This window comes from Allobosea lathyri (assembly GCF_900108245.1).
GTDB lineage: Bacteria > Pseudomonadota > Alphaproteobacteria > Rhizobiales > Beijerinckiaceae > Allobosea > Allobosea lathyri.
Map to the genome: position 1 here is coordinate 115,344 of NZ_FNUY01000001.1, position 451,301 is coordinate 566,644.

General features: G+C 65.1%; 418 protein-coding genes, 3 tRNA genes and 3 pseudogenes (2 of these 424 cut by a window edge). 235 read left to right on the forward strand and 189 right to left on the reverse strand.

What is annotated here, in order from left to right; genetic code table 11:
* The 4 genes from C4S73_RS00480 to C4S73_RS00495 form a co-directional block, all read right to left on the reverse strand.
* Positions 1–163 carry the start of an efflux RND transporter permease subunit gene (locus tag C4S73_RS00480; protein ID WP_103870520.1) on the reverse strand. Its footprint begins 2,993 nt before the window's first position, so the window shows 163 of its 3,156 coding nt (coding positions 1–163); it begins with the start codon at positions 161–163; its stop codon lies off the left edge, out of view.
* Positions 160–1,323: an efflux RND transporter periplasmic adaptor subunit gene (locus C4S73_RS00485; protein ID WP_103870521.1), complete on the reverse strand. Its 1,164-nt coding sequence runs from the start codon at positions 1,321–1,323 to the stop codon at positions 160–162. The genes C4S73_RS00480 and C4S73_RS00485 overlap by 4 nt, the downstream gene beginning before the upstream one ends.
* A gap of 156 nt (positions 1,324–1,479) precedes the next feature.
* The gene (locus C4S73_RS00490; RefSeq protein WP_103870522.1) at positions 1,480–3,036 is read right to left on the reverse strand and encodes a phospholipase D family protein; all 1,557 of its coding nucleotides are present in this window, start codon (positions 3,034–3,036) and stop codon (positions 1,480–1,482) included.
* A gap of 97 nt (positions 3,037–3,133) precedes the next feature.
* Positions 3,134–3,709 (reverse strand): HdeD family acid-resistance protein, encoded by a 576-nt coding sequence (locus tag C4S73_RS00495; protein ID WP_103870523.1) that lies wholly within the window; start codon positions 3,707–3,709, stop codon positions 3,134–3,136.
* A 319-nt stretch (positions 3,710–4,028) separates the two neighbouring features.
* Between C4S73_RS00495 and C4S73_RS00500 the strand changes: the two genes are divergently transcribed.
* A complete protein-coding gene (locus C4S73_RS00500) occupies positions 4,029–4,838 on the forward strand; it encodes an endonuclease/exonuclease/phosphatase family protein (protein WP_103870524.1) in 810 nt (269 codons plus the stop codon).
* Between the two features lie 133 nt (positions 4,839–4,971).
* Here the strand turns inward: C4S73_RS00500 and C4S73_RS00505 are convergent, their stop codons facing one another.
* From C4S73_RS00505 to C4S73_RS00545, 9 genes are all read right to left on the reverse strand, one after another.
* Positions 4,972–5,523, reverse strand: coding sequence for an NADPH-dependent FMN reductase (locus C4S73_RS00505; protein WP_103870525.1), 552 nt, complete (start codon positions 5,521–5,523; stop codon positions 4,972–4,974).
* Between the two features lie 84 nt (positions 5,524–5,607).
* Complete coding sequence (locus C4S73_RS00510) at positions 5,608–6,585, reverse strand: ABC transporter ATP-binding protein (protein WP_103870526.1); 978 nt, start codon at positions 6,583–6,585, stop codon at positions 5,608–5,610.
* Entirely contained in the window at positions 6,582–7,577 is a 996-nt protein-coding gene (locus C4S73_RS00515; protein WP_200827883.1) for an ABC transporter ATP-binding protein, read from the reverse strand. Before C4S73_RS00515 ends, C4S73_RS00510 begins: the two co-directional genes overlap by 4 nt.
* A gap of 19 nt (positions 7,578–7,596) precedes the next feature.
* A complete protein-coding gene (locus tag C4S73_RS00520; protein WP_103870527.1) occupies positions 7,597–8,391 on the reverse strand; it encodes an SDR family NAD(P)-dependent oxidoreductase in 795 nt (264 codons plus the stop codon).
* Between the two features lie 7 nt (positions 8,392–8,398).
* Entirely contained in the window at positions 8,399–9,289 is an 891-nt protein-coding gene (locus C4S73_RS00525; protein WP_103870528.1) for an ABC transporter permease, read from the reverse strand.
* Entirely contained in the window at positions 9,286–10,206 is a 921-nt protein-coding gene (locus C4S73_RS00530) for an ABC transporter permease (RefSeq protein ID WP_103870529.1), read from the reverse strand. Before C4S73_RS00530 ends, C4S73_RS00525 begins: the two co-directional genes overlap by 4 nt.
* 32 nt (positions 10,207–10,238) lie before the next feature.
* Complete coding sequence (locus C4S73_RS00535) at positions 10,239–11,729, reverse strand: ABC transporter substrate-binding protein (RefSeq protein WP_103870530.1); 1,491 nt, start codon at positions 11,727–11,729, stop codon at positions 10,239–10,241.
* Between the two features lie 99 nt (positions 11,730–11,828).
* Entirely contained in the window at positions 11,829–12,746 is a 918-nt protein-coding gene (locus C4S73_RS00540) for a polysaccharide deacetylase family protein (protein ID WP_103870531.1), read from the reverse strand.
* Between the two features lie 10 nt (positions 12,747–12,756).
* The gene (locus C4S73_RS00545) at positions 12,757–13,518 is read right to left on the reverse strand and encodes an SDR family NAD(P)-dependent oxidoreductase (protein ID WP_103870532.1); all 762 of its coding nucleotides are present in this window, start codon (positions 13,516–13,518) and stop codon (positions 12,757–12,759) included.
* A gap of 80 nt (positions 13,519–13,598) precedes the next feature.
* On the opposite strand from C4S73_RS00545, the gene C4S73_RS00550 reads away from it, so the two are divergent.
* From C4S73_RS00550 to C4S73_RS00580, 7 genes are all read left to right on the forward strand, one after another.
* Positions 13,599–14,360: an IclR family transcriptional regulator gene (locus tag C4S73_RS00550; protein WP_103870533.1), complete on the forward strand. Its 762-nt coding sequence runs from the start codon at positions 13,599–13,601 to the stop codon at positions 14,358–14,360.
* Positions 14,361–14,542: 182 nt separating this feature from the next.
* Positions 14,543–15,985 carry a GNAT family N-acetyltransferase gene (locus tag C4S73_RS00555; protein WP_103870534.1) on the forward strand — a complete coding sequence of 481 codons (1,443 nt, stop codon included), beginning with the start codon at positions 14,543–14,545 and terminating at the stop codon, positions 15,983–15,985.
* Positions 15,982–17,295 (forward strand): GNAT family N-acetyltransferase, encoded by a 1,314-nt coding sequence (locus C4S73_RS00560; protein ID WP_160115625.1) that lies wholly within the window; start codon positions 15,982–15,984, stop codon positions 17,293–17,295. Before C4S73_RS00555 ends, C4S73_RS00560 begins: the two co-directional genes overlap by 4 nt.
* Positions 17,296–17,299: 4 nt before the next feature.
* Entirely contained in the window at positions 17,300–18,514 is a 1,215-nt protein-coding gene (locus tag C4S73_RS00565) for an FAD-dependent oxidoreductase (protein ID WP_103870536.1), read from the forward strand.
* 61 nt (positions 18,515–18,575) lie between these two features.
* On the forward strand, positions 18,576–19,751 hold the full coding sequence (locus C4S73_RS00570) for a GNAT family N-acetyltransferase (RefSeq protein ID WP_160115626.1): 1,176 nt from the start codon (positions 18,576–18,578) through the stop codon (positions 19,749–19,751).
* 241 nt (positions 19,752–19,992) lie between these two features.
* The gene (locus tag C4S73_RS00575; protein ID WP_160115627.1) at positions 19,993–21,420 is read left to right on the forward strand and encodes an O-antigen ligase family protein; all 1,428 of its coding nucleotides are present in this window, start codon (positions 19,993–19,995) and stop codon (positions 21,418–21,420) included.
* Positions 21,417–22,865 carry a right-handed parallel beta-helix repeat-containing protein gene (locus C4S73_RS00580; protein WP_103870539.1) on the forward strand — a complete coding sequence of 483 codons (1,449 nt, stop codon included), beginning with the start codon at positions 21,417–21,419 and terminating at the stop codon, positions 22,863–22,865. Before C4S73_RS00575 ends, C4S73_RS00580 begins: the two co-directional genes overlap by 4 nt.
* A gap of 61 nt (positions 22,866–22,926) precedes the next feature.
* Here the strand turns inward: C4S73_RS00580 and C4S73_RS00585 are convergent, their stop codons facing one another.
* The 5 genes from C4S73_RS00585 to C4S73_RS00605 all read right to left on the reverse strand — a co-directional run bounded on the left by C4S73_RS00585 (position 22,927) and on the right by C4S73_RS00605 (position 28,479).
* Positions 22,927–24,009, reverse strand: a complete 1,083-nt coding sequence (locus tag C4S73_RS00585) for an acyltransferase family protein (protein WP_160115628.1) — start codon at positions 24,007–24,009, stop codon at positions 22,927–22,929.
* 95 nt (positions 24,010–24,104) lie between these two features.
* On the reverse strand, positions 24,105–25,451 hold the full coding sequence (locus C4S73_RS00590) for an exopolysaccharide biosynthesis polyprenyl glycosylphosphotransferase (protein ID WP_160115629.1): 1,347 nt from the start codon (positions 25,449–25,451) through the stop codon (positions 24,105–24,107).
* A gap of 173 nt (positions 25,452–25,624) precedes the next feature.
* Positions 25,625–26,626, reverse strand: a complete 1,002-nt coding sequence (locus C4S73_RS00595) for an NAD-dependent epimerase/dehydratase family protein (RefSeq protein ID WP_103870542.1) — start codon at positions 26,624–26,626, stop codon at positions 25,625–25,627.
* Positions 26,627–26,674: 48 nt separating this feature from the next.
* Positions 26,675–27,502 (reverse strand): WecB/TagA/CpsF family glycosyltransferase, encoded by an 828-nt coding sequence (locus C4S73_RS00600; protein ID WP_103870543.1) that lies wholly within the window; start codon positions 27,500–27,502, stop codon positions 26,675–26,677.
* Positions 27,499–28,479, reverse strand: coding sequence for a UDP-glucuronic acid decarboxylase family protein (locus tag C4S73_RS00605; protein ID WP_103870544.1), 981 nt, complete (start codon positions 28,477–28,479; stop codon positions 27,499–27,501). The genes C4S73_RS00600 and C4S73_RS00605 overlap by 4 nt, the downstream gene beginning before the upstream one ends.
* Positions 28,480–29,065: 586 nt before the next feature.
* Here C4S73_RS00605 and C4S73_RS00610 point away from each other — a divergent pair.
* The 7 genes from C4S73_RS00610 (at position 29,066) to C4S73_RS00640 (ending at position 39,777) form a co-directional block, all read left to right on the forward strand.
* Positions 29,066–30,379 (forward strand): polysaccharide biosynthesis/export family protein, encoded by a 1,314-nt coding sequence (locus C4S73_RS00610; protein ID WP_160115630.1) that lies wholly within the window; start codon positions 29,066–29,068, stop codon positions 30,377–30,379.
* A 296-nt stretch (positions 30,380–30,675) separates the two neighbouring features.
* Positions 30,676–32,844: a GumC family protein gene (locus tag C4S73_RS00615; protein ID WP_103870546.1), complete on the forward strand. Its 2,169-nt coding sequence runs from the start codon at positions 30,676–30,678 to the stop codon at positions 32,842–32,844.
* 18 nt (positions 32,845–32,862) lie between these two features.
* Entirely contained in the window at positions 32,863–33,828 is a 966-nt protein-coding gene (locus tag C4S73_RS00620; RefSeq protein WP_244595382.1) for an NAD-dependent epimerase/dehydratase family protein, read from the forward strand.
* Entirely contained in the window at positions 33,825–35,093 is a 1,269-nt protein-coding gene (locus tag C4S73_RS00625; protein ID WP_103870548.1) for a glycosyltransferase family 4 protein, read from the forward strand. The genes C4S73_RS00620 and C4S73_RS00625 overlap by 4 nt, the downstream gene beginning before the upstream one ends.
* Positions 35,090–37,333, forward strand: a complete 2,244-nt coding sequence (locus tag C4S73_RS00630) for an NAD-dependent epimerase/dehydratase family protein (protein ID WP_103870549.1) — start codon at positions 35,090–35,092, stop codon at positions 37,331–37,333. The genes C4S73_RS00625 and C4S73_RS00630 overlap by 4 nt, the downstream gene beginning before the upstream one ends.
* On the forward strand, positions 37,323–38,564 hold the full coding sequence (locus C4S73_RS00635) for an oligosaccharide flippase family protein (protein WP_160115631.1): 1,242 nt from the start codon (positions 37,323–37,325) through the stop codon (positions 38,562–38,564). Before C4S73_RS00630 ends, C4S73_RS00635 begins: the two co-directional genes overlap by 11 nt.
* Positions 38,542–39,777, forward strand: coding sequence for a glycosyltransferase family 4 protein (locus tag C4S73_RS00640; protein WP_103870551.1), 1,236 nt, complete (start codon positions 38,542–38,544; stop codon positions 39,775–39,777). The genes C4S73_RS00635 and C4S73_RS00640 overlap by 23 nt, the downstream gene beginning before the upstream one ends.
* 62 nt (positions 39,778–39,839) lie before the next feature.
* Here C4S73_RS00640 and C4S73_RS00645 read toward each other — a convergent pair whose 3' ends face one another.
* From C4S73_RS00645 to C4S73_RS00665, 6 genes are all read right to left on the reverse strand, one after another.
* Positions 39,840–40,574 carry a LuxR C-terminal-related transcriptional regulator gene (locus tag C4S73_RS00645; RefSeq protein WP_103870552.1) on the reverse strand — a complete coding sequence of 245 codons (735 nt, stop codon included), beginning with the start codon at positions 40,572–40,574 and terminating at the stop codon, positions 39,840–39,842.
* A gap of 187 nt (positions 40,575–40,761) precedes the next feature.
* Positions 40,762–41,193 carry a hypothetical protein gene (locus tag C4S73_RS27780; RefSeq protein ID WP_146071237.1) on the reverse strand — a complete coding sequence of 144 codons (432 nt, stop codon included), beginning with the start codon at positions 41,191–41,193 and terminating at the stop codon, positions 40,762–40,764.
* Between the two features lie 14 nt (positions 41,194–41,207).
* Positions 41,208–42,551, reverse strand: coding sequence for an HlyD family type I secretion periplasmic adaptor subunit (locus C4S73_RS00650; RefSeq protein ID WP_103870553.1), 1,344 nt, complete (start codon positions 42,549–42,551; stop codon positions 41,208–41,210).
* 81 nt (positions 42,552–42,632) lie between these two features.
* Positions 42,633–44,636, reverse strand: coding sequence for a type I secretion system permease/ATPase (locus C4S73_RS00655; RefSeq protein WP_244595383.1), 2,004 nt, complete (start codon positions 44,634–44,636; stop codon positions 42,633–42,635).
* Between the two features lie 151 nt (positions 44,637–44,787).
* Positions 44,788–46,776 (reverse strand): hypothetical protein, encoded by a 1,989-nt coding sequence (locus C4S73_RS00660; protein WP_103870555.1) that lies wholly within the window; start codon positions 46,774–46,776, stop codon positions 44,788–44,790.
* Between the two features lie 152 nt (positions 46,777–46,928).
* A complete protein-coding gene (locus C4S73_RS00665) occupies positions 46,929–47,765 on the reverse strand; it encodes a hypothetical protein (protein ID WP_103870556.1) in 837 nt (278 codons plus the stop codon).
* A 596-nt stretch (positions 47,766–48,361) separates the two neighbouring features.
* Between C4S73_RS00665 and C4S73_RS00670 the strand changes: the two genes are divergently transcribed.
* On the forward strand, positions 48,362–49,045 hold the full coding sequence (locus C4S73_RS00670; protein WP_103870557.1) for a transposase: 684 nt from the start codon (positions 48,362–48,364) through the stop codon (positions 49,043–49,045).
* A 14-nt stretch (positions 49,046–49,059) separates the two neighbouring features.
* On the opposite strand, the gene C4S73_RS00675 is transcribed toward C4S73_RS00670, so the two are convergent.
* Positions 49,060–49,545 carry a hypothetical protein gene (locus C4S73_RS00675; protein WP_103870558.1) on the reverse strand — a complete coding sequence of 162 codons (486 nt, stop codon included), beginning with the start codon at positions 49,543–49,545 and terminating at the stop codon, positions 49,060–49,062.
* A 41-nt stretch (positions 49,546–49,586) separates the two neighbouring features.
* Between C4S73_RS00675 and C4S73_RS00680 the strand changes: the two genes are divergently transcribed.
* Positions 49,587–50,153 (forward strand): hypothetical protein, encoded by a 567-nt coding sequence (locus tag C4S73_RS00680; protein WP_103871203.1) that lies wholly within the window; start codon positions 49,587–49,589, stop codon positions 50,151–50,153.
* Between the two features lie 56 nt (positions 50,154–50,209).
* Here C4S73_RS00680 and C4S73_RS00685 read toward each other — a convergent pair.
* Both C4S73_RS00685 and C4S73_RS00690 read right to left on the reverse strand, forming a co-directional pair.
* Positions 50,210–51,320: pseudogene (locus C4S73_RS00685) on the reverse strand (HPP family protein).
* Between the two features lie 154 nt (positions 51,321–51,474).
* Positions 51,475–52,800: an LLM class flavin-dependent oxidoreductase gene (locus tag C4S73_RS00690; protein WP_103870559.1), complete on the reverse strand. Its 1,326-nt coding sequence runs from the start codon at positions 52,798–52,800 to the stop codon at positions 51,475–51,477.
* A 582-nt stretch (positions 52,801–53,382) separates the two neighbouring features.
* On the opposite strand from C4S73_RS00690, the gene C4S73_RS00695 reads away from it, so the two are divergent.
* From C4S73_RS00695 to C4S73_RS00740, 10 genes are all read left to right on the forward strand, one after another.
* Entirely contained in the window at positions 53,383–54,594 is a 1,212-nt protein-coding gene (locus C4S73_RS00695) for an ABC transporter substrate-binding protein (RefSeq protein WP_103870560.1), read from the forward strand.
* A 185-nt stretch (positions 54,595–54,779) separates the two neighbouring features.
* Positions 54,780–55,169, forward strand: coding sequence for an NIPSNAP family protein (locus C4S73_RS00700; RefSeq protein WP_244595384.1), 390 nt, complete (start codon positions 54,780–54,782; stop codon positions 55,167–55,169).
* Between the two features lie 78 nt (positions 55,170–55,247).
* A complete protein-coding gene (locus C4S73_RS00705; RefSeq protein ID WP_103870561.1) occupies positions 55,248–56,003 on the forward strand; it encodes an SDR family NAD(P)-dependent oxidoreductase in 756 nt (251 codons plus the stop codon).
* A 25-nt stretch (positions 56,004–56,028) separates the two neighbouring features.
* Positions 56,029–56,988, forward strand: coding sequence for a 3-hydroxyacyl-CoA dehydrogenase NAD-binding domain-containing protein (locus C4S73_RS00710; RefSeq protein WP_103871205.1), 960 nt, complete (start codon positions 56,029–56,031; stop codon positions 56,986–56,988).
* Between the two features lie 209 nt (positions 56,989–57,197).
* Positions 57,198–58,046, forward strand: coding sequence for a branched-chain amino acid ABC transporter permease (locus tag C4S73_RS00715; RefSeq protein ID WP_103870562.1), 849 nt, complete (start codon positions 57,198–57,200; stop codon positions 58,044–58,046).
* A complete protein-coding gene (locus C4S73_RS00720; protein ID WP_103870563.1) occupies positions 58,043–59,050 on the forward strand; it encodes a branched-chain amino acid ABC transporter permease in 1,008 nt (335 codons plus the stop codon). Before C4S73_RS00715 ends, C4S73_RS00720 begins: the two co-directional genes overlap by 4 nt.
* Complete coding sequence (locus C4S73_RS00725; RefSeq protein WP_103870564.1) at positions 59,047–59,772, forward strand: ABC transporter ATP-binding protein; 726 nt, start codon at positions 59,047–59,049, stop codon at positions 59,770–59,772. Before C4S73_RS00720 ends, C4S73_RS00725 begins: the two co-directional genes overlap by 4 nt.
* On the forward strand, positions 59,769–60,464 hold the full coding sequence (locus C4S73_RS00730) for an ABC transporter ATP-binding protein (protein ID WP_103870565.1): 696 nt from the start codon (positions 59,769–59,771) through the stop codon (positions 60,462–60,464). Before C4S73_RS00725 ends, C4S73_RS00730 begins: the two co-directional genes overlap by 4 nt.
* A gap of 23 nt (positions 60,465–60,487) precedes the next feature.
* A complete protein-coding gene (locus C4S73_RS00735; RefSeq protein WP_103870566.1) occupies positions 60,488–61,675 on the forward strand; it encodes an ABC transporter substrate-binding protein in 1,188 nt (395 codons plus the stop codon).
* Positions 61,676–61,701: 26 nt separating this feature from the next.
* Positions 61,702–62,469, forward strand: coding sequence for an SDR family NAD(P)-dependent oxidoreductase (locus C4S73_RS00740; RefSeq protein WP_103870567.1), 768 nt, complete (start codon positions 61,702–61,704; stop codon positions 62,467–62,469).
* A gap of 55 nt (positions 62,470–62,524) precedes the next feature.
* On the opposite strand, the gene C4S73_RS00745 is transcribed toward C4S73_RS00740, so the two are convergent.
* Positions 62,525–63,355 carry an IclR family transcriptional regulator gene (locus tag C4S73_RS00745; RefSeq protein ID WP_103870568.1) on the reverse strand — a complete coding sequence of 277 codons (831 nt, stop codon included), beginning with the start codon at positions 63,353–63,355 and terminating at the stop codon, positions 62,525–62,527.
* A 197-nt stretch (positions 63,356–63,552) separates the two neighbouring features.
* On the reverse strand, positions 63,553–63,975 hold the full coding sequence (locus tag C4S73_RS00750; protein WP_103870569.1) for a cupin domain-containing protein: 423 nt from the start codon (positions 63,973–63,975) through the stop codon (positions 63,553–63,555).
* A gap of 394 nt (positions 63,976–64,369) precedes the next feature.
* On the opposite strand from C4S73_RS00750, the gene C4S73_RS00755 reads away from it, so the two are divergent.
* From C4S73_RS00755 to C4S73_RS00765, 3 genes are read left to right on the forward strand one after another with little or no spacing between them, the layout of a single operon-like run.
* Positions 64,370–65,422, forward strand: a complete 1,053-nt coding sequence (locus tag C4S73_RS00755; protein WP_103870570.1) for an SDR family oxidoreductase — start codon at positions 64,370–64,372, stop codon at positions 65,420–65,422.
* Positions 65,423–65,468: 46 nt separating this feature from the next.
* Positions 65,469–66,203 carry an SDR family NAD(P)-dependent oxidoreductase gene (locus tag C4S73_RS00760; RefSeq protein WP_103870571.1) on the forward strand — a complete coding sequence of 245 codons (735 nt, stop codon included), beginning with the start codon at positions 65,469–65,471 and terminating at the stop codon, positions 66,201–66,203.
* Positions 66,204–66,229: 26 nt separating this feature from the next.
* Entirely contained in the window at positions 66,230–66,973 is a 744-nt protein-coding gene (locus tag C4S73_RS00765; protein ID WP_103870572.1) for an SDR family NAD(P)-dependent oxidoreductase, read from the forward strand.
* A gap of 82 nt (positions 66,974–67,055) precedes the next feature.
* On the opposite strand, the gene C4S73_RS00770 is transcribed toward C4S73_RS00765, so the two are convergent.
* The 4 genes from C4S73_RS00770 to C4S73_RS00785 form a co-directional block, all read right to left on the reverse strand.
* Complete coding sequence (locus tag C4S73_RS00770) at positions 67,056–68,372, reverse strand: MFS transporter (RefSeq protein WP_103870573.1); 1,317 nt, start codon at positions 68,370–68,372, stop codon at positions 67,056–67,058.
* A 40-nt stretch (positions 68,373–68,412) separates the two neighbouring features.
* Complete coding sequence (locus C4S73_RS00775; protein ID WP_103870574.1) at positions 68,413–69,102, reverse strand: RraA family protein; 690 nt, start codon at positions 69,100–69,102, stop codon at positions 68,413–68,415.
* Positions 69,103–69,112: 10 nt separating this feature from the next.
* Positions 69,113–69,826 (reverse strand): FadR/GntR family transcriptional regulator, encoded by a 714-nt coding sequence (locus C4S73_RS00780; RefSeq protein WP_160115632.1) that lies wholly within the window; start codon positions 69,824–69,826, stop codon positions 69,113–69,115.
* A gap of 93 nt (positions 69,827–69,919) precedes the next feature.
* Positions 69,920–70,825, reverse strand: coding sequence for a dihydrodipicolinate synthase family protein (locus tag C4S73_RS00785; RefSeq protein WP_103870576.1), 906 nt, complete (start codon positions 70,823–70,825; stop codon positions 69,920–69,922).
* A 149-nt stretch (positions 70,826–70,974) separates the two neighbouring features.
* Here C4S73_RS00785 and C4S73_RS00790 point away from each other — a divergent pair, with 149 nt between their 5' ends.
* The 8 genes from C4S73_RS00790 (at position 70,975) to C4S73_RS00825 (ending at position 79,030) form a co-directional block, all read left to right on the forward strand.
* Positions 70,975–71,691 carry a FadR/GntR family transcriptional regulator gene (locus C4S73_RS00790; RefSeq protein WP_103870577.1) on the forward strand — a complete coding sequence of 239 codons (717 nt, stop codon included), beginning with the start codon at positions 70,975–70,977 and terminating at the stop codon, positions 71,689–71,691.
* Positions 71,692–71,719: 28 nt separating this feature from the next.
* Entirely contained in the window at positions 71,720–72,688 is a 969-nt protein-coding gene (locus tag C4S73_RS00795; protein WP_103870578.1) for a tripartite tricarboxylate transporter substrate binding protein, read from the forward strand.
* 100 nt (positions 72,689–72,788) lie between these two features.
* Entirely contained in the window at positions 72,789–73,262 is a 474-nt protein-coding gene (locus tag C4S73_RS00800) for a tripartite tricarboxylate transporter TctB family protein (protein ID WP_103870579.1), read from the forward strand.
* 7 nt (positions 73,263–73,269) lie between these two features.
* Positions 73,270–74,781 (forward strand): tripartite tricarboxylate transporter permease, encoded by a 1,512-nt coding sequence (locus C4S73_RS00805; RefSeq protein ID WP_103870580.1) that lies wholly within the window; start codon positions 73,270–73,272, stop codon positions 74,779–74,781.
* A gap of 439 nt (positions 74,782–75,220) precedes the next feature.
* Positions 75,221–75,424 carry a hypothetical protein gene (locus C4S73_RS00810; RefSeq protein ID WP_146071238.1) on the forward strand — a complete coding sequence of 68 codons (204 nt, stop codon included), beginning with the start codon at positions 75,221–75,223 and terminating at the stop codon, positions 75,422–75,424.
* A 57-nt stretch (positions 75,425–75,481) separates the two neighbouring features.
* Positions 75,482–75,772 (forward strand): hypothetical protein, encoded by a 291-nt coding sequence (locus C4S73_RS00815; protein WP_244595386.1) that lies wholly within the window; start codon positions 75,482–75,484, stop codon positions 75,770–75,772.
* A gap of 204 nt (positions 75,773–75,976) precedes the next feature.
* Positions 75,977–77,632, forward strand: a complete 1,656-nt coding sequence (locus tag C4S73_RS00820) for an acetolactate synthase large subunit (RefSeq protein ID WP_103870582.1) — start codon at positions 75,977–75,979, stop codon at positions 77,630–77,632.
* Between the two features lie 15 nt (positions 77,633–77,647).
* Positions 77,648–79,030, forward strand: a complete 1,383-nt coding sequence (locus tag C4S73_RS00825) for an aldehyde dehydrogenase family protein (RefSeq protein ID WP_103871206.1) — start codon at positions 77,648–77,650, stop codon at positions 79,028–79,030.
* A 22-nt stretch (positions 79,031–79,052) separates the two neighbouring features.
* Here the strand turns inward: C4S73_RS00825 and C4S73_RS00830 are convergent, their stop codons facing one another.
* The 5 genes from C4S73_RS00830 to C4S73_RS00850 form a co-directional block, all read right to left on the reverse strand.
* The gene (locus tag C4S73_RS00830; RefSeq protein ID WP_103870583.1) at positions 79,053–79,697 is read right to left on the reverse strand and encodes a DUF4286 family protein; all 645 of its coding nucleotides are present in this window, start codon (positions 79,695–79,697) and stop codon (positions 79,053–79,055) included.
* Complete coding sequence (locus tag C4S73_RS00835) at positions 79,694–80,728, reverse strand: zinc-dependent alcohol dehydrogenase (RefSeq protein WP_103870584.1); 1,035 nt, start codon at positions 80,726–80,728, stop codon at positions 79,694–79,696. The genes C4S73_RS00830 and C4S73_RS00835 overlap by 4 nt, the downstream gene beginning before the upstream one ends.
* An 18-nt stretch (positions 80,729–80,746) precedes the next feature.
* Entirely contained in the window at positions 80,747–81,754 is a 1,008-nt protein-coding gene (locus C4S73_RS00840; RefSeq protein ID WP_103870585.1) for a Bug family tripartite tricarboxylate transporter substrate binding protein, read from the reverse strand.
* A 201-nt stretch (positions 81,755–81,955) separates the two neighbouring features.
* The gene (locus C4S73_RS00845; RefSeq protein WP_160115633.1) at positions 81,956–82,858 is read right to left on the reverse strand and encodes a LysR family transcriptional regulator; all 903 of its coding nucleotides are present in this window, start codon (positions 82,856–82,858) and stop codon (positions 81,956–81,958) included.
* Positions 82,859–82,883: 25 nt separating this feature from the next.
* Positions 82,884–83,756 carry a MurR/RpiR family transcriptional regulator gene (locus C4S73_RS00850; protein ID WP_103870587.1) on the reverse strand — a complete coding sequence of 291 codons (873 nt, stop codon included), beginning with the start codon at positions 83,754–83,756 and terminating at the stop codon, positions 82,884–82,886.
* A 99-nt stretch (positions 83,757–83,855) separates the two neighbouring features.
* Here C4S73_RS00850 and C4S73_RS00855 point away from each other — a divergent pair, with 99 nt between their 5' ends.
* From C4S73_RS00855 to C4S73_RS00880, 6 genes are read left to right on the forward strand one after another with little or no spacing between them, the layout of a single operon-like run.
* Positions 83,856–85,469, forward strand: a complete 1,614-nt coding sequence (locus C4S73_RS00855; RefSeq protein WP_103870588.1) for an ABC transporter substrate-binding protein — start codon at positions 83,856–83,858, stop codon at positions 85,467–85,469.
* Between the two features lie 51 nt (positions 85,470–85,520).
* Positions 85,521–86,498, forward strand: a complete 978-nt coding sequence (locus tag C4S73_RS00860) for an ABC transporter permease (protein ID WP_103870589.1) — start codon at positions 85,521–85,523, stop codon at positions 86,496–86,498.
* A complete protein-coding gene (locus tag C4S73_RS00865; protein WP_103870590.1) occupies positions 86,495–87,394 on the forward strand; it encodes an ABC transporter permease in 900 nt (299 codons plus the stop codon). Before C4S73_RS00860 ends, C4S73_RS00865 begins: the two co-directional genes overlap by 4 nt.
* Positions 87,391–88,374 carry an ABC transporter ATP-binding protein gene (locus C4S73_RS00870; protein ID WP_200827884.1) on the forward strand — a complete coding sequence of 328 codons (984 nt, stop codon included), beginning with the start codon at positions 87,391–87,393 and terminating at the stop codon, positions 88,372–88,374. Before C4S73_RS00865 ends, C4S73_RS00870 begins: the two co-directional genes overlap by 4 nt.
* The gene (locus tag C4S73_RS00875) at positions 88,371–89,378 is read left to right on the forward strand and encodes an ABC transporter ATP-binding protein (RefSeq protein ID WP_103870591.1); all 1,008 of its coding nucleotides are present in this window, start codon (positions 88,371–88,373) and stop codon (positions 89,376–89,378) included. Before C4S73_RS00870 ends, C4S73_RS00875 begins: the two co-directional genes overlap by 4 nt.
* On the forward strand, positions 89,375–90,247 hold the full coding sequence (locus tag C4S73_RS00880; protein ID WP_103870592.1) for an alpha/beta hydrolase family protein: 873 nt from the start codon (positions 89,375–89,377) through the stop codon (positions 90,245–90,247). Before C4S73_RS00875 ends, C4S73_RS00880 begins: the two co-directional genes overlap by 4 nt.
* A 30-nt stretch (positions 90,248–90,277) precedes the next feature.
* On the opposite strand, the gene C4S73_RS00885 is transcribed toward C4S73_RS00880, so the two are convergent.
* The 6 genes from C4S73_RS00885 to C4S73_RS00910 all read right to left on the reverse strand — a co-directional run bounded on the left by C4S73_RS00885 (position 90,278) and on the right by C4S73_RS00910 (position 96,272).
* Positions 90,278–91,063, reverse strand: a complete 786-nt coding sequence (locus C4S73_RS00885) for an ABC transporter permease (RefSeq protein ID WP_103870593.1) — start codon at positions 91,061–91,063, stop codon at positions 90,278–90,280.
* A complete protein-coding gene (locus C4S73_RS00890; RefSeq protein WP_244595387.1) occupies positions 91,060–91,923 on the reverse strand; it encodes an ABC transporter permease in 864 nt (287 codons plus the stop codon). The genes C4S73_RS00885 and C4S73_RS00890 overlap by 4 nt, the downstream gene beginning before the upstream one ends.
* Before the next feature lie 100 nt (positions 91,924–92,023).
* A complete protein-coding gene (locus C4S73_RS00895; protein ID WP_200827914.1) occupies positions 92,024–93,034 on the reverse strand; it encodes an ABC transporter substrate-binding protein in 1,011 nt (336 codons plus the stop codon).
* Between the two features lie 88 nt (positions 93,035–93,122).
* Complete coding sequence (locus C4S73_RS00900) at positions 93,123–94,436, reverse strand: NAD(P)/FAD-dependent oxidoreductase (RefSeq protein ID WP_103870595.1); 1,314 nt, start codon at positions 94,434–94,436, stop codon at positions 93,123–93,125.
* A gap of 9 nt (positions 94,437–94,445) precedes the next feature.
* Positions 94,446–95,144 carry an HAD-IA family hydrolase gene (locus C4S73_RS00905; protein WP_103870596.1) on the reverse strand — a complete coding sequence of 233 codons (699 nt, stop codon included), beginning with the start codon at positions 95,142–95,144 and terminating at the stop codon, positions 94,446–94,448.
* A gap of 42 nt (positions 95,145–95,186) precedes the next feature.
* The gene (locus C4S73_RS00910; protein WP_103871209.1) at positions 95,187–96,272 is read right to left on the reverse strand and encodes an ABC transporter ATP-binding protein; all 1,086 of its coding nucleotides are present in this window, start codon (positions 96,270–96,272) and stop codon (positions 95,187–95,189) included.
* 230 nt (positions 96,273–96,502) lie between these two features.
* Between C4S73_RS00910 and C4S73_RS00915 the strand changes: the two genes are divergently transcribed.
* A complete protein-coding gene (locus tag C4S73_RS00915) occupies positions 96,503–97,456 on the forward strand; it encodes a LysR family transcriptional regulator (RefSeq protein WP_103870597.1) in 954 nt (317 codons plus the stop codon).
* 34 nt (positions 97,457–97,490) lie between these two features.
* Here the strand turns inward: C4S73_RS00915 and C4S73_RS00920 are convergent, their stop codons facing one another.
* Positions 97,491–98,693: an MFS transporter gene (locus C4S73_RS00920; RefSeq protein WP_103871210.1), complete on the reverse strand. Its 1,203-nt coding sequence runs from the start codon at positions 98,691–98,693 to the stop codon at positions 97,491–97,493.
* Positions 98,694–98,825: 132 nt separating this feature from the next.
* On the opposite strand from C4S73_RS00920, the gene C4S73_RS00925 reads away from it, so the two are divergent.
* Entirely contained in the window at positions 98,826–99,689 is an 864-nt protein-coding gene (locus C4S73_RS00925; RefSeq protein ID WP_103870598.1) for an AraC family transcriptional regulator, read from the forward strand.
* 6 nt (positions 99,690–99,695) lie between these two features.
* On the opposite strand, the gene C4S73_RS00930 is transcribed toward C4S73_RS00925, so the two are convergent.
* The 6 genes from C4S73_RS00930 to C4S73_RS00955 all read right to left on the reverse strand — a co-directional run bounded on the left by C4S73_RS00930 (position 99,696) and on the right by C4S73_RS00955 (position 105,824).
* Positions 99,696–100,757, reverse strand: coding sequence for an NAD/NADP octopine/nopaline dehydrogenase family protein (locus C4S73_RS00930; protein ID WP_103870599.1), 1,062 nt, complete (start codon positions 100,755–100,757; stop codon positions 99,696–99,698).
* Between the two features lie 20 nt (positions 100,758–100,777).
* Positions 100,778–101,899, reverse strand: coding sequence for an NAD(P)/FAD-dependent oxidoreductase (locus C4S73_RS00935; RefSeq protein ID WP_103870600.1), 1,122 nt, complete (start codon positions 101,897–101,899; stop codon positions 100,778–100,780).
* Between the two features lie 49 nt (positions 101,900–101,948).
* A complete protein-coding gene (locus tag C4S73_RS00940; RefSeq protein WP_103870601.1) occupies positions 101,949–102,743 on the reverse strand; it encodes an ABC transporter permease in 795 nt (264 codons plus the stop codon).
* The gene (locus tag C4S73_RS00945) at positions 102,740–103,603 is read right to left on the reverse strand and encodes an ABC transporter permease (RefSeq protein ID WP_103870602.1); all 864 of its coding nucleotides are present in this window, start codon (positions 103,601–103,603) and stop codon (positions 102,740–102,742) included. Before C4S73_RS00945 ends, C4S73_RS00940 begins: the two co-directional genes overlap by 4 nt.
* Positions 103,596–104,669, reverse strand: coding sequence for an ABC transporter ATP-binding protein (locus tag C4S73_RS00950; protein WP_103870603.1), 1,074 nt, complete (start codon positions 104,667–104,669; stop codon positions 103,596–103,598). Before C4S73_RS00950 ends, C4S73_RS00945 begins: the two co-directional genes overlap by 8 nt.
* A 102-nt stretch (positions 104,670–104,771) precedes the next feature.
* Positions 104,772–105,824, reverse strand: coding sequence for an ABC transporter substrate-binding protein (locus C4S73_RS00955; RefSeq protein WP_160115634.1), 1,053 nt, complete (start codon positions 105,822–105,824; stop codon positions 104,772–104,774).
* A 205-nt stretch (positions 105,825–106,029) separates the two neighbouring features.
* Here C4S73_RS00955 and C4S73_RS00960 point away from each other — a divergent pair, with 205 nt between their 5' ends.
* The gene (locus tag C4S73_RS00960) at positions 106,030–106,953 is read left to right on the forward strand and encodes a LysR substrate-binding domain-containing protein (RefSeq protein WP_103870605.1); all 924 of its coding nucleotides are present in this window, start codon (positions 106,030–106,032) and stop codon (positions 106,951–106,953) included.
* A 3-nt stretch (positions 106,954–106,956) separates the two neighbouring features.
* On the opposite strand, the gene C4S73_RS00965 is transcribed toward C4S73_RS00960, so the two are convergent.
* The 3 genes from C4S73_RS00965 to C4S73_RS00975 form a co-directional block, all read right to left on the reverse strand.
* Entirely contained in the window at positions 106,957–108,432 is a 1,476-nt protein-coding gene (locus C4S73_RS00965) for an MmgE/PrpD family protein (RefSeq protein WP_103870606.1), read from the reverse strand.
* Between the two features lie 7 nt (positions 108,433–108,439).
* Positions 108,440–109,924 (reverse strand): FAD-dependent tricarballylate dehydrogenase TcuA, encoded by a 1,485-nt coding sequence (gene tcuA / locus C4S73_RS00970; protein ID WP_103871211.1) that lies wholly within the window; start codon positions 109,922–109,924, stop codon positions 108,440–108,442.
* Between the two features lie 272 nt (positions 109,925–110,196).
* Positions 110,197–110,904, reverse strand: a complete 708-nt coding sequence (locus C4S73_RS00975) for a GntR family transcriptional regulator (protein WP_103870607.1) — start codon at positions 110,902–110,904, stop codon at positions 110,197–110,199.
* A 144-nt stretch (positions 110,905–111,048) separates the two neighbouring features.
* Between C4S73_RS00975 and C4S73_RS00980 the strand changes: the two genes are divergently transcribed.
* A complete protein-coding gene (locus C4S73_RS00980; RefSeq protein WP_103870608.1) occupies positions 111,049–112,476 on the forward strand; it encodes an MmgE/PrpD family protein in 1,428 nt (475 codons plus the stop codon).
* A 39-nt stretch (positions 112,477–112,515) separates the two neighbouring features.
* Here C4S73_RS00980 and C4S73_RS00985 read toward each other — a convergent pair whose 3' ends face one another.
* The 7 genes from C4S73_RS00985 to C4S73_RS01015 all read right to left on the reverse strand — a co-directional run bounded on the left by C4S73_RS00985 (position 112,516) and on the right by C4S73_RS01015 (position 120,211).
* A complete protein-coding gene (locus C4S73_RS00985) occupies positions 112,516–113,487 on the reverse strand; it encodes a D-2-hydroxyacid dehydrogenase family protein (RefSeq protein WP_200827885.1) in 972 nt (323 codons plus the stop codon).
* Positions 113,484–114,881: an acyclic terpene utilization AtuA family protein gene (locus C4S73_RS00990; RefSeq protein WP_103870609.1), complete on the reverse strand. Its 1,398-nt coding sequence runs from the start codon at positions 114,879–114,881 to the stop codon at positions 113,484–113,486. The genes C4S73_RS00985 and C4S73_RS00990 overlap by 4 nt, the downstream gene beginning before the upstream one ends.
* Complete coding sequence (locus C4S73_RS00995) at positions 114,878–115,165, reverse strand: DUF4387 domain-containing protein (protein WP_160115635.1); 288 nt, start codon at positions 115,163–115,165, stop codon at positions 114,878–114,880. The genes C4S73_RS00990 and C4S73_RS00995 overlap by 4 nt, the downstream gene beginning before the upstream one ends.
* 32 nt (positions 115,166–115,197) lie before the next feature.
* Entirely contained in the window at positions 115,198–116,259 is a 1,062-nt protein-coding gene (locus C4S73_RS01000; protein ID WP_103870611.1) for an Ldh family oxidoreductase, read from the reverse strand.
* Positions 116,259–117,344 carry an ABC transporter ATP-binding protein gene (locus C4S73_RS01005; RefSeq protein WP_103870612.1) on the reverse strand — a complete coding sequence of 362 codons (1,086 nt, stop codon included), beginning with the start codon at positions 117,342–117,344 and terminating at the stop codon, positions 116,259–116,261. Before C4S73_RS01005 ends, C4S73_RS01000 begins: the two co-directional genes overlap by 1 nt.
* Before the next feature lie 13 nt (positions 117,345–117,357).
* The gene (locus C4S73_RS01010) at positions 117,358–119,085 is read right to left on the reverse strand and encodes an ABC transporter permease (RefSeq protein ID WP_160115636.1); all 1,728 of its coding nucleotides are present in this window, start codon (positions 119,083–119,085) and stop codon (positions 117,358–117,360) included.
* Between the two features lie 76 nt (positions 119,086–119,161).
* The gene (locus tag C4S73_RS01015; RefSeq protein WP_103870614.1) at positions 119,162–120,211 is read right to left on the reverse strand and encodes an ABC transporter substrate-binding protein; all 1,050 of its coding nucleotides are present in this window, start codon (positions 120,209–120,211) and stop codon (positions 119,162–119,164) included.
* Between the two features lie 157 nt (positions 120,212–120,368).
* Here C4S73_RS01015 and C4S73_RS01020 point away from each other — a divergent pair, with 157 nt between their 5' ends.
* Complete coding sequence (locus C4S73_RS01020) at positions 120,369–121,259, forward strand: isocitrate lyase/PEP mutase family protein (protein ID WP_103870615.1); 891 nt, start codon at positions 120,369–120,371, stop codon at positions 121,257–121,259.
* 8 nt (positions 121,260–121,267) lie between these two features.
* On the opposite strand, the gene C4S73_RS01025 is transcribed toward C4S73_RS01020, so the two are convergent.
* Positions 121,268–121,972, reverse strand: coding sequence for a GntR family transcriptional regulator (locus tag C4S73_RS01025; protein WP_103870616.1), 705 nt, complete (start codon positions 121,970–121,972; stop codon positions 121,268–121,270).
* Positions 121,969–123,504, reverse strand: coding sequence for an FAD-dependent tricarballylate dehydrogenase TcuA (tcuA, locus tag C4S73_RS01030; RefSeq protein WP_103870617.1), 1,536 nt, complete (start codon positions 123,502–123,504; stop codon positions 121,969–121,971). Before tcuA (C4S73_RS01030) ends, C4S73_RS01025 begins: the two co-directional genes overlap by 4 nt.
* A 141-nt stretch (positions 123,505–123,645) precedes the next feature.
* Here tcuA (C4S73_RS01030) and C4S73_RS01035 point away from each other — a divergent pair, with 141 nt between their 5' ends.
* From C4S73_RS01035 to C4S73_RS01050, 4 genes are read left to right on the forward strand one after another with little or no spacing between them, the layout of a single operon-like run.
* Positions 123,646–124,827, forward strand: coding sequence for a 2-methylaconitate cis-trans isomerase PrpF family protein (locus tag C4S73_RS01035; RefSeq protein ID WP_103870618.1), 1,182 nt, complete (start codon positions 123,646–123,648; stop codon positions 124,825–124,827).
* The gene (locus tag C4S73_RS01040; RefSeq protein WP_103870619.1) at positions 124,824–126,209 is read left to right on the forward strand and encodes an MmgE/PrpD family protein; all 1,386 of its coding nucleotides are present in this window, start codon (positions 124,824–124,826) and stop codon (positions 126,207–126,209) included. Before C4S73_RS01035 ends, C4S73_RS01040 begins: the two co-directional genes overlap by 4 nt.
* Positions 126,206–126,772, forward strand: a complete 567-nt coding sequence (locus C4S73_RS01045) for a chromate transporter (RefSeq protein ID WP_103870620.1) — start codon at positions 126,206–126,208, stop codon at positions 126,770–126,772. The genes C4S73_RS01040 and C4S73_RS01045 overlap by 4 nt, the downstream gene beginning before the upstream one ends.
* Positions 126,769–127,299: a chromate transporter gene (locus C4S73_RS01050; RefSeq protein WP_103870621.1), complete on the forward strand. Its 531-nt coding sequence runs from the start codon at positions 126,769–126,771 to the stop codon at positions 127,297–127,299. The genes C4S73_RS01045 and C4S73_RS01050 overlap by 4 nt, the downstream gene beginning before the upstream one ends.
* Before the next feature lie 44 nt (positions 127,300–127,343).
* Here C4S73_RS01050 and C4S73_RS01055 read toward each other — a convergent pair whose 3' ends face one another.
* On the reverse strand, positions 127,344–128,480 hold the full coding sequence (locus C4S73_RS01055; protein WP_244595388.1) for a serine hydrolase domain-containing protein: 1,137 nt from the start codon (positions 128,478–128,480) through the stop codon (positions 127,344–127,346).
* Between the two features lie 282 nt (positions 128,481–128,762).
* On the opposite strand from C4S73_RS01055, the gene C4S73_RS01060 reads away from it, so the two are divergent.
* Positions 128,763–129,119, forward strand: coding sequence for a hypothetical protein (locus C4S73_RS01060; protein ID WP_146071239.1), 357 nt, complete (start codon positions 128,763–128,765; stop codon positions 129,117–129,119).
* Between the two features lie 145 nt (positions 129,120–129,264).
* Here C4S73_RS01060 and C4S73_RS01065 read toward each other — a convergent pair.
* Positions 129,265–129,351: transfer RNA gene (locus tag C4S73_RS01065), tRNA-Leu, on the reverse strand.
* A gap of 155 nt (positions 129,352–129,506) precedes the next feature.
* Between C4S73_RS01065 and C4S73_RS01070 the strand changes: the two genes are divergently transcribed.
* Both C4S73_RS01070 and C4S73_RS01075 read left to right on the forward strand, forming a co-directional pair.
* On the forward strand, positions 129,507–130,511 hold the full coding sequence (locus tag C4S73_RS01070) for a complex I NDUFA9 subunit family protein (protein ID WP_103870623.1): 1,005 nt from the start codon (positions 129,507–129,509) through the stop codon (positions 130,509–130,511).
* A gap of 14 nt (positions 130,512–130,525) precedes the next feature.
* Positions 130,526–131,206, forward strand: a complete 681-nt coding sequence (locus C4S73_RS01075) for an HAD family hydrolase (RefSeq protein WP_103870624.1) — start codon at positions 130,526–130,528, stop codon at positions 131,204–131,206.
* Between the two features lie 342 nt (positions 131,207–131,548).
* Here C4S73_RS01075 and C4S73_RS01080 read toward each other — a convergent pair whose 3' ends face one another.
* Complete coding sequence (locus C4S73_RS01080) at positions 131,549–132,544, reverse strand: 2-hydroxyacid dehydrogenase (RefSeq protein WP_103870625.1); 996 nt, start codon at positions 132,542–132,544, stop codon at positions 131,549–131,551.
* A gap of 216 nt (positions 132,545–132,760) precedes the next feature.
* Here C4S73_RS01080 and C4S73_RS01085 point away from each other — a divergent pair, with 216 nt between their 5' ends.
* Positions 132,761–133,297, forward strand: a complete 537-nt coding sequence (locus tag C4S73_RS01085) for an SH3 domain-containing protein (protein WP_244595389.1) — start codon at positions 132,761–132,763, stop codon at positions 133,295–133,297.
* 126 nt (positions 133,298–133,423) lie between these two features.
* Here C4S73_RS01085 and irr read toward each other — a convergent pair whose 3' ends face one another.
* Positions 133,424–133,888, reverse strand: a complete 465-nt coding sequence (irr, locus tag C4S73_RS01090; protein ID WP_103870626.1) for a Fur family transcriptional regulator Irr — start codon at positions 133,886–133,888, stop codon at positions 133,424–133,426.
* Positions 133,889–134,138: 250 nt separating this feature from the next.
* Between irr and fabA the strand changes: the two genes are divergently transcribed.
* The 5 genes from fabA to C4S73_RS01115 all read left to right on the forward strand — a co-directional run bounded on the left by fabA (position 134,139) and on the right by C4S73_RS01115 (position 137,513).
* On the forward strand, positions 134,139–134,651 hold the full coding sequence (fabA, locus tag C4S73_RS01095; protein WP_103870627.1) for a 3-hydroxyacyl-[acyl-carrier-protein] dehydratase FabA: 513 nt from the start codon (positions 134,139–134,141) through the stop codon (positions 134,649–134,651).
* Between the two features lie 122 nt (positions 134,652–134,773).
* Positions 134,774–136,000: a beta-ketoacyl-ACP synthase I gene (gene fabB / locus C4S73_RS01100; protein ID WP_103870628.1), complete on the forward strand. Its 1,227-nt coding sequence runs from the start codon at positions 134,774–134,776 to the stop codon at positions 135,998–136,000.
* Between the two features lie 8 nt (positions 136,001–136,008).
* The gene (locus tag C4S73_RS01105; RefSeq protein ID WP_103870629.1) at positions 136,009–136,281 is read left to right on the forward strand and encodes a DUF3303 domain-containing protein; all 273 of its coding nucleotides are present in this window, start codon (positions 136,009–136,011) and stop codon (positions 136,279–136,281) included.
* A gap of 101 nt (positions 136,282–136,382) precedes the next feature.
* Positions 136,383–137,216 (forward strand): enoyl-ACP reductase FabI, encoded by an 834-nt coding sequence (gene fabI, locus C4S73_RS01110; RefSeq protein ID WP_103870630.1) that lies wholly within the window; start codon positions 136,383–136,385, stop codon positions 137,214–137,216.
* 51 nt (positions 137,217–137,267) lie between these two features.
* Entirely contained in the window at positions 137,268–137,513 is a 246-nt protein-coding gene (locus C4S73_RS01115) for a DUF2188 domain-containing protein (protein ID WP_103871215.1), read from the forward strand.
* A gap of 21 nt (positions 137,514–137,534) precedes the next feature.
* Here C4S73_RS01115 and C4S73_RS01120 read toward each other — a convergent pair whose 3' ends face one another.
* The gene (locus C4S73_RS01120; protein ID WP_103870631.1) at positions 137,535–137,900 is read right to left on the reverse strand and encodes a hypothetical protein; all 366 of its coding nucleotides are present in this window, start codon (positions 137,898–137,900) and stop codon (positions 137,535–137,537) included.
* Between the two features lie 205 nt (positions 137,901–138,105).
* Here C4S73_RS01120 and C4S73_RS01125 point away from each other — a divergent pair, with 205 nt between their 5' ends.
* Positions 138,106–139,191: an aromatic ring-hydroxylating oxygenase subunit alpha gene (locus tag C4S73_RS01125; RefSeq protein ID WP_103870632.1), complete on the forward strand. Its 1,086-nt coding sequence runs from the start codon at positions 138,106–138,108 to the stop codon at positions 139,189–139,191.
* Positions 139,192–139,374: 183 nt separating this feature from the next.
* On the opposite strand, the gene C4S73_RS01130 is transcribed toward C4S73_RS01125, so the two are convergent.
* Positions 139,375–140,607 carry an argininosuccinate synthase gene (locus C4S73_RS01130; RefSeq protein WP_103870633.1) on the reverse strand — a complete coding sequence of 411 codons (1,233 nt, stop codon included), beginning with the start codon at positions 140,605–140,607 and terminating at the stop codon, positions 139,375–139,377.
* A 253-nt stretch (positions 140,608–140,860) separates the two neighbouring features.
* On the opposite strand from C4S73_RS01130, the gene C4S73_RS01135 reads away from it, so the two are divergent.
* Positions 140,861–141,469: a 2-hydroxychromene-2-carboxylate isomerase gene (locus C4S73_RS01135; RefSeq protein ID WP_103870634.1), complete on the forward strand. Its 609-nt coding sequence runs from the start codon at positions 140,861–140,863 to the stop codon at positions 141,467–141,469.
* A 20-nt stretch (positions 141,470–141,489) separates the two neighbouring features.
* On the opposite strand, the gene C4S73_RS01140 is transcribed toward C4S73_RS01135, so the two are convergent.
* The gene (locus tag C4S73_RS01140) at positions 141,490–142,569 is read right to left on the reverse strand and encodes a M48 family metallopeptidase (RefSeq protein WP_244595390.1); all 1,080 of its coding nucleotides are present in this window, start codon (positions 142,567–142,569) and stop codon (positions 141,490–141,492) included.
* A 34-nt stretch (positions 142,570–142,603) separates the two neighbouring features.
* The gene (locus C4S73_RS01145; RefSeq protein WP_103870635.1) at positions 142,604–143,158 is read right to left on the reverse strand and encodes a LemA family protein; all 555 of its coding nucleotides are present in this window, start codon (positions 143,156–143,158) and stop codon (positions 142,604–142,606) included.
* Between the two features lie 400 nt (positions 143,159–143,558).
* Here C4S73_RS01145 and rpsA point away from each other — a divergent pair, with 400 nt between their 5' ends.
* The 6 genes from rpsA to lhpI all read left to right on the forward strand — a co-directional run bounded on the left by rpsA (position 143,559) and on the right by lhpI (position 149,621).
* Entirely contained in the window at positions 143,559–145,265 is a 1,707-nt protein-coding gene (gene rpsA, locus C4S73_RS01150; protein WP_103870636.1) for a 30S ribosomal protein S1, read from the forward strand.
* 223 nt (positions 145,266–145,488) lie between these two features.
* A complete protein-coding gene (locus C4S73_RS01160) occupies positions 145,489–146,778 on the forward strand; it encodes an Hsp70 family protein (RefSeq protein ID WP_103871217.1) in 1,290 nt (429 codons plus the stop codon).
* Between the two features lie 75 nt (positions 146,779–146,853).
* On the forward strand, positions 146,854–147,822 hold the full coding sequence (gene sppA, locus C4S73_RS01165) for a signal peptide peptidase SppA (RefSeq protein WP_103870637.1): 969 nt from the start codon (positions 146,854–146,856) through the stop codon (positions 147,820–147,822).
* Positions 147,823–147,850: 28 nt separating this feature from the next.
* Positions 147,851–148,147, forward strand: coding sequence for an integration host factor subunit beta (ihfB, locus tag C4S73_RS01170; RefSeq protein WP_103870638.1), 297 nt, complete (start codon positions 147,851–147,853; stop codon positions 148,145–148,147).
* Positions 148,148–148,332: 185 nt separating this feature from the next.
* Positions 148,333–148,671, forward strand: coding sequence for a LapA family protein (locus C4S73_RS01175; protein ID WP_103871218.1), 339 nt, complete (start codon positions 148,333–148,335; stop codon positions 148,669–148,671).
* On the forward strand, positions 148,671–149,621 hold the full coding sequence (gene lhpI / locus C4S73_RS01180) for a bifunctional Delta(1)-pyrroline-2-carboxylate/Delta(1)-piperideine-2-carboxylate reductase (RefSeq protein ID WP_103870639.1): 951 nt from the start codon (positions 148,671–148,673) through the stop codon (positions 149,619–149,621). The genes C4S73_RS01175 and lhpI overlap by 1 nt, the downstream gene beginning before the upstream one ends.
* Before the next feature lie 121 nt (positions 149,622–149,742).
* On the opposite strand, the gene C4S73_RS01185 is transcribed toward lhpI, so the two are convergent.
* Both C4S73_RS01185 and C4S73_RS01190 read right to left on the reverse strand, forming a co-directional pair.
* Entirely contained in the window at positions 149,743–149,916 is a 174-nt protein-coding gene (locus C4S73_RS01185) for a DUF3309 family protein (RefSeq protein ID WP_103870640.1), read from the reverse strand.
* Positions 149,917–150,208: 292 nt separating this feature from the next.
* The gene (locus C4S73_RS01190) at positions 150,209–151,207 is read right to left on the reverse strand and encodes a Bug family tripartite tricarboxylate transporter substrate binding protein (protein WP_160115637.1); all 999 of its coding nucleotides are present in this window, start codon (positions 151,205–151,207) and stop codon (positions 150,209–150,211) included.
* Positions 151,208–151,347: 140 nt separating this feature from the next.
* Between C4S73_RS01190 and mepA the strand changes: the two genes are divergently transcribed.
* On the forward strand, positions 151,348–152,295 hold the full coding sequence (mepA, locus tag C4S73_RS01195) for a penicillin-insensitive murein endopeptidase (protein WP_103870642.1): 948 nt from the start codon (positions 151,348–151,350) through the stop codon (positions 152,293–152,295).
* 9 nt (positions 152,296–152,304) lie between these two features.
* On the opposite strand, the gene C4S73_RS01200 is transcribed toward mepA, so the two are convergent.
* Positions 152,305–153,471, reverse strand: coding sequence for an extensin-like domain-containing protein (locus tag C4S73_RS01200; RefSeq protein ID WP_103870643.1), 1,167 nt, complete (start codon positions 153,469–153,471; stop codon positions 152,305–152,307).
* A gap of 98 nt (positions 153,472–153,569) precedes the next feature.
* The gene (locus C4S73_RS01205; RefSeq protein WP_103870644.1) at positions 153,570–153,971 is read right to left on the reverse strand and encodes a DUF2306 domain-containing protein; all 402 of its coding nucleotides are present in this window, start codon (positions 153,969–153,971) and stop codon (positions 153,570–153,572) included.
* Positions 153,972–154,294: 323 nt separating this feature from the next.
* Here C4S73_RS01205 and C4S73_RS01210 point away from each other — a divergent pair, with 323 nt between their 5' ends.
* Entirely contained in the window at positions 154,295–154,522 is a 228-nt protein-coding gene (locus tag C4S73_RS01210; RefSeq protein ID WP_103870645.1) for a DUF2798 domain-containing protein, read from the forward strand.
* Position 154,523: 1 nt separating this feature from the next.
* Positions 154,524–155,768: an amidase gene (locus C4S73_RS01215; protein ID WP_103870646.1), complete on the forward strand. Its 1,245-nt coding sequence runs from the start codon at positions 154,524–154,526 to the stop codon at positions 155,766–155,768.
* A 401-nt stretch (positions 155,769–156,169) separates the two neighbouring features.
* Here the strand turns inward: C4S73_RS01215 and C4S73_RS01220 are convergent, their stop codons facing one another.
* Positions 156,170–156,466 carry a hypothetical protein gene (locus C4S73_RS01220; protein WP_103870647.1) on the reverse strand — a complete coding sequence of 99 codons (297 nt, stop codon included), beginning with the start codon at positions 156,464–156,466 and terminating at the stop codon, positions 156,170–156,172.
* Between the two features lie 199 nt (positions 156,467–156,665).
* Between C4S73_RS01220 and C4S73_RS01225 the strand changes: the two genes are divergently transcribed.
* From C4S73_RS01225 to C4S73_RS01235, 3 genes are all read left to right on the forward strand, one after another.
* A complete protein-coding gene (locus C4S73_RS01225) occupies positions 156,666–157,646 on the forward strand; it encodes a Tim44 domain-containing protein (protein ID WP_200827886.1) in 981 nt (326 codons plus the stop codon).
* 184 nt (positions 157,647–157,830) lie between these two features.
* Positions 157,831–158,637 (forward strand): 4-hydroxy-tetrahydrodipicolinate reductase, encoded by an 807-nt coding sequence (gene dapB / locus C4S73_RS01230; RefSeq protein WP_103871219.1) that lies wholly within the window; start codon positions 157,831–157,833, stop codon positions 158,635–158,637.
* 3 nt (positions 158,638–158,640) lie between these two features.
* Complete coding sequence (locus C4S73_RS01235) at positions 158,641–159,261, forward strand: alpha-ketoglutarate-dependent dioxygenase AlkB family protein (RefSeq protein ID WP_103870649.1); 621 nt, start codon at positions 158,641–158,643, stop codon at positions 159,259–159,261.
* A 61-nt stretch (positions 159,262–159,322) separates the two neighbouring features.
* Here the strand turns inward: C4S73_RS01235 and C4S73_RS01240 are convergent, their stop codons facing one another.
* From C4S73_RS01240 to C4S73_RS01250, 3 genes are all read right to left on the reverse strand, one after another.
* Positions 159,323–159,949 carry a trimeric intracellular cation channel family protein gene (locus tag C4S73_RS01240; RefSeq protein ID WP_103870650.1) on the reverse strand — a complete coding sequence of 209 codons (627 nt, stop codon included), beginning with the start codon at positions 159,947–159,949 and terminating at the stop codon, positions 159,323–159,325.
* A 2-nt stretch (positions 159,950–159,951) separates the two neighbouring features.
* Positions 159,952–160,569 (reverse strand): nucleotide exchange factor GrpE, encoded by a 618-nt coding sequence (gene grpE / locus C4S73_RS01245; RefSeq protein WP_103870651.1) that lies wholly within the window; start codon positions 160,567–160,569, stop codon positions 159,952–159,954.
* Positions 160,570–160,689: 120 nt separating this feature from the next.
* Positions 160,690–163,425 (reverse strand): [protein-PII] uridylyltransferase, encoded by a 2,736-nt coding sequence (locus C4S73_RS01250; RefSeq protein ID WP_244595422.1) that lies wholly within the window; start codon positions 163,423–163,425, stop codon positions 160,690–160,692.
* 376 nt (positions 163,426–163,801) lie between these two features.
* On the opposite strand from C4S73_RS01250, the gene C4S73_RS01255 reads away from it, so the two are divergent.
* The 5 genes from C4S73_RS01255 to C4S73_RS01275 all read left to right on the forward strand — a co-directional run bounded on the left by C4S73_RS01255 (position 163,802) and on the right by C4S73_RS01275 (position 167,663).
* On the forward strand, positions 163,802–164,776 hold the full coding sequence (locus C4S73_RS01255) for an aliphatic sulfonate ABC transporter substrate-binding protein (protein ID WP_103870653.1): 975 nt from the start codon (positions 163,802–163,804) through the stop codon (positions 164,774–164,776).
* A 31-nt stretch (positions 164,777–164,807) separates the two neighbouring features.
* Positions 164,808–165,635: an ABC transporter permease gene (locus C4S73_RS01260; RefSeq protein ID WP_103870654.1), complete on the forward strand. Its 828-nt coding sequence runs from the start codon at positions 164,808–164,810 to the stop codon at positions 165,633–165,635.
* Positions 165,636–165,647: 12 nt separating this feature from the next.
* Positions 165,648–166,430, forward strand: a complete 783-nt coding sequence (locus C4S73_RS01265; protein WP_103870655.1) for an ABC transporter ATP-binding protein — start codon at positions 165,648–165,650, stop codon at positions 166,428–166,430.
* 98 nt (positions 166,431–166,528) lie between these two features.
* Entirely contained in the window at positions 166,529–167,038 is a 510-nt protein-coding gene (locus C4S73_RS01270; RefSeq protein WP_103870656.1) for an OsmC family protein, read from the forward strand.
* Positions 167,039–167,141: 103 nt separating this feature from the next.
* Positions 167,142–167,663 (forward strand): hypothetical protein, encoded by a 522-nt coding sequence (locus tag C4S73_RS01275; RefSeq protein ID WP_103870657.1) that lies wholly within the window; start codon positions 167,142–167,144, stop codon positions 167,661–167,663.
* Between the two features lie 30 nt (positions 167,664–167,693).
* Here the strand turns inward: C4S73_RS01275 and C4S73_RS01280 are convergent, their stop codons facing one another.
* Entirely contained in the window at positions 167,694–168,878 is a 1,185-nt protein-coding gene (locus C4S73_RS01280) for a DNA recombination protein RmuC (protein ID WP_103870658.1), read from the reverse strand.
* Between the two features lie 114 nt (positions 168,879–168,992).
* Here C4S73_RS01280 and def point away from each other — a divergent pair, with 114 nt between their 5' ends.
* From def to truA, 3 genes are read left to right on the forward strand one after another with little or no spacing between them, the layout of a single operon-like run.
* A complete protein-coding gene (gene def, locus C4S73_RS01285; RefSeq protein ID WP_103871220.1) occupies positions 168,993–169,601 on the forward strand; it encodes a peptide deformylase in 609 nt (202 codons plus the stop codon).
* Between the two features lie 34 nt (positions 169,602–169,635).
* Positions 169,636–170,565, forward strand: coding sequence for a methionyl-tRNA formyltransferase (fmt, locus tag C4S73_RS01290; RefSeq protein ID WP_103870659.1), 930 nt, complete (start codon positions 169,636–169,638; stop codon positions 170,563–170,565).
* Positions 170,565–171,302: a tRNA pseudouridine(38-40) synthase TruA gene (truA, locus tag C4S73_RS01295; protein WP_103870660.1), complete on the forward strand. Its 738-nt coding sequence runs from the start codon at positions 170,565–170,567 to the stop codon at positions 171,300–171,302. The genes fmt and truA overlap by 1 nt, the downstream gene beginning before the upstream one ends.
* 4 nt (positions 171,303–171,306) lie before the next feature.
* On the opposite strand, the gene C4S73_RS01300 is transcribed toward truA, so the two are convergent.
* The 4 genes from C4S73_RS01300 to C4S73_RS28100 form a co-directional block, all read right to left on the reverse strand.
* On the reverse strand, positions 171,307–171,888 hold the full coding sequence (locus tag C4S73_RS01300; protein ID WP_103870661.1) for a hypothetical protein: 582 nt from the start codon (positions 171,886–171,888) through the stop codon (positions 171,307–171,309).
* A 69-nt stretch (positions 171,889–171,957) separates the two neighbouring features.
* On the reverse strand, positions 171,958–173,175 hold the full coding sequence (gene dapE / locus C4S73_RS01305) for a succinyl-diaminopimelate desuccinylase (RefSeq protein ID WP_103870662.1): 1,218 nt from the start codon (positions 173,173–173,175) through the stop codon (positions 171,958–171,960).
* Entirely contained in the window at positions 173,103–173,597 is a 495-nt protein-coding gene (locus C4S73_RS01310) for a DUF805 domain-containing protein (RefSeq protein ID WP_103870663.1), read from the reverse strand. The genes dapE and C4S73_RS01310 overlap by 73 nt, the downstream gene beginning before the upstream one ends.
* Before the next feature lie 69 nt (positions 173,598–173,666).
* Positions 173,667–173,837 carry a hypothetical protein gene (locus C4S73_RS28100; protein WP_160115638.1) on the reverse strand — a complete coding sequence of 57 codons (171 nt, stop codon included), beginning with the start codon at positions 173,835–173,837 and terminating at the stop codon, positions 173,667–173,669.
* On the opposite strand from C4S73_RS28100, the gene C4S73_RS01315 reads away from it, so the two are divergent.
* The 10 genes from C4S73_RS01315 to C4S73_RS01360 all read left to right on the forward strand — a co-directional run bounded on the left by C4S73_RS01315 (position 173,836) and on the right by C4S73_RS01360 (position 182,993).
* Entirely contained in the window at positions 173,836–174,450 is a 615-nt protein-coding gene (locus C4S73_RS01315; protein ID WP_103871221.1) for a ribonuclease D, read from the forward strand. The genes C4S73_RS28100 and C4S73_RS01315 overlap by 2 nt on opposite strands.
* Positions 174,451–174,574: 124 nt before the next feature.
* Entirely contained in the window at positions 174,575–175,351 is a 777-nt protein-coding gene (lptC, locus tag C4S73_RS01320; RefSeq protein ID WP_160115639.1) for an LPS export ABC transporter periplasmic protein LptC, read from the forward strand.
* 1 nt (position 175,352) lies between these two features.
* Positions 175,353–176,093: an LptA/OstA family protein gene (locus C4S73_RS01325; protein ID WP_103870665.1), complete on the forward strand. Its 741-nt coding sequence runs from the start codon at positions 175,353–175,355 to the stop codon at positions 176,091–176,093.
* A 146-nt stretch (positions 176,094–176,239) separates the two neighbouring features.
* Positions 176,240–177,046, forward strand: coding sequence for an LPS export ABC transporter ATP-binding protein (lptB, locus tag C4S73_RS01330; protein WP_103870666.1), 807 nt, complete (start codon positions 176,240–176,242; stop codon positions 177,044–177,046).
* Between the two features lie 341 nt (positions 177,047–177,387).
* Positions 177,388–178,917 (forward strand): RNA polymerase factor sigma-54, encoded by a 1,530-nt coding sequence (gene rpoN / locus C4S73_RS01335; protein ID WP_103870667.1) that lies wholly within the window; start codon positions 177,388–177,390, stop codon positions 178,915–178,917.
* 142 nt (positions 178,918–179,059) lie between these two features.
* A complete protein-coding gene (gene hpf, locus C4S73_RS01340; protein WP_103870668.1) occupies positions 179,060–179,647 on the forward strand; it encodes a ribosome hibernation-promoting factor, HPF/YfiA family in 588 nt (195 codons plus the stop codon).
* A gap of 85 nt (positions 179,648–179,732) precedes the next feature.
* Positions 179,733–180,194 (forward strand): PTS IIA-like nitrogen regulatory protein PtsN, encoded by a 462-nt coding sequence (ptsN, locus tag C4S73_RS01345; protein ID WP_103871222.1) that lies wholly within the window; start codon positions 179,733–179,735, stop codon positions 180,192–180,194.
* Between the two features lie 148 nt (positions 180,195–180,342).
* Positions 180,343–181,971, forward strand: a complete 1,629-nt coding sequence (locus C4S73_RS01350; RefSeq protein WP_103870669.1) for a fumarate hydratase — start codon at positions 180,343–180,345, stop codon at positions 181,969–181,971.
* The gene (locus tag C4S73_RS01355; RefSeq protein WP_103870670.1) at positions 181,968–182,315 is read left to right on the forward strand and encodes a hypothetical protein; all 348 of its coding nucleotides are present in this window, start codon (positions 181,968–181,970) and stop codon (positions 182,313–182,315) included. Before C4S73_RS01350 ends, C4S73_RS01355 begins: the two co-directional genes overlap by 4 nt.
* Positions 182,316–182,336: 21 nt before the next feature.
* Complete coding sequence (locus C4S73_RS01360) at positions 182,337–182,993, forward strand: MBL fold metallo-hydrolase (RefSeq protein WP_103870671.1); 657 nt, start codon at positions 182,337–182,339, stop codon at positions 182,991–182,993.
* Positions 182,994–183,266: 273 nt separating this feature from the next.
* On the opposite strand, the gene C4S73_RS01365 is transcribed toward C4S73_RS01360, so the two are convergent.
* Positions 183,267–183,785: a DUF1993 domain-containing protein gene (locus C4S73_RS01365; protein ID WP_103870672.1), complete on the reverse strand. Its 519-nt coding sequence runs from the start codon at positions 183,783–183,785 to the stop codon at positions 183,267–183,269.
* Between the two features lie 127 nt (positions 183,786–183,912).
* Complete coding sequence (gene efp / locus C4S73_RS01370) at positions 183,913–184,482, reverse strand: elongation factor P (RefSeq protein ID WP_103870673.1); 570 nt, start codon at positions 184,480–184,482, stop codon at positions 183,913–183,915.
* A 118-nt stretch (positions 184,483–184,600) separates the two neighbouring features.
* On the opposite strand from efp, the gene epmA reads away from it, so the two are divergent.
* The 7 genes from epmA to C4S73_RS01405 all read left to right on the forward strand — a co-directional run bounded on the left by epmA (position 184,601) and on the right by C4S73_RS01405 (position 190,277).
* Positions 184,601–185,665, forward strand: a complete 1,065-nt coding sequence (epmA, locus tag C4S73_RS01375) for an EF-P lysine aminoacylase EpmA (RefSeq protein ID WP_103870674.1) — start codon at positions 184,601–184,603, stop codon at positions 185,663–185,665.
* Positions 185,662–186,717 carry a lysine-2,3-aminomutase-like protein gene (locus C4S73_RS01380; RefSeq protein ID WP_103870675.1) on the forward strand — a complete coding sequence of 352 codons (1,056 nt, stop codon included), beginning with the start codon at positions 185,662–185,664 and terminating at the stop codon, positions 186,715–186,717. Before epmA ends, C4S73_RS01380 begins: the two co-directional genes overlap by 4 nt.
* Positions 186,718–186,758: 41 nt before the next feature.
* Entirely contained in the window at positions 186,759–187,403 is a 645-nt protein-coding gene (locus C4S73_RS01385; RefSeq protein WP_160115640.1) for a DsbA family oxidoreductase, read from the forward strand.
* Between the two features lie 247 nt (positions 187,404–187,650).
* Positions 187,651–188,358, forward strand: a complete 708-nt coding sequence (gene pyrF, locus C4S73_RS01390; protein ID WP_103870677.1) for an orotidine-5'-phosphate decarboxylase — start codon at positions 187,651–187,653, stop codon at positions 188,356–188,358.
* A gap of 43 nt (positions 188,359–188,401) precedes the next feature.
* Positions 188,402–188,689 carry a DUF1330 domain-containing protein gene (locus tag C4S73_RS01395; protein WP_103871223.1) on the forward strand — a complete coding sequence of 96 codons (288 nt, stop codon included), beginning with the start codon at positions 188,402–188,404 and terminating at the stop codon, positions 188,687–188,689.
* Between the two features lie 3 nt (positions 188,690–188,692).
* Positions 188,693–189,001 (forward strand): DUF1330 domain-containing protein, encoded by a 309-nt coding sequence (locus C4S73_RS01400; protein ID WP_103870678.1) that lies wholly within the window; start codon positions 188,693–188,695, stop codon positions 188,999–189,001.
* A gap of 163 nt (positions 189,002–189,164) precedes the next feature.
* A complete protein-coding gene (locus tag C4S73_RS01405; RefSeq protein WP_103870679.1) occupies positions 189,165–190,277 on the forward strand; it encodes an anhydro-N-acetylmuramic acid kinase in 1,113 nt (370 codons plus the stop codon).
* Here C4S73_RS01405 and C4S73_RS01410 read toward each other — a convergent pair.
* From C4S73_RS01410 to C4S73_RS01425, 4 genes are all read right to left on the reverse strand, one after another.
* Positions 190,265–191,032, reverse strand: a complete 768-nt coding sequence (locus tag C4S73_RS01410; protein ID WP_103870680.1) for a short-chain dehydrogenase/reductase — start codon at positions 191,030–191,032, stop codon at positions 190,265–190,267. The genes C4S73_RS01405 and C4S73_RS01410 overlap by 13 nt on opposite strands.
* A gap of 33 nt (positions 191,033–191,065) precedes the next feature.
* A complete protein-coding gene (locus tag C4S73_RS01415) occupies positions 191,066–191,848 on the reverse strand; it encodes an enoyl-CoA hydratase (protein ID WP_200827888.1) in 783 nt (260 codons plus the stop codon).
* 584 nt (positions 191,849–192,432) lie between these two features.
* Complete coding sequence (locus C4S73_RS01420; RefSeq protein WP_103870681.1) at positions 192,433–193,575, reverse strand: helix-turn-helix transcriptional regulator; 1,143 nt, start codon at positions 193,573–193,575, stop codon at positions 192,433–192,435.
* Positions 193,576–193,701: 126 nt separating this feature from the next.
* Positions 193,702–194,643 carry a PfkB family carbohydrate kinase gene (locus C4S73_RS01425; protein ID WP_200827889.1) on the reverse strand — a complete coding sequence of 314 codons (942 nt, stop codon included), beginning with the start codon at positions 194,641–194,643 and terminating at the stop codon, positions 193,702–193,704.
* A 53-nt stretch (positions 194,644–194,696) separates the two neighbouring features.
* Between C4S73_RS01425 and C4S73_RS01430 the strand changes: the two genes are divergently transcribed.
* The 7 genes from C4S73_RS01430 to C4S73_RS01460 all read left to right on the forward strand — a co-directional run bounded on the left by C4S73_RS01430 (position 194,697) and on the right by C4S73_RS01460 (position 203,612).
* A complete protein-coding gene (locus C4S73_RS01430) occupies positions 194,697–195,482 on the forward strand; it encodes a GntR family transcriptional regulator (RefSeq protein ID WP_103870683.1) in 786 nt (261 codons plus the stop codon).
* A 319-nt stretch (positions 195,483–195,801) separates the two neighbouring features.
* Positions 195,802–197,274, forward strand: a complete 1,473-nt coding sequence (locus C4S73_RS01435) for a M81 family metallopeptidase (protein ID WP_103870684.1) — start codon at positions 195,802–195,804, stop codon at positions 197,272–197,274.
* Positions 197,275–197,377: 103 nt separating this feature from the next.
* Entirely contained in the window at positions 197,378–199,003 is a 1,626-nt protein-coding gene (locus C4S73_RS01440; protein WP_103871225.1) for an amidohydrolase, read from the forward strand.
* A 125-nt stretch (positions 199,004–199,128) separates the two neighbouring features.
* Positions 199,129–200,733 (forward strand): ABC transporter substrate-binding protein, encoded by a 1,605-nt coding sequence (locus C4S73_RS01445; RefSeq protein ID WP_103870685.1) that lies wholly within the window; start codon positions 199,129–199,131, stop codon positions 200,731–200,733.
* A gap of 70 nt (positions 200,734–200,803) precedes the next feature.
* On the forward strand, positions 200,804–201,739 hold the full coding sequence (locus C4S73_RS01450) for an ABC transporter permease (RefSeq protein WP_103870686.1): 936 nt from the start codon (positions 200,804–200,806) through the stop codon (positions 201,737–201,739).
* A 13-nt stretch (positions 201,740–201,752) separates the two neighbouring features.
* Positions 201,753–202,574, forward strand: a complete 822-nt coding sequence (locus tag C4S73_RS01455; protein WP_103870687.1) for an ABC transporter permease — start codon at positions 201,753–201,755, stop codon at positions 202,572–202,574.
* 42 nt (positions 202,575–202,616) lie between these two features.
* Positions 202,617–203,612 (forward strand): succinylglutamate desuccinylase/aspartoacylase family protein, encoded by a 996-nt coding sequence (locus C4S73_RS01460; RefSeq protein WP_200827891.1) that lies wholly within the window; start codon positions 202,617–202,619, stop codon positions 203,610–203,612.
* Between the two features lie 176 nt (positions 203,613–203,788).
* On the opposite strand, the gene C4S73_RS01465 is transcribed toward C4S73_RS01460, so the two are convergent.
* The 3 genes from C4S73_RS01465 to C4S73_RS01475 form a co-directional block, all read right to left on the reverse strand.
* Positions 203,789–204,610 (reverse strand): MBL fold metallo-hydrolase, encoded by an 822-nt coding sequence (locus C4S73_RS01465; RefSeq protein ID WP_103870688.1) that lies wholly within the window; start codon positions 204,608–204,610, stop codon positions 203,789–203,791.
* Between the two features lie 189 nt (positions 204,611–204,799).
* Complete coding sequence (locus C4S73_RS01470) at positions 204,800–205,942, reverse strand: acyl-CoA dehydrogenase family protein (RefSeq protein WP_103870689.1); 1,143 nt, start codon at positions 205,940–205,942, stop codon at positions 204,800–204,802.
* A gap of 69 nt (positions 205,943–206,011) precedes the next feature.
* On the reverse strand, positions 206,012–207,175 hold the full coding sequence (locus tag C4S73_RS01475) for a dihydrodipicolinate synthase family protein (protein ID WP_103870690.1): 1,164 nt from the start codon (positions 207,173–207,175) through the stop codon (positions 206,012–206,014).
* Positions 207,176–207,314: 139 nt separating this feature from the next.
* Here C4S73_RS01475 and C4S73_RS01480 point away from each other — a divergent pair, with 139 nt between their 5' ends.
* From C4S73_RS01480 to C4S73_RS01515, 8 genes are all read left to right on the forward strand, one after another.
* Complete coding sequence (locus C4S73_RS01480; RefSeq protein ID WP_103870691.1) at positions 207,315–208,367, forward strand: LacI family DNA-binding transcriptional regulator; 1,053 nt, start codon at positions 207,315–207,317, stop codon at positions 208,365–208,367.
* Between the two features lie 92 nt (positions 208,368–208,459).
* Complete coding sequence (locus tag C4S73_RS01485; RefSeq protein WP_103870692.1) at positions 208,460–210,052, forward strand: acyl CoA:acetate/3-ketoacid CoA transferase; 1,593 nt, start codon at positions 208,460–208,462, stop codon at positions 210,050–210,052.
* A complete protein-coding gene (locus tag C4S73_RS01490; RefSeq protein WP_103870693.1) occupies positions 210,049–210,837 on the forward strand; it encodes an enoyl-CoA hydratase/isomerase family protein in 789 nt (262 codons plus the stop codon). The genes C4S73_RS01485 and C4S73_RS01490 overlap by 4 nt, the downstream gene beginning before the upstream one ends.
* Before the next feature lie 46 nt (positions 210,838–210,883).
* Positions 210,884–211,645 carry a 3-ketoacyl-ACP reductase gene (locus C4S73_RS01495; RefSeq protein ID WP_103871227.1) on the forward strand — a complete coding sequence of 254 codons (762 nt, stop codon included), beginning with the start codon at positions 210,884–210,886 and terminating at the stop codon, positions 211,643–211,645.
* Between the two features lie 181 nt (positions 211,646–211,826).
* Complete coding sequence (locus tag C4S73_RS01500; RefSeq protein WP_103870694.1) at positions 211,827–212,498, forward strand: amino acid ABC transporter permease; 672 nt, start codon at positions 211,827–211,829, stop codon at positions 212,496–212,498.
* A gap of 10 nt (positions 212,499–212,508) precedes the next feature.
* Positions 212,509–213,159: an amino acid ABC transporter permease gene (locus C4S73_RS01505; protein ID WP_103870695.1), complete on the forward strand. Its 651-nt coding sequence runs from the start codon at positions 212,509–212,511 to the stop codon at positions 213,157–213,159.
* 50 nt (positions 213,160–213,209) lie between these two features.
* Positions 213,210–214,037 carry a transporter substrate-binding domain-containing protein gene (locus tag C4S73_RS01510; RefSeq protein WP_103871228.1) on the forward strand — a complete coding sequence of 276 codons (828 nt, stop codon included), beginning with the start codon at positions 213,210–213,212 and terminating at the stop codon, positions 214,035–214,037.
* Positions 214,038–214,108: 71 nt separating this feature from the next.
* Positions 214,109–214,924: an amino acid ABC transporter ATP-binding protein gene (locus C4S73_RS01515; protein WP_425290306.1), complete on the forward strand. Its 816-nt coding sequence runs from the start codon at positions 214,109–214,111 to the stop codon at positions 214,922–214,924.
* A 426-nt stretch (positions 214,925–215,350) separates the two neighbouring features.
* On the opposite strand, the gene C4S73_RS01520 is transcribed toward C4S73_RS01515, so the two are convergent.
* The 4 genes from C4S73_RS01520 to C4S73_RS01535 form a co-directional block, all read right to left on the reverse strand.
* Positions 215,351–215,425 (reverse strand) — tRNA-Thr (locus C4S73_RS01520).
* A 124-nt stretch (positions 215,426–215,549) separates the two neighbouring features.
* A complete protein-coding gene (gene pdeM / locus C4S73_RS01525) occupies positions 215,550–216,257 on the reverse strand; it encodes a ligase-associated DNA damage response endonuclease PdeM (RefSeq protein WP_244595391.1) in 708 nt (235 codons plus the stop codon).
* Positions 216,254–218,755: a ligase-associated DNA damage response DEXH box helicase gene (locus C4S73_RS01530; RefSeq protein ID WP_103870696.1), complete on the reverse strand. Its 2,502-nt coding sequence runs from the start codon at positions 218,753–218,755 to the stop codon at positions 216,254–216,256. Before C4S73_RS01530 ends, pdeM begins: the two co-directional genes overlap by 4 nt.
* Positions 218,756–218,816: 61 nt before the next feature.
* Positions 218,817–219,776 carry a class I SAM-dependent methyltransferase gene (locus tag C4S73_RS01535; protein ID WP_103870697.1) on the reverse strand — a complete coding sequence of 320 codons (960 nt, stop codon included), beginning with the start codon at positions 219,774–219,776 and terminating at the stop codon, positions 218,817–218,819.
* A gap of 23 nt (positions 219,777–219,799) precedes the next feature.
* On the opposite strand from C4S73_RS01535, the gene C4S73_RS01540 reads away from it, so the two are divergent.
* On the forward strand, positions 219,800–220,876 hold the full coding sequence (locus C4S73_RS01540) for a ligase-associated DNA damage response exonuclease (protein ID WP_103870698.1): 1,077 nt from the start codon (positions 219,800–219,802) through the stop codon (positions 220,874–220,876).
* Positions 220,877–220,883: 7 nt separating this feature from the next.
* Here C4S73_RS01540 and C4S73_RS01545 read toward each other — a convergent pair whose 3' ends face one another.
* Complete coding sequence (locus C4S73_RS01545) at positions 220,884–221,663, reverse strand: SGNH/GDSL hydrolase family protein (protein ID WP_103870699.1); 780 nt, start codon at positions 221,661–221,663, stop codon at positions 220,884–220,886.
* A gap of 104 nt (positions 221,664–221,767) precedes the next feature.
* On the opposite strand from C4S73_RS01545, the gene C4S73_RS01550 reads away from it, so the two are divergent.
* The 3 genes from C4S73_RS01550 to C4S73_RS01560 all read left to right on the forward strand — a co-directional run bounded on the left by C4S73_RS01550 (position 221,768) and on the right by C4S73_RS01560 (position 224,690).
* Positions 221,768–223,402, forward strand: a complete 1,635-nt coding sequence (locus tag C4S73_RS01550; RefSeq protein ID WP_103870700.1) for a cisplatin damage response ATP-dependent DNA ligase — start codon at positions 221,768–221,770, stop codon at positions 223,400–223,402.
* Between the two features lie 246 nt (positions 223,403–223,648).
* Positions 223,649–224,329 carry a response regulator gene (locus C4S73_RS01555; protein ID WP_103870701.1) on the forward strand — a complete coding sequence of 227 codons (681 nt, stop codon included), beginning with the start codon at positions 223,649–223,651 and terminating at the stop codon, positions 224,327–224,329.
* Between the two features lie 91 nt (positions 224,330–224,420).
* On the forward strand, positions 224,421–224,690 hold the full coding sequence (locus C4S73_RS01560) for a DUF6460 domain-containing protein (RefSeq protein ID WP_103871231.1): 270 nt from the start codon (positions 224,421–224,423) through the stop codon (positions 224,688–224,690).
* A 3-nt stretch (positions 224,691–224,693) separates the two neighbouring features.
* Here the strand turns inward: C4S73_RS01560 and C4S73_RS01565 are convergent, their stop codons facing one another.
* A complete protein-coding gene (locus C4S73_RS01565) occupies positions 224,694–225,785 on the reverse strand; it encodes a quinone-dependent dihydroorotate dehydrogenase (protein WP_103870702.1) in 1,092 nt (363 codons plus the stop codon).
* A complete protein-coding gene (locus C4S73_RS01570) occupies positions 225,782–226,126 on the reverse strand; it encodes a DUF952 domain-containing protein (protein ID WP_103870703.1) in 345 nt (114 codons plus the stop codon). Before C4S73_RS01570 ends, C4S73_RS01565 begins: the two co-directional genes overlap by 4 nt.
* 166 nt (positions 226,127–226,292) lie before the next feature.
* Here C4S73_RS01570 and C4S73_RS01575 point away from each other — a divergent pair, with 166 nt between their 5' ends.
* Positions 226,293–226,922: a S24 family peptidase gene (locus C4S73_RS01575; protein ID WP_103870704.1), complete on the forward strand. Its 630-nt coding sequence runs from the start codon at positions 226,293–226,295 to the stop codon at positions 226,920–226,922.
* Positions 226,923–226,927: 5 nt separating this feature from the next.
* Here C4S73_RS01575 and C4S73_RS01580 read toward each other — a convergent pair whose 3' ends face one another.
* The 4 genes from C4S73_RS01580 to C4S73_RS01595 form a co-directional block, all read right to left on the reverse strand.
* A complete protein-coding gene (locus C4S73_RS01580; protein ID WP_103870705.1) occupies positions 226,928–228,388 on the reverse strand; it encodes a sensor histidine kinase in 1,461 nt (486 codons plus the stop codon).
* An 11-nt stretch (positions 228,389–228,399) separates the two neighbouring features.
* Entirely contained in the window at positions 228,400–229,857 is a 1,458-nt protein-coding gene (locus C4S73_RS01585) for a dihydrolipoyl dehydrogenase family protein (RefSeq protein WP_244595392.1), read from the reverse strand.
* A gap of 156 nt (positions 229,858–230,013) precedes the next feature.
* On the reverse strand, positions 230,014–232,341 hold the full coding sequence (locus C4S73_RS01590; protein WP_103870706.1) for a putative bifunctional diguanylate cyclase/phosphodiesterase: 2,328 nt from the start codon (positions 232,339–232,341) through the stop codon (positions 230,014–230,016).
* A gap of 145 nt (positions 232,342–232,486) precedes the next feature.
* On the reverse strand, positions 232,487–233,428 hold the full coding sequence (locus C4S73_RS01595) for an enoyl-CoA hydratase-related protein (RefSeq protein WP_103870707.1): 942 nt from the start codon (positions 233,426–233,428) through the stop codon (positions 232,487–232,489).
* Positions 233,429–233,920: 492 nt separating this feature from the next.
* Here C4S73_RS01595 and C4S73_RS28415 point away from each other — a divergent pair, with 492 nt between their 5' ends.
* The 8 genes from C4S73_RS28415 (at position 233,921) to C4S73_RS01625 (ending at position 240,338) form a co-directional block, all read left to right on the forward strand.
* Entirely contained in the window at positions 233,921–234,082 is a 162-nt protein-coding gene (locus tag C4S73_RS28415) for a hypothetical protein (RefSeq protein ID WP_200827892.1), read from the forward strand.
* Positions 234,083–234,138: 56 nt separating this feature from the next.
* On the forward strand, positions 234,139–235,428 hold the full coding sequence (murA, locus tag C4S73_RS01600; protein ID WP_103870708.1) for a UDP-N-acetylglucosamine 1-carboxyvinyltransferase: 1,290 nt from the start codon (positions 234,139–234,141) through the stop codon (positions 235,426–235,428).
* A gap of 31 nt (positions 235,429–235,459) precedes the next feature.
* Positions 235,460–235,906, forward strand: coding sequence for a DUF2948 family protein (locus C4S73_RS01605; RefSeq protein ID WP_103870709.1), 447 nt, complete (start codon positions 235,460–235,462; stop codon positions 235,904–235,906).
* A 103-nt stretch (positions 235,907–236,009) separates the two neighbouring features.
* Positions 236,010–237,302, forward strand: coding sequence for a histidinol dehydrogenase (gene hisD, locus C4S73_RS01610; RefSeq protein ID WP_103870710.1), 1,293 nt, complete (start codon positions 236,010–236,012; stop codon positions 237,300–237,302).
* Positions 237,303–237,351: 49 nt separating this feature from the next.
* Entirely contained in the window at positions 237,352–237,840 is a 489-nt protein-coding gene (locus C4S73_RS01615) for a UPF0262 family protein (RefSeq protein WP_103870711.1), read from the forward strand.
* Between the two features lie 45 nt (positions 237,841–237,885).
* Entirely contained in the window at positions 237,886–238,290 is a 405-nt protein-coding gene (locus tag C4S73_RS01620; protein WP_103871233.1) for an arsenate reductase/protein-tyrosine-phosphatase family protein, read from the forward strand.
* 213 nt (positions 238,291–238,503) lie between these two features.
* Complete coding sequence (locus C4S73_RS27785) at positions 238,504–238,884, forward strand: hypothetical protein (RefSeq protein WP_146071242.1); 381 nt, start codon at positions 238,504–238,506, stop codon at positions 238,882–238,884.
* The gene (locus C4S73_RS01625) at positions 238,881–240,338 is read left to right on the forward strand and encodes a methyl-accepting chemotaxis protein (protein WP_200827893.1); all 1,458 of its coding nucleotides are present in this window, start codon (positions 238,881–238,883) and stop codon (positions 240,336–240,338) included. The genes C4S73_RS27785 and C4S73_RS01625 overlap by 4 nt, the downstream gene beginning before the upstream one ends.
* A gap of 1 nt (position 240,339) precedes the next feature.
* On the opposite strand, the gene C4S73_RS01630 is transcribed toward C4S73_RS01625, so the two are convergent.
* From C4S73_RS01630 to C4S73_RS01655, 6 genes are all read right to left on the reverse strand, one after another.
* A complete protein-coding gene (locus C4S73_RS01630) occupies positions 240,340–241,557 on the reverse strand; it encodes a phosphopentomutase (RefSeq protein WP_103870713.1) in 1,218 nt (405 codons plus the stop codon).
* 2 nt (positions 241,558–241,559) lie between these two features.
* A complete protein-coding gene (locus tag C4S73_RS01635; RefSeq protein WP_103870714.1) occupies positions 241,560–243,203 on the reverse strand; it encodes an ABC transporter ATP-binding protein in 1,644 nt (547 codons plus the stop codon).
* Positions 243,200–244,378, reverse strand: a complete 1,179-nt coding sequence (locus C4S73_RS01640) for an ABC transporter permease (protein ID WP_425290307.1) — start codon at positions 244,376–244,378, stop codon at positions 243,200–243,202. Before C4S73_RS01640 ends, C4S73_RS01635 begins: the two co-directional genes overlap by 4 nt.
* The gene (locus tag C4S73_RS01645) at positions 244,375–245,472 is read right to left on the reverse strand and encodes a microcin C ABC transporter permease YejB (RefSeq protein ID WP_103870716.1); all 1,098 of its coding nucleotides are present in this window, start codon (positions 245,470–245,472) and stop codon (positions 244,375–244,377) included. The genes C4S73_RS01640 and C4S73_RS01645 overlap by 4 nt, the downstream gene beginning before the upstream one ends.
* Before the next feature lie 145 nt (positions 245,473–245,617).
* Entirely contained in the window at positions 245,618–247,486 is a 1,869-nt protein-coding gene (locus C4S73_RS01650; protein WP_200827894.1) for an extracellular solute-binding protein, read from the reverse strand.
* A gap of 222 nt (positions 247,487–247,708) precedes the next feature.
* Positions 247,709–248,248 carry a c-type cytochrome gene (locus tag C4S73_RS01655; RefSeq protein WP_103870717.1) on the reverse strand — a complete coding sequence of 180 codons (540 nt, stop codon included), beginning with the start codon at positions 248,246–248,248 and terminating at the stop codon, positions 247,709–247,711.
* Positions 248,249–248,451: 203 nt separating this feature from the next.
* Here C4S73_RS01655 and C4S73_RS01660 point away from each other — a divergent pair, with 203 nt between their 5' ends.
* A complete protein-coding gene (locus tag C4S73_RS01660) occupies positions 248,452–249,195 on the forward strand; it encodes a 3-deoxy-manno-octulosonate cytidylyltransferase (RefSeq protein ID WP_103870718.1) in 744 nt (247 codons plus the stop codon).
* A 7-nt stretch (positions 249,196–249,202) separates the two neighbouring features.
* Positions 249,203–250,057 (forward strand): prephenate dehydratase, encoded by an 855-nt coding sequence (locus tag C4S73_RS01665; RefSeq protein WP_103870719.1) that lies wholly within the window; start codon positions 249,203–249,205, stop codon positions 250,055–250,057.
* A 171-nt stretch (positions 250,058–250,228) separates the two neighbouring features.
* On the opposite strand, the gene nudC is transcribed toward C4S73_RS01665, so the two are convergent.
* The 6 genes from nudC to C4S73_RS01690 are packed head-to-tail and all read right to left on the reverse strand — an operon-like array spanning position 250,229 to position 255,540.
* Positions 250,229–251,185 carry an NAD(+) diphosphatase gene (gene nudC / locus C4S73_RS01670; RefSeq protein ID WP_103870720.1) on the reverse strand — a complete coding sequence of 319 codons (957 nt, stop codon included), beginning with the start codon at positions 251,183–251,185 and terminating at the stop codon, positions 250,229–250,231.
* Between the two features lie 44 nt (positions 251,186–251,229).
* Positions 251,230–252,117, reverse strand: coding sequence for a 3-hydroxyisobutyrate dehydrogenase (gene mmsB, locus C4S73_RS01675; RefSeq protein ID WP_103870721.1), 888 nt, complete (start codon positions 252,115–252,117; stop codon positions 251,230–251,232).
* A 59-nt stretch (positions 252,118–252,176) separates the two neighbouring features.
* Entirely contained in the window at positions 252,177–253,331 is a 1,155-nt protein-coding gene (locus tag C4S73_RS01680) for an isobutyryl-CoA dehydrogenase (RefSeq protein WP_103870722.1), read from the reverse strand.
* Positions 253,332–253,338: 7 nt separating this feature from the next.
* Positions 253,339–253,746 carry a type II toxin-antitoxin system VapC family toxin gene (locus C4S73_RS01685; RefSeq protein ID WP_160115641.1) on the reverse strand — a complete coding sequence of 136 codons (408 nt, stop codon included), beginning with the start codon at positions 253,744–253,746 and terminating at the stop codon, positions 253,339–253,341.
* A complete protein-coding gene (locus C4S73_RS28105; protein ID WP_160115642.1) occupies positions 253,743–253,988 on the reverse strand; it encodes a FitA-like ribbon-helix-helix domain-containing protein in 246 nt (81 codons plus the stop codon). The genes C4S73_RS01685 and C4S73_RS28105 overlap by 4 nt, the downstream gene beginning before the upstream one ends.
* Positions 253,989–254,043: 55 nt before the next feature.
* On the reverse strand, positions 254,044–255,540 hold the full coding sequence (locus tag C4S73_RS01690; protein WP_103870724.1) for a CoA-acylating methylmalonate-semialdehyde dehydrogenase: 1,497 nt from the start codon (positions 255,538–255,540) through the stop codon (positions 254,044–254,046).
* An 87-nt stretch (positions 255,541–255,627) separates the two neighbouring features.
* On the opposite strand from C4S73_RS01690, the gene C4S73_RS01695 reads away from it, so the two are divergent.
* Positions 255,628–256,584 (forward strand): LysR family transcriptional regulator, encoded by a 957-nt coding sequence (locus C4S73_RS01695; RefSeq protein WP_200827895.1) that lies wholly within the window; start codon positions 255,628–255,630, stop codon positions 256,582–256,584.
* Positions 256,585–256,761: 177 nt separating this feature from the next.
* Here C4S73_RS01695 and C4S73_RS01700 read toward each other — a convergent pair whose 3' ends face one another.
* The 3 genes from C4S73_RS01700 to C4S73_RS01710 all read right to left on the reverse strand — a co-directional run bounded on the left by C4S73_RS01700 (position 256,762) and on the right by C4S73_RS01710 (position 261,009).
* Positions 256,762–258,066 carry a GGDEF domain-containing response regulator gene (locus tag C4S73_RS01700; RefSeq protein ID WP_103870725.1) on the reverse strand — a complete coding sequence of 435 codons (1,305 nt, stop codon included), beginning with the start codon at positions 258,064–258,066 and terminating at the stop codon, positions 256,762–256,764.
* Positions 258,067–258,239: 173 nt separating this feature from the next.
* On the reverse strand, positions 258,240–259,985 hold the full coding sequence (locus C4S73_RS01705) for an ABC transporter permease (RefSeq protein WP_103870726.1): 1,746 nt from the start codon (positions 259,983–259,985) through the stop codon (positions 258,240–258,242).
* A gap of 34 nt (positions 259,986–260,019) precedes the next feature.
* Entirely contained in the window at positions 260,020–261,009 is a 990-nt protein-coding gene (locus C4S73_RS01710) for an ABC transporter substrate-binding protein (protein WP_200827896.1), read from the reverse strand.
* Positions 261,010–261,251: 242 nt separating this feature from the next.
* Here C4S73_RS01710 and tal point away from each other — a divergent pair, with 242 nt between their 5' ends.
* From tal to C4S73_RS01725, 3 genes are all read left to right on the forward strand, one after another.
* Positions 261,252–262,208 (forward strand): transaldolase, encoded by a 957-nt coding sequence (tal, locus tag C4S73_RS01715; RefSeq protein ID WP_103870727.1) that lies wholly within the window; start codon positions 261,252–261,254, stop codon positions 262,206–262,208.
* Positions 262,209–262,332: 124 nt separating this feature from the next.
* Positions 262,333–262,896 (forward strand): YceI family protein, encoded by a 564-nt coding sequence (locus C4S73_RS01720; protein WP_160115643.1) that lies wholly within the window; start codon positions 262,333–262,335, stop codon positions 262,894–262,896.
* Positions 262,893–263,465, forward strand: a complete 573-nt coding sequence (locus tag C4S73_RS01725) for a cytochrome b (protein WP_103870729.1) — start codon at positions 262,893–262,895, stop codon at positions 263,463–263,465. The genes C4S73_RS01720 and C4S73_RS01725 overlap by 4 nt, the downstream gene beginning before the upstream one ends.
* A gap of 6 nt (positions 263,466–263,471) precedes the next feature.
* On the opposite strand, the gene C4S73_RS01730 is transcribed toward C4S73_RS01725, so the two are convergent.
* The 4 genes from C4S73_RS01730 to amaB all read right to left on the reverse strand — a co-directional run bounded on the left by C4S73_RS01730 (position 263,472) and on the right by amaB (position 269,369).
* Entirely contained in the window at positions 263,472–265,142 is a 1,671-nt protein-coding gene (locus C4S73_RS01730) for a thiamine pyrophosphate-binding protein (protein WP_103870730.1), read from the reverse strand.
* Entirely contained in the window at positions 265,135–266,322 is a 1,188-nt protein-coding gene (locus tag C4S73_RS01735) for a CaiB/BaiF CoA transferase family protein (RefSeq protein WP_103870731.1), read from the reverse strand. Before C4S73_RS01735 ends, C4S73_RS01730 begins: the two co-directional genes overlap by 8 nt.
* Before the next feature lie 130 nt (positions 266,323–266,452).
* Positions 266,453–267,673, reverse strand: a complete 1,221-nt coding sequence (locus tag C4S73_RS01740; RefSeq protein ID WP_103870732.1) for an acyl-CoA dehydrogenase — start codon at positions 267,671–267,673, stop codon at positions 266,453–266,455.
* A 175-nt stretch (positions 267,674–267,848) separates the two neighbouring features.
* Positions 267,849–269,369: an L-piperidine-6-carboxylate dehydrogenase gene (gene amaB, locus C4S73_RS01745; protein ID WP_103870733.1), complete on the reverse strand. Its 1,521-nt coding sequence runs from the start codon at positions 269,367–269,369 to the stop codon at positions 267,849–267,851.
* Positions 269,370–269,621: 252 nt separating this feature from the next.
* Here amaB and C4S73_RS01750 point away from each other — a divergent pair, with 252 nt between their 5' ends.
* The 3 genes from C4S73_RS01750 (at position 269,622) to C4S73_RS01760 (ending at position 272,388) form a co-directional block, all read left to right on the forward strand.
* On the forward strand, positions 269,622–270,536 hold the full coding sequence (locus C4S73_RS01750) for a LysR family transcriptional regulator (protein ID WP_103870734.1): 915 nt from the start codon (positions 269,622–269,624) through the stop codon (positions 270,534–270,536).
* A 96-nt stretch (positions 270,537–270,632) separates the two neighbouring features.
* On the forward strand, positions 270,633–271,853 hold the full coding sequence (locus C4S73_RS01755) for an NAD(P)/FAD-dependent oxidoreductase (protein WP_103870735.1): 1,221 nt from the start codon (positions 270,633–270,635) through the stop codon (positions 271,851–271,853).
* Positions 271,854–271,881: 28 nt separating this feature from the next.
* Positions 271,882–272,388: a DinB family protein gene (locus C4S73_RS01760; RefSeq protein WP_103870736.1), complete on the forward strand. Its 507-nt coding sequence runs from the start codon at positions 271,882–271,884 to the stop codon at positions 272,386–272,388.
* Between the two features lie 36 nt (positions 272,389–272,424).
* Here the strand turns inward: C4S73_RS01760 and C4S73_RS01765 are convergent, their stop codons facing one another.
* A complete protein-coding gene (locus tag C4S73_RS01765; RefSeq protein WP_103870737.1) occupies positions 272,425–272,943 on the reverse strand; it encodes a hypothetical protein in 519 nt (172 codons plus the stop codon).
* 187 nt (positions 272,944–273,130) lie between these two features.
* Between C4S73_RS01765 and C4S73_RS01770 the strand changes: the two genes are divergently transcribed.
* Positions 273,131–273,763 (forward strand): LysE family translocator, encoded by a 633-nt coding sequence (locus C4S73_RS01770; protein WP_103870738.1) that lies wholly within the window; start codon positions 273,131–273,133, stop codon positions 273,761–273,763.
* Positions 273,764–273,767: 4 nt separating this feature from the next.
* Here C4S73_RS01770 and C4S73_RS01775 read toward each other — a convergent pair whose 3' ends face one another.
* Complete coding sequence (locus C4S73_RS01775; protein ID WP_103870739.1) at positions 273,768–274,718, reverse strand: hydrogen peroxide-inducible genes activator; 951 nt, start codon at positions 274,716–274,718, stop codon at positions 273,768–273,770.
* Between the two features lie 136 nt (positions 274,719–274,854).
* Here C4S73_RS01775 and C4S73_RS01780 point away from each other — a divergent pair, with 136 nt between their 5' ends.
* Both C4S73_RS01780 and C4S73_RS01785 read left to right on the forward strand, forming a co-directional pair.
* A complete protein-coding gene (locus C4S73_RS01780) occupies positions 274,855–276,360 on the forward strand; it encodes a catalase (RefSeq protein WP_103871237.1) in 1,506 nt (501 codons plus the stop codon).
* Positions 276,361–276,669: 309 nt separating this feature from the next.
* The gene (locus tag C4S73_RS01785) at positions 276,670–277,869 is read left to right on the forward strand and encodes a M20 family metallopeptidase (RefSeq protein WP_103871238.1); all 1,200 of its coding nucleotides are present in this window, start codon (positions 276,670–276,672) and stop codon (positions 277,867–277,869) included.
* Between the two features lie 15 nt (positions 277,870–277,884).
* Here the strand turns inward: C4S73_RS01785 and C4S73_RS01790 are convergent, their stop codons facing one another.
* The gene (locus C4S73_RS01790) at positions 277,885–278,469 is read right to left on the reverse strand and encodes a TetR/AcrR family transcriptional regulator (protein ID WP_103870740.1); all 585 of its coding nucleotides are present in this window, start codon (positions 278,467–278,469) and stop codon (positions 277,885–277,887) included.
* A 102-nt stretch (positions 278,470–278,571) separates the two neighbouring features.
* Between C4S73_RS01790 and C4S73_RS01795 the strand changes: the two genes are divergently transcribed.
* Positions 278,572–278,781: a hypothetical protein gene (locus tag C4S73_RS01795; protein WP_103870741.1), complete on the forward strand. Its 210-nt coding sequence runs from the start codon at positions 278,572–278,574 to the stop codon at positions 278,779–278,781.
* Between the two features lie 81 nt (positions 278,782–278,862).
* The gene (locus C4S73_RS01800; protein WP_146071243.1) at positions 278,863–279,531 is read left to right on the forward strand and encodes a hypothetical protein; all 669 of its coding nucleotides are present in this window, start codon (positions 278,863–278,865) and stop codon (positions 279,529–279,531) included.
* Between the two features lie 24 nt (positions 279,532–279,555).
* Here C4S73_RS01800 and C4S73_RS01805 read toward each other — a convergent pair whose 3' ends face one another.
* Both C4S73_RS01805 and otsB read right to left on the reverse strand, forming a co-directional pair.
* The gene (locus C4S73_RS01805) at positions 279,556–281,397 is read right to left on the reverse strand and encodes a glycoside hydrolase family 15 protein (protein WP_103871239.1); all 1,842 of its coding nucleotides are present in this window, start codon (positions 281,395–281,397) and stop codon (positions 279,556–279,558) included.
* 8 nt (positions 281,398–281,405) lie between these two features.
* Positions 281,406–282,194, reverse strand: a complete 789-nt coding sequence (gene otsB, locus C4S73_RS01810; RefSeq protein ID WP_103871240.1) for a trehalose-phosphatase — start codon at positions 282,192–282,194, stop codon at positions 281,406–281,408.
* A gap of 78 nt (positions 282,195–282,272) precedes the next feature.
* Here otsB and C4S73_RS27790 point away from each other — a divergent pair, with 78 nt between their 5' ends.
* The 7 genes from C4S73_RS27790 to C4S73_RS01835 all read left to right on the forward strand — a co-directional run bounded on the left by C4S73_RS27790 (position 282,273) and on the right by C4S73_RS01835 (position 290,442).
* Positions 282,273–282,497, forward strand: a complete 225-nt coding sequence (locus tag C4S73_RS27790) for a hypothetical protein (protein ID WP_146071244.1) — start codon at positions 282,273–282,275, stop codon at positions 282,495–282,497.
* Positions 282,498–282,536: 39 nt separating this feature from the next.
* Positions 282,537–284,072, forward strand: coding sequence for an alpha,alpha-trehalose-phosphate synthase (UDP-forming) (gene otsA / locus C4S73_RS01815; RefSeq protein WP_103870743.1), 1,536 nt, complete (start codon positions 282,537–282,539; stop codon positions 284,070–284,072).
* 248 nt (positions 284,073–284,320) lie between these two features.
* Positions 284,321–286,588 (forward strand): phosphoenolpyruvate--protein phosphotransferase, encoded by a 2,268-nt coding sequence (ptsP, locus tag C4S73_RS01820; protein ID WP_103870744.1) that lies wholly within the window; start codon positions 284,321–284,323, stop codon positions 286,586–286,588.
* A 57-nt stretch (positions 286,589–286,645) separates the two neighbouring features.
* Complete coding sequence (prfA, locus tag C4S73_RS01825; RefSeq protein ID WP_103870745.1) at positions 286,646–287,731, forward strand: peptide chain release factor 1; 1,086 nt, start codon at positions 286,646–286,648, stop codon at positions 287,729–287,731.
* Positions 287,732–287,800: 69 nt separating this feature from the next.
* Positions 287,801–288,049 (forward strand): hypothetical protein, encoded by a 249-nt coding sequence (locus C4S73_RS28535; RefSeq protein WP_244595393.1) that lies wholly within the window; start codon positions 287,801–287,803, stop codon positions 288,047–288,049.
* 125 nt (positions 288,050–288,174) lie between these two features.
* Positions 288,175–288,978 carry a peptide chain release factor N(5)-glutamine methyltransferase gene (gene prmC, locus C4S73_RS28540; RefSeq protein WP_244595394.1) on the forward strand — a complete coding sequence of 268 codons (804 nt, stop codon included), beginning with the start codon at positions 288,175–288,177 and terminating at the stop codon, positions 288,976–288,978.
* 390 nt (positions 288,979–289,368) lie between these two features.
* Positions 289,369–290,442: a DUF4167 domain-containing protein gene (locus C4S73_RS01835; protein WP_160115644.1), complete on the forward strand. Its 1,074-nt coding sequence runs from the start codon at positions 289,369–289,371 to the stop codon at positions 290,440–290,442.
* Between the two features lie 77 nt (positions 290,443–290,519).
* Here C4S73_RS01835 and C4S73_RS01840 read toward each other — a convergent pair whose 3' ends face one another.
* Both C4S73_RS01840 and C4S73_RS01845 read right to left on the reverse strand, forming a co-directional pair.
* Positions 290,520–291,305 (reverse strand): MOSC domain-containing protein, encoded by a 786-nt coding sequence (locus C4S73_RS01840; protein ID WP_244595395.1) that lies wholly within the window; start codon positions 291,303–291,305, stop codon positions 290,520–290,522.
* Between the two features lie 83 nt (positions 291,306–291,388).
* Positions 291,389–291,706 (reverse strand): DUF2293 domain-containing protein, encoded by a 318-nt coding sequence (locus C4S73_RS01845; protein ID WP_103870749.1) that lies wholly within the window; start codon positions 291,704–291,706, stop codon positions 291,389–291,391.
* A 178-nt stretch (positions 291,707–291,884) separates the two neighbouring features.
* Between C4S73_RS01845 and clpB the strand changes: the two genes are divergently transcribed.
* Entirely contained in the window at positions 291,885–294,506 is a 2,622-nt protein-coding gene (clpB, locus tag C4S73_RS01850; RefSeq protein WP_103870750.1) for an ATP-dependent chaperone ClpB, read from the forward strand.
* A gap of 156 nt (positions 294,507–294,662) precedes the next feature.
* Here the strand turns inward: clpB and metW are convergent, their stop codons facing one another.
* Both metW and metX read right to left on the reverse strand, forming a co-directional pair.
* On the reverse strand, positions 294,663–295,286 hold the full coding sequence (metW, locus tag C4S73_RS01855; RefSeq protein ID WP_103871241.1) for a methionine biosynthesis protein MetW: 624 nt from the start codon (positions 295,284–295,286) through the stop codon (positions 294,663–294,665).
* 160 nt (positions 295,287–295,446) lie between these two features.
* Positions 295,447–296,616, reverse strand: coding sequence for a homoserine O-acetyltransferase MetX (gene metX, locus C4S73_RS01860; protein ID WP_103871242.1), 1,170 nt, complete (start codon positions 296,614–296,616; stop codon positions 295,447–295,449).
* Between the two features lie 311 nt (positions 296,617–296,927).
* Between metX and C4S73_RS01865 the strand changes: the two genes are divergently transcribed.
* From C4S73_RS01865 to C4S73_RS01895, 5 genes are all read left to right on the forward strand, one after another.
* Positions 296,928–297,764, forward strand: a complete 837-nt coding sequence (locus tag C4S73_RS01865) for a chorismate mutase (protein ID WP_103870751.1) — start codon at positions 296,928–296,930, stop codon at positions 297,762–297,764.
* A 161-nt stretch (positions 297,765–297,925) separates the two neighbouring features.
* On the forward strand, positions 297,926–299,032 hold the full coding sequence (gene hisC, locus C4S73_RS01870) for a histidinol-phosphate transaminase (RefSeq protein WP_103871243.1): 1,107 nt from the start codon (positions 297,926–297,928) through the stop codon (positions 299,030–299,032).
* On the forward strand, positions 299,029–299,976 hold the full coding sequence (locus C4S73_RS01875) for a prephenate/arogenate dehydrogenase family protein (protein ID WP_103870752.1): 948 nt from the start codon (positions 299,029–299,031) through the stop codon (positions 299,974–299,976). Before hisC ends, C4S73_RS01875 begins: the two co-directional genes overlap by 4 nt.
* Positions 299,977–300,165: 189 nt before the next feature.
* Positions 300,166–300,241: transfer RNA gene (locus tag C4S73_RS01880), tRNA-Thr, on the forward strand.
* 825 nt (positions 300,242–301,066) lie between these two features.
* Positions 301,067–302,101 (forward strand): autotransporter family protein, encoded by a 1,035-nt coding sequence (locus C4S73_RS01895; RefSeq protein WP_103870755.1) that lies wholly within the window; start codon positions 301,067–301,069, stop codon positions 302,099–302,101.
* A gap of 151 nt (positions 302,102–302,252) precedes the next feature.
* On the opposite strand, the gene C4S73_RS01900 is transcribed toward C4S73_RS01895, so the two are convergent.
* The 4 genes from C4S73_RS01900 to C4S73_RS01915 all read right to left on the reverse strand — a co-directional run bounded on the left by C4S73_RS01900 (position 302,253) and on the right by C4S73_RS01915 (position 306,537).
* Positions 302,253–303,335: a lactonase family protein gene (locus C4S73_RS01900; RefSeq protein ID WP_244595396.1), complete on the reverse strand. Its 1,083-nt coding sequence runs from the start codon at positions 303,333–303,335 to the stop codon at positions 302,253–302,255.
* 205 nt (positions 303,336–303,540) lie between these two features.
* On the reverse strand, positions 303,541–304,491 hold the full coding sequence (gene kdgD / locus C4S73_RS01905) for a 5-dehydro-4-deoxyglucarate dehydratase (protein WP_103871245.1): 951 nt from the start codon (positions 304,489–304,491) through the stop codon (positions 303,541–303,543).
* Between the two features lie 37 nt (positions 304,492–304,528).
* Positions 304,529–305,494: a LysR family transcriptional regulator gene (locus C4S73_RS01910; protein WP_103870756.1), complete on the reverse strand. Its 966-nt coding sequence runs from the start codon at positions 305,492–305,494 to the stop codon at positions 304,529–304,531.
* Positions 305,495–305,544: 50 nt separating this feature from the next.
* Complete coding sequence (locus C4S73_RS01915) at positions 305,545–306,537, reverse strand: Bug family tripartite tricarboxylate transporter substrate binding protein (protein WP_160115645.1); 993 nt, start codon at positions 306,535–306,537, stop codon at positions 305,545–305,547.
* 235 nt (positions 306,538–306,772) lie between these two features.
* Here C4S73_RS01915 and C4S73_RS01920 point away from each other — a divergent pair, with 235 nt between their 5' ends.
* The 13 genes from C4S73_RS01920 (at position 306,773) to C4S73_RS01980 (ending at position 320,282) form a co-directional block, all read left to right on the forward strand.
* Positions 306,773–307,768 (forward strand): Bug family tripartite tricarboxylate transporter substrate binding protein, encoded by a 996-nt coding sequence (locus C4S73_RS01920; RefSeq protein ID WP_244595397.1) that lies wholly within the window; start codon positions 306,773–306,775, stop codon positions 307,766–307,768.
* 13 nt (positions 307,769–307,781) lie between these two features.
* A complete protein-coding gene (locus tag C4S73_RS01925; RefSeq protein WP_103871246.1) occupies positions 307,782–308,246 on the forward strand; it encodes a tripartite tricarboxylate transporter TctB family protein in 465 nt (154 codons plus the stop codon).
* Positions 308,247–308,258: 12 nt separating this feature from the next.
* Entirely contained in the window at positions 308,259–309,758 is a 1,500-nt protein-coding gene (locus C4S73_RS01930; protein ID WP_103870759.1) for a tripartite tricarboxylate transporter permease, read from the forward strand.
* 360 nt (positions 309,759–310,118) lie between these two features.
* On the forward strand, positions 310,119–310,601 hold the full coding sequence (locus tag C4S73_RS01935; RefSeq protein ID WP_146071245.1) for a hypothetical protein: 483 nt from the start codon (positions 310,119–310,121) through the stop codon (positions 310,599–310,601).
* Positions 310,602–310,745: 144 nt separating this feature from the next.
* Positions 310,746–311,021: a hypothetical protein gene (locus C4S73_RS01940; RefSeq protein ID WP_146071246.1), complete on the forward strand. Its 276-nt coding sequence runs from the start codon at positions 310,746–310,748 to the stop codon at positions 311,019–311,021.
* 28 nt (positions 311,022–311,049) lie between these two features.
* The gene (locus C4S73_RS01945) at positions 311,050–311,967 is read left to right on the forward strand and encodes a (2Fe-2S)-binding protein (RefSeq protein ID WP_103870762.1); all 918 of its coding nucleotides are present in this window, start codon (positions 311,050–311,052) and stop codon (positions 311,965–311,967) included.
* A 247-nt stretch (positions 311,968–312,214) separates the two neighbouring features.
* The gene (locus C4S73_RS01950) at positions 312,215–314,545 is read left to right on the forward strand and encodes a TonB-dependent receptor (RefSeq protein ID WP_103870763.1); all 2,331 of its coding nucleotides are present in this window, start codon (positions 312,215–312,217) and stop codon (positions 314,543–314,545) included.
* A 62-nt stretch (positions 314,546–314,607) separates the two neighbouring features.
* Positions 314,608–315,528 (forward strand): iron-siderophore ABC transporter substrate-binding protein, encoded by a 921-nt coding sequence (locus C4S73_RS01955; protein ID WP_103870764.1) that lies wholly within the window; start codon positions 314,608–314,610, stop codon positions 315,526–315,528.
* A gap of 14 nt (positions 315,529–315,542) precedes the next feature.
* The gene (locus tag C4S73_RS01960) at positions 315,543–316,574 is read left to right on the forward strand and encodes a FecCD family ABC transporter permease (protein ID WP_103871247.1); all 1,032 of its coding nucleotides are present in this window, start codon (positions 315,543–315,545) and stop codon (positions 316,572–316,574) included.
* Positions 316,571–317,557 carry a FecCD family ABC transporter permease gene (locus tag C4S73_RS01965; protein ID WP_103870765.1) on the forward strand — a complete coding sequence of 329 codons (987 nt, stop codon included), beginning with the start codon at positions 316,571–316,573 and terminating at the stop codon, positions 317,555–317,557. Before C4S73_RS01960 ends, C4S73_RS01965 begins: the two co-directional genes overlap by 4 nt.
* Positions 317,544–318,500 carry an ABC transporter ATP-binding protein gene (locus C4S73_RS01970; protein WP_103870766.1) on the forward strand — a complete coding sequence of 319 codons (957 nt, stop codon included), beginning with the start codon at positions 317,544–317,546 and terminating at the stop codon, positions 318,498–318,500. The genes C4S73_RS01965 and C4S73_RS01970 overlap by 14 nt, the downstream gene beginning before the upstream one ends.
* Positions 318,501–318,712: 212 nt before the next feature.
* Positions 318,713–319,264 carry an RNA polymerase sigma factor gene (locus tag C4S73_RS01975; RefSeq protein ID WP_103870767.1) on the forward strand — a complete coding sequence of 184 codons (552 nt, stop codon included), beginning with the start codon at positions 318,713–318,715 and terminating at the stop codon, positions 319,262–319,264.
* Positions 319,265–319,328: 64 nt separating this feature from the next.
* Positions 319,329–320,282, forward strand: a complete 954-nt coding sequence (locus C4S73_RS01980) for a FecR family protein (RefSeq protein ID WP_103870768.1) — start codon at positions 319,329–319,331, stop codon at positions 320,280–320,282.
* A 140-nt stretch (positions 320,283–320,422) separates the two neighbouring features.
* Here C4S73_RS01980 and C4S73_RS28545 read toward each other — a convergent pair.
* Positions 320,423–320,596 (reverse strand): annotated as a pseudogene (locus C4S73_RS28545) (integrase); the annotation flags it as partial.
* Positions 320,597–320,773: 177 nt separating this feature from the next.
* On the opposite strand from C4S73_RS28545, the gene C4S73_RS01990 reads away from it, so the two are divergent.
* The 4 genes from C4S73_RS01990 (at position 320,774) to C4S73_RS02005 (ending at position 323,827) form a co-directional block, all read left to right on the forward strand.
* Positions 320,774–321,280 (forward strand): YciE/YciF ferroxidase family protein, encoded by a 507-nt coding sequence (locus C4S73_RS01990; RefSeq protein ID WP_103870769.1) that lies wholly within the window; start codon positions 320,774–320,776, stop codon positions 321,278–321,280.
* Positions 321,281–321,331: 51 nt separating this feature from the next.
* Positions 321,332–321,760: a low affinity iron permease family protein gene (locus C4S73_RS01995; RefSeq protein WP_103870770.1), complete on the forward strand. Its 429-nt coding sequence runs from the start codon at positions 321,332–321,334 to the stop codon at positions 321,758–321,760.
* An 81-nt stretch (positions 321,761–321,841) separates the two neighbouring features.
* Positions 321,842–322,153 (forward strand): CinA family protein, encoded by a 312-nt coding sequence (locus tag C4S73_RS29030; RefSeq protein ID WP_103870771.1) that lies wholly within the window; start codon positions 321,842–321,844, stop codon positions 322,151–322,153.
* Between the two features lie 126 nt (positions 322,154–322,279).
* Positions 322,280–323,827, forward strand: a complete 1,548-nt coding sequence (locus C4S73_RS02005; protein ID WP_103870772.1) for an FAD-dependent oxidoreductase — start codon at positions 322,280–322,282, stop codon at positions 323,825–323,827.
* Positions 323,828–324,059: 232 nt separating this feature from the next.
* Here the strand turns inward: C4S73_RS02005 and C4S73_RS28845 are convergent, their stop codons facing one another.
* Positions 324,060–328,112: an autotransporter domain-containing protein gene (locus C4S73_RS28845; RefSeq protein ID WP_160115646.1), complete on the reverse strand. Its 4,053-nt coding sequence runs from the start codon at positions 328,110–328,112 to the stop codon at positions 324,060–324,062.
* 372 nt (positions 328,113–328,484) lie between these two features.
* On the reverse strand, positions 328,485–328,733 hold the full coding sequence (locus C4S73_RS27820; protein WP_146071247.1) for a hypothetical protein: 249 nt from the start codon (positions 328,731–328,733) through the stop codon (positions 328,485–328,487).
* Between the two features lie 76 nt (positions 328,734–328,809).
* On the opposite strand from C4S73_RS27820, the gene C4S73_RS02020 reads away from it, so the two are divergent.
* The gene (locus C4S73_RS02020) at positions 328,810–330,258 is read left to right on the forward strand and encodes a sensor histidine kinase (protein WP_103870774.1); all 1,449 of its coding nucleotides are present in this window, start codon (positions 328,810–328,812) and stop codon (positions 330,256–330,258) included.
* On the forward strand, positions 330,255–330,950 hold the full coding sequence (locus C4S73_RS02025; RefSeq protein WP_103870775.1) for a response regulator transcription factor: 696 nt from the start codon (positions 330,255–330,257) through the stop codon (positions 330,948–330,950). Before C4S73_RS02020 ends, C4S73_RS02025 begins: the two co-directional genes overlap by 4 nt.
* Before the next feature lie 134 nt (positions 330,951–331,084).
* Here C4S73_RS02025 and C4S73_RS02030 read toward each other — a convergent pair whose 3' ends face one another.
* Entirely contained in the window at positions 331,085–331,957 is an 873-nt protein-coding gene (locus C4S73_RS02030) for a DMT family transporter (RefSeq protein ID WP_103870776.1), read from the reverse strand.
* Between the two features lie 90 nt (positions 331,958–332,047).
* Here C4S73_RS02030 and C4S73_RS28555 point away from each other — a divergent pair.
* Positions 332,048–332,188: pseudogene (locus C4S73_RS28555) on the forward strand (helix-turn-helix domain-containing protein); the annotation flags it as partial.
* 159 nt (positions 332,189–332,347) lie between these two features.
* Positions 332,348–332,908 (forward strand): LysR substrate-binding domain-containing protein, encoded by a 561-nt coding sequence (locus tag C4S73_RS02035; protein WP_244595424.1) that lies wholly within the window; start codon positions 332,348–332,350, stop codon positions 332,906–332,908.
* Positions 332,909–332,985: 77 nt separating this feature from the next.
* Here the strand turns inward: C4S73_RS02035 and C4S73_RS02040 are convergent, their stop codons facing one another.
* The 4 genes from C4S73_RS02040 to C4S73_RS02055 all read right to left on the reverse strand — a co-directional run bounded on the left by C4S73_RS02040 (position 332,986) and on the right by C4S73_RS02055 (position 336,839).
* On the reverse strand, positions 332,986–333,795 hold the full coding sequence (locus C4S73_RS02040; RefSeq protein WP_160115647.1) for an inositol monophosphatase family protein: 810 nt from the start codon (positions 333,793–333,795) through the stop codon (positions 332,986–332,988).
* The gene (locus C4S73_RS02045) at positions 333,792–334,586 is read right to left on the reverse strand and encodes a carbohydrate ABC transporter permease (protein WP_103870779.1); all 795 of its coding nucleotides are present in this window, start codon (positions 334,584–334,586) and stop codon (positions 333,792–333,794) included. Before C4S73_RS02045 ends, C4S73_RS02040 begins: the two co-directional genes overlap by 4 nt.
* Positions 334,583–335,380, reverse strand: a complete 798-nt coding sequence (locus C4S73_RS02050; protein ID WP_160115648.1) for a carbohydrate ABC transporter permease — start codon at positions 335,378–335,380, stop codon at positions 334,583–334,585. The genes C4S73_RS02045 and C4S73_RS02050 overlap by 4 nt, the downstream gene beginning before the upstream one ends.
* A gap of 109 nt (positions 335,381–335,489) precedes the next feature.
* Positions 335,490–336,839 (reverse strand): ABC transporter substrate-binding protein, encoded by a 1,350-nt coding sequence (locus tag C4S73_RS02055; protein WP_160115649.1) that lies wholly within the window; start codon positions 336,837–336,839, stop codon positions 335,490–335,492.
* A gap of 169 nt (positions 336,840–337,008) precedes the next feature.
* Between C4S73_RS02055 and C4S73_RS02060 the strand changes: the two genes are divergently transcribed.
* The 3 genes from C4S73_RS02060 (at position 337,009) to C4S73_RS02070 (ending at position 340,688) form a co-directional block, all read left to right on the forward strand.
* Positions 337,009–338,073: a sugar-binding transcriptional regulator gene (locus C4S73_RS02060; RefSeq protein ID WP_103870782.1), complete on the forward strand. Its 1,065-nt coding sequence runs from the start codon at positions 337,009–337,011 to the stop codon at positions 338,071–338,073.
* Between the two features lie 124 nt (positions 338,074–338,197).
* Positions 338,198–339,166, forward strand: a complete 969-nt coding sequence (locus C4S73_RS02065; protein WP_103870783.1) for a carbohydrate kinase family protein — start codon at positions 338,198–338,200, stop codon at positions 339,164–339,166.
* A gap of 43 nt (positions 339,167–339,209) precedes the next feature.
* Positions 339,210–340,688 (forward strand): mannitol dehydrogenase family protein, encoded by a 1,479-nt coding sequence (locus tag C4S73_RS02070; protein ID WP_103870784.1) that lies wholly within the window; start codon positions 339,210–339,212, stop codon positions 340,686–340,688.
* A 65-nt stretch (positions 340,689–340,753) separates the two neighbouring features.
* On the opposite strand, the gene C4S73_RS02075 is transcribed toward C4S73_RS02070, so the two are convergent.
* From C4S73_RS02075 to C4S73_RS02115, 8 genes are all read right to left on the reverse strand, one after another.
* Positions 340,754–341,494 (reverse strand): glycerophosphodiester phosphodiesterase family protein, encoded by a 741-nt coding sequence (locus C4S73_RS02075; protein ID WP_244595399.1) that lies wholly within the window; start codon positions 341,492–341,494, stop codon positions 340,754–340,756.
* A gap of 33 nt (positions 341,495–341,527) precedes the next feature.
* Positions 341,528–342,418, reverse strand: a complete 891-nt coding sequence (locus C4S73_RS02080) for an ABC transporter permease subunit (RefSeq protein ID WP_103870786.1) — start codon at positions 342,416–342,418, stop codon at positions 341,528–341,530.
* Positions 342,419–342,428: 10 nt separating this feature from the next.
* Positions 342,429–343,427, reverse strand: a complete 999-nt coding sequence (locus C4S73_RS02085) for an ABC transporter permease subunit (protein WP_103870787.1) — start codon at positions 343,425–343,427, stop codon at positions 342,429–342,431.
* Positions 343,411–344,724: an extracellular solute-binding protein gene (locus C4S73_RS02090; protein ID WP_200827897.1), complete on the reverse strand. Its 1,314-nt coding sequence runs from the start codon at positions 344,722–344,724 to the stop codon at positions 343,411–343,413. The genes C4S73_RS02085 and C4S73_RS02090 overlap by 17 nt, the downstream gene beginning before the upstream one ends.
* A gap of 232 nt (positions 344,725–344,956) precedes the next feature.
* Positions 344,957–345,904, reverse strand: coding sequence for a sugar-binding transcriptional regulator (locus C4S73_RS02100; protein WP_103870789.1), 948 nt, complete (start codon positions 345,902–345,904; stop codon positions 344,957–344,959).
* Between the two features lie 6 nt (positions 345,905–345,910).
* Positions 345,911–346,585, reverse strand: a complete 675-nt coding sequence (locus C4S73_RS02105) for an HAD family hydrolase (protein ID WP_103870790.1) — start codon at positions 346,583–346,585, stop codon at positions 345,911–345,913.
* Positions 346,586–346,651: 66 nt separating this feature from the next.
* On the reverse strand, positions 346,652–348,121 hold the full coding sequence (gene xylB / locus C4S73_RS02110) for a xylulokinase (protein WP_103870791.1): 1,470 nt from the start codon (positions 348,119–348,121) through the stop codon (positions 346,652–346,654).
* Positions 348,122–348,588: 467 nt separating this feature from the next.
* Positions 348,589–349,161 carry a GntR family transcriptional regulator gene (locus C4S73_RS02115; protein WP_103870792.1) on the reverse strand — a complete coding sequence of 191 codons (573 nt, stop codon included), beginning with the start codon at positions 349,159–349,161 and terminating at the stop codon, positions 348,589–348,591.
* Between C4S73_RS02115 and C4S73_RS02120 the strand changes: the two genes are divergently transcribed.
* Positions 349,132–349,548 (forward strand): ABC transporter ATP-binding protein, encoded by a 417-nt coding sequence (locus tag C4S73_RS02120; protein WP_280177567.1) that lies wholly within the window; start codon positions 349,132–349,134, stop codon positions 349,546–349,548. The genes C4S73_RS02115 and C4S73_RS02120 overlap by 30 nt on opposite strands.
* Positions 349,545–350,105, forward strand: coding sequence for a peptidylprolyl isomerase (locus C4S73_RS02125; protein ID WP_200827898.1), 561 nt, complete (start codon positions 349,545–349,547; stop codon positions 350,103–350,105). Before C4S73_RS02120 ends, C4S73_RS02125 begins: the two co-directional genes overlap by 4 nt.
* 204 nt (positions 350,106–350,309) lie before the next feature.
* On the opposite strand, the gene C4S73_RS02130 is transcribed toward C4S73_RS02125, so the two are convergent.
* Positions 350,310–350,900, reverse strand: coding sequence for an amino acid synthesis family protein (locus C4S73_RS02130; protein ID WP_103870794.1), 591 nt, complete (start codon positions 350,898–350,900; stop codon positions 350,310–350,312).
* 146 nt (positions 350,901–351,046) lie between these two features.
* On the opposite strand from C4S73_RS02130, the gene C4S73_RS02135 reads away from it, so the two are divergent.
* The 9 genes from C4S73_RS02135 (at position 351,047) to proX (ending at position 361,261) form a co-directional block, all read left to right on the forward strand.
* Entirely contained in the window at positions 351,047–352,855 is a 1,809-nt protein-coding gene (locus tag C4S73_RS02135) for a helix-turn-helix domain-containing protein (protein WP_103870795.1), read from the forward strand.
* Positions 352,856–352,985: 130 nt separating this feature from the next.
* Positions 352,986–353,966 carry a flavin reductase gene (locus tag C4S73_RS02140; RefSeq protein ID WP_103870796.1) on the forward strand — a complete coding sequence of 327 codons (981 nt, stop codon included), beginning with the start codon at positions 352,986–352,988 and terminating at the stop codon, positions 353,964–353,966.
* Positions 353,967–353,984: 18 nt separating this feature from the next.
* Positions 353,985–355,496, forward strand: a complete 1,512-nt coding sequence (locus C4S73_RS02145) for an aldehyde dehydrogenase (protein WP_103870797.1) — start codon at positions 353,985–353,987, stop codon at positions 355,494–355,496.
* Between the two features lie 35 nt (positions 355,497–355,531).
* Positions 355,532–356,620, forward strand: coding sequence for an LLM class flavin-dependent oxidoreductase (locus tag C4S73_RS02150; protein ID WP_103870798.1), 1,089 nt, complete (start codon positions 355,532–355,534; stop codon positions 356,618–356,620).
* A 3-nt stretch (positions 356,621–356,623) separates the two neighbouring features.
* Positions 356,624–357,469 (forward strand): alpha/beta fold hydrolase, encoded by an 846-nt coding sequence (locus C4S73_RS02155; protein ID WP_103870799.1) that lies wholly within the window; start codon positions 356,624–356,626, stop codon positions 357,467–357,469.
* Positions 357,466–357,780 carry an NIPSNAP family protein gene (locus tag C4S73_RS02160; protein WP_103870800.1) on the forward strand — a complete coding sequence of 105 codons (315 nt, stop codon included), beginning with the start codon at positions 357,466–357,468 and terminating at the stop codon, positions 357,778–357,780. Before C4S73_RS02155 ends, C4S73_RS02160 begins: the two co-directional genes overlap by 4 nt.
* Before the next feature lie 175 nt (positions 357,781–357,955).
* Positions 357,956–359,152: a quaternary amine ABC transporter ATP-binding protein gene (locus C4S73_RS02165; RefSeq protein WP_103870801.1), complete on the forward strand. Its 1,197-nt coding sequence runs from the start codon at positions 357,956–357,958 to the stop codon at positions 359,150–359,152.
* The gene (locus tag C4S73_RS02170) at positions 359,145–360,092 is read left to right on the forward strand and encodes an ABC transporter permease (protein WP_103870802.1); all 948 of its coding nucleotides are present in this window, start codon (positions 359,145–359,147) and stop codon (positions 360,090–360,092) included. The genes C4S73_RS02165 and C4S73_RS02170 overlap by 8 nt, the downstream gene beginning before the upstream one ends.
* Positions 360,093–360,223: 131 nt before the next feature.
* On the forward strand, positions 360,224–361,261 hold the full coding sequence (gene proX, locus C4S73_RS02175; RefSeq protein WP_103871250.1) for a glycine betaine/L-proline ABC transporter substrate-binding protein ProX: 1,038 nt from the start codon (positions 360,224–360,226) through the stop codon (positions 361,259–361,261).
* A gap of 197 nt (positions 361,262–361,458) precedes the next feature.
* On the opposite strand, the gene C4S73_RS02180 is transcribed toward proX, so the two are convergent.
* The 6 genes from C4S73_RS02180 to C4S73_RS02205 all read right to left on the reverse strand — a co-directional run bounded on the left by C4S73_RS02180 (position 361,459) and on the right by C4S73_RS02205 (position 369,294).
* Entirely contained in the window at positions 361,459–362,427 is a 969-nt protein-coding gene (locus C4S73_RS02180; protein WP_103870803.1) for a succinylglutamate desuccinylase/aspartoacylase family protein, read from the reverse strand.
* 90 nt (positions 362,428–362,517) lie between these two features.
* Positions 362,518–363,723: an NAD(P)/FAD-dependent oxidoreductase gene (locus tag C4S73_RS02185; protein ID WP_103870804.1), complete on the reverse strand. Its 1,206-nt coding sequence runs from the start codon at positions 363,721–363,723 to the stop codon at positions 362,518–362,520.
* 21 nt (positions 363,724–363,744) lie between these two features.
* Positions 363,745–364,848, reverse strand: a complete 1,104-nt coding sequence (locus tag C4S73_RS02190; protein WP_103870805.1) for an ABC transporter ATP-binding protein — start codon at positions 364,846–364,848, stop codon at positions 363,745–363,747.
* Positions 364,848–366,809 carry a dipeptide/oligopeptide/nickel ABC transporter permease/ATP-binding protein gene (locus tag C4S73_RS02195; RefSeq protein ID WP_160115651.1) on the reverse strand — a complete coding sequence of 654 codons (1,962 nt, stop codon included), beginning with the start codon at positions 366,807–366,809 and terminating at the stop codon, positions 364,848–364,850. Before C4S73_RS02195 ends, C4S73_RS02190 begins: the two co-directional genes overlap by 1 nt.
* Complete coding sequence (locus C4S73_RS02200; RefSeq protein WP_103870807.1) at positions 366,806–367,732, reverse strand: ABC transporter permease; 927 nt, start codon at positions 367,730–367,732, stop codon at positions 366,806–366,808. Before C4S73_RS02200 ends, C4S73_RS02195 begins: the two co-directional genes overlap by 4 nt.
* Positions 367,733–367,761: 29 nt before the next feature.
* Positions 367,762–369,294, reverse strand: a complete 1,533-nt coding sequence (locus tag C4S73_RS02205; protein WP_103870808.1) for an ABC transporter substrate-binding protein — start codon at positions 369,292–369,294, stop codon at positions 367,762–367,764.
* 234 nt (positions 369,295–369,528) lie between these two features.
* Here C4S73_RS02205 and C4S73_RS02210 point away from each other — a divergent pair, with 234 nt between their 5' ends.
* Positions 369,529–370,434: a LysR family transcriptional regulator gene (locus C4S73_RS02210; protein ID WP_103870809.1), complete on the forward strand. Its 906-nt coding sequence runs from the start codon at positions 369,529–369,531 to the stop codon at positions 370,432–370,434.
* A gap of 187 nt (positions 370,435–370,621) precedes the next feature.
* Positions 370,622–370,978 carry a VOC family protein gene (locus tag C4S73_RS02215; protein ID WP_103870810.1) on the forward strand — a complete coding sequence of 119 codons (357 nt, stop codon included), beginning with the start codon at positions 370,622–370,624 and terminating at the stop codon, positions 370,976–370,978.
* 66 nt (positions 370,979–371,044) lie between these two features.
* On the opposite strand, the gene C4S73_RS27825 is transcribed toward C4S73_RS02215, so the two are convergent.
* The 3 genes from C4S73_RS27825 to C4S73_RS02230 all read right to left on the reverse strand — a co-directional run bounded on the left by C4S73_RS27825 (position 371,045) and on the right by C4S73_RS02230 (position 372,781).
* Positions 371,045–371,500: a hypothetical protein gene (locus C4S73_RS27825; protein ID WP_146071249.1), complete on the reverse strand. Its 456-nt coding sequence runs from the start codon at positions 371,498–371,500 to the stop codon at positions 371,045–371,047.
* A 423-nt stretch (positions 371,501–371,923) separates the two neighbouring features.
* Positions 371,924–372,220 (reverse strand): PilZ domain-containing protein, encoded by a 297-nt coding sequence (locus tag C4S73_RS02225; RefSeq protein WP_146071250.1) that lies wholly within the window; start codon positions 372,218–372,220, stop codon positions 371,924–371,926.
* Between the two features lie 129 nt (positions 372,221–372,349).
* Positions 372,350–372,781 carry an NUDIX hydrolase gene (locus C4S73_RS02230; protein ID WP_103870813.1) on the reverse strand — a complete coding sequence of 144 codons (432 nt, stop codon included), beginning with the start codon at positions 372,779–372,781 and terminating at the stop codon, positions 372,350–372,352.
* A 222-nt stretch (positions 372,782–373,003) separates the two neighbouring features.
* Here C4S73_RS02230 and C4S73_RS02235 point away from each other — a divergent pair, with 222 nt between their 5' ends.
* Positions 373,004–373,789, forward strand: a complete 786-nt coding sequence (locus C4S73_RS02235) for a bestrophin-like domain (RefSeq protein ID WP_160115652.1) — start codon at positions 373,004–373,006, stop codon at positions 373,787–373,789.
* A gap of 62 nt (positions 373,790–373,851) precedes the next feature.
* On the opposite strand, the gene C4S73_RS02240 is transcribed toward C4S73_RS02235, so the two are convergent.
* A complete protein-coding gene (locus tag C4S73_RS02240; RefSeq protein ID WP_103870815.1) occupies positions 373,852–374,172 on the reverse strand; it encodes a hypothetical protein in 321 nt (106 codons plus the stop codon).
* Between the two features lie 196 nt (positions 374,173–374,368).
* Here C4S73_RS02240 and C4S73_RS02245 point away from each other — a divergent pair, with 196 nt between their 5' ends.
* Entirely contained in the window at positions 374,369–375,502 is a 1,134-nt protein-coding gene (locus tag C4S73_RS02245) for a GGDEF domain-containing protein (RefSeq protein ID WP_103870816.1), read from the forward strand.
* A gap of 66 nt (positions 375,503–375,568) precedes the next feature.
* On the opposite strand, the gene C4S73_RS02250 is transcribed toward C4S73_RS02245, so the two are convergent.
* Together C4S73_RS02250 and C4S73_RS02255 are read right to left on the reverse strand one after the other, a co-directional pair.
* Complete coding sequence (locus tag C4S73_RS02250) at positions 375,569–377,560, reverse strand: ATP-binding protein (RefSeq protein WP_103870817.1); 1,992 nt, start codon at positions 377,558–377,560, stop codon at positions 375,569–375,571.
* A gap of 216 nt (positions 377,561–377,776) precedes the next feature.
* On the reverse strand, positions 377,777–379,351 hold the full coding sequence (locus C4S73_RS02255; protein ID WP_103870818.1) for an acyl-CoA carboxylase subunit beta: 1,575 nt from the start codon (positions 379,349–379,351) through the stop codon (positions 377,777–377,779).
* A 252-nt stretch (positions 379,352–379,603) separates the two neighbouring features.
* Here C4S73_RS02255 and C4S73_RS02260 point away from each other — a divergent pair, with 252 nt between their 5' ends.
* From C4S73_RS02260 to C4S73_RS02270, 3 genes are all read left to right on the forward strand, one after another.
* On the forward strand, positions 379,604–380,803 hold the full coding sequence (locus C4S73_RS02260; protein WP_103870819.1) for an acyl-CoA dehydrogenase family protein: 1,200 nt from the start codon (positions 379,604–379,606) through the stop codon (positions 380,801–380,803).
* Between the two features lie 166 nt (positions 380,804–380,969).
* Positions 380,970–381,623, forward strand: a complete 654-nt coding sequence (locus tag C4S73_RS28850) for a TetR/AcrR family transcriptional regulator (RefSeq protein WP_103870820.1) — start codon at positions 380,970–380,972, stop codon at positions 381,621–381,623.
* Positions 381,624–381,683: 60 nt separating this feature from the next.
* A complete protein-coding gene (locus C4S73_RS02270; protein WP_103870821.1) occupies positions 381,684–382,724 on the forward strand; it encodes a histone deacetylase family protein in 1,041 nt (346 codons plus the stop codon).
* Between the two features lie 160 nt (positions 382,725–382,884).
* On the opposite strand, the gene C4S73_RS02275 is transcribed toward C4S73_RS02270, so the two are convergent.
* Complete coding sequence (locus C4S73_RS02275) at positions 382,885–384,441, reverse strand: acetolactate synthase large subunit (RefSeq protein WP_103870822.1); 1,557 nt, start codon at positions 384,439–384,441, stop codon at positions 382,885–382,887.
* Positions 384,442–384,780: 339 nt separating this feature from the next.
* Between C4S73_RS02275 and C4S73_RS02280 the strand changes: the two genes are divergently transcribed.
* The 10 genes from C4S73_RS02280 to C4S73_RS02325 all read left to right on the forward strand — a co-directional run bounded on the left by C4S73_RS02280 (position 384,781) and on the right by C4S73_RS02325 (position 394,057).
* Positions 384,781–385,689, forward strand: coding sequence for an ABC transporter substrate-binding protein (locus C4S73_RS02280; RefSeq protein ID WP_244595427.1), 909 nt, complete (start codon positions 384,781–384,783; stop codon positions 385,687–385,689).
* 105 nt (positions 385,690–385,794) lie between these two features.
* Positions 385,795–386,340 (forward strand): mismatch-specific DNA-glycosylase, encoded by a 546-nt coding sequence (locus C4S73_RS02285; RefSeq protein WP_244595400.1) that lies wholly within the window; start codon positions 385,795–385,797, stop codon positions 386,338–386,340.
* The gene (locus tag C4S73_RS02290) at positions 386,337–387,110 is read left to right on the forward strand and encodes an ABC transporter permease (protein WP_103870824.1); all 774 of its coding nucleotides are present in this window, start codon (positions 386,337–386,339) and stop codon (positions 387,108–387,110) included. The genes C4S73_RS02285 and C4S73_RS02290 overlap by 4 nt, the downstream gene beginning before the upstream one ends.
* A complete protein-coding gene (locus tag C4S73_RS02295; RefSeq protein WP_103870825.1) occupies positions 387,107–387,892 on the forward strand; it encodes an ABC transporter ATP-binding protein in 786 nt (261 codons plus the stop codon). The genes C4S73_RS02290 and C4S73_RS02295 overlap by 4 nt, the downstream gene beginning before the upstream one ends.
* A 125-nt stretch (positions 387,893–388,017) precedes the next feature.
* A complete protein-coding gene (locus C4S73_RS02300; RefSeq protein ID WP_103870826.1) occupies positions 388,018–388,800 on the forward strand; it encodes a FadR/GntR family transcriptional regulator in 783 nt (260 codons plus the stop codon).
* Positions 388,801–388,838: 38 nt separating this feature from the next.
* Entirely contained in the window at positions 388,839–389,810 is a 972-nt protein-coding gene (locus tag C4S73_RS02305) for a sialic acid TRAP transporter substrate-binding protein SiaP (RefSeq protein WP_103870827.1), read from the forward strand.
* A gap of 77 nt (positions 389,811–389,887) precedes the next feature.
* Complete coding sequence (locus C4S73_RS02310) at positions 389,888–390,472, forward strand: TRAP transporter small permease (RefSeq protein ID WP_244595401.1); 585 nt, start codon at positions 389,888–389,890, stop codon at positions 390,470–390,472.
* Positions 390,473–390,478: 6 nt separating this feature from the next.
* Complete coding sequence (locus C4S73_RS02315; protein WP_103870828.1) at positions 390,479–391,885, forward strand: TRAP transporter large permease; 1,407 nt, start codon at positions 390,479–390,481, stop codon at positions 391,883–391,885.
* Between the two features lie 147 nt (positions 391,886–392,032).
* Positions 392,033–393,220, forward strand: coding sequence for an SAM-dependent methyltransferase (locus C4S73_RS02320; protein ID WP_103870829.1), 1,188 nt, complete (start codon positions 392,033–392,035; stop codon positions 393,218–393,220).
* A gap of 99 nt (positions 393,221–393,319) precedes the next feature.
* Entirely contained in the window at positions 393,320–394,057 is a 738-nt protein-coding gene (locus tag C4S73_RS02325) for an alpha/beta hydrolase (protein WP_200827899.1), read from the forward strand.
* A 29-nt stretch (positions 394,058–394,086) separates the two neighbouring features.
* On the opposite strand, the gene C4S73_RS02330 is transcribed toward C4S73_RS02325, so the two are convergent.
* The 5 genes from C4S73_RS02330 to hutI form a co-directional block, all read right to left on the reverse strand.
* A complete protein-coding gene (locus C4S73_RS02330; protein ID WP_103870830.1) occupies positions 394,087–394,671 on the reverse strand; it encodes a HutD/Ves family protein in 585 nt (194 codons plus the stop codon).
* A gap of 1 nt (position 394,672) precedes the next feature.
* On the reverse strand, positions 394,673–396,340 hold the full coding sequence (hutU, locus tag C4S73_RS02335; RefSeq protein ID WP_103870831.1) for a urocanate hydratase: 1,668 nt from the start codon (positions 396,338–396,340) through the stop codon (positions 394,673–394,675).
* Positions 396,337–397,143, reverse strand: coding sequence for an N-formylglutamate deformylase (gene hutG, locus C4S73_RS02340; RefSeq protein ID WP_103870832.1), 807 nt, complete (start codon positions 397,141–397,143; stop codon positions 396,337–396,339). Before hutG ends, hutU begins: the two co-directional genes overlap by 4 nt.
* 196 nt (positions 397,144–397,339) lie before the next feature.
* Positions 397,340–398,875 (reverse strand): histidine ammonia-lyase, encoded by a 1,536-nt coding sequence (gene hutH / locus C4S73_RS02345; RefSeq protein ID WP_103870833.1) that lies wholly within the window; start codon positions 398,873–398,875, stop codon positions 397,340–397,342.
* Entirely contained in the window at positions 398,872–400,080 is a 1,209-nt protein-coding gene (hutI, locus tag C4S73_RS02350; RefSeq protein ID WP_103871254.1) for an imidazolonepropionase, read from the reverse strand. Before hutI ends, hutH begins: the two co-directional genes overlap by 4 nt.
* 128 nt (positions 400,081–400,208) lie before the next feature.
* Between hutI and C4S73_RS02355 the strand changes: the two genes are divergently transcribed.
* Both C4S73_RS02355 and C4S73_RS02360 read left to right on the forward strand, forming a co-directional pair.
* Positions 400,209–401,576 carry a formimidoylglutamate deiminase gene (locus tag C4S73_RS02355; protein ID WP_103870834.1) on the forward strand — a complete coding sequence of 456 codons (1,368 nt, stop codon included), beginning with the start codon at positions 400,209–400,211 and terminating at the stop codon, positions 401,574–401,576.
* A gap of 8 nt (positions 401,577–401,584) precedes the next feature.
* Complete coding sequence (locus C4S73_RS02360; protein WP_103870835.1) at positions 401,585–402,334, forward strand: histidine utilization transcriptional repressor HutC; 750 nt, start codon at positions 401,585–401,587, stop codon at positions 402,332–402,334.
* 134 nt (positions 402,335–402,468) lie between these two features.
* On the opposite strand, the gene C4S73_RS02365 is transcribed toward C4S73_RS02360, so the two are convergent.
* Positions 402,469–402,732 carry a glycine zipper domain-containing protein gene (locus C4S73_RS02365; RefSeq protein WP_103870836.1) on the reverse strand — a complete coding sequence of 88 codons (264 nt, stop codon included), beginning with the start codon at positions 402,730–402,732 and terminating at the stop codon, positions 402,469–402,471.
* Positions 402,733–402,927: 195 nt separating this feature from the next.
* Here C4S73_RS02365 and C4S73_RS02370 point away from each other — a divergent pair, with 195 nt between their 5' ends.
* From C4S73_RS02370 to C4S73_RS02385, 4 genes are all read left to right on the forward strand, one after another.
* On the forward strand, positions 402,928–403,305 hold the full coding sequence (locus C4S73_RS02370) for a PRC-barrel domain-containing protein (RefSeq protein ID WP_103870837.1): 378 nt from the start codon (positions 402,928–402,930) through the stop codon (positions 403,303–403,305).
* A gap of 224 nt (positions 403,306–403,529) precedes the next feature.
* Positions 403,530–404,420: a transglutaminase-like domain-containing protein gene (locus C4S73_RS02375; RefSeq protein WP_103870838.1), complete on the forward strand. Its 891-nt coding sequence runs from the start codon at positions 403,530–403,532 to the stop codon at positions 404,418–404,420.
* 72 nt (positions 404,421–404,492) lie between these two features.
* Entirely contained in the window at positions 404,493–405,392 is a 900-nt protein-coding gene (locus tag C4S73_RS02380; protein ID WP_103870839.1) for a diacylglycerol/lipid kinase family protein, read from the forward strand.
* Between the two features lie 122 nt (positions 405,393–405,514).
* On the forward strand, positions 405,515–406,198 hold the full coding sequence (locus tag C4S73_RS02385; RefSeq protein WP_244595428.1) for a phosphatase PAP2 family protein: 684 nt from the start codon (positions 405,515–405,517) through the stop codon (positions 406,196–406,198).
* Here C4S73_RS02385 and C4S73_RS02390 read toward each other — a convergent pair whose 3' ends face one another.
* Positions 406,199–406,687 carry a pyridoxamine 5'-phosphate oxidase family protein gene (locus tag C4S73_RS02390; protein WP_103870841.1) on the reverse strand — a complete coding sequence of 163 codons (489 nt, stop codon included), beginning with the start codon at positions 406,685–406,687 and terminating at the stop codon, positions 406,199–406,201.
* Between the two features lie 169 nt (positions 406,688–406,856).
* Here C4S73_RS02390 and C4S73_RS28420 point away from each other — a divergent pair, with 169 nt between their 5' ends.
* Positions 406,857–407,009, forward strand: coding sequence for a hypothetical protein (locus C4S73_RS28420; RefSeq protein WP_200827900.1), 153 nt, complete (start codon positions 406,857–406,859; stop codon positions 407,007–407,009).
* Between the two features lie 17 nt (positions 407,010–407,026).
* Here the strand turns inward: C4S73_RS28420 and C4S73_RS02400 are convergent, their stop codons facing one another.
* On the reverse strand, positions 407,027–408,241 hold the full coding sequence (locus C4S73_RS02400) for a polyhydroxyalkanoate depolymerase (RefSeq protein WP_103870843.1): 1,215 nt from the start codon (positions 408,239–408,241) through the stop codon (positions 407,027–407,029).
* A 182-nt stretch (positions 408,242–408,423) separates the two neighbouring features.
* Here C4S73_RS02400 and C4S73_RS02405 point away from each other — a divergent pair, with 182 nt between their 5' ends.
* The 3 genes from C4S73_RS02405 (at position 408,424) to C4S73_RS02415 (ending at position 412,632) form a co-directional block, all read left to right on the forward strand.
* Positions 408,424–409,077, forward strand: coding sequence for a glutathione S-transferase family protein (locus tag C4S73_RS02405; RefSeq protein WP_103870844.1), 654 nt, complete (start codon positions 408,424–408,426; stop codon positions 409,075–409,077).
* A gap of 120 nt (positions 409,078–409,197) precedes the next feature.
* Positions 409,198–410,643 carry an aldehyde dehydrogenase family protein gene (locus tag C4S73_RS02410; protein WP_103870845.1) on the forward strand — a complete coding sequence of 482 codons (1,446 nt, stop codon included), beginning with the start codon at positions 409,198–409,200 and terminating at the stop codon, positions 410,641–410,643.
* Between the two features lie 177 nt (positions 410,644–410,820).
* The gene (locus C4S73_RS02415; protein WP_103870846.1) at positions 410,821–412,632 is read left to right on the forward strand and encodes a chloride channel protein; all 1,812 of its coding nucleotides are present in this window, start codon (positions 410,821–410,823) and stop codon (positions 412,630–412,632) included.
* A 20-nt stretch (positions 412,633–412,652) separates the two neighbouring features.
* Here the strand turns inward: C4S73_RS02415 and C4S73_RS02420 are convergent, their stop codons facing one another.
* A complete protein-coding gene (locus C4S73_RS02420; protein WP_103870847.1) occupies positions 412,653–413,666 on the reverse strand; it encodes a zinc-binding alcohol dehydrogenase family protein in 1,014 nt (337 codons plus the stop codon).
* A gap of 101 nt (positions 413,667–413,767) precedes the next feature.
* On the opposite strand from C4S73_RS02420, the gene C4S73_RS02425 reads away from it, so the two are divergent.
* On the forward strand, positions 413,768–414,124 hold the full coding sequence (locus C4S73_RS02425) for a winged helix-turn-helix transcriptional regulator (RefSeq protein WP_103870848.1): 357 nt from the start codon (positions 413,768–413,770) through the stop codon (positions 414,122–414,124).
* Positions 414,125–414,127: 3 nt separating this feature from the next.
* Here the strand turns inward: C4S73_RS02425 and pobA are convergent, their stop codons facing one another.
* From pobA to C4S73_RS02445, 4 genes are all read right to left on the reverse strand, one after another.
* Positions 414,128–415,300 (reverse strand): 4-hydroxybenzoate 3-monooxygenase, encoded by a 1,173-nt coding sequence (gene pobA / locus C4S73_RS02430; protein WP_103870849.1) that lies wholly within the window; start codon positions 415,298–415,300, stop codon positions 414,128–414,130.
* Between the two features lie 310 nt (positions 415,301–415,610).
* A complete protein-coding gene (locus C4S73_RS02435; RefSeq protein ID WP_103870850.1) occupies positions 415,611–416,489 on the reverse strand; it encodes a transglutaminase family protein in 879 nt (292 codons plus the stop codon).
* Positions 416,486–419,005 (reverse strand): circularly permuted type 2 ATP-grasp protein, encoded by a 2,520-nt coding sequence (locus tag C4S73_RS02440; RefSeq protein ID WP_103870851.1) that lies wholly within the window; start codon positions 419,003–419,005, stop codon positions 416,486–416,488. The genes C4S73_RS02435 and C4S73_RS02440 overlap by 4 nt, the downstream gene beginning before the upstream one ends.
* A gap of 9 nt (positions 419,006–419,014) precedes the next feature.
* Positions 419,015–422,509, reverse strand: a complete 3,495-nt coding sequence (locus C4S73_RS02445) for a transglutaminase family protein (protein WP_103870852.1) — start codon at positions 422,507–422,509, stop codon at positions 419,015–419,017.
* A gap of 254 nt (positions 422,510–422,763) precedes the next feature.
* Between C4S73_RS02445 and C4S73_RS02450 the strand changes: the two genes are divergently transcribed.
* The 8 genes from C4S73_RS02450 (at position 422,764) to eda (ending at position 431,425) form a co-directional block, all read left to right on the forward strand.
* A complete protein-coding gene (locus tag C4S73_RS02450; protein ID WP_103870853.1) occupies positions 422,764–424,353 on the forward strand; it encodes an ABC transporter substrate-binding protein in 1,590 nt (529 codons plus the stop codon).
* Between the two features lie 142 nt (positions 424,354–424,495).
* A complete protein-coding gene (locus C4S73_RS02455; protein WP_103870854.1) occupies positions 424,496–425,560 on the forward strand; it encodes an ABC transporter permease in 1,065 nt (354 codons plus the stop codon).
* Between the two features lie 151 nt (positions 425,561–425,711).
* Complete coding sequence (nikC, locus tag C4S73_RS02460) at positions 425,712–426,617, forward strand: nickel transporter permease (RefSeq protein WP_244595403.1); 906 nt, start codon at positions 425,712–425,714, stop codon at positions 426,615–426,617.
* 4 nt (positions 426,618–426,621) lie between these two features.
* Positions 426,622–427,494 carry an ABC transporter ATP-binding protein gene (locus C4S73_RS02465; RefSeq protein ID WP_103871256.1) on the forward strand — a complete coding sequence of 291 codons (873 nt, stop codon included), beginning with the start codon at positions 426,622–426,624 and terminating at the stop codon, positions 427,492–427,494.
* 187 nt (positions 427,495–427,681) lie between these two features.
* Positions 427,682–428,440 (forward strand): ABC transporter ATP-binding protein, encoded by a 759-nt coding sequence (locus C4S73_RS02470; protein WP_103870855.1) that lies wholly within the window; start codon positions 427,682–427,684, stop codon positions 428,438–428,440.
* A gap of 115 nt (positions 428,441–428,555) precedes the next feature.
* Positions 428,556–430,064 (forward strand): glucose-6-phosphate dehydrogenase, encoded by a 1,509-nt coding sequence (zwf, locus tag C4S73_RS02475; RefSeq protein WP_103870856.1) that lies wholly within the window; start codon positions 428,556–428,558, stop codon positions 430,062–430,064.
* Positions 430,061–430,750, forward strand: coding sequence for a 6-phosphogluconolactonase (gene pgl / locus C4S73_RS02480; RefSeq protein WP_103870857.1), 690 nt, complete (start codon positions 430,061–430,063; stop codon positions 430,748–430,750). Before zwf ends, pgl begins: the two co-directional genes overlap by 4 nt.
* A gap of 30 nt (positions 430,751–430,780) precedes the next feature.
* Positions 430,781–431,425, forward strand: a complete 645-nt coding sequence (gene eda, locus C4S73_RS02485) for a bifunctional 4-hydroxy-2-oxoglutarate aldolase/2-dehydro-3-deoxy-phosphogluconate aldolase (RefSeq protein WP_103870858.1) — start codon at positions 430,781–430,783, stop codon at positions 431,423–431,425.
* Positions 431,426–431,530: 105 nt separating this feature from the next.
* On the opposite strand, the gene C4S73_RS02490 is transcribed toward eda, so the two are convergent.
* The 3 genes from C4S73_RS02490 to C4S73_RS02500 form a co-directional block, all read right to left on the reverse strand.
* Positions 431,531–432,637 carry an NAD(P)/FAD-dependent oxidoreductase gene (locus tag C4S73_RS02490; RefSeq protein WP_103870859.1) on the reverse strand — a complete coding sequence of 369 codons (1,107 nt, stop codon included), beginning with the start codon at positions 432,635–432,637 and terminating at the stop codon, positions 431,531–431,533.
* 14 nt (positions 432,638–432,651) lie between these two features.
* Positions 432,652–433,824, reverse strand: coding sequence for a M20 aminoacylase family protein (locus C4S73_RS02495; protein WP_103870860.1), 1,173 nt, complete (start codon positions 433,822–433,824; stop codon positions 432,652–432,654).
* A 221-nt stretch (positions 433,825–434,045) separates the two neighbouring features.
* Complete coding sequence (locus tag C4S73_RS02500) at positions 434,046–435,014, reverse strand: threonine ammonia-lyase (protein ID WP_103870861.1); 969 nt, start codon at positions 435,012–435,014, stop codon at positions 434,046–434,048.
* A 168-nt stretch (positions 435,015–435,182) separates the two neighbouring features.
* Between C4S73_RS02500 and argE the strand changes: the two genes are divergently transcribed.
* The 6 genes from argE to C4S73_RS02530 all read left to right on the forward strand — a co-directional run bounded on the left by argE (position 435,183) and on the right by C4S73_RS02530 (position 442,494).
* Positions 435,183–436,334: an acetylornithine deacetylase gene (argE, locus tag C4S73_RS02505; RefSeq protein ID WP_103870862.1), complete on the forward strand. Its 1,152-nt coding sequence runs from the start codon at positions 435,183–435,185 to the stop codon at positions 436,332–436,334.
* A 192-nt stretch (positions 436,335–436,526) separates the two neighbouring features.
* A complete protein-coding gene (locus C4S73_RS02510) occupies positions 436,527–438,113 on the forward strand; it encodes an ABC transporter substrate-binding protein (protein ID WP_103870863.1) in 1,587 nt (528 codons plus the stop codon).
* 151 nt (positions 438,114–438,264) lie between these two features.
* Positions 438,265–439,245, forward strand: a complete 981-nt coding sequence (locus tag C4S73_RS02515) for an ABC transporter permease (protein ID WP_103870864.1) — start codon at positions 438,265–438,267, stop codon at positions 439,243–439,245.
* Positions 439,246–439,408: 163 nt separating this feature from the next.
* Positions 439,409–440,347 (forward strand): ABC transporter permease, encoded by a 939-nt coding sequence (locus tag C4S73_RS02520; RefSeq protein WP_103870865.1) that lies wholly within the window; start codon positions 439,409–439,411, stop codon positions 440,345–440,347.
* A 123-nt stretch (positions 440,348–440,470) separates the two neighbouring features.
* Positions 440,471–441,487 carry an ABC transporter ATP-binding protein gene (locus tag C4S73_RS02525; protein WP_103870866.1) on the forward strand — a complete coding sequence of 339 codons (1,017 nt, stop codon included), beginning with the start codon at positions 440,471–440,473 and terminating at the stop codon, positions 441,485–441,487.
* The gene (locus C4S73_RS02530) at positions 441,484–442,494 is read left to right on the forward strand and encodes an ABC transporter ATP-binding protein (protein WP_103870867.1); all 1,011 of its coding nucleotides are present in this window, start codon (positions 441,484–441,486) and stop codon (positions 442,492–442,494) included. Before C4S73_RS02525 ends, C4S73_RS02530 begins: the two co-directional genes overlap by 4 nt.
* Positions 442,495–442,516: 22 nt before the next feature.
* Here the strand turns inward: C4S73_RS02530 and C4S73_RS02535 are convergent, their stop codons facing one another.
* Positions 442,517–443,779 (reverse strand): peptide ABC transporter permease, encoded by a 1,263-nt coding sequence (locus tag C4S73_RS02535; RefSeq protein ID WP_103870868.1) that lies wholly within the window; start codon positions 443,777–443,779, stop codon positions 442,517–442,519.
* 192 nt (positions 443,780–443,971) lie between these two features.
* On the opposite strand from C4S73_RS02535, the gene C4S73_RS02540 reads away from it, so the two are divergent.
* Complete coding sequence (locus C4S73_RS02540) at positions 443,972–444,487, forward strand: DUF2478 domain-containing protein (protein ID WP_103870869.1); 516 nt, start codon at positions 443,972–443,974, stop codon at positions 444,485–444,487.
* 5 nt (positions 444,488–444,492) lie between these two features.
* On the opposite strand, the gene C4S73_RS02545 is transcribed toward C4S73_RS02540, so the two are convergent.
* From C4S73_RS02545 to C4S73_RS02555, 3 genes are all read right to left on the reverse strand, one after another.
* Positions 444,493–444,894, reverse strand: a complete 402-nt coding sequence (locus C4S73_RS02545; protein WP_103870870.1) for a polyketide cyclase — start codon at positions 444,892–444,894, stop codon at positions 444,493–444,495.
* A gap of 76 nt (positions 444,895–444,970) precedes the next feature.
* The gene (locus tag C4S73_RS02550) at positions 444,971–446,095 is read right to left on the reverse strand and encodes an Mrp/NBP35 family ATP-binding protein (RefSeq protein WP_103870871.1); all 1,125 of its coding nucleotides are present in this window, start codon (positions 446,093–446,095) and stop codon (positions 444,971–444,973) included.
* 28 nt (positions 446,096–446,123) lie between these two features.
* Positions 446,124–446,381: a sulfurtransferase TusA family protein gene (locus C4S73_RS02555; protein ID WP_244595404.1), complete on the reverse strand. Its 258-nt coding sequence runs from the start codon at positions 446,379–446,381 to the stop codon at positions 446,124–446,126.
* A 177-nt stretch (positions 446,382–446,558) separates the two neighbouring features.
* Between C4S73_RS02555 and mobB the strand changes: the two genes are divergently transcribed.
* Positions 446,559–447,089 carry a molybdopterin-guanine dinucleotide biosynthesis protein B gene (gene mobB / locus C4S73_RS02560; protein ID WP_103870872.1) on the forward strand — a complete coding sequence of 177 codons (531 nt, stop codon included), beginning with the start codon at positions 446,559–446,561 and terminating at the stop codon, positions 447,087–447,089.
* Positions 447,090–447,136: 47 nt separating this feature from the next.
* Here the strand turns inward: mobB and C4S73_RS02565 are convergent, their stop codons facing one another.
* The 3 genes from C4S73_RS02565 to C4S73_RS02575 form a co-directional block, all read right to left on the reverse strand.
* Positions 447,137–447,907, reverse strand: coding sequence for a TIGR02186 family protein (locus C4S73_RS02565; protein ID WP_103870873.1), 771 nt, complete (start codon positions 447,905–447,907; stop codon positions 447,137–447,139).
* Entirely contained in the window at positions 447,904–448,833 is a 930-nt protein-coding gene (locus tag C4S73_RS02570; protein WP_103870874.1) for a sulfite exporter TauE/SafE family protein, read from the reverse strand. The genes C4S73_RS02565 and C4S73_RS02570 overlap by 4 nt, the downstream gene beginning before the upstream one ends.
* Positions 448,834–449,055: 222 nt before the next feature.
* On the reverse strand, positions 449,056–451,301 hold the 3' portion of the coding sequence (locus C4S73_RS02575; RefSeq protein ID WP_146071252.1) for an SEL1-like repeat protein. The gene runs 1,261 nt beyond the window's last position; the window shows 2,246 of its 3,507 coding nt (coding positions 1,262–3,507); its start codon lies off the right edge, out of view; it ends in the stop codon at positions 449,056–449,058.

Below are 451,301 nucleotides of genomic sequence, written 5' to 3' on the forward strand. Positions count from 1 at the left end.
CGGCGCTGGCGCCGGGATAGGTCGCCGTGACGATGATCTGCGGCGGCGTCAGCTCCGGATACTGGGCGATTGGCAGGGCGCGCATCGCGACGATGCCGGCCAGCACGATGATGATCGAAATGACCGCTGCGAAGACGGGCCTGTCGATGAAGAAGCGGTTCATGGCTTGGCCGTTTCGGCCGGCTTCATGCTGACCGTGACCGGTGCGCCGGGATGGACCTTGATGATCCCTTCCGTGATCAGCTTATCCCCGGGTTTCAGTCCCGATTTGACGATCCAGCCGGATGGTAGTTCGCGCCCCAGCTCGATTGGTCGGAGCTCGGCCTTGCCCGCGCTGTCGACGGTATAGACGAATTGCCCCTGTGCGCCCTGGGACACCGCGACATGCGGGACGACGATGGTGTTGTCGAGATAGAAGCCCGAGACGACCGCACGCACGAATTGGCCGGGCAGAAGAAGGCCCTTCGGGTTCGCCACGACGGCGCGCAGGCGAAGCGTGCCGGTCTCAGCGTCGAGCCCGGCCGAAGCGAAGTCGATGGTGCCGGTCTGCGGATAAACCTGGCCATCGCCGAAGACGACCTGGACCTTCAGGACCTCGCCCGCACGGTCCCAGACGCCTTGCGCTTCAAGCAGAGTGCGAGCCTGCGCGATCTCGTTCTCGCTGGCGGAAAAGATGACATAGACGGGGTCGCGCTGCGTGATCTTCGTCAGGAGCCCGGCATCGCCGGTGATACCGATCAGGCTGCCTTCGGGCACCTGTTCCAGGCTGGTGACGCCGCTGATCGGCGCCTTCACCTTGGTATATCCGAGATTCAGTTCGGCCAGGTTCACATCCGCCTCGGCGATGGAAACCGCGGCGGCGGCGAGTTCCTTGGCCGACAGGGCGTCGTCGCGGGCCTTGTCGGTGCCCGAGCCGGTCGCCGCCAGCCGCGTATAGCGCTCGGCGTCCCGGCTGGCCTGCGCAAGCTGCGCCTGCGCCTGCTGCAACTGCGCCCGCGCCTTCACGAGCTCCGCCTCGTAGCGCTTGGGGTCGATCTCGAAGAGCGTGTCGCCCGCCTTGACCAGCGCGCCCTCGACGAAATCCCGCTTCAGCAGGATGCCGCCGACTTGCGCCCGGACCTGCACCTCCCGCGAGGCCTCGACGCGCGCTGCATATTCAAAGCTCAGCGGAACCTTGCCGGCCTTGACCTCCACGACCGTCACTTGCGGGGGAGGCGCTGCGCGAGGAGCCTGCGCCTGCGCCCCGCCCGCTGCACCGAAAATCTGGCAGGCGAGGGCGATGCCCAGGAGAGTGGGACGCCGCCGTGGTTCGATCGCTGTCATCGGTCGCGTGCTCCTGCGGGGTAGGCAACGTGAAGGCCGGTCGTAGAACTTCGCCCGGATCAAGGGTGGTCTTTCATAACTGTGGCATGGCTTGATGACGATAGGAGGTTCGATCGAGATCGTCGCGGACTCCGCCGGAAACGCTGAAGACGCGTTCTACAGTTGCGACTGGATCGGCAGGAGCCCAACCGCGAAGGCAAGCAGGCGGCGGGGAAGGCTCGCCTCGGGGTCGCGGTCGAACTGTCGCGCCTGACTGTCCTCCAGGCTGTTCCAGCGTAGCGAGCCCTTCCTGAGCGACAGGCCATAGCTGGCCTGCGGCGCCGTATCCAACTCGAACAGCCTGTGCATCTCGGCGGCGAGCGCCGGCTGCTCGAAGAGCACGCCCATTTCGGTGTTGAGCGATGCCGAGCGCGGATCGAAATTGAAGGAGCCGATGAAACCGCATTGCCGGTCGATCGTGAAGGCTTTGGTGTGCAGGCTCGCACCGCTTGAGCCGAACACCGAAATCTCCTGCCGGTGCGCATAGGGTTGAAGCTCGTAAAGGCGCACGCCCGCCTTTAGCAAGGCCTCCCGATAATGCGCGTAGGCACCGTGGACCGCCGCGACATCCGTTGCCGCCAGCGAGTTGGTGAGAACAGCGACATCGACCCCTCGGCTGACCATCCCGGCAAGCCGCGCCGTGCCTTCGTCGCCGGGGATGAAGTAGGGCGAGATGATCTCCAGCACGTGCTTGCTCTCGGCGATGACGGGGGTCAGCTCCGCCATCAACCAATTCTCCGGCTTCCCGCCGACCGCCTTTTCGGGCGGGTCCGAGATGACCTTCGCCTCGCTCGACCAGTGGATCTTGCCGGTAAGATCGATCATGTCCGACATCGACATGCGCTCATGGACCCGTGCGATATAGGGTTTCGCCAGGGCGCCGTTGGCGAGCGTAGCCAGGGTTCGCCGCAGTCGCTTCAGATTGGGCTTGCGCAGGGTCGCCAGCGCGCCGATCGGGATGACGACATCGCTGTTCCAGAACGCGTCGAAGATCACCTCGGTCTGGCGCACTCCCGCACCGAGAAGCAGGACGTCGAGATCGCGGAAATTCGAGGTTCTCGCCGCGGCGAAATACTCGTTGCCGATATTGCGCCCGCCGATGACGGCCAGCCGGCCATCGGCGATCCACGCCTTGTTGTGCATCCGGCGCGTGACCGAGAAGGCGCGCAGCGCCATCTCGATGCCGCGTCGCAGCCCGCTTTGCCGGGCGCGGCTCGGATTGAACAGTCGCACCGAGATGTTCGGGTGGTCGTCGAGGGCGAGATAGGTCGCGTCGAGGCCGCGCGTGTTGATGTCATCCACCAGCACCCGCACCCGCACGCCACGGTCGGCCGCCTGGAGCACCTCATATGAAAGGAGCTGTCCCGTGAGGTCTTTCTTCCAGATGTAATACATCAGGTCGAGGCTGCGGCCGGCGCTGCGCGCTGCCAGAGCCCGCGCGGCAAAAGCGTCGAGATTATCCGCTATCAGCGCGAGCCCGCTCTCATTGTCCCGCCCTGTCACAAGCTGGGACGAGGCCCTATCGATCAGGGTCTCGCCCTCGGCTACCGGCAAGGCGCTGGACGGCTTGCCCTTGGCACGCCTGGCGAAATGGCCAAAGGAATAGGTCGCCAGGAAGGACGCCAGGGCAAACAGGCCGGCAAAGGTGGAAATGATCAGGAACAATCGCATCATGCTGGTCTGTTAAGCCGGATGCCGTTGAAGAAGCTGTCCAGCGGGTCTCCTCGTAGTCTGCCATATTGGGCGCGTCGCGATTGCGGGTGCGGCGGGCCTATTCCGGTATCGGGGTATTTCTGAGAGCGATGGCGAAAATCACCATGGCGATGCCGTGGAATGTCAGGTCCATCGCCAGCAGCAGCCCGATGAACCAGCGGCTGTTGAGCGGCCAGCCGGCGAGCACGAACACGCCGACGAAAAGCGTGATCGCGCCGGCCACGAGCAGCCAGCTCGCGAATTTCGTCGGCCGAAGCGACAGGCCTGCGAGAATGCGCAGCAGGCCGACGACGAGCAGGCTGATTGCCAGCAGCAATGTCAGGAACGAGGACGCCAGCAGCGGATTTACGAAGGCAAGAACACCGGCCAGCGCATAGACCAGTCCGATCATCAGCCAGGACAGGAAGGATCGCCAACCCCGCAGCTGGAAGGCGTGGGCGATTTGCAGGATGCCGGCGACCAGCATGCTTGCGCCGACATAGTAGATCGACGCCACGGTCGCGATGACGACGTTGAAAAAGGCGAGCAGTCCAAGAGCGACGATCGAGAAACCGAACGCCAGCAGGATGCCCCATTTGCCACGCAGCAGCGCGAGGTCCTGCCTCGTGAAAACGCCGCCCAGGGTCATCGCCATCATTGTTTCTCCGCCGAGCCGTTGTCGCCGAGTTTTCTGGCGCCGAAGCCCGGCCGCCCTCACTGAACCATAATCGAACCGGATTACAATCGTTCCGGCGTCCCTCTCCGGATCGCCGTACTGGACTCCACTGCCGGTCCGGATCTAGGCGGGACCGGGAACCGCAGCCCGGCTGCGGTGTTCGCCCTATGCGGCGCGGCACCCTGTACCCTTCCGGCGCCGCGATGAGTAGACTATGGAAGCGACAACCGCCGGAGATGCGTCCCCCATGCTTCGAAAACACCGTGACACGGGGGCTCTCAAGACCCTCGGTCCGCTGATGGCTTCGAAACTGCGACAGCGGCGAAAGGCCTATGCCAACGGCGATGCCCGCGAGGACGACGTGACGGCGCTCGTTGCCTCCTACAACATCCACAAATGCGTGGGTCTCGACCGGCGGTTCAACCCCGAGCGGATCATGGCGGTGATCAGCGAGATCGGTGCGGATGTGATCGCGCTGCAGGAGGTCGACCAGCGCTTCGGCGCGCGCGCAGGCCTGCTCGATCTCGAAGCATTGGAACGCGACAGCGGATTGTGCCCGGTCCCGCTGGACGGCACGCGCAACAACCATGGCTGGCGCGGCAATCTCGTGCTCGTGCGCAACGGGACGGTGGATGGTGTGCGCCAGATCGTCCTGCCCGGTGCGGAGCCGCGCGGCGCGCTCGTCGTCGATGTGACGCTGGCCGCGGGACCGCTGCGGATCATCGCTGCCCATCTGGGGCTGCTGCGCCGCTCGCGAGCGCGCCAGATCAGGGCCATTCTAGCCGCGGCCGAGACGGAGGATGGCAGGCCCGCCGTTCTGATGGGCGATCTGAACGAATGGCGTCTGGGCAAGCGCTCGTCCCTGCAGGCGCTTGACCCGACCTTCGGTCCGTTGGGCGCGACGGTCGCGAGTTTCCCGTCGCGCTTTCCGGTCTGGTCGCTCGACCGGATCCTCGCCAATCCACATGATCTGGTTTCGCGCATCGACGTGCACAACTCGCCGCTGGCGCAGGTCGCCTCCGATCATCTGCCGATCAAGGCGGTTCTCAGGCTGGCACAGACCGAGCGACCCGAACGCGAGGGCGCCGAAATGGCCTCCGCCGCCTAGAGCATCGGCCCGAAAAGTGGAACGCGGTTTTTCGGAAAAAGTCGATGCAAAATCAAAGGCCTACAGCATCGGGCCTAATACAATATTCGGTCCGATGCTGTAGGCAGGGCCATTCCGGCCGCGATTGCGCCCCTCAGGCCGCGTGCTTCTTCACCCAGGCGAGGTAGGCGTTCATCCAGCCCTGCAGGAAGGCTTTGCTGCCTTCGCCGATATCGCCGGCTTCCGTGAACAGCTTGTCATTGGCCTGGAGGAAAGCTTCCGGCTGCCCCAGCGTCGGCACGTCAAGATAGGCCAGCACATTGCGAAGATGCTGCTGCGAGAGGGCGGTGCCGATGGCGCCGACGGAGACGCCGAGAACGCCGGCCGGCTTTCCGGCAAAGGCGCTTTGGCCGTAAGGCCGCGAGGCATGGTCGATCGCATTCTTCAGCACGCCGGGAATTGAGCGGTTGTACTCGGCGGTGACGAAAAGGAGCCCCTGCGAACCCGCGATCTCGGCCTTCAGGCGCTTGACCGCGGGAGCCTGATTGGCGTCGTCATCCTGATTGTAGAGAGGCAGATCGCCGATCTCCAGCTGGGTGAAAGAGAACTCCGGCGGCGCCAGTTTGGCGATCGCGGTTGCGAGCTTGCGATTGAAGGAGTCGCGTCGGAGGCTGCCGACAATGACGGCGATCTTGTAGCTGGCCATAACCATGTCCCATCAGGAAGATTGGATCGTCCGCGCAGAGTAGAGCGTTTTCAAGCGAGGTGGCTACCGGTTTGCACTTCAGCTTCAGGCATGGTGGCAGGCGACCAGGGCACCGTCCGGCCTGACAGTCAGCTCCGGGCGTTCAGCCGTGCAGACCGCCGTTGCTGCCGGGCAGCGCGTATGGAAGGCGCAGCCGGAAGGGACGTTCGACGGGCTCGGCAGTTCGCCGCTCAGCATGCTGCGCGTCTTGGCGCGTTGCGCCACCGGGTCGGGCTCCAGCACCGAGGCCATCAGCGCGCGGGTGTAGTAGTGCCTGGGATTGGAGAACAGCGTATCGCGCGAAGCCAACTCCACGATCCGGCCGAGATACATCACCGCGACGCGGTCGCAGATATGGCGGACGACTGCCAGGTCGTGGGAGACGAAGAGATAGGACACGCCCATGCGCCGCTGCAGGTCGACCAGCAGATTGAGAATCTGGGCGCGCACGGAGACGTCGAGCGCTGAGACCGGCTCGTCGCACACCACCAGCGCCGGCTCCAGCGCAAGCGCGCGGGCTATCACGACGCGCTGGCGCTGTCCGCCCGAGAACTGATGCGGATAACGGGCGGCATGCTCGGCCTTGAGCCCGACCTGCTCGAGCAGATTGGCGACCCTGTCCTTAAGCGCCTGGCCCCTGGCAATGCCGTGCACCGCCAGGGGCTCGGCAATGGCGGAGCCGATCGTCGCGCGCGGGTTGAGCGAGAGCGCCGGGTCCTGGAAGATCATCTGGACATTGCGGCGCACCACGCGCAGCAGCGCCGTATTGGCGCCCGCGATCTCCTGGCCCTGGATCCTGATACTGCCGCGTGTCGGGCGCAGCAGGCCGACGATGGCGTTCGACAGGGTCGACTTGCCACAGCCGGATTCGCCGACCAGCCCGACGGTCTCGCCGGGCGCGACGCTGAGGTCGATGCCATCCACGGCGCGCACCGGCGAAGGCAACGGCTTGAACAGGCTGGCGCGCGCGCCGAAATGCACCGCGACATCGTTCAGTTCGAGGACAGGCGTCACCCCGTTCATGCTGCGGCTCTCGCGATCTCGGACACCCTGTCGGCATGCCAGCAGGCGGAGAAATGCCCGGGCCGGTGCGCGAGCAGGGGAGGTGTATCGATCCGGCAACGCCCGTCGGCGAGGGGACAACGCTCGTTGAAGCGGCAACCCGGCCCGAAGCGCTCGGGCGAGGGCACGCTGCCATCGATCGTCGCAAGCCGCTCCTTGGGGGAGACGTCGAGGCGCGGCACGCTGGCGAGCAACAGTGCGGTGTAGGGGTGTGAGGGCTGCGCGAAGATGTCGTCGACGGGGCCGATCTCGGCGATGCGGCCGGCATACATCACCGCGACCCGATCGGCGATATCGGCGACCACGCCCATGTCATGGGTGATCAGCACGATGCCGGTGCCACGCTCTGCGACCAGCTGTTTCATCAGGTCGAGGATCTGCGCCTGGATGGTCACGTCCAGCGCCGTGGTTGGTTCGTCGGCGATCAGGATGTCGGGCCCGCAGATCAGCGCGATGGCGATCATCACACGCTGGCACATGCCGCCCGATAGCTCGAACGGATACTGCGTCAGGCGCCTGTCCGGATCGGGAATGCCGACCGAGACCAGCATGGCGCGCGCCTTGGCCAGCGCCTCGCGCCGGCTGACCTTGTGGTGCAGGCGATAGGCCTCGGCGATCTGCGAGCCGATGGTGGCGAGCGGATCGAGTGATGCGGTCGGTTCCTGGAAGATGATCGAGAGCTTGCTGCCGCGCAGGCGCCGCAGTTCCCGCTCCGACAAGGATGCGAGGTCAAGCCCGTCGAGGAGGATATGCCCTTGCGTGACCTCGGCGGCATCCGGCAACAGGCCGAGCAGAGCGAATGCGGTCAGCGACTTGCCGCAGCCGGATTCGCCAACCAGCGCCATGACCTCGCCACCACCAACGGAGAAGGACACGCCATCCACCACCGACGCCCCGGCGATATCGATGCTGAGATCCTCGACCGTCAGGCCCGCCATGCCCTGCTGCCTCATCGCGCGAAGGTTCCCGCCGTCATACTCTTGCAATGCCCTTGGCCTGACCGAGTTCGCCGCCCTCGAAGGTGCCGATCGAGTTGCCGCCATCGACGCTCAGCACCGCGCCAGTGATGAAGCTCGCTCTATCCGAGCAGAGATAGGCGATCGCTTGCGGCGCATCATCAGGACCGCTGGTGCGCCCGAGCGGGATGCGCGCGGTCATGCGCTCGATATAATCGGGGCTCAACGCGCTGACCTCGCTGCCCGGCGCAAAGCCGGGTTCGACCGCGTTGACGCGGATGCCATGGCCAGCGAGTTCCAGCGCAAAGCCCTTGGTCAGCCGCTCCAGCGCGGTCTTGGAGGTGCAATAGGGCACCGAGCCGTTGCGCATCTGGCGCGAGGCGCCCGAGGAGATGTTGACGATCGCGCCCTTGCGCCCCTCCGCGACCATCAGCTTGGCCATCTCGCGGGTAACGAGGAAGGGCGCCCGAAGATTGACCCCGAAGATCAGGTCCCACTCGGCGGCCGACATCTCCAGCAGCGAGAATTTCGGGTAGAGACCGGCATTGTTGACGACGATGTCGGGCGCTCCCCAGGCGGTTTTGAGCGTCGCCGCGAGATCGAGGATCGACGCTTCGTCGGTGAGTTCGGTCCTGTGCAGGAGCACGCGCGCCGGATCGAGCTTGAGTTCGGCAGCCAGCGCGTCGAGCGCCTCCTGCCGGTTGTCGGAGAGGCAGAGCTTTGCGCCCTCGCGGGCAAAATGCGCGGCGATCCAGCGCCCGAAAATGCCTGCGGCTCCGGTGATGACGACGGTCTTGTCCGAGAATTCCATGATGACCTCAGCGCGAGCGCGAACGGGGGTCGAGCTTGTCGCGCAACCAGTCCCCGAGAACGTTGACGGAAAAAACGAGCAGGAAGAGGCAGGCGCCGGGAAAGGCGACGATCCACCAGGCGCGTTCCACATATTGCCGGCCGACGCTCATGATCGAGCCCCAGCTCGGTGCCGGCGGCTGGATGCCCAGTCCCAGAAAAGACAATCCGGCTTCGAACAGGATCATCAGGCCGAATTCCGCCGTCGCCACCACCAGCAGCGGCCCGGCGATGTTGGGCAGCACATGCCGGAACAGGATGCGCAGCGTGCGCGCTCCGGCCAGTTCCGCCGCCTTGATATAGGGCAGGTTGGCGACCTGCAGCGTCTGCGCATAGGCGACGCGGGTGTAGCGCGGCCAACGCGTCAGCGCGAGAACGAGGATCAGCTTGAGGAAGCCCGGGCCGAGCACCGCGACCGTGAGCACCGCAAGCAGAACGGCGGGGATCGACAGCATGATATCGACGAAGCGCATGATCAGCGTCTCGACCCAGCCGCGAAACCAGGCTGCCGCCATTCCCAGCGATACGCCGACGACGGTGGAGACCACTACCGAGAGAAAGGCCACCGCGATCGAGATCTGCGAGCCATAGAGGATGCGTGACAGCAGATCGCGGCCGAGATCGTCGGTGCCCAGCAGATAGAGCTGGCCTGCCGACGATACCGAGCCCGGCGGCTTGAGCCGCATCAGCAGGGTCTGGCGCGTCGGGTCGGCAGGCGCGATCCAGGGCGCGAGCAAGGCAAGCCCGACGATGAGGACGAGGATCGCGGCGACGATGATGATCGCCAGCGGCACGGCAGGCTGGACGCGGCGCGTCTTGCGCCGTGGCGTTGCCGCGCCCGGTGCGGGGAGCGCGCTCATGAGGCCAGCCTGATGCGCGGGTCGAGCAGCGCATAGACGAGGTCGGCGAGCAGGCTGGTCAAGACGTAGACGATCGAGATCAGCAGCACGATCACCTGCACGACCAGGAAATCGCGCGACTGGATCGATTGGATCGCAAGCTGGCCGATGCCGGGCCAGGCGAAAACGGTCTCGACGATGACAGCACCGGCCAGGAGATTGCCGATCTCGAGCGCTGCGACCGTCACCACCGGGATCGCGGCATTGCGCAGGACATGCCGCTCCACCGCGCCAGCCTTCGAGAGCCCGCGCGCCCGGGCTGCCCGCACATAGTCCTTGCCGAGTTCGTCGATGATGGCGATGCGAGCCATCCGGGCGAAGGTCGACATCGAGAGCGCGCCCAGCGCGATCGAGGGCAGGATCAGGGCGCGGATATCGCCGGCCCCCGATGTCGGAAGCCAGCCCAGCACCACGCCGAAGACGATGATCAGCAGCATGCCCGACAGGAAGGTCGGCAGGCTCTGGCCCGTCAGAGCCAGTGCCGACAAACAGCGCTCCAGCCAGCCGCCGCGCCAGACCGCCATGGCGATGCCTGCGGGCAGGCCGACGAAGAGCGCCACCGCGAGCGCGCCGAGCGCCAGCATCACGGTATAGGGCACGCGCGAGGCGACGATATCGATAGCAGGTATCCGCTGCACCACCGAGATGCCGAAGTCGAAACGACCGAGCGACTGCAGGTAGTCGAGATACTGGATGACGACCGGGCGGTCGAAGCCGAGTTGCTTGCGTAGCGCGTCGACCGCCTCCTGCGTCGAGCCTTCCGGCACCAGCAGCAAGGTCGGATCGCCTGAAAAGCGCATCACGATGAACACGATCGTGAGTACGCCGAGAACCGCGATGGCGGCCTGGACCAGGCGCCCTGCCGCATAGCGCAGCATCAGCTAAAGCCTTTCCATCCGCGGACGCGACATCAACGCTTCCAATTCATGTCCATGACGAACAGGGACTCGTTGGAGGTCGGCTGCCATTGCAGCTCCTTGCGCGCGCCATAGCTGGCGAAGGCCTGGTAGAGGCCAAGCCCCGGCACGTCCTGGCGCAGCACTTCGTAGGCGCTCTTGTAGGCGGCCATGCGCTTGGCCTCGTCGAGCGTGCTGCGCGCGGCGTCGGCTGCCGTATCGAAGGCCGGATTGGAATATTTCGACCAGGTGCTGCCGGTGCGGAACAGCGGGAAGATGATGCCGTCGGCATCCTGGCAGGCGCAGGACCAGACGCCGATGGCGAGCTGGCCGGCTTCCGCGGGCGTGCCCTGGCGGCGGCGCAGGAAGGTGGCGTGGTCGAGCATCACCACATTCACCTTGAGGCCGACATCGTTGACCATCTGCTGGATCGCCTCGACGATCCGGCGATCATAGGCCGGCGAGGTCAGGAAGGTGAGCTCCGCCCCCTCGGCCTTGGCCTCCTTGACCAGAGCCTTCGCCTTGGCGGGATCGTAGCCATAGCCGGCAATATCGGCCTGATAGCCGAAGATCGGGTCGGCGCCGATGCTGTTGACGGGTTTGCCGAGGCCTTGGAGCAGCGCATCGATGATACCCTGCTTGTCGACGGCATAGGCGATCGCCTGCCTCACCTTGAGATCGGTTGTCGGCCCGGCCTGAGCGTTGATGAACATGTAGCCGACGCGCTCGGTCGGAACGGTCAGGACGTTGAGCGCCGGCTCCTTCTTCAGGGCGATGGCCTCGTCGGGCGGCAGCAGGCGCACGAGATCGGCTCGCCCGGTCTTGAGATCGGCGATGCGGGTCGAAACGTCGGGGACGGCCCGGAAGACCACGGTCTTGAAGGGCGGCTTGCCGCGCCAGTAGGTATCGACCGCATCGACCGTCGCCTGGACGCCCTTTTGCCATTCGCGCAGCTTGTAGGGGCCGCTGCCGACGGGCTTCAGGTTGAACTCCTGATCGCCGACGCGCTCGACATAGGCTTTCGGCACGATCGAAAGCTTGACCAGCTGCGCGAGCAGGACCGGGTAGGGCGACTGCGTGGTCAGCACGACCTTGCCGGGGCCTTCCGCCTTGGCGTCGACGATCTGGTTGAACTGGCTGAGCTGCGAGCTCTTGAGATCGGGATTGGTGATGCGCTTGACGCTGAAGACGACATCGTCGGCGGTCAGGGCGGTGCCATCATGGAACTTGACGTCCGTGCGCAGGTCGAACTCGACATGGGTGTCGTCGAGCGTGCGCCAGGCGGTCGCGATCTGCGGCACGATCTTGCCGCTGGCATCGCGGGTCACGAGATTGTCGAAGATGTTGCGGTAGACGCCGTAGCTGTCGGCATCCCATTGCAGATGCGGATCGAGGGTGGCGGCGTCGTTTGGCGCGTCGATGGTGAGGACGTCCTTCGTCGCTTGGGCGGCGGCGGGCGCGATCAGGCAGGCCAGGATGGCCGCTGCCAGGGATAGTCGTTTCATGTCGTCCCTCCTCGTCCGTTATGCGGTGCTCGAAATCTAGCTCTTTGTTTTTGCATCGGCTTTTTCCGAAAACCGCATTCCACTTTTCGGGCCGATGCTCTAGCGCTGCGGCCATCCCGCCTCGGTGGCGCAGTAGGCCGCGATCTCGGCATGGGTGGCGAACCAGACCGATCCCTTGGCCTTGGCCGCGCGAATGATCTCGTCGAGTATCCAGATGCGCGAGCGATGGCCGCTATGGTGCGGGTGCATTGTCAGCTGGAACAGCCCGCCCTCCTCGAACGCCACATCGAGTTCGCGCCGGAAAATGTCGAACACCATCTCCGGCCCGCCATAAGGCCGCAGCGACATGGCGCGGTCCATGTTGAAATACACGGCGTCGTCGCGGATCCATTCGACCGGAAGTTCGACGATGCCGGTGGCCTCGCCGCCATCGAGCAGTTCGTAGGGCTCGTCATCGGCCATCAGCGAGGAATCGTAGAGCAGCCCCATCTCGCGGACGATCTTCAGCGTCCACGGGCTGAAATCCCAGGAGGCCGTGCGCATGCCGACGGGCAGCTGGCCGCTCAGGCTTTGCAAGGTATCGCGGGCGCGAAAGGTCAGGTCGCGCTCGGTGTCATGGTCGAGCCGCGAATTGCTCTCATGGATCCAGCTGTGGATGCCGACCTCGTGCCCGGCCTCGCTGACGGCCTTGATCTCGGCCTCGTTCAGCATGGCCGCCACCGCCGGCATGAAGAACGTCGCGGGCACGCCGTGGCGGGCGAGCAGCTTCAGGATGCGCGGCATGCCGGCGCGTGCGCCGTACTGGCCCTGGCTGATCCGCGAATAGGATTTGCCGCCATTGCGCAATTCGATCGTCTCGTGGTCGCTGTCAAATGACAACGCGACCGCACAGGTGGCCCCGTCCTTCCACCGCGCCGGCTTGAGCGAGCGCCCGGCCCGGACATGATTGACGATGCCGCGCCAGGTTTCCTCGGGCCAGGTCCAGGGATTGCCGTCGGCGGATGCGGGAGCGTTCATCGTCGGCCTGTCAGCAATTGTAGTGGAAGCCGTCGACCGTGAAGGTCTGGCCGGTGATGAAGCACGGTTCGGAGGTCGCGAGGAAGACCACGAGCTGAGCGATGTCGTCGGGGCTGCCGAGCCGGCGCAGCGCGATGTCGCGGGCGGCGATCTCCGGGCCGCGGGCGCGCGTCACGGCATTGCCGAGCTCGGTCTCAATCAGGCCGGGGCAGATCGCGTTGACATGGATGGCGGGCCCGAGCTCCTTGGCGAGCGAGCGCGTCATGCCGAGGATGCCAGCCTTGGCCGAAGCATAGGCGAAGCGGCTGACAGCCGCCGTGACACCGCCGGACAGTGCATTGAGCGAGGACATCGAGGCGATGCGGCCAGCGCCCTGTTCCAGCATCAGCGGCGCAACGGCACGGACATAGTTGAAGCAGCTCTTGAGGTTGATCGCGAGCGTGCGGTCGAACTCCTCCTCGGTGATCTCCAGGATGCCTTTCGGCATCGCCTTGCCGGCATTGTTCAGCAGGAAATCGATGCGGCCGAATTCCGCCTTCGCGGCGTCCGCGACCTCCTGCGCCCGCCCGAAGGAGGCCACATCGGCCTCGAAGATCGCGACCTTGCGGCCGGACTCGCGGATTTCGCCGGCAGTGCGCTCCATCTCGGGCAGCAGCAGGTCGACCAGGACGATGTCATGGCCCGCCGCCGCCAGTGCCCGGGCGCAGGCCCGGCCGATGCCACGTGCGCCACCTGTCACCAAAGCGACCTTGCCTGTGCCTGCTGCGCTCACGATAGGCCCCTTGTCTTTTCGGTTGAAGGGGAGGCTAGCCCTGCCTATGCTGTTCAGCAATACGAATGTGGTTCAGATATATGAATCTCGAAGTGAAGTCCGCCGCCCGGGTTCTCGAGCTCTTGGAGTTTCTCGCAGGCTGCTCTGAGCCTGTGATGCTCAAGGACATTTCGCGCGAACTCGGTTTTCCAAAAAGCAGCGCGCATGCCCTGGCGCAGACGCTGGTTTCGCGCGGCTACGCGATCCAGGATTCGACCGAACGCTATGTGCTGGTGCATGGCAGTCGCCATGGCTCGGCCCAGCGCGCCCGCGAAGCGCGGCTGCTCTCGGCGGCGCATCCGGTCATGGAGCGGCTGCGCGAAAGCTCAGGCGAGACGGTGATCATCAGCGTGCGTACCGGTCGCGGCGAGGTGCGCAGGCTGGCGAAATGCGTCAGCCGGCAGGTGGTGCGCTTCGATGTCGCCCTCGATGCGCCCAGCGAGGCCTATTGCACCGCAACCGGCCGCATCCTGCTGGCCTATTGGGACCCAGCCTCGGTCGAGACCTATCTGACGCGCAAGCAACTGGTCGCCTATTCGGCGATGACAGTGACCGACATCGAGGAACTCCGGCAGATCCTCGTGCAGGTGCGCGAACAGGGCTTTGCGGTGAACGATCAGGAATATGTAATTGGCTCTACCGGCATCGCGGCCCCGGTGCGCGACCGCGAGGGTGTGGTGGTCGCGGCGCTGAACCTTGGCACCTTGACGAGCCGGTTCCATGAGCGCCGCGCGGAGATCATCGAAGCGGTCAAGGCCAGCGCGGCCCAGATCAGCCGGCGCATCGGCTTCAGCGCCGGATAGCCTTAGTCCGGAGCCCCTGCCCATCCCGGACCGCTGCGTCTCGCTGTCCCGCTGCGCCGTGGCGTCAAAAAGGGATTAGTCCGTATGCGAGTACCGACCTCCTCCGGCGGTTCGGTATATTTCCTGCTCCATGGAGTGGGAACGTCAACGTGCGTCCGGAGCCAGCAACAGCCTTCAAGGAGATGCCGGCTTCCCAGCCGCCGGTCCCCTTTGGCCGGGACACGTCTAGCCAAGACACGTTTGGCCAAGACTCGCTTGGCCAGCATATCGCCACTTCAAGCCAGGGCATGTGCAGTGCAGACCACGCGATCTCGGTGGAGATTGCGACGCCGGACCGGTTTATCGCGATGGAGCGGGAGTGGCGGGATCTGACGAGCCGCGCGCTCGAACCCAACATCTTCATGGAGCCCAGCCTGGTCGCCGCGGCCGCGCGATCGGACGATGCCGTCATCCATGTTCTGCTCGTCTGGGGCAGGACGAGGCCGGCCACTCCGCTTTGTCTCGTCGGTGTGTGGGCGTTCGCCTGCCGGCGTCCGTCGTCGAGATTGCCGCTCACGGTGTTGAAATCCCCGGTGCACGATCACGCCTATCTCGGCATCCCCGTGCTCGATGCCGATCGCGGTGCCGATGCGTTGACGGCGATGCTCGATGCGATCGCGCGGGAGCCGTCATTCCCCAAAATGCTGGAGGTGGGGAGCTTCGACGCAGATGGGCCAGTGGCGGCACTCCTCGCGGACGCTCTGGCCAGCCGAGGTTCGCAGCATCTGCGCCTCGAGCCTCGGCTGAGGCCGCGACTGAGGCTGGGCGACAGCGGGGCAGAAGCCGCCCCGCTTTCTGCCAGCCGCGCCAAGGCATTGCGACGGAGGCGAAAGCATCTCGACAAGCAGGGGCCGGTGACCCTGACCCGCCATCGTGATCCGGAGGGTGTTCGCACGGCGCTGGAGGAGTTCCTGATTCTCGAAGCGTCGGGCTGGAAGGGCAGGGCCAGCCAGCGCGGCCGGGCGATCCTGCGCATTCCATCGCTCGACAGCTTTTTCCGCTCGGCAGTCGCGGGACTGGCGGCTCGTGGGCAGCTTGAGATCAGCGCGCTACGGAGCGATGGCCGGCCAGTCGCGATGCAGATGACGGTTCGCTCCGGCGCGACGGCGTTCACCTGGAAATCGGCCTATGACGAAGCACTGAAGGACTGCTCTCCCGGGATCATCCTGCTTCAGGAGGTGACGGCATCCCTGCTATCCGAGCCGGGCCTGCGCAGCGTCGATTCCTGCAGCCACAGCGACGAGAGCTACATGGCCGAGTTCTGGAGCGGGCGTAAGCCTGTTCTGGATTTGGTGATGGATGTGAGACGGGGAACGACGGCTGCCTTCCTGCTCCTCAGTTCCGCCGAGCACGTGCGCCGACAACTCCAGTTTGAAGCCCGGCGCATGCGTCGGGTGCTGCAATCCGCCCAAAGGACGGCCTCGTCCGCCTGCAGCTCGATCCTGTCCGCATGTGCGCGACAGGTGCACGGAATTGCGGCGAAGGTCATGCAATTGCGCAGAGGCTCCGCCAGTCCCCATGCGCCTGGCGAGGAGGTCGTGCGATCCGCCGCAGTCGACCGGCGAGAGGGAGGGCGTGGCCGATGACGACGATCTCGAAGCTTCGCGACTCCCTCGGCAACACGCCTTCAAGCCGCGACGCCGTCGCCACCTATGAAGGGTCGGTAATGGCCGCCACATCGCCATTGGAGGACATCCGCATCGAAGTGGCCGATGCCGCGCGTTTCGCCTCGATCGTCGATGCCTGGATGTCGCTGGCGGCGCGGACGGGCATCCCCAACGTCTTCATGGACCCGGCGGCGGCGCTCGCCGTTGCCGAAGCCTGGCCGCGTCCTGTGAAAATCCTGCTCGGTTGGGGCGAAACGGGCGAACGGGATACCTCGCCTCGGCTCATCGGCGTATGGATGCTCATCGAGGGCCGTCCGCGCCTGGCCTGGCCCTATCGGGCGCTGGTCAGCCCGACCTGCAGCCTCGCCTATCTAGGCACGCCCGTGCTCGATCCCGATCATGCCCGCACGGTTCTCGCCGCGATGTTCGCCCGCATCAGGGAAACGCCGGGCCTACCGAAACTCCTGCAGGCCGGGGACATGTCCGATAATGCGCCGCTGATGGGCGCGCTCAAATCGGCGCTGGCCGAGGGCTCCGGTGCCTGGGCATCCGTCGAACGGCGCACGCGTGCGAAACTCGCAACGCAGCTCGATCCAAAGCTCTATTGGGCCAACTCGATGTCGGCGCGCGGCCGCCAGGGCTTTGCGCGCAAGAGGCGCCAACTCGCCAAACTCGGTCGTTTGGAATTTTCGTCCGTCGACGAGCCCGATGCGGTACGCGCCGGCCTGGAAGAGTTTCTGGTTCTCGAGGCGTCCGGTTGGAAGGCCGCGCGGCAGAGTGCGCTGGCCTCCGATACGGCCACCGCGCGCTTCACGCGGCGCATGGTGAGCGGCCTGGCCGCGCGCCGTCTGGCCGCCATTCAGTCTCTTCGCCTGGACGGCCAGCCCGTCGCGATGTGGATCATCCTGTATTCCGGCTCGGGCGCTTTCACCTGGAGAACGGCCTATGACGAGAACTATCGGCGGTTCTCGCCAGGCGTGCTCATTCTCGAGGACAGCACGGAGCACCTGCTGTCGAATCCCTTGGTCGCGTCGACCGATTCCTGCAACCATCGCGATACCGGCTACCAGGCCGAGCGCTGGGCGGAGCGGCATGACGTCGTTGACCTCCTGATCGATGTCGGCCCGGCGCGCCCGCTGCGTCTGGCGTTGCTGGCATCGAGGGAACGTGCCTTTCGCCGCTGCAAGGACATGGCGCGGCATGGCTATCATCTGGTTTGCCGCATCAAGGCTGGATTGACGTCCCGTCTGCGTGGGCAGGGGGCGCAAGCCTCCGGGGGCGGGGAGTGACGTCATGGAGGCCACGGCGCGCCAGGCTGACATCGTGATCGTCGGGGCCGGCCTGGCGGGTTCAAGCGCTGCCGTGATGCTGGGCCGCACCGATCACGAGATCGTCCTTGTCGATCCCCATCCGGGCTGCCGCCCCGATTTCAGATGCGAGAAGTTCGATCCCTCGCAGATCCGCCTGCTGCGCCGCATGGGCCTTGCCGGGCTGGTATTGCCGCTTGCGACGCGCAGCCGTGAATTATGGGTCGCGCGCTTCGGCCGTCTGATCGACAGGATGCCGGTCGATCAATACGGCATCCTCTACCAGGATCTCGTGAATGCGGTCCGCGCGGGCGTGCCCGATCAGGTGGCGCAACTGTCTGGAACGGTCGCGGCCATCGAGCCCGGCGACAACCGCCAGATCGTGACGCTCCTGAACGGCGACAGGATCGATGCCCGTCTGGTGGTGCTGGCGAACGGGCTGAACTGGGCCTTGCGACGCTCGCTCGGCATCACCTGCGAGATGCTGAGCCCGGCGCATTCCACCACGATCGGCTTCGATATCGCGCCATTGGACCGCAGCCGCTTCCCCTTTGAGTCGCTGACCTATTACGGCGAACATCCGGGGGACCGCACCGCCTATCTCACGCTGTTCAGGCTAGGCCAGGGCATGCGCGCCAATCTCATGACCTATCGGGCGGCGGACGATCCGTGGCTGCGGGATTTTCGCGACGATCCGGAGGCAACGCTCCAGCGGTTGATGCCGGGCCTGGCCGCTCTCATCGGGCGGTTCAGCATCGCGCCCTCCATTCGCGTGAGACCGGCCGATCTCTACGCTGCCGGCCATGTCGAGCGGCCCGGCATCGTCCTCGTCGGCGACGCATTTGCCACGTCCTGTCCGGCCGCGGGAACGGGAACCAACAAGGTCCTGACCGATGTTGAGCGTCTTTGTGCCGTTCACGTTCCACGATGGCTGGCGACCCCCGGCATGGACCAGCGGAAGATAGCCAGCTTCTACGCGGACCCGGAGAAGCAGGCGGCGGACCTGCATTCGCTCCATGCGGCCTATGAACTGAAGTCGCTGTCGATCGCGGAGGGACTCATTTGGCGCATGCGGCGCGCAGGGCGATTCTGGGGTCGGCTGCTCAAGGGCCTGCTGCGGCGCAGCCTGGCCTGGCCAGGTGCGAGCCCGACGACCGCGGATGGCATCGGGCAGGGCGATGCTGCCCGGCTCCGCAAGTGATGCCGCAAGTGACGCCGCAAGTGAATCCGCAACTGACGCCGCACCGGACAAGGAGGAGATGATGGCTGGATCGTCGATTGCTGCACTCCTTGAGCCGGCTGCACCGCGGGCCCGCCAGTCGGAGGTATTGCGGTTCGAGACATATGCTAATGTCGCACCGCTCTACGAGAGCTGGTGCGACCTTGAACAGCGTAGCGCGGACGCGACGATCTTCCAGTCTGCCGATTGGTGCCGGGCATGGGTCGAGGCGTCGGAAGCTGCAGGCGTGGCCGAGTCTCCGCGGATCGCGACGGTCTGGCGGGGGGACCGGCTCGTCCTGCTGTGGCCGCTGGCGATCCGGCGCCTTTCGGTGTTCCGGATCCTCCATGCTCTCGCCGAGCCGGCCACGCAATATGGCGATATCCTCATCGATGCCAGGGAGGACCGGGCCGCGCTTTTGGATATGGCCTGGAAAGAGGTCCGTTCGTGGGTTGGCATCGACGCGATCGAACTCCGCCGTGTTCGGGATGGCTCCGCCCTGTCTCGTCTTCCCGAGCTGGCGCGGCATGATGTGAAGGGCTCGCAAGCCAGCGCGCCGCTGCTCGACTTCCGCCAACTCGACGCCGACAGCGCCGATGGGCAGCGCACGAGCAAGACACGGAACGCGCTACGCCGACATGAGCGCCTACTGGCAGAGCTTGGTCCCGTCGCCTTCGACATTCTCGACCGGCGTCAGGATCAATGCGACGTTCTCGCGGAAGCCTTCAGGCTCAAACGCGAATGGCAGAAGGAAAAATCCGCAGTAAGCGCTGGCTATGCGCATCCCGCGAGCGAGGCCTCGCTCCTGCGGCTGGCGGGGGATGGGCAGCTGTTTGCAGCCCGACTGCGTGTGGGGAAGGATACGGCGGCGATCGAGCTCGGCGCTGTCCGGAACCGGCAATACTGGTCGCTGGTCCAGAGCTATGATCTGCGCTTCTCCAAACACGCGCCTGGACGGCTGCTGTTCTGGCATCTGCTCGAGACATGCCCCAGCCTCTCGATCGATGTTTTCGACTTTCTGGCCCCTGCCCACCGGCACAAACTCGAGTGGTCCAACCGGGAAACCGGCATCCGCGACTATCTGATGCCAATCTCGATCAGGGGGCGCGCTGCGGTATCCTATCTGTTGAACGTCAAGCCGAGATTGCGTGAGCTCTATATCCGGCTCCCAGCTGGACTCCGCCGTCGCGCGGCGCGGCTGGTGCATGAGTTGAGTTGAACTCGTTGAGCTGAACTCGTTGAGCCGATCTCCGCTTGAAAACGGACGAAGGCTGTCATGCGTTGCAGGGCCGGATACCCCCTTGGTGCATCGGTAGTACCTCCAGCGCCGGGCTCGACTGAGGCATCGCCGCCGCATCTTATTGATAGGTGCCGCTCATGCGCAGACGCCGCGTCCTGGCCCAGGAGTTCACATGCAAAGCGGCGTCCACGCCGGACGGGCGGCTGCGCGAGAACCGACGATGCCGCAGCCTGACGCAACGGCTATCACGACCATGCCGGCCCAAGCCGCCGGACGCGAGCGTGACTTTGGCGATTACTATCTCCTGTTCCTGTGCGTCCTGCTTGCGGGATACGCGAGCTTCGGAAAAGGCTTCGCCTATATCGGCGTCCCCCCGCTGTTCATTGGCGAGATCGCGCTGGGGCTCGGGCTGGTTGCCTTGATGCTGTCGGGCTGCTGGCTCGCCATGATGATGACGCTGCCAAGCCTGGTTCTACTGGCGCTGATGGCATGGGTCGTCATTCGCACCCTGCCTTATTTGGGCATCCACGGTGTCGACGCTCTGCGCGACAGCGTGCTCGCCGTATACGGCGTCTTCGCCTTCATCATCGTCGGACTGATCCTGCAAAAGCCGTCGCGCCTTGGCCGGATGATCAGGATATATAGCGGGTTCGCGCTGTTCTACGGCTTTGCGGGGGCTGTGCTCGCCTATACGACGAGTACGCTGTCCGACATTCTCTCCTGGCCGTTCTCAGGTGTTCCCGTCGTCTATGTCCGGATGGGCGAGGCCTCCGTTCACCTCTGCGGTGCCGCTATCTTCGTCCTGCTCGGCTTGCGGCGTGTCCCGCTCCTGTGGACGCTGGCGATGCTGGTGGGCTTCGTCATGATCTCGATCAGCAGGGGGGCGATGCTGGCCTTCCTCCTCCCGGTATGCGCCGCGGCGGTACTGGGCGGCAAGCTCCATCGCCTGATGCCGATCCTGACGGGCGGGGGGGCGCTCTTCGCGATCATGCTGGCGCTGGGGCTGCAGGTCGAGCTCGCCGGAGGCCGTGTCATCGGCCCGACCCAGCTGGTCAATAATTTCGAGAGCCTGCTTGGCCATAGCGAGGCGGCAAACCTCGATGGTACCAAGACCTGGCGCTTGCGCTGGTGGCAGTCGATCCAGGACTACACCCTGCATGGCCCGTACTTCTGGGCCGGCAAGGGTTTCGGGGTCAATCTTGCCGAGGATGACGGATACGTCGTCGGGCAGGAGACGGGCGGCACGCCGGTTCGCGCGCCGCACAATGCCCATCTCAACATGCTGGCGCGTGCCGGCGTGCCGGGGCTGGTGCTGTGGACGCTGACCGCCGTGACGTGGTTTGCGATGCTCATGCGCTGGATGGTCGTGGCGCGACGCCGCGGCGATGTCGACTGGGCCAATCTCTTCATCTGGATTGCCTGCTACGGCCTTTCGATGCTGATCAACGCCTCGTTCGACGTGGCGCTCGAGGGGCCGATGCTCGGCATCTGGTACTGGTGCATTATCGGGCTCGGCATCGCATCGACGATGATCTACGCGGCATCGCTGGACACGCAGCGGCGCAGCCTTTCAGCTCTCCGCGCACCTGCCGCGTCGTCGCAAAATCTGCCTTTGAAGCAAAGTCTACCTTGGGGGACACAGCGGTGAATGCCGCCATCTGGGCCGTTCTCGCCGTCACGCTGTCGGCGGTCTCGGCCGCGGCGGAACAGGGCGTGGGGGAAGCCTGCCCGGCCGATGCAATCCGGATCGACCAGGGCCAATCCGTCGGGGACGCCGTGGAGCGGGCGGCGCCGGGCGCGGCCTTCTGTATCGCGGCAGGTACCCATCGCATGCAGTTCGCCGTGCCGAAATCCGGTCAGCGCTTCTTCGGCGAGCCGGGAGCTATCCTCAACGGCGCGAGGGTCGTGACGAATTTCCTTCGCCTCGGCGAGATCTGGGTCGCAGGCGGCCAAACCCAGACCGGCGTCGAACGGGGTGTCTGTGCGAGTGGCTATGAAGCCTGCGCGCTGTCGATCGGTGTTTTCATGGACGGGCAGCCGCTGCGACAGGTCGCCGGCCGGGGGCTGTTGCGGTCGGGCACATTTTTCTTCGACCGCTTCAGGCACGAAATCGTCCTGGTCGATTCCCCCGATGACAAGCTCGTCGAGGTCTCGGCCACGCGCTACGCCTTTCGCAGCGCGGCCGATGGCGTGGTGATCCGCGGCCTCGTCGTCGAGAAATACTTCAACCCCGCGCAGGAGGGGGCAATCCATGGCGAGGGCAGGGGCTGGCGGGTGGAGAACTGCGAACTGCGCCTGAACGGCGGCGCCGGCGTCGCCGTCGGGTCGGACAGTGCCGTGTCCAATTGCAGTATCCATCACAATGGCCAGATCGGCGCGACGGCGGACGGCTCCAACATCCTCTTCGATTCCAACGAGATCTGGTCCAACAACATCTATGGCTTCGATCCCGGTTGGGATGCGGGCGGTATCAAGATCACCGTGAGTTCGCAGCTCGTTTTCCGCAACAACCATGTCCACCACAACAACGGGCCTGGCCTGTGGTGCGACGAGCGCTGCGTGGACGCCCTGTTCGAAGGCAATGTCGTCGAATTCAACCAGTCGGCCGGGATTTTCTTCGAACTTTCGTCAAAGGCTGTGATCCGTCGCAACACGCTGCGCCAGAACAACCAGGCGGGGTATTCCTGGCTCTGGGGCGCCGAAATCCAGATTGCGGCTTCCGAGGATGCCGATATCTACGAGAACACCCTGATCGTCCGGGATTCCGGCCGGGCGGTCATGCTGATCGATCAGAACCGCTGGAAGGTCGGCGGTGGCTTCTACAAGACGCGCCGCAACCGCGTGCACGACAACGATATCAGCTTCCTCGGCACCGGCGCTGCCGGCGGCGCCTCCAGTTCGGACAGGCAGGCCGAGAATTTCAGGATCATCACGACGGGCGGCAACAGCTTCGATCGCAACGTCTACCGCTTCCGTGGCGGTCAGCCGCCGATCTTCATCTGGGACACGCTCCAGATGGATTTCGCCGGCTTTCGCAAGCAGGGCCAGGAGCGCAACGGCTCCATCAGCGTCGGCGAACCGCCCAAACCATAAACAAACGAAAGGCGGTCGTCGGAGCCGCCGCTCAAGTTTCGGGAGGGCGGTTCACCTGCCGTTACAGCGCCGACGGCACTGGCTTTCCGGCGGGTATCACGGGGCTCCTGCGCCGCAGTCTCCGGTCTATCGGCTTCTCGACGGTGACGAAGACGAGGACCCCCACCGCGATGCTGAAGGCGATGCCGACGATCCGCACCGGCACGTCGAACGATGCGGGAATGTCAAAGCGGCCGAGCAGTTTCCCGCAGGCGGACAGAACGAGCCAGTGCGACAGATAGATGCTGAAGGAGGCGTCGCCGAGCTTCCAGACGAAGCGGTTGAGCGCGTCGTCCACGAAAATCCTGCGGCAGGAGATGAAAATCGCGAAGATGAGGGATGCGACGCCGATGCGGTAGCTGGACAGCAATCCCCATTCCGGTGCGAGCCACAACGGCGTTATGGCAAGCAGCCCGAAGGGGAGCGCATTCAGCCCCCTTTCATGCGGTTTCATCTCTTCGAGCAGGCGCATCAGCCAGCCGAAGCCGAAGGCGAGCATGAACGGGCTGAAGATGTGGGACAGGATGGCATTGGAACCCGCTCCGGGTGCGCCGGCAATCATCGGGCTCGGCGGTCCACCCATGATGATCCCGATCGCGCCCAGAGCGGCGAGCAGCCAGGCCAGCAGGAGTTTGGCCGAATTGCTGCCCCCGATCGTCAGCAGCATCACGGCAACCGAGCCGTAGAAGATCATCTCGTATTCGAGCGTCCAGCCGACTCCGAGGATCGGAAAGCCCATTTGCGGCAGGATCAGATAGGATTTCGCCATGGAGACGAAATCGGGGGCGAAGTTGTTCAGATGCCAGGTGGGATTGAGCAGGTAAGCGATGACCGCAAGGCTCGTGAAGATCCAGTACATCGGATAGAGGCGCAGGATGCGGGAACCGAGGAACGCTCCCGCCTTCTGCGATGGACCGACCCTCATGCAGATCACATAGCCGGAGACGACGAAGAACAGCTCCACGCCGATCGCCGAGAGTGGCTGGTACCAGGACGGCGTGATCGTGCCGGTCGTGAAATGCTTCGTCAGCAGGTTGGAGTGGCAGATCACGACCTCGCAGGCTGCCAGCGCGCGCAGCCATTGTATCTCGGTCCGTCGTTCCACCTGCGCAGTCATAGCTTTTTGCCGGATAGCCTAGGCAATGCGGGAGGGCTGGAGCCACGTCGCTCCGTGCTGCCGCACGCGAATCCGGCCCTCTCTCATTTGGCGCCTCTTGCCGTGAAGACGGCAGGAAACGTCTCGATGATGATGTAGAGATCGAGCCAGATCGACCAGTTCCGGATGTAGAACAGATCCTGCTCCTGCTGCACGTCGATGTCGCCGCCACTGCGGGAACTGACCTGCCAAAGCCCGGTCAGACCTGGCGGAACGCTGACGCGCAGGGTCTGGAAGGCCGTATCGAAGCTGTTCATGTGATAGTCGGGGAAGGGCCGGGGGCCGACCAGGCTCATCTCCCCGCGCAGGATGTTCCAGAGCTGCGGCAGCTCATCGAGGCTGGACCGGCGCAGGAAATGCCCGATCGCGGGAAGCACCCTCGGATCGGCGCTGAGTTTGAAGAACCGCGCCCATTCCGCCTGTGCGTCGGGATTGTCCTGCAGATGCTCGCGCAGCCGCTCCTCGGCATTGCCATACATGGTTCGCAACTTGAGCACGTTCAGTACCCGCCCGTCCCGGCCGACACGGCGTTGGCGGTAGAAGGCGGGGCCCGGGTCGGCGAACTTGATGGCCAGAGCGAGGATCGCGATGAGGGGAGCAGCCACGATCGTCGCGGGAATGGCGACCAGCAGGTCGACCGCGCGCTTGACGGCGAGATTGCCCGACCGAAACAGATCGAAGCGCACTTCCAGCCCGACCGCACTCCCGAGATTGCGGGTGCGCAGGCCCAGATTGGGGATGCCGCCCGTGCCTTCCGCGACGATCACATGCGCGAAGGGCAGCCGGGACAGGTGAGTAGCCTCCGCGACCTCCGACCCCTTCAGATCGGACGCCGCGATGATCGCGACCTCGACGACACCGGGGAGGCGATGCATGTCCGCCATGCCGCAGAGCACCGGCAGGGCTGTGTCGGGCCACTGACCGCTTTCGGGCGGGTCGCAGACGATGCCGATCGGGTTCAGGCCGAGCTTGGGCTGTTCCAGCAGGGTCCTCGCCAGCTGCGCGCATTGCTCGGGCGAGCCGATCAGGACGGTGGGCGCGCCCCATAGGCCGCTCTGCATGAGAGGCAGCCGCGCCATGCCTTCCAGATAGTAGCCGATGATGAACAGGAGCGCGGTGACGACGCCGATGGCGGCCATGTCCGCAGTGGAGTTCCAGGCGGCGGTGACGGCAACCATCGCCACGCCCAAACCCATAGCGCCCAGGGCGCGAAGCCGAAGCCGGGCGATCGGACAAGGTCCCCAGCAGCCATAGAGGCCGATAAAGGCGTGGAGGGGGGCAAGCGCGGCGAAGAGTACGAGCGCGCCCTCAGCCCAGGCCCAGCTTGCAGGCGGCACCAGGATTTCGCTGGCTGCGACCGCTATGGCCGCCGCCAGATAGTCGCATGTCATCAGCGCGGCAACGACGACCGCCCGACGTGGCGACCACCTGAACGCGTGGTGAGAACTGGCCGTGGACGGAGCAAGCTTGCTCCAGTCCATCTGTGCCGTTGCCGATGGTACGCCCCATTGCATGGCGCTCCGACTCCCGTCCCTGGCGCCCCCGGCCTATGTGCCGGCTCAATTTATTCCGCAGCCTGGCTCGCCGGGACGTGCACCTCGCCGCGGCCGCCAGTGACCATGTCCGCGATCCAGCGATAGGTTGGCACCATCCCGTCCCGCAGCATGATGCGCGGCTCCCAGTCGAGGATCTCGCGCAAGCGGGAGTTGTCGCTGTTGCGCCCGCGCACGCCCTGTGGGCGCGAGGTGTCATGGCGCTTGACGAGGGTCTTGCCCGCGATCTGCGAGACCAGATCGACGAGCTCGTCGACCGTGACCAGCTCGTCCGTCCCCAGATTGAGCGGGCGGTCATAGTCGGACTGCATGATCCGGAAGATGCCTTCGACGCAGTCGTCGACATGCATGAATGAGCGCGTCTGCTGGCCGTCACCCCAGATCTCGATCGTGCCGCCATCGGGAAGCCCGGCAATCTTGCGGCTGATAGCGGCAGGCGCCTTTTCCCGTCCACCGTCATAGGTTCCCAACGGACCATAGACGTTATGGAAACGGACCGTTCTTGTCTGAAAGCCCCAATCCTCGGTGAAGTACTGGCAGAGCTTCTCCATGTAGAGCTTCTCGAGGCCGTAGCCCTCTTCGGGATCGGCCGGGAAGGCGTCGTCCTCGCGCAACGGCGTGACGTCCGGCTTGGTCTGCAGATATTGCGGATAGACGCAGGCCGACGACGAGAACAGGAAGCGTTTCACGCTGTTCTCGCGGGCCGTCTTGAGCATGTTCACATTGATCAGGGTGTTGTGCAGCGCAATGGCTGCATGCGAGGTCGTGATGTATCCGATGCCGCCCATATCGGCCGCGAGATGATAGACTTCATCGACGCCGGCCGTCGCGATCGCGCAGTTCTTCTCCACGCGGAGATCGAGCAGCTTGAATTCATGGGCCGATGTCGGCGCGTATTCGGGGCTCTTGATGTCGACGCCGCGGACCCGGCGTCCCTTCTTGATGAGGTGGTCGACGAGGTGGTGCCCGATGAAGCCGCCGGCTCCCGTGACAAGTGCGATTTTCTCAGACATATCCCGCTCCTTGGTCCTTGAAATGAAATGGTAAAATGACGTCGAGGTTCATCCGATGGTCGGCGGTCGCAAGCGCTGCGCCGCTCTGAGCCTGAACGTGGATGCGGCCCGTCTGACGAGCTGCCCACTCGCGGCGATCAGGAAGCCCGGCACGATCCAGAGGTAGCGGCGGAACAGCCGCCGCGGCTCCTGGCCCAGCCGGAAGAGCCATTCCAGGCCATTGCGCTGCATCCACAAGGGCGCCTGCGCCTTTCTGCCGGCCAGAAAATCGAAGGCGGCGCCGACACCGATGAGGACGGGAGCGTCGAGGCGCCCGACATGGGCCGCCATCCAGTATTCCTGCTTCGGCGTGCTCAGGCCGACCCAGACGATGTCCGGTTTTGCCGCGTTGATCTGATCGACGATGTCGAGGTCTTCCTCGTTCGTCAGAGGCCGAAAGGGCGGGCTGAGCGTGCCGGCAACATCGAGGCCCGGATAGGTCTGCGTCAGCGCGGCGGCGAGGGTGTCGGCAACACCAGCATCGCCCCCATAGTAGAACTGGCGGTAGCCGCGCTTGGCCGACAATGCGCTGAGTGCCCGCATCAGGTCGGGCCCGTAGACGCGTCGCGTCTGGGGCTGACCGAGCAGCCGGGACATCCAGACGAGCGGCATGCCGTCGGGCGTGACGAGACCGGCCTGATTGTGGATCGCCCGCAAGGCCTCGTTGCGCTGGCTCTCCATGACGCCGTGGGCGCCGGTGATGCAGACATAGCGCTGCTTGCGTTCCGCGATCCAGGACGAGATCGTATCGAGAGCCCTGGGAATCGTGATCGCGCTGACCTGGACGCCGAGGATGTCGACGCGCGGCGGGTCCGCCTGGGCGCGGTGGAGCGTCATGCCACGACCCTCCGTTCGAGATGTTGTGGCGGGGCGATGGCCTTGCCCAGCAGTTCGTCGAAATAGGCGATGGTCCGAGTCAGCCCTTCCTTGAGCTCCACCCGGGGCTGCCAGTGAAGAAGATCCGCCGCACGGGTGATGTCGGGGCAGCGCTGGCGCGGATCGTCCTGCGGCAGCGAACGGTATTCGATCGTGGATTGCGAGCCGGTCATCTCGACGATCATCTCGGCGAGCTGACCGATGCTGATCTCGTTGGGATTACCCAGATTGACCGGACCGGCGACCTCGCCGGCGACATTCATCAGCCTCACCAGGCCTTCGACGAGGTCGTCGACAAAGCAGAAGGACCGCGTCTGGCTGCCGCTGCCATAGATCGTGATCGGCTCGTTGCGCAGTGCTTGAACGATGAAATTGGAGACCACCCGCCCGTCCTGCGGATGCATGCGGGGGCCATAGGTATTGAAGATGCGCGCGACGCGCACGTCGATGCGGTGCTGGCGCTGATAATCGTAGAACAGCGTCTCGGCGCAGCGCTTGCCTTCGTCGTAGCAGGCGCGCGGGCCGTTGATATTGACCAGGCCGCGATAATCTTCCCGCTGCGGGTGGATCTCGGGGTCGCCATAGACCTCGCTGGTCGAGGCCTGCAGGATGCGGGCGTGCAGTCGTTTGGCCAGCCCGAGCATGTTGATCGCGCCTATGACGCTGGTCTTCGTCGTCTGGACGGGATCATGCTGGTAGTGGACGGGCGAGGCCGGGCAGGCGAGATTGTAGATCTCGTCGACTTCGACATAGAGCGGAAAGGTAATGTCGTGCCGAACGATCTCGAAGCTCGGATTAAGCAGCAACTGAGAGATGTTGGTACGATTGCCCGTGAAATAATTGTCGAGGCAAAGGACATCATCTCCGCCATGCAGGAGTTTTCGGCACAGATGCGAGCCGATAAACCCAGCTCCGCCGGTAACGAGAATCCGTTTCATTTTAATATTCCTTGAGAGCCACGAATTTCTTTCGAGACCCGACCGTCAAATATCGTCAAATATGAAGAGGGGACCTGAGATACATGAGGCTCCTCACGGCGATCATCGTTTACTTGATGGTCCGCCGAGGCAATTGACGCTTTCGAGGGACCACCCGTCTGGGCTCGGTCTTTTCGGAGTACCCCGGTGAAAGCGGGTGTGGAGCCTGTCCTGGCCCTGGAACCTGTATTGGCGTTGGCGCGGGCTGGTTGAGAACGATGACGTCCCGCGAAATCACGCCGGGGGATCCGGACGGCCAGACAGTCGCGGACAGCCGAAGTGCCGGCTCCTCCTGCGGAAGCTGGATTGTTTTCCGTCACGACCGCCTTGGCGGAGCGGATTTTCGCGCAGGCCAGGCCCGTTCGATCCTGCCCGAGCCTTGGGAGTAACTCCATCGCGCCCGTGGATTTCTCGGAATAGCGCAGGGTTTCTCGTCGCCCTGTTCTAGGCTCGTAACCCCGCGTGCCTCTTGGCTCGCATGGTCGATACGGACCTGCGGTTGCCTATGCCGGGCACAATCCGTGGGGGCGTCGATGAGGGGCGAGCCATGATGTCAGCACGCGTTTCCACCATTCTGCCAGATGCGCTTCCTCGGGACGGCAGGCGCCCGGGCACGGTCGCTGCATTGGCGCGTGTGGGGCTTCTCCTGCTTGGAAGTTCGTTTCCGGCACCCGCATTCGCAGCTCCATCCGACGAGCCGCCGATCTATCGCGTCGCGCCCGGCGACCGCATCAACGTCACCGTCTTCGGACAGACGGATCTCTCCGGCGATACAGTCATCGACGGCGCCAGCAGCGTCACGGTGCCGTTGATCGGGCCGATCTCGGTCCGCGGCCTGAGCATCAAGGAAATCGAGCAGCGCATCACCCAGCGCCTGTCCGATGGCTATCTGCAGAAGCCGGTCGTCTCCGTTCGGCTGACGGAGCCAAGGCCGATCTATGTCGTCGGGGACGTCAAGACCTCCGGCAGCTATGCCTATCGCTACGGTGTTTCTGTGATGGGGGCCGTGGCGCTTGCGGGCGGTTTCACCGTTTCCGAGGAGCAGGCCCAGGCGGTGCTGCGGACGGATTTCCTCCAGGCCGATGAACGGGTGCGCACGCTGGAGGTCACGCGTGTCTCCTTCCAGGCGCGTCGGATCAGGCTGGAGGCGCAGCGCGATGGCCGGCCCACTCCCAAGTTCGACGAACTGACTGGCCCCGCCGCGACTGGTGAGCAGGTCAGCCAGATATTCCAGAACGAGGCGCAGATGCATGCCTTCCAGATGGCGGCTCTGCAACAGCAGGTCGCGATGCTGGAGCAGCAGGAGCCGAGGCTGCAAACAAACAAGCAGTTTCTTCAGGAGCAGCTGGCTTCCGAGAAGCGTCAGCTCGAACTGATCCAGCAGCATCTCGTCGATTACAACGCGCTCGTCAGCTCAGGACTTGCCCGACGCTACACCGGCATCGAGCTGCAGCGCGAGGAGGCGCGGAATCGCGGCAACATCGCCCGCTTCTCCGGGGACATGTCCAATATCGACGTCAGCGTCGGTGAACTGAAGATCCGTATCCAGGAAGCGCGGGATGGCTTCCAGCGCCGAGTCCGAACCGAATTGCAGGACACGCTGCAGCGCATTGCCGAAATCGAGGTGGCGCTGCCAGCGGCGCGGGCCGCGCGGGAACTCAGGCTGCGCCAGGTCGGCTTCGTCGCGGATGCTGGCGGTGCGCCTCGCCGCAGCCTCTTCGTGACCCGCACCAGCGACGAAAAGAGCGAAACTTTTGCCGTGACGGACAGCGCCTTGCTCGAGCCGGGCGACATTCTTCGCGTCGAGAGACAGCGCGACCCGAGCCAATCCGCCGAGCCGGTTTCGATCACCTGGCGGTGATCGGCAAATTGCTGCTTCGTTTGAGATATTTGCCTTCATGTCCCCGCCGCGATTGGTTTTGCGGTGGGGATTTTCGCGCCAGCGTCGGTTTTCCCGGCACAGTGCGCAGGATTTGAGCCTTTCCGACGTCACGAGCCGCGCAGCGCAATGGGATTACTCCCAGAGCCCCCCTTCCATGCGCCAGCGCAACTCCGTCCAATCAAGGGACCAGATGTCACCAAGAACACTGTCGGCAAAAGCCGCCATCCAAAGCCGCCACCAATGAACCCCGTCCTGGGACAGCCGTCGTGGAACATATGAACTGGGCCTTTCAGAATCCGATCCGCCTGGAGGGAAACGTCCGTCGGCATTTCGAGAGCGTTGGTCTCAACGCGATGCTTACCCTGTGGCGGCGCAAGCGCCTGATCCTGGCACTGATGGGGCTGGCCATGATCGGGGCACTGGCCGTGCTGCTGACGAGCGAGAAGCGCTATACGTCCAATGCTCTGGTTCAAATCGACTTCAGCCGGGACGATCAGTCTGGCAGCGCCCGGCAGGGCTCAGGCTTTCCAGTCGATCTCGCCGCCCTCGTCGAGACGGAGGCGCGCTTCGTCCGCTCGCGCGCCATCGCCCGGCAGGTTGCCGAACGGCTGGCCGCGGAAGGCAGAACGAAAGACGAGCGGGGCCTGCAAGCGGGCACCGTGCCTGAGGAGCGCGACATTCTGCTGTTGATGCGCGATCTGACCGTGCGCAACGACAGCCGCTCCTATCTGATCGACATCGGCTTCACTGCGAACGATCCCAAACGCGCCGCGGAAGTCGCCAATCTCTTTGTCGAGGTCTATCTCAAGAACCGCAGCGAAACGAGTTTCGCGGCCGCGCGCCGGGCCAGCGAATGGTATGCGGCGCAGATCAAGGACACCCGGACGGCCCTTGAAGTGGCGGAGACTGCCGCTTCGGAATACCGCGCGACTTTCAGCATCGTTGAGACCTCATCGGAAGGCGGCGCCCTGCAACAGCAGCGGATGCGCGAAGTCTCGAGCCAGGCGAGCGCCGCCACGCTCGTGCGCCTGAACGAGGAGGCTCGTCTCGACCGCGCGCTGAGAGCCGTAGCCGGGGGCAATATTCCGCCCGACATTGCAGCGCTGCCGCAGATCCAGCGCTTGATCGAGAGCAGAGAGGCCGCGCAGCGACAGGTCGCGGAACTCGCGGCGTCGTCGGGCGAGCGCCACCCCAATGTCGAGCGCGCCAAGTCGTTGCTGGCGGAAATCGAGAGCCGCCTGCGCGAGGAGGTCCGTAAGGCCGTCGCCACGATCACGGAGGATGCGAGCAACGCGCGCAAGGTCGAGGCAGAACTCGAAGCCAATGCGCAGACGGCGAAGCAGGCGCTGATCGGGAACAGGTCCCGCGAGGCGGAACTTCGCACCCTGCAGGGCAGGGCGGACGCGATCCGCGCGCGCCTCAAGACGCTGGGAGAGAACTATGTGCAGGCCCAGGCGCTTTCGGATCTGAAGCCCGTGGCGGCACAGGTGATGATCGCAGCCGAACCGATAGAGACACCATCGGGCCCCAGGGCAACGCTCATTCTGGGCTTCGCCATGCTGGGTTCGGCAGCGCTGGGAGCGGGCATGGCCTTCCTGCTCGAGCGTCGCGATACCGGCTTTCGCACCGAGGACGAAGTTCCCCAGGAGACCGATTGCCCGTGTCTTGGCCTGGTCGCGGCGAGGTCGCGCACCGATGCGCGACACGAAGTTGCGGAGCGGCGCGAGGCCGTGCGGGGGATTGCCGCCTCATTGGGCCTGACCTCGTTTCAGGCAACTTCGAAAGTCGTTCTCATCACCTCGGCGCTTCCTGGCGAGGGCAAATCCCTGCTGGTGGACTCGCTCGCTCTGTGCCTGGTCGAGATGGGCCGCACCGTTCTCATCGTGGATGCCTCGCCGCGCAGCGAGCCTGGCGACAGCGCCCGGCCTGCACTCGAGGACATGGTCGCGGATACGGTGAGCCGCCGCCAGTTCCTCGACCGCAGGCATGTCGAACCCTTGCCGGTTCTCCAGCGCCGGAATGCGATCATGCGCAACAGCCTGCCCGTAGTCGCGGGCGAGCATACGACGTCGCTGTCGATCGTCCAGCGCCGCACGGGCCTGTCGGAAAGTGGAGCGGTCTTCGCCAACGCCGCGATCGGCGAACTGGTCAAGGAGGCCTGCTCGAAATTCGACGTGGTCCTGATCGAGGCGCCCCCGGTGGTGCTGGTCGCGGATTCCCTCATCCTCGCGCAGGTCGCCGACATCGTCGTGCAGGTTGTGCGGTGGCACGAGACGCCGAAAGCGATCGTCGCGGCCGCCTTGAAGCGGCTTCGCGATACATCGACCCGCGTCCACGGAATCGTGCTGACGGGCGTCAGAATGAACGAGTACCGGACCTATCAGGCGTTCCGCGGCGCCTTCTCTGCAAAGAAATCCCGCAAGTATTACGCGGCATTCGATTGACCTTCGATGGAGGCGAAATTGAGCGGACATGATCGTATCCTGATCACCGGTGGCAATGGCTATGTCGGCCGGCAGGTCACTCGCCTGCTATGCGGCGCGCATCAGGTCTGCGTCGTCGACAACATCCGTTACGGCCAGATCCGCTTCTCGGACAGCGAGCTCGGCCGTATCCGCCTGGAGAAGGTCGACATCACCGACAAGCGCGCGATCACGGATCTGGTCGCGGATTTCCGCCCCGACGTCATCATCCACCTGGCGGCGATCCACTACATTCCCGAATGCGAGCGCGATCCCTCCCAGACCCTGCTGACCAATGTGGTCGGCACCGTGAACCTGCTGCTCGCCGCGCCGCCTGAGACCCGCTTCGTCTATGCAAGCAGCGGTGCGGTCTACAAGCCCGACACGCTCCCCCATTGCGAAAGCACGGCGCTGCTGGCGCCGAGCGATATTTACGGCTTGAGCAAGCTCCACGGCGAACATTACGTCCGCCATCTCGCGCAGCAACGTTCGCTCGCTGCGGTCGTCGTGCGGCTCTTCAATGTGGTCGGCCCCGGCGAGACCAATCCGCATCTCCTGCCCGAAATCGTCGCCCAGCTGAAAGCCGGCCGCACCACCATCCGGCTCGGCAACCGCTGGCCGAAGCGGGACTACATCCATGTCGAGGACGCCGCGCGTGGCTTCGCGACGATCGGCACCAGCGAGACGACGGTGCCGGGCACGACCGTCACGGTCAATCTGGGGACGTCGCATCCCTATTCCGTCGACGAGATACTGCACAAGCTGAGCGACATCTCGCAGATCCGCTTCGAGCTCGAGCAGGACAGCGAGCGCGTCCGCGCCGTCGACCGGCCATTCCTTGCCGCCGACACGACGCAGATCCGCCGCCGCTTCGGCTGGGAGCCCGCCTTCACGATCGACGATGCGCTGAAGGACCTCTGGCGCGAGCCGGACCTCTCGGCCTCACTGACGGCAAAATACCAATGATCAGGGTCCTCGCAGCCATCGTGGCTCCGCCACATCTGTCGGTCAGCGGCGCAGGGCGGGCCGGTGAACAGCTGAGTATCGCGCTGGCGGAGCATTGCGAGGTGACCATCGCCAGCATGATGGCGCCTCAGACGGCGGCGGTGGACGACAGTAGGGTCAAGCGCGCGGCTGTGAAGGTAACGTTGCCGCCGCCGCTGTCATGGCTGCGCCTGCCCAACAAGTACCGCACCCTGTTCTATCGCTCGGACATTCCGCAGCTGATCCGCTCAGGTCGCTTCGATCTCGTGCATCTGCACAATCCCATGCCGGCGCTGGAGCTCGCGCGGATCGCATATGCCTGCCGGCAGGCAGGCGTCCCTTACGTGATCTCCACACACGGCTTCAACGAAATCGCCAATGGCGCTCGCATCTACGGCTTCGGCCTGCTGCGGCGCCTGGCCTGGAAGGCGCTGGTGACGATGCCGGTGTCCTTTGCGGTGCGGCGTGCGTCCGCCATCTTCGCGCTGTCGCCGGCCGACAAGGACATCGCCCGGCAGATGGGCTTTGCTGGCGAGGCGCTCGCGATCGTTCCCAACGGCGTGCCGGCTGCGCGCCCGGCAGATGCGTCCGGCGATGCCGCCCTTTTGGGCCGGCTGGGCCTGCCCGAACGGCGCGCCGGTCAGATCACCTGTATGTTCCTGGCCAACCATACGCCCAACAAGGGCCTGCCGGTATTGCTGCAGGCGTTCTCGCAGTTGAAATGCCCTTATCTGCTGATCGTCGGCGGTGAGAAGCGGCCGGAGATCGACTATGGCCTCGCGGCCAGGCAACATCGCCCCGACCAGCAGATCGTCATAACCGGCCGGATCTCGGACGATGAGGTCGCCGCCCTGTTCAGGCGCTCCGATCTCTTCGTCTTCCCGACGCTGGCCGATACCTTCCCTTTGGCGATCCTCGAGGCGATGTCCTACGGGCTGCCGGTGATCGCCTCGCATGTCGGCGGCATTCCCTATCAGCTCGACGACAAGAGCGGCGCGCTGGTCGAGCCCGGCGATGCCGGCGCGCTCGTCGATACCGTCACGCGCTTTGCCGGGATGCCCGCGGGCCTTCAGGAAATGGGGCGCCATGCCCAGGCCCGTGTCGCCACGCAGTTCACCTGGAAGAGCGCCGCGAGCCGCGCTTTCACCGAATACGAGCGGCTGCTGGCCTTGCCGCCGCCGGTTCCATCGCGAGCGCGGGCCGATCGCGATGGCGCCAGTCCAGTGCAGAGAGGAACGCTTGCATGAGCACGTCTGGAACAGAACGGCTGGCCATCATCGGCTGTGGCGCCGTCGTGGACCACCACCTCCTGCCGTCGCTCCGGCGCATCGGTTGGCTGCCGAGCGTGCTTATCGACCGCTCGCCCGAGCGCCTGGCCCTTACGGCAGGCAAGCTCGGGAGCAAGGGTCGCGCCGTCGTCAGGGCGGCCGACTGGCGCGAAGCCGCCGATCATTTCGACGCGGCGATCGTTGCCATTCCGCATGTCCTGCACGGTCCGGTCGGCCTCGATCTTCTGCTCGCCGGCAAGCATCTCTTCATGGAAAAGCCGCTGGCGGTGACCACGGCGCAATGCGAGGCGATGATCGAGGCCGCGCGGGAGCGCAGGCTTTCGCTCCGGGTCGGGCTGCTGCGGCGCTATCTTCATGCCGCCCGCTGGCTCAAGGCGCTGCTCACTGCCGGAACGCTCGGCGAGATCAAGCGCTTCAGCATCCGCGAGGGGTTCGTCTTCAACTGGGCGACGAGTTCGGACGCCTTGCTCCGGCGCGATCTGGCGGCCGGCGGAGTGCTGATGGATACCGGTGCCCATACGCTGGACCTGCTGCTCTGGTGGCTCGGAGATGTCGCCTCGCTGTCCTATCGCGACGATGCGGAGCACGGCGTCGAGGCCGATTGCATCCTGGATTGCCGGATGGCGTCGGGGGCTATCGGCCGGGTGGAGCTCAGCCGCACGCGCGAGTTGCGCGGCACCATCATCATCGAGGGAACGGACGGTTTCGTCGAGGTTCACCTGGCGAAGAACCAGGTCCTGGCGGGATCTCCCAATGCGCTCGCCTTCCGGCATGAGGGGCGGTTGGCGGCCGAGCTGCCGATGCAGCTTTTCCCCGAACTCTTCGATTCCGAATTGCGCGATTTTCGCGGCAGCGTCGCCGGCGATACCGACAAGGGGATCTCGGGCGCTGAAGGTCTCGGCTCGGTCGCCCTGATCGAGCGTTGCTATGCCAGTCGCACGCCGCTCGACATGCCCTGGCAATCGCTATCGCCTGCCGCTGTCGCCAGGGACGAGTTGCCGAGCCTTCCCCCGGGCAGCACGGCCCTAATCACGGGGGCGACCGGCTTCATCGGCGGGCGGCTGGCGGAGCGCCTCGTCGAACAGGGCGTCCGCGTGCGCTGCCTCATCCGCAGTTTCGGGCAGGCGACGCGTCTGGCGCGGTTGCCGGTGGAGTTCATCAGCGGCGGCCTCGATGATCCCCAGGCTGTCGCGCGCAGTGTCGACGGCGTCGATTACGTCTTCCACTGCGCCTATGACCCGCGCTCCCGCAAGGCCAATCTCGATGGTCTGGAGCAACTGATCGCAGCCTCCGCACGGCGCAAGGTCGCCGGCTTCGTCTATGTCAGCAGTTTCTCAGTCTACGAGCCGTTTCCCGACGGCGTGCTGACAGAAGAGACGCGCGATGGCGATGTCTCCTGGACCTATGCCCGCAACAAGCTCGACCTCGAGGCGCGCGTGTTCAAGGCGGTGCGCGAAGACGGTCTCAAGGCGAGCATCGTGCAGCCTACGATCGTCTACGGGCCCTTCTCGAAGCCGTGGACGAATGCGCCCGCTGAAATGCTTCTGACCGGCGAGGTCATCCTGCCCGATCACGGCGAGGGCCTTTGCAATGTCCTCTACATCGACGATCTCGTCGATGCGCTGGTGCTGGCGGCAAAGCGTCCGGAAGCGGTTGGCGAACGCTTCATCGTCTCGGGACCCGAACCGGTGAGCTGGGCGTCGTTCTTCGAGACCATTGCCCGCGCCCTGCAGATTGCCCGGCCGACCTACTGGCCTGCGGACACCATCGCCAAGGCCAATCATGGCTTCATGCGCGATCTCAAGATGGTGCTCGCCAATCCGCGGCGCCTCATCCAGATCATCGTGCGCTGGCCAGCCGCGCGCCAGGCCCTGCAATCGGGCTATGACGCGCTGCCCAAGCCGCTGCATGACTTTGTGACGCGCACCTATTTCGGCGGCGGCGGGCGGCGGTTCGGGATGCAGTATTTGCCGGACCCGCAGGCGCTGGCCCTCTATCGCTCGCGTGCGCACGCCAGCAGCGAGAAGGCTGCCCGGCTGCTGGGATATCGTCCACGCTTCGATTTCGACAGCGGGATGCGCGAGACCAGCGCCTATCTGGTCTGGGCCTATGGCGATCTACGCCAGCAAAACGGAGCACCGAACGCCCGGCCGGCCATCGCCGAGGGCGTTGCGGCGAAACTGGCCAATGCGAGTTAGCACGCATCTGCGGCGCACGTCCTGGACGCTCCTCGACCAGGGCGTCGTCAGCCTCGGGACGTTCCTGCTCAACATCGTGCTGGCACGTCATCTGTCGCCCGCCGAATACGGCACTTTCGCGTTGGTGTTGGGAACATTACTGCTCGTGCAGGTGATCACCAGCTCGCTGGTCTTCTACCCGATGTCCATTCGCAGCGCGGCTATGGCTGCCGGCGACAGGCCGAGACTGATCGGGCGGAGCCTCGCTCTGCTAGGTCTTCTCGGCGTGCCGCTCATCCTGATCGTCGGGGCCGGACTGGCCGTCATGGGCCGGACGGAGCTGCTGTTTCCGCTACTGGCCTATTTCGTGGCCTGGCAAACCCAGGAGGCGTTGCGGCGCAGCCTTTTTGCCGAATTCCGCCACCGCGATGCGCTGGTCGGCGATATCGTCGGCTATATCGGCCCGGTGCTCGTGGTCCTGTTTCTGCTGCAGCGTGGTCCCCTCGTCCTGACGGATGTGTTCCTTGGCCTTTCGCTGGCATCGATGGCGGCATTGGCTGTCACCTATCTTCAGACGCGCCCTGATTTCCGCGACCTGGCTTCGCTTCGGGTGACGATCCGGGAGTTCTGGTCGCTTGGCCGCTGGTCTCTTGCCAATAATCTCACTGGTGCGTCGCGCATCCAGATCATGCTCTGGGGTCTAACGGCCCTGTTCGGCGCGGCGGCGACGGCATCCTTCCAGGCCGCGCTGAACGTCATCAACCTCGCCAATCCGGTGCTGCTGGGCCTGTGCAATGTCATTCCGCAGGCGGCAGCGCAGAAGTTCCGGGACGGATATGGCACCGCGTGGCAGGCCGCGCGCGTCTATGCCCGACTCGGGGCGGCGCCGATCCTGCTATGCTATGGCGTGCTTCTGGCTGCTCCCGAATTCGTCCTGCATATCCTCTACGGCGCGAATTCGGCCTATATCGGTCTGGTCCTGCCGATCCGCATCCTGGCGGTGGGCTGGCTGCTCGGATACATGGCGGACATGGTCTGCTCCTACATGCACGGGGTCGACGCGGCGCGGCTCGCGCTCCTCATCAACGCAGTCGGTGCGATCTCGGCGGCAGCGCTTTTCCTGCCGCTCACGATCAGCCATGGCATTGCCGGCAGTTGCATCGCCCTGGCCGTGTCGAGCCTGGCCCGCCTGATCGCATCGCAATGGATCCTCACGAGGATGATCGCCGATGACCGTCGATCTGTTGCATGAATCGAGCGCCGTGGAGGCGTCGGCAGCCGCCGCAGGCGGCCGCATCGCGCTGACCATCCGCCATGTCGTGATCGACGATGGTGGACCTCACCCTTCAGCCGCCAACGGCATTCACCATGTCGTCCGGAGGATCGCGCGCGAGCAGATCGCAGCGCGCGATGACGCCGGAATCATCTTCCTGCGGCAGCCGGGCAAGGGTGATGTGGCAGAACCGCTCGATGTTCCGACGCTCGTGCTGCCGCTCGATGGACGTAAGCTCGGGCGGCATGTCGTCGGCCTCAGCTCGCTGACGCTCGCAGCGCTCACGGCCGGAGCCGGGCCGGACACGATATTCCACATCCACACTGCACGGCAGCCGCTGCTGCTGGCACTCGCGCGTGAACTCGCCCGTCGCGGCTTCGCCTTCGGCATCACCGTCCATGGCCGCTATTCCCATGTCATCGATGGGAACGGTCGCATCACGAACTGGAAATCCGCGCTCTATCTGCGGCTCGTCGAGCGCCGCGCGATCGAGAGGGCACGGTTCGTCCAGGCGGTCTCGACTGGCGAGGCCGAGATCGTCAGACGCCTCGCCCCGGGCGCTCGGATCAGCGTGGTCCCCAATGCCGCCTATTCCAGCACGCTCGATGGCGTTCCTGCCTTGCCGCGCCGCACGACGTCCTTCGCGGCGTTTCCGACCTTCGGCTATTGCGGCCGCTACGAGATCGTCCACAAGGGGCTCGATCTTCTCATCGAAGGCTTCGCAGCCTTCCATCACGCGACCGGAAGGGGAAAGCTCGTCTTCATCGGCACCGGGCCGAAGCGCGACATCATCGCCAGAATGGCGACCGCGCTCGGCGTTGCCGGCGCCGTCGAAATCCACGGCCCATGCTTTGGAGCGGCGAAACAGCGGATGATGGAAGGATGGGACTTCTTCGTGCAGCCATCACGCTTCGATGGTGTTCCCATCGGCGCCCTCGAGGCGGCTCTCGCAGGGCTTCCCCTGATCGTCTCCATGGAAACGGGCCTTGCCGGTCAGATCACCTCGACAGGGGCTGGGATCGTGATCGGGAATCTGACGGCCAAGGCGGTCGCTGCCGCCCTTGTCGAAGCCTCAGCCATCCCGCCCGACGCCTGGAGCGCGATGGCGACGAACGCGCACTCCATGGCGATCGAGATCGGGGACTGGACGCCGATAGCGGAGAGCCTGCGGCGGCTCTACCAGCCAGCCTAAAGGCCGTGACGGAGCCTTACGGGCTTCATCACGGCCTAGTCACTCCTCAAGGCGACATCTGCTCAGGGCGACATATGCGCCCTGTTCAGCGAGTAGGTCGATCCATTTGCGCCCGCGATCGCTGGCATGGGCTCCAGGCGGTTGACCGCCCAGATTGCAGCCTGGGTCCGGTTCTGGACGTGGATCTTGCGAAGTATCGCCTTGATATGCACCTTCACCGTAGCTTCCACGATCGCGAGATTGCGCGCGATCATCTTGTTGGATTGCCCTCTGACGAGGCATTGCAGAATCTGCGTCTCCCGGGCGGACAGGGTACGGGACGAATGCGAAATCTGCTGCGTCTCCGCAGGGAGTTCTTCATCGATCTCGATGTCCGCGTCGTGCTCTGTCTCGACATGCATCAGGATCGCCGACGGGAAAATGCTCTCTCCCAGCATGACAAGTTCAAGCGACTTGATCAGAGTCGACGAATTGATGGTCTTGATCAGGTATCCGCGCGCGGACAACCTGAATGCGGTGTGGACCTGATCAGGCTTGTACTTGTCGGCGAGCACAACGATCCGAGCGTCGCCAAACCGGGCACGAAGCGTCCGGACGTTCTTTTCGAACCAGATGTCGTCGTCCTTGGTTCCGATGATGATGAGTTCCGGGTCAGATTCCGACGAGCTTCCGGATGTGATGTCCTCAACATTTGAGGTCATCATGGTAACGTGAAAGCCACCTTTTGCTAAAAGTTTGCTGAGGCCTTCGCGAAATAATGTGCTTGTGTCTATTAATGCTGTGGGGACGCTACGCATTGTTACTACCCCTTAATAAAAATTTGATTTTAAATTATGTTAAAATATCAGAATGTGCAGTTCTTAATTGCAGTAAATTATGCACAATTTCGGACGGATTCCCAGAATTTTTTTTAGCCATACCTCTTCTTGGGTTAATTTGAAAATTGAGGCGGACCCTGTAATCGTTCGGCAGTATGGTGCTAAATTAAGGGTGTGATGCGAGATAATTACCAAATTTAGATTCATGTATTTGAAAATGATGAACTAAATACAGATATAGATGAATATATTTACTTAAGTTTAAATAATAATAACATAAATTTAACTTATAAGTTGTTCGTCTGAGTTCGTATTTTTTTGCTGTTGGTTGGTTTTTATATTGCAAAATTACTCCTGCCCCACGAAGATCCACTCCTGAACGGAACAGGGTTGTCGCGCCGCCTGTCACCTGTCGGGGCCATTTGCGGAGCTGGCTGATCATTACTGCGTGATCGGCGGCAGCGTCGGCGGCGCGGCCAGGAAGTCGATCTGGATTGCGCGGCGGGTTTGGCGGCAGCATCCCAAGAGCTGATTTGCTTGCAGCCCTCGTCAGCGCCTCTCCGGGCAGGGTCCGGCATTTTGCTGCTCGTCCTCGCAACTGCCCTGGCCCCGTCAGGATTCCCGGAACGCGCGCGCCATGCTGTCGCGGATCGGCTGCATCAGATATTCGAAGAAGGTGCGTTCGGTCGTCTGGATATAGACTTCTGCCGGCATTCCAGGCGTTGGCTGGAAATCATGGATGGCGGCGATGCTGCTGCTTTCGAGGCGCACGCGCACGACATATAGGTCTGACGTGCTCGGATAGGAGCGCTGCCTCTCATCGGGCAGTGCGTCGGCGGAGATATAGATGACCCTGCCGTTGATCATCGGCGTAGTCCGCTGGTTCAGGGCGGTCAGGCGTACGGTTGCGATCTGGCTGTGCCTGATCTTGTCGATGTCCTGCGGGCGCACACGCGACTCGATGATCAGCTCCTCCTGAAGCGAAACGATCTCCATGATGCTCTTGCCGGCCTCGATGACGCCGCCGGTCGAATGATAGCGCATCTTGACCACGGTGCCTCGGACCGGGGTGACGATCCTCGACCGGTCGAGCACGCCCTTCACTGTGTGAATGCGCTCGCGAACGTCGTTCAGCTCTGCGCCGATATCCTGCAATTGCTCGGAAGCGGTTTTGATCGCCGTCTTGCGCACGCCGTCGATCTGCTCGACGGCACGCGCGATGCGCTCGCGGGCATCGCCGATATCGCCGGTGATGCGGCCGGCCTCGCCTTGAAGATTGGCGGCGCTCCGCTGGAGCGAGAGCACCTCGGGCTTGCGGATATAGCCGCGTTCGAGCAGCGCCTGCTTGCCCGCGAGCTCTTCCTTGAGCAGTTGGCCCTGCTGGGCGACAGCGGCCAGTTGGGCCTTGCTGCCGGTGATCTTCTCTTCGAGCCCGTCGATACCCTTCTGCTGTGCCGCGATGTCATTGGCGATGTTGTTCTGCCGCGCGACGAAAGTCGCCGTCTGCGACCTGAGCATGGCCACCGCGTCGGGATCGGCGCTGCGCGCCAGGAGATGCGCCGGAAATTCGAGCCGTGTCTGCCCGGCCGCCTCGGCATTCAGCCGCGCCTCGATCGCTTCCAGGCGGATCTGCTTGAGCAGGTGCCGGCGCAGTTCCGCCCGGGGCGAGGTGTCGTCGAGCTGCACCAGCAGCTGGCCGGGCATCACGATGTCGCCCTCGCGGACCATGATCTCGCGGATCACGCCGCCTTCGAGATGCTGGATGGTCTTGTTCTGCCCGGTGGTGACGAAGACGCCCGGCGCGATGACGGCGCCCGAGATCGGTGCGGTGTTGCCCCAGACGCCGAAGCCCATGACTGTCGTCGAGACGATGACGACGCCGCTGATCTTGGCCCAGCGCGTGCTGCGCGGAACATCTGCATACCAGGGCTGAGCCCCCGCCGTGATGGCAACCATCGTATCGTCTCCCCGGTCGTTTATGTATTCGACAGGCCGATCGAGCGGCCTTGCCGGTCTTTGAAGGTCAGTTCGGCTAGTTCAGTTAGGCCTGGGCTGCGGGCTGTCGATGCTGCGCTGCCCGACGATCAGCGGCAGGATCTCGTCGCGCGTGCCGATGGCCTGCACGGCGCCATCCTTGATCATCATGATCTTGTCGACGCTGCGCAGCAGCGCCGGTCGTTGTGTTACCGCCACCACGGTCATGCCCCGCGCCTTGGCGCGCTCGAAGGCGCGTGCCAAGGCGTTCTCGCCGATCGTATCGAGATTGGAGTTGGGCTCGTCGAGCACGACGAGGCGCGGATTGCCGAAGAAGGCCCGTGCGAGCCCCAGCCGCTGCTTCTGACCGCCCGAGAGGGGGCTGCCGTCGATGCCGATCTGGGTCTCGTAGCCGTGGGCGAACTGCGCGATCATCTCGTGGATGTCGGCGATCTCGGCCGCCTCGTACACGGCTTCATCCGTGGCGTCGTCCTGCATGCGGGCGATGTTGGCCTTGATCGAAGCAGGGAAGAGCTGGGTATCCTGCGGGAGATAGCCGACGCTCTCGCCGAATTGCCGCGGGTCCCAGTTGCGTTGCTCCATCCTGTCCAGACGAACGGTTCCCGCCGTCGGGCTGATCGAACCCACCAGCATGCGCGCAAGCGTCGACTTGCCACTTCCCGAAGCGCCGACGATGGCCAGGGAATCGCCCGGCTCCAGGCTGAAGCTGATGCCGTTGAGGATGACCTTCTTGCTGGGCGGCGGCACATAGAGGATGCGCTCGACATCGAGCCGGCCCTTGGGGTTGGGCAGTTTCAGGCGGTCGAGATTGAGCGGCGAGCTCTGCAGCAGGGCCTGGACGCGCGAATACGCTGCGCGCGCATGGATGAAGCTGCGCCAGCCTTCGATCGTGCCCTCCAGCGGCGCCAGCGCCCGGCCGGCCACGACCGAGGAGGCGATGACCATGCCGCCGGTGAGCGACCCTTCCAGCGAGAGCCAGGCGCCCCAGCCGAGCATCGCGATCTGCGTCCCCAGCCGGAAGAACTTCGAGAGCCCGGTCATCATGATGTTGCGGTCTTGCGCGCTGACCTGCGCCTTCAGCGATTCAGCGGTTTCCCGCCCCCAGATCAGCACGCCCTCGGGGATCATGCCCATGGCGTTGATGACCTGCGAATTGCGCGACATCGCCTCCGACTGAAGGTTCGCGCGCGTCGAGAAGGCGCTCGACCGGGCGAAGGGCACGGCCGTCAGTTGCTGGTTCAGATAGGCGACGGCGACCAGGATCAGCGCGGCGACGGTGACGATGTAACCGAGATGCGGGTGGATCAGATAGACGGCCAGCAGGTAGATCGGTGCGGTCGGCGCATCCAGCATCGTCAGGATGACCGGGCCGGTGATGAAGCTGCGGATCTGCTGGAGATCGGCAAGGGTCTGGAATTCGCGGTTGGAGCCGGTCTGGGCGGCCTTTGCGGCAGCGCTCAGAACCGGCCCGCCGAGCCGGCTTTCGACATCGACGGCAATCCGCATCAGGATGAAGCGGCGCATCATGTCGAGCAGGACATGGGCCAGAATCGCGACCATGACGATGATCGATAGCATCACCAGCGTGTCGAGGCTGCGGCTGGTCAGAACCCGGTCCGACATCTGGAACAGGTAGATCGGGACCGCCAGCACCAGCGTGTTCACGACAAGCGAAAAGATCGCGACGACCACCATGTTGCGGCGTGCATCGTTCAGGCCCCTGCCCAGAACCTGCTTGAAGTCGCGGTCGCCGAGACGCTGTTCGAGTGGCGAGCCTCGGCCCGAGCCGCCACCGCCGCCGCCTCCAGACCCGCCGCCCTTTCCTCCGCCGCCATGACCGTTCTGCGTCGGGGTGGATTGTCCTCCGTTTACGATGCCTGCCGGGCGAAGGGCCGCGACACCGTCTGCCGCCGGTGCGCCATGCTTGGCCTCTGCCTTGACCTCCACCCGCGCCGGGGTGGCCGCTGGCGTTTGCTCGGTCGCCTTCTCGTTGGAGTTCGCGACATCGGCGAAACGCGACGTCGGCATGTCGACGGCGCCAGGCATGTCGACGGCGCCAGGTATCCCGACGGCGCCAGGTATGCCGACGGCGCCAAGCATGCCAGCGGCCTCGGGCCGGCTGTCGTCATAGGCGCGCCTTAGTTGAGAAAATGGCTTGGCTTCTTCAGTCATGGAGTGCCCCCGACCCTAGGTCGCCTCAAGACAGCATGTTGGACATCAGGTGATCATGTTGCGCGGGATCGACGAAGACTGGCCGCGTGTCGATGCAGCCTTGCTCGTATTGCGCCTGCGCCTCATGTGCGAAGGCGACAAGCTCGGGAACAAGCGTGCTCGTATCGTGGATCGTCACCGTGTCGCTGTCGGTGATCATGTTGACCTGGATCAGCACGCTTTCTTCGTAAGCCTCGCCGCCGAGATATTTGGAGTCCGAGAGCGTGCCGGGGTCGACGATATGCGCTTCGTTCAGCGCCGTGTTGCCGCCGAGCGCCGCGCCCTGGGTCGCGCCCTCATGGCCGTTGGCCTGGATCACCTGGTCGGCATCCACCAGCATGTTGACCTGGGTGATGACGTTGACGTCGTAATAGTCGCCGGAAACGTAGAGGACCTGCAGCGTGCCCGATCGGTTGCCGTTCAGGTCCCAGTCCGGGTTGGCCGTCAGGATCGTGTAGCGGTTGTCGAGCGCCTCGAGCAGATTCCAATGCGCTGGCAGCATCGGCTTGAAGCCGGCGCTGTCATAGGTGGTGATGTCGGCGATGTTGGTCAGCTGGTTGAAGCCGGCCGTGACCTCGGCGCTGTCGGCGGCGCTGCCCGTGGCGTAAAGCTTGGCGCTGTCTGAATCGAGCACGATATTGTACTGGAAGATCCAGTCTGCCCGGTGATAGTCGCCGCCGATGATGATGATGTCGTAGCTGTCGAGCCCGTAGACCTTGGCGAGATTGAACTGTTCGTTTCCGCCGCTCTTGACGTCGAAATATGTGCCCTGCTCGGCCTGGACGATCCGGTCGCTGTCGTTGAGATCGTTGAACTGAACGATTGTCTTAACGTCGTAGAAACTCCCCGACATGATGTCGATCGACCAGAGCGGCGTGGCAGCTGCGCCGTTGGGACTGCCGGTCATCACATGGGTGATGAACTCGGCGACGTTGTGCACCTCGTTGCCCGCGGTCAGTGCGCTTGCCGTCAGCGCCCCGTCTATGGCGATGTCGACATGGTCGCTGTCGGTGAGAACATTGATCTGCACGATGCCGCGGCTGAAGTAGGAATCGCCACCGACGATCATCGAGCCCGTGGCCTCGTTGGCGTCGACGATGACGGCGGCATTGACCTGGGTGTTGAGCCCGGTCTCCACGACGACTGCGACCCCGCCGGTCGGTTCGGCGCTGGTCAGCGTCTTGGTGATCTCGTGGCTCGGAGCCTCCTCGACAGGCCGCCAGGGCGCGATCTCCACAATGGTCGGCGCGGGCAGCTCGGCGGAACTCGCGACACCGTCGACGATGCGGCCTTCCGGCGCGTGCTGTGCCGGGCTGCCGTCTGAATTGGGGCTGCCGGTCTCGGACCAGCGGTCGTCGCGCGCTGTGAAGCTCTCGATTGCGCTCTGGGTGTTGCCGCCGCTGATTTCATGCAGGGGCGCGGGTACGGCTTCCTCTGCAGACCGGATCATCGCGGTGAACGTCTCGGAGAGATCCAGCTCGGGCGGCACGACCAGGCTGCCGTCGGAGTAGCGGATATCATCGGAGGTCAGGAGATCGCGGTCGTTCTGATGGTTGGTCTGATGAATGTTGATGAGGGTTTCGATGCCGCCATCCTGATACTGGACGGTGATAAGTCTTTCCGAGCGAATGCTGTAACCGAAAGCGGTCTCGGGGTTTTCGGACGGCTCGAAATGCTTGAGCGGAGGTGGCGCCGGCGGGGGAGCCTTGATCGGCGGTGAAAAAGGCGAAGCCGCCAGTTTGTGGATCGGAGGGGCGGTTTCGGGGAATGAGTCCGGGCGAAAGAAGACGGGCCGTGACAGCTGTTCTTCGTCCGTGAAGCGCGGGGCGCGGTCGCTGTGGGAGCCGCTATGCTCATCGGAAACGATCCGTTGGGGGTCGCCAGAATAGGCATCCTGCTCGCGCACCACATCCTCGAAAGTGCGAAGATAGCCGGCAAAGTGCCAAATTGTCTCAGTGAAGCCACCGGAAGTCATGGCGCACTCCTCCGTGTCGTCCGGCCGGACCGGTCGAGATTGGTTCGGGCGCAGCACCCGTTATCGGGTTTTATTGTCCTAGGGCGGGAAACCGCGCGGGAGCTGGCTCCCGCGCGTTCGTTTCCATGCTCGCTTTGGGGGCGATGTGGCGCTTAGAGCGCGTCGCTGATGTCGCCGCCGACAACCTGCAGATGGTCAATGGAGTTGAACTGGATGTTCGCGCCCATTGCGATGTGCTGGGTGAAGGCTTCCTGGGTCAGCGTGGCGTTAGCTGCCGCGGCGCCGATGCCCGCAAAGCCGCCATCGTCGCCGGTGATGTCGCCGACGTTGGATGTCGCCTCGCCACCCCAGGCTTTGGCAGTCATCGAGAAGTCGCCGACCGCTTCGGGGGAGGAGTAGCAGCAAGCATCGGCAAGTCCACCTGCGCTGTAGCTCACCGAGGCGCCATGGATCGAGTCGTTATCGGCCAGGTTGTTGACCTGATCGATGTTGAAGTTGTTGCCGTTATAGGTCGACTGGTTGACGACATCGGGCATGATGATCGAGTCGGTGATGCACGAGATCTCGTCGATATCGATCGCGTCATTGTCGGCGGGAGCGGTGAGGGCTCCGCTGAGATCGAGATCGACCGTCACGTTGACGACGTTGTCGACCTGGTTCTGGACGTGATTGATGTTCTCGTTGAAGTTCAGGTTGCCGTTGGCATTCAGATTGCCATTGCCGTTGAGATTGAGGTTGCCGTTCTCATTGGCGGAGCTGTTCCAGACGCTGGTATCGACGGCCTGGGCAGCAATCTGGCCGGCGTACTGGCTCTGACCCTGGCTCTGGTTCGAGTTCTGGCCCTGGTCCTGTCCCTGGCCTTGACCCTGTCCCTGGCCTTGACCCTGCCCCTGAAGCTCAGCCTGAGCCTGCAACTGGGCCTGCAGTTCGGCCTGCCCCTGGAGCTGGCCCTGGGTCGGGTCGTCGTGGTTATTGTTCTGTCCAGACATGATGCTCTCCTGAAGAATTGGAAGACATCGCGCATCTGAGCCGGACACATCTCTTCTGGGTTGTGCCAGCCATTTGCGGAAGATGTCGATTGTAAAATGAAGTTTATTGAATTTGAGTCAGTCCTCGTAGAATTAGAAAGGAAGGACTCCTAATGAAAGCGCCCTAAAACGAAGAGCGATCATGCTATGCGCTATGGCATGGCGGGGCCTCCTTGGTTTTGTTTCTATTTTCGTAATACATAAATATAGTAATAAATTTTATTTTAAATCTTCAATAACAAAAATATCGAACCAAATATGACTGAAACATAATTACCACTATAATATCGTTATACGATCGCGCTCAAAATCAAGTAATATAAGTAGACAATTCCAGAATTTATTTAATTTCTGGGTCTTTTTCTTTTCTCTATATAATCGATTTTATTCTATATGGTCACGCACATGTTATTCGCGTTTCCGAATTCGATCGATTACGTCTGTGACCATCCAACGCGGGGGCTATTCCGTCAATGTGTCGAATTATTACCCGGTCTTAACATTTTATTGACTTTTAACGACCCAGCCACAACTGTTCGGGGTGTCGGGAGTTGTCCATGCCCTATGCCGTCAGAATGTATGACGAGCGTGTCGCGTTCCTGTCGCTTGAACGGCTGGTGTGGCCGGACGGACCCGTGTGCCCGCATTGCCGTGAAATGTCGCGGCTGGGCCGGCTCAATGGTCTCAGTACTCCGGTCGGGGCCTGGAAGTGCTATTCCTGCCGCAAGCCCTTTACGGTCCGGCACGGTACGATCTTCCACAACAGCCATGTTCCGTTGCATGTCTGGATGCAGGCGCTGTATCTGATGACCGCGACGGCGCAGCGGGTAAGTTCGCAGCGGCTCGGGCACATCCTCGGTGTTTCCGTGCGGACGGCCTGGCATCTCAAGGTCAAGATTGCCACCGGCCTCGATACTGCGGAGATCGAGCGGGAGAACAGCGGGCTCTGGCGGCCAGAAAGCCAGGTGATCCGATGTCCGGTCGTGGGCGAGTCCGCCGAGGCGCAGCCGGGTTGGGCGACATGCGCGACCCGCTACAGTCGCTTTCTCGCTGTGCTCGAAGGGGTGGCGACGGAAGAGGTCGACAGGAGTTTCATTGAAGCGCTGTATCGGCTGCTGCCTGTTCAGCCGAAGCAGGGCGTCGTGCCAGACGACACTTGCGTCGAACAGCAGCTCGAACTCGGCCTGTTCTCGGAGCCGGGCTGCCAGCTGGATTCCGGCTTTTCGGGGCCAGGAGCTTAGCCGACGGCCCGAGCTTAGCCGACAGCCCGTGCCCGTCTCATGCCGCTCTCGACATGTTCCTCCCAGAGCTCGTCGAGCGTGCTCCGCCGCCGGCTGTCGAGATCAGCCCCCTGATCGGGCGTCTCCGATGCGTCTGCCGCCGCTGATGCTGTCGATCCGAGCGCTTCGAGGAAGGCGAGTGCGCCGAAGGAGCCGGCTGCGAAGGCCGGGTCGCGGCGGCTGCTCAGCAGGCAGATTTCCTCGCCGATCAGCTCCGGCCCGATCCCCGTCAGGGTGTTCAGGACATTCGACTGGACCGAGGCCAGCGCATGCGTGCGCAAGGCGCCGCAGCGGCGCTGGGCGATCAGCGTCACGAACGTAGCCAGGAATCCGATGATCTGTGGTTGCAGCCAGTCGCCGGCATGCGGGACATTGCCTTCGAGCGTCGTCCGGTTGACGAAAGGTTCGAGCGCGGCATAGGCCTCGCGGCGCGCCTGGCGTACTCTGAAGAGATCGAACATCGCGACCTACCGGGTCTGGGCCAACGGCAATGGTGACGGCTATGCGCAGACGAAACCGTGAGCAATCGGTCTTGCCGCCGCGTCCCGATTTCGACGCGCTGGAAGCGGCAGCCCGACGCTCAAGCGAGCAGAGGTTAACTCTGCTGGCCCAGATAGGCGATCTGAATTTCGCCTGGTCCAACAATGAGAGCATGTTCATTTACGTGCTGATGCTGTTGCTGGACACCAGCGAGCCTGCCGCCGCCATAGTGTTCTCCACTCTGAACACCACGCGCGCGCGCCTTGATCTCGTGCAGCGCCTGGCGAAGATAAGTCTTTCCGACAAGGCTTTGCGGGACGAGCTCACGGAGATCGTCAAGGATTTCTCTGACGGCACCAAGCTTCGCAACGACCTGAACCACGCCTCCTTTGTCATCAGCGAAAGCGGCGAGATCACCCATACCCAGAACATGAAACTGGAGGAAAGCAGGGGCAACCTGCGCTTCGGGGTCAGGCGGCCCGTCGACAAGGCCAGGCTCGATGAGATCGCCACGGCAATCGGCAACCTCTATACGCTGAACCGTCGGATCTGGGACTTCATCCCCAGGCTCGAACGCGCCACCGACTGATCTTCTGCTGCATCGGGACAGCGTGTTGCAGCTGTCGGTCCGGCAGGGCTTTCCTGTCAGCCTGCCGTTCCCGGCTTGGCGAGGATGGCGAGGAGATCGGTCTGGGTGATCATTCCCAGCAGGAGGTCGGTCTCGTCGGTGATGACGACGGCGTGGTTTTGCCCATCGGTGAGCGGCGCGATCAGCTCCAACGCAGCCTGGTCGGGCCGCGCCATGCAGGCCGCCGACATGATGTCGGCGATGCGGCTGCCCGGCCTTGTCAGTTCGCGCAGCCCGACCGAGCCGAGAACGCGGTTTTCATGATCGACGACGGGGAGCGTTCGCACCTCATGTTCGAGAAGCAACGTGCGGGCGCGCCCGGGGGCGGCGTTGCGGTCGATCCGGACGATGTCGCGCGACATGATGTCGGCGCAGGACAGCCTGCCATGCGACCGTTCGAGCGCGCGTAATTCGACCCGTCTCAGCAGATGATCGAGATCGGCGCGATCGATGTCGAAGGTCTCGCCGAGATCATCGAGCGCCTTGTCGATGTCATCGTCGTTGAAGCCCACGCGTTTGCGCGACGGCAGGTCGCTCGTGCCATGGGCATTGCCGGGGAGCGCGGTGGCGACGTGCGGATAGGCGTGGCGCGTGAGCTTGTGAAAGCCCCAGCCGAGCAGTGTCAGCACGACGGAATTCAGGCCCACCGGCACGAACGCGAAGGCGTAGCCATAGGCTGCGACGGCAGGACCACCCAATGCGGCGGTGAGGGCGGCTGCGCCGCCAGGCGGGTGCAGGCAGCGCGCCAGCGACATCACGCAGATCGCGAGCGCCACGGCGAGGCCCGCAGCGAGCGTTGGGTCAGGCACGAACCGCGCGACGGCGAGCCCGACCGTCGCGGACAGGATGTTGCCGCCGATAATCGGCCAGGGCTGCGCCAGCGGGCTGGCCGGGACGGCAAACAGCAGCAAGGCGGAGGCGCCCATCGGGGCGACAAGCAGGGGCAAATGCGGGTCGTCGCCGGAGAACCAGGCTGCAGATCAGTCCGGTCGCGCCGACGCCAAGCAGCGCGCCAAGGCAGGCAATCGCGCGATCGCGCAGCGTGGCGCCGGCCAGGATCGGCGCAAAGAATCTGACATACCGCCTTCTTCCGTGCGGTTGTGGTGGATCGATCGGGGCAGGCGTCATGATGTTCCAGCGCAGGGAGCGAAGCGATGCCGAGGTCGCGAGCCCGGCATTGCAAAATGGTGGCCGGCTTCTGTCCGAGAGTGGGGAGCGTCGGCTCGGCCGTTCGGCTTCATGGCCGACCCCAGGGTGAATTTTCAAGGGCCACAGCAAGATCTCAGGTGAAGAAGCGGTTCGCGGGGCGCGGCAGGCCCAGATTCTCGCGCAGGGTCTTCCCGGCATAGTCTCTTCGGAACAGGCCGCGCCGTTGAAGCTCCGGCACCACCTTGTCGACGAAATCATCGAGCCCCTCCGGCAGATAGGGGAACATCACGTTGAAGCCGTCGCTGCCGCGGGCGTCGAGCCACTCCTCCATCGAATCCGCGATCGTCTTGGGAGTGCCGACAAGGGCGAGCCCGCCATAGCCGCCGAGGCGCTGGGCAAGCTGGCGCACGGTCAGCTTCTCGCGCCGCGCCAGTTCGATCGTGCGCTCGCGCCCGCTCTTGCTGGCATTGGTCTCCGGGATGTCGGGCAGCGGTCCGTCGGGGTCGAAGCCCGAGGCGTCGTGGCCGAGCGCGATCGAGAGCGAGGCGATGGCGCTGTCGTAATGCACTAGGCTGTCGAGCAGGGCGCGCTTCTCGCGGGCCTCCTCGACGCTGTCGCCGACTACGACGAGGACGCCGGGCAGGATCTTGAGGTGGTCGGGGTTGCGGCCGATCTGCTTCATCCGTCCCTTCACATCGGCGTAGAAGGCCTGTCCCTCCGGCAGGGTACGATGGGCGGCGAAGACGACTTCGGCCGTCTCCGCTGCAAGCCGGCGGCCCGCTTCCGAGGCCCCGGCCTGGACGATCACTGGCCAGCCCTGTGGTGTCCGGGCAATATTGAGCGGGCCGCGCACCGAGAGGTGCGGCCCCTTGTGATCGAGGACATGCATCTTCGCGGGATCGAAATAGAGCCCGCTGCCGCGGTCGCGCGTGAAAGCGTCGTCGGCGAAGGAATCCCATAGCCCGGTGACGACATCGTAGAACTCGCGCGCCCGGTCGTAGCGCTCGCCATGTTCGGCATGTTCATCGAGGCCGAAATTCAGCGCTGCATCCGGGTTGGAGGTGGTGACGATGTTCCAGCCGGCCCGGCCGCCGCTGATATGGTCGAGCGAGGCGAAGCGCCGGGCAATGTGATAGGGCGCATCGAAGGTCGTCGACGCCGTTGCGACAAGGCCGATATGCTCGGTGACGCTGGCCAGCGCCGAGAGCAGGGTGAAGGGCTCGAACGAGGTCACGGTGTGGCTGCGCTTCAGGGCCTCGACCGGCATGTTCAGCACGGCGAGATGATCGGCCATGAAGAAGGCGTCGAATTTGCCGGCCTCGAGCTTCTGCGCGAAGCGCTTCAGATGGCTGAAATTGAAGTTGGCGTCGGGATAGGCGCCTGGATAGCGCCACGCTCCGGTATGGATGCTGACCGGGCGCATGAAGGCGCCGAGATGAAGCTGGCGTTGGGATGTCATTGGCGCAGCCTGTGCTGGGGCTCGAACCCGGACAGTTAAGGTCGGGCAGCTCGGTATTTCTACCGGGCGCGGAACAAAGCGATATTCCGTGTGCCGCAGGCCATGCGGCGGGATCACCGTTCTCCTTGCAGGCCGCGTGAGGGAATAATTGCCTCACGTCCCGGCATGGGCTCTCTGTGCGCAGATTGCGCAACATGTCTGGAATGATGGAGGGAGGCTGTCTGGCAAGAATCTAGCGCCCTATGCCGCCCTATTTGTGGTCGATATTATCGTATTGCGATAATAATATTCATATCAGGTTCTGGGTTCGCGTTCTCGCGTCTCTTCTGCCATCGCCGGAAGGAGTGCATATGGAGCGGTCGCAGCGCTTTAGCTGACGCCCGGCCATGCCGTGACTCGGAAAAGGCGATGTGGGCCGAGCTCGATGCGACTGTGCGCCCACAGCGCTGTTAGTGGCGTGAAACGCGGGCCTCACTGATCCAGCAATAATTGACAATTATCTCATTAAATGAGAGTAACGATGAAAATCACGCTTGGCCAAGTCGAGCGATAAAAATGATCGTGTTCTCAGGGAGGTGCATCATGAATCTCAGACTGGCCGCTCTCGCGTTGGGGTCTCTTGCGCTGTCGGCGCAGGCGTCACAGGCGCAATTCAGCGATAACGTTCTGCGCATCGGCGTGCTCAACGACCAGGCCGGCATCTATGCGGATATGGCGGGGCCGGGCTCCGTCGTTGCCGCGCAGATCGCGGTTGACGAATTCGGCGGCAAGATCGGCAATGTGCCGATCGAGATCATTCGCGGCGACCACCAGAACAAGCCCGATATCGGCCTGAACATCGCGCGCAAATGGCTGGATGCCGATGGCGTCGACATGATCGCCGACATTCCCAATTCATCGATCTCGCTGGCGATCTCCGCTCTGGTCAAGGACAAGAACAAGGTCGCGGTGATCACGACCTCGAACAGCAACCGTCTGACAGCCGATTCCTGTACGCCCAACCATGTCCATTGGACGCTCGACAATTACAGTCTGGCCAGGAGCACCGGCTCGGCCGTCGTGAAGTCCGGCGGCAAGAACTGGTTCTTCCTCACCGCCGATTATGCCTTCGGGCATGACATGGAACGCGAGGCCGGCGATTTCGTGAAGCAGGCCGGGGGCTCCGTGGTCGGGGCGGTCAGGCACCCGCTGAGTTCGTCGGACTTCTCGTCCTATCTGCTGCAGGCGCAAAGCTCGAAGGCCAATGTCATCGCACTCGCCAATTCCGGCAGCGATTTCACCAATTCGATCAAGCAGGCCGCCGAGTTCGGCATCACGCAGAGCGGTCAGAGCCTGGCCGGTCTGGCCGTCTATCTGACCGACGTGAAGTCGCTGGGGCTTGAGAGCGGCAAGGGCATTTATCTCAGCGAGCCGTTCTACTGGGACCTCAACGACCAGACCCGCAGCTTCGCCAAGAAATTCGGCGAGCGTCATGGCGGGGCCATGCCGACCTCGTTCCAGGCCGGCGTCTATTCGGGCGTACTGCATTACCTGAAGGCGGTCGCTGCCGTTGGCAACGATACCGACGGGCGCGCCATCGTCGCCAAGATGAAGGAACTGCCGACCGAGGATCTTGCGTTCGGGAAGGGCTCCGTGCGCATCGACGGCCGCAAGCTGCACCCGATGTACCTGTTCCGCGTCAAGTCGCCGGCGCAGTCGAAGGCTCCCTGGGACCTCTACGAGAAGGTCGGCGAAACCGCAGCGGCCGAGGCCTTCAAGCCGCTCGACAGCGCCTGCAATCTTGTCGGCAAGTAAGCCTTAGCGAGCGGATCGCGGCCGCGAAAATGCGGCCGCGCGCCATCTCCGCCCGCGCCATCTCCGCCAATGAGATGAGACCGAAAATCCTCGCGAAGGCCTCCTGCCCGTGGATGGTCTTCCCGGCCCAGCCGGTCACGACATCACCGTCCAGTCGCTGAGTATCTGCGCCGGTGTGCGCTCGCTTGGCCGAGACTTTCCCGTACCGCCTGAACCCATTGAGCGAGAACGTCATGATCGTCGAAGAGCGCATCTACGTGCTGCACACCGAGGTCAATATCAAAGAATACTTCCGCATCTACGAGAGCGAGGGCTTGCCCGTTCAGCGCGAGATCCTCGGCGGCTTCCTCGGCTATTTCACCACCGAGATCGGGACGCAGAACCAGCTCGTCCATCTCTGGGCTTATTCCGACCTGGAAGATCGCCGCAAGCGCCGCGCTTTGCTCGCCGAGCAGCCGGCCTGGCAGGGGTGCCTCGCCAAGATCCGCCCGATGATCCGGACGATGGAAAACCGCATCCTGCTTCCGACGTCGTTCTCGCCCTTGCCCAGCTCGGTGTTCGGCGGCGCACGCTGAGACTGTCGGCGGCGGGCTGCGGGCTCGCCAAACGGGACGATCATGGCCCAACCAGGGCCGACTTGATGGAGAAAAACCATGAGCTCGCTGAAAGACAAGGTCGCACTGATCACCGGCGCCGGAACCGGAATCGGCGCTGTTGCTGCCGGGTTATTCGCGCGCAAAGGCGCCCGTGTGGTCGTCGCCGAGATCAACGCGGAGCAGGGCAGGGCGGTCGTCGAGCAGATCAGGGCCGAGGGTTTCGAGGCTGAATTCGTGCAGACCGACGTCACGGACGCAGAAAGCGTCCAGCGCTGCATCGCGAAGGCAGTGGCGACATTCGGCAAGCTCGACGTCATCTACAACAATGCCGGCGGCTCCAGCATGCGCGACGGCGACGTGACGCGCGTGGAGGTTGATGAATTCTGGCGGGCGATCAAGCTCGATCTCTTCGGCACCTGGCTCGTCTGCCATTACGGCATTCCCGAGATCATCAAGGCGGGCGGTGGCGCTGTCGTCAACGCGACGTCGGTGGTCGCATTGATGGGCTGGCCCGGCAAGGACGCCTATACGGCGGCAAAGGGCGCCATTACGGCCCTGACACGCTCGATGGCGGTGGAGTTCGCGCCGCATCATGTGCGTGTCAACGCGGTCGCGCCGGGCACGACGCGCACGCCTCGCGTTGTCGCACAGCTTGCTCAGCTGGAGACGACGCAGAAGCTGACGGCAGCCCATCTGCTGGGCATGGTCGAGCCGCTCGACGTTGCCAATGCGGCGCTCTTCCTCGCCTCCGACGCCTCGGCCCGGACCACGGGCCACATTCTTGCGGTTGATAGCGGGCTTTCGATTTCCTGAGCCGGCCTGCCGAAGGAGCCTGATGATGTATCCCAATGCGAATGCGATCCGCAGGGTCGCGGTCGTCGGCGCCGGCACGATCGGGGCCAGCTGGGTGACCTATTTCCTTGCCCGGGGGTTGGACGTGGTCGTTGCCGAGCCGATGGCGGAAGCGCGTGACCGGCTGCGCCCGGCGATCGAGCGAAACTGGATCGCGCTCGGAGCTGCCGGGCTGGTCGATCCCACGGGATCGGCCGAGCGGCTGGTCGTGCTCGAGGACGTCGCCGCGCTTGCCGGCCTCCGGATCGACTTCGTCCAGGAGAACGCGCGCGAGCAGCTCGATCTGAAGCAGGCGACCCTGCGCTCGCTCGATCATGTTCTCGCGCCCGAGGTGATCATTGCGTCCAGCACATCGGGGCTCAAGGCCTCCGATCTGCAGGAGGGCTGCCTCCATCCCGAGCGCATTCTCGTCGGCCATCCGATGAACCCGCCGCACCTGATCCCGCTCGTCGAGATTGTCGGCGGCCGGCAGACCGCCCCCGAGGCCGTCCAGGCGGCGGTTGCCTTCTATGCCGCCATCGGCAAGCGGCCCGTTGTCCTGAACAAGGAGGTCATCGGCCATCTGGCGACACGCCTTACCGTGGCGCTCTGGCGCGAGGCGGCGTTTCTCGTCCAGAATGGCGTGGCCTCGGCCGAGGATGTCGATGCTGCCGTCACGCATGGGCTCGGCCTGCGGCTGGCAGTGGCCGGTCCTCATCTGAGCTATCATATGGGTGGCGGGGAGGCCGGTCTCGCCGGCTTTTTCGCCTGGGCTCGTGGGCCTCTTGCGGAATGGTGCGCCGATCTCGGCGCCCCCGGGATCACGCCGGAACTCGAGGCGACCCTGGTCGAGAGTGTGAACGCCGCAACAAGGGGCAGGAGCGTCGCGGAGCTGGCGCTGCGCCGCGACGAGGCGCTCGCGACCGTGCTCAGGCACCTCCATGCGCCCACGCCAAAAAGCCCGTAAAGCCGATATCGATAATTGCCAACTATATCGTATTATGCGACAAGTGTCTAAATGAGAGCGCGCCCTGACGCCGCTCCAGCAACGAACGGCAGAGCTTCAGCGGCCGTCAGGAGGATATCGATGGACTTGCGACCAGTTCCTCGCGCTTGTTGCCCGGTTTTTGCCGAGGGCCGTGCATATCGGTCGGGCGCTGCAGGGCAGGCCGGAGCATGCTGATCCATGTCCTCAACGGGCTCGTCTATGGCGGGCTGCTTTACCTTGTCGCCGTCGGACTCGTGTTGATCTTCGGGTTGCGGCAGGTGGTGAACTTCGCCCATGGCAGCTTGTTCATGCTCGGCGCCTATGTCGCGTATGCCACGATCGCGATTGCCGGCTTCTGGATCGGCCTGCTGGCCGCCGCGATCGTGCTCGCCCTGCTCGGCCTGCTGCTCGACCGCACCGTGTTCCGGCAGCTTCAGGATCAGGATCCGATCGTCACGGTCCTCGTCACCTTCGGCTTGCTCCTCGTGCTGGAGGATTTCGTCCGCACCGTCTGGGGGCGGGATAACCTGACCGTGGCCGTTCCCCAGCTGTTGCAGGGTACCGTCGATATCGCCGGGGCCAGTTTCCCGATCTACCGGCTCTTCGTCATCGCGGCGGCAGCTGTGATCGGGGCCGGCCTGACGATCTGGCTGAAGACCAGCCGGGTCGGGCTCTATGTCCGCGCCTTCGCCGCCGACCCTGTCACCACCGGCATGCAGGGCGTCGACACCGAGCGGGTCAGCGCCTCCGTCGTTGCTGTCGGCGCAGGCCTGGCGGGCCTGTCGGGCGCGATCGCCTCGCCGCTATTGGCCTTGTCGCCCGCGATGGGCGGTTCGATCCTGATCGAGAGCTTCATCGTGGTGGTGGTGGGCGGCTTCGGCAGCTTTTCGGGCGCCTTCGTCGCGGCGCTGGTGATTGGCCAGCTCCAGAATTTCGGCATCGTCTTCGTGCCCTCGATCGCCTCCATGGTGCCGTTCCTGCTGATGATGGCCATCCTGATCTACCGGCCGGAAGGCCTTGCGGGGAAGGCATCATGACCTCGCTCCCCGAAAAGCTGATCGGCGCGGCAGCCCCGCGCCCGCTCGACGCGCAGCGCTCGAAGTTGCCCTTGCTGCTGGCGCTGGTCGTTGCTGTCGGCGGATGCGTCTTCCCCTTCGTCGTGACCTCGACCTTGACCCTGTCGCTGCTGACGCAAGCGCTGATTGGCGCGATGCTGGCCACCGGCGTCGGCTTCCTGGTGCGCCAGAACGGCATGGTCAGCTTCGGCCATGCCCTGTTCTACGGGTTGGGCGGCTATATTCTCGGGGTTCTGGTTTCGCGCGGCATCGTTCCGATCGAACTCGCATTGATCCTCGCCATCGTTGTGCCGACGGTGCTGGCTTTCGTGCTCGGCCTCGTCATCACGCGTATCCCCGGCGTTGCCTTCGGCATGCTGACGCTCGCCTGCGCTCAGGCCTTCTATGAACTCGCGCTCAAGGTCCGCGGCCTCGCCAATGGCGATGACGGCCTCGCCGTCACCTTTCCGGCGCGCATCTTCGGCGTCCCGGTCAGCCTGTTGCAGGACCCGCATTCGATGTTCGTCATCTGCTGGGTCGTGCTGATGATCGCGCTCGGCAGCCTCTGGCTGCTGATGCGCAGCCATTACGGCCTGCTGACCTTCGCCATCAAGGCAAACGAGGAACGCGCCCGCTTCATCGGCTACGAGACGCTGGTGCCGCGTGCCGCGATCTACGCGATCTCGGCCCTGCTTGCCGCGACGGCCGGCGTGCTCGCGACCTTCTACAACGCCTTCATCTCGCCCGACATGCTGCACTGGACCCTGTCCGGCTCGGCCCTGATCATGGCGATCATCGGCGGCACCAAGGCTGTCTGGGGGCCGGCGCTCGGCGCCGTGGTGTTCTTCTTCATCAAGGAGATCGCCGGCGATGCCACCGAACATTGGCCGGCCGTCATCGGCGGCATCCTCATCGTCGTCACCGTCTTCGTGCCGATCGGCCTGAGCGGACTGCTGGTGCGCGTGTTCTCCGGGAGGCGCGCATGAACGCGACGTCATCGCAGCCCTTCGCGTTGCAGGGCCTTGATCTCAGCCGGGTCTATGGCGGCTTCCGGGCGCTGGACGGGGTCGCAATCTCCGTTCCCAAGGGCGAGGTCCGCGGAATCATCGGCCCCAACGGCGCCGGCAAGTCGACCCTGATGGATGTGCTGTCCGGCCGTGCCGCGAGTTGGGGCGGAACCGTGCGCCTCGGCGGTCGTGATATCGGCGCCCTCTCGCCGCGCGAACGCCGGCAGGCCGGTCTCGCGCGGTCCTTCCAGAAGACCAACGTCTTCGCGGAGCTGACGATCGACGAGCAGATCCGTCTGGCTGCCCGCAGCGTCGAGATCGACAACAGCGCCGAGGTTCTGGACAAGCTCGAACTGACCGCGCTCCGGAGCCGCCTAGCTGCCGACATCTCCTATGGCGACCGGCGCCGTCTCGATCTGGCGCTTGCGCTTGTCGGGCGACCTCAGGTGCTGCTGCTGGACGAACCCGCAGCCGGTCTGACGGTCGAGGAATCGCTGGCGATGGCCCGGCTGCTGCGAGACCTTGCGCTCGAGTGGCAAGTGACCGTGCTGCTCGTCGAGCACGACATGGAGGTCGTGTTCGGCATCTCGAACAGGATCACGGTGCTTCATCTCGGCAAGGTGCTGGCAGAGGGCACGCCTGACGAAATCCGCAGCAATCCGGTCGTCGTCTCGGCCTATCTGGGGAGTTCGGTGGAATGAGCCTGCTCGCGTTCCGCGACGTCGATTCCTTTTACGGCCGGGCCCAGGTCCTGCGCGGCGTCAGCTTCGAGATCGGGGCCGGCGAGCGTGTCGCCATCCTCGGCCGCAACGGCGTCGGCAAGACGACGGTCGTCAACACCTTCCTGGGCATCGCTTCGCTCGGCAAGGGCGAGATCACCCTGGCGGGCAAGCCGTCCGGCCGCATCCGCAACTACACGGCGGCGCGTGCCGGGATCTCGGTCGTGCCGCAGGGGCGGCGGATCATCGGGGCGCTCAGCGTGAAGGAGAATCTGGTTCTGGGTTCCGCCGTCGACCGCAAGGGCTCCTGGACGCTGGAGCGGGTCTTCAACCTGTTCCCGATCCTGCGCGAACGGCAGGACACGTCCGGCACCGCGCTCAGCGGCGGCCAGCAGCAGATGCTCGCGATCGGCCGGGCGCTGATGGCCAATCCGGCCTTGCTTGTCCTCGATGAGCCGAGCGAGGGGCTGGCGCCCGTCATCATCGACGAGCTCGCCGACGTCTTCGTGCGCCTCGCCGGGGAGGGCACCAGCCTGCTCCTGATCGAGCAGCATATCAGCCTCGTACGCCGCGTGGCGCAGACCTACCACATGCTCTCGAAGGGCGCGGTGGTGGAAAGCGGCACGCTCGCCGAACTGACCGACGAACAACTGAAGCGGCACGTCGCCGTCTAAAACCAATCGACAGGGAGAGAATCATGAAGCGGACTCGGAAGACTGCAACAGCCGCACTCGCGGGCATGCTGACGATGGCGGCCGGCTCAGCACTGGCGCAGGAGCCGCTGAAGATCGGCGTGCCCACCGCCCTGACCGGCACCTATGCCGACCTCGGCAACCAGGCCAAGCGCGCCATCGAGTTCGCCGCGCAGCAGGCCAATGCCGCCGGCGGCATTGCCGGCCACAAGGTCGAGGTCGAATATCTCGACACCGAGGCCAAGCCCGATCTGGCGCGGCGGCAGGCCGAGAAGCTCGCCCTTCAGGGCAACAAGGTGCTGATCGGGGCCGTCGCCTCGGGCGAGGCGCTGGCGATCGCGCCGCTCCTGGCCCGTTGGGATGCGCTCTACGTCGCCACCATCAACAAGAGCGACAAGATGACGGGCGACAGCTGCACGGCCCGCATGTTCCGCGTCAACAATGCCGATTCCTCCGACGCAGCGACAGCGACGCCCTGGCTCAAGGAGCGCAAGGAGACGGAATGGGCTGTGATGGCCGCCGACATCGCCTGGGGCCGCGACGTCGCCGCCAGCTTCGCCAAATCCACCGAAAGCCAGGGCAAGAAGGTCGTCTCGGAGAACTTCTCGCCGCTCGGCACCAACGATTTCGCGACCTATATCCAGAAGATCAAGAATGCCGGCGCCAAGGGTGTCTATGTCGCGCTTGCAGGCCGTGACGCGGTCAATTTCGCGACGCAGGCCAAGCAATACGGCCTGCTGGATTCGGCGACCGTGGCCGGCGTCAGCTTCGTGACCGACAACACCGTCGCCTCGATCGGCGAAGCCGCCAAGGGCATTTCGGGGATCATCAACTACTCCTCGACGCTCGACACGCCCGCCAACAAGGAGTTCGTCGCGGCCTGGGAGAAGTATTATCCCGGCACGACGCCCTCCAATTTCGAGGGTGACACCTATGTCGGCATGCAGGTGATCTTCCAGGCCGTGAAGGCGACGGGCAGCGTCAAGGCGGCCGATCTCGCCAAGGCGATCCCCGGGCGCAGCTACGACACGATCCTGGGCAATGTGCTCCTGCGCAAGGAGGACAACCAGCTCGTGCGTCCCAATTATTTCGGCATCGTCGAGCAGAATGGCGGCAAGCTGCGTCCCGTGATCAAGATGTCGGTTCCCGCCGAAATCGCCACGGTCGCGCCGAGCCCGGCCTGCAAGCTCTGAGCGGCATTTTCCCACAGGAGCAGGACATGTCGTCCGAGTTGTTTTCTCTGCAAGGCCGCGTCGCACTGGTGACAGGTGCGGCGCGTGGCATCGGCTGGAAGATCGCGCAATCGGTCGCCTCGGCCGGTGCGCATGTGGTCGTCAACGACCTGGACGAAGGTGCGGTCGCCGCCCGGGCGACCGAGCTGCGAGAGGCCGGGTTCTCGGCCTCTCATGCAGCCTTCGATGTCACCGACGAGGCGGGGGTGAATGCCGGTGTCGCTGGCATCGTTGCCGACCGCGGGGCCGTGGATATCCTAGTGAACAACGCCGGTATTCAGCGGCGCAAGATGTTCCACGAGTTCAGCTATGCCGAATGGCGCGCTGTGATCGACACCCATCTCAACGGTTCGTTCCTGGTCACGCGGGCCGTCGTGCCCGGCATGATCGAGCGGAAGTTCGGGCGGATCATCATGCTCGGATCGATCGCGGTGCAGCAGCCCAAACAGGCCTTGTCCGCCTATGCGGCGGCCAAGGGCGGGCTGACCTCGCTCGTGCGGGCGCTTGCGGTCGAGCTGGGGCAGCACGGCATCACCGCCAATGCGCTGGCGCCGGGCTTCATCGCGACCGAATTCACGCGCGCGTTGCAGGACGACGAGGTCTTCACGCGCAACATGCTGGCGCGTGTGCCCTCAGGCCGCTGGGGCGAACCCGGCGATCTGGCTCCGGCGGTCATCTACCTGGCTTCGCCGGCCGGTGCCTTCGTCAACGGCAGCATCCTGACTGTGGATGGCGGTTTCCTCGCCGCCGGCTAGAGCATCGGCCCGAAAAGTGGAATGCGGTTTTCGGGAAAATTCGATGCTGTAGGGATCAGGCGATCGCCTTTTCCTTGGGTTCCTTGAGGGCGCGCGCCTTTCGCGGGCGCGCCGCTCGCCCGGCGCCGGCCGAGCCCGCCTCCGACCGCTTGGCGATGTCGTCCGTGATAGCGGCGGCGAGCGCAACGATCTCCGCCGTGTAGGGCGCGTCGGGATTGGCGTCGTAGCGCTGTTCGGGGATGATCAGGACCGCGCTGCCGAGCACCCTCTGCTCCGCATCGAAGATCGGCGCGCTGATGCCGATGAGCCCTTCGAACACCTCGGCGCGCGAGACGCAGAAGCCGGCCCGGCGCAGCCGCGTCATGCGGGAGCGGAAATCCTCCCAATCCTCGCCGAGTCCGGCCTCGCGGATGCGTTCGCTGTGCCAGAGCATCATGCTGCGCAGCTGGTAGGGGGTCAGGTTGGCGAGAATGATCTTCGCCATCGCGCCGCGGAACATCGGCATCGGCCGGCCGCGCTCGTAGATTTCCTCGACGCTGTGGTCCGGCCAGGCGAGATCGGCGCACATCACCTTGTCGCCGTAGAAGCTGCACAGCATGATGTTGATGTTGAGCCGGACGCTCGCGGCCCGGATGAGCGGGCTGGCGCTGCTCAGCAGCGGGTCCATCTTGCGGACGAGCCGGTCGAGCTCGATGATGCGCGGACCCAGCACATAGCTTCCCCCCGCCGCAGGGGCGAGCAGGCCGCGATGGCAGAGGGACTGGATGTAGCGATAGGCAGTCGCCTTCGAAGCACCTGTCGCCTGGACGGCGTGATCGAGCTGGATGCTCATCAGGTTTTCGTCGAAGAGATCGAGGATGGTCAACATCCTGTCGAGGCTGCTCATCGGTTCTCCTGGCGCCTGGCTTCGTCGCGACAGCGGCGGCAGGCGCGGTTCTGATCGGTTTCGGCGCTCAATCTACATGGCCCATCCGGCAAATGGAACGACCGCCGTCTCCTCGGGCACGCTGTCTGACCGGGGAGTTCGGGAACGGCTGAGGGCTTGCCCCGAACTCTCCGGCTCGTTCAGTTTCAGGCGCAGTTTCAGGCGCGCCTGTAGCCTTCCAGCGTCGAATCATCGACGTCGGGCAGGTTGACGACGATGTTCTCCGGTGTCCTGGCCGTGAGCCAGACGAGGTCTTCCGTCACGCTCATATTCACCTCGACATGAGGCATATGCGGCGGGACGAAGACGAAGTCGCCTTCGGTCATCGTGACATGCTCGGCATAGTTCTCGCCGAAATAGATCCGGCCCGTGCCCTGGAGGACGTAACCGCCCGTCTCGGCCTCGCCGTGATGATGGGGCAGCGACCGGTAGCCCGGCTCGTTGCTGACCTTGCCGAACCAGATCTTCTGCGCCGGCGTGTGCTGCGGGCTGACGCCGGAGATGCGCACGGCCCCGCCGGACTGGCCGGTACTCCGGTTCTCCTGGCCCTTGCGGGTCACGATCGGCTTCACATCCGTCATTGGTGTCTCCTTTGAGCGGGTTCGGCCATTCCGGCGATGACCCGCCGCGTTCCTCGATGCTGTGCATGAGTCCGGCGCCCTGCGGCACCGTCAAAAGCTTGCCGGTCGCGCTCGAGGGTTGACGATCTCATGTGCGTTCATTAATCTCATAATTCAATAAAAACGACAAGTCTAAAGTCGCAATACCGTCTGACAGGGAGCAGGGCGCCTTATGGGTAATGGCGATGCAATGAGCCGGATCGCGCCCCGGTCGGACGCTTGTTCAGTCGTGCTGGATGTCATCGACCTTTGCAGCGCGCCAGTACCGGTGCTCCCGCGCCTCGGCTGAAGGCAGCGCGCCTTCCAGCCCGTGCAGGCGCGGTCGATACCCCAGTTCAGGAACCGGATTCCAAACATGCTCCAGCCCTCGGCCCTCGTCATCGGCGCCAATGGCATCGTCGGCAGCAACATGCTGGCGATGCTCTGTGCCGGGACGGATTGGACCGTGCACGCGGTTGCTCGCTCGCATCCGCCGTCAGACGACCGGGTGCGGCGAATCGCGGTGGATCTGCAGGACGAGGCGGCGAGCCGGATTGCGCTCGCTGCGCTCGGTCCCATCGACTACGTCTTCTTCGCGGCATTGGCGACCGGCAGGACGCCGGCCGCGCAGGTCGGGCCGAATCTGGCGCTCCTGCGCAACGCTGTTTCACCGCTGATCGGGCGCGGATCAGGTCTGCGTCATGTCTGCGTCGTGCAGGGCACCAAATGGTATGGCAGTCATCTCGGCCCCTATCACACGCCGGCCAGGGAAGGCGATGCCCGGCATGACGGCCCCAATTTCTACTACGATCAGCGCGACTGGCTGAGCGCCGCCCAGGCCGGAAGCGACTGGAGCTTCTCGACGCTGCGGCCGCATTTCATCAGCGGCTTCAATGTCGGCAACCCCCACAACATGATGGCTGCGGTCGGCGCATACGCTGCCATCAAGCGCGAACTCGGCGATGCCCTGGATTTCCCGGGCACGCCGGCCTGTTTCCAGACGCTGTCCATGGCCACCGATGTATCCCTGCTCAACCGGGCGATGCTGTGGGCCGCGACCACGGCCGAATGCGCCAACCAGGACTTCAACATCAGCAATGGCGACTATTTCCGCTGGCGGGACCTCTGGCCGGCCATCGCCGGCAGCTTCGGCATGCCCTCGGGCGTCGTGAAGCCTGTGCGGCTCGCGACCTACATGGCCGACAAGGGCGCGGTCTGGGACGCCATCGTGCGGCGCCATAGCCTTCGCTCCACGCCGCTCGACAAGGTGGTCGACTGGAACTGGGCCGATTTTCTGTTTCGGGGCGATTGGGACGACATGTCCTCCACCATCAAGGCGCGGCGCTACGGCTTCGATGACTGCGTCGACACCCAGGACGACATGCTGACGGCGCTGGCGCGCTATCGTGAGGAACGTGTCCTTCCATGAGCCCCGGCAGCAAGCCCCCCATCGCCATCAACCAAAGGCCAAGGACATGAAAGCCCCCTATGATCTCAGCGGCATGCGCATTCTCCTGACCGGAGCGGCGGGCGGAATTGGCTCGGCCACGGCGCGGCTCTGCGCGTCGCTCGGCGCCGAAATGATCCTCACAGATGTCGTCGAGGATGCGGCCCTGCTGGCCGAGCTACGCCAGGACGGACGCAATCACGTCTTCGAAACTTGCGATGTGCGCTCGCGCGCCGAGGTGGAGACGTTCTGCACCCGCAATTTCCCGCTCGACGCGCTGATCCTGAATGCCGGTATCTTCCCCAAGGAGGATTGGCTTGGCGACGACTGGCATGAGCAGTTCCGCGAGGCCATGGATGTGAACGTCGCCGGCCCGGCCAATTTCGTGCGCGCGACGCTCGCGCATATGAAAGGACGAGGCGCCGGGCGCATCGTCCTGCTCGGCTCGATCGCTGCCCATACCGGCGGAACCCACGCCCATTCGCCGATGCATTACGGCGCGTCGAAAGGCGCGGTCCACACCTTCGTGCGCTGGCTCGCCCGGCGCGCGGCTCCCGAGGTTCTGGTCAATGCTGTCGCCCCGGGCTCGACCCAGACTCGCATGGTCGCGATGGCAAGCCCCGACGCGCTCAAGGGCATGCCGATCCCGCGCTTCGGTCGGCCGGAGGAAATCGCCTGGCCGCTGGCGTTCCTGTGTTCCCCGGGCGCGAGTTTCATGTGCGGCGCGATCGTCGACGTCAATGGCGGCGCATTCATGGGCTGAACGCCCGGATTTATGAGGATTTAGAGATGCTTTTGTCGAACAAGGTCGCGGTCGTCACCGGCGGCGGCAATGTAAAATCGATCGGTTTCGCGGCAGCGCGGATGTTCGCGGCCCACGGCGCCAAGGTTGCCATACTGGATGTCGACCAAAGCGCGCTCGACGAGGCTGCGGCCCAGATCCGCGAGAACGTCCTGGCGCTGAAGGTCGATGTCAGGTCGCAGGATGCCTGCCGGGAGGCCGCGCAGCGCATCAAGACACAATGGGGCCAGGTCGACGTCCTCCTGAACAATGCCGGTGTCGTGCAGACGCGCCGCATCGCGCAGGTCACACCTGAGGACTACGACTTCGTGCTGGACGTCAATCTGCGCGGAGCTCTTCAGGTCTCGCAGGAAATCCTGCCGCTGATGGGGGCGGGTGGATCGATCATGTTCATCGCCTCGATCGCGGCACAGCGCGGCGGCGGACTGATGGGCGGGCCCCATTATGCCGCTTCGAAGGGCGGCATCCTTGCTCTCGCCAAGTCGATGGCGCGCGAGTTGGGGCCTGCGGGTATCCGCGTGAACGCCGTCAATCCCGGCGTCGTCGACACCGCAATGACCGAGAACGGCTACAGTCCCGAATTGAGGGCGAGCGTCACGGCAACCATTCCGCTGGGTCGCTTCGGAGTTCCCGACGATATCGCATCCGCCTGCCTGTTCCTGGCCTCGGACATGTCGAGCTACATCACCGGAGCCTCAATCGACGTCAATGGCGGGCAGCACATCCATTGAGGCTGTTTCAGCCGCTCCGTCCTGAGGCGGAGCGGCCGAAAAATATTGAACCGGGGCGGATTTCCCATCCGCTCCGTTGCTGTCACTCGTGGACCGAGCGGTTCTGGATGATCAGCACGGCGATGACCGTCAGGGCGCAGCAGACCATCAGATAGGCCGCGACCAGCGTCGGCTTACCGTCCGCCGCAGCGACCAGGGCCGATGCGATCAGAGGCGTCGGCCCCGCCACGAGCACGCCATTGAGCTCCCGCGACATGGCAAGGCCGGAGAAGCGATAGCGTGTCGGGAACAGGTTGGAGAGGAAGGCGCCTTGCGCGCCGGCCATGGCCCCGAAGCCGATGCCATATCCCAGGCTCATCCCGAACGCGGCCCAGTAGATGCTGCCGGTGTCGAGCATCATGAACAGCGGGTAGGACAACAGGAAGACGAAGGCGGCACCGCCGATATAGACCTTGGCGCTGCCGATGCGATCCGCCAGAAGCCCCATCAGCGGCACGCCGATGATGCCGCAAAGCGACGCGAAGGTCACGGCGATCAGGCTGTCGGGCCGGGTCATGCCTACCGTGTTCGTCATGTAGCTGATCGAGAACGCGCTGAGGATATAGGCGTTGGCGTTGTGGCCGGTGACAGACAGGAAGCCGAACAGCACCTCTTTGGGGCTTTCGCGCATCAGTTCCTTGAGGGGAACCTTCTGCTCATGCTTGGTCTCCTGGGCGCGCGACATCGCCGCGACATATTCCGGCGTCTCGTCGAGATGCTTGCGGATGTAGAGCGCGACGATGAACAGCACGCCCGACACCAGGAACGGGATGCGCCAGGCCCAGCCGAGCAGCGTTTCCTCGGGAAGATAGGAAATGCCGAGGAAGGCCGCTGTCGCGAGCATGATACCGACCAGCGTCGCCGCGTTGGGCAGCGAAGTGTAGAAGGCGCGGCGTCCAGGCGGCGCGTATTCCGCAACGAGGACGATCGCACCGGCCAGCTCGGCGCCAGCGCCGAAGCCCTGAAGCAGGCGCATCAGCACGAGCAGGATCGGAGCCAGCGCGCCGACCTGCGCATAGGTAGGCAGCAGGCCCATGCCGACCGTCGCCAGGCCCATCAGGGCGATGGTCAGGATCAGCGCCGGCTTGCGGCCGATCTTGTCGCCGATATGGGAGATGACGATGCCGCCGAGCGGACGGATGAAATAGCCGACCGCGAAGGTGGCGAAGGCGGCCAGGACGCCGCTGAGCGGCGACAGCGTCGGGAAGAACAGCTTGTTGATGATCAGCCCGGAGGCCGCGCCGTAAAGGGCGTAGTCATACCATTCGATCACCGTTCCCACGGTCGCGGCCGCAACGGCCTTGCGGACGTTTGCGGTCTTCGCGGCCTGCAGGCCGGCCTTGTCGGCAACGTTCAGCATATCGTCTTCATTCCCATAGAATTCCGGTCTGGCCGACCGGTCACATGATGCCGGTCTTGTTGAAGATCTCGACGGTCGTCTCCCCGGCCAGGATCATGTCCCGCACGCTGTCCTCGCCTTGCACCTTGGCGAAGGCAGCTGCCAGAATCTCCTGTTCGCGGGCCGCCGGAACGACCACGACACCGTCGATATCGCCCACGACAAGGTCGCCGCTGTTGACGCGGCAGCCGTTCCGGAAGGCGATCGGGCAGCGATAGTCGATGACGCGGCCACGCACACGCTGGTCCTGCGCATAGCTGCCGGCCGAAAAAACAGGGAACTGAAGTTCGAGGATTTCGCGGGTGTCGCGATGATAGCCGTCGAGAACCGCGCCGGTCGCGCCCAGCGAACGGGCGCGCGTGCTCATCAGGCCGCCCCACAGGGCATAGGTCGGGGAGGAGCCGGTGCAGATATAGATCTCGCCGGGCTTCAGGTCGTCGAGGGCCTCGAACATCAGGCCGAAGGGCTCGGCCTTGCTGCGGCTGCCGGCATCCACGGCACAATCGGCCTCCTGCACGGTCATGGCCCGGCCGGCGATGACGGTGCCGGGAACCAGCGCCCGAATTTCCGGCGGCAGGAACTGCTGGGTGAGCCCGATCACATCCATCACGTCGCCGAGCACGGCGGTATAGAGCTGCGAACGGATTTGCTCGAACAGGGCCGCGTCGGGCCCGGCGATCGTGTTGGTCATCGGATTGTCCTTAGTTGGTCTGGGGGCCACGCCTGAGGCGGCCCAGGGCGGAATCGAAATGGGTGGCCATGTGCCGTCTTGCGCCGGCGGCATCGCCGGCGATCACAGCGGCGGCCGTGTTGCGGTGAACGGCGAGGATGACATCCCATTCCGCGTCGGTGCGGGCATATGCCAGCCCGGTCCGCGTGGATTCGCGGGCGACGTCGGCAATCCCCGACAGCATCGACGACAGCAGGATGTTGCGGGTTGCTACTGCCAGCGTGCGATGGAACAGCACGTCGATCGGCGAGAAGCGCGAGACGTCGCCATGGGCCTCGACCATCAGGTCGGCGAGATCGCGCAGGGTGGCGGCCTCGTCCTCGGTGCGGTTCAGGGCCGCGAGCTCGGCTGCGACCTCTTCCAGCCCCCGGCGCACATCCAGAACCTGGATCATCGAGACCTGGCGCGTGGCGAGGCCATGGGTGAACAGGTCGGCGAAGGAGCCCTTCGTTAGCGGCAGGACTTTCGGGCCCCGGCCACTGGTGATGGCGATGAGCCCACGGCCCGCCAGCGCATTCGTCGCCTCGCGCACCGCCGGACGGCCGACGCCGAAACGGCGGGCCAGCTCGCTCTCGCTCGGCAGATCGTCGCCGGGCGCGAGCTGCCCATCGGCGATCAGTTGCACGATGTAGCTCGCGACCTGATCCGAGATTTTAATCTGCCGGATCTGATCGAGGCTGGGCACGGGTTCGTTCATCCGGGCAATCAAGCCCGGTGAAGCTTACCTGTCAACCTGTAATACAGGTTTGCGATGACTTGGCGCTTGGGCCGGAAGTGGTCATATGCCCGAGGGATACGGCCCGAGCTGTGTCGCATGGCGTTTCACCAGATCCTCGCCGAACACCGTCGGGCGCAGGGCCGGCGCCCGGTCGTGGATCGTCAGGCCGGCGCGCGCTGCGAAGATGCGCTTGCCATAGCAGAGCAGGCTCTCGATCGATTGCATGATGAAGACGATCGTCGGCAGGGCCTCGCGATAGGCTGCCTCGGCCCCGGCCTCGTCGCCGGCGGCAAAGCGATTATAGGCCCGCAGCGCATGGTCGATCGTGTCCGGTGCCAGGATCAGACCGGCGCATCCGGCACGCAGATTGTCGAGCAGTTCGAGGCCGCCGCGGCCGTTGAAGACCGGCAGGCGCCCTTCGGTCAGCGCGATCAGCGGCTTGATCTCGACCGCCGCTCCCTCGCCCTTGACCAGGCTGATATTGGGATGCTGGCTCACCAGATCGCGAATGTCCTCGGCCGAAAGGCCGCGTCCCATATAGGCCGGCGCATTCTGGATCGCGACGGGGAGGGTGGTCGCGTCCGCCACGCGACCAAAAAAGCGGATGTATTCAAGCGCGCCGAAAGTACCGACCATAGGCGGCTGCAGAATAACCCAGTCCGCCTTCGCGGCTGCGGCGGCATGAACCTGTTCGATCTGTTCGGCGACCGACGATCCGAAAATCGTGAAGGCCAGCGGCACGCGTCCGGCGGTATCCTCGGCGACCCATTCCATTGTGGTGCGGCGCTCGGCCTGGGTGAGCTTCGAGACCTCCGTCGCAAGCCCCAGCGCTGCCATGCCATGCACGCCGAGCGCCAGGCAAAGCTCGGTCTGGCGCCGCATGGCCGCGCGATCAAGCCGTTCCTGGGCATCGAATAGGGCGTAGGCCATGGCATGAATGCCCGCAAATGGCGGCTTGAAGCCCATCTTTAGTTCCCTCTGGCGTGCCGGTCGTAAAGCGTTTCGAACATCTGATGTTAAACATCAGATGAATGGTTGCGCGCAAGCCCCGAGCATGGCAGTTTCCCTCGCCGTCGGCGGAAAGGTCGCTGCCGGCAGGGAGACGCAGGACAGGCATGCAGCGCGGTGTGAAGCCCGGAAAGATCGGCGCGATGGTCTCCACGCTTGGGGCCGCTATCGTGCGTGGCGAGATCGAGCCCGGGATGGCCCTGCCGCCGGAGCACGAACTCGAAGCGCATTACGGCGTCGGGCGCAGCGTCGTGCGCGAGGCCATCAAGACGCTCGCCGCGAAGGGGCTCGTCAGCGTCCGGCCGCGCCACGGCACCCATGTCCGCCCGCTCCATGACTGGTCGCTGCTCGATCGCGATGTGCTCGGCTGGCTGCGCACGGGTGGCGGGCTCGACCCCGCGCTGCTCGCGGCGCTCGAGGAAACACGCGCGATCATCGAGCCCGCTGCTGCCGCCCTGGCCGCCGCGCGCGCCACGCCCGAGGATTGCGCCCGCATCGACGCCGCGCTCGCGGCGATGGAGGCCGGGCAGCATGATCCGCAGGCCGCGATCGCCGCCGACAAGGCCTTTCACCTCGCAGTGCTAGAGGCCACCCACAATCCGGTGCTGCGCAGCTTCCGCGGCGCGATCGACGCCATCCTCAGCGCCGTCTTCGACATCACGGTCGGTGTCTTCGCCGGCAACCTGCCCAACCATGCTGCCGTGGCCGAGGCCATCGCCGCTCACGATCCGGCCCGCGCCCGCCGGGCCATGGAAATCCTGCTCGGCTACACGCACAGGCACCTGCTTTCAGGAGAGCTTATTCCGCCTCCGCAAACTCGGTAACAAAACGTCAAAAAACGGGAGAAACGCCATGAAATTCAAGACGATGATGGTCGCCGCCATGATGACGGCGACAGGCTTCTCTGCCTCGGCCGCCTGGCCAGAGCGGCCTGTAACGCTCGTCGTGCCCTGGGCAGCCGGTGGCGGCACCGATGCCGTCGCACGCATTCTCGCAGCCGGCCTGGAGAAGGAGCTCGGCAAGCCGGTCAACGTCGTCAACCGCACCGGCGGCGGCGGTGTCGTCGGCCATACCGAGATGGTCAACGCCAAGCCGGATGGCTACACGATCGGCCTCGCCACTGCCGAGGTCACGACCTTCTACTGGTCGAACACCGCGCCCTTCACCTATGAAAAGCTGACGCCGATCGCGCTGGTGAATTTCGATTCCGCCGCCTTCAACGTCGGCTCCGACAGCCCATGGACGAACCTCCGCGCCGCGCTCGACGACATCAAGAAGCAGCCGGTCGGCCGCTACAAGATGTCTGGCATGGCGGCAGGCGCAGCCTACCACCTCGCCTTCGCCGGCCTGCTGCAGCTCGAGGGTATCGATCCCAAGGCCGTGGTCGTCGTCCCCAGCCAGGGCGCAGCGCCCGGTTTCCAGGAGCTCGCTTCGGGTGGCGTGCAGGTCGTCCCGTCCTCGCTGCCGGAGGGCAAGCCGATGATCGATGCCGGTCGCGTCAAGTCGCTGGCCGTGATGTCCAAGGAGCCGATCGGTGCCTTTCCGGCGGTTCCCACCGTCAAGCAGGCGATCGGCAAGGATTATGAAGGCGGCACCTGGCGCGGCCTCGCGGCGCCCGCCGGCCTGCCGGCCGACATCACGGCCCGCCTCGTCGAGGCCGCCGAGAAGGTCGCCAATTCCGACGCCTACAAGACCTTCCTGGCCGATCGCGGCTTCGGCTACGCCTACGCCAAGGGGCCCGCTTTCGGCGAATTCCTGGCGGCGCAGCACAAGCAGAACGGCGAGATCATGAGCGCGCTCGGCCTGCGCCTGCGCCAGTAGCCCCGCCCGACGATACGCCGGCAGCAGCCGGAGCCTGACAGGACGCGGCGATGCATGCCGCGTCTTCACCACCTTCCATTCTTGCGCCGGATCGGTCCGCATGAAGTTCAACGATGTTTTCGCCGGACTGGCCTTGCTGGTCCTGTCCGCGCTGGTGGCCTCTGCCGCCTGGAACCTGCCCAATCCGGCACAGCAGCCGCTCGGACCTTCGGCCTTCCCGCTGATCCTCGCCGGGCTGCTGGCGCTTTGCGCCGTGATCCTGGCGACCACCGGCAGCCGTGTGGTCGAGCGTGGCCCGCTGTTTACGCGAGCAGACTGGGCACGCAGTGCAGCGCCGGTGCTGCGGCTGCTGCTCGTGCCGGTCGCGGTCATCTTCTACATCGCCTTCGCCGAAACGCTCGGCTTCCTGATCGTTGCGCCGCTCGTCCTGCTGGCCCTGTTCCTGGCCGGCGGCGTGAAGCCCGCGCTCGCCATCGCGCTCGCATTGGCGTCGGCGCTGGCGATGCACGCGATCTTCTATCTCGGCCTCGGCGTGCAATTGCCCTGGGGCCTGCTCGAACCCATCCGTTGGTGAGGCCGCCATGCTCGATGCCTATGTGACAGCGCTGGGGATGGTGCTCGATCCCTATGTGCTTGCCGTCATCGTCGCCTCGGCGATCTACGGTCTTATCGTCGGCTGCATTCCCGGTCTTTCGGCCACGATGGCGACCGCGCTGCTCGTGCCGCTGACCTTCTTCATGCCGCCGGTGCCCGCGATCGCTGCGATCGTCACCACCAGCACGATGGCGATCTTCTCCGGCGACATTCCCGGTTGCCTGCTGCGCATTCCCGGCACACCCGCCTCTGCGGCCTATGTCGACGATTCCTACCAGATGACACTGCGCGGCGAGCCCGAAATGGCCTTGGGGATCTGCCTCTGGTTCTCGGTCATCGGCGGCCTGTTCGGCACGGCGGTGATGATGGTTGCCTCACCCGCAATCGCCGATTTCGCGCTCGGCTTCGGCTCCGTCGAATTCTTCTGGATCGTGATGCTGGGCCTCGGTGGCGCGGTCTTCATCGGCTCTTCCTCCCCGCTCAAGGCCTGCATCGCGCTATTGATCGGGCTGATGCTCGCCATGGTCGGCATGAACAACCCGGCCGGCCAGCCGCGCTTCACCTTCGAGTCGACGGAAATGCTCGGCGGCGTCTCGCTGATCCCGATGATGGTCGGCATGTTCGCCTGCTCCGAGGTCATGCGCCACATGATCAGCGACGGCAGCGCGCCGCAGGTCGCGATCAAGAAGATGGGTCCGATCTTCGCCAATATGTGGCGGCTGACCAAGCAATACCCGTGGCAGCTCGTTCGCGGCAGTGCGCTCGGGACCGTGGTCGGCATCCAGCCCGGCAGCGGCGCCGACATGGCGGCCTGGATGTCCTACGCCATGAGCAAGCGCTTCTCGAAGACGCCGGAGAAGTTCGGCACCGGCCACCCCGAAGGCCTGATCGAGGCCGGCGCCTCCAACAACTCCTCGCTCGCCGGCGCCTGGATCCCCGCGCTTGTCTTTGGCATTCCCGGCGACTCGATCACGGCGATCGCCATCGGCGTGCTGATGATGAAGAACATGGCGCCGGGGCCGACGATCTTCGTCAACAATCCCGAGAACGTCTACGCGCTATTCCTGGTCTTCGTCATCGCCAACCTGCTGATGCTGCCGCTCGGCTGGGCGATCATCAAGGTCGCCTCGCGCGTATTGCAGGTGCCGCGAAAGGTGCTGATGCCGATCATCCTGCTCTTCGCCATCGTCGGTTCCTACGCGATCAACAACTCGCTTTTCGATGTCGGCCTGATGCTTGGTTTCGGCGTGCTCGCCTTCGTGATGGAGGAGAACGGCTTTCCCGTCGCGCCGGTCATTCTCGGCGTCGTGCTCGGGCCGCTGCTGGAGGAGTATTTCATCAACTCGATGATCAAGTCGGATGGTAGCCTGATCGGGCTGTTCAACCGGCCCATCGCAGCGGTATTGGCCGCGATCACGATCGGTATCATGGCCTGGACGATTATCGCCGCGCTGCGTCCGACGCGCGCTGCACCCAGGCCGACACCTCAGGATCTCTGAGAGCTTGATCGGTGATTCCTGCAGCCCTCATCCTGAGGAATTCGTCAGGATGAGGGGGCTCGAAGGATGTTCCAGATCGTTCGGGCGCCACCTGAACCATCCTTCGAGACGCGTTTCGCGGCTCCTCAGGATGACGGCTGAATTCTCAAACAGTCTCGTGGCAGCAAGCGCCGGCCCGGAGGGCGGTGTCCATGCACCTCTCCGGACGTCCGACTGCCGCTGACCATGGCGACGGCCGAGGCGGCCATCGCCGTGCGTCTGGCGCTGGAAGCTGTCTCGCGGAGCAGGACCGGGACTGTGTGGCGCATCCAGTAAAGTGGCCGGCCTGAGCCGCGGCTCTACGCGCGGATGCCTATGACAATCATATTTTCAGACCTTTGGTCTCCAATCGAAAAGATATGAGTGCGTTGATAGGTTCATGGCAGAAGGAAACGCCGACATGATCCATCGCTTAGGCATGTATTACCTCGCGCAACAACTGCAGCAATCCCAGGATGCGAAGGCGGCGATCCGCACGCGTCAGCGAAGGTCGGGCGGGCCGTCGGCATCGGATCGCGAGGAGCTTGGAATGCTCGTGCGCACCGGCCTTGCGGTTGCCTCGGCCCTGGGTGCCGTGGCGCTCGTCCTATGGGCCGCCAGCTGACGCTTTGCGCGCCGGAGAGCCGTTTTCCAGGGAAAGTCGGGCGTTATGACTACCGCAATGCAGAAATCCTTTCCTCCCTCCGGTGACAGCCGCTTCGTCATCGGCCGGGATAGTCAGGGCCGGTGGGTCGTATGCGATCAGAAGGGGCTGGTGGGCGGCCTGTTTACCGACCGGGATTCGGCGGTTCATTTCGCGGTGTTCGAAAGCGATCACGCTCCTGGTGCCGTCTGCTGTGCGCCCGACGATGCGGTGGTATCTTTGGGGCAGGTATTCGAAGCAGGGCATCTCGAAGCAGAGCAACTGGCTCCCGCGGATCAGATGGCGCATCGGCCAGCGACGCCTCGCTAGACGTCGGTGCGATTTCGCTTGACGGAGGACGGTGGCTCTCAAGGTCTTGCTCGGCCACGATAGAGGACAGCTCTTCCCAGGCACAATGAGCCGACCGCAAGGGGGCATGTGCAAGCAATTGCCACGTGGAAAAATCCCGGGCGCTGTGGCAGCTTGCAACGCCAGGGCCTGCGGGCGCCGCGCGATCACGAAGGGTTACGAGCTATGCCAAAGGGCTCCGACGTTCTTATCGCCGCGCTTGAGAATGAGGGTGTCGACCGCATTTTCGGCGTGCCGGGCGAGGAAAACCTGGATGTCGTCGAGTCCCTTCGGACATCCTCGATCCAGCTTGTTCTGACGCGGCACGAACAGGCGGCCGCCTTCATGGCAGCGACACATGGCCGGCTGACCGGCAAGCCCGGCGTCTGCATCGCGACGCTCGGGCCGGGCGCCTTGAACTTTTCGACCGGCGCGGCCTATGCGCATCTCGGCGCCATGCCGATGATCATGATCACCGGCCAGAAGGCGATCATGACCGCCAAGCAGGCGCGCTTCCAGATCGTCGATGTCGTCGCCTCGATGAAGCCGCTGACCAAGATGACGCGCCAGATCGTCAGCGTCGCCAGCATTCCCTCGGTGGTGCGCGATGCATTCCGGGTCGCGATGGAGGAGCGACCGGGGCCCGTGCATCTCGAACTGCCCGAAGATGTCGCCGCCGAGGAGATCGATGACGCGCCGGTCATTCCGCTTCACCCGCTCGAGCGGCCGGTGGCGCAGGCGGCTGCGCTCGATCGCGCGGCGGCGTTGATCCTCAGCGCGAAGCGTCCGCTCATCATGATCGGCGCGGCCGGCAACCGGCCGCGGCTGGTCGAGGCGCTGTCGGCCTTCGTGCGCCGCACGCGATTGCCGTTCTTCAATACGCAGATGGGCAAGGGCGCGGTCACCGGCGGCTCCAATCTCTATGTCGGAACGGCCGCCCTGTCGGAGAAGGACTATGTTCACGAGGCCGTCGACCGGGCCGATCTGATCATCTCCATCGGCCACGACACGGTGGAGAAGCCGCCCTTCCTGATGAAGAGCGCCGGTGGCCCGAAAGTCGTCCATATCGGCTACATCTCCGCCAATGTGGAGCAGGTCTATCACCCCGATGCCGAGGTCATCGGCGACATCGGCGCAACCGTCACGGCGCTCGCCGACAGGCTCGGCGGCAAGCTCGACCCCGACCAGACGCTGCTGGGCCTGCGCCAGAAAATCCTCGAACGGCTTAACGACCGCGCCGACGAGGATCGCTTTCCGATCACGCCGCAGCGCATCGTCCATGACGTTCGCCAGGTCATGCCGGAGGACGGCATCGTCTGCCTCGATAACGGCATGTACAAGATCTGGTTCGCCCGGAACTACCGCACCCATGTCGCCAACACGCTGCTGCTCGACAATGCGCTGGCGACGATGGGGGCAGGGCTGCCATCGGCGATGATGGCGGCGATGCTCTACCCCGAGCGCCGCGTCATGGCCGTCTGCGGCGATGGCGGCTTCATGATGAACTCGCAGGAGATGGAGACGGCGGTCCGCCTGGGGCTCAACCTCGTCGTCGTCATCCTCAACGACAACGCCTATGGCATGATCCGCTGGAAACAGGCGGTCGATGGTTTCCCGGATTTCGGCATGAGTTTCGGCAACCCCGATTTCGTCCGCTATGCCGAGGCCTATGGCGCAAAAGGCTCGCGGGTCACGGCAGTCGAGGAACTCGCACCGACGCTCGAGGCGGCCTTCAAGGGCGGCGGCGTCCACCTTGTCGAGGTGCCGATCGACTATTCCGAGAACACCCGCGTCCTCGTCGAAGAGCTGCGCAACCGCACGCCCAACGTCGAACTCGCCTGAAGCAGGAGAATGACGATGCTGCAGGTCGTTCAAGCCTTCGATCGCGCACCGATCGCCGAGATCGAAACCGATGGCGAGGCTGCACTCGAAGCGAAGCTTCAGGCGGCCGAGCGCGTGTTTCGCGATCGCGACCATTGGCTGAAACCCTATGAACGCATCGCCGTGCTGCGCCGGCTCGCCGGGCTGCTCGAAGCGCGGCGCGATCATTTCGCGATGCAGATCGCGCGTGAGGGCGGCAAGCCGCTAACCGACGCCATCGTCGAGACCACCCGCGCCATTGATGGCGTCCACAATGCCGCCGACGAGCTGCGCAATTTCGCCGGTCGCGAAATCCCGATGGGGCTCTCAGCGGCGGCTGCCAACCGCTGGGCCTTCACCACCCGGGAGCCGATCGGCATCGTCGCGGCGATTTCCGCCTTCAACCACCCGCTGAACCTGATCGTGCATCAGGTCGCGCCGGCAATCGCTGTGGGCTGCCCGGTCATCATCAAGCCGGCGGGCACGACGCCGCTGTCATGCCGGGATTTCGTCGCGCTCGTTCAGGAGGCCGGCCTGCCCGAGGGCTGGTGCCAGACCTTCATTCCCGAAAGCACCGAACTCGCCGAGAAACTGGCGACAGACTGGCGCATCGGCTTTCTCAGTTTCATCGGGTCGGCGAAGGTCGGCTGGTATCTGCACAGCAAGCTGGCCCATGGCGCGCGCTCGGCGCTGGAGCATGGCGGAGCAGCACCGGCCATCGTCGACCGCAGCGCCGATCTCGGCAAGATCATCGAGCCGATCGTGAAGGGCGGCTACTACCATGCCGGGCAGGTCTGCGTGTCCACCCAGCGCCTTTTCGTTCACGACGACATCGCCGACAACTTCACGCAGGCTCTCGTCGCGCGCGTTGCCAAGCTGCGTGTTGGCGACCCCACCCTGGCCGATACCGAGGTCGGCCCTCTGATCCACCCGCGCGAGGCCGACAGGATCGCGAGTTGGGTCGGCGAGGCCGTGAGCGGTGGTGCCCGGCTCGCCATCGGCGGCGGACGCATCTCGCAGACGATGCTGGAGCCGACCGTGCTGCTCGACCCTTCGCCCGAAGCGAAGGTGTCCCAGCTTGAGGTCTTCGGGCCGGTGATCTGCGTCTACCGCTACGCGAAGCTGGACGAGGCGATCGCACAGGCGAACTCGCTCCCGGTCGCTTTTCAGGCCAGCGTCTTCGCGCAGGATATCGACATCGCCATGCGCGCCGCCAACCGGCTCGATGCCTCCGCCGTCATGATCAATGATCCGACGGCGTTCCGGACCGACTGGATGCCCTTCGCGGGCAGGCGCGAATCCGGCTACGGCATCGGCGGCATCCCCTACACCATGCGCGAGATGGCGCAGGAGAAGATGATCCTGATGGCGCGGCCCTGATGCGCGCGGAGATCGCTGCGTTTCAGTACGCGACGATCAGGTCGTAGACGCCGCGTTCCAGAACGTCGCCGCCGAGAGCGCCTCCAATCTCTTGGAGCGCGGTTCGCAGCCCCGCGCTGTCCGTCCCGCTCGCCAAGGCGATGCGATGGGGCTGCGATGCCGGGTCGGCGGGAAAAGCGGGATGAGGGGGCGTCTCCAGCAATCTGCCGACCCGCAGCGAGACGATGCCGGAATTGCCTATGAGCTCTGCAAGGGATGCGAGATCGGCGGCTTCGTTCCCCGACGGGGCCGCCCAGCGCAGGATGCCGAGATGGCGGCCGCAGCCGGTGCCGAACCGCGCCAGTTCGCCATAGACGAAGCGCTGGAAGGCGCCCATATGCGGGCGCATCTGCCGGGAGGTTGGCGTCGGGTTGGCGAGAAGGTGCAGGTACTCCGCGGTCTCCAGCGCTTGGGGACCTTCGAGATCGTAGAGGGTCAGGTAATGCTGGTCGTCGCCGCGATCCTGCACGAAGCGGCGTCCGGCCATGAAACCCGGCATCGTCAGGCGTTCGGGCACGTGTTCGAAGGTATGCCAGGCCTCGTATGCGGCCCGCATCGCCGGATCGACCGTGTTGGCGATGGCGAGGAACGCCGTCCCCCACCCGTTCGCGGCGCTATCGGAATTCATGGCCGCAACATGATCTTGGAGGCGGAGCGGCTCTTGGCCCTGGCGAAGGCGTCGAGCGCCTCGGTGAGGGGAACCTCCTCCGTCACCATCTTCGACACGCGCTCGGAGTTGTCCGCGAGATAGGCGAGCACGCGCGGCCATGTCGCCAGCGGCGCGCGATAGCTGCCGCGTATCTGCTGGTGGCGGCGAACCAGCGCCGTCAGATCGACCGTTGCCGGCTTTGGATGGATGCCGCAGATCGTCAGGACGCCGCGCAAAGCGAGCAGATCAAGCGCCTCGCCGACAAGTGTCGGTACGCCTGCCGCTTCTATGATCGCATCATAGCTCAAAGGGAGTCCGGCGCGAACAAGCCCCTCGCGCAGCGAACCGCCGCCGGTGTCGACGACATCCGCGAAGCCCATCGCGCGCAAAGTGGTCAGCCGGGCGGCATCGTCACGTCCGGCGATGACGACGCGTGCTGCGCCGGCGGCTTCCGCGAAGAGCGCCGCACCCTGGCCGATTGTGCCCGGCCCGATGATCAGGACGGTGTCGCCGGGGTTCACGCCGGCGGTGTCGACCGCTTCCGCCGAGACCGTCATGGGCTCGGTCAGTGCGGCCAGGCCATCGGCCAAGGCGTCGGGCACCGGCACGCAATTCTCGGCCGGCACCACGGCCAGCGCCGCAAAGCCGCCATCGCGCATGATGCCGATGCCGCGCCGAGTCACGCAGTCTTCCGCTCGCCCGTTGCGGCAGCGCTCGCACCTCCCGCAGACGACGGAAGGCCTGATCACGACCCGGTCGCCCGTTCGGATGGTCGAGACGCCTTCGCCCAGCTGCGTGACCGTGCCCATGAACTCATGCCCGAGCGTCACGGGCATTACCTCCGTCATCGCGGCATAACCCGCCGTCCAGTCGGCGACATGGAGATCGGTGCCGCAGATGCCGGCCATGCCGACCTTGACGATGACCTCGCCGGGCGGCGGTGCCCCCGGCTCCGGGACATCGCACAAGGCAAGGCCGGCTTCAGGCGCGAGTTTCCGCAGCGCAAGCATCGTGCGTTCTCCCGCCCGCTACTCGGCCTTGATGCCGGCGGCCTTGATCACGCCGGCCCAGGTCTCGGCATCCTTGGCCATGAAGGCGGCAAGGCTTTCGGGCGTGCCCGGCGCGGGCTCGGCGCCGATCTCGATCAGCCTTGCGGCAACCGCCGGCCGGGCCAAGGCCGCGTTGACGGCTGCGTTCAGAACCTGGACCACGGCTGCAGGCGTTCCCTTCGGCGCAACCAGGGCGACCCAGGCGGAAAGGTCGTAGCCGGCATAACCCTGTTCGGCCACAGTCGGCACGTCCGGCAGCAGGCTGGTTCGTTTCGCCGTCGTCACGGCCAGCGCGCGCAGCGTGCCGCCCTTGACCTGTCCGGACGCTCCGGCCAGCGTCGAGAACATCACATCGATATTGCCGCTGATCGTGTCGGTGAGGGCAGGGGCCTCGCCGCGATAGGCGACATGCTGGACCTTGGCCCCGGAGAGCAGCCCAAAGAACTCTCCGGCCAGATGCGCCACCGTATTGGCGCCGCCCGACCCGAAGGTGATCGGATCGCCACGGGTTTTGCCGAGCGCTTCGAGCTCCTTCATCGTCTTGACCGGTAGCTTAAGTCCCGCGGAGACGACGAAGGGCAGGGTAGCGATCATCGCAACCGGCACGAGATCGCTCTTCCAGTCGAAGGGCAGGTTGCTGCGCAGGGCGGGGTTGATCACCATCGTCGTCGGCGCGGCGAGCAGGGTGTAGCCGTCCGGCTCGGCCTTCGCGACGGCCTGCGAGCCCAGGACCGTTCCGGCGCCGCCACGGTTCTCGATGACGAAACGCTGCTTGATGATGTCGCCGGCGGCTTCCGCCACCACGCGCGTAACGACATCGACGCCGCCGCCTGCAGCGAAGGGAACGATCAGCTGGATCGCACGGGTCGGAAAGGACTGCGCGAGAACGGGACGGGCCGCACCCGTGGCGAGCAGAGCCAGCGCTGCGCCCATTGCCTGCCGGCGCGACAGGACTGCGGAGGATTCACCGCGACCATCATTCAGCATTCTTCATCCTCCCGGATCGTCTTCGTCATTCTTGCTTCAGCCTACAGCATCGGACCGAATATCCGGCCCGATGCTGTAGACCTTTGATTTCGCATCGGCTTCTTCCGAAAACCGCATTCCACTTTTCGGGCCGATACTCTAGGGAGCCACCGATCGGGAGCTGCCACAAGCGCGGCTTTTGCCGCAATCCATAGCGTGAGGCTATACTCCGGCCCCGAGAATCTGGGCCTGAAGCCGCAGCGCCGTCTCGAAGCGCTGGATCAGGCGGCTTCGCGCCCGCTCGATCTGCCGGTGCAGATAGACCTCGTAGAGCGGCGGATGATCGAGCCGCCGTACCGAGACTTTCGTGCGGTCGGCGGCCAGGGCGCTGAACGCATCGACGATCGCAATGCCGATTCCCGCCTCCGCCAGCCCGATCGCGGTTTCGGCGAAGCGCACGACATGGGTCCGTTGCGGTGTGATGTTGCCGGCGCGCAGGACCGCGTCGACCGCGACGCCATGCACCGATTGCGGCTCGAACACGATGATCGGCCGCCCGGCCAGGGCAACTGGCGCGATCGGCCCCGTCTCGGTCGCGAACCAGCCCGGCGGGGCGACCGCCATGACCGCGGCGCGAGCCACCGGAACGCTGCGAACGCCGGCATGCAGGATGGAAAACAGGGTGACGGCGCATTCGCCCTGTCCGGACAGAAGATAGTCCATGACCTGGCTGACAGAGAGAATGTCGACATGCAGGCTGAGGCTGGGATGTTCCTTCAGCAGGTCGGCGGCCGCTTGCGGGACCAGCACCCGCCCGACGCTCGGCGAGGCGCCAAGGCGCAGCGAGCCGCCATCGGCCTGTGCAAGGCGCAGGGCACGCGCCAGCGCTCCTTCCAGCTGCTCGAAGGCCAGAGCGACCTCGCCTTGCAAACGGTGAGCTTCGGCTGTCGGCACCAACCTGCCGCCATGCCGGTCGAACAAAGCGAGGGCACAGACATCCTCGATGCGCCGAATCGTCTTGGTGACGGTCGGCTGGGCGATGCCCAGTTCCCGGGCCGCGCCGACCACGGTGCGGCAGCGCATCAGCGCCCGGAAGACTTCGATCTGGCGCAGCGTGAGCAGCATGGCGGCGCCTCCTCTTCGCGCGGTTTCAGTGGTGGAACGTCCATAGCAGGCTCTCGCTGAGACTCTGCAGGGCCTCGACCGCATCGGGCCGTTCGCGGGCCAGCGTGGTGATCAGCGCGTCCGCCACGGCAAAGGCTGCCGTCGGCGAGTTGGGCAGGAAGCGATTGCGCGCCGGGGCGAACAGGGTCATGTCGGCAATGGCCGCCAGAGGCGACGAAGGTGCATCCGTGATCGCCAGCAGCGGCGCGCCGCGCTTCCTGGCGAAATTGCCGAGGTCCAGCGTCGTGCGGGAATAGCGCGGCATCGAGATCGCGACGACGAGGTCGTCCGGACTCGCAGACAGCATGTGGCGGATCGCTCGCTCCGGCCCGCCGCGCGAGGCGGCGAAGACCACATCGGCTTCGAGATAGAGCGCCAGCCCGTCTTCGAGAAAGGCCGCGATGTGATGGCTTGCTCCCGAACCGACGATGAAGATGCGGCGCGCCTTGAGCAGCGCGGCAACGGCGCGGTTCACGGTCTCTTCGTCCATCATGGACAGGGCGTCGTCGAGATTGGCGGCCTCGTCCTTCAGCGCGATCGTCATCGTCGAGAAGACCGAACCGGCGACAGCCCGTGCGCCGGCAAAGCTCTCGACCGGCGCCATCGCGAATTTCAGTGCGGCCGATAGCGAGACACGAAAATCGCCATAGCTGCGATAGCCGAGCGCGCGGACGAAACGCGTCACCGTCGCAGTCGAGGTGCCGCTTTTCGCCGCGAGCCCCTCGATCGTCATCGTTGCCGTATCCAGCGGATTTTGCAGAACGAAATCAGCCGCTTTGCGATGGCCGTTGCTGAGCGAGGGGTAAACCCGGGCAATGCGGTTCGCCAGATCCGTCGTCGGCTTCAAGGCGCGGGACATAGCTCTCCTGCTGATTGACGTCGGATTATTTTCATGTTTGCTAGCCCGCGAAAACAAAGCTGTCAAAAATCATGACTGCTGGGGAACGGAGAAAAACCGATGCGTCATCGCGCGCTGCTCACCATTCTGCTTGGCGCCAGCCTGCTGAGCGCTCCTGCCTGGGCGCAAAGCCTGCGCATCGCGCTCGCATCCGAGCCGACGGCCGTCGATCCCCACTATCATGACCTGACGCCCAACAACGCGCTCGCCGCCCATATCTTCGACAGCCTCGTTCGCCAGGACGAGATGCAGAAGCTGCATCCGGGCCTTGCCAAGTCCTGGGAGAACGACGGCAAGAATCGCTGGACCTTCAAGCTGCGCGAGGGTGTCACCTTCTCGAACGGCAAGCCGTTTACCGCGGAAGACGTGATCTTCACCTTCTGCCGCACGCTGAAGAACGAGACCAAGGTCTCCGACTCCTTCGCCGACATCACCGGTAATTTCGCCTCTGTCGAGGCGCCCGATGCCCACACGCTGGTGATCAACACCAGCAATCCAGAGCCGCTGATGCCGAATCTGCTTTCGGCGCTCGGCATTCTCTCAGCCTCGACCGTCGAGCATGGCGCGATCAGCTACGACGTTCCCAAGAACTGCGGCGTGACCGGTCCCTGGCCCACAGTGAACGGCTTCAATGACGGCAGCCTCGCGATCGGGACCGGCCCCTACAAGCTGAAATCCTATGTGCGCGGCTCGGCGATCGAGCTCGAGCGCAATGCCAGCTACTGGGGTCCGGCCGAACCTTGGGCAACCGTGCGCCTGCTGCCTGTGACCAATGCCGGCCCGCGCCTCGCCGGGCTGCTCGCCGGCGATTACGATGTGATCGAGAACCCTGCGGCGCGCGACCTCGGCCGCATCAAGGACGACAAGCGCTTCGGCCATGTCATCACGCCCTCGACCCGCGTGATGTACTTCCAGCTCGACGTCGCCCGCGACCAGAGCCCGTTCGTCAAATCCGAGGACGGCAAGAACCCGCTCAAGGATGCGCGCGTCCGCAAGGCGATGTCGCTCGCCATCGACCGTGATGCCATCGTCAAGCGCATCATGGATGGCGCGGCCGAGCCGGCCTACCAGTTCCTGCCGACCGGCATGTTCGGCACGCTGCCGAACCCGCCGAAACTGGCCTATGACCCCGCCGCAGCCAAGAAGCTGATGGCAGAGGCCGGCTATGCCAAGGGCTTCCAGCTGACGCTCTCGGCGACCAATGACCGCTACATCAACGACAGCCAGATCACCCAGGCCGTCGCGCAGTACCTGACCCAGATCGGCATCAAGACCGAGGTCGATGCGATGACGCGCGCGATCTATTTCCCGCGCCGCGCCAAGAAGGAATTCAGCGTCGCGCTCGGCGGCTGGGGTTCGGGCACCGGCGAGGCCGCGTCCTTCCTGCGCCAGTGGCCGCCGACCCCCAACGACGCCAAGACGCTGGGCGGCTCCAATTATGGCGGCTACAAGAACGACGAGTTCGACAAGGTGATCCGCGCTGCGGTGACGACGCTGGACGATGCCAAGCGGGCGGAGCTCCTCCAGGAAGCCGCCAAGCTGGTGCTCGCCGACGGTGCCTTCATTCCCCTGCACTTCGAGAGCGGCATCTGGGCCTTCAAGTCCAATCTCACTGTTACCGGCCGCGCCGACCAGTACATGCTGGCGATGTCGGTCAAGCCGGTGGCCAACTAAGTACGCCCTTAAGCTAAACGTCACCTCCGCGTAGCAGATCGAATCCACGCAATGACCGCCTATATTTTGCAGCGGCTGATTCAGAGCGTCCTCGTTCTGCTCGCGGTCTCGGTCGTGGTCTTCTTTGCCGTCTATGGCATTGGCGACCCGATCGAGCTCCTGGTGTCGCCACAGGTCAGCCAGGCCGAGCGCCTGGCGCTGATCAAGCGCCTCGGCCTCGACCTGCCGGTCTGGCAGCAATATCTCACCTTCATGGGCAATGCCCTGAAGGGCGATCTCGGGCGCTCCTTCGTGCATGGCGTCTCGGCGATCGAGCTCATCCTGGCGCGCGCGCCGGCGACCTTCGAGCTGGTGCTGCTGGCGATGTCGATGGCGATCGCGGTCGGCGTGCCGCTGGGTCTTCTCGCCGGGCTCGATCCCGAGAGCCGTCCGTCCCGGATCATCATGGCCGGCACGGTGCTGGGTTACTCCCTCCCGAGCTTCTGGAAGGGCATGATGCTGATCCTGCTCTTCGCAGTTCTGCTGGGCTGGCTGCCGACGGCCGGGCGCGGCGAAACGGTCACTGTGCTCGGCATCCAGACCAGCCTGTTCACGTTGGACGGGCTGCGACATCTCATTCTGCCGGCGCTGAACCTGGCCATTCCCATTCTCGCGCTGGTCATCCGCCTCGTCGCGGCCGGAGCCGCCGAGGCCATGACGCAGGATTATGTGAAATATGCCCGCGCCAAGGGCGTGCGTGCCAAGCGCATCATCGGCCGCCATGTCCTGCGCAACATCCTGATCCCGGTGGTCACCGTGCTCGGCATCGAGTTCGGCAGCCTCGTCGCCTTTTCGACCATCACCGAGACGGTCTTTGCCTGGCCGGGCATGGGCAAGCTGCTGATCGACTCCGTCTATCAGCTCGATCGTCCGGTCGTGGTCGCCTATGTGCTGCTCGCGACGCTGCTCTTCGTCACCGTCAATTTCCTCGTCGACATCCTCTACGCCGCGCTCGATCCGCGCGTTAAACTGACCGGAGAGATGGCGTGAGCGTGCCTGCAAGCATCCCGACTGAGGCCGACACGCCGCTGCGCCGCAAGGTGCTGCAGCGGATCAACAGCCGCCCCACCACGCGTGGCGCGGCGATCCTGCTCGGCATCATGGTGCTGCTGGCGCTGCTGGCGCCGGTCATCGCACCGCAGAACCCCCATGACCTAGCGTCGCTTAGCGTGATGGACAACCGCCTCGCGCCCGGCGAGCGCGGCATGAGCGGTATGCTGTTCCTGCTGGGGACCGACGCGCAGGGCCGCGACATGCTCAGCGCGATCCTCTACGGCCTTCGCACCAGCCTGATGGTCGGGCTCGCAGCCACAGCCTGCGCGCTGGCGATCGGCATCGCGGCTGGGCTAGCCGCGGCGCAGTTCGGCGGTGTCGTCGATGCGGTTTTGATGCGGATCGTCGACTTCATGCTCGGCTTTCCTTCCATCCTCGTCGCGCTCGTGCTGCTGGCCTCGATCGGGCGCGGCGTCGATAAGGTCATCCTCGCCATCGTCCTCGTGCAATGGGCGCAATATGCGCGGCTGATGCGCGCGGCAGCGCTGGTGGAGCGGCGCAAGGAATATATCGAGGCAGCCGTCAATTTCGGCCTGCCGACGCGCTACATCATGTTCACGCATCTGCTGCCGAATTCGGTCGGCTCGGTGCTCGTGGTCGCATCGATCAGCATCGCCGGCGCGATCACCTTGGAGGCGACTTTGTCCTTCCTCGGGGTCGGCGTGCCCGTGACCGAGCCCTCGCTCGGGCTGCTGATCGCCAACGGCTTCGAGTTCCTGCTGTCGGGCGAGTACTGGATCTCGGTCTTCCCCGGCATTGCGCTGGTGCTGCTGATCATGTCGCTCAACCTCGTCGGCGACCGCCTGCGCCGCAGCTTCAACGTGCGCTCATGATCGCTGAACCCTTGTTGCAGGTCCGGGGTCTGCGGACCGTCTTCCACGCGCTGGACGGTGCCTGGGCCGCCGTGGACGGCGTCGATTTCACCGTCGCGCGCGGCGAGGTCCTCGGGCTCGTCGGCGAGTCCGGCTCCGGCAAATCCGTCACCGGCTTTTCGCTGGTCCAGCTGATCGACGCGCCCGGCGAAATCGTTGCCGGCGAGGTGCTGTTCGAGGGGGCGGACCTGCGCGCCGCCTCGCAAGAGCGCCTGCGCGAATTGCGCGGCGACCGGATCGCGATGATCTTCCAGGATCCGCTGATGACGCTGAACCCTGTGCTCAGCATCGGCGAGCAGATGGCCGAGGCCATTCTTGAGCATCGCAACTGCAGCCGCGACGAAGCGCTGAATACAGCGGCAAAAGCACTGGCCCGCGTCGGCATCTCCTCGCCGGAGACGCGGTTGCGGCAGTACCCGCATGAATTTTCGGGCGGCATGCGCCAGCGCGTCGCGATCGCGACCGCGCTGCTGAACGAGCCGGATCTGATCATCGCCGACGAGCCGACCACGGCGCTCGATGTCACCATCCAGGCGCAGATCCTCTACGAGGTGCAGAAGCTCAGCCGCGAGACCGGCGCCGCCGTGATCTGGATCACCCATGATCTCGCGGTCGTCGCCGAACTCGCCGACCGGGTCGCGGTCATGTATGCCGGTCGCATCGTTGAGATCGGGCCGGTCGATGTCGTGCTCGACCGTCCCTGCCATCCCTACACGCTTGGCCTGCTGAACTCCTCGGCGGCTCTCGTCGAGCCCGGCGAGCGACTGCACCAGATCGACGGCATGGCGCCGCGCATCGATTCCAGGCCGTCTGGTTGCCCGTTCCGTCCGCGTTGCGAGCGGGCGCTGCCGCTTTGCGCCGAACAGGATCCCGCGCCACGCGAACTCGAAGGCCGCAGCATCCGTTGCCACAACCCGGTGCAGTTGGGAGTGGCGGCATGACCGCGCCCCTGTTCGAACTGCGCGGCATCACCAAGCATTTTCGCGGCAAGGCGACGCTGGCCCAGCGCCTCCTGACAGCGGTCGGCCAGCATGCTGCGCCGCCGGTTCTGCGTGCCGTCGACGGCGTCGATCTCACCGTGGCGCAGGGCGAGGTGCTCGGCCTCGTCGGCGAATCCGGCTGCGGAAAGTCCACGCTCGCACGCATCGCCACCGGTATCCTGAAGCCGAGCGCGGGCGAAGTCGTCTACCGGCAGCGTCCCGTCTCGGGCCTGAAGGGCAAGGAGCGGCTCGACTACCTGCTCAAGGTCCAGATGATCTTTCAGGACCCGTACGCCTCGCTCGACCCGCGCATGCGCGTCAGCCGCATCGTCGGCGAAGCCCTGTCGGTGCATAAGCTCGTGCCCAAGGCCGAGATCGGCCCTGCGGTGGATCAGGCCCTGAGCGAGGTCGGGCTCGATCTCGCCTATCGCGACCGCTTTCCGCACCAATTCTCGGGCGGCCAGCGCCAGCGCATCGGCATTGCCCGCGCGCTTGCGGTGAAGCCCGATTTCCTGGTCTGCGACGAGCCGGTTTCGGCGCTGGATGTCTCGATCCAGGCGCAGGTGATCAACCTGTTCATGGATGTGCGGGCGCGCTACGGCCTGACCTATCTCTTCGTCAGCCACGATCTGAGCCTCGTCCGGCATATCAGCGACCGCGTGGCGATCATGTATCTCGGCCGCATCGTCGAGATCGGCTCGGCCTCGGCCATCTTCGCCGAGCCGGCGCATCCCTATAGCGCGGCCCTGATCAAGGCGATCCCCTCGGCCGCCCGGCGCAAGAGCGCTTTCCAGCCGCTCAAGGGCGAATTGCCCTCGCCGCTGCATCCGCCGAGCGGTTGCCCGTTTCATCCGCGCTGCGAGCACGCCATGCCGGTCTGCCGTGAACAGCGGCCCGCGCTGGTCGAGATCGCGCCCGGCCGCAGCGCCGCCTGCCATTTGCACAATGCCTCGGAGGCCGCATGACCACGATCACGCTCGACCCGCAGGAAGGCCGCAGCACGCTGCCCTTCCTCGATGCCTATCATCCGACCCGGCCGCTGGAGGTGAATTTCTACCGGCCTGCCGCTCACGGCCCCGACGACCCGGTCGTGATCGTCCAGCACGGCATGATGCGCAATGGCGACGACTACCGCGATTTCTGGATCGAGGCAGCCGAGAAGTACAAGATCCTGATCGCCGCGCCGACCTTCGGCAACGAGCATTTTCCCAAGGCCGAGGGCTACAATAACGGCCTGGTCATCGCAGCCGACGGCGCCATCACACCGTCGCAGGACTGGCTCTACAGCGTGCCAGCGCGGGTCTTCGCCGCCTTGCGCACGAGCGGTGTGACGCGTCGCGAGCAGGCGCGGCTCTTCGGTCATTCGGCGGGTGGCCAGTTCGTGCACCGCCTGCTGGCGACACAAAGCCATGCGCCTTTCGAGGCGGCCATGGCGGCGAATTCAGGCTGGTACACGCTGCCGACGCTGGAGAAGCGCTTTCCCGAAGGGCTTGCCGGCCTTGGGCTCGACGAGGGCGCGCTGGCGCGCTGGTTTGCCTATCCCATGGTGATCTTTGCCGGTGATCAGGACATCGACATGAGCGACCCGAACCTGCCGGCCCAAGTCGAGGCTCTGGCGCAGGGGCCGATGCGCTATGCCCGCGCCCATTTCATGCTCGATTTCGCCCAGCGCGAGGCAAAGCGCCTCGGCGTTGCGCTGAACTGGCAGCTGGTCTCGGTTCCCGGCGTCGGCCATGACGGCGCGGCGATGTCGCGCGCCGCCGCCGCCTGGTGGTTCGAGGGACGTTTGCCGGCAGCCGGGGAACTGCAACTGCAGGACACGCCGGTCCACTGATCCAACGGATTCGAGCGGGCCGTTGCCCGGTCAGTCCGGCCGCTTCTGCGCGTTCGTGGCGAGCATAACGAGCACGAAGGAAGCGGCAGTCAGCAGCGTCGAGATCGAGGCGATCGTCGGGTCGATTTCGTCGCGCAGCGCCGTGAACATCCGCCGCGTCAGCGTCTGATACTGCCCGCCGGAGACGAAGAGCGCGATGATCGTCTCGTCGATGGCCGAGATGAAGGCGAAGATGCCGCCCGCGAAAACGCTGGCCTTGATCTGCGGCAGCGTCACCGAGAGGAAGGCGCGAAAGCGATTCATCCCGAGGCTGCGGGCGACCATTTCCTGCGTCGGGTCGAAGCTTTGGAGGCCCGCGACGACCGAGGTGATGACATAGGGCAGGCCGAGCATGACATTGGCCAGCACGAGGCCCGGCAGCGTCGCGATCAGCCCGACCTTGGCGTAGACGAAGAAAATGCCGATCGCGATGATGATGATCGGCACGATCAGCGGCAGCATCAGCACCATGTGGAGCGAGCGCATCAGCCGGCTCTTGCCGTTGCTGATGGCGTAAGCCGCGGCAACGCCGAGCGGGGTCGCGACGACGACCGTCAGGGCCGCGATCGTCAGGCTCACCCGCGTCGCCTGCATCCAGGCGGGATTGCCGAAATACTCGGCATACCAGCGCAGCGAGAAGGAGGGCGGCGGGAAGGTCAGGAAGCGCGTGCCCGAGAATGACATCGGCACGATGATCAGCAGCGGCAGGATCAGATAGGTCAGCACCAGCCCGACGAAGACGGTGAAGGCGATGCGCGGGAGCAGTGGCTGTTTCATTTCTGCCCCAGCATCTTGTCGAGCGGGATGATACGGCCCACAGCCATGAAGATCGCGAGCACGCAGACCAGCAGCACGACGCCGACCGCGCTCGCCGCGCCCCATTGGTTGTAGAGTTCGACATTCCGGCTCACCACCATCGAGATCATGATGGTGCGGCCGCCGCCGAGCAGTTCCGGCGTGATGTAGAAGCCCAGGCAAAGCACGAAGACGAGCGTCATGCCCGCGACGACGCCGGGCAGCGACAGCGGCAGGAATATCCGCAGGAAACTGTGCAGCGGCCCGCCGCCCAGGCTCGCGCCGGCCAGCATCAGTTCGCGCGGAATCTTCTGCATGGTCGAGTAGAGCGGCAGCACCATGAAGGGCAGGAGGATGTGGACGGTCGCGATCACCGTGCCGAGTTCGTTGTGCACCAGCGCCAGGGGTTCGGTGATCAGCCCGAGCCGGTCGAGCACCTGATTGGTGACGCCGGTGCGCTGCAGCAGCACGAGCCACGCATAGGCGCGCACCAGCACGCTGGTCCAGAACGGCAGGATGACGAAGGCGAGGATCAGCACATTCCAGGGCCGCCGGGCATGGGCTGCGGCATAGGCGACGGGATATCCCAGCAGCAGCGTCAGCATCGTCACGAGCAGCGCGATGCGGAAGGTCAGCAGGAAGCTGCGCCAGTAAATCTCCTCGGTGAAGATGCGCCGGTAGTGCTCCAGCGTGAAGCCGCCATCATAGAAGGACTGGCCCATCAGCCAGCCCACGGGCAGCACCACGAGCGCGACGATCACGAGCACCGCAGGTGACGCGAGCAGGAGCATCAGCCCCTGTTCGCGGCGCTGGTAGCGGAGGGATGGGTCGATCGCGCTCATGGGGTCTCCCTCGTCACGCTCGGGCTTGACCCGGGCATCTCCTGCAAGAGCTTCTCGGGTCCGCGCCAGGCGCGGCCCGAGAATGACGCCCTCGGCTGCCTCACTTCTGGGTGAAGGAGAGCCAGCGTTTCTCGGCGGCTTCGCCAGCTGGCGAGGTCCACCAGGCATAGGACATCAGGGCCTGGACCTTGGCGTTCTCCGGCGCGCTCGGAAGTTCGCCGACGCGGGTCGCCGGAATGACGCCGGTGTCATAGGCCTTCGGGTTGGCCGGGCCGTAATCGATATGCAAGGGCAGATTGGCCTGATGCACCGGGTCCACCGCCTCGTTCAGGAATTTGATCGCGGTTGGCAGGTTGGGCGCGCCCTTGAGCACGCAAAGCGAGGTGCTCTGCAGGATGCCCTGGTTGTAGGTGTAGGCGACCTTGGCGCCTTCCGCCTTGAGCGCGCTGATGCGGCCGTTCCAGGCCATCACCATGTCGACTTCGCCATCATTGAGCAGCTGCGCCGACTGCGCGCCGGACGTCCACCACACCGTGATGTTGGGCTTGATCTCCTCGAGCTTCTTGAAGGCGCGGTCGACATCGAGCGGGTACAGCTTGTCGGCCGGTACGCCATCGGCCATCAGCGCGGCCTCGAGCGTCGCGAGCGGGTGGTTGCGCAGCGCGCGGCGGCCGGGGAACTTCTTAACATCCCAGAAGTCGGCCCAGCTCTTGGGTGCGGAGCCTGCGTCCGGGAATTTCTTCAGGCTGTAGCCCATCACGCTGGAATAGAACTCGTAGGCCACCGAATAGTCGCTCCGATATTCCGCCGGCATCGCCGCCGCATTGGGAATCTTGCTGAAGTCGAGCTTCTCGACGATGCCCTGCTCGCCGCCGCGCAGGCAGAAATTGGTGGCGACGTCGACGACGTCCCAGGTCGGTTTGCCCGTGGCGACCTGCGAACGCATGATCGGCCAGGCATCGGGCACGCTGTCCTGGTTGATGGTGATGCCGAGCTTTTTGGCGGCAGGATCGAGGATCGCGATCGTCTGCGCCTTCTGATAGGCGCCGCCCTGCGAGACGAAGAGCATCTGCTCGGCGGCATTGGCCGGGACCGTGCTCATCAGCGCCATGGAGAGGCCCGCCGCAGCGCAGGCAAGCCGGGTGTTGAAGTGTCGTTCGGCCATAGTGAGTCCCCTGTTTTTGGATCGGATCTTCGAGCTACCGTCCGATCGCGTCTAGAAACTGGTACCAGCCGGCGACCATGCGCATGGCGGGTTCCCGAAGCGGATAGAAGGGCACGCGCCGCATGCGGGCGGCATCGAGCAGGCCGACATCGGGCGTCTCGCCGCGCGCGAAGGCCGCGAGATAGCGGCCCATCAGGCTCGACATGGCGACGCCCGCGCCATTATAGCCCATGGCCAGCAGAACGCGGTCGTCGACGCGCCCGACATGGGGCACGGAATCGAGGGTCATCGCGACGAGACCGGACCAGCGATAGGCCAGCGGGACATCGGCAAGCTGCGGGAAGATGCCGGTCATCGCCTTGTGCAGGGCGCGGAAGGCGGCAGGTGAATCCTGCTTTCCGAAGGCGCCGCGCCCTCCAAAGATCACGCGGTCGTCGACCATGCGGAACCAGCGCATCATCCGCTTGGTCTCGGTATAGGTCCGACGCGTCGGCATCACGCTGGCGGCGAGATTGGGTGAGAGTTTTTCAGTTGCGATGATGGCGCTGCGGAACGGGATCAGCGTGTTCTGATAGGCGCGGGTCGCTCCGGTCAGGTCCGAATAGCTGTTGGTGGCGATGATCGCCTGTCGCGCCGTCACGATGCCTGTCGGCGTTTCGACCACCACGCCGCTCCCCTCCCGCCGCAGGCGCAGGGCCGGTGTTTGCGCGTGAATGCGCATGCCGGCTGCCGCAACGCCCTCGGCGAGGCCGTGGAGATAGTTCAGCGGATGGATGCCGCCCGAGCCCCCATTGAGCACGCCGCCGACGAAGCCGCTGGAGCCGGTTTCCTCGCGAACCTGGTCCGCGCTCAGCACGGACATCGTGCTGTCGCCGAGCTCCGCCTTCAGCCACTGCGCCTCGGTGACCGCGTATCGCAGCGTCTCGTGGTTATGCGCCGCCTTGACCTGGCCCGAGCGCGTCAGGGCCGCGCTTTCGATGCCAAATTGGTCGACGAGTTCGGAGACGATATCCACCGCCTCATGGGCGATTTCGTACATCCGCCTGGCCATTTGGCGGCCATGCGCAGCCGCGATCGCCGGGAAGGACAGCCGGAACTTGGCGGTGATGACGCCGCCATTGCGTCCGCTGGCGCCCCAGCCCGGCTGGTTCGCCTCCAGCACGATCGGCTCGAGCCCCGACGCCGCCAGATGATGCGCCGCCGACAGCCCGGTATAGCCGGCGCCAATGATGACGATGTCGGCCTGCGCGCTTCCCTGCAAGGCCGGGAAGGCGCGCAAAGGCGTCGCCGTGTTCGCCCAGAGCGAGGGGGCCGATGGCCGGACATGCCAGGGCGCGTTGTCGGACACGAGCTGCGCCTAAACCTTCTCGACCGCGTCGGCGAGCGCCTTCAGCGTCGGGAAATGATAGTCTGGCTTGGTCAGCTGCGGCACGGCGGGTGTCCCGCCGAAGCCCTTCTGTCCCTGGCGCCTCTCGATCCAGCAGGTCTTGTAGCCGAGCGATTTGGCGACGCCGATATCGTGGTGCTGGCTCTGGGCGACGTGCAGGATCTCCTCCTGCTTGTAGCCGAATCCGGACTGTCGGCCGCGATTGAAGGCGAAGAACTGCGGATCGGGCTTGGCGCAAAGCGCCTCGTCGGCGGTGACGCTGTCGTGGAACGGATTGCCGAGCGTGTGCGAGTAGAAGGAGAAGGCCGAGCGGTCGGCATTGGTCATGGCGACGAGCCGGAAATGCTTGCGCAGGCGCTTCAGCGCCGCGACCGAATCCGCGAAGGCCGGCCAGCGCAGCACGGCGAGCTGGAAGGCGTCGGCCGCCTGCTCGTCGGTGGGCAGCCCAAGCTCCTTGGCGAGATGGAGATAGACCAGCGCCATCACCTCGCTGGAGCGCTCGTAGTTCAGCTCGCGCCCGCGCAGATAGGGGGTGAAGATCTCGTCGTCGCTGAGCTTGGCTGCTGCCGGGCCACCGATGCGCCTGACCGCCTGGAGAATGCCGGTTTCGAAGTCGATCAGCGTGCCGACGACATCGAATGTGAGGACCTTGAAATCACTGAACGACATGGTTTCGTCTTCTCTTTGGTGGTCGAAAATGGAAAGGCGCGATCAGCCGCCGGTCTTCGGCACGATGATCGTGTCTTGCGGATGCAGGCTGACTTTGAGGCTCTGGCCGATTGGCGGAATGCGGCTCGCCGCCTCGTAATGGCTGGGTTGGCGCAGGCTGAGGGTCGAGCCGTCCTCGAGCGCCAGGAAGACACGCAGGCTCTCGCCCTGGAAGACGATATCGGTCACCCGCGCCGAGAAGCGGTTGCGCTCGGCGGAGCCGGTGCCGTCCTCCACCAGCAGCTTTTCGGTCTGGATCGCCAGGACGAGATCGCCGGCCGGCGCGATCGGCCGGCTGGTGCGCAGGACGGTGCCGCCCAGCGCGACGCTGCTGGAATCGATCCGCCTGACCGGCAGCAGCGTTGCCTCGCCGATGAAGCTCGCCACGAAGGCGTTGGCGGGATGATCGTGCAGTCGTTCCGGCCGGTCGATCTGGACGAGTTTGCCATCCTTGAGAATGGCGACGCGATCGCTCATCGTCAGCGCCTCGCGCTGGTCGTGCGTGACATAGATGATCGTCGCGCCAAGCCGCTTGTGCAACTGCCGCAATTCGATCTGCATGGTCTCGCGCAGCTGCTTGTCAAGAGCCGATAGGGGCTCGTCCATCAGGATCAGGCGCGGCTCGAAAATCATGGCGCGCGCAAGCGCGACGCGCTGGCGCTGGCCGCCCGAGAGCTGCGAGATGCCGCGCTCCTCATAGCCCGCGAGGTCGACCATCGCGAGGGCGCCGCGCACACGCTCGGCGAAGCTCGATTTAGGCAGGCGCCGCGCCCGCAGCGGAAAGGCGACGTTCTCGCCGACATTCATATGCGGGAAGAGCGCGTAGTTCTGGAAGACGATGCCGATGTCGCGCTTGTGCGGCGGCGTGAAGGTGACATCCCGGCCGCCGAAATGGATCGATCCGCCGGAGGGCTGGACGAAGCCGCCGAGGATGCCGAGTAGCGTCGTCTTGCCCGAGCCTGACGGGCCCAGCAGCGACACGAACTCCTGGGGCGCGATGTCCAGCGATACGTCATCGAGCGCCCGCACAGATCCGTAGATCTTGCTCGCGGACCTGATCTCGACGCGTTCGCCACCGGACTCTGCCATTTGCACTCTCCCGTCTCGATACAGCGGCGGCTGGCTGGCGCGGGCAAAGACCGATTTTAGGTCATGCCATAAGTCGGTCTTATGGCGCGTGGAGGCGCCCGACACGTGCCCTTCGGCGGCGCGGATCTCTGTGAACCCGTCGCCGCAAGCTGCATTCGATGCGACGATGAAAGGGCTTTTAGCCGACGGCGGCAATTGCCAAATAATCAGCAGCATCATAACCTGATGTAATGTCAGAGCTGCGCCGCATGGTGTCGTCGAGCAATGCGCTCTTTGTGTTCGAGGCTGCGGCCCGCAGTGGCAGCTTCACGCGTGCCGCCGAGGAATTGAACGTCACGCAGCCGGCTGTGAGCCGCATGCTGTCGCGCTTCGAGAGTTATCTCGGCGTGCGGCTGTTCGAGCGGGCCGGGAAGGGCGCCGCCCTGACCCAGGAGGGCGAGGCGCTCTATCGTCGCGTCGCCGACGGGTTCCGCAGCATCGAGACGGGGCTGCGTGAGATCGAGCAGTTGCGCGCCGGCAAGGAAACCGTGACGCTTTCGGTCTCCTCGGCCTTCACCACGCATTGGCTGATGCCGCGCATGGACCGCTTCCAGCGCAGTTTCCCCAGTGTCGATCTGCGTTTCCAGATGATTGCCGGCTCGCTGCGAGGTCTGGTCGAGAATGTCGATCTCGGGATGCGTTTCGTCGGGGCCGACGAGATCAGCCAGCCCGGCTCGCTTGTCGTCAGGGAGGTCATGCTGCCGGTCTGCAGCCCCGGCTATCGCCGGCACGGGCGCGATGGTCCCGGACATCTCGATGATGGCAACACCATCATCCACCTGACGGACAGCTCATCGGACTGGCCGAGCCAGTATCCGCCTTTCGAGACCGGCCGCGTTGGGCAGATCAAGACGCTGAGCTTCTCCGACTATGCGGTCGTCGTGCAGGCGGCGCTGCTCGGACAGGGGATAGCCTTCGGCTGGAGCACGGTCGTGGCCCATGCGCTGATCTCGGGCGCACTGGTGCCGGCATCCGCGCGCCTCACCGCCGGGGAGCGCGTCTGCGTGCTGATCACACCGCGCAACCGGCCGGTCCGGCCGATCGTCAAGGAGATCCGCGACTGGATCGTCAGCGAACTCAGGGCCGAGATCGAGGCGATCGACCAACTCTATCCCGATCTCGGCCTGCTCGACGCGAGCTACTGACCATCACAGCGCAGCTGACGCCCTAGCGGAGGCTTCACGCCGGCCTGTGCGGGATGCGCGGCAGGAGGATGGTCAGGAGCCCCAGCAGCGGCAGATAGGAGCAGATGCGATAGACGAAGGCGATGCCATGCGTGTCGGCGAAGCCGCCGAGGAGAGCAGCTCCCAGGCCACCCGCGCCGAAGGCAAAGCCGAAGAACACGCCGGCGATCAGCCCGACACGGCCCGGCACCAGTTCCTGCGCGAACACGACGATGGCGGAGAAGGCCGAGGCGAAGATCAGGCCGATCACGACGCTGAGCACACCGGTCCAGAACAGGTTGGCATAAGGCAGCAGCAACGCGAACGGGATGACGCCAAGGATCGAGAACCAGATCACGAAGCGCGCGCCCATCCGGTCACCGATCGGGCCGCCCATGAAGGTTCCGATCGCAGCGGCACCCAGGAACAGGAACAGCATCAGCTGAGCGTCACGCATGCCGAGCTGGAACTGATCGATGACGTAGAAGGTGAAATAGCTGGAAATGCTGGCTATGTAGACGTTCTTGGTCGCGGTCAGCAGCACGAGGATCAGCATCGCCTGGACGACCCGCCCCTGCGGCAGAGGCAAGGCGCGGCTGGCAGGCGGGCGGCCGGCATTCTGCCTGCGGTGGCCCGCATACCAGGTGCTGACCCAGCTCAGGATGACCATGCCCAGCAAAGCGATGACGGCAAACCACGCCACGCTGCCTTGCCCGAACGGCAGGACGATGAAGGCCGCGAGCAACGGCCCGATGGCCGAGCCGACATTGCCGCCAACCTGGAACAGGGATTGCGCGAGGCCATGGCGCCCGCCCGAGGCCAGCCGCGCGACACGTGACGATTCGGGGTGGAAGACCGCCGAACCGAAGCCGATCAAGCTGGCCGCGACGAGCAGCAGCGTGAAATTATGGGCGTTGCCGAGCAGGATCAGGCCCACGCAGGTGCTCGCCATGCCAGCGGGCAGCGAATAGGGCATCGGCCAGCGATCGGTCACCATGCCGACGACGGGTTGCAGCAGCGAGGCCGTGACCTGGAAGGTCATGGTCAGCAGGCCGATCTGCACGAAGTCGAGATTGTAGTTCGCCTTGAACAGCGGATAGAGCGAAGCGAGCAGCGACTGCATGACATCGTTCAGCAGATGGCCGAAGCTCACTGCGAGCACGATCGAGAGCGTCGTCTTCTCGACGCGGGCCTGGCTCTCCGGGAATGCTGCAACCATCGACATCGTCTCCTTCACGCGGCAGCAGCCAAGCTGTCGTGCCCTGGCCTGTCGCGTCGGCCTCCTTCTACAGCCCTTGTGAGTGACCTTCATTTGTGTTTCGGTCGATTTCTTTCGCGATCGGGCCAAAGAATGAAGAAGCCTCCGCAGCAACTGCTCGACGTGCTCGCCGATCGCCATCGCCGCAATCTCGGCTGGATCGCGCAGGCCGAAGGCGATGTGCTGCTGAACAGTTCGGACAATCCCGCCGGCTATACGGTTCCCCTGCATAGTCACCAGCGGGTCCAGCTGCTCTGCGTTCTCTCCGGCGTCGTGCTGGTCACGGTCGAGCGCAGCCGGTGGATGATCCCGCCCGGTCACGCGCTTCTCATTCCCCACGGCCTGCAGCATTCGGTGGAGATGCTGAGCGATGTCAGCGTGAAATCGATCTACCTGTTTCCGGAAAAGTCGGCGCTGGCGCAGCGCACGCCGCAGGTGCTCGAAGTCACCGAGCTCGCCCGCACCCTGATCATCGAGGCGATCCGGCTGCGCGACCTCGCGGCCGACAACCGCAAGGCCGATCTCGTCCTGAAATTGCTGATGGAGGAGATCGCGTCGCTTGAGCCGCGGCCCCTTGGCCTGCCCTTCCCGGCTGACAATCGCCTGTCCCTCCTGTGCCGGGCCTATATGGCCGCGCCATCGGCGAATGCGCGGCTCGACGATTGGGCTGCCAAGCTCGCGATGAGCAGGCGGACCTTCACGCGCTTCTTCCTCAAGGAGACAGGGGTCAGCTTCGTGACATGGCGCCAGCAGGCGAGCCTTTTCGCCTGCCTGCCCAAGCTCGCCGAGGGCGCGCCGGTCACTCACATCGCGATGCTGGCGGGCTACGACAACGTAGCAGCCTTCACCACGATGTTCAGGCGCCTGCTGGGGACGCCTCCACGCAGCTACATGCGCGCCTCCGCCACCGGCGCGCCGCGGCGGCCGATGGCAAAGGCGAATGTCCGATTGGGATAGTGTGTCCTAGGCGGCGATGGCAGCCAGAGAGGCCCGGTCCAATCCGAGAGCCAGCAGGGCCGGCAGGATGTCGTTGTCGACCGATAGGTCCCGCCCGTAGAGCGCCGAAAAGATCGCAAGCCCGGCCTCATGAAGCGGGGTCGCGACGCCGACCAGCGTCCCCAGCGTGACCATAGGCAGCAGGCCGAAGGGCACGTCCTCGAGCGTGTAGCGGGTGTCGATCGTTGCCGGTCCAAGCGTCGGCTCCTGTCGCGATGCGAGCAGTGCGGCGGTTTCTCCCAGCGGGGCGTCGGGCACGCCATAGGTCAGGGAGTAATGCTCGCGCATCGTGCGCACCTCGACGCCAAAGGCCTTGGCGACAGCGAGGCGCTCGGCGTCGATCGCTTCGAGCAGGCTGCCGACCGCCATCGTCATATGCTCGCTCTGGCCCCAGGCCTCGGCCTTTTCCATGCGGGTGAAGTTGCAGAGCGCCAGCGCCATGTGGCTTTGCGGATTGACGTTGCTCAAGGCCACCGCGAGGACGTTCGAGATCGCGCGGAAGCGGTCGCCGAACAGGGCCTTGCAGACAGTCAGGCCGCGCTCGGCAGCATCAGTCGGCAAGGTCGACATATCCACCTTGCCGCGAAGGGTCGCGACTTTCACTGACGTGTCGCTCGTCTGGCGCGCACGCAGCACCGTCGTGCTGAGCGCCGCGACCGGGATGTCGAGCCCGCGATCGGCGATCAGCCGCGCCAGATAGACGGCGCCCAGCGAAGCGTGGGAGCTGATCACCACCGTCTGTCCGGAGACGAGATGGGGTGCCATCGCATCCATCACCGCCTTGTGGCCGTTTGCTGGGAGAGCGATCAGGATGGCATCGGCCCCCGCCAGCGCCGAGGCGCAGTCCGTGGCGATCGTCGGCTTGAATTCGCCGGCGACGACGCCCTCGCTGCGGAGCGGCTTGCCCTGCGCCAGCGCGGTCGTGCGGCGGCCGGACGGCGACCACAATACAGCTTCATGGCCGTTCTGGATCAGCAGCGCGGCGCTCGCATAGGCGATTGCGCCTGCGCCCATGATGGCGACTTTCATGTTCGAACCTCGTGCGGTCGTCAGTTGAAGAAGCGAGCGGGCCGGAATTCGGCCAGTTCGGAGCGGGTGCGTCCTCGCACGAGTTCGTCGGCAATGGCTTCGCCCAGGAAGGCGCCGAGCGTCACGCCGCTATGCGTGACGGCGACGTAATAGTTGTCGAGCCCCGGAACCGGTCCGACCGCCGACAGCGTGTCGCGCGGAATCGGCCGGATGGCGATGCGCACGGCCTCGACCTCGATGGCGCGTAGCGCCGGGATCGTCGTTTTGGCGCGGGCAAGCAGCTCCTGGGCCTGCGGATGCGAGGGCAGGGAGGCGGCGTCGGCGGCAACAAGCCGGTCGAGTTCGTTCGAGCGCAGCAGGAACCTGCCGCCGCCATCAGGCCTCATATTGAGCAAAGGGGTCCGCAAGGCGCTGCGAAGGGTCACACCCGCCGGTGGCGTATAGGCGACGAGGCCGACAGTGGGGGCCAGCGGAACCTGATGTTCCCGGCGATTGGCGACGTCATTGGACCAGCGTCCCGAGCAGTTCACGACGACGTCGGCATGGATTGGATCGCCGCCTTCGATCTCCACGCCGTCGCAGCGGCCGCCGTTGACGATCAGGCCGGAGACCTTGGCGTTGACGTAATGCGCGCCGTGGCGCTCCTGCGCGGCGGCGACGAGCGCGCCGGCATAGGGCACGGGGTCGAGCCAGCCATCGCGGGGGTAGTGGATCACCGGCGCATTGCCGATGACATCGGGATCGATCTCCGGCTCCAGTTCGCGGACCTCTTCCAGGCTGAGCAGTTGTGCCGGATAGCCCCAGTCGATCAACTGCTTCAGCTTCACCAGCGGGTCCGTGCCGTCGCGCGCGCCGGCTTCGGCCTCCGCATTCTGCCACTGCAGCACGCCGGGGCGATGGTACCAGTCCGCTCCGGGAAACTCGGAGAGAATGTCTTCATGGGCCTGCCGGCCGGCGAAGTTCAGCTTGTAATAGGCGTGCGAGGTCAGCTTCTCGCAGGCATTGACCCAGGCATAGGTCACGCTGGACGTGCCGCCGCCGATCCGCCTTTCCTCGACGACCGTGACCTCGGCACCCGCCTGGGCGAGGCGATAGGCGACCGACGAGCCGATGACACCGGCACCGACGACGATGGCTTTCATCTTCAGTTTCCCTAACGATTGAGACGAGGAGGCTCGGCGGACCGCGCTGTCAGCCCTTGCCGACCAGCATGCGGTCGAGCCCGTAGATGCGGTCGACGAGGAGCATCAGCAGGAAGGTCAGCAGGATGACCACGGTCGAGACCGAGGCGACCAGCGGGTCGATCGATTCCTCGATGTAGTGGTACATCTTGACTGGCAGCGTCATCGATGACGGCGTCGCCACGAATACGGTCATGGTCACCTCGTCGAAGCTCTGGATGAACGAGATCACCCAGCCTCCGGCGACGCCCGGGATCATCAGCGGAAAGACCACCCGCCGGAACACCGTCCAGCTCGAAGCGCCCAGCGAGATGGCGGCGCGCTCGATGGCCGGGTCGGCCGCAGTCAGGGCGGCGAGCACCAGCCTCAGGCCATAGGGGAAGATGATCAGCACATGGCTGGCAAGCAGGCCCGCAGTCGAGCCGGTGATGTTGACCTGCGTGAAGAAGCGCAGGAACGCCACGCCGAGCACGACATGCGGGATGATCAGAGGCGACAGGAACAGCCCGACAAGCGCCTCGCGCCCGGCGAAATTATGCCGCGCCAGCGCCAGCGCGGCGGGAACGGCGAGCGCCATCGCGCAGGTCGCGGCGACGACCCCGAGCACGATGCTCATCCAGAAGGCCGAGACGAACTGGGGATTGGCCAGGATGGCCTTGAACCAGCGCAGCGAGAACGAGGTGGTCGGCAGCGAGAGCAGATTGCTCGGCGTCAGCGACATCCACATCACCACGATCAGCGGCGCGAGCATGAAGACGACGAAGAGGCTGTGGCAGAGCAGGGCGACAGGACCGTTGCGGTTCATCGGGCAAACCTCGCATAGCGCCGCTCGAGCATGCGGTTGTAGGTCAGCATGATCGTGGCGTTGACGATGAGCAGCACGATTGCGATCGCCGCGCCGAGCGGCCAGTTCAGCGTGCCCAGGAACTCGTCATAGGTGGCGGTGGCGACGACCTTGAGCTGGCGGCCGCCGATGATGGCAGGCGTGGCGAAGGCGCTCGCGGCCAGTGCGAAGACGATCAGCGAGCCCGAGAGGATGCCGGGCAGGATCTGGGGCAGGATGATCCTGATGAAGATCGTGACCTCGCCGGCGCCGAGCGACTGCGCCGCGCGAACCACTTTGGGGTCGAGGCGCTGGAGCGCGGCCCAGACCGAGATGATCATGAACGGCACCGCGACATGGACGAGCGCGATGACGACACCTTGTATGGTGTAGAGCATCGGGATCGGCCCGCTCGACAGGCCCAGGGCGGAGACGACATTGTTGATGACGCCGTTGCGTCCGAACAGCAGCGCCCAGCCGAGGGTCCGCACCACGACCGAGATCAGCAGCGGGCTCAGCGTCACGATCAGGAAGATCGAGCGCCAGGGCGGCCGCATGCGCGACAGGAAATAAGCCTCTGGCGCGCCGATCAGCGCGCAGATCACCGTGGTCGCCAGCGCGATCCCGACGGTCCGCAGGAAGATGGCGTGGTAGTAGGGGTCTCCCAGCGTATCCGCATAGTTCGACAGCGTTGCCCCGCCGGTCGCGCCGGTCGCCAGGTCGAAGGACTGGAAGCTCAGCACGGCGATCATCACCAGCGGCGTCACCAGCAGCGCTGCGAAGAACAGCAGCGCCGGCAGGCTGAGCCAGAACGGAACCCGGCTTTTCGATGCGTTAGCCATTGCGCTTGCCCGCGATGATGGCGGCGTCCTCGGGCCGCCAGTCGAGCCCGACCCGGTCGCCCTCGTTGAAGGCGGGCGCCCCGCGATGCGGTTCCGACGACAGGACCGTGCCGACGGGCGTCTCGATTGCAAACAGCCAGGAACTGCCCTGGAAGACACGCGAGGTCAGCGTCCCCGCGAGAAAGCCTTCATCCGCTGAGACGAGGCGAACCTTTTCGGGACGCAATGCGATCACCACGTCATTGCCCGCCTGAAGAGATGGCTGCATCGTGCCGGGCACGGCCCGGTCGACGCCGTCGATCCAAAGCGTACAGCGCCCGCCATCAATCGAGACGATCCTCGCCTTGAGCTGGGACGAGCGGCCGACGAAACTCGCGGCGAAGTGGCTCGTCGGTGCGTCGTAGAGCGTCAGCGGGTCCGCGAGCTGGACGATCCGCCCGGCGTCCATCACCGCGATGCGGTCGCAGGTCGCCAGCGCCTCGGCCTGATCATGGGTCACCATGATCGTCGTCGTGCCGACGCGGCGCTGGATCGCCCGGATCTCGACCTGCATCTCCTCGCGCAGCTTGGCGTCGAGATTGGAGAGCGGCTCGTCGAGGAGCAGGAGGGCGGGCTCGATGGCAAGTGCCCGCGCCAGCGCCACGCGCTGCTGCTGCCCGCCCGATAACTGCCGGGGATAGCGATCCGCGAGATGAGCGAGATGCACCAGATCCAGCGCTTCCCTTACCTTCTGCTGGCGAGCCGGCTTGGCAACCTTCCGCATCTCGAGCCCGAAGGCGACGTTTTCCGCCACCGTCAGGTGCGGAAACAGCGCATAGCTCTGGAAGACGATCCCCATGCCGCGCTGGCTGGCCGGAACGCCCCGGAGGTTGCGCCCGTCCAGCATCACTTCGCCGCTGGTCGGCTCCTCGAAACCGGCAACGATGTTCAATGTCGTGGTCTTGCCGCAGCCCGAGGGGCCCAGCAGCCCGACGAATTCGCCGGGCTCGATCGCCAGGTCGATTCCGTCGAGCGCCGTGAAGGCAGCAAAGCGCTTGGTAAGCCCGCGAAGGGCGATCTTGGCCATAGTCGACTGTGATCCATGAAATGGCCTGCGCTGCGGGCGCAGGCCTTGGGTCCGGGACAGGCCTTACGCCCGGGGGCAGGCCTTATGTCCGGAGAGGGAGCTTCAGCGCTCGATTTCGCGATTCCAGCGCTGCGTCCACGCCGCCCGGTTCTGGTTCACCGTCGGCCAGTCGATCTTGGCGAGCTTGGCGACGGCCTCGTCGCCAACCGCAAGACCAGCAGCCTCGTCAGCTGTCAGTTCGGTCTTGCGGTTCACCGGGCCATAGCCCGCCCCGGCAAAGATCTTCTGCATGGCGGGCGACAGCATGTGCTGGATGAATTTCTGCGATTGCGGCGCGACGTCGCTATCGACGACGGGGCACATCGTCACCATCAGCGCGCCCGCACCTTCCTTCGGCTCGGCAACCTCGAGCGGCAGGCCTTCCTTCTTGAGCGCGACGGCGCGCGAGCGCGAGATCACCGTCAGCGCGATCTCGCCGCTCTGCAGGAGCTCCTCGAGCTTGGGTGCCGACGGCGCGAAGGTCAGGATATTCGGCCGGATCTTGTCCCTGAAGGCGACGAAGCCGGGATCGATCTTGGCCTCGCCTCCCCCTTCGGCGCGCGCCACCATGATCAGCCCATGCAGGCCCGTCGTGCTGGCGGCTCCGAGCAGGGCAAGCTGGCCCTTATAGGCGCTGTTGCCGAGGTCACCCCAGGATGTCGGGACCGGCCAGCCCTTCTCCTTGAAGATCTTGGCATTGTAGACCGGGCTGGTGACGCCGATCCCGAAGGCGATCGCCTTCTCGTCCAGCTTCGCGATCGGGTAGACGTCGTCCAGCACGGGCGCCTTCTCGATCGGCGCGCAGAAGCCGAATTGCACCGCCTGATACATCGGGCCGTCATCGACGATCGCGATGTCGATCTCCTGCTTGCCGCGCTGGGCCTGCAGCTTGGCGAGCGTCGCCGTCGACTGCCCGGCGACATACTCGACCTTGACGTTGTTGGCCTTCTCGAAGGGCGGGATGATGTCGTTGCGCATCAGCCGCTCGAAGGAGCCGCCATAGCCGGCGACATACATCGTCTGCTGGGCCAAGGCCGCAGAGCTGAGTGCGCTGCCGATAACGAGCGAGACGGCGAAGAGAGATCCCAGGCGGGCTGGATGCTGCAGATGAGCCACGACAAATTCCCCTGTTTGGCCGGGAGCATTCCACCCCCGTTGCCACCAAGGTTCGCGAGACCGCCCCATCTGTCAATTGACTGATTCTGGATCAAGTCATTCGGATTTGATATGATGGCGGCTGTATTTTGAGCCATGGCCGATTTATGTCCGCGCAGCGGGTCGCTTAAGCGGCTCTGGAACAACGGAACGGGGCTGCCTGATTATGTCTCACATCACGCACAAGCATCTCGAAGCGTTCAACGCGATCGTTCATGTCGGCAGCTTCACCAAGGCCGCGCGCGTGCTGCGCACCTCGCAGCCTTCGATCAGCAGGTTGATCAAGGAGTTGCAGGAGACAGTCGGCTTCGCGCTGTTCACGCGCGTCGACGGCCAGACTGTGGCCAGCCCCGAGGCGCTGGCGCTACACCAGGAGGTGGATCGCAGCTTCGTCGGCTTGGACCGGATCACCGAGCGCGCCGCGCAGATCCGCGAGCGCAGGGTGGAGCATCTGCGGATCGTGAGCATGCCGGCGCTGGCGCACACCTTCCTGCCGGTTGCGCTGGCCGGCTTCCTGCGGGAGCGGCCCGGGGTGGTTGCCTCCATGCAGGTGCAGCGCTCGGAGACGATCGCATCCTGGGTTTCGACGCAGCAGTTCGATGTCGGCTTCGCGATGATCCCGATGGAGAAGCCCGGTGTCGAGATCGAGCTGTTCGATCCCGCGATCGGCGTCTGCGTCATGCCGGCCGGTCACCTGCTTTCGGCGAAGGTGCAGATCGGCCCACATGATCTCGACGGCATGCCCTTCGTCGGCAAGGGAGCGGGTAGTTTCATGTATCGGACGCTCCAGCAGGTGCTCGACGATGCCGACGTGCGTTGCGACGTACGTTTCGAGACCCCGATCGCCGCCATCGCCTGCCAGATGGTGGCCCAGGGGCTGGGCCTGACCATCGCAGACCCGTTCACCGCCAAGGCGTTCGAAGCGCAAGGCCTCGTCTCGCGCCCTTTCCGACCCAAGATCCCTTATAATTTCGGGGTTCTCTTTCCCTCGCACAGCGTCCGGTCCCGGCTGGTGGTCGAGTTCGTCGAGCATCTCGAAGCGGAACGTTCGACACTGCTCGGCGATTCCGACATGCCGCCGCCCTCCTGATCTCTACGGCACCCAGGTGGTTTCCGGTGCAGCCTCGGTGCCGGCCGGTGCGAGCCTGATCTTCTCGGGCGGTCTGGTGTGGAGCGGGCTGACTTCGAGAAGCCGCGTCACCTGGGCGATGTCGCTCACGCCTTCCAGCGTCTCAAGACGTTCGAAGAGAGGCGCCACCTGCTCGCGCGGCAGTGTGCGTTCGGCGCAATCGGAGAACTTGTCCCAGAGTTCGTCCGATGACATCGGATAGGCGCCACCGCGTCCGACGAGGTTCTCGATGCGCCGCTGCACGGTGCGGCCGTCCTTGAGCGCCACGATGACTTCGGCGCCCCATTGCTCCTCGGCATCATCAAGCATCTCCGGATGGGGCAGCGCCTGCGTGATCTCGAGCAGGCGCGTGATCGCGGGGTCGAAATGCGCCTCGCCTTCGAAATCCTTCAGCCGGACCGCCCCGTCCTTCAGCGCTCGCGCGCAGACATATTGCACGCTGAACTTGGCTTCGAGCGATGTCTGCGGCCTGGGCGTGTTAGTGTGCTTCAGCCTTCGGCCATGCGGCAGCAGCGTGATGCCGGCGACGTCGTCGTGGCGCAAGCCGTGCTCGCGCTTCAGCTCCTGCATCATGAAGATCGCCGAATGTGTGCTTCCGCAGCAGGGATATTGCTTCAGGCCGATCGTGTCGGCGGCGATCTCCAGCGGCGCGGCCCAATTGGCGAAGATCTTTTCGGCGTCGAAGGTTCCCGGCCCGTTGAAGACGTTGAGGAAGCCCTGCTTGTGCTCCATCACCTGGAGCGAGGCGTCGAAGCCCCGCTCTGCCAGCAGCGCAGCGAGCAGGCCATTGCGGCCGCACTGGCCGATATGCAGCGGCTTCGTCATGGTGCCGAAATTGGCCTTGAGCCCGCTCGCGAGCGAGGCCGCGATTGCCAGCGCCGTTGCGGTCCGTTGCGGGCCCAGTTGCAGCAGATGCGCTGCCGCCGCGACGGCTCCGAAAATGCCCAGCGTCGCGGTTGGATGCCAGCCCTTGTCGTAGTGATGGAAGTTGACAGCGCGGGCGAGGCGGATTTCGGTCTCGACCCCGACGACATAGGCCGTGATCAGCGCGCGACCGGTCGCGCCGCGCTCCTCCGCAAGCGCGAAGAGCAGGGGAACCAGAGGCACCGACTGGTGGCCGCCGAGCACGCCGCTGAAATCGTCGAAGTCGAGCGCATGCGACGCGGTCCCGTTCACCAGCGTCGCGTCGAGCGCGCTGGTGCGCCGGCTCGTGCCCATGATCAGGGATTTACCTGGAGAATCGGCGACGCCCGGCGTTTCCTTGAGGATGCGCGTGCAAGGCTCCTCGGCGCCCGCAAGGGTGACGCCGATCGTGTCGAGGATGCAAGTCCGCGCCTGTTTGAGCGCCAGCGGCGTGACCTGCTCCGCTTTGAAGGCGCAAACGAGCTCCGCCAGCCGGACGATGATGGGATCTGACTTGGTCGCGTCGGCCTGGCTCATGGCAGCCTCACATCGTTGCGGCGTTGCGGCCGGCGATGCGGCCGAAGGTGGCGCCCGAGACGAGCCCCGTCCCGGCCGGGTAGTTGTCGTAGAACAGGCCGCCGACCATCTCGCCGCAGCAGAACAGGCCCTTGATGACGCGCCAGTCGGTGCCGACGATCTGGGCGTTCTCGTTCACCTTGAGCCCGCCGAAGGTGAAGGTGATGCCGCCGGTCGCGCTGTAGGCGACATAAGGCGGCTTATCGAGCTTCACCGCCCAGTTCGTCTTGGGCAGAGCCAGCCCGTTCGTGGCGACGCCGTCCTTCTTCGTCGGGTCGTAGCGCTCGTCGGCGACGTTGGCGGCGGCGTTGTATTCGGTGATCGTCCGCAGCGCCTGGGACTTGTCGTCGATGTCGAGCTGGTCTAGCAGGCCCTCGATGGTGTCGGCGGTGATCGGCGTACTGGTCTGGTAGCGCGGCTCCAGCAGATGAATGACCTTCTGGTCGAAGATCTGCCAGGCTTTGGCGCCCGGCTCGGCCAGGATCGCGCGGCCGAATTTGGCATAGGTGAAGAGGGCGCCGTCCTCGCCCTCGTCGACGAAGCGCAGGCCCTTGCGGTTCAGCATCACGCTGTAGACATAGCTCAGCCGGTTGCTTCGGTCGGTCAGTTCGCGCGGCGCGAAATCGCCCCAGTCGGCGCTGATCGGGGTGGCGTGGCAGCCGCTCCACTGTCCCCAGGGCATGGCGCCGATCGCCATCGCCATGCGCAGGCCATCGCCCTGATTGTGAGGCGTGCCGCGCACTTTCGCGGCGCCGACGAGCGGGCCAATATGCTGCGTGCGCATCTGCACATTGGCCTCGAATCCGCCGCAGCCAAGCACGATGGATTTGGCGTGATAGGTCTTGAAGCCATCGTCATCGCGCACTTTCACGCCAGAGGCCCGGCCCGAAGAGTCCTGCAATAGCTCGACTGCGGCACTGCCGTAGCGGATGTCGACGCCCATGCTTTCGGCGGTCTGGAACCAGCTCCGGGACAGGCCGACGCCCTCATGCGCTGCCCGCACGACCAGTCCGCGCGCCCATACCATCGTGTTGCCCTTGCGGACGGCCGACAGTGTGATGGCCGGTTCCATCTTGATGCGGCCGGTCTGGTTCATCCAGAAAACCGTGTCCTTCGAATTGTCGACGAGAACCCGCGACAGCACTGGATCGGTGCGCCCGCTGGTCACGCGCATCAGGTCGCCGTGATAGTCGCCGCGCGTATAGGGCTGGATGCCGTCGTAGAAATTCTCGAACTGCTCTTCGGCGTCGGGCACCAGCGGGCCGATCTCGCGCGGATCGTCGAAGGCGAAGCGCAGGACGCCGCCGCTCCAATGCGTGTTGCCGCCACGCATCTCGCGCGGGGCCTTTTCAAGGACAAGCACGCGATTGGCGCCGTTCTCCTTGGCCGAAACGGAAGCGGCCAAGGCCGCATTGCCGGCACCGACGACGATCACATCGAATTCTTCCTGCATCATCTCGCTCCCTGAAGCCGCACAGGCTGCGCCTCTCATCGATGCCGAGAGGTTCGTTCAAGCAGCGTGCATTCTGGTGAGTACTTCTGTATACAAACAAATGCAAGCCAGTTTCGAGTCGAGGCGGCGACGTGCCGAGGGGCAGGTGGGATGCTGAATGTCCGAACGCAGCCACAAGCACTGCCCCGCCCGGCGGTCGGGCCGGGCGTGCCGCGGGGATGGTCGGGACTCACCGTGAAAGGGGACGCGGCTTTGCGCGTCGACCGGCTGGCTCAGAAGACCGGGGCGGGCGTGCCGGAGGCTTCCAGCTCCTCGAGCCGCTTCACGACATGCAGGCGCGAGTTGCGGATATGCGTGCGCATTGCGGCCTCGGCCGCGTCCGGGTCGCGGGTCCGGAGCGCTTCGAGGATCGTGAGGTGCTCGTCATAGGCGTTCTTGGCCCGCCCGCCGAAGGTGCTCGAACGATAGCGATAGATCCGCAGCAGGTCGTACATATCCGTGCACAGCATCTGGATGAGGCGCTCGTTGCGGCTCGCCGTGACGATCTTGAAATGGAAGTCGAAATCCCGAGCCTGCTGGTAGTAGCCGGTGCCGGCCTGCACGCTGTGCTGCTCGCCATGCTCGGTCAGCAGGCGTTCGAGGTCGGCAAAGTCCGCCGGCGTCATCACCTCGGCAGCGAGGCGGCACGCCATGCCTTCGAGAGCCTCCCGAACGATCATCAGATCCGTCAGGTCCCGCCACGAGAGCTGCGTGACGTGGACGCCGATATTGGCGGTGCGCTGGAGCAGCTGACGACCTTCGAGGCGCCGGATCGCCTCGCGCAACGGACCGCGGCTGACGCCGAAGGACGTCGCCAGTCCCTGTTCGCTGAGCCGGCTGCCGGGCGCGAGTTCGCCGCTGATGATGGCGGCTTCCAGGCGCTCGGTCACGACGTCGACGAGCGAGCGAGCTTTTACGCGGCCACTGAGAAGTTCACTCATGGGAGTTCATGCGCCCGATTCATACCGCCGATGCCAGTTGCTTATGCAGCAGCGCGCTCGGGGAGTAAACTGTTGACACTTGGCCTGCCGCCGACCGTATTCGACTGAAAACGCGCCGACAGATGCGCTCGAAGGAGGACTACCATGGGAGCCGCTGCAACACCCGCAATCTCCATCGCCAGGGCAAGGAGTGGCGCCGCGCCGGCCTCTGCGCTGGCGCAAATGGCCGCGAACCTGACATGCGAGGCGGTGCCGGAAGCGGCGCGTCACCGGGGCAAGCTTTCGATCCTCGACGCGCTCGGCGTCGGGCTGGCTTCGAACGCCTTTCCCTATGCCGACCGCGCGCTGGCTGGCATCACGGCGCTTGCCGGCGAAGCCGGATCTGGCAGCGTCATCGGACGGCATGAGCGACTGCCGGTCCGCGATGCGGCGCTGGCCAATGGCATCCTGATCCATGGCCTCGATTTCGATGACACGCATCTCACCAGCATCGTTCATCCGACCGCCGCATGCCTGCCTTGCGCCTTGTCGATGGGGGAGGCGCTAAAGGTCGATGGCCGCACATTCCTCGCCGCCTTCATGGCCGGCATGGAAACGGCGGTCAGGGTCGGAGCGGCCGTGAAGGGCGGCTTCCACCATGTCGGCTTCCACGCGACTGGCATCGTCGCCCATTTCAGCTCGGCGGTCATCGCGGCGAAACTCCTGAACCTGAGCGCGGACCAGATCGTTGGCGCGCAGGGCATCGCCGCCAGCACGGCCTCCGGGGTTCAGGTCTTTCTGGAGGAGGGCGCCTGGACGAAGCGCTTCCATCCCGGCTGGGCAGCAGTCGCGGGGATCACGGCGGCGAGGCTGGCGCAGGCCGGCTTTATCGGCCCCAGCCGCCCCTATGAGGGCAGGTTCGGGCTGTTCGACACTCATCTTCAGGCCAGGGCAGATCATGTCGACCTCGACGTCATCGTCGACGATCTCGGGACGCGCTGGCATTTCGCCGATACCGCGCTCAAGCCTTATCCGGTCTGCCATTTCATTCATGGCTGCGCCGATGCGGCCATTGAGCTCAGCGCCTCCATCGAATGGCGCGATATCGCCGCCGTCGAGGCTTTCCTGCCCAAGGACACCATGCCGATCGTCGCCGAACCGGCTGCTGCGAAAGAGCGCCCGACGACGGATTACGAGGCGAAGTTCAGCGCGCAATTCGTCGTCGCGACCTGCCTGATCAAGGGACGCTTCAATCTGCCGGAGCTGCGCGACGAGGCCCTGCGCGATCCCGACGTGCGCGAACTCGCCACGCGGGTGAAATGCTCGGTCGACGGTGCCTCGGCCTTCCCGCAATACTTCTCCGGCGGCGTGAAACTCACCCTCAAGGACGGGCGCGAGCTGTTCCGGCATGTGCGCGTCAATAGCGGCGCCGGCGAGCGCTCGCTCGACACGGACGGCGTCTCGGCCAAGTTCATGGCCTCGGCATCGCTGGCGGTCGACGAGGCTCAGGCGGCTGCGGTGCGAGAGGTCGTTCTCGACATCGAGAACCGGACGGTCGCCGACCTTACAGCCGCGCTTCGCGCAAGAGGTTGAGGACGACGGCCGATCGCTGCCCGCAGCGGGTTCGAAGCGTCAGGGGCTTGGTTGCCCCGGCGCTGCGAGAATGCGGATCGGGCTGCCGGCTCGCCAGGCGCGGATCCCGTCGACCATGTCCTGATAGAAGGCGCGATAGGCGCCTTCGGTGACGAAACCGAGATGGGGTGTCAGCACGACATTGGGCGCATGCCGCAGCGGATGGTCTTTCGGCAGCGGCTCGATATCGAAGACGTCGAGCCCTGCGCGAATGCGGCCATCCTGGAGCGCGGCGAGAAGCGCGGCCTCGTTGACGATGGGGCCGCGCGATGTGTTGACGAGGATGGCGCCGAGCTTCATCGCCGCCAATTCGGCCTCTCCGACCAGATCCTTGCTCCGCTCGCTATAGGGGACATGGATCGAGATCGCGTCGGCGGTCTTGAACAGCGTCCGCTTGTCGACTGCGGTCACACCATGCTCGGCCGCGCGCTCGGCGGTGAGGTTCTGGCTCCAGGCGATGACCGACATGCCGAACGCCTTGCCGATCGGCGCCATGCGGCTGCCGAGCTTGCCGAGTCCGATCAGGCCGAGCGTCTTGCCGCCGAGCGTCGTCCCGATGGTCTCCTGCCAGCCATTGTGGCGCATGCGCTGATGTTCGTCGGGCAGATGCCGCGCCGCAGCCAGCATCAGCGCCCAGGCCAGCTCAGGCGTGGCATATTCGGACTCGCCCGCGCTGGTATGGCAGACCGTGATCCCCCGCTCGATCGCCGCCGCGAAATCGATGACGCGCGTCCGACCTCCTGTGACGATCACGAGGCGCAGCGCCGCCAGCCGCTCGATCAGCGAACGCGGCAGCGGCAGGCGCTCGCGCATCAGGCAGAGAACCTCGTATCCGGCAAGCCGCTCGGCGGCCGCCTCCACGGACATTGGCTCGTTGAAGACATCGACGACGACGTCCGGTCCAAGGCTGCTCCAGTCTGCATATCCACGAGCGACGTTCTGGTAATCGTCGAGCACCGCGATCCGGATCATCTGAAGGTTTCCACTTCGACTGGGAAGAGCTCAGCCATATCGTCCACCTCCATCAGATGGAAGACGTTGAACCGATAGGCGGGGCCGGCCATCACCTCGGGCGGCGTGAACGGGAAGGCGAGGTTCCCGGCGGTCGACAGGCGCCCCTCATAGCCATGGTGAAGGAGGTATTGCTTGGTCGTCCGGATCACCTCTTCGGCACGCTCCGGCGTGGGCGCAATGCATTCGCCCATCACGAAAGCCTCGCGTGGAAGCTGTTCCGGGGGAAGCCCCCAGTTGCGGACTCCGTCGACCCCGTAGAGGCGGAAGCCCAGACGGTAATCCTCGGCAGTGTCCTCGCAGACGAGATCGCGAACGACCTGAGCGACGGCGGCGAAGATCTGCTGATGCTGGGCGATGAAGCGCGGGTCGGCTGCCCCGGCGAGCAGAAGCGCGCGATGCCCGACGAAGGCCGCGCCTTCCAGCTTCAAGGTGAGCGTCCTCGCCGGTTCGAAGGTTGCGCCCTCCACCCGCGTGCGCCGGGCGTCGAGTGCGCGATAGGTCACGTTGCGAAGGTCGGCATGACCAGCCGGTTCGCGGATCTCGAACGGATCAGCCTGCTCGTAAAGGCTGTGCGCTGCCACCGAAGCCGGAGTCGCGGCGCGGTTGGGCGCCATGCTTTCGAGCTCGAAACCCTCGTCGTCTAGGATGCCGAGGATCGTGTCGCGGCCGCCGGGCGTACAGCAGAGCGAGGCGCATTCGACGATCTTGGCCATATGCATCGCGAGCCCGGGCGGAAAACCCAGCATTGCCGGAATGCTGGCGAAGATGCCGGTATCGCAGGCTCGGCCGAGCACGACGACATCGACATCGGCCTCCAGCGCGCGCCGGAATGCCTCCAGGCCGAGCTGGCCGACGAGCTGGCTGGCATCGTCGACATCCGCCTCGGTGAGACCGGGCATCGTGTCCATCGGGCGGACCCGTCCGGCACGGATCGCCTGCTTCACCCGGTCTCGCGGGATGTCGGCGGCGACGACGCCCATGCGGAAGCTTAAACCCTCCTCGGCCGCGATCTCGCGAATGATCTCCAGCGTCTGGTCGAGATGGGGTTTTGCGCCGGCCGAGCCGGCCGAACCGACGATGAGAGGGATGTCGAGCCTGCGCGCCGCGAGCAGCACCTTGCGCAGGTCGCGCTTGGCTCCCACCCGCGTCGGTGCCAGCTTGCCGCTGCCGAGATAGTTCGGGCCGATATCGATCGAGCCCATATCGACGCCGATCATATCCGGGCTGCGCGCGAGCCCGGCCTCCAGGGCCGGCGTCGGAATGCCGTAGCCGAGCTGGCCCGAGGCCCCCAGAGAACGCAGAGGCCGGCGCTGCCGCGCAAAATCGTCGAGAAGCCGCCCGATCGCCGTCATAGCTCGATATCCAGCAAAGGCGCGTGCTGCTGTGCGCCATAGACGTCGCGGTCGCCGATGTCGCCGGAGACCACGTCCCGAGGCAGGGTGATCTTCACCGCCAGTGCCGGCGCGTAGGCGAGCACGACGACCTCGTTCTCACTGCGGCCATAGGCGATCGCCACCTTCTGCCGCAGCGTGGCGATCCGGTCGCTGACATAGGAGAAGGTCGCCTCGTCGGGCAGCATCAGATCGAATGTCAGAAGGCAGGGACCCGCATTCTTGCTGCGGATCACACGGGCCATGGTCTCCATGCGCAAGGTCGGGCCTCCCCGCATCAGCTCAGGAATGGCGGGAGCGCCACGCCGAGATCTCGCGCGGCCTTGGCCAGCCCGTCGCGATCCTCCTTCGCCAGCGGAATGCCATCGCGAAGCCGCTCGGCCTCGATGCGCGCCTCAGGCTCGCCGGGAAAGAGTATCTCGCTGCCGTCTTCAAGGGGAGGGGTGGCCTTGGCTCGCGCTGCGAGCTGGTCCATCCGCGAGCGGTACTCATCCCCGGACATGGCGAGCTCCGGCCGCAGCGCGACGAACATATGGCCGACATTCTGCGGCCGGTCCTCGTCGCTGTACTGGTTGCCGACCTCGCCGCCAAAGGCCGAGCCCGACATCACGCCGCCCAGCACCTCCATCATCAGCGAGAGGCCGGAGCCTTTCGGCCCGCCCATGGGCAGGATGATGCCGTCATAGCCGGCAGCGGCATCGGTCGTCGGCCGCCCGTCCTTGTCCAGCGCCCAGCCCTCGGGGATCGGCTGACCCGAGGCGGCGGCGCGGCGGATCTTGCCGCGTGCGACGACGGAGGTCGCCATGTCCAGCACGATCGGCGGGCCGTCATGGCCGCCGGGCGCGCCGAAGGCGAAGGGGCTCGTCCCGAGAAATGGGGTGCGCCCGCCCCAGATCGGCATGGCGGGCGACGCGTTGGTGAAGACGAAAGCCGCGAGCCCGCCATCGATCGCCTGCTTCAGATAGCTCGCGGCCATGCCGAAATGTGTGCTGCGGCGGACAACGACCAGCCCGATGCCGAAGTCTTTGGCGCGGAGCATGGCCTCGGCCATCGCGCGCCTTGCGACGACGAAGCCCAGGCCGTTGGCGCCGTCGACCCGCGCGGCGACAGGCGTAAGGGCCTCGACAGTGATCGGCGGCCGGGAATCGACAAGGCCGATGGCGAGACGATGCAGGTAGATCGGAACCCGGCCGACGCCATGCGAGATGACGCCCCTCAGATCGGCCTCGACCAGGCAGCGGGCGGCGATACCCGCATCCTCGTCGGGAACGCCGGCCTTGGCGAACAGCGCCGCGACGAAGATTTCGAGCTCGTTTGCTGCGACATGGGCGGCGGTCATCAGCGGGCCTCGCCGCTCAGCGCCACCAGACGGCAGAATTCGGGCGCGAACCGCAGCGTGACCTCGGTGCCAACGTCGAAATCATCGCGCGAATGGACCTTGACGCGGGAGCCGGAGGCCTCGACGTGATACTCCGTATAGGCGCCGAGATAATGGCTCTCGACCACGTGGCCATGCAGGACATTGACCGCGTCGTCGGCCTGTGCGGATGCCGATCCGCCGCAGATATCGACGCTCTCGGGGCGCAGCATCGCCTGATAGCGTTCTGCCGGCGGCGCGCCGGCATCGTCGAGGCGCAGCTTGGTGCCCCCGGTCGTCGCCCAGCCCGCGCCATTGACGCGCATGATGTCGATGAAGCTGGCCCGGCCGACGAAATCCGCGACGAAGCGGTTGGCAGGCCGGCGGTAAAGCTCCTTGGGAACGCCTGCCTGCGTGATCCGCCCGCCATCCATCACGATCACCCGGTCCGACATGGACAGGGCCTCTTCCTGGTCATGGGTGACATAGACCGTGGCCACGTCGAGTTCTCGCTGCAGGCGCTTGATCTCGGCGCGCGTGCCCTCGCGGAGCTTGGCGTCGAGATTGGACAGGGGTTCGTCGAAGAGCAGGACCTGCGGCCGCCCCACGATCGCGCGTGCCAGGGCCACACGCTGCTGCTGGCCGCCCGAGAGCTGCGACGGGTGCCGCTCGCGCAAGTGGCGCATGCCGACGATCTCGAGCGCTTCGTCGACCTGCTTCTCGACATCGGCCGCGGAGACTTTGCGAATGGCGAGCGGGAAGCCGACATTGCCCGCCACCGTCATATGCGGCCAGATCGCGTAGGACTGGAACACCATGCCGATCTGGCGCTCGTGCACAGGCACGACGACCCCCTGCTCGGGGGCGGAGACGATCCCCTCGCCGATGCGGATCACGCCGCCATCGGCATCCTCGAGCCCGGCGATGCAGCGCAGCGTCGTCGTCTTGCCGCAGCCGGAGGGACCCAGCAGCGACATGAACTCGCCTTTGGCGACAGTGAAGGAAATGCCGTGGACGACCGTGAGGGCGCCGTAGCGCTTGGTCAGATTCTCTATGCTGATGCTCATTGCAAAACCTTCGTCACCCGCGCCGTGCGGTCGGCACCAGGCGCATGATCAGGGCCATGGCGATGAAAATGATGAGCGTGGCGACGACAGCGAGCGCGCTTGCGAGCCCCCAGTTCGCCTGCTCGAAGAACGACCAGATCGAGATCGAGATCACCGAGGTGTTGACCGAATAAATCAGGATCGCCGACGAGATCTCGCGGAAGAACGCCATGAAGAGCAGGAAATAGGCGCCCTGGAGCGATGGCGAGACCAGCGGCAGCAGAATCTTCGTCACGCCCTTGATCCGAGTTGCCCCGTTGACCCACGCGGCCTCCTCCAGGCTCTTGTCGATCTGCACCATCTGCCCGCCGATGGTCTCCGTGGCGTAGGGCAGGAAGCGCGTGACGAAGGCCACGATCATCAGTGTCAGCGTGCCATAGAGCGGCAGCGGCAGATAGGCATAGGCCCAGAGCAGGCCCAGACCCAGCACCACGCCGGGAACGCCGAAGGGCAGGCTGACCAGGAAATCCAGCGTCCGATAGCCGCGCGGGCGCAGCCTGAGCGTGAAATAGCAGCACAAAAGCCCGAGCAGAACGCCCGCCGCAGCACCGACGCCGGAGACGATGAGCGTGTTGGTGAAGCTGCGCAGCGTCGAGCCGCTCTCCCAGATGAAGACGTAGTTTCGGAGCGTGTACATTCCCTCGAACGGGTTCACGGTGAACCACTTCAGGACCGAGGTGTAGAGCAGGATCACCATGGGCATGACGAGCCCGAGGAAGACGAAGCCGAAGCACAGGAGATTGGCGGCCCAGCGCCAGCGGCCGAGCGGAATGGCCTTCATGCGCCCGGCCTTGCCGGTCACCGTGGTCAGGCGGCCGGCCGTCGTCACCCGCCGCTGTGCCCAGATGGCGGCGCCGGTGATCAGGCTGAGCGCGACGCCGATCGCGGCGGCCAGCCCGTAATCCGTCGGCGAGAAGCGCACCAGCAGATAGAGCTGCGTCGCAAGCATTGTCACCTGGCCGGGAATGCCGAGAAGCGCCGGGATCGCGAACTGCTCGATCGTCATGACGAAGGTCAGGATGAAGCTCGAGATCACCGAGTAGCCGAGCAGCGGCAGGGTGATCCGTGTCAGCACCTCATGCGGTTTTGCGCCCGAGGCGTTCGCGGCCTCCTCGAAGATCGGGTCCATGCCGATGATCGGCCCGCGCATCGTCAGATAGACGAAGGGCACCTGATGCAGGACCATGACGAAGACGATGCCGAAGGCGGTGTAGATGTCGGCTCGCAGCCACGGCATGCCCAGCATGTCGTCGACGATGCTGTTGTAGATGCCGCCGGGCGCTCCGACGATGATCCAGGCCATGGCAAGGATGAAGGACGGGAAATAGAAGGTCAGGCCGATCAGCGGCATCACGATGCGGCTGTAGCGGAAATCCGTCCGGTGCAGGATCAGCGCGATCGCCGTGCCGACGATGATCGAGAGCACCGAGGTGAAGAGGCCGATGATCAGCGTCGTCGTCATCGACGACAGCACGCCCGAGGAGGCGAGGCCGGCATAGTTGCGCAGCGTCCACTCGCCCGGCAGGCCCGGCGCGCTCGTGCGGAAGCTGCCATAGACCAGCGCGATGACCGGGATCGAGACCATCGCCAGCACCAGGGCGAAGGTCACCCAATAGAGCGCGGTCAGGACTCCGCTGGTGCCGGAACGCCGGGCCGCGCGGGCTGCGGGCAACCCCTGAGCAGATAGTGTTTGTTCGGACATGGGCCGATCTCCAGAGCGTCCTCGGACACGGTGGCGAGTGCGGAACGGTTCGTTCCGCACAACGCTTTCGCGGGTCTCAGCGGATGCCGAAGACAGAGCGCCATTTGTCGACGATGACCGCCTGCCGCGCCGGAGTGAGGATCGCCTCGCCATCGACGACATTGCTCAGCTGCGCCGTCGCCGGCAGCTTGCTCAGGGGAGGGGCACCCTTGCGCGTCACCGACAGCCCGCAATAGGTCTGCAGATGAACCTGGCCTTCGGCGGTCATGAGCCAGTTCAGGAACACCTTGCCCGCGTTGGGATGGGGCGCCTTGGCCGCAACGAAGGCCTTGTTGGCCGAGAGCGTCGTCCCCGATTTCGGATAGATGAAGCCGATCGGCGCGCCGTCTTCCAGGAGCGGATTGAGCGGCAGGTCGGTCAGTTCGGCGACGCGGACATCGCCGCGCACCACGGCCTGGATGATGCCTCCGGAGCCCTCGAAGAAGCGCACTTCATTGGCCTTCAGCCGCTCGGGCGCATCCTTGATGCCTATATCCTCCCAGAACGCGCAGATCTGCTGGATCGAGACCGAGCGCCAGGGCGGGTTCATGCCGACACGCCCCTTCCATTTCGGATCGAGCAGGTCGGCCCATTCCTTCGGAGCATCCGCCGGCCTGACCTGGGTCTTGTTCCAGATGATGCATTCGCGGGCGTGCTGGATCGTGAACAGCATGTCGCTGTTATTGTACTCGGCCGGAAAGTTGCTGAATTCGGGTGGCGTCCACTTGGCCATCCAGCCCTGCTTCAAGCCTTCGTCGATGCGCTCATCGGGGAAGGTGACGAGCACGTCGCAGAGATTGCGCCCGGCCACGAACTCGGTCTGGAAGCGCTCGATCAGCGGGTTGCTGCCGAGCCGGATCTGTTCGGTCCGGATGCCGGGGACCGCCTCGCGGAAGCGCTGGAGCAGCGGCTCGATGCCGTTGGGCTGCCAGTTGTTGTAGACGACGACCTGCCCCTCGCGCCGCGCGGCCTCCAGGTCCAGCGCAGCCGACTGGGCCTGCGCCGCGCCTGTAAGCCCGAGCGCCGCGCCGCCTGCGAGGACGGTGCGACGCGTCAATCCGTCGGCCCGATACTGCTGATCAGCCATGGTGTTTTCTCCCGTTTTGCATCTCTGACCGGATGCTCGTTTTCAGATTGGCCTACACGTCTGTTAACTGTCAACAGTTGACTTGTTGCGGGGCGCGGCGAATATTCGCCGCGAGAAGCGGGCCCATCCGGACCCCATCACCGAGCTTGGGACTGCTATGCTGAAGACCGTCGACACCGTGCCGAAGACCGCTCGCCAGCGCCTGCGCGATCTGGTCGAGCAGCGAAACGCCTTCATCCTGCCGGGTGCGGCGAACGCCCTGACCGCGCGCATCATCGAGGATCTCGGCTTCGAGGCCGTCTATCTGACGGGGGCGGGTTTCACGAACACCCAGCTCGGCATGCCCGATCTCGGCCTGCTGTCTGTGACCGAGCTTGCCGACGCGGCTGCGCGGATCAGCGACGTCACGACGATCCCCCTGGTGGTCGATATCGACACCGGCTTCGGCAATGCCCTCAACGTCTACCGTACGGTCCACCTGCTCGAACGTGCCGGCGCGGCCGCCTTGCAGATCGAGGACCAGGTCTTCCCGAAGAAATGCGGACATTTTTCCGGCAAGGGCGTCGTTCCGCTGCCGGAGATGCTGGGCAAGCTGCATGCCGCGCTCGATGCGCGCCGCGACCCCGGCACCATCATCATTGCAAGGACCGATGCGAGGGCGGTCGAAGGCTTCGAGCGGGCGCTGGAACGCGCCCATGCCATGACAGAGGCCGGCGCCGATGTGGTCTTCGTCGAAGCCCCTGAATCGGTCGAGGAGCTGCGCGCCATCGGCCAGTTGCCTGCGCCGCAGATCGTCAATGTCGTGATGGGCGGCAAGACCCCGATGCTGCCGCGCGAGGAACTCGCCGCGATGGGCTTTTCGATGGCGCTGTATGCGAACGCCGCGCTGCAGACGATGATCCGGTCCATCCAGGAGGTGCTGGGAACGCTGAGGGATAAAGGTTCGCTCGACGGTGTCGAAGACCGGCTCGCCAGTTTCGTCGAACGACAGCGTATCGTCGGGAAGCCCCGGTTCGACGAGCTCGAGGCCCGCTACAAGGGAGCCTAGAGGTCGTTTCATGCATCGTCCTGATCGGTTCGGGCACTAAGGCGCCGTTCGCGCTCCAGGATTGCGCGGCGTACATCGAGCGCGCCCAGGATATGGGCGCGGGCCAGCCGGTCGGCCAGGGCGTCGTCGCGCTCGGCGATGGCTTTGACGATGGCGGCATGCTCGGCATGGGCGATGACGGGGCGGCCGGTTGCAGCCAGCGTCGTCGGACCGAGCAGGGCGATGGCGTCATGCAGGGCGTGAAGGCTCTTCTCGAGATAGCGGTTATGGGCCGCCATGTGGATGGCCTCATGCAGTTCCCGGTTGTGCCGGTAGAGGTTCAGCGGTTCGCTGCCGAGCCCCGTTTCCTCGTCGAGAAGGCGGGTCAGCAGGGCGAGATCGCGCGGGCTGGCATGTCGCGCTGCCATGCCCGCTGCCGCGCCTTCAAGCGCCGCGCGCATTTCGTAGAGTTCCTCGACGGCATCCATGTCGAGCACCGAGACCACGAGCCCGGCTCGGGGGCGCAGGGCGAGAAGGCCTTCGAGTTCAAGCCGCGACAGCGCCTGCCGCGTCGGTGTGCGGCTGATGCCGAGGCGCTGGGCGAGTTCGATCTCGCGCATCCGGCGGCCGGGTGCGAAGCGCCCCTCGACGATCTCCCGCCGCAACGTCGCATAGGCGTAGTCGGCTGCCGATGCGAATTTGTCCCGGTCCGGCAGTATTGTCTCGTCGCTCATTCCCGTCTCCTCGGTTCGGCCGCCGACCGGCCGGCCGCCTCGCCAGCGAGACGTCCGAACACGGCACCGGACATCAGGCCGGTACCCCCGGGATAATTGAAATAGAACAGACCTCCTACCATCTCGCCCGCCGCATAGAGCCCGGGAATGCCCCGGGCATCGACGTCGAGAACCTGCGCCTCCTCCGTGATCCGCAAACCGCCAAAGGTGAAGGTGATGCCGCAGGTGACAGCATAGGCCTCGAAGGGCGGTGTATCGAGCCTGTTGGCCCAGTTGGATTTCCGCGGCGTGATGCCGGTGGCGGCGCGGCCATCCTTGACATTGGGATTGAAGGGCGTGTCCGTCGCCACCGCCGCATTGAAGGCCCGCGCCGTCTCCAGAAAACCTGCAGCATCGACGCCATCGAGACGGCCGGCGAGTTCTTCGAGCGAGTTGGCCGAGACCTTCGTCACCTGCCGGATGCGATACTCGTCGCGCAGCAGATGCTTCACCTTGGCGTCGAACACCTGCCAGGCGAACTGGCCGGGCTGTTCGAGGATCGCGCGCCCGTATTTCGCATACGTATAATTGCGGAAATCCGCGCCCTCGTCGACGAAGCGCTCGCCGCCTGCGTTGACGAGGATACCGAACGGATAGGAGTGTTTCTGGAACTGATCGCCCACCGCGAGATCGCCGAATTCGGGCGCGTTCCTCTCCCAGCCGACTGCATGGCAGCCTGACCAGTTGCCGGTCGGAGAAGCACCGATCTTCAGGGCCATGGCGAGGCCGTCGCCGGTGTTGAAACGCGTTCCACGCACCTTGGCGAGTTCCCAGCCCGGCCCGAGATAGCGCGTGCGCCACTCGGCATTGGCCTCGAAACCGCCTGCGGCAAGCACCACCGCCCGGCAAGGCAGATCGTGAAACGCATCGGCATGGCGCACGCGCACGCCGGCCACGGCGACGCCGTCCATCACGAGGTCGACGGCTCTGGTGTCGTAGAGGATCGCGATGCCGTCGCGCCGGGCGGCCTGGGTCAGGCCATCGACGAGACCGGGGCCGCCGCCCCAGGCCTCGATCGTCAGGCCACCCCAGAACTTGAAGCGGCCGTCGACCTTGAAGGCCTGGCGCCCATAGATCGGGACGAAACGGATGCCCTTCTGCCGCATCCATTGCAGGGTCGGCCGGCTTTGCTCGACCAGCAGGCCCGTAAGTGTTGGATCGCAGCGATAGTCGGTGACCCGGCCCATGTCGTCGTAGAACTGGTCCTTGGTGTAGCTGCCGAAATCGGTTGTCTCGATCTCGGTCGGCGACAGGTCGGGAACCACGCTGAGCAGGTCGTCGAGCCCGTCATAGGCGAAGCGGATCGCGCCTGCGGTGAAGCGGCTGTTGCCGCCGGCCTCGTCGACGCCCGCGCGCTCCAGCACGAGCACCTTCGCGCCCTGTTCGCGTGCTGCCAGCGCCGCGCAGAAAGCCGCGTTGCCGCCGCCCACGACGATGACGTCGAACGCACCGCCGGCGGCCTGCTCAAGCACTGAATCGGTCTCGCCTGCCACAGATGCCTCTTATTTCCTGCTCGTGCCGCATGCGCGCCGGTCGCATGGGCGACCTTTTCCGTCTGCGCGTCGACAACTCGATAGCATTGCTGTACGTAGATGTATACATAAGTATCCCATCATCGTTCTGGCAGGCCGCCAATGTCCCAAAGCCGTTTGAGAGCGACCTTCATGCGTGGCGGCACGTCCAAGGCCGTCGTCTTCAACAGTCGCGACCTGCCAGCCGATCCCGCGCTCTGGGACCCGATCTTTCTGGCGGTGATGGGGTCTCCCGATGCCAATGGCCGGCAGCTCAACGGGATGGGCGGTGGCCTGTCCTCGGTATCGAAGATCTGCGTCGTGGGGCCGCCGACACGTCCCGATGCCGATATCGACTACACATTCGCGCAGGTCTCGGTGAAACAGGCCTCTGTCGATTACAGCGGCAATTGCGGGAACATGTCGTCGGCCATGGGCCCGTTCGCGGTCGAGGAGGGGCTGGTCGAGGCTCCCGCCGACGGAGACGCGGTCGTCCGGATCCACAACACCAACACAGGGAAGGTCATCATCGCCCGCTTCGCCATGCGCGATGGCGAGGCTGATGTCGATGGCGATTTCGCAATCGACGGCGTCGCTGGCACCGGTGCACCTGTCCGACTCGAATTCATCGATCCCGGCGGCACAAAGACGGGGCGTCTCCTGCCGACGGGACGCGTCCGCGACATCCTCGACATTCCCGGCCTCGGACAGGTCGAAGCCTCGCTGGTCGATGCCGCCAACCCTTGTGTGTTCGTGGACGCCTCGGCGCTGGGCAAGCAGGGGACCGAACTGCCCGAGGCTCTGGAACAGGACCGCGCGTTCCTTGAACGCATGGAGGCGATCCGCTGTGCCGCCTCGGTCGCCATGGGGATCGCTCCCGACATCGCTGCCGCTGCCGCCATTCCAAGCGTTCCGAAGGTGGCTATGATCGTTTCGCCGCGCCGGATGGAAACGCTTTCGGGGCGCGTGCTCGATGCAGGCGAGATGTCGCTGGGCATCCGGATGATCTCGATCGGCCAGCCGCATCGGGCCGTGCCGATTACGGGCGCGACCTGCCTCGCCATAGCCGTGCGGGTCGTCGGCTCCCTGCCGCATGCCCTAGCGTGGGCAGGCGATGGGCCAATCACGGTTGCGCATCCCTCCGGCGCGACGGTGGTCGATGCCGCCGTCGAGAATGCCGATGACCCGGCCCGTGCACGAGCAGTCCATGGCGCGGTCTATCGAACCGCGCGGCGGCTCTTCGAAGGGCAGGTCTTCTATCAAGCGCCTCGGCTGGCGCAGGCCGGTCAGGTTGCAGCCGAATGAGCCTGACCGCCGATTTTGCCGGATATCTCGCGAAACTCGCAGCGGATGGGCTCGATGATGCCGCGCGCCTGAGCGCAACGTCGCTGGTGCTCGATGGTCTCGCCGTCGCAGCACTGGGGTCGTCCGAGAAAGGCCCGTCGATCCTCGCCGATGCCGCGATTGCCCCAGTGAGCGGCCGCTCGGCCAGCCTCATCGGGCGGACGCAGCGGGCATCCGCCGCCGACGCAGCCCGCGCCAACGGCGCCGCCATGCATGTGCTCGATTTCGAGCCGATGTGGAATCCGGCGAACCACTCGCTGTCGACGACCCTGCCGGCCCTTCTCGCGCTGGCGGAGACGGAAGCCGACGATGGCGAAAGCCCTTTGGGCGAACGCATCCTGACCGCCCTAGCGATCGGTATCGAGACCCAGGAGCGGCTGCGCCTCTCGTCGCAGCAGTTCGAGCCGGCGAGCCTCGTCTTTCATCCGCCTGGTTCGGTCGGCCCGATCGGAAGCGCTGTCGCCAGCGGTCTCTTCATGAAGCTCGACACGACCAGCCTGACCCACGCCATCGCCATCGCCGCATCGCGCGCGGGCGGGGTGCAGGCAAATATCGGTAGCATGACGAAGGCGCTGCATTGCGGGCAGGCGGCTGCCTCCGGGCTGGAAAGCGCGGCGCTGGCGGCCCGCGGTTTCACTGCGGATGCCGACGCCATCGGAGATCCGCGCGGCTATGGCATGGCGTTTTTCGGCGAAGCCTTTTCGCCGGCCGAACTCGCCCGCCGCCATGATGCCCTCCAGATCGTACGGCCCGGCCCGGCCTACAAGCTCTATCCCAGCCAGTACGGCACGCATTTCGTGATCACGGCTGCGCTTGCCGCGCGTGCGGCTATGCCGGCGGGCCGGGCGATCACGAAAGTGGTCATCCACAGCCCGTCAATGCCCTATGTCGACCGTCCCGATCCCGCGACCGGGCTCGCAGGCAAGTTCAGCTTCCAGTACACCGCCGCAGTGGCGCTCCTCGACGGCGCGGTGACGGTTGGCAGCTTCACCGACGCGCGGCGTTTCTCGCCCGATATCGTCGAACTCCTGCCACGGATCGTGATCCTGCCGGATGCAGGCCGTCAGGGCCGGTTCGATGCGATGACGCTGGCCATCGAGGTCGAATGGGAGGGAGGCAGCGCACGTGGCGAATGCGATGGGCCGCCCGGAATCTGGGGGCGGCCGGTGCCAATTGAACGACTGCGGAGCAAGGCTGCCGATTGCCTATCGACGGCGCTGGGGGCTGAGGCGACCTCCGAGATCGTCGGTCTCGTCGACCGGTTCGCGACTCTGGATCGAGATGGCTTCACGCGTCTGATGGCCTGCCTGGCTCGGCCGAAGCGCGGAGCCGGGGAGTTATGACGATCGAGGTGCAGGAGGACCGCCCGGTCCGCACCGTTGCGCTCTCCGAGCTCTTTCTCGCCTTCGCGGGCATCAGCATCATGGGCTTCGGCGGCGTGCTGCCCTGGGTGCGTTGGATGATCGTCGAGCGCCGGCGCTGGATGAACGAGGAGGAGTTCATCAACGCGCTCTCGCTCTGCCAGCTCCTGCCCGGCGGCAACGTCATGAATATCTCGGTTTATGTTGGGGAGCGTTTCGGCGGTCTGCCGGGTGCTGTCGCCGCGCTGGCGGGGCTGTTGCTGGCGCCCTGCCTGATCGTGATCGGCCTCGGCGGCCTGTTTCAGGCCTATGGCCATCTGCCGGCGGTGCAGGGCATGTTTCGCGGCGTATCGGCGACGGCGGCCGGCCTGATCCTCGGCATGGGGCTGCGCATGGCCTGGCGCTATCGGCGGGATGTCCGCGCTCTGCCGGTGCTGGCCGCGACGATCGTCGCGATGGCCTGGTTCAAGCTGCCGCTGCTGGTGATCCTGGCGACGATCCTGCCGGTGAGCCTGATCATTGTCTGGACGACGAGGCAGCGATGAACGAGCGCTCCGTCCTGACGGATCTCGCGGTCCAGTTCGCATTGCTCTCGCTGATGTCCATCGGTGGCATCATCGCGGTCGTGCCGGAAATGCACTCGGCCGTGGTCGAGACCCACAACTGGATGTCCAGCACGGATTTCGTGACGCTTTTCGCCCTGGCGCAGGCCGCGCCGGGACCCAATGTGATCGTGGTGACGCTGATCGGCTGGAAGGTGGCAGGGGCGCTGGGGGCGCTGGTTGCGACCGTAGCCGTTTCGACCCCGTCCTTCCTGATCGCCTATACGGCCTCGCGTTTCTGGAGCCATTTCAACGCGCTCGACTGGTATCGCCTGTTCGAGCGTGGCATCGCCCCGGTCACGATCGGCCTCATCCTGTCCAGCGGCTTGTTGCTGACCAATGTCGCGACCAACAGCTGGAGCAGCCTGATCGTCAGCGCGCTGACCGTGGCTTCCCTTCTCAGATGGGCAAACAGCCCGCTGATCGCGCTGGGCTGCGCGGCTTTGGCGGGCCTGGCCGGCTTCGTCTGAACGAAGCCGGATCGCCGTCAGCCAGCCTGGCACTGCCAGCGTGTTTACGACCTCGCCGCCAGCAGCCGCTCGATGAAGCCGTCCAAAGCGGATTTGTCGATCCAGCGCAGAACCGCGACGAGGTCCTGCTCGGGATCGAGCCAGATCGCGTTGGTGCCCGCGCCGAGCGCATAGACGGCGGTAGCGGGCACGTTCGGCTTTGCCGTCGCACCCCGGTTCAGCCACCAGAGATAGCCATAATTGTCTAGCGTCGGCGACGGCGTCAGCATCGCCTTGATCCAGGCCGGCGAGAGCAGCTCCTTTCCGGCCCAGACGCCACCCTGCGCGATGAGCAGGCCCAGCCGCGCATGGTCTCGCGCGCTGATGAAGAGCCCGCCGCCCCAATGGCCGCCCCCCGGCACGGACTGGACGCGCCGCCCATCGAGCTCCAGCCAGGAGGTGCTGTAGCCCTGCCATTCCCACGTATCGGAGGCGCCGATCGGGTCCATGATGCGCTCGCGAAGCACCTCGGGCAGAGGCCGGCGAAACCGCTGAAGCAGGCAGTAGGCCAGCAGGTTCACCCGGACGTCGTTGTATTCGTAATAGCTGCCCGGCTGCTGCAACTCACGACGCTGGCCCTTGCGGCTGTTGTCGGCGCCGGGCCCGATCTGCCGGTTATGGTCGACCTGATCGGATTTTCCGAAGATCTCGCCCTGCCATTCGCTCGACTGCTGCAACAGATGGCGCCAGGTGATCGTGGCGTTGTGCGAGCTTGCGAACCAGGGGCCCTCGACGGTTGCCGCAACGGGCTCGTCCACATCGCGGATGAGGCCGTCTGTCACCGCAAGGCCGGCCAGTACGGCGATGTAGCTCTTCGCGATCGAGAAGGTCATGTCGGTGCGGGCGGTATCGCCCCATTCCGCAACCACGCGACCGCGCTTCAGGATCAATCCGGCCGGGCCGCCGCGTTCCCGGACCGGGCCTGCGATATCGCTCCAGGGGCCGCTCTCGTTCCACTCGACGAGCCCGACATAACGGCCATCAGGATAATACAGACTGCGCGGCCAGGAGCTTTCATTGGCCTGGGCGAAGCCGACCGCAGCCTCCAGACCAGCGGCATTGAAGCCGGCTTCACCGGGCGAAATCCTGTTCCACTCATCGTCATTCGCCGGCGGGGCATAGATATAGGCAAGCTCGGTCACGTGGCTGGTCCTCGAAGATGGCGGCCTGCTGCGGCCCGATCATGTGAAGCGATACCATATCCGCCAGCGGCAACCGCCACGTCACATGCAGGGTCGCGTCCTCGATAGCGGGCATTGACAGGGGCCGGTCCGGGGGGCGGACGGTTGCACGGCTTCCGCCCCCGGACTTTGCGAAGGGCGTTTTGCCAATGGGGGTTCGGTGCGCGCCGACACAAAAAAGCCGCCAGTTAGGGGGTATTTGAGTCAATCCAAGGTCCTCAACTCCTTACTGGGAGACTGACCATGGTGACAGGCAGAGGTCGTCTGGTGCCGCGCTGCGGCAATGGCATCGCTGGAGTTTACAACTACCAGCCGGCCCGCAGAGCGGGCCTGTATGAGGGATGGTTTACCGGCAGGATCGAGCGGATCGAGCGCACATCCATGCTGGAAGAGATGAAGCTGATCTGTGCCGGCGGCATGACGCTCGAGATTTCGATCACGACCTTCGGCGCAAAAATCGTGACCTTCACTGCACCGTTTGATGAGATCGGCACCGTCGTGCCCTGGCGTGCCGATGTCAGACGGGGCCAGGCCGAGCAGCCAGACGTTAAAGCCAGGCGCCAGCTGCGTCGCTGGGCAAGCGCCGCAAGGCGGGCATGAAGAGCTGTCCGGCCGACTTGTCGGCCAAGCCATTGAAAGGACCATTCTCCGACCCGCCGGCTTACGCCGGTCGGGCGGCAGGTCTTCCAATGATCTTGATACTCATCTTTGGAATCAAGGGGTTGGTAGCCCCCTTGAAGATGAGTGGTGCCCAGGAGAGGACTCGAACCTCCACGCCCTTGCGAGCGCCAGCACCTGAAGCTGGTGCGTCTACCAATTCCGCCACCTGGGCAACGGCGGTTCGTTTACGGGGGGCAGATGGTCCTGTCAACGGGGATAGTGCGCCGGCGTTCCATGCCCTGTGGGCGGCATGCGCCAACGCAGCGCCTTCACAGCGCGCGCCCAATGACTTAGGAGGGCAGGAGCAATCTCAAGGGAGCCAAACGGATGGCAAATCAGCCCCCGGCCTCGCAACTCGTCACTGTTTTCGGTGGCTCCGGTTTCGTTGGGCGCCATGTCGTGCGCGCACTCGTCAAGCGCGGCTATCGTGTCCGCGTCGCCGTGCGCCGGCCCGATCTCGCCGGATTCCTGCAGCCGCTGGGCATGGTCGGGCAGATTCATGCCGTCCAGGCCAATCTGCGCTACCCTGATTCGGTTGCCGCGGCGGTCAAGGGCGCCGATGCGGTGATCAATCTCGTCGGAATCATGAAGGCAAGCGGCCGTCAGACTTTTGCTAGCGTGCAGGCCAATGGCGCCCGCGCGGTGGGCCAGGCCTGCGCGGCTGCCGGCATCAAGCGCCTGGTGCATGTGTCGGCCATCGGCGCGGCAACTGATTCGCGTTCGCTCTATGCCCGCAGCAAGGCCGAAGGCGAGGCTGCGATCCTTGCCGCTGTGCCCGGCGCTGTCGTGATGCGGCCGTCGGTCATGTTCGGCCCCGAGGATGGCTTCTTCAACCGATTCGCGTCGCTGGCGCGCATGCTGCCGGTCCTGCCGCTGATCGGCGGGGGCGAGACGAAGTTCCAGCCCGCCTTTGTCGGCGATGTCGCCGAGGCGGTTGCGCTTGCCGTGGATGGATCGGTCCCGGGTGGACGCGTCTACGAACTCGGCGGGCCCGAGGTGAAGAGCTTCAGGGAACTCGTCGCCTATATTTGCGAGGTCACGGGGCGCAAGCGCCCGCTCGTCTCGCTGCCGTTCCCGCTCGCGCGTCTGCAGGCGCGCGTCCTGGAAATCACGGATACGCTGACGCTGGGTTTGCTGCCGGCAGAGCTGATGCTGACACGCGATCAGGTGACATTGCTCGAAAGCGACAACATCGTCTCCCACGCCGCCAGGGCCGAGGGCCGCGACTTCGAGGCCATTGGGATCGCGCCGGTGTCGGTGGAGGCGGTCGTCCCATCCTATCTCTGGCGCTTCCGCAAGACCGGCCAGTTCGACGCAGCGCGGGTAAGCTGAGGCTGGTTGCTACGATGAGCTTCGACCTGATCATCTATGACTGCGATGGCACGCTCATCGATACCGAGACGCTTTATGGCGAGGTCAGTCTCGCCGCCTGCCATGCGCTCGGCCTAACCGAATGGACCCTCGACCACTACGTCGACCAGATCGTCGGCATTCCCTGGTCGGACGGTGTGAAGATCATCGAGGCCGCGCATGGCCGCCCGCTGCCGGCCGATTTCGAGACGCTGATCGAGAATGCCGTTGCGCTGCGGCTCGAGAATGAGGTGCGAGCCCTGCCGGGCGTCCGCGAGGCGGTCGTAGCAATCGGCGGCCGGCGCTGCGTCGCCTCATCGACGAGCCTGGCGCCGTTGCGCCGCAATCTCGGCATTGCCGGTCTGGTCGACCTGTTCGACCCACACATCTTTTCGGCTTCGCAGGTTGCCCGCGGCAAGCCTCACCCAGATGTTTTCCTGTTCGCGAGCGAACAGATGGGCGTGGCGCCGCGCAATTGCCTGGTGATCGAGGATTCGGTTCCCGGCGTGCTGGCGGCCCGCGCCGCGGGGATGACCGTCATCGGCTTCACCGGCGTCTCGCACGACAAGCAGCGTAGCGCAGCCCGCCTGAGCGAGGCCGGCGTTGTGCAGGTGATCGACCATTTCGGGCACTGGCCTGACGCTGTTGCAGGTCTGGGCGCGCCAGCCGCGGCTTAAGGCCGAATTCGGGGACGGCGAGGCCAGTCTCGCGATCGTCTCAAAATCCGTTCGGGATGTCCCACAGCCCTCATCCTGAGGAGCGTGGCCGAGAATGTCGTAAGCAATTTCAGTCGGTTGGCATTTGGCATCGAAAGGCGCCGTCATCCCGGGCGACCGCAGGGAGACCCGGGATCCATTCCGGAGCGCTTGCCGGTGCGGTTCCGGAATGGATCCCGGATCTCCGCTTCGCTGCGTCCGGGATGACGGCGCGTTTTTCGCTGATGTTCAAGTCCTTGAAAACTGGGATATCATTATCGGCCAGACTCTCAGGATGAGGGCTCGAATGCTCGGACGGGCATTTCAGAGCATGCTGGGCAGCACGCGGTCCGGCGGCTTGTGGCCATCCATGAAGGTCTTGATGTTGACGATGACCTTCTCGCCCATGTCGGCGCGGCCCTCATGCGTGGCCGAGCCCATATGCGGCAGCACCACGACCTTGTGCTGACGCGCCAGCTTGAGCAGGCGCGGATTGACCGCAGGCTCGCTCTCGAAGACGTCGAGGCCGGCACCGGCAAGCTCCCCTGCCTCCAGCATGCGCGCCAGCGCTGTCTCGTCGACGATCTCGCCGCGCGCCGTGTTCACCAGGATTGCGTCCGGCTTCATCAGCTTCAGCCGGCGTGCCGAAAGCAGGTGATAGGTCGCCGGCGTATGCGGGCAGTTGACCGAGACGATGTCCATTCGCGCGAGCATCTGGTCGAGCGAATCCCAATAGGTCGCATCGAGCTTTTCCTCGGTGCGGGCGTCGACCCTGCGGCGGTTGTGATAGTGGATCGACAGGCCGAAGGCGGCGGCGCGGCGCGCGACCGCCTGGCCGATGCGGCCCATGCCGACGATGCCCAGCCGCTTGCCGGTGATGCGGCGGCCCAGCATCCAGGTCGGCGACCAGCCGGCCCATTCATCGTCGGGGATGACGCGCGCGCCCTCGCTGATGCGCCGCGCCACCGCCAGGATCAGCGCGATCGTCATATCGGCGGTGTCGTCGGTCAGAACGCCGGGCGTGTTGGTCACGGTGATGCCGCGCGCGACGGCGCTGGCGACGTCGATATTGTCGACGCCATTGCCGAAATTCGCGATCAGCCGCAGCTGGTCGCCGGCCTGGGCGATCAGGGCGGCGTCGATCTTGTCCGTCACGGTCGGAACGAGCACGTCGGCGGTCTTGACCGCCTCGACTAGCGCGGCCTGCGACATCGGCTTGTCGTCGATGTTGAGACGCGCATCGAAGAGCTCGCGCATGCGTGTTTCGACCACGGAAGGCAGCTTGCGCGTGACCACGACCAGCGGCTTTTTCTTCGACATCGACGGTTCCTCTCCGCTGGTCGCCGCGTCCGCCGCCTTTTGGCCTCAACCCGCCGTTAACCGCAGCGCATCAGGAATGAGGGGCAGCGTAATCGCTCGACTTCGCCAGTTGTCTAAGTGGCGGCGCGGCGGATGACAACCTGACCCTTCGCCGGGGGCAGGAGCGTTGCCGGGGGCAGGGATGTTGCGCTGCTTGTATCGTAGGAGATTGGACGGATGGTGGCCTTGTTGATGCGACGCGTCGTTTTCGCGCTGGCGCTTGTCGCTGCTGCCGGGACCGTCTCCGCCGCGCAGGCTCAGGACGTGCAGGCCGGTCCGGTTTCGGGGCTCCCTGTTCCACGCTATGTCAGCCTGAAATCGGATCGCGTGAACCTGCGCGAAGGCCCGTCCAAGGAACATCGGACCCGCTGGGTCTATCAGCGTGCCGGACTTCCCGTCGAGATCGTCGCGGAATTCGAGACCTGGCGCCGCGTCCGCGATGCCGACGGCTCCGAGGGCTGGGTCCTGCACAGCCTGCTGTCGGGGCGGCGCACCGCCCTCGTCGCGCCCTGGTCCAAGGTCAAGGACGAGAGCTTCACGCTGCATAAGACGGCCGATGAGGGCTCTGCCGTCGTGGCGCGGTTGCAGCCGAGCGTGATCGCCAATGTCACGTCCTGCGCCAATTCATGGTGCCGCGTCAGCATCGGCACGACGGAAGGCTATCTCCGCCAGGACCGGCTCTGGGGCGTCTACCCCAACGAAAAGATCGACTGAGGTTGAACGCGTCCCCTATCGTCATTGCGAGCGCAGCGTAGCAAGCCAGGGGACGTCGAGCGCTGCCGCTCTGGATTGCTGCGCCTTACCGGTAGATATCAAAGGCCGCTGGTACTAGTCGTCGCCTCAATCGGCGATCTTGCGCAGCCGCACGACCACGTCGACCCGGGCGATCTCGTAGCCCGCAGGCGGTTCCGGCAGGGCGGCGACGTCGACGGCCGAAGCCGGGATGTCGATCACGGTATTCTCGCCATCGACGACGAAATGATGATGTTCGCTGTTGTCGGTGTCGAAGAAGGTCTTGGCGCCGTCGATCGCGAGTTCGCGCAGCAACCCGGCCTGGGTGAACTGGTGCAGCGTGTTGTAGACGGTCGCAAGCGAGACCGGCACGCGTTCCTTCATCGCCTCTTCATAGAGCATCTCGGCGCTGATGTGGCGCTGGCCCTTGGCGAAGAGCACCCAGCCGAGCGAAACGCGCTGTCGTGTCGGGCGCAGGCCGACGCGGCGCAAGCGCTGGCGGATGTCGTGAAACGGGCAGCCCTGCCTTACGGTCGATCCATAGCCCTGGTCCTGGGAGATCAGATCGGTCATGCCTTGGGTTGGCCTCTTTGGCGTGTGGCGCAGCTTGGGGGTGCGGCGCGGCTTGGCGCATGTTGCGTGTTCATACACGAAATGTAGGGCTTGGGCAGGACGGTCGCAAGCGCATGAGGGTCTACGCTGACCTATCCTCTTGACGATCCGGTTCTCGCCGGCCCTTCCGTTAACGCGCGGCGGCGTGTTAGGCACGGCTGACAGATCGACCGTCGGCTCCCCGGCGGATGGAATATGGAGCGGAACGGGAATGCAGCGGCAATCGTCATTCAGCTACGAGGAGATCCTCGCCTGTGGCCGCGGGGAGCTGTTCGGGCCAGGCAATGCGCAACTGCCGTTGCCGCCAATGCTGATGTTCGATCGCATCAGCGAGATCTCCGAGGATGGCGGCCCCAACGGCAAGGGCTTCGTGCGCGCCGAGATGGATGTGCGGCCCGACCTCTGGTTCTTCGATTGCCATTTCAAGGGCGATCCGGTGATGCCGGGCTGCCTCGGGCTCGATGCGCTCTGGCAGCTCACCGGCTTCTTCCTGGGTTGGCTCGGCCTGCCCGGACGTGGGCGCGCCCTTGGCGTCGGTGAGGTGAAGTTCGCCGACCAGGTGCTGCCATCGGTCAAGCACGTCGTCTACGGCGTCGAGTTCAAGCGTGTCTTCAAATCGAAGCTCGTGCTGGGCATCGCCGATGGCTGGCTGGAGGCTGACGGTAAGCGAATTTACACGGTCAGCGACATGCGCGTCGGCCTGTTCAAGCCCGAAAGCGCCTGAGGAAAAGCGCGCATCGATCTTGCGCGCGCCATCTGCGCAGTCCATTTGCGCGGTTGAAGATATAAGAGCGCGCGCCGGGAGCCTGACTTCGGCCGCGCGCGATTTAAGGCGGAGAAGCGAGCATGAGACGCGTTGTAGTCACCGGGATGGGCATCGTCTCGTCGATCGGCAACAACACGCAGGAGGTGCTGTCCTCTCTGCATGAGGCCAAATCCGGCATCGCCTTCATGCCGGAATTCGCCGAGCATGGCTTCCGCAGCCGCGTCGCCGGCGCGCCGACACTGGACCCAGCGACCGTCCTGGACCGACGCGCGATGCGTTTCCATGGCGGCGGCTCGGCCTGGAATCAGGTCGCGATGGAACAGGCCATCGCCGATTCCGGCCTCGAGACCTCCGAAGTCAGCCACGAGCGCACCGGCATCATCATGGGCTCCGGCGGCCCGTCCACCCGCGCCCTGATCGACGCCTATGACAAGGCTCGCGAGAGCGGCTCGTCCAAGAAGGTCGGCCCCTTCGCCGTGCCCAAGGGCATGTCCTCGACCGCTTCGGCCACGCTCGCGACCTGGTTCAAGATCAAGGGCGTGAATTATTCCATCTCGTCGGCCTGCGCGACCTCGAACCACTGCATCGGCAATGCCTATGAGACGATCCAGTGGGGCAAGCAGGATGTGATCTTCGCGGGCGGCTGCGAGGAGCTCGACTGGACCCTGTCGGTTCTGTTCGATGCGATGGGCGCGATGTCGACCGACTTCAACGAGACCCCGTCGCGCGCCTCGCGCGCCTATGACGTCAACCGCGACGGCTTCGTCATCGCCGGCGGCGCCGGCGTCGTCGTGCTAGAGGAACTGGAGCACGCCAAGGCGCGCGGCGCCAAGATCTATGGCGAGATCGTCGGCTACGGCGCGACCTCGGATGGCTACGACATGGTCGCGCCTTCGGGCGAGGGCGCGGTGCGCTGCATGAAGATGGCGCTGCAGGGCGTCAACGCCAAGGTCGACTACATCAACCCGCATGGCACCTCGACGCCGGTCGGCGACGCCAAGGAGATCGAGGCGATCCGCGAGGTCTTCGGGGCCGGCGAGAAGGCGCCACCGATCTCGGCGACCAAGTCGCTGACCGGCCATTCGCTGGGCGCCACCGGCGTGCAGGAGGCGATCTACTCGCTGCTGATGCTCAACAACGACTTCATCTGCGAGAGCGCCCATATCGACGAGCTCGATCCCGCCTTCGCCGACATGCCGATCGTGCGCAAGCGCATCGACAATGCCGGTCTCGGCTGCGTGCTCTCGAACTCCTTCGGCTTCGGCGGCACCAACGCGACCATCGTGATGAAGAAGCTGGAGGCTTAAGCCGCGTCATGCTGTTCATGGTGATCGAGCATTTCGATCAGGCGCGGGTGAAGGACATCTATCGCCGCTTCCATGAGCGCGGTCGCATGACGCCCGAAGGCCTGACCTATGTCGACAGCTGGATATCGGCCGATCTCGGCCGCTGTTTCCAGGTGATGGAATGCGACGACGTCAGCCTGCTGCAGGAGTGGGTGCTGGAATGGGGCGATCTCGCCCGCTTCGAGATCGTGCCGCTGGCCTCATCCAAGGCGACGGCCGCGGCGGTGAAGAAGCATCTTTAGCTGCCGCTCGGTCGCTCCGGACACTCATGTGATTGATCAACACGCCTTGACTGACACCGCCGTTTGACAAGTCTTCGACGCTGACCTTTCGGGATATCCCTATGCTCCCCCTCATGCACAACAAGCGCGGCCTCGTCATGGGCGTCGCCAACCAGAACTCGATCGCCTGGGGCATCGCGCGCACGCTGCATGCCCATGGCGCCGAGATGGCCTTCACCTATCAGGGCGATGCCCTGGGCAAGCGCGTGAAGCCTCTGGCGGAGAGCATCGGCTCCAAGCTCGTCCTCCCCTGCGATGTCGAGGATATCGGCACGGTCGACGCGACCTTCGCTGCGATCGACGAGGCCTGGGGCGGCGATCCCGAGCGTAATACGCTCGACTTCGTCGTCCATGCCATCGGCTTCTCCGACAAGAACGAGTTGAAGGGGCTGTATGCCGACACCAGCCGCGAGAACTTTTCGCGCACGATGGTGATCTCCTGCTTTTCCTTCACGGAAACTGCCAAGCGCACCGCTCAGCGCATGCCCAAGGGCGGCAGCATGATCACGCTGACCTATGGCGGCTCCACCCGCGTAATGCCGAACTACAATGTCATGGGCGTCGCCAAGGCGGCGCTGGAAGCCAGCATGCGCTATCTCGCCGCCGATTACGGCCCGCGCGGCATCCGCGTCAACGCGCTCTCGCCCGGTCCCGTGCGTACGCTTGCAGGCGCGGGCATCTCGGATGCGCGCGCGATGTATTCCTGGCAGCGCGCCAACTCGCCCTTGCGCAAGTCGGTTTCGCTTGATGAGATCGGCGGCTCGGCGTTGTATTATCTGTCAGATCTGTCGGGTGGCGTGACCGGCGATATCCACCACGTCGATGCCGGCTACAACATCACCTCGATGCCGGCGCTCGAAGGCCTGCGTGCGGCCGACACAGGCAACGGCGAGTAAGGAACTCGCAGGCGCCGCGCGCAGTTCTGTTTGCAGAAGCAGGAGAACGCGATGGTCATGGTTAAATACGAAGTCGTCGAGCATGACGGCGGCTGGGCCTACAAGGTCGGCGACGCCCTGTCGGAAACCTTCCCGTCGCATGATGCCGCGCTGAAGGCGGCGACCAAGGCCGCGGCGCGACAGACCCTGAACGGGACCACGGACGGTATCGTCTATCAGGACAAGGACGGCCGCTGGCACGAGGAACTGGCCGATGGCCGCGACCGGCCGGCGACCAGGGTCGTCGACCGCTCCTGAGCGAACTCCTGCGCTGCTGCGTTACCTGGCGGTGAAGAATGTCAGCAGAACCTTGCCCTTCTCGCCGATGAGGCAGAGGAAGCGGCGCGGCTTGTCCGAGCGGTCGGTGCGCAGATAGGCCTCGCCCATGATGATGCGCGTGATCGGCGTGTCCTCGACCTTTGTCTCGGACGTCGCGATCGTGGCACCGTCCTCATCGATATAAATGTCCTTGATCTCCGGGTCCTTGGCCGAGATCGTGTGAAGCGCCGCTGCCTTGCAGGACGCGATCTCGGGCGATGCCGGCTTTTCGGAGGGCACTCCCGAGGTCGGACCGGCGGTCTGGGCGAAGGCTGGGCCGGCCAGAAGCGCGGCGATCAGCAGGGCAGGGGCGATGAGACGCGTCATGGGGGCACTCGGGTTAAGGGTGCAGGCTCAACGCGCGTTGCCCGTAAAGGTTGCCGCGGGTGCCATTTCGAGCGCGCTGCGACGCGAAGCTGGCCCGGTGCCATCCCGTTTCGACATCCGCCGGCAATGCACCGGCAATCCGCAGCCGCGACCTTGAACCCGAGCCGCCAGCCTTCGGCGCGGCATAGGATACCCAAGGTCCCGAATGACTGTTTCAGTGATCCCGCCAATCGATACGGCCGCGCAGGTGGTGCCGGCGGCCAGCGAGTTTCGCGAGCCGCCACGCGAAGCCTGGTATTGCGCCAAGAGCAAGGGACGGCTCGCCCCCGGCGCCCGCGAGAGCGTGACGATCCTTGGCGAACAACTCGTGATTGGTCGCAAGCGCAGTAGTGAAGTCTTCGCCCTACGCGATCGCTGCCCGCATCGGGGCGCGCCGCTGTCACAAGGAGAGTTCGACGGCGTCGCTCTCACATGTCCCTTCCATGGCTGGCGCTTCGGCGTGGACGGCCAGTGCCTGGCCATGCCGACGCTGGTTCATGATGATGCGACGGATCCCGCCCAGGTCAGGGTCCAGGGCTTTCCCGTGCGGGAGGCGGACGGCATCATCTGGGTCTATCTGGGCTCGCAGCCGGCCGAAGCCCCGCCGGTTCCCGAACTGATGCTGCAGTCGGCGCCTCGCTGCCGCGTCGCCGTCTCCGTGCTGGTCGAGGCTTCCTACGATCTATGCGTGCTCAGCCTGATCGATCCTGGCCATGTCGGCTATGTCCATAATTCCTGGTGGTGGCGGCCAACCGCGACGGCGCGGGAGAAAACCAAGGATTTCGTCCCCCTTCCATTCGGTTTCCGGATGACGGCCCATACGGCGGCGGCGAATTCCCGAGGCTATCGGTTGCTTGGCCGGCCGCAGACCCAGGTGGATTTCCTGCTGCCGGGCCAGCGCATAGAGCGCATCACCGTGGGCAAGCGCACCATCGTCAACGCGACCTTCGCGACACCGATCGATGCGAAGCGGACCCTGCTGACGAACGTGCTGCTCTCCGACCTGCCGCAACTGGCGCCGCTCGCCCTGCCGATCCGCTGGGCGGCCAGCGCCTTTCTGCGTCAGGACCAGGATATCCTGGAGCTCGCGCAGCAGGGCCTCGAGCGCAAGCCGACGATGCTGCTGATGGGCCAGGCCGACCGGCTGGCGCAATGGTATTTTCGCCTGAAGCGTGACTATGCCACGGCCCGGCGGACGGGCACGGCTTTCCACAACACGCTGGCGCCGGAGCGTTTGCGCTGGCGTACATGAGGCTGCAGAGCAGGGCAGTCAGGGCCCGGGAAGCTCGGCCGGAGCGCTGACGCTATCCCGATCATCGGTAGCGCGTTCTGATCGATTTCAACCAGCCTCAGCTGCGCGACCAAGCCGTTCCTCGTCCGGTCCCCTTCGCGTGCTGCAGCAGCCAATGCTGGAGCACGCGAAGGGCAATCCCGATCAGAGGCCGAGCTTCTTCTTGCGCTGGCCGAGCGTCCGCAGCCGCAGCGCGTTCAGCTTGATGAAGCCGGCGGCATCGCGGTGGTCGTAGGCGACGGCACCTTCCTCGAACGTGACGAGATCCTGGTCGTAGAGCGAATAGGGGCTCGACCGGCCGACCACATGGACGCCGCCCTTGTAGAGCTTCAGGCGGACCTGCCCGGCAACATATTCCTGGCTCTTGTCGATCAGGGCCTGCAGCATCTCGCGCTCGGGCGAGAACCAGAAGCCGTTATAGATCAGCTCCGCATATTGCGGCATGAGCTGGTCCTTGAGATGGGCCGCGCCGCGGTCGAGCGTGATCGATTCGATCGCACGATGCGCCGCATGCAGGATCGTGCCGCCGGGCGTCTCATACATGCCGCGCGACTTCATGCCCACAAAACGGTTCTCGACCAGATCGAGACGGCCGATGCCGTTGTCGCGGCCGAGATCGTTGAGCTTGGCCAGGAGGCTGGCGGGCGAGAGCGCGACGCCGTCGATGCCGGTCGCATCGCCCTTCTCGAACTCGACGGTGATGTAGGTCGGCTTGTCCGGGGCGTCCTCGGGCGAGATCGTGCGCGAATAGACATAGTCCGGCACCTCCTGCGCCGGATCCTCCAGCACTTTTCCCTCCGAGGAGGCGTGCAGCAGGTTGGCGTCGACCGAGAACGGCGCCTCGCCGCGCTTGTCCTTGGCGATCGGGATCTGGTGCTGTTCGGCAAAGGCGATCAGCTGCTCGCGCGAGCGCATGTCCCATTCGCGCCAGGGCGCGATCACGATGACGTCGGGCTTCAGCGCATAGGCCGTGAGTTCGAAGCGGACCTGATCGTTGCCCTTGCCGGTCGCGCCATGGGAGACGGCGTCTGCACCGACCCGCTCGGCGATCTCGATCAGCTTTTGGGCGATCAACGGCCGCGCGATGGACGTTCCCAGCAGATAGACGCCCTCATAGGCGGCATTGGCGCGGAACATCGGGAAGACGTAGTCGCGCACGAATTCCTCGCGCAGATCCTCGATGAAGATGTTCTCGGGCTTGATGCCGAGCAGCAGCGCCTTGTCGCGCGCCGGTCCGAGTTCCTCGCCCTGGCCGAGATCGGCGGTGAAGGTCACGACCTCGCACTGATAGGTGGTCTGCAGCCACTTCAGGATGATCGAGGTGTCGAGGCCCCCGGAATAGGCGAGCACGACCTTCTTCACGCTTGTATCGGCCATTTGGATCATCTTCCTGCTGATGGGGCAGTCCAGCCTTGCGGGCCGCTTTTTGAACGCAATGGCGCACTATCGCAGGCATCGGAGCGACGCAATCGGAACCTTCTGATCGATCCCGCGTCTTCCCGTGATGGATCGGTGTTGATGACCCCGGTCACGTTCGAGCGAGCACGCGTCCCGCCCTTGCGGTCGGGCGTCCGGAAGCCGAAGCTTCGGATGCGCGACTCAACCCCTGACGACTGACTTCGGAGGCTGAATGCCGAATCGTCCTGTGCTGGACTTCTGGTACGAGTTCGCATCGCCCTATTCCTTCCTGAGCGCGCTGAGGATCGAGGCTTTGGCTGAGTCCGCCGACGTGACGCTGCGCTGGCGACCGTTCCTGCTCGGGCCCATTTTCGCCGCCCAGGGCTGGACCACATCGCCCTTCAATCTCTATCCCAACAAGGGCCGCTATATGTGGCGCGACACGGCGCGCCGCGCCGGCCGCAATGGGTTGAGCATCGTGAAGCCCGAAACGTTTCCGCAGAATTCGCTGATCGCCGCAAGGTTAGCTCTGGCCGGCCGCGAGGCGGGCTGGATGCCGGCCTTTTCGAAAGCACTGTTCCGGGCCGAATTCTGCGAGGGCCGCAACATCGCCGAAGAGGCCGTCCTGAACGCTGCACTGAAAGGGGCAGGCGCCGATCCCGGCCAGGCCTTCCCGGCCTCGCGCAGCGAAGAGGTCAAGGGACGGCTCAGGGCGGAGATCGAATACGCCAAATCGCTCGGCATCTTTGGAGCACCAACCTTCGTCACGCAGGATGGCGAATTGTTCTGGGGCGACGACAGGCTCGAGGAAGCGCTCGACTGGGCCAGGGACGGCCGCTGAACCTCCTTTAGTTAGCGCGGTCACGGGCTGGCGCTGCCGCCTGTCGGACGGTCCCAGGGGCCTCGCGCCGCCGATTCCTCGACCATGGTCGGCAGGGCCTGCCGCTCGGCGAGCCTGGGTGGATGCGGCGGCATTGCAGGCATGCGCCCTCCCGCCGTTTCGACGAGGGCCTGCACGCGCTTCGTCACCGAGGGATGTGTCGAGAACAGATCGGCGAAATCGTCGGGATCGTTTTCGAAGCACATGTCCATGACGCCCGATGGCACGCCGTCGATATCGGCGCGGCCGGCGATCTTCAGCAGGGCCGAGATCATCGCATCGGGATTCTTGGTCAGCTCCACCGCCCCGGCATCGGCGAGATATTCGCGCGAGCGCGATAGCGACAGCCTGATCAAAATGGCGAGGAACCATGAGAGAGCGATGACGGCGAAGCCGATCAGGATCGCGATGCCGTTGCCTTTCTTGGAATCGTCGGAGGACGAAACGCGGATGCTGCTGCGCGCAAGGCCGCGAAACACCACCTCGCCGATCAGCGAGATCACGCCGGCGATGACGATCGCGATGATCATCAGCCGGACATCGCCATTGCGGATATGGGTCAGCTCATGGGCAAGCACAGCCTCGACCTCGGCGTCGTTCAACTGTGCGAGTAGGCCGCTCGTCACCGTGACCGTGAACTGCTTGTCGTTGACGCCGCTGGCAAAGGCGTTGAGGGCGTCGCTTTCGACGATGGAGAGCTTGGGCACGCTCAGCCCCCTGGAGATGCAGAGGTTCTCCAGCATCCGGTAGAGCTTCGGATTGTCCTCGCGCGCGATCCCCTTCGCTCCGGATACGGCACTGACGATCCCGACATTGATGCGAAAGCCGATGAACACCCAGGCCAGGGTGCCCAATGTGATGAAGGGGAACCATGACCAGAACGCCCGTCCGGCCTCGCCAAAGGCGCTGCGGCCGCGCGGAACGCCGCCATAGCCGTAGCCGATCAGGATCAGGCCCCAGGCGGTCAGATAGGCCAGCGCAAACAGGCCCGCGATCAGGAAACCCGACCTGATCCGGTTGTTGCGCATGTGGGTGTAGAGCCCGAAGGCCTGGCCCAGCATCGTTGCCGCCCTATTCGCCGAAAATCGCCGGCTGTCAGAACTTCACGCTCGGCGGCGCCTCGATCTGCGTGCGCACGGTCTCGCCGACATCGAAGAACTCGCGCTGGGCGAAACCCATCTGCGGCGCGAACAACACCGCCGGAAAGGCCTGGATCGCGGCGTTGAACTCGCTGACGGCGTTGTTGAAAAAGCGCCGTGCTGCCGCGAGCTTGTCCTCGACGTTGCCGAGATCGACCTGGAGCTGCTGGAAATTGGCGCTGGCCTTGAGGTCCGGATAGGCCTCGCCCAGCGCCAGCAGGCGGCCGACGGCGCCCGAAAGCTGCTGCTCGGCTGCCGCCTTGTCATGCACGCTGCTCGCGCCCTGGGCTGCGTTGCGCGCGGCGACCACGGCATCGAGCGTCGATTTTTCGTGAGTGGCGTAGCCCTTCACCGTCTCGACCAGGTTGGGAATGAGATCGTGGCGCTGCTTCAGCTGCACGTCGATATCGGCGAAGGCCTGGTTGACGCGCTGACGCATCGCCACGAGGCCGTTATAGGTCATGATCAGGTAGACGGCGAGGGCTGCGATCAGCCCCAGAACGATCCACATCGGCGTGCTCCCCAAGCGCGGACGAAATCCGAGGCGCAACCTTGCATGAAGGCCGACCCGGGGGAAGTCGCGGCAGGCCTGCGGGTTTCGTCGCGTTATTGCCGTGCTACCCTTGCCCTGAGGCTGCCTTTCCACTACATCCCCCCTGTCCGAAGGGCCGTGATCGATCACACCCGGGGGCGGCCTTTGCGGCTGGCTCCCGTTTCGTGTTGGAGGCGTATCGTTCGGATGCGGATTGAAACCGGCGGCCAAGCGCCGCTCGCTCTCCTCCCGGCGCCATGAGCGCGGAGAGAGCGGGCCAGCCTCGCAAGAGGCGCCGACGGACAAATCCGGTCTGTGGCACCAACCCAATCGGCGCTTGCCGGCTTCGCGGAATACGCAGCCGGCGTCAGGAGCAAGAATGTCAGCCGTAGAAAGCTACCACTCGGGCCGCGAGGATTTCGCAGCCCTTCTCGAGGAATCGTTCGGTCAGAACGAAGCCCTCGAAGGTTCCGTCATCAAGGGCATCGTCGTCGCCATCGAAAAAGACATGGCGATCATCGATGTCGGCTTGAAGACCGAAGGGCGCGTCGCGCTCAAGGAATTCAACGGCCCCGGCCGTGACCAGGACATCAAGGTCGGCGACGAGGTCGAGGTCTATCTGGACCGGATCGAAAACGCGCTCGGCGAAGCCGTCATCTCGCGCGACAAGGCTCGCCGCGAGGAGAGCTGGGTCAAGCTCGAGAAGGCCTTCGAGGCTCGCGAGAAGGTCTCTGGCGTCATCTTCAACACGGTCAAGGGTGGCTACACCGTCGACCTCGACGGCGCCGTGGCCTTCCTGCCGCGTTCGCAGGTCGACATCCGTCCGATCCGCGACGTCGGCCCGCTGATGGGCCAGCCGCAGCCCTTCGAGATCCTCAAGATGGATCGCCGCCGCGGCAACATCGTCGTGTCGCGTCGTACCGTTCTCGAAGAGACCCGCGCCGAGGCTCGTTCCGAGCTCGTGGCTTCGCTCGAAGAGGGCCAGGTCATCGACGGCGTCGTCAAGAACATCACCGAATACGGTGCGTTCGTTGACCTCGGCGGCATCGACGGCCTGCTCCATGTCACCGACATGGCCTGGCGTCGCGTCAACCATCCGTCCGAGGTTGTGACCATCGGCCAGACGGTCAAGGTCAAGATCATCAAGATCAACCAGGACACGCACCGCATCTCGCTCGGCATCAAGCAGCTGCTTGCTGACCCGTGGGATGGCATTGCGGCCCGTTACCCCGTCGGCGCGCGCCTCAAGGGTCGCGTCACCAACATCACGGACTACGGCGCGTTCGTCGAAGTGGAGCCGGGCATCGAAGGCCTCATCCACGTCTCCGAGATGTCCTGGACCAAGAAGAACGTCCACCCCGGCAAGATCGTCTCGACCTCTCAGGAAGTCGACGTCGCGATCCTCGAGGTCGATCAGGTCAAGCGCCGCATCTCGCTGGGTCTCAAGCAGACCCTGCGCAACCCCTGGGAGGTCTTCGCGGAGACCCATCCGAGCGGTGCGGTTGTCGAAGGCGAAGTCAAGAACAAGACCGAGTTCGGTCTGTTCCTGGGCCTCGAAGGCGACATTGACGGCATGATCCATCTCTCGGATCTCGACTGGAACCGTCCGGGCGAGCAGGTCATCGAGGAATACAAGAAGGGCGACATGCTGCAGGCTGTCGTTCTCGATGTGGACGTCGAGAAGGAGCGTATCTCGCTCGGCCTGAAGCAGCTCGGCGGCGATCCCTTCGTGGATGCCGGCGAGTTCAAGAAGGGCCAGGTCGTCACCTGTGAGGTGATCGAGGTCAAGGAAGCCGGTCTCGACGTCAAGATCGCCGGCACCGACATGACCACCTTCATCAAGCGCGCCGAGATCGCTCGCGATCGCGCCGAGCAGCGCCCAGAGCGCTTCGCGGCTGGCGAAAAGGTCGACGCTCGCGTCATCCTGTTCGACAAGAAGGCTCGCAAGATCCAGGTCTCGATCAAGGCTCTGGAAATGGCCGAAGAGAAGGAAGCGATCGCCCAGTTCGGTTCGTCCGATTCCGGCGCCTCGCTTGGCGACATCCTTGGCGCCGCCCTCAAGAAGGCGACCACCGAGAAGAAGTGATCGTTCGGCCGCCTCGGCGGCCGGCTCATCAGACCAGCCCGCGCGGAGCGATCCGCGCGGGCTTTTGTTTCGGCCGAGACCCTCAGCCCTCATCCTGAGGAGCCGCATAGCGGCGTCTCGAAGGATGTTCCAGAGCGCGCTGGAACATCCTTCGAGACGAAGCCTGCGGCTTCTCCTCAGGATGAGGGCTGCGGGGACGGGCACCAAAAAGAAAGCGACCACCATGACCACCGCGGCGATCGGCATCGATTTCGGCACCACCAACAGCGTGGTCGCCCTGGCACGCGCCGATGGCTCGGTGACGACGCGCAGCTTCGCGACGAAGCAGGGCGCGGTCGACGCTTACCGCTCGGCGCTGATGTTCTGGCGCGAAGGCCGTCCGCCCAAGACGCATGTCGCCCATGTCAGCGGTCCCGATGCGCTCGACATGGCGCTGGGCATGACGACCGAGCACCGCTTCCTGCAATCGCTGAAGACGCATCTCTCCAGCCGCGCCTTCCAGGAGACCCGGCTGTTCGGCAAGCTGTTCCAGCTGGAGGACCTGATCGGCGTCTTCCTGACCGATCTCGTGGCCGGTCTGGACGATGTCGCGCAGACGCCGCTCGTCTCTGGCCGCCCCGTCGTTTTCGCCGGCGAGCGGCCCGATGAGGAGCTTGCGCTGGGGCGGCTGCGAGCCTCCTACGGCAAGGCCGGGATGCCCGCCGTCGATTTCGCCTATGAGCCGCTGGGCGCGGCCTATTGGTACGCGCGCGAACTGAAGACGCCGCAGACGATGCTGGTCGCGGATTTCGGCGGCGGCACCAGCGATTTCTCGGTGATGCGTTTCGAGCCGGGCGGGGCCGGGCGGCTCGACGCCATCCCGCTGTCCCATGCCGGTGTCGGCGTCGCCGGCGACACTTTCGACTATCGCATCATCGAGCATGCCATCTCGCCGCGCCTCGGCAAGGGCACGCAGTATCGCTCCTTCGAGAAGCTGTTGCCGATTCCCGCGCATTATCATGCCGCCTTCGCGCAATGGCACCGTCTCTCGCTGATGAAGAGCCGCGAGACGATGGCCGAGCTGAAGGCGCTGATCCGCGATGCCGTCGAGCCCGCCAAGCTCGAGGATCTGCTGACCGTGATCGAATACGATCTCGGCTACGAACTCTATCGCGCCGTCTCCGCCGCCAAGATCGCGCTCTCGGGCGCTGACGAGACCGTCCTGCGCTTCGAGCAGACGGGTATCTCGATCGAGCGCACGATCCGCCGCAGCGATTTCGACAGCTGGATCGCAGAGGATGTCGGGGCGATCGAGACCGCGCTCGACCGGGCGCTGGCCGAGGCGAATGTCTCTGCCGGGTCGATCGAGGCGGTGTTCATGACCGGCGGCACCTCGCATGTGCCGGCCGTCCGCGCGCTGTTCGACCGCCGCTTCGGCGCGGGCCGTGTCCATATCGGCGATGCCTTCCGTTCGGTCGCCAGCGGACTTGCTTTGCTGGCTCTGGATCGGGCGCGCGCCTCCGTCGCGGCCTGAAGCCCTTCGCCCGCCTTGCCCGGTTGCCTCGGCGAGGCTACATCACGGTCCCGAAGCTGACAGGAGCGCCCCCCGATGTCGTCCGACGCCGATATGCTCGCCGACCGTCGTAACCTGCGCCGAAAGCTGACGCTCTGGCGGCTTCTCGCCGTGGTCGGCGTCGTTGCCGCGGCTGTGGTGGCGGGGATGGCCTGGACCGGCCGGACGCCCGGCTCGATCGCGCAGGCTCATATCGCCCGCGTTACGATCTCAGGCTTCATCTCCGGCGACCGGCGCACGCTCGAACTGATCAAATCGCTTGAGAACAGCAGCGCGGCCGCCGTGCTGGTCAAGATCGACAGCCCCGGCGGCACCGTCTCCGGCTCGGAGGCATTGTACGATGCGCTGCGCCTGCTTGCGGCCAAGAAGCCGATGGTCGCGGTGGTCGACGGGCTGGCGGCCTCCGGCGGCTACATCGCGGCGATGGGGTCCGACCGGATCGTCGCGCGCCAGACCTCGCTGGTGGGCTCGATCGGCGTGCTCTTCCAGATTCCCAATGTCGGACAGTTGCTTAACACCGTCGGCGTCAAGGTCGAGGAGGTCAAGTCGAGTCCGCTCAAGGCGGCTCCCAACGGCTTCGAACCGACTTCGCCCGAGGCACGTGCTGCGCTCCAGCGCGTCGTCGACGACAATTACGACTGGTTCAAGCGGCTGGTGCGCGAGCGCCGCAAGCTCGCCGAGCCGGACGTCGCGACGGTCTCCGATGGGCGTGTCCATACCGGGCGCCAGGGCCTCGCGCTCAAGCTCGTCGACGAGATCGGCGGCGAGCCGGAGGCAATCGCCTGGCTGGAACGCGAGAAGGGCGTTGCCAAGGATCTGCGGGTCCGCGACTGGCGTCGCCGCAGCGAATCCTCCTCCTATGGGCTGTGGAGTCTGAGCGAGGCGCTCGCGCGTGGCGCCGGCCTCGAAACGGTTGCGGCGATCATCGCCCGCGCCGCCGATCAACCGCTTGGTTTGCGGCTTGACGCGCCCTTGGCGCTCTGGCAGCCTGCGGTAGAAAAGTGATGTTGATACAAGCGGTTATATTGGAACAATGATTAAATCCGAACTCGTTCAACGCATCGCCGAGCGCAACGCCCACCTGTATCAGCGCGACATCGAAAACATCGTGACGGCGATCCTCGACGAGGTCGTCAAGGCGCTTTCGCGTGGCGACAGGGTCGAGCTTCGAGGGTTTGGTGCCTTCTCGCGCAAGGCACGTTCGGCACGCGTGGGTCGCAACCCCCGCACAGGCGACGCGGTCGAGGTCGAGGAGAAGTTCGTTCCCGTCTTCAAGACGGGCAAGGAACTGCGCCTGAGGCTGAACGGCAAGCCCAACGGCAAGGCTTGAGCGTCCGCATTCGCCGTAGAACTCCAGAGCGAGCCGGTTGCGGTCGAATATGTTCATGGCCGCATGAATTCCAGCGCCTTGCCTCGTTCCGGCCGGTATGACGTGGTGAGTTGCAGTGCGGCGGGCAACATGACGACGCCCACGTCCCGTTCATCGTTCGGTTCGAGAATTTCGAGGGAAACCCGATGAAATCGTTCTTCAAGGCACTGATTCTCGTGCCGATCGCTTTGCTGATCGTGCTGTTTTCGGTGGCGAACCGCGGCTCCGTGCGCGTCTCCTTCGATCCGATAAGCCGCGATGTTCCCGCGCTCGCTTACGATCTGCCGCTCTTTGCCGTGGTGCTGGCCGCGATTGCCGTCGGTGTGCTCGTCGGCGGTCTGGCTTCCTGGCTGGCGCAGGGCAAGCATCGCAAGGCCGCCCGGCGCGACCGCCGCGAGGTGGCGACGCTGCGCTCGGAGACGCAGATGCTGCGGTCCGCCGTGCCCGATTCCGCCCTGCCGGCGCTGACGAATGGACGTGTCTGATGCGGCTTTTCAGCCTTGACGAGATCGACGCCGCTCTCACATTTCCTGGCCTGATCGAGGCTCTCGACACAGCCTTCCGCAGCGATGTCGTGATGCCGCCTCGCGTACAGCATGGCATCGAGCGGCCCGATGAGAGCGCCGTGCTGCTGATCATGCCGGCCTGGAGCGCGCCGGGCGACGAGAACCCCTATATCGGCACCAAGGTGCTGTCGGTGTTCTTCGGCAACGGCAAACGCAACCTGCCCGGCGTTATGGGCGCGTATCTGCTGATGGATGGCAAGACCGGCCTGCCGCTCGCGGTGATGGACGGCAACAGGCTGACCCTGTGGCGGACGGCGGCGGCCTCGGCCCTGGCCGCGCGCTATCTGTCCAACCCCAATGCGAGCCGGCTCTTGATGGTCGGCGCCGGGGCTCTCGCCCCGTTCCTGGTGAAAGCACATCGCACGGTGCGTCCGCTGACCGACATCGCGATCTGGGCTCGGCGTCCCGAGGCCGCCGAGGCTGTCGTCGCCGAGCTGGCCAAGGACGATATCGAGGCGCGCGTCGTCACCGATCTCGAAGGCGAGGCGCGCACCGCCGATATCATCTCCTGCGCGACGAACGCTACTGAGCCGCTGATCCACGGCCGCTGGCTGAAGCGCGACGCCCATCTCGATCTCATCGGCGCCTTCACCATGCAGATGCGTGAGGCCGACGCCGAAGCCCTTGAGCGGGCTCGCGTCGTCGTCGATTCCAAAAAGGCGATTGATGAGGGCGGCGACGTTGCCGTCGCCATCGCGGAAGGCAGCTACAGCGCCGACAGGATTGCCGGAACGCTCGCCGATCTCTGCCATGGCCGGATCGCCGGCCATGCCGAGGGCGGCGAGATCACGCTGTTCAAATCCGTCGGCGTCTCGCTCGAGGATCTCACTGCGGCGATCGCGGTCTGGGAAAGCCGCGCGATCGCCTGATCGGCCAAGTCACCTGATCGGCCAAGTCATCGGACCGAATACCGTATCCGGCCCGATGATCTATCCTCTGCCTTCGCATCGGCATTTTTCGAAAACCGCATCCGCTTTTCGGGCCGATGCTCTAGACGCGGACAGGCGCGCCTCCGAGCGCGCCGAGCAGCCAAAGCACCAGCACGATCGTGAGCACAAGGCCCAGCACGCCGCCGAGGCCTGCCGTGCCATAGCTCCGGTGGCCATAATAACCGCCACCGCCGAGCAGGACGATCAGCAGGACAATGATCAGTATCGTGGACATGGCACGCTTCCTCCAAAGAAAACCGCCACGAGCGGCGGCGCATATGCTTGAAGAACGTTAGCCGCGACTTGGAAGTTCCACGCAGCGCCAGCGCCTGCTGAATTCACGCGGAAACACGCCGTCGTCCCGGGCTTGACCCGGGACCCATGCCGGAGCGCTTGCGATCAATGGTCAGGGATCCCGGCCCGCGCGGAGTTTATCCTTGGGCCGACCGGAGGTCGGACCCGAGGGCGCCGGCCCGGCTGACCCGCGTTTCCGCGAGAACGCAGCCTGTTCGGCGACGCGGGCCCGCTCACTCGATCTTCACCCCGACCTCCCGGATCAGGTCGCCCCATTTCTTCATTTCGGTTTGCAGGAAAGCGCCGAGTTCAGCTGGCGTATTTCCCACGGGCTCTGCCGCCAGCGCATCCATTTTGGCTCGCAGCGCCGGGTCGGCGATGCCGGCCTTGGTGTCCCCATAGATCTTGTCGATCACGGCCTGTGGCGTTTTGGCGGGTGCAAACAGCGCAAACCAGGACGACACGTCGAAGCCTGGCACGGTCTCGGCTATGGGCGCGAACTCTGCCGCGGTGGGCGAGCGCTTGGCTGTGGTGATGCCGAAGCCGCGGATCGAGCCGGCGCGGACATGGGGCAGCGCCTGGGTGATGTTGTCGAAGATCAGATCGATTCGGCCGCCGATCAGGTCCTGCGTGGCCTGTGCCGTGCCGCGATAGGGCACATGGACCATCTTGGTGCCGGTCAGCTTCTGGAACAGTTCGCCGGAGAGATGCACGGAGGTGCCGACCCCGGACGAGCCATAGGTCAGCTTGCCCGGATTGGCCTTCGCGTAGGCGATGAGTTCGGCCACGTTATTCGCCGGCACCTGCTTGCTGACGACCAGCAGGTTCGGCACGAGCGCAACCATGGTGATCGGGCTGAGGTCCTTGGCCGGATCGTAGTTCAGCTTGGGATAGAGATATTGGTTGGTCGCCATGCCGACCGAGACAATCAGGATGGTGTCGCCGTTTGGCTCCGCCTTGGCGACGACATCGGTGCCGATATTGCCGCCCGCGCCGGGACGGTTCTCGACCACGATATTGGTGCCCCATGTCTGCCCGAGCTTGTCGGCCACCAGCCGCCCGAGGACGTCGGTCGCACCGGCCGGCGGAAAGGGCACGATCAGCTTCAGCGTGCGACCCTGCGGCCATGTACCCTGCGCGACGCTGGTAACGGGTGCGGCCAGCGTGGCCCCAAGGCAGCTAGCCCCAAGACCACCGAGCATCACGCGGCGGTCGATCCTATTGTGCACCATTTTCGATCCCTCCCTCTGCAGATGAACGCGGGACTGTTTCGCCCGCCTGCTGCATGGAGTGGAGGCTGCAACCTGAGGGACGTCTTGTCCAGTCATCCCGGCGCTTGACCTTTACGGCCGATCGCGGCGATTCTCGCGCCATGCGCATCCTGAATCGCCGACTTGCCACCATCGCCCTGTTTCTGGTCGCGGCCTTCGCTCCGGCGCTGGCCCACGCTCAATCCACCGCCGAGGATGAAGCCAAGCGCCGCGCCGCCAATATCGCGGCCTTTCCAGATGCGGCGCGCGCGCTGTTTGGCCAGAAGACCGCCCCCGCCAGCATGCAGGCGCGTGCCATCGGCTCCTATGCGCGCGGCTGCCTTGCAGGCGGTGTCGCGCTGCCGATCGACGGTCCGAGCTGGCAGGTGATGCGCCTTGCCCGCAATCGTAACTGGGGCCACCCGGTGCTGATCGACTATCTCGAAAAGCTCGCTCGCGACGTGCCACGCATCAATGGCTGGCCCGGCCTGCTCGTCGGGGACATTTCACAGCCGCGCGGAGGCCCGATGGTGACCGGCCACGCCTCCCATCAGATTGGCCTGGACGCCGATCTCTGGCTGACGCCGATGCCGAAGGGCAGGCTCGACAGCGGCGACCGCGAGAACATGTCGGCCGTCAACATGGCGCGGGCCGATTGGCGCGACGTCGACCCGAAGAACTGGACGCCGGCGCATACCAGGCTGATCAAGGCCGCCGCGAGCGAGCCCCGTGTCGAGCGCATCTTCGTCAACCCGGCGCTGAAGGTCGCCCTTTGCCGGGAAGCCGGTGCTGACCGGGCCTGGCTCAACAAGGTCCGGCCGATCTGGGGTCACAACTATCATTTCCATATCCGCATGACCTGCCCGCCGGGCGTGGAAGGCTGCCAGCCGCAGGAGCCGCCGAATTTCGGCGATGGCTGCGGCGAGGAGCTATCAGGCTGGATCGAGCGTCAGCACACCGCGATTTTCAACCCGCCCAAGCCGCGCCCCGGCCCCAAACCGAAGCCCAAACCGCCGATGTCGCTGGATGCGCTGCCGGCCGAGTGCCGGCAGGTTCTGGTCTCGCGCTGAGACGTCTGATCAGTAGCGCGGCCGGCTGCCGGTTTGCCCGGAGCTATAGGCGAACGGATCGCGCTGCGGCGTGATGGCGGGCTGGGCCTGATCGTAGCCCTCCTGATCGAGCACGCCGGTGCCGTCCTCGTCACCCACGATCATCTCCTCGGTCGGTGGCACCGAGCCCGGCAGAGCCAGCGGTCCGCGCGCCTCGCTTGGCAAGGGTTGGGGCTGGTAGCGTGGCGGGTTCAGCGGGGTCCGCGAGGGCTCGTCGATATAGCGCCTCTGCGCATCGAGGCTCTGACCATTCAGGCTTTGGGCGCCCTGACCCTGGGCATGCCCATAATTGGCGACCGGATAGCCGCCCTGAACCGCGCCCGGCGGTCTCAAGCCGTCGCTCGGCTGGCGCATCAACCCGCCTGCCACCATGGCCGGATGCGAGCTGCTGTCGCGCGGCTGCGTCTGCGCCGAGGAGAACGGACGCGCCGGGTCAGGTGGCGGCAGGTTGTAGTTCGGGGTGTATTTGATCACCGGCTTGCAGATGTGCCGGCCCTTCGAGTGCCGCGCCAGATCGATGTGGAAATGGTCGTAATGCAACGGGTCCGCGCCAGGGCCGAGCACGGTCGAGAAGTGTTCGCAGGCGCCGACGAAGACCTCGCGCAGGAAGTTCTGCTCCTCGGGCGAGCCGCGCCAGCCGTCCTTCACGGTGACGTTGCGGCCATCGTTGAGGCGGAATGAGAACACGTCGACGGCATTGCCGAAGGCATGTTCCGAGGTCCGGCTGGTATTCGTGCCGTTGTTCATGGCCCGGCAGGAATAGGAGCCGGCGCGCATCTCGATGACCTGCGCGCCCAGGATGTTCTGCGCGGCGGGCTGCACGATTTCGGCGAGCCATTTGTCGGTGGTCGCGACCACGGGGCAGGAGAGGGTGGCATTGCTGGTCAGCCCGATGCCGCCATTGGCGAAAGCCGAGACCTTCAACGGCTTTTCCATGCCGCAGGTGCCCGGGCCGTCGATCGGCTTGTCACGCAGGCTGACATAGGCGGACAGCTGGACCTGACGGGAGGCCAAGCAGGCAGCCTCCGCCTGGTCGCGCCAGGCCGCGCGTTGGGGCTTCTGGAATTTGCCGCAGCCGGCGAGACCGGCGGCGCCGGCAAGGCCAAGAGCGATGAGGGCGAGATGAGCGCGTCGCATGACCGATCAAATGCGACCGGTTTGGTGAACGGTTTCTCAACCGACTGAGCCCCGAACGCCACAGCCGCATTAACTTTGGCTGGGCGGTTAACTGACCCTTAACGCGGCGTGGATGCCTGCCCCAAGGTGATCTGATGCATTAGACGACCGGGCATGAGCGTGAAGGCTCCGGCGATGACGAGGCCGAGGAGCAACGAGATCATCGCGCTTCTATGGGCCCTGATGTTGCCGCGCCGGCGCATCAGCACACCATAGGGTAATGCGACGACAGTCAGCGCCGTCAGCAGGTGGATGGCACTGAAATGACCATCGCGCATGATGAAGAGCGAGGTCAGCGCGGTGACGCCCATCGCTACGACAAAGGCCCAGCCGATGCGCCGGTGCAGCGCGGTGCCCTTTCTCAGCGCGATGGTGACCACTCCGGCCAGGAGGGCGATGAGCGCGGCCGCGACATGGAGTTGGATGGCGGCCGGAGCGGCGGCGATCGGTACGAGCGTCAATCCGGCATCCTCCCCAGGCTCTCAAATCGGGACATCGAATGTTAATGTTATTAACATCTGCATTCGATGTTCGGGACCTGTCAAGCGCATGGAGCGCAGCGGCTGTTCCTGAAAGCGGTTGGCCCGACATCTGCTTCATGCGAGACAAATCAATATCAATGGCCCTTGAGCGTGAGGGCCAAGGCCTTTTTGCGTCATTGCGAGCGAAGCGAAGCAATCCAGAAAGTCTCGCTCGACATTCCCCTGGATTGCTTCGCTTCGCTCGCAATGACGACAAATCAGCTTCAACACACGTTGGTATTACGGGGCGGCAGGACAACAGTATGACAGGCAAGGCGCGTTTCATCTTTCCGATCCTGATGTCCGGGATCATGGCCTTCCTGATGACGGCTCTGGTGACCTATCTCAATCTCGGCTTTCCCGCCGATTTCCTGTCGCGCTGGATGCAGGCCTTCGTCATCGCCTGGCCCTGCGCTGCCTGTTCGGCGTTCCTGGCGATCCCGCTGGCACGCCGCGGCACCGCCCACATCGTCAAGCTTGTCGGAGAATAGGATGCTGAGCGCACGCGAGACGGCCGGGCGAATTGCCGCCGGCGAGACCACTGCCGCGATAGAGCTGGCCCGCAGCGCAGCGCTGATCGACGAGCTGGAGCCGAAGATCCGCGCCTTTGCCAGCCGGCCGGGCGAACTCGCGGCGGGCACGGGCCCGCTGGCGGGGATTGCCTGCGGCGTGAAGGACATCATCGACACCGCCGATCTGCCGACGCGGATGGGCTCGCCGATTTATGAGAGGTGGCGGCCGCGCGCTGACGCATCGATCGTCATGGCGCTGAAGGCCGCGGGCGCGACGGTCGCCGGCAAGACGCACACAACGGCTTTCGCCTTCCTCGATCCCGCGCCGACGCGCAACCCCCACGATCTCACGGCAAGCCCCGGCGGCTCCTCGGCGGGGTCCGCGGCGGCAGTTGCGGCGGGCATGATCCCGCTCGCAGTGGGCACGCAGACCGGCGGTTCTGTCATCCGCCCCGCCGCCTATTGCGGTGCGGCCGCCATCAAGCCGTCCTACGCGCTGCTTCCCACGGTTGGCGTCAAGGCGTTCTCCTGGTCGCTCGATACGCTCGGCCTGATGGCGGCGAGCGCCGACGATCTTAGCTTCGCGCTAGCCGCCATCATCGGCCGGGCCGAGCTCGATGCATCCGCAGCAAATCTGAAGGGCCTGCGCATCGGCCTGCATCGCCAAGGCTTCGCCGGCGCGCCCGAACCGGCCTCGGAGCTGGCTTTGCAGCACTTCCGCAAGCTCGCCACCGAGGCCGACGCGACGCTGGTCGAGCTCGCGGACGAGGCTGCCCTGGCCGAGGCATTTCATGCTCACGGGCCGCTGCAGGACTATGAGGCGAAGCATGCGCTGGCATGGGAATATGCGGAGCATCGCGATCTCTTGCCGCCCAAGCTCAGGGCCTATCTCGATACGGCCAAAGCGGCGACAGCCGAGAGCTATGACGAAGCCAGGCGCGTCTCGCGGGAAGGGCGCAGGGCGGCGCATACGGCGTTTCGCGAAGTCGATGTCGTCGTCAGCTATGCCGCCCCCGGCGAGGCCCCCGATACGCTGGAATCGACCGGCGATTCACGCTTCAACCGTCTCTGGACCCTGCTCGGGGTGCCCTGCGTGACGGTGCCGTTGATCCGTGGCCCGCGGGGGCTGCCTGTGAGCATTCAGATCATCGCCGGATTCGGGCATGACGAAAGCGTCATTGCTGTGGCGAAGGGCTTGGAAAAGCTTGTTGCGCCCGTTGGCTAGCGCAGATTATCCACAAAACTATTCAATGAGTTAACCCCTGTTTAAGCATACTCTAGGCTGCGCCGTGGCCTCGCCACGCTGCTGCCCCCTTGCGGCCTTCGTCAGTTCTGCTAGCTTCGCGACAGGTCAATGACAAAGGAGGGTGTGATGAGCCTCACGCTACGTCTCGACCGATTGGTCATGGGTGCGGCATTCGTTTTCATGATGGCGATCGTGCTGGGAGCGTTCTGACGGACGTCAGTCTCAAGTCGCTAGGACCACAAGAACCTTAAAGTCGCGCCGCCGGGAATATTCCTGGCGGCGTTTTTCATTGGCCAAGTTCTTTCTTTTATTGGCCAGTTTTTTCTCGGCCCAGATCTGTCTGGCGACGGTCCTGGCTGGCGGCGGTCATCGCCGGAGCATCAGCTGTCGGGACAGGGATTCTCGCTGATTTCCCAGGACATCATGTTGATGACGCGGCCGCATTGGGCGAGGCGACGTCCCTGCGTCGTGCGGATGCAGGCGCTCGCACCTTCGGCGATCTTGCGGCCGTCGCTCCAGCAGAAGCACAGCGGCTCCGGAGCTTGCGCCAGACGCGGCGGGTCCAGTGCGATGGCGCGTTCGCCAGCGCTTGCCGCAGATCCGAGCATGAAGAAGATGGCCGCGACAAGGGCCGCAAATGCAATCTCGCGGTGAAGCCTCGGTGTAATTCCGATCATGGCTCACTCCCCCGCGGCCTGTCGCAAGGGACGGCAGCGAATGTCCCAGTTTAGCACGGCTTTTCGCATGATCCCAAATCCTTTCCCGGCAACAGAAATATCAGGACATGCAGAGACTTAGCCGGCCTCATCTTGCAGGATCGAGGTGGATCGACCATATTCTCCGGAAGTGAGCCCGAGGGGGGCTCCGGGAGGAACCATGTCTATGATTTCGCTTGCCCGGCGTGGCCGGGTCGTCGCAGTGCTCGCTGGCGCGCTTCTGCTCGTACCGGTGCTCGCCGAAGCGCGTCCCGGTGGCGGCAAGGGTTTTGGCAGCCGCGGATCGCGCACTGAATCCGCCCCGGCGCGGACGGATACGGCGCCAAATGGCGCCCAGCCGTTCCAGCGCAGCGCGACCCCTGCGCCATCTCCGTCGCTCGCGGGCCCCGCCGCTGGTGCGGCTGCCGCGCAGGCCGCCCGGCCTTCGATGGCGCGTAACCTGATGATGGGCCTCGGCGCCGGCCTGCTTGGCGCTGGCCTGTTCGGCATGCTGTCGGGCTCTGGCTTCTTCGCCGGCCTGGCTTCGCTTGCCGGAATCATGGGCTTCCTGCTGCAGCTCGCGCTGATCGGCGGAGCGATCTGGCTGGCGATGCGCTTCTTCCGTCGCCGCGCCGAGCCCCAGCTCGCCGGCGCAGGTGCGCCTCTTGGCCGCGAGACCTATCAGCCGCAGCCTGACGCGCGCATGGCGGCGATGGGTGGCGGCGCGGCCCGTCCGGCCGCGCCCCAGACCACCGAGATCCAGCTCTCGGGCGAGGATTTCAACGCCTTCGAGCGGCTGCTCAGCGAGGTCAATACCGCTTACTCCAACGAGGACGAGCGCGGTCTGCGCGAGCTCGTAACGCCGGAAATGTTCGGCTATTTCGACGAAGACCTTTCGGGGAACGCCCGCAAGGGCCTTGTCGACCGGGTTTCCGACGTGAAGCTGCTCAAGGGCGATCTCGCGGAAGCCTGGCGCGAGGGCAATCTCGACTACGCCACGGTCGCGATGCGCTTCAGCCTGATCAACGCTCTCTACGAGCGCTCCAGCGGCAAGATCGTCGACGGCAACGCGACCGTCCCGCAGGAGGTCACGGAGCACTGGACCTTCGTTCGCGAGCGCGGCGGAGCCTGGAAGCTCTCGGGTATCCAGGGCGCGGCCTGATCCAGCGTCTTTGAAGAAACAGGACGGCCGGGGCAACCCGGCCGTTTTTTGTTCGAGCCAGGTTTTGGGTGTCGCACGTGCCCGATCCGTCCTATAGGCGCAGCATCTCGGCCAGGCGCTGTATCCTGCCTTGGCGCAATATCGCGGCCGTCCTTGCTTTCTGGAGTTGTCTTCCATGGCTGACATGCGTCTCGTCGTCGTTGGTGCTGCCGGGCGCATGGGCCGGATGCTGATCAAGGCGATCCACGAGACGGAAGGCTGCGTGCTTTCCGCTGCCATCGAGCGGCCGGGCGCGGCGACGATCGGGCAGGATGCCGGCATGCTCGCCGGTTTGCCGCCCTGTGGTGTCGTGGTGAGCGATGAGGCGCTGCCGGCCTTCGTCGAGGCCGAGGGCGTGCTCGACTTCACGACGCCGGACTCCACCGTCGCTTTTGCCGCGCTGGCTGCACAGGCGCGCATCGTCCACATCGTCGGCACCACCGGGCTGGAGCCGCAGCATCTGGCCAAGCTGGAGGCAGCGTCGCGCCACGCGGCAATCGTCCGCTCGGGCAATATGAGCCTCGGTGTCAATCTGCTGGCGGCGCTCGTGCGCAAGGTCGCGGCGACGCTCGACACGAACTGGGACATCGAGATCGTCGAGATGCACCACCGCATGAAGGTCGATGCGCCGTCGGGCACCGCCGTCTTGCTGGGCGAGGCTGCGGCGACGGGCCGTGCCGTCGATCTCGCGGAAACCCGCGTAGCAGTCCGCGACGGGCAGACCGGCGCCCGCCCGCCCGGCGCGATCGGCTTTGCCGCCTTGCGGGGCGGCACCGTCGTCGGCGATCACAAGGTCATCTTCGCCGGCAATGGCGAGCGGCTGGAACTGGCGCATGTCGCCGAGGATCGCTCGCTCTTTACGCAAGGCGCGCTCAAGGCCGCGTTGTGGGGCAGGGGGCGCAAGCCCGGCCTCTATTCGATGGTCGACGTGCTCGGTCTCGACAGCCTCTAGGCCATGACGCGCGTCGCGATAGCGCCGGGCGTAACGCACTGGCCGGGCTACCTGCAGGCACAGGAGCAGGCCGCCCTGCTGGCCGAACTGCGCGAGGTCGCGCGCCAGGCGCCATTCTTCGTGCCGCGCATGCCGAAGACCGGCAAGCCGTTCTCCGTGCGAATGACCAATTGCGGCTCGCTGGGCTGGGTTTCCGACGAAAGCGGCTATCGCTACCAGCCGCTCCATCCCGGTACGGGCACAGCCTGGCCCCCGATGCCGGAGGTGCTGCTGAAAGCCTGGGGCGAGCTTGCGGGATATCCGCATCCACCCGAAGCCTGCCTCGTCAATTTCTACGAGGCGAGCGCAAGAATGGGCCTGCATCAGGATCGCGACGAGCAGGATTTCGATGCGCCGGTGCTGTCATTGTCGCTAGGGGATACCGCGATCTTCCGCATCGGCGGCACGGTGCGCGGCGGCAAGACGGTTTCGCTGAAGCTCAATTCGGGCGATGCGCTCCTCTTCGGCGGCGAGGCGCGTCTGGCCTATCACGGTATCGACCGCATCCTGGCAGGCTCGTCCAGCCTGCTGCCGCAAGGGGGCAGGATCAATCTGACGCTGCGGCGCGTGACCAAGCCTGCCTGATCTGAGCCTGCCTGATCTGAGCCTGCCTGATCGGAGCCTGCCTGCTCGGGCGTAGCGCTGGTCAGGGCGCGCTGGAGCCCGAGCCCGGCAGATTGGGAAACGACCAGCCGAACAGGATCGAGCCGGCGCGCAGGCCAAATCCGGCAAGAATCCCGCCGATCATCACGACGGCCGGCTGCATCCCCAAGCCCGCCAGAAGCGCCGTTGCACCGGCGCCGGCAGCGGCGGCCGTGACGTAGAAATCCCGGCTCCACAGCACCAGCGGCCGATCTCCTGCCAGGATATCTCGCAGGATGCCGCCGAAGGAGGCCGTCATGGCACCCAGCGCCATGGCCGACAGCACTGGCACGCCGGCACTGAGGCCTTTAAGCGTGCCGATCACCGCGAAGAGCGCAAGCCCGGCCGCATCGGCCCAGATCAGCAATCGTTTGGCGGCCCAGCCATCGAGCGTGCCCGGCCGCCAATAGGCGATCCCCCAGGACACGAGCGCAACCCCGCTGCACAGCACGACGTCGAGCGGGTTCTGCACCCAGAAGACCCCGCGATCGAGCAGCAGGTCGCGCAGCGTGCCGCCACCGACGCCGGTGACGGTTGCCAGCAGGATGAAGCCGAACGGGTCCATGCCCTTGCGGGCTGCAACCAGGGCGCCGGTCAGCGCGAAGACCAGGATGCCGGCGGCTTCAAGCACCTTCAGTTGCCGCTGGTGCTGCCGTCCCCGGTCTCGTCGGTGGGCGGCACTGCGGGTTTCGGCGCACCGGCCGACACGCCGACGAGAGCAGGCCTCAGCACGCGCTCGCCGATCTTGTAGCCGGACTGAACGACCTTCGAGACCAAGCCCTTGGGCGTCACCGGATCGGGAGCCTCGAACATCGCCTGATGCAGGTTCGGGTCGAATTTTTCGCCCTGCGGGTCGATCTTGCGAACGCCATGGCGCTCCAGCGTCTTGAGCAGGTCGCGCTCGGTCAGCTCGACGCCTTCGATCAGCGCGCTCAGGGCGGCTTCCATGCTGACGCGTGCGGATTCCGGCACGCTCTCGAGCGCGCGGCGCAGATTGTCGGCCGAGCCGAGCATATCGCGGGCGAAGCTCGTCACCGCATAGGCCTTGGCGTCGGAGATCTCGCGCTCGGTGCGGCGGCGCAGGTTTTCCATGTCCGCCAGCGTCCGCAGGAGCTTGTCCTTCAGGTCGTTGCGCTCGGCCTCGATCCGGGCAAGCTCCGATTCGGTGGTCGTCTCGATCACCGGAGCCTGCTCTGGCGCATTCGTTGCGGTGTCCGGGTTCGGCTCTTCCATCGCAGGGTTTTGCGTCATCGCGTCATCCAATTCTGTGTCACGTGGCTGGTCTGCGCCGTCCCCTGCCGGAGGCGGGGCTGAATCATGTATCTGGCAAGACCGCGTTCGAGGCCGATATCGGGCTTATGCGGGCTTAAATCAAGCGCGGGCAGGGACTTTGACCTTGGGCGCATGGGGTTTGTCCGGCTCATAAGTGAACACATCCAGCAACGCATTGCGGATTGTGAGCTGTCGTCCGGTCGAGACGATCTTCGCATTCGTCAGGTCTGTCACGTAAAACACATCGACCGCCTTTTCGCCGAAGGTGGCGATATGCGCCGAGGCGATGTTGAGGTTGAGCTTCCCGATCGCGGTGGTCAGATCGTAGAGCAGGCCGGGACGGTCCAGCCCCGAAACCTCCAGCACCGTGTGGCGGGCCGACAGCACGTTGTCGATGATGACCTCCGGCGCGACCTCGAAAGTCTGTCCCCGCGAGGGCGGCGCGCGGCGCTGCGCCACCAGATCGGCGATCTTGATCTCGCCCTTGAGCGCGCGCTCGATCGCCGCCGCGATCCGTTCCGCCCGCCGCACTTCGTCATCGTCGCGATCGAAGGCGCGCGATACCGAGATCGTGTCGAGCACCAGCCCGTCCGTGGTCGTGAAGATCTGCGCATCGACGATGTTGCCGCCTGCTGCCGCGCAGGCTCCGGTGACGATGGCAAGCAAGCGCGGATGGTCGGGTGCCAGGATGGTCAATTCGGTCACGCCGCGGAACTGGTCCGTCTCGACTGCGGTCGCGGTGGTGCGGCCCTCGCTCTCGGCCTGCCGGAGGAAGCGCGCATGCTTGTCCTGCCGGGCGACGTCCACCTTGATCCAGTAGGCCGGGTAATGCCGCGCGATATAGGCCTCGCGATCCTCGCTGCGCCAATCGGCGAGGCGCTCGCGCAGGGCGTCCTGCTTCTTCTCGACGCGGGCTTTGCGCTCGATCGCGGAATGGCCGCCGGTGAGCACGACCTCGGTCTCGTAATAGAGCGTCCGCAGCAGCTGGCCTTTCCAGCCGTTCCAGACGCCGGGCCCGACGGCCTTGATGTCGGCGACGGTGAGGACCAGCAGGAGTTTCAGCCGCTCCAGGGTCTGCACTGTCGCAGCAAAGCTCTCGATCGTCTTGGGGTCGCCGAGGTCGCGGCTCTGGGCCACGCTCGACATGTCGAGATGGTGTTCGATCAGCCAGGCGGCGGTGCCGGTCTGCGCTTCGGTCAGGCCCAGCCGCGGTCCGAGCTTGCGCGCGATCCGGGCGCCGGCGATCGAATGGTCTTCGAGCCGGCCCTTGGCGATGTCGTGCAGGAAGAGCGCGACATAAAGCGCGCGCCGGTTGCTGATCGTCGAGAAGATCGTGTTGGCGAGCGGGTGTTCCGCTTCGAGCGAGCCGGCATCGATCTCGGCGAGCACGCCGATCGCGCGGATCAGATGCTCGTCGACGGTGTAGTGGTGATACATGTTGAACTGCATCATCGCCACGACACGCCCGAAATCGGGAATGAAACGCCCGAGCAGGCCCGATTCGTTCATCCGCCGCAACACGGCTTCCGGCGAGCGCCGCGCCGTCAGGATTTCCAGGAAGATCCGGTTCGCTTCGGGGTCGTTGCGCAGCTTGGGGGTGACGAGTCGCAGCGACTGCGTCACCAGCCGGCTGGCATCGGGGTGGATGGCGAGGTCGTCGCGGCTGGCGATCTCGTAGAGCCGAAGCAGGTTCACCGGGTCGCGCTTGAAGGCGTCGGGATCGACCACGTTCAACCGCTGGCTCTTCAGCGTGAAGTCGGGATGGCCGAGCGCGCGCACGCGCTTGCGCTTGGTGAAGGAGCCCAGCAGGCGCGTCAGACTGGCGCGCGGCTTCTGCTGGCGCGCTTCAAGTGCCGCGCAGACGATCGCGGTGAGGTCGCCGACATCCTTGGCGACAAGGAAATAGGCCTTCATGAAGCGCTCGACCGGCGCCTGGCCGCTGCGACCCGCATAGCCGATCGCTGTCGCAACCTGGCGCTGAAGATCGAAAGAGAGACGCTCCTCGGCCCGGCCCGTGATGAAATGCATCCAGCAGCGCACGCGCCAGAGGTATTCCTCCGAGCGCTGGAACATCAGCAGTTCCTTGCGGTCGAAGAGGCCGGCGGCGACAAGCTCGCGCACATCGTCGACGCGATAGGCGTATTTCGCGATCCAGAACAGCGTGTTGAGATCGCGCAGGCCGCCCTTGCCATCCTTGACGTTGGGCTCGACCAGATAGCGCGAGGTGCCGGCCCGCCGGACGCGGGTCTCGCGCTCTGCGAGCTTGGCCTCGGTGAAGGCAGGCGCCGTGCCCTCGACCACTTCGGCGCCGAAGCGACGCACCATGTCCTCGAAGAGCGGGCGGTCTCCGCAGAGGAAGCGGGCTTCCAGCAGGGCGGTGCGGATCGTCATGTCGGCCCGCGCTTCGCGCACGCAATCATCGATCGAGCGAACCGAATGCCCGACCTTCAGCTTCAGGTCCCAGAGCGGGTAGAGCATGGATTCGACCACGCTCTCGCCCCAGCCGGTCTGCTTGTGCGGAAACAGAAACAGCAGGTCGACATCCGAACCGGGTGCAAGCGTGCCGCGGCCATAGCCGCCGACCGCGACGACCGCGATCCGCTCGGATTGAGACGGGTTGACCGCCGGATAGAAATATCTGGTCGCGGCGACATGCAGGCAGGCGACGACGGCGTCCATGACGGCTGACAGGCGCTGCGCGCAGGCGAGGCCGTTGCGCGAGCCGGCCAGCAGCTCCCTGGCCGAGGCATGGCCGTCATCGAGCGTGCGGCGCAGCGTCGCCGTCAGCTCCTGGCGTAACGCGTCAGCCGGAGGCGCGCCGGGGCGATCGAACACCCGCGTGACGGCTCGGGCTGGATTCTCCAGCACCTCGGCAAGCGCAGGATATGGCTGATCGGCGACAGATGACACGACGGCTACCCTTGGCGCGGGACCCTTGGCGCGGGCGCTGTCCAATGCCCGTTCCGCTCCTAACATGATGTGGGGATTCGCGAAAAAGATAAATTATACATCTATGAACTGTTGAATAAAATTCAAGCCGCTTTGAGATGTCTTGTTTGACATACCGAACGAGCGGACCTACAAGTCGGATACGCGCCGATTTGAGCCAGCAGCTTGCGGGCGCGAAATAAGTGCAGCTAAAGCGTCGGGGCCAAGGTCAGGCTACGAGTCTGTCCCGATCCCTGCGCGTCATCGCAACAGGGAATCGATCATGACCACCATCACGCGCCGCCTCGCCATCGCCGGTTTCGCCGCCGCCTCTTTCGCTTTGGGTGGCACGAGCGTCTTCGCGCAGGCTCCCAAGGAAATCCGGATCGACTACGCGACCTACAACCCCGTCAGCCTCGTGCTGAAGGAGCGCGGCATCCTCGAGAAGGCGCTCGCCCCCGAAGGCATCACGGTGCGCTGGGTGCTATCGGCCGGCTCGAACAAGGCGCTGGAATTCCTCAACGCCGGCTCGATCGATTTCGGCTCCACGGCCGGCGCCGCAGCCCTGATCGGCAAGATCAACGGCAACCCGATCAAGTCGATCTATGTCTACTCGCGGCCGGAATGGACGGCTCTGGTGACGGGCGCCAAGAGCGACATCACCAAGGTCTCCGATCTCAAGGGCAAGCGAGTCGCCGTCACGCGCGGCACCGATCCGCACATCTTCCTGGTCCGCGCGCTGGCCGAGGCGAAGCTGACCGAGAAGGACGTCAAGCTCGTCCTGCTGCAGCATGCCGATGGCCGGCTTGCCCTGGAGCGCGGCGATGTCGACGCCTGGGCTGGTCTCGATCCGCTGATGGCGGCAGCGGAAGTCGAGAGCGGCGCAAAGCTGTTCCACCGCAAGCCGGAGGACAACACCTGGGGCATCCTCAACGTGCGCGAAGCCTTCGCCAATGAGCAGCCGGCGCTCGTGCGCAAGGTGATCGCGGCCTATGAGGAGGCGCGGGCCTATGCGCTGGCCAATCCGGCCGAGCTGAAGAAGGTCCTGGTCGAATACACCAAGCTCTCCGATACCGTGATCGAGCGCCAGCTCACCCGCACGGAGCTGACGCATTCCAGCATCGGCCAGGCGCAGGCCGACACCATCGTCGCGGCCGGCATCGCCCTGAAGGACGCAGGTGTGCTGCCGGCGACGACCGATGTGAAGGCTGCGGTCGACGCGCTGCTCGACCGGCGCTTCGCCGCCGCCAGCAACTGACGTCTGCCTGACGTCAAAGCTGCCGGGGCCGATGAGCGCGCTTGAGATCGAGAGGGCTGTGGCCGGTCGGACACCGGTTGCGCCCGCTCGCGCGTCGCGCCGGTTCGGACTGGCCGGGTGGCTCCTGCCGATCGCGCTTGCCGCGCTCTGGGAGATGCTGGTCAGGGCGGGTATCGCCAATGGCCGGCTGATGCCGCCGCCGAGCGTGGTGGGCAAGACTCTCTGGAGTCTTGCCGCTTCGGGCGAACTCCTGACCCATGCCAACGCGACGCTGTGGCGGGTGGCGGCCGGGTTCGGGCTGGGGGCGGGCGCGGGCACGCTTCTGGGCGCGCTCACCGGTGCCCTGCCGGTGGCGCGCGGACTGCTCGACCCGACGCTTCAGGCGCTGCGCTCGATTCCCTCGATCGCCTGGGTCCCGCTCTTCATCCTCTGGTTCGGCATCTTCGAGGCCTCCAAGGTCGCGCTGATCGCGGTCGGTGTCTTCTTCCCTGTTTATCTAGGGGTGGCCGCCGCGATCCAGGACATCGATCGCAAGATCATCGAGGTCGGCCGCGTCTTCAGGCTCGGCCGGCTCGCGATGATCCGGCGCGTGATGCTCCCGGCGATTCTGCCGGCCTGGTTCACGGCACTGCGCTCCGGGCTAGGCCTTGGCTTCATGTTCGTGGTCGCAGCCGAGATCATGGGCGCGAGCGAGGGGCTGGGATATCTGCTCGTGGACGGCCAGCAGCTTGGCCGCCCCGACTCCATCATCGCGGCCATCATCAGCTTCGCCGTACTCGGCAAGCTGGCGGACGGGCTGTTGCTCGCCATCACGCGGCCTTTCCTCGCCTGGCAGGATCTCGGTCGCGACAAGCTCTGAAAGGCATCCTCGATGCTGAGCTTCGAGACACTCTCGAAAACCTATGCCGACGGCACGCACGCCCTGTCGGCCATCACGATCGACGTTGCAGCGGGTGAAATCCTCGCGCTCGTCGGTGGATCGGGCTGCGGCAAGACCACGCTGCTGCGCCTGATTGCCGGGCTCGACCAGCCGAGCGCGGGCCGCATCCTGCTCGATGGCGAAGCGATCCTCGAGCCGCGTGCCGATGTCGGCGTGATCTTCCAGGAGCCGCGCCTGTTCCCCTGGCTCAGCGTGTCCGAGAATGTCGCCTTCGGGCTGTCGCATCTCTCCGCCTTCGAGCGCGAGGGGCTGGTGGCCAATGCGCTCGTGCGCGTTGGCCTCGCCGGCTATGAGAAGCGCTGGCCGCGCGAGCTCTCGGGCGGCCAGCAGCAGCGGGTCGCGATTGCCCGCGCTCTGATCACTCGGCCAAAGCTCCTGCTGATGGACGAGCCCTTCTCGGCGCTCGACGCGACGACGCGGGCGAGCCTGCACGGGCATCTGCTGGCGCTCTGGGCGGAAAGCCGTCCCACCGTCGTGATGGTGACCCATGATGTCGAGGAAGCCGTGACGCTGGCCGATCGCATCATCGTGATGCAGCCCAAGCCCGGGCGCATCTTCGATGAGCTCGACAATCCGTTGGCTCGCCCGCGCGACCGGCTCTCGCCGTCCTTCGAGGCGACCAAGCGCGAAGCGCTGCGTGCGCTCGACCGTTCGCTGCGCGACGAGGAGCCGCGGCAGCACAAGACGGCCGAGACGGCGGGGATGTGGTGGTAGGCGTGCGGTCCCCGCCTGCTCCGGCAGGGCTGGTCTGATCAGGAAAGCGGCGCTATCTGCGACGTGACACTTCTGCTCGCGACATAAGGTTTGAAATCATGGATGTCACAGCCCTGCGCGCCCTCCAGGCACCGCTCAAGGACAAGTATCGCGAGACGCCCGAGGCCGGTGTGGTCACGCTGAAAGCCCATGGCGAGCTCGACGACCAGCACATTGCCTGCAAGGTCGAGACCGGCCGGGCGATTGCGCTTGCGGGCCTGCACCCCGCCACCGGCGGCTCGGGGGCAGAGCTCTGCTCCGGCGACATGCTGCTGGAGGCGCTGGTCGCCTGCGCCGGTGTGACGCTGAAGGCGGTCGCGACCGCGCTCGAGATCGAGCTCAAGAAAGGCATCGTTCGTGCCGAGGGCGATCTCGATTTTCGCGGCACGCTCGGCGTCGCCAAGGATGCGCCTGTCGGCTTCAAGGCGATCCGCCTCTCCTTCGACGTCGAGACCGACGCACCGCAGGAGAAGCTCGACACCCTGCTCAAGCTCACCGAGCGCTATTGCGTGGTGTTCCAGACCCTGAACGTGAAGCCGGAGCTCTCGGCGGTGCTCAAGGTCGCCTGAGCGGCCATCATAGAACTGTCAGATCGCAGCGATAGGTGTTCCCCGCCATTGCGCGCTCGGGTTGTGTTGACCTGGGCGCGTCGAACCGGACGGAGACGCCGCCATGCCTGCCCTCGTCGCCATCGTCGGCGCGATCATGTCCGGTGTCGTGTACTGGTTCATTTATGGGAAGGGCATGGAGCAGGTCGATCATTGGCTGAATGATCGCCGCAACACCAAGCGCCGTCTCGCCGCCAGGGAAGCCGCGGGCCGCGCGCCGCTGAAGGCGATGACCGAAAGCCGGGACGGGGCGGTCGCGCTCATGCTGCTGATTGCCGGCGAGCGCGGCGAGCCGACCACCGAACAGCTCGACGCGATCAGGGCCGAGATGCGGGACCTGCTCGAATTCGGCGATGATCTCGAAGCGCGCTTGGCCGTGGCCCGGCACGCGGTCGCCTCCGCGCCCTCGATTCAAGCTGCCATCGACGATCTCAAGGATTTGTTTCGCAGCAACCTGAGCAAAGCCGAGGTCAACGAACTCTGCATGATGCTGCGCAAGATTGCGGCGCTGCATGGCGGGCCGACCGAGGGCCAGGAACGGATGATCGGCTATGCCGAGCGTCTGTTGCGGGCGCCGCAGGGCTGAGCGCCTGGCAACGGTCTTCCAAACGCACTCTTATTCAGCCGCCGCCTTGAGCGGCAGGCCTTTCGCGAAGGGCAGCGCCGGCTCGCCCTTGGCGTCGTCGAATTCCAGCGCGCCGATCTTGTCGGCGCGGCTGGTGACCTTGCCGGCGGAGGTGCGGATGCCCGCGACATCCTCCTGGGCCTGACGGAAATGCTGGTCCAGTTTTTCGGCCCGGTCTCCCAGGCGCTTGACGTCGGCGAGCAGCTTGCCGACCTCGGTCTGGATCACCTGCGCCTCCTCGCGCATCCGAGCATCGCGCACCAGCGACTGCATCAGCTGGATCGCCAGCGCCAGCAGCGAGGGCGAGACGATCATCACGCGGGCGCGATGCGCCTTCTGAATGACGTCGTCGAAATGCTCGTGCAGATCGGCATAGATCGACTCCGAGGGCACGAAAAGCAGCGCCATGTCCTGCGTCTCGCCGGGCAGGAAATAGCGCTCGGCGATATCCTTGATGTGCTGGCCGACATCGCCGCGCACGCGCACGCCGGCAGCCTTGCGCATCTCCTCGCTGCGCGACTCCCGCAGCATGGTGAAGCTTTCCAGCGGGAATTTCGCGTCGATGACCAGCCCGCGCCCGTCGCCCGGCAGGGTGACGAGGCAGTCGGGCCGGTTGCGGTTGGAGAGCGTCGGCTGGAAGGTGAAGAAGGCGCTGGGCAACCCGTCGCGGATGATGGCCTCCATCCGGCCCTGGCCATAGGCACCGCGCGCCTGCTTATTGGAGAGAACATCTTTGAGCGTCACCACCTCCGACGTCAGGTCGGTGAGGTTCTTCTGTGCGCTGTCGATGACGGCGAGCCGCTCCTGCAGCTTGCCGAGGCTCTCATTGGTCTGGCGCACATTCTGCTCCAGCCCCTGCCCGACCTTATGGCTCAACCCGTCCATACGGTCCGCGACGAGGCGGGCGAGATCGCCCTGCCGGGTCGACAGGATCTCGGCCATGGACTGCATCCGGCCGGTCAGCTCGGCCTGGAGCCGGTTCATCTCGGCGACCTTGTCGTCCATTTCGCGAGCGCGTTCGGCGGCCATCGCGACCTCGATGGCGCGTCCCCGGCCACCGCGCCATGACGACACCACGACCAGAACGAGCAGCAGCAGGCTCAGCGCCGCAAAGCCCAAGGCAGCCTCGGCCCAAGTCACGGGCCGCTCGAGAAGGATGAAGGCAATCTCTTTCATCGGGGCAGCCTAACCGATTCGCGGGAGAACTTCGAACGAAAGCGGAACGGTTTGACCCGCCGTGCACAAGAGCTTATGTCGCCGGGACGTCACGAAACCCCCGCGCAGAAACTCATGGCCATTCGTCCCCTCGTCATCCTGCCCGACGCCCAGCTCCGTTTGGTCTCGGCTCCCGTCACGGCGATCACGCCCGAGATCAAGGCGCTCGCGGCCGATATGCTCGAGACGATGTACGATGCGCCCGGCATCGGCCTCGCCGCGATCCAGATCGGCGTGCCCCAACGGGTGGTGACGATCGACCTCGCCAAACGGGCCGAGGATGCGGATGCGGATACGGATGGGGAAGGCGAGGAGGGCGGCGAGGAGCCAAAACGCCCGGTCGATGAGCCCAGGCCTTCGGTCGATGAACCCAGGAACCCAATGGTCTTCGTCAACCCAGAGGTCGTCTGGTCCTCCGAGGAAACGAGCGTCTACGAGGAGGGGTGCCTCTCCATTCCCGAATATTACGAGGAGGTCGAACGGCCGGCCTCGGTCAAGGTCCGCTACATGGATCTCGACGGCAAGCAGCAGGAGATCGCCGCCGACGGCCTGCTGGCGACCTGCCTCCAGCATGAGATCGACCACCTCAACGGCGTACTGTTCATCGATTATCTCTCGCGCCTGAAGCGCGAGCGCGTCACCAAGCGCTTCAGCAAGGCGGCCAAGCGCGAGAGCGCGGTTTGAGCGCGGCGGGTGCCATCAAGGCGATGTTGAACGCATGAGCTTGCGCGTCATTTTCATGGGCACGCCGGATTTCGCCGTGCCGACCCTGACCGAGATCGTCGGCCAGGGTCATGAGGTCGTCAGCTGCTACACTCGCGCTCCGGCGCAGGCCGGGCGCGGACTCGATCTCAAACCATCCCCCGTGCAGCGCGCGGCCGAGCGTTTCGGCTTTCCGGTGTTCACTCCGACGACATTGAAGACGGCTGAGGCCTCCGAGATCATCGCCTCGCATCAGGCCGATGTGGCGGTCGTGGTCGCCTATGGCATGATCCTGCCCCAGGCGATCCTCGATCTGCCGGAACTCGGCTGCCTCAACCTGCACGCCTCGCTGCTGCCGCGCTGGCGCGGCGCGGCGCCGATCCAGCGCGCGGTCATGGCCGGCGATACCGAGAGCGGCGTCTGCGTCATGAAGATGGAAGCCGGGCTCGATACTGGCCCGGTCGGCATGGTCGAGACGCTTGCGATCGGCCCCGACATGACCGCCGGCGAGCTGCACGACCAGCTCGCGCCGCTGGGTGCAGACCTGATGGTGCGCGCGCTTGCCGCGCTCGGGCGCGGGGGCTTGCGCTTCACGCCGCAGACCGAGGAGGGCATGACCTACGCCGCCAAGATCGCCAATGCCGAGGCGAAGCTGAACTGGGCGCGCCCGGCGCAGCAGGTGCATGATCTCGTTCGCGGTCTCTCGCCGTTTCCCGGTGCTTTCGCCGAGATCGATCTCGGCAAGGGGCCGGAGCGCCTGAAGGTGCTGCGCACGGCCCGTGCCGGCGGCGCGGCCGAGCCCGGCACGTTGCTGGACGATGAGGGCACGGTCGCCTGCGCGGTTGGGGCGGTGAAGCTGCTTCAGGTCCAGCGCGCCGGGCGTGCGCCGATGAGCGGGGCCGAGTTCCTGCGGGGCGCGAGGCTCGGCGCCGGCAGCAAAATCTGATGCCACGCTACAAGCTCGTCATCGAATATGACGGCACGCCGTTCTCGGGCTGGCAGCGCCAGCTCAACGGCCCGTCCGTCCAGCAGAGCGTCGAGGAGGCGGTGGAGGCCTTTTGCGGCCATGCGGTCCGCCTGCACTGCGCCGGCCGAACCGATGCCGGCGTCCACGCGACCCATCAGGTCGCTCATGTCGATATCGACAAGGATTGGCGCACCGATGTCGTGCGCGATGCCACCAATGCGCGGCTGAAGCACCTTCCGGTCGCGGTGCTCAGCGCCGAGGCCGTTTCAGACGCGTTCGATGCGCGCATCTCGGCGCGGCGGCGCTACTACATCTACCGCATCCTCGACCGCCGCAGCCCCCCGGCGCTGGATCGGGACCGGCTCTGGCATGTTCCCTTCAAGCTCGACCATGAAGCGATGGACCGGGCCGCGCAGGCGCTCGTCGGCCATCACGATTTCACGGCCTTCCGGGCCGCCGAATGTCAGGCCAACGGCCCCATGCGCACGCTCGACCGCTTCGACGCGCGCCGCGAGGGCTCCGAGATCGTGATCTACGCCCATGCCCGCTCCTTCCTGCATCATCAGGTCCGCTCGATGGTCGGCTGCCTGAAGATGGTCGGCGCCGGGCGCTGGCCCGAGAACAAGGTCGGCAAGGTCCTGGCAGCGCGCGATCGGTCGCAATGCGCCGCGCTGGCGCCTTCAGCCGGCCTCTATCTCGCTGGCGTGGACTATTGAGGGCTCAGATCAGCCCGAAAATCCGGATCACGCCGTAATCGGCAACCACGCTTGCCATGATGATCAGCATGGCAATGCCGCTTTCCGCGCCGAAAATCGCACGCGCCACGCAATAGCGCAGGCGCAGCACGATCACCGCGAAGGTCGCAGCCTGCAGTGTTGCAAGCCCGGGCGGCGACCAGCCGATTGCGAAGACGGCGGCAGGGACCGCCATCAGGCTGGCAGAGACGATGCCGGCCCAGTTCCAGGCGATGACGAAGCTCGTGAAACGCGAAGCGTGGGCGAGGCGCGGGATCAGGCCGATAAGCAGGGCGGGAACGGCGAGGATCGCGAGGCACTCGGCCGCGATCACGGCTGCGACCAGAGGTGGCGATCCAAAAAGTCCGGCTGAATTCGGCAACCCGGCCAGCACGCGAACCGCCGCCAGCATCGCGATCGTGGCCGGCAGCATCAGCGCGAAGGCAGCAAATGAGCGCCAGAAGCCGTCGCGGCTCAGATCGAGTTCCGGCAGCGCCTCGGCCCCTCGCGTCATCAGGCGCCAGGACCCCCGCAGGGAGCGTGCGACATCGTCGGCGGCAAGCCCCATGACCGGGCCTCCATCTATCCGTTCTTAGACTTTCGTCTAACAGAGATAATGGCGGCTTGTTCCGCGAAATCAAGCTTTATGTTGCGCTGCGAAATAGGTCCCGAGCAAACGACGCGTGATCCGCTCGAGCGTGACGAGGTCCGCCACCGCCACGCATTCGTCGACCTGATGCATGGTCTGGCCGACGACACCGTATTCCACCACCGGGCAGTAGTTCTTGATGAAGCGGGCGTCCGAGGTGCCGCCCGTAGTCGAAAGCGCGGGCCGCTTGCCGGTCTCGGCCTCGACCGCGTCCGCGACGAGGTTCACGAAGGGGCCGGGCTCGGTCATGAAGGCGACCGCATTGGTCGGCTGGACAACCAGCTCGTAGCGAATGCTGTTTCCGGCGGCGTCGCGCAGGCGCCGCTCGATTTCGGCGGCGAGCGTCTCCGGCGTCCAGACATCGTTGAAGCGGATGTTGAAGACGGCCCTGGCCTGTGCCGGCACGACATTCGACGCGGGGTTGCCGACATCCAGTGTCGTCACTTCGAGATTGCTCGGGTCGAAATGCCGGGTGCCCTGGTCGAGGGGCGTCGCCTCGAGCGCGGCGAGCAGGCGGACCATGCCGCGGATCGGATTATCGGCGAGGTCAGGATATCCGACATGCCCCTGCTTGCCGTTGACTGTGAGCTTTCCCGTCAGCGAGCCGCGCCGGCCGATCTTGATCATGTCGCTCATGCTGGCCGGGTTGGTCGGTTCGCCCAGCAGGCAGTGATCGAAGCGTTCGCCGCGCTGATGCGCCCAATCCAGCAGCTTGACCGTGCCGTTGACGGCGGGGCCTTCCTCGTCCCCGGTGATCAGAAACGCGATCGAGCCGGAAGAGTCGGGATTCTCGCGCCGGAAGCGCAGGCTCGCCGCCATCATCGCCGCAAGCCCGCCCTTCATGTCGCAGGCGCCGCGGCCATGCAGAATGCCGTTCTCGACCGAGCCGGCGAAGGGATCGCGCGTCCAGGCGGCTTCATCTCCGACCGGCACGACGTCGGTATGACCCGCGATTACCAGGACCGGGCCTTCGGTTCCGAGCCGGGCGTAAAGATTCTCGACATCGGGCATGCCGGGCGCGCTGAAGACGGGCCGATGCACGGTGTAGCCCTCGGCCGACAGCACGGCGTCGAGCAGCGCCAGTGCGCCGCCCTCATGGGGCGTCACGGAGGGGCAGCGCACGAGCGCCTGTGTCAGGGCGACGGGGTCGGCGGGATCGAAAACGGCCGGACCGAAATCGGAGAGGGGGCGTTGGGTCGTGTCCATGCTCCCGCTTTAGCACCGGCTTCAGCTGCCGCAACCCGATCCTTGTCGTGCAGGGATGGCAGCAGGCCCAGATCGACCAGCGCGATCAGCCAGGCGACCAGCGAGATGGTGTGAAGCGAAGGCCCCCAGAAGAACGGCAGGAACGGCCGCAAATGCCCTGGCAGTACGATGGCGCAGATCAGCAGGATGCCGAAAAGCGCGGTGCTGCCGCGATCATTGGCCCGCTTGGCGGCAAGGGCCGCCCAGGGAAACAGCGCAAAGGCATTGGCGAAGGCGAGGACGTGACTGGCATTCCGGCCGAAAAGGACGGGCGCGCCCTGCTGGATTGCGAGCAGGAGGACGGCCACCAGCGCGCTGCCCAGCCAGAACCGGGCGAGGCCGATACGTCCGTCGAAATCGGTGAGCAGGCGAAAGAGGGACATGGATCAGGCTCCGATGTCCCTTTCATATCCGGCATCTTCGGAGTCGCGAAGCTTATGGTGAATAAAAGGTTAACGCGGCAGCTCGATATGAAAACTTGATAAAAAGGCTTGAAGAGTGCCTTGCGCACCGCTAGCTGCGACGCGGGTGTCGGCATTGCGCAGGCGAGCCAGCGGGTTGGGCCGGGTCGGACCGCATCCGGTTTCAGACGGCGCGATGCGCCCGAGCGAGGTTTTCAGCATGACGATCCGTTTCCATCGCGGCGATCTGCCGGACGGCTATGACGCCGGCTCCAGCGTTGCGATCGACACCGAGACGCTTGGCCTCAATCCGCATCGCGACCGGCTCTGCGTCGTCCAGCTCTCGCGCGGCGACGGCACGGCTGATGTCGTGCAGATCCTCAAGGGCGGCGCCCGGCCGGAAAACCTGATCCGCCTGCTGACCGATCCCGCAGTCCTCAAGCTGTTCCATTTCGCGCGTTTCGATGTCGCGGTGCTCCGCCATGCCTTCGGCGTGGTGACGGGCCCGGTCTACTGCACCAAGATCGCCTCCAAGCTCACCCGTACCTACACCGATCGGCACGGCCTGAAGGATCTGGTCCGGGAGCTGCTCGGCGTCGAACTGTCGAAGCAGCAGCAATCCTCGGATTGGGGCGCCGAGACGTTGAGCGAGGCGCAACTCACCTACGCAGCCTCCGACGTTCTGCATCTGCACGCGCTGCATGCGCGCCTTGAAGCCATGCTGGCGCGGGAAGGCCGGACGCATCTCGCCAAGGCCTGTTTCGACTTCCTGCCGTTCCGTGCCGAGCTTGATCTGGCCGGTTGGGCGGAGAACGATATTTTTGCGCATACTTGACAAATTCTAAGGCTTCTTACGTCAGTCTCGACACAGACGAACAGCGCGGGGGCGCGTTGCGGTTCGTCCCGGCGACACGAAAAAGCCGTTAGCAACTGCCATTGCGCGGGGCATGACTGTGGCAATGACTTCGAACGAGTGGACCGCCCCCCCGTCCCGACGCCTGGCGCGCCGGGACGCAGCCTTTGGCGCGGCCCGGCGACACACCACGCTCGTGCGCTTTTTGCGGCGCGCTATACCGGTTGGCGCGGTCGTTGCGGTGCTGGCTCTGATCGTGGCGCCGTTCCTCAACCCCTTGCATGGCGTCGCCAGCCTTTCGCTCGGCGCGGTCGGCATTTCCGGCGGCAAGGTCAAGATGGAAACGCCGCGTCTGTCGGGCTACCGGAAGGACAACCGGCCTTACGAAGTCACGGCCGTGGCGGCCTTGCAGGAAATCCGCAATCCGACCCAGGTCGAGTTGCAGACCCTGACGGCGCGGCTGCTGATGGAGCGCGAGGGCTGGGTCACCGTGAACTCGAAAACCGGCCTGTTCGATACGCAGAAGGAAAAGCTGCGCCTGATCGACGATGTGCGCGTGCGCACCGAAGGCGGCTACGACATCCGGATGCGGACCGCCGACGTCGATTTCAAGGGTGGCACGGTGGTGTCCAAGGAGCCGGTCAAGGTCATCCTGGGCACGACGACCGTCGATGCCGATTCGCTCGACGTGAAGGATAATGGCGCGCTGATCGTCTTCGAGGGCCGCGTTCGCGCCTTCATCAAGGATGCGCCCGCCAATACGATTGCCGGTCCCGAGCGTGAGGGCAGCAAACCTCAGCTGGAACTGCTAACATCCGAACGGGTTCAGTCTTCGGGCGATGCTTCGCCTGCGGACGGTGACGCGACCGAGAAGAGACAGTGACATGCAAGCAATCGTTCAGACGCTCCGTATTCACCGCGGTTTTCTTGAGTTGGCCCGGCCTGCGGCGTTTGCCCTGACCGTCGGCTTCGTCGCCGGCCTCTGCGTGCCGCAGGACGCTTTCGCGCAAGGGCGCGGGCGCGCCGGTGCCAGTTCGCCACTGGGCGGCCTCGGCGGCGACAGCAAGGAGCCGATCAAGATCGACGCCGACAAGCTCGACGTTCTCGACAAGGAGAACAAGGCGGTCTTCACCGGCAATGTCGTTGCCGTGCAGGGCGAGACGACCGTGCGCTGCACGGTCATGACCGTTCTCTACGAGGGGCGCGGCGGAGCACCGGGCGGAGCCGGCGCGGCTCGCGCCGCTCCAGCTGCCGCACCTGCTACCCCCGCCAATGGCGCAGCGGCCGCGCCGGGTCAGTCCAACGACAGCAGCATCAAACAGATCCTGTGCAAGGGGCCTGTGACTGTGGTCTCCAAGACCCAGGCGGCGACCTCCGACAATGCGGTCTTCGACCGGGCGGCCAACACCGTCATTATGACCGGCAATGTCGCCCTGAATGACGGGCCCAACATCACGCGCGGCGAGAAGCTGACCTACAACACGGTGACTGGCATCGCCAATGTCGAGACCTCGAAGGGCGGGCGCGTACAGGGCTTCTTCGTGCCGAATTCGGGCGAGGCCGGCAAGGCGGGACCGGGCGCGAAACCTGCTCCCGGGGCCAAGCCGGCAGCGCCGTCCAACTGACCAGCCGGCAATCTCGGCTGGCATCGCCCCTTCAATCCACTTTTCCTGATCAGGCGCAGCGCTTCGCAGTGACCATCTCCGACATGTCCCAGCCCAACACCGTGCCGACCCGTGGGGCGCCGACAGCGCATCAGCGCGGGCCGGGTATGTTCAGCCGCATCCGTGGCCTTTTTGGCGCGCGTGAGCGGGAAGAAGAGGCGAAGGTTTCCACTGCCTCCTCGATCGGTGGTCCGGGCGTGCTGGCCGTGAGCGGCCTGCGCAAGAGCTATGGCGGTCGCACGGTCGTGAGCGATGCCAGCCTGTCCCTGCGCCAGGGCGAGGCCGTCGGGTTGCTCGGCCCCAACGGCGCCGGCAAAACCACGATCTTCTACATGATCACCGGGCTGGTCGGAGCCGATCTCGGCACCATCTCGCTCGAGGGCAACGACATCACCGAGCTGCCGATGTACCAGCGCGCCCGGCTCGGGATCGGCTATCTGCCGCAGGAGGCCTCGATCTTTCGCGGCCTGAGCGTCGAGGACAATATCCGCGCGGTGCTCGAGGTCGTCGAGCCCAACCGCAAGAGCCGCGAGCGCCAGCTCGATACCCTGCTCGAAGAGTTCAACATCGCCCGCTTGCGTAAGGCGCCCTCGATCGCGCTGTCGGGCGGCGAGCGCCGGCGTTGCGAGATCGCGCGCGCGCTGGCCGGAAAGCCCTCCTTCATCCTGCTCGACGAGCCCTTCGCCGGCATCGATCCGATCGCGGTCGGCGACATCCAGGCGCTGGTGCGGCAATTGACCGATCGCGGCATCGGCGTGCTGATCACCGACCACAATGTCCGCGAGACGCTCGGTCTGGTCGACCGCGCCTACATCATCCATTCCGGCCGCGTGCTGACGGAAGGCTCGCCGGCCGAGATCATCGCCAATCCCGATGTACGCCGCGTTTATCTCGGCGAGGATTTCCGCCTCTGACAGCCCGTTCGAAGCGTCCTTGAGCCCTCATCCTGAGGAGGCATTCCGCGAGGAATGGCGTCTCGAAGGATGCTCCAGTAGGCTCTGGAGGCATCTGAAAACATCCTTCGAGACGCGCCTGCGGCGCTCCTCAGGATCAGGGCTGGAGGTTCCAGGCGGTCGCAGAGGTGGTTTGCGGGTGGCTCCTGCCGCAATCCTGCTCTTATGTTGCGGTGCATTAACTTCCCTGCTCATTGTCGAGGCAAGGGCTTTGACGCGCCGCTTCGGCGACGCTAGGCTCTTCGTCACAGGCAAGAAGCGTGCCGAAACGGCGCGCTGCCATGAATGGGGTCGAGAGCGCAATGGCCATGATGCCGCGCATGGAGCTGCGCCAGGGGCAGTCCCTGGTGATGACGCCGCAGTTGCTGCAGGCGATCAAGCTTTTGCAATTGTCGCATCTGGAACTGCAGAACTTCGTCGAGGGCGAACTCGAGCGCAACCCGCTGCTGGAGCGCGACGATGCGCCGGAGCTGCCGATCCATGCCAATGGCGGCGACGGGCCGCTGGCGGTCGACGCCGAGACCTTCGCCCGCTCGGAGAGCCTGAACAGCCAGCAGGGCATGGAAGACCGGCTCGGCACCGGGCTCGACAACGTCTTCCAGGGCGAGCAGCCGAGCGTGGCCAGACTGGAGACTCGCGGTGCCGAGAGCCTGCCGATCGTCGGCGGCGCCTATGGCGGGGCGGGGGGCTCCTTCGAGGATGGGCCAGAAGGCTTCGAGAGCGGCCTGACCATCGAGATGTCGCTGCAGGACCATCTCAGTGCCCAGCTCGATCTCGCCGTCACCGATCCAGCCGATCGCATCATCGGCCGCCACCTCATCGATGCCGTCGACGATTCCGGCTATCTTGGCGAGCCCCTTGGCGGTATCGCCGAGCGCCTCGGCATCGCCATAGCCAGGGTCGAGGGCGTCCTGCGGGTTGTCCAGGGTTTCGATCCCTCCGGCGTCGCGGCGCGCGATGTCTGCGAGTGCCTCTCGATCCAGCTCCGCGACCGCAACCGCTTCGATCCGGCGATGCAGACGCTCGTCGCCAATCTCCATCTTGTCGCCAAGCGCGATTTTGCCGCGCTGAAGCGCATCTGCGGGGTCGATGACGAGGATATCGCCGACATGGTCGCCGAAATCCGGCGGCTCGATCCCAAGCCGGGGCGCGGCTTCGGCGGCTCGACCGCGGAGACGGTGGTTCCCGATGTCTTTATTCGCGCTGCGCCGGACGGCTCCTGGCTCGTCGATCTCAACCCCGATACCTTGCCGCGCGTGCTGGTCAACCAGACTTACCACGCCCGCGTCTCGAAGGCGGCCCGCAGCGACGGTGACAAGGCCTTCATCGCCGAATGCCTGCAGACGGCCAATTGGCTGACGCGCTCGCTCGAGCAGCGCGCCCGCACCATCCTGAAGGTCGCAAGCGAGATCGTGCGCCAGCAGGATGGCTTCTTCGCCTATGGCGTCGAGCATCTGCGCCCACTGAACCTGAAGACGGTGGCGGATGCCATCGGCATGCATGAATCGACGGTTTCGCGCGTCACCTCGAACAAGTACCTGACCTGCTCGCGCGGCGTCTTCGAGATGAAATATTTCTTCTCAGCCGCCATCGCCGCGACGGGCTATGGCGAGGCGCATTCGGCGGAGGCGGTTCGCTTTCGCATCAAGCAGATGATCGATGACGAGGCGCCGGCCGAGGTGCTGTCCGACGATGCCATCGTTGCGAGGCTGAAGGCCGGCGGCATCGACATCGCCCGACGCACGGTCGCCAAATATCGCGAGTCCCTGCGTATCCCCTCGTCGATGGAGCGCCGCCGCGAGAAGGTTGCGATGGCCATGGGAAGCCGTTGAAGGCTGACTATGCGTTAGCGTTGGAGCCGCCGCGCGCATGCTTGCCATGCTTTGCCCCTCGCGCATTGACATCGCCTCTACCCCGTCCTTACCTCCTAGAGATGGCCGAGACTGGTCATGGCTGAAGAAGGGGAAGCACTCCATGAGCTTGCGAATCTCCGGCAAGAACCTTGATGTCGGCGAGGCCCTGCGGGGCCAGGCCGAAACCCGCGTTGCGGCCGCTCTGAGCAAATATTACGAGGGCGGCTACCAGGGGCACGTCACGGTTGCCAAGGATGGGACGGCGTTCAAGACGGACGGCGTGCTGCATCTCTCCTCGGGGATCACGCTCGAGGCCTCCGGCACGGCACATGATGCCTATGCCAGCCTCGACAAGATGGCGGAGCGCATCGAGAAGCGGCTGCGCCGCTACAAGCGACGTCTCAAGGATCGCTCCACGCCGGCAAACGGGCGAGAGCCCGGAATCGAAATCCCCAGCTATGTGATCGCGGCGCCGGACGACGAAATCGAGGAGATCGAGGTCGATATCATGGGCGATAACCCCGTGATCGTTGCCGAATCGACCAAATCCTTCCATGTTCTGACGGTTGGAGACGCTGTTGCGGAGCTTGATCTGACAGGCGCGCCGGTTGTCATCTTCCGCCATGCTGGCAATGGCCGGATGAACGTCGTATACCGCCGCCGCGACGGCAATATCGGCTGGATCGATCCGCCGGCATCGCTTTCGTGAGGCCGGCGGGCGACCGCCCCGGTCGTCAAATCTGACCCGTGCCATCAGGCGTAAAGCTCGGCACGGGACATGCATGGACGGGCCCATGACGCTGACGGATCTCCTGACACCTGCCGCGGTGATTTCGCCGCTACGGGCCAATGGCAAGAAGCAGGCGCTGCAGGAACTCGCACAGCACGCCGCGCTGGTGACAGGGTTGCCCGAGCGCGACCTCTTCGAGGCGCTGCTGCAACGCGAGCGCCTCGGCTCCACCGGCATCGGTGACGGCATCGCCATCCCGCATGGCCGCATGCCTGGAATCGATCGTCTGGTCGGCCTCTTTGCCCGGGCCGAGAAGCCGATCGACTTCGATGCGCTCGACGGCCAGCCCGTCGATATCATTTTCGTGCTGATCGCCCCGGAAGGCGCTGGCGCGGATCATCTGAAGGCGCTGGCCCGCGTCGCCCGCGTGCTGCGCAACCACGCCGTGCTCGAGCAGGTGCGCAAGATTCGCGATCCTGCGGCGATTTACGCCGTCCTTGCGGAATCGGCTGCCAAGGCGGCTTGAGCAGGCGGCTTGAGAAGGCCGCTTGACTGGAAGGGTTCAAGGCTGGACTTGGAGCGCGCAACGCAAGCCGTTATGACGCCGGGCATGTTTCCGGCGCGCAGAGACGGCTCTGATCGCGCTGCCCCATTTTGCCTCGGAGCCACGACCCATGGCCTATACCCATGTCGATCTCTTCCCGCTCGGTGAAGACACCACCCCCTATCGAAAGCTTGGGACGCAAGGCGTCTCCGTCGAGAAGATCGGCGATCGCGAGGTCCTGAACGTCTCGCGCGAGGCCATCCGCTCCCTGAGCGAACAGGCCTTCATCGATATCAACCATCTGCTGCGCCCGGGCCATCTCTCCCAGCTCGCCAAGATCTTGGACGACCCCGAGGCCACCTCGAACGACAAATTCGTCGCCTACGACTTGCTCAAGAATGCCAATATCGCCGCCGGCGGTGTGCTGCCGATGTGCCAGGACACGGGCACCGCCATCATCATGGGCAAGAAGGGCCGCAAGGTCTGGACCGATGGCGAGGACGAGCAGGCCTTGGGCGAAGGCGTCGCCGATGCCTATTTCAAGCGCAACCTGCGCTATTCCCAGGTCGCTCCGCTCTCGATGTTCGAGGAGAAGAACACGGCGACCAACCTGCCGGCGCAGATCGACATCTATGCCGAGGGCAAAGGGCACAATGAGGACGCCTACAAATTCCTCTTCGTCGCCAAGGGCGGCGGCTCGGCCAACAAGACCTTCCTGTTCCAGGCGACCCCGTCGCTCCTGACAAAGGAGCGCATGATCGCCTTCCTGAAGGAGAAGATCCTGACGCTGGGGACGGCGGCCTGCCCGCCTTATCACCTCGCCATCGTCATCGGCGGCACCTCGGCCGAGCAGAACCTCAAGACCGTGAAGCTCGCCTCGACCAAATATCTCGACGCGCTGCCGACCACGGGATCGCCCATGGGCCATGCCTTCCGCGATCTGGAGATGGAGGAGGAGATCCACAAGCTGACGCAGTCGCTGGGCGTCGGTGCCCAGTTCGGCGGCAAGTATTTCTGCCACGATGTCCGGGTGATCCGGCTGCCGCGCCATGGCGCTTCGCTGCCGATCGGGCTCGGCGTCTCCTGCTCTGCCGATCGTCAGGCCAAGGGCAAGATCACCAAGGACGGCATCTATCTCGAGGCGCTGGAGACCAACCCGGCCAAGTATCTGCCCGAGGTCGAGGATGCTTCGCTGGGCGGCGATGTCGTCAGGATCGATCTCAACCGACCGATGCCTGAAATTCTCGCCACACTCTCGCAATACCCCGTGAAGACCCGGCTCTCGCTGACCGGGACGATCATCGTCGCCCGCGACTCGGCCCATGCCAAGATCCGCGAGCGGCTGGAGAGCGGGCAGGGCATGCCGGATTATCTCAAGAACCACCCGGTCTACTATGCCGGCCCCGCCAAGACGCCCGATGGCATGGCGTCAGGCTCCTTCGGCCCGACCACGGCCGGGCGGATGGATTCCTTCGTCGACCAGTTCCAGTCATTCGGCGGCTCCATGGTGATGCTCGCCAAGGGCAATCGCTCGGCGGCCGTCCGCGAGGCCTGCGCCCGTCATGGTGGCTTCTATCTCGGCTCGATCGGCGGCCCGGCGGCGCGATTGGCGCAGGACTGCATCAAGAAGGTCGAGGTTCTCGAATATCCGGAACTCGGAATGGAAGCGGTCTGGCGCATCGAAGTCGAGGATTTCCCGGCCTTCATCGTCATCGACGACAAGGGCAACGACTTCTTCAAGGAGTTGAACCTCGGATGAGGTATCGCGTTGCCGCCTGCGCCCTGATCATCGCGAGCCTCTCGGCTGGTGCGGCCATGGCGCAGGCCCGGCAGGCTGCGCCGGCGACCTGCTCGCGCGACCTGTTCCAGAACGAGGCCGGGTTTCGCCTACAGCAGACGCGGCTGGCCGCGGTGGGTAATGCCGACCAGGCGACGCAATGCATCGCCTGGCGCCAGCATGTCGCCTATCTCCAGAAGGCGCGCGCCGTGTTCGCGACCTGCCAGAGCGGGCGCGAGCGAGAGGAGAATGTCGGCCTGATGGATACCGGTCTCGCCGAATACCGTGTGCTGCTGGCCGATCGTTGCGGCAAACGCGCTCCCTGACATTCCCACACGGAAAGCTTCATGTCCGATCCAGCTCAGTCTCCGATGAATGTGGCCGTCGTGCCGGTCACGCCGATCCAGCAGAATTGCTCGATCGTCTGGTGCACGCGAACCAATGAGGCCGCCATCGTCGATCCCGGCGGCGATGTCGCGCAGATCCAGGGCGCGTTGAAGGAACTCGGCGTGAAGCCGGTCGCGATCTGGCTGACGCACGGCCATTTCGACCATGCAGGCGGGGCAGCCGAACTGGCGGAGGCGGTCTCGGTACCGGTGATCGGTCCCCATGAAGCCGACAAGTTCCTGCTCGACGACCTGCCGGCGTCGGGCCTGCGCTTTGACATGCACGGCATGCGGGCGGTGACGCCGACCCGCTGGCTGGTGGAAGGCGACGAGGTCGCGGTCGGCGATCTCACATTCACGGTCCAGCACGTGCCCGGCCATACGCCGGGCCATATCACCTTCTTCCAGAAGGATGCGCGCTTCCTGCTGGCGGGCGACACCGTCTTTGCCGGGTCGGTCGGTCGCACGGATTTTCCCTATGGCAGCCACGACACGCTGATCGCCGGCATCAAGGCCAAGCTCCTGCCGCTGGGCGACGATGTCCAGTTCCTGCCCGGTCATGGCCCGGCAAGCACGCTGGGCGAGGAGCGGCGGACCAATCAGTTCCTGCAGGGCTAGGCGTCATTCTCGGGCTTGACCCGAGAATCTCTTGCCGGAGATGCTCGGGTCAAGCCCGAGCATTACGCACAGCGCATACGAAAAGACCCGCAGCGAAAATTCGCTACGGGCCTTGGAAGAACCAACGGCCATGTCCTGAACGGCTGCGCGTACATCCGGCGTCAAACGTTCGGCTCATGGCCGTTTTCACCGACGCTGGAGGGCAGTGGAACGCCCTCGACATCGCCGTGATCCCAAGATGGGGAGGGCGGTTCCCGATTACAAGGGGCCGGTTCAGGCGTCGTAGACGTTGCCGAGAAAATCGCCCTTGCCGATATGGATGCCGTTCTCGCGCAGGATCGCATAGGCGGTCGCGGCGTGGAAATAGAAGTTCGGCACGGCAAAGCGCGTCAGGTAGACCTCGCCCTTCATCGTCATCGTGGCCGAGGGGCCGCGCGGGAAGGTGACGTCCTTGGCGACACCGGCCTCGAAGGCGGCGTCGTCGATGCCTTCAACGAAGGCCAGCACCTTGGCGATGCGCGCCTTCAGCTCGTCGAAGCTGGTCTCGACGTCGGGAAATTTAGGGTTCTCGCCGCCGCTGACGCGGGCCGCCGCGTTCTTGGTGAAATCGCAGGCGAGCTGGATCTGGCGCGTGAAGGGCAGCATGTCGGGCGAGAGGCGCGCATTGAGCAGGACCTCGGGCTGGATCTTGCGGGCCGTCGCCTGTTCCACGGCCTTGTCGAGGATGGCGTCGAGCGCTGTCAGGGTCTGGATGAAGCCGCTGAGTACGGCGGACCGGGCGGTAATGGGCATGGAGTGCATCCTCGAAACGAGAACGGGCCCGGATGGGCCCGTCGCGATCCCGATATAGTCGCTGCGCCGCCATTTACAGCGGCGCCTTCGCGATCAATCTCAGCCGATCCGTGACTGAGCCCGTGCCTCAGTCCTTGGCGCGCTCGACATAGGCGCCGGTCTCGGTCAGCACCACGATGCGGGTGCCCGGTCCGATATGCGGCGGCACCGCGGTGCGCACGCCGTTGACCAGGATCGCCGGCTTGTAGGAGGAGGAGGCCGTCTGACCCTTGGTGACCGGCTCGGTCTCGGCGACTTCGACGGTGACGCGCTGCGGCAGCTCGATCGCGACGGCCTTGTCCTCGAACACCGAGAGCGAAACCTTCATGCCCTCCTGGAGATAGGGGGCCATGTCGCCGACCACGCCGCCATCGACATGGATCTGGTCGAAGGTCTCGGGGTTCATGAAGACGTATTGCTCGCCGTCCTGGTAGAGATAGGTGAAGTCGCGGTCCTCGACATAGGCGCGCTCGACCTGCTCGGTCGTCTTGTAGCGCTGGGTCATCTTGGTGCCGTCATGGATGCGGCGCATGTCGATCTGCGTCGTCGGCGTGCCCTTGCCGGGGAAGAAGCTCTCGGCCGAGAGGACCGAGCAGAGATGTCCGTCGAGTTCGAGCACGTTGCCCTTGCGAACGGATGAGGCGATGACTTTGACCACGTGAGATGTCCTTGCTGGTGCGCGGCGTTCGCGCGCGTTATGCGAATTCGTTGCCGCGCAACTACCTCATTCGCGGGCGAAACGGAAGCTTGCAGAGAATGCCATCGGACGATGCTCCATGCCTGACTTGAGCCCGCCCTACTGGCGGCCGGACATTCACGCCGATCGTCGCCCGGCGCTGCTGGCGCGCGGGCGTATCAGGACGGCGCTGCGCCTCTGGTTCGAGGCGCGGGATTTCATCGAGGTCGAGGCCGCAATCCTGCAGATTTCGCCGGGCAACGAGACCCATCTGCACGGTTTCGCGACGACGTTGATCGACGATGCCAATGGCTCGCATCCCTATTATCTGCATACCTCGCCGGAATTCGCCGCCAAGAAGTTGCTGGCAGCGGGCGAGCGCCGCATTTTCGACTTCGCCCGTGTCTTCCGCAATCGCGAGCGCACGGCGCTGCATCATCCCGAATTCACCATGCTGGAATGGTACCGGGCGGGTGAGGGTTACGAGACATTGATGGTCGATTGCGCCGCGCTGATGGCGGAAGCCGCGCGAGCGGCAGGCGTGAACACGCTGCAATGGCGTGGTGTCCCGGTCGATCCGTTCGCGCAGCCCGAGCGGCTGACGCTGCAGGACGCTTTTGCCCGGCATGCCGACATCGACCTGCTCGCCACCGTGACCGCCGGCGGCGTGACGGATCGCGAGGCGCTGGCAACCAAGGCCGTGGCGGCTGGCATCAGGCTCGCCGGCGACGACAGCTGGTCGGACATCTTCAGCCGCATTCTTGCCGAGCGCATCGAGCCCCATCTCGGCCGCGACCGCGCCACGATCCTTTGCGAATACCCGATCTCGGAAGCGGCGCTCGCCCGGCCCAAGCCTGGCGATGGCAGGGTGGCCGAGCGCTTCGAGCTTTATGCCTGCGGCGTCGAGCTCGCCAACGCATTCGGAGAACTCACCGACGCAAGCGAGCAGCGCCGGCGTTTCACGGCGGACATGGACGAGAAGCAACGCATCTATGGCGAGCGCTATCCGCTCGATGAGGATTTCCTGACAGCGCTGGCGCAGATGCCGCAGGCGTCGGGCATCGCGCTCGGCTTCGACCGGTTGGTGATGCTCTGCACCGGCGCGCGGCGGATCGAGGATGTGCTCTGGACGCCGGTGGCGGAACCGGGCAGGACGCAGGCATGACCGTCCATACGCCTCTCCGCAGCATCGACGCGCTGGTCGCGCGCGGGCTCGTCGCGCCCGAGCGGCGTGAGCCGCTGGACGCGGTCGCGAGGCGCTACGCCGTCTCGGTGACGCCGGCGATGGCTGAGCTCATCGACCCGGCCGACCCGGCGGATCCGATCGCACGCCAGTTCATCCCCGATGCTGCCGAACTCGTCACCCTGCCGCAGGAACTGGCCGATCCGATCGGTGACGCCGCGCATTCGCCGGTCGAGGGCGTCGTCCATCGCTACCCCGATCGCGCCTTGCTCAAGCTCGTCCATGCCTGCCCGGTCTATTGCCGCTTCTGCTTCCGGCGCGAGATGGTCGGGCCGGGGGGCGATGCGCTGACCGGCGGCAAGCTCGATGCGGCATTGGCCTATCTCGCCTCCCACCCGGAGATCTGGGAGGTCATCATGACCGGCGGGGACCCGCTGATCCTCTCTGCGCGGCGCCTGCGCGAGATCGCGAAGCGGCTGGCGGATATCGGCCACATCAAGATCGCGCGCTGGCATACGCGCGTGCCGATGGTGCAGCCCGAACGCATCACCGCTGACTATGCCCGGGCGCTGCTGATCCCCGGCAAGGCAAGCTATATCGCGGTTCACGCTAACCATCCGCGCGAGTTCTCGGAGGCTGCGCGCGTCGCGCTCGCTCGCCTCGCGGATGCCGGCCACGTGCTGCTGAGCCAGAGCGTGCTGCTCAAGGGCGTCAACGCCGATGTCGCGACGCTGGGAGCGCTGATGCGCGCCTTCGTCGAGAACCGGGTCAAACCCTATTACCTGCACCATCCGGATCTGGCGCCCGGCACCTCGCAGTTCCGGCTTTCGCTGGAAGAGGGGCAGGCCCTCGTGAAAAGCCTGCGCGGACATCTTTCAGGGCTGTGCCAGCCGACCTATATCCTCGACATCCCCGGCGGTGCGGGCAAGATTCCGGTCGGCCCCGCCTTTCTCTCAGGCTGCGAGACGACACCCGGCGTGGAAGCGTTCGCCGAGGATCGCCATGGCGAGCTTCATCGCTACCCGCCGGCCTGACGCATAAAATGCCGCAGCAGCCGGCCATGGAAGGACATACCATGCAAGAGAAGATGCCGATCGCGATTGTTTCCGACGTCGTCTGCCCCTGGTGCTTCATCGGCAAGGCGCGGCTCGAAAAAGCCCTGGAGACCCATGGCCTGACCGACCGTGTCGCCATCACCTGGCTCCCCTACGAGCTTAACCCCGACATGCCGGCCGAGGGCATGGACCGTACCGCCTATCTCGACGCCAAGTTCGGCCCGGGCAAGCGCAAGGAAATCGAGATCAGGCTCTCGGAAGCCGCGCTTGAAAGCGGTGTCACCTTCAACTGGAGCAAGGTGACGAGGAGCGTGAACACGCGCATGGCCCATATGCTGATCGCCGCGGCCTCGACTGTGCAGCGTGGCAGCGACATGAAGGCGGCTTTGTTCAAGGCCTATTTCCAGGACGGGCGCGATATCGGCGATATCGATACGCTCGTGGCAATCGCAGTCGAGCAGGGCTTCGACGAGCAGGCGGCGCGCGACGAATTGACAAATGACGAACTGCGCGAAACCATCATCGGGCTGGAGGCCCACGCCCAGAAAGTCGGCGTCACCGGCGTTCCGTTCTTCATCATCGACGGCAAGCTTGCCGTCTCCGGCGCGCAGACGGGCGAGGTCTGGGCTCAGGTGTTCCAGCAGGTGATGCAGGGCGCGGAGTGACGCGTCGCGATTACGGGTCGGCGGAGGCTTCTCCGCTGCGAGCGAGAAGCTGCCGAAGCGCCGACCACCGCCGCGAATCGTGCTTCGATAGCACGGAAATATCCCGCCTTCCGGGAGTAGCGAAGCGGAAGTCCGGGATCCAACCTGAGCGGCGATAGGCAGCACGTATCAGTGCATCGGCAAGTCACGCCAACTTGCGTCCGCGCTCGAATCATGTCCCTTCCCCGCAAACAGCGGAGGCCGCTCGATGACGCAGAAGATCAACGACTTGCGCGACCGGATGATCGTCGCGCTCGACGTGCCGACGATCTGGGATGCCTATCGCATCGTGTCCCAGCTCGGCGACGAAGCCAGTTTCTACAAGATCGGTTACGCGCTCGCCTTCGCCGGCGGGCTTCAGCTCACCCAGCAACTGGTGGCGGAAGGCAAGAAGGTCTTCCTTGATCTCAAGCTGCACGACATCGGCAACACGGTGACCGAGGGCGTGGCATCGTTGAGCAATCTCGGCGTCGATCTCCTCACCGTGCACGCCTACCCGCAGACCATGCGCGGCGCGGTGGAGGGACGGGGCGAGGCTGCGCTCAAGCTGCTCGCGGTCACCGCGCTGACCTCCTATGACGATGGCGACCTGCGCGATGCCGGCTATGGCCTCGCCGTGCGCGATCTGGTCCGTCTGCGCGCCGAACAGGCCCGCACCACCGGCATCGACGGCATCGTCTGCTCTGCCGCCGAGACCGAGATCGTTCGCGACATCGTCGGCAACGACATGCTGATCGTCACGCCGGGCATCCGCCCCGCCGGCAGCGCTGTCGGCGACCAGAAGCGCACGCTGACCCCGGGCGAAGCCATCCGCGCCGGCGTCGATCATCTCGTGATCGGGCGTCCCATCATTCGCGCAGCCGACCCGCGCGCAGCGGCGGCCTCGATCATGGACGAGATCGCGGCGGCTTCGTAAGCTGCACGCCACAAGGCCGAACCTCCAGATACGGATGCTGAAAATGCCCAAGGGATATGTGATTGGCCGCGCCAAGGTGACCGACGCGACGAAATGGGCGGTCTATGCCGCCAGGTCTTCCGAGGTGATGAAGATCTATGGCGGCACGCCGATCGTGCGTGGCGGCCAGATGACGGTTGCGGAAGGCGAAGGCCGGGCCCGCAACATCATCATCGAATTCGCTGACTTCCAATCGGCCAAGGCCTACGCGGCGTCGCCCGAATATGCCGAGGCCCGCAAGCTGCGCGAAGGTGCCGGCGAGATCGATCTCGTCGTCGTCGAAGGAGCCTGAGCCATGGCGAAGGGCTATTGGATCGCGCGCGTCGACGTCGAGAATGACGAGGAATACGCCAAATATCGCGGCTTGAACGCGGTCGCCTTCGCCAAATACGGCGCGAAGTTTCTCGTTCGCGGCGGCGAATACAAGCTCGCGCGCGGTGAGGGCCGCAAGCACAACGTCGTCATCGAATTCAAGGACGAGGCGACTGCGCGCGCCTGCTACGCCTCTCCCGAATACCAGGAGGCGATCAAGCATCTGGCGCAGGCCGGTCAGTCCGATCTGGTCATCATCGGTGGCTATGACGGCTCCCAGCCCGGCGAGTAGCCTTCCGGTGGTTTAATGAACCCACAGTCATCCCGGGCGACCGCAGGGAGACCCGGGATCCATTCCGGAGCCTGACGGGGTAGCATTCAGGAATGGATCCCGGGTCTGCGCTGGGCTCCGCCCGGGATGACCGTCCTGTATTGTCATGAAATGCCGGGGTCTCATGCGGTCTTTGGAACAGGGTAGCCTCACCGCGATCGGCGTCATCAGCGGCACCTCGATGGACGGCATCGACGTCTCCGTCGTCACCAGCGACGGGCGCGATGCGGTGTCGTTCGGCGCGGGCGCTTCTTATCCCTATCGCGACTCGACGCGCCGCGACCTGCAGGCGCTGATCGCTGATGCCGATCGTGCATCGGCCGAGCCGCTGGTCGAACTGGAGGCCGCCGTCACGGCCGACCATCTCGCGGCGATCGAGCGTTTCATCGCCGACCACGGGCTCGACAAAGCGGCGATCGATCTCGTCGGACTGCACGGCCAGACGGTCTACCACCGCCCGCAGCGACGCTTCACCCGGCAGATGATCGACGGGCCAGCTGTCGCGGCTGCTCTCGGCATCCCCACCATCGATCGTTTCCGCTATGCCGATGTCGCGGCTGGCGGGGAGGGCGCGCCCTTCGCGCCGCTCTATCATCGCGCCCTGGCGCAGGGGATGGAGCAACCCGTCATGGTGCTCAATCTCGGCGGCGTCGGCAATGTCACCTATATCGACGGGGAGGCGGTCGTCGCCTTCGACACCGGCCCCGCCAGCGCGATCCTCGACGATTTCGTGCTGCGCCGGCTCGGGCGGCCCTATGACGCCGACGGCGCGCTGGCGGCGGGCGGCAAGGTCCATGACGATCTCGTCTCCGGCTTCATGGCCAACCCGTTCTTCGACCGGCCGGCGCCGAAATCGCTCGACCGCAATGATTTTCATCGCCGGGCGCAGGTGGTCGAGCCGCTGTCGGACGCCGATGGTGCCGCGACGCTGGCAGCCTTCACCATCGAGAGCCTGGTCGCGGCTCTGCGCCATGTTCCGCGAGTGCCCAGACGCTGGCTCGTGGGCGGTGGCGGCCGGCTCAACCGCCATTTCATGGCGCGGCTGGCGCAACGCCTCGGCGTGCCCGTCGAGCCGGTCGAGGCCGCGGGCTGGGACGGCGATGCGCTGGAAGCGCAGACCTTCGCCTATCTCGCCATACGCTCGGTCAAGGGCCTGCCGCTCAGCCTGCCCGGCACGACAGGCGTGCCCGAGCCATTGACCGGCGGCAGGCTGAACCGGCCGGATCAGGCGCGGTAGGCCGCGCCGCCATCGACATCGAGCACGGCGCCGCTGACATAGCCGCAAGCCGGCGATGCCAGGAATGCCGCCGCGCTGGCGATCTCGTCGGGCTCGATTAGCCGGTCGAGCGGCAGGTTCGTCAGAACCTCCTCCCAGCGCGATTCGTCGCCAAGATTCGCCTTTGCCCGCGTCTTGCTGAGCGAGATGATGCGGTCGGTTCGCGTCTGCGAGGGGTTGATGCCGAAGACGCGCACGCCCCAATCGACAGATTTGCCGCCGACCGCGCCGGTGAAGGCCATCAGCGCCGCATTGCCGGTGCCGCCACAGACATAATCGTAGCGCGGGCTGCGTCCGGCGCCGCCGATGATGTTGACGATAACGCCCGAGCGACGCTCCTTCATCTGAGCAAGATAGAGCTTGGTCAGGTGGATATAGCCCATCACCTTGAGCGCCCAGGCCTGCTCCCATGTCTCCATCGACAGGTCGAGCAGGCCGCCGCCGGGAATGGCGCCGGCATTGTTCACGAGCACGTCGACATCGCCGAAGGCGGCGGCGACACGCTCGCGCTCCGCACCCTGCGACAGGTCGGCGGCGAATGTCGCGACACGGTTGGCTTCCCCGAGCGTGGTGGCGGTCGCAGCAAGGCGCGTCGCGTCGCGGGCCACGAGGACGACGGAGCAGCCCTCGGCCAGGAAGATGCGGGCGCAGGCCTCGCCTATGCCCTTGGAGCCGCCGGTAATCAGCACACGACGACCGCTGAGTTTCAGGTCCATGTCACAATCCTCGATCGTTTGTCCGGTTGGATATCATTCGCCGCTGAAGACGGGCTCGCGCTTGTCCCTGAAGGCCTGCTGACCTTCCAGATAATCGGCGCTGGCGAAACAGGCGGCGATCGCGGCCTCCACTGAAGCAACATCGCGCTCCGCTTCAGGCCGGGCCAGTTCGATCATGGCCCGCTTGACCGCATTCAGCGTGAGGGGCGCGTTGCTGGAGACCTGGGCGAGATATTCGCAGACCTCCCGCTCGAACCGCTCGGCAGTCCAGAGCATGTTGACAATGCCGAGCCGCAGCGCCTCTTCGGCGGCGACGATTCTCGCACTCAGCAGAAGGTCGGTCGTGGGTCCCATTCCGAGCTTGGTCACGAGCATGCGCACGCCCTCATAGGCATAGCCCAGGCCCAGGCGCGCGGCGGGAATGCGAAAGCGGCTGTCATTGCGCGCGAGCCGCAGGTCGCAACTCATCGCGAGCCCGAAACCGCCGCCAAAGCAGATGCCACGGATGACAGCGATGCTCGGCTTTCCGGCGCCGGCCAGAGCAGCGCAGCCCCGAGCGAAAACGTCGTCATAAGCCGTCATGGCCTGCTGGCTGTCGCGCTTCTCGCCGAATTGCGAGATATCGGCTCCAGCGCAGAAGGCGCGCTCGCCCTCTCCGGTGACGACGATGGCGCGCACGCTCCGGTCGGCTTCCGCGCGAGCGACAAGCCCGGGCAGGCTTGCCCACATCTCGAAGGTCATGGCGTTCAGCTTGTCGGTTTGCGCAATCACCAACCGCGCAACGCCGGCTTCCGTCTCGTAGCGAATGCTCGCCATGCCGATCTTTCCCATGTCCGAGCGCGAGCCGGGCTGTTTTTACCCGCCGCCGCGCAGTGCTGCCGGCAGGCTAGACCATTCCTGCCGGCGTGACGTCCGACAGTGCGCGGAACCGCCGGCCGAAAAATGCATGCCTCGATCGTCGCGCTGGGAGTATGCGGCGGTTCCTGCAATGCGAGGCCCCAGTTGGGAGGTGCCAAGGCGATGTTTGAAGGATCTTATGACGAGAGAATGCCGACTATTCCCGTGGCGAAAATCAGATGGCGGTCTCGTATTCGCCTGACCAAGCGTTCCTCCGAATAGTCATGCGCGGGGCGCACAGAACAGGTCGGATTCGGCGGTAAATCGCGGGTTTCACCGGAATGAGCGCGCAATTTTATCCGTCATTTGAATGACGAACATATTTGCGGGACAGAGATATAATTTGATCGAACGGCTGAAATGGAGCCAGATTTATGTCTTCGCCCTAAGAGATATCTGCTTTTCGATCTTCTTCACGAGTCCTGGTATTTGCTTCGGGGTAGCCGATGAAATCCGGATCGTCTCGACCGCCTCCCAAGGGCTCTTCGCCGTGCCGCCTCCACCTAGCGCGAACGCAGCGGCAGGGCGGCGCTGCGCAGCAGCGAGACGAGCTGGCTCTGCTGGCGTGTGTCGGTCTTCTGGAAAATGCGCGCCAGATGGGTCCGCGCCGTCGAGATGCGCACGCCCTGAACCTCGGCCGCCTCGGCGAGGGACATCCCGCCGGCGAGAGCGGAGGCGAATTTCGCCTCGGTATCGGTCAGGTCGAAGAGCTGCCGGGCGCAGGCGATGAGATCGGTCGCCATCTGCAGCGGCCGGAGCGCGATCATGACCCTGCTATGCGGCTCGACGAGCGCGGAAGCGGCTACTGCCGGCATGACGCAGGCCGAGAGAGGGTGCACCCGATCGCCGCCGCCCTGAACGATCATGCTGCAGCGTTGCTCGGCCAGCGGGTCGGCTGCGGCGCGCAGCGCGCCCTCGACAAGCTGCTTCAACTGTCGCTGGTCGATCGCCGCCCGCGCGAACAGACGGCCCTGACGAAGGCCGATCGCGGCTTCCGGGTCGGCAAGGATCTCATCGGCCCCCTCATTGGCGTAGACGATGCGCATGTCGCGATCGACGATGACGATTCCCAGCGCCAGCGTATCGAGCGCCCCACGGGCCTCGTCCCGTTGCATCCGCAAGTGTCCGACCTGACGGCTGATCTCGGAAACCCGCCTCAGCACCGGAAACAGTCTTTCGAGCAAGGCGCAATCGGCAGCGTCGAACGCATCTTGGGTTCGCCCGCGCTGAACGTCGAAGAACCAGAAGGACTGGCCCGCTTCGAGCAGGCGGCAGGCGATGCCGCCATACATGTCCTGTGGCGCCATCCATTCCTGCCACATGCGGCTGGAGCGCAGGCCGTTTTCGCCGAACACGTCCCGGTCCCGATAGACATCGCCGAGTGGAATGGCCCTGACGACATCGGCCATCACCGCGAAATCCTGGGCGAGATCGCCAAAGCAGCGCCGCTCCAGCGCTTCGTCGGCGTTGGTGCCGATCGCATCGCCGCTTTTCATATTGGGGCCGACGCGCGCGAAGCAGGCTTTCGATCCGTCGAAGAGCTGCCGGAGTTGTTCGATCGCGATCGGCATCTGCTCCGCGTCGAGCGCGCCCGCAAGCAAGGTGTCGACGGCAGTCATCACGGCATCGACGTTCGGACCCGACATGATCGCCCCTCGCATTGACACATCGGCAGCCTCTGGCGGGCTGCGTCAACGGAAAGCTAGCAGTATGGACTTCTTTCGGAAAGTCCAAAAACAATCCATAATCACAGCCGGTGAGCGGCGTGGTTTTCAGGCCGTTTCCGCGATCAACTCCTGCATCGCATCCCGTGTCGGCAGGGCATCGAACACGCCAGCACGGATCGTCGCCAGCGCGCCGGCGGCGGCGGCGTGGAGCAAGGCTTCGGAAAGGTTGATACCCCTAGACAGGCTGACGCCGAGCGTCGCGGCAAAGGCGTCGCCGGCCCCCAGCGAATCGATCGCCGCCACAGGCAGGGCAGGCTGGGAGATCACGCCGTCCGCCGTCATCGCAATTGCGCCGGCCGCTCCCCGCGTCAGCACGACGATCCGCGGGCCGAGCGCCAGAAGCGCGGGGCCTAGTCGGGTCGTAAACCAAGCGGGGTCGGCATTGTCAGGGCCGATCGCCAGAGAGCTTCCCAAAGCCTGCGCCTCGGTCTCGTTCACCACCAGGATTTGCGTATTCGCCAGGATGTCGGCCGCAATCGGGCGATACGGCGAGGGGTTCAGGAGAGTCGCGACGCCGGCTTTGCGGGCCAGCGCGAAAGCCTCGCGGATCGGCTCATCGCCGATCTCGAACTGCGCCATCACCATGGCCGCCGCGCCGATCTTGCCGGCGACCGCGCGGACATGCCCTGCCGCAAGCGCCAGGTTGACGCCGGCATCGACGGCCAGGCACGTCTCGCCGCGCGCATCGGTGAAGCCGACGCCGCTGCCGGTCTTGCCCGGCAGGCGGATCAGCATTCCCGCGGGCAAATCCGCGCGCACAAGCGCAGGAGCCGCGAAAGCGGAGGCGACATCGTCCCCGATCGCGAGCAACCCATCCACCTGCGCGCCCATTCGCCGCGAGGCGATGGCGAGGTTCAGGCCTTTGCCTCCGGGCTCGATTGTCACAATCTCTGCCGCAAGCGACTCACCTGCGCGTGGAAAGCGCGGGACCTTGGCCGAACAGGAGACGACGAAGCTTCCCAGAATGAATATGGACTTGTCGGCCATTCCGTTTGTTCCCCCCATATTCCCAGCTCTCTTATCGGCGCCTCGCCACGCTCATGTCACCACCTTCCACGACCGCGCCGCCCGTTCCGCCGAAGCCGCCGTTCCAGGATCTGCTGGAACTGCGCGACGACACCGCAAAGCCGCTCTATCAGCAGCTTGAAGATCAGCTGACGCAGTTGATCGACGACGGAACGTTGCCTCCAGGGATGACGCTGCCAGCCGAGCGCCAGCTCGCTGAGCGGCTGAAGATCAGCCGCGCCACAGTCCAGCGCTCCTACAACGCGCTTCGCGAGCGGAAGTTGCTGAGTGCGCAGGGCAGGCTCGGCTCGATCGTGCAGGGTACGGGTCCTCGCCTGCATTCGGGCATGGACCGGCTCAAGGGCTTCACCGAGGAGATGCGTGATCTCGGTCGCGTTCCCTCGACGCGGATACTGGAGCGGGAGGTCGTGACGGACCGCTCGATCGCCTCGATTTTCGGACGCCCCTCCCACGCGCGCTTCCTGAAGCTCGTGCGTGTCCGCAGCGGTGACGGCAAGCCGATGTCGCGCGAGGTCGCCTGGTACAACCTCGAACGCGCGCCTGATCTTGCGCAGGCCGACCTGAGCGGCTCCGTTTATGCGATGCTCGCCACGCTCGGCGTGCCGCTGGTGTATTGCGACCAAACCATCGAGGCTGCGGAACCGACCGGGGAGGAATGCGCCATCTTCGGCTTCGACCGGCCGCTGCCCTGCCTGCTGATCAAGCGGCGCAGTTTTGGCGAGGATGGCGACATGCTCGAATATGTCGAGGGGCTGTTTCGCGGCGATACCTACACCTACAAGCTGTCTTTGCGCATCTGAAGTCCGGAGGGTGCGGAAGGCGTTGCCACCGGGCGCGCTGTGCCGATCCGGCTTCGTTGGTCGTCCACATCAAATCCGCTCGATTGCTCGGGGCTCATCCTCTGGTCAGAGGGCGTGCGCCGCGCCGCATGACCCCGCGCGATCACCGCGCCGGCCATGACTTTACCGTCTGATCCGGGCGGAAGGCACATCCGCCAGGAGTGAGCAAGAGCGCCAGCGCGGGGAGCCGATGCGCGCGAAAGAACTGGCCGCGCCGGCAACAACCGATCAAGCTAGCTAAAAAATAGGCAGGGACGGGAACGATGAGGTCAACGAGACGATGACGCGACGCGTACTGATCGCGGAATTCATGCATGAGACGAACACCTTCAGTGTCCAGCTCACCGGCGAAGAGGCCTTTCAGGCGCATGGCGTCTATCTCGGTAACGAGATTCCACAAGCCTTCCGCAGCAGCCGCACGTCGATGGGCGCAGCCTTCGAGGCCGCCGACAGATTCGGCTGGAACCTCGTCCACCCGCTTGTGACCGGTGCCAACCCGTCTGGACGCGTGACCGATTCAGCCTTCGAGCTCTTCGCGGGCCACATCCTGAACGCTTGCGACGGTGTCGACGGCGTGTTGCTGCATCTCCATGGCGCGATGGCGACCGAAAGCTCCGATGATGGCGAGGGCGAATTGCTTGCCCGGCTGCGCAAGCGCCTTGGAGCGGATATCCCGATTGTCGCGGTGCTCGACCTGCACGCAACTCTCACGCAGATGATGGCGGACAATGCCAACGCGCTGATTTCCTACCGGACCTATCCCCATATCGATCAGTACGAGCGCACCTGGCAGGCGGCGGAACTGCTGGAGCGGGCAATGGCCGGCGAGATCAGGCCCCGCGTCGCGGTCGCCCGTCGTCCCATCCTCTATGCGCTCGACGGCGGACGCACGACCTCACCGCCCTTCAAGGAGCTGCTGCGCCGCGGCGACGCCATCGAAGCGGCGGGCGACGCGCTGGTGGTCAGCGTGCAGGCAGGCTTCTCCTCCGCCGATGTCCACGATATCGGCCCTTCCGTGGCGGTGACAGCAGATGATCGCGGCAGGGCGCAGGCCATTGCCGAAGAGCTGATGGACTATGCCTGGGAGCAGCGTCGCTTCTCCTCGATCAGCTTCACGCCCCTGGCCGAGGCCATGGCCCGCGCCAAGGCCGGAGAAGAGCTCGGTGGCAAGCCGCTGTTGATGTCCGACTATTCCGACAATCCGGGCTCCGGCGCCTATGGCGACGCCACCAACCTCCTGCGCGCCGTGCTTGCGGCAAAGCTCAGGAATGTCGGCTTCCACGCGATCTGCGATCCGCAAGCCGCGCTCGCCGCCCAGGCTGCCGGCGTCGGCAAGACCGTCCGGCTCGCCCTCGGCGGCAAGGTCGATCCTTCAACAGGCGGCGGTCCGCTCGAACTCGACGCCCATGTCGTAGCGCTGACCGACGGCCGCTTCATCTGCTACGGGCCGATGGCCGGCGGCGTCTGGCGCAATTATGGCCTGTCGGCGCTGCTGCGGGTCGACGATGTCGAGATCATCGTCATCACCCATAACGGCCAGGCGACCGATCTGGCGCAGTTCACTTCGCTGGGCGTCGATCCGACGCGCAAATCGACCCTGATCGTCAAATCGATGCAGCACTTTCGGGCGGCATTCGAGCCGGTGGCGCGCGAGGTGCTGGAGGTCGACACAGGCGCGCTGTCGACGCGCAACTTCAAGGAGCGGCCTTACCGGAATGTCCGGCGGCCGATCTTTCCGCTCGACGACATCTGAGCGCTTCTTTTTCAGGAATCACTGGCCGCCAAGCGCCGGGAACGACACAAAGCCGGAGGAACATCATGACGAAAGCACAGGCATCGACGGCGAGGGGCGGCGCATGAGCGTGCAGGCCGATATCGTCTTGAGGAACGGCCCGATCTGGTGTGGGCGCGAGGAAGGCGTGGTCGAAGCGCTGGCGCTCTGGCAGGATCGCGTTCTGGCAACCGGAAGCGATGAGGAGATCGCGGGGCTGATCGGCCCGAAAACCCGCGTGATCGATCTGAAAGGTCGGCTCGCGACGCCGGGCCTGAACGATTCCCACCTTCATCTGATCTCGCTCGGCCTGACCATGGACTGGGTCGATTCGCGCCCAGCTGCTGCCCCCACGCTGGAGGCGCTGCTATCGGCCATTGCCGCGCGCGCCGCCAAGTCCAGGCCCGGCGAATGGATCCTGTCGCGCGGCTACGACCAGACCAAACTCGATACTGGCCGCCATCCCTATCGCGAGGAACTCGATCGCGCTGCGCCGGACAATCCGGTTCTTCTGGTGCGCACCTGCGGTCACATCGCCATCTGCAATTCGGCGGCACTGGCGCTGGGTGGAATCGACGAGGCCTCGGTGGCGCCCCAGGGCGGCGTGATCGAACAGGAAAACGGCCGGCTCACCGGCATGCTCGCCGAGAACGCCCGCGCTCCCGTCCAGGCCGCGATTCCCCAGGCGACCGAGGCCGAGCTCGTTGCCGCGATCGAGCGTGGAGGGCGCTATCTGCTCTCGCTGGGCATCACCAGTTGCATGGACGCAGCCGTGGGCCAGAAGGCCGGTTTCGCGGAGATTGCCGCCTATCACCGCGCCAAGCGCGACGGCCGGCTGCCGGTGCGGACATGGCTGACCCTGCTCGGCGATGAGGGCCGCTCGATCGTGCCGCAATGCCATGCGGCCGGGCTGATCTCCGGCACCGGCGACGACATGCTGATGGTCGGTGCGGTGAAGCTCTTTCTCGACGGTTCGGCCGGCGGCCGCACCGCCTGGATGAGCGAGCCCTATCTCGGCGAGGACAAGACCACCGGCGTCTGGATGGTCGATGATGCCGAGCTCGAGCGCATGGTCATGGACGCCCATGAAAAAGGCTACCAGCTCGCCTGCCACGCCATCGGCGATGCCGCGATCGAGCAGCTGATCACGGCCTATGAGAAGGCGCTTGCCGCCCATCCCGACCCCGACCGGCGCCACCGCATCGAGCATTGCGGTTTCTCGACGCCGGCGCAGCATGAGCGCATGGTCGCCGCCGGCATCTACCCCTGCCCGCAGCAGGTCTTCATCCACGATTTCGGCGACGCCTATATCAAGGTGCTCGGACCGGAGCGGGCGCTGTCGAGCTATCCCTTCAGGACCTGGTTCGATCTCGGCCTGAAACCGGCAACCGGCAGCGACGCCCCGGTCTGCGACCCCGATCCCTTCCCGAATTTCCACACGATGCTGACCCGGAAGACCGGGCGCGGCACGGTGATGGATGAGCGCCAGCGCGTCTCGATCGAGGAAGCCTTGCAGGCCTACACGGAATTCGGCGCCTTCTCGCAGAAGCAGGAGGCGGTCAAGGGCCGGCTCGCGCCCGGCCTGCTGGCGGATGTCGCGGTGTTCTCGCGTGATCTTCTGAGCGCGACGCCGGAGACGATCCTGAACGATACTCGCTGCGATCTGACGATCCTCGGCGGCGCGGTGGTGTTCGAGCGGGAGGGCGACTGAGACGTCACGTTCTGAAGGTCGAGGGCTGCCGGAAAACCGGCTGGGCTTCATCGAGACAATCAAAAGAGGCCACCGTCCCGCCGATGAGCGGCGGGAACGGACGGCACGATATGGGAGGACTAAACATGTTCAAGAAACTGGCATTCACGACCGCGCTGACACTGGCGGCTTTCGCCGTCCAGGCCCAGGTTCAGGCCCAGGCCCAGGAACCGCGCAGGGGCGGCACGATCCGCTTCACCGCGCCCTATGCGGCATCCTTCGTCAGCAATGACAGCCACGTCTCGAACCAGGTTCAGGACGAGATCTACGGCTACGGACTACATCGCTCGCTCTACAAATGGGATGCCGCCAACAACAAGCCGGTTCCCGAACTGGCGACGAGCGTCACCGCATCGGCTGATGGGCTGGTCCACACCTTCAAGCTTCGCCAGGACGCGCTGTTCCACAACGGCCGCAAGATGACCGCCGACGACGTCATCTGGAGCCTGACGCGCATCATGGACAGCACCAAGAGCTATCCCGGCGCGCGTCATGTCCGGCGCATCAAGGGCGCGGTCGATGTCGAGAAGGGCCAGGCCAAGGAGATTTCGGGCCTGAAGAAGATCGATGATTTTACCATCGAGATGACCCTGAACGAGAAGGCCGAGCCCGGCTTCTTCTTCTTCAGTGCGATCACCTCGATCTACCCGGCCAAGGAAGCGCAGGCCCCCGATTTCTTCAACAAGCCGATCGGGCTGGGTCCGTTCAAGTTCGTCGAGCATGTTCCCGGCTCGCGCATAGTGCTCGAACGCTGGGACAAGTTCTACCGGGCCGGCAAGCCCTATGCAGACAAGGTCGTGATTTCGCCGATGGGTGAGGCGGCTTCCCGCGACATCGCCTTCCGCAACAAGGAGGTCGACGTCTCGATCCTCGGCCCGACGCAATATGTCGCCTACAAGGCCGACGCGAACCTGTCGAAAGGCATCATCGAGGTCGCCGAGGTGTTCACGCGCAACATGGGCATGAACCCCAATTTCAAGCCGTTCTCGGACAAGCGCGTCCGGCAGGCGGTGAACCACGCCATCGACAGCGAGCTGATCATCAAGCGTCTCGTGCGTGACAAGGCCTATCGCGCCACCGGTTGGCTGCCATTGTCATCGCCGGCTTACGACAAGGACATGAAGCCCTACGATTTCAATCCGGAGAAGGCCAAGAAGCTGCTCGTCGAGGCAGGCTATCCGGATGGTTTCGAGTTCGAATGGACGGCGTCGCCCAACGAGAGCTGGGGCATCCCGATCGCCGAGGCCGTCATCCCCATGCTGGCGAAGGTCGGCATCAAGGTGAAGATCAAGCCGGTCGAAGGCTCGGCCTTGGGCGGAATCGTCTCGAAGGGTGATTTCCAGGCTTATATCTGGTCGAACACGTCGGGTCCCGACCCGCTGACCGCGATGAAGTGCTTCCATTCGGCGACGCCGCAGAGCGCCTGCAACTACGCCATCTACAAGAACCCCGCGGTCGACAAGCTGATCGACGAGGCCGGCGCGACGGATGATCCGGCCAAGCGTCTGGAGCTGCTGAAGAAGGCGAATGCCGCCGTCTATGACGACGCCCCCGTCTGGTTCTTCAACTATAACAAGGCGGTGATGGCGCATCAGCCTTGGCTGCATGGCCTGCAGCCCAACGCGACCGAGCTCGCGCTGCAACATTACGAGGATCTCTGGGTCGACGCCTCGTCGCCCGCGGCCAAATAGGCCAAATCCTCCATCCAAGCCCGACATCCGGCGGTGAACGCCGCCGGGTGTCGCTGGCCAGGAGACCCTCATGCTGCCCTATGTCTTCAGGCGCCTCTTGCAGGCGATACCGATCCTGCTTGCGGTCGCTGCGCTGATCTTCCTGCTGTTCAGCGTCATTCCCGGTAATTTCGCCACCAGCCAGATCGCCGATGGCCGTAGCGCGATCGATACGGAGGCCATCGCGCGGATGAATACGCAGTTCGGTCTCGACGATCCCGTACCGCTGCGCTTCGTCAAATATATCGGCAACCTGGTGACGCTCGATCTCGGCATCTCGTTCCGGACCCGGCAGCCCGTGCTGGATTCGGTGTCGGAGCGGCTCTGGCCCAGCCTCAAGCTCGCGCTGGCTGCGATGTTCTTTGCCGTGATCGTCGGCGTGCCGCTGGGATTCCTGGCTGCGCTGAAGCCCGGCAGCTGGCTCGACACGCAGTCGATGGTCGTCGCAGTGTCCGGCCTGTCATTGCCACAGTTCTGGCTCGGCCTGCTGCTGATGTACACTTTTGCCTTGCTTCTCGGCTGGTTCCCCAGCTTCGGCTATGGCGACGGCGATCCGCGCTATCTCGTGCTGCCGGCCATCGCGCTCGGCGTCGCGCCGCTGGCGCTTCTGGCGCGGACATCGCGGGCGGCCGTGCTCGAGGTGATGAATGCAGATTTCGTGCGCACGGCCCGCGCCAAAGGCGCCAGCGAGGTCAGGGTGATGCGCTGGCATGTGGCGCGCAACGCCATGGTCATCGTCCTGACGACACTGGGGCTCCAGTTCGGCTCCGTGATCGGGCAGGCTGTCGTTGTCGAAAAGCTCTTCGCCTGGCCGGGCCTCGGTTCGCTTCTCGTCGACAGCGTCTCGCTCCGAGACATCCCCGTCGTGCAGGGCTGTATCCTGCTGATCGTGCTGTTTTTCCTCGTCGTGAACATCATCGTCGACGTGCTCTGCGCGATGATCGATCCGCGCATCTCATATAGTTAGGTCGGACGAGACGATGAAATTCCGCGGCAATCTCTGGATCGGAAGCGCGCTCTTCGCGACCGTCCTGATCGCGGGCGCGCTCGCGCCCTGGCTCTCCCATACCGACCCGGTGATGGATGCCAATCTGATGAATGCCGAGGTGCCGCCCGGCGCCGAGTTCTGGTTCGGCACCGACGCGCAGGGCCGCGACATCTACAGCCGCGTGCTGCATGGCGCGCGGATTTCGCTGACGGTCGGCATCGTCTCCCAGTTCATCAATACCCTGATCGGCGTCTGCCTCGGGCTGTCGGCCGCCTATTGGGGCGGCTGGTGGGATGATTTCGTCAACGGCCTGACCAATCTGATGCTGGCCATTCCCTCGCTGATCTTCGCGCTCGCCATCATGGCGATCCTGACGCCGGGCCTGACAAGCTTGCTGATCGCGCTCGGTCTGACCAACTGGTCCTTCACCTGCCGGCTGACCCGGGCGGCGACGCTTTCGGTCAAGTCGCAGGGCTATGTCGAGGCGGCTCGCTCGCTCGGCTATGGCGACATCCGCATCATGCTGACCCAGATCCTACCCAATATCGCTGGCCCGATCATCGTCATCGGCACGCTCGGCATGGGCGGGGCGGTGCTGGCCGAGGCATCGCTTTCCTTCCTCGGGCTTGGCATCCGTCCGCCCTTTCCGAGCTGGGGCAGCATGCTGTCGGATGCGCGCGACCAGATCACTACGGCGCCGTGGATTTCGATCTTTCCCGGCTTGGCGATCTTCATGACGGTGCTAGGACTGAACCTGCTCGGCGACGGCCTGCGCGACATCCTCGACCCGCAATCGCAGTCGCGCCGCACCTGACCTGCCATTCCACCGATACCGAGATAGACGCGAGACCGACCTATGACGACGCCATCGAATGCCGACCCTGAAAGCCGCATGCAAGAAAACCGCATGCTGGACCTGCGACCGCTCGAAAGCGTGCGCTTTCACGGCCTCAAGGCGGGGCCGAAGCTGCTCGTGCTCGGCGCAGTGCATGGCAATGAAATCTGCGGCCCCAATGCGATCGCGCGTGCCATCGAGGATTGCCGGACGGGCCGGCTGACGGTCCTGCGCGGCGACGTCACCTTCGTCGCGGTCGCCAACCCGAAGGCCTATCGCCAGAACACGCGCGAAGGCGACCGCAACCTCAACCGCGACCTACGCGAAAGGCCGCTGCCTGAGGACAATGAGGACAGGATCGGCAACCCGCTCTGCGCCCTGCTGCGCGAGCATGAGGTCCTGCTCGACATCCATTCCTTCACCGCGCCGGGCCAGCCCTTCGTCTTCTTCGGCCCCGAGGACAATACGGGGGATCTCGAACCCTTCCGCCATGCTGCGGCTGAAGCGGCCTTCGCCGCCTGCCTGGGCACCGATATCCTGATCCATGGCTGGCTCGACATCTATGTCCGCCTGATCGCGGCACGCGAGCGGCTGAATCTGCCGAGACTCGCGGTCACCGAAGGCTTCGGCACCACCGAATACATGCGCTTTGCCGGCGGCTACGGCGTCACGCTGGAATGCGGCACCCATGAGGACCCGCACGCAGCCGATGTAGGCCTTGCCGCGATCCACAATGCCCTGGCGCATCTGGGCATGGTCGATGCTCCGCCGCGCCCTGAGCCGAGGCCATCGGTCATCCATATGGCCGATCTGGTGATCTGCGAGGCGCAGGGCGACCGGCTCGAAGGCCAATGGAAGACCGGCGACGCGATCGCCGCCGGCCAGATCATCGCGCGCCGCGCCGGAGGGGAGGCAGTCGCCGCGTCGGAAAATGGCTTCGTCATCTTCCCCAATGCCAAGGCAAAGCCGGGCGAGGGCATCTGCTACCTCGGCGTGGCCAGCACGCGCGCGCTATAGGGACCGCCGTATCAGCTCGGAAACGCGCGTCATCCTTGACAAGCCGCGTAGCGGCGCAGATCCGGAATCCATCGGAGGGCTCACAACTCTACGATGGATCCCGGCGCTCCGCTTCGCTTCAGCCAGGATGACGGCGCGTTTTCCGAGCATACGAAAACGCTCCCAGGCATCCGGTCCTAGTCGAGCGCTACCCATTTGTCGGAGCGGCTCGCGACGCGGCCCTCCGATTGAAGCTTGAGGAGATGGGCGGTGACATTGCGCTCCGCGGCGCGTCGCAGCCACGGGTCCGTCTTGGAATAGAGCCGGTCGACCAGATCCCACGTCCCCACCGGCCCATCCTTGAGAGCCGCCGCGATCTCGTTCTCGCGCTTCAGCCGGTGGTCGAGCAATTGCCGCACATAGGGCTGCGGCTCGGGCAAGGGCGGGCCATGTCCGGGCAGGAACAGCGTGTCGTCGCGATCCAGCATGAGCTGCAGGCTGTTGAAATAGTCGATCATGTTGCCGCCCGGCGGCGAAACGATGCTGCTCGACCATGACATGACGTGGTCGGCGCTGAACACCACCCCGTCCTCGCGTGCGAAGCAGAGATGATCGCTGGCATGGCCGGGCGTATGGAGCGCGGTCATTCCGAGCACGCTGTCGCCATCCCGCAGCAGGACATCGGGCGCAAACGAAGGATCGGCGCTCAGGTAAAAGGCGTAGGTCGTGGCGCCCGTGCGGGCCTTCAACGCGGCCGTCGAGCCGAGATGGTCGGAATGGGTATGGCTCAGCAGAATTGATCGCACCGCCCCGCCCGTCGCCCTCAGGATATCCTCGATATGGCCGTCATCATCGGGCCCGGGGTCGAGAACGGCGAAGCTGCCCTCCGCTTCGATCAGATATGTGTTGGTGCCATGATAGGTCATCAGGCTTGGATTATTGGCGACGATGCGGGAAATGCCGGGCAGCACGGGGTGGGGTACGCCGCGTTCCGGCTCCGCCTCTTTCAGAAACGCCATTCATCAAGTCCCGGCTCAAGCGGCATAAATCGCAACACCCGGTTCCGGGTGCGCCCGCGATCATCGCAGAGCCGCGCTTAAGCAGCCAGCCCGGAACGCCCTCCCGGCGGCAGGGCAGGGCTTCCTGACGCGCAGGGCTTCGTGTTGCGCAGGGCTTCGTGTTGCGCAGGGCGGCTGGGATTCCCGGAGTCAGGCTCCGTGCTTGATCAGCTCCCTGGCGATGATCGTGCGCTGGATCTGGTTGGTGCCTTCATAGATCTGGGTAATCTTGGCATCGCGGTAGAGCCGTTCGACCTCGACACCCTGAATATAGCCGGAACCGCCGAAAATCTGCACGGCATTGGCCGTCTGCGCGACCGCCATGTCGCTGGCAAAGCACTTTGCGATCGAGGCTGCCGAGGTCGCCGAAGCGCCGCGGTCGATCATGCCGGCGGCGCGTTCGACTAGAGCCCGCCCGGCCGCGATGTCCTTGGCCATGTCGGCCAGCATCCATTGCAATCCCTGATTTTCGAGGATCGGCTTGCCGAACTGGCGCCGCTCGCGGGCATATGCCAGCGCCGCTTCCAGCCCCGCCTGCGCGATGCCGACCGCCAGCGCGCCGATGCCGACGCGCCCCTTTTCCAGAACGCTCATCATGATGTGGAAGCCGCGGTTCATCTCGCCGAGCAGGGCATCCTTCGGCACCAGCACATTGTCGAAAGTCAGGCCGCCGACCTGGCTCGCGCGCTGGCCCATCTTGTGTTCTTTCGCGCCACGCGTGACGCCTTCGGCGTGCAGGTCGACGATGAAGATACTCATGCCGCGATGCCCGGCCTGCGGCTCGGTCGAAGCCAGCACGAACCCCAGATCCGCGACGGGCGCATTGTGGATCCAGAGCTTGCCGCCATTCAGCAGCCAGCCTTCGGCAGTCGGCTTCGCGGTCGTCTTGACGTTTGAAAGATCGGAGCCCGCTTCCGCCTCGGTCAGGCAATAGGCGATCCTGACGCGCGCGGCGAGGATATCGGGCAGGTGGCGCTGCTGCTGCTCGGGCGTCCCGTAACGCGTGAGGAGGGTCCCGATCAGCTCGACCACGCCGCATTGGTCGGCCACAGAGGCATAACCACGCGACAGCTCCTCCATGACGATCGCATAGGCCAGCGTATCGAGGCCCGCGCCGCCGAGTTCGCTGGGAACCGTGATGCCGAAAAGCCCCAGTTCGCCCATCTGGCGATAGATTTCAGCAGGAAACGCCTCGGTACGGTCGAGCTCGACCGCTACGGGGCGAACGACATCGTCGGCGAAGCGGCGTGTCGTGTCGCGGATCTGGTCGTAGATGGCGCTGTCGATTGTCATGGCTGTGGCCGGACCTTCGTGTTCGGGGAATGCGAGCGCGAGACAGGCGCTGCGCGAGTGCGCGAGGCTTCAGGCAAGACCGTTGAGCGCGCAGAGCTGCTTCATCCGGCTCGCTGCGCGCTCGGGATCGGTGAAGAGATGCGCCCGGTCGGCCAGGCGAAAAAGCTCGGCGTAATGCAGGATGCCGCGCGCCGATTCCGCGCCGCCGACCATGCGGAAATGGGATTGGAAGCCGTTCAGCCAGGCCAGGAACACGACGCCGCATTTGTAATGCTGCGTCGGTGCCTCGAAGAGGCGGCGCGACAGCGCGACGGTCGGGTCGAGTATGGCATGATAACCGGCGAGGTCGTCGGCCGCGAGACGATCGAATGCGGCGGCGGCCGCCGGTGCGATCGGGTCGAAGATGCCGAGCAGGCCGTGGGAGAACCCTTGCGCGTCGCCGGCCATCAGCTCCGCATAATTGAAGTCGTCGCCGGTATACATGACGACCCCCGCGGGCAGCAGGCGACGCATGACGACCTCCTTCTCGGCATCGAGAAGCGAGATCTTGATGCCGTCGATCTTGGCCGCGTTGTCGCGGATCAGCGTCAGCACGGTCTCCATGGCCGGCGTGAAGTCGCGCGATCCCCAATAGCCCGCCAGCGCCGGATCGAAGGCTTCGCCGAGCCAGTGCAGGATCACCTTCTCTTTCGTCTGCCGGATCAGATGGCCGTAGACGCGCAGATAATCATCGGCGTTGCGTGCCGCACGGCAAAGGGCCCGGCTAGCCATGAGGATGATGCGCCCGCCATGGCGCTCGACATGGGCGATCTGCTCCTCATAGGCCGCGATGACGTCCTCGAGCGAATGCTCCGCGCGCAGGTCGAGCTGGTCCGTGCCCGCCCCGCAGGCGAGGTCGGCGCCCGGCGTCGCCCTCGCTTCCGACAGTGAACGTGCGATCAGCTCCGAGGCGTTGCTCCAATCGAGCCCCATTCCGCGTTGGGACGTGTCCATCGCCTCGGCGATCTTGAAGCCCAGCCCCCAGAGATGGCGCCGGAATGCCAGCGTGGCGTCCCAATCGACGGCCGGGCGCTCCCACGGTGTGATCAGCCTGAGCGGGTCGGCCACGACATGCGCGGCCGCATAGACGGTGCGTTGTGCCGGCGCCTCATGGCGTGTCGGGTAGGGCGATGCCGGCGACAACACGAAATCCGACAGCGTTCCGTCCAGAGCCGGCAGGGCGATCGTGACCATCAAGGCCTCCAAAAATGGAACGTTCCATTATTATTATGCTGTGGAACCCTCAAATAGCGCCATTTCGCGGCGATTGAAAGCGTTCTTGCGATTATATATTCCGCATGATAGGGAACGTTCCATTAGCCGGGGCAAGCCCATGACCGAAGCTGAATCCGACAAGGGGCGCGTGACGATCATCGAGATCGCCAAGGCGGCCGGCGTGTCCAAATCGACCGTCTCGCTGGTTTTGACCGGGCGGGGCAGCGTCAAGCGCGAGACCGCCGAGCGGATCCAGCGCGCCATGGATCAGCTGGGCTATGTCTATAATCGCGGCGCGGCAGGGCTGCGCAATGCCGGCTCCAACATCGTCGGCATCGTCATCAACGACCTCTCGAACCCGTTCTTCGCCGAGCTGTCGATCGGCATCCAGAACGTGCTTCAGATGTCCGGTTACGTCGCCTTCCTGGCGCATACGGGCGAAAGCGTCTCGCAGCAATCTCAGGTCATCAGGATGATGCGCGAGAACGGCGCGCGCGGGATCATCCTGTGTCCGGCTCTCGATACGCGGCCCGAGGATGTCGAGGGGCTGGCGAGCGGCGATGCCTCGCTTGTCCTGTCGATCCGCCGGATCGCGGGCTCGCAGGCTTCGCTGGTCGTGCCTGATAACCGAGCCGGCGCCGCCCGCATCACCCGCCATCTTCTGAATCTCGGCCACAGGCGCATCGCCTATGTCGGCGGCATGGGCTCGATGGTGGTTCGCCAGGATCGGTTCCAGGGCTTCGCTGACGCGATGGCGGATGCGAAATGCGCGATCGATCCGGGCCTCAACATCGAAAGCCTGCCGACCAAGGATGGTGGCGTTCGCGCGATGGGCGCGGTGCTGGCGCTCGCCGATCGGCCGACGGCCGTCGTTTGCTACAACGATGTCGTCGCCATCGGCGCGATGCTGGCGGCAGCGCGGCGAGGGCTCTCGGTCGGGACCGATATCGCCGTTGTCGGCTTCGACGATACCGAGGAGGCGCGCCATGTCGTGCCGGCGCTGACGACCGTGTCGGTCGATGCGGTCGGTCTCGGCGAACGCTCGGCGCGCATGCTGCTCGACCAGATCGCGGATCGCAATGCGGCGGGTGCGACGTATGTCGGCGAGGCCAAGCTGATCATCCGCGAATCCTGCGGCATTCACCACCGGGCTCTGGCGGCTGCGGGATGACGTCTCACCAATACCGGCCAGCCCGCGATCGCGCGGCCAATCCTGCCAATGCCCGCGGTCGACGCGCGGCTGTCCAAGAGGTCTGATCGATCATGGCATTCCCAACCGTTGTCTCGGCTGACGCTGCCGCCGCACTGATTCCCGATGGTGCGATTGTGACGGTGTCGTCCTCGTCGGGGCTTGGGTGTCCGGATGCCGTCCTGGCCGCCATCGGACGTCGCTTCGATGCCGAGGGCCATCCACGCAACCTCACCACGCTGCATCCGATCGCGGCCGGCGACATGTGGGGCATCAAGGGCGTCGATCACATCGCCAAGCCCGGCCTGCTCGCCCGAATCCTCGGCGGATCCTATCCGTCGGGCCCGTCCTCGGCAGAGCCGCCCGCGATCTGGAAGATGGTTACGGGGAACCAGATCCCGGCCTATAACGTCCCGACCGGCATTCTCTTCGACATGCATCGCGAGGCCGCAGCCAAGCGGCCGGGCGTCCTCACCAAGGTCGGCATGGATACCTTCGTCGATCCCGCCCGCGAGGGCTGCGCGATGAATGCCAAGGCGGCGGAAGAGGCCATCGTCAAGCGCGTCACCTTCGATGGCGAGGACTGGCTCTACTTCAAGGCGATCGTGCCCGATGTCGCGATCATCCGCGCGACGACGGCCGATGAGCGCGGCAACCTCTCCTATGAACATGAGGGCGGCTATCTCGGCCCGCTCGATCAGGCGCTGGCGGTCAGGAACAATGGCGGCATCGTCATCGCTCAGGTGAAGCGTCTCGCCAAGAGCGGCACGCTGAAGCCGCATAATGTCATGGTGCCAGGTGTGCTGGTCGACGCGATCGTGGTCGCGCCCGACCAGATGCAGACGACGCAGACCCAGTACGACGCGGCCATTTCCGGCGAGGTCTTCCGCACCCTGTCGAGCTTCGAGCTGCCCGAGTTCAACCCCGCCAAGGTGATCGCCCGGCGCGTGGCGCAGGAGCTGCGCTACGGTAATGCGGTCAATATCGGCTTCGGCATCTCTGCCAACGTGCCGCGTGTCCTGATCGAAGAGGGGCGGCATGGCGACGTGACCTGGGTCATCGAGCAGGGAGCGGTCGGCGGCGTGCCGCTGCTCGACTTCCAGTTCGGCTGCGCCTCGAACGCCGAGGCGATCGTGCCATCGCCCTATCAGTTCACCTATTTCCAGGGCGGCGGCTTCGACGTCTCGCTGCTGTCCTTCCTGCAGATCGATGCGAATGGCTCGGTGAACGTCTCGAAACTCGGTGTCCGCCCGCATGTGACGGCCGGTGCCGGGGGATTTGTCGACATCACCGCCCGCGCCAAGCGCATCGTCTTCTCCGGCTATTTCACCGCCGCCGCGGGTCTCGCGATCGAAGAGAAGGAGCTGAAGATCGCTAGGGAAGGCAAGATCATGAAGCTGGTGAAAGAGGTCGAGCATGTCTCCTTCTCGGGCCAGCGCGCCGTCGCGCAGGGGCAGGACATCACCTACATCACCGAGCGCTGCGTTCTCAGGCTGACGCCGAAAGGCATAGAAGTGACCGAGATCGCGCCCGGCGTGGACCTCGAGCGCGATATCCTGGCTCAGGCCGAATTCCCGCTGATCGTATCGGATAATCTCAAGGTCATGGATGCGAACCTGTTCGATCCCGCGCCGATCGGCCTCGATATCGGGGGAGGCAGGGCATGAGCGATCCAGTCCAGAGCGACCCGGTCCAGCTCGTCATTGCCGATCATGTCGCGATCATCACGCTCGCACGGCCCGAGAAGCTCAACGCTCTCGACGAGACGATGGTCGCCTTGCTCGGCGAGGCCGCCGACAGGATCGACCGTGATCCGTCCGTTCGCGTTGCGATCCTGACCGGGGCCGGCAAGGCCTTCTGTGCGGGCGGCGACATCGCGGCCTGGGGTGCGCTCAGCCCGCTCCAGATGGGGCAGGATTGGGTGCGCACCGGGCACCGCGTCTTCGACAAGCTTGCGCGGCTGAAGGTTCCGCTGATCGCGGCCTTGAACGGCCACGCGCTCGGCGGGGGGCTGGAACTCGCCGCGACTGCCGATTTCCGCATCTGCGAGGCCCAGGCCAAGATCGGGCTCCCCGAAACCGGCATCGGCATGATCCCGGGCTGGTCGGGCACGCAGCGTCTCGTGGCCCGCTTCGGCGCGGGCGTCGTGCGGCGGCTTTCGCTGATGGGCGAGATCGTGACGGCCGAGCGGGCGCTGTCGCTGGGTATCGTCGACGACGTCGTCGAGACTGGCTCTGTGTTGAACGCCGCGCGGATTGTCGCCGAGCGCGTGTTGGCGCGCGGGCCGGTCGCAACGACGATCGCCAAGCAGCTGATCAACGCGGCTGAGGGAGAGGATGCGGCGGCTGCGATGGAAATCCTCGCCGGTTCGCTTGTCTCCTACACCGACGACGTCAAGGCGGGCGTCGGCGCGTTCCAGCGGAAGCAGAAGCCGGTCTTCCAGGGCTCCTGACATGGCAGCGGACGCGGGTGGCGCATCGACAAGGGATGATCTCAGCATGACACGGCCAGTTGCCCTGATCACTGGTGCCCGCCGCGGAATCGGGCGCGCCATCGCCGTCTCTCTCGCCCAAGCGGGATATGATATCGCCTTCACCGACATCGTCGCTGACGCTGCGGTGGACGAGACGACTGCAGCGCTGGAGGCCGAGGGTGCGCAGAGCCTGTTCGTGGCGCATGACGTTGCCGCAACCGAAAGCCATGCAGGCGTGATCGATGCCGTCTATGCGCGCTTTGGCCGGCTCGACTGCTTCGTCTCCAATGCCGGCATCGGAACGCCGGTTCGCGGCGACATGCTCGATCTCGCGCCCGAAACCTTCGATCATGTGCTCGGCGTGAACCTGCGCGGAGCCGCCTTTCTCAGCCAGTGCGTTGCACGCGCGATGCTGAAGCGGGAGGAGGGTGGCCGCACCATCATCTTCATCACCTCGGCCAGCACCGAGATGGTCTCGCCCGATCGCGCCGACTACTGCGTTTCCAAGGCCGCGCTGTCGATGTGGTCAAAGAACCTCGCCATGCGTCTGGCGCCGGAGGGATTCGTCGTTTTCGAGGTGCGTCCCGGCATCATCCGCACGGATATGACTGCGGTCGTCGCAGCGAAATACGACCGGCGCATCGCCGAAGGCCTGGTTCCCGCCGGCCGGTGGGGCGAACCGGCCGATGTCGGCCGGCTTGTCACGGGGCTTGTCTCGGGGGCCTTCGCGTTCTCCACCGGCTCGGTCTTTGCAGTCGATGGTGGATTGCTGGTTCCAAGACTCTGAAGAATACAGTTGATAGGCGTTGCCGTTTCCCCGAACAAAGCGGCACGAGCGTGAGAGCGAAACAGCAGCCGGATTCAACCGGCTTCAGAACGAGGTGGAGAAGAAGACGTGGTCTTGATCGAGCCTGCGCCGACCGCATGCCTGTGCTGTACGCAACGTCCTGAGCGGGCGTCGCGCTGACATGGCGTATCAATTCGAATTTGCCGACGTCTTTGCGTATTGGCCGGAGCTGCTCAGGGGCGCCCTGCACACGCTGGTGCTGTCGGGTCTCGCCATGGTGATCGGCATGGTCGTGGCCGTGCTCGGCGCTCTCGGCAAGACATCGGGCCCGCGCTGGCTGCAATGGATTCTCGACGCCTATATCGAGGTCATCCGCAACACGCCCTTCCTGATCCAGATCTTTATGATCTATTTCGGCCTGCCGGCGGCGGGCGTCCGGCTGTCCTCGGAGACGGCCGCGCTGCTGGCTCTGGTGGTCAATGTCGGGGCCTACGGCATCGAGATCATCCGCGCCGGCATCGAGAGCATTTCCAAGGGCCAGATCGAAGCCGGCAAGTCGCTGGGCCTGCGTCCCCTGCAGATTTTCCGCTACATCATCCTGAAACCGTCGATCCAGGCGATCTACCCCTCGCTGACCAGCCAGTTCATCCTGCTGATGCTGAACTCGAGCGTCTGCTCGGCCATCGCCGCGGGCGAATTGACGGCTGCGGCCGGCGACATCCAGTCGCGCAATTTCCGCAGTTTCGAGGTCTATTTCGTCGTGACCTGCATGTATTTCGCCATGTCGGTGCTGTTCTGGGGCGCGTTCGCCGCCATAGAACGCGCCTGGCTGCGCAAACCCAGCCTGCGCTAGGAGAACCGGCATGCGTGTCCTCAGCGAAGGCGATATCCTTTTCATCATCATGGCGGTCCGCTGGACGCTGCTCCTGTCCATCGTTGCCTTCATCGGCGGCGGTATCGGCGGGCTCATCGTGGCGCTCGCGCGGACCAGCGAATTCAAATGGCTGCGCTGGCTGGCGCTCAGCTACATCAAGGTCTTCCAAGGCACGCCCCTGTTGATGCAGCTCTTCCTGGCCTTCTTCGTGCCCGGCATCTTCGGCATCGACGTCGATCCCTGGGGGGCTGCGGCGGTGGGGCTCTCGCTGCACGCCAGCGCCTTTCTCGGCGAGATCTGGCGCGGCTCGATCGAGGTCGTGCCACGCGGTCAATCCGAAGCCGCGTACTCGCTCGGACTGACCTATGTGCCGCGCATGTTCCTGATCATCATTCCGCAGGCCATCCGCATCGCGATTCCGCCGACGATCGGGTTCCTGGTTCAGCTGATCAAGGGCACCTCGCTCGCCTCGATCATCGGCTTCGTCGAGATCACCCGCGCGGCGCAGATCATCAACAACGCCACCTTCCGCCCGTTCACGATCTTTGCGCTGGTGGCGCTGGTCTATTTCCTGATTTGCTGGCCGCTATCGGCCTACAGCAAGGTCATGGAGCGAAAACTGACCGTCGCAAGCCGGTGAGTGGAAACGACCCAAACCAAGATCACTGCATGACAGTGGGAGGAGCAATGATGACCTTGATGAAAAAGATCGTTCGCAGGAGCCTGGGCCTGATGCTGGCGGCCGGCGTTGCCGCAGCCGTGCTGCCCTTCGGCCGCGATACCGCCCAGGCCGCCACGCCCGACGAAATCAAGACCCGCGGCAAGCTTCTGGTCGGCGTGCTGACCGACTACCCGCCCTTCGGCGGCACCGATGCGAGCCAGAAGCCGGCCGGCTATGATGCCGATGTCGCGGCGCTGATGGCGAAGGCGATGGGCGTGCAGCTCGAGCTCGTGCCTGTGACTGGCCCCAACCGCATTCCCTATCTGTTGACCAACAAGATCGACGTCCTGATCGCGACCTTCGGCATCACGGCCGAGCGTTCCAAGCAGGTGCTGTTCTCCAACCCGTACAGCTCCCTGACGATCTACGTGCTGGCGCCGAAATCGGTTGCCGTGAAGAAGCCTGAGGATCTGAAGGATGTGACGATCGGCGTCGCGCGTGCCAGCACCCAGGACACCGCGATTTCCGCCATCGCTCCGTCGGGCACGGCGATCAAGCGCTTCGACGACGACGCCACCGCCCTCCAGGCCCTGATCTCCGGCCAGGTCGCTGCGATGGGCGCCAGCAACACCATCCTTGCTCAGCTGAACAAGGACTATCCGCAGATGAACATCGAGCCGAAACTGACCTTGAAGGAACAGGCCAACGGCATGGCCTTCCGCAAGGCCGACACGGCTCTGACCGAATGGTCGAACAAGTTCATCGCCGAGGTCGCCGGCAACGGCCAGCTCAGCGAGATCAACAAGCGCTGGTTCGGCATTCCGCTGTCGCAGCTGCCGCCGATGCCGAGCTTCTGACGCAGCATAATCTGTCGACGCGGCCGCCCTCATATGGCGGCCGCGTGGATCTTGTTTGGAAGGATGCCTTGATGGCCATGCCGCAGGCTGCAACCGCGCCAGGCCCGGATTCACCGGGCTCGGAGCTGGGTGACGTCATCATCGAGATGAAGAAGGTCAACAAATGGTACGGGACGTTCCACGTCCTGCACGATGTCGACCTGCAGGTGCGGCGCGGCGAGCGCATCGTCATCTGCGGCCCGTCCGGCTCGGGAAAGTCGACGCTGATCCGTTGCCTGAACCAGCTCGAGGAGCATCAGCAGGGCGAAATCGTCGTCGATGGCGTGACGCTGAACGCGCATATGCCGCGCATCGACGTCGTGCGCCGCGAAATCGGCATGGTGTTCCAGAGCTTCAATCTGTTTCCGCATCTGACCGCGCTGGAAAACTGCATGCTGGCACCGATGAAGGTGCGCGGCCTGTCGCGTGAGGAGGCCGAGCGGATCGCCCGGACCTATCTCGAGCGCGTGCATATCCCCGAGCAGGCCGGCAAGTTCCCGGTCCAGCTTTCGGGCGGCCAGCAGCAGCGCGTCGCGATCGCGCGTTCGCTCTGCATGAACCCGAAGATCATGCTGTTCGACGAGGCGACTTCGGCACTCGACCCGGAAATGGTCAATGAGGTGCTCGATGTCATGGTCTCGCTCGCCGAGAGCGGCATGACCATGCTCGTCGTGACACATGAGATGGGTTTCGCGCGCCGCGTGGCGGATCGGGTGATTTTCATGGACGCGGGCGAGATCGTCGAATCCGCGCCGCCGAGCCAGTTCTTCGCCAACCCGCAAAACGAGCGCACAAGGCAGTTCCTCGGCCAGATCCTGTCCGGGAACCGCACGCCGGCGCCGGCTTGAGGCCGCCGGTCACGCTGGCATTTGGGAGCAGGTTTGTTCGGTCAGCATGCCGCAAGGCGACCATGGCTGTTGCGTGACGACCATGGCGCGGCGCTATGAGCCTTCCGATCCAGAGGGGCCGGCGTCGGTCGACGGCAAGGGACAGCGCGCCGAGTAGCATGGGACATGGCCTTGGCCATCGCCGCCAGCCCGCAGACGGTACGCGGCCGTCAGTCTCGAAATCCCTTCTCGGGCTGACGGAGTGGGCGGGTTTGGGGACCGGCAGGCTGAAGCACGATCAAGCCCGCCAGATTGTCGTCAGCTGGCGACAGTCATGAACCTACAATCGTCGAAGGGCCCCCCGAATCGACATGTCATGTTCGGCCGATATGTGCTGAACGCAGCCCAGCGGCAGTGTGGATATGTGTTGATTCACCGAGGGAATGCTGGTGCTGCGAGAGAGGATTGAACTCTCGACCTCTCCATTACCAATGGAGTGCTCTACCACTGAGCTACCGCAGCAGGACCGTCAGCCATCAAGCGCATCGATCGTCGGTGAGGGCGATCAGGAGCGCGGCGTCGTTCCGAAGCGGCGTCCTGATGCCACAAGCCTACTGCCGACGCAACCCGGCAAGGTGAACTCTTCTCAATCTGGTAACAGCAACCGCTCGTCGATGCGGAAGAGCCGGCTGTCTCCGAGCATATGCGCACTCAGGCCCTCGCGGAAGAGCGGCCGGAAGGCGCGATCGCGCAGGTTTAGTCCGCCGGCATAGGCGCCCATCGCCGGCATCACGCAGCGCCGCGGCGACAAGGCGAAGCAGCGCCGCCGCAAGGCGCGCCCGCGCATCCTGACCTTGGCGGCCGGATGGAGGTGCCCGGCGATCTCGAAACCGGTCTCCTGCTCGTCGGGCTCATGGCGCAGGGCGATGCCGGCGATGCTGATCATGGCGGTGGTCTCTCCGCCCATCTCCGTGCTGATCTGCGGGTCGTGGTTGCCGGTGACCCAGAGCCAGTCGCGTCCCGTCTGAAGCTGCCGCAGGGCAGAGACGCTCTCCAGGCTGATCCGTGTATGCGCCTGGCGGTCGTGAAAGCTGTCGCCGAGCGCGATCACGCGGGCCGGCGCGTGGCGCAGCACGGCGGCCGCCAGCGCGGCGAGGGTGGCGGTCGAATCATAGGGCGGCAGGAATACGCCGCGCGCGGCATAGGCCGAGCCCTTCTCGAGATGCAGGTCGGCGACGACGAGCGTGCTCTCATCGGGCAGCCAGAGCGCGCCCGAGAGATCGGGCACGATCGCCAGCCGCCCCAGCATGAAGGCTTCGCTCATCCGCGAGACCGCGTTGGTGGCAACCGTCACGCCATCGCCTCTTCGATCAGCATCGCTTCCGCCTCCGCCAGGATTTCATCGGCCGCCTCGCCATAAACCGCCTCGCGTCCGATCTCGAGCATCACGGAGACACCGAGCGGCGACACATGGTCGAGTGGCTGATGCACGATATGGCCGCTGATTCGTGTCAGCATCTGACCAAGCCGCTGAATATCGAGCAAGCCCGTGGCGGCGTCCGCCCGCGCCGCCTTGAGCAGCACATGGTCCGGCTCGTGCCGGCGCAGAACATCATAGACCAGATCCGTCGAGATCGTGACCTGCCGGCCGCTCTTCTCCTGCCCGGGAAAGCGCCGCTCGATCAATCCGCCGATGATGGCGCAGGAGCGGAAGGTGCGCTTCATCAGCGCCGATTCGGCGAGCCACTCCTCCAGATCGTCGCCGAGCATGTCCTGCGCGAAGAGATCGTCGAGGCTCAAGGCGCTGCGCGAGATCGCGGCGCTCATGTCGCCGAGGCCCCAGACCGCAATGCCGTAATCGTTGCAGACGAAGCCGAGCGGCCGCATCCGGCTGCGCTCCAGCCGGCGCGTCAGCAGCATGCCCAGCGTCTGGTGGGCGAGACGGCCCTCGAACGGGTAGGCGACGAGATAGAAGCGTCCGCCGCGCGGAAAGGTTTCGACCAGCAATTCGCCGGGTTTCGGCAACCGCGACTTCCGTTTCTGCGCGTGCAGCCAGGAGGACACCTCGTCGGGCAGGGAGGCCCATTCCCGGGGGCTGGCCAGGATCGTGCGCACACGGGCGGCCAGGAAGGTCGAGAGTGGGAACCTGCCGCCATTATAGGAGGGAATCTTGGGGTCGGTGCCGGGCGCGGCGCGCGAGCAGATGGCCTCGTTCTCGGTGATGCCCTCGAAGCGCAGCACCTCGCCGGCGAAAATGAAGGTATCGCCGGGCGTCATCGTCTCCGCGAAATATTCCTCGACCTCGCCGAGCACTCGGCCGCCCCGCGTGATCATCGAGGGCTGCCCCGGCTTTCCGGCCCGCGCCCGTCCGAGCCGGACCTTGAGCATGGTCGATTCGACGATGGTGCCGACATTCATGCGGTATTGCTGGATCACCTGGGCGTTGCTGGCGCGCCAATGACCGATCTTGTCCTGCCGCAGCTTGGCGAAACGCTCATAGCTGCGCAGCGCGTAGCCGCCGGTCGCGACGAAGTTGACGACAGCGTCGAAGTCGGCGCGGGGGAGACCGGCATAGGGGGAAGCCGTGCAGACCTCCTCATAGAGCGCGTCTGCATCGAAGCCATCGGAGCAGGCGACGCCGAGCACATGCTGGGCGAGCACGTCGAGCCCTCCGGTGCGGGCGTCCGCCGTGTCCTGCGCAGCTTCCGCGACGGCGTCCAGCGCCGCACGACACTCTAGCAGTTCGAATCGGTTGGAGGGCACCAGCAGCGCCTTCGAGGGCTCGTCCATGCGGTGGTTGGAGCGGCCGATACGCTGCATCAGCCGGCTGGCGCCCTTGGGTGCGCCGATATTCACGACGAGGTCGACATCGCCCCAGTCGATGCCGAGATCGAGCGTGGCGGTGCAGACCACGGCCTTGAGTCGGCCGGCCGCCATCGCCGCCTCGACCTTGCGGCGCTGGCCCGCGTCCAGCGAGCCGTGATGCAGCGCGATCGGCAGATTGTCGTCGTTGATGTTCCACAGGGCCTGGAAGGCGAATTCGGCCTGCATGCGCGTGTTGACGAAGACCAGCGTCAATTTGTGGGCGCGGATGGCGTTGTAGATCTCGCCCATGGCATGGCCGGTCGTGTGACCGGCGAGCGGCAGGCGGCTTGCGGTTTGCAGGATGCCGATGCGCGCGCTGGCCCCGCCCGTCACCGTGACGAGACCCGCAGGCGTCTCCGCGCCGCCAAGGAAGCGTTGGAGGTCGGCAGGTTCGCGAACCGTCGCCGAAAGCCCGACTGCGCTGAGGTTTGGCGCGAGGCCGCGCAGGCGTGCGAGATCGAGCGAGAGCAGGTCGCCGCGCTTGGATGTCACCAGCGCATGCAATTCGTCGAGAACGATACGGCGCAAGCCGGCGAAGAAGGGTTTTGCGTCGCGATGCGAGACCAGAAGCGCCAGCTGCTCCGGCGTCGTCAGCAGGATGTCGGGCGGCCGCGCGATCTGGCGGGCGCGCTTGGCGGCCGGGGTGTCGCCGGTGCGGGTCTCGATCTTGATGGCAAGGCCCATCTCGGCAACCGGCATCTCCAGATTGCGGGCGATGTCGACGGCGAGCGCCTTCAGCGGCGAGACATAGAGCGTGTGCAGCCCCTCACGTTCGCGGCCCGGCTCGGTGAGTTCGACCAGCGAGGGCAGGAAGCCGGCGAGCGTCTTGCCGGCCCCTGTCGGAGCGACCAACAGCGTCGAACGGCCCGCGCGAGCCTCTTCAAGCAAAGCGAGCTGATGTGGCCGTGCGTTCCAGCCTCGGCTGGCGAACCAGGCCTCGAATGCGGGCGGCAGGACTGCGTTCGGGACGGCGGTGGGGGCGGTCATTCTCCCCAGAGATAGGCGCTGCGGGCGGGGAGGGGAATGGCTGGCGGTGCGGTCGGCGCGCTCAGCTTTTCTCCGCCACCACGATCAGTCCGGGAACCGCGACGCCGCGATCCTGTCGCGTGCTGGCAGTCTCGACGCTTAGAGGACGCAGGCGTGCTTCTTCCAGCCGCTGCCGGAGCCAGCTTTCCGCATGCGCAAATCTGCGGTCCGCGCCGACGACGACGCCATCGCCGGGGTGGCTCTGCACGGTGAAAGCCAGCAGGCCGCCTGGCTTGAGGACGCGCGCGCTCTGCGCGAAGACCGGCCCGAGTTCGCCGAGATAGACGAAGACATCCGCCGCTATGACCAGCTCGGCGGAATGGTCGGGGCGGCTGACGAGGAAGCTGGTGAGGCCGGCGACCGCGAGCTTGTCGTAGAGCGGTTCGCCATCAGTGCGGAGCTTGGTCCGTGCGCGTTCGATCATGCGCGGCGAGAGATCGCAGCCGGCGAGGAAGCCGGTTTCCGCGCGGATGGCTTCGCCCATCAGCCCGGTGCCACAGCCGAGATCGTAGACCGTCTCGAACCGAAACGCCCTGCCTGCGTTATCGCTGATGCGCGCGAGCGTTTCCTTCAGCAGGGCAGGGGCGTTGTAATGCAGGGCTTGCGTCAGATGGTTGTCGAAGCGTTCGGCATAGCCGTCGAACAGGGCGCCGGAAAAATTCTCGGAGGTCGCATCCTCGGCCGCCATGGCGCCGATGCGGGCGAGGTCGAGCCGCGCGCCGAAATGATCGTTGGGGTCGAGCGTCAGGCATTGCCGCCAGGCGGTCGCTGCATCCTCGTTGCGGCCGAGCATCTCCTGCGCCAGCCCGTAAAGGTGCCAGGCGGCGGTGAAGTGGTAGGCTTGCGCCAGCGTCTGGTCGAGGATTTCGACCGCGGCCTGCGCGTCGCCGTCCTTCAGCGCAGCCTCCGCCCAGGCGTAGCGACGATCGAGCGTCGGATCGCCCGAACTGGCGGAATGCGTCGTCGAGCCCTTTTCGATCATGTGCGCGGGTCTATCTGAGGAGCATGACACTGGCCAGACAGCGCTCCGATCAAATTTGGCGCCCCTCGCAGCTGCTGATCCCGACGCCGGCCGGCCTCTATTGCCCGCCGGCCGAGATTTACATCGACCCTGTGCGCCCGGTCGCTCGGGCGCTGATCACCCATGGCCATTCCGACCATGCCCGCGCCGGCCACGGCGCCGTGCTGGCGACGCGCGAGACGCTCGCCATCATGGCTCTCCGCTATGGCGAGGGCTTTACGGGAGAGCGGCAGGAAGCAGTCCTTGGCGCGGTGACGCGGATCGGCGAGGTCGATTTCCGCTTCGTGCCGGCAGGCCACGTGCTGGGTTCCGCCCAGATCGTGGTCGAGAGCCGGGGCCTGCGCATCGTCGTCTCCGGCGACTACAAGCGCGAGCGCGACCCGACCTGCGCTGGCTTCGAGCCGGTTGCCTGCGACGTCTTCATCACCGAGGCGACTTTCGGCCTGCCGGTTTTCAGGCATCCGCCGGCGCATCTCGAAGTCGCCAAACTGTTGGAATCGGTCAGGCTGTTTCCCGAACGCACCCATATCGTCGGCGCTTACTCGCTGGGCAAGGCCCAGCGCGTCATGGCGCTGATCCGCGAGGCCGGCTACGAGAGACCGATCTATACCCATGGCGCGATGGATGCGCTGACCGCGTTCTATATCGCGGAGGGAGCGGTTCTCGGCGACATCCGCAAGGTCGCCTCTACCGACAGGAAATCGCTGGGCGGCGAAATCGTGATCTGCCCGCCGAGTGCGATCCAGGATCTCTGGGCACGAAAGTTCCCCGATCCCGTCACCTCATTCGCGTCGGGCTGGATGCGGATCCGCGCCCGGGCCCGGCAGAAGGGCGTCGAATTGCCCCTGATCATCTCGGATCATGCCGATTGGGACGATCTTCAGGCGACGATCCGCGAAGTCCGGGCCGGCGAAATCTGGGTCACCCATGGCGAGGCGGATGCGCTCGTGCACTGGTGCGGCACGGTCGGCCTGAAGGCCAGGCCATTGCATCTCGTTGGCTATGGCGACGAGGGCGAGGCCGAATCGACCGGGGAGGCGGCCAGTGCAGTTGCCGGCTGAGGTTGGATTACCGCGACTGCGCCACCACGGCGCGCGGCGGCGTCGCCATGCCGACGAGCGCCGTTGCCATGTCGCGGGCGAGGCAGTCATAGCCGGCATCGCTCATGTGGAAGCCGTCGGACGACAGCGCGCTGGTGAAGCCTTGTGCATCCCGGCCGTACCATTCCCGCATCGCATCATAGCGCGTGAAAACCGGGACCGATTGCAGCCGGGCGGTCTCGGCGATCGCCTCGACGAAGCTGCGATAGCGTTCGGGCTCGCGGACGCCCGGGAAAAACTGCGGATCGAGGATGGCAAGGCTGGGGCCGGCCTGCCTGACCATGGCGATGCCCTCGGTGACCATGCTGCGGAACTTGGCGAGATCGCCGCCATTGACGGCGTCATTGGTGCCGACCTGCCAGATCACGAGATCGTAGCGCCGCTCGGCCAGCGCCTTTTTCAGACGGACCAGGGTTTGCGGGGCTGTCTCGCCGCCGATGCCGGCATTGACGATGTCGACCGAGAGATTGGGCCAGGCCTTGCCGAGCATAGCCCTGAGCCGGGCCGGATAGGTCTTGTCCTTGGCGGACGCACCGATGCCTTCCGTCGAGGAGGAGCCGATTGCCAGAATCTCGAGCGAGCGGCCTTGCGTGACGCGTGTGGCGAGGCCGGAGAGAGCTGCTACGGGCTGGACGATCGGCGTCTCGCGGCAGGAGAAGGTTCCCGCCTGAACGGAGGTTCCCGCCAACATCGTCGCCGCGAAGAGATTCAAGGCCAGAAACCGTATCGCGGCTCGCATCGGCATCATTCTCCCAAGCTCTCCTTTGCCGGTAAGGTTTCCTTCATGAATGGTAGCTGAACGATGCAAGGCAGCATGTGGAAAGGTGCCGGCTGTGGCAGGGGGGCGACGCGATGAACCGCTTTGCCTGGCTGCTCGACCGTCTGGCCTATGAGCCGCGCCGCAATGCGAAACTCGCCTTGATCGCGGATTATCTGCGCACCACGCCGGATCCCGACCGCGGGCTGGCGCTGGCGGCGATGACCGGCGGTCTGGTCTTTCGCAACGCCAAGGCGGGGCTGATCCGCGCACTGATCGCCGAGCGGACCGATCCGGTGCTGTTTGCGCTGTCCTACGACTATGTCGGCGATCTCTCGGAGACGGTCGCCCTGATGTGGCCGGGCCAGCACGGCGCCAACGACGTGCCGCATCTGCCTGATGTCGCCGCCGGCCTGCGCAATGCCGGCAAGACCGAACTCCCGCGCCTCGTCGCCTCATGGCTCGATGCACTCGACGAGACGGGCCGCTGGGCCCTGCTCAAGCTGATCACCGGCTCTCTGCGCATAGGAGTGTCCGCTCGCCTCGCCAAGACGGCGGCCGCAAGCCTAGGTGGCGTGCCGGCCGATGAGGTCGAGCAGGTCTGGCACGGTCTGGAGCCGCCCTACACCGCGCTCTTCGACTGGCTGGAGGGGCGTGCGACGCGGCCGGAGGCCGACGATCCCGCGCCGTTTCGGCCGGTCATGCTCTCGCATCCCATCGAGGATGGCGATTTCGAGAAGCTCGATCCCGCCGCTTTCAGCGCCGAATGGAAATGGGACGGCATTCGCGTCCAGGCCGTCAGCGGTACGCGCCCCGACGGGACGCGCCTGACGCGGCTCTTCTCCCGCACCGGCGAGGATATCGCCGGCGCATTCCCCGATCTCGTCGAGGCGCTGACGCAGGACGGCGCGCTCGACGGCGAATTGCTGGTGATGCGCGAGGGCGCCGTCCAGAGCTTCAACACGCTGCAGCAACGCCTGAACCGCAAGACGGTGACAGTAAAGATGCTCGACGAGTACCCGGCCCATATCCGCGTCTACGACCTCTTGGCAGACGGATCCGACGATATCCGCGCCCTGCCGCTGATGGAGCGTCGCGCCCGGCTGGAGACCTTTCTGGGCCGGCTCGGCAGCGACCGCTTCGATCTCTCGGCGACGATTCCCTTCGCGAACTGGGGCGAACTCGCCGCAGCACGGGCCGACCCCGCAGTGGCAGGCGCCGCCGCCGATGCCGAAGCTGTCGAGGGCTGCATGATCAAGCGGCGCGACTCGCCGTATCTGCCCGGACGTCCGAAGGGCTATTGGTGGAAATGGAAGCGCGAGGCGCGGCTGGTCGATTGCGTGCTGATGTATGCCCAGCGCGGCCACGGCAAGCGTTCCTCCTTCTATTCCGACTTCACCTTCGGCGTCTGGCGCACGACGCCCGACAGCGACGAACTCGTGCCGGTCGGAAAGGCCTATTTCGGCTTCACCGATGAGGAACTCGTCGAGCTCGACCGCTATGTCCGCAAAAACACGCAAAACCGCTTCGGCCCGGTGCGGGAGGTCACGCATACCATCGAGAGCGGGCTCGTCTTCGAAGTCGCGTTCGAGGGCCTGCAACGCTCGACGCGTCATAAATCGGGGCTCGCCATGCGCTTTCCCCGCATCAGCCGCATCCGTTGGGACAAGCCGCCACGCGAGGCCGACCGCATCGAGGCGCTGGAACAACTCCTGCCGGCGGGCGGCTAAGCCAAGGCCTCGGAACTGGGCACGAACTGGTGAAGCTCGTTCCGGGTACCATGACGAAGGCGTATAAAGGCCTTCATGGCCGGCGCCGCACGGGCGTTTCGCACCGTCGATTGTCGGTTTGGCCCGTGACGGCTTGCGCCGCCAGCCGCGTGGTGCTTGAGATCGCCTTGACGCACCGGGCAGGATGGCATCGGCCAGGATGTCATGGGGCAAGATGCTGGCCGGGCGGAAACGGGGATTGATGCGATGAGTCGGCAGCCTGCGACACGGATCGTCATCGCGGACGATCATCCGCTCTTCAGGGGCGCCCTGCGGCAGGCGGTCTCGCATGCTTTGGCTGGCGCCGAGGTCAGCGAGGTCGGGTCTCTGGATGCGCTGACGGAGGCGCTTTCGACCGGCGGCGACGCCGATCTCGTCATGCTCGACCTGACCATGCCGGGCGTTCAGGGCTTCTCGGGCCTGCTCTTCCTGCGGGCCGACCATCCCGAAATCCCCGTCATCGTCGTCTCGGCAAATGATGACCCTGCCGTGATTCGCCGCTGCATCGAGTTCGGCGCGCTCGGTTTCCTTCCCAAGACGGCCGATGTCGAGCAGATGGGCGAGGCCATCCGCGCCGTGCTCGATGGCGGCGTCTGGACACCGCCGGGGATCGATCTGGCGGCGCCTGTCGATGCGGAGGTCGCCGACATGGTACGCCGCCTCTCGACGCTGACGCCGCAGCAGGTGCGTGTGTTGATGATGCTGTCGGAAGGACTGCTCAACAAGCAGATCGCCTATGAACTCGGCGTCTCCGAGGCGACGGTGAAGGCTCATGTCTCGGCCATCCTGACCAAGCTCGACGTCGATAGCCGCACGCAGGCCGTGATCGCCGCAGCCAAGATCGCCGGCACCGCCTGGGCCACCGCAGGCGCGTCCGCGACGGCGTGAGCGCGATGGGCTATAGCCCCGCACGGTGTCGTTCAGATGCCGTTCAAGCAGCTTGGGCCCAATGTCGGGCCTCTCGGAGGATCATGAGACGATGAGCAATGGCAGTGTCGATCGCTTTCTCGGCGGTTCACCGCTCGGCGTGCTGGTCCGGCTGATCTTCATCTCGCTTCTTGTCGGCGCGGCGATGGCCTTTCTCGGCCTCTCGCCACGCTCGCTCTATGAGGCGGTGGCCCGGTTCGTGCGCTCTCTGGGCGATCTCGGCTTCGGCGCCGTGCGCGAAGTCGGCCAATGGGTCATCGCCGGTGCGCTGATCGTGGTGCCGCTCTGGCTGCTGGCGCGCCTGTTCGCGGCGCGCCGCTGAGCCCTAGAGCGTCTCTCCGCGTGCGATCGCAGCCGCATCGCGCCCGGTCAGCATCCCGATCCGCTCGACGCCGGCCTTCCGGGCTTCCGCCGCCAGGCCGGTCTTGATGGTTTTCACCAGGCCCGGACCGTGGAAGACCATCGCGGTGTAGAACTGAATGAGCGTCGCGCCCGCCCGGATCTTGGCAAAAGCGGTCTCGGCCGAATCGACCCCGCCGACACCGACCAACGGAAACTGACTTTCGACACGAAGGAAGGTCTCCGCCAGTATCCGGGTGGAAACGGCAAAGAGCGGCCGCCCCGAAAGCCCGCCGGTCTCGGCCCTGGCTTGCGCGCGCAAGCTTTCCGGCCGCGCCACGGTGGTGTTGGAGACGATCATGCCGTCGATCGCGCGCTTGCGCGCCACGGCAACCATGCCGTCGAGTTCGGGCAAAGTGAGGTCGGGTGCGATCTTCAGCAGGATCGGAGTCCGCCGGCCGCTCGCCGCTGCGACCTCATCGCGCGCCGCCAGCGTCCGCGCCACGAGATCGTCGAGCGCGGATTCGGCCTGAAGGTCGCGCAGGCCTGGCGTATTCGGCGAGGAGACGTTGATGGTCAGGAAGTCGGCATGCGGGGCGAGCCTGCGAGCCAGCACCGCATAATCGGCGGCACGGTCGGATGATTCCTTGTTGGCGCCGAGATTGACGCCGACGATTCCGCCTCGCCTGCGCCGGGCGGCGAGCCGCTGCGCCACGATCTCCATGCCCTCACTGTTGAGGCCGTAGCGGTTGATGACGGCCTCGTCCTCCAGCAACCGGAACACGCGCGGCCGGGGGTTGCCGGGTTGCGGCAAGGGCGTCACGCCGCCGACCTCGACGAAGCCGAAGCCAAGCCCGAGCGCGCCATCGGCCGCTTCGGCATTTTTGTCGAAACCGGCCGCGAGGCCGACCGGGTTGGAGAAGGAGAGGCCAAAGGCCTCGCTCGCCAGAACGGAATCGTCGGCGGCGGGCTTGAGCGGCGGGGCGGCTGCGAGCGCCGCGACCGTCATGCGATGCGCCGTCTCGGCATCGAGCCGGTGGATCAGCGGCCGGGCGAGGGTGAACAGGCTGCCGATCACGCGATGTCCTCCGCAATGAGATGTGTTCCGTCCGCCCTGAGCGGCAGCGGTGCGATCCAGCGCACGGCCTTCGGGTCGAGCTGGGCATAGAGATGCGGGAACAGGGCTCCGCCGCGCGAGGTCTCGTAGCGCAGGTGCCCGCCGAGCCTTGCCTCGTCGATGGCGATCAGCAGCAGGTCCGTCTGCCCGGCGAAATGTTTCGCTGCCGTTTCGCGCAGCTGACCGCCGGTCGAGAAATGAATATAGCCATCGGCGAGATCGACCGGAGCGCCTGAAAAACGCCCCGCCGTCTCGGCTTCCAGCCACAAAGCCTCGGGGCAGATCTTGTAGATGAGCGGCACGGAGAGCCTCGCCTGATTGCTGTCAGCTAGGGCATAGCGACTGGCAGTAGGCTTGGGCAAATCTTATCCGAATTTCCGCAGGAATCGGATTGAAATCTTACTCAATAGGGGATATTTCCTATTTTCATCCCCGCCAATCGGCAACATCAGCAGCGAGGCCTCCGCGGTGCTGTCACATGACCAGATCTGGAGCGCGATCGACACGCTCGCTCAGCGCTACGGCTTCACCGCGTCAGGTCTGGCGCGCAAGGCCGGTCTCGACGCCACGACGTTCAACCGCTCGAAGCGGGTCGGGCCGGATGGGCGCGAGCGCTGGCCCTCGACCGAATCGATCGCAAAAATCCTCGCTGCCACCGGCGCTTCGCTCGACGAATTCATGAGCGTCGTGATGCGGCGTGGTGCGGCGCCTGTCCGCACCATCCCGCTGATCGGCTTTGCCCAGGCCGGCTCTGGTGGTTTTTTCGACGATGGCGGCTTTCCGGTCGGTACCGGCTGGGAGGAGGTCGCCTTTCCCGGCGTCTCCGACGAGAAGGCCTATGCGCTGGAAATCTCTGGCGATTCGATGCTGCCGCTCTATCGCGATGGCGACACCATCATCGTCTCGCCGACTGCGACCGTGCGGCGCGGTGACCGGGTCGTGGTCAAGACGGTGGAGGGCGAGGTGCTGGCCAAGCAACTCAAGCGCCAGACCGCCAAGACGATCGAGCTCGCCTCGCTCAACCCAGAGCATCCCGACCGCGTGCTGGGTCTCGCCGACATCGCGTTCATGGCCCGGGTAATTTGGGCGAGCCAATAGTGGTATCAGTTCGCTCCGGGCTTCTGCCCGGGCAGCGTGACCTTGAACACCGCGCCCATTTCCGATGGCTCGAGCTCGATCGCGCCGCCATGGAGGCGCACGAGTTCGGCGGCAACGGCGAGGCCGAGCCCGGTGCCGCCGGGGCTGACCGAGCCGCGGAAGGCCTGGAACAGGTTCGCGCGTGCCCGCTCGGGCACGCCGGGGCCGTTATCGGCGACGCGCAACGTCACCGAGCCGTTGAGGCGCTGGGCCTTGACTGCAAGCTGGGGCCGCCCACCCTCATCAGCTCCCGCCTGGGTCAGCGCCTGGACGGAATTGCGCATCAGATTGAGCAGCACCCGCGCCATCTGGTCGGGGTCGCAGGAGGCGATCAGCTCGGCTGGAACCTCGTTGCTGAAGGCCAGCATCTTGTTGTCGGGCAGACCGAGCATTTCCGCCTGTTCCGCCACCAGCTGGCGCAGGGCCACATCGCGAAGGGAGGGCGTCGCCTCTGCCGCCCGGCCATAGACAAGCGTCGCCTGGCAGAAATCGATGGCGCGGCCGAGCGTCGCGATCAGCCTGGGCGCAAAGCGCCTGACCTTGGCGTCGCGCGTATCGACCAGCTGGTCCGACATGAGCTGCGCCGCCGCCAGCATGTTGCGCAGATCGTGATTGATCTTGCTGACCGCGAGGCCGAGTTCGGCGAGGTGCTTCTTGGTCCGCAACTCGCTGGCCAGCGTCATCTGCATGCGTGCCAGCGCCCGCTCGGCCTCGCCGATCTCGTCGGCGCGCTGCGACGGCTCGATGATCCGGCGGGGATTCTCGGGGTCGGCCTCGAACTCCATGACATTGGCGGCGAGGTGCCGGATGGGCCCGACGATCAGCCAGTTGAGCGCGACATAGACGGCCACCGCCGTCATCCCTGTGATCAGCAGCGAGAGCAGCAGCAGATTGCCGGAGAACTTCAGCATCGCCCGGCGCAAGGGGGCTTCGTCGATCACGATCTCGACGAAGTCGGCGCCACCGACCGCCTCGCCGACGACACGGATCGGCATCTCCGAGGCGGGGGACACCAGCACCTCGATCGCTTCCTTTATGGCTCCGATCCAGTCCAGCGTTCGCAGGTCGACCGCGCGGGCGACTTCGGGAGGCGGCATCGAATCGAGACTGAGCAGGCGTCGCGCGCCCCCCACACGCGCCGCGATGGCGCGCGCGCCGACACCCATCAGCAGGCGGTTTTCGCTCCCCTCGGGCAGCCCATCGACGGGCGCGCCTTCCAGGACCAACGCGGCGACCTGTGCTGCCGCCAGCCTGTCGTTCAGCCAGTTGCGGCGGAAATTGGCGATCGACGGCAAGTAGATCAGCACCTCCGCCAACATGACGAAGAGCACGGTGATGACGAGCAGCTTGGCCGACAGGCCAAGCCGGGTCAGGCCACGCGGGACGCTTATGGACAAAGCGCTTTTGTCGAACTCGGATTGTGGCATCGGGCGCGATCTTATCCGAAACGACGCAAAAAGCCGATAAGACGGCGAATACCCGGCTTTGCGGCGAGCGGCGCGTGGAAGGAGACCGCAGCGCGGCCCGATGTCTGCGACAGGCTGGGATAGGGGGCGACGAGGTCCGCCATGTCCTGGACCGTCATGCCCTTCTTCAGGGCGAGACACCACGGGACGATCAACTCGCTCGCCTGGTCACCGACGATAGTGGCGCCAAGCAGACGCCCTTTTTTGTCGGTCACGAGCTTTACGAACCCTTCTGTCTCCCATCCGGCCTGCGCCTGGTCATTCCCGGCGAAAGGCCAGCGCAGGATGCGGATGTCACCCGCCTTCTTGCGCGCGGCGGCTTCCGACAAGCCAACGCTGGCGAGTTCGGGCCGGCAATAGACGGCGCGAGGCGCGGTTGCGATATCGATCCTGATCGGTGTGCGGAAGAGCGCATTGCGCAGGACGAGACCGGCATGATTGTTCGCTGCGTCGGGGAAATCCGGATCGCGCGCAGCGCCGCCGGCGCAGTCGCCGATGGCGAAGACACGACGGTTGGCGGTGCGCAGGTGTTTGTCGACGACCACTCCGCCAGCATCGCTGATGATGCCAGCCATCTCCAGGTCGAGCGCCGCGATCTCGGGCGTGCGACCGGTCGCGACCAGAAGATGCGTTCCCTCTATCGTCTGCTGCGGACCGCGTTCGGGGCCGGCCAGCACCACGCGGATGCTGCTCCGCTGGCCCTTTATGCTCAGCACCTGTGTCCGTTCGTACAGGACGATGCCTTCACGCAGCAGCTTGCGCCTGATGATGGCGACAGCCTCGGCGTCCTCCTGCGCCACCAGCAGCTCGGGCTCGATGACTGTAACCGCGCTGCCCAGCCGTCGCATCGCCTGCGCCGCTGCGACGGCACTGGCCCCGCCGCCCAGCACGATCAGGCGTTCGGGCAGGCGCGTCAGCGCGAAAAGGCCATCCTCTGAGAGATAGGTGACCGAATCCAGCCCTGGAATCGCAGGCGTGGCCGGTCGCGAGCCGGTGGCGATGACGAAGCGGCGGGCCTTGATCCTGTACGCGCCGACGCTCACGCTGTTGCGGTCGATGAAATGCGCTTCACCCTTGATCACCGTCGCGCCCAATGCGGTGAGGCGCTCGGCCGAATGATCGGGCGCGTTCGCCGTCAACACACGGTGGATGTGATCATGAACCTGGGCGTAGTTTACCTCTGGCTCGCCGGCTGAAATGCCGAAGCGCTTCGCTTCCCGAACCGCGTGGGCTCGCGCGCCAGCCGCGATCAGCGCAGCGGAGGCGAGGCCATGGCGGTCGCCTCCCATCGTGCCACGTTCGACAAGGACGACCGCAACGCCGAAGGCGGCTGCGGCAGTAGCCACGGATAGTCCGGCAGCGCCCGCCCCGATCACGCAGATGTCCGGCGTCAGCGGCACGGCTTTTGCCGCTGGTGTGATATCGCTCACGCCGTCCTCCGGGTCTGCATCGGGTTCGAGAACTGGTGATGCGTTGTCAGATCAGCGGAATCAAGGCCGCTGGGCTGTCGAGTGACGGCAACGCCTGGCGATGAGCCGAGGTTCCCCGGGGTAACCGGGCTGGTTGCCCCGGCTTTCGAGCGCTGCTCAGGCGACGTGGCGGCCGCCGCGGGGGGCGAGCTGCGACAGCGGTTCAGGCTTGCCGAAGAGGAAGCCTTGCGCGCGCTGGGCGCCCAGCAGCTGCACGGCGATGCGCTGCTGCTCGGTCTCTATGCCCTCGACGACGACATTCATCTGGAGCCGGCGCGCAAGCTGGCAGACGGCTTCGATGATCGCCTTGGACGCTTCGCTCGAATGCACGCTTCTGGTGAAGCTCTGATCGATCTTCACCTGGGCGAAGGGGTAGGTCGAGAGATAGGCAAGCGACGAATAGCCCGTGCCGAAATCATCCAGCGCAAAGGCGACGCCCAGCGCCCGCAATTCGTCGATGACGGCAAAGGTGACCTTGTTGTCTTCGATCAGCAGCGATTCCGTGACTTCGAGCGTCAACTGGCGCGAGCTGAGATTCGACGCGATCAGCGCCTCCTTCACCGTCTCGACGATGCGGCGTGGCTCACGAAACTGCAGGGGTGAGATGTTGACGGAGACACCGATGCCGGGCTCCCAGGAGGCTGCGTCCTTGCAGGCCTTCTGGATCGCCCAGTCGCCCATATTGGCGATCAGGCCCGATTGCTCGGCGATCGGGATGAAGATGCCGGGAGGCACCATGCCGCGAGTCGGGTGGCGCCAGCGCATGAGGGCTTCGCGCGACACGACTTCCTGAGTCTTCAGGTCGATGATCGGCTGATAGTACAGTTCCAGCGAGCCGTCGTCGCAGGCCCCGCGCAGTTCGACCTCGATCTCGTGCCGCTCGAGCATCTCCTCGGCCATGGCCGGGTTGAAGAACATCAGCGTGTTGCGGCCGGCGCCCTTGGCCTTGTAGAGCGCGGTATCTGCATGGCGCAGCAGGTCGGCGGGGTTTGCGCCGTCATGGGGCGCCATCGCGATGCCGATGCTGGCCGTGACGTAGACGGTCTTGTTGTCGAGGTGGAAGACCTTGGTCATCGCGTCGATCATGCGCTGGGCAATGCTCGTCACCATCGCATGGCTCGCCGATGGCAGGATCAGCAGGAATTCGTCGCCACCGAACCGGGCCAGGAGATCGTTGCTCCGGATCACGCCGCGCAGGCGGTTGGCCGTCTCCATCAGCACGCGATCGCCAATGTCGTGGCCTAGATTGTCGTTGACCTGCTTGAAGCCGTCGAGATCGACATAGAGCAGGGCGAAAGCTTCTCCGGTTCGCTCCAGCTTCGCGAAGGAATCCTGGATATTCGTGTTGTACTCGAAGCGATTGGCGAGACCGGTGAGCTCATCGAAACGCGCCATCTGCTCGATGCGTGCCTCGGTCGCCTTCCGCTCGGTCGCGTCTTCGGTCAGCATCAGGATGCCGCCCTCGGCCGCCGGTGCGAAGGTGATGACGAGCACAAGCCCGCTGCGCGTCACGACCTCGCGGCTGGCTGCCTGCTGCGTGGCCTGAACGGTCGTGAGCGCCATCCTGATGTCGCGCAATTGCTCGGGCCCGATCACCTGTCGTTCGACGAGGAAGCGCGCGATCGCGGTCAGGGGCGTGCCAGGTAGGGCCAGCGTTTCGGGAAGGCCATAGAGCAAACGGTGCGGCGCGTTGCTGATCGCCAGCTTGAGACCGCGATCGAACATCGCCAGCCCATGGATCATCGTATTCAGCGCAGCGTCGAGGGTCAGATTCTGCGAGTGCAGGGCCGATGCGAGCGCCTTCGACTGCTTCGTCGCGTCGCTCAGCGCGAGCAGGTTGCGGTGCAGCGAATTGGTGATGGCGATGTTGGCGGCGACATACAGAAACGCGAAATAGCCGATATAGTGATAGTAGACGTTGTGCGCCTTGATCAGTCCGACTGCCATCGGAACGCAGAAGGTCAGTAGCTGGACCGCGACGAATTTCGGCCGACCGGCATTGCGCGAGACATAGCCGGATGCAAGCGCGATCGTCGAGGACACCGAGGTGATGTGGGCGGCGGCATCGTCGGTGAAGACCAGCGCGGCATAGCAGCTGTAGCCGAGCACCGCGCTGAACGCTGTCGCGCCCATGAAATAGTCGCGATCCCAACGCCGCGTATCGGCGAAGCTGTCGTCGGAGTGGTCCCGTCGGCGATAGGAGATGACGGTCATCAGCCGCAGGATCACGACCACGGACACCAGCGCCGTCAGGCCGAGAAAAAGGTCCATGCCGGTCGAGACCCAGCACAGGAACGGAGTCAGGATGCCAGCGATCCCGCCGGGAATGATCGAGGCGGGCGACGAGAAGAGCGAATGGACCAGCAGCCGATAACCGGACAGGTCGAGGCTTTCGCCCTGATCGCGCGCGCCAGCGTTCACCAGTCGCTTGAGAGCGCCCGCCATCTACTCCTGCCTTCTGACGACCGCGCCGGGTGGCGCCGACGCGCGACACGTGGAAATCCACGTCATCTAAAAGATTTAGACGCTCAGAAGTAAATGTTTCGTATGATCGTGCAGGTTGTAGGTGCTGCGGGCCAGTCGGGAAGGTTTAAGCTGAGACCAGATGACGCTGGTAGACGCGCGCTAGCATTCGATCCTGCGTTTGCGCAATCCGCTGCAATTTCGAGATCGCGCTCGGGCTGAGCCGCAGCATGCAATCGGTCCAGATCTGGCCGAGATGTTCGAGTTCCGTGCGCAGATCGCCGGCGCGGCGGTTGAAGGCGGAGAACAGCGCCGTCTTGGCAGCGTGGATCGGCAATGAGTCGCTCGCATATTTGCGAATCCAGGCCTCGCCGGTGCCGGTCGGGACGACGGCTTCGAGAGCGCCGGCTTCCATGAACTGCTGGGCGGTCAGTTCCTCGCCCGAAAGCAGCATCTGCTCGGCGGCCCGGGGCCCCATGCGACGCGACAGGATCGCCACCGCGGTGATCGGGAAGTGGTTGAACTTGATCTCGGGGTAAACGAACGACGCCTGCTCCTCCGCGATCATCACATTGCAGGAGCGCGGCGCATCGATGCCTCCGCCGATGGCCTTGGCGTGGATCGTCGAGAGCGTCACGACGAGGCCGTTCAGGCCGCTCGCATTCCAGACGGCGCCCTCGCTCGACAACCGCGCATATTCCGCAAGCGCGGCGCGATCGTTCTTGGCCAGGCAGTCGAGATAGAAATCGAGATCGCCGCCGAGCGTGAAGAACGGGCCGGCACCACGGAAGGCGAGGAAGCGCACGGGCGCCCGATGATACTGATCCGGCGCACCCCATAGGGCGAAGATCGCGCTTTGGATCTTCACCAGGCTGTCGAGCAGCTGGAGCGTGAAGACAGGCTTCAGCTCCGGCCGGATCGTGACCCAAAGCGTCTTGATCTCAGGCTCGTAGGCCAGCTGCACCTCGGGCAGGAACCCGGCCCGGTGCCTGATGGAATCGATGACCTCACAACTTTCGATCACCGCCGAGGCGGTACGGTCGGTGATCGTAGCGAGTGATTGGAACATGCCGCTGCTCTCATGTTGCTGCGCACCAAGGACGCCTGAGCAGGGTAATCGAAGTTAATGAACTGTAAACGCAATCCGGCGGAAATGGTTAATTCCATTAAGTTTTCTGGTTTACCTATGGTGATGGCGAGGGTTGAAGATTTCGTGCCGATGCATGAGCGCCGGACGCAGGTGCGGTTGAGCAACGCCCGTGCCGAGCTGCACGAAACGCGAAAAATTCTATGAAAAGAGTGTGCCTGCGCAGCGGCGCCGCCATTGAGGAGAACGACATTCTCCAGCCGCGCGTCGGGCGGGAGGCAGGCATGTTCTCGCACTGGAATTCCCAAGGTTCGGCCGGGGAATCTGCAGGTTCGGCCTGGCCATCCTTGGACACAATGAGCCTATGGTGCTGTTCTGGAGCACACCGCTTGTCCGAATCCGCGCGCGGCGCTATCGATGCGCCGCGAATTCGCCGCGATCCGAGCGTTGAACCTTTGATGCCGAGTTGATGCCGTGAACCGCCAGACGTCCGATGACGAGAAGAAGGCGCGCCTTGCCGCTGCCCTTCGCGAGAACCTGAAGCGCCGCAAGGCGCAGGCTCGTGCTCGCCGCTCGGACGAGGCGGTCGCTCAGGAACCGGCATCGCAAGCCCAGGCCGAATCCTCCCGGTCCTGATTCTTCCCATGCGCCGCGGGGCCTTTCTGCTCCGGCCGGCTTAGCAGGACCTGACGATGGACAAGATCCGCATCACCGGCGGCCAGCGCCTCAATGGCTCGATTCCGATCTCGGGCGCGAAGAACGCAGCCTTGCCGCTGATGATAGCGAGCCTGCTGACCGACGAGACGCTGACGCTCGCCAATGTGCCGCGCCTCTCCGACGTCAGCTCGCTCTCGCGCATCCTGTCGAACCATGGCGTCGACCGTTCTATCGCCGGCAAGCGCATCGGCCAGTCCGCCGAAACCGGCCAGACGATTGCGCTGACGGCCCGCCAGATCGTCGACACCTGCGCGCCCTATGAACTCGTCTCGACCATGCGCGCGAGCTTCTGGGTCATTGCGCCGATCCTGGCCCGCATGGGGGAGGCTAAGGTCTCCCTGCCGGGTGGCTGCGCCATCGGCACGCGCCCGGTCGATCTTCTGCTGATGGCGCTGGAGAAGCTCGGCGCCGAGATCGAGATCGAGAACGGCTACGCGCTGGCGCGGGCTCCCAAGGGGCTGAAGGGCGCCGAAATCGTTTTCCCGAAGGTGACGGTGGGCGGCACGCATACGGCGCTGATGGCTGCCGTGCTGGCGCAGGGCACGACGGTGATCGAGAACGCCGCGCGCGAACCCGAGGTAACGGACCTCGCCGCCTGCCTGATCAAGATGGGCGCGAAGATCGAGGGCGCGGGCACCTCGCGCATCGTCGTGACGGGTGTCGCGCGCCTTGGCGGCGCCCATCACGCCGTCCTGCCGGACAGGATCGAGACCGGTACCTATGCCATGGCAGTGGCGATGACCGGTGGCGATGTGCTGCTCGAGGGCGCGCGGCCGGATCTGCTGCAGTCTGCGCTCGACGTGCTCGTCAAGGCCGGCGTTGATGTGAGTTCCACGAATGAAGGCATCCGCGTGCGTCGCAACGGCCAGGCGTTGAACGCCGTTGATGTCGACACCGACCCCTTCCCGGGCTTCCCGACCGATCTCCAGGCTCAGTTCATGGCCCTGATGACGCGGGCGAAGGGCACCTCGCGCATTCGCGAGACCATCTTCGAGAACCGTTTCATGCATGTTCAGGAACTGGCGCGGTTGGGCGCGAAGATCCGGCTCGACGGCGATGCAGCCCATGTCGAGGGGGTCGCCAAGCTCACAGGCGCGCCGGTGATGGCGACGGATCTGCGCGCCTCTGTCTCCCTCGTCATCGGGGGGCTCGCCGCCGAAGGCGACACCACGATCAACCGCGTCTACCATCTCGATCGCGGTTTTGAGGCGCTGGAAGCGAAATTGACCCGTTGCGGCGCCGTCGTCGAACGTATCAGCAGTTGACGTTGGCGAAGCGCCTCGCCAGAACACCCTGATGTCGGACGATGTCGCAGACCCGTTGAAGCTCATCGCGCTTGATGCGGATGATCTGGCGATTGTTTCAGCCCACCTCCAGGACGCCGTCCTGAAGGTGGCGGACTTCGTCTATCTCCCTGCCGAGAGGCGTTTTGCGCTCGCCGCACGCCGTTTTGATTGGGAGGGTGCTCAGCACGGCCATCGCCGGCGCAGGCTGGCGGCCTTGCATTTCGAGCGCGTGTCGAGTGTTCGGAGCTCGAAGCTCGACCCGAAGGCGACAGATCAGGTGCTGAGCCTGCTGGCGATCACCTTCGCGACGACCGATGATCCGGCCGGCATCGTCACGCTGAATTTTTCCGACGGCGCAGCGATCCAGCTCCAGGTCGAATGCATCGAGGCCCAGATGAAGGACCTTGGTCCGGTCTGGGAGGCGGTGGCGACGCCGGAGCATCCCAACGGCGCCTGACCGTTCTTAGGGAACATGGTACCGAACGGCCGCTCCGGAATGATCGAACCTGGCGACATGATCCTCCAGGCCATCGACAAGAGACAGATTTCAGGGATTTGCGATGCCAATCAGGCTCGATGACAAGGAGGCATGCTTCGAGCAGGATTTTGCCGCTCTCCTATCCGCCAAGCGCGAAGTCTCGGAAGAGGTCGACCGCGTCGCGGCCGATATCATCGCCGAGGTCAGGGCAGATGGCGACAAGGCCGTCACGGCCTTCACCAGCCGCTTCGACGGCCTCGACCTGACCCCGGAGCGCCTGCGCGTCAGCGAGGCCGAGATCGAAGCCGCCATCGCGGCCTGCTCGCCGGAACTGCTCGCGGCGCTGGAAACGGCGCGCGAGCGGATCGAGACCTATCACCTGCGCCAGAAGCCGGCGGATTCCTGGTCGACGGACGCGATCGGCGTCGGGAGCGGCTGGCGCTGGAGCGCGATCGAGGCCGTCGGCCTCTACGTGCCCGGCGGCACGGCGAGCTATCCCTCCTCGGTCCTGATGAACGCGATCCCCGCCAAAGTCGCAGGAGTTCCTCGCGTCGTCATGGTCGCGCCGACGCCGCGTGGCGAGACCAACCCGCTGGTGCTGGCGGCTGCAAGGCTTGCCGGTGTCGACGAGGTCTATCGCATCGGCGGGGCGCAGGCGGTTGCCGCGCTCGCCTATGGCACGAAGACCATCGCGCCCGTGGCCAAGATCGTCGGCCCCGGCAATGCCTATGTCGCCGCCGCCAAGCGCCGCGTCTTCGGCCAGGTCGGGATCGACATGATCGCGGGCCCCTCCGAAGTGCTCGTCATCGCAGACAGCACCGCCAATCCCAATTGGATCGCCGCCGACCTGCTGGCGCAGGCCGAGCACGACGCCTCGGCCCAGTCGATTCTGCTGACGGACGATGCAGGGCTGGCAGCCGAGGTCGAAAAGGCCGTCATCGCGCAACTCGCGACGCTGCCGCGCGCCGAGATCGCCGGCCGAAGCTGGAAGGATTTCGGCGCAGTGATCCTCGTCTCGGATCTGGAAGGCGCGATCCCGCTGGTCGACCGGCTGGCACCCGAGCATCTCGAGATCATGACGGCCGATCCCGAGCGCCTTTCGGGCATGATCCGCAATGCCGGCGCGATTTTCCTGGGCGGTCATACGCCCGAGGCGATCGGCGACTATGTCGGAGGGCCCAATCATGTCCTGCCGACGGCGCGCTCGGCCCGCTTCTCCTCAGGTCTAGGCGTCGTCGATTTCATGAAGCGGACCTCGCTGCTGAAATGCGGCCCTGATGCCCTGCGCGCCCTGGCCCCGGCCGCGACGCAACTCGCCGAGGCCGAGGGCTTGCAGGCGCATGGCCGTTCCGTGACGATCAGGCTCAATCTCTGAGCGCGGCACGGCTGGGTGCTTTCAAGTGAATTGGGGGAACGGAGGTTCGATGTCCGAAGGCTCACCACCCTCCAAGCAATGCCTGGTTGCCGTCACGCTCGACGAATCGTCTCTCGGCAGGGGCTCTCCTGATCAGGAGCATGAGCGGGCGGTCGCAATCTACGACCTGATCGAGCGCAACCAGTTCGCGCTCCCCGATCACAATGGCGGTCCCTACCGCGCCCATCTCGCATTGGTCGAGCGCCGGCTGGTCTTCGAGATCACGCAGGTCGATGGCTCTCCTGTCGTTACGCACCACCTCTCGCTGACGCCGTTCAGGCGCATCGTGAAGGACTATGAGATGGTCTGCGAGAGCTACTACGCCGCCATCCGTACGGCGACGCCGGCACAGATCGAGGCGATCGATATGGGGCGGCGCGGTCTGCATGACGAGGCTGCCGGCATTCTGGTGGACCGGCTGGCGAGCAAGGTCGAGATCGATTTCGATACGGCCAGACGCTTCTTCACCCTGATCTATGCGCTGCACTGGAAAGGCTGACGCTTGGAGCCCGCGGCGCCTCGCAAGGTCCAGAGCGTCCTGTTCATGTGCGCGCAGAACGCGGTGCGTTCGCCTATGGCCGAAGCGATGGCCAAGCATTTCTTCGGCAAATCGATCTATGTCCAGTCGGCCGGCGCTCGCAAGGGCGAGGTCGACGGCTTTACGCTCACGGTTCTCGACGAGATCGGCATCGATGCTCACAAGCACAGGCCGAAATCCATCGATGAGCTCGAAGAGTGGGAGGGGCTGAATTTCGACCTGATCATCTCGCTTTCGCCGGAGGCCCACCACCGCGCGCTCGATCTGACACGCACTGTCGCAGCCGAGGTCGAATACTGGCCGACAGCCGATCCCACGGCCGTGCAGGGTTCGCGCGAGCAGATGCTGGAGGCCTATCGCGAAGTCCGCGACGGCTTGATGCGCCGGATCACGGAACGGCTGAAGCCCTGAGGCGCGGTTACCTCGCCCAGGTCGAAACGTGCAGCGCACTGCGGCGGGCCGTTGGGTGGCTGCCGGGAGCTCGACGTTGGAAGGTAAATGCGCGCGAAACCATGCGGGAAAGGTCCACGCGGAGCCCTTTCCTTAAGTAAAATTTTACAGGAATCGCATGAATACGACGGGCCGCGCGATCGATGAGCGGCTGCCTGGGAGTGTTGATCATCAATGCCACCGAAGTTTCCGGTCGGTGCTGCAGACGGTGACGACAGAGCTCTGTCGGGCATTGACGGCCTCATCATCGCTTTCGTTTTTCTGCTGGCCAGCGTTGCCGCGGCAAGCAGCCTGCCACAGACCGCGCCGCAGCAAGGGGCGCCGATGGCGGTCCTCTTTCCACCCTGGATTTCGAGAGCCGATGCCATTGCCAGCAGTTTCGCTGCCGGGCATCTGGTGCTCCGCACCGGGCGTTTGTCTTCCATCGTGATCGTGGCGTCCGGAACGGAGGCCTCCACGAGAATGGCAAGGCCAGCGGGCGCATGGATGACGCTGGCACTCGCTGGCCTCGCCGGTTGTCTCGACATGCCCGTTACGCTGGAGCCGTCACCATGACATGGACCTTGACGGTCGTTCGCCAGCGCGTCGCGCAGGCCCTCCTCGTGCTCGCCTTCCTTCACGTTCCCCTGCAGGCGCTGGCCGTTTGGCGGCGCGGCGTCGACGATCTGTCGCCGGTTGGCTTCTGCCTCGCGCTGGCGCTGAGCGCATTGCTGACCTATCGCCGTTTCGGCGTAGCGATCGTCACCCGGCTCGTCATTTCGCTCGTGCTGATCGGCCAGGTATCCATGCTGGTCTTCAGCTTTGCCGGCCATCCCTGGCAGCCGGACATCCATATGTATTACTTCGCCATTCTGGCGTTGTTGGCCGGATTCTGCGATTGGCGGCCAATCATCATGGGCGCGCTGCTGACCGCGCTGCACCATCTGATCCTGCAATACGTCTTGCCCGCGGCGGTGTTCTATCAGGGCGGCAGCTTGTGGCGCGTGCTGTTGCACGCCGTCATCGTCGTCGTGGAGACGGGGTTCCTCGCGACCTTTGCCGTGATCATGGCGCGGATGTTCGCGATGAACGAGGCCGGGTTGCTGCGGGCGCAGGAGATTGCCGAGCGCGAACGGGCGACGAGCGAGCGGGAGAAGCGGCTGGCGGAAGAGCTTGGACTGCGTGCCACCGCCTTGCGCGAGATCGTGGCCGGCTTCCGCGGCCAGATGGAACAGGCCATGGCCGTTCTCGACCGCTCGGCGGAGGCCATGAAGGGCGAGTCGAGGGCCTTGACCGGAACGTCCGACCAGGCACGCCAGCAGACCGCGTTCGTGTCCGATGCCGCAGCCGAAACCATGCAGGGTATCGACCAGCTATCCGCCGCGAGCAACGAGCTCGCCGCCTCGATCAATGAGATCGGCCGGAATGTGTCGCAATCCGCAGCGGGTTCGAAAGGGGCTGCCGATCTTGCACGTCGCGCCAGCGGAGAAATCGAGAACCTCGCGCGGAGCAGCGAGAGCGTCGGAGCTGTGGTCGAGATCATCCGCAACATCGCGGCCCAGACCAGCATGCTGGCGCTCAATGCCACGATCGAGGCGGCGCGGGCTGGCGAGATGGGCCGCGGTTTCGCCGTTGTCGCCAGCGAGGTCAAATCCCTGTCTGCCCAGACCGCCAGGGCGACCGACGAGGTGTCGGGCCAGATTGGCGCGATGCAGGAGGTCTCCCAGCGTTCGCTGAAGGCGATCCGCGACATTGTCGATGCTATCGGCGAGGTCGAACACGTCGCGGATGCGATCGCGTTCTCCGTGCATGAGCAGGGCCGCGCCACGTCCGAAATTGCTCATCAGGTCCGGCTTTCATTCGAAGGCGCGCGGCGCAGCGCCGGCGCTGTCGGCAGTTTCGAGACGATGACCGCGCGGACCCATGACGCCGCAGAGCAATTGCAGCAGACGGCGGACGCGCTCGCCACTCAGGCGCAGGGCATCCGCCGGGAGGTCGCAGCCTTCTGCGGTCGCGTCGCAGCCGCCTGAACTACCAGGGGCGGCCGGGGCCGAGGCGGCCGATGCCGAGATGCAGACTTAAGGTAGCTGCGATATCGGCGAAGCTCTCGCGCCCGCCCAGTGGACCGCCCGCTATTCGCGGCCCGAAGGCGAGGATCGGCACATGCTCGCGGGTATGGTCTGTGCCGGGCCAGGTCGGGTCGTTGCCATGATCGGCCGTGATGACCGTGAGATCCCCGGGCCGCAGCTTCGCTTCAAGGCGGGGCAGCAGCGCGTCGAAAGCCTCGAGTGCCGCAGCATAGCCCGGCACATCGCGGCGATGGCCGTATTCGGTGTCGAAATCGACGAGATTGACGAAGCAGAAGCCGCCATCGGGCAAGCGGTCGATTGCGTCCAGCGCCGCCTCGAACATGGCGGCGTTGCCGAACGGTTTGATTTCCTCGCCGGTCGCGCGATGCGCGAAGATATCGCCGATCTTGCCGACCGTGATGATGGCCCGGCCTTGCGCCGCGAGACGGTCGAGGATCGTCTCGTTCGGTGGGGGAATCGCGAAATCCTTGCGGTCGCCTGTCCGGCTGAAGCCGGTCTTCGCCGTGCCGACGAAAGGCCGAGCTATGACCCGCCCGATCCTGAGTGGGTCGACCAATGCGCGGACCTTCCGGCAGAGGTCGTAAAGCCGCTCCAGTCCGAAATGCTCCTCATGCGCTGCGATCTGCAGCACCGAGTCGACCGAGGTGTAGCAGATCGGCTTGCCGGTCCCGATATGCTCTTCGCCGAGTTCATCGATGATTGCGGTGCCCGAGGCGTGCCGGTTGCCGAGAATGCCGGGCAGGGCGCCGTCCCTGATGATCGCAGCCACGAGATCGGGCGGAAAGGAGTTCTCCAGCGCGGTGAAATAGCCCCATTTGAACGGCACGGGGCAGCCGGCGATCTCCCAATGGCCCGAAGGCGTATCCTTGCCCTGGCTGATCTCTACGCCGTAGCCGAACTGCCCGGTCGGATCCGCGGGCTTGGTGACACCGGCGAGCGGACGCCCTGTCGAGGCCTCGCAGGCATGGGCGAGACCGAGCCTGACCAGATTGGGGAGCTTCAGAGGGCCCCCACGCAGCCCGTCCCTGTCGCCCCGCCCCTCCGCGCAGGCCTGCGCGAGATGGCCCAATGTGTCCGCGCCGGCGTCGCCATAGGCATCAGCGTCCTCGGCGGCACCGCAGCCGACCGAGTCGAGGACGATCAGGATCGCGCGTGTCATGCTCAGTTGCTGACCGCGGCGACGCCGACAGGTTCGAGATTGAGTGCAGCGGCGAGCAGGGCCTGCGTATAGGCCTCGCGCGGCCGGGCGAAGATCTCTTCTGCCGGGCCTTCCTCCACGACCTTGCCGTGCTGCATTACTACAACGCGGTGGGAGAGGGCGCGAACGACCTTGAGGTCATGGCTGATGAAGAGGTAGCCGAGCTTGCGGCGGGCCTGCAGGTCGCGCAGCAATTCGACGATCTGCGCCTGAACCGACATGTCCAGCGCCGAGGTCGGCTCGTCCAGCACGACGAATTTCGGATCGAGCGCCATGGCGCGGGCGATCGCGATGCGCTGACGCTGGCCGCCGGAGAATTCATGCGGGTAGCGGTCCATGGCGCTCGGGTCGAGGCCGACATCGCTGAGCGCGCGCGCGACGATCTCGCGGCGCTGGCCGTAGCTCAGGCCGCTCTGCTGGACGGTCAGGCCTTCTGCCACGATCTCGGCCACCGACATGCGCGGCGAGAGCGAGCCATAGGGGTCCTGGAAGACGACCTGAAGGTCCTTGCGCTTGGGGCGGACGGCGGCGCTCGCAAGCCCGTCGATCCGGTCGCCGAGGAAGACGATTGGCCCCTCCGACGAGATCAGGCGCAGGATCGCCAGCCCGAGCGTGGTCTTTCCCGATCCGGATTCGCCGACGACGCCGAGCGTCTCGCCCTCGCGCACCCTTATCGAGATGCCGTCCACGGCCTTCACATGGCCGGTCGTGCGGCGCAGGAAGCCCGACTTGATGGGGAACCAGATCTTCATCGGGCCGGCTTCCAGCAGCGTGGCAGCCGCGTCCGGGACCGGCGCCGGCCGTCCCTTCGGCTCAGCTGCCAGCAGGCGCCTGGTGTAGTCATGCTGCGGCTGGTCGAAAATCTCGGCGACGGGCCCCTGCTCGACGATCTTGCCCTTCAGCATCACGCAGACCCGGTCGGCGATACGCCTGACGATGCCAAGGTCATGGGTGATGAACAGGATCGCCATGCCGAGACGGCCCTGCAACTCCTTCAGAAGGGCCAGGATCTGCGCCTGCACGGTGACGTCGAGCGCCGTCGTGGGCTCGTCGGCGATCAGGAGATCGGGCTCGTTGGCGAGCGCCATCGCGATCATCACCCGTTGGCGCTGCCCGCCCGACAGTTGGTGCGGATAGGCATCCAGCCGGCTTTCGGCATCTCGGATGCCGACCAGCGCGAGCAGTTCGAGCGTACGGGCCCGAGCCCTGTCGCCGCGCAGGCCCTTATGCAGTTCGAGGATTTCGCCGATCTGCCGCTGGATCGTGTGCAGCGGGTTGAGCGAGGTCATCGGCTCCTGGAACACCATGGTGATGTCGTTGCCGCGCACCTTGCGCATCGCATCCTCATCGGCCGCGATCAGGTCCTGGCCCAGGTCCCGGCCATTGAACATCACCTTGCCCGACGGGTGATGGGCCGCGGGATAGTTCAGGAGCTTCAGGATCGAGAGCGCCGTCACGGATTTGCCGGAGCCGGACTCCCCGACGATAGCCAGCGTCTCGCCCCTGGCGATCTGGAACGAGATACGGTCGACGGCCAGCGTCTCGCGGCCGCCCTGGCGAAAGGCGACGGAGAGGTCTTCGACGGAGAGGAGGGGGGAGGTGCTCACGCGAACGTCTTCCTCGGGTCGAATGCGTCCCGGACCGCTTCGCCGATGAAGATCAGCAGCGAGAGCATCAGCGCGATCACGATGAAGCCGGACAGGCCGAGCCAGGGCGCCTGCAGGTTGGCCTTGCCCTGCGCCAGCAATTCACCCAGCGAAGGCGAGCCGGGCGGCAGGCCAAAGCCGAGGAAGTCGAGCGAGGTCAGCGTCGTGATCGACCCGTTCAGGATGAAGGGCAGGAAGGTGAGCGTCGCCACCATGGCGTTGGGCAGCAGGTGCTTGACCATGATCGCACGGTTGGACAAGCCCAGCGCCCGGGCCGCCCGGACATATTCGAAATTGCGCGCCCGCAGGAACTCGGCCCTGACGACGCCAACAAGCGCGACCCATGAGAACAGCAGCAGGATGCCGAGCAGCACGAAGAAGCTCGGCGTGATGATGGCCGCCACGATGATCAGCAGATAGAGCGCCGGGATCGAGGTCCAGATCTCGATGAAGCGCTGGAAGATCAGATCGGTCCAGCCGCCGAAATAGCCCTGCACGGCGCCAGCCGCGATGCCGATCATCGAAGAGATCGAGGACAGGATCAGCCCGAACAGGATCGAGATGCGGAAGCCGTAGATCAGCCGCGCCACCACATCACGTCCCTGGTCGTCGGTGCCGAGCCAGTTCCATTCGAGGTCGCGGCAGCCTGTGCCGCCCGTGCGCTCGGCGATGACGCGACACTGCTCGTCCTTGAGCATCCAGGTCGGCGGAGCCGGCGCAGGCACCGGCAGATCCAGATTATGCGTGCGGTAGCTGTAGCGGATCAGCGGCCAGACGGCATAGCCATGGGCCGCGATCTCCTTGGATATGACGGGGTCGCGATAGTCGGTCGTGGCAAGGAAGCCGCCGAACTTCTCTTCGGGGTAATTCACGGCAACCGGAAACAGCCATTCGCCCTTGTAGCGGACGATGAGCGGCCGGTCGTTGGCGATGAACTCGGCGAAGAGCGAGAGGATGAACAGCGTCAGGAAGAGCCAGAGCGACCACCAGCCGCGCTTGTTCGCCTTGAAGTTGTTGAGGCGTCGCCGGTTGATCGGCGTCAGCTTGAGCCAGCCGGAGCTCGCTTCGAGCGGAGCCAGCGGAGCATTGCTGCGCAAGGCGGGTGGAGCGTCGATCAGCGTATCGCTCATGCTCATGCCTCCCGCGTGTCGAAATCGATGCGGGGGTCGACCCAAGTATAGGTCAGGTCGGTGATGAGATGCACGACGAGGCCGATCAGCGAGAAGATGTAGAGATTGGCGAAGACGACGGGATAGTCGCGGTTCACGATCGCCTCGAAGGACAAAAGGCCCAGCCCGTCCAGCGAGAAGATCGTCTCGATCAGCAGCGAGCCGGCAAACAGCGCGTGCACGAAAGCACCGGGAAAGCCGGCGATCACGATCAGCATCGCGTTGCGGAAGACATGGCCATAGAGCACGCCCCGCTCGCTCAAGCCCTTCATCCGCGCGGTCAGGACGTATTGCTTGCGGATTTCGTCGAGGAAGGAGTTCTTGGTCAGCAGCGTCGAGGTCGCGAACGCACCAAGCGCCATCGCGGTCACCGGCAAGGCGATATGCCAGAGATAATCGACGGCCTTGCCGAACAGGCTGAGCTCGTTCCAGTTCTCCGAATGCAGCCCGCGCAGCGGGAATATCTGCCAGAACGAGCCGCCGGCGAAGAGCACGATCAGGAGGATCGCGAACAGAAATCCAGGAATGGCGTAGCCGACGATCACGACCGCGCTCGTCCAGGTGTCGAAGCGCGAGCCGTCCTTCACCGCCTTGCGGATGCCGAGCGGGATCGAGATCGCATAGGACAAAAGCGTCATCCACAGGCCCAGCGAGATCGAGACCGGCAGCTTCTCCTTGATCAGTTGGAGGACTGGCGCGTCGCGAAAATAGCTGCGGCCGAAATCGAAGCGGATGTAGTCGCCGAGCATCTTGACGAAGCGCTCATGCGCCGGCTTGTCGAAGCCGAACTGCTTTTCCAGCTCCTTGATGAAGGCGGGGTCGAGCCCCTGCGCCCCGCGATAGGACGAGTTCGCATCGCCGCCCATCTGCGCGCCTGAATCGCCGCCCTGGCCGCCGCCAACGCGATCCGACGCGCTCCCGGCATTCGGGTTCTGCAACTGCGCGATCACGCGCTCGACCGGCCCACCGGGCGCAAACTGCACGATGATGAAGGAGATCAGCAGGATGCCGAACAGCGTCGGCACCATCAGCGCGATGCGTCTCGCGATATAGCTCAGCATGCACTACGTCCGCCATTGCCGCCGCGCGTCATGCTCGCCCTGGTGGCGAGCATCCACGTCTTGAACGCTGTCTTCGATGAAAGAAGACGTGGATGGTCGGGACAAGCCCGACCATGACGAAGGAGGCAAGCCAACGAACGATGCATCACGCCTTCCCGATCCGCTTGGCTTTCTCGGCATCGTACCACCAGATCGCGGGGGCGCCGGAGCCGTATTTCGGCTTGGTCTGCGGCCGGTCGAACATGTCCCAGTAAGCCAGCAGTTCGGTGGCGTTCCACCACATCGGGATCCAGTAGCGCCCCGCTCGCAGCAGCCGGTCGAGCGCCTTGGCGGCGACGACGACCTCGGCATAGCTGTCGGCCTGGCCGATCTTTTCGATCATGGCGTCGATAGCGGGACTGGCAATGCCGCCGGCATTGCGGGAACCCCGCGTTTTGGCCGCCTCGGAGCCGTAGACGATGCGCAGGCTGTCGCTCGGGATCGCGCTGCCGCCGAGCGCCCGGCTGATGATGTCGAAGTCGAATTCGTCGAGCCGGCGCTGATATTGCGCACCATCGACGATGCGCGAGGTCGCGTTGATACCGAGTCGCTTGAGATTGGCCTGGAAGGGCTGGGTATGCGGCTGCAGGGCGGGCTGCGAATCGAGGAACTCGATCTCGAAGGGCTTGCCGTCGGGCAGCTTCAGCACGTTGCCGTCACGCTTGCACCCTGCGGCGCGGAACAACTCATCGGCCTGGCGAAGCAAAGCGCGGTCGCTGCCCGAGCCGTCGCTGACCGGTGGCAGCCAGGGCTCGCCGAAGACCTCGTCGGGAACCTTGCCGCGGAAGGGCTCGAGCAACGCCAGTTCCTCGGGCGAAGGCTTGCCGACAGCCTTGGAGTCGGAATTCTCGAAATAGGACGTGAGGCGCGAATAGATGCCGAACATGATGTTCTTGTTCGTCCATTCGAAGTCGAAGCAGAGCCCCAGCGCCTCGCGGATGCGCGGGTCGGCGAACTTGTCGCGGCGCAGGTTGAAGATCCAACCCTGCGAACCCGTCGGATCGGTTTTCGGCAGAGCTTCTTTCTTGACCTTGCCTTCGTGGACAGCCGGAAAATCATAGCCGGTCGCCCAGATGCGCGCGGTGAACTCTTCCTGGAAGGTGATGACGCCGCTTTTGAAGCCCTCGAACGCCACCTGCCGGTCGCGGAAATACTCCCAGCGCACCCGGTCGAAATTGTTGATGCCGACATTCACGGGCAAATCCTTGGCCCAGTAGTCCGGCACGCGCTCGAACTCGATGAAGCGCCCCTGCTCGAAGCGGCCGACCTTATAGGCGCCCGATCCCAGCGGCGGCTCCAGCGTCGAAGCCTCGAAATTGCGGGTTGACCAGAATTTCTCGGAGAACACCGGCAGTCCGGCGACGACGAGGTGCAGGTCGCGGCTGCGCTTGGCCGATAATTGCACGACGACGATGTCGTCGCCCTCGGCTTTCGAGGAGGCCAGCTCGTTCAGCATCAGCCGGTAGGAGGGGTGCCCCTTGGCCTTGAGCAGGTTCATGCTGAAGGCGACATCGCCAGCCGTTACCCGCGAGCCGTCATGAAATTTTGCCTCGGGCCTCAGGCGGAACCGATAGCTCAGCTTGTCCGGGGAGATGGCGACGCTCTTCGCCAGCAGGCCGTAGAGCGAGCCCGGCTCGTCGCCCGAGCCCGCCATCAGGCTGTCGAAGCAGGCATCCATGCCGGCCGCGCCGTCGCCCTGCAGGACGAAGGTATTCAGCGTGTTGAAGGTATCGAAACTCTGGTTGCCGCCAGCGCGCTTGATCTGGACCGTCAGCGTGCCGCCCTTGGGCGCCCGGGGGTTCACATAGGCGAAATGCGGAAAATCGGGCGGCAGCGCGAGTTCGCCGAAGGTGGAGAGGCCGTGCAACTCGGCGTCCGCAGCAAGCGCGCTCCCGGGCAGAACCGGCAGGCCGGCACCCATCGCCATGGCGCCTCCGGCTTCGAGCAGCCTGCGGCGTGTGATGCGCATCGCCATTGTCTCGCGTCTCCCTTCGATTCGCTGGCCGATTATGTCGCACTCAACCCGCGACGCCAGCCATAGCGGCATTTGCCGCCATGGTGAGGGCGATACCATGGCGCCTACAAGCAAAAGCCGGGCTAAGCGGCCCGGCTTGGCTAGATGTCATGCGCGCTGAATCGACGCAAACGTTCCGGCGATTTTTCTCAGGCCTTGGCAGGTCTCAAGGCTTGGCAGTTCTCAGGGCTTGGGCAGCGGCTTGGGCGCGTCCGAGAGTGTGTTGAGATAAGCGATGACATCGGCGCGTGTATCGGGCTTGCCGATGCCGGCGAAGGCCATGATCGTGCCGGGCACATAGGCCTTGGGGTTCTTGATGAAGTGGTCGAGCCCGTCGGCATCCCAGGTCTTGTCGTTGCGGCCCTTCATCGCGGCAGAGTAGCCGAAGCCGGCGACCGAGCCTTCGTTGCGGCCATAGACGTCGAAGAGATGCGGGCCGACCTTGTTGGCGCCGCCCTTCTCGAAGGTGTGGCAGGCCTTGCAGGCGCCGACAGCCTTTTCGCCCTTTGCCGGATCGGCCTTGGCGAGACGCACCGCGATCGGCTCGTCGGCGACGGGGGCTGCAGCTCCTGCTGCCGCGGCCGGCTCTTCGCTCGGCAGCTCGAAGCCCGGGACCACGGGCTTGTGCGGCGCGAACACGATGCCCGCTATCATGTTGAGGCCCAACACCACGAGCAGCGTGGAGAGAACCGCTCCGGCGATCTTGTTGGTTTCGATATCCATCGTACCCGAACCTTGGGCCCGTCCGCAGCCAAGGCGCGGGAGGCGAGACAGCGCTTCGGCCGGAGTCTTGAAACGCTCCAGCCTCAAGCCGTTGCTTAACCGCTTTGCGCGCTTCATTGCAACTCGTATAAGCACGCTCCGCTTTGAGACCTTTTGACGCTTCCCGTCGTTTTGCGCGACGCTTACGCCGAGCCCGCCCGCCTATGTCGAACCCGCTGATCCTGATCCCTGCGCGCATGACCGCCACGCGCCTGCCCGGGAAACCATTGGCGGACGTCAATGGCGAGCCGATGATCGTGCATGTCTGGCGCCGCGCCGTCGAAGCGAATATCGGCCCTGTCGCGGTCGCAACCGACGCACAAGAGATCGTCGCGGCCATCGAGGCCGCCGGCGGCCGCGCGGTTCTGACCCGCGACGACCACCCCTCCGGCTCCGACCGCATCAAGGAAGCCGCCGACATTCTGGACCCTGAGGGCCGGCACGATGTCATCGTCAACGTTCAGGGCGATCTGCCGACGATCGATCCGCGCGTCATCGCGGCGTCCGTCGAGCCGCTATCCGATCCGGCTGTGGATATCGTGACGCTGGCCGCCGTGATCACGCGCGAGGACGAGAAGACCGAGCCGAGCGTCGTCAAGGCGATCGGAAGCGAGATCGCGCCAGGCCGCATGCGCGCGCTGTATTTTACCCGCTCGACAGCGCCGAGCGGGGAGGGGCCTCTCTACCATCACATCGGCCTCTACACCTATCGCCGCAAGGCGCTGGACCGCTTCGTCAGCCTGCCGCCGTCCCCGCTGGAAAAGCGCGAGCGGCTGGAGCAGCTGCGCGCGGTCGAGGACGGCATGCGCATCGACATCATCGTCGTCGAGGATGTGCCGCTCGGCGTCGATACGCCCCATGACCTGGAACGCGCCCGCGCGATCCTCAAATCCCGCGCCGGAGCTTAAGCGTTTCATGTCTGTCGTCGTTTCCTACCAGGGCGAACCTGGCGCCTTCTCCTCGCAGGCCGCCCTGCAGGTCTTCCCGGATTGCCAGCTTCTGCCCTGCGCAACCTTCGAGGACGCGCTGGCGGCTGTGAGCGACGGCACCGCCCGCTACGGCATGATCCCGATCGATAATTCGATCGCCGGGCGTGTTGCGGACATCCACAACCTCCTGCCCAATTCCGGCCTGCACATCATCGGCGAGAACTTCCTGCCGATCCGCTTCCACCTGATGGCGGTGAAGGGCGCGACTCTGGCCACGCTGAAGACCGTGCAGAGCCACATCCACGCGCTCGGCCAGTGCCGCAAGATCATCCGCAAGCTCGGCCTCAAGGCCGAAGTCGCGGCCGATACGGCAGGGTCGGCCCGGCAGGTCGCCGAGGCCAACGATGTCACCAGGGCCGCCATTTCCCCGCGGATCGCAGCGGAGGTCTACGGGCTCGAGATCCTGATGGAGGATATCGAGGACGAGAAGCACAACACCACGCGCTTCGTCGTTCTCTCGAAATACCCGGAATTCGTCCGCCACGGCGCGGGCAAGACGGTGACGACGCTGGTCTTCCGGGTGCGCAACATTCCCGCCGCGCTCTACAAGGCGCTGGGCGGCTTCGCCACCAACGGCATCAACATGACCAAGCTCGAGAGCTACATGGTCGACGGTCATTTCTCGGCGACGATGTTTTATCTCGATGTCGAGGGCCATCCGGAAGACCCGGATCTGAAGCGGGCACTCAAGGAACTCGAATATTTCTCGCGCGAGATGAAGATCCTGGGCGTCTACCCCGCGCACGAGTTCCGTTCGACGCTGGCCGAAGCGGGCGAGTAGCCTGGCTCTGCAACGGGGTATTCGAAGCAACCATCCGCACGTCATTCCGGGCGCAGCGAAGCGAAGACCCGGAATCCATCGTAGAGCTCCAGAGCCCTCCGATGGATCCCGGATCGGCGCCGCTTCGCGGCTTGTCCGGGATGACGACGCGGATCAGAAAAGCGCCGAAGCTTAAACCGCTTCGCCCTCGACGGCCCAGGCTTTCAGGAGCGTGTTCGCGATCGCCATATGCGGCGGGCAGAACAGGTTGTCGGGGTGAGTGCCCTCCAGCATCTGCAGGGCTTCCTGCCGCGAGAACCAGCGGCCCTCTTCGAGCTCGGTCATGTCGAGCACGATATCGTCGTTGAGCGCCTCGGCGATGCAGCCGATCATTAGCGAGGACGGGAAGGGCCAGGGCTGCGAGCAGAGATAACGCACGGCGCCGGCGCGCAGGCCGGCCTCTTCCCAGGTCTCGCGGCGCACTGCGTCCTCGAAGGTCTCGCCGGGCTCGACGAAGCCGGCGATGCAGGAAAACATCCCCGGCGCAAAGCGGGCCTGACGTGCCAGCAGACAGGCGTCGCCGCGCGTCACCAGCATGATCACGACGGGGTCGGTGCGCGGAAAATGCTGCGCGCCGCAGGCGCTGCATTCCCGTTTCCAGCCGGAAGCCCCGGCCGTCGTCGGGCCGCCGCACTGGGCGCAGAAACGGTGGCGGGCATGCCAGTCGAGCAGCGCCTTGCTCTCCCCCAACGGACCGAGCTCGTCATCGGGCACCAGGCGCTTCAGGGCGACGGATCTCAGATCGGTGAGCAGCAGCTCGGGTCGCTCACGCAGGGGCTCGGTATGGGCCCTGTCGATCAACCGGGCAAAGCGGGGAGCGCCGTCGGCGGTGAGACCAAGAAAGGCCTCTTCCAGCGCTTCGCCCAAGAGCTCCGTCTCGCCATGGCTGAACCAGACCGAATGCGCCTCTCCATCGAGGCGCTTCAGGATCGGCGTTTCGCCGGCGACGACGGCGAGCCGCGTGTCCGACCGATGGCGCAACGCGTTGACGGCGTCCGACTTGCTGCGCAAGTCCTCGCGACGGTCGAGGCGGTTGGTGGAGAAGCCCGTGAGAGACGAGCGTTCGCGAGGATGGGAGGCGTCGTTCATACCCTCCGTCCTAGCGGTTCCTCACGGGCCCATGCAAGCGCCCTTCACGCCTCCGTGCGCCCGCGCAGCAGATGAATGATGGCGGAGAAGTCGGCGCCACCCTCGCCCCAGGCATTGTGGAGGCCGTAGAGCTGCGCCGCAGCCGCTCCGAGCGGGGTCGAGGCGCCCGCCGCCTGCGCGGCCTCCTGCGACAGCTTCAGGTCTTTCAGCATCAGGGCGGAGGCAAAGCCGGGCTTGTATTCATTGTTGGCGGGCGAGGTCGGCACCGGCCCCGGCACGGGGCAATAGGTCGTCAGCGACCAGCACTGACCCGACGAGGTCGAGGCGACGTCGTAGAGCGCCTGATGCGACAGGCCGAGCTTCTCCGCGAGCACGAAGGCCTCGGAGACGCCGATCATCGAGATGCCCAGGATCATATTGTTGCAGATCTTGGCAGCCTGCCCGTTGCCGGCCGAGCCGCAATGCACGATGCGCCGGCCCATTTTGGCGAGGATCGGCTCTCCGACCGCGAAGGCCTCGTCCGAGCCGCCGACCATGAAGGTCAGCGTCCCGCCCTTGGCGCCGCCGACACCGCCCGAAACCGGCGCGTCGAGCGAGAGGCAGCCGCGTGCCTCGGCCAGCGCATGCGCCTTGCGGGCGCTCTCGACGTCGATCGTCGACGAATCGATCAGCAGAGCGCCGGGCTGCACCGAAGGCAGGATATCGGCCCAGACGGAGAGAACATGCTTGCCAGCCGGCAGCATGGTGATGACGATGGCTGCATCCGCCACCGCATCCTTCGCGGAGGCTGCGATGCCGACACCGAGTTCGGCCGCTGCATCCTTGGACGCCTGGACAAGGTCGAAGGCGCTGACCGTATGGCCGGCCTTCACGAGATTGCCGGCCATGGGGCCGCCCATATTGCCGAGCCCGATAAAGGCGATGATAGCCATGGTCGTATTCTCCCGTTCGATTTCGTTGAACTTGTCGAGCTTGGGGTAGGGCGGCGGCGTCAGTTTCCCTTGGCTCGCCCCACAAGCCCGCGTGCCACGATCATCCGCATCACCTCGTTCGTGCCCTCCAGGATCTGGTGGACACGCAGGTCCCGCACGATCTTCTCGATGCCGTAATCGGCAAGATAGCCGTAGCCGCCATGGATCTGCAGCGCCTGATTGGCGACCTCGAAGCCTGTATCGGTGGCGATCCGCTTGGCCATGGCGCAAAGCTTCGTCGCATCGGGTGTCTTGGCGTCGAGCGCTGATGCTGCCCGCCACAGGAAGGTGCGGGCCGCTTCCAACTCGGTCGCCATGTCCGCGAGTTTGAACTGCAGCGCCTGGAAATCAGCGATGCGGGTACCGAAAGCCTTGCGCTCCTGCGCATAGGCGATCGACTTGTCGAGCGCGCCCTGCGCTCCGCCGATCGAGCAGGCGCCGATATTGAGCCGACCACCATCGAGCCCGGCCATGGCGATCTTGAAGCCGATGCCTTCAGGCCCGATGCGGTTGGCGACGGGGACGCGGCAGTTCTCGAAGATCACGGCGCGTGTCGGCTGGGCGTTCCAGCCCATCTTCTTCTCATTGCCCCCGAAGGAGAGGCCCGGCGTGCCCTTCTCGACGACGAGCGTCGAGATGCCCGAAGGCCCGGCTTCGCCCGTGCGAACCATCACGACATAGATGTCGGAGACGCCGGCGCCTGAGATGAACTGCTTTTGCCCGTCGAGGACGTAATGGTCGCCGTCGAGAACTGCCTTCGTCTTGAGTGCTGCGGCATCAGAACCGGCGCCGGGCTCCGTCAGGCAATAGCTCGCCAGATGCTCCATCGTGCAGAGTCTGGGCAGGAACTGCCGGCGCTGATCGTCCGAGCCGTAGCGGTCGATCATCCAGGCGCACATGTTGTGGATCGAGATATAGGCCGCAACGGTCGGGCAGCCCGTCGAGAGCGCCTCGAAGATCAGCGTCGCGTCGAGCCGGCTCAGGCCGGAGCCGCCGACATCCTCGGCGATATAGATGCCGCCCATGCCGAGCGCAGCGGCCTGGCGCATCTCCTCGACCGGGAAATGCTTCTCCTCATCCCAGCGAATGGCGTGGGGAGCGAGGGTCTCGGCGGCGAAGGACGAGGCCATCTCCTGGATGGCGCGTTGGTCTTCGGTCAGGGAGAACTGGGTCATGTGGGCCTCAGAGCTCGATCAGTTTCACGAGGCGGGCGTATCGCGTTCCCGCGAGTTTACGTGACAGCCGTTCATCCGCCGTTGCCATCGGGCTGCTCTGTCGTTCGGCCAGCGCGAGGAAGACACAGTCTGGCGCCGGATGGGCGACTTCGAGCGAAAGCTCGAAAGCCCGTTTCATGAGTGGCTGGGATGGCTCGATATCCGGCATCAGTTGCAGTGCGAGATCGTAGCTGGCTCGGGCACCGTCAGGGCTGAGATGCTTGCGCCGAACCGCGCGGGTCAGCGCGCTTGCGATCTCGACCTCGATCAGGTCTGGCGCGGAAACCTGATCGAGTTGCGAGATGAACCTCGCCGTCGCGGCGTTTCGCGGCCCGTCGACGACGAGATCGAACAGGACGCTCGTGTCGAGGATCACAACTCCTCCTCGTCGTCCCGAATTGCCCTGACGATCTCCGCCCCGCTGATATCGGCTCTGGGTAGCTGACCATTGCGGCGTGCGTTTTCGAGGATCGCGAAACGCTCCGCACCGGTCATCGACGTGCCTCTGCCGAGGGCCCTGCTGGCCTCGTATTGAAGCGATGTCTTGTTGATTTTTGCCTTGAGCTTCAGCCGCTGCACAAGCTCATCCTCGACATCGCGGATCAGTAGATTGCCCATTGTTGAACCTCCCCCCAATGCTAGCAATTATGATAGCACGGGGGGGCGTTTGATCTCAACCCATCGTCGGAATGACGAAGCTCGCCCCGTCCTTGATGCCGCTCGGCCAGCGCGACGTCACCGTCTTGGTCTTGGTGTAGAAGCGGATCGAGTCCGGGCCGTGCTGGTTGAGATCGCCGAAGGAGGAGCGCTTCCAGCCGCCGAAGGTGTAGTAAGCCAGCGGCACGGGGATCGGGATGTTGACGCCGACCATGCCGACCTGGACGCGCGAGGCAAAGTCACGCGCCGCATCGCCGTCGCGAGTGTAGATCGCAACACCGTTGCCGTATTCGTGGTCGTTGCAGAGCGCCAGGCCCTCCTCATAGTCCTTGGCGCGGACGACCGAGAGAACGGGGCCGAAGATTTCTTCCTTGTAGATGCGCATGTCCTTGGTGACGTTGTCGAACAGGCAGCCGCCCATATAGAAGCCGTTCTCATAGCCCTGCATCTTGAAGCCGCGGCCGTCGACGGCGAGCGTCGCGCCTTCCTCGATGCCAAGCTCGACATAGCCCTTGATCTTCTCCAGCGCCGCCTTGGTGACGACCGGGCCGTAATCGGCCGACGAATCGGTGGAGGGGCCGATCTTGAGAGCCTCGACGCGCGGAATCAGGCGTTTCACCAGCTCGTCCGCTGTGGCCTTGCCGACCGGCACCGCCACCGAAATCGCCATGCAGCGCTCGCCGGCCGAGCCGTAGCCCGCGCCGATCAGCGCATCGACAGCCTGATCGAGATCGGCGTCGGGCATGATGATCATGTGGTTCTTGGCGCCGCCGAAGCACTGCACGCGCTTACCCGCCGCGCAGCCGCGCGAATAGATGTACTCGGCGATCGGCGTGGAGCCGACGAAGCCGACGGCCTTGATATCGGGATCGTCCAGGATCGCATCGACCGCGACCTTGTCGCCGTTGACGACGTTCAGGATGCCGGGAGGGCCACCAGCCTCGATGAACAGCTCCGCCAGCCGCATCGGCACGCCGGGATCACGCTCGGAGGGCTTCAGGATGAAGGCATTGCCGCAGGCGATCGCGGGACCGAGCTTCCAGAGCGGGATCATCGCCGGGAAGTTGAACGGCGTGATGCCGGCGCAGACGCCGAGCGCCTGGCGCATCGAATAGATGTCGATGCCGGGGCCGGCGCCGTCGGTATATTCGCCCTTCATAAGGTTCGGGATGCCCAGCGAGAACTCGACGACCTCGACGCCGCGCTGGATGTCGCCCTTGGCGTCGGCAATGGTCTTGCCGTGCTCGCGGGCCAGCAATTCGGCCAGCTCGTCATTGTTCCTGGCGATCAGGTCGAGGAATTTCATCAGCACGCGGGCGCGGCGCTGCGGGTTCACCGCGGCCCATTTCGGCTGCGCGGCAGCGGCATCTTCGACCGCGACACGCATTTCGGCGGCCGAGGCGAGCGCGACCTGGCCGATCACGCTGCCGTCCATCGGCTGGTAGATGTCGGCGGTGCGGCCTGAGGTGCCTGCGACATGCTTGCCGCCGATGAAATGCCCAACCTGACGCATCGCGTCCTCCTACTAATGGGTGGTGTGATCTTGCCGATCTCTCCCTACCATTCCTGTTTGTGCACGGCTATAGCGGGAGAAGGATACATGCTGTGCGGAAAAGCCAATATCGGGGAGAGCGCCTTGGAGCGGTTCGACTGGGACGACCTTCGCTTCTTCCTGGCCGTGGCAAGGTCGGGGCGGCTGACGGCCGCGGCCCGGCGCCTCGGCGCCGACCATGCGACGGTGTCGCGCCGTGTCACCTCGCTGGAGGAATCGCTGAAGGCCAAGCTCTTCGAGCGTCGGCCGCAGGGCTACACCCTGACGGCACATGGCGAGCGGCTGCTGGCAAAGGCCGAGACCATGGAGACGGAAGCGCTGGCAATCCAGAGCGATATCGGCGGCGCCGATATGACGCTGGCCGGCACGGTCAGGATCGGCGCCCCCGACGGTTTCGGGACGGTCTTCCTCGCGCCGAGGCTGTCTTCGCTCGCAAAATCCTATCCGGGTCTTGAGATCCAGCTCATCGCCATGCCGCGCCTGCTGTCGCTCTCGAAGCGCGAAGCCGACGTCGCGATCACGCTGGCTCCACCCAAGGAGGGCAAGGTCGTCGCGCGCAAGCTCTCGGACTATCGCCTCGGACTTTATGCAAGCCAAGCCTATCTGGATTCGATGCCGGCGGTGACGAAGCCGGAGGATCTCTTCGACCACCGTGTCGTCGGCTATATCGACGATCTGATCTTCACACCCGAACTCGACTATCTCGACGAGGTCGCCAAGGGCTTGCGCCCACAGGTCCAGAGTTCGAGCGTGCTCGCCCAGATGAACGCCGTCGTCGCCGGAGCCGGCATCGGCGTGATCCATCACTTCATGGCGGAGGGCGAGACGCGTCTTGTCAGGGTTCTGCCCGAGACGGTTTCGATCACGCGCTCGTTCTGGCTGCTCGTCCACGCCGATCTCAAGGATGTCGCGCGCGTTCGTGCGATCGTCGATTTCATCGTGCGGGAGACGAAGCAGTCGCGGGCGCTGCTGATGGGTGAGCCTTCAGTCAGTCGCCACGACTGAGGTCAGCGCGACCTCAAAGACTATTTGAGAATTCAGCCCTCATCCTGAGGAGCCGCGAAGCGGCGTCTCGAAGGATGGTTCAGGAGGCTCCCGAACCATCTGGAGCATCCTTCGAGACGCCATTCCTGACGAAATGGCTCCTCAGGAGGAGGGCTGTAGGAATTTCCAAACAGGTTATCATGCCGTATCGAGGCTGACCTGATTGCGGCCGTTGCGCTTCGCTGCATAGAGCGCCCGGTCGGCAGCGGTCAGCGCTTCGTCCAAGCTGCCGTTCTCGCCGATTTCCGCGACGCCGATCGAGACCGTGACGCCGTCCTTGTGCTCGCCGAGCTCCAACGCCTCGTGAGAGACATCGAGCCGGATGTGGTCGCTCTGCCGCATCGCCGCTTTCGCGTCGAGCCCGGGAAACAGGATGGCGAATTCCTCGCCGCCGATGCGGGCGAGGAGATGGCCGCCGCCCTCGGCCGATTGCGCGAGGCAGCGTGCCACGCTCTTCAGTGCCTGGTCGCCGAAATCATGCCCGTGATTGTCGTTGAGACGCTTGAAGTCGTCGATATCGATGATCGCGACGGCGCTGCTGCGCTTTTTGGAGCGCGCCCGGTCTATCAACGGCCCGGCCTGCTCGAAGAAATGACGGCGATTATAGAGCCCGGTCAGGGAATCCCGCGAGGCCAGATTATGCAGCTGGGCGATCTGGGCCAGCGTTTCGACGTTGCTCGCGATCCGGCATTGCAGCTCTTCGGGAATGAACGGCATGGAGATGAAGTCGTTGGCGCCGGCCTTGAGGAAGCCGACGGAAACCATGCGGTCGTTCGAGGACGAAATGCCGATCACGCGCAGCCTGTCGGAGCGGAACTGCCGGCGAATGCGGCGCGTGAGCTCATAACCGTCCATCTTCGGCATGTGGTAGTCGCTGACGACGAGCTGGATGTCCTGATCCCTCTCCAGCAGCGACAGGGCCTCGGCGCCCGAGCCGGCCTCGACCACGTCATATTGCTGGACCTTCAGCATCCTGGCGAGCAGCTTGCGGGTGGCCATGACGTCATCGACGATGAGGATGCGCGTCCGGCGATTGGCAAGCGCCCGCGCGACGGTGCCCATCAGAACGTCGAGGGCAAACTCGCTGTCCTTCGGCACGTAGTCGATGACGTCGCGCTCCATGATGCGGTTGCGCGTGTCCATGTCGAAACTGGCGGTGTGGACGATTGTCGGAATGCCGCGCTGGACAGCGAAATCGATCGCCTCGCCATGCGGCGCGTCGGGAAGATTGAGATCGACGACCGCCAGCGTGAAGGCGGCGCGATCGTCGGTGACGGCTTCGTGCAGTTCGTTGAGCGAGCGGCAGGCCACGAGCGGCAGGCCGATATCTTCCCTCAGGCGGCGGCACAGGGCGGTCGAGTAGGTCCGCGAATCCTCCACCACGAGAATCGTGAGGTCGCCGTCCCCCGGCCCGTGGCGACGATCGGCTGAGCGGTAAGCCATTGAACAGTTAGGTCCTCGGTCGGCGCCGGCCGATTCCGTCGCAAAATTCGGGCGCGCCTTTGCGGACAGAGGCGTGCTGCGTCGCGGCGGAATATCCTGCCGCTGCGTTAATTTCCGCTGAACTATGTCGGTGAACTGCGAGGCGGATGCCTGAATTCTGCGGGCGTCCGGCGTTAGATTCGCCAGGGCAGGACGTTGTCCGGCAGGCGCTTGGCGAGGAGATCGAGCGCCAGCATCACCGCGAGGATGATGACCGAGGCGCTGATCGCGACCGCGGCGGCCTCACCGGCGAGGCCGGCCTCCTTGAGCGAGAACAGCACGACGCCGAGCGTCTCCGTGCCTGACGACCAGAGCAGGGCCGAGACGGTCAATTCGTTGAAGGCAACGAGAAAGACCATCAGCGCGCTGACCGTTGGCGCCGGTGCGAGGATCGGCGCGACGATGAAGCGCAGCATCTGCCACAGTGTTGCGCCGTCGAGTTTCGCCGCCTCCTCGTGATGCGCCTCGATCTGCGCCATGGCCGCCACCGGCGCCTTCAGTGCCAGAGGAAGAAAGCGGGCGAGATAGGCGAAGAGGATGATGAAGGGCGTCGCATAGATGCTTACGCCCAGCAGCGGCAGCGGCTTGAGGAAGATCAGGATGCAGGCGATCGCAAGCACCACGCCCGGCAGCGCATAGGGCAGCTCGATCATGAATTCGACGATGCGTCGGAGCTTGCCCATCCGCCGCTCCAGCGCATAGGCGAAGGCGATCGAGATCAGCGCGAGCAGCAGCGCAGCCGTTCCCGCGAACAGGAAGGAGTTGCGGAAGGCCCGGATCGTCACATCCTGCCGCAGCAGCACCTCCGCGAACTTGTCGAACGTCAGGCTCTGCCAGGACAGGGCAACGCCTAGCGCCGGCGTCAGCGCCTCGCTGAGCAGCGCGAGAAAGGGCAGGCCGAGCTTCAGGGCGAGTAGCGCCCACAGCCCCCCGGCAACCAGGGAGCGCCCGCGCCCGAGCATCCAGAAGGGCACCAGCGGCCGCTCGATCTCGACCTTGCCTCCGGCGCGACGCGTCGCCAGTACGCTGGCGAGGATGCCTAGGCCGGCGACGATGGCGACGAGAATGGCGAGCGCCGCGGCATCGCCGAGACCGGCCGGGCCGAAGCTCGACAGCCGGCGATAGATCAGCGTCGGCAGGGTGAGGTAATTGACCGGCAGGCCCAGCAGCGCCGGAATGCCGAAATTGCCGACGCCGGCGACGAAGGCGATCAGCGCTGCCGCAATGATCTGCGGCCGCAGCACCGGGATGACGATACGCCCGACGATGGTGGCGGGACCTGCGCCCTCCATCTGCGCGGCCTCGATCAGCGAATGCGGAATGCTGCGCAGGCCCGTCCAGAGCGTGATCGCGACCAGCGGCGCATGGTGCAGGGCCATCACGAGGATGATGCCGCCGCGCCCGAGCAGCGGGTTTGGCGTGCCGGGCGCCGGTGAAAGCCCGAGCACGGATAAAACGACCGAATTCGGTGCGAACAGGCTCAGGAAGGCGAGCGCCGCTACCTGCGGCGCGATCATCATCGAAAAGACGAAGGCGAAGGCGAGCGGGCGTTTGCCCCGCACATCGGTGACGCCGAGCAGCAGCGCCACCATTCCGCCCACCAGCAAGGCGCCGAGCGCTGAGGCACTGGCGGTTTCCAGAGTGTGGAGTGTTGCGTCGATCGCCGCGCGGCTGCCGATCTCGGCAAGCGCCGCCTCGGGAGCAAAATGCCAGCCGGGCGCGAAGGCCGCGACGACCAGCCGGAAGAACGGCAGCCCACCGAGCAGAAGCGCGGCGAGCGTCACCAAAGCCGGCAGGCCGAGGCCTGCCGGAAGACGCAGGCGGGGGAAGGCTGCGCGTGCAGTCTCCTCCCGCCAGCTGGGTCGGACGGCCAGCGTCATCGTATCGCCCGCTGCCGCATGGGTGTCGTCAGGCTCACTCGAAGATCGCGCTGAAGCGCTTGCGCGCGGCCGTCTCGTTGGCAAGCGCCTTGGCCGCGTCGAAGGGCAGGAGCTTGATCGCGGTGCGGGCGGGGTAACCGGCGGGCAGCGCAACATCGGGATGAGCCGCGACATAGCCCTGCTTCAAAGCGAGTTCCTGGCCGTCCTTCGAGACCAGGAAGTCGACGAAGGCCTTGGCGGCTTCGGGGTTCTTCGTGCTGGAGAGGATCGCCACCGGCTCGCTGACAGCCGAGACGCCTTCGCTCGGGAAGACGAACTCGACTGGCGCGCCCTTGGCCTTCTCGCGGATCGGCATGAAGTCGACGATCATGCCGTAGAGCTTCTCGCCGGTCGCGACCTGGCGGAGGATGTCGCCATTGCCACCGGCCGCAAGTGCGCCATTGGTCTTGAGCTGTTCGTAATAGCTCCAGCCGTCCTTGAGACTGCCGGTCAGCGTCATCGTGTGAATCAGGGCGGCGCCGGAGCTCAGCGGGCTCGGCATGGCCAGCAGGTTCTTGACCTCCGGCTTGGTCAAATCGGTCCAACTCGTCGGCTTCATCGTCGTCTTGGTGTTGTAGACGATGCCGGTGGTGATCAGCTTGGTCGCGAACCACGACTTGGCGGGGTCGTGGATGCCGGCCGGATAGGCCGCGACGTCCGCCTTGTCATGAGCGAGCAGGCGACCTTCCTTCTTCAGGCCCTCCATCGTCACGGAATCGGCGATCAGCAGGACGTCGGCCTGCGGGGCGCCGGCTTCGAATTCGGCGCGCAGCTTCGCCATCACGCGCGGTGTGCCGTCGCGCACGAAGCTGATGTCGACCTTGGGGTACTTCGCCTTGAAGGCGTCGATGGTCTGCTGGGCGTCCGTGTTGGGCTGGCTCGTATACAGCACGAGCTTGCCCTCGGCGGCCTGAGCCTGAAGGGACATCAGCGTGGCGATGGCGATGCCGGTCGTCATGAGTGCGGTGAAGGCCGTGCGGCGCATGGGTCTCTCCTTAATGACTTGCCCGATCAGGGGCGCGCCGTGGCGGTAGACCCCGCATATGACAGATTCATGAAGTCCATCTCATTCATGCCTCGGATGCGACATTTGTTCACGCTCGGCCCGAGGCCCGGCAGGATATCATGCGAGTGCAGGCCGGCTGTGCGGCGAGCCTGCTTGACCATGCCCGAACGACGCCGCAGGGTCGCGTGGTATTTTTGACATCGGATTCCAGCAGGACAGCCATGACCGCCTCCAAACTCGACCAACTCCGCGAGATGACCACGGTCGTCGCCGACACCGGCGATATCGAGGCGGTGCGGCGGCTCAAGCCCGTCGATTGCACGACAAACCCGACCCTGATCCTCAAGGCTGTCGAGACGCCGGCCTATGCCCATCTCGTCGACGAGGCGATTGCTTGGGGCAGGAAGAGCGGCGGCGGCGAAGCGGCCGTGCATGCGGTCTGCGACCGGCTGGCCGTCACCTTCGGCGCGGAACTGACCAAGATCGTGCCCGGTCGCGTCTCGACGGAGGTCGATGCCGATCTCTCCTTCGATACCAAGGCCTCGATCGACAAGGCGCGCGCCATCATCGCCGCCTACAAGGAGCGCGGCATCGCGAAGGACCGCATCCTGATCAAGATCGCCTCGACCTGGGAAGGCATCCAGGCCGCCAAGGTGCTGCAGGCGGACGGTATCGACTGCAACCTGACCCTGCTCTTCGCGCTGCCGCAGGCCGTTGCCTGCGCCGACGCCAAGGCCTTCCTGATCTCGCCCTTCGTCGGCCGCATCCTCGACTGGCACGTCAAGGCCGGCGGCGGTCCCTACACGGCGGAAACCGATCCCGGTGTGGTCTCGGTTCGCAACATCTACGCCTATTACAAGACCTATGGCATCGCGACCGTGGTGATGGGCGCGTCCTTCCGCAACACCGGCGAGATCGAAGCCCTGGCCGGTTGCGACCGGCTGACCATCGGGCCGGGCCTGCTCGACGAACTCGCCGGCGCGACCGGCGAATTGCCGCGCAAGCTCAAGGCCGATGCTCCGGGAGCAGCCCCCGACAAGCTCGATCTCGACGAAAAGGCCTTCCGCTTCGCCATGAACGAGGATGCGATGGCGAGCGACAAGCTCTCCGAGGGCATTCGTGGCTTCGTCAAGGACCTGCGCGCCCTGCGCAAGCTCGTGGCTGCCAAGCTCGCCTGAGCCATCCTCCCCGGAGCTGTGCCGCCGTACCCGATGGCGCAATTCCGGCGAGCGAGCCATCACCTTTGCGTGTGAGACGGCCGGTCGCTACGGCCCGGCCGTCCAGCCCGTGATATCAAGTGCCATGCGTCCGTCACTTGCTCTAGCGGTCATGGCATTGCTCTTCGCCGAACCTGTTTCGGCGCAGACGACCTGGCGTTTCGATCGCGCCACGACGGATATCAGCTTCGTCACCCACCGTTTCGGCGCAGCCGTCGCGACCGGCCGGTTCGAGCGCTATGACGGGACGCTCGCTCTGGATTTCGACCAGCCCGAGAAAAGCCGGATCAGGGTGGTGATCGAAACGGGTTCGCTCCAGGCCGGCTCGGCCCTGATGGATGGCTTCATCAAGGGCGAGAGCATGCTCGATGTCGCCCGTTATCCCACGGCGAGCTTCGCCTCGGCGCGCGTCACCCGCACAGGCGAACGAACCCTGGAAATCCGCGGGCAGCTTTCCATCCGCGCGATCACGCAGCCTTTCACGGTGACGGCGGTGGTCGACGGCGATATCGATAGGGCCAGGCGCGGCGAGAAGCTGCCGTTCCACGCCAGCGGTTCGTTCCTGCGACCGGCCTACCAGCTCGGCCGCGACGTCAATGTCGTCGACGACGCAGTCGAGATCGTGATCAAGGGGCAGCTGTCGCGATGATCGACAGGGCAGGGCGGCCGGCGCGCTGGCACCCGGCCATCGTCGCGCTGCATTGGCTGACGCTGCTGCTGATCGTGATCCAGTTTCTGCTTGCGTCCCCGATGCGCGACGAGACCCGCAATCTCATCGAGCGCTTCGAATTCTACCAGCTGCACAAATCGGTCGGGCTGACCATCGCGGCCTTCGTCGTGCTCAGGCTCATCCTGCGCCTGGGCCTGCCGTCACCGCCGCCGCTCAATGCCGGGCGCTGGCTGCGATGGGCTGCCGATGCGGTCCATGGCGGACTCTATCTCTGCGTGATCGCGCTGCCGCTGACCGGCTTCCTGATGGTGTCCTCGGCGCCGGTCCAGATCCCGACTTTGTATTTCGGCTGGTTCGCCATTCCCCACCCCATCGTTGCGGACAAAGCGACCTATGAGCTGATGCGCAGCCTGCATGATTGGGCAGGCGACGCCCTCATCGCGCTCGGCGCCGTTCATCTCGGCGCTGCCGTGGTCCACGTTCTGATCTGGCACGACAATCTGCTGCGCCGCATGTGGTTCCGCCGTGGCGGTGCGGCGCAGAATTGATCTCGTTCAGCCCTGTGCGGCGAAGGCTTCCGCCCGGATCGTCGACAACGACTTGGCCGGCGTGATCGCCTCGGGATCGAGGATGCAGTGCAGGATTGCGGGCTTGCCCGAAGCAACCGCGCGCTCGAAGGCCGGTCCGAACTCGGCGGTGGTTTCGACGCGCTCGCCATAACCGCCGAAGGCCGTCGCATAGGCCGCGAAATCCGGGTTCTTCAGCGTCGTCGCCGAAACGCGGCCGGGATAGTGCTTCTCCTGATGCATGCGGATAGTGCCGTACATGCCGTTGTCGACGACGACGACGATCACCGGCAGCTCGTATTGCACGGCGGTGGCAAAATCCTGCCCGTTCATCAGGAAGCAGCCGTCGCCCGCAAAGGCGACGACGGTGCGCTCGGGGAACAGTCGTTTGGCGCCGATAGCGGCCGGCACGCCATAGCCCATCGAACCGCAGGTCGGCGCAAGCTGCGTCGCGAATTTGGTGAAGCGGTGGAAACGATGCACCCACGTCGCGTAGTTGCCCGCGCCATTGCACAGGATCGCGTCGTCGGGCAGGTAGCGCCGCAGCCAGGTCACGGCCTCGCCGGGGTGGAAGGTACCAGCGACCGGCGCAGGCTGCTCGCTCCAGCCGAGATAGGCCTCATGCGCCTCGGCTGCTGCCCCCGCCCAAGGGATCGTCTGCGGCGGATGCACGGTCTCCAGCGCGGCGCAGAAGGCCGTCGGCGAGGCGTTGATCGCCAGCGAAGGCCGGTAGACGCGGCCGAGCTCTTCCGCGTCGGGATGGACATGCACCAGTGGCCGGCCGGGATTGGGGATGCCGAACAGCGTGTAGGACTGGCTCGGCATTTCCGAGAGACGGCCGCCGACGAGCACGACGAGATCGCTCTCCTGAATGCGCTTCAGCAGCTTCGGATTGGGGCCGATGCCGAGATCGCCTGCGAAATTGGGATGGTCGGCCGGAAACAGCATCTGCCGGCGGAAGGATACTGCGACGGGCAGGTCGAAACGCTCGGCGAACCGCGTGAAGCGCTCGATCGCCTGCGGATTCCAGCGCGAGCCGCCGAGGATCGCGATCGGCGACTTCGCCGCCCAGAGCCGCTTCTGCAGGTCGATGGTCTGCAGCAGCGAGGGATGGGTTTCGGTGACCTGATAGGGCTCAGCATCGGCGACATCGGCGAGATCGGTCAGCACGTCCTCGGGCAGTGCGATCACCACCGGGCCGGGCCGGCCGGCGGTCGCGACATGGAAGGCGCGGCTGATGATCTCGGGGATGCGCGCGGCATCGTCGATCTCGGTCGCCCATTTCGTCATCGTGCCGAAGACGGCGCGGTAATCGAGCTCCTGGAAGGCTTCGCGCTCGCGCATGCCGCGCTCGATCTGCCCAACGAACAGGATCATCGGCGTCGAGTCCTGGTCGGCAATATGGATGCCGGGCGAGGCGTTGGTGGCGCCGGGGCCGCGCGTCACGAAGCAGATGCCGGGCTTGCCCGTGAGCTTGCCAGCGGCTTCCGCCATCATGCTGGCGCCGCCTTCGGCCCGGCAGATGGTGACCTTGAGCTTGGCGTCATGCAGCGCGTCGAGCACGGCAAGATAGCTCTCGCCCGGTACGCAGAACGCGTCGGTTGCGCCATGCAGGATCAGTTGATCGACGAGAATTTGCCCGCCAGTGCGATTAGCCATGTCGTCCACTCCAGACGGGGTCGTTCAGGATTTCGTCTTTGTGCTCGCCGAGCCGTGGGCTCGGCCGGTTTGCGACCTGCCGAACGCCATCGATCACGATCGGGGAGGCAACGGTCGGTATTGTGCCAGCAGCGGCAGCGGGGGCCGGCAACTCGACCCGTACGCCACGCGCCACCACCTGAGGATCGGCAAAGACCTCGTCGATCGCATTGATCGGCCCCGCCGGCACTCCGGCCTGCTCCAGCCCTGCCAGCAATTCGAGCTTGTGACGCCGTGAGGTCAGCGAACCCAGCATGGGGACCAGCACGGCCCGGTTGGCGACACGCATCTTATTGTCGGCATAGTCGGGATGGCCGCCGAGATCGGGCCGGCCCAGCACGTCGCAAAGCCGCCGGTATTGCCCGTCATTGCCGGTCGCGATGACGATGTGGCCGTCCGCGACAGGGAAGACTTCATAAGGCACGATATTGGGATGGGCATTGCCGAGCCGGCCCGGCACCTTGCCCGAAACCAGATAGTTCAGCGCCTGATTGCCGAGCACGGCGACCTGCGTGTCCATCAGTGCGAGGTCGAGCGTCGCGCCTTCGCCGGTCGCGTCGCGCCGCCGCAAGGCCGCCAGCAGGCCCACAGTGGCGTAGAGCCCGGTGAAGATATCGGCGGTGGCGTAGCCAGCCTTGATCGGCTGTCCGTCGGGCGATCCCGTTACGGACATCGGACCGGCCATGCCCTGGATCAGGAAGTCGTAGCCCGCGCGCTCGGCATAGGGGCCATCCTGTCCAAAGCCCGTGATCGAGCAATAGATCAGGCTGGGATGAAGCTTGCGCAGCGAGGCTGCATCGAGCCCGTATTTCTCCAGGCCGCCGACCTTGAAATTCTCGACGACGATATCGGCATGACCCGCGAGCTTGCGGACCAGCGCGCGGCCTTCCTCGGTGCGGAAATCGGCCGTGATCGAACGTTTGCCGCGATTGCAGGAGTGGAAATAGGCGGCAGACAGGTTTTCGCCATCCACGCCTTCGACGAAGGGCGGCCCCCATGAGCGGGTATCGTCGCCCTCAGGACTTTCGACCTTGACGACGTCGGCGCCGAGATCGGCCAGCAGCTGGCCGATCCATGGTCCGGCAAGGATGCGCGCGAGTTCGAGGACGCGCAGGCCGGCGAGGGGAGGGGATTGGGACATGGTTCGGCGTTGCCCTTGGCCGCTTCCGTCATGGTCGGGCTTGACCCGACCATCTCTTGGGGGAGGTTGGCTCTGGTGGAGATGGTCGGGTCAAGCCCGACCATGACGTCGTCGGCTCAGAAGAACCGGCTCAGAAGAACGCCTGCAAGCCCGTGATCGCCCGGCCGAGGATCAGCGCGTGAACATCATGCGTGCCCTCATAGGTGTTCACCGTCTCGAGGTTCGCGGCGTGGCGCATCACCTGGTATTCGATCGAGATACCGTTGCCGCCGTGCATGTCGCGAGCCTGGCGGGCGATGTCGAGCGCCTTGCCGCAATTGTTGCGCTTGACGAGCGAGATCATCTCCGGGGCCATCCGGCCTTCGTCGAGCAGGCGCCCGACGCGAAGCGAGCCCTGCAGGCCGAGCGTGATCTCGGTCAGCATGTCCGCCAACTTCTTCTGGTAGAGCTGCGTCTGGGCCAGCGGCTTGTTGAACTGCTTGCGGTCGAGCCCGTATTGGCGCGCACGCTGGAAGCAGTCTTCGGCGGCACCCATCACACCCCAGGAGATGCCGTAGCGCGCCCGGTTGAGGCAGCCGAACGGACCTTTGAGGCCGGAGACGTTGGGCAGCAGGTTCTCTTCGGGAACGATGACGCCGTCCATGACGACTTCGCCGGTGATCGACGCCCGCAAGGAAAGCTTGCCCCCGATCTTCGGCGCCGACAGGCCCTTCATACCCTTTTCGAGGATGAAGCCGCGGATCTGATTGTCATGCGCGGCCGATTTCGCCCAGATCACGAAGACATCGGCGATCGGTGAATTCGAAATCCACATCTTGGAGCCCGTGAGCTTGTAGCCATCGGCCACCTTCTCGGCGCGGGTCTTCATGCCGCCGGGATCGGAGCCGGCATCGGGCTCGGTCAGGCCGAAGCAGCCGACCCATTCGCCCGAGGCGAGCTTGGGCAGGTACTTCTTACGCTGGTTCTCGTCGCCATAGGCGTAGATCGGATACATCACCAGCGAGGACTGCACCGACATCATCGAGCGGTAGCCCGAATCGACGCGCTCGACTTCGCGGGCGACGAGCCCATAGGACACATAGTTCGCGCCGGCGCAGCCATATTCTTCAGGCACGGTCACGCCGAGCAGGCCGAGTTCGCCCATCTCGTTGAAGATAGAACGCTCGGTGGTCTCGTTGAGATAGGCTTCGGAGACGCGCGGCTGCAGTTTCTCCTGCGCGTAAGCGCGCGCGGCGTCGCGGATCAGCCGCTCGTCTTCGGTGAGCTGATCGTCGAGCAGGAAGGCGTCATCCCAGGTGAACTCAGCCAGCTTATGGCTGGGCGCGTGGTGGCTGCGGGCGGCCTCGGTCATGATGTGTTCCTTCCCTCGTCTTATTCAACCGCGCGTCATCCCGGACAAGCCGCGAAGCGGCGCCGATCCGGGATCCATCCTTGGGCGTCATTCTCGGGCTTGACCCGAGAATCTTGTGACCAGCTGGCTGGTTTCCGAGATGGTCGGGTCAAGCCCGACCATGACGCCCGATGAATCACGCATCCACATCGAAGCTGACGCCCTGCGCCAGCGGCAATGTCGTACCGTAGTTGAGCGTATTCGTCGCGCGGCGCATATAGGCCTTCCAGGCATCGGAGCCCGCCTCGCGGCCGCCGCCGGTTTCCTTCTCGCCGCCGAAGGCTCCGCCGATCTCGGCGCCGGACGGGCCGATATTGACGTTGGCGATGCCGCAATCCGAGCCTTCGCCGGAGACGAAGGTTTCGGCCTCGCGCATGTCGAGCGTGAAGATCGAGGAGGACAGGCCGGCGCCGACCGCGTTCTGGATCGCGATGGCCTCGCCCAGCGTCTTGTACTTCATCACATAGAGGATCGGTGCGAAGGTCTCGCGTTCGACCGGGCCGGTCTGCGAGGGCATCTCGACCAGCGCCGGGCGGACATAGAAGCCGCCGACGCCGACATCGACTTTGTCGCCGCCATGCACCTTGCCGCCAGCCGTCTTGGCCTCGCCAAGCGCCGTCTGCATGCCCTGATAGGCGGCCTCGTCGACCAGCGGGCCGACCAGCACGCCGGCCTGCCGGGGATCGCCGATCTTGACCGAACCATAGACCTTGATCAGCTTCGGGATCAGAGCGTCATAGATGCTCTCATGCACGATCAGGCGGCGCAAAGTGGTGCAGCGCTGGCCAGCAGTGCCGATCGCCGCGAAAGCGATGCCGCGCAGCGCGATGTCGAGATCGGCCGAGGGCGCGACGATGGCAGCGTTATTGCCGCCGAGTTCGAGGATGGCGCGGGCGAAGCGCGACGCCAGCTTCTGGCCGACTTCCTTGCCCATCCGGGTCGAGCCCGTGGCCGAGACGACCGGAACGCGGTGATCCTGCACCAGGATATCGCCGATCTCGCGGCCGCCGATCAGCACTTCCGACAGGCCAACCGGAGCCTCGGGCCCGAAGCGCTTCATAGTGCGCTCGACGATGGCCTGCACGGCAAGGCCGGTCAGCGGGGTCTTCTCGGAGGGCTTCCAGACGACGCTGTCGCCGCAGACGAAGGCGAGCGCGGCATTCCACGACCAGACGGCCACGGGAAAGTTGAAGGCCGAGATCACACCGCAGACGCCCAGCGGGTGCCAGGTTTCCATCATGCGGTGGTGGGGGCGTTCGGTGGCGATGGTGAGGCCGTAGAGCTGGCGCGAGAGACCCACCGCGAAATCGCAGATATCGATCATCTCCTGGACTTCGCCCAAGCCCTCGGACGTGACCTTGCCGGCCTCGAGCGTCACCAGCAGGCCGAGATCGTCCTTGGCGGCGCGCAGTTCCTCGCCGAGCAGCCGGACGAACTCGCCGCGGCGCGGCGCGGGGACCTTGCGCCAGAGCAGGAAGGCGGATTGCGCCCGGCCGATCGCGGCCTCGGCCTCGGCTGCGCTGGTCTCGCGCAGCGTTCCCACGGTCTCGCCCGTGATCGGCGAGCGGGCGGTCATGCCCGTCTTGGCGAAGACGCTATCGGACACGCCGAGGCGTTTCAGCAAAGCGAGGGCATCTTGGGGCAGGGGCGAAGTCATGAATTCCGAGCCTTTACACTGTTAGTCGCGGGGACGTGTTCCAACGCACCGTCATCCCGGACGGAGCGAAGCGGAGATCCGGGATCCATCATAGAGCGCGAGTGGCCTTCGATGGATCCCGGATCTGCGCGGCTTCGCCGCTTGTCCGGGATGACGGCATGGTTCGGGGGCGTCCTAATTTCTGCTGAACAATGCCCTCTTCCACCCCATCGCGGCAACCGATATGTTCTCACGACTTGATGAGAAGAAGTCATGAATTTTGAACTCGTCCCAGGCCGCCTTTCGGTGCCCTCGCTCTCGGCGCTCGCCGCCTTCGAGGCGGCGGCGCGCCATGGCAGTTTCACGCGCGCCGCTGAGGAATTGAACCTGACGCAAGGGGCGGTCAGCCGGCAGGTGGCGCAGCTTGAGAAGCTGCTCGGAGTTGCCCTGTTCGAGCGGGTCAAGAAGCGCGTGAGCCTGACGCCGGCGGGCAATGCCTATGCGGCTGAGATCCGCGATGGCCTGTCGCGTCTGGCGGCCGCCACTGTATCGGCCATGGCCTTTCGCGGGGCTGCCGGCGTGCTGCATCTTGCGATCCTGCCGACCTTCGGCACGCGCTGGCTGATCCCGCGTCTGCCGCGCTTCATCGAGGCGCATCCGGGCATCACGATCAATTTCACAACCAAGCTGGTCCCGTTCGATTTCGCCCGCGAGCAGGTCGATGCCGCCGTGCATTTCGGCGATCCGGTCTGGCCCGGCGCACGGCTGCACCGGCTGATGGGCGAAGAGGTCGTGCCCGTCGCGGCGCCCTCGCTGGTCGAGCGCGTCGGGATCAGGCAGCCCGCCGACATGCTGCGCGCACCGCTGCTTCAGCAATCGACCCGGCCCCGGGCCTGGGCGACCTGGCTGGAGCGGGAGGGGTTGGCGCCGGAGCGCGCGATGATGGGCCCGCGATTCGAGCAGTTCGCCATGGTCTCGCAAGCCGCCGTCGCAGGCCTGGGGCTGGCGATTGTGCCGCGCTTCCTCATCGAGGAGGAACTGCGCTCGGGCGCGCTCGTCGTGCCGGTCGACCGGCCGGTGACCGGGACCGAGGGTTATTATCTGGTCTATCCGGAGACGAAGGCTGGCTTGCCCGCCGTGATCGCTTTTCGCGACTGGCTGGTCGGAGAATGTGCCGGGGCGGTCTGAGAGCCTCTCGACAATGCTGAGTTCTCGCGCCATTCATGCGCAGAGTTCATCAACCTTGGCCGCCGGACGATGCGGTCACCATAGCCGAGGGCCACCATGCCGTCCGTGTCCGAGACCGCCGATGTCGTGATTTGCGGTGGCGCCGCCATCGGCTCCTCCGTGGCCTACAACCTCGCCGCCGATCCCGGCTTCAAAGGAAGGGTCGTGGTGATCGAGAAGGATCCGACCTATCGATACTCCGCCTCGGCGCTGTCGGCGGCCTCGATCCGCCAGCAATTCTCCAGTTCCGTGAACATCCGGATTTCGCTCTTCGGCATCGATTTTCTGCGCAACATCGGAGCCCATCTCGCTGTTGATGGCGAGACGCCGGAGATCGATCTGCATGAGGGCGGCTATCTCTATGTCGCGAGCGAGGAAGGCCGTCCGGTTCTGGAAGCCAACCAGCATCTGCAGCAGCGCGAGGGTGCTGATATCGCGCTTTATGCTGCAGATATGTTGCGCAGCAAATTCAGCTGGCTAAATGTTTCCGACCTCGCCTGCGGGACCTATGGCGTCAGCGGCGAGGGCTGGTTCGATGGCTGGGCCCTGCTGCAAGCCTTTCGCAAGAAGGCACGCAGCCTCGGCGTCGAATATCGCCAGGGCGAGGTCGCGCGCTACCTGACGGAGGGTGGGCGCGTCACGGGCGTGGAACTCGCCGATGGCAGCCGGATCGCCTGCGGCGCCGTCGTGAACGCCTCGGGCACGCATGGCGCGCGGCTTGCCGCGACGGCCGGTGTCATCATCCCCGTGCAGTCGCGCAAGCGCTATGTCTTCAGCTTCACCTGCAAGGGCGAGGTGGACAACTGCCCCCTGCTGATCGACACCTCTGGCGTCTATTGCCGCCCCGAAGGCAAGCGCGGCAGCGAAGGGCAGATGTTCATCTGCGGCGCCTCCCCCTCGGAGGAGACGGATACGAACTGGATCGAAAGCGATCCCGCGGTCGAGGATGTCGACTGGTCCTTCTTCGAGGAGACGATCTGGCCGGCGCTCGCCCATCGCATCCCGGCTTTCGAGCAGATCAAGCCCGGCCGCGCCTGGGCCGGCCCCTATGACATGAACCTCCTCGACGCCAACGCCATCGTCGGCCCTGCGGTCGAGGTGCCCAATCTCTATCTCGCCAACGGCTTCTCGGGGCATGGCCTGCAGCAGTCGCCTGCGGTCGGACGCGCGCTCGCCGAGCATTTGGTGCATGGCGGCTATCGCACGCTCGATCTTGCCGATCTCGGCCATGCGCGCATCGTTGCCGGCAAGCCGCTGCTCGAGGCAAACATCATCTGAGGCAGCACCATAGGAGAGGATGCCAGCCATGGTGGACCCTGCCTTCGTCCAGACGATGGCGCGCTACAATAGCTGGCAGAACCGGAGCTTGATGGCTGAGGCTGACTTGCTCGGCGACGAGGCGCGCCGGCTCGACCGGGGCGCCTTCTTCAAATCGATCCAGGGCACCTTCAACCATCTCCTCTGGGCCGACGAGATTTGGCTGCATCGCCTGATCGGGACCGACAAACCGGCGATCAGTGGCAGGGACTCGCCGATCTACGTCAAGGACTGGGCCGAGTTCTGCGCAAGGCGAAACGAGCGCGACGCGGCGATCGAGACATGGGCCGATACTGTCGAGCCCAACTGGCTGCGCGGCACCCTGATCTGGTATTCGGGCGCCGCCGGGCGCGAACTGGGAAAACCGCGCGCCTTTGCCCTCATGCATATGTTCAACCACCAGACGCATCATCGCGGACAGATTCACGCGATGCTGACCGCAGCCGGTGCAAGGCCGGGAGATACCGACCTACTGCTCGTCGACGAGCCGCGATAATCAGAGGTATTGCGAGTTCGGTCGTTTCCTCGCCGATCAGCCAGCTTTTTTACGCGCGGCCGATCTCGCTCTGTCCGCTTCCGGTTTTTTTTCGCCCTCGTCCCTCTCGGGAGGGATCGCGGCCGTTGCGTTCTGGCTGAGCTTCTGGAAGAGGCCGAGCCCGACCATGGCGAGCACTGCAAGCAGGATCAGGAGACCGGGATAGACGATGTCGGACATTCTCGTCTGCGAGGCCTTGGTGATGAGCACCAGGGACTCCAGGCTCAGCGCGATGATGATGATCGTCATGAACTTGGTCAGCGATCCCCGCGCTTCTGCGGGCCGCCTTAGCTCGCGGTCGTTGACCACCTCTTCCTCGAACAGGAATTTTCCGACGTCGGCGACGGCCACCGCGATGATGATGAGGCCGATCCCGTCGAGCATGGTGTCAAGCGCGCCGTCGCCGGTCCAGAAGCCGGTCGCCGTGCGCCAGATCGCAACGCCGATCAGCAGGACCGAGGCCGCCAGCAGAGCGCCTGCAATGGCGGTGTAGAGAATGCGGCTGAAGAGCGTCATGGCGGCTCGGTTCTCGGCGGGGCGGTATGATCGGCGGGAAATGCCGCTGCGACAACCCTGCAACCCGCCGACGTCACCCGGCGTTCCCTGTGCCCGTCAAGGCTGCCATGTCTCCTGCGCACGGTCGGCCCTCTTGCAGGCTTGCTCGGGCTCGACGCAATGTCGCTGGCCTCCGGGGATCGACGCCATGCCAGACATCAGCAATCTCACTGCCTTCATCCTGCTCGCCTTCGGCATGGTGCTGACGCCCGGGCCGAACATGGTCTATCTGATCTCGCGGTCGATCTCGCAGGGCCCCGGCGCCGGCTTGATCTCGCTGGGCGGCATCGCGCTCGGTTTCCTCGTTTATGTGCTCTGCGCCGCGTTTGGCATCACTGCGCTCGTTTTCGCGGTGCCCTTTGCCTATGACGCCCTGCGGCTCGCGGGCGCGGGCTATCTTCTTTATCTCGCCTGGCAGGCGTTGAAGCCCGGCGGCAGCTCGCCCTTCCATGTCCGGAAGCTCGCCCATGACGGCCCGCGCAAACTCTTTGCGATGGGCTTCCTGACCAGCGTGCTCAACCCCAAGATCGCCATGTTCTATCTCGCGCTGCTGCCGCAATTCATCGATCCGGCGGCCGGCAGCGTGCTCGGTCAGTCGGTCATGCTCGGCTTCATCCAGATCGCGGTCAGCGTCAGCGTCAACACGCTGATCACGATCGCGGCCGGCAGCATCGCGCTTTTCCTGCGCACGCGGCCGTTCTGGTCCCTGGCTCAGCGCTGGTTGATGGGGACGGTGCTGGCGGGCTTTGCGCTGCGCATGGCGTTCGAGGCGCGCCGCTGATCGGTCAGGGCAGGTTGACCTGCTGAGGTTCGACGCCGTGCACCTGCCCGGCCGCAGTGCTCGCAAGCTGGCCAACCTCGGTCAGGATGCGCCCGAGCGCCTCGAAATCCTGCCGCCGGGGCGATGATCGGCGCCAGGCCAACCCGATCGAGCGGCTCGGCTGCGGCTCGGCGAAACGGAACAGCCGCACCGGCATATCCGCGCGCAACTCGATCGGCAGCGCCATCGCCGGCATCAGCGTGGTGCCAAAACCATTGGCGACCATCTGCATGATGGTCGAAAGGCTGGAGGCGCCATATTGCCGGCGCGACTCGATGCGGGTCGTGCCGCAGAAGCTGAGCGCCTGATCGCGCAGGCAATGCCCCTCTTCGAGCAGCAGCAGATTCTCACCTGACAGCGCAGCTTGCGGCGTGAAGGGCGCCTCGTTCCCCGGCGAGCCCGAGGGCACGACCAACAGGAACGGATCGTCGAAGAGCGGCAAAGTCTCGAGCCCTGCCCGGTCTATCGGCAAGGACAGCAAGGCGACGTCGAGCCGCCCATCGGCCAGTTCGTCGAGCAGGGTCGCCGTTTGCGTCTCGCGCAAGCGCAGGCCCAGACCGGGATAGCGTCGCTGCAGCATCGGCAATGTCGCCGGCAGCAGATAAGGCGCGACCGAAGGGATGACGCCGAGGTCGAGATCGCCGCTCAGCAGGTTTGGCCGGTGCCGCGCATGGTCGACGAGATCGCTGGCCTCCAGCAGGATGCGCTTCGCCCGCTCCGCGATCTCGTGCCCCGTCTCGGTCAGCGCGATCGCGCCACGCCGCCGCTCGACGAGCTGGCAGCCGAGATAACCCTCAAGCTCCTGAATCTGCAGCGAAAGCGCGGGTTGGCTGACATGGCACTCCTCGGCGGCACGCCCGAAATGGCGATGCCGCGCGACCGCGGAGAAATAACGGAGCTGTTTCAAAGTGACCATGTCGATTTGATAAACTTATCGCACAAGCGGGTAAATGGTATTGGACATCATCGTCGCAAAGCGCTGTTACTTCCTCCAATTCAAAACCGGCCAGTTGCTCTATTGGGTTGCCGGCAGTTCGCCAGGAGGAGAAATCATGTCCGACAACAAGACCATGACCACGACGGCCGGCGCGCCGATCCCGGACAACCAGAATTCGATCACTGCTGGAGAGCGCGGCCCCGTCCTGATGCAGGACTATCAGCTGATCGAAAAGCTGGCGCACCAGAATCGCGAGCGCATTCCGGAGCGCGCCGTCCACGCCAAGGGCTGGGGCGCGCATGGCACGCTGACCATCACCGGCGACATCTCGAAATTCACCAAGGCCAAGTCGCTGCAGCCGGGCGCCGTCACCCCGATGCTGGCCCGCTTCTCGACGGTTGCCGGCGAAATGGGCGCGGCCGACGCCGAGCGCGACGTTCGCGGCTTCGCGCTGAAGTTCTATACGCCGGAAGGCAATTGGGATCTCGTCGGCAACAACACGCCGGTCTTCTTCGTGCGCGATCCGGTCAAGTTCCCCGACTTCATCCACACCCAGAAGCGCCACCCCAAGACCAATATGCGCTCGCCCACCGCGATGTGGGATTTCTGGTCGCTCAGCCCCGAAAGCCTGCACCAGGTCACGATCCTGATGTCGGATCGCGGCCTTCCGACCGACGTGCGCCACATCAACGGCTACGGCTCGCACACCTATTCCTTCTGGAACGACAGCGGCGAGCGCTACTGGGTGAAGTTCCACTTCAAGACCATGCAGGGCCACAAGCACTGGACCAATGACGAGGCGTCCGTCGTCGTCGGCAAGAGCCGCGAGACCACGCAGGAGGACCTCTACAACGCGCTTGAGCGCGGCGAGTACCCGCGCTGGAAGGTGCAGGTCCAGATCATGCCGGAGCTCGACGCCGAGAAGACCTCGTACAATCCCTTCGACCTGACCAAGGTCTGGCCGCATGCCGAATATCCGGTGATCGACATCGGCGTGATGGAGCTCAACCGCAACCCGGAGAATTATTTCGCGGAGATCGAGAACGCGGCCTTCTCGCCGTCGAACATCGTGCCGGGCATCGGCTATTCGCCGGACAAGATGCTGCAGGCCCGTGTCTTCTCCTATGCCGACGCTCACCGTCACCGGCTCGGCACGCATTACGAGAACATCCCGGTCAACCAGCCGAAAAACCCTGTTCATCACTATCATCGCGATGGCCAGATGAACACGTATGGCGGCATCCGCACCGGCAATCCCGACGCTTACTATGAGCCCAATTCCTTCGGCGGTCCGGTCGAGGCCCCATCCGCCAAGGAGCCGCCGCTGAAGATCTTGGGCAATGCCGACCGCTACAACCATCGCATCGGCAATGACGATTATTCGCAGCCACGCGCTCTCTTCAACCTGTTCGACCAGGGCCAGAGGGAGCGGCTGTTCTCCAACATCGCCGCCGCGATGGGCGGCATCCCGCGCGCGATCGAGGAGCGCCAGCTGGCGCATTTCGACAAGATCCACCCGGACTATGGCAACGGCGTGCGTCGCGCCCTGTCGAAGGCCGACGGCAACGAGCGTCCGGGCATCTCGGTGACCAAGGACACGCCGCAGCAGGCAGCGGAATAATTCTCCGCCCTTCGTCGGACTCAAGGGCCGCGGCGCAAGCCGCGGCTCTTTTTTGTAGAACGTGCCGGCACAGCCCTCATCCTGAGGAGCCGCGAAGCGGCGTCTCGAAGGATGCTCCAGCGGTCGCCGGAGCCCCCTCGAACATCCTTCGGGACGCGCCCCTACGGAGCGCTCCTCAGGATCAGGGCTCGGCGGAGTTGCCGGGCGATCAGCAGACCCAGTCAAACCCGCTACCGCGACGCCCTGCCTTTGGCTAAGCTCGCAGCATTGTCCCGTCTGGAACGAATGCGAGTCTGTACAATGAGCGAAATGACGCCTGAAGAAACCAAGGTCACGGCCTGGCTCGCCAGCCGCAAGGACGCGATGGTCGCGCTGCTACGCGAGATGGTCGACACCGATTCAGGCTCATACGACAAGGCCGGCGTCGATCGGGCAGGGCAGGTGCTCGCTCGTTTCCACGAGACGAACGGGCTCAGCGTCGAGATCGTCCCGGACAGCCGCTTCGGCGACGCCGTAAGGGCACGCCTGCCCAACCCCTCCGCCAATGACCAGCGTCCGGTTCTGCTGCTTGGCCATCGCGATACGGTGTTTCCGCAGGGCGAGCCGACGCGCCGGCCCTTCACCATCAAGGGCGGCCGCGCCTATGGGCCTGGTGTCGCCGACATGAAGGCGGGCGTCGTCATCGAGGCCTTCGTCGCGGCTGCCTTCGCCGAATGTGGCGGCTTGCCGGCGCCGCTGATGATGCTGACAACGAGCGATGAGGAAATCGGCTCGCCGTCCTCGCGCCCGATCATCGAGGCTGCCGCCCGCGAGGCGCGCTGCGTCTTCAACGCGGAGCCAAGCCGCTTGCCGGCCGGCACCGAGTTCGCGCGTGATCAGAAGCAGTCGATCACCTCAGGCCGCAAGGGCGGTGTCTTCATGCGCGCCGAGTTCATCGGCAAGGCGGCCCATTCCGGCGCCAATTACGAGAAGGGCGCCTCGGCCATCGTCGATCTCGGCCACAAAATCCCCAGGCTTCAGGGCCTGACCGATCTCGAAAAGGGCGTCACTGTCAATGTAGGGCTGATCGGCGGCGGCCAGACCGTCAACACCATCGCCCCCCATGCCTGGTGCGAGATCGACCTGCGCTATGTCACCGCCGCCCAGCGCGACGAATTGGTGGACGCGATCCGCGCGATCATCGAGACCCCTGTCGTCACGGGCACGAGTGCGGCCCTGACAATCAAGGGCGAGTTCGTGCCGCTCGAAGGGACGGCGGAGTCGCAGAAGCTGTTCGAGACCTATCGCGAGGCTGCTGCGGGCTACGGCATCAGTGTCAGCGCCGAATTCACCGGCGGCTGCGCCGATTCCGGCTTCACCGCGGCGCAGGGCTGCCCGACCTTGTGCAGCGTCGGGCCGATTGGCGGTATGGCGCATACGCCTGAAGAGTTCCTGGAGGTCGAGAGCATCGTCCCGGCAGCGCAGCTGCTGGCGCTGGCGGTGATGCGCACCGCAGCCCGGATGGAGTGACGGCCTCAGTAACCCTCAGCGGCAGAGCAGATCGACCCGGCGCGCAATCACGCTTTCGTCGTCGATCTGTTCTGTCAGCGACTGGAACCAGTTGAAGCCGACCCAAAGGGCCAGCCGATCCTCTACCTCGCTTTCGGCGATCTCTCCGCGCAGGGCAGCCCTGACGAAGATCGCGCGCGCCGCTTCGAGCCGCGCGCCCAGGAACTTGTGGCGCAGCGCGTCGAGCGCCGCCGCTCCCCCCTGCGCTTCCGCGACGAGTCCGCGAAAGGCGCTGCCCGCCGGGTTGCCGCGCCAGAAGCGCCAGAGATCGATCGTGTAGCGAATGAGATCGCTGCGCAGGTCGCCCAAATCCGCAGCCACGACGGCAGCGGCCTTTTCCGCGGAATAAACGGCGACGAAGAGATCGGCCTTGGTCGACCACCAGCGGTAGATCGTCGGCTTGCCCGCGCCGGCGCGCCTGGCCACCTCGTCGATCGAGAAACCGGCATAGCCTCGCTCGACCAGCAGTGATCGTGCAGCTGCAAGCACCGCCGCCTCCGTGTCCGGGTTTCGTCTGGCGCCGATCGAGGCGCGGCGGGCGGGGGGCTGTGCGGCGGCCATCTCGATCCTTCACATCATCTAACACCACTTGACTTAACGAAACGGGTCGTTTAGATCAAGGGCCATACGAAACGTACCGTTTCGATTGAAGGGAAATCCCTCATGATCATCCGAAGCTTTGCATCTCTGTGGGCCAGAGGCCGTTTCCTCGCCGTCGCGATGGTCGGCGCATATCTGATCCTGAACACATTATTGGCGCTGCTCGCGCCCCTGACGGCGCATTGGCCGACCTATGCGGTCACGGCCGTGGCCGTGCCTCCGATGGTCATGGCGATGGTCCATCTCGTCATCCCGTTGGCCAAGCGAGTCTGACCTGGCGTCAGTGCAGCCGCGGATTCGCTGCATCAACTAAGGCATTCTTGATCAACTAAGGCATTCTTGGAGGTCGTCACGATGTCTCTGCGCAATCTTGCAGGCACCGCTTTTCTGCTGGCCGCGGTAGGTGCGCCAGCCATGTTCGCATCGAGCGCTTTTTCATCGGAAGGAACGATCGTGACATCACAGCCGGCGGTCCAGCTTGTGCCCCGCAAGACGCTGCCCATTCCTGAAGGCTTCGAACAGGTGAGCGCGACGGATGTGCGCGTCGATGGCGAAGCGGCACGCCTTGTCCGAAGCGAGAGGACGAATGGGCGCAATGGCGGGCTGGAAGGTGAGCATGTCAGCATGCTGGTCACCCCGGCGGGTCGGCTCAAGGGATTCGTCCGCATGGACGGTTCATTGCGAAACCTGGCACTCCCCAGCCGGGAGGACACCAGAGCGATCGCGATGGCGTTCCTCTCGGATCATGCGCCCGATCTTCTGCAGGCTCTCGCGATCAGTTTCATCGAGCCACATGACGAGGTTGTACTGCTTGACGGCCAGCGTGAGGCGCTCACGGGCATGAAGGTCAAGATGCGCAATCTCTCTGACGGTCGCTGGTTCTGGGTCATCATCGGCGGCGACCGCCAGGCAATGGTCTTCGAGCGCGACATCGTCTGGGCAAATCTCAAGGGCCGTCGGCAAACCGAGAAATGGCTCCACGATTCCTGGCTAAAGGACCGTCGCGCTCGAAACCGACCGTGACGGGTTCGGGGTGCCGCGCTCGGCTCAGAACGCCTCTTCCCAGTTGCGGCTCAGCCGCATTGCCGAGTTGATCAGGCCGACCATCGAGTAGGTCTGCGGGAAATTGCCCCAGAGCTCGCCGGTCTTCAGATCGGCATCCTCCGAGAGCAGCCCGAAATTGTTGCGCCGCTTCAGGATGCGCCCAAACAGTTCCTTGGCTTCGTCGCTGCGGCCGATGGCGTGCAGCGCATCGACATACCAGAAGGCGCAGATCAGGAAGCCGGTATGCATGAAGCCGAAATCGTCCTGCGTCGCATAGCGCAGCAGCAGGTCGCCGCGCGTGAGGTCACGCCCGATCGCCTCGACGGTCGCGATGAAGCGCGGATCGTCGGGCTTGACGAAACCCAGTTCGGCGAAGAGCAGCAGCGTCGCGTCGAGTTCCGTCCCGCCGAAGGTCGAGACGAAATGGCCCTTCTCCTCGTTCCAGATATGGTCGGAGATAACGCCCTTCAGCCGCTTCGACTCGCCCTTCCAGTATTCCTTGCGATCGGCCCGGCCGAGCGTGCCGGCGATGCGGGCCAGCCGGTCGCAGGCGGCCCAGCACATCACGCTGGAAAAGGAGTGCACCGCCTCCTTCTCGCGCAGCTCCCAGGGACCGGCATCGGGCTTGTCGAAATAGGCGATGGCGAGCTCGCCCATGCGCTCCAGCTGGCCAAAAAGCGAGTCCTTGCCGGGCTGGATCAGGCGCTGGTCGAAAAAGGAGTGTGTCGCTGCCAGCACGACGGCGCCATAGCCGTCATTCTGGATCTGCGTGGCCGCGCCATTGCCGAAGCGCACCGGCTGGTGGCCGCGATAGCCCGAGAGGTTAGGCGCCTCGAATTCGTCGAGCGCGCCGCCGCGCGTGATCGGGTAGAGCGGCGGCAGATGTTCGGCGCCGCTCTCGGTGAAGGTGTCGACGATATTGGTGATGAAGCCGAGATAGTCCTCCATCGTCCGCGTCGTGCCGAGCCGGTTCAGCGCATGCACGACGAAATAGGCATCGCGCAGCCAGCAGAAGCGGTAGTCCCAGTTGCGCTGCGTGCCGGGTGCCTCGGGGATCGATGTGGTCAGCGCTGCCACGATCGCGCCCGATTCCTCGAAGGAGCACAGCTTCAGCGTGATCGCGGCGCGGATCACCTCCCTTTGCCAATCGAACGGGATCGACAGCGAACGCACCCAGTCGCGCCAGTAATCGGTCGTCTTGTCCAGGAATTCGCGCGAGGTCGTCTCGATCTCGGCGCGCAGAGCCTCGTCCGAGCCGATGAAGAAGGAGAAAGGCCGGTCGACAGCGAAGGGAATGCCTTCGATGACATAGGAAATCGGTGCATCGGTGGTCAGCCGGATGGTCTGGTCGGCGCCGACGAAGCGGACATGGTTGGAACCGCGGGTCATCTCGTCGGGCTCTTCGCCCAGGCCGAGGCAGGGCTTCACGATCACGCGGATGCGCGGCCTGCCCGAAATCCGCCGGACGCGGCGTACCAGCTGCGGCGGCCTGAAGAAGCGCTCATAGCGCACGAAACGCGGCGCGAAATCGAGGATCTCGATGGCGTTGCCGCTGTCGTCGGACAAGACGGAGGAGAGGATCGCGGTGTTGTCGAGATAGCTTTGCTCGCAGCGGGTCATCCCGACCATTTCGATGGCGAAGAAGCCCTTCTCGGGCAAGGCGTCGCCATCATCGGCCTTGTTGTCGATCAGGGAGCAGAAGACCGGGTCGCGGTCGAAGCGCGGGAAGCAGCCCCAGACGATATGGGCTCGCCGGTCGATAAGCGCGGCAATCGAGCAGTTGCCGATCACGCCGAGGTCGAGCGAGGCGGAATGCCGCCCCGCGGTCGTCGTCGATACTGTCATCGTCAACCTTATGAAAAGCTGGAGGCGGTCAGGCTGCCACGTTCGGCGGCCGCCAGAAGGATGGTGCGAAGGTCCGTCGGAGATTCGATGCGACGGGTGGCGCAGGTGTCGCCCCCGCCGATCCGGATCGAGAGGCCGCCAAGCGCGTTGACCGCCTCGAAGCCCGCTTCGTCGGTGATGTCGTCGCCGATGAAGACAGGCCTGCGCCCGGCATAGGGCGTTATCTGCATCATCGATGTGATCGCGGCGCCCTTGCTGGCGCCGGCCGGCACCAGTTCGGCGACGGATTTGCCCTCCTGAAGCCTGACCCCGGGACCCATCCGCTTGGCGACGGCGCGCATGAGGTCCAGCGCCTCGTCCTTGAGCTGTGGCGCGAGGCGCCAATGCAGGGCCGCAGAGATACGCTTGTCTTCGATGATGATGCCGACATTGCTGTTGGCGAAACGGACGAGATCGCGCATCGCCTCGCGCATCGCCACGGGAACGTCGGCCTGCGACAGGATCTGGCCGTTGACCCGAATCTGTGCGCCGTGAAGCCCGGCGGTATCGAAATGATAGGGAGTGAGGACCTCGTCGAGAAAGGCGACGGGCCGGCCCGAGACCAGCGCCAGCGCGCCGCCGAGGCTCGTGCGCAGGGTTTCCAGCGCGGGAGCCACGAGCCTGTCGAGCCTGACATCGTCGGGCGAGGGCGCGATTTCGACAAGCGTCCCGTCGAAATCAAGAAATAACGCGATGTCCTGCTCCGCCGCGGCGAAGTCGCGGATTTCGCTGACAGAATCTGGTTCGATCAATGTCATCATCTGGGTCTGTCTGAGTGAGAAAGGCGGCTAAAACACGGCCTCACGACTGAGAATTCCTTATCTGCGGCATTTCGAATGAACGGCCCGGCGGCGGCTGTTCTCGAACTTGCCACATTCTGCTTCCAGCTTGCACCCGCTGCCACGGTTTCAACGTATAACCGACATCGCTTCGCCACCGATCAGCGCGGCCATCTGGAAACATTACGTTTGCAGCTGCGTTCTGTTCCTGCCGCCGGGATTTTTGCGGCCCGAATTTTTAATGCCCGAGTTTTTGTCCGTGACGAAATCTGGGCGAAATGAACTTCGGGCGAACGGCTGAATAAGGAGTGCTTCCCCGCCATGCGTCTCGTCATCGTCTCGAACCGCGTCACTGTCCCGGAACGCAGCGAAAAGGCTGCTGCCGGAGGGTTGGCGGTGGCGCTGCGGGAGGCACTCGAGAAACAGGGCGGGCTCTGGTTCGGCTGGAGCGGGGCGATCAGCGAGGGCACGTCCCACCCGGTCAGGACAATCCAGCGTGGCAAGGTCACCTATGCGGTCACCGACCTCAGCGAGGCCGAGCGGCAATCCTATTATCTTGGCTTTTCGAACCGGGCCTTGTGGCCGCTCATGCATTATCGGCTCGGGCTCACCGAATTCTCCAGGACCGACTACACCGGCTATCTCGCGGTCAACCGTCGGTTCGCCAAGGCGCTGATCGCTCTGCTGGAGCCGGACGACGTGATCTGGATCCATGATTATCATCTGATCCCGCTTGCCGCGGAGTTGCGTCGGCGTGGCGTGACCAACCGGATCGGTTACTTCCACCACATCCCCTGGCCGCCGTCGGAGGTTTTCGGCGCTCTGCCCTTCAGCTCGACCCTGATCAGCACGATAGCTTCCTATGATCTGGTGGGAATGCAGACGGTCGTCGACGTCCGCAACCTGATCAGCGGTCTTGAAGCCATGTGCGGCGCCAAGTCCGACGGCCGGAAAGTCCGCGTCGGCCGACGCGAAACGGTCATTCAGGCGTTCCCGATCGGCATCGATGTCGAGGCCTTCCGGAAGCTAGCGGCGGCATCGGTCCGTTCCGCGACGACGCCGCTGAAGACGGCCAAGGAATCGCTTGGCGCCCGCAAGCTCGTCGTCGGTGTCGACCGGCTCGATTACTCGAAGGGGATCGTCCAGCGCCTTGAGGCTTTCGGCCAGTTCCTGCGAAGCCATCCCGAGCACAGGGGCAGCGTCAGCATGCTGCAGATCGCGCCGCCCTCGCGCAGCGACGTGCCCGAATATGCCGAGCTCGACCGGCAGTCGGACGAGACGGCGGGGCGACTGAATGCGGCGCTGGGGGAATTCGACTGGACGCCGATCAGGGTGGTGAAGAAGGCCTATTCGCGCAACGCGCTGGCGGGCTTCTACCGGCGCGCCCAGGTCGGGCTGGTCACGCCGATGCGCGACGGCATGAACCTCGTCGCCAAGGAATACATCGCAGCGCAGGACCCGCTCGATCCCGGTGTGCTGGTGTTGTCGCGCTTCGCCGGTGCAGCCCAGCAGATGGGGGAAGCGTTGATCGTGAACCCCTACGATACGCATGGCGTTGCCGAAGCCATTCGCACGGCGCTCGCCATGCCGAAATCGGAGCGCATCCGCCGCTTCGAGGCACTCTATGCCACGATCGACGCCACTGATATCGACTGGTGGACAAAGCGCTATCTCGATGCGCTTTCGGGCATCGATATGGGTCTGCCGGACGTAGCGCCCCCGGCCAAGGCGAAAGCCAAGCCGAAGGCGGCGGCCAAGACGGCCCGCCCGGGAACGCGTTCGGCGGCAAGGCCTCGCGCGGTCACGGGAACCTCAAAAGCCGCCCCCCGTGCCAGACCGGTGGCGCATCTTCCCTGAAATCGTGACGGCCTGATCCTGTCGGCACGATATGGCCAGCCAAACTAAACCTGGCGCGCGATCCCGAAAACTCGCCTCCACTTTCCGGATTCATTGAGGAGCCCTTGCCGAACACTGCCTTTGCTCGTTAGAAGGCGGCATGATCGAGGGTCGCTTGCGACTCGGCCATAAACTCGGCCATGACAGGTGTCGGGTCTGCGATGGATATCGGCCGCAATGGCTGAGGAGGCGGGCGGAGGGCAGGATTGATGCGAGGCGCTCTCGGAGGATCGGGCGTTCTGCTGCGCCGTCTCCGCGAGGTGATGGCAGCGTCGATCAGCCCTCAGGCGCGGCTGGATCGGCTTGTCGTACTGATCGCAGGCAATCTCGTCGCGGAAGTCTGCTCGGTCTATGTCCTGCGCGAGGACGGTTCGCTCGAGCTCTATGCCACCGAAGGCCTCAACCGCGAGGCCGTCCACCTCACCCTGATGCGCGCCGGGGAGGGCCTTGTCGGCCTGATCGCCAGCGAGGCAGAGCCGCTGGCGCTGTCGGACGCACAATCGCACCCATCCTTCTCCTACCGTCCCGAGACGGGCGAAGAGATCTACCGCTCCTTCCTCGGCGTTCCCATCCTGCGCGGCGGTGCCGTGATGGGCGTCCTCGTCATTCAGAACCGCGCTTCGCGGGTTTATAACGAGGAGGAGATCGAGTCTCTCCAGACCACCGCCATGATCATGGCGGAGATGATCGCTGCTGGCGGCCTGAAGTCGCTGGCGCGGCCGGGCGCCTCGATCGGGCTGGATCGGCCGATCCATGGCATCGGCGTTGCGCTCGCAGACGGCGTCGGCCTTGGGCATGCCGTGCTGCACGAGCCCCGCGTCACGATCACCAATCTGATCGCCGAGAATCCGGCCAGCGAAGTCCGGCGGCTGGAGGCCGCGATCGGCGAGATGCGCACCTCGATCGACGAGCTGATCGAACGCGGTGACGTCGCCCATACCGGCGAGCACCGCGATGTGCTCGAAACCTTCCGCATGTTCGCCCATGACCAGGGCTGGCTTCGCCGCATGCGCGAGGTCGTGCTGACCGGGCTGACGGCGGAGGCTGCGGTCGAGCGCGTCCAGTCCGACACCCGTGCGAAGATGCTGCGCCAGACCGACCCCTATCTGCGCGAGCGCCTGCACGATCTCGACGACCTCGCCAACCGGCTGCTGCGCACCTTGGTCGGCAAGGCCAACGGCGTGGCGCGCGAGGAATTACCCGAGAACGCGATCCTGATCGCGCGCTCGATGGGGCCTGCCGCGCTGCTGGACTACAACCGCGCCAATCTGCGCGGTCTGGTGCTGGAGGAGGGCGGTCCGACCAGCCATATCGCGATCGTGGCGCGCGCGCTCGGAATCCCGGCCGTCGGCGAGATCGTCAATGCGACGGCTCTCGTCCAGGCCGGCGACGCCGTCATCGTCGACGGCCAGGCCGGCGAGGTGCAGATCCGGCCGCAGCCCGACGTCGAGAACGCCTATAAGGACAAGGCCCGCCTGCGTGCGCGCAAGCAGAAGCAATACGAGAAGCTCAAGGAGATGCCCGCCGTCACGCGTGACGGTGTCGAGATCACCTTGCAGATCAATGCCGGGCTCCTCGTCGACATGCCCAATATCGAGGCGACTGCGGCCTCGGGAATCGGCCTGTTCAGGACCGAGCTGCAGTTCATGGTCGCCCAGCACATGCCGACCACGGGCGAGCAGCAGGCGCTCTATGCCGCCGTGATGGAGGCAGCGCAGGGCAAGCCGGTGACCTTCCGCACGCTCGACATCGGCGGCGACAAGGTCCTGCCCTATATGGAACGGGTCGAGGAAGAGAACCCGGCGCTCGGCTGGCGCGCCATCCGGATCGGGCTCGACAAGCCCCGCCTGCTGCGGGCGCAGCTGCGCGCGCTTCTGCGGGCCGGCGCCGGCCGCGACATGAAGATCATGCTGCCGATGGTCGCGACCGTCGACGAGTTCCAGCGCGCCCGCACGATCGTGGCGCGCGAGCAGGCGATGCTCGCCAAGCAGGGCCATGCCCCGCCGCGCACTCTCCAGCTCGGCGTTATGGTCGAGGTGCCCTCCCTGCTGTTCGAGCTGGCGGAGATTGCGCGCGAGGCGGATTTCCTCTCGATCGGCACGAACGACCTGATGCAATTCCTGTTCGCCGCCGACCGCGAGAACAAGCGCGTCGCCGATCGCTTCGACCCGCTTAGCGTCGCGGCGCTGCGGGCTCTGCGCAGCATCGTCGAGGCAGCCTCGGAAACCGGCTGCCCGGTCACCGTCTGCGGCGAGATGGGCGGCAAGGCCATCGAGACGATGGCGCTGATCGGGCTGGGCTATCGCTCTTTCTCGATGTCGGCGGCTTCGATCGGGCCGGTCAAGGCGATGTTGCGCTCGCTCGATGCCGGCAAGCTGCGCGAGCGGCTTGACTGGATGCTCGCCACGCCCGAAGTCGTTGCGAGCCTGCGGCCGCAGCTTTCGGCATTCGCGACCGAGTTCAAGGTTCCGGTCTAGCGAGACAGCCTTCGCTGCCGGCTGCGCCTCCTCATTTAACTGTTTTCGAGTTCCTTTATGTCCCTTCAGCTTCCGCAAGATCGTCTCGACGGCATCGTGGCGCGCCACGCCGCCGCTACCGACGAGATCAACCGCTCGGCTGAAGCGACCCGCACGGTCGAGCTTGCCAAGGAATTGTCGGAGCTTGAGCCAGTTGTCACCGCGATCGCTGCATGGCGTCGGGCCCTGTCGACACTGGCCGAGGCCGAGGCGCTGATCGAGGACCCGTTCACCGATACCGAATTCCGCGATCTCGCTTATGAGGAGCGCGATGCCGCCCGCATCGAGATCGAGGAGCGTGCCCGCGAGATCCTGATCGCGCTGCTGCCCAAGGATGCCGCCGACGAGCGCGGCGTCATCCTCGAAATCCGGGCCGGCACGGGCGGCGACGAGGCCTCGCTTTTCGCCGGCGACCTGCTGCGCATGTATCAGCGTCACGCCGCCCAGAAGGGCTGGAGCGTCGATATCATGTCGGAGAGCGAAGGCACGATGGGCGGCTTCAAGGAGGTTATCGCCGAGATATCCGGCAAGGGCGTCTATGCCCGGCTGAAGTTCGAATCCGGCGTCCACCGCGTCCAGCGCGTGCCCGATACGGAAACCAGCGGCCGCATCCACACCTCGGCCGCCACGGTTGCGATGCTGCCGCTGGCCGGCGATGTCGATATCGTCCTGAACGATTCCGAGATCCGCATCGACACGATGCGCGCTGGCGGCGCCGGCGGCCAGCACGTCAACAAGACGGAATCGGCGGTCCGCCTGACCCATTTGCCGACGGGAATCGCGGTCGTCGTGCAGGACGAACGCTCGCAGCACAAGAACAAGGCCCGCGCCTACGATCTGCTGCGCGCACGCCTCTACGACATGGAACGCAGCCGGGTCGATGCCGAACGCTCTGCCGACAGGCGTGCGCAGGTCGGCTCCGGCGATCGCTCGGAGCGCATCCGCACTTATAATTTTCCGCAGGGCCGCGTCACCGACCATCGCATCAACCTGACGCTCTACAAGCTCGACGAGATGATGCAGGGGATGGTGCTCGATGAGATCATCGATGCGCTGACGGCCGAGCACCAGGCCAAGCTGCTGGCCGCTGAAGGCGTTGCGTAGCTGCAATGAAACCAATTGCTTCCACGGGAGTTCATCTCGCATCGACATCCAACACGGCGGGAGCCTCCCATGATCAAGCTCGTTTCCAGCATCGCGATGGCCAGCATGATGACCTTGGCGTTGGGCAGCGCGTCCCAGGCCCAGGAGCAGACGATGCGTCGCATCACGTCGGGCCAGGCGGCGCCGTTGCAGAAGGCGATGACCCAGTCGCAGGCGCGTCGCGCCTGTCAGACGGAGATGCAGGGCTCGCGCGAAAGCAAGTCGGCCCTTCGCACGAAGATGAATTCCTGCATCGACGGGAAGATGCAGGGCAACTAGACCGGGCGGACACCTCGGATTCAGCGGGGAGGCGGATTATCGCCGGTAGTCCTGACCAAAGAGATCGAGAAGCAAGCGACGCCGCGCCGACGATAGTCGAAGCGCGGCGTCTCCTTGCGGCGCGCTTGCGCGAGGCTGGCGGGCAAACCGCGGCTCTTGATGCACGCCTTCTCGTGGAGGGTGCCCTTGGAGCGGCATATCCGGATGCGGACCTTCTCGACACGCTGGATGCGGCGACCCTTGCCAGATTGGAGGGCTTCGCCGAGCGCCGCCTCGCAGGCGAGCCGGTCTGGCGCATCCTGGGCGAGCGCGAATTCTGGGGCCTCACTTTCAAGCTGTCTGCGGCGACGCTCGAGCCCCGTCCCGATAGCGAGACGCTGGTCGAGGCTGCTCTCGAAATGCTCGGCACCCGCCGTCAGGACCCTTTGTCGGTGCTCGACCTGGGCACGGGGACGGGGTGCCTGCTGATTTCGATCCTGAGCGAATGCAGGAACGCCACCGGACTTGGGATCGATCTTTCCGAAGGAGCCTGCGCGACTGCGGCGTTGAACGCTGCCGCCAATGGCGTAGCGGATCGGGTCCGGTTCCGTCAGGGCGATTGGGTCGAGGGGCTGGAGGGCCGATTCGATCTCATCGTCTCCAACCCGCCCTATATTCCTGCAGGCGATATTGCGGGACTTTCGGTCGAGGTGCGCGATCATGATCCGCGTCTTGCGCTTGATGGCGGCCGCGATGGGCTCGATCCGTACCGTATTTTTGCAGAGCAGCTCCCGCGTTTGCTGGCGCCTCGCGGTGTTGTGATTCTGGAGATAGGGGCCGGGCAGGAAGGCGACGTCGTTTCGCTGATGAGCGGCGGGGGCCTTGCATTCCAGGGGCCGCGTTACGATCTTGGCGGCCATCCGCGAGCCCTGATCTTCGCCCGAGATTAAAGATAAGCGGGGTTTTGTGCGATTTTGCTTGGAACCTGGCCGGAAAGCCGCTATGCAACTTCTCAGCCGAAGCTGGTGCCGTCAGCGCCGAGCCTTGGGCAACCCCCTCAGTAACTAGGCGTTGCCTCCGGACTTGTCCGTAGATTGACGGAACTGACGAAACCAGATTGGACACCGACGGCGCCGAGGCGCCAATCGGCTCATGGGGTTTGAAGCCCCTTTTGGAAAAGAGCGCGTGAAGACCAGAGACGGCGTATCGCCCCTTCAGGTCAACTCAGTCCGATGCAGCGTCGCAACCCGCTGTGCATCGAAACGCGCATGATGATGCCACGGTTGCTTTGAGCACAGAGCGCGAGACAGACGCGAATGAGACCAGGTCAGAACCGGCGTATGCGCGGCCGTAACAACAATAATAACAGCAGTAGCAATAACAACGGCAACCGCAAGGCACCGAATCCGCTACAGCGGAGCTATGAGTCGAACGGGCCGGACGTAAAAGTTCGCGGCACGGCGCAGCATGTTGCAGAAAAATACTTGCAGCTTGCGCGTGATGCGCAGTCCTCGAGCGATCCCGTGGCGGCTGAGAATTACTTTCAGCACGCGGAGCATTATTATCGCATCCTGCTCGCTGCGCAGGAGCAGATGTCTCAGCAATTCGGTCACAGCTTCCCGCCGAACCGAGCCTTCAACGATGACGGCGAAGAGAGCGAGGAAGAGGGCGACGAGGACGGCCTGCCGATGCAGCCCGGCACCGGTCCCCAGCCCGACATGCGCCCCGCCAACAATGGCGGCGTGAACGGCAACGGCTACAATGCCGGTGGCGGTCAGCGTCAGGACGGCGAATCCGGCGACGGACAGCAGAACAACAACCAACGCTTCGATCGTCCGCGCAACAATAACGATCGGAATGCCCAGGATCGGAACGCCCAGGATCGTAATGGGCCGGACCGCAATGGTCAGGATCGGTTCAATAACGATCGCAACGGCAATCGCCGCTTCGACCGCAATGACCGTCCCGATCGTGGCGAGCGTCGTTTCGATCGGCCCGAAGGCGGCCAGAACGCTCCCGGCGGTTATGCGCCGCGCCCCGATGCGCCGCGTTCGGATATCCCGGTCGCAAACGAGCAGCCTGAGGCCGCTCCCGAGCAGAATCAGCCCGAGCGCAGCTTCCAGCGTCCCGAGCGTGCTCCGCGTCCGGAGCGTGCCGAACGTCGCCCTCGCCGCGAGCGTGAAGTCGATGCCGAGCCTACTGATGACGTCGCCTCGGCGCTGCCATCGTTCCTGACGACGCCTGTGCGCGTTCCGATTGCGGTTGCCGAAGAGGCGGCGCCAGAGCCGGTTGCCGCTTCCGAGCCGACCGAGGCGGTGTCTGCCGAAGCCGCGCCCAAGCGTCCGCGTCGCCGCCGCTCGCCGCGCGAGGTTATGGATGCGCTGGGTTCGGAGACGGACAACGTCAGCGAGTGAAAGCTGGCGCCACACGCGACATAGACAAAAAGGGGCCCGCCGGGCCCCTTTTTCTTGGGCTATGCGACTTTCTTGGGCTATGCGACGCCCAGCGGTGCGGGGACCTCGACGCTCTCAAGGCTTTCGCCTTCGGAGAGCGTGCCGCTCGCGAGGATCCGGCAGTAGATCCCGCAATCGACATGGCCATAGCCCTGCATCAGGGCCTTGGGGATCTGCATGTCGCGGGCGCCGGTCTGCGGATCGACATTGGTCGCCGCACAGCGCTCGATGCGCTTGATCACGCGTAGACGCAGGCCAGATGGTGTCGCGAGCTCGCTGCCGACGAGCTCATTCTCCGCCCATGGCGCGATGTCCTCGACCATGATGTTCCCGCGAAATCGCAGGGGGTCGACAGGCGCGCCGATCCGCTCTCCAAGCGCCGCGACGCTGGCGAGATTGATGATCGAGACGAAGCCTGAGCGGGAATCGGTGAAGCGATAGCTGTCCGGCGCGCGCAGCAGCTGTGGTTTTCCGCGCAGTTCGTCCGGCATGAACCCTTCGAAGAAGCGCGAGATCTGCTCCCGCCCTGCCTCTGTCGCTGTGCTGGCGCGCAGGGCCTCGCTTCCTTCATGGGCGATGACGAGATCGCCGCTGGCATCGTCATAGCGGGTGCGCAGCCGGGCCAGCGCCTCGTTGCGCATCAGCATCAGATATTTGATCTTGGGCTGATGCACCGGCTCGGCCGGGTCGAAACCCGATGGCCCGTTCTCGATGGCAAACAGGCGGTCGCCCGGAAAATAGCGCCCCTCTTCGAGCGCGGCCCGTGGCAATCGCTCCGGCGTGAGACCCTTCACGGGATAGCGGTAAAGCGAAGCGATGCGCATGAAGAGGTCCCTAGCCAGTCAGCTTGTGGCGAAGATAGCGGTTCGGCCGCCATTTGACCGATCAAATCCTTGCATCGGTCCGATCAGATAGCCTCGGTGTCCTCGCCATCGCTTACCGAGCGCTGGCAGCCCCAGCCGGTCAGGACAGCGTCGGTCTCGTCGGCCACGAAGAAACGGGCGGCGTCGCGCTCATAGCCTTCCGCCAGCAGCCTTTCGTAGTCGGTGTGGACATGGCGGATATGGCTGCCGAGCGACAGCCACAGCGCGGTCGAGGGCGGAAGCTCTTTCATGTGCCGACGCTCGGCCAATGTCAGCACCGCCTCGGCATCCACCAGCGGAATGCCAGGTGCAAGCGCACGGAGCGCTCGGCGAATCGCTTGTTGGCGTTTGGTGCCGGCCATGCGCTCAGGCTTTGCCGGCCGTTTGATCCACGTCAACCATCCTTGCGGCGACCCCTTCCGTTGCGCGGATGCCACACCTATCTCTAGCAGCGAAGGGCGGCCCGTCTGGGAGCCCTATCCTGATGAAAGGCAGCCGGACTGCGTCGCTACGGGGCGCGCCGGCGGGCGGAGTGAGAGAATGAACATCGAAAAATACACCGACAGGTCCAAGGGATTCTTGCAGGCCGCGCAGACCATCGCGCTGCGTGAAGGGCATCAGCAATTCACACCCGAGCATCTGCTGAAGGCGCTGCTCGACGACAATGAAGGCATGGCGGCCGGTCTGATCGACCGTTCGGGCGGCCAGTCGAAGCTCGCCTTGCAGCTGACGGATGCGGCGCTTGCCAAGCTGCCCAAGGTCAGCGGCGGCGGTGCCGGCGGCCTCAACCTGACGCCGGGCCTTGCTCGCGTCTTCGATACCGCCGAGAAGGCGGCCGACAAGGCCGGCGACAGCTTCGTCACGGTCGAGCGGCTGCTGCTTGCGCTGGCGATCGAGAAGGACACCGAGGCCGGCAAGGCGCTCAATCGCGCTGGCGTGACTCCTCAGGGCCTTAACACGGCCATCGAGGCGATCCGCAAGGGCCGCACCGCGGACTCCGCTTCGGCCGAGCAGTCCTATGATGCCCTGAAGAAATATGCCCGCGACCTCACAGCCGCGGCGCGCGAGGGCAAGCTCGATCCGGTGATCGGCCGCGACGAGGAGATTCGCCGCACCATCCAGGTGCTGTCGCGCCGTACCAAGAACAACCCCGTCCTGATTGGCGAGCCCGGCGTCGGCAAGACCGCGATCGCCGAAGGGCTGGCGCTGCGCATCGTCAATGGCGATGTGCCCGAGAGCCTGAAGGACAAGGAGCTGCTGGCGCTCGACATGGGCTCGCTCATCGCTGGCGCGAAATATCGCGGCGAGTTCGAGGAGCGGCTGAAGGCGGTGCTGAACGAGGTGTCCTCTGCCGAGGGCGGCGTCATCCTGTTCATCGACGAGATGCACACGCTTGTCGGCGCCGGCAAGACCGATGGCGCGATGGACGCATCCAACCTGCTCAAGCCGGCGCTTGCGCGCGGCGAACTGCATTGCATCGGCGCGACCACGCTCGACGAGTACCGCAAATATGTCGAGAAGGACGCAGCTCTCGCCCGGCGTTTCCAGCCCGTCTTCGTCGACGAGCCCTCAGTCGAGGATACGATCTCGATCCTGCGCGGCCTGAAGGAGAAGTACGAGCAGCACCATCGCGTCCGGATCACGGATTCGGCGCTGGTCGCGGCGACGACACTGTCCAACCGCTACATCACCGACCGCTTCCTGCCCGACAAGGCGATCGACCTGATGGACGAGGCCTCGGCGCGGCTCCGGATGCAGGTCGATTCCAAGCCCGAGGAACTCGATTCGATCGATCGCGAGATCGTCCGCCTGCGCATCGAGCAGGAGGCTCTCAAGAAGGAGAGCGATGCCGGCTCGCAGGAGCGGTTGAAGCGGCTCGAATCGGAGCTTGCCGATCTGGAGACACGTTCGGCCACCATCACCGCGCGCTGGAAGGCGGAGAAGGACAAGCTTGGCGCCGCCGCCGAGATCAAGACGAAGCTCGACAACGCCCGTAACGAACTCGCCCAGGCGCAGCGCAAGGGCGAGTATCAGCGCGCCGGCGAGCTTGCCTATGGCGAGATCCCGCAGCTCGAGAAGACGCTGGCCGAGATCGAGGCCATCGGCGAAAGTTCGGGCATGGTCGAGGAGGCCGTCACGGCCGACCATGTCGCCCAGATCGTCAGCCGCTGGACCGGCGTCCCGGTCGATCGGATGCTCCAGGGCGAGAAGGAAAAGCTGCTCCGCATGGAGGAGGTTCTGGCCGCCCGCGTCGTCGGGCAGCGCGAGGCGGTCGAGGCTGTCTCGACGGCGGTGCGGCGTGCCCGCGCCGGCCTGCAGGACCCCAACCGGCCGCTCGGTTCCTTCATGTTCCTCGGCCCCACCGGCGTCGGCAAAACCGAGCTGACCAAGGCACTGGCGTCGTTCCTCTTCGACGACGACACCGCGATGGTCCGCATGGACATGTCGGAATATATGGAGAAGCACTCGGTCGCCCGGCTGATCGGCGCGCCTCCCGGCTATGTCGGCTATGAAGAGGGCGGGGCGCTGACCGAGGCCGTGCGGCGCAGACCCTATCAGGTCGTGCTGTTCGACGAGGTCGAGAAGGCCCATCCCGACGTCTTCAACGTGCTCCTGCAGGTGCTCGACGACGGGCGTCTCACGGACGGGCAGGGCCGCACGGTCGACTTCCGCAATGTGCTGATCATCATGACCTCGAACCTCGGTTCGGAATATCTGGTGAACCAGCCCGACGGCCAGGATTCCGACGAGGTGCGCGACGAGGTCATGGGCGTGGTCAGGCAGGCTTTCCGGCCGGAATTCCTGAACCGCATCGACGACATCATCCTGTTCCACCGCCTGCGGCGGGAGGATATGGGCGCAATTGTCGACATCCAGATGGCACGCCTCGCCACGCTTCTGACCGATCGCAAGATCGTGCTGGAGCTGTCTGACGAGGCCCGCCAGTGGCTCGCCGACAAGGGCTACGACCCGGCCTATGGCGCGCGCCCGCTAAAGCGCGTCATCCAGAAGTCGGTGCAGGACCCGCTGGCCGAGCTGCTGCTCTCCGGCAAGGTCCATGACGGCGAGACCGTGCCGGTCACGGTCGGCCCGACCAGCCTGATGCTGGGCGATGTCGCAGCGGTGAAGGAGAAGCGCCCGGCTGGCGTAGCGCTGAACTGACGCCCGCAACCTTCTCCCCTCGGGGGAGAAGGTGTCTGCGCAGCAGACGGATGAGGGAAGGGCCGCGCAAGCGGCCCTTTCTGGTTTCCCGTCGAGGCGCTGCCCTCATCCGTCATGGCTTCGCCATGCCACCTTCTCCCCCGAGGGGAGAAGGAACTAACCCCGCTTCAGCAAGAACACCGCCTGCGCGCCAAACAGGTTCCAGAACCACCAGGGCGCGCTGACGCCGACCCGGCCGCCGGCGGCGTCGAGCGCGACCGCCCGCTCCTTGACCGCGCCGACCGTGTCGCAGAGCACGACGAAGTCCCGGATCGTGCAGAAATGGATGTTGGGCGTGTCCCACCAGGCATAGGGCAGGGAGTCCGTCACCGGCATGCGGCCCTTGAAGAACACCTGCGTGCGCATGCGCCAATGCCCGAAATTCGGGAAGGAGATGATGGCGCGCCGGCCGATCCGCAGCATGTGCTCCAGCACGAGGCGGGGATTGCGCGTCGCCTGGATCGTCTGGGACAGGATGACATAGTCGAAGGAATCGTCCGGATAATCAGCGAGGTCGGTGTCGGCGTCGCCCTGGATCACCGACAGTCCCCGCGCGACGCAGCCTGCAACGCCCTCGCGCGACAATTCGATGCCGCGCGCATCGACGCCGCGCGTCTCGGACAGGAGCGCGAGCAGGGCGCCGTCGCCGCAGCCGACATCGAGCACGCGCGAGCCCGGCGTTACCATCTCGGCGACGAGCTTCAGGTCGATGCGGTTGGTCTGGAGTTCGATCAGGGCCATGATATGCAAACCTTGTCATTCCGGGGCTTCGCGCAGCGAAGAACCCGGAACCCACGACGGGGCTCCGCACGGGAAAACGCCTGTTTGATAGGGCTCGCCTGGTCGTGGGTTCCGGGTTCGACCCTTCGGGTCGCCCCGGAATGACAGGAGAGGTTCCTCATCAAATCCCCCGCGCCCGTGCCGCTGCGCCGATGAAGCCGCGCGTCGTGGCGAACAGATTGGGCTCTTCCAGCAAGAAGGCATCGTGGCCCTTGTCGCTTTCGAGCTCGACGAAGGAGACGGAAGCGCCGGCTGCGTTCAGAGCATGCACGATGGCGCGCGAATCCGCGGTCGGAAACAGCCAGTCCGAGGTGAAGGACGCCACGCAGAAGCGCGTCTTCGTGCCCGCGAAGGCCTTTGCCAGCACGCCGCCATGGTCGTCGGCGAGGTCGAAATAGTCCATCGCGCGCGTGACATAGAGATAGGAATTGGCGTCGAAGCGCTCGACGAAGCTGACGCCCTGATGGCGCAGATAGCTCTCGACCTGGAAATCCGCATCAAAGGAGAAGGTCGGCGCTTCCCGGTCCTGCAGCTTACGACCGAATTTCCGGTGCAGCGCCGGTTCCGAGAGATAGGTGATGTGCGCGCCCATGCGCGCGACGGAAAGCCCTTTGGACGGTCGCGTGCCCTCTTCGAGATAGCGTCCGCCGCGCCAGTCTGGATCGGCCATCACAGCCTGCCGGCCGACCTCGTGAAAGGCGATGTTCTGGGCCGAATGCTTGGCCGCGGTCGCCAGCGGCAAGGCCGAGAACACGCGTTCGGGATAGCTGGCCGCCCATTGCAGCACCTGCATCCCGCCCATGGAGCCGCCGGCAACGCAAAACAGCGTCTCGATGCCGAGCGAGTCGACCAGCGCGGCCTGCGCCCGCACCATGTCGCGGATCGTCACCATCGGAAAGGCGAGCCCCCAGGGCTGGCCCGTCTCGGGATTGGTCGAGGCCGGTCCCGTCGTGCCGGTGCAGCCGCCCACGACATTCGCGCAGATCACGAAGAAGCGCTCGGTGTCGATCGGCTTGCCCGGCCCGATCATCGCCGTCCACCAGCCGCCCTTGCCGGTCACGGGGTTGCGGCTGGCGACATGCTGGTCGCCCGTCAGCGCATGGCAGACCAGCACGGCGTTCGACCGGGACGCATTCAATTCGCCATAAGTCTGGTAGGCGATCTGCCAATGGCCGAGCGACACGCCGCAATCCATCAGCAGCGGTGTCGCCGGACCAAAGCGCGCCACCGGGCTGGAGGGCTCGTTGGCCTCTTTCAGCGGGTCTGCAAGGCTGTGGCTAAAATCGCTCATCATCGTCCGCTTTGACAGGATGATTTGTCTTGCCGGTCGGCTTGTTCGAAAGATCGAACTCTAGCGATGCCGTGACGCAAGCGCGCTGTCAACGCGCGGATGCGCGAGACGGCTTTGCCAAGGGCCGAAGGGAGCGCTAAGAAACTTGACGACTCCCTAAGCCCTCATCCTGAGGTAGCCGCGGAACGCGGCGTCTCGAAGGATGATCCAGCGGGTTCGAGAACCTCCTGGAGCATCCTTCGAGACGCAGCCTTTCGGCTGCTCCTCAGGATGAGGGCTGATGCAAGTTTGGCCAAAGATCCGTCTCCATCATGACCGAAGCCGCTCCGACCACCCTTGCCGATCTCCGCAGCGAAATCGATCGCATCGACAGCGAGATGCACGCGCTGCTGATGGAGCGGTCCTCGATCATCGAAACGCTGATCGCGGTGAAGAAGACGCAAGTGTCGGGCTCGGCCTTCCGGCCGGGCCGCGAGGCCGATATGATGAAGCGCTTGGCCCTGCGCCATAAAGGCCTCCTGCCGCTCGACACGATCGAGGGCATCTGGCGCATCATCATCGCGACCTTCACCTTCGTGCAGGCGAATTATTCGGTTCATGCCGATGTTTCGGGCGGCGACGCGGCGATGCGCGATTCCGCCCGCTTCCATTTCGGCTTCACAGTCCCCTTCGTCACACATGAGGATGCGCGCGCCGTGATCCGGGCCGTGGCGGATTCGGCGGGTGATCTCGGCATTTTCCGCATGGATCAGGGCGCCAGCGCCGGCATCTGGTGGCGCGACCTGATTGGCGTTGAGCGGCCCAAGATCATCGCGCGCCTGCCCTTCATCGAGCGGCCCGACCATCCGGCGGGAACTCCGGTCTATTGCATAGCCAAGCCGCTGGCCGACGCCGCCGTCCGCGAGATCGTGCTTTATGCCGCGCGCGTCGAGCGCTGGTCGGAAGCCTTGCGCTCCGGCCTCGCGCAGCATCTGGCCGAAGTCTCCGCCAGCGCCGCCGATGGCTCGCATCTCTCGCTGCTGGTCGCCGCGTCCGGAGAGGTCGACCACAGCGTCATCCGCAAGGCGCTGGAGCCGGCAGGGCTCAGCGACTTCTCCGAGATCGGCAGCCACGCCGCCCGCTTCGCCGTCAAATCCGCCCGTTCGTGAACTGATCCATGATGCCCTCCTGAACCTCCTCGTCATCCCGGACGCAGCGAAGCGGAGATCCGGGATCCATCGTAGAGTGCCGAGCCCTCCGATGGATCCCGGGTCGACCTTTGGTCGCCCAGGACGACGGCGAGGCAAACGAAACTGAAAGCGCGACTGCCATGGCCACTGCTTCCCGCCCCGTGCCCCGTCCCGGCGTCCTCGATATCGAGGCCTATGTTCCCGGAAAATCGGCCGCGCCTGCCGGCGTGAAGCTGCATAAGCTCTCCTCCAACGAGACACCGCTGGGGCCGAGCCCGAAGGCGGTCGCCGCCTATGGCGCGCTTTCCGGCAAGCTCGAACTCTACCCCGACGGCTCTGCCACCAAGCTGCGCGAGGCGATCGCTGGTCGCTATGGTCTCGACGCCAGCCGCATTCTCTGCGGCACCGGCTCGGACGAATTGCTCCAGCTCATCACCAAGGCCTATCTCGGCGATGGCGATGAGGGTGTTTTCACCGAGCACGGCTTCCTCGTCTATCGCATCGCGATCCTCGCTGCCGGCGGCAAGCCCGTCGTCGTCAAGGAGAAGAACTTCACGGCCGATGTCGATGCCATCCTTGCCGCGGTGACTGCTAGGACGAAAATCGTCTTCCTCGCGAACCCCAACAACCCGACCGGCACCTATCTGCCCTTCGACGAGGTCAAGCGGCTGCAGGCCGGCCTGCCGTCGAACGTGTTGCTGGTTCTCGATGCAGCCTATGCCGAATATGTCCGTCGCAACGACTATGCCTCGGGGCTCGAACTCGTCGCCGAGAGCGAGAACGTCGTGATGACGCGGACCTTCTCGAAGATCTACGGCCTCGCCAATCTGCGCCTGGGCTGGCTCTACGGGCCGGCCCATATCGTCGACGCGCTGGAACGCATCCGCGGGCCCTTCAACGTCAACGGCGCCGCCATCGAGGCCGGCACGGCGGCGATCGCCGACGAGGCCCATGTCGCGGCCGCTATCGAGCACAATGACAAATGGCTGGCCTGGACGACGGCGGAGCTGGGGAAGCTCGGCCTCACCGTCACGCCCTCGGTCGGAAACTTCATCCTGATCCACTTCCCGCAGACGTCGGACAAGTCGGCGAAGCAGGCCGATGCGTTCCTGACGCAGCGTGGGCTGATCCTGCGCGCTGTCGGCGCCTACGGGCTGCCTGACTGCCTGCGCCTGACGATCGGTTCCGAGGAGGCAAACCGCCTCGTCGTCGCCGCGCTCGCCGAATTCCTCGCGGGCAAGGCATGACAACGCCAGCCGAGAGCTTTGCACCGCGTCGCGCCGAACCGATCTTCGCGCGCCTCGCGATCATCGGCATCGGCCTGATCGGCTCGTCGATCGCGCATGCCGCCAAGGACCTCAACCTTGCGGGCCGTATCGTGCTGTTCGACCGGGACGAGGCGGTGCGTGCCCGCGCTCGCGAGCTCGGCCTCGGTCACGAGATCGCGGAGACGGCGCGCGATGCCGTCCGCGATGCCGACCATATCATTCTCTGCGTGCCCGTCGGAGCCTGTGGCGCGGTCGCAGCCGAGATCGCGTCTGAGCTGAAGCCCGGCGCGATCATGTCCGATGTCGGCTCGGTCAAGAATGCGGTCGTCGAGGCTGTCGCGCCGCATCTGCCCGAGGGCGTGCATTTCGTGCCGGCCCATCCGGTCGCCGGCACCGAGAACTCCGGCCCCGATGCCGGCTTCCCGAGCCTGTTCCTCAACCGCTGGTGCATCCTGACGCCGCCTGAGGGCACCGACGAGGCCGCGATCGCGCGGACGCGGCAACTCTGGGAGGGGATGGGCGCGATCGTCGAGATCATGACCGCCCCGCACCATGATCTCGTGCTTGCCGTCACCAGCCATCTGCCGCATCTGATCGCCTACAACATCGTCGGCACCGCCGAGGATCTGGCGGCCGTGACGCAGTCCGAGGTGATCAAGTTTTCCGCGGGCGGTTTTCGCGACTTCACCCGCATCGCTGCCTCCGACCCGACGATGTGGCGCGATGTCTTCCTGCACAACAAGGATGCGGTGCTGGAGATGCTCGGCCGTTTCAGCGAGGACCTTTCGGTGCTGACGCGAGCGATACGCTACGGCGACGGCGAGACGCTGCACAAGCACTTCACCCGCACCCGCGCCATCCGCCGCGGCATCGTCGCGCTCGGCCAGGAAAAGCCCGAGACGGAAAAATTGCGCAAGGACTGAGCGGCGGGAAGTAGTGAGCCGCGGAGTTGGGCCCGGCGATTTCGAGCGAAATCGCCGAAAAGCCGGCACCGTCTCTCAATCTGAGCGTTGAGGCCAGGATTTTTGTGAAAAGCCGGTTCCGACTTTTTCGCATCCTGCTCCAGCCTCGCCTTGCCAAGAATCGGCCATGCTGGTACAGCCCCACCCGTCGCCGCAATAGCTCAGCTGGTAGAGCACCTCATTCGTAATGAGGGGGTCGGGGGTTCGAATCCCTCTTGCGGCACCATCCAACCTGTTGAGGTTGTCGATTTTACTCGCTAATTTCGACCTGAAGCCGCTCCTTGGTACAAAAGGGCGGTACACATGGCCTTGCGAATGGCGAAGCTAGAACGAGACCCCAAGACCGGAAACTGGCGAGCCCGTAAGGTGATTCCTACGGACTGCCGGGTCGAATTCGGCAAGCGAGAAGAGAAACCCATCTGGCCCGCGAAGCTCTCTGAAGGAGAAGCTCGGGAACAGTTCGGGATCTGCTGGCAGCCACGGAGGGGCGCACTGAAGCGATCCGTCAGCGCAAGGCATTCCCTGTTATCTCAGAGCTGACGGACTTCCATACCGATCGGCTGGCTCGTCTCTGGCACGCCCATCTCCTTCAGGAGGATGAGGACCTGCGCAGTGATGGCCTGTCCGACAGTGGGTTTCGGAAACACGGCGAGACGCTCCAAGGCGCGGACGCTGTCAGCGGCTACGATGTCGCTCGTGGCAATGCCGCGCTCCTTCAGCCAGAGATTGGCGACTTCATTCGCGCTTTCGGTTTCGAGGTCGATTCCGGCTCGCCGCAGTATCGGAAGCTCTCCCTGCGGTTCCTGAAGGAATACCGGCTGGCGACGAAAGGGGCCGTGGCGAGGCAAGAGGGGGAGATTGTCGAGACCCCGAGGGGCCCTGAAGAGGTCGAGCTTCTCACAACCACGGAACTTTTCAGGCGTTTCGAGGAGGCGAAGAAGGGGCGGCTGGCTGATGTCACCCTGCGGGGTTACGGCCGGAAACTGGCGTCGTTCGCGGAGTTCGTGAAGGGGAGGGACGCGCGGTCCCTGACAGATGACGACGTGTATGCATGGGCCGCCCATCGCGAGAAGGAAGACAAGATCAAGCGCCGTCGACAGGCCCGACTGTCCTGGGCCCGATCTACCAGCCCGGAGCGCCTGTCTACGAGGCCTATGGCCAGGTTCTGCAGAGCCTGAACGAGCTGCAGACCCTGCGTCAGCGCGTCGGCGAGCGCTTCGAAGGCCGGACAGACCACACGTCGAACGCGGCGGGCCGTGCCATCTGGGCTCGCATCGATGGAGCTCATAGCCGCGTCACGCCGAACTTCTCGACGACCGGCAAGAGCTACATGATCGATAGCTGGCGCCTGCAGGCAGGCGCCGACGGGCAGGTCTTCGCGAGCGATGCCGGCACGCTGGTCGGGGGTGTCTCGCTGCATCATGGCGAAGCGCTGGCCGATATCTCCTCGGTCTTCGGGCGTGGCAAGATCAAGGCCGCGGGCAGCGGCTTCGGCGGGGCGCTGACATGGTATGGTGCGTCGGGCTTCTATGCCGACGCACAGACCAAGCTCAGCTGGTTTGATAGCGATCTGTCCTCAACAACGGCCGGGCGTCAGCTCGCCAAGGGCAAGGCCGGCTTCGGCTACGCGCTGGGGCTCGAATTGGGGCAGCGCTTCGCGCTGTCAGGCGCATGGTCTCTGACGCCGCAGGCGCAGCTGACCTATTCACATGTCGATGCCGACCGCTTCATCGACCCGTTCGGCGCCCGTGTCGCCCTGGGTGACGGCGACAGCCTGCGCGGACGGCTCGGCCTGTCCGCTGACTATCGGCAGAGCTGGCGCGACAATGCGGGGCAACAAGTCAACGCCTCGCTCTACGGCATCGCCAACCTGCACTACGAATTCCTCGGCGGGACGACGGCAACGGTCGCCGGCACGCCCTTGACCAGCCGCGGAGAACGGCTCTGGGGCGGGCTCGGCCTCGGCGCCAAATACGAATGGGGCCGCTATGCGCTCTATGGCGAGGTCGAGGCCCAGACCAGCCTGGCCCATTTCGCCGACAGCCATAGCGTCACCGGGCGGGCCGGCCTGCGCGTCGGTTGGTAAGAAATCAACCAATGTCTCGTTCGGCCCAAAGTGGCCGTCCGAGACTGAGAACGTACACAGGTCGGAATGCGCCACAATCAGTCATTGGAGCGCGCCCCGGAAGCGGACGTGCGTGGGGCCAAAATCGTGGCTGTTGTGATAGGGATCGACTTCACGGCAGATCAATAATCTCAATCCAGTTCGGATTCTTGCCAAGCCCGATCCGCTGGAGTTCCTTCAGCGCGCCAGTTTCCGGGTCGATGGCGTAGAGCGTCGCCGAATTCGACTTCTGGCCGACCGCGACGAGGAAGCGACCGCGCGGATCGATGTTGAAGCCGCGCGGCTGGGTTTCCGTTGCGAAATTGCCCGCGGGCGTCAGGGCGCCCGTCTCGCCGTCGACCTTGAAGGCGGCGATCGTGTTCGAAGTGCGCTCCGACGCATAGAGGAAGCGCCCATCCGGCGATATGCGGATTTCGGCGCTGGCCGGCGCGCCGCCGCTGAAACCTGGCGGCACGATGCTCACACTGCCGAGCAGTGAGAGCGTTCCCTTGGCCGGATCGAAACGGTGGCTGTCGAGCGTGCCGTCGAGTTCGTTGACCAGATAGAGAAACCGGTCGTTCGGGTGGAAGACGAAGTGGCGGGGCCCGGCTCCGGCCTTGGTTTCGATGAAGGCTGGCTCGTTGGGCGCAACCTTCCCAGTCGCGGCGTCGAAGCGGTATTGCAGCAGGATGTCGCCGCCGAGATTGCTGGCGAAGAGATGCCGGTTCGAGCGATCCGTCAGGATCGCGTGGGCGTGCTTGCGCGTCTCCAGCACCTGAACCGGCTCGCCTTGCACGAAACCCTGCGGGCCGATCGGATTGATCGCGATCTTGTGGCCGGTATAGGAGGCGCTGAGCAGGAAGCGGCCGGTCCGGTCGGTCGCGACATAGGCCATGTTGTCCGGCAGCGGCACGGTCGAGAGCAGGTCGAGCTTGCCGCTTTGCTGATCGATGGCGAAGGAGCTGACCGAGAAGGGCTGCGAGCGCAGCGAGACATAGAGATGATGGCGGTCCGGCGAGATCGCCATCGGCATCGCGGTGCCGCTCACGGCGACCGTCTCGACCGGCTTCAACTGGCGTGACGATGCATCCAGTTCCAGCACGCTGATCTCGCGGCTGTCGGCATTCGAGACATAGACGATGGTCTTCGCGGTTGCGGGCATGGCGCCCATGATGAGCGCAAGCAGCGTCGCCGCGCCAGTGTTCTTCCTCGGCATGGTGTTCCCCCTGATGGTCTTTCGTCCGCCATGGCTGGCGCGTGACCTTGAGGGAGGATTATTCGGGGCCGGATCGACCACGGATAGCTCAAAGGGCGTATCGACCGATCCAATCGACGCATCGTGGAACGGATTGCGCCGGCAAACGAAAACGCTGCCACACCGATAGGGTGCGGCAGCGTCGGGGACTTCGCGGAAGTGAGGCTCAGGCGGCGGCGCGCTCGCGCGTCGCGAACTCGCTCTTGTCGAGCTTTGCGACGAGGGCGGCCAGTTCGGCGATCTCGCTCTCGGTGAGATCTGTCAGCGGGGTCCGCACCGGGCCGGAATCGCGCCCGATCACCTTCATGCCGGCCTTGATGATCGAGACGGCATAACCGCGCTTACGGTTGCGGATCGCGATCAGCGGCAGGATGAAGTCGCGCAGGCCGGCCTGCACCATGTCGCGGTCGCGGCGGCGCACGGCGGCGTAGAACTTCGTCGAAAACTGCGGGACGAAGTTGAACACCGCCGAGGAATAGGTGGTCACGCCCATTTCGAGATAGGGCAGCGCAAAGGTCTCAGCCGTCGGCAGGCCGCCGATATAGGTCAGGCGATCGCCCATGCGCAGATGGATGCGCGTCATCAGCTCGATGTCGCCGATGCCGTCCTTGTAGCCGACGAGGTTGGGATTGCGCTCGCAGAGCTTGGCCAGCGTCTCCTCGGTGATGATGGCGTTGTCGCGGTTGTAGACGATGACGCCGAGCTTGGTCGCCTTGCAGACCGCCTCGATATGGGCGGCGAGCCCCTCCTGCTCGGAGAAGACCAGATAGGGCGGCAGCAGCAGGATGCCGTCGGCGCCGGCCTGCTCGACGCCGGCCGCAAGTTCCGTCGCGATCTGTGTGCCGTAGCCGACGCCTGCGAGGACCGGTACGCGACCCCTCGTCTCCGCCACAGCCGTCGCCACCACCTTCACGACCTCGGCCGGCGAGAGCGAGAAGAACTCGCCCGTACCGCCGGCGGCGAAGAGGCCGGCGACCTCGTAGCCGCAGAGCCAGTCGAGATTGGAGCGGTAGCGCGCCTCGTCGAAGGCGTTGCCGGTCGTGAAGGGCGTGACGGGGAAGGACAGCAGGCCGTTGCCGATATGCCGTGCCATCTCCTGCGGGGTCATCTTGCTCATGATCGGCTCCTTCGCTGAATTCTGCCGCAGGATTAGATCAAGAACGATGCCGAAAGTGACCAAACACTGTATCGGGCGATCCATTCATTGGATCGCTCTGCCGGATTTTCACCGGGTCCTGCGCCACGCGTTTTGCGAGTGCGGCGACGATCGGCAGAAGCGGGTTGTCGTTGTCCTCGCGGCTGACGAAGAAGAGCTCGGCGGGACGCTGCCGCGGCAAGTCGACCGGGCGCAGGGCAACGCCGCTGAAATGCAGGTTCATCGCGGCTTCCGGCACCAGCGCGACACCGACGCCGGAATGGACCATCGCCAGGATCGAGTGGATCTGGGCGAGGTGCTGGACATAGTTCGGCACGAGACCGGCACGCGAAAACAGCTCGACCAGCAGATCGTGGAAATAGCGGGCCTCATAGGGCGCGTACATGATGAAGGGCTCAGCCGCGAGGTCCTCGATCGCAATCGTCGTGGAACGCGCCAGCGCGTGGCCGGCGTTCACCGCCGCGATCAATGGCTCGGCCGTGACGCGAAAGGCGCTCAGTCCGGTGCGCGGAATCGGCGGCCGCAGCAGGCCGATGTCGATCTCGCCTGAATCCAGCCGCTTGAGCTGGTCGCCGCTGACCATCTCCTTCAGGGAAATCTCGACATCGGGCATCTCGCGGCGGCAGGCCGCGACCAGCTCCGGCACATAGGAATAGGCCGATGTCGCGGTGAAGCCGATATTGATCGACCCCGCCTTGCCGTTGGCGACGCGCTTGGCCAGCAGCGCAGCACTCTCGGCAAGCTTGAGCAGGCGGCGCGCCTCGGCCAGGAAACTCTGGCCGGCGGGCGTCAGTTTGACGGTCCGGTTGCTGCGCTCCAGCAGCACGACGTCGAGCACCCGCTCGAGGATCTGGATCTGCCGGCTAAGGGGCGGCTGCGTCATGTTGAGACGCAGCGCCGCCCGGCCGAAATGCAGCTCCTCCGCGACGGCGACGAAGCAGCGTAGCTGGCTCAGCTCGAACATCCCCGGCCTTCCCTCACGCCGCCCTTGCACCGATCCTGTCGGGCGGGACCTCAGTTCTGGATCGTGATGCCAGCCTTGTCGATGATGCTCTTGAACTTGGCGATCTCGGTCTGCGCCTTCGCCTTCGCCTCCTCCCCGGTCGATGGGGTCGTCGCGGCGCCGAGTTCCTCGAAGCGCGCGACCACAGTCGGGTCCTTCAACACGGCCTGCATCGCGCCGGTGAGCCTGTCGCAGATCTCCTTCGGCGTGCCTCTGGGGGCCAGGAAACCGTTCCAGGAGCTGATGTCGAACCCAGGCAGCGTCTCGGCGAGCGCGGGCACCTCCGGCGCTATCTTGGCCCGCTCCGTCGAGGTGACCGCGAGCCCACGCAGCGTGCCGGCCTTGTAGTGCGGATACGGCGAGGTGAAGTTGTCGAAGGAGACCTTGACGTTGCCCGCGATCAGATCCTGCACCAGCGCACCCGAGGAACGATAGGTGACGTGCTGCATCTTCACGCCGGCGAGCTGCATGAACAGCTCGCCGGAGAGATGGATCGAGGTGCCGATGCCCGACGAGCCGAAATTCTCCTTGCCCGGATTGGCCTTCAGATAGGCGATGAATTCAGTGACGTTCTGCGCCGGGATCGACGGATGCACGCAGAGGAAATTCGGCTGCGACGAGGCCAGCGAGAGGAACTCGAAATCCTCGAACGGCTTGAATGGCAGCTTCTCCTTGTAGAGATTAGGATTGATCCCGTGCGTCGATGGCGTGGTCATGCCGATGGTGTAGCCGTCGGGCGCGGCATGGGAGAGCGCGGCCACCCCCGTATTGCCGCCGGCCCCGGCGCGATTCTCGATGATGAAGGCCTTGCCCATCTTCTGCGTCAGCTTCTCGCAAATGATGCGGCCGACGAGGTCGGTCGTGCCACCCGCGCCGAAGGGGATGATGACCGTCACCGGCTTGACCGGATAGGTCTGGCCGAAACCACTGCGCGAAACCAGCGGCGCGGCGAGCGCACCTCCGGCGAGGCTGAGTGCAGCACGGCGCGTGATCGATCGGCTCATCGTTTCCCTCCCAGGATCATGTCGCGGCTTTTGCCGTCTGAGCTTCAGACTAGGCGCGGGCCGGTTCCCGGCAAGCCCCTTGGCGCTATCGTGCAATTCAAAAAAGGTATGGTTCCATTGCCAATCTAACTCACTGGCGCATCGTGCCTGACCTATCCTGCGATGGACAAGACAGCTCCAAGACTGTCTGCGACCTCGGCCAGCGGGCCGGTCCGCACCCCCACAGGAGGACATGATGACCCCATCCCGATTCCCGTTTCGTCTTTCCGCAGGCGCTCTAAAGGGTGCCGCCCTCGCGATGCTCGCCGGCGCTACGCTCGCCACCCAGCCGGCCACGGCCCAGAATTTCGAGCGCCCCGTACGGCTCGTCGTGCCGTTCGCACCGGGTGGCACCTCCGACATCCTCGCCCGCCTGATCGGCCCCAAGCTCTCGGCTGCGATCGGCCAGCCCGTCGTGATCGAGAACAAGCCGGGCGCTGCCGGCAATCTCGGTGCGGACGCCGTCGCCAAGGCACCGGCGGATGGCCACACCTTGCTGCTGATGGATGTCGGCTCGCTGGCAACCGCGCCCAGCCTGTTCTCGGACCTGACCTATGATCCGGCCAAGGATCTCGCGCCGGTCTCGATGGTGATGTTCGGCCCCTATGTGCTGGCCGTGCACGAATCCGTCCCGGCCAAGACGGCGCAGGAGCTGATCGCCTACGCCAAGGCCAATCCCAACAAGCTGGCGATCGCCAACTCCGGCGTCGGCGCTGCCAACCACATCACGGCCGTGCAAATGGCCAAGGAACTCGGCATCACCTGGAAGAACGTGCCCTATAAGGGCGGCGCGGCGGCTTCGCGGGCGGTCGTCTCGGGCGAGAGCGGGGTCATCATCAACGGCTCGACCGCGACGCTGCCCTTCGTCTCCAACAAGCAGCTCGTCGGACTTGCCGTCACGGGGGAGGAGCGCGTCGCGGGGCTGCCGACCTTCAAGGAAGCCGGATTGCCCGGCGGCGACGCGGGGACCTGGCAGGGCATCCTGACCCGCGCCGGCACACCGCCTGCCATGGTCGCGCGCCTCAATGCCGAGATCGGCAAGATCCTGGAGACGCCCGACATCAAGGCCAAGATCGCCGAGCAGGGCGGCGTCGTCCGCACTGGGACTCCGGCGGAATTCTCCACCTGGCTGAAGGACGCCACCACGCGCTGGGGCGGCATCATCAAGGAAGCCGGCATCAAGGGTAGCTAAGGTGAGCAACCCGATGACCCGTTCGCGGATCGACTGGCGGGATCTCCTGTTTGGCCTGTTCCTCGTCGCCGTCGCGGCAGGCGCGCTGGTCGCGACGCGCAACCTCAATGTCGGCCATGCCGCCGATATGGGGGCCGGCTACATGCCGCGTGTCGTCTCGCTGGGCCTGCTCGCCTTCGGCCTGTTCTTCTGCGCGCGCAGCCTCTGGCGCGCAGGTTTGGCGCAGACAGCCCTGTCGATCGAGCCCGTGCAATTGCGGCCGCTGCTCGCGGTGCTCGGCGCGGTCGGCATCTTCGCACTGACGGCGGAAAAGCTGGGGCTCGCCATCGCCTCTGTCGTCACCGTCATCGTCGCGAGCTTCGCCACCCGCGAAGGGCGCCTGCGCGAAACGGTCCCGTTCGCGCTGCTGCTCTCGGGCGCGGCCGTGCTTCTCTTCATCAAGGTTCTGGCTTTGCCGGTGCCCGTCTGGCCGCGCTGAAAGCTGTCCGCCATGGACCTGTTCGACAATCTGCTGCTGGGGCTCTCGACCGCCCTCGAACTCAACAATCTCGGGCTTTGCCTGCTCGGCGTGCTGATCGGCACGGCCATCGGCGTGCTGCCGGGCATCGGGCCGATCCCGACGGTGGCGCTGCTGCTGCCCTTCACCTTCGGACTGAACCCGGCCGGCGCCATGATCATGCTCGCCGGCATTTTCTATGGCGCGCAATATGGTGGCTCGACCACGGCCATCCTTGTCAATGTCCCCGGCGAGACGTCCTCGGTCGTGACCTGCATCGACGGTCACGAGATGGCCAAGCAGGGCAAAGCCGGCACGGCGCTCGCCATCGCCGCAATCGCCTCCTTCTTCGCCGGGACGATGGCGACCGTCGTCATCGCGCTTTTGAGCGTGCCGCTCTCGGTGCTCGCGCTCAAATTCACCGCGGTCGAGTATTTCAGTCTGCTCGTGCTCGGCCTGATCGCGGCCGTCGTGCTGGCGCATGGCTCGGTCGCGAAGTCGCTGGCGATGGTGCTGCTCGGTCTGTTGCTCGGCCTCGTCGGCATCGATGTCAGCTCCGGCGCGGCACGGATGACCTTCGGCATCGCCGAACTGTCCGACGGGCTCGACTTCGTGCCGATCGCGATGGGCCTGTTTGGCCTCGGCGAAATCATCGCCAATCTCGAGCGGCCGGCCGAACGCCGTGTCGTCAGCCAGAAGGTCCGCGACCTGATCCCGAGCCGCGCCGATCTGCGGGCCGCCTTTCCGGCGATGGTGCGCGGGACGGCGCTCGGTTCGGTGCTGGGCGTGCTGCCCGGCGGTGGCGCGGCGCTTCCGCCCTTCTCCTCCTATGCGCTGGAAAAGAAGCTGGCGAAGGATCCCTCCCGCTTCGGCAAGGGCGCGATCGAGGGCGTTGCCGGCCCGGAGGCCGCCAATAATGCTGGCGCGCAGACGAGCTTCATTCCGCTGCTGACGCTGGGCATTCCCGCCAACGCGCTGATGGCCCTGATGATCGGCGCGCTGATGATGCAGGGCATCCAGCCCGGGCCCCAGATCATGACCGAACAGCCGAAGCTGGTCTGGGGCGTGATCGCCTCGATGTGGGTCGGCAACCTGATGCTATTGGTGATCAACCTGCCGCTGATCGGGCTCTGGGTCTCGATGCTGAAGATCCCCTATCGCCTGCTCTTCCCGGCGATCGTGCTGTTCTGCTGCATCGGCACCTATGGCATTGCCAACAGCCTGTTCAATGTCTGGCTGATGCTCGGCTGCGCGGGGATCGGCTACTTCTTCATCAAGATCGGCGTCGAACCGGCGCCCTTGCTCCTCGGCCTCGTGCTCGGGCCGCAGCTCGAGGAGAATTTCCGCCGCGCCATGCTGCTGTCGGACGGCGATTTCTCGGTCTTCCTGGCTAGACCGATCAGCGCGGTGCTGCTGGCCGTGGTCGCCATGCTCCTGCTCGCCATGCTTTCACCTACGATCCTGCGAAATCGGAAGGCTGCTCTGGCAGAGTAGGCGGAAGAAATCCGCAGATCCGATTCCATAGAAATTCACCGGATCAGTTGCGAACTCGCGCCGATTCCGGACGTTGGCCCTTGCCTGGAAGCGGGCATTCTGTGGGTCGATTGGCGGCTCCTTCAGCAGCCAGCAACTCATGCTTCATCCCAATCAACAGCCGCACCATGCTCCTGAAGCGCGTTCAGCACGTCCTCAAGTTGATAATTGGGTATTGCTTCGCTGGTGGCATGACGCGTCCAAACGGTAACCGGTTCGAAAGGATCGTCCCTGACGCTGACTGACGCGACCCCACAGGGTACGGGGCTGGTCACTTCCATCAGCTATGGGATGCGGGTGCTCGGCGGCTCGACCGCGACCTTGAATCGCGGATCCATCGCGACCGTTGGACGCGACAGCCCCGGCATCGCGGCCTCTGGCGGTGGGAGTGTCAACGCGACTGGCGTCATTGTCACGACGAGCGGCACCGATAACGCCATGGGCGTGATTGCGGATCTCGATGGCCGGATCACCTTCAACGGAGGCAGCGTGACGACCTCGGGCAACGAGGTCCGGGCGGGAGCCCGGCCTCGCGCCTTCGCCGCCCGCAACCCCGGCGGCGTGCTCACTTCGGACGGCACGATCCTGTCGACCTCGGGCCTGCGCGCCATGGGCGTCGTCGCCGATGACGGCGGCATCGTCAATCTCACGCGGGGGGCATCACCACGTCGGGCATCAGCGGCATCGGCATCTTCACTGTCACGGAACAGACGGGCGCGCAGTTCGCCGCCGCCACGACGGCAAATGGCCTCACCATCCATGCGGCGGCTCGATGCTTCGAGCCGCCGCATGCCGCCAGCGTAAGCAAATGCAGTCGGCGGAGCGTCCCGGCGCGGGCTCTTCACCGGCTGCGACGCCAGGAAGCCCGCAGGGTTCGGGCTTCACCCGAAAGCAGACGCTATGTGTGTCCCCTAAGGGCCAGAGCCGCCGGTCGTTCGCCGAGTTAAGATGCGCCAATTGCAGAACCGGGGTCATCGCCCGGAAGCGGACATTCACCGGGCTCACGAGTATGGTCCTTTTGCACGCCAGTTTCTGAAGCTGTGGAATGCCAGCAATAGTCTGCCTTACAGCCTGTTCTGCGGCGACCGCGAAGCTGATCTCGCCCTCTCAACTTTCGCGGCCATTGCCAGGCTGGTGCGGTTCAGCCTCGCCAAGCTCATTATGATGCTAGACGCGCACCATATCGGCATCCCAAACCCCGCGTCCCATTCGTCATATCCATGAAGACTTCGATCCGCGAAGCACGAAGGACATGAGGACGGCGGTGAAAGACGGGTTATCGGATCCGAGGACGCAAGTTTCGCCGCTGCGCTCTGCCTTGGCCTCTCAAGCGGCATTCTGGCCGGAAATCAGGGTCGAGCTTGGCGGGATGGAGCCCGGTTGGACAACCGCCGAAGCATTCTTCGCCAATGATACGGTGATCGAGGAATTCCTCGACTACGAAGGCTCATTCAACGCGGGGACCGACCGAAAGGCGTGCGGTTCCTTGATGATGACGGATTATGCATACGTCTTCGCGCTCGCCACGGTGCCCGCCTTCCTCGGCTTCGCCATCCTTCCGGATCTTTCCCCGTCCCGCTTCGCTCTTCAATTCCACACGACCCAAGACGAACATGACGGTCACACGCACGAAGTCCGACGCGCTCATGTTCGCTATCTGTCGGGCGGCTTCTGCACCAGCCGAAAGGACCACGCCGCGCATCCGGATGGGCGGGGCCCGATGACTCACAACCAGATCGCAGACGCGTTTTGCACTGCGGTAAAGGCCCATTTCGAGCCGCTGATCGAGCAACTCCATGCGAGAACGAAGCTCTCTCGCAATGCCTTCTGGCGACTGGTCGCCGATGCGCTCGCGGGATGGTTTATCGAGGCGGGCCGCCGGCTCGGCTGCCTGGAGGCTGCGAAGGCCTCGGCCATGGCCGTTCTCAAGCGACCGGGATCGCCGCTGAACAACCGTCAGCTTCACTATTTCGATTTGTCTGTCTGCGATCGGGCAGGGCAACCGTTTTCCCACACGTTTCGTGGGCGCGGGGGCTGCTGCCGCTTCTATACGGTGGAGGGCGGAGAGTATTGCTCGACCTGCGTGCTGAAGGATCCGCGGCAGCGCGACGATGATTTGCGGCAGGCCATGCGCCGTCATCTCGGTCTGACCGGCGCCGAGATCGCGTGAGTCCAGCCGTGCCAGCCGCATGGGGCGCCGAGAAGACGGCCGCGGAATAAATTCTGCCGGGCAGAGTCCCAAAGCCCTGGCGCCAATCGTCACCCCAGGGAGCGGATGAACAGAATCCGCGTCGAGGACGAAGTGCGGCACCTTGAACGCCGCATGGACGGGGGTTTCGATGGCTGCGACGGTATCTGACAACGCAATCTCGGGAAGCGCCGGAAGGCGTCGACGTTTCGCTTTCCTGGCCGGCACGATGCTGGCTCTGTACGGCGCCGCGCCTGCCTCGGCGCAAACCGCCGCCTCGCCCCAGGCCGCGAGGGAAGCCATTTCGATCCCCGCCGGCCCGCTGACGCCGGCTCTCAATCGTCTAGCGGTGCAGGCGGGGCTTCAGATCCTCTTCGACGCGGAGCTCACCCGGGCGAAGACGACGCGTGGCGTTCGCGGCGCGCTCGCGCCGGCGCAGGCGCTTGATGCGCTGCTGGCCGGCACGGGCATTGACGCACGCTTCGCCGGCAGCAATCAGGTCGTACTCAGCAGCAATCCAGCCCCCGCGACCACCGGTGCGCTCCCGGACGGAACAATCTCGCTCGACGAGATCAGAATCTATGGCGCACGTGATGCCGCGACGCTCGGCGACACATCGGCCAGCGTCGGCGTCGTGACGGCGAAGGATATCGAATATGGCCAGATACGCGATTTCCGGGATGCCTTCCGGCGCATGGCCAACGCCATGGACGCGGACTGGATCAATGGCGGCTTCATCCTGCGCGGCGTGAATTCCGAAGGCTTCGCCTCCGGCAACAACCCGATCGGTTCGCTCTATATCGACGGCGTCCTGCAGACGCAGGAGGGAACGCGACGCGGAGCGCGCGCACTCTGGGATGTCGAGCAGGTCGAGGTCTATCGCGGGCCGCAATCGACGCTCAGCGGCCGCGCGGCGATGGCGGGCGCGATCTACATCAAGACCAAGGACCCGACTTTCAAGCGGGAGTTCGAGGTCCAGGGCACGGTCGGCAACGACCGGCGTGTCGGCGCGGCCTTCATGGTCAACGCCCCGCTGCTCGAGAACCAGGTTGCCGCGCGTATCGCAGGATCGTTCGAACGATTCCGCAGCAATCTGAACGCGCCGTCCTTCGTCGCCTTCCAGCGCTACGACGAGTGGATGACCGACTCCAACTACAATGTCCGCGGCAAGCTGTTGATCACGCCGACCGGGCTGCCGGACACGAAGGCAATGCTGAGCTACTCCTTCGCGAAGGATGCTCCGCGCGAGCGCGACATCGGCGGCCCGGGGATGGGGCTGCCCTGGCGGCAGAAGCGCTCGGACTTCTATCTGCCGATCTATACCGAAGTGCGCTCGACCCGGGTGCACAACGTCGGGCTCGAGGTCACTCACAACATCTCGGATGCGCTGCGCTTCACGTCGCAGACCGGCATCACCCATGATTTCCATCAGCGCCCCTCGATCAATCTGGGGACCTATGGCGAAACCAACGTGCTGCGCGGAGACCGGACGAGCACGCAGTTCACCCAGGAATTCCGGCTGAACTACGATCTCGGCCCCTGGAAATGGGTCGCCGGCATCTATGGCAGCCACCTCGACTGGCGCAACTGGTATGACGGCCGGATCAGCACGACGACGATCTACCAGAAGGACAGCAAGAAGACCTCCAATGCAGCCGCCTTCGGCGAGGTGACATACGAGTTCTTCCCGAGCTGGAAAGTCACGGCCGGCGCACGCCTCGACTACACCGACCAGTCCGTGGAATATTATTATCGGCGCGGCAATCTGCGAACGCGCACAGCGGCGATCACGCGCTATTCCGGCAGCACGGACGAACTCAACGTCCTGCCGAAGCTCGGCATCTCCAAGGATTTCGGCGACCGTCACACGGCCGGCTTCGTCTATTCCCAGGGGTTCCGGAACGGCGGCATCGCCTATGACAACGTCCGGATGGCGACCTACACCTACGATCCGGAAAAATCTCACAACTTCGAGCTGTTCTACAAGGGGCGCTGGCTCGACGACCGCCTGACGATCAACGCGAACGCCTTCCACACCCGCTTCCGCCGACAGCAGGTCGACATCGAGGACTTCGTCAACCTGAACAACCTTATCGCCAACGCGGCGAACTCGCGTTCATGGGGTTTCGAGTTCGAACCCTCTTTCCGCATCACGGATCAGTTCACCGCCTTCGCCTCGATCGGCTATCTCGACACGAAGTTCGACAGGAAGAGCCAGCACGGCCTGATCGAGCTCGCGGGCTATCCGTTCCCCGAGGCGCCCGAATGGAGCCTCGGCCTCGGTGGCCGCTATGAGTTCACGAACGGGTTCTATGTCGGCGCGGACGCCAAATACAACTCCAGCTACATGGCGCGCTTTTCGGTGAATTCGCCGAACAGCTTCGTCGGCGACCGCGCGATCGTGAACGCGCAGGCCGGCTACAAGCGGGAAAACTGGGAGGTCAACGCCTTCGCCCAGAACCTGCTCGACGAGAAGTATCTGACTTATCTCGACGGCGACAGCATGGCGACGCTCGGCTCGCGCAGGAGCTTCGGCGTCAGCCTCAAGGCGAAGTTCTGAGATGCGGACGACGGAGGTCGGTCGAACCGGCCTCGACTTCGCAAAGCCGGACATACACTGACATGCATCGACTGCTGCTCGCTTTTTTCATCTGCGTTTCAGCGACCTCCACAACGATGGCGGCCTGCGAGGGGCGCATGGTCTCGTCCGGCGGCGCCGATGCGGGCGTCTGCATTCCCATTGCGCCACAGCGCATCGTCGCGCTTGATCCGGCGTTGACCATGGGCATCCTGCAGGAACTTGGCGCCCCGGTCGTGGGGGCCCCGTTGTCGGCCATCCAGGAGCCGTTCGTGCGCGAAGCCGCGCGACGATCCTCCGTCTCGGATGTCGGGCACCCCCTGCAACCGAGTATCGAGCGCATCATCGCCTTGAAGCCGGACCTGATCGTCGGGAGCGCGGAGATGCATGGCCGCATGCGCGACAGCGCCTCCCGGATCGCGCCGACGCTCCTGATCGACCAGATGGACTGGACGAGGCAGTACCGGCTCCTGGCCGAGATCACCGGCCACAGCGACAAGGCGCAGGCCGCTCTGGACGAATACGAAAAGCGTGTGGCGGAGATCCGGGCGCGTGTTACGGCGGCGCCAGTCTCGGTCGTGCGGGTCAGGCCGAGCGGCTTCCATGTCTATCTCGACGGCCCATCGGCCTATGCGCCCTATGCGGTGCTGCGGGAGGCGGGCGTGACGCGCACCGCCTACGAGACTACGTCGGACGGCGCCGTGCTCAAGCGACCGGACTGGGAGGAGATCTCCGCCCTTGAGGGCGAGGTCCTCCTTTACGTTGTGGTGAGCGGCTTCGACCCTGCGCCCGATGACGCGCTCGCCGCTTCCACCGTCGCGAACCCTTTATGGAAGATGCTGCCCGCGGTTCAGACCGGCCGCGCCCATCGCGTGGACCGCGCGACCTGGATGGGGTTTCACGGCATCGCCTCGGCGCACCGGGTCCTGGACGACGTCGAACGTTTCGTCCTGAAGGTGCCGTGAGCGATAACCGGATCATCGCCGGCTCGGGTCCCGCTCTCCCTGCGCCAGTTGGAGACAGAGGGAGGGCGGTTGCCCTGATAGCGCTCTGCTGTCTTCTGGCGCTCGTCGCGGCATGGTCGGTCACGCTGGGCACGGCACGATTTCCGTTTTCGCGGGTGCTCGGCGCCGTTTTCGCCTTCGACGGCTCGCGCGAGCATCTGGTGATCGCGTCGATCCGCCTGCCGCGCCTGCTGGCCGGCCTGCTGGCGGGCGGCGGACTGGCCGTCGCCGGCGCGATCGTGCAGGCGGTCACGGGCAATCCGCTGGCCTCGCCTGGGCTACTCGGCATCAATGCCGGTGCCGCCTTCGCCGTGGTCATCGCCATCGCCGCGGCCGGAGCTGGATCTGGCGACGTTCATGTCTGGTACGCCTTCGCAGGGGCGGCGGCAGCCGCCGCAACCGTCTATGCGTTGGGCTCGGCCGGTCGCTCCGGCGGCACTCCGCTCCGGCTGGTTCTTGCCGGCGCGGTGCTCGCCGGCTTCCTCACCTCGCTGACCACCGCCATCCTGATTTTCGACCAGGGTACGCTCGACGCCGTACGGCTGTGGACCGCCGGCTCGCTCTCGGGCCGGTCCATGGCCCAGGTCGCCGCCATTGCGCCCTATACGTTCGTCGGTCTGGCCGCAGCCACACTCTCCCGGCGTCACATCACGACATTGAGCCTGGGTACCGACATCGCCCGGTCGGTCGGTCAGAGCCCGTTGGTCTGGCGCGGCCTGTCCGTCGGGATCGTCGTCGTGCTTGCCGGCGGAGCGGTGGCGCTCGCCGGACCGATCGGCTTCGTCGGCCTCGTCGTGCCGCATATCGCAAGGTTCTGCGTCGGCGCCGACTACCGCTGGATCATCCCCTTCAGTGCGCTCGGCGGCGCTCTGCTGCTCGTCCTGGCCGATACCGCCGGACGCATGTTCTTCGGCAGCCAGAGCTTTCCGGCCGGCGTCACCATGGCGCTGATCGGCGGCCCGTTCTTTCTCTGGCTGGCGCGCTACCGCGCGGGTGGCCGCCCATGAAGCCGATCGTCGCCGCCCTGCTCGTCGCGCTGGCGGGGCTGTCCGCCGCCAGCCTTGCCCTCGGCGACGTCACCATTCCCGCAGACGAACTGGTGCTCGCCATCGTGAACCCCGCCGCCGCAGCGCAAGACACGCTTATGATCGTGCTGGAGTTGCGCCTGCCGCGCGCGCTGCTCGCGCTCCTCGTCGGGATGGCGCTGGCCGTCGCCGGGACGATCGCGCAGGCGGTGATGCGCAATCCCCTGGCCGAACCCGGCATCCTCGGCATCAATGCCGGGGCAGCACTGGCGGCGATGCTGCTGATCGTGGCGTTGCCCGGCGCGTCTCCCGCGCTTCTGCCCTGGGCGAGCTTCGCGGGAGCGGGCGCCATGGCGGCGGCGATCTATGCGCTTTCCTGGCGCGGCGGCACCTCTTCGCTGCGGATCATCCTGATCGGCATCGGCCTGAGTTCGCTGGCGGGTGCGGCCACCACGCTGCTGACCGCCTTCGGCGAGATCCGCGACGTGCAGCGCGCCATGATCTGGCTCGCCGGTAGCGTCTACGACGCGGACTGGAGAAAGGTGCGGCTTCTCGCTCTATGGCTGTCCGGGCCGCTGGTACTGGCCTGGCTCGGAGCCCGCGAACTCGACCTCGTCCGCTTCGATGACGATACGGCGCGCGGTCTCGGCCAGCGCGTCGATCTCCTGCGCGCCCTGACAATCCTGCTGTGCACGCTGATCTCGGGCGCCGCCGTGGCAGCCGCCGGGCTCATCGGTTTCGTCGGGCTGATCGCGCCGCATCTGGCCCGGCGCCTCGTAGGCCCGGCTCATTCCCGGCTTATGCCCGTCGCAGCGCTGACCGGCGGGGCACTGGTGATGGCCGCCGATCTCCTGGGACGGACGGTCATCGCACCAGCGCAGCTTCCCGCTGGCCTGGTGACGGCTCTGATCGGCGCCCCCTTCCTCGGCTATCTCCTGTGGGGGCGGCGCCATGTCCCGGCCTGATTCGAACGACCGTGCCACTCTCGCGGCCGAGCGGCTGTCTCTCGCCTATGGTCGCGTCAGCATCGTCGACAGCCTTGACCTCATCGTACCCGACCGCGCCTTCACCGCGCTCGTCGGCCCCAACGGCAGCGGCAAGTCGACCATCCTGCGGGCGCTGGCCGGCCTGCTGGCACCCAGGGACGGCACGATATTACTCGACGGGCGCTCGATCGCCAGGCTTCCGGCGAAGGAGATGGCTCGGCGCGTCGGTGTGCTGTCGCAGGGGCCGGGCGCTCCGGAAGGGCTGACCGTGCTCGATCTCGTTCGGCAGGGGCGCTATCCGCATCGCTCCCTGTTCGGGCGCTGGTCACAGGCCGACGAGGACGCCTGCGCGCGAGCCCTGTGGCTGACGGGCATGGACGCGCTGTGCGAGCGGCCGCTCGACAGCCTGTCGGGCGGCCAGCGTCAGCGCGCCTGGATCACGATGGCGCTGGCGCAGGAGACCGACATCCTGCTGTTGGACGAACCAACGACCTTCCTCGACCTCGCACATCAGATCGAGGTGATGGAATTGATCGCCGCTCTCGTCGGCGATCGCGGCAAGACCGTCGTCGCGGTGCTGCACGACCTCAATCAGGCGGCCCGCTATGCGGACCACATGGTTCTCCTCAAGGCCGGACGTGTCGCCGCAGCGGGCCGGCCCGATGAGGTCATGACCGTGGAATCGATCGACGAGGTTTTCGGCGTCACGGCCTGCATCATGTCCGATCCGGTCACGGGCACGCCGATGTGCATCCCACTCACTAGAGGGCGGCCAGCGACCCACAGCAGGGGCGACGCGCTGTTGCGCGAAGGCAACGAATCCGGACATTCACGCTCATTGCGCCTGCAGCCGCAATCCTGCCTCGGGCGAAATCCCGATGGAAAAACAGAGGTTAAGCCTGCAGCGGAAAAACAAACCTAGATTAATTATAAACTATTGTTATTGCACGTCTTTTCAGTTCCGTCTACGCAAGTTTCCGCCTGATCGGACGATCCGACGGGCGATGTCACCGGCGGTCGCTGGCGGATCGGAAGCGAGACGGGATGGGACAGCGGCGCGATGCCCGCTTCCTCTTCTGGAGCTGCCGCATGTTTGCCAGCACGCCATAGGCGGTCCGGAACGAAACCGAAGCAATGCCGACGCTGACTGGCGCCATATCCGGGCTGAACGACGTTGATAGCAACGAGTTGCTGAACCGCGCGATCGAAGCCCATTATGAGGAGATCGTCGCAGCCGTCGGCCGGCGTGGCCATTCGCGCGGCGCGGCGCGCGATATCGTCCATGACCTCTATGTCAAACTCGCCGCGCGGCCGCATGTCCTGCGGGAGAAGCGCTCGATCGGCGCGTTTCTCTGCCGGGCTGCCATCAATCTCGGCATAGACCACTTCCGGCGCGAGCGCTTCGAGGCGCGCCTGTTCTCCGGCAGCGAACAGGAAGCGCAGTCGGCCGTCGCGGAGGGCGCCGCGCCGGACCGTGCTCTGGCGATCGAGGCGCGTATCGCGATCCTGCGCGATGCGATCGGCGAATTGCCGGTGCGCCGCCGCGCCGTCTTCATCCTGCACAGGCTCCATGGCCTCACGCCGGACGAGATCGCACGGAAGCTCGGGATCTCCCGCAACATGGTCGACCGGCATCTGCGCCACGCGCTGGCGTATTGCCTCGATCGCCTCCTGCAGATCGGCTAGAGAAGTCCCAAACTGACAGGCCCATTCGTCTATCGGTTGAGACTTGGTGATCTTAAGGACTCCCATGCCGGGCAGGCGAGCGACCCGCGCGCAGCGAAAGCGCCACGAGGATGCGGCGGGCTGGCTCCTGCGCAACCGGGAAGCCGGTCAGCCGGCGGCGGAGCAGGCGGCATTCCGGGCGTGGCTCGACGAGGCCCCGGAGAACCGGCGTACATATGAGGTGGCTGAGCAGCTCATGGGCGAGGCTCGAACTGCCATCGCCTCCGATCCGGCGCTGGCGGATTTCGAGGTCAAGCCCAGTAGCGCGACCAAGCCGGTTCTCGGCATGCTCTTGGCCCTTGCCGCGACCGGCACGCTGTTCATTGCGCTCGACGGGCCCATGCGTCTCCGGGCGGATGCGATGTCGGGCACCGGCGAGATGCCCGTCTTCATGTTGGCGGACGGCTCGACCGTGCAGCTCAACGCTTCATCGGCCGTCGCCTATGACTACACGACCGGGCGCAGAACGGTGCGGTTGCTGCGAGGGCAGGCCTATTTCGAGGTCGCGCGTGACCCTACGCGCGTCTTCACGGTCGAAGCAGGCACCACCCGCGTGACCGCGCTCGGCACGGCTTTCGACGTCCGCCTCGGCGATGCGGAGACGGACGTCACCGTGACGCACAACGCCGTTCAGATCGCGTTCGAGGGTGCGGAGCAAGCACCGCTGCGCGTGACGCGGGGCGAGCAGGCGGTCTATGATCACAGCACGGGAACCAAGGAAATACGGCCAAGCGACGGCGTGACGGCGCTCGCCTGGCAGCGCGGGCAACTCGTCGTCGACAACGCGCCACTCTCCCATGTGGTCGAGGAGATGAACCGCCATTTTCCCGGTCGGATCGTGATCGCCAACGGCGAACTGGCACGGCGGCGCGTCAGCGGCACATTGATGATCTCAGACACGAATGCGGTTCTGGTCTATCTGGAATACGCGCTGCGCGTGACTACGAACAGGATCGGCCCGTTGATCGTCATCCGATGAGTGACGCTTGCCCCGACATTGTTGCCTTGGAGGAGCAGGCTCAGTTCTTCAAGTTTGACCCTGCGGGGTGCGCGCATACGGTTGTCGGAGCCCTACGGCGAAAATTTCCGGCGCGGTGGTTGTCCGCCGCGCCGGCTTTGTTACAGATCTGTCTGCTCAGACAAGAGCAGTGCATCGTCAACATCGATGCCAAGGTAGCGCACGGTGCTTTCCAGTTTGGAGTGCCCCAGTAGCAGCTGGCAGGCGCGAAGGTTGCCGGTGCGCTTGTAAATCAGCGCGACCTTCGTGCGGCGAAGGCTGTGGGCTCGTCCCCCTGCTTCCCTTGGCACAGCAGTTTTTCCAGGGCGCTGACGGCCGACCCCATTTTGGTTCGCTTGCCTGCATTTGGGCCCGGACTGGCCAAAGCAGGCTCATCCAAAATCGCGAAAACGGAGCGGAACCGAGATGCATTCTGGTCGTTAGGGAGTCGCCCAACATCGGAGGAAAAACACATGGCAAACGAACCCAAAACCCTCGACGACCTGTTCCTCGATACGCTCAAGGACATCTATTACGCTGAAAAGCAGATCCTGAAGGCGCTTCCGAAAATGGCGAAGGCGGCCAAATCGCCGGAGCTCAAGCAGGCCTTCGAGAAGCATCGCGACGAGACCGAGACACATGTCGATCGCCTTAGCGACGTGTTCGAAATCATCGGCAAGGCGCCTCGCGGCAAGACCTGTGACGCGATCCTTGGGATCATCGAGGAAGGCAAGTCGATCATCGAGGAATTCGAGGGCAGCCCGGCGCTCGACGCCGGCCTCCTCGCTTCGGCTCAGGCCGTCGAGCATTACGAGATCTCGCGCTACGGCACGCTGAAAGCCTGGGGTCAGCAGCTCGGCCTCGCGAATGCCGTGAAACTGCTCGACCAGACGCTGACCGAGGAACTGAAGACTGACCAGGCGCTCTCGACGCTCGGCGAAAGCAAGGTCAACAAGCAGGCTCAGGCCAAGGCTGCGTAACTCAAAGCGGCTCCGCCATGCCGGAGCCGCAATTTCCTTTACGAGGGTGTCATGCCCGACAAAACCGATCCGATTTCCAGTCTTGGCCAATCGTCGCTCTTCACCCGACTGTCGCAGGCAGTGGCCCGCTACGCCGGTAAGCCTGCCACATCCTTCATCGCGCTTTCGGTCGTGATCGTGTGGGCGCTGTCGGGGCCTCTCTTCGACTTCAACGACACCTGGCAGTTGGTGATCAACACGTCGACGACGATCATCACCTTCCTGATGGTCTTCGTGATCCAGAACAGCCAGAACCGCGACACGGCCGCCATGCAGATCAAGCTCGACGAGCTCCTTTCCAAGGTCGAAGGCGCGCGCGAGGAGCTGATGGACCTCGAGGAGCTGGACGAGGAGAAGCTGGCGACAATCCGTGACGACTACGAGAAGCGCGCGGCGACAGCCCGTCGCGAACCCAATTGCAGCGTGCCGGGACTGACGTGAGTGAAACACAGCCAACCGTAGACACGCTGTCAGGCGAGGCCCGGTCGCCCTCCCGGCCGGCGACGCCCTCTTGGCGGGTTCGTGACCCACCTCGCGGCGGCCAAGACCGAGCTCCTCGACGTCCCGATAAGTGTGATCGAAACGCACTCTGCCATGTCGTGCCCAGTGGCGCGCGCCATGGCCGAAGGCGTTCTGGCGAACACGGCGGCCGATCTTGCGCTAGCTATTGCTGGGTTACCGGCCCTGTCCCCGATGAGCGCCGAAATCCGTTCGGCCGCGACTTTATTGCAGCGGCCTCCAAGGCGGGCGAGCGCATTGAACACCGTTGCGAATTTGGCCCGTTTCCGTCGCCCGTCCTGCTCGATGCCGCCCTTCGAACGGCCATCGATTTAGGTCTCGAAGCTGTGCGATCGCACCGTACACGCGACGCTTGGGCAGTCCTGCCGTCTAAACTCTAGAATCCTTCGAACTGATCGCCCGCAAAAGCGTTGGAGGCTCAAAACCACAGGAGGTTTTGCCATGAACGCGATGCGCGAACAGAGCCTGTCAGTCTGGATGGATATCGAAGTCGCCTCCGATGCCGCTCCGCTTACCGAAAACACGAAGGCGGACGTGGCCATCGTTGGCGCAGGGATCGCGGGCCTATCGATCGCCTACGAGCTGGCGCTGCGCGGCCGCTCAGTGATCGTTCTGGACCGCGGACCGATTGCCGGTGGCATGACAGCGAGGACGACCGCGCACCTCGCGCCCATCTGCGACGACTCGCTTTCCGAACTGCTTTCAATGCGAGGCCAGGAATTGGCACGGGGTTTTCAGGCTAGCCAGAGCGCAGCCGTGGACCGGATCGAAGCCATCCAGCGCGACCTCGCGATCGACTGCGAATTCCGCAGGCTGGATGGCATTCTTTTCCTGGATCCTGCAAGCGAGCCATCCGTTCTGGACGACGAGGTCTCGGCTGCCAGCGCGATCGGCGTAAAGGTCGAGCGCGGCAAGGGATTGCCGCTGGAGACGCTGCAAGACCGACCCTTTCTGCGCTACCCCGACCAAGCCACGTTTCATCCCCTCAAATACCTTCGCGGCCTTGCCGAGGCATTGGAGAAGAAGGACGTGCGGCTGCACGCGTTCTCAGCGGTCGAAGAGATTTCTGAAGACCAAGGCCGCGTGCAGCTACGTCTCGCATCCGGCCATATGGTTGATGCGTCTTACGCCGTCGTCGCGACGAACTCTCCGATCCATGACCTTTTCGCCTTGCACACCAAGCAGGCGCCTTACCGCACCTATGCCATGGGCTTCGAGATCGAACGCGGAGCCCTGGCGGACGCACTCTATTGGGACACCGAAGATCCCTACCACTACGTCCGGCTGGCCTCGGGCGCTGACGGGAAGGATGTCCTGATCGTCGGCGGCGAAGATCACAAGACCGGCGAGGCCGACGACGCGCCGGCACGTTTTGCGGCTCTGGAATCCTGGATCAGGATGCTGGTGCCGCATCTGGGTCCGGAACTCTACCGCTGGTCCGGTCAGGTCATGGACACGCTCGATTATTGCGCTTTCATCGGGCGTGAGTCGCAGCGCGAACGCACCTTCGTCACCACCGGCGATTCTGGCCAGGGCATCACACATGGGGTTGTTGCCAGCCTCATCATCCCCGACCTGATCGACGGCAGGGACAACCCCTATGCTGCCGTCTACGATCCCGGCCGCAAACCGATCAAGGCCGCTGCCACCTTCGTCGCCGAAAACAGCACGCTGGCGACCAACGTGGCGCAATATCTCATGCCGGGTGAACTTGAATCCGTCGACGAGCTCCAGCCCGGCCAAGGCGCGATCATTCGCGATGGTCTCAGCAAGATCGCGGCCTATCGCACCGAGGACGGCACTCTCTATCAGCGATCAGCCGTGTGCACCCATCTCGGTTGCCACTTGCAATGGAACAGTTTCGAAAAGTGCTGGGATTGCCCCTGTCACGGCTCGCACTTCGCACCCGACGGCAGCGTGCTCAACGGTCCGGCGATTGTGCCGCTTGGAGAGGTCGACAGCGGCCAGCATGCCAAGGCGGCCGAATGACGGGCTCCTGGATCACCTTGCTCGGCTTCGTTAAGTTACCGCCCATCTCCAGCTGTCAGCCCCGCGCCAACTCGGGACGTTGAGACATTGCCCGGAATCGGACATTCGTCGCTGGCTCAAGCGACGTCGGTCTCCAACGTCCTGAGGTCGACAGACTGTCCCCATGCGTCGGCTGTGGTTGCAACGGCTGGGGCAACTATCCTGTACCTTTGCTGCGGATCATCATCCCCCCTCAGAAGCTGACCCTGAGCTGTGCCGATCCGCCGATGCGGGCACTGTTGCCGGAGAGTTCCCCGTCGAGATTGAGGCCGAGCGAGACGCGCTCGGAGAGCCTCGCCATCATGCCGGCGCTGAGGAGTGCACTGTTGCGGTCGACCTCGGCGCCCGTCGCGGTGAAGACGGCACCGGGCAGCCCGGTTAAGCTCGCGGTCAGATCGACATCGCGCTGGACGTAATGCGCCCAGGCGGCCCGGACATGACCGGTGACCGGAACGCCGCCGAATACCGTGTCGGCATCGAGCTGTACGCCGAGCTCGCTGCGGGCGGTGGCGTCGTTGCGCTTCGCCAGTGCCAGCACCCCGGCATCGGCTCCCGCCCAGTTCGCCTCGACCACCGCCGGGCTGCGCGCCCGCGTCGCCTGGATCGCGGCCAAGGGCGAGACCGACAGTCCATTCCAGCTCAGCAGGGCGGCGCTGGCCTGCATCCGTCCACTCCAGGCCGTCGTCGCATAGGAGGAGGACAGGCTCGAGCCCAGTGCCGGGATGCCGCGGCTTACGTCGTTCTCCAGCCGCGCATAGCTCAGCGCGCCCCCGAGCTTCACGGGGCCGAGCTGCATCACGCCATAGAGGCCGGCCTGCAAGACATCCGCATCGATCTTGCCGCGCAGGCCCGGCAGCGACGCGCGTGCGGTGCCGCCCGAAACCGCGAGGCCGGCGACCGCGCCCGGCATCAAACGGATATCAACGCCCGTCGCCAGATGGGCATCGTCGATGTTGCGCCTGGCGGAGCCGATGCCGGCGTTGCCGTCGGTGCGGCCATGGGAACCATAGGCGGAGCCCCAGACCGAGTAGAACGGCATGTCGAGCCGCGAGGGCACCACAGGCTGATCCGCGCCCTTGCGAGCGAGACCGGAGAGGGCTGCCGTACCCGGCCCGGCGCTGCCGGCGCCGAGCCGGCCGGCCGCGGTCGGATCGAGCATCGTGCGCAGGAACTGGTCGGAGGCGACATGCGCCATGGCGGGCGCGGCCGTATGAACCTCGCCCGAGAGGCTGTTCACCGCCGCCGGGATCGAAGCCGCCGGCAGGTCGTAGATCCCGAACAGGGCAGACGGATCGCCGCCGTTCGCCACTGCGGCGTCGATGGCCGAGGCGATGGCATAGGCATTGGCCGGGCGACCGACGCCGAGGCGCGGGCTCGCCGGCTCCGGCGTCGGCACGACAGGGTCGACGATCGGGGTCAGCGGCTTTGGCGTCAGCGTCAGCTGCACAGTGTTGGCGGTGTAGCTCACCGCCGTGGTGACGCCGTCACCGAAGGAGCCGGTCGTGTCGACCGGGCTGAAGCTCGTGCCACCGAGCCCGCCGGCGGCGGAGAGCAGCGTATAGGCGCTGTTGAAGCTGTAGGCGCCGCCCAGCGGCATCAGCCTGAGCGTACCGGCGAGGCTAGCCGTGCCGGTGACGTTGACGCGGTCGGACACTGCGCCCTGGATCTCGGCGAGATAGGTCGAGCCGGGGGTAAGCGTCAGGTTGCCGTTGACCGTCAGCGTTCCCGGCGAATTGCCCGGCGAGAGCGTGCCCCCATTGATCACCGTCGTCGGGACCACGCCCGAGCCGCCGAGCGTGCTGCCGGCCGCCACCGTCACGCCCGACGACGCCGCGATCGAGCCGTTTACGATCAGCGAACCGGCGCTGACCAGCGTCGCCCCCTCGTACTGGTTCGTCCCGTTCAGGGTGAAGCTGCCCGTGCCGACCTTGGTCAGGGAGCCATCACCGATAACGCTGCCGATGGTGCCGCTGAAGACGGTGCTCGTGTTGTTCGCGCCCGTTGTCAGCACCGCTCCCGGGCCGAGGATCACACTCGTATCTGCCTCGCCGGCGAGCGAGCCGATCCGCTGGTCGAATACCGTTTCGAACTGCGAACCGGCCCCGGCCAGGGTGACCGCCCCCGTGGGTGACAGGGCGTTGGGCTCGTAAACGGCGAACCGGGCGCCGTTGGAGACATTGATCGCCGCCGAGTTGCGGATTGAGCCGTTCTGGCCAATTCTCAGCGTCCCGCCGGCGACGTTTGTCGGACCGGAATAGGTATTGGTCCCAAAGATATTGAGACCCGCCGATCCCGTCTTGGTCAGGCCGCCCGAGCCGGAAATATCACCCCTGAAGACAAAAAAGGCACTGTTGTCGATGGTCAGCGTCGCCGTGCCCAGATTAACGGCTGTACCGGGGGCGTTCCCTTCCAGTCTCCTAACGGTCTGGTTGTAGCCATTGAGGTCCCAGGTGCTGCTGCCCTGGAGGACGATACCGGCAGAAGAAGCCAGGGCATCGGCCGTGCCCATCCGCAGCGTACCTGCCGAGATCGTCGTGTCTCCGGTGTGGCTTTGCACTCCGGCCAGGGTGAGGGTGCCAGTGTTCGTCTTCGTGAAACTGCCATCGCCCGAGATGGTCCCGGAATAGCTGCCATCCGCGCTCTGATCGAAGATCACGCCGCGCGTGCCGGCACCGGTCGCAAAGGTCAGGTTGCCGGCCATGCTGGCGGTGTTGCCGCTGAGAGTCCCTTCCCGGATCGCCCAGTTCTGGTTGCCGGCTCCCGACAGCGCCCAGGTCGAGGAGCCCGTCTTTTCGTAAGCCGAGAAGCCGGTATGCGAGCTCACCAGATTGCCAATATCGACGGTGCCATCCGCGCTTCCGCCCAGCGCCAGCATATTGTTGGTGCCGCCGCCGTGGACCAAGACATTGCCGGTGGTCGTCGATCCCGACCAGATCTCGAAGCGGTTGTTGCTGCCGAAGAGCGCGACCGCATTGGCGCGCACGCCGTCGCCGGAAAGCCCGCCGGAGATCGATCCGGAATTGATGATCGAGATGCCGCCGCTCGCCGCGCCGACGATGCCGACACCGCCGGGACCAAAATTGCTGCCGGCAACGACCGTGCCGCCATTGCCGCCGCGGATCGTTCCGGCATTGTCCAGGCTTGCGCTCTGGCCATCCCGGAACACCACGCCAGCACCGCCGACGCCGGCAGCATAAACCGGGTTGGTCGATGTCTGGTTGCCTCCGGCGCCGCCCGAGATGACGCCGGTCGCAGTGTTGGCAATGGTCCCGCCCCAGGCTTCCAGGCCCGCGCCGCCCGATCTTCGAGCGGACACGCCATGGCCCACATCGGCATCGCCACTGCCGCCGCCGGTGATCGTGGCCCGGTTGTCGATGGTGCCCTGATTGCTCAGGACGCCCGCACCGCCATGGCCGACAAATTGGCCCGACCCGCCGGCCCCACCTGTGATGGTGCCAGCCTGGTGGGACAAGGTGCCGCCATTGCACAGGAACAGCCCGGCGCCGCCGTTCCCGGCATAGGAGCCGTCGCCGCCTTGCCCGCCGGCAATGGCGCTGGTGCCGCCCGCTCCGGAGCCGACGGTGACCGTGCCGCCGTCGAGCAACACCAGCCCGGCACCGCCACCACCGCTGGCATCAGCGCCCGCGCCGCCCGCGCCGCCCGTGATGGCGAAGCCGTTCGTGTCCAGCGTGGCGCCGGCGCCTGTCAGAACAAGGCCGCCAGCACCGCCGCCGGCACTGCCATCCCCGGCCAGGCTGCCAGCCGGACGATTCAATCCAGCCGCGCCAGCTCCGCCGGCAAAGCCCGAGCCAAGCTGGAAGGGAGATGTCGTGTTCAGGACAGTGCCGACGCCTCCGGCTCCGCCCGCTCCGCCATCGCCGGGAAATGCGTTGTCGAGGCTGCCCTCACCACCGCCGCCACCACCACCGGCCGCGAGATCATTGGGCGTTCCGGGGGCCCCGCCTGCGCCGCCGAGCCCTCCAGCGCCATTATCTCCGGTTCCGCCCGGCGAGGCGGAGCCGCCGGGAGTCTGCGCCGCATCGCCGCCAGCCCCTGTCAATCCAAGTGACCCGCCGCCGGCCCCGCCGCCGCCACCTGCGATGCCGCCAGCTCCATAGCTCGTGCCAGTGCCACCACCCGTACCGCCACCCTGAGTGATCTGCTGCGCGGCAGCCGGGTAGGGCAACAGCAACAGCCCCGCGCCAAGCGACAATCCCAGCGAAAGGCAGGTCCAGGAGGTCGTCATACGCAGGCTTTTCCGCCGCCGCGAAACGGAACCGGCACGCGTGCCAATCTCCCCACCGGCATCGGCGAGCAAACTTGATCGCGACGCCGGCGCCGCGATGGCGCAGTGAGACGCAAGCGGGCGCATCAGCGAACCGCGTCCGCGAACCGTCATGGAAAATCCCCCTTCTGTGGCGCGAGCGGGCCGACGGCCTTTTCAGCACCGCTCCGATCGCGCGTCCCTCTCCGGAGCGCCACGTCCGGCCCTTGCAGCCGAGCTGGCGAACGCGACTGCCACGCACCGACACCCCAACAGCGTCTCCACAAGTCGTCCGGCGGACAGCGAGGCGGATTCGAAGCAGGATAAATCCCCGACTCCCGGCAACGCCATCAATCAATTCTGCTGAATTCTGACCAATTCTTGCAGGACTTCTGCCGGAGCGGCGAAGGCGACTGCCCATGCCAAAAAAATGGCCGCATCGCCCCGTGACCCACCTGGCGCAGAGGCTCGGGACGTGCCGCGCAGCCCTTTTCTCTTCGGGCGCTCAAAGAAGTATTGTTGATGCTTAAATTTATCGTGGACAACCTGTCTAGCAATCAATTCTGACAAATTCTTGCAATCGAACCGCACTTGCACGACCATTTAACTCCTGCAAAGTGTAGGCTTCTCGCACTTGTCGAATGAAGCGGGCGGGACAGGCTCATGAAATTGCGCAGAAATGCTTGATCTCAAAACCGTTCTGGTCGTTGCGCTGGCGACTGCCAGCTTGCAGGCCGTCGCCTGGATATTTGTGTGGCGGGCTTGGCGCCATCTCTACGAACTCAAATTCCTCGCAGCAGGCTTTGGAGCCATTGCGGTAGGCCTTCTCCTGATGCTCGTTCGCGGCGCGGAGCCGGCCGCTTCAGCCATCGTGCTGCACAACACGGTCATCAAGCTGGGCCTCGTGCTGCTCGCCGAGGGGCTCGCGCGCTTCCTCGGGCAGCCGCGCTACACATGGATCGGCGTCTCGCTGCTCGTCTTCCAGATCGTCGTCTGGAGCGCTGCCGTGGTGATCGACCCCGACAACCTGGCGATCCGCATCCACAGCTCGACCGTCTTCACCGTGGTCATGATGTCGGTGATGTGCCTGGGGCTCGGGCGAGACAGGACGCAGCCTCCGCTCCTGCGCTGGATCACCATTGGGCTTCTCGCCGAGTACATGGCGGCCAGCATCCTGCAGAGCGTCATCGAGTATCGTCTGCCGGCCGAGTTCGACAGCGGCCCGATCCTGGCGGACCGCAACGCCTGGTATCTGTTGCAGGGCACGCTTTTCCTGATCGCGCTTTTCGCCTGCCTGCTCTTCATGGTCAGCGCGAGGCTCTCCGCCGACCTGCGCAGGAATCACGATGCTCTGCTGCGGGAAGTGGAGGAGCGGCGAAAACTCGAAAGCCGGCTCAGCGCCAGCCTGGAGGCCGAGCGTGCGTTGCGCGACGAACAGGCGGACTTCATGCGCGTCGTGAGCCATGAGTTCCGCACGCCGCTCGCGATCATCCGCAACGCCGCCGACATGATCGGCTTGGTTGGCGACACATCGCCCGCCGCGACCCGGGAGCGGCTCTCCGGTATCGGCGAGGCACTCAACCGCCTCTTCTCCCTGATCGACAGGTTCATGGCGGATGACCGGGAGAGCGGCTTTCGGCCGGAAGCGCTCCAGCTCGGCGCGCTGATAGGGGACGCGCGGCTGCATTTCGAGATGACGGCTCGTGGCGACCGCCTGCAGTTTACCGTGGAAGACGAAACAGCCTCTTTCGACGCCGATCCGGAGATGCTCGCAACGGTCATCATCAACCTGATCGACAACGCCTTGAAATACTCGCCGAACGATCAGCCGGTCCACATAGCAGGCAGGGCGGAGCATCGAGTCATCGTCATCGAGGTCCGGGACCGCGGCATAGGCATTCCCTCTGCCGAGCTGAGCAAGATCGGACGCCGCTTCTTCCGAGCGTCCAATGCCAAGGCGAGCACAGGCACCGGCCTTGGGCTCTACTCGGCGCGCAAGCTCTTAGCCTATCATGGGGGAACGCTGCAGCTGCTTTCCAACGATGAAGGGGGAACGACAGCCACCGTGAGCCTGTCCTTGCCCCGTGAGGCGTCCGGTGCCGAGTTGCCAGAGGAGACGACGGCGTGACGCATATTCTGATCGTCGAGGACGAAACAAGGCTGCGCAAGGATCTGATCGATTTTCTCGGCCTGTGCGGGTTCTCAGCCAGTGGGGTCGCAACGGCGCAAGAATTGCGGCAAGCGCTCGCGGACGGCAATTCACCGGATGTCATCATTCTCGATGTCGGCTTGCCCGACGGGAATGGATTTGAGCTCGCAAGCCAGATTCGCGAAGCCCATCGCTGCGGCATCATCATGCTCACGGCGCTTGGCGACAGCGACGACCGTATCAGGGGGTTTGAGAGCGGCGCCGACATCTATCTCGTCAAGCACAGCACATTGCGCGAGATCGAGGCGGCAATCCGTAGCCTGCTGCGTCGAAGCGCCAGCCTGCCCAACGCGGCAAACGGGAATGGCGATCAATGGGTGTTGGACGGCACGAACTGGATGCTGGTCGCGCCCAATCACCGTTCGCTCAAGCTGACGGCAACCGAATTCGCCTTCATGAGTGTGTTGTGCAGTTGCGGTGGCGACATCTGTCAACGCGAGAGCTTGATGGAGACGCTCGCTCGTCCCAAGTCGAATTTCGGCAACCGTCATCTCGATGCCATGGTCAGTCGGTTGCGTCGCAAGATTGAGGAACGCACCAACCTGCCGGCGCCCATCAAGGTCGTCTATGGCGTCGGTTACACCTTTACGGCCACCGCGGCGGTGCAATGAGCATCCGTTGAACGATTGCTTCGGCTTTCCGCACCAGCGCGCACCGCGGATTGCGCCAACTCGACGATCAAGCGTCGCCCGAACCGGACACTCAGTGACAAGCAAAGGCGGCGCCCCTCAGGGACGCAGACGGATCATCGCGCCCGTTTGGGCCAGGCTGCTATGCCGATGCCGGCTGTGACCCCGACAAGCCCCGCTGCCAGGCTCGCACTCAAGCTCTCGCCCAGCATGGGCACTGCAAGAAGTCCGGCTGATATCGGGTTGACGGCGACGGATACGGCGACCAGCGTTGGCGAGGTCCTCCCGAGCGCGTATGCCCAGAGATAGAAGATCAAAGCGCCGCCGATTACGGCGAGATAGGCGAGGGCGGACCATTGCAGGCCGCTCATCTGAGGAAACGCGGAGGCCCGTCCGCTCACCAGCGTCAGCAGAACAAGGGCGCTGGCTCCCACAGCCATTCCGGAAGCGGCGAAGGCGATCGCCGTCGAACGCGCGACAAAAGGCCGTGACCAGACGTTATAGAGCGCCATGCAGCCAGCCGCTGCGACCATGATGAGGTCCCCGCGCCAGGCGCCGGCAGGGGCATCGTGCAGGCTGCTTGCCAAGGCGACCGCAACGCCGGCCATCGCGACCAGTACACCGATCGACTTACGCAGCGTGAGGGCCTCGACACGCAACATCGCTGCCGCCGTCATCGTCAGCAATGGCAATGTCGAAAGAGCAAGGGCGGCTCGTGCCGCCGTCGTATAGATCAAGGCGGCGTTGAAGAGGATCGGGAACATCCCAAAGAACAGCAGCCCCAGACCAGCAACGCCGGCCCAGTCGGACCGCGCAGGCCAGCGTTTCGGCTGCGCCATCGTGAGTGCCAGCAGGACAAGAAAGCCGCCGCCGAACCTGAATGCACCCATCGTGATCGGATCGAGCGTACCGGACAGGTAGCGCGTCGCGACAATGGCAGTGCCTCCCAATGCGCTGGACAGGATCGCCGCTGCAAGGCCCGCATTCATTCGCAATTGTCTCCATTGCCGGCGCGCTTGTAACCCGCGAGGCCTTATTTCAGAATGAAATAATATGGATGATGATCACAATGAATTCGCATGAGGTCGACGGTGCTGGATCCTGATCTTTTGCGCGTCTTCGTCACTGTGGCCGATAGCCTCTCGTTCACACGGGCGGCTGAGCGGCTCAACCGAACGCAGGCAGCTGTCAGCGCGCAGATCAAGCGACTGGAAGAACGGGTCGACGTCCAGCTTTTCCGCCGCTCTACGGCCCGTGTCGAGCTGAGCGAACACGGCGAGCTTTTGCTGGCCGATGCTCGCCGAATCCTGGCCCTGCAAGATGCCGCAATCGCGCGCCTGGCGGGCCGGAACGCGCTCATTCATCTGCGGCTGGCGATCATGGAGGATTATGGCACGAAGCATTTGCCGCAAATTCTGGCCGAGCTTGCCGAAAGGTTTCCTTTGGCGCGGGTCGATGTCGAAGTCGGATTGACCTCACGCCTGTTGACGAGGCTCGGTCGGTCCTTCGACGTCGTCATCGCCATGCACCCGGCTGGAACGGGCGAGGGCGAATTGATCTGCCGGGAGAATGCGGTTTGGGTTGCATCGGCGAAGCGTCAGGTCGAGGAACTCGATCCGATGCCGCTCGCTCTCTCCAATCCCGATTGCCTGTTTCGGAACTGGGCTAGCGCTGCGCTCGATGAGATGCAGAAGCCGTGGCGGCTGGCTTATCTCAGTCCAAGCTTTGCGGCTGTGGAGGCGATCGTTGAGCAAGGTCTCGCCATAACTGTGATGAAGGCCAGCCTGATAACGTCACGGCTGCGCCAAATCTTGCCACCGCAACTTCCGGCCTTGCCGTCTGCCGAGATCCGACTTCACCGCACGGCGGGACTTGCCTCTCGGGAAGAGGTTCTTGTCGACCATATAGCCGAGCGGCTACGCGCTCTCGCCGGGCTGTGAAAAACTAACCCGTTCTTGCGCCAGCGTCGCAAGCTAGGACGCCGCCAGAACGCGGATCATGGCGAGTCGAGGAACCTTCAATCCCGCGCGCCGTAGCTCAATCGCGATATGAGCGCGTCGACAACTGGCGCCGGACCAATGAGCATGGGTTGCCGTGTCGGAAAGCCGTAATCTGGTTTGAGAAGATCAGACAGATCCAGAGCGGAGCCGTCCAGATAGCGCTCCACATGGCCAAGCGCCCGTGTGAATGGCAGCGCGGGCGCGAGATCCCACAGATAGCAGGGGCCGGTGATAATGGCGTCGCAGCGGCCCGCGGCCAGCATCATGAGATGGTACAGGTTGGAGCCGAGGTTATGGAGCCGATAGCCTTCGACCCGGCGAACGTCGATCGCGTCATGAATCGAGGTGATCATGATGTTGCGGGTGTCGGCCGCCACGGATTCCGGGCGGCGGGGCATGGGCTCGCCGTTGAGAAGCGCCCTCCCGTCTTCGAAAATAAAACTCTGGCGCGGGATCGGGAAATGCAGATATCCGCTGACGGGGGTCGTTCCGTCGATCAACCCCATGCCCAGCCCCCATATAGGCAAACCGCGCGCGAAAGAGGCCGTCCCGTCGAGAGGATCTATCGCCCACTGACGGCTCGCGCTGGGCAGATACGATTCCGCCTCCTCTTCCGAGATCACGCCGATATCAGGCGTATGGGCCATGAGCCGCTCGAGAACATGGGTTGAGGCGGCTTGATCGGCCTCTGTCACCGCGGAGCCGTCGCTCTTGTCCTGTGCGCTCAGCTTGCCGTGAAGAGGCAGCGTGATCTCGTCATATTCGCGGAACACGCGCGTCACGAAGTCGAGATGGCTGGTGGCGCGGGGAGGATGAAGAAGGGTCACGACATGCCTTTGACGAGATACTTTTGGGCGACGAAACACAGGACGATGACCGGGAGCACGGCGACAACGCCGAGAGCGGAGACTTCGCCCCACAGGATGCCGCGCTCGGTCTTGAAGAAAACGACCGCGGTCGAAACCATGTTGACCTTGGACGAGCTGAGAAACAGCGCGTAGGTGAACTCGTTCCAGGCGGCGAGGAAGCACATGATCGCCGTCGCAAACAGCCCCATGCGCACCTGCGGCAGCACGATCCTGACGAGAACGCCAAGACGGCTGCACCCATCGAGCATCGCCGCTTCCTCGACCTCGGGCGCGAGCGCGGCAAGGTAGCTGCGCATCATCAGCACGACGAACGGAAGGTTGAAGACCATGAAGGTGACGATGAGGATCGTGTAGGTGTCCAGCATCTCGAAGGTGAGGCCGATGACGTAGAACGGCAGGACCAGCGCGATCGACGGGAAGATGCGGGAGGAAAGGATCGCGAAGACGACGGCCTCCTTGCGCGGGAAGCTGAACTTGTGGATCGCATAGGCTGCGACCGTGCCAAGTGTCAGGCACACGGCGACGTTGCTCAGCGACACGATCAGGCTGTCGACGATGTAGCCGTACAGCCCGTGATTGACGATCGCGGCCTGATAGTTCTCCAGCGTTGGGCTGAAGATGAAGCGCGCCGGCTCATAGAGCATGGCCCGCGTCTTGAACGATGTGACCAGCATATAGAAGACGGGGAAGGCGGCGAAGGCGCAGGCCAGCGCCAGCCAGGCATAGTCCCGCAGGCGAGCCTGCATCATGTCGGCTGCCCCTTGCGGCCTGTCACCACCATCAGCGCCGAGAGGGCCGTGATGATGAGCACGAGAATGACGGCGGCTGCCGCGGAAAGGCCGATAGCACCCAGCGTGAACGCCGTTTTGTAGACGTAGAGCGGAAGAATGGTCGTGGCGTTGCCGGGCCCGCCATCGGTCAGAGTAAAAATCGGGCCAAAGGCCTGAAAAGCCAGAATGGCCTGGAAGATGCTGCTGCTGAGGATCACCGGCCGCAACTGCGGAACGATGATGAGCCAGAAGACCTGGCGATCGCTGCAGCCGTCGAGTCGCGCGGCCTCGAGCGGCTCGGGGGCGATATTGCGAAATCCTGCGAGGATCATCAGGGCCGACAGCGGGAAATGCATCCAGACCAGCACGATCAGGACAGATAGCAGGGCGTAGTTCTGGCCCAGCCACACGATCTTCAGCCCGAAAAGCCTTTCCGTAGCAGCGTTCACGATGCCAAAATCATAGCCCAGCATCAGCTTCCACATCAGCCCGGCAATGGCGGGATTGACCGCCATGGGCAGGATGATCAGCGTCGTCGCGATGTATTCGAGGCGGATTTTCTTGCTTAGCAACGTCGCGACGCCGAGCCCCAGCAAGGTCTTCAGCACGACGCTGATCACGGTCACGAGCAGACTGAGGCGAACGGCAGGCCAGAACTCGACCTCCCGCCCGGAAAGTAGCCGGCGGTAATTGTCCAGCCCGACGAATTCACGCTCGGACCACGTATATCCGATCTCGAACGAGGTAAGGCTGATATAGGCCAGCAGCGCCACGGGTACCGCGCTCAATAACAGGAGCGGCAGGGCCGTGGGCCCTAGCCAGAGCCATGGCACGAAGCGCTTCATCGGGTCGGTTGCCGGTTTTCGATCATCGGAGCTGCGATCAGTTGCTCTTCTTGATTCGCGCGGAGATCTGCTCCAGATCCGGTCTGGCGGCAGCCAGCGCCTCCTTGGGCGTCATCTTTTTCAGCAAGGCCTGTCCTGCGTAAAAGCCGGCCGTCTGCTGGATCTTGTTGGCTTCCGCGGTCTGCGGGACCCAGTTGCGTCCAATCGCCAGAAGATTGCCCGCGGCATCCAGGCTTTCCTTGATCGCGCGGGCGAGATCGGGGTCCTTGCCGACGAAGTCGGAACCGGTCAGCGTCGATACGCGTGACGGCACGCCGCCTTTCGCGATGACGTCCTTGGCCTTCGCCTTCGAGGTCATCCAGGCGATGAACGCCCAGCCGGCTTCCTTGTTGCGGCTGTTTGCGGGCAGGCCGAGGCTCCAGCCACCAACAGGGCCGAAGCGCCCCTTCGGGCCAGCAGGGGGTGGCACGTAGCCCACTTTGCCGACGACCTTCGATTTGGAAGGATCGGTGAGCCAAGGCTGCAGGGAAGTCGCGTCGAACCACATCGCGGTCTTGCCGGAGGCGAAGGCGGAGACCGCCGCGTCCCAGCTATAGGTTTCGACATCCGGCGGCGCGTTCGACAGGAGCGCGAGCAGGTATTCCAGGGATTGCAGCGTCTCGGAACTGTCGACGGCGACGTCCCAGGTCTTCTGGTCGATGATGTTGGCGCCGAAAGCCGGCGTGAACAGCTCCCAGCTCAGGGCCAGCGTGCGGCCGGTCTCGGCCCGCATCGAAATACCGGACAAGCCGGGTTCCTTGTTCTGGAAGAAGCGCGCGGCGTCCAGCAACTCATCCATGGTCTGGGGGGCGGCTCGACCGTATTTCTCGAACAGATCCTTGCGATAGGACAGGAAGAAGGTTTCGCCGGCTACGGGAATGCCGAGCACCTTGCCCTTCGTGCTGCCGATGCCCTGCCGATAGGCGACGTGGATGTCCTCGAAATCGTAGTCGTCCGGCGTCGCCGCCGTATTCTGGATGAGGTCGCGCAGGTCCGTCAGCATGCGCTTGGCCTCGTATTCGGCCAGCGCGGTGCCCCTGACCATGTAGACGTCGTAGGACGTGTCCCGCGCCGTCTGCGCGAGAAGCTGCTTCGACATGATCTCGCCGCTCCCGACGACTTCCCACGTCACCTTGATGCCGGTCGCCGCCTCGAATTCAGGGGTCAGCGCCTTCATTGCATCCGAGGCCGGATGGGAGATCGCGAGAATGCGAACTTCGCGGCCCGGCTTGCTCTTCAGCGCGGCTTCCCAAGCGGCGAAAGGCGCGGCTTGAGCAAAGCCCGAAGGCAGGCCCGCCACTGAGACAGTCAATCCTGAAAGCAGAATTTCTCGACGAGACAGCGCCATGATCCAACTCCCTAGACTGGGCTTGATCGCCCATTTGAGCGCATGTATGCACATATGATGCATAGCGGTCAATTTGCTGATTGTGCGATCTGGATGGGGCGTCGCGGGGCGCCGAAGCGGCTGTCGTGGCAAGGACGGCTGCTTCGGACGAACGGGGCATGAAATCGGAATGCTGAAGAGCAAGGCTCAACCAGCGGCATGCGATGATGTACCTACTCACCAGCGCCACCTGGGCGTGGTGATGGAGTTGGCCATGGCAAGGAAACCGCGCGACGAAGCCGGGTCGGTACGAAAGCAGGACAGCAGGTCGGCCGCGCGCACGATCCAGCTTCTTGAGGTCGCGCGGCGCTTCTATCTCGATACGGAGTCGAAGGTGGTTATCGCCAAGCGTCTTGGGATCAGCCGCTTCACGGTGTCACGCCTGCTCGAGCAGGCAAGAAGCTCGGGTCTCGTCCGGATCGATATCCGTCCGCCGGCGGATGTGGACTTCGCGCTGTCGTCGGCCCTGATGCGGAAAACCAGCCTCAAGCGGGCCATTGTCCTGCCCTCGGTCGATCCGGGTTCCGAACTCGGACTCCTGGCGGATGCCGCGGCGTCATATCTCGTCGAGGTGGGCGTCTCCGAAGATGTCCTCGGCCTCGTCGCGGGACGGACGACCAGCCTGATCCTCGATCGCATTGAGGAACTGACAGCCTGCTCGATCGTGCAGCTGTCGGGGGTCAGCAGGGCATCGTATTTCGAACACAGCCCAGCGGAGACGATCCGGGCGATGGCCATGCGCTTTCGTGGGCAGACCTATCCAATCTATGCGCCGCTTCTATTGGATGATGCCGCGCTCGTGGCGTCCCTGCGCGAACAGATCGGCATCGCCGACAGTGTCGCCCAGTTTCCCAGGTTGACGCGGGTGCTGTTCTCCGTGGGCGCCTGGAAGGATGGCGGTTCGGGCCTTTACGAAAGCCTCGATCAGGCAGGGCGGGACAACGCCGCAAAAGCTGGCGCGGTGGCCGAGATTTTGGGGCATCTGCTCGATGCAAGCGGACGGCGCATCTGCCAATCGCTGTCGGACAGGTGCCTCACGATCCCGTTCGACTGTCTCAATGCGGTTGCAGACCGGGTCGCTGTCGGGGGCAGCGCGCGCGCCCAGGCCGTCCTTGCTTGCGTAAGGGCCGGTGCGGCAACCACTCTCGTAACCGATTCCAGGACGGCGGAATTTGTCCTGGCGGAACTGGGATGATCGGGGTGGCGGCGAGCGCTGGGCGGCCTGGATCGGGTGGTCGTACCTCTTGGCGTGGATCATGCCATCGCGGGCTGCGCGTTGGGGCGAGCCATGCTCTCATTCGTATCGAGGGGCTTGAAACATGACGATACTGGTGTGCGGGGAGGCGCTCGTCGATCTGTTTGTCCGGACGGACGAGGTTGGTCTGAAAAGCGAAACCGTGCTCGGCGGATCCCCGTTCAATGTGGCGATCGGTCTGGCAAGATTGGGGGTGTCCTCATCGTTTCTCGGCGGCATATCATCCGATGCATTCGGCGAGGCCATCAGGGCGCGCCTCCTGGCCGAGACAGTCGATCTCAGCCATGCCGTCCGTTCCGACCGGCTGACCACGATAAGCGTTGTCGCGATCGATGCGGCCGGCCACCCGGCCTATGCATTTCACGGAGAGAACAAGGCGGATCGCGAGATCCGGGTCGATGATCTGCCGCAGGCGCTGGGTGAGGACGTCACGGCTATCGTGCTGGGCTCCTATACGCTCGCGGTCGAGCCGGTCGCCTCCTCGCATCTGGCCCTGGCGCGCCGGGAGGCCGGCCGACGCCTCATATCGATCGATCCCAATCTCCGGCCGAGCGTGACGCCGGATCTCGCGAAATGGCGAGACCAGTTCGCGAAATTCCTGCCCTTCGCGACAATCGTGAAGGCGAGCGAAGAGGATCTCGCCGTCGCCTTTCCGGGCGTCGATCATCGGGACTTGGCGCAGATGTGGTTTGGCCTGGGCGTAAGGCTATGCGTAGTGACCTGTGGCGCGCGCGGTGCGGTCGCGCTGCGGCCGGGCCGGTCTCCTCTGAGCGTGCCTGGCCTGGCGGTCAACGCTGTCGATACGGTGGGAGCCGGCGACAGCTTCCACGCCGCTCTGCTCGCCCGGCTGGAGCAAGTCGGCCACCTGTCGCCTGAAGGGCTGTCGGGCCTAAGCGATGCGTTGCTGAAGCAGGTCATCGAGTTTGCGGTCGCCGCCTCGGCACTCACCTGTTCGCGGCGGGGCTCCGATCCGCCCGGGCTCGCCGAGATGACATCGGGAACGATCCCGTCGCCTTCTGAAGCGACGGCCTGAACCAGAACGTCCACCCCATCCTAACGCTGCTGACGGACCTGCCATGACACCGATGCCGTTGAATCGCCGGGCTCTCGCGACGCTGCCGCCTTCCGTCGAGGGCCCCCGGTTTGATCCGTCCCGCGTCCGGGCCGGCATCGTGCATATCGGGCTGGGTGGATTTCATCGCGCTCACATGGCGCGTTACACGCATGAGCTGATGGAGCAGCAGGCTGCCGCTCTCGATTGGGGTATCGTCGGCGCCGTGCTGATGCCCAACGACCGGCGCATGATCGAAAGCCTCGCTCCCCAGGACGGTCTCTACACGCTGGTCGAACGCGAGGGCTCGGTGGAACGAGCCCGGGTCATCGGGTCGCTCGCGGGCGTGGTGGATGCGACGGAGTCCAGCGAGCCGCTTCTGGCCGTTCTCGATGATCCCGCCATCCGCATCGTCAGCCTCACAGTGACCGAGAACGGCTATTGTCTGAATGCCGCAACCAAGCGGCTCGATCCCGACCACCGACTGATCCGCGCGGATCTCGCACAGCCCGAACGTCCGCGAAGTGCGATCGGCGTCGTCGTCGAGATGCTGCGCCGGCGCCGAGAGAAGGGATTGTCGCCTCCCACCGTCCTCTCCTGCGACAACATCCAGCACAATGGCGATGTGCTGCGGCAAGCCGTGCTCGCGCTGTCCGCTCTCAGGGACGATGACCTCCGGGGCTGGATCGAAAGTGCCGTGAGTTTTCCCTCGACCATGGTGGACCGGATTACACCTGTGACCGCCCCGGCCGATATCGATGGCCTCGCCTCGCGCCATGGGCTCATCGATCGCTGGCCCGTGGTCTCCGAGAGCTTCAGCCAGTGGGTTATCGAGGACCGGTTTCCCCAGGGCCGGCCGGCCTGGGAGGCCGTGGGCGCGCAGTTCGTCGGCGATGTCGCGCCCTACGAATTCATGAAGCTGCGACTCCTGAACGGCAGCCACCTTGCAGTGTCCGGCCTCGGCCAGCTCGCAGGCCATGTCACGATCGACGAATCTCTGGCCGATGGGCGTATCCGGGCCGTGATGACGGCGCTGATGGATCGGGAGACGGGACCGACGCTTCCGGTCATCCCGGGCGTCGATATCGAGGCTTACAAGGCCAGGCTGGTCGAGCGCTTCGCCAATGCGGCGATCCGCGACACCGTGCAGCGCGTCAACTCGGATGCGCCGATCAACGTCCTCGTCGATCCGATCAGGGACCGGCTGACAACGGGAGGCGACATCACCTTTCTCGCGCTTGCGCTCGCCGCCTGGCTGCGCCGCGTGCGAGGCATCGACGAGAGAGGCGCCCCGCTTCTGGTAACGCATCCTCTCGCCGCTCTTCTCCGGGAGAAGGCATTGGAAGGCGATGCCGATCCGCGCCCGCTTCTGTCGATCGGTTCGCTGTTCGGCGAACTTGCCGATGATCCGCGCCTCGTCGCAGCGGTCGGGCACTGGCTTGAAAGCCTTTATCGCGAGGGCATCGAGGCAACGCTCGACGAAGCCGCGCGACGGGCGGGCTGAAGCCCTCTCGCTGCGGCAGCCTTGGACGTCCTGCTATCGCAGCGAAGCCTGCGCGATGGCGCGCGTCAGACCGCCCTAGCGGTCAGCAGTTGCAGGGCAAGATCGGGGCGGTCGCTCGTGATCTGCGCGATCGGCTGGGCGAGCCAGTAATCGAGCTCGGCGACCGTGTTGGGTACCCAGACGCCAAGCCGCTCGCTTCCGACTATGCCGACGGCACGATCGAGCGCCAGACGCAGCATGGACTGCTCGACGGCTATGGTGCAGCCGAGATCGACGAAGCGGCCAAGGGTGCGGTCGACACCGCCGAATGCCTCGCAGGAGCGGCGGTCGACCGAGGCCAGCCGACGCATGGCAGGCGCCTTGGTCCTGATCTCCTCGATGACTTCGGGGACAAAGCAGGTGAGGACGATGCGATCCGCCAGGCCGCGAGCCTCGACCAACGCGATGACCTTGTCGAGAAGGCAGGGATAGGGACTTCCCAGCGCGTCCATCTTCATCTCGATTTCGAGTTCGATCGCCGTCTGCGCGAAGACGTCGAGAACCTCCGACAGGGTGGGGATCGTTTCGCCCAGCGTATCGTGCAGCGCCACCTTGCCCAGAGCCTCGCGGCTCAGCCGACCGACAGGGCCCTTATGATCGGTGGTGCGCTCCATAAGCGGATCATGGATGACCATGATCTCGCCGTCGCTCGACAGGTGAACGTCAAGCTCGACGGCATCGACCCTCAGTCCGCAGACATTGCGGAAGCCGCTAAGGCTGTTCTCGGCCCAGATGTTTCGCGCGCCACGATGGCCGATGATCCGCATGATCGACGTTCCGCTTTTTCGTTACTGTTCGTATTACTTGCCACTGTCGACCAGCCCCTTCACGAACCAGCGCTGCAGCAGCAGGATGATGATCGTGGGAGGCAGCATCGTCAGCAGCGCCGCATTCATCAGCAAATGCCAGGTCGGCACGGAGTCGCTCTGCGGCATCAGTTTCTTGAGGCCGATCACGGCCGTCGACATGTCGGGATCGGTGGTGAGCAGGAGCGGCCAGAGATACTGGTTCCAACCCATCAGGAAGAGGATGATCGCGAGTGCCACGATGTTCGAGCGCGAGAGCGGCAGCAGGATCAGGCGGAAGAACTGCCAGGCACTCGCGCCGTCGATCCGCGCCGCGTCGCAGAGTTCGTCGGGCACCGTCAGGAAGAACTGCCGGAACAGAAAGGTCGCCGTAGCCGAGGCGATCAATGGAAGGATCAGGCCGGGATAGGTATTGACCATGTTCCAGTCGAGATCGACGAGGGCCTGCAAGCCAAGCCAGCCGCCGAGGATGTTGAGCGGCAATGCGACATTGGCCGCCGATTCATAGGTCGGCACGATGCGGACCTCGATCGGGAGCATCAGCGACATGAAGATCAGCCAGAACGCCGTCAGGCGAAACGGAAAGCGGAAATAGGTGACGGCGAAGGCTGCAATCACCGAAACCGCCAGTTTGCCGACGGTGATCCCGCAAGCGACGATGAAGGAATTCAGCAGCAGCCGGCCAAAATTGGCGCTGCGCAGCACGGTCATCGTGTTCGTCAGAAACTGGTCGCCCGGAAGCCAGGAGAGCGGCACCCGCATCACCTCCTGCTGCGACAGGGAGCCGGTGACGAAGACGAAGTAGATCGGCAGGCAAACGAGGCCAGCACCGAGCAGCAAAATGAGATGGCAGACGATATCGAGGACGGGGGTCCGTTCGTTCATGGCGTGGCGCCTAGACGCTATAGTTCACGCGCCGCTCCACGAAGCGGAACTGGGCGAATGTCAGTAGCAGCGCAAGAGCCATCAGCACCACGGATTGCGCCGCCGAGGAGCCCAGATCCAGGGTGACGAACCCGTCCTGATAGACCTTGTAGACCAGGATCGACGTCGAGCCGGCCGGGCCGCCGCGCGTCGTCGCATCGACGATGGCGAAGGTTTCGAACAGCCCGTAGACGAAATTGATGACGACGAGGAAAAACAGCGTCGGCGCGATCATCGGCAAGGAGATGCGCAGGAAGCGTTGGATCGGCCCGGCGCCGTCGAGATAGGCCGATTCCAGAATCGAGTGCGGGACGGAGAGCAGCGCCGCCACGAGGAAGATGTAGTTGTAGCAGATGTGCTTCCATGAGGCCGCCATCACGATCAGCGCCAGCGCGTGCATCGAGTTGCGGTTCGGGTCCCAGTCGAAACCAGCAGATTGCAGCATCTGGGCGATCGGGCCGACGCGCGGATTGAAGAGAAAGGCCAGCATGATGCCGGCGATGGCGGGAGCGATCGCATAGGGCAGCAGCAGCACTGTCCTGTAGGCGCCGCGGCCGCGCGCGATATGGTTCGTCGCGAAGGCCAGCAGCAGTGCGACCGACAGGGTCAGGACATTCTGCGCCAGCGTGAACACCAGAGTCACCTGCACCGAGGTCCAGTAGACGCTGCTGCGGAACAGCCGCTCGAAATTCTGGAAGCCGACCCATTGGGTCATCGCGCCGAACGGATCGGTCAGCTGGAAGGCCTGCACCAGCGCCCTGATGGAGGGGATGAAGAAGAACAGCAGCAGGATGAAGAGCTGAGGGGCCAGCAGCCAGAATGGCAGGCGCCACTCGTTGAAATGGGCCCGCTTCAACCCGCTCTCTGGCTGGCCGGCGCTGGCGGCCGGCTTGCGCAGGAATGGCCAGCGCAGGCGCGGCACGCGACCGCCTTCGGACAGGGCGGGGCCGGCGCTACTTCTTGCCGGCATTCAGCTGCTCGTACCGGCGCAGGGACTCGTTGCCGCGGCTGACGGCATCGTCGAGCGCCTGCTGGACGGGCTTCCTGCCGAGGAAGGCGGCCGAGACCTCTTCCATGATGGCGACGTTGATCTGATTGCTGTTGCCGATGCGGAATCCCAGCGAATTGTCGGTGGGCGTGCCGCGCATGAGCTGGACAACGGCGATCGCCCGCGTCGGGTTCTTGTCGTAATAGCCTTGCGCCTTGGCGGCCTCGTAAGCCGGCACGGTCACGGGGACGTAGCCGGTCGCCTGATGCCACCAGACCTGGGTGTCGGTCTGGGCGAGGAAATCGTAAAAGGCGGCAACGGCCTTGTACTTCTCGGGCGTGTGACCTTTCAGGGTCCAGAGCGCGGCGCCGCCGATGACGCTGTTTCGAGGCGTCACGCCTTGCTCGTAGGGCAGTTCGGCTGCGTTCCAGTCAAACTTGGCGGCTGCGACCACGGCTGCATGCGTTGCGGTCGAGGCGATGATCGTCGAGCACTCGCCGGAGGTGAACAGCTGGACAGGAATCACGCCCTGTCCGGCGATCTGCATCACGCCCGAACCGATCAGGCGCTTCATGCGCTCGACCTGACCGACCAGCTTGCCCTTGTTGAAAACGAAGCTTGTGTCGAGCCCGTCCATGCCGTTGCGCTTGGTCGCGTACGGAATGTCGTTCACCGCGCTGTAATTCTCGAGGAAGCTCCACTCATAATCGCCGGGAAGGACCATGGCGCATTTCGAAATGCCCTTGTCCTTGATCGCGTTGAGCTGCGGCTCGAGCTCCTGCCATGTCGCGCCGGGCTTGTCGAAGCCCGCGGCTTTGAAATGGTCCCGGTTGTAGAACAGGATCGGGGTCGACGAGTTGAACGGCATCGCCTGCAGCTTGCCGTTGATGGTGTAGTAGCTCACGACCGGCGCGATATAGGTCGAGGGATCGAGCTTGCGGTTCTGCTCCGCCATCAGGTCGGCCGTGGGAACAATGGCTCCCGAATTGACCATGGTCAGGAACGACCGTTCGTTCGACTGAACGATCTCCGGCTGCCGTTTGGCGCGATAAGCGGCGATGGTGCCGTTCAGAACCTCGTCATAGGTGCCCTTGGGGATCGCCTTGACGACATAGTCCTTCTGCGAATCGTTGAACTTCTTGACGAGTTCATCGACCCGCTCGCCGAGCGCGCCGCTCATCGCATGCCAGAATTCGATTTCGGTTGCGGCGCGGGCTGGCCCCATGCCGGTTAGCACCAGGGCACCCGCGCAAGCCAGAGCGCGATAAAGCGGTCGCATCACAGCCTCCCTTATCATTCTGCGAGCATATGCTCATTATTGAAATAGATGCTCGCACACTGGCGCTTTATGTCAACCGTCGAAGACAGATTGATGACGCCTTGCGGGATTCCAGCTTTTGCTGGGCCGGCCGTGACAGGTCGGCCATCGCAACGCGTGATGAGCCCGCGATCGGCGCGCGCGGGCGCATCGGCCGGAGCGGGCGCGGTCGGCATGTACCAGGTGAGACTGTCTAATCCGCCAGGATGGCGCGGGCGGTGGCTTCGTCGGTGATGAGCCCGTTGACGATGCGGCCCGTCAGTGCGGCGCGAAGCGGCAATATTTTTGCAGCACCTTGGCCGATGCAGATCCGCAGTCTCGGACTGCCGGGTTCAGGCGGAACGCTGGTCACCCGCAGGTTCGTGCCTCGATCGAGGATTTTTCCCGCCGCATCGAAGACCCAGCCGGTCACCTCTCCAACAGCGCCGTGCCTCACGAGTTCCAGCAATTCGCTCCGGGTCATGAAGCCGTCGCGGTAGAGAACGGCGTCATCGCCGATCTGGCTGATGCCCATGATCCAGAGATCGGCCTCGCCGGCGATGGCGCGAATCCGCCGCACGGACTCGATCTTGAGCAATTGCTCCCGCTCTTCCGGACTGGAGACGTAGAGCGGCAGCGGCATCGGAAAGTGCTGCGCCTTGGTGATCTCGGCCAGCTTGACCAGCGTGTCGAACGGGCTCGCCGAACCATCCGGCGAGATCGTGCCGACGAGCGACACGAGCCGGTGAAGCGGGCAGGACATCGGCGAAACGCGCTCGATGCTGGCGCGCATCGAGCGTCCGGTCCCAAGCGCCATCACCAGGGAGGTTCGTGATTTCAACCAGCGCTCGATCAGGAGCCCACCGAGCGAGGCAACGCCAAGACTGGCCGTTTCGCCCGAACCGTCGGATGGAGCGACGTCGCAATGCAGCAACTCGTAGCGGTCGCGCAGGCGTGCCGCCAATTCCATGCAGGCGTTGATCGGGTGGTTCATCCGGAAGCTGATCAGCCCCTCGGAGCGGCACAGCGAAACCAGGCGTTGCGCGGCAGGCCGCGAGATATTCAGGGCTTGCGCGATGTCGTCCTGAGTCCGGCCCGCGATATAATAGAGCCAGCCGGCCCGGGCCGCGTCGTCCAATCTGGAATTGTCGCCATCGGCCATTGGATGTCAGCGCGCCATGACGGGTGACAGCTCGTGCCAGGCGTCGATCACCCGGTCCGCCCCGGCTTCGACAAGTGCTTGCCGCTGATCGAGGATGGCGAAATGGCTGCCGGCGGTCAGGCCGTAGGCTGTCATGCCCGCAGCCTTTGCTGCTGTGACGCCGCTGACGCTGTCTTCGATCACCAGGCAGCGGTCAGGGGAAATGCCGCGCTCGCGAGCGGCGAGAAGGAAAAGGTCCGGGGCCGGCTTGCCAAGTTTCACGCGGGTCGTGCTGAAGATTCGTCCCTCGAAGAGGTCCCACAACTCCGTGGCGCGCAGGCAGTGCTCGATACGCTCCTCGTCGCTGGACGATGCGACGCAATAATCCGCTCCGAGCGCCTCGACGGCCTGCCGGACGCCGTCGACAGGCTTCAGCCCGGCGGAGAATTCCGCAAAAAGGCGGGCTCGCCAGCTCTGCGTGAAGCTGTCGGAAGCGGGGCTGCCGGTCAGTCTCTCATAATCCTCCAGGACGATGCTCGACGAGCGCCCGAGATAGCGGCGCATCACATGCTCGACATCATATTCCGGATCGAAGGGCGACAGAATGTCGGACAGGATGCGGCAGCTGATCGTCTCGCTGTCGACCAGCACCCCGTCGCAATCGAGGATGATGAGATCGAAGGGGAGTGCAGCAGCGTTCATGGATCGAGAGCATGTCTGAGCATTTGCTCCAGCATAGAGCATTTGCTTGAAATACTGTCAAACCACTCAATGTGACCTACCGAGCTCCCGATCGAAATGAGCGGCGCGCTGCCAAAGTTCATATCGCTCGCGATAGGCGCCGACCATAGCAGCATCCGGCTCGAAAATCTCGACCGCGCCGGCTGGAGGCAGGCAGACAGAAGACGGGTCTTCTTTGGTCTGTGCCAGGCGCGCCAGCCGCGCTGCGCCGAATGCCGCGCCGGTCTCGCCGCCGGAGCTGCGGCGCATCGGCATGTCCAGCACATTGGCCAGGATCGTCAGCCATAGCCGCGAACGCGAGCCTCCACCGATGACCTGTGTGCTCTCGATCCGGCCGCCACCGCTTTCCATCGCAATCTTGCCGTCGCGAAATGCGAAGGCGACACCTTCCAGCACTGCAAGCGTCATTGCGGCACGATTCGCCTCATGCCCGATCCGCGCGAAGCCACCGCGCATATAGGGATCGTTATGCGGCGTCCGCTCGCCCGAGAGATAGGGTGTGAACAGCACGGGGGAGGGGCGGTCGGCGGTCTCGCCGAGCGGCGCCAGCAATTGCGCCTCGGTTTCACCGACGATACCGGCCCACCAGCTCAGGCTGGCGGCGGCCGATAGATGCACCGACATCTGGTGCCAGAGATCAGGCAGGGCATGACAGAACGCATGGATCGCGCCTTGAGTGCGAGGTTCGAAGCGAGCGGTCGTGCGCCACAAGACGCCGGATGTGCCCAGCGACAGGAAGCTGTCGCCGGGCGCAATGGCGCCCAGCCCGATAGCCCCGGCTGCATTGTCGCCCGCTCCCCCTGCCACCAGCGGCGGCACGGCAAAGCCGAGTTGCCGGCTCAATTCCGGCCGTAACCTGCCGGCGGCGTCACAGCCTTCGACAAGGCGCGGCATCTGGCTGCGGTCGAGGCCGCACGCGGCAAGCATCTCGTCCGACCAGTCGCGCCGGGCGATATCGAGCCAAAGCGTTCCCGAGGCGTCCGACATGTCCTCGATGGCTTCGCCGGTCAGCGCGAGACGCAGATAGGCTTTCGGCAAAACGACCCGCCGTAATCGCTCGAAAATGTCAGGCTCGTGCTTGCGGACCCAGGCCAGCTTGGGCGCGGTGAAGCCGGGCATGGCGATGTTGCCGGTCAACGCTCGCGATGTCGGCACCATGGCTTCGATCTCGATGCACTCGGCTGACGACCGGCCGTCATTCCAGAGAATGCACGGACGAAGCGGCCTGTCGCGATGGTCGAGCAGCACTGCCCCATGCATCTGGCCGGAGAGGCCGATGCTGACGCAGGCACGGAAACCCTCTGGTTGGGCATCCCTTATCTCGGCGAGAACGGCGAGAGTCGCTTCAATCCAATCGTCGGGATCCTGCTCCGCCCAGAGCGGCGCCGGGCGATGAACAACAATTTCACGCGCAGCGCTGGCGAGCACGCGTTGCTCGTCGTCGACGAGGATGACCTTGATCGAGGATGTCCCGAGGTCGATGCCGATATAAGTCATCGAGCGCGTTCTGGAACGAAGGGTACGGCAATCGCGTGGGTACCATGCTGGTAATGAGGGAAATTACTGCCCCAGAGCCCGGCTGCGGCCTTATCAATCAAAGCATCTGCAGACGCCCCGTTCCGCGAACTGAACGGAGTGCCAAGCGCATTGGCTGCATTGCGCGGAAAGATGTGTTGCGACATCGAAAATGCTATCCCACAATAGAATTCGACAGCTTTATGTTACGAATTACGTTTAGTTGAGGTCAAGCTGACGGTAGCCGATAATGCGCCAGAAATACTTGGTCGCGACCGCGATGAGAATGGATCGGGAACTGATGAGCGACAAACCGCTCCAACGCCGATCTAAGGGGCGACTTTCTCAACGGCATCCGTCAACTTCAGACATTGGCTCGACGCCGGAAAGCAACCTGGTCTGCTGTATGGTGCAAGGTCGGCCAAGTTCCTCTGCGGACCAACACTCGTTCAAACGCGCTTCGTGCTGTTCTCTTGCCGGCGCAGCGCCTTGAGCCGGCCGATCAGATTGCGAGCTCCCATCAATATATGCTGCTCGAGATGGTCCTTGGCCCGTTCGACATCGCCCTGGCGGCAAAGTTCCAGGAGCAACTGGTGCTCCCTGTGCATTTTCTCGCGACCCCCCGTTAGCCGGATCGGGAGGGGGAAATGGCGATAGGCATTGAGATAGAGCTTGCGGATCAGCGCCAGTGTCTGAGGCCGATTGGATGGGGCGTACAGCGCCGCGTGAAAATTCCAGTTCAGGCTCGACCAATGCTCGTCACGCTGGTCGTCAGCCATCTGCGCCAATAGCGCCTCGGCATCGAGATAGTGCTGCTCGGTGAGCAGAGGCATGGACTGCTCCAGCAGCCAGGTCTCCAGGCGCGCCCGAATTTCGTAGACTTCCTCCAGATCGTCGATCGACAGGCTGGATACGACCGCGCTCTTATGGGACTTCATCGTCACCAGCCCTTCGGCTTCGAGCTGGTGCAAGGCTTCGCGGATCGGCAACTTTTGCATCGCGTCGGCCTCCTGCCCGAGCATGCCGAGCGTTACCCGCACCAATTCTCGGGCGGTCAACGCCAGCGCATCGCAATCGCGCGGGCCCTTTCTCTTTCTCCCGACTTCATCATCGCCGACGAAGCCGTCTCTGCCCTCGATGTCTCGGTCCGCGCACAGGTGCTTAACCTGCTCGTAGACCTGCAGGAGGAGCGGAACTTGACCTTTTTATTCATCTCCCACGATCTTGGGACGGTGCGACAATTCGCTGACCGGGTGGCGATCATGCAGGGTGGAATGCTGGTCGAGGAAGGCGAGACCGAGCAGATTTTCGAGGATCCGCGGGAGGAATACACCAAGGCGCTGCTGCGCGCCGTCCCGCGCATGACGCCTCGAAGCGACCGGCGCCGTCGCCCACTTCCCGCACCATGATCGAGCCTGCGTGCGACAGCGAGGCGCTGACTCAGGTCCTGATCGACACGCCTTACGGCGGTATCCTGCTTGGCATTGACGAGCGGCGCGCGCCCCTGACGGCCGCAAATTTCCTCGCCTATGTCGATCGCGGTTTTCTCGCACAGGCCAGCATCTATCGCATCGTCACCCTGGACAATCAGGCACCCGGCAACAGCCACCCGATCGAGGTCATCCAATGGGGCTGGCCGGCGCCCGATGCAGGTTTTGCCCCGCCGCTACCGCCCGTGCCGCATGAACCGACCTCTCAAACAGGCTTGCGCCATCGCGACGGGACACTGTCGCTTGCCCGCAACGCTCCAGGCAGTGGTGGGCACGGCTTCTTCATCTGTCGCGGAGACCAGCCCGAGCTCGACGAAGGCGGCCGCCGCAACCCCGACCTGGCCGGCTTTGCCGCTTTCGGCAGGATTTTGGCTGAAGCCGAAACGATCTCTCGCATAATGGCCAGAGCGGAGCGGACGGAATATCTCCAGCTGCAAATACCGATTCTGGACGTTCGCCGCCTAATGCGGGCGTAATTTTTCGCAATTCGACAGCAGGCACGACGGGCTCTGAAAGCGCCAGTCGATGGGCACGCTTCAGTCTCGCCGGACCATTTGCCCTGAGCGTGACCGCTGCTCTGACGCGTAGTTCAACAATTCCATCGCCGTACGCGAAGGGCCCGCCGACATGGCGGGCCCTCTTTCGATAGACCGATGCGAAGAGTTCCCGGCGCAATGCGCTCAGGCGTTCTCCAGCTCCCGCTTCATCTCGTCCATGTCCTGGAAACGGTCGGCGAGACGCGGATGAGCCCGGCTGTTGTCGCAGGCGCCGATGGCGACCAGCACCTCGTCGGCGGCCGGGGCATCCGGGATCTGGAAGTTCGCGGTCAGGAAATGCGAGCGCTTGCCGGTTTCGCTCTTGTGGATCATCGGCAGCGAGAGCAGTGCGCCGGGCGCATTGCGGGTGTTGGTGAAACTGAGAAAGGCCGTGCCTTTGACGGCGTCGCGGAACATGTTGCCGAAGCGCAGCGTGTGGATCAGCGCCGAGGCATGCTCGATCTCGCCATTGGTGCCCACCGCCGCCGCCTTGCCGTAGGCCTCGACCTCTTCGGCCGGCATCAGCGCGACCAGGCGCTTGGTCAGCTCGGTGCCGAGATGGGGCGCTATGCGCAGGATCTCGGGCCGCAGGTTCTCGACGAAGCCCTGACCGGCCCAGGGGTTCCGCAGCACGGCGGCGACGATGACCATGCGGACCGGCCGGTCGGTGGCCTTGCCGCCCTCGATGAAGGTTTCCTCGACGAAGGTCGAGATCTTGCGCAAGCCGAAATCCATGGGGTGTCCACCTGTTGTGATTGTCCGATGCCGCCGGAGGTTAGCGGTCCCGTTCCGCGAACGTCTTCCGTCGGATCGCTGGAAGATCGTCCTGACTACCCCTGCGATGCGGGGTAAGGTCAGGGATGCTGGCAGTGGAGGGGTGAATGGCGGATCAGGCATCGCAGATGCGCTCGTTGCGGGATGTCGCAAGCCGGATCAATTCCGACGGCGATCTCGAAACGATCCTGCGCGACCTCATCCACGCCGCCTGCGAGCATGGCGGCTGGACACTGGGATCGGTCATGGCGATCGAGGCGGCTCATGGCGAGGCGCACGTCATGGTCAGGCATGATCCGACGCTGCTGCGCCGGCCGCTCGAGAACCGCTGGGAGCTGGCGACGAGTCCCGCTTTGATCGCTCTGCAACGCAACGAACCGGTCTACATCCGCGACGCCCGCGCCTCCGACGAGTTTCCGGGCTATCGCCGCGAGGCCTTCGAGCGCGATTATCGAACCGTGCTGGTGCTGCCGATGAGCTGCGCCGATGCCGAAGGCCGGCCGATGGTGCTGAACGTCGTCTCGCGCGGTATCACCGAGGTCTCGCCGGACGATCTCGCCTTCATGAGCATGATCGTCCATCTCGGCGGGATCGCGGTCGAGCGCGAGCACCGCCTGCGGACACAGCGCCAGGCCGCCGGGCAGTTGCAGAAGGCGCTGCAGACCCAGACGGCGCTGCTCCAGGAGGTGCTGTCGGGTGGCTCGACCTCGGCGCTATCAGCCATGCTGGCCGATCTGTTGCCCGAGCCCGTGCTGGTGGTCGATTTCGCTGGCAACACGCTCGTCGCGAGCCGCTCGCCGGTGCCGCTGCATTTCGACGATACGGCATGGCAACGGGCGGTCGATGCCGGCCTCGGCAGTCAGATCGTCGCGAACGCGCGCGACTCCGTGGCGGCAGGGCGAAGCGAACCGCAGAGCCTGCGCCTCGATGACGGTTCACGGCGCCTGCAGCCGATGGCTCGCATCGAGCCGCTCAACGTCGATGGACAAGCTGTCGGGGCGCTGGTGATCTTTCACACATCGCAGGCCAGCGGCGATCTCGAGCGCCTCCTTCTCGACAGCGTGAAATTCGCTCTCAGCGTGCAGATGATGCGCAGCGTCATCCGCTTCCGCTTCGAGACGCGCACATTGACCGAGCTGTTCTTCGAGATCGTCGAGCGGCGCTGGCGCGATGCCGAGGATGTGCTGCAGCGCGGCCGGCGCCTCGGACTTGCTCTGGGTGCTCCGGCCCGCATGGTCGTCGTCGATTTTCCCGACATGCCGTTGCTCCCGGCCGATATCGCGGTCGACAGCCACCATGCGGTGACGCGACTGGCGCGGCAGCAGAATGTCCAGGCCAGCGTCGTCGCGGTCGGCAGCGGGCTGGTCTGCCTGCTCCCCGGCAATGAGGAGGGCGATCTGGATCGTGTGACCCGCCTTGCGCGCCGCATGGTCGAGACCTTGCGGCACAGCTTCAACCGGGAGCCGATCGTGGTTCTCGGCGGCCTCTGCGAAGGGCTCGACACCTATCCCAAGGAATGGGAGCGCTGCTGGCGGATGATCCGTATCGCGCGCGCTTTCGGTCGCACGGGGACCCTTTCGGCCTCGGATTTCGGCCCGATGCCGATGCTGATCGGCGCTGCTGAATCGGCCGATGTGCGCAGTTTCGTCGATGGCAGCATCGGCATCGTGGTCGCGCATGACCGCAAGCACGACACACCCTATCTGGAAACGCTCGCCGCCTATTTGCGTGAAGGCTGCCGCGCCCAGGCCTGCGCCGATGCGATGGGGCTGCACGTGACGACGCTGCGCTACAGGCTGGCGCGCATTCAAGACCTGTTCGGCATCGATCCCGAGACGCCCGACCGCCGTTTCGCGATCGAACTCGCCATTCGTCTCCATGGCGTCATCGAGAACGGGAACGCGGCCGGTCGGTGACCGTGAAGCGCATCAATTCCTACGGTCCAGTGAGGAAGTTGCCGCTTTCATCCTTTCTTTCATAGGAAGAACAGGCGATGCCTGCCGCCTAGCCTGTCACCACGATCCAAGATCGATCGAGGTGAAGCGCATGCTGGCCCAGGCCGTTACCACTCAAAATGCCGTCGACCCGGTCGCGCTGCGCCGTGCCTTGGGGACCTTCGTGACCGGCGTGACCGTCATCACGACCCATGACGCAGAGGGCATGCCGCGCGGCATGACCGCCAATTCCTTCACCTCGGTTTCGCTCGACCCGCCGCTGCTGCTGGTCTGCGTCGGCCGCGGCGCCCACAGCTTCGCAGCGTTCAACGCCAGCTCCTCCTTCGCGGTCAACCTGCTGCATGAGGGGCAGACGGATGTCTCCAACCTGTTCGCTTCGAAGGCCGCCAACAAGTTCGATACGATCAGCTACGATCGCGTCCATACGGGATCGCCGATCCTGACGGACTGCCTGTCCTGGTTCGATTGCACGGTTCATCGCCGCGTCGATGCCGGCGACCATGTCGTGCTGATCGGCGAGGTGCAGGCCTTCGGCACCAGCCCGTCCGCGCCGCTTGGATTCTGCCGGGGTCGCTACGCCAACGTCAAGGATCCGCTGCCGCCGGGCTGGCTCGCCTCCCATGGCATGATCGTGGGCTATCTCATCGAGGCTGACGGGCATCTGCTGCTGCGTTCGGACGGCAAGGGTGGCTGGGTGCTGCCCAGCGCCATGCGCCGGATCGCGGACAACGAACTCAAGCTCGAAGGCGGCGACGCGCTGACGCTGGTTCCCGACGACACCTTTCTCTACTCGGTCTTCGACGTCGCAGATGGCGACCCGGGCTACCTGATCTACCGCGCCCGCCTCGCGCAGGATCCCGGCTCGGCGGCCCTCTCGGCGGGGCTGAAATTCTTCCCCCTCGACCAGCTTCCCTACGACCATATTCCGACGCGCGAGATCAGCGCGATGCTGCGCCGCTATGCGCGCGAAAGCGCCAGCAAGCGCTTCGGAATCTACATGGATTCCAATGATGGCGGGCGTCTCGCCATGGTCGGCGAGGCCCAGCCCTGGGCGAGCAGCCCGCAATCCTGAGTTGGCAGAGCAGAACGCATGAAGACCACCGTCAAGACCCTCGAAGGCTCGCGCCAGAACCTTTTCATCGACGGCCGTTTCGTGGCCCCGAAGAGCGGTGCGTATGTCCAATCCTATGATCCGACGACCGGCGAGCCCTGGTACGAGTTCGCGCAAGCCGACGCGGCCGATGTCGATGCCGCCGTGCGCTCGGCGCGCGCCGCGCTGGTCAATCCCGCCTGGCGGCGCCTGACGCAGACCGATCGCGGCAAGCTGGTCCGCCGTCTCGCCGAGCTCGTGCTCGAGAACGCCGACGAGCTGGCGATGATCGAGTGCCGTGACAACGGCAAGCTGCTCAAGGAGATGCGCGCCCAGATGCGGGCGATACCGGACTCCTATCTCTATTTCGCGGGAATGGCCGACAAGCTCCAGGGCGACACGATCCCGGTCAACAAGCTCGACACGCTGAATTTCAATCTGCGCGAGCCGATCGGCGTCGTCGGGATGATCATCCCCTGGAATTCGCCGCTGATGATGCTGACGGGCACGCTGGCGCCCTGTCTCGCCATCGGCAACACCATCGTGGTGAAACCCTCCGAGCATGCGACGGCCTCGACGCTGGCGCTGGCCGAGCTCGTCATCGAGGCGGGGATTCCGCCGGGAGTCGTCAATGTCGTAACCGGCGACGGCGCGACGACGGGCGATGCGCTGACGCGCCATCCCGGCATCGCGAAATACGTCTTCACCGGCTCGACCTTCACCGGCCGTAAGATCGCGGGGAACGCCGCCGAAAACCTCGTGCCCTGCCAGATGGAGCTTGGCGGCAAGTCGCCCCACGTCATCTTTTCCGATGTCGATATCGACAAGGCGGTGAACGGCGTCGTCTCCGGCGTCTTCGCTGCTGCCGGCCAGACCTGCGTCGCGGGCTCGCGCTGCTTCGTCGAGCAGCCGATCTACGACCGTTTCGTCGAGGCGCTGGTCGAGCGCACGCGGCGGATCAAGGTCGGCCATCCCCAGGTCGAGGACACCGATATCGGACCGCTGGCGCTCTCCGCGCAACTCGCCAAGGTCGAGGACTATGTCTCTTCCGGGGTGCGGGAGGGGGCGAAGATCGCAGCCGGCGGACGCAAGCCGCAGGACGGCGAACTCGCGCGCGGCTGGTATTTCGAGCCGACGGTGATGACCGAGGCCAGCAACGACATGCGCTTCATGCGCGAGGAGATTTTCGGGCCCGTGGTCGGCGTCGTGCCGTTCAAGAGCGAGGAAGAGATGATCGCGCTCGCCAACGACACCGAATACGGCCTGGCATCCGGCATCTGGACCCAGAACATCGACCGCGCGATGCGCTTCGCCCGCAACATCGAGGCCGGCACCGTCTGGATCAACACCTACCGCTCCGCCGCCTACATGTCCGCCAACGGCGGCATGAAGAACAGCGGCTACGGCCGCCGCGGCGGCTTCGAGGTCATGCGCGAATTCTCGCGCCTGAAGAACGTGGTGATCGACTATTCGGGCGCCATGCAGGACCCGTTCGTGATCCGCCTGCGCTGAGCGGTCACGGCCATAAGCCTAGAACGGAGGACACCATGAAATTCGCCGTTTCCATCAGCATGGAACGCTTTTCGCCCGACGCCTCGATGCAGGACGCCGTCAAGAACTTCCGCACGCTCGCGCGGATCGCCGACGAGGGCGGGTTCGAGACCTTGTGGACTGCCGAGCATCACACCATCGAGTGCACGGTCTCGCCCAATCCGTTCACGGTGCTGACCTGGCTCGGCCAGCATACCGACCGGATCAGGCTGGGCACCGCGACGCTGGTCGCGCCCTACTGGTCGCCGATCCGGCTGGCGGGCGAGGCCGCGCTCTGCGACCATCTGACCGGCGGCAGGCTCGAATTCGGCATCGCGCGCGGCGCCTACCAGTATGAGTTCGACCGCATGGCCGGCGGCATTCCGCAGCAGGAAGGCGTCGCCTTCATGAAGGAACTGGTGCCGGCGGTGCAGAAGCTCTGGGCCGGCGACTATGCCCATGACGGGCATTACTGGAAGTTCCCGCTCGCGACCTCGGTGCCCAAGCCGCTGCAGCAGCCCCATCCGCGCATCTGGGTGGCGGCGCGTGATCCCGGCACATTCGACTGGGCGGTCGGCATCGGCGCCAACATCCTGTCGACGCCGCTTTCGGCCCCGGCGGCCGAGGTTGGCATTCTCGGCGAGAAGTTCCGCAAGGCCGTGGCCGACCATCCCGAACATCCGCGCCCGCGCCTGATGATGCAGCGCCGGACCTGCGTCTACGACCGTCAGGACGACTGGGAGACGGCCGTGCGCCATTCGGTCGATTACGGCCGCTATTTCGAGAACCTGATGCAGAACATCGGCACCGTGACCAACGGTTTTCCCGAAGCGGTTCCGTTCGAGACCGTCGCCAATCGCGACAATTACAACCCGCAGGCGGTTCGCGAAAACCTGATGTTCGGCACGCCGGACGAGGTCATCAGGAAACTCCAGGTCTATGAGGATGCCGGCGTCGACCAGTATTGCCTCGGGCTGTCGTTCAACCTGCCTTTCGAACTGCAGGTGAAGACGCTGCGGCTGTTCATCGACGAGGTGATGCCGCATTTCGCCGCCCGCGAACCGGAGCGCGCCGCATTGCCGCGCTTCGCCGCAGCCGGGTACTGAGCCATGGGCGCTGCGACACAGGCGGCGCGCGCGCCGAAGGACGAGGGCGCGACGAGCCTGACGATCGGCGACGTCACCCTGAACTATCGCCTGCAGGGCAGCGGCACGCCGCTTATCTGCATTCACGGCGTCGGCTCCTATCTGGAAGCCTGGGAGGGGGTGGCCGAGCGTCTGGCGGATCGGTTCCGCATCCTGACCTTCGATCTGCGGGGTCATGGCCGCTCGACCAAGGTCGGCGGGCGCTATGAGATCGACGATTTCGTCGGCGATGTGCTGGCGCTGGCCGACCATGCCGGGTTCGAGACCTTCCATCTCGCCGGCTTCTCATTGGGCGGGCTGATCGCGCAGCGCCTGGCGCTGACGCATCAGGAGCGGATCCAGCGGCTGGTGCTGCTCGCGACCGTGGCCGGGCGCACCGAGGACGAGCGCGAGCGTGTCGCGTCCCGCCTGGCGGCGCTGCAGGCGGGCGACCGGGGCTCGCATTACGACGCCTCGCTGTCGCGTTGGCTGACCGAGGATTTCCAGGCGCGCAATCCCGAATTGATCGCGATATTGCGCCGGCGTAACGCCGAGAACGACCCGGAATGCTACGCCGCCTCCTATCGCGTGCTGGCACAGACCGATTTCGGCGGCCTGCTCGACCAGATCCGCGTGCCCGTGCTGATCGCCACGGGGGAGGAGGATGCCGGCTCCAACCCGCGCATGGCGCACTACATGCACGAGCGCATCGGTGGCTCGGAATTGCACATTTTGACTGGCCTCCGTCATTCGATCCTGACCGAGGCACCCGAGCAGGTGGCCACGTTGATGCGTCGATTTCTCGGCAGCAATTCCGGAGATGCACGATGATCGTCGAGGAGCGAATCTACCGCATTCGCAACGGGCGGATGGGGCGTTATCTTCAGCTGGTGCGCGACGAGGGGCTGGCGATCCAGCAGCCCATTCTCGGACATTTGATCGGGTATTTCACAACCGAGATCGGCCTGCTCAGCCACGTGACCCATCTCTGGGCCTATACCGATTTCGAGGACAGGACGCGGCGGCGCCAGCAGCTGGCGGATGATCCGCGCTGGCAGGCCTTTCTGCCGAAGCTGTCGGAGAACATCGAGCAGGCCGAGAATCGCATCCTGTTGCCGACCGATTTTTCGCCGCTGCGCTGAGGGTGTGGACCACGTGACGCGCCGCGATTGCACTTGCCGCTTTTCCGATAAGGGACAGCAGTATTCATCCTCCGGATCGCAGGAAGACGGGCAACGCGAGCGGGCCCTTAATCCGTAGCGGCGGGGGTCGGACAAGCCCGAAGACATCGGGCGCCGAGAGGAGGGGTTTTCGGATATGACCGAGCGACTGCAGATCCAGAATCTGTACAAGATATTCTCCGCCAACCCGGAGGCTGCCTTGCAGATCCTCGCGAATGGCGGGGACAAGAACACGGTGTTCGACAAGCTCGGCGCGGTCGTCGGGCTCAACAACGTGTCGTTGAGCGTGCCGCAAGGCGCCATGTATATGGTCATGGGCCTGTCGGGCTCCGGCAAGTCGACGCTGGCGCGCTGCATCAACCGGCTGAACGAGCCGAGCGCCGGCAAGATCCTGCTCGACGGGCGCGATATCGTGCCCCTGAAGGAAGAGGAGTTGCGCGAGGTTCGCCGCACCCGCATCTCCATGGTCTTCCAGCATTTCGCGCTCCTGCCCAACAAGCGCGTCATCGAGAACGTCGAATTCGGACTGAAGCTCCGTGGTGTCTCACCGGCAGAACGTCGCCGCCGGGCCGACGAGGTGCTCAGCGTCGTCGGGCTCGCGCGCTGGGGCTACCATTTCCCCCATGAGCTGAGCGGCGGCATGCGGCAGCGCGTCGGCCTTGCCCGCGCGCTCGCGACCGATGCCGACATCCTGATCATGGACGAGGCGTTCAGCGCGCTCGACCCGCTGATCCGCACCGAAATGCAGGACGAGCTGCTGCGTCTGCAGCGCACGCTGAACAAAACCATCCTGTTCATCACCCATGATTTCCAGGAGGCGCTCAAGCTCGGCACGCGCATCGCCATCATGTCGGAGGGCGAGCTGGTTCGGGAGGGTACGCCCCAATCGATCGTCCTGGAGCCGGGCAGCGACTATGTCGCGGCCTTCACGCGCGAAATCGACCGGGCCAGACTGTTTGACGCACGCTCGGTGATGCGTGCGACGGCGCCGATCCTGCAATCGGAGCGTGGCATCCTTGTCGGCGATGCGGCGGGCGCCGCGGGGCCCGGCTTCGTGCTCGACGGCGAGGGCAGGGTGCTTGGCGCACTCGACGCTGCCGCGCTCGGTCGCGCTCGCGCCAGCGGCGAAATGGGCACGCCAAGCAGCGACTATGTCAGCGTCCCCGGCAACGCCAAGCTCCTCGAAGTCGCGCGCAGCTATCGCGACGGCCGGCCGATCGCGGTTGTCGATGAAGACGGCAGGTTCGTCGGCACGCTCGGTGTCGATGAGCTGCTTTCCCGAATTTCCTCGACCTCCGCCAAAACCGCCTCAGCTGGAGATCGCCATGTTTAAGGCCGACGATCTTGCCATTTTCCCGATCGACAGCTGGATCCAGCATGGCGTCAGCTGGGTCGCGCTCAACCTGCGCCCGCTCTTCCTCGCCATCAAATGGCCGGTTGAAGCGCTGCTCAGCCTGAACGACGCGGTGCTGCACGCGATTCCGTTTCCGGTTTTCGTCGTCGGCTTCACCTTGCTGGCATGGCGCCTGGCGACCCCCGGCATTGCCGCTTTCAGCGCGATATCGCTTGTGGTGATCGCGATGCTCGGCGTCTGGAACGAGGCGATGACGACGCTCTCGCTGATCTCGACCGCAATCGTGTTCTGCGCGGTGATCGGCATCCCGATGGGGATTTGGTGCGCGAGCAGCGACCGCGTCTGGAACGTGGTCCGGCCGATCCTCGACATCATGCAGACGACGCCGAGCTTCGTCTATCTCGTGCCGGTGGTGATGCTGTTTGGCGTCGGTACCGTGCCGGGCGAAGTCGCCGTCGTCACGGCCGCGGCGCCGCCGCTGATCCGCTTCACCAATCTCGGCATCCGCATGGTCGAGCACGAGATCGTCGAGGCCGGCCTCGCTTTCGGCGCCGACAAGCGACAGCTCCTGTTCGAGATCCAGCTCCCCCTTGCCATTCCGACCATCCTCGGCGGCCTCAACCAGACGGTGCTGACCGCGATGGTGCTCTCGGTCGTCGTCGCGATGATCGGGGCCGAGGGACTGGGCCTCGTCGTCCTCCAGGGACTGGGGCGGCTCGATGTCGGTCGCGCGGCGGTTGGCGGTATCGCCATCGTGCTGCTGGCGATGGTGCTCGACCGCATCACCCAGAAGCTGGCGGAACCCAGGCGAGGCGGCGCGGCGCAAACCTCGCTGCTCGCGACCGTGATGCGGCTCTTCAAGGGCGGGCGGCCAGAAGAGCCAGCGGCCACTGCGATCGCGGCCAAGCAGGCGCTCTGACGCCCATCGCTGCAAGGCAAGGCCGCAGGAATAGCCGGCACGCGATGGCGCGCCGGCTCGAAGACCCGCCGCGAGGCGGTCAGGGGAACCATAAGACGATCGAACAGATCGGCACCGAGCAGGAGAATGCAATGACAGGTACAAGCAGATTGAAGGCATTGGCGGCGGCCGTCGCCATGGGCGCGCTCGCATTCGCGACGATCCCCGCGGCTGCGCAGGAACTTCCGGGCAAGGGCAAGACCGTCCGCTACGCCCAAAGCGACAGCCTGGGCGCCAATTATGTCGTCGCGCAGATCATGATGAAGGCGATGAAGCAGCTCGGCTACGACGTGAAGCTCAGCACCGTCAATACGACGCTGTTCTTCCAGGCGGCGGCACAGGGCGACCTCGACATCGCAACCGACGTCAATTTCCCGCAGCGCGAACCCGGGTTCCGCGCGGTCGAGAAGCAGGCCGAGATCGTGGGTGCCGGCCTGATCGTCGGTGGCGGCATCAATGGCTATCTGATCGACAAGAAGACCGCGACCGCCCACAACATCACCACGCTCGAGCAGATGAAGGATCCCAAGATCGCGGCGCTGTTCGGCCGGGACGGCAAGGCGGATCTGATCAATTGCGATCCCGGCTGGAGCTGCGGCGACGTGGTCGACTTCCAGATCGACAAGTTCGGCCTCAAGGACACCGTCAAGTCGATCCGCGGCAAATACGAGGCGCTGATGGTCGAGGCCGTCGCGCGCGTGAAGCGCGGTGAGCCGGCGTTCTTCTACGCCTGGAGCCCATCCTGGATGAACAATGCCCTCGTCCCCGGCCAGGACGTCGTCTGGCTGCCGACACCGGCCGACGCGCTGCCGCCCTCCGTGCCGAACAAGGGCTCGGCTCTGGTCAGCGGCGTCAAGGGCTGCGCCGGCGGCGCCGATCCGTGCCGCATGGCGATGTCCTCATGGAACTGGTCTGCCGTCGCCAACAAGGGCTTCGTCGCTGCCAACCCTGCGGTGAAAGCCTTCGTGGAGCAGATGAAGTTCCCGCTCGAAGACTGGTCGAATTGGGAAGCCAGCATCAACAAGAATGGCGGTAGCACTGCCCTCGTGACCAAGATGGCCGATGAGTGGGTTGGCTTGCATAAGGGCATGTTCGACGGCTGGATCGAGGCCGCTCGTTCGACAAAATGAGGCTGGTTGTTTCAGGCCGGGCAAGCGAGCGTCGGAGCCTTCGGGCCGGATCGCCCTGCGAATGGCGATGCTCGACCAGGCAGCGCTTCCCGGCAAAGCTAGGGCTGGCCGACGCGCGAAGCCGCGTCGTTTAAGCATGGCGTGATGGACCGGCGCCGCCTTCCGCAAATCTGGACGGCGGCGCCTGGCGGGTCTGATCACCCCTCCAATGGCGTGCCGATATTGCCGATCAACTGCTTGGGCGAGACGAAGGCGTGTTCCGTCTGGCGCAGCACATAGCCCGGCATCGGAGACGCGATCACTTTTGGCGCACTGCGCTCTCCGGCGGCTGGATGGAGCAGCGCGACGCGCTGGCCTGCCGTGACCTCGTCGCCCAGCGACACCAGGTGTTCGACGAGACCTGCTTCCGGCGCGAGATACTGGCCTTCCGGCCCGGCGGTGAAATGCACGCCGGAAAACGGCACAGGCTCCAGTTTAGGCTTGATGGCGCCGTAGGCGGCCAGGGCACGCAGGAGACCATCTTCCATGATCGTGAGCTCGGCGGATTTCATGCGGCCGCCACCGCCTTCGACTTCGATGGAGGCGAGATCGGCGAGCTTGGCGGCGCCGCAGGCGGTCTCGTCGATGCCATCGACATGCTGGACGAAGCGGTAGCCCCATGCCTCCATCAGGCGCTTCAGGCCGGCATCGTCGACGACGCTTTTCGGGGTCGTGAAGCCGAAGACCATCGGCACGACGGAGACGTCGCTGCCCCCCGCATGAACGTCGATCAGCAGGTCGACGGCCGGAAACAGGGTCCCCGTCATGAAGGCGCAGAGCCGCTCGGTCGGCGTCCCCTCGGCCTTGCCGGGGAAGAAGCGGTTCATGTTCTGCCCGTCGAAGGGCGAGAGCCGCTTGCCCTTCTGCGAGGCGGGAAAATTGATCGACGGCATGATGATGACGCGGCCGGTCACATCCGCTGGCTCGAGTCTCTCTGCCAGGCGGCGCAGCACGATCTGGGCTTCGTATTCATCGCCGTGAATCCCCCCGCAGAGCAGGACGGACGGGCCGGTCCCATTGTTGATGCAGCAGACATAGTCGGCGGAGAGGCCGTCGAGCGCACCGGTGATCGGGCTCAGGTCGTAAAAGGTCTTGCCAGCACGGCTGGGATCGAAATCGGTCAGCATGGTCGTTTCCTTGCGCGCGGCTGACGCGGCCAGGAGCGTGGCCGCGTGAGCGCGTCGTCGAGAGGCTTTGGCGAGAGGCTTGGGCTGGTTTCAGGCTGCGACGCGGCCAAGGGGCGCGGCGGCGAGGATTTCGGCCGGCCTGTGGAAACGCATCGGCGAGAACGGATCCAGCGCCTCGGGCTTGACCCCGGTCTGGATCCACTCGGCGAACAGCTTGGTGAAGCCCAGCGAGATCGCGAAGCCATGGCCCGACCAGCCATAGCCGTAGATCATGTTGGCGAGCCCCTCGGCCTGTCCGATCAGCGGAATGTGGTCGACGGAGACGGTCTCGACCCGCGACGCGTCGGCCTTGAGGAAGGTGGAATTGTCGATGAAGGGGAACGTCTGGACGGCATCGGTGACATTCTGGGTCATCGCGCTGAGCGAGCCCTTCCACAGCCCTTCCGGCGTGTAGGCGACATGCGCGCCGCCCGAGAGCATCAGCGTGCCGTCGGGAACCTGCTTGACCGCGAGGCGGCGATGCGCGTGCGAGAGCAGATGGTTGATCGTCTTGTTCAGCGGATTCGAGACATAGAGCATCTGCGGCATCAGATTCCAGATCGGCCCGAGCTCGTGCGGCTTCAGCACGGGCTTCAGCAGGGCCTCGGCGCCTGCATTGGCGACGATGACCAGCCGGTCCCCGACAGGCACGATCTCGCCGCTCTCGAGCTTCACTCCCGTCGCGGTACTCTTCGTGTGGACGATCTCGCTGACCTTGGCGCCGGTCCGGATGATCGCACCCGCTTTCGCCGCTTCCTTGGCGAATTGCCGGGTCGCAAACGTATGGTCGCCGACGCCGTCATTGGGGCAATAGATCGCGCCGACGATAGCGGGAGAGAGTTCCGGCTCGCGTGCCAGCGCCTGGTCGCGCGTCAACACTTCCGACGGTGTGCCGAGCATCGACTGGGCCGCGGCATTGGCCGCCATGCGTCCGAGAACCTCATGCTCGCGGTGACCGTAAGACACGTCATAGACCTGCAGGCCGCCAAGCCGGCGGTAGCCGACGCCACCCTCGAATGTCTGCTGATATGTCGCCCAGAGTCCCTGTGCGATGGCGCAGACCGGCAGCTCGCGCAGATCCCTGCCATTGGCGCGGACACCGCGCTCTCCCGGACCGCCGGAGGCGCCGCCGGCGATCTCGCCGGCTTCGAGCAGCGTTACGGTCTTTCCCGCCAGCGCGAGCTGGTAGGCCAGGCTCGTGCCATAGATGCCGCCGCCGACGATGACGACTTCGGAGGCATTGCTGTGATCGGACATCGACTATTCCTTTTTATCGCGTCAGTCGTGAGAAACGGGGAGGGGACTCGCCGCGAAATGGCACGTCGCGGTGCTGCGGCCTCCCGGCGCCGCATGGGGGAGTGGGACGTCTTCGGCGCAACGGCGCGGGACGCGTCCGTCGGCGGTCTGAATGATGTCGGCGCCATCGACGGCGGCAAGACGCCGGGCGAGCGGGCAGCGCGTGTGAAAGCTGCAGCCGGAGGGGATCGCGAGCGGGCTGGGGATCGAGCCTTCCAGCACTGTCGCGGGCTGATCGCGGTTAAGAGGCTCGATCTGCGCCGCGATCGCCATCAGGCTCTGCGTGTAGGGATGCCGAGGCGCCCCGCAAACCTGTTCGACATCCCCCTGCTCGACGAAGCGGCCGAGATACATCACGCCGACCGTGTCGGCCATGTGCTCCACCAGCGCCAGGTCATGGGTGATGATCAGATAGGTGAGGGCGAGCTTGGCCTGGAGATCGGCGAGCAGGTTGATGATCTGGGCCTGCACGGAGACATCGAGCGCGCTCACGGGTTCGTCGAGCACCAGCACTTCCGGTTCGCAGATGATCGCCCTCGCGATGGCTGCGCGCTGGCGCTGCCCGCCGGAAAGCTCGTGCGGATAGCGGCCAAGATGTGCCGGGCTGAGGCCCACCAGCGCGATCACGGCCTTGACCCGCTCGAGCCTTGCCTCGCGTCCGGGATGGAGGCGGTGCACCGTCAGGGCCTCGCAAAGCGTGTCGAAGATCGTCATGCGCGGGTCGAGGGAGGCGCGCGGATCCTGGAGGACGAGCTGCACTTTGCGTCGCATCGCGCGCAGCCCGACCGGATCGAGCGTCGAGAGGGCAACGCCGTCGATCGTGACCTCGCCGGCAGTGGGCCGGAGAAGGCCGACGACGAGGCGAGCGAGCGAGCTCTTGCCCGAGCCGGATTCACCGACGATGGCGAAGCAGGTTCCGCGTGGCACCCGGAACGATACGTGATCGACCGCACGCACGACGGGAGCCGCGACGGCGCTGAACAGGCGCCGGCGCCCGCCGAAGTGACGGCTGGCGGCGTCGACGACAATGACATCGTCGTCTTGAGGGATCGCACCCCCTTGGGGCATCGGGAAGGGGGCATTCATCAGCAGGCCTCCTCCGCGAAGCAGCAGGCGACCTGCCGGCTTGCCACCAGACGTATGGCCGGCTCCTCCGCAAAGCACTGGCTGCGGTTCTGGCTGCGCTGGCAGCGGGGGCGGAACGCGCAGCCCGAGGGTAGCGCGCCGATCATCGGCGGTTCGCCGGCGATCGTCAGCAGGCGCTTTCCACGTCCCTCCGCCCCGCCGGGCGCGGATGCGCGCAGCGCCTGCGTATAGGGGTGGAGCGTGCGGGCCAGGACCGTGGCGACATGTCCGCTTTCGACGAGGCGCCCGGCATACATCACGGCGACATCGTCGGCAAAGCGCGCCACGAGGTTGAGGTCATGCGTGACCAGCAGGATCGCCATGCCGCGCTTCCGCTGCATCTCGCGCAGCAGCACCAGGATCTGCTGCTGGATCGTGACGTCGAGCGCGCTGGTCGGTTCGTCGGCGAGCAGCACGTCGGGATCCTGCGCCAGCGCGATGGCGATGACGATGCGCTGCTTCATGCCGCCCGAGAACTGGTGCGGATACATGTCCAGGCGCCGCTCGGGGTCGGAGATGTTGACGTCGCCCAGCAGGTCGATGCAGCGCTGCCGTACGGCCGCGGCGTCAAGGCTGGAGCCGGTCTGCACGGCCTCCGTGAGTTGCTGGCCCACCGTGAGCACGGGATTCAGCGCATTGGCGGCGTCCTGGAAGACGATGCCAATCTTGCGCCGGCGCAGGTCGCGCAAGGCCTCCGGGGCAAGGCCCAATGCCGACTCGCCGCCGATCTCGATCGTGCCGGCGGTGACCGCGACCTCCTGGGGATTGGCAAGCGTGCCGATCGCCCGCAACAGGGTCGACTTGCCGGAGCCGGATTCGCCGACCACCGCGAGGGTGCGTCCCGGCATGATGTCGAGATCGACGCCACGCACGACTTCGAGCAGCCCCTCCTGGCTATGATAGGCCATGCGCAGGCCGCGTACGGAAACCGCAGCCCCGGGCGATGGAGGCAGCAGGGCGGCGGTTGGCGCGGCAGGCGCACGCTTGCGGCGCAGGAGATCCAGAAACCGGGCGGGCCGCGCGGTGCGACGGCTCGTAGGGTCGTAGATGGTGCGCAGCGCGTCGCCGAGCAGGTTGAAGGCGAGGGCGGATACCGCCAGGAACAGGCCGGGGAAGGTCGCGAGATAAGGGTGGCTGCGGATATAGGAGCGGCTTTCGCCGAGCATGGTGCCCCATTCCGGATGGGGAGGCTGCGTGCCGAGCCCGAGAAAGCCGAGGCCCGATGCGGACAGCAGCGTCGAGGCGAAGAGCAGGGTCGAGAGCGTCATCAGCATGCCCGAGATATTGGGCAGGACATGGCGCAGGATGACGCGCGCCGGGCTGGCGCCGAGCGAGATCGAACCCTCGATATAGGGCTCTGCGAGAATGCTGAGCGTGACCGCCCGGGCGGTGCGGGCGAAGACCGGGATCGAAACGACGCCGACCGCGATGATGACGTTCTGCGTGCTCGCGCCGAGGATCGCGACCACGGCCAGCGCGAAGACGATGTCGGGAAAGCTGAGCATCACATCGATCGCCCGCATCACCACCGCCTCGACCCAGCCGCGCCGCCAGGCCGCCAGAACCCCGAGCGGGACGCCGATCAGGAAGGCGAAGGAGACGCCGCCGACGCCGATGCCGAGCGTGGCGCGGGCACCTACCAGGATGCGGCTGAAGACGTCGCGGCCGAGTTGGTCTGTGCCGAACCAATGGGCCGCGGAGGGGCGCTGTAGTGTCTGCGCGAAATTCTGCCGGAACGCGTCCTGCGGTGCCAGCGCGGGCCCGAAAATGGCGAGCAGGAGATAGAGGACGACCAGCGTCAGCCCGACGATGCCCTTGGGCTGCGAGACCAAGCGGCGCAGCACCGTCCAGCGCGATTTCGGGACGAAATCCAGAGCGCGATCGGGAGCGGGGCTTGAGGCGACAGTATTCATCACGCTCATGTCGCCCTCTCTTCGTCGCGCGTGCGCGGATCGAGCCATTGCGTGATGAGGTCGGTGGCGAGATTGATGAAGACGAAGAAGAACGCGAACATCAGGATCGCGTACTGGATGACGGGGTAATCGGCGCGGGAGACGGCGTCGACGAGCAGCCGCCCCACGCCTGGAATGCCGAACACGGTTTCGGTGACGACGGAACCGCCGAGCATGCCGCCGAACTGGACGCCGGCGACGCTCACCGCCGCGATCAGCGAATTGCGCAGCGCATGGAACAGCAGCACGCGCGTCTCGCTCAGGCCCTTGGCGCGCGCGGTGTCGAGATAGTCCTTGCCCATCGCCTCGAGCAGGCTGGTCGCCACCAGCCTGCTGAACATCGCGGCGGGGCGGGTCGCTATGACCAGGATCGGCAATACGAAATGGGCCGGCGTGGTCGCTCCCGCCGCAGGCAGCCAGCCGAGATTGACGGCGAAGAACCAGATGCAGAGAAGGCCGAGCCAGTAGATCGGCATCGAAATGCCGGCGAGCGTCAGCAGGGTGATCACCATGTCGGCGATGCCGCCGGGCCTGAGGGCGCAGACGATGCCCGAAATCGTGCCGACGATCAGCCCGATCGCCAGGCCGCCGATCGCCACGATCAGCGTGTTCGGCAGCCTTTCGGACAGTTCCACGACGACGGGGCGGTGGGTGCGAAACGATGTCGCCGCCGTCGGGTCCCACATGCCGCGCAGGAACTGGCCATAGCGCGTGAGCAGCGGTTCGTTCAGCCCAAGGAACTTGCGGATGCTCTCGATCTCTTCGTTCGAGGCGGTCGGCCCGGCAAGTATCTGCGCGGGGTCGCCGGGGATCAGGTCGACGAAGAAGAAGACGAGCAGCGACACCGCAAACAAGGTCGGCAGCGCGCTACCCAGGCGTTTGAAGACGAACATGGCGGTTCACCCACTGGTTGAGCCGAGGCCTATTTCAGGGTGACCTTGTCGAAGACCAGCGTCTCGTTGGGCTGCACCTCCAGCCCCTGCACGCGGTTGGCGACGCCCAGCGCCTGGGTCTGGTACCAGAGGTAGAGGAAGGGCTGCTCGTTCCAGACGATCTCCTGGACGGCGCCATAGATTTCCTTCTGCTTGGCGGTATCCGTGGTGCTGCGGCCCTCCTTGAGCAACGCATCGACGCGCGGGCTGCTGTACCCCGTGCGATTGGCGCCGACCCCGGTGAAGAACAGGCGGTAGAGCGTGTAGTCCATGCCGGCCGTGGCGCGGCCGACCATGCCCATATTGTCGGTGCGGGCGGTCGGCTCCATGCCGACGACCTTGCTCCAGGTTCCGCGATCGACAACGAGCGGCGTGGCCTTGATCCCGATATTCTCGAACGACCCCGCCAGCGCCTGGCAGACCTGCGCATCCTTGATGTAGCGGCCGGTGGGGCAGGTGAAGCTCAGCTGGAGCTGGCCGGGCTTGTAACCGGCCTCGGCGAGCAGCTTCTTGGCGCCTTCGGGGTCGAAAGCGATCGGCGGGAAGGTCTTGCGCAGCTCGTCCTGGGTGCCTGGCCCGACCATGCCGACCGAGGGCGTGCCGAGGCCGCCGAGGATGCCCTTGGCTATGCCTTCGCGGTCGATCGCGAGATTCAGTGCTTTTCGCACGCGGGCATCGGCCAATGGTCCGCGCAGCACCATCTCCATGTTGATGGAGAACATGCTGGGCGGGTTGATGACCTTGGCATCCTTCAGGGCATTGATCGCGGGCATCGATTCCGGCGGAACGCGCTCGACGACATCGACACTGCCGGTCTCCAGCAGGGCCATGCGCGAGCCGTCCTCGGGCACGACGGTGAAGTCGATCGCCTTCAGCGTCGCCGGATAGGCGCCGCTATAGGTGGGATTCGGGACAAGGCGAAAACCTTCGCTGCCGACGAATTTCTCGACCATGTACGGGCCGGAGCCGACCGGTTTGCGGCCATATTCCGCGCCCATGGCCTTTACGGCCTTGACGTTGACGATGCTGGCGGCGGTGTTGGCCAGGAGCATCAGGATATGGCCGTTGGGCTCGGCCATGTGAAACTCGACGGTATCCTCGCCGGCGGCCTTGACCGTGCCCAGCGAAGCGTAGAGCCCGCGGTAGATCGAGCCCGTCTTCTCATCCAGCATGCGGTTGAAGCTGGCTGCGACGGACTCCGCATTGAGAGGGTCGCCATTGCTGAATGTCTTGCCGGTTCGGATCTTGACCGTGAAGATCTTCCCGTCCTGCGAAAACGAATAGTCGGTCGCGAGGTTCTTCTGCACGTTGTTTTGCGGATCGAGCCGAAACAGGCCTTCCAGAACGGCAAGATCGACCGCGTTGCCGACAGGCAGATCATTGAAGGCGGGATCGAACGTCGCAGGGTCGGCACCAACAGCGACGCGCAGGACGCCGGCCGGCTGTGCCTGTGCGCTGACCGCGATGAGAGAGACGCCAACGGCGAGCGCAGCGGCGTAGCAGGATTGGCGAAGGTTGTGCATGTTCGACTGGTCCCCAAGCTCGCAAAATGATCATTCCACGACGAGGCGGGAAGGGCGCTTAAGCCCAGCCGAACCCCATGGTGGGATTGCTGTTTTAGCTTTCTTGGTCGCTTTCGCGCGGCGACGGGCCGGGCGCAGAAAAGCCCGCGACAGCCATCAGAGAACCACACGTATTGATCTGCCTCAAATTCATAATTATGCGATGTATATGAACTCAGGTTATGGCCAGGCTGCATGAACTACCGGCAGGTCGAGGTTTTCAAAGCGATCATGGATTCCGGTTCCATCACGGAAGCCGCGGTCATGCTGCGCATATCGCAGCCGGCTGTCAGCAAGGCGCTGAAACAGCTCGAGGGCGAGCTGGGACTGCAGCTCTTTTCGCGCACCACGAAGGGGATCGCCGCGACTGAAGAAGCGCGAGCGCTCTATGCCGAGGTCGAGCGCACCTATTTCGGCATGCAGAATCTGGCGCGTTTTGCAGCCAATCTGCGCGATCGCAAGCAGGGCCGTGTCGTGGTCAGCACCATTCCAGCGCTTGGCATCGAGTGGCTGCCGGCTGTGGTGGCCGGGTTTTCCGCAGCTCACCCGCATGTCACGATTTCGCTGCACTCGAGCAACTCGACGGACGCAGCCCGGCTTGTCGGTACGGGCGAGATCGATCTCGGTATCGCTCAGCTTCGCAGCGAGGAATATAATCTGTCGCGTCGCAAGCTGTTCGATCTCGAAGGGGTCATCGTCTTGCCCGCTGGGCACCGCCTGGCGAGCAGGCCCGACATCCGCGCGGAGGACTTGGCCGACGAGACGATCGTGGCGCTTGGACCCGATGACGAGTTCCGACGCAGGCTGACCCAGGCTCTGGATGCTGCGAGCCTGCGCTATCGTTCGATGATCGATGCGAGTTTGGCGGTTACCGTCTGCACCCTCGTCGCCGCGGGCTGCGGCGTCGGTATCGTGGACAGCGAAGCTGCACGCACCCAGACTGGAAAGGGCCTGGTCTTTCGCGCCTTCAGTCCCCGGATACGCGTGCCAATCTATCTGTTTCGTCAGCGCGGCAGGCCGACGAGCAAGCTGGTGGAGGCGTTCAGCGCCGCCCTGTCGCCGCCGCCGTCCTTTCGCCGGGACGGCGATAGCGGCGAATGACAGCTGCGCCGTTGCCCTGCAGGATGTTGATACGGGCGGCAATCGCTCGCAAAGCCAGAAAATCTGGCCTGCCGGTGCTCCGAGACCAGGCACGGCATCCACAGCGAAGCTCCGCTGCGGGGCTGACAGCAGCCAGCCTTCAATCGTACCCAGCGACATCCGGTCGCCAGTCGAAGGAGAACGCGCGATGCTTCGTTGCGTCCGCATCATCATGATCTTCGTCGACAACCCCGCGCACGCCGCCAACTGGTGGGCCGGATTCTTCGAGGCCGAGGTCCATCTCGATGTGAACGGCTCGAACGTCTATGCTTGGCTGGAGATCGATGGCGTGGAACTGGGCTTTCATCAGGCCTCAGCCGAGAAGAACCCTTCCGGCAGAAGCACGGTGCCGTATTGGGCCGTCGATGATCTCGATGCTCAACGCCAGCTCTTCCTCGACGCCGGCTGCGCTCATCTGCGTGGTCCGCTGGAGATCAGCCCCGGACGACGCGTCTGTCAGCTGACCGACCCGTTCGGAACGGCCTTCGGCCTGGAGGGCCCATAGGCGCGAACACGAACGACGCCCGGCTCTTTCAGGGCGCCGGGCGCCCAATCATCGTCGCTGTGGCAATTATCCGCGACGAGGCGGGTGCGGGGGCCGGGCTACGCCGCTCTCACCGGTCAAAGGGCGCCAGAAGGCAGGTCGAACGACCTTGCCGGTCTGGCTGATCCATACACCGCCTTCTTCCCCCGGCTTCCACCAGATTCGTTGCTCACGCGGCGTCTCGTCGGGAAGGACGGCTTCCAGGACGACCGGCACTCCACCGGGATCCGCCTTGGGGGCCGTACGAACCGGCTGCCAGCTGTTTGGGGGAGCTTTCGATATGTCTCTTTTTGGCAGCAGCTCTTCTGCCTTGTTCAGCAGAGCCAGCAGCTGTCGCGACTTCCATCTTTCAACATACCCGCCATCTCGACTTTCAAATTCGTCACAGGCGCAGCGCCGCACATAGCTCGTCAGATCGTGTAATGCCTGCGCCAGCTGGCTATTCTGCGCCTTCAAATTCGCTACGCTCTCCTTGGTCGCCATACGAGCCCTCACGCCAGTTTTACCTCCCCCGATAAAATCTGATCCGGAATCGCACCTGTCTCCACCTCCCAAATGGGGGCAAAGGTAAAATTTAAGCGACGCTGCGAGGGGAACGGAGCAAAAATCACCCGCTTGCTCTGCGTTGGAGGGCCGAATCTTGTCCCTCTCGGAGGCTAACGCTCCGTTTCCAGTACGAAGGCGACAGCAGCCGGACTGGCGCGCGATGGACCGAAATCACGTCATCCAGTAATTCCAGCCGTACCATCCCACTGGGACGGCAAGAAGCATGATCGCGGTTACGCATATGGCGAGAGTCATATTGTATCCCCCAGATGGACAATCATAGGTTGAACTGTCTGGGTAGGCACTTTGTTCCGCGTGTGCGCTTCGGCGGCAAGCCGACCTGCAGGGAGTCTCGCGGGATCAGCGAGCGGCGAGCCGGCTCTTTGGATCGATATCTGCGATCTGCTCGAACGCTGCTCCTATCGAATGAAGGCTTCGCCAAGCAACGCGTGCGGTTCGGTTGAGATCCAGGGCCGGAACCGACAGCTCGAAAATCTCCGGAACATCGAACCCGATCGGCACGCGAAGCTTCACGCCGGAGGCGGATACGTCACGCACCATGCAGGGGTACGAGCGCGAGCCGCCGATGGCCCGGATCGAGCCGGATTGAACCATCCGCTTGCGGGTATGGCGCCGATCTTCTGAACCGTCCGACAACAACGAATCCCCAGGTAGCGATGTGGGGCCACACTACTCGTTGCCGGCCGCCGGTCCAGAAAGAACGAGCATCGATTTTGCCAGTGGTGCTGTTTGCGCCGGCTGGCGAGCCCAAGGGAATTTTGCGGCTCAGCGCAGCTTCAGCGCCCTGATCGCAGCACCGAGGCCGGGGTCGTCGACGAGGTCGGCTGCATCATGCAGCTTGAACCAATGGAACAGACGCTCGCCACGCTCGGGCCAGTTCTCGAGCTGACGCTCCGCATCGAGAATGAACAGCGAGACCTTGCAGAGCGCGAAATGGTCGCGCATTCGCTTCCAGTAGATGTAGCGCCCGACCGGTTTTTTCTCGATCCGGCCGACGACCCCGGCTTCCTCGCGCGCTTCCCGTGCGGCGGCCTCGCTGTCGTCCACGCCCTTGATCGGCCAGCCCTTCGGCACGATCCAGCGGCGCGTGGTGCGCGTCGTGATCAACATGATCTCGAATACGCCATCAGCGACCCGGCGGATCGGCAGGGCGGCGACTTGCGAGCGTGGTTTGCCACGCATCCGCTTCATCTTCATCGAATCGTTAGCCCTCCTTCGCAAGTGGGAGAATAAACCATCCGGGCGTCTATGAAAATGGAACGTTTGCGTCATCAATCATTGCGATGCTGGCGCGGCATCCCGAGCAGCGGAGGTCTTGCTCTTCCGGCCAGTGTCGGATGGCCAACTCCACCGCGCCGATCCGGCCATGCCTTGCCGATCGACGGGACTTGTGATCGAGGATATTGCCCGGAGGTGGCCATGGTTTCGCTGATTCAGCTCATAGCGGCGCATTCGGATGCGACGATCCTGGTTGTCGGGGCTGTTTCTACGGTTGCCCTTGCGCTGGCGCTTGCCTTTGCCGCGCATCACATCTGGTTTGCAGGGCGCCTCGATGCCCTCGAGGAACACACCAAGCTCGCCGAACTCGTCCACGGCAGCCTGCTCGCTTTTACCGTTTTCGTCCTCGCTCTCGTGCTGTCCGACGTGCGCACGAATCTTGGGCGGGCGGATGATGCCGTATCGCGCGAGGGCTCATTCGTTGCGCGCCTGGACCGCGATCTCGGAAGCCTCGGCGGTGAGGAAACCGTGCGAGCGCGCGGAAGCCTTCGGGCCTATATCGACACGATCGTCAGGGACGAATGGTATTCGCTTTCGCTCAGGGACCCCGCGCTCGCTGCGAACAGCGACCAGGCGCTCGCGACGCTTGTAGCAGGCGTCCGCGCAGCCGGCGCGGCCCACCCGGAATCCGCGGGGGCTCTCAGGGGGCTGCTGGATAAGCTTGAAGAGTACCGGCAGGGACGCCTGGAGGCTGCGACGAAATCGGTCCCCAGCATCTTCTGGTGGATGATCGCCGTCTTCCTGCTCGGCGCCATGGCGATGAACGGCCGCCACAAGCTCAACTGGACGGCTGTCTCGTTGATCGCGATCCATATGGCCGCCATCGGAATGGTGCTCGCCCTGATCGTCATCATGGACGAACCATTCCGGGGCGAGACGAGCATTTCGACGGCGCCCCTGACGAAGGCGCTTGCCACGCGGCCGTGACGCGCTGTGGCGGCACGGGCTCATGGCCCGCACCGCGTGCCGAATTGATCGGGCGCCGTTCGCTACTGAATGATTCCGCGCTTCTCGCCGAATCCCTCAATGTAGCAGCGGCAGCTCGAGCCGACCGGCGTAGGCCGGGTCTCGCAGGTTCCGCGCGACGTCTCGCACATGTCGCCGAAGCGCCGCGCCCTGTAGGGCCGGTCATAGCCCCGGTCATCATTGTAGCGGGGCCGGTCGTAGCCATAAGGCGGCGGTGGGCGATCATAGTCGTAACGCGGCGGCGGCGGCCGGCCATAGGGATCGTAATATTGTGCGCCGGCAGGAGCCGCGCTCAGCAGGACAACGCCGGTGAGGGCTGCGAAGGCGAGCTTTCTGGTTAGCATGCCTGGTCTCCTAAGCTTGGCCCATCCATGACGAATCGATTGAGGGCGGGCACCGAACCTTCTCGTAGCAGCCGCCGCATGAACGGTTCCTGACTTGCCGCCAGCGCGGCTTTCTCAGGGGCGCGATGCACGATCGCCTAGAATGCGAAGGATTGCGCTGACGGAGTTTTAGGCGGGAATCGATAGATGCGTGCCCATGCACTATCTCGCGCGACCACGCAGACGGGCCTCACGGCTGCCGGCGGAGATTGAGATCGAGATCATCTCTCGGCTCTTTCAGGCGCTGCCGCAGATCCTGTGCATTTCGACGGGCCTCATCATCGGCTCTGTCATCATGGCCGTGCAGACCGGGGCTGGCATTTTCTGGTGGATTACGGGCGCCGCTGTCGCCACCACGGGGGCGCGAATTGCCAATATCATCGGCTTCAAGCGCCGGGATCCATCGCGGCGCCTGACCTTGAAGGAGGCACGGCGCTGGGAGGCCGGCTACGCCTACGCCGCCTTTGCCTTCACAGCGGTTCTGGCGGTGCTGACCATCACGGTCTTCAGGCTGGATTATCAGGGTGGGCATGTTCTCAGCCTGGGCCTGACCATGGCGCTGACCTCAGGCTCCTCTCTGCGCACGCTGCGCTACTGGATCTGCGCCGGGCTCTCGACACTCGCGATGGGCACGCTGATCGCCGCCTTCCTGATGTCGGGCGACCCGCTCTATCAGGCGCTCAGCCTGCTCCTGGCCGTCTATCTCTATTCGATCTACGAGGGCTCGGACCACATCATCGGCCAGTTCGAGGAGCTTCTGATCGCCCGCCGGGAGCTCGACTTCGCCGCCCGTCACGATCCTCTGACCGGCCTGGTGAATCGTCGGGGCCTCGATCAGGTTCTCGCAGAAGCCTGCGAGCGGGACGAGGCGCTGGGCCTGCTCCTGCTTGACCTCGACGGCTTCAAGCAGGTCAACGACCTGCATGGCCATTCCGCCGGTGACGATCTGCTGAAGCAGGTTGCGCAGCGCCTGCTGGCGATGATCCGTTCGGAGGATCTCCTGGCGCGCCTGGGCGGCGACGAGTTCGCTATCGTGATCCGAGATACCGACGATGTCGAGAAACTGGCCGAAGTGGCGAACCGCGCCGTACTCGCGATCAGCAGGCCGTTCACCGTGCTCGGCAATATCGTCAGGGTCGGCACCAGCGTCGGCGTCGCCGTCAAGGCATCCGACGATCGCACGGTCTGGACTGCCGAGACACTGACGCGTTCGGCGGATGGCGCGCTGTACGATGCCAAACGCGCCGGCAAGGGCCGTTCGAGGGTCGCCCTCTGGGACGACGCGGCCTAGCCAGCGCCATATCGAGTTGCCGCGCTGCGACCCAGTCGCGACACGGCGCGCAGGCCATTCTCGCCGTCAGGCCGTTTCTATGGCCATCAGGATGTCGCCGGCCGCCGCCGTCGCGCCCGCACGCGTGCCGATCCGCGTGACGGTGCCTGCAGCCGGGCTCTTGAGCTCCATGAAAAGCTTCATCGACTCCAGGATAGCGACGACCTGCCCTGCCTCGACCACGTCGCCTTCGCAGACATGAAGCGCCGCCACCGTGCCCGGCATCATCGCGCGCACGGTGTTTCCGGCCTCGGCGTTCGCGCCGCGTTGCGCGGCTTCGGCGGCGACAGTGAGCGCGATTTCGACCCGGCCCTCGATATCGCGATGTCGCAGGAAGATCCCTTCGCCGTCATGAATGGCATCGACGCGCGCAGAAACGCCGTCCACTGCAACGATCCAGCCGGATGAATCGCCTGCCGGACGCAACACGATGTCCCTCGCGCCATCAGGGCCGATGATGCGCAGGAAGCCGTCATGGGTCTCGATGATGAGACGGGTGGCTTGCCCGTCAGCCTCGACCGCAAGATGGCTGGTGGCAGGCCGTCCTGCAGGCGCGAGCAGCCGAAAACCGGCGAGCGCCCCCCATGGCCCCAGACGCGCATCCGCCGCATTCGCAGTCAGCCAGATCGCGGCGGCGATGGCGTTGCGCTCGTCACCATGTGTCTGAGGTCGGTGCCAGCCTTCCGGCCAGGTTTCGCTCAGGAACAGCGTCGTCGCCTCGCCACGGGCGAAGACGGGCTCGCGCAACGCATCGACGAGGAAACGCCTGATCGTCGCCGGCCCGAGCACCACCAGCCGTTCGAGTCCATCGGCCAATGCGCGAACGGCGCTCGCGCGATCGGGAGCATGCGCGATGACCTTGGCCAGCAGGGAATCGTAATGTGTCGAGACCTCGCTGCCTGCAGCGGCGCCGCTGTCGACGCGCAGCCCCGCAGGCTCGCGCCAGAGCCGGATGACACCGGTATCGGGGCGAAAGCCCTCATCGGCCCGTTCCGCCGTCAGCCGTGCCTCGATGGCGTGGCCGGAGCAGCGGATCTGATCCTGTGAGCAGGGAAGCGCCTCGCCGGCCGCGATCCTGATCTGCCACTCGACGAGATCGAGCCCGGTGATCGCCTCCGTGACCGGATGCTCGACCTGCAGTCGCGTGTTCATCTCCAGGAAAAACACGCCCTCGGTCGCCGCATCCACGAGGAACTCGACCGTCCCGAGATTGTCGTAGCCGATGGCGCGCGACAGCCGCAGCGCATGGTCGTGTAATGCGGTACGAGTGGCCTCCGAGAGATTTGGAGCCGGAGCCTCTTCGAGCAGTTTCTGGTTCGAGCGTTGCACCGAGCAGTCGCGTTCGAACAGGTGGACGATGTTGCCGTGCTTGTCGCCGGCGACCTGCACCTCGACATGGCGCGGCCGCGTCACGAATTTCTCGATCAGCAGCCGCCCATCGCCGAAGGCGGCTTGCGCCTCGCGGCTGGCCGCGACGATCGCCCCATCGAGATCGGCCTCGAACTCGACCTTGCGGATGCCCTTGCCGCCGCCGCCGGCCGACGCCTTGACCATCACGGGTAGCCCGACGCGCAACGCCTCGGCGCGCAGGACCTCCGGCGACTGATCGGCGCCGTCATAACCGGGCACGCCGGGAACGTTCGCCTCGCGAGCGATCTGCTTGGAGCGGATCTTGTCGCCCATCGCATCGATCGCAGAGGCTGACGGGCCGATGAAGGCGATGCCGTTGGCCTCACAGGCGGCGATCAGGTCGAGCCGCTCGGACAGGAAGCCGTAGCCCGGATGGATCGCCTGTGCGCCGGTCGCCAGCGCCGCCGCGATGATCGTGTCGGCCCGCAGATAGCTCTCGCGGGCGGGCGCAGGGCCGATATGCACCGCGATATCGGCGAGGCGCACATGGAGCGCCTCCCTGTCGGCTTCGGAAAAGACCGCGACAGTACGGATGCCGAGCCTGCGGCAGGTCTTGATGATGCGGCAGGCGATTTCGCCGCGATTGGCGATCAGGATGGTGTCGAACATGGGGTGCCGATCATCGGGAGAGCAGGAAGCGCTTGCGAGCCAAAGCCGTCATTCCGGGGCGACCCGCAGGGTCGAGCCCGGAACCCATAACCACTGTCGTTCTCGAAGAAGGCGACACGGTTGGGAGCCTCGCTAGGCAAATCCTGCGGTTATGGGTTCCGGGCTCAGGCCTTCGGCCTGCCCCGGAATGACGGCGGAGGTCTTCGCGCATTGCCGTCACATCCTGTAGACAGGGCGCGGGGAGGTGTCGTGCGGCTCGCCGGCCGACAATGCCAGGCACAGGCCCATCACGTCGCGGGTCTGCCGGGGCTCGATGATGCCATCGTCCCAGAGCCGCGCCGTGGCGTAATACGGGTCGCTCTGTTCTTCGAACTGGGCGCGTGTCTTGGCGTCGAGTGCGGCGATGGCTGCCTCGTCGGCATTGCCCTTGAGGCTCTGCCGGCGAAGCTCGGTCACGACATTGGCCGCGACGTCCGGGCTCATCGTCGCGATACGCGCATTGGGCCAGGAAAACAGGAAGCGCGGCCGGAAACCCCGCCCGCACATGCCGTAATTGCCGGCGCCATACGAGCCGCCGATCAGCACGGTGTATTTCGGCACGCGCGCATTCGAGACCGCGTACACCAGCTTGGCCGAGTGCTTGGCGATGCCGCCGCGCTCGGCCTCCGTGCCGACCATGAAGCCGGTGATGTTCTGCAGGAAGAGCAGCGGAATCTGGCGCTGGTCGCAGAGCTCGATGAAATGCGCGCCCTTCACGGCCGATTCCGAGAACAGCACGCCGTTATTGGCGATGATCCCGACCGGGAAACCGTGGATATGGGCAAAGCCCGTCACCAGCGTGGCGCCATAGTCGGGCTTGAACGCGTTGAAGACGCTGCCATCGACGATGCGCGCGATCACCTCGCGCACGTCATAGGGGCGGCGCAGATCGGTCGGGACGATGTGTTCGAGCTCGTCGGGATCGAGCTTGGGTGCTGTGGGGGTGGTCGTTGGCACGGCGAGGCGGCCGCTCTCGCCAAGCGAGCCTACGATCTCTCGCAGCTTCGCCAAACCCTCCATCTCGGAAAGGACCAGATGATCAGCGACGCCCGAGACCTGTGTGTGCATCTCGGCGCCGCCCAAGGTCTCGCCATCGACGATCTCGTGGATGGCGGCCTTCACGATCGGCGGACCGCCCAGATGGATGCGGCCGGTGCCCTTGACCATGATGACCTCGTCCGACAGCGCCGGGATATAGGCCCCGCCGGCTGTCGCGCCGCCGAAGACGATCGAGATCTGCGGGATGCCCGCCGCCGACATTCGGCATTGGTTGTAGAAGGAGCCGCCGAAATGGTCGCGATCCGGAAAGACCCGGTCCTGCTCGGGCAGGAAGGCTCCGCCACAATCGACGAGATAGAGGCAGGGCAGGCGATGCTCTTCGGCAATCTCCTGCGCGCGCAGATGCTTGCGCACCGTCTCGGCGAAGAAGGAGCCGCCTTTCACCGTCGCGTCGTTGGCGATCAGCATGCAGGCACAGCCATTGACGATGCCGATGCCGGTGACGATGCCCGCGCCGGGCACCTCATTGGCATAAAGCCCCCAGGCGGCGAGCGGCGAGAGTTCGAGAAACGGCGTCTGCGGATCGAGCAGCAGGTCGATCCGCTCGCGCACCATGATCTTGCCGCGCGCTTCATGGCGCTCGCGCATCTTCGCGCCGCCGCCAGCTGCGACATGGGCGTTGCGCTCGCGCAGCGTTGCGAGCATGGCCGATAGCGGGGGAGGGGCAGCCGCCGTTGTTGTTGATTGTGACATGGACCTCCGACCTCTTCTGCAAAGGCGCGTCATTCCGGGCGTAGCGAAGCGAAGACCCGGAATCCATCGAAGGGCTTTGGCGCTCTATGATGGATTCCGGATCGGCGCCGCTGACGCGGCTTGTCCGGAATGACGGCACATCCTGTCGTGCCAGTGAAGAAACCGAGAGACGACTTGAACGTCTCGGCCAATTCACCTACCGTCCGTTAGGTAGGCGGATTGAGCCGCATAGGTCAAGCGTGGGAGAACGCCATGTCGGCAGTCGCGAAATCAGGCTCGGGCGCGAAATCAGGCTCGGGCGAAGGCCAGCGCCGCTCGCCCTATTTCACCGAAGAGCATGAAGCGTTGCGGGATCAGGTCCGCCGCTTCGTCGAGACCGAGATCAAGCCGCATGCGCTCGCCTGGGAAGAGGCCGGTTCGGTGCCGCGCGAAGTGCTGCGCAAGATGGGCGCGCTTGGCTTCTTCGGTATTCGCTACCCCGCCGAGTATGGCGGCTCCGAGATGGACACGATGGCGACCGTCGTGCTCGCCGAGGAGCTCGGGCGTTCGACCTTCTCGGGCGTCGCCATTACGGCGCTGGTTCACACCGATATGGCCTCGGTTCATATCGCCAATGCCGGTTCGCAGGCGCAGCGCGACAGGCTCATGCCCGACATCATCGCGGGCGAGAAGATCGTCGCGGTCGCAGTGACCGAGCCCGACGCGGGCTCCGACGTGAAAGGCATTCGCACCACCGCCCGGCGCGAGGGCGATACCTACGTGCTCGACGGCGCGAAGATGTTCATCACCAATGGCGTCCATGCCGACCTTTACTGCGTCGCCGCCAAGACGGACCTTTCGGCCAAGCCCTCGCAATCGGTCTCGATCTTCCTGGTCGAGAAGGGCACGCCGGGGTTCAAGGTCTCCCGTGCGCTCGACAAGCATGGCTGGCGCTCGTCGGACACGGCCGAGCTCGTCTTCGAGGATTGCCGCATTCCGGCCGAAAACCTGCTCGGGCAGGAGGGGCGCGGCTTCTATGCGATCATGAGCAATTTCCAGAACGAGCGCACCGTGATCGGCGCGATGGCGATGGGCGAGGCTCAGGCCGCAATCGATCTCACGCTCGACTATGTCCGTACGCGCAAGGCCTTCGGCGCGCCGCTCTGGGACAAGCAGGTCATCCGCCAGAAGCTGGCGACGCTCGCGAGCAAGGTCGAGGCCGGCCGCCAGTTGGTCTATCACGCGGCCTGGCTCGATGCGCAGGGTTTCGAGGCGACGCGCGAGGTTTCCATGGCCAAGGCCTATTGCGGCGAGTTGGTCAACGAGGTGATGTATGCCTGTCTGCAGTTCCATGGCGGCATGGGCTACATGCGCGAAAGCACGATCGAGCGCATGACCCGCGACGCCCGCGTCCAGGCGATCGGCGGCGGCGCGACCGAGGTGATGCTGGAAGAGGTCGCGAAGCGGCTGTGATTCACCTCCGTCATTCCGGGGCTTCGCGCAGCGAAGAGCCCGGAACCCATAGCCGCAGGTTCAGCCGGATGAAGCGCATTGGCCACAGCACCTTTTTTACCGCGCTCCGCGGTTATGGGTTCCGGGCTCGCGGCTTCGCCACGCCCCGGAATGACGGTGGAGCCTCATGAGCGCGGCGCTCGACAGATCCGCCGATGGACCTATCGAGGGCGGCTCGCGCCGGCTCATCCTTGATACGGCCGCGCGGCTGCTGCGCGGCGGCGGCTATCACCAGACCACGCTGCGCGAGATCGCCGAGGCCGTCGGCATTCGCAAGGCGAGCCTCTACTACCACTTCGCCTCGAAGGAGGAGATCGTCGAGGCGGTGGTCAACGACGGCGTGCGCTTTGTCCATGAGGCCGTGGTCGCCGCGCTCGCGCAGGCGTCGGATGCAACGCCCCGCAAGCGGCTGGAAGCGGCGATCCGCGCGCATCTGACGGCGCTGCATGGCCATGGCGACTACACCTCCGCCAGCATCAAGGTCTTCACCTTTGGCGCGACGCCGACGCCCGACAGCGTGCGCCGCGTCCGCCGCGCCTATGAGGATGTCTGGCGCGCCCTGATTGCCGAGCTTCAGGAGGCCGGAGCGCTGTCGCCGCAACGTGCGCCCGACGCCTTGCGCTTCTTCCTGCTCGGAGCGCTGAACGGTTCGACCGACTGGTATCGGCCGGACCGTTTCGACCTCGCCGACCTCGCCCGCGAATTCACAGGCCTGATCACGCATGGCGAGCAAGGCGGTGCGGCAGCGATGGCGGCTGACCTCGCGTCGGCGAACCGTTAGCTTCGGATCTGGCGAAACGCTCGACATGGCGTTTCCGAGGACTCAAGAGGACGGTTTTGCATGCGCGCTTTCTATCACCCCGATCAGTCGCTTCATGATCCCCAGCAATATATGCGCTTTGGCCGCATCGTCGCGCCCAAGGATCTGCCGGAGAGGACGGCGCAACTGCTGGGAGCGCTGAAGAAGCACGGCATCACCCCCGAGCAGCCGGCCGCGGCGGGCCTCGATCCGGTTCTGGCCGTCCATGACGCCGGCTTCGTGCGCTTCCTGGAGACGATCTGGGCGCGCTGGCAGGAATTGCCCGAGCGCGGCCCGGAAGCCTGGCCCAACACCTTCCCCTATTGGAGCGGCCGTACCGACGAATCCGTCCGCCCGCCCTGCCGCCCGACCGGGATCATGGGCCAGCTCGGCTGGTATCTCGGCGATCTCTCCGTGCCGGTCGGCGAGCATTGCTGGACCTCGACGCAGCGCTCGGCCGACACGGCGGTCGCCGGCGCCGACGCCGTGCTCGCAGGCGAGCGCGGCGTCTACGCGCTATGCCGCCCGTCCGGCCACCATGCCCGCGCCGACCGTGCCACCGGCTTCTGCTACATCAACAACACGGCGGTCGCGGCCCAGCGCCTGCGCTCGAAATTCGGCAAGGTCGCAATCCTCGATGTCGATGCCCATCACGGCGACGGCACGCAGCAGATTTTCTATCGCCGCGATGACGTCCTGACGATCTCTGTTCATGCCGATCCCGTCGACTACTACCCGTTCTTCACGGGCTATGAGGACGAGCGCGGCAACGGCCCGGGCGAGGGCTTCAACCTCAATCTGCCGCTGGCTCACGGCACGGGCGGCGCCGCGATGAAGGCCGCAGTCGAGCGGGCAGGCGAGGCGATCCAAAAATTCGGCGCGGACGCACTGGTCATCGCGCTTGGATACGATGCCCACAAGGACGATCCAATCGGCGTGCTCAAGCTGGAAGCCGCCGATTTCGGCACGATCGGCGCGCAGGTGAAGGCGATGGGCCTGCCGACGCTGGTGGTGCAGGAAGGTGGCTATGCGATCGAGGCGATCGGCGGCTGCCTCGACGCGTTTTTGGGCGGGTTCAAGTAGGGCGTGCGTCCTTCTCCCCTCGGGGGAGAAGGTGTCTGCGCAGCAGACGGATGAGGGAAGGGTCGCGCAAGCGGCCCTTTCTTGTTTTCGGTGGAGGGTCTGCCCTCATCCGTCAGCGCTACGCGCTGCCACCTTCTCCCCCGAGGGGAGAAGGAAGAAGTCAGATCACCGCCTCGATCAAAAACGGCCCCTTGCGGCCAAGCGCGGCCTCGAACAGCCTGGTGAACTCCTCGGCAGTGGTGGCGCGTCCGGCTTCGACCCCCATGCCCTTGGCCATCGAGACCCAGTCCAGCGCCGGTTCGTCGAGATTGAGCATCAGCTTGGCATTGCGGCCGAAATCATTGACGCCGACGGCGCGCATCTCGCCATGCAGGATCTGATAGGTCCGGTTCGCGAAAATCACCGTGATGACATCGAGGTTTTCGCGCGCCTGCGTCCAGAGGCCCTGCACTGTGTACATGCCGGAACCGTCGGCTTGCATGCCGATGACCTTGCGGTCGGGGCAGGCGACGGCCGCGCCGACGCAGAGCGGGATACCCTCGCCGATCGCGCCGCCGGTGAGCTGGATGTAATCGTGCTGCGGCGCGTTGTGGCACTGCTGATAGAACACGCGTCCCGACGACACGGATTCATCGCAGATGATGCTGTTCTCCGGCAGCAGCTTCGCGACGATTGTGCAGACCTTGTCGGCGTCGAGCGTACCGGTCGGCAGGGCGCTGGCGTCTTCACGCTTCGGGGCGATGTAGGCCGGAGCCGTCAATGTCGCGCCGAGTTCGTCGGCGAGCGCAGCGATCGTGCCCGGCAGATTGTCGCCGGGCTTTGCCAGCGTCGTGATCGTGCAGCCTTCATGGGTCAGCGGGCCGGGCTTGCCGGGATAGGCGAAGAATCCGACCGGTGCCTGCGCACCGATCAGGATGAGCAGGTCGATGTCCTTGAGCTGCGCCAGCGCCATGTCGACGGGGTAGAACACCTTCGGCAGGGCGACGCGGCCGGCGCCGCGCTCGATGCGTCCGTTCGACATCTGCCCGAACATCTGGGCGCCCGTCGCCGCGCAGATGCGAGCCGCCATCTCCATGGGCCTGGCCCGCAGCGACAGGCCCGACATCATCAGCGCGGCGCGCGAGCCATGCTTGCGCAGCGCCGCCGCGACATCGCGAATGGCGGCGGCGTCGACCGTCTTGAGCGCCGGCACCTTCGTCGCCGAGAGTTCGGCCGGCTCGACGCTGCCCCAGGCGCAATCGGCCGGCAGGATCACCGTGGTCACGCCGGGCAGGGACAGCGAGGCGGCATAGGCCTCGCCGATGGCCGGCCCGACATCCTCGGGCGTCGCGATGCGGCGCACGAAATGCGACATCGGCCGAGCCAGGCTCTCTATATCGCTGGTGAGCGGGGCGTCGTGCTTGAGGTGATAGGTCGCGTGATCGCCGACGACATTGATCATCGGCGTCCAGGCGCGCCGGGCATTGTGCATGTTGGCGAGTGCATTCGCCATGCCCGGCCCGCAATGCAGCAGGGTCGCCGCCGGCTTGTCGGCCATGCGGGCATAGCCGTCGGCCGCGCCCGTCACCACGCCCTCGAACAGGCCGAGCACGCAGCGCATCTGCGGCTTGCGGTCGAGCGCCGCGACGAAATGCATCTCGGACGTACCGGGATTGGCGAAGCAGACATCAACGTCATTGACGAGGAGCGTATCGCAGAGGCGGTCGGCGCCGTTCATTCAGGTCGTCCTTGCAAGCGGGCAGATGTTTGGGGGCGGGCGGATTCGGGAGGGAGAGCGCAGCGCGGCGCGCGGACGCACGAAGGGGCGGATGCACGAAGGGGAAGGGATGTCTCCCGCGCTGTCAAACAAGAGAAATTCATTGGCTTCGTGACGAACGTTGATCGGCTCCTTGACGGATTTGCATATGCATTTAACCTGTTTTGGAACGAAGGTTGCATATCGCCGCGCTTCAGGCTGCGATAGCGGCGTACCGCGCGATATCATCAGGGGAAGGTCGGGGACATGACGGGTTTGAAGCGGTTTTCAGTGTTGGCCGGCATTGGCCTTGCGGGTCTCATGATCGCCGGCGGGGCGCAGGCGCAGACCAAGGTTTCCATCGGCATTTCCGGCTGGACCGGCTTCGCGCCTCTTGTGCTGGCCAAGGAGGCCGGCATCTTCGCCAAGAACGGCCTCAACGTCACCATCAAGAAAATCCCGCAGAAGGACCGCCACCTTGCCATCGCCTCGGGCGACATCCAGTGCGCCGCGACGACTGTCGAGACCTGGATCGTCTGGGATGCGGCTGGCATCAAGACCAAGCAGATCTTCCAGCTCGACAAGAGCTATGGCGCCGACGGCATGGTGACGCGCAACACGACCGCCTCGATCAAGGACCTCAAGGGCAAGACGGTCGCTGCCTCTGCCCCCGGTACCTCGCCCTATTTTGCGTTGGCCTGGATGCTCAAGGAAAACGGCATGTCCGTGAAGGACGTCACCGTCGTCAACATGGAGCCGGGCCCCGCAGCTCAGGCCTTCATCGCCGGCCAGAACGACGCGGCCCTGACCTATGAGCCCTATCTCTCCGCCGTGCGCGACAAGCCCGATGCCGGCAAGATCATCGCCACCACACTCGATTATCCGATGGTGATGGACACGCTCGGCTGCACGCCCGCTTTCCTCGCCGCCAATGACGACGCCGCCAAGGGCCTGACCAAGAGCTATTTCGAGGCGCTCGAGCTGATCAAGGCCGACCAGGCCAAGGCCTATGGCATCATGGGCGCGGATGTGAAGCAGAGCGGCGAACAGTTCGGCAAGTCGGCCGGCTACCTGCGCTGGTCGGATGAGGCCGGCAACAAGGCCTTCTTCTCCGGCGAATGGCAGGCCTTCTCGGCCAAGGCGGCCGACTTGCTGCTCGAAATCGGCCTGATCAAGTCGAAGCCCGATCTCGGCACGTTGGTCGAGACGAAATATGTCGTCGGCAAGTGAGGCCGGGCAGTAAGTGAGGCCTGAAGGACTGGCCACGACCGTCATGCTCGCCCTTGTGGCGAGCATCCACGTCTTGAACGCTGTCTCGCATAGGCGGAGACGTGGATGGTCGGGACAAGCCCGACCATGACGCTGGAGCAGCCCATCCTGCCTGACGTTCTGCGTCCCGGCCTGCGCATCGTGTTTTGCGGCACGCAGGCAGGAGCGGTCTCCGCACGTCTCGGGGCTTATTATGCCGGGCCGGGAAACAAGTTCTGGAAAACTCTTCATGAAGTCGGGCTGATCGCCGATCAGCTTGGCCCGGCGGACTTCCCTGACCTGCCGGACTATGGCATCGGCCTGACCGATGTCGCGAAGGCGACGTCCGGTCCCGATACCGCATTGCTGCGGTCCCATTTCGACATAGAGGGCTTCATGGCCAAGATGCGAGCGCACGCTCCCGATATCGTCGCGTTCAACGGCAAGCGAGCGGCGCAAGCGGTGCTTCAGCCAACCGGCCTGCGCCTGGACTATGGCGCGCAGCCGGACAGGCTCGCAGGCGCGACGGTCTTCGTCTTGCCGTCGACCTCGGGCGCCGCAGCCGGGTTCTGGTCGATCGAGCCGTGGCGGCAACTGGCCGCCGTCGCACAGGTCGCGGGAGCTGCCGTATGAAGCCGCTTCAGCCTGTCTCGGCGCCCTATCGGATCGGCTACGGCATCGCGTTCTTCGCGCTGTTCGTCGCGTTCTGGTCGGTCGCGACCTTCGGCGGCTTCGTGCAGAAGCTCTTCCTCGCCGACCCCTTCACCATGGTGCGTGAGGGCTACAGCCTGCTGGTCGAGTATGGCTTTGCCTTCGACATCGGCATGACGATCTGGCGCGTGCTCGGCGGCTTCGTGCTGGCCGTTGCCGTGGCGCTGCCGCTGGGCATCCTGATGGGCGCCTACAAGCCGGTCGAGGCCTTCCTCGAACCCTTCGTCTCCTTCGCGCGCTATCTGCCGGCCTCGGCCTTCATCCCGCTGCTGATCCTCTGGGCCGGTATCGGCGAGGCGCAGAAGCTGCTGGTCATCTTCATCGGCTCGGTCTTCCAGCTCATCCTGATGATCGCGGTCGCGGTCGGGAGTGTGCGCCGCGACCTTGTCGACGCCGCCTATACGCTGGGCGCCAGCGACCGCTCCGTCGTGCGCCGCGTGCTGCTGCCCAATGCCGCGCCTGAAATTGCCGAGATCTTTCGCCTCGTGCTCGGCTGGGCCTGGACCTATGTCATCGTCGCCGAGCTGATCGGATCGTCCTCGGGGATCGGCCACATGATCACCGACAGCCAGGCCCTGCTGAACACCGGCCAGATCATCTTCGGGATCATCGTCATCGGCCTGATCGGTCTGATCTCCGACTTCCTGTTCAAGGCGATCAACCAGCGCCTGTTTCCCTGGGCGCAACGATGAGCAAGCTTCTGATCGAAGGCGTCGGAAAGACCTTTCCGGCCCAGCGTGGCGGCCAACCGACGCGTGCGTTGATGCCGACCACCCTCAGCGTCGGCGACAACGACTTCATCACCATTCTCGGCCCCTCGGGCTGCGGAAAGTCGACCCTGCTGCGCATCATCGGCGGGCTGGAAACGGCAAGCGAGGGGCGCATTCTGCTCGATGGCACGCCGGTCTCCGGCCCGGGCGCGGATCGCGGCTTCGTCTTCCAGAGCTACACGCTGTTTCCCTGGCTGACGGTGGTGCAGAACATCGCCTTCGGCTTGCGGGAGAAGGGCATTGCCGAGCGCGAGCGTCTCGATCTCGCTCGCGACTGGGCCGGGCGGGTCGGGCTCTCTGGCTTCGTCGATCATTTCCCCAAGCAGCTCTCGGGCGGCATGCAGCAGCGCACCGCGATCGCCCGAGCGCTCGCCAATGACCCGAAGATCCTGCTGCTCGACGAGCCCTTCGGCGCGCTCGACAACCAGACCCGCGCGCTGATGCAGGAGATGCTGCTTGGCATCTGGGAGCGCGAGCAGAAGACCGTGCTCTTCGTCACCCATGATATCGAGGAGGCGATCTTCGTCGGCTCCCGCGTCGTGGTGATGAGCGCGCGCCCCGGCCGGATCAAGGCGGATATCGCTGTCGATCTGCCCCATCCCCGGCCTTATACCATCAAGACCACGCCGGAATTCGTCGCGCTGAAGGAGCGGCTGGTCGAGGAGATCCGGGTCGAGGCGGTGCTGGCCGCAGAAGTGCACTGAAGACGCTCCGCGACAGATTGACACGGCGGCGCAACAATGGTTCCTTCCTCGGTAATTGGCCTGACCACATGGCCAAAGCGACCTTCCCTTATGGGTGGGCGGGGATTCAGACCAGGGAGTGAACTGTGCCGCTCGAAGTCGTCGAGTCGCCGCGCCTGTATCGGCAGATCGCCGATCAGCTGCGCGGACTCATCGATCGTCACGAGTTTCCGGTGGGCTCGCGCCTGCCTCCCGAGCGCGAGCTGGCCGAGAAGCTCGGCGTCTCCCGGCCATCGGTGCGCGAGGCCCTGATCGCGCTTGAGGTCGAGGGCAGGGTCCGCATCCGCATGGGGTCAGGCGTCTATGTCGTCGACCCCCGCCCGGCAGCCGATGCGCCATCGGCCGGGCCGGTTTCCGAGGGGCCTTTCGAGCTCCTGAAGGCGCGGGAGCTGATCGAAAGCGCTGTTTGCTTCGAGGCTGCCGCACGCGTTGAGCCGCAGGATATCGCAACGATCGATGCGGCCTTGACGGCGATGGAGGCTCCGGGCCTTTGCGGCGACGAGTTGGTGGCGCTCGACCGCTCCTTTCATGTCGCGATCGCCGGCATTCTGCATAATGCGGTTCTGGCCCGCTTCGTCGGGGAACTCTTCGACCAGCGCATCAACCCGTATTTCCAACAGCTCGCACGCTATTTCGAGAATGCCGATTCCTGGCGCGCGGCGGTGACCGAGCACCGCGCCATCCGCGACGCGCTTGCAGGGCGGGACGGGGCAGCGGCGCGCGATGCCATGCGCCGGCATCTGCAGTGCTCGCAGGAGCGCTTCTCGCAGAGCTTCGGCGACGTTCGGGCTTCAGGCAACACGCTTTCAAAGGGCAAGATTTCGAACGGGAAGGCGAGCGTCAGCGCCCGCCCGGCAAGACAGAATTGACGCGCTATCGATCGCAACAGATCCAGGGAGGATACGCGATGAAGACCTATCTGACTTTCGCTGCAATTGCCGCCGGCCTCGCCCTCGTCGGCGCTCCGGCGCAGGCGCAGACCAAGCTGAAATGGGCCCATGTCTACGAGACCTCGGAACCCTTCCACACCGAGTCGGTCTGGGCGGCGGACGAGTTCAAGAAGCGGACCAACGGACGCTACGAGATCACCGTCTATCCGGCCTCGCAGCTCGGCAAGGAAACCGACATCAACCAGGGCCTGACGCTGGGCACGGTCGACATCATCATCTCCGGCTCGAGTTTCGCGGCGCGCGCCTATCCGCCGATCGGCGTGACCTACTATCCCTTCACCTTCCGCGGCCCCGAACACCTGCTCGCCTACACCAAGAGCGACGTCTACAACGAGATGGTGAAGGGCTATCAGGAGAAGAGCGGCCACCAGATCGTGGCGGTCAGCTATTACGGCACCCGTCACACCACCTCGAACAAGCCGATCAAGACCTGCGCCGATATGAAGGGCCTGAAGATCCGCGTGCCCGACGTGCCGGCCTATCTCGCCATGCCGCGCGCCTGCGGCGCCAACACGGCGCCGATCGCCTTTGCGGAGGTCTATCTGGCCCTGCAGAACGGCACCGTCGAAGCGCAGGAGAATCCGCTGACGACGATCGAGGCCAAGAAGTTCTTCGAGGTCCAGAAGCACATCGTCCTGACCGGCCACATCGTCGACCACCTGAACACCGTGGTTGCCAAGCAGCTCTGGGACAAGCTCTCGCCCGAGGATCGCAAGATCTTCACGCAAGTCGCGCTGGAGGCGGCCGAACGCACCACCAAGAAGATCCAGGCCGACGAGGTGAAGCTCGTCCAGCTCTTCAAGGACAAGGGCCTGACGGTCACCGAGATCGACAAGGCCGACTTCCTCGCCAATGTGCAGAAGAACGTCACCTTCGAGCAGTTCGGCTACCGCAAGGCCGATTGGGACCGCATCCAGGCGGTGAAGTAATCGGCCGTCCGGAGCCCGGCGGCCTGCCGCCGGGCTCCCCCGATCATGCTCCCTTGAGCACAATTCCGAGGTCTGCCGTGACGAGCGACATCAAGCAGGAAATCCATACGCCGGTGACAGGGGAGGAGCTTGCCCATGTCTTCGACGAAGCGCCGCCACCGGCCGATCTCAGCGTCTATGGCATCGAGGATTGGGTGACGCTCGCGGCCTTCTGGCTGATGGTCGGATGCGTCATCCTGCAGTTCTTCACCCGCTATGTCCTCAACGACAGCTTTGCCTGGACCGAGGAGATCGCGGTCTATGCGCTGGTCGTCGTGGTGTTTCTCGGCGCTTCACTATGTGTGCGGTCCTCGCGGCATATCCAGGTCGATTTCATCTACCGCTACCTTCCCCACCCCGCCGGCCGGGCGCTTTCGACCGGGGTGGATGCCGTGCGCATCGGTTTCTTCGGCTACGGCACGTGGCTGATGTACAAATATGCCTCGCTCATTCCCGACGAGATGATGACGACGGTCGACCTCCCCAAATCGATCGTCTTCAACGCGGTTGTCCTCGCCTTCGCGCTGATGACGCTCCGCTCCCTTCACGTCGCCTGGCAGAACTGGCAGCGCGGCTACTCGGTGCTGGAAAATCCGGCCGCATTCGACGGCTCGGAGGCCTGACGCATCATGCTGATCCTGCTAGGCTCTTTCCTTACGCTGATGATCCTCGGCGTGCCCGTGGCGATTGCCATGGCCGTCGCCTCGCTCACCTTCATCGTGATCTCCGGCTCAGTGCCGGACGTCATCCTCGCCCAGCGCATGATTGCCGGCATCGAGAGCTTCCCGCTGCTGGCGGTGCCGTTCTTCATTCTCGCCGGCAACCTGATGAACATCGCCGGCGTCACCGGCCGCATCTACGCCTTCGCGGTCGCTCTGGTCGGCTGGATGCGGGGCGGCCTGGCGCAGGTCAACATCATCGGTTCGGTGATCTTCTCGGGCATGTCGGGCACCGCGATCGCGGATGCAGCCGGCATCGGCACGATCGAGATCAAGGCGATGAAGGACCATGGCTACCCGATGGACGTGGCGGTTGGCGTCACGGCGGCCTCGGCGACGCTGGGCCCGATCATCCCGCCCTCGTTGCCCTTCGTCATCTACGGCATGATGTCGAATACCTCGATCGGCGCGCTCTTCCTCGGTGGCGTCATCCCCGGCGTCGTCATGACGCTGTTCATGATGGTGACCGTCGCGATCTTCGCGCGCCTGCGCAACTGGGGCTCCGACGCGGCGTTCTCGATGAAGCAGATCGGCACGGCGGGCCTCGAGGTCGCTGTCGTCTTCGGCTTCCCGCTGCTGGCTTATGGCTTGGTCTGGGCCGGGCTTTCGGTGAATGTCGCGATCGGCCTGGCGCTCGCCGCCCTGCTCGCGCTCGACTATTATTTCGACTTCTCGGCGGTGATGGCGCTGATGACGCCGGTCATCCTGATCGGCGGCATGACGCTCGGCTGGTTCACGCCGACGGAGGCCGCCGCGGCTGCCGTGATCTGGTCGCTCTTCCTCGGCCTCGTGCGCTATCGCTCGATGACGTTCCGCACCCTGACCAAGGCGACCTTCGACACGATCGAGACGACGGCCTCGGTCCTGTTCATCGTTACCGCCGCCTCGATCTTTGCGTGGTTGCTGACCGTGTCGAACACGGCCCAGATCATGTCGGACGCGATCCTCGGCCTGACCCAGAACAAATGGGTGTTCCTGATCCTGGTGAACCTGCTGCTGCTCTTCATCGGCTGCTTCCTCGACACCATCGCCGCGATCACCATCGTCGTGCCGATCCTGCTGCCGATCGCGCTGAAGCTCGGCGTCGACCCGATCCATTTCGGCTTGATCATGACGCTCAACCTGATGATCGGGCTGCTGCATCCACCGCTCGGCATGGTGCTGTTCGTGCTGTCGCGCGTCTCCAAGCTCTCCGTCGAGCAGACCACCATGGCGATCCTGCCCTGGCTGGTCCCGCTCTTTGCGGCGCTGATCGCGATCACCTTCATCCCCGAGCTGACGCTGTGGCTGCCGAGGACAATGGGCATGGTGAGGTGATCCGGGGCTGAACCCGACAGGATTTGGCGTGACCGCGCAGCAGCGGTCATGCCTTTGGCAAGGATCGGCCGTGCATGAGTGGAGTTGCAGCAAGCTTCGGGGCACGCCATCTTTTTAGGAAAGGGGCACTGCCAGCGAGGTGGAGCCATGCGTGCACTTGTTGCCAGAATGCTGTCGCGGTTGGTGAAGGAGCCGCGCATCGATGTGATCTTTCCCGACGGATCGCTGCAATCGGTCGGAAGCGGGGATGCGCCCGCGCTGAGAATGCGCATCGTCGACCGGCCGACGGAACTGAAGCTGGCGCTGAATCCCGAACTCGCGCTCGGCGAGGCCGTAATGGACGGCCGTGTCGTGGTCGAGCGCGGCAGCCTCTATGATCTGCTCGATCTGCTCATATCGAGCGCGCACCGGCAGCAGCCATCCGCCTGGGTGCATACGCTGTCGGGCCTGCGCACCGCGGTGCGGCGCTTCAAGCAGCACAATACGCTCGCTTGGTCGCAGCGAAACGTCGCCCATCACTACGATCTCAAATCCGACTTCTTCCGCCTCTTCCTCGATGACGACATGCAGTATTCCTGCGCCTTCTTCCCGCATCCCGATACCACGCTCGAAGAAGCCCAGCAGATCAAGAAGCGCAGGCTGGTCGCCAAGCTTGCGATCAAGCCCGGGCAGCGCGTGCTCGACATCGGTTCCGGATGGGGCGGCCTCGGCCTGACGCTCGCGCGCGAATCGGGTGCGGCGGTGACGGGCATCACCCTATCGCAGGAGCAACTCGCCATCGCGAAAGCGCGCGCGGCGGAAACGGAGCTTCCGGTCGATTTCCGTCTGCAGGACTACCGCACCATGGCGGGAAGCTTCGACCGCATCGTCTCCGTCGGCATGTTCGAGCATGTCGGCGTGGGCTATTATCGAGAGTTCTTCCGCAAGATTTCCGAGCTTCTGACACAAGACGGCGTCGCGCTGGTCCACACCATCGGGCGCAGCTCGCCGCCCGGCGCGACCAACCCCTTCATCGCCAAATACATCTTTCCCGGCGGCTATATTCCGGCTCTGTCGGAGGTGTCGGCTGCCATCGAGCGGGAAGGGCTGGTCATCACCGATGTCGAGGTGCTGCGCCTGCATTACGCCGAGACGCTGAAGGCCTGGCGCGAGCGTTTCCTGGCGCGTCGGAGCGAGGCCGTCGCCATGTATGACGAGCGCTTCGCCCGGATGTGGGAATTCTATCTGGCTGCGTCCGAAGCGAGCTTCCGCCATGACGACCTCGTCGTCTTCCAGCTCCAGCTCGCCAAGCGGCTCGACACGCTGCCGGTCACGCGCGGCTATATGGAGCGATGAGCCGCGTACCGGTTTGACGCGGAATCGTGAGACCGAAGTGAAAACGCCGGGCGAAATCCCGGCGTAACGCTCACGGCGTTGTTCCGGTGGAGCCGTCGCATGAAATTCCTGCCCTTCGTTGCCGGCCTCTTTCTGATGCTGCCATTCGCGGGTCGTGCCGCAGCCGAACCGGTCACGCTCACGGCCGCCGACAAGGTCAAGGTCTTCGCCACCTATTATGGCGACGCCGACAAGGCCAAGCCCGTCATTCTGCTCTTCCATCAGGCCGCGTCGAATTCCGGCGAATACGCCACCATCGCGCCGCGCCTGAACACGCTCGGCTTCAACGCGCTGGCGCTCGATCAGCGTTCGGGCGGGACAGGCTGGGGCCGCGACAACCAGACGGCCAAGGCTTTACGTGGCAATGCCGGCTTCGAGCAGACGCTGCCTGATCTGGAGGCGGCGCTCGACTGGGCCAGCTCGGATGGACGCAGCGGGAAAGTGATCCTCTGGGGATCGAGCTACTCGGCTTCGCTGGCTTTCCTGCTGGCGGCAAAGCATCCCGACAAGATTGCGGGCCTGCTTGCCTTCTCGCCGGGAGAGTATTTCGGCAAGCGCGACACGGTGCGAAAGGCCGCCGCGAAAGTCGGCGTGCCGATCTTCGTATCTTCGGCCAGCGATGCGAGCGAGATCGCGCAGGCCAAGGCGATCATTGACGCCTCGCCGGCCAAGGTGAAGGTGCAATACCGGCCGAAAACCGGCATCCATGGCTCCTCCACCCTGCGCGCCGACCGCAACCCCTATGGCGCGGCCGAGAACTGGCAGGCTGTGGAGCCGTTCCTGGCAGGGCTGAAATAGCCGCCGGCTTGTTCGAGCGGGCGCAGAGATCAGCGTGAAGCGTCGCTCCACAGCTCGATCAGAAAGAGGCCGCCGCCGTCGTTGCCGGTAAGAACGGCTTCCTCAGCATACTCAAGCAGGACGCTGTCGCCCATTTCGAGGTTCGCCCGCTGCGCCTCCGTTGCCACCGACCAGCCGGTTGAACAGGCGATGACCACCAGCAGACGACCGCGCGGTGAGACCTCGATCGGACCGGGACCGGCAATGGGCGTGACGTCGTGCCGCCAGCGTCCGCGCCGCGTCATGACGTTGAGGTCGTCGATCGGGCCGTCGAGCAGCCGGCCCTCGACATCCCGGTCGGCGGCGAAGGCGTAGGGCGCGGAATCCCGGCGCAGGCTCGTCGTCTCGCCATCGCTGAAATGCAGCGCGATGCCATTTCCAGAGAGGACGGACAGCGTCCGGTCGATGCCGGGGAAGCTGGAGAACAGCCCATCCATACCGACATGGGCCTTCGATATCCGCCAGTCGAAGGCGTCGAGCGAGGCGCCGGGTGGATGCACGGCGATCTCGGTCGTGGTGCCGCCGCCATTCTTCCACGGCATGACGCGGCATTCACTGGCGCGGATCAGGCGCATGTCAGCGCAGGATGCCGGGCAGCTTCAGCCCCTTTTCCTTGGCGCAGTCGATGGCGATCTCGTAGCCGGCATCGGCGTGGCGCATCACGCCGGTGGCCGGGTCGTTCCAGAGCACACGCTCCAGCCGCTTGGCGGCTTCCGGCGTGCCGTCTGCAACGATGACGACGCCCGAATGCTGGGAATAGCCCATGCCGACGCCACCACCATGATGCAGCGAGACCCAGGTCGCGCCGCCGGCCGTGTTGAGCAGGGCATTCAGCAGCGGCCAGTCGGAGACCGCATCCGAGCCATCCTTCATCGCTTCCGTTTCACGGTTAGGGGAGGCGACCGAGCCGGAATCGAGATGGTCACGGCCGATCACGACAGGAGCTTTCAGCTCCCCCTTGGCCACCATCTCGTTGAAGGCGAGGCCGAGCCGGTGCCGGTCGCCGAGCCCGACCCAGCAGATGCGTGCCGGCAGGCCCTGAAACTGGATGCGCTCGCGCGCCATGTCGAGCCAGTTATGCAGATGCTTGTCATCAGGCATCAGTTCCTTCACGCGCTGGTCGGTGCGGTAGATATCCTCGGGGTCGCCCGAGAGCGCCGCCCAGCGGAACGGCCCGATGCCCCGGCAGAATAGGGGCCGGATATAGGCCGGCACGAATCCGGGGAAGTCGAAGGCGTTGGCGACGCCCATATCCTTGGCCATCTGGCGGATATTGTTGCCGTAATCGAGCGTCGGCACGCCCATTTTCTGAAAGTCGAGCATCGCCTGCACATGCACCGCCATCGAGGCCTTGGCGGCCTGGATCGTGCCGGCCGGGTCGCGCTCCCTGCGCTCCTCCCACTGCTCCAGCGTCCAGCCGGCTGGCAGATAACCGTTCAGCGGATCGTGCGCCGAGGTCTGGTCGGTTACGACGTCGGGACGGATGCCGCGCTCGACCATATCGGGAAAAACTTCGGCGGCATTGCCGAGCACGCCGACCGAGACGGCCTTGCCCTGCTTATGCGCCCGCTCGACGATTTCCAGCGCCTCGTCGATGCTATCCGCCTTCTCGTCGAGATAGCGTGTGCGCAGACGGAACTCGATGCTGGAAGGCTTGCACTCGACTGCGATCATCGAGGCGCCGGCCATGGTCGCGGCCAGCGGCTGGGCGCCACCCATGCCGCCGAGCCCTCCGGTCAGGATCCACTTGCCCTTCAGCGAGCCGTCATAATGCTGGCGGCCGATCTCGACGAAGGTCTCGTAAGTGCCCTGAACGATCCCCTGCGTGCCGATATAGATCCAGGAACCTGCGGTCATCTGGCCGTACATCATCAGCCCGAGCTTATCGAGCTCGTGGAAATGCTCCCAATTGGCATAGGCCGGCACGAGGTTGGAATTCGCGATCAGCACGCGCGGCGCGTCCGCATGAGTGCGGAAGATGCCGACCGGCTTGCCCGATTGCACCAGCAGCGTCTCGTCTGCCTCGAGCGACCGGAGGCTTGCGCAGATCCGGTCGAAATCCTCCCAGGTCCGGGCGGCGCGGCCAATGCCGCCATAAACCACGAGCTCGCCGGGCTTCTCGGCGACTTCGGGATCGAGATTGTTCATCAGCATGCGCAGAGGCGCTTCCGTCAGCCAGCTCTTGGCGGAGAGTTCCGAGCCGCGGGGACTGCGGATGACGCGGCTGTTGTCGATGCGGGTCATGCGTGGCTCCGTTCGTGAATGACGGCTGCGGCAAGCGCGGCGTCGATAATGTCTGCAAGGGCGGTCTGGAGGCTGGCGGCCTTGGCCGCGTCGAAAGCCCAGGGCGGCGCTTCCTCGGCAAGATAGGCGCTGAGCGCGATCTCCATCTGGAGGGCATGCACATGCTCGTCGGGCCGGCCGTAATGCCGCGTGATCCAGCCGCCCTTGAAACGACCGTTCGTGACCTGACTGAAGCCCGACGCCTCCAGAGCGGCTCGCGCCTCCTGCTGCACCGCCGGGGCGCAAGCCGCGTCCGAATTGGTGCCGAGATTCAGGGTCGGCAGCGTGCCGGGGAACAGGCGCGGGATCTCCGATTTGATCGAGTGGCAGTCCCACAGCAGGCAGAAGCCATGCTCGGCCTTGACCCGCGCGATCTCGGCCGCCAGCGCCTCATGATAGGGTTGGAAATAAGCCTCGCGCCGCCTCGCGATCTCGCTCGCACCGGGCGGCGTCGCCCAGATCGGCTCGCCGGCGAAGGTCGTGGTCGGCACGAGTTCGGTTGTCGCCTGTCCGGGATAGAGCGAGGCGCCTGATGGATCGCGGTTGAGGTCGATGACGAAGCGCGACAGGCCGGCTTCCACGATCGTTGGCTGGAAGCGCTCAGCGAAAGCGTAGAGCTGGCGCATATGCCAGTCGGTGTCGGGCACGGCGCGGCCGGTCTCGTTGAGCGTCGCGCGCACTTCGTCGGGCAGGCCGGTGCCGGGATGCGGCATGGACAGGACGAGCGGGCCGGAACCACGGGTGACGGTGACGATGTTGGTCATGGGCGCTGTCCTCGCACGCGCTTTCCCTTCTCCCCTCGCGGGAGAAGGTGGCTCGGCGAAGCCGAGACGGATGAGGGGGCGCGCTGGTCTGAATCGTTGGCAGGTGTCGAAAAAGCGCCGACGATGAACGTCGCGCGACCCCTCACCCCAACCCTCTCCCGCAAGGGGAGAGGGGGCGCGTTGTGGTTCGCGGGCCTCACGCGCCGAACTCCGCGAAGCTGTCCAGCCCTGCCGCCTTGCCGAGTGCGCCGCTCAGTACCAGCTCGGTCGCCGCCGCAAGATCGGGCGCGAGATAGCGGTCGGCCGTCAGCGGCGCGATCCGCCCGCGCAGCAGCGCCAGAACCGGCTCAAGCCGGGGGCTCGTCTTCATCGGCCGATGATGCTCGATCGCCTCCGCAGCCGCCATCAGCTCGACGCCGATGATGCTGGCGGCGTTCCTGGCCATGTCGAGCAGGCGATAGGCGCCATGCGTCGCCATAGAGACATGGTCTTCCTGATTGGCGGAGGTCGGGATGGTGTCGACCGAGGCCGGATAGGCCTTCTGCTTGTTCTCGGAGGCGAGCGCAGCTGCCGTCACCTGCGCGATCATGAAGCCTGAGTTGAGGCCGGCATCCCGCGCCAGGAACGGCGGCAGGCCGCTCATCACGGGGTCGACAAGCAGCGCCATGCGCCGCTCGGAGAGATTGCCGATCTCGCAGAGCCCCATGGCCAGGATGTCGGCGGCAAAGGCGACGGGCTCGGCGTGGAAATTGCCGCCCGAGACGATCTCGCCCGGTCCCAGCACCAGCGGGTTGTCGGTCACGGCATTGGCTTCGATCGCCAGCGTCGCTGCGGTGTTGCCGAGCAGGTCGCGCACGGCGCCCATCACCTGCGGCTGGCAGCGGAGTGAATAGGGGTCCTGCACCTTCGAATCGCCGAAGCGATGGCTGTCGCGGATCTCGCTGCCGGCGATCAGCTCGAGCAGGATGGCGGCGACCTTGATCTGGCCGGGCTGGCCGCGCAGCGCCTGGATGCGCGGGTCGAAGGGCGTGTCGGAGCCCTTGAGCGCGTCGACCGAGAGTGCTCCCGCGACCAGAGCGGCATCGAACACCCGGGCGATGTCGTTGAGAGCGGCGAGCGCGATCGCGGTCGACACCTGGGTACCGTTGATCAGCGCCAGCCCTTCCTTGGCGCCGAGCGCGAGCGGCGCCTGCCCTATGCGGGAGAGAGCCTCGCTCGCGGGCAGAATCTCGCCCTTCAGCCTGATCTCGCCGACGCCCATGAGGGCGGCCGTGAGATGGGCCAGCGGTGCGAGATCGCCGGACGCGCCGACAGAACCCTTCGCCGGCACGACCGGCAGCGCATCGGCCTGGAGCGCCCCGATAAGGGCGTCGACCACGACAGGCCGCACACCCGATGCGCCGCGCGCCAGGCTGGCCGCCTTCATGGCGAGGATCAGCCGCACGACGCTGTCGGGCAAGGCAGGGCCGGTGCCGACCGCATGCGACAGGATCAGATTGCGCTGAAGCGTCGCCAGATCGGCATCGGCGATGCGCACGCTGGCGAGTTTGCCAAATCCGGTGTTGACGCCATAGGTCACCGTGCCGGCCGCGACGATGTCGTCGACGATGGCCTGGGCCGAAGCGATCGCCTGCGCACTCGCAATCGAGAGCGTGACGCTGGCGCCGTCGAGCACATCGCGCCAGTGCGGCAGGGCAGCCTGGCCGGGATTGATTGAGAATGAGCCGGTCATTGTCCGTTCCAGATGCGTGTGTGAAGCGGGTTGAACCCGATGCGATAGGCAAGCTCGGCCGGGCGCTCGATGTCCCAGATCGCGAGGTCGCAGGCCTTGCCGGCCTCGAGCGTCCCGATCTCGTCCTGAAGGCCGAGCGCTTGCGCGGCATGGCGCGTCAGCCCGGCCAGCGCCTCCTCCGGCGTCAGCCGAAACAGGGTGCAGGCCATGTTGAGCACCAGCAAGGGAGAGGTCAGCGGCGACGAGCCGGGGTTGGCATCGGTGGCAAGCGCGATCGGCACGCCATGCTTGCGCAGGAGTTCGATCGGCGGCTTTTGCGTTTCACGCAGGAAATAGAACGCGCCGGGCAGGATGACCGCGACGGTGCCGGACTTGGCCATCGCGATGACGCCGGCTTCGTCGAGATGTTCGAGATGGTCGGCCGATAGCGCGCCCATTTCGGCGGCGAGCCTTGCCCCTTCGAGATTGGACAGCTGCTCGGCGTGGATCTTGATGGCGAGGCCCTTGGCCTTCGCCGCAGCAAAAACGCGCGCAGTCTCCTCGGGCGAGAAGGCGATGCCCTCGCAGAACACATCGACGGCATCCGCCAGCCCCTGTGCCGCAACGGCGTCGAGCATCGGCCCGGCTACGAGATCCGTGTATGCGCCGGAGCGGCCCTTGAATTCGGGCGGCACGGCGTGGGCGCCGAGGAATGTGGTGCGCACCCTCAGCGGCCGCTCGCGGCCAATCCGGCGCGCCACCGCAAGCTGCTTCAGCTCGGTATCCTGTTCGAGCCCGTAGCCCGACTTGATTTCAACCGTGGTGACGCCTTCCGCCATCAACGCGGAAAGGCGCCGGTCGGCGCTGGCGAAGAGCTCGGCTTCGCTGGCCGCGCGCGTCGCCTTGACCGTCGAGAGGATGCCGCCGCCGGCCCGCGCGATCTCTTCATAGCTTGCGCCCTGCAGGCGCAGCTCGAATTCATGGGCGCGGTCGCCGCCATGGACGAGATGCGTGTGGCAGTCGATTAGGCCGGGCGTGATCCAGCGGCCGCCGCAATCGATCGTTTCGCGGGCCATGAATTCGGGCGCGTCCTTGCGGGCGCCGGCATAGAGAATCCGGCTGCCGCTTGCAGCGATCACACCATCCTCGACCGCGCCATAAGACGCGGCGACCTTGGTCGAGAACGTCGCCAGCCGCGCGTTCGTCCATAGCTTTTCGCAGATCAGGGGTTCGCCGGGGGGCTTCGCCACGTCTCGTCCTCTCGACTATCCTTGGTTGCGAACTATGCTATCTAATTGCATATGCAAATGACAAGACCCTAATTGCATATGCAATTGATCGACGGAGCGAAGGCGTGACCCAGACCCTGCATCTCGCGCAGGCCCTCCTGCCGGACGGCTTCGCCGACAATGTGAAGCTCGTCGTCGCGAACGGGACGATCACCTCGGTCGACGCAGGCGCGCAACCCGGCCCCGATGACGAGCGCCTCGCGGGCCTGACATTGCCGGGCATGCCCAACCTGCACAGCCACGCTTTCCAGCGCGGCATGGCCGGCCTCTCGGAGCGGCGCGGGGCGCCGGAGGATTCCTTCTGGACCTGGCGCGAGGTGATGTATCGCTTCCTCGACAGGCTCGATCCCGACGATGTCCAGGCCATCGCGGCCCAGGCCTTTGTCGAGATGCTGGAGGGCGGCTTCACGGCGCTGGCCGAGTTCCACTACCTCCACCATGACAAGGATGGCCGCGCCTACGGCGATATCGCGGCGATGGCGGGCGCGATCGCAGCCGCCGCCGAGGAAACCGGGCTGGGCCTTACGCTCCTCCCTGTGCTCTATCGGTTCGGCAATTTCGGTCAGGCGCCTTCGGTCCATGGCCAGCGCCGCTTCGTCAATGATCGCGACAGCTATCTGCGCCTGATCGAGGCGAGCGAGGCTGCCATCCGTACCTTGCCCGATGCACGGCTCGGGCTTGCGCCGCATTCACTGCGCGCGGTGGCGCTCGATGATCTCGACTGGCTGGCGAAACTGCGCCCGGATGGCCCGCTGCATGTCCACGTTGCCGAACAGATGCGCGAGGTCGAGGACAGCCTGAAGATCACCGGCCGCCGCCCGGTCGAGCTCCTGATGGAGCATGCCGAGCTGAACCCACGCTGGTGCCTGATCCACGCGACCCATCTCAGCGATGGCGAGCGCGACGCCATCGCTGTTAGCGGGGCGGTCGCGGGCCTTTGCCCGATCACCGAATCGAGCCTCGGAGATGGCATCTTCGACGGCGTGCGCTATCGCGACGCCGGCGGCCGTTTTGGTGTCGGCAGCGATTCCAACATTCAGATCGATGCCGGCGCGGAATTGCGCCAGCTCGAATATTCGCAGCGCCTGCGCGATCGTCGCCGTGCCTTGATGGCAGAGGAGGACGCCTCGACCGGTGTCGCTTTGTGGCGGGCCAGTGCGCTCGGTGGCGCACAGGCCTGCGGACGTTCGATCGGGCGCATCGCGCCGGGCTGCCGCGCCGATCTCGTCACGCTTGACGACGACCATCCGGCACTCGTCGGCAAGGCGGGCGAGGCCGCGCTCGACAGCGCCGTCTTCGCCGCCAACGCATTGCCTTTGCGCGATGTCTTCGTCGGTGGCAGGAGAGTGGTTGCGGATGCGCGCCATCTCGCCCGCGAAGCGGTGAAAACCCGTTTTGCGACCGTGATGCGAAAGCTGCTGGGAGCGTTGTAAGGCCTGCGATGACGGAGACCCGACTCGATGCGGTGAAGCTGGACGGCGCTGGCCCGGTCTATGACCAGATCCGGCGCTCGATCCGCGATCTCGTACTGGATGGCAGCTGGCCGCCAGGCACCTCGGTTCCTCCCGAACATGCGCTGATGGAGCAGCTTGGCGCCTCGCGGATGACGGTGCATCGCGCTCTGGTCCAGCTGGCGCGTGAGGGGCTGATCACCCGCCGCCGCCGCTCGGGCACGATCGTGGCGAGCCCGCCGGCCAGTCACGCCATGCTCGACATCCTTTCGATCCCCGACGAGGTTCGCCGTCTCGGGCAGAGTTACGCCTTCGAGATTTTATCCCGCCGCGACGGCAAGCCCTCGGCCGAACTCGCGGCGCTCTTCGAACTCAAGCGAACCGAGCCTGTCGCCCATCTCGTCACGCTGCACCGGAGCGGTGGGCAGCCGCATGTGCTGGAAGAGCGGGTGATCCATTTGGCGACAGTGCCGGCTGCGGCAGGCGAGCGTTTCGAGGACACGCCGCCGGGCGATTGGCTGCTGAAGAACAGCCTGTGGTCCGAGGCCGAGCATGCGATCAGCGCCATAGCGGCGGGGCCACGCGAGGTCGAGCTATTGGCGGTCACGCGTGGCGAGCCCTGCCTGCTCGTCGAACGCCGGACCTGGAACCAGGGCAAACCCGTCACGGCGGCGAGATTGCTCTATCCCGGCGGCCGGCATCGCTTCGTTGGACGCTTCGGACCTTATGGCGCCGTCTGACGAGCCTGCATCCAAGACCTCATGAAAAAACCTGCCGCCCGCGAGGGCAACAGGTTCCGAATGAAAACGTCCGGGTTTGGACCCCTGGGTTTGGACCCTGGATCTGAGACCTGGATCAGCAGACGTAGCGAAGATCAGCAGGCGTAGCGAACGCGGCGACCCCATTCGTCGCGGCCGTAGCAGACCCGATCAGGCGTGGCAGCCGAACCGATGATGGCGCCACCCGCACCGCCGATGGCAGCGCCAGCGAGCGCGCCGCCGGCGCGGCCCGTGGCAAGGCCACCGATGACCGCGCCAGTACCTGCGCCGATCAGCGCACCGGTTCCGGCATTCTGCTCACGCGGAGTGCAGGCGCCGATGGATGCCGCGAGGGCGGCGAGAATCAGGATTTTCTTCATTGCAAATCTCCTTGGCGTCGAAACGGCGACCTTCACTTCGTACCAGCAACGAGCCCGCCAGTGAAAGGTTCCGGCGAAAATAAAGGCACGGCCGCATCCGTTTCGTCCCTCAGGGGCAGGAACCTTCCCTGGGATGTGACGTTGTTCCGGTAATCCCGCAGCAAGCCATGCTGCTCACCATGGAGGAGGCTGCAGATGTCAGTTCAAAGCACGGCCATCTCGTCAAACCCGCTGATCGCCGGAGCGCGCGTGGCGGGGACGGATGTCTACAACACAGCCGGAGATCATCTCGGCGAAATCTATGACGTGATGCTCGACAAACAGTCCGGAAAGGTCGCCTACGCGATCATGTCCTTCGGCGGCTTTCTTGGACTAGGCGAGAAATACCACCCGATTCCGTGGAGCGTGCTCGACTTCGACACAGAGCGCGGCGGCTATGTCGTTCCCTTGACCAAGGAAAAGCTGGAAGCCGCGCCGATGTATGACAGCGAGGGCGAGCCTGACTGGGACGACAAGGCCTATGGCAAGCGCGTCCACGATTATTACGGCACGATGCCCTACTGGATGATGTAGGGACGCCGCCAGTCGCTGGTCGCGGCGGTTGCTATCCCCCCAGCCGAACCGCCGTGGCGGCGGGATGCGGGCCGAAAGGCCCGCATCTTCTTTTTGTGAGGGTCGCTGGAACTGCCGCTCCTTTTGAGCGTCTGGTTTTTCAGGACATCACGAAAAATGGCCGGTCCGCCGCGACCGGGATCGCCCTCGACTTGAGGCCGGGCGATGGAAACCAGGAGAGCGCCATGCGCATCCGTTACGGCTACCATATCGAGCTTGTTTGCCAGCAGGAACTGCCGCTGGTCACGCTGCTCGACGTGCATCCGTCCCGCCGACACGATCTGACCAGGCCCGACGAGATGGTGGCGACATCCCTCGTCGATCCATCGGTCAACCTGCCGATCGAGCAGCATCTCGACCAGTTCGGCAATATCTGCCGCCGGCTGACCGCGCCGCCAGGGGGCGTCGTTCTGCGGTCCGAGGGGGTCGTTTACGACACCGGCGAGCCTGATCCCGTAAACCTGTCAGCGCGGGAGGTCCCGCCTTCGCGTCTGCCCGATGAAGCCTTGGTCTATCTGCTCGGCAGCCGCTATTGCGAGACCGACAAGCTGGCGTCGCAGGCCTGGAGCCTCTTCGGCCAGGTTGCCCCGGGCTGGTCGCGCGTGCAGGCGATCGTCGACTTCGTGCACAACCACCTGACATTCGGATATGCTTTCGCCCGCGCCACGCGCACGGCGGCGGAGGCGTTCGACGAGCGCATCGGCGTCTGCCGCGACTTCGCTCATCTGGCCGTGGCGCTGTGCCGGTGCATGAATATTCCCGCGCGCTACTGCAATGGCTATCTCGGCGATATCGGCGTGCCCCTGAATCCGGCGCCAATGGATTTCAACGCCTGGTTCGAGGTCTTCCTCGGCGGGCGCTGGTACACCTTCGACGCCAGGCACAACATGCCGCGCATCGGCCGTGTCGTGATCGCGCGCGGGCGGGACGCGACCGATGTCGCGATGGTCAACTCCTTCGGGCAGCATACGCTGCAGCGCTTCGAGGTCATCACCGAGGAGGTCGAAGATATGATGCCGGAGATGTCGGCGATGTCAGCCGGGCGCCGCGTCGCACATCACGTCATGTCGCCCTGACGGGCTCCGTTTGAGATCGTCGCGCTCGCGGTTTTGCCGCCACCTGTTTTCGGCATTACTCTTCGGGCTGCCATGCATCATACGGTCGTCGTCAATGCCCGCGCCGGAACGGTCCTCGAAGCGGGGGCCGAGGCTTTCGCGGCGCGCATCTGTGCTGCTTTCGCGGGGCATGGCTGCTCCGCGGAGGTCAAGGTCGTGCACCCCCGCGAACTCGACGACGCGCTGGCGCTGGCGATCGAGGCGGGCGGTTCCATCCCCGTGATCGCGGGCGGCGACGGCACGATCAATGGCGTGCTCCCCATCCTGCTTCAGGCCGAATGCCCGGTCGGGATCCTGGCGCTGGGCACTGTCAACGTGCTCGGCCGCGATCTGGGGCTCGTCGGCTCGCTGGAACATCAGATCGAGGCGCTCTGTAACGGCCAGCCGGTGACGATGGATATCGGGCGCGTCAACGACCGGCTGTTCCATTCGATCTCGGGCATGGGCTTCTTCAGCCTGATGGCGCGCGAGCGCGAGCATGCGCGCCGGCGTTTCCCGTTCAGCCGCGCCGCCGCTTTCGTCTTTGCCGCGACACGCTCGATCCTGTTCACCCGCGCCATCACGGTCGATATCCGCATCGGCGGCGAACGCCGTGTCGTCGAGGCCGATGCGGTGCTGGTAACCGTCAACAGCTTCGAGGGCGCCGATTGGCGACGCTCGCAGCTCGATGGCGGCCTTTTCGAGGTGCATATCCTGAATGCCGGCGGGCTTTATTCGCGCTGCAAGGCGGCTCTGTCGGTCGTCTCGGGCAAGTGGAAATCATCGCATAACCTAATCTCCCTCACCGGCGACGAGGTGACTTTGACGCGTCGCGACGACCGGCGCGGCCACATCACCTTCGACGGCGAGGTCGAGCGCAAGGGCGGCCAACTGGCCTATAAGATCCTGCCCCGGGCTATCCGCGTCATTGCGGCGCGGAATCAGACTGTTTGACACCCGGGCTGCTGCGTCTATCTCCAGTGGCAGGCCTTTCTCCAGTGGCGGGCCTTTTCGTCAGGACCCTGATCTCAAAATCCGCGATGTCCAAATCCCCAATGTCCATCCCTCGCGTGTCAATGTTTCACCCGCGCGTCCTTATCCCCGTCGCGGCCGCCTCGACCTTCCTCGGACTTGCAGTGTTCATCGTATCGGGGCGCAGCTTTGCCTTCGATACCAGCCTTCTGCTGCTGTTCCGCGAGGCCAACGACACCTCGATCCCGATCGGGCCGGCATGGCTGCGCGAGGCGATGCGCGATGTCACGGCGCTCGGCAGCTTCGTTGGACTGGGGATGATGACGATCACCGCCAGTCTCACGCTCTGGCTTTGCCGCTACCGCCACCTTGCTGTTGGGCTTGCCGTCAGCGTGGTGCTCGCGACGCTCGTCAGCACTCTGCTCAAGATTGGTGTCGGACGCGCGCGTCCCGATATCGTCGAGCAGGTTGCCTTGACCTTCACGGCGAGCTTCCCGAGTGGCCACGCTTTCCTGTCATCGGTCACGCTGCTGAGCATCGCCGGCTTTGTCGGCCTCGCATCGCGGCGCGAGGATATCGCCCGGCTCTGCGTGGTGCTCGCCTGGGTGATGATCGTGCTGATCGGCATCAGCCGCATCTATCTCGGCGTGCACTGGCCCAGCGATGTCATCGCGGGCTGGTGCCTCGGGGTTGCCTGGTCGAGCACCGTCGTCGCGTGGCTTGGACGCAGGATGGCTTCGGCGGATCCGATCGATGTCGAGACAACGGCCCCGAAGCCTCTATCCTGATTAGCGCATGTCGATCGTGGCGTTGACGCCGAGATCGGGCGTGCGCCCCAGGATTTTCGCGGTCGCCAGTTTGAAGGCGACGAGAACGCTGCTGGAAGGCGCGTCCCAGATTTCGGCCGAAATCGGCGTCAGCGCGAGCAGCGTCGCGTCTGGATCGTCAGGTCCGTTGGGAAACCAGGCGCTGGCCATCGGTGTCCAGATGCGCCGGAGCAGCTCGCGATCCTCGATCTCGGAGGATTGGCAGGCGATCGCCGCATAGAAATTGCGATCTTCGTGGCTGATGGCAATCGAGATCGAAGGCGACCGCAAGACTTCGTCGACCGCGCCCGTATGGCGGTGGGTCACGAACAGGATGCGATGGTTGTCGCGCTCGACATGGCCCGACATCGGCCGCGTCTTTATCTCGCCATTGACGGCGGTCGTCACCATGCAGACCGGATGGGCATCGAGCTCCGTCCAGATGCGTTGTTGAAAATCGGTATCCGCCATTGTCGCGCTCCTGACGCGACGATTATGTCACGCCTCCCCCATTTTGAGAACGCAAACCACGCCCCGACGTTCCCCAGCGAAGCACATATGCGCCAGCAGGCGTGGAACATTGCGCCGCACAAAGGGTTCATGCTGCGCCGCAATGCCCGCGGCGTTTCAGGACTCCTTCATGCTCGCATCGCGCAACCTTCTGATCGCACTCGTCGTCATCCTCGTCGCTGGCCTGGCAGCCACGGGCTACGCGCTCTATCAGGAGAAGAAGCAGCCCGAGGGCGTCGAGATTTCGGTCGGCAAGAACGGTCTCTCGATCAAGGAGAAGTAGGCCATATCGAGCAGCCTTCAGCTGTTGGCGAGGATCATGTTCCGGACGATCGGATAGATCTGCCCATCCCATTTGCGGCCAGAGAACACGCCGTAATGGCCGACGCCAGCCTGCATGTGGTGGCGCTTCCGGAATGGCTTCAGCCCGGTGCAGAGGTCATGCGCGGCCGATGTCTGGCCGAGCGCGCAGATATCGTCGCGCTCGCCCTCCACGGTGAGGAGGGCGGTCTTGCGGATCGCGCCGCAATCGACCTTATCGCCGCGATAGGTCAGCGTACGGTTGGCGAGGCGCGCCTCCTGGAAGATCCATTGCACGGTCTCGAGATAGAATTCCGCCGGCAGGTCGAGCACCGCGAAATACTCGTCATAGAAGGTCTTGATCTTGGCTGCGTCCTCGGTCGCTCCTGTCGCCAGATGCGTGAACATGTCGATATGCGCGTTGACATGCCGGGTCATGTTCATCGCCATGAACGCGCCCAGCTGCACGAAACCGGGATAGACCTTCCGGCCCGCGCCCGGATAGCGCGCCGGCACGGTGGCGATCAGGTTCTTGGCGAACCAGCCGATGGGCTTTTCGTTGGCGAGCTTGTTCACCGCAGTCGGGTTTATGCGCGTGTCGACCGGCCCCGCCATCAGGGTCATGCTGCGCGGCTGGAATGCGCTGCCGGCCTGCGCCATCACCGCTGCCGCCGTCAGCACCTGTACGCAAGGCTGGCACACGGCGACGATGTGGGTTTCGGGGCCGAGCGTCTCGATGAAGCGGATCAGCGTGTCCACGTAATCATCATAGCCGAAGGCGCCGGCCTCCAGGCTTACATCGCGCGCATTGTGCCAGTCGGTGATGTAGACGTCATGGTCGCGCAGGAGCGTCGCGACGGTGTTGCGCAACAGCGTCGAGAAATGGCCCGACATCGGCGCGACGACGAGCACTTTTGCCTGCGCCGACGTGCTGTCTTTACGGAAACGCAGGAGACTGCCAAACGGCAGCGACAGCGTCACCTCCTCGCTCACCGGCACGTCGCGATTGCCGTCCATGACCTCGGTGATCTCATAAGGTGGGCGCTCATGGGACAAACCGGCCCGTGTCACCATTTCATAGGCCGCCGCCGCAGCGCGGACGTCGACAGGCTGCCCCATCAGCGATCTCGCGCCGAGCACCGCAAGCGCGGCTTGCGCCATGGAGCGGGCCGGATTGATAAAATCGGACTGGGCCTGGTAAGCGGCATAGAGCATCGCGTGCGACCTCGAACGGACGGGCTATGGGGTCGCGGGCTGGCCGAGATGCCGCCCGCTTCAGTCCCGCGTCACGCTCATGTTGCACTGCAAAAGCATGCTTTCGCAAGATTGTTCTAAAGCAAGGCTGCTTTGGAACAGCTCTTGCTACGATCCCGCGCCATCCCGCCGAGGACATCGACATGAGCCAAGCGACCCTTACCATCAGCAGCCGGAATTATTCCTCCTGGTCGCTGCGCGGCTGGCTGCTCTGCGTCATGGCTGGCCTCGATGTCGAGGAGCGCATGCTCTCGGTCGACGATCCCTCCGCCCGCGCCGAGCTGCTGTTGCTCTCGCCCTCCTTTCTCGTGCCTTGTTTGACCCATGACGGCGTCAAGGTCTGGGACACGCTCGCCATTGCCGCCTATCTCGACGAGATCACGCCCAAGGCGGGGCTTCTGCCGGCTGAGGTGAAGGCGCGCGCGCATTGCCGCTCGATCTGCGGCGAGATGCATTCCGGGTTCTCCAACCTCCGTTCCGCCCTTCCGATGAATCTCAAGGCTCATTATCCGGGCTTCAAGGTCTGGGCCGGAGCGCAGGCCGATATCGACCGCGTCACCGAGATCTGGCGCGATTGCCTGGACACCTATGGCGGGCCCTATCTGTTTGGCGCGCTCAGCATGGCCGATGCGATGTATGCGCCGGTCTGCCTGCGCTTCCTGACCTATGACGTCCCGCTCGACCCGGTAAGTCGCGCCTATTGCAGCACGATCGCGCAATGGCCCGTGCTCCAGCAGTGGATCGAGGCGGCGAAAACGGAGCCCGAGGAGCTCGAGGAACTCGACGCCGAGTTCTGAGCCCGCCACCGCAAAATGCGGCTAGGGAGCATCGCCACCGGCGCAGGCGCATTGGCCTTCCCCGGCCAAAAGCGTTAACACCGCCCACGAACGCCAGAGTCCCGTGGGAGGATCTTACCAATGACTGAAATGTTCAAAAACCTGATCGCGGGCGAGTGGGCCAGCGCCGGCAATGCCTCGCGCAACATCAACCCGTCGAACACCGGCGATGTCGTGGGCGAATATGCGCAGGGCTCGGTCGACGATCTGAACAACGCCGTCGCCGCCGCCAAGGCCGCATTCCCGGCCTGGAGCCGCACCACGCCCCAGGAGCGCTACGAGATCCTGAAGAAGGCTTCGGACGAAATCCTCGCCCGCAAGGAAGAGCTTGGCCGCCTGCTGTCGCGCGAAGAGGGCAAGACCCTGGCCGAAGGTATCGGCGAGGCCGGCCGTGCCGGTCAGATCTTCGCCTTCTTTGCTGGCGAGTGCCTGCGCCTGGCCGGAGAGATCCTTCCCTCGGTGCGGCCCGGCATCGGCGTCGAGATCACACGGGAGCCGGTCGGCATCATCGGCATGATCACGCCCTGGAATTTCCCGATCGCGATCCCCGCCTGGAAGATGGCGCCCGCTCTGGCCTATGGCAATTGCGTGGTGATCAAGCCGGCCGATCTCGTTCCGGGCTCCGCCTGGGCGCTGGTCGACATCATCCAGCGCGCCGGCCTGCCCAAGGGCGTGCTGAACCTCGTCATGGGTCGCGGCTCGGTCGTCGGCCAGGCGCTGCTCAACCACAAGGATGTGCACGCCATCTCCTTCACCGGCTCGGTCGCGACCGGGCGCAAGGTCGCGGAAGCCTGCATCGCTTCTTCGCCGATGAAGAAGATCCAGCTCGAAATGGGCGGCAAGAACCCGCTCGTCGTGCTCGACGATGCCGATCTCAAGGTTGCGGTCGAGGCTGCCGTCAACGGTGCCTTCTTCTCGACAGGCCAGCGCTGCACGGCATCCTCGCGCCTGATCGTCCAGGCTGGTATCCATGACCGCTTCGTCGAGGCCGCGACCGAGCGTCTCAAGGGCCTCGTCGTCGATGACGCGCTCAAGGCCGGCACGCATATCGGCCCGGTCGTCGACCAGAGCCAGCTCGACCAGAACCTCAAATACATCGCCATCGCCAAGGATGAGGGCGCCAAGCTCGCCTGGGGTGGCGATCTCTTGCAACGCGAAACTCCCGGCTTCTACATGCAGCCGGCGCTCTTCACTGAGACGACCAACGCCATGCGCATCTCGCGCGAGGAGGTCTTCGGCCCCGTCGCCAACGTCATCCGCGTCAAGGATTACGAGGAGGCGCTGAGCCTCGCCAACGACACCGAATTCGGCCTCGCCGCCGGCATCTGCACGACATCGCTGAAGCATGCGACGCATTTCAAGCGCAACAGCGAGGCCGGCATGGTGATGGTCAACCTGCCCACGGCTGGCGTCGATTATCACGTGCCCTTCGGCGGTCGTAAGGGCTCGAGCTACGGCTCGCGCGAGCAGGGCGCTTACGCCAAGGAATTCTACACGACGGTGAAGACGGCCTACACGCTGGCCTGAGCTTTCGGCACCGCATGATAGGTTGGGCCGCGCCTCCACAGGCGCGGCCCTTTTTGCTGGCCGTCTGGCTTTGCCGCCCGGCTTGACTTGGCCTGACGCCAAACCTACAGCGCGGTGAGGCTAGGAATCGCCGGTCTGTCCGCTGAAGCCTCGCTTTTCCACTGCGGGCTGTGCCTGATGACGAGCGTTGCTGAAATCCCAGGCGCCAGGGCTGCTAGCCGGACCCGGCCGCAGCGCATTCGTCGCAAGAGCCGCGCCGCCTATCTCCGCTTCAAACGCAATTTGCCGCGACTGCTGCGCAGCGACGATATTTCGCTCGTGCTGTTGGCGGGGCTGATCGGCGTCGGGGCCGGCCTGCTGGTCACGGCGATGGTCGGCATCTCCAAGGCGTTGCATGCCCTCTTCTTCGCGACGCGGCATGGCGAGGTCAGCGGCGCGGTGCTGGTGGATCCGTTGCGCGCTCTCGGCATGCCAGTTCTGGGTGGGCTGGTCATGGGAGCGATCGGCATCCTCCTCGCCCGTCGCGGCCGCGGCACGGTTGTCGATCCCGTCGAGGCGAATGCGCTGCATGGCGGGCGCCTGTCGATGAAGGACAGCCTGATCCTGGTGATCCAGACCATGGTCTCCAACGGTTTTGGCGCCTCTGTCGGCATGGAAGCGGGCTACACCCAGGGTGGCGCGGCCTTGGCGTCGGGCCTCGGGCGGCTTTTGCGCGTCCGTCGGGCCGATCTGCGCATGCTCGTCGGCTGCGGTGCCGCAGGCGCGATCGCCGCAGCCTTCGATGCGCCCCTGACCGGCGCCTTCTACGCTTTCGAGCTGATCATCGTGACCTATACGATCGGCTCATTGGCGCCTGTCGTGGTCGCCTCGATCTGCGCGGTCGGCGTCACGCGGCTGTTCCTGACGCCCGTGACATTGCAGTTCGGCTTTTCGGGCCCGCTCTCGAGCTCGGACTACGTGCTGGTGGTGATCATGGGCATCCTGTGCGCAGGCCTCGGCATCCTGCTGATGCGCGGCGTCGCGCTGGCCGAAAGCCTGTTCCGCCGCAGCCGAATCCCGCTCGCACTGCGACCGGCTGTCGGTGGTCTGCTTGTCGGGCTCATGGCACTGGTGACGCCGGCTGTCCTCTCGTCGGGCCATTCGGCGCTGCATGTCGGCTTCGACGCTTATTATCCCGCGAGCTTTCTCGTCCTGCTGATCGTCCTGAAGTCGCTGGCATCGGCAATCTCGATCGGCTCCGGCTTTCGCGGCGGCCTCTTCTTCGCCTCGCTGTTCATCGGCGCGATGTTTGGCAAGCTCGTTGCGGTCATCTGGATCACCGGCTTCGGCCTGCAGACGCCATCGGTGGTCATCGCGATCGTCGGCATGAGCGCGATGGCGACCGCGGTCGTCGGCGGCCCCCTGACGATGTCGTTTCTGGCGCTGGAAACGACGGGAAGCCTGCCGCTGACGATCGCGGTGCTCGCCGCCTCCGTGCTGTCCTCGATGACCGTGCGCCGTACCTTCGGCTATTCCTTCGCCACCTGGCGCTTCCATCTGCGGGGCGAAACCATCCGCAGCGCCGCCGATATCGGCTGGATGCGCGATCTGAGCGTCGGCCGGATGATGCGCCGGGATGTGCGGACCATTCCCGCAACTCTGACCCTGGAACAATTCCGGCGCGATTTCCCGCTGGGTGCCAATCAGCGGGCGGTCCTTGTCGATGAACTCGGTCGCTATGCCGGCATCGTCCTCGTCGCGGATGCTCATGGCGCCGATGTCGAGGTCGCAACGATTGCGGAACTCGCCCGCAATCGAAAGGACATCCTGCTGCCGCATATGAACATCCGCGAGGCCGCGAGCCTGTTCGCGACCTCGCAGACCGAGGAACTCGTCGTCGTCGACGGCCGCGAGACCTTGCGGGTTATAGGCCTGCTCACCGAACAGTTCGCCCTGCGGCGCTACAATGCCGAGCTCGACCGGCAGAGCCGGGACCTCACCGGCGCCTGACAGCATCCGAGTACTGCCCGTCAGAACCCCTCCAGCACGATCTTGCCCTTGGCGCGATTGCTTTCGATCAGCGCATGCGCCCGCTTGAGGTTGGCCGCGTTGATCGTCCCGAAGGTCTCGGTCAGCGTAGTTCGGATCTTGCCGGCATCGACCAGCTGCGCCACCTCGTTGAGCAGATCGCCCTGCGCCTGCATGTCGGCGGTCTGGTGAAGCGAGCGGGCGAACATCATCTCCCAATGCAGCGACAGGCTCTTGCCCTTCAAGGGCATGACGTCGAGCGTCGGGGCGTCGTCGATGACCGCGATCCGGCCTTGCGGGGCGATCAGCTTGATGATCTCGGACAGATGCGCTTGCGTATGGGTGGTGATGAAGACGTTGCCGGGTGCACCGAGGCGCAAGGCTTCGACTTCGGCCGCAAGCGGCTTGCTGTGGTCGATGACGTGATGGGCGCCTAACTCGCGCGCCCAGGCCTGGGTCTCCGGCCGTGAGGCCGTGGCGATCACGATGAGGTCCGTCAGCTGCCGCGCGAGCTGGATCGCGATCGAGCCGACACCGCCTGCGCCGCCGACGATCAGCAGCGCCTTCGCCGCGCCCGGCACCGCATCCGTGATCTTGAGCCGGTCGAACAAGGCCTCCCAGGCCGTGATCGCGGTCAGCGGCAGGGCGGCGGTTTCCGCGAAGTTCAGGCTGGCGGGCTTGGCGCCGACGATGCGTTCGTCGACCAGCTGGAACTCCGCATTGGAGCCGGGGCGGTCGATCGCGCCGGCATAAAATACGGCGTCACCCGGCTTGAACGCTTTCACATCGGGGCCGACTGCCTTGACGATACCGGCTGCGTCCCAGCCCAGCACGCGCAGCTCGCCCTTGGTCGCTTGCGGTCTCTGGCGGACCTTGGTGTCGACGGGATTGACCGATACGGCCTTCACCTCGACCAGCAGGTCGCGCCCGGCCGCCATTGGCACGGGCAGGTCGAGATCGATCAGGCTGGTTTCGGCGCTGATGGGTTGCGGTTCATAAAAGCCGATGGCGCGCATGGGTTGTCTCTCCTGCATTGCAATGCGGGCGAGATGCGCCTTACAAGCGGTCTGCGCAAGAACGCACATTTTCCGCCTATAGTATCGAAAAGGATACTGTGATGCCGCCCCGTTTCCAGAAGCCGTTCAACTCCCCGGCCTGCCCTGTGGAGGCCGCTCTGGGGCTCATCGGCGGCAAGTGGAAGGGGATCGTGCTCTATCACCTGCTCGGCGGCACGCTGCGTTTCAACGTCATCCGCCGCTACATTCCCGGCGTGACGCAACGTATGCTGACCGCCCAGCTGCGCGAGCTGGAGGCCGATGGTCTCATCGTCCGCGTCGTCTTCGCCGAGGTGCCGCCGCGGGTCGAATACAGCCTGTCTGCCAAGGGGCGGACGCTGGAGCCGCTCATCATGGCGCTCAGGGCGTGGGGCGAGGAGCATGTCATGCCATCAAGCGATGCCGAGGTCGCAGCCTGAGGCTCAATAGGGCAGGCCAACATAATTCTCCGCCAGCGCTGCCATCGCGTGGTCGGAGGAGACGAGATAGTCGAGCTCGGCTTGCTGCATGCGCTGGGCGAAGGGGCCGTTCTCCGGAAACTGGTGCATCAGCGAGGTCAGCCACCAGGAAAAGCGCTCAGCCTTCCAGATGCGGGCGAGGGCCTTTGCCGAATAGCCGTCGAGCCCGGCCGGCGATCCTTCGATGAAATGCTCGATCATCGCTTCCGAGAGGTAATGCACGTCGCTCGCCGCGAGGTTCAGGCCCTTGGCTCCCGTCGGCGGCACGATATGGGCGGCGTCGCCGGCCAGGAACAGGCGGCCGAAACGAATCGGTTCGGCGACGAAGGAGCGCAGCGGCGCGATCGATTTCTCGATCGAGGGGCCGGTGACCAAAGCCTCGGCCGTTTCTGGATCGAGACGCCGCCGCAACTCGTCCCAGAAGCGCGCGTCAGTCCAGTCATCGACACGTTCGTCCTGCCCGCATTGGACATAGTACCGGCTGCGCGTGCCCGAGCGCATCGAGCACAGCGCGAAGCCGCGCCCGCTGCGGGCATAGATAAGCTCATGCGAAACCGGCGGCACATCGGCCAGAATGCCGAGCCATCCGAACGGATAGACGCGCTCCAAGATCGTCAGCGCACTCTCGGAAACGCTGGCGCGGGAAACGCCATGATAGCCGTCGCAGCCGGCGATGAAGTCGCAATCGAGCCGTTGCGTGACGCCGCCCGTCCTGAAGGTCACGTATGGGCTGGCTCCATCGAAGTCATGGAGCGCGACATCCCCGGCCTCGAAGACGGTCTTTCCGCCTTGGGCCGCGCGCAGATCCATCAGGTCCCGCGTCATCTCGGTCTGGCCGTAGATCGTGACGTGCCGGCCGCCGGTCAGCCTGTCGAGCGCGATGCGGTGGCGCTGGCCGCCGAAAAGCAGGTCGAAACCGTCATGGGGCAGGCCCTCCGCATGAAGCCGGCTGCCGGCCCCGACCTTGTCGAGGAGGCCGACCGTGCCCTGTTCGAGCACACCGGCGCGGATGCGGGCGAGAACATAGTCGCGGCTCTTGCGTTCGAGGATCACCGTGTCGATGCCGGCGTCATGCAGCAACTGGCCGAGCAGCAGTCCGGACGGGCCCGATCCGATGATGGCGACTTGCGTGCGCATGCGTCCTCCCGGCCGCGCTCTGCCCGACTCGCGTCTTCACGAACTCGGCGGCGCCTTGCCAAACAAGTTGCCATAGCAACCAACCAAGGGGAAGCGCATCTTCGCGACCCATCGCCGGCGCCGTGCAAATCGCGGAGGCTGGTTAGAACATGGTGATTTTGCGTGGAAACGCAGCGTCATCCTGCGCGACCGCAGGTCGACGCGGGATCCATCGTAGACCTCTGTTCCCTACGATGGATTCCGGATCTGCGCGGCTAAAGCCGCTTGTCCGGGATGACGGCGCGGTTCCGGATCAAATCAGCACGCCGCCTCAGAGGACGGGGATGACGTCCACGGCGATGCCGATCTTCTGCGAGCCGGGGCCGATCAGCACGCCGTCGAGCGGCGAGACATCGGCGTAGTCGCGGCCGAAGGCGGTGACGATATGGTCGTCGGCGACGATGAGATCGTTGGTCGGGTCGAGCCCGATCCAGCCGGTCTCAGGCCCGCACCAGAGCATCACCCAGGCATGGCTGGCGTCGGCCCCTTCCAGCCGCTTCTCGCCCGGCGGCGGGATCGTGCGAATGTACCCGCTGACATAGGCGGCAGGCAGGCCGAGCCCCCTCAGGCCCGCGATCATGATATGCGCGAAATCCTGGCAGACGCCGTGCCGCTGCGCGAAGGCCTCGGCGAGCGGGGTCGAGACCTCGGTCGCCTCGGGATCATAGGTGAAGTCGCGGCGGATGCGGGCCATCAGCTCGCTCGCTCCTTCCAGCACGGGGCGCAGCGGCGCAAAACTCTGGCGCGCATAGGTGACGACCTCGGCCACATCAGGCACCAACCGACTGGGATAGAGATGATGCGCTGGCGAATCCGGCGCCAGGCTGTCGGAGGCCAGCGCCAGGGCGGCAACCTCCTCCCAGTGCCGGGTCAGGCCGGGAAAGGGTGCAGGCGCCCGGCGCACCTCGACCCGGGCGCGCATCTCGACCTTCAGCTCGCGATGCGGCTTGGAGATCGTCAGCGTCGTCATCTGGTTGCCGAAGAAGCACAGCTGGTCGGTGCGCTCGGCCGGACGCGGCGTTATCAGGAGTTCGCTCTTCCTGACATGCTGCCCGCCATCGTTGCGCGGCAGCAGGCGCAGGATGCAACGCGCGAAGGGCACCGGCCGGCTGTAGCCGTAGGTGGTGATGTGACGGACGTCGTAGATCACGCGATGCCCGTCATCCGCGAGCCTTCCGGGCCGCTGTTTTGAAGGAAGTAGCGGTCCGCAATCGCGCTCGACAGACCCATGAGCAATTGCTCGAACAGCAGGATGCTGGTGCGGTCGAGCCGGCTGGCTTCCGCGGTGCGGCATTCGGCGGCGAGCTTCAGGATCAGCCGGCGCGGGGCTTCCAGCATGCCGTCATCCGTTAGCGAGGGCAGGTCGGCGATTTCGGTGTCGAGCCGGTCGACCTGGAAGGCGACCGAGCGTGGATTGTAAGGGTCGAGCATGACGAGATCGAGAACGGGCTGCAGGCTTGGCACCAGCAGATAGCGCGAGCGATAGGTGATCTGGGAATCGGTCAGGTCGAGCAGGGCGTCGAGGCCGTCGCTGGACGCCGTCGTTTCGGCGAAATGCCGGGCGAAGCGGCAAGTGGCGACACCACGTTCCAGCCGCCGGCCGATATCGAGGAAACGCCAGCCCGGCCCGCGCACCATGTTCTCCTGGCTGAGGCCGGAGAAGGCGGCGAGCGATTTCAACGCCCTGTCGGCGATCTCATAGGCTTCGCCGGCGCTCGGCGGCTTTCCGCCCTCGCGCGTCAACTGGCGCTGCATGTCGCCAAACAGCCGCCAGGCATCGATCGAGAGCCTTTCGCGGATGACCGACGCGGTCCGCCGCGCCTCGCGCACTGTCGCGTTCGCCGAGCCGTACTGATCGAGGCTGTGCAACGCAGCGGAGGCTTGCGATGCCGGCGTCTGGCCGCGCCCGCCCGGCGACGCGCCCCAGGCGACGAGGAGATTGGCGAGCCGCTTCAGCGTGTCGGCGCGTCCGGGCGCCGTATCGGCGTCGATCAGCCGGCCGAGCAGTGCACGGACGAGGCGCAGCGTCGCTTCAGTGCGTTCGAGATAGCGCCCGAGCCAGAACAGATTGTCGGCCGCGCGGCTGGGCAGCGTACCGGTGACGCGCCGGATGCTGATGCGATCGGCCGTCGGCAGCAGCGTCACCTGCTCGACGGGGGCATCGGACGTCACCCAGACATCGCTGGAGCGCACACCGCTGCGCATGCTGACGGCGCGGGCGTCGGGTTCGTCGGAGATGCGGCAGAAGCCGCCGGGCATGACCTTCCAGCCATCCGGAGTGGCCGCCGCGAAGACGCGCAGGGTCACGGGGTGAGGGTGCAGCCGTCCGTTCTGGAAGACCGGCATGGTCGAGAGCCGCACGATCTCCTGCCCGACATAATCCATGCCGCGTGCCTTGATCCGCGCGCGCAGGGCCTCGCGCTCGGCATGGGGCAGTTCGCCTGCGAGGATCGGGCCGCTCTCCAGCCCATCGCCCATGCTGCGGAAGGCGGGGGCGATGCTCATCTCGTCGAGCCTGTCGAGCACGATGGCGCGTTCGCGGTGCTGGCCGCACCACCAGGTCGCGACATTGGGCAGGATCAGCTCCTCGTCCAGCATCTGCTCGGCCAGCGCAGGTAGGAAACCCATCAGCGCACGCGATTCGACGACGCCTGAGCCAAGCCCGTTGGCGATATGGACATTGCCCTGCCGCACGGCCTGGACGAGGCCGGCGACGCCCAGCGCCGAGGCCGCATTCAGCTCCAGCGGGTCGGAAAAATCTCCGTCGATACGCCGCCAGATCACATCGGCGCGCTTAAGCCCGCCGATGGTGCGGACATGCACGCGGCCCTCGCGCATCACGAGGTCGCCGCCTTCGACGAGCAGGAAGCCGAGATAGCGCGCGAGATAGGTCTGCTCGAAATAGCTCTCGTTGAGCGGGCCGGGCGTCAGAAGGCAAATACGCGGCTCGACCCGCTTCGAACGCGAGACGAGGCCGGCGCGCAACCCCTGGAAGAACGAGGCGAGCCGCTCGATGTTCATGCTGCGGAACATGTCGGGGAAGGCGCGCGCCAAAGCGAGCCGGTTCTCCAGCGCATAGCCTGCACCCGAAGGCGCCTGCGTGCGGTCGCCCAGCACCCACCAGCGCCCGTCGGGGCCGCGGCCGAGATCGGCGGCATAGAGCTGCAGCGCGCCGGCTCCGGGTGCGCCTTGCAGGGGGCGCAGATAGTCGGGGCTGCCGGTCACGATCGCAGCCGGCAGCATGCCATTGGCGATCATCTTCGCAGGGCCGTAGATGTCGTCCAGCAGGGTGGAAAGCAATTGCGCGCGCTGCGCCACGCCGGCCGCGATGGTCTCCCATTCGGCGCCGGGGATGACGAGCGGCACATGGCTCAACGGCCAGGCACGCTCGCCGGCTGTCGGATCGCGCTCGTCGATATCGCCGTGGACACGATAGGACACGCCGGTGTCGTGAACGTGCCGGTCGGCAAGGCCGAAGCGCTGGTTCAGCTCGTCTGTCGAGAGCGCACACCACTCCGCAAGGAACGGCTCCCAATGCGGGCGCACGGCGCCGTCAGGACCGATGAACTCGTCATGCGTACCCGGCAGTGGCCGATACCCGGCCAGCAGCGCGTTGCGCCGCTCCGCTCTGGTGCGTGTCGACGGGGTTCGGCCCTGCAACGCCATGCTGACGATCTAGACTCCTGGTGGGCGGCGCAAATCCAGCGTGAGCGGAAATTCGGCGCTGCGCTCTTCAGGCGGAATCGCCAGCGCGCCGGGACTATGACCGATCGCCTCGAAACGTGCGAGCCGGCGGGCCTCCGCTTCATAGGAATTCACGGGAGGAGTCTCATAATTGCGCCCTCCTGGATGCGCGACATGGTAGACGCAGCCGCCCAGCGACCGCCCGACCCATGTATCGACGATGTCGAAGGTCAGCGGCGCATGCACCGGAATCGTCGGATGCAGGCCGGATGCCGGCTGCCAGGCCTTGAAGCGCAGGCCCGCGATGCTTTCCCCGGAAGTACCCGCCGCTGTCATGGGCAGCCGCCGGCCGTTGCAGGTGATCAGGTGGCGGCCGGGCACCAGCCCTTTCGCCTTGACCTGGAGACGCTCGACCGAGCTGTCGACATAGCGCACCGTGCCGCCTATCGCCCCTTCCTCGCCCATCACATGCCAGGGTTCGAGCGCCTGCCGGATTTCGATCTCGACGCCGCCATGCTCCACCTTGCCGAAGAAGGGGAAGCGGAATTCCGCCTGCGCCTCGAACCAGACGGGATCGAAGGCATAGCCGGCGCGCCCGAGATCCGCGAGCACGTCCTTGAAGTCCTGCCAGACCATCTCCGGCAGCATGAAGCGGTCGTGCAGGGTCGTGCCCCAACGCACCAGATTGCCGGCCTGAGGCTCGCGCCAGAACCACGACACCAGCGCCCGGATGAGCAATTGCTGCGCCAGCGACATCCGCGAATCCGGCGGCATTTCGAAGGAGCGGAACTCGATCAGCCCGAGCCGGCCTGTCGGGCCATCAGGCGAATAGAGCTTGTCGATGCAGATCTCGGTGCGGTGGGTGTTGCCGGAGACGTCGACGAGAAGGTTGCGGAACAGCCGGTCGACCAGCCAGAGCGGGATCCTGGGGGCGCCCGGACCGGGCACTTGCGCCAGCGCGATCTCAAGTTCGTAGAGCTGGTCGAAGCGCGCCTCGTCGATGCGCGGCGCCTGGCTGGTCGGGCCGATGAACAGGCCAGAGAACAGAAAGGACAGCGACGGGTGCCGGTTCCAGTAGAGGATGATGCTCTTCAGCAGATCCGGCCGGCGCAGGAAGGGCGAATCGGGTGGTGTGACGCCGCCGAGCACGACATGGTTGCCGCCGCCCGTGCCGGTATGGCGGCCGTCGACCATGAACTTCTCGGCGCAGAGCCGCGACTGCCGCGCCTCCTCATAGACCCCTTGCGTGATCGCGACGGCCTCGCGCCAGTTCTTGGCCGGGTGGATATTGACCTCGATCACGCCGGGGTCGGGCGTCACCTTGATCACGTTCAGGCGCGGATCGTGCGGCGGCGAATAGCCTTCGATATGAACGGGCAGGTTGAGGTCGCGCGCCACCGACTCGACGCTGGCGATCAGCTCGAGATAGTCCTCCAGCTTCTCGACCGGCGGCAGGAAGACACACAGGATATTGTCGCGGACTTCGAGGCTGATGGCGGTCCGCACATGCTCGCCGCCGATCTCCTGCTCGGTGCGATCCTGTGCGGTGCCGGCAGGTGTCTCGCCGGCGCGCGACATCTGCGTGGGATGGCTTGGCGGCTTTGCAACCGTTTCGCCCCCGAAGCCCTCATCCTGAGGAGCGGGCGCAGCCCGCGTATCGAAGGATGTTCCAGAAGGCGCGCTTCCGGTGCTAGCTGAAGCATCCTTCGAGACGCCGCTGCGCGGCTCCTCAGGATGAGGGCTCGCGTTCTGAGCTGAAAAAGGCGGCAGCGGCCCGCGCGGCTCCATCGGGTCCTGCGGATGGATATGCGGGAATTCGTCCTTCGGCACGACCGGCAGCGAGCCCAGCGGCAGGCGATAACCCACCGGCGAATCGCCTGGAACCAGGAACAGTTTGCCGCGCCTGAGCGACCATTTCTCGGAGCGCCAGCGTCGGTCGCCAGCCTGGGACTGCCAGCGCTGTACCGGAATCACATAGCCGCGCGGCTTGCCCAGGCCCAGCTGGAACACCTGCGCCATCCGCGCGCGCTCCTCGGGATCGGCAAGGCGCGGGTCGAGCGGATCGACATTGTCGGGAAGCTGGGCCTCCTTCAGCAGCCAGTGGCCGGTGTCCTCATAGGCGGGCAGCACATAGTCCGCGCCGAGGCCGAGCTTGTCGGACAGGCCAGCGGCCAGAGCCTCGACGTCGCGGATCGAGGCCGCAGCTTCCAGTTCGCGGTCGCCGCCCGTCGCCGCGCCCGGCTCGCGCGCGATCAGCGCGGCATCGCGCCAGATCGGTTCGCCATCATCGCGCCAGTACAGCGCGAAGGCCCAGCGCGGCAGGCTCTCGCCGGGATACCACTTGCCCTGGCCGTAATGCAGCATGCCGCCCGGTGCGAAGCGCTCGCGCAGCCGCCGGATCATCACATCCGCGCGCTGGCGCTTTGTCGGGCCGACCGCGGCGATGTTCCATTCCTCGCCGGTCTGGTCGTCGATCGAAACGAAGGTCGGCTCGCCGCCCATGGTGAGGCGCACGTCCTGGGCCTTCAGGTCGGCCTCGACCTGTTCGCCGAGCCGGTCGAGGCGCTGCCAGGACTCGTCGGAGAAGGGCAGGGTGATGCGCGGCACCTCATGTACGCGCGCGACGCTCATCGAGAAGTCGAAAGTCGTCTCGGCAAAGCTCGCTATGCCGGAGACCGGCGCGGCCGAGCGGTAGTGCGGCGTCGCCGCCAGCGGCAGGTGGCCCTCGCCGGTCAGCAGGCCGGAGGTGGGGTCGAGCCCGATCCAGCCGGCGCCGGGGATGTAGACCTCCGCCCAGGCGTGCAGGTCGGTGAAGTCCTTGTCCGTGCCACGCGGACCCTCCAGCGGGTCGATATCCGCCTTCATCTGGATCAGATAGCCCGAGACGAATCGGGCCGCGAAACCCAGATGCCGCATGATCTGGACGAGCAGCCAGCTGGTGTCGCGGCAGGAGCCGGACTTGATCGCAAGCGTGTGCTCGGGCGCCTGCACACCTGGCTCCATGCGGATGCCATAGGCGATACCTTGGGCGAGCCGGGCATTCAGGTCGACGATGAAGTTGACCGTGTTGGTCGGCTCGCGCGGGATGGTCGCGAGATAGGCTTCCAGTAAAGGGCCCGGCGGCTCGGTGACGAGATAGGGCGCGAGTTCCGCGCGCAATTCCTCCGGATAGGCGAAGGGGAAGATTTCGGCATCGGTTTCGACGAAGAAGTCGAACGGGTTGATGATCGAGAGTTCGGTGACGAGGTCGACCTCGATGCGGAATTCATGCACCGGCTCAGGGAAGACGAAACGCGCCAGCCAGTTGCCGCTCGGGTCCTGCTGCCAGTTCACGAAATGCTCGGCCGGCGTGACTTTCAGCGAATAGCTGTTGATCGCGGCCCGGCAATGCGGCGCGGGCCTCAGGCGGATGATCTGCGGCCCCAGCGTGACCGGCCGGTCGTAGCGATAGTGGGTGACGTGATTGAGCGCGGCGATGATGGCCAAGGGCAGGTCCCTGCTTTGTCGTCGCGAGGCGGAACGCCAGGCCGCTCCACGTTAGCGACGCATAAGAGGCCCGCAAAGCTGCAACTTGCGCAAGGACACGCCGGCAAAACAGTCCGCTGCGTAAGAACTGTGCACTTTCGTCTCAGAGCCCCTTTAGGAGGCGTCCACCCGCTGGACATCCGCCATCGAGTGGTCCCACATTGCACCGAATGGCCGCCGTTGCGGCCTCAGACATAAAATGATGGGGATTTTTCATGCGTCACGTTGCGAAATTGATGGCGGTATCGGCTTTCACCGCGTTGATGGCGACGACGGCCTACGCCCAGACACCGAAGGACACGGTGGTCATGGCCAAGCAGATCGACGACATCATCTCGCTCGATCCGGCCGAGGCTTTCGAGTTTTCCGGCGTCGAGGTCGTCACCAACCTCTACGACAAGCTGATGGGCGTCGATCTCGCCAAGAACAACGAACTGGTCAACGAGCTCGCCCAGAGCTGGACCGTAAGCCCCGACAACCTGACCTACACCTTCAAGCTCAGGCCCGGCGTCAAGTTCCACTCCGGCAATCCGCTCACGGCGTCGGACGTGGCCTACTCCTTCCAGCGCGCCGTCACGCTGAACAAGTCGCCGGGCTTCATCCTGGCCCAGTTCGGCTTCACCAAGGAGAATGTGACCGAGAAGGTGAAGGCGGTCGATGACGGGACCCTCGTCATCACGGTCTCCAAGCCCTTCGCCCCGACTTTCTTCCTGAACTGCCTGACATCGGGCGTCGCCAGCGTCGTCGATTCCAAGCTGGTCAAGGCGAACGAGAAGGATGGCGACTGGGGCAATGCCTGGCTCAAGCTGAACTCCGCCGGCTCCGGCGCCTACAAGGTTCGCGCCTACCGTCCCAACGAGCAATATGCGCTCGATGCCAACGAGAGCTGGTACAAGGGCGCGCCGAAGAACAAGCGCATCGTCGTGCGCCATGTCGCGGAGCCCGCCTCGCAGCGCCTGCTGCTCGAGAAGGGCGATGTCGACATGGCCCGCAACCTGTCGAAGGACCAGCTTGCCGGCGTCAAGGGCAAGGCCGACATCTCGATCGTGCAGGGCGACAAGGGCTATATTCTCTATCTTGGCCTCAACCAGAAGAACCCGAACCTGGCCAAGCCCGAGGTGCGGGAAGCGCTGAAATGGCTGGTCGACTACGACTCCATCGAGCGCAACATCGTCGAGGGCACCTACAGGCAGCACCAGTCCTTCCTGCCGCAGGGCTTCCTCGGCGCGATCAGCGACAAGCCCTATAAATTCGATCCGGCCAAGGCCAAGGAACTGCTCGCCAAGGCCGGCCTGCCCAACGGCTTCTCCGTCACCATGGATACGCGCTCGGTCAATCCGATCACGGATATCGCCCAGGCGGTCCAGTCCAACTGGGCGCAGGCCGGCATCAAGCTGGAACTTATCCCCGGCGACGGCAAGCAGACGCTGACGAAGTATCGCGCCCGCACGCATGACATCTATATCGGCCAATGGGGCCCGGACTATCTCGACCCCCATACCAACGCCGAAACCTTCGCCATCAACGAGAACAATGGCGAGGACGCGAAGTCCAAGACGCTTGCCTGGCGCAACGCCTGGGACATTCCGGAGATGACCAAGGTTACGCAGGGTGCGGTTCTGGAGACCGATGCCGCCAAGCGCCGGGCGACCTATGAGGCGCTCCAGCGTGAGCACCAGAAGGTCTCGCCCTTCGTCATCATGTTCCAGCAGATCGAAGTCTCGGCCCAGCGCAAGGGCGTGAGCGGCTGGGTCATCGGGCCGAGCTCCGACACCAACTTCTACGCGCCGATCGTCAAGAACTGACACCCCCGAGATGAGGAACCCGCCACGGCCCTGAAAGGCCGCGGCGGGCTTTTTGCTTTGAGATCTGGATTGTCATAGCCCTGCCGGCGGATTTCGGCAGGGCTAGACAGACTCAAGCGATCAACAAGAAACGGACCCGATCATGACGAGCGTGGCGGAGACCTCCCCTCGAAAATCCTCCTATGGCGGAGCCGCGCGCCGCTGGAGCGCGATCGTCTGGCGCGAGCTGAGCACGGTCGCAATCACCATGTTCGGCCTGCTGCTGATCACGTTCCTGATCGCCCGCGTCGTCCCTATCGACCCTGTGCTCGCAATCGTCGGTGATAACGCCCGGCCGGATGTCTATGATGCCGCGCGCGCCGAACTCGGCCTCGACAAGCCGCTCTGGCAGCAATTCGCGATCTATATCGGCAAGGTTTTCACCGGCGATCTCGGACGCTCGGTCCTGACGTCAAATACCGTGGTCGACGACATCAAGCGCGTCTTCCCCGCGACGCTGGAACTCGCGACGCTGGGCACGATCTTCGGCTGCGCGATCGGCATTCCGCTCGGTGTTCTGGCCGCGGTCTATCAGGGCCGCTGGCCCGACCAGATCGCTCGCGTCATCGGCCTGTTCGGCTATTCGATCCCGATCTTCTGGATCGGCCTGATGGCGCTCCTGCTGTTTTACGCCAAGCTCGGCTGGGTCGCGGGGCCCGGACGCGTCGGTGTCGCCTTCCAGGATTTCGTCACCCCGATCACCGGCATCGTCGTCATCGATGCGGCGCTCGAGGGGGAGTGGGAGGCATTCTGGGATGCCTGGTCGCATCTCATCCTGCCGTCCTCGGTGCTGGCGCTGTTCAGCCTGGCCTATGTCAGCCGCATGGCGCGCAGCTTCATGATCACCGAACTGCAGCAGCAATATGTGATCGCGGCGCGGGTGAAGGGCATGTCGGAGTTCCGCGTCATCTGGCGCCATGCCCTGCGCAACGCCTTCGTGCCGCTGATCACGGTGATCGCGCTGTCCTATGCGCATCTGCTGGAGGGCTCGGTTCTGACCGAGACGATCTTCGCCTGGCCGGGGCTCGGCCGCTACATCACCAATTCCCTGCTGAACGCCGACATGAACGCCGTGCTCGGCGGCACGCTGGTGATCGGCGCGGTCTTCATCGGCGTCAACCTGCTGTCCGATATTCTCGGCCGCCTCGTCGACCCACGGACGCGATAATGATGATTGCGAAAACCTCAGCCCTCATCCTGAGGAGCCGCGCAGCGGCGTCTGGAACGATGGTTCAGCGGGCACCGGAAGCATCCTTCGAGACGCCGTTCCTCGCGGAACGGCTCCTCAGGATGAGGGCTATCTACGTCATCGGCCAAGAGTGGGGGACAGTCCGCTGACAAACTGGACCGACTATCTCATCACGGATTCGCCGAGCTCGCGCCGTCAGGCCCGCCTCGGCCAGTTCTACCGGCAATGGCTCGCCTTCAAGCGCAATCGGCTGGCCATGCTGGGGCTTGGCATCGTCGTTGCGCTCCTGCTGGTCGCCGCTTTCGCGCCGCTGATCGCCACGGCCGATCCCCTGGCGCAAAACCTGGACAAGCGCCTGCTGCCGCCATCGCTGGTCAACTTTTTCGGCACGGACTCGCTGGGCCGCGACATATTCAGCCGCATCGTCTTCGGCACGCGCGTCACCCTTGTCATCGTGATCCTCGTCGTGATCACGGTCGGGCCGGTCGGCCTGCTCATCGGGGCGGCCTCCGGTTATCTCGGCGGCTGGGTCGATCGGCTGCTGATGCGAATCACCGACGTCTTCCTCGCCTTTCCGCGTCTGGTGCTGGCGCTGGCTTTCGTGGCCGCACTCGGGCCCGGATTGGAGAACGCGGTCATCGCCATCGCGATCACCGCCTGGCCGCCCTATGCCCGCGTCGCCCGCGCCGAGACGCTGATCATTCGCCAGCAGGACTATATCGCAGCGGTGCGCCTGCAGGGCGCCTCGCAATGGCGCATCGTCTGGAAGCATGTCGTGCCGATGTGTCTGCCTTCGCTGATCGTGCGCACGACGCTCGACATGGCCGGCATTATCCTGACCGCAGCCGGTCTCGGCTTTCTCGGCCTCGGCGCGCAGCCGCCGATCCCGGAATGGGGCGCGATGATCTCGGCCGGCCGCGAGCAGATCTTCGACCAGTGGTGGGTCGCGACCTTCCCCGGCCTGGCGATCTGCATCGTCGCGCTCGGCTTCAACCTGCTCGGCGATGGCCTGCGCGACGTCATGGATGCGAGGTGAGATGATGCGCGCGCCCGACACACCCACCGAACAGCCGCTGCTCGAACTCGACAATCTCCGGGTCAATTTCCACACGGCCACAGGCATCGTTCGCGCAGTGCGCGGCCTGTCCTTCACGCTCGGGCGCGAGCGGCTGGGCATCGTCGGCGAATCCGGCTCCGGCAAGTCGATGACCGGCCGCGCGATCCTCGATCTGATCCCGCATCCCGGCGAGGTCCTGGCAGATCGCATGGTCTATCGCGGGCAGGACCTGCTCACCATGGACAAGCGCACCCGGCGCAAGCTGCGCGGCCGCCATATCTCGATGGTGATGCAGGACCCGAAATTCTCGCTCAATCCGGTCCAGACTGTCGGAGAGCAGATCGCGGAGGCCTATCGCGTTCACCACAAGGCGAGCGCGCGGGAAGCCAAGCAGCGCAGCCTCGCCATGCTCGAGCAGGTGCAGATTCGCGAGCCCGGCCGGGTCTACGAGCTCTATCCCCATGAGGTCTCCGGCGGCATGGGCCAGCGCGTGATGATCGCGATGATGCTGATCGCGGAACCCGACATCCTGATCGCCGACGAGCCGACCTCGGCGCTCGATGTCACCGTCCAGCTCCAGATCCTCAAGATCCTCGACGATCTCGTCACGCAGCGCGGCATGGGCCTGATCTTCATCAGCCACGACCTGCATCTGGTGCAGTCCTTCTGTGACCGGGTCATCGTCATGTATGGCGGGAAGGCGATGGAGACGCTGCCGGCCGCCGAACTCGCCGACGAGACCGCACGCTCGCGCCGCCACCCCTACACGCTGGGCCTGCTCGGCTGCCTGCCTGATCTCGACCACCCCAAGGCGAAGCTCGCCACGCTCACCCGCGACCCGGCATGGCTGGCATGAGTGCTTTTCGGTTGAACCTCCACCGTCATTGCGAGCGCAGCGAAGCAATCCAGCCTCGTAGCGCTCGACGTCGCCTGGATTGCTTCGCTGCGCTCGCAATGACGATCGGGATTAAGGATGGCAGCAGTGTTCATGGGTTTCGGGCTCATCGCTGCGCGATGCCCCGGAATGACGGAGGTGTCTCCACATGACCACCCAACCCGCCATCACGCTCGACAGGCTCAACGTCTCCTTCGGCGATTCCCATGTCGTGAAGGACCTCTCCTTCGAGGTTCGCCCCGGGGAGAGCTACGGCATCGTCGGCGAATCCGGCTCGGGCAAGTCGACCGTGCTGCGCGTGCTCGCCGGCCTGAACCGCGATTGGAGCGGGGATGTCGCGATCCTCGGCCAGCCGCAGCCGAAGATCCGCAACAAGGCCTTCCATCGCGCCGTCCAGATGGTCTTCCAGGATCCTTACGGCTCGCTGCATCCCAAGAAGACCGTCGATGACGCGCTGGCCGAACCGCTGATGATCCATGGCATCCGCGATGCGGAAGGCCGGATCGGCCGCGCCATGGCCGATGTCGGCCTGCCCGCCTCCTTCCGCTTCCGCTATCCGCACCAGCTTTCGGGCGGCCAGCGCCAGCGCGTCGCGATCGCGCGCGCGCTCGTGCTGGAACCGACGATCCTGCTGCTGGACGAGCCAACCTCGGCGCTCGACGTCTCCATCCAGGCCGAGGTCTTGAACCTGCTCCAGACGCTTCGGCATGAGCGGAAGCTCACCTATATCCTGGTCAGCCACGATCTCGCCGTGGTCGCGCATATGTGTGAGCGCCTGCTGGTGATGCAGTTCGGCCGTGGCGTCGAGGAGATGACGGCGGCGACATTGGCTGCGCGCAGCCCCAAGACGGCCTATGCCCAGCAATTGCTGACCGCGAGCGAGGGCTTTCGCCGCAAGGCAGGCTGAGCGGGCGGGGCTGGCGTGCGTCGCTTGGGTCTTTGGCGCGCGGGCAAAACCGTCTAAGTCTCGTCGCAGCTATCGGCTAGACTACAGCCGAAGCACTGCTACGGAGTCGAACGCCATGGATGCCATTGTTGATCGCGCCCTTCGGCCGGAGACGATACCCGAGCGCAATCCGGTGCCGCCCTTCGATCTGGTGATTTTCGGCGCCGGCGGCGACCTCGCCTTGCGAAAGCTCTTCCCCGCGCTGGCGCAGCGCAATCAGGAGGGCGTGCTGCCGGAGGAGAGCCGCGTCCTCGCCATCGTCCGCAAGGCCGAGGATGTGGAAGGGCTGCCGAATCAGATCGCCACCCGCCTCAAGGAGGAAGGGCTGGCGCCTGAACAGATCGCCGCCTTCCTGCGTCGCCTGACCATGGTGCTGCTCGACGCGCTGAAGCCCGAGACCTATGCCTCGCTGAAGAAGGCGCTGGGCAAGTCGGAGCGCGTGCGTTCCTTCTATCTCTCGACCCCGCCGGACCTGTTCATCCCGATCTGCGAGAACCTGGCCAAGGCTGACATCCTGACGCCGACATCGCGCGTCATCCTCGAAAAGCCGCTGGGGCGCGATCTGGCTTCGGCCCGCGAGATCAATGACGCGGTCGGGCGCATCCTGCCGGAAAGCCGCACCTACCGGATCGACCATTATCTCGGCAAGGAAACGGTTCAGAACCTGCTCGTGCTGCGCTTCGCCAACACGCTGTTCGAGCGGTCCTGGTCGAGCCGCGATATCGACAATGTCCAGATCACGGTGGCCGAGACGGTCGGGCTCGAAAGCCGCGCCGGCTATTACGACAAGTCCGGGCACATGCGCGACATGGTGCAGAACCATCTCATGCAGCTGCTCTGCCTCTTCGCCATCGAGCCGCCCAACATGCTGGAAGCCGGCGCCGTTCGCGACGAGAAGATCAAGGTGTTGAAGGCCTTGCGGCCGATCGTCGGCCCCGATGTGCAGCGCTACACCGTGCGCGGCCAGTATGGGCCGGGCCAGATCGACGGCCAGCGCGTCAGGGGCTACACCGACGAATTGGGCCGCGCCAGCAACACCGAGACCTTCGTTGCCGTGCGTTGCGAGGTCGACAACTGGCGCTGGGCCGGCGTGCCGATCTATCTGCGCACCGGCAAGCGCATGGCGCAGCGCTATTCCGAGATCGCCGTCACCTTCAAGCCTGTGCCGCATTCGATCTTCGGAGGCACTTCCGCCTGCGATCGGCTCGACGCCAACCGCCTGGTCATCCGACTTCAGCCCAATGACGGGCTCCAGCTGCAGTTGATGATGAAGGTGCCGGGCTCCGGCCGGCTCAAGATCGTGCCGCGCCAGCTCGACCTGCGCTACGAGACCGCCTTCAACGAACGCACGCCCGACGCCTATGAGCGCCTGTTGACGGACGTTATCCGCGGCGACCAGACCCTGTTCATGCATCGCGACGAGGTCGAGCAGGCCTGGGCCTGGGTCGATCCGATCATTTCCGGCTGGCAGGAATACGCTCCCCATCCGCAACGTTATGCTGCCGGAACCTGGGGGCCGTCGCATGCTGTCGGGCTGATCGAACGCGAAGGGCGTTCCTGGGCCGATCCGGATTTCACGGAATGAGCGCGGCGGGGCCAGTCGCCTGGCATCGCTTCGAGACGCTGTCCGATGCGTCCGAGGCCTTGGCGGAAGCGGTCGCGATCCGGCTGCGCGCGGCGCTCGCCGAGCGCGGCTCCGCGCTGATCGCGGTGCCCGGCGGTACCACGCCGGCCCGCTTCCTGGCGGCGCTGGGCGAGCGCGATCTCGCCTGGGACAAGGTCACATTGCTGCCGACTGACGAGCGCTTCGTCTCTCCCGACGATGCCGCCTCGAATGAGCGCATGATCCGCGCCGCTTTCGCGCCGTTGAATAAGGGCAGGGCGCGTTTCCTCTCCTTCCATGGTCATGGCGACGATCTCGACGCGGCGGCGCGGGTGCTGTCATCGCAGCTCGCCGCCCTGCCGCCGATCGACATCCTCATCAGCGGCATGGGCGCAGACGGGCATATCGCGTCGCTTTTTCCGGGCGATGATGCCGCCCTTGCAGCTCCCGATCCGGTTCAGGCCGTGGCGGCGCGTCCCGCAGGCCTGCCACCACGCATTTCGCTGTCACCAGCACGGCTCGCGGCATCCGGCTGGGCGGCTTTGCTCGTCGCCGGTCCAGACAAGGCCGAGACATTGGCGAGTGCGCAGGCCCTGCCTGCCGCTTTTCCCGTGGGCCTGCTGCTTGGCCGTCCGCAAGGGCTCGACGTTTACTGGGCCAAGGCTTAAGCCGGCTGCGTTCAAGGAGATCGTTTCAGCATGTCGGACCAACCTGAAATCGCGCGGCTCGCCGCCTGCGGCGTCGTCCCGGTCGTCGTCATCGAAGATGCGCATCTTGCCGTGCCGCTGGCCCGGGCGCTTCTGGCCGGTGGCATCGACGTGATCGAGGTCACGTTGCGGCGTCCGGCTGCGATGGCTGCGCTCGAGACGATCGCGCGCGAGGTTCCCGACATCCTCTGCGTTGCCGGCACGGTGGTGACGCCCGCGCAGGTCGTCGACGTCCAGCAGGCTGGCGCGCAGGCGGTGGTCAGCCCCGGCTTCAGCGAGGCGGTCGATGATGCGATGCGTGCGGCGGGCCTGCCTTGGCTCCCGGGCGTCGCCACGGCCTCCGACTGCATGCGCGCCGTCTCCGCCGGCCGCCTGACCTGCAAGTTCTTTCCCGCCGAGCAGGCTGGAGGAACGCCTGCGCTGAAGGCGTTGTCCGGGCCGTTCCCGCAGATGAAGTTCTGCCCGACCGGCGGTGTCGGCCTGAACAATCTCGCCGATTATCTGGCGATGAAGCAGGTCATCTGCGTCGGCGGCTCCTGGCTCGTACCAGCCGATGCCATCGCCAATCGCGATTGGTCGCGGGTGACGAAACTGGCGAAAGAAGCGCGCGAACTGGTCAAGGCAATCAGGGGATGATTGTCGTCATTCTCGGGCGCAGCGAAGCGCAGACCTGAGAATCTCCGGCAGACATAGCCTTCTTGTCCTGAGATGCTGGGTCAGGCCCGAGCATGACGAGGCGCCTCAGCCAGCCAGTCTCTCGACCACCATATCCGCGATCGCCAGCGAGGAGGTTAGCCCCGGGCTCTCGATGCCCAGCAGGTTGACCAGTCCCGCGACGCCGTGGATCTCCGGCCCGTCGATGCGGAAGTCCGGCATCGGCTCGTTCGGTCCATGCAGCTTGGGGCGGATGCCTGCATAATCGGCGACGAGCGCGCCATTGGCGAGCCCCGGCCAATAGGTGCGGATTGCCTCATAGAACCTGTCGGCGCGGGCCGGATCGACGACGAGATCCTGATCATCATCGACCCATTCGACATCGGGGCCGAACTTGACGCGCCCACCCATGTCGATCGTCGCGTGAATGCCCAGGCCGGCAGCCTCCGGCACCGGATAGACCAGATGCGTGAAGGGCTGCTTGCCGAGCAGCGCGAAGTAGTTGCCCTTGGCGAAGGACTGCTTCGGGACATGAGCGGACGGAAAGCCCGCGAGCTGTCCGAGCAGCCGCGGGGCACCATGCCCGGCCGAGTTCACGATGGTCCGGACGGAATAGGTCGCGGGCTCCTCGCCGCCGAAATCGACGCTGAAGCCCTCGGTCTCGCGCCGCCAGCCGCTGATCGGCGTGTTCAGCGCCAGCGAACCGCCCGCCGCCTCGCATTCGCCGAGCAGCGACAGCATGAACGCGTGGCTGTCGACCACGCCTGTCTCGGGCGAGAGCAGCGCGATCTGGCAGGCGACCTCCGGCTCCAGGGCACGCGCCTGTGCTGCATCGAGCCAGCGCAATGAGCTGACGCCGGAGGCCTCCGCCCGCGCCGCAATCGTTTCGAGCGCCGGCTTCTGCTTCTCTGAGGTCGCGACGATCAGCTTGCCGCAGGCCTTATGCGGCAGGCCGCGCTCTGTGAGGTAGGCGTAGAGGCGCTTGCGCCCCTCGACGCAAACCTTCGCCTTCAGCGAGCCCGGCGGATAATAGATCCCGGCATGGATGACCTCGCTGTTGCGAGCCGAGGTCTGGGTGCCGATACCATCCGCCGCTTCGGCGATGACGACCTCGCGCCCGGCCAGCGCCAGCGCCCGCGCCGTCGCGAGGCCGACGACGCCGGCCCCGATCACAAGGCAATCGATATCGCTCATCGATCCTGAAGCTCTCAGCCTCGCTGCGGCATGGCGATCTCGACCAGGCTCGCCCAATAGGTCACGCCAACTGGGATCGCCGCATCGTTGAACTCATAGGCGGGGTGGTGAAGTCCGGCCGAATCGCCGTTGCCGATGTTGATGAAGGCGCCGGGACGCTCCTCCAGCATGTAGGAGAAGTCCTCCGAACCCATGGTCGGCGGAACGTCGGTCGTGATCGCGTCGGAGCCGAAAACCTCCTTGGTCACGCTGGTGACGAAATCGGTCTGGCCGGCATGATTGAACGTCACGGGATAGCCGAGATGGTATTCCAGATCGTATTTCATGCCGTAGGCAGCCATCAGCCCCGCGGTGATCTCGGTGATGCGCTTCTGGGCGAGTTCACGCATCTTCGGCGTCAACGTACGCACCGAGCCCTTGATCTCGGCCGTTTGCGGAATTACGTTGAAGGCTTCGCCGGCATTGAGCGCCGTCACCGAAACCACGATCGAATCGAGCGGGTCGGCATTTCGCGAGGACACGGTCTGAAGCGCGGTGACGAGCTGGCAGGCCGCGACGATCGGGTCATTGACGTGGTGGGGCGCAGCAGCGTGCCCGCCCTTGCCTTCGATCTTAATGTGGATGCGGTCGGCGGCTGCCATCGCCGGCCCCTTGCGGATTTCGAAGCGGCCCACCTCGAGCCCGGGCCTGTTATGCATGCCGTAGACTTCCTGCACGCCGAAACGGGTCATCATGCCGTCGTCCAGCATCGCCTTGGCGCCGGCGCCGCCTTCCTCTGCGGGCTGGAAGATCAGCACGGCCGTGCCGTCGAAATCGCGGGTATCGGCGAGGTATTTCGCGGCGCCGAGCAGCATGGCGGTGTGGCCGTCATGGCCGCAGGCATGCATCTTTCCCGGAACCGTCGAACGGTGTTCGAGATTGGTCTGCTCATGGATCGGCAGCGCATCCATGTCGGCGCGCATGGCGATGACTTTGCCGGAGCCCTGGCCCTTGCCCTTGATGACGCCGACGACGCCGGTCTGGCCGATGCCCGTCACCACCTCGTCGACACCCCAGGCCTTGAGCTTGTCGGCAACGATCCCGGCGGTCCGGTGAACGTCGTACATCAGCTCGGGATGGCGGTGAAAATCGCGACGCAGCGCAGTGATCTCCGGCGCGAGCGCCGCGATGAGTTCGGATTTGGGCATCTTGTCCTCGAAGGAAAACGGCTTGGCAGAATGCAGGATGGCAGAACGCGGGTTGGCAGAAAACGGGTTGCCAAGCCCGCACGCTAGCGCGGGTCGCCTGCCGCTGTCCAAGCCTGTTCCGGCATGAGGGGGCAGAGGTGACGGAATAGGGCGCGCCTGAACCGATCCGGGCTGACTGGACTAAGGGCGGTCGGGCAGGTCGGAAGCCGGTCCGGCGCCGGCTAAACGCCGAATTCGCTCCGCCAGCGCGCGATATCCTCCAGCGCCACATTCGAGCCGCAGAGCACGAGTCCGACCCGCTCGCCGGGCTTGAACATGTCCTTGTTGGCAATGGCGGCGGCGACGACGCAGCCGGCTGCCGGCTCCAGCAGCACGCGTCCGTTCTGCAGCACCCAGACCATTTCGCGCACGGCCTCGGCGTCGGGCACCACGATGATGTCCTCCAGGAACTGGCGCGCAGCCGCCATGGTGCGTTCGGTCGCGAAGGGGGCGCCGAGTGCGCGCGCGATCGAGGTCGGGCGCAGCGAGACCGGCTTTCCCGCGGCCAACGCCTGCGTCATCGTCGTCGCGCCCTCGGTTTCGACGCCATGCATCCTGACGGCCGGGTCCAGCCCCTTCAAGGCCGCGCCGACGCCGGCAGCGAATCCGCCGCCGCCGATCGAGATGAAGACATGGTCGAGCCGGCCGCCGGCATCGCTGGCGAGTTCGAGGCCAAGCGAGCCATGCCCTGCGATGATCGCCGGGTCGTCATAGGAATGGACATTGGTCATGCCCTTGGCGGCGTAGGCGTCGGCCTTGGCGAAGGCCTCGATCGCGTCCTCGCAGAGTTCGACCTCGCCGCCCATCTGGCGGGTCAGTTCGATATTGAAGGGGGCGACGTTCTTGGCCATCAGCACCAGGGCCTTGGCGCCCATGGCGGTGGCGACCATCGAGACGGCAATGGCGTGGTTGCCGCCGGAAACGGTGACGATGCCGCGCTTCAGCTCCGCCTCGCTCATGCCCATCAGCTTGTTGAAGCAGCCCCGAACCTTGAACGAGCCGCCGAGCTGGAGGCTCTCGACCTTGACCACGGTCTCGACGCCGAGGCGGGCGGAGAGGCCGGCGCTATGGAAGGTCGGCGTGCGCCGTACTTTTCCGGCGATGCGGGTGGCGGCGGCCTGGATGTCGGCGAGGGTGACGTCGAAGTTCATGCAGGCGAGCCTTCTGTTGCGCGGTGCCTGTTATAGGCGAGCATTGGCGGCAGGTCAGCGCACCACGCGCAGCCCCGTCAAGCACCATGGCGATTGACCCCGCTGCGCAGGCGCTTAGCCTGCTGGTACGAAACCTGCCTTCCGGCGACAATTTGGAGAACTGCAACCGTGAACCTGACGCCGAAGGAGATGCTCGCCAAGCTGGTTTCGTTCAACACGGAATCACAACGCAGCAATCTCGAACTGATCGATTTCTGCCGTGACTATCTCTCCAGCCACGGCGTCGAGAGCACGCTCGTACCCAGCCCCGACGGCCAGAAGGCCAATCTCTACGCGACCATCGGCCCGAAAGTGGACGGCGGCGTCGTACTGTCTGGTCATACCGATGTCGTGCCGGTGGCGGGCCAGGACTGGACCTCCGACCCCTGGACCCTGACCGAGCGCGATGGCAAACTTTACGGGCGCGGCGCCTGCGACATGAAGGGGTTCGACGCCATCGCGCTCGCGCTCGTGCCGGAGATGGTCAAGGCGCCGCTGAAGCGGCCGGTCCATATCGCGCTGTCCTATGACGAGGAGGTCGGCTGCATCGGCGCCGCCATCATGGCCAAGGCGATGACGGCGGCCGGGCTGAAGCCTGCGGCGGTGATCGTCGGCGAGCCCTCGATGATGCAGGTGGTCACCGGCCACAAGGGCGGCACGCGGCTGAAGACGACGGTGCGCGGCCATGCGGTTCATTCCAGCCGCGTCGACATCGGCGTGCCCGCCGTGATGATCGCCGGGCAGCTGATCGCCTGGAGCGCAGAGACGATGGCGCAGAACAAGGCCCGGGCGCGCAACGACAACGGCTTCGAGCCGCCATACACGACACTGCATGTCGGCACGGTCCAGGGCGGCACGGCGGTCAACATCACGGCCGAACTCTGCAGCTTCGCGCATGAGGTCCGCGTCGTTCCCGGCGACGAGGGCACCGATTATGTCGGGCTCTACAAGGCGCGGGTGGCGGAGCTTGAGGCGCAGATGAAGGCGATTGCGCCTGACAGCGGCATCAAGGTCGAAATCACGTCCATGACGCCGCCGCTCGCGCCGGAGGTCGATGGCGAGGCCGAGCGGCTGTCGCGCCGCCTCACCGGCGATAATGGCAGCCATGTCGTCGCCTACGGCACCGAGGGCGGACTCTTTCAGGGCGAAGGCTGGTCCACCGTCGTCTGCGGCCCCGGCGACATCGCCCAGGCTCATCAGCCTGACGAGTTCATTACCGTAGCCCAGCTCGACGCCGGCACCGCCTTCGTGCGCGGGCTCATCGCCGAGCTGTCGCGTTGAGGCGCGTGCGGGCCACGAGAGACCGAATTTCGGAAATTAGTTCAATCTGGAACGGTTGCGGCGGAACTGACTGGACGCCACCGTTAAAGCGTCTCTAATCTGCCGTCTGCGGTGATCGCGCGCCAACGCATGTGTGCGATTGCCTGACCGCTCCGGGGAGGAGTGGGCTTAACAGCTTGGGAGCAGCCGAACATGTCGTTCAAGACCACTTGCCTTGCCGCGGTCGCGGCCTTGGCGCTCATGTGCGGCAGCGTACAGGCGCAGACCCTGCGCTACGCCAACCAGGGCGAGTTGAAGTCCCTCGACCCCTATACCGTCAACGAAACCACCACCAACGCCCATCTCGGTCATCCCTATGAAGGGCTGACCGCGCGCGGCAGGGACCTCAAGATCGAGCCGGCTCTGGCCGAGAAGTGGGAGATTTCTCCGGACGGCCTGAAATGGCGGCTCTTCCTGCGCAAGAACGTCAAGTTCCATGACGGCTCGGATTTCACGGCCGATGACGTGCTGTTCTCGGCCGACCGTGTCCGCGCGCCCGGCTCCAATTTCACGACCCGCATCCCGACCGATGCCAAATTCGTCAAGGTCGACGATTACACGGTCGACGTCGTCCTGACCTCGCCGAACCCGATCCTGAACGCCCAATGGGACACCTGGTACATCATGTCCAGGAAGTGGGCGGAAGCTAACAATGCCGTCGCCCCGACGCCTGCGGCGGCAACCTCGCCCAGCTTCGCCTCGCTCAACGCCAACGGCACCGGCCCCTTCAAGATCGAGAGCCATCAGCCCGGCGTGAAGACCGTGTTCAAGGTCAACGAGAACTGGTGGAAGAAGCCCGAGCACAACATCAAGGAAATCATCTTCACCCCGATCGCCTCGGACGCGACGCGTGTCGCGGCCCTGCTGTCGGGTGAGGTCGATGTCATCGAGCCCGTTCCGATCCAGGACATCCAGCGTGTCAACGGCGCCGGCAACGCCCAGGTACTGACCGGGCCCGAGCTGCGCACCATCTTCCTCGGCATGGACCAGACCCGCGACGAGCTGCTCGAATCCAGCGTCAAGGGCAAGAATCCGTTCAAGGATATCAAGGTCCGCAAGGCCTTCTATCAGGCGATCGACATCGAGACGATCAAGAGCCGCGTCATGCGCAATCTCTCGACGCCATCCGCCTTGATGATCGCGCCGGAGCTGTTCCCGCAGACCGATTTCCCGCGGCCGAAATTCGACGTCAACGAATCCAAGAAGCTGCTCACTGAGGCCGGCTATCCCAACGGTTTCGAGATCGGCATGGACTGCCCCAACGACCGCTATGTGAATGATGGCACGATCTGCCAGGCCGTGGTCGGCATGCTCGCGCGCGCCGGCATCAAGGTGAACCTCAACGCCCAGCCCAAGGGCCAGTTCTTCGCGAAGGTGCTGAAGTCCGGCGGCTACAAGACCTCGTTCTATCTGCTCGGCTGGACGCCCGGCACCTTCGACAGCCACAACGTGCTCAACGATATCCTGGGTTGCCGCGACGTCGCCGGCTCATCGCGCGGCGAATCCAACCTCGGCAACTACTGCAACAAGCAGCTCGATGCGCTCAGCGACAAGGTTCTCGTCGAAAGCGACACGGCCAAGCGCGATGCCATGATCAAGGAAGCCTACAAGCTCGCCTATGACGAGTTCGGCTACATTCCGCTGCACCAGCAGGCGCTGGCCTGGGGCGTGTCGAAGAAGGTCAAGCTGACCCAGCGCGCCGATAATTCGGTGCTGCTCTACTACGCGACCAAGGAGTGAGCAGGAGACGTCGGGTCGCATAGGGCGGCTGAACTACACCGTCATTGCGAGCGTAGCGAAGCAATCCAGGGGACGTAGATCTCTGCCGCTCTGGATTGCTTCGTCGCTCCGCTCCTCGCAATGACGGGGAGCAGGTTCCTGCAAGGCTCCCATGCTCGCTTTCATCCTGCGCCGGTTGTTCCAGTCGCTCATCGTCATGCTGAGCGTGGCGCTGATCGCCTTCGCCATGTTCCGCTTCGTCGGCGACCCGGTGAATCAGATCGTCAGCCTCGATACGCCAGCCGAGCAGGTCCGGCAGATCCGGCAGTCGCTTGGTCTCGACGATCCCTTCCTCGTCCAGTTCGCCCGCTACATCTACAACGCCGCGCGGCTCGAATTCGGCGTGTCCTACCAGTTCCGCCTGCCGGTGATCTCGCTGCTGGGCGAGCGCGCCCCGGCGACGCTGGAGCTCGCCTTCTGCTCGGCCCTGTTCTCGCTGCTCGTCGGCATTCCCATGGGGGTCTACACGGCGCTGAATCGGGACAGCTGGCTGGCAAAGCTGTTCCAGGCGATCTCGCTCATCGGCATCAGCCTGCCGACCTTTCTGATCGGCATCCTGCTGATCTACCTGTTCTCGGTCACGCTGGGCTGGTTGCCCTCTTTCGGGCGCGGCGATGTCGTCAAGATCGGCTCCTGGTGGACGACCGGGCTGCTCACCGTCTCCGGTCTGAAGGCGCTGATCCTGCCCTCGATCACGCTCGGCCTGTTCCAGATGACGCTGATCATGCGGCTCGTGCGGGCCGAGATGCTGGAGGTGCTGCGCGCCGACTACATCAAATTCGCCCGCGCCCGGGGGCTGACGACACGCGCGGTCCATTTTGGCCACGCGCTGAAGAACACGCTGGTACCGGTCATCACCATCGCGGGCCTCCAGCTCGGCTCGATCATTGCTTTCGCCATCATCACCGAGACGGTGTTCCAATGGCCGGGCATGGGGCAGCTGTTCCTGCGCTCGGTCCAGAACGTCGATATCCCGATCATGGCGGCTTACCTGATGCTGATTTCCTTCCTGTTCGTCAGCATCAACCTCATGGTCGATCTGCTCTACGCCATGGTCGATCCGCGCCTGCGCGCGACGGTCGGCGCACATTGAACGGGGAGGGGATAATGGCTGGCTCAACCCTCGCAGCACGTGCCCCGTCATGGTCGGGCTTGTCCCGACTATCCACGTCTTCGTCGATTGAGGGCGGTGTTCAAGACGTGGATGCTCGGCACAAGGCCGAGCATGACGGCGTGGGCTCTCGCGGAGTGACGTCATGAGCCTTACGACGCCTCCGGTCGCCGCCTCCCGCTGGGCTCGCTTCCGTGACAGCGACATCCTGGCGAGCTTCCTCAAATCCAAGGTGACGATGGCCGCAGCCTTCGTCGTGCTCATGCTGTTTGTCGGAGCCGCCTTTTCGCCCTGGCTTGCGCCGACCAACCCCTTCGATCCCGCAAGCGTGTTCCTCTCGGATTCGATGATTCCGCCCGCATGGCAGGATGGCGGCGATCCGCGCTTCATCCTGGGCACGGACGATCAGGGGCGCGACCTCTATTCGGCGATCCTCTACGGCATGCGCGTCTCGCTTATCGTCGGCGGGCTGGGTTGCCTGCTTGCGGCGGTCATCGGTATCACGCTGGGCCTGCTCGCCGGATATCTCGGCGGCCGGGTCGATTCCATCATCATGCGCATCGCCGATGTGCAGCTCACCTTCCCGGCTATCCTGATCGCGCTGCTGATCGACGGCGTCGTGCGCGGCCTCTTCAAGAACGCCTCGCGCGAGGATACGGCGATCTATGTGCTGGTCGTGTCGATCGGCCTGTCCTTCTGGGTGCAATATGCCCGCACCATCCGGGGCTCGACGCTGGTCGAGCGCAACAAGGACTATGTCATGGCGGCCCGTCTCGTCGGCCTGCCCGCACCGTTGATCATGCTGCGCCACGTCCTGCCCAACGTCATCGGGCCCGTCCTGGTCATCCTGACGATCAATCTCGGCCTCGCGGTCATCACCGAGGCGACGCTGTCCTTCCTCGGCGTCGGCCTGCCGCCGACGCAGCCATCGCTGGGCACGCTGATCTCGATCGGCAACCGTTACCTTTTCTCCGGCGATTGGTGGATCGTCGCCTTTCCGGGCGTGACGCTGGCGGCGCTCGTGCTGGCGGTGAACCTGCTCGGAGACTGGCTGCGCGACGCGCTCAATCCGAGGCTGAGGTGACAGGAATGCGATATCCTCAGACGTCATTGCGAGCGCAGCGAAGCAATCCAGAAGGACGTAGCGCTCTGCCGCTTCTGGATTGCTTCGTCGCTACGCTCCTCGCAATGACGGGGAGGCGCTGACGTGACCGGTCAATCCAGTTCCGTCCCCGTCCTCTCGGTCCGCGATCTCACTGTCGAATTCGTCACCCGGCGCGCGACCCTGCGCGCGCTCGACGCGATCTCCTTCGACATCGCGCGCGGCGAGGTCCTCGGCGTGGTCGGTGAGTCCGGCGCCGGAAAGTCCGTGACCGGCTCGGCCATCATCGGCCTGATCGATCCACCCGGCCGCATTGCCGGCGGCGAGGTCGTGCTCTCGGGCGAGCGGATCGACAACCTGCCGCCCGAGGCGATGCGCAGGATCCGCGGCAAACGCATCGGCATGATCTTTCAGGACCCGCTGACCAGCCTGAACCCGCTTTACCGGGTGGGCGAGCAACTGGTCGAGACGATCCGGACCCATACCGATCTCAACGCGGCCGATGCCCGCAAGCGTGCCATCGCATTGCTCGACGAGGTCGGCATATCCGCGCCCGAGCGCCGCATCGACGGTTATCCGCACGAGTTCTCCGGCGGCATGCGCCAGCGCGTGGTGATCGCGCTCGCGCTCTGCGCCGAGCCGGAATTCATCATCGCCGACGAGCCTACAACCGCGCTCGACGTCTCCGTGCAGGCGCAGATCATTACCCTGATCAAGCGCCTGTGCTCGGAGCGCGGCACGTCGGTGATGCTGGTCACTCACGATATGGGCGTCATCGCCGAGACGGCCGACCGGGTCGCGGTGATGTATGCCGGCCGCATCGCCGAGATCGGTCCCGTCCGTGACGTGGTCAAGCAGCCGCTGCACCCCTACGCAAAGGGGCTGATGGGGGCGATCCCCTCTCTCGAGGGCGATGCCGAGCGGCTGGTGCAGATTCCCGGCTCCATGCCGCGCCTGTCGGCTATCCCGAGCGGCTGCGCCTTCAACCCGCGCTGTTCGCGGGTCTTCGCGCGCTGCCATGTGGAGCGGCCCGAGCTGATCCAGGTGGGTGATCGCAAGGTCGCCTGCCACCTCTACGACATGCCGGAATCCTTGCGCGGCAAGGCGGAGATCGCAGCGTGAGCCAATCTTCGACGCAAAATCCCGGCTTCGTCCAGGTCCGCGATCTCAGGCGCGATTTCGACGTTTCCAAACCCTGGCTCAACCGCGTGCTCGAACGCGCGCCGAGGCAATATCTCAAGGCCGTCGACGGCGTCTCCTTCGATATTCGCAAGGGCGAGACCTTCGCGCTCGTCGGCGAATCGGGCTCCGGCAAGTCGACGGTCGCGCGCATGGTCGTGGGACTTCTGCCGCCGTCGGGCGGCACGGTTTCGATCGCCGGGATCTCGATGACCGAGCAGCGCGCCTCGCAGGAGCGCCAGCGCCTGCGCCGACGCATCCAGATGATCTTTCAGGACCCCTATGCCAGCCTCAATCCGCGCTGGCGTGTCGGGCGGATCATCGCCGAGCCGATCCGCGCCTTCGACATCATTCAGGGCGAGGCCGATATCACCGCGCGCGTCGGAGAGCTGCTCACGCTGGTCGGCCTGCATCCCGATGACGGCAAGAAGTTTCCGCACGAATTCTCCGGCGGGCAGCGCCAGCGTATCGCGATCGCCCGCGCGCTTGCCTCCAATGCCGAGTTCATCGTCTGCGACGAGCCGACTTCGGCGCTGGATGTCTCCGTGCAGGCCCAGATCCTCAACCTGATGCGCGATCTTCAGGAGAAGTTCGGGCTGACCTATCTGTTCATCTCGCACAATCTCGCGGTGGTCAGGCACATGGCAACGCGTATCGGCGTGATGTATCTCGGCCGTCTCGTCGAGGTGTCCGAGGGCAAGCAGCTCTTCTTCGTGCCGCGCCACCCCTATACGCGCATGCTGTTGGATGCGGTGCCGGACATCGCCATGGTCGGCAAGTCGCGCGAGGGCGTGAAGGGCGAGATTCCCAACCCGATCAGCCCGCCTTCCGGCTGTACCTTCCATCCGCGCTGCCCGCTGGTCTTCGACCGCTGCCGGATTGAAAATCCGCCGGTGATCGACGGCGTCGCCTGCCATGCGGTGAATGAGGGGCGCGTCGCGGCGGCGTGAGCCGTCGCGCAAGACCGCGCCTTCAGTCGGCAGTTCCGCTGTGGTTGCCGGCCTTGGGCCGCCCGCCGCCGGCGGGCTTGAGCGACAGGGGCGCGATCGGACGGTCCGTGCGGTATTGGCCGCGCGCGATCGCGCCGAACAGCAGGACGACAGTGGTCAATGTCATCAGCCACCATGGCTGCAATGTCGCAAAGCCCAGCGCGCTCAGCGCGAAGGCCGTCGTGAAGGCCGCGATGCCGCCGGCGGCCAGCGCCACCGGCATGCGTCCCGCAGCGCGGATCGCGAAATAGAGGCAGGTCGAAGCGGCCGCCGCGCCGACGATGCCGAGCTCGTACCAGGTCTCGAAGAGCAGCGTCGTCGGTGTTGTCGGCGGCAGGCTGCCGGTCAGCCGCCCGCGCAATACGGTGTCGAGGCCATGCCCGGTTATCAGCTGGATCGGCTCCCGGCTGACCACATCGGCCCAGACGGCAAGCGACTGCGCAAAATCGCCTGTATTCTCCGGGAAGCGAGAGACGATCGGGATCAGCAGGAACGGCAGGATCGGCGCGACCAGCATCAGCCCGGCAATGATGGTCGCTACGATCCTGGCAGCGATGTCACGATTGGCGCTGACGGCGCCGAAGGCGACGGCGCCGCAGATCATGGCGACGGCTTCGCCATCCTCGAAACGCGTCAGCGCGAGCAGGCCGACCACGAGCGCCAGCCCGAGCGCGCTCAGCCCCCTGTCGCGTGACAAGAGCCAGGCCAGTGCGGGCCAGGCCATGATCAGGACGACGCTGATGCCGCGCTCGACGCTGCCGGCCTCGGCTTCGGCATGCCGCAGCGCGGCAACCACGATCAGTGCGAGCGCGAAGATGCCGGCAATGCCGGTGCCCAGCGCTGCGAGATTGAGGTTGGCGGCGCGCATGCGTTCGGGCAGGGCGGCGATGCCGCTAAAGCCGAGCACTGCGGCGAGCAGCAGGTTCCCGGCCTTTTCGCTGGCCGAGGATGTGAAGGGGCTCCAGACCAGCGACAGCATGGCCCAGCCCACCAGCCCGGTCAGGATCAGTGCGGGCAGGCTCAGAAAGGTTCGCTTCAAAGCGCCGACGAGCCGGCCGGGATCTTCGATCAGCGCCGAAATGATCAGGAGGACGACGCCGATCGGCGTCAGCACGACGGCGGCGCGGCGCGAGACCATCGACGCGATCGGCAAGGCGAGTGCGAGCGTGCCGAAGCCGATACGGCGCAGCAGCAGGGCCGCATCAGCGGCGGGGTCGAGCGGGGCCTGGGCGTTCTGGCGGATCATCTGGTCAAGCTGCACAACAGGCCCCGTCCGGAAAAAGCGCCGGGCATCAGCCTGCCCGCACCCTAGCGGGCGTATGCCGACGCGACTGTAGGTGCGGCGCAACACTGTGCCGGCATCTCATTGGCATCGCCGCGCCCGGCTGCGCCGGAAAGCGCTCTGGCCGCGTCGACGCATTCATGGGATGAGAGAGCCATGACGACGCTGGCCGCGATCCCCTATCTGCCCGGTTTTCAGATCGACGACTTCATGGCTGGCCTGGCTTCGCGCCTCAAGCTGCGTGGGCTCCGGCTGGGTGGCGTCGTCCAGCGCAATGACGACGATTGCGGCGAAGGCTGCCTCTCGATGGCGCTGGAGGATCTGGCCAGCGGCGCACGCTTTCCGATCAGCCAGGATCTTGGCCCCGGCGCCGATGGCTGCCGGCTGGATGCGGCAGGCCTTGCCGCTGCGGGCGGGGCGCTGGCGACGGCGCTCGCCGGCGAGGCCGATCTGATCATCGTCAACAAGTTCGGCCGCCAGGAGATGCTGGGGCAGGGGCTGCGGCAGGAGATCGCGGCCACTCTGCTGGCTGGCCTGCCTTTGCTCATCGCTGTCCGCAGGGACTTCCTGCCGGCGTGGCGGGAGTTCGCCGGCGAGGACTGGACCGAACTGCCGCCGGAACCCGCCGCGATCGAGGCCTGGGCGCTGGCGCGGTTGCCTCTATCGGCCTGACCGCCTCAGCCTTCGAGCAGCGCCTTGAGGGCGGCGAGGTCGCGCGCCACCATGGCTGCGTCAAGCGCGGTGTCGTCATCCGACATGTCCTCGCGCTGAAACAGCGTGAAGACGACCTCGCTCCCGGTATCGTTGCGGATCACGCGCATCGGGTTGTGCATGGCGGGGCCGTCGTCGGGAATGACGGCGTGGTCTAGCACGCCATGCCGGTTGGGCTCGCTGAACAGCACCCGCATCGGCCCCATCGGAGTCTGCGCCTGCCATGTCATGCCCTCGACATGGACGAAGCCGTGGCCGAGGCCTTCGGCCCAGCTGGGGAAATTCCGGGGCTCGGCGAGGAAGGCATAGACCTCGTCCGCCGGTCGATCGATGCCGATGCTGATATGGCGCGCAGGCCGAATGGACATGAGCCCACCTCTTGTTCGTTGAGGAACAAAAGAAGAACAGCATTGGGTCGCTGTCAAGGGACCGTTTGCCCGCGCGTTATTCTATGACGATGCGCGGCGCGGCCCTGACTGTCCCGCCCAGACCTGCCTGCACCTGCCGCGCCAGCGCGACATAGGCCTTGGCATGGGCGCTGCCGGGGTCGCTCGCGACGATCGGGCGGCCACTGTCGGAGGTCTCGCGGATCTGCATGGCGAGCGGGATTTCGCCGAGGAAGGGAATGCGCAGCCGTTCCGCCTCGCGGCGCGCGCCGCCATGGGCGAAGATGTCGGAGCGGTGACCGCATTCCGGGCAGATGAAATAGCTCATGTTCTCGACGATGCCGAGGATCGGCACCTCGACCTTGCGGAACATGGCGACGCCGCGCCGCGCATCGAGCAGCGCCAGATCCTGCGGTGTCGAGACGATGACGGCGCCCGCCAGCGGCGTCTGCTGCGCCATGGTCAGCTGCGCGTCGCCGGTGCCGGGCGGCATGTCGACGACGAGCACGTCGAGCTCGCCCCAGGCGACTTCGCGCAGCATCTGGGTGATCGCCGAGATCACCATCGGCCCACGCCAGATCATCGGCGTCTCCTCGTCGATGAGGAAGCCGATCGACATGATCTTGAGCCCATAGGCCTCCATCGGCGCGAGCGTGCGGCCCGAGACCAGCTTTGGCTTTCCGGTGATCCCGAAGATCTTCGGCACCGACGGGCCATAGATGTCGGCGTCGAGCACGCCGACCTTCATGCCCAAAGTCGCCAGTGCGACGGCGAGGTTGGCCGTGGTCGTGGACTTGCCGACGCCACCCTTGCCGCTGGCCACCGCGATGATCTGCTTGACGCCGGGCACGCCGGCGGCCTTGGGCGGAGGTCCGCCCGGGCCTGCGGCAGGACGATGCGCCTGTTGCCGCGCCTGCATGCCGGCCGATGGTGCAGCCTTGTCGGCGGTGAGGCCGACGAGAACCTGGGTCACGCCCGGCAGACCGCTGACCGCGCTTTCGGCCGCCTTGCGGACCGGCTCCATCGCGTCGGCTTCGGTCGCGTCGATACCGATTGCGAAGATCACCTTGCCGCCGTCGACCAGGATGTTGGCGATGCGGCCCGAACTCGTCAGCGATTGCCCGCTCGCGGGCAGCTTCACCAGTTCGAGCGCGCGCAGGATGTCGGCTTGGGTAACGGTCACGTCGGCAAACTCCGGTCGATATGCGGATTCAGGCCGCGGCCTTGCGAATGTGAAAGACGAGCACCTCGCCCTCATTGTGGCTCCGCTCGATCGCATCGCCGGTCTCGCGCATCAGATTGGGCAGGTCGATCGCGGTCATGGGGTCGGTGCATGCGACGACGAACAGGGCGCCATTCTGGGCGCCTTTTAGCGCCTTGCGAACCCGCAATGTTGGAAGCGGGCATTTCAAGCCGCGCAGATCGAGCGGGATCGGGTTCATGAGCGCAGCGCCGGTTGAATTCGCCATGCTTCATATGATGGCTTTTTCGGCAGGAGCAACAGCCGGCTTGCCGTATTGATCTGTCGGTGCCTGAGGCGACGCTGCGCCTGCCGGCTTGACCACGCGGTCCGATCTGAAAGATGACAGCCGGATGTAATGGGGTGGAACTGGGATATTCGAGGTGATGAGCGGACGTTGTTCTCCATGCGTGTGATCGGCCTGGCTGGGTGGAGCGGCGCGGGCAAAACGACCCTGCTGAGGCGGCTGATCCCGGAGTTCGCCCGGCGCGGCCTCTCGGTCTCGACGATCAAGCGCGCCCACCACAGCTTCGATCTCGATACGCCGGGCAAGGATTCGCATGTCCACCGCGAGGCCGGCGCGCATGAAGTGCTGATCTCCTCGGGGCAACGCTGGGCGCTGATGCATGAATTGCGGGCAGAGTCGGAGGCTCTGCTCCCGGAGCTGCTCGCGCGTCTTTCCCCGGTCGATCTGGTGGTCGTCGAGGGCTTCAAGCGTGAGGGGCACGCCAAGATCGAGATCCATCGCGCCGCCAACGGCAAGCCGCCGCTCCATCCTGGCGACCCGACGATCGTCGCTGTCGCGAGCGATGTTCCTTTCCCGGAAGCTGGGCGCCCGGTCGTCGGGCTCGACGATATCGCGGGGATTGCCGATATCGTGATGGACAAGGCCGAGCCGCTCGCCGCCGTGCTGGCGCGTCTCGGGCCGCGGGGATAAGCGGACGGTCCGTGCCTGTCCCGGGTCAATGCCCCAAGTGCCAGCTCTCAATCCCGCCTGAAAACGACGCTGGCGCCCCAGCCGAAGAACAGCGCCAGCAGCACCGTGGCGAGGCCGTAAAGTAGCGGCAGATCATACGCGCCCGAGGCCAGTCGCTGCTCGATACCGGTCTTGATCACCTCGAAATTCGTCGTCTGCCGCGCCAGCGGCACGCCGCCGGAGTAAAGCACGAGGTCGATCGCATAGGAGCCTGTTGGCGCTGTGGCCGGCACCTCGATGGGCGCGCTGAACAGCGTGTTCGAGAGGAAGGTGACGCCGCGCCCGTCATGGCTGTACAGCCCCTTGCCCTCGAGGATACGGATCATCCCCTCGCGGAAACGCGCTGTGCTGACGTCGAAATCCCCCCAGGATTCGGCCGGGCGGTCGGCATTGGCGAGACCGATGCGTTCCCGCCGGGCCATCTCCTCGCTCATGATCTCGTTGATCGGGCGATTGCTGGAGACCGAGAGAAAGACCGAGCTGTCCGGAAAGCGGCGCTGCGTGCGGTTGATCCAGATCGGCCCGAGGCGCTCCTTCTCGCGCACGAGCAGCATGCGCTTGGGGCCCCGCACGGTCACGATGATGTCGTAGGGGTCGCCACGTCCGGCGGTGCGCCCGTCACGCTCTACCACGCCGAATACCGTCAGCTGGCTGCCGGTATAGTTCGAGTTGATCTGGATCTGGTGGCTCGACATCGCCGCGATCAGCGTCTCGGCACGGGCGCCCATTGCGGAGCCGGCGAGCATGATGAAAGCGAGCAGTGCGGTCAGCCGTTTCATCGCGCGCTCTCCGGCAGCACGACCGAGAACGGCTCGTTGGGGCGGATGAAGAGCTCGACCGCGAAGCGAAGGCCGACCGACAGGATCAGCAGCGCCAGCAGGAGCCGGAAGGATTCGACGTTGAGGTTGCGCGCCGCCCGCCCGCCGAACTGGGCGCCGATCACGCCGCCGATCAGTAGCAGGATGGCGAGGATGATGTCGACGGACTGGTTGGTGAGGGCGTGCAGAACCGTCGCCCCCGTCATGGTCATCAGGATCTGGAACAGCGAGGTGCCGACGACGACGGCGGTCGGGATGCGGAAGAAATAGATCAGGCCGGGCACGAGGATGAAGCCGCCACCGACGCCCAGCACTGCGCCGATGAAGCCGATGACGATGGCGATGCCCGCAATGGGAATGATGCTGCAGTAGAGCTGCGAACGGTGGAACCGCACCCGCCAGGGCAGGCCCATCCACCAGGGATGCGTGCCCGCCCGCCTGCGCAGCCGCGCCGGCTTGCCGGATCTGGCGCGCAGCATCGCCCGCACCGCATCGTAGAGCATCAAACCGCCGATGATGGAGAACAGCGTCACATAGGACAGCGTGATCACCAGTTCGAGCTGGCCGAGGCGTCGCATCGAGTTGAAGAACAGCACGCCCAGAAGCGTGCCGAGGATGCCGCCGCTGACGAGCACACCACCCAGTTTCAGATCGAGCGCCTTCCTGCGCCAATAGGTCAGAACGCCCGTCATCGAGGAGCCGGCGACCTGTGCGGCGACCGTCGCGACCGCGACGGCGGGCGGAATGTCCAGGAAGATCAGGAGCGGCGTCAGCAGGAAGCCGCCACCGACGCCGAACAGTCCCGAGATGAAGCCGACGGCACCGCTGAGACCCAGCACCATGAGGACACTGATCGGGAGTTCCGCGATGGGAAGGTAGATCTGCACCCCTGGGTCCTCATACGCCGATGCGTCCCCGCGACGGACTGACGCCGGGTCGTCCCAGATTGCACCAAATCGGTTAAGGCAAGATGCCTGAAATGGAGAAAGGGGCGGTGCCGGCCCATCTGGGGCGCTGCCACCCCCAGATGCCGCCTCAACACGTCGAAACCATGACATGCCTCGGTATTTGGCCGGGGGCGCGCTGAGGCCCCGGCCAATGGTGCAGGTTTAGCTGCGCGCGGGCTTTGCCGGCTTCTTGGCTTCCGCGGTCGGCGTCACGTCCCAGCCCTTGGCGGGAGCAACGACCTCGTTTGCGGCGGCGTCGAGCGCCTTTGGCTTCCAGCTTCCGGCCTCGCTCTTGGCGGTCGCAAGATCGGCCGGGGTAAGCCGCTGGGCGACCTCGTCGCGCTTGCGGCCGGCATCTTCGTCGCCCTGGCCGGCGGCGACCGAGAACCAGACATAGGACTGGCTGAGGTCGGCCGGAGCGCCAAGGCCGCGTCCGAGGAGCACCGCGAGATTGTACTGGCTGTCGCGGACGCCGAGTTCGGCGGCGCGGCGGAACCACTCCGTCGCCGTGGCGTAGTCGGGCTTGCCGGAGATGCCCTCGGCATGAAGCACGGCGAGATTGTGCATGGCCTTGGCGTTGCCGCGTTCTGCGGCGCGCATGTACCAGACCCGGGCCAGCGCGATGTCGCGGGTGGTGCCGGTGCCCTTCTCGAACATGTTGCCGAGGCGGAACTGAGCAGGGGGCAGGCCAGCGACGGCAGCGCGTTCGAACAGGCGCAAAGCGAGCTTGAGGTCTCGCGTTGCTGCGGGTCCGTCGGCTGCCCGGCTCGCCAGCTCGTAGACGGCGCGTGCATTGCCATCGAGCGCAGCCTTGCGGAGCCCTGCGCTGCCGAGCCCGGCAGGCAGTTCCCCGATGCCGGTCGCGGCCAGCACGGGCTCGGACGTGACGGCAGGCGGCGGAGTGACTGCCGGTGCGATCTGGGCGGGCAGGGGCGGCGTCGACAAGGCCTGCGCCGACAAAGGCTGCGTCGACGAGGGTTGGCTGGTCGAGCTTGTCGTCTCGGCCGCTGCAACCGACGTCGCTTCCGGGCCGGGGGCCGTCGGCGGCAGGGCGGACGCCTGGTCCTTGGCCGGCTTGGCAGGCGCTGCGTCGGTCGCGGCCTCGGGCGGCGTTGCGGAGGGCGCGATCAAGCTCTGAGTGGCTTCGTTTCCAGCCGGCTTTGTCTTGTCGCCTTTCAGCGCGCCGGTGACGATATGGGCAGTGCCCATGGCGAGAACCAGGGCGGCGAGCCCGAGAAGCAGCGGACGTTTCCGCTTCTCCATGATCTCCTTGAGACGCCCGGCGTTCTTGGTGGGCTCGGCTGCAGGAGCCGGCGCACCAGAGGCCGCCTCGCTTGCCGCCTTGGCGGAGCGGCGGGCTGCCGCGATGAGGTTCTGGCGGATCGACTGCGCATCATGGCCGCCCGCGAGGGCAGCATCCGTGCGCGGCCGGCCCGAGCCCGGCTCCAGAGGCAGGTCGAGCGAGGGGATACCGCCGGCAACCGGCGTGGCCGCAGCGGGAGCCGCTGTGACCTCGACCTTTGTCGAGCCGGGCATTTCGGCGACGAAGCGGTCTCCGGCCGCCACGCTCATGCCGGCCATCGGCTCGGGCGAGCGCGCGACCTGCGGGGCGGAGGGGCGGACCGAAGCCGCCGCGCGGGGCGGAATGACCGGGCGCGGCGCGGCGCCCTGGCGCTCAGCCAGAAGTTCTGCTTCCAGGCTGGAGAGGCGCGAGATGATGGTCTCGAGCGTCTGATGGACGGCGCCGATCGCGTCCTGCGTCTGCCGCCCGGAGGAGACATGGGTGTCGCGCAGGCCCGACATCAGGCTGCTGAGTTCGGCGATGCCGCTTGCTGGCGCGACCGTGCTTGCCATCTCCGCGATCGCGGCGCGCTGAGCGCGTTCGGCGGCGGTCTCCTCGCGCAGCGACCGGAGATGGACGACGAGGTCCTGCAGCGTCCGCTCCATCCCGGTTTCGGCGGAGCGTGTTGCAGCCGCCGCGTCCAGCCGCGTGGCGATGCCCGAGATCTGCTGCTCGAGCGCGTCGAAGGCTTCCGATCCCGCGCCAGGGCTGCCTGCCTCGTCGATCTTCTCGGCCAGGCTGCGCAGCATGTCCTCGACGGGTCGCAGATCGACCTGCGCGACCTGAACGGATTTCCCTTCGTTGACGAGCTGCGTCAGGTTGCTGGAGGCGGCGAGCGTCTCGATCCGCCCGGCCAGCGCCTCAATCTGCCTTGTGACGGCGGCGGGACCCTGTTCGACGAGCGATTCGATGTGCTGCTGTAGCGCGTCGATCCGGTCTTCGAGCTCGCCTGCCGGCCTGCGGTCCCCGAGATCCTCCAGCTTGATCGCCAGGGCCTCGATCTGCCGCGAGAGTGCGGCCATTGGCGCCGTGTCGGCCTGGCGATCCTGCGCCCGGTCGGAGAACA

Excerpts from the sequence above, each read along its gene's own strand:
- C4S73_RS00485 (WP_103870521.1), bottom strand. The coding sequence starts at position 1,323 with ATGACAGCGATCGAACCACGGCGGCGTCCCACTCTCCTGGGCATCGCC.
- C4S73_RS00490 (WP_103870522.1), bottom strand. The coding sequence starts at position 3,036 with ATGATGCGATTGTTCCTGATCATTTCCACCTTTGCCGGCCTGTTTGCC.
- C4S73_RS00495 (WP_103870523.1), bottom strand. The coding sequence starts at position 3,709 with ATGGCGATGACCCTGGGCGGCGTTTTCACGAGGCAGGACCTCGCGCTG.
- C4S73_RS00500 (WP_103870524.1), top strand. The coding sequence starts at position 4,029 with ATGGCTTCGAAACTGCGACAGCGGCGAAAGGCCTATGCCAACGGCGAT.
- C4S73_RS00505 (WP_103870525.1), bottom strand. The coding sequence starts at position 5,523 with ATGGCCAGCTACAAGATCGCCGTCATTGTCGGCAGCCTCCGACGCGAC.
- C4S73_RS00510 (WP_103870526.1), bottom strand. The coding sequence starts at position 6,585 with ATGAACGGGGTGACGCCTGTCCTCGAACTGAACGATGTCGCGGTGCAT.
- C4S73_RS00515 (WP_200827883.1), bottom strand. The coding sequence starts at position 7,577 with ATGAGGCAGCAGGGCATGGCGGGCCTGACGGTCGAGGATCTCAGCATC.
- C4S73_RS00520 (WP_103870527.1), bottom strand. The coding sequence starts at position 8,391 with ATGGAATTCTCGGACAAGACCGTCGTCATCACCGGAGCCGCAGGCATT.
- C4S73_RS00525 (WP_103870528.1), bottom strand. The coding sequence starts at position 9,289 with ATGAGCGCGCTCCCCGCACCGGGCGCGGCAACGCCACGGCGCAAGACG.
- C4S73_RS00530 (WP_103870529.1), bottom strand. The coding sequence starts at position 10,206 with ATGCTGCGCTATGCGGCAGGGCGCCTGGTCCAGGCCGCCATCGCGGTT.
- C4S73_RS00535 (WP_103870530.1), bottom strand. The coding sequence starts at position 11,729 with ATGAAACGACTATCCCTGGCAGCGGCCATCCTGGCCTGCCTGATCGCG.
- C4S73_RS00540 (WP_103870531.1), bottom strand. The coding sequence starts at position 12,746 with ATGAACGCTCCCGCATCCGCCGACGGCAATCCCTGGACCTGGCCCGAG.
- C4S73_RS00550 (WP_103870533.1), top strand. The coding sequence starts at position 13,599 with ATGAATCTCGAAGTGAAGTCCGCCGCCCGGGTTCTCGAGCTCTTGGAG.
- C4S73_RS00555 (WP_103870534.1), top strand. The coding sequence starts at position 14,543 with ATGCCGGCTTCCCAGCCGCCGGTCCCCTTTGGCCGGGACACGTCTAGC.
- C4S73_RS00560 (WP_160115625.1), top strand. The coding sequence starts at position 15,982 with ATGACGACGATCTCGAAGCTTCGCGACTCCCTCGGCAACACGCCTTCA.
- C4S73_RS00565 (WP_103870536.1), top strand. The coding sequence starts at position 17,300 with ATGGAGGCCACGGCGCGCCAGGCTGACATCGTGATCGTCGGGGCCGGC.
- C4S73_RS00570 (WP_160115626.1), top strand. The coding sequence starts at position 18,576 with ATGGCTGGATCGTCGATTGCTGCACTCCTTGAGCCGGCTGCACCGCGG.
- C4S73_RS00575 (WP_160115627.1), top strand. The coding sequence starts at position 19,993 with ATGCCGCAGCCTGACGCAACGGCTATCACGACCATGCCGGCCCAAGCC.
- C4S73_RS00590 (WP_160115629.1), bottom strand. The coding sequence starts at position 25,451 with ATGACATGCGACTATCTGGCGGCGGCCATAGCGGTCGCAGCCAGCGAA.
- C4S73_RS00595 (WP_103870542.1), bottom strand. The coding sequence starts at position 26,626 with ATGTCTGAGAAAATCGCACTTGTCACGGGAGCCGGCGGCTTCATCGGG.
- C4S73_RS00600 (WP_103870543.1), bottom strand. The coding sequence starts at position 27,502 with ATGACGCTCCACCGCGCCCAGGCGGACCCGCCGCGCGTCGACATCCTC.
- C4S73_RS00605 (WP_103870544.1), bottom strand. The coding sequence starts at position 28,479 with ATGAAACGGATTCTCGTTACCGGCGGAGCTGGGTTTATCGGCTCGCAT.
- C4S73_RS00610 (WP_160115630.1), top strand. The coding sequence starts at position 29,066 with ATGATGTCAGCACGCGTTTCCACCATTCTGCCAGATGCGCTTCCTCGG.
- C4S73_RS00615 (WP_103870546.1), top strand. The coding sequence starts at position 30,676 with ATGAACTGGGCCTTTCAGAATCCGATCCGCCTGGAGGGAAACGTCCGT.
- C4S73_RS00625 (WP_103870548.1), top strand. The coding sequence starts at position 33,825 with ATGATCAGGGTCCTCGCAGCCATCGTGGCTCCGCCACATCTGTCGGTC.
- C4S73_RS00630 (WP_103870549.1), top strand. The coding sequence starts at position 35,090 with ATGAGCACGTCTGGAACAGAACGGCTGGCCATCATCGGCTGTGGCGCC.
- C4S73_RS00635 (WP_160115631.1), top strand. The coding sequence starts at position 37,323 with ATGCGAGTTAGCACGCATCTGCGGCGCACGTCCTGGACGCTCCTCGAC.
- C4S73_RS00640 (WP_103870551.1), top strand. The coding sequence starts at position 38,542 with ATGACCGTCGATCTGTTGCATGAATCGAGCGCCGTGGAGGCGTCGGCA.
- C4S73_RS00645 (WP_103870552.1), bottom strand. The coding sequence starts at position 40,574 with ATGCGTAGCGTCCCCACAGCATTAATAGACACAAGCACATTATTTCGC.
- C4S73_RS00650 (WP_103870553.1), bottom strand. The coding sequence starts at position 42,551 with ATGGTTGCCATCACGGCGGGGGCTCAGCCCTGGTATGCAGATGTTCCG.
- C4S73_RS00655 (WP_244595383.1), bottom strand. The coding sequence starts at position 44,636 with ATGCCTGGCGCCGTCGACATGCCGACGTCGCGTTTCGCCGATGTCGCG.
- C4S73_RS00660 (WP_103870555.1), bottom strand. The coding sequence starts at position 46,776 with ATGACTTCCGGTGGCTTCACTGAGACAATTTGGCACTTTGCCGGCTAT.
- C4S73_RS00665 (WP_103870556.1), bottom strand. The coding sequence starts at position 47,765 with ATGTCTGGACAGAACAATAACCACGACGACCCGACCCAGGGCCAGCTC.
- C4S73_RS00670 (WP_103870557.1), top strand. The coding sequence starts at position 48,362 with ATGCCCTATGCCGTCAGAATGTATGACGAGCGTGTCGCGTTCCTGTCG.
- C4S73_RS00675 (WP_103870558.1), bottom strand. The coding sequence starts at position 49,545 with ATGTTCGATCTCTTCAGAGTACGCCAGGCGCGCCGCGAGGCCTATGCC.
- C4S73_RS00680 (WP_103871203.1), top strand. The coding sequence starts at position 49,587 with ATGCGCAGACGAAACCGTGAGCAATCGGTCTTGCCGCCGCGTCCCGAT.
- C4S73_RS00690 (WP_103870559.1), bottom strand. The coding sequence starts at position 52,800 with ATGACATCCCAACGCCAGCTTCATCTCGGCGCCTTCATGCGCCCGGTC.
- C4S73_RS00695 (WP_103870560.1), top strand. The coding sequence starts at position 53,383 with ATGAATCTCAGACTGGCCGCTCTCGCGTTGGGGTCTCTTGCGCTGTCG.
- C4S73_RS00705 (WP_103870561.1), top strand. The coding sequence starts at position 55,248 with ATGAGCTCGCTGAAAGACAAGGTCGCACTGATCACCGGCGCCGGAACC.
- C4S73_RS00710 (WP_103871205.1), top strand. The coding sequence starts at position 56,029 with ATGTATCCCAATGCGAATGCGATCCGCAGGGTCGCGGTCGTCGGCGCC.
- C4S73_RS00715 (WP_103870562.1), top strand. The coding sequence starts at position 57,198 with ATGCTGATCCATGTCCTCAACGGGCTCGTCTATGGCGGGCTGCTTTAC.
- C4S73_RS00720 (WP_103870563.1), top strand. The coding sequence starts at position 58,043 with ATGACCTCGCTCCCCGAAAAGCTGATCGGCGCGGCAGCCCCGCGCCCG.
- C4S73_RS00725 (WP_103870564.1), top strand. The coding sequence starts at position 59,047 with ATGAACGCGACGTCATCGCAGCCCTTCGCGTTGCAGGGCCTTGATCTC.
- C4S73_RS00730 (WP_103870565.1), top strand. The coding sequence starts at position 59,769 with ATGAGCCTGCTCGCGTTCCGCGACGTCGATTCCTTTTACGGCCGGGCC.
- C4S73_RS00735 (WP_103870566.1), top strand. The coding sequence starts at position 60,488 with ATGAAGCGGACTCGGAAGACTGCAACAGCCGCACTCGCGGGCATGCTG.
- C4S73_RS00740 (WP_103870567.1), top strand. The coding sequence starts at position 61,702 with ATGTCGTCCGAGTTGTTTTCTCTGCAAGGCCGCGTCGCACTGGTGACA.
- C4S73_RS00745 (WP_103870568.1), bottom strand. The coding sequence starts at position 63,355 with ATGAGCAGCCTCGACAGGATGTTGACCATCCTCGATCTCTTCGACGAA.
- C4S73_RS00750 (WP_103870569.1), bottom strand. The coding sequence starts at position 63,975 with ATGACGGATGTGAAGCCGATCGTGACCCGCAAGGGCCAGGAGAACCGG.
- C4S73_RS00755 (WP_103870570.1), top strand. The coding sequence starts at position 64,370 with ATGCTCCAGCCCTCGGCCCTCGTCATCGGCGCCAATGGCATCGTCGGC.
- C4S73_RS00760 (WP_103870571.1), top strand. The coding sequence starts at position 65,469 with ATGAAAGCCCCCTATGATCTCAGCGGCATGCGCATTCTCCTGACCGGA.
- C4S73_RS00765 (WP_103870572.1), top strand. The coding sequence starts at position 66,230 with ATGCTTTTGTCGAACAAGGTCGCGGTCGTCACCGGCGGCGGCAATGTA.
- C4S73_RS00770 (WP_103870573.1), bottom strand. The coding sequence starts at position 68,372 with ATGCTGAACGTTGCCGACAAGGCCGGCCTGCAGGCCGCGAAGACCGCA.
- C4S73_RS00775 (WP_103870574.1), bottom strand. The coding sequence starts at position 69,102 with ATGACCAACACGATCGCCGGGCCCGACGCGGCCCTGTTCGAGCAAATC.
- C4S73_RS00785 (WP_103870576.1), bottom strand. The coding sequence starts at position 70,825 with ATGGGCTTCAAGCCGCCATTTGCGGGCATTCATGCCATGGCCTACGCC.
- C4S73_RS00790 (WP_103870577.1), top strand. The coding sequence starts at position 70,975 with ATGCAGCGCGGTGTGAAGCCCGGAAAGATCGGCGCGATGGTCTCCACG.
- C4S73_RS00795 (WP_103870578.1), top strand. The coding sequence starts at position 71,720 with ATGAAATTCAAGACGATGATGGTCGCCGCCATGATGACGGCGACAGGC.
- C4S73_RS00800 (WP_103870579.1), top strand. The coding sequence starts at position 72,789 with ATGAAGTTCAACGATGTTTTCGCCGGACTGGCCTTGCTGGTCCTGTCC.
- C4S73_RS00805 (WP_103870580.1), top strand. The coding sequence starts at position 73,270 with ATGCTCGATGCCTATGTGACAGCGCTGGGGATGGTGCTCGATCCCTAT.
- C4S73_RS00810 (WP_146071238.1), top strand. The coding sequence starts at position 75,221 with ATGATCCATCGCTTAGGCATGTATTACCTCGCGCAACAACTGCAGCAA.
- C4S73_RS00815 (WP_244595386.1), top strand. The coding sequence starts at position 75,482 with ATGCAGAAATCCTTTCCTCCCTCCGGTGACAGCCGCTTCGTCATCGGC.
- C4S73_RS00820 (WP_103870582.1), top strand. The coding sequence starts at position 75,977 with ATGCCAAAGGGCTCCGACGTTCTTATCGCCGCGCTTGAGAATGAGGGT.
- C4S73_RS00825 (WP_103871206.1), top strand. The coding sequence starts at position 77,648 with ATGCTGCAGGTCGTTCAAGCCTTCGATCGCGCACCGATCGCCGAGATC.
- C4S73_RS00830 (WP_103870583.1), bottom strand. The coding sequence starts at position 79,697 with ATGAATTCCGATAGCGCCGCGAACGGGTGGGGGACGGCGTTCCTCGCC.
- C4S73_RS00835 (WP_103870584.1), bottom strand. The coding sequence starts at position 80,728 with ATGCTTGCGCTGCGGAAACTCGCGCCTGAAGCCGGCCTTGCCTTGTGC.
- C4S73_RS00840 (WP_103870585.1), bottom strand. The coding sequence starts at position 81,754 with ATGCTGAATGATGGTCGCGGTGAATCCTCCGCAGTCCTGTCGCGCCGG.
- C4S73_RS00845 (WP_160115633.1), bottom strand. The coding sequence starts at position 82,858 with ATGCTGCTCACGCTGCGCCAGATCGAAGTCTTCCGGGCGCTGATGCGC.
- C4S73_RS00850 (WP_103870587.1), bottom strand. The coding sequence starts at position 83,756 with ATGTCCCGCGCCTTGAAGCCGACGACGGATCTGGCGAACCGCATTGCC.
- C4S73_RS00855 (WP_103870588.1), top strand. The coding sequence starts at position 83,856 with ATGCGTCATCGCGCGCTGCTCACCATTCTGCTTGGCGCCAGCCTGCTG.
- C4S73_RS00860 (WP_103870589.1), top strand. The coding sequence starts at position 85,521 with ATGACCGCCTATATTTTGCAGCGGCTGATTCAGAGCGTCCTCGTTCTG.
- C4S73_RS00870 (WP_200827884.1), top strand. The coding sequence starts at position 87,391 with ATGATCGCTGAACCCTTGTTGCAGGTCCGGGGTCTGCGGACCGTCTTC.
- C4S73_RS00875 (WP_103870591.1), top strand. The coding sequence starts at position 88,371 with ATGACCGCGCCCCTGTTCGAACTGCGCGGCATCACCAAGCATTTTCGC.
- C4S73_RS00880 (WP_103870592.1), top strand. The coding sequence starts at position 89,375 with ATGACCACGATCACGCTCGACCCGCAGGAAGGCCGCAGCACGCTGCCC.
- C4S73_RS00885 (WP_103870593.1), bottom strand. The coding sequence starts at position 91,063 with ATGAAACAGCCACTGCTCCCGCGCATCGCCTTCACCGTCTTCGTCGGG.
- C4S73_RS00890 (WP_244595387.1), bottom strand. The coding sequence starts at position 91,923 with ATGAGCGCGATCGACCCATCCCTCCGCTACCAGCGCCGCGAACAGGGG.
- C4S73_RS00895 (WP_200827914.1), bottom strand. The coding sequence starts at position 93,034 with ATGGCGCTGATGAGCACGGTCCCGGCCAATGCCGCCGAGCAGATGCTC.
- C4S73_RS00905 (WP_103870596.1), bottom strand. The coding sequence starts at position 95,144 with ATGTCGTTCAGTGATTTCAAGGTCCTCACATTCGATGTCGTCGGCACG.
- C4S73_RS00910 (WP_103871209.1), bottom strand. The coding sequence starts at position 96,272 with ATGGCAGAGTCCGGTGGCGAACGCGTCGAGATCAGGTCCGCGAGCAAG.
- C4S73_RS00915 (WP_103870597.1), top strand. The coding sequence starts at position 96,503 with ATGTCAGAGCTGCGCCGCATGGTGTCGTCGAGCAATGCGCTCTTTGTG.
- C4S73_RS00920 (WP_103871210.1), bottom strand. The coding sequence starts at position 98,693 with ATGGTTGCAGCATTCCCGGAGAGCCAGGCCCGCGTCGAGAAGACGACG.
- C4S73_RS00925 (WP_103870598.1), top strand. The coding sequence starts at position 98,826 with ATGAAGAAGCCTCCGCAGCAACTGCTCGACGTGCTCGCCGATCGCCAT.
- C4S73_RS00930 (WP_103870599.1), bottom strand. The coding sequence starts at position 100,757 with ATGAAAGTCGCCATCATGGGCGCAGGCGCAATCGCCTATGCGAGCGCC.
- C4S73_RS00935 (WP_103870600.1), bottom strand. The coding sequence starts at position 101,899 with ATGAAAGCCATCGTCGTCGGTGCCGGTGTCATCGGCTCGTCGGTCGCC.
- C4S73_RS00940 (WP_103870601.1), bottom strand. The coding sequence starts at position 102,743 with ATGAACCGCAACGGTCCTGTCGCCCTGCTCTGCCACAGCCTCTTCGTC.
- C4S73_RS00945 (WP_103870602.1), bottom strand. The coding sequence starts at position 103,603 with ATGGCTAACGCATCGAAAAGCCGGGTTCCGTTCTGGCTCAGCCTGCCG.
- C4S73_RS00950 (WP_103870603.1), bottom strand. The coding sequence starts at position 104,669 with ATGGCCAAGATCGCCCTTCGCGGGCTTACCAAGCGCTTTGCTGCCTTC.
- C4S73_RS00960 (WP_103870605.1), top strand. The coding sequence starts at position 106,030 with ATGTCTCACATCACGCACAAGCATCTCGAAGCGTTCAACGCGATCGTT.
- C4S73_RS00965 (WP_103870606.1), bottom strand. The coding sequence starts at position 108,432 with ATGAGCCAGGCCGACGCGACCAAGTCAGATCCCATCATCGTCCGGCTG.
- tcuA (WP_103871211.1), bottom strand. The coding sequence starts at position 109,924 with ATGCAGGAAGAATTCGATGTGATCGTCGTCGGTGCCGGCAATGCGGCC.
- C4S73_RS00975 (WP_103870607.1), bottom strand. The coding sequence starts at position 110,904 with ATGAGTGAACTTCTCAGTGGCCGCGTAAAAGCTCGCTCGCTCGTCGAC.
- C4S73_RS00980 (WP_103870608.1), top strand. The coding sequence starts at position 111,049 with ATGGGAGCCGCTGCAACACCCGCAATCTCCATCGCCAGGGCAAGGAGT.
- C4S73_RS00985 (WP_200827885.1), bottom strand. The coding sequence starts at position 113,487 with ATGATCCGGATCGCGGTGCTCGACGATTACCAGAACGTCGCTCGTGGA.
- C4S73_RS00990 (WP_103870609.1), bottom strand. The coding sequence starts at position 114,881 with ATGACGGCGATCGGGCGGCTTCTCGACGATTTTGCGCGGCAGCGCCGG.
- C4S73_RS00995 (WP_160115635.1), bottom strand. The coding sequence starts at position 115,165 with ATGGCCCGTGTGATCCGCAGCAAGAATGCGGGTCCCTGCCTTCTGACA.
- C4S73_RS01000 (WP_103870611.1), bottom strand. The coding sequence starts at position 116,259 with ATGACCGCCGCCCATGTCGCAGCAAACGAGCTCGAAATCTTCGTCGCG.
- C4S73_RS01005 (WP_103870612.1), bottom strand. The coding sequence starts at position 117,344 with ATGAGCATCAGCATAGAGAATCTGACCAAGCGCTACGGCGCCCTCACG.
- C4S73_RS01010 (WP_160115636.1), bottom strand. The coding sequence starts at position 119,085 with ATGTCCGAACAAACACTATCTGCTCAGGGGTTGCCCGCAGCCCGCGCG.
- C4S73_RS01015 (WP_103870614.1), bottom strand. The coding sequence starts at position 120,211 with ATGGCTGATCAGCAGTATCGGGCCGACGGATTGACGCGTCGCACCGTC.
- C4S73_RS01020 (WP_103870615.1), top strand. The coding sequence starts at position 120,369 with ATGCTGAAGACCGTCGACACCGTGCCGAAGACCGCTCGCCAGCGCCTG.
- C4S73_RS01025 (WP_103870616.1), bottom strand. The coding sequence starts at position 121,972 with ATGAGCGACGAGACAATACTGCCGGACCGGGACAAATTCGCATCGGCA.
- C4S73_RS01035 (WP_103870618.1), top strand. The coding sequence starts at position 123,646 with ATGTCCCAAAGCCGTTTGAGAGCGACCTTCATGCGTGGCGGCACGTCC.
- C4S73_RS01040 (WP_103870619.1), top strand. The coding sequence starts at position 124,824 with ATGAGCCTGACCGCCGATTTTGCCGGATATCTCGCGAAACTCGCAGCG.
- C4S73_RS01045 (WP_103870620.1), top strand. The coding sequence starts at position 126,206 with ATGACGATCGAGGTGCAGGAGGACCGCCCGGTCCGCACCGTTGCGCTC.
- C4S73_RS01050 (WP_103870621.1), top strand. The coding sequence starts at position 126,769 with ATGAACGAGCGCTCCGTCCTGACGGATCTCGCGGTCCAGTTCGCATTG.
- C4S73_RS01060 (WP_146071239.1), top strand. The coding sequence starts at position 128,763 with ATGGTGACAGGCAGAGGTCGTCTGGTGCCGCGCTGCGGCAATGGCATC.
- C4S73_RS01070 (WP_103870623.1), top strand. The coding sequence starts at position 129,507 with ATGGCAAATCAGCCCCCGGCCTCGCAACTCGTCACTGTTTTCGGTGGC.
- C4S73_RS01075 (WP_103870624.1), top strand. The coding sequence starts at position 130,526 with ATGAGCTTCGACCTGATCATCTATGACTGCGATGGCACGCTCATCGAT.
- C4S73_RS01080 (WP_103870625.1), bottom strand. The coding sequence starts at position 132,544 with ATGTCGAAGAAAAAGCCGCTGGTCGTGGTCACGCGCAAGCTGCCTTCC.
- C4S73_RS01085 (WP_244595389.1), top strand. The coding sequence starts at position 132,761 with ATGGTGGCCTTGTTGATGCGACGCGTCGTTTTCGCGCTGGCGCTTGTC.
- irr (WP_103870626.1), bottom strand. The coding sequence starts at position 133,888 with ATGACCGATCTGATCTCCCAGGACCAGGGCTATGGATCGACCGTAAGG.
- fabA (WP_103870627.1), top strand. The coding sequence starts at position 134,139 with ATGCAGCGGCAATCGTCATTCAGCTACGAGGAGATCCTCGCCTGTGGC.
- fabB (WP_103870628.1), top strand. The coding sequence starts at position 134,774 with ATGAGACGCGTTGTAGTCACCGGGATGGGCATCGTCTCGTCGATCGGC.
- C4S73_RS01105 (WP_103870629.1), top strand. The coding sequence starts at position 136,009 with ATGCTGTTCATGGTGATCGAGCATTTCGATCAGGCGCGGGTGAAGGAC.
- fabI (WP_103870630.1), top strand. The coding sequence starts at position 136,383 with ATGCTCCCCCTCATGCACAACAAGCGCGGCCTCGTCATGGGCGTCGCC.
- C4S73_RS01115 (WP_103871215.1), top strand. The coding sequence starts at position 137,268 with ATGGTCATGGTTAAATACGAAGTCGTCGAGCATGACGGCGGCTGGGCC.
- C4S73_RS01120 (WP_103870631.1), bottom strand. The coding sequence starts at position 137,900 with ATGACGCGTCTCATCGCCCCTGCCCTGCTGATCGCCGCGCTTCTGGCC.
- C4S73_RS01125 (WP_103870632.1), top strand. The coding sequence starts at position 138,106 with ATGACTGTTTCAGTGATCCCGCCAATCGATACGGCCGCGCAGGTGGTG.
- C4S73_RS01130 (WP_103870633.1), bottom strand. The coding sequence starts at position 140,607 with ATGGCCGATACAAGCGTGAAGAAGGTCGTGCTCGCCTATTCCGGGGGC.
- C4S73_RS01135 (WP_103870634.1), top strand. The coding sequence starts at position 140,861 with ATGCCGAATCGTCCTGTGCTGGACTTCTGGTACGAGTTCGCATCGCCC.
- C4S73_RS01140 (WP_244595390.1), bottom strand. The coding sequence starts at position 142,569 with ATGCTGGGCCAGGCCTTCGGGCTCTACACCCACATGCGCAACAACCGG.
- C4S73_RS01145 (WP_103870635.1), bottom strand. The coding sequence starts at position 143,158 with ATGTGGATCGTTCTGGGGCTGATCGCAGCCCTCGCCGTCTACCTGATC.
- rpsA (WP_103870636.1), top strand. The coding sequence starts at position 143,559 with ATGTCAGCCGTAGAAAGCTACCACTCGGGCCGCGAGGATTTCGCAGCC.
- C4S73_RS01160 (WP_103871217.1), top strand. The coding sequence starts at position 145,489 with ATGACCACCGCGGCGATCGGCATCGATTTCGGCACCACCAACAGCGTG.
- sppA (WP_103870637.1), top strand. The coding sequence starts at position 146,854 with ATGTCGTCCGACGCCGATATGCTCGCCGACCGTCGTAACCTGCGCCGA.
- ihfB (WP_103870638.1), top strand. The coding sequence starts at position 147,851 with ATGATTAAATCCGAACTCGTTCAACGCATCGCCGAGCGCAACGCCCAC.
- C4S73_RS01175 (WP_103871218.1), top strand. The coding sequence starts at position 148,333 with ATGAAATCGTTCTTCAAGGCACTGATTCTCGTGCCGATCGCTTTGCTG.
- lhpI (WP_103870639.1), top strand. The coding sequence starts at position 148,671 with ATGCGGCTTTTCAGCCTTGACGAGATCGACGCCGCTCTCACATTTCCT.
- C4S73_RS01185 (WP_103870640.1), bottom strand. The coding sequence starts at position 149,916 with ATGTCCACGATACTGATCATTGTCCTGCTGATCGTCCTGCTCGGCGGT.
- C4S73_RS01190 (WP_160115637.1), bottom strand. The coding sequence starts at position 151,207 with ATGGTGCACAATAGGATCGACCGCCGCGTGATGCTCGGTGGTCTTGGG.
- mepA (WP_103870642.1), top strand. The coding sequence starts at position 151,348 with ATGCGCATCCTGAATCGCCGACTTGCCACCATCGCCCTGTTTCTGGTC.
- C4S73_RS01200 (WP_103870643.1), bottom strand. The coding sequence starts at position 153,471 with ATGCGACGCGCTCATCTCGCCCTCATCGCTCTTGGCCTTGCCGGCGCC.
- C4S73_RS01210 (WP_103870645.1), top strand. The coding sequence starts at position 154,295 with ATGACAGGCAAGGCGCGTTTCATCTTTCCGATCCTGATGTCCGGGATC.
- C4S73_RS01215 (WP_103870646.1), top strand. The coding sequence starts at position 154,524 with ATGCTGAGCGCACGCGAGACGGCCGGGCGAATTGCCGCCGGCGAGACC.
- C4S73_RS01220 (WP_103870647.1), bottom strand. The coding sequence starts at position 156,466 with ATGATCGGAATTACACCGAGGCTTCACCGCGAGATTGCATTTGCGGCC.
- C4S73_RS01225 (WP_200827886.1), top strand. The coding sequence starts at position 156,666 with ATGTCTATGATTTCGCTTGCCCGGCGTGGCCGGGTCGTCGCAGTGCTC.
- dapB (WP_103871219.1), top strand. The coding sequence starts at position 157,831 with ATGCGTCTCGTCGTCGTTGGTGCTGCCGGGCGCATGGGCCGGATGCTG.
- C4S73_RS01235 (WP_103870649.1), top strand. The coding sequence starts at position 158,641 with ATGACGCGCGTCGCGATAGCGCCGGGCGTAACGCACTGGCCGGGCTAC.
- grpE (WP_103870651.1), bottom strand. The coding sequence starts at position 160,569 with ATGACGCAAAACCCTGCGATGGAAGAGCCGAACCCGGACACCGCAACG.
- C4S73_RS01255 (WP_103870653.1), top strand. The coding sequence starts at position 163,802 with ATGACCACCATCACGCGCCGCCTCGCCATCGCCGGTTTCGCCGCCGCC.
- C4S73_RS01260 (WP_103870654.1), top strand. The coding sequence starts at position 164,808 with ATGAGCGCGCTTGAGATCGAGAGGGCTGTGGCCGGTCGGACACCGGTT.
- C4S73_RS01265 (WP_103870655.1), top strand. The coding sequence starts at position 165,648 with ATGCTGAGCTTCGAGACACTCTCGAAAACCTATGCCGACGGCACGCAC.
- C4S73_RS01270 (WP_103870656.1), top strand. The coding sequence starts at position 166,529 with ATGGATGTCACAGCCCTGCGCGCCCTCCAGGCACCGCTCAAGGACAAG.
- C4S73_RS01275 (WP_103870657.1), top strand. The coding sequence starts at position 167,142 with ATGCCTGCCCTCGTCGCCATCGTCGGCGCGATCATGTCCGGTGTCGTG.
- C4S73_RS01280 (WP_103870658.1), bottom strand. The coding sequence starts at position 168,878 with ATGAAAGAGATTGCCTTCATCCTTCTCGAGCGGCCCGTGACTTGGGCC.
- def (WP_103871220.1), top strand. The coding sequence starts at position 168,993 with ATGGCCATTCGTCCCCTCGTCATCCTGCCCGACGCCCAGCTCCGTTTG.
- fmt (WP_103870659.1), top strand. The coding sequence starts at position 169,636 with ATGAGCTTGCGCGTCATTTTCATGGGCACGCCGGATTTCGCCGTGCCG.
- truA (WP_103870660.1), top strand. The coding sequence starts at position 170,565 with ATGCCACGCTACAAGCTCGTCATCGAATATGACGGCACGCCGTTCTCG.
- C4S73_RS01300 (WP_103870661.1), bottom strand. The coding sequence starts at position 171,888 with ATGGGGCTTGCCGCCGACGATGTCGCACGCTCCCTGCGGGGGTCCTGG.
- dapE (WP_103870662.1), bottom strand. The coding sequence starts at position 173,175 with ATGGACACGACCCAACGCCCCCTCTCCGATTTCGGTCCGGCCGTTTTC.
- C4S73_RS01310 (WP_103870663.1), bottom strand. The coding sequence starts at position 173,597 with ATGTCCCTCTTTCGCCTGCTCACCGATTTCGACGGACGTATCGGCCTC.
- C4S73_RS01315 (WP_103871221.1), top strand. The coding sequence starts at position 173,836 with ATGACGATCCGTTTCCATCGCGGCGATCTGCCGGACGGCTATGACGCC.
- C4S73_RS28100 (WP_160115638.1), bottom strand. The coding sequence starts at position 173,837 with ATGCTGAAAACCTCGCTCGGGCGCATCGCGCCGTCTGAAACCGGATGC.
- lptC (WP_160115639.1), top strand. The coding sequence starts at position 174,575 with ATGACTTCGAACGAGTGGACCGCCCCCCCGTCCCGACGCCTGGCGCGC.
- C4S73_RS01325 (WP_103870665.1), top strand. The coding sequence starts at position 175,353 with ATGCAAGCAATCGTTCAGACGCTCCGTATTCACCGCGGTTTTCTTGAG.
- lptB (WP_103870666.1), top strand. The coding sequence starts at position 176,240 with ATGTTCAGCCGCATCCGTGGCCTTTTTGGCGCGCGTGAGCGGGAAGAA.
- rpoN (WP_103870667.1), top strand. The coding sequence starts at position 177,388 with ATGGCCATGATGCCGCGCATGGAGCTGCGCCAGGGGCAGTCCCTGGTG.
- hpf (WP_103870668.1), top strand. The coding sequence starts at position 179,060 with ATGAGCTTGCGAATCTCCGGCAAGAACCTTGATGTCGGCGAGGCCCTG.
- ptsN (WP_103871222.1), top strand. The coding sequence starts at position 179,733 with ATGACGCTGACGGATCTCCTGACACCTGCCGCGGTGATTTCGCCGCTA.
- C4S73_RS01350 (WP_103870669.1), top strand. The coding sequence starts at position 180,343 with ATGGCCTATACCCATGTCGATCTCTTCCCGCTCGGTGAAGACACCACC.
- C4S73_RS01355 (WP_103870670.1), top strand. The coding sequence starts at position 181,968 with ATGAGGTATCGCGTTGCCGCCTGCGCCCTGATCATCGCGAGCCTCTCG.
- C4S73_RS01360 (WP_103870671.1), top strand. The coding sequence starts at position 182,337 with ATGTCCGATCCAGCTCAGTCTCCGATGAATGTGGCCGTCGTGCCGGTC.
- C4S73_RS01365 (WP_103870672.1), bottom strand. The coding sequence starts at position 183,785 with ATGCCCATTACCGCCCGGTCCGCCGTACTCAGCGGCTTCATCCAGACC.
- epmA (WP_103870674.1), top strand. The coding sequence starts at position 184,601 with ATGCCTGACTTGAGCCCGCCCTACTGGCGGCCGGACATTCACGCCGAT.
- C4S73_RS01380 (WP_103870675.1), top strand. The coding sequence starts at position 185,662 with ATGACCGTCCATACGCCTCTCCGCAGCATCGACGCGCTGGTCGCGCGC.
- C4S73_RS01385 (WP_160115640.1), top strand. The coding sequence starts at position 186,759 with ATGCAAGAGAAGATGCCGATCGCGATTGTTTCCGACGTCGTCTGCCCC.
- pyrF (WP_103870677.1), top strand. The coding sequence starts at position 187,651 with ATGACGCAGAAGATCAACGACTTGCGCGACCGGATGATCGTCGCGCTC.
- C4S73_RS01395 (WP_103871223.1), top strand. The coding sequence starts at position 188,402 with ATGCCCAAGGGATATGTGATTGGCCGCGCCAAGGTGACCGACGCGACG.
- C4S73_RS01400 (WP_103870678.1), top strand. The coding sequence starts at position 188,693 with ATGGCGAAGGGCTATTGGATCGCGCGCGTCGACGTCGAGAATGACGAG.
- C4S73_RS01405 (WP_103870679.1), top strand. The coding sequence starts at position 189,165 with ATGCGGTCTTTGGAACAGGGTAGCCTCACCGCGATCGGCGTCATCAGC.
- C4S73_RS01410 (WP_103870680.1), bottom strand. The coding sequence starts at position 191,032 with ATGGACCTGAAACTCAGCGGTCGTCGTGTGCTGATTACCGGCGGCTCC.
- C4S73_RS01415 (WP_200827888.1), bottom strand. The coding sequence starts at position 191,848 with ATGGCGAGCATTCGCTACGAGACGGAAGCCGGCGTTGCGCGGTTGGTG.
- C4S73_RS01420 (WP_103870681.1), bottom strand. The coding sequence starts at position 193,575 with ATGTCGGGTCCGAACGTCGATGCCGTGATGACTGCCGTCGACACCTTG.
- C4S73_RS01425 (WP_200827889.1), bottom strand. The coding sequence starts at position 194,643 with ATGGCCGACAAGTCCATATTCATTCTGGGAAGCTTCGTCGTCTCCTGT.
- C4S73_RS01430 (WP_103870683.1), top strand. The coding sequence starts at position 194,697 with ATGTCACCACCTTCCACGACCGCGCCGCCCGTTCCGCCGAAGCCGCCG.
- C4S73_RS01435 (WP_103870684.1), top strand. The coding sequence starts at position 195,802 with ATGACGCGACGCGTACTGATCGCGGAATTCATGCATGAGACGAACACC.
- C4S73_RS01440 (WP_103871225.1), top strand. The coding sequence starts at position 197,378 with ATGAGCGTGCAGGCCGATATCGTCTTGAGGAACGGCCCGATCTGGTGT.
- C4S73_RS01445 (WP_103870685.1), top strand. The coding sequence starts at position 199,129 with ATGTTCAAGAAACTGGCATTCACGACCGCGCTGACACTGGCGGCTTTC.
- C4S73_RS01450 (WP_103870686.1), top strand. The coding sequence starts at position 200,804 with ATGCTGCCCTATGTCTTCAGGCGCCTCTTGCAGGCGATACCGATCCTG.
- C4S73_RS01455 (WP_103870687.1), top strand. The coding sequence starts at position 201,753 with ATGAAATTCCGCGGCAATCTCTGGATCGGAAGCGCGCTCTTCGCGACC.
- C4S73_RS01460 (WP_200827891.1), top strand. The coding sequence starts at position 202,617 with ATGACGACGCCATCGAATGCCGACCCTGAAAGCCGCATGCAAGAAAAC.
- C4S73_RS01465 (WP_103870688.1), bottom strand. The coding sequence starts at position 204,610 with ATGGCGTTTCTGAAAGAGGCGGAGCCGGAACGCGGCGTACCCCACCCC.
- C4S73_RS01470 (WP_103870689.1), bottom strand. The coding sequence starts at position 205,942 with ATGACAATCGACAGCGCCATCTACGACCAGATCCGCGACACGACACGC.
- C4S73_RS01475 (WP_103870690.1), bottom strand. The coding sequence starts at position 207,175 with ATGGTCACGATCGCCCTGCCGGCTCTGGACGGAACGCTGTCGGATTTC.
- C4S73_RS01480 (WP_103870691.1), top strand. The coding sequence starts at position 207,315 with ATGACCGAAGCTGAATCCGACAAGGGGCGCGTGACGATCATCGAGATC.
- C4S73_RS01485 (WP_103870692.1), top strand. The coding sequence starts at position 208,460 with ATGGCATTCCCAACCGTTGTCTCGGCTGACGCTGCCGCCGCACTGATT.
- C4S73_RS01490 (WP_103870693.1), top strand. The coding sequence starts at position 210,049 with ATGAGCGATCCAGTCCAGAGCGACCCGGTCCAGCTCGTCATTGCCGAT.
- C4S73_RS01495 (WP_103871227.1), top strand. The coding sequence starts at position 210,884 with ATGACACGGCCAGTTGCCCTGATCACTGGTGCCCGCCGCGGAATCGGG.
- C4S73_RS01500 (WP_103870694.1), top strand. The coding sequence starts at position 211,827 with ATGGCGTATCAATTCGAATTTGCCGACGTCTTTGCGTATTGGCCGGAG.
- C4S73_RS01505 (WP_103870695.1), top strand. The coding sequence starts at position 212,509 with ATGCGTGTCCTCAGCGAAGGCGATATCCTTTTCATCATCATGGCGGTC.
- C4S73_RS01510 (WP_103871228.1), top strand. The coding sequence starts at position 213,210 with ATGACCTTGATGAAAAAGATCGTTCGCAGGAGCCTGGGCCTGATGCTG.
- C4S73_RS01515 (WP_425290306.1), top strand. The coding sequence starts at position 214,109 with ATGGCCATGCCGCAGGCTGCAACCGCGCCAGGCCCGGATTCACCGGGC.
- C4S73_RS01530 (WP_103870696.1), bottom strand. The coding sequence starts at position 218,755 with ATGACCGCCCCCACCGCCGTCCCGAACGCAGTCCTGCCGCCCGCATTC.
- C4S73_RS01535 (WP_103870697.1), bottom strand. The coding sequence starts at position 219,776 with ATGATCGAAAAGGGCTCGACGACGCATTCCGCCAGTTCGGGCGATCCG.
- C4S73_RS01540 (WP_103870698.1), top strand. The coding sequence starts at position 219,800 with ATGACACTGGCCAGACAGCGCTCCGATCAAATTTGGCGCCCCTCGCAG.
- C4S73_RS01545 (WP_103870699.1), bottom strand. The coding sequence starts at position 221,663 with ATGATGCCGATGCGAGCCGCGATACGGTTTCTGGCCTTGAATCTCTTC.
- C4S73_RS01550 (WP_103870700.1), top strand. The coding sequence starts at position 221,768 with ATGAACCGCTTTGCCTGGCTGCTCGACCGTCTGGCCTATGAGCCGCGC.
- C4S73_RS01555 (WP_103870701.1), top strand. The coding sequence starts at position 223,649 with ATGAGTCGGCAGCCTGCGACACGGATCGTCATCGCGGACGATCATCCG.
- C4S73_RS01560 (WP_103871231.1), top strand. The coding sequence starts at position 224,421 with ATGAGCAATGGCAGTGTCGATCGCTTTCTCGGCGGTTCACCGCTCGGC.
- C4S73_RS01580 (WP_103870705.1), bottom strand. The coding sequence starts at position 228,388 with ATGCCACAATCCGAGTTCGACAAAAGCGCTTTGTCCATAAGCGTCCCG.
- C4S73_RS01590 (WP_103870706.1), bottom strand. The coding sequence starts at position 232,341 with ATGGCGGGCGCTCTCAAGCGACTGGTGAACGCTGGCGCGCGCGATCAG.
- C4S73_RS01595 (WP_103870707.1), bottom strand. The coding sequence starts at position 233,428 with ATGTTCCAATCACTCGCTACGATCACCGACCGTACCGCCTCGGCGGTG.
- murA (WP_103870708.1), top strand. The coding sequence starts at position 234,139 with ATGGACAAGATCCGCATCACCGGCGGCCAGCGCCTCAATGGCTCGATT.
- C4S73_RS01605 (WP_103870709.1), top strand. The coding sequence starts at position 235,460 with ATGTCGGACGATGTCGCAGACCCGTTGAAGCTCATCGCGCTTGATGCG.
- hisD (WP_103870710.1), top strand. The coding sequence starts at position 236,010 with ATGCCAATCAGGCTCGATGACAAGGAGGCATGCTTCGAGCAGGATTTT.
- C4S73_RS01615 (WP_103870711.1), top strand. The coding sequence starts at position 237,352 with ATGTCCGAAGGCTCACCACCCTCCAAGCAATGCCTGGTTGCCGTCACG.
- C4S73_RS01620 (WP_103871233.1), top strand. The coding sequence starts at position 237,886 with ATGTGCGCGCAGAACGCGGTGCGTTCGCCTATGGCCGAAGCGATGGCC.
- C4S73_RS27785 (WP_146071242.1), top strand. The coding sequence starts at position 238,504 with ATGCCACCGAAGTTTCCGGTCGGTGCTGCAGACGGTGACGACAGAGCT.
- C4S73_RS01625 (WP_200827893.1), top strand. The coding sequence starts at position 238,881 with ATGACATGGACCTTGACGGTCGTTCGCCAGCGCGTCGCGCAGGCCCTC.
- C4S73_RS01630 (WP_103870713.1), bottom strand. The coding sequence starts at position 241,557 with ATGACACGCGCGATCCTGATCGTCCTCGACTCGGTCGGCTGCGGTGCC.
- C4S73_RS01640 (WP_425290307.1), bottom strand. The coding sequence starts at position 244,378 with ATGAGCATGAGCGATACGCTGATCGACGCTCCACCCGCCTTGCGCAGC.
- C4S73_RS01645 (WP_103870716.1), bottom strand. The coding sequence starts at position 245,472 with ATGCTGAGCTATATCGCGAGACGCATCGCGCTGATGGTGCCGACGCTG.
- C4S73_RS01650 (WP_200827894.1), bottom strand. The coding sequence starts at position 247,486 with ATGGCGATGCGCATCACACGCCGCAGGCTGCTCGAAGCCGGAGGCGCC.
- C4S73_RS01655 (WP_103870717.1), bottom strand. The coding sequence starts at position 248,248 with ATGGATATCGAAACCAACAAGATCGCCGGAGCGGTTCTCTCCACGCTG.
- C4S73_RS01660 (WP_103870718.1), top strand. The coding sequence starts at position 248,452 with ATGTCGAACCCGCTGATCCTGATCCCTGCGCGCATGACCGCCACGCGC.
- C4S73_RS01665 (WP_103870719.1), top strand. The coding sequence starts at position 249,203 with ATGTCTGTCGTCGTTTCCTACCAGGGCGAACCTGGCGCCTTCTCCTCG.
- nudC (WP_103870720.1), bottom strand. The coding sequence starts at position 251,185 with ATGAACGACGCCTCCCATCCTCGCGAACGCTCGTCTCTCACGGGCTTC.
- mmsB (WP_103870721.1), bottom strand. The coding sequence starts at position 252,117 with ATGGCTATCATCGCCTTTATCGGGCTCGGCAATATGGGCGGCCCCATG.
- C4S73_RS01680 (WP_103870722.1), bottom strand. The coding sequence starts at position 253,331 with ATGACCCAGTTCTCCCTGACCGAAGACCAACGCGCCATCCAGGAGATG.
- C4S73_RS28105 (WP_160115642.1), bottom strand. The coding sequence starts at position 253,988 with ATGGGCAATCTACTGATCCGCGATGTCGAGGATGAGCTTGTGCAGCGG.
- C4S73_RS01690 (WP_103870724.1), bottom strand. The coding sequence starts at position 255,540 with ATGCGTCAGGTTGGGCATTTCATCGGCGGCAAGCATGTCGCAGGCACC.
- C4S73_RS01695 (WP_200827895.1), top strand. The coding sequence starts at position 255,628 with ATGCTGTGCGGAAAAGCCAATATCGGGGAGAGCGCCTTGGAGCGGTTC.
- C4S73_RS01700 (WP_103870725.1), bottom strand. The coding sequence starts at position 258,066 with ATGGCTTACCGCTCAGCCGATCGTCGCCACGGGCCGGGGGACGGCGAC.
- C4S73_RS01705 (WP_103870726.1), bottom strand. The coding sequence starts at position 259,985 with ATGACGCTGGCCGTCCGACCCAGCTGGCGGGAGGAGACTGCACGCGCA.
- C4S73_RS01710 (WP_200827896.1), bottom strand. The coding sequence starts at position 261,009 with ATGCGCCGCACGGCCTTCACCGCACTCATGACGACCGGCATCGCCATC.
- tal (WP_103870727.1), top strand. The coding sequence starts at position 261,252 with ATGACCGCCTCCAAACTCGACCAACTCCGCGAGATGACCACGGTCGTC.
- C4S73_RS01720 (WP_160115643.1), top strand. The coding sequence starts at position 262,333 with ATGCGTCCGTCACTTGCTCTAGCGGTCATGGCATTGCTCTTCGCCGAA.
- C4S73_RS01725 (WP_103870729.1), top strand. The coding sequence starts at position 262,893 with ATGATCGACAGGGCAGGGCGGCCGGCGCGCTGGCACCCGGCCATCGTC.
- C4S73_RS01730 (WP_103870730.1), bottom strand. The coding sequence starts at position 265,142 with ATGGCTAATCGCACTGGCGGGCAAATTCTCGTCGATCAACTGATCCTG.
- C4S73_RS01735 (WP_103870731.1), bottom strand. The coding sequence starts at position 266,322 with ATGTCCCAATCCCCTCCCCTCGCCGGCCTGCGCGTCCTCGAACTCGCG.
- C4S73_RS01740 (WP_103870732.1), bottom strand. The coding sequence starts at position 267,673 with ATGACCGAGGCCGCCCGCAGCCACCACGCGCCCAGCCATAAGCTGGCT.
- amaB (WP_103870733.1), bottom strand. The coding sequence starts at position 269,369 with ATGACTTCGCCCCTGCCCCAAGATGCCCTCGCTTTGCTGAAACGCCTC.
- C4S73_RS01750 (WP_103870734.1), top strand. The coding sequence starts at position 269,622 with ATGAATTTTGAACTCGTCCCAGGCCGCCTTTCGGTGCCCTCGCTCTCG.
- C4S73_RS01755 (WP_103870735.1), top strand. The coding sequence starts at position 270,633 with ATGCCGTCCGTGTCCGAGACCGCCGATGTCGTGATTTGCGGTGGCGCC.
- C4S73_RS01760 (WP_103870736.1), top strand. The coding sequence starts at position 271,882 with ATGGTGGACCCTGCCTTCGTCCAGACGATGGCGCGCTACAATAGCTGG.
- C4S73_RS01765 (WP_103870737.1), bottom strand. The coding sequence starts at position 272,943 with ATGACGCTCTTCAGCCGCATTCTCTACACCGCCATTGCAGGCGCTCTG.
- C4S73_RS01770 (WP_103870738.1), top strand. The coding sequence starts at position 273,131 with ATGCCAGACATCAGCAATCTCACTGCCTTCATCCTGCTCGCCTTCGGC.
- C4S73_RS01775 (WP_103870739.1), bottom strand. The coding sequence starts at position 274,718 with ATGGTCACTTTGAAACAGCTCCGTTATTTCTCCGCGGTCGCGCGGCAT.
- C4S73_RS01780 (WP_103871237.1), top strand. The coding sequence starts at position 274,855 with ATGTCCGACAACAAGACCATGACCACGACGGCCGGCGCGCCGATCCCG.
- C4S73_RS01785 (WP_103871238.1), top strand. The coding sequence starts at position 276,670 with ATGACGCCTGAAGAAACCAAGGTCACGGCCTGGCTCGCCAGCCGCAAG.
- C4S73_RS01790 (WP_103870740.1), bottom strand. The coding sequence starts at position 278,469 with ATGGCCGCCGCACAGCCCCCCGCCCGCCGCGCCTCGATCGGCGCCAGA.
- C4S73_RS01795 (WP_103870741.1), top strand. The coding sequence starts at position 278,572 with ATGATCATCCGAAGCTTTGCATCTCTGTGGGCCAGAGGCCGTTTCCTC.
- C4S73_RS01800 (WP_146071243.1), top strand. The coding sequence starts at position 278,863 with ATGTCTCTGCGCAATCTTGCAGGCACCGCTTTTCTGCTGGCCGCGGTA.
- C4S73_RS01805 (WP_103871239.1), bottom strand. The coding sequence starts at position 281,397 with ATGACAGTATCGACGACGACCGCGGGGCGGCATTCCGCCTCGCTCGAC.
- otsB (WP_103871240.1), bottom strand. The coding sequence starts at position 282,194 with ATGACATTGATCGAACCAGATTCTGTCAGCGAAATCCGCGACTTCGCC.
- C4S73_RS27790 (WP_146071244.1), top strand. The coding sequence starts at position 282,273 with ATGAACGGCCCGGCGGCGGCTGTTCTCGAACTTGCCACATTCTGCTTC.
- otsA (WP_103870743.1), top strand. The coding sequence starts at position 282,537 with ATGCGTCTCGTCATCGTCTCGAACCGCGTCACTGTCCCGGAACGCAGC.
- ptsP (WP_103870744.1), top strand. The coding sequence starts at position 284,321 with ATGCGAGGCGCTCTCGGAGGATCGGGCGTTCTGCTGCGCCGTCTCCGC.
- prfA (WP_103870745.1), top strand. The coding sequence starts at position 286,646 with ATGTCCCTTCAGCTTCCGCAAGATCGTCTCGACGGCATCGTGGCGCGC.
- C4S73_RS28535 (WP_244595393.1), top strand. The coding sequence starts at position 287,801 with ATGATCAAGCTCGTTTCCAGCATCGCGATGGCCAGCATGATGACCTTG.
- C4S73_RS01835 (WP_160115644.1), top strand. The coding sequence starts at position 289,369 with ATGCGCGGCCGTAACAACAATAATAACAGCAGTAGCAATAACAACGGC.
- C4S73_RS01840 (WP_244595395.1), bottom strand. The coding sequence starts at position 291,305 with ATGCGCATCGCTTCGCTTTACCGCTATCCCGTGAAGGGTCTCACGCCG.
- C4S73_RS01845 (WP_103870749.1), bottom strand. The coding sequence starts at position 291,706 with ATGGCCGGCACCAAACGCCAACAAGCGATTCGCCGAGCGCTCCGTGCG.
- clpB (WP_103870750.1), top strand. The coding sequence starts at position 291,885 with ATGAACATCGAAAAATACACCGACAGGTCCAAGGGATTCTTGCAGGCC.
- metW (WP_103871241.1), bottom strand. The coding sequence starts at position 295,286 with ATGGCCCTGATCGAACTCCAGACCAACCGCATCGACCTGAAGCTCGTC.
- metX (WP_103871242.1), bottom strand. The coding sequence starts at position 296,616 with ATGAGCGATTTTAGCCACAGCCTTGCAGACCCGCTGAAAGAGGCCAAC.
- C4S73_RS01865 (WP_103870751.1), top strand. The coding sequence starts at position 296,928 with ATGACCGAAGCCGCTCCGACCACCCTTGCCGATCTCCGCAGCGAAATC.
- hisC (WP_103871243.1), top strand. The coding sequence starts at position 297,926 with ATGGCCACTGCTTCCCGCCCCGTGCCCCGTCCCGGCGTCCTCGATATC.
- C4S73_RS01875 (WP_103870752.1), top strand. The coding sequence starts at position 299,029 with ATGACAACGCCAGCCGAGAGCTTTGCACCGCGTCGCGCCGAACCGATC.
- C4S73_RS01895 (WP_103870755.1), top strand. The coding sequence starts at position 301,067 with ATGGGCCGCCCATCGCGAGAAGGAAGACAAGATCAAGCGCCGTCGACA.
- C4S73_RS01900 (WP_244595396.1), bottom strand. The coding sequence starts at position 303,335 with ATGCCGAGGAAGAACACTGGCGCGGCGACGCTGCTTGCGCTCATCATG.
- kdgD (WP_103871245.1), bottom strand. The coding sequence starts at position 304,491 with ATGAGCAAGATGACCCCGCAGGAGATGGCACGGCATATCGGCAACGGC.
- C4S73_RS01910 (WP_103870756.1), bottom strand. The coding sequence starts at position 305,494 with ATGTTCGAGCTGAGCCAGCTACGCTGCTTCGTCGCCGTCGCGGAGGAG.
- C4S73_RS01915 (WP_160115645.1), bottom strand. The coding sequence starts at position 306,537 with ATGAGCCGATCGATCACGCGCCGTGCTGCACTCAGCCTCGCCGGAGGT.
- C4S73_RS01920 (WP_244595397.1), top strand. The coding sequence starts at position 306,773 with ATGACCCCATCCCGATTCCCGTTTCGTCTTTCCGCAGGCGCTCTAAAG.
- C4S73_RS01925 (WP_103871246.1), top strand. The coding sequence starts at position 307,782 with ATGACCCGTTCGCGGATCGACTGGCGGGATCTCCTGTTTGGCCTGTTC.
- C4S73_RS01930 (WP_103870759.1), top strand. The coding sequence starts at position 308,259 with ATGGACCTGTTCGACAATCTGCTGCTGGGGCTCTCGACCGCCCTCGAA.
- C4S73_RS01940 (WP_146071246.1), top strand. The coding sequence starts at position 310,746 with ATGCGCCAATTGCAGAACCGGGGTCATCGCCCGGAAGCGGACATTCAC.
- C4S73_RS01945 (WP_103870762.1), top strand. The coding sequence starts at position 311,050 with ATGAGGACGGCGGTGAAAGACGGGTTATCGGATCCGAGGACGCAAGTT.
- C4S73_RS01950 (WP_103870763.1), top strand. The coding sequence starts at position 312,215 with ATGCTGGCTCTGTACGGCGCCGCGCCTGCCTCGGCGCAAACCGCCGCC.
- C4S73_RS01955 (WP_103870764.1), top strand. The coding sequence starts at position 314,608 with ATGCATCGACTGCTGCTCGCTTTTTTCATCTGCGTTTCAGCGACCTCC.
- C4S73_RS01965 (WP_103870765.1), top strand. The coding sequence starts at position 316,571 with ATGAAGCCGATCGTCGCCGCCCTGCTCGTCGCGCTGGCGGGGCTGTCC.
- C4S73_RS01970 (WP_103870766.1), top strand. The coding sequence starts at position 317,544 with ATGTCCCGGCCTGATTCGAACGACCGTGCCACTCTCGCGGCCGAGCGG.
- C4S73_RS01975 (WP_103870767.1), top strand. The coding sequence starts at position 318,713 with ATGCCGACGCTGACTGGCGCCATATCCGGGCTGAACGACGTTGATAGC.
- C4S73_RS01980 (WP_103870768.1), top strand. The coding sequence starts at position 319,329 with ATGCCGGGCAGGCGAGCGACCCGCGCGCAGCGAAAGCGCCACGAGGAT.
- C4S73_RS01990 (WP_103870769.1), top strand. The coding sequence starts at position 320,774 with ATGGCAAACGAACCCAAAACCCTCGACGACCTGTTCCTCGATACGCTC.
- C4S73_RS01995 (WP_103870770.1), top strand. The coding sequence starts at position 321,332 with ATGCCCGACAAAACCGATCCGATTTCCAGTCTTGGCCAATCGTCGCTC.
- C4S73_RS02005 (WP_103870772.1), top strand. The coding sequence starts at position 322,280 with ATGAACGCGATGCGCGAACAGAGCCTGTCAGTCTGGATGGATATCGAA.
- C4S73_RS28845 (WP_160115646.1), bottom strand. The coding sequence starts at position 328,112 with ATGACGACCTCCTGGACCTGCCTTTCGCTGGGATTGTCGCTTGGCGCG.
- C4S73_RS27820 (WP_146071247.1), bottom strand. The coding sequence starts at position 328,733 with ATGGTCGTGCAAGTGCGGTTCGATTGCAAGAATTTGTCAGAATTGATT.
- C4S73_RS02020 (WP_103870774.1), top strand. The coding sequence starts at position 328,810 with ATGCTTGATCTCAAAACCGTTCTGGTCGTTGCGCTGGCGACTGCCAGC.
- C4S73_RS02030 (WP_103870776.1), bottom strand. The coding sequence starts at position 331,957 with ATGAATGCGGGCCTTGCAGCGGCGATCCTGTCCAGCGCATTGGGAGGC.
- C4S73_RS02035 (WP_244595424.1), top strand. The coding sequence starts at position 332,348 with ATGGAGGATTATGGCACGAAGCATTTGCCGCAAATTCTGGCCGAGCTT.
- C4S73_RS02045 (WP_103870779.1), bottom strand. The coding sequence starts at position 334,586 with ATGATGCAGGCTCGCCTGCGGGACTATGCCTGGCTGGCGCTGGCCTGC.
- C4S73_RS02055 (WP_160115649.1), bottom strand. The coding sequence starts at position 336,839 with ATGGCGCTGTCTCGTCGAGAAATTCTGCTTTCAGGATTGACTGTCTCA.
- C4S73_RS02060 (WP_103870782.1), top strand. The coding sequence starts at position 337,009 with ATGCTGAAGAGCAAGGCTCAACCAGCGGCATGCGATGATGTACCTACT.
- C4S73_RS02065 (WP_103870783.1), top strand. The coding sequence starts at position 338,198 with ATGACGATACTGGTGTGCGGGGAGGCGCTCGTCGATCTGTTTGTCCGG.
- C4S73_RS02070 (WP_103870784.1), top strand. The coding sequence starts at position 339,210 with ATGACACCGATGCCGTTGAATCGCCGGGCTCTCGCGACGCTGCCGCCT.
- C4S73_RS02075 (WP_244595399.1), bottom strand. The coding sequence starts at position 341,494 with ATGCGGATCATCGGCCATCGTGGCGCGCGAAACATCTGGGCCGAGAAC.
- C4S73_RS02080 (WP_103870786.1), bottom strand. The coding sequence starts at position 342,418 with ATGAACGAACGGACCCCCGTCCTCGATATCGTCTGCCATCTCATTTTG.
- C4S73_RS02085 (WP_103870787.1), bottom strand. The coding sequence starts at position 343,427 with ATGCCGGCAAGAAGTAGCGCCGGCCCCGCCCTGTCCGAAGGCGGTCGC.
- C4S73_RS02090 (WP_200827897.1), bottom strand. The coding sequence starts at position 344,724 with ATGCGACCGCTTTATCGCGCTCTGGCTTGCGCGGGTGCCCTGGTGCTA.
- C4S73_RS02100 (WP_103870789.1), bottom strand. The coding sequence starts at position 345,904 with ATGGCCGATGGCGACAATTCCAGATTGGACGACGCGGCCCGGGCCGGC.
- C4S73_RS02105 (WP_103870790.1), bottom strand. The coding sequence starts at position 346,585 with ATGAACGCTGCTGCACTCCCCTTCGATCTCATCATCCTCGATTGCGAC.
- xylB (WP_103870791.1), bottom strand. The coding sequence starts at position 348,121 with ATGACTTATATCGGCATCGACCTCGGGACATCCTCGATCAAGGTCATC.
- C4S73_RS02115 (WP_103870792.1), bottom strand. The coding sequence starts at position 349,161 with ATGCTCGGGCAGGAGGCCGACGCGATGCAAAAGTTGCCGATCCGCGAA.
- C4S73_RS02125 (WP_200827898.1), top strand. The coding sequence starts at position 349,545 with ATGATCGAGCCTGCGTGCGACAGCGAGGCGCTGACTCAGGTCCTGATC.
- C4S73_RS02130 (WP_103870794.1), bottom strand. The coding sequence starts at position 350,900 with ATGGATTTCGGCTTGCGCAAGATCTCGACCTTCGTCGAGGAAACCTTC.
- C4S73_RS02135 (WP_103870795.1), top strand. The coding sequence starts at position 351,047 with ATGGCGGATCAGGCATCGCAGATGCGCTCGTTGCGGGATGTCGCAAGC.
- C4S73_RS02140 (WP_103870796.1), top strand. The coding sequence starts at position 352,986 with ATGCTGGCCCAGGCCGTTACCACTCAAAATGCCGTCGACCCGGTCGCG.
- C4S73_RS02145 (WP_103870797.1), top strand. The coding sequence starts at position 353,985 with ATGAAGACCACCGTCAAGACCCTCGAAGGCTCGCGCCAGAACCTTTTC.
- C4S73_RS02150 (WP_103870798.1), top strand. The coding sequence starts at position 355,532 with ATGAAATTCGCCGTTTCCATCAGCATGGAACGCTTTTCGCCCGACGCC.
- C4S73_RS02155 (WP_103870799.1), top strand. The coding sequence starts at position 356,624 with ATGGGCGCTGCGACACAGGCGGCGCGCGCGCCGAAGGACGAGGGCGCG.
- C4S73_RS02160 (WP_103870800.1), top strand. The coding sequence starts at position 357,466 with ATGATCGTCGAGGAGCGAATCTACCGCATTCGCAACGGGCGGATGGGG.
- C4S73_RS02165 (WP_103870801.1), top strand. The coding sequence starts at position 357,956 with ATGACCGAGCGACTGCAGATCCAGAATCTGTACAAGATATTCTCCGCC.
- C4S73_RS02170 (WP_103870802.1), top strand. The coding sequence starts at position 359,145 with ATGTTTAAGGCCGACGATCTTGCCATTTTCCCGATCGACAGCTGGATC.
- proX (WP_103871250.1), top strand. The coding sequence starts at position 360,224 with ATGACAGGTACAAGCAGATTGAAGGCATTGGCGGCGGCCGTCGCCATG.
- C4S73_RS02180 (WP_103870803.1), bottom strand. The coding sequence starts at position 362,427 with ATGCTGACCGATTTCGATCCCAGCCGTGCTGGCAAGACCTTTTACGAC.
- C4S73_RS02185 (WP_103870804.1), bottom strand. The coding sequence starts at position 363,723 with ATGTCCGATCACAGCAATGCCTCCGAAGTCGTCATCGTCGGCGGCGGC.
- C4S73_RS02190 (WP_103870805.1), bottom strand. The coding sequence starts at position 364,848 with ATGAATGCCCCCTTCCCGATGCCCCAAGGGGGTGCGATCCCTCAAGAC.
- C4S73_RS02195 (WP_160115651.1), bottom strand. The coding sequence starts at position 366,809 with ATGAGCGTGATGAATACTGTCGCCTCAAGCCCCGCTCCCGATCGCGCT.
- C4S73_RS02200 (WP_103870807.1), bottom strand. The coding sequence starts at position 367,732 with ATGTTCGTCTTCAAACGCCTGGGTAGCGCGCTGCCGACCTTGTTTGCG.
- C4S73_RS02205 (WP_103870808.1), bottom strand. The coding sequence starts at position 369,294 with ATGCACAACCTTCGCCAATCCTGCTACGCCGCTGCGCTCGCCGTTGGC.
- C4S73_RS02210 (WP_103870809.1), top strand. The coding sequence starts at position 369,529 with ATGAACTACCGGCAGGTCGAGGTTTTCAAAGCGATCATGGATTCCGGT.
- C4S73_RS02215 (WP_103870810.1), top strand. The coding sequence starts at position 370,622 with ATGCTTCGTTGCGTCCGCATCATCATGATCTTCGTCGACAACCCCGCG.
- C4S73_RS27825 (WP_146071249.1), bottom strand. The coding sequence starts at position 371,500 with ATGGCGACCAAGGAGAGCGTAGCGAATTTGAAGGCGCAGAATAGCCAG.
- C4S73_RS02230 (WP_103870813.1), bottom strand. The coding sequence starts at position 372,781 with ATGAAGATGAAGCGGATGCGTGGCAAACCACGCTCGCAAGTCGCCGCC.
- C4S73_RS02235 (WP_160115652.1), top strand. The coding sequence starts at position 373,004 with ATGGTTTCGCTGATTCAGCTCATAGCGGCGCATTCGGATGCGACGATC.
- C4S73_RS02240 (WP_103870815.1), bottom strand. The coding sequence starts at position 374,172 with ATGCTAACCAGAAAGCTCGCCTTCGCAGCCCTCACCGGCGTTGTCCTG.
- C4S73_RS02245 (WP_103870816.1), top strand. The coding sequence starts at position 374,369 with ATGCACTATCTCGCGCGACCACGCAGACGGGCCTCACGGCTGCCGGCG.
- C4S73_RS02250 (WP_103870817.1), bottom strand. The coding sequence starts at position 377,560 with ATGTTCGACACCATCCTGATCGCCAATCGCGGCGAAATCGCCTGCCGC.
- C4S73_RS02255 (WP_103870818.1), bottom strand. The coding sequence starts at position 379,351 with ATGTCACAATCAACAACAACGGCGGCTGCCCCTCCCCCGCTATCGGCC.
- C4S73_RS02260 (WP_103870819.1), top strand. The coding sequence starts at position 379,604 with ATGTCGGCAGTCGCGAAATCAGGCTCGGGCGCGAAATCAGGCTCGGGC.
- C4S73_RS28850 (WP_103870820.1), top strand. The coding sequence starts at position 380,970 with ATGAGCGCGGCGCTCGACAGATCCGCCGATGGACCTATCGAGGGCGGC.
- C4S73_RS02270 (WP_103870821.1), top strand. The coding sequence starts at position 381,684 with ATGCGCGCTTTCTATCACCCCGATCAGTCGCTTCATGATCCCCAGCAA.
- C4S73_RS02275 (WP_103870822.1), bottom strand. The coding sequence starts at position 384,441 with ATGAACGGCGCCGACCGCCTCTGCGATACGCTCCTCGTCAATGACGTT.
- C4S73_RS02280 (WP_244595427.1), top strand. The coding sequence starts at position 384,781 with ATGATCGCCGGCGGGGCGCAGGCGCAGACCAAGGTTTCCATCGGCATT.
- C4S73_RS02285 (WP_244595400.1), top strand. The coding sequence starts at position 385,795 with ATGGTCGGGACAAGCCCGACCATGACGCTGGAGCAGCCCATCCTGCCT.
- C4S73_RS02290 (WP_103870824.1), top strand. The coding sequence starts at position 386,337 with ATGAAGCCGCTTCAGCCTGTCTCGGCGCCCTATCGGATCGGCTACGGC.
- C4S73_RS02295 (WP_103870825.1), top strand. The coding sequence starts at position 387,107 with ATGAGCAAGCTTCTGATCGAAGGCGTCGGAAAGACCTTTCCGGCCCAG.
- C4S73_RS02305 (WP_103870827.1), top strand. The coding sequence starts at position 388,839 with ATGAAGACCTATCTGACTTTCGCTGCAATTGCCGCCGGCCTCGCCCTC.
- C4S73_RS02315 (WP_103870828.1), top strand. The coding sequence starts at position 390,479 with ATGCTGATCCTGCTAGGCTCTTTCCTTACGCTGATGATCCTCGGCGTG.
- C4S73_RS02320 (WP_103870829.1), top strand. The coding sequence starts at position 392,033 with ATGCGTGCACTTGTTGCCAGAATGCTGTCGCGGTTGGTGAAGGAGCCG.
- C4S73_RS02325 (WP_200827899.1), top strand. The coding sequence starts at position 393,320 with ATGAAATTCCTGCCCTTCGTTGCCGGCCTCTTTCTGATGCTGCCATTC.
- C4S73_RS02330 (WP_103870830.1), bottom strand. The coding sequence starts at position 394,671 with ATGCGCCTGATCCGCGCCAGTGAATGCCGCGTCATGCCGTGGAAGAAT.
- hutU (WP_103870831.1), bottom strand. The coding sequence starts at position 396,340 with ATGACCCGCATCGACAACAGCCGCGTCATCCGCAGTCCCCGCGGCTCG.
- hutG (WP_103870832.1), bottom strand. The coding sequence starts at position 397,143 with ATGACCAACATCGTCACCGTCACCCGTGGTTCCGGCCCGCTCGTCCTG.
- hutH (WP_103870833.1), bottom strand. The coding sequence starts at position 398,875 with ATGACCGGCTCATTCTCAATCAATCCCGGCCAGGCTGCCCTGCCGCAC.
- C4S73_RS02360 (WP_103870835.1), top strand. The coding sequence starts at position 401,585 with ATGACGGAGACCCGACTCGATGCGGTGAAGCTGGACGGCGCTGGCCCG.
- C4S73_RS02365 (WP_103870836.1), bottom strand. The coding sequence starts at position 402,732 with ATGAAGAAAATCCTGATTCTCGCCGCCCTCGCGGCATCCATCGGCGCC.
- C4S73_RS02370 (WP_103870837.1), top strand. The coding sequence starts at position 402,928 with ATGTCAGTTCAAAGCACGGCCATCTCGTCAAACCCGCTGATCGCCGGA.
- C4S73_RS02375 (WP_103870838.1), top strand. The coding sequence starts at position 403,530 with ATGCGCATCCGTTACGGCTACCATATCGAGCTTGTTTGCCAGCAGGAA.
- C4S73_RS02380 (WP_103870839.1), top strand. The coding sequence starts at position 404,493 with ATGCATCATACGGTCGTCGTCAATGCCCGCGCCGGAACGGTCCTCGAA.
- C4S73_RS02385 (WP_244595428.1), top strand. The coding sequence starts at position 405,515 with ATGTTTCACCCGCGCGTCCTTATCCCCGTCGCGGCCGCCTCGACCTTC.
- C4S73_RS02390 (WP_103870841.1), bottom strand. The coding sequence starts at position 406,687 with ATGGCGGATACCGATTTTCAACAACGCATCTGGACGGAGCTCGATGCC.
- C4S73_RS28420 (WP_200827900.1), top strand. The coding sequence starts at position 406,857 with ATGCTCGCATCGCGCAACCTTCTGATCGCACTCGTCGTCATCCTCGTC.
- C4S73_RS02400 (WP_103870843.1), bottom strand. The coding sequence starts at position 408,241 with ATGCTCTATGCCGCTTACCAGGCCCAGTCCGATTTTATCAATCCGGCC.
- C4S73_RS02405 (WP_103870844.1), top strand. The coding sequence starts at position 408,424 with ATGAGCCAAGCGACCCTTACCATCAGCAGCCGGAATTATTCCTCCTGG.
- C4S73_RS02410 (WP_103870845.1), top strand. The coding sequence starts at position 409,198 with ATGACTGAAATGTTCAAAAACCTGATCGCGGGCGAGTGGGCCAGCGCC.
- C4S73_RS02415 (WP_103870846.1), top strand. The coding sequence starts at position 410,821 with ATGACGAGCGTTGCTGAAATCCCAGGCGCCAGGGCTGCTAGCCGGACC.
- C4S73_RS02420 (WP_103870847.1), bottom strand. The coding sequence starts at position 413,666 with ATGCGCGCCATCGGCTTTTATGAACCGCAACCCATCAGCGCCGAAACC.
- C4S73_RS02425 (WP_103870848.1), top strand. The coding sequence starts at position 413,768 with ATGCCGCCCCGTTTCCAGAAGCCGTTCAACTCCCCGGCCTGCCCTGTG.
- pobA (WP_103870849.1), bottom strand. The coding sequence starts at position 415,300 with ATGCGCACGCAAGTCGCCATCATCGGATCGGGCCCGTCCGGACTGCTG.
- C4S73_RS02440 (WP_103870851.1), bottom strand. The coding sequence starts at position 419,005 with ATGGCGTTGCAGGGCCGAACCCCGTCGACACGCACCAGAGCGGAGCGG.
- C4S73_RS02450 (WP_103870853.1), top strand. The coding sequence starts at position 422,764 with ATGCGTCACGTTGCGAAATTGATGGCGGTATCGGCTTTCACCGCGTTG.
- C4S73_RS02455 (WP_103870854.1), top strand. The coding sequence starts at position 424,496 with ATGACGAGCGTGGCGGAGACCTCCCCTCGAAAATCCTCCTATGGCGGA.
- C4S73_RS02465 (WP_103871256.1), top strand. The coding sequence starts at position 426,622 with ATGCGCGCGCCCGACACACCCACCGAACAGCCGCTGCTCGAACTCGAC.
- C4S73_RS02470 (WP_103870855.1), top strand. The coding sequence starts at position 427,682 with ATGACCACCCAACCCGCCATCACGCTCGACAGGCTCAACGTCTCCTTC.
- zwf (WP_103870856.1), top strand. The coding sequence starts at position 428,556 with ATGGATGCCATTGTTGATCGCGCCCTTCGGCCGGAGACGATACCCGAG.
- pgl (WP_103870857.1), top strand. The coding sequence starts at position 430,061 with ATGAGCGCGGCGGGGCCAGTCGCCTGGCATCGCTTCGAGACGCTGTCC.
- eda (WP_103870858.1), top strand. The coding sequence starts at position 430,781 with ATGTCGGACCAACCTGAAATCGCGCGGCTCGCCGCCTGCGGCGTCGTC.
- C4S73_RS02490 (WP_103870859.1), bottom strand. The coding sequence starts at position 432,637 with ATGAGCGATATCGATTGCCTTGTGATCGGGGCCGGCGTCGTCGGCCTC.
- C4S73_RS02495 (WP_103870860.1), bottom strand. The coding sequence starts at position 433,824 with ATGCCCAAATCCGAACTCATCGCGGCGCTCGCGCCGGAGATCACTGCG.
- C4S73_RS02500 (WP_103870861.1), bottom strand. The coding sequence starts at position 435,014 with ATGAACTTCGACGTCACCCTCGCCGACATCCAGGCCGCCGCCACCCGC.
- C4S73_RS02510 (WP_103870863.1), top strand. The coding sequence starts at position 436,527 with ATGTCGTTCAAGACCACTTGCCTTGCCGCGGTCGCGGCCTTGGCGCTC.
- C4S73_RS02515 (WP_103870864.1), top strand. The coding sequence starts at position 438,265 with ATGCTCGCTTTCATCCTGCGCCGGTTGTTCCAGTCGCTCATCGTCATG.
- C4S73_RS02520 (WP_103870865.1), top strand. The coding sequence starts at position 439,409 with ATGAGCCTTACGACGCCTCCGGTCGCCGCCTCCCGCTGGGCTCGCTTC.
- C4S73_RS02535 (WP_103870868.1), bottom strand. The coding sequence starts at position 443,779 with ATGATCCGCCAGAACGCCCAGGCCCCGCTCGACCCCGCCGCTGATGCG.
- C4S73_RS02540 (WP_103870869.1), top strand. The coding sequence starts at position 443,972 with ATGACGACGCTGGCCGCGATCCCCTATCTGCCCGGTTTTCAGATCGAC.
- C4S73_RS02545 (WP_103870870.1), bottom strand. The coding sequence starts at position 444,894 with ATGTCCATTCGGCCTGCGCGCCATATCAGCATCGGCATCGATCGACCG.
- C4S73_RS02555 (WP_244595404.1), bottom strand. The coding sequence starts at position 446,381 with ATGGCGAATTCAACCGGCGCTGCGCTCATGAACCCGATCCCGCTCGAT.
- mobB (WP_103870872.1), top strand. The coding sequence starts at position 446,559 with ATGCGTGTGATCGGCCTGGCTGGGTGGAGCGGCGCGGGCAAAACGACC.
- C4S73_RS02565 (WP_103870873.1), bottom strand. The coding sequence starts at position 447,907 with ATGAAACGGCTGACCGCACTGCTCGCTTTCATCATGCTCGCCGGCTCC.